This is a genomic window from Bradyrhizobium sp. 930_D9_N1_4 (genome assembly GCF_052076015.1).
GTDB lineage: Bacteria > Pseudomonadota > Alphaproteobacteria > Rhizobiales > Xanthobacteraceae > Bradyrhizobium.
The window spans coordinates 6122390-6579981 of record NZ_CP197236.1; the positions used below are offsets into that span (position 1 = coordinate 6122390).

General features: G+C 64.4%; 436 protein-coding genes, 1 tRNA gene, 1 other RNA gene, 2 pseudogenes and 1 riboswitch (2 of these 441 running past the window's edge). Of the genes and pseudogenes, 174 read left to right on the forward strand and 266 right to left on the reverse strand.

Annotated elements, in window-relative coordinates:
• The 8 genes from AB7532_RS29120 to AB7532_RS29155 all read right to left on the reverse strand — a co-directional run.
• On the reverse strand, positions 1 to 20 hold the beginning of the coding sequence (locus AB7532_RS29120; RefSeq protein ID WP_441238120.1) for a thiamine pyrophosphate-binding protein. Its footprint begins 511 nt before the window's first position; the window shows 20 of its 531 coding nt (coding positions 1–20); it begins with the start codon at positions 18 to 20; the stop codon falls past the left edge of the window.
• A 266-nt stretch (positions 21 to 286) separates the two neighbouring features.
• Entirely contained in the window at positions 287 to 991 is a 705-nt protein-coding gene (locus tag AB7532_RS29125) for a GntR family transcriptional regulator (RefSeq protein ID WP_441238121.1), read from the reverse strand.
• Positions 992 to 1099: 108 nt separating this feature from the next.
• Positions 1100 to 1843, reverse strand: a complete 744-nt coding sequence (locus AB7532_RS29130) for an aspartate/glutamate racemase family protein (RefSeq protein ID WP_283049986.1) — start codon at positions 1841 to 1843, stop codon at positions 1100 to 1102.
• 9 nt (positions 1844 to 1852) lie between these two features.
• Positions 1853 to 3118: an NAD(P)/FAD-dependent oxidoreductase gene (locus AB7532_RS29135; protein WP_441238122.1), complete on the reverse strand. Its 1266-nt coding sequence runs from the start codon at positions 3116 to 3118 to the stop codon at positions 1853 to 1855.
• A 3-nt stretch (positions 3119 to 3121) separates the two neighbouring features.
• Positions 3122 to 4783 carry a thiamine pyrophosphate-binding protein gene (locus AB7532_RS29140; protein ID WP_441238123.1) on the reverse strand — a complete coding sequence of 554 codons (1662 nt, stop codon included), beginning with the start codon at positions 4781 to 4783 and terminating at the stop codon, positions 3122 to 3124.
• The gene (locus tag AB7532_RS29145) at positions 4780 to 6006 is read right to left on the reverse strand and encodes a pyridoxal phosphate-dependent aminotransferase (protein WP_441238124.1); all 1227 of its coding nucleotides are present in this window, start codon (positions 6004 to 6006) and stop codon (positions 4780 to 4782) included. Before AB7532_RS29145 ends, AB7532_RS29140 begins: the two co-directional genes overlap by 4 nt.
• Positions 6007 to 6015: 9 nt before the next feature.
• Positions 6016 to 6369 (reverse strand): RidA family protein, encoded by a 354-nt coding sequence (locus AB7532_RS29150; RefSeq protein WP_441238125.1) that lies wholly within the window; start codon positions 6367 to 6369, stop codon positions 6016 to 6018.
• 16 nt (positions 6370 to 6385) lie between these two features.
• A complete protein-coding gene (locus tag AB7532_RS29155; RefSeq protein ID WP_441238126.1) occupies positions 6386 to 7303 on the reverse strand; it encodes an NAD(P)-dependent oxidoreductase in 918 nt (305 codons plus the stop codon).
• A gap of 236 nt (positions 7304 to 7539) precedes the next feature.
• Here AB7532_RS29155 and AB7532_RS29160 point away from each other — a divergent pair, with 236 nt between their 5' ends.
• From AB7532_RS29160 to AB7532_RS29175, 4 genes are read left to right on the forward strand one after another with little or no spacing between them, the layout of a single operon-like run.
• Positions 7540 to 8376 (forward strand): transporter substrate-binding domain-containing protein, encoded by an 837-nt coding sequence (locus AB7532_RS29160; RefSeq protein ID WP_441238127.1) that lies wholly within the window; start codon positions 7540 to 7542, stop codon positions 8374 to 8376.
• Positions 8377 to 8387: 11 nt separating this feature from the next.
• Positions 8388 to 9050, forward strand: coding sequence for an amino acid ABC transporter permease (locus AB7532_RS29165; RefSeq protein WP_441238128.1), 663 nt, complete (start codon positions 8388 to 8390; stop codon positions 9048 to 9050).
• Positions 9047 to 9805 carry an amino acid ABC transporter ATP-binding protein gene (locus tag AB7532_RS29170; RefSeq protein ID WP_441238129.1) on the forward strand — a complete coding sequence of 253 codons (759 nt, stop codon included), beginning with the start codon at positions 9047 to 9049 and terminating at the stop codon, positions 9803 to 9805. The genes AB7532_RS29165 and AB7532_RS29170 overlap by 4 nt, the downstream gene beginning before the upstream one ends.
• A gap of 36 nt (positions 9806 to 9841) precedes the next feature.
• Positions 9842 to 10570: an aspartate/glutamate racemase family protein gene (locus AB7532_RS29175; RefSeq protein ID WP_441238130.1), complete on the forward strand. Its 729-nt coding sequence runs from the start codon at positions 9842 to 9844 to the stop codon at positions 10568 to 10570.
• A 6-nt stretch (positions 10571 to 10576) separates the two neighbouring features.
• Here the strand turns inward: AB7532_RS29175 and AB7532_RS29180 are convergent, their stop codons facing one another.
• The gene (locus AB7532_RS29180) at positions 10577 to 11323 is read right to left on the reverse strand and encodes a metallophosphoesterase family protein (protein WP_441238131.1); all 747 of its coding nucleotides are present in this window, start codon (positions 11321 to 11323) and stop codon (positions 10577 to 10579) included.
• A 274-nt stretch (positions 11324 to 11597) separates the two neighbouring features.
• Here AB7532_RS29180 and AB7532_RS29185 point away from each other — a divergent pair, with 274 nt between their 5' ends.
• Entirely contained in the window at positions 11598 to 13295 is a 1698-nt protein-coding gene (locus AB7532_RS29185) for a GMC family oxidoreductase (protein ID WP_441238132.1), read from the forward strand.
• A 344-nt stretch (positions 13296 to 13639) separates the two neighbouring features.
• Here AB7532_RS29185 and AB7532_RS29190 read toward each other — a convergent pair whose 3' ends face one another.
• From AB7532_RS29190 to AB7532_RS29200, 3 genes are read right to left on the reverse strand one after another with little or no spacing between them, the layout of a single operon-like run.
• Positions 13640 to 15304 carry a carboxylesterase/lipase family protein gene (locus tag AB7532_RS29190; protein ID WP_441238133.1) on the reverse strand — a complete coding sequence of 555 codons (1665 nt, stop codon included), beginning with the start codon at positions 15302 to 15304 and terminating at the stop codon, positions 13640 to 13642.
• Positions 15305 to 15332: 28 nt separating this feature from the next.
• Complete coding sequence (locus AB7532_RS29195) at positions 15333 to 16820, reverse strand: carboxylesterase/lipase family protein (protein WP_441238134.1); 1488 nt, start codon at positions 16818 to 16820, stop codon at positions 15333 to 15335.
• A 22-nt stretch (positions 16821 to 16842) separates the two neighbouring features.
• Complete coding sequence (locus tag AB7532_RS29200) at positions 16843 to 18183, reverse strand: MFS transporter (protein ID WP_441238135.1); 1341 nt, start codon at positions 18181 to 18183, stop codon at positions 16843 to 16845.
• Positions 18184 to 18393: 210 nt separating this feature from the next.
• Between AB7532_RS29200 and AB7532_RS29205 the strand changes: the two genes are divergently transcribed.
• Positions 18394 to 19047 (forward strand): TetR/AcrR family transcriptional regulator, encoded by a 654-nt coding sequence (locus AB7532_RS29205; RefSeq protein WP_441238136.1) that lies wholly within the window; start codon positions 18394 to 18396, stop codon positions 19045 to 19047.
• A 140-nt stretch (positions 19048 to 19187) separates the two neighbouring features.
• On the opposite strand, the gene AB7532_RS29210 is transcribed toward AB7532_RS29205, so the two are convergent.
• The 6 genes from AB7532_RS29210 to AB7532_RS29235 are packed head-to-tail and all read right to left on the reverse strand — an operon-like array spanning position 19188 to position 25074.
• Positions 19188 to 19973, reverse strand: coding sequence for an ABC transporter permease (locus AB7532_RS29210; RefSeq protein ID WP_441238137.1), 786 nt, complete (start codon positions 19971 to 19973; stop codon positions 19188 to 19190).
• On the reverse strand, positions 19970 to 20827 hold the full coding sequence (locus AB7532_RS29215; RefSeq protein WP_441238138.1) for an ABC transporter permease: 858 nt from the start codon (positions 20825 to 20827) through the stop codon (positions 19970 to 19972). The genes AB7532_RS29210 and AB7532_RS29215 overlap by 4 nt, the downstream gene beginning before the upstream one ends.
• Positions 20828 to 20851: 24 nt before the next feature.
• The gene (locus tag AB7532_RS29220; protein WP_441238139.1) at positions 20852 to 21898 is read right to left on the reverse strand and encodes an ABC transporter substrate-binding protein; all 1047 of its coding nucleotides are present in this window, start codon (positions 21896 to 21898) and stop codon (positions 20852 to 20854) included.
• A gap of 22 nt (positions 21899 to 21920) precedes the next feature.
• On the reverse strand, positions 21921 to 23228 hold the full coding sequence (locus AB7532_RS29225; protein ID WP_441238140.1) for an NAD(P)/FAD-dependent oxidoreductase: 1308 nt from the start codon (positions 23226 to 23228) through the stop codon (positions 21921 to 21923).
• Positions 23229 to 23243: 15 nt separating this feature from the next.
• Positions 23244 to 23960, reverse strand: a complete 717-nt coding sequence (locus tag AB7532_RS29230) for an HAD family hydrolase (RefSeq protein WP_441238141.1) — start codon at positions 23958 to 23960, stop codon at positions 23244 to 23246.
• Between the two features lie 34 nt (positions 23961 to 23994).
• On the reverse strand, positions 23995 to 25074 hold the full coding sequence (locus tag AB7532_RS29235; protein WP_441238142.1) for an ABC transporter ATP-binding protein: 1080 nt from the start codon (positions 25072 to 25074) through the stop codon (positions 23995 to 23997).
• A 212-nt stretch (positions 25075 to 25286) separates the two neighbouring features.
• On the opposite strand from AB7532_RS29235, the gene AB7532_RS29240 reads away from it, so the two are divergent.
• Complete coding sequence (locus AB7532_RS29240) at positions 25287 to 26225, forward strand: LysR family transcriptional regulator (RefSeq protein WP_441238143.1); 939 nt, start codon at positions 25287 to 25289, stop codon at positions 26223 to 26225.
• Between the two features lie 20 nt (positions 26226 to 26245).
• Here the strand turns inward: AB7532_RS29240 and AB7532_RS29245 are convergent, their stop codons facing one another.
• The 7 genes from AB7532_RS29245 to AB7532_RS29275 form a co-directional block, all read right to left on the reverse strand.
• The gene (locus AB7532_RS29245) at positions 26246 to 27163 is read right to left on the reverse strand and encodes a lipase family protein (RefSeq protein WP_441238144.1); all 918 of its coding nucleotides are present in this window, start codon (positions 27161 to 27163) and stop codon (positions 26246 to 26248) included.
• A 135-nt stretch (positions 27164 to 27298) separates the two neighbouring features.
• Entirely contained in the window at positions 27299 to 28489 is a 1191-nt protein-coding gene (uxuA, locus tag AB7532_RS29250) for a mannonate dehydratase (protein WP_441238145.1), read from the reverse strand.
• Positions 28490 to 28561: 72 nt separating this feature from the next.
• Positions 28562 to 29611, reverse strand: a complete 1050-nt coding sequence (locus AB7532_RS29255; protein ID WP_441238146.1) for an L-idonate 5-dehydrogenase — start codon at positions 29609 to 29611, stop codon at positions 28562 to 28564.
• Positions 29608 to 31014 (reverse strand): TRAP transporter large permease, encoded by a 1407-nt coding sequence (locus AB7532_RS29260; protein WP_441238147.1) that lies wholly within the window; start codon positions 31012 to 31014, stop codon positions 29608 to 29610. Before AB7532_RS29260 ends, AB7532_RS29255 begins: the two co-directional genes overlap by 4 nt.
• A 4-nt stretch (positions 31015 to 31018) precedes the next feature.
• Positions 31019 to 31597, reverse strand: coding sequence for a TRAP transporter small permease (locus AB7532_RS29265; protein ID WP_441238148.1), 579 nt, complete (start codon positions 31595 to 31597; stop codon positions 31019 to 31021).
• A gap of 229 nt (positions 31598 to 31826) precedes the next feature.
• Positions 31827 to 32786 carry a sialic acid TRAP transporter substrate-binding protein SiaP gene (locus tag AB7532_RS29270; RefSeq protein ID WP_441239376.1) on the reverse strand — a complete coding sequence of 320 codons (960 nt, stop codon included), beginning with the start codon at positions 32784 to 32786 and terminating at the stop codon, positions 31827 to 31829.
• An 89-nt stretch (positions 32787 to 32875) separates the two neighbouring features.
• Positions 32876 to 33679: a FadR/GntR family transcriptional regulator gene (locus tag AB7532_RS29275; RefSeq protein ID WP_441238149.1), complete on the reverse strand. Its 804-nt coding sequence runs from the start codon at positions 33677 to 33679 to the stop codon at positions 32876 to 32878.
• A gap of 139 nt (positions 33680 to 33818) precedes the next feature.
• On the opposite strand from AB7532_RS29275, the gene AB7532_RS29280 reads away from it, so the two are divergent.
• Positions 33819 to 35288: a mannitol dehydrogenase family protein gene (locus tag AB7532_RS29280; protein ID WP_441238150.1), complete on the forward strand. Its 1470-nt coding sequence runs from the start codon at positions 33819 to 33821 to the stop codon at positions 35286 to 35288.
• Positions 35289 to 35386: 98 nt separating this feature from the next.
• Positions 35387 to 35794, forward strand: a complete 408-nt coding sequence (locus AB7532_RS29285; protein ID WP_441238151.1) for a nuclear transport factor 2 family protein — start codon at positions 35387 to 35389, stop codon at positions 35792 to 35794.
• A 24-nt stretch (positions 35795 to 35818) separates the two neighbouring features.
• On the opposite strand, the gene AB7532_RS29290 is transcribed toward AB7532_RS29285, so the two are convergent.
• Complete coding sequence (locus tag AB7532_RS29290; protein WP_441238152.1) at positions 35819 to 36604, reverse strand: HAD family hydrolase; 786 nt, start codon at positions 36602 to 36604, stop codon at positions 35819 to 35821.
• Positions 36605 to 36716: 112 nt separating this feature from the next.
• Here AB7532_RS29290 and AB7532_RS29295 point away from each other — a divergent pair, with 112 nt between their 5' ends.
• Positions 36717 to 37568, forward strand: coding sequence for an SDR family oxidoreductase (locus tag AB7532_RS29295; protein WP_441238153.1), 852 nt, complete (start codon positions 36717 to 36719; stop codon positions 37566 to 37568).
• A 110-nt stretch (positions 37569 to 37678) separates the two neighbouring features.
• Complete coding sequence (locus tag AB7532_RS29300) at positions 37679 to 38947, forward strand: serine hydrolase domain-containing protein (protein ID WP_441238154.1); 1269 nt, start codon at positions 37679 to 37681, stop codon at positions 38945 to 38947.
• Between the two features lie 58 nt (positions 38948 to 39005).
• Here AB7532_RS29300 and AB7532_RS29305 read toward each other — a convergent pair whose 3' ends face one another.
• Entirely contained in the window at positions 39006 to 39893 is an 888-nt protein-coding gene (locus tag AB7532_RS29305; protein WP_441238155.1) for a dienelactone hydrolase family protein, read from the reverse strand.
• 256 nt (positions 39894 to 40149) lie between these two features.
• A complete protein-coding gene (locus tag AB7532_RS29310) occupies positions 40150 to 40302 on the reverse strand; it encodes a hypothetical protein (protein WP_441238156.1) in 153 nt (50 codons plus the stop codon).
• A 227-nt stretch (positions 40303 to 40529) separates the two neighbouring features.
• Between AB7532_RS29310 and AB7532_RS29315 the strand changes: the two genes are divergently transcribed.
• A complete protein-coding gene (locus AB7532_RS29315) occupies positions 40530 to 41108 on the forward strand; it encodes a MarR family winged helix-turn-helix transcriptional regulator (RefSeq protein ID WP_441238157.1) in 579 nt (192 codons plus the stop codon).
• Positions 41109 to 41121: 13 nt separating this feature from the next.
• Here the strand turns inward: AB7532_RS29315 and AB7532_RS29320 are convergent, their stop codons facing one another.
• Complete coding sequence (locus AB7532_RS29320; RefSeq protein ID WP_441238158.1) at positions 41122 to 42054, reverse strand: hypothetical protein; 933 nt, start codon at positions 42052 to 42054, stop codon at positions 41122 to 41124.
• An 810-nt stretch (positions 42055 to 42864) separates the two neighbouring features.
• Between AB7532_RS29320 and AB7532_RS29325 the strand changes: the two genes are divergently transcribed.
• Positions 42865 to 43638, forward strand: coding sequence for a response regulator transcription factor (locus tag AB7532_RS29325; RefSeq protein WP_441238159.1), 774 nt, complete (start codon positions 42865 to 42867; stop codon positions 43636 to 43638).
• Positions 43639 to 43759: 121 nt separating this feature from the next.
• Here AB7532_RS29325 and AB7532_RS29330 read toward each other — a convergent pair whose 3' ends face one another.
• The 38 genes from AB7532_RS29330 to motA all read right to left on the reverse strand — a co-directional run bounded on the left by AB7532_RS29330 (position 43760) and on the right by motA (position 75730).
• Complete coding sequence (locus AB7532_RS29330; RefSeq protein ID WP_441238160.1) at positions 43760 to 44215, reverse strand: hypothetical protein; 456 nt, start codon at positions 44213 to 44215, stop codon at positions 43760 to 43762.
• Positions 44212 to 44724 (reverse strand): flagellar biosynthesis protein FlgN, encoded by a 513-nt coding sequence (locus tag AB7532_RS29335; RefSeq protein ID WP_441238161.1) that lies wholly within the window; start codon positions 44722 to 44724, stop codon positions 44212 to 44214. Before AB7532_RS29335 ends, AB7532_RS29330 begins: the two co-directional genes overlap by 4 nt.
• 39 nt (positions 44725 to 44763) lie before the next feature.
• Positions 44764 to 45249 (reverse strand): rod-binding protein, encoded by a 486-nt coding sequence (locus AB7532_RS29340; protein ID WP_441238162.1) that lies wholly within the window; start codon positions 45247 to 45249, stop codon positions 44764 to 44766.
• The gene (locus tag AB7532_RS29345) at positions 45246 to 45665 is read right to left on the reverse strand and encodes a hypothetical protein (protein WP_441238163.1); all 420 of its coding nucleotides are present in this window, start codon (positions 45663 to 45665) and stop codon (positions 45246 to 45248) included. The genes AB7532_RS29340 and AB7532_RS29345 overlap by 4 nt, the downstream gene beginning before the upstream one ends.
• A 6-nt stretch (positions 45666 to 45671) precedes the next feature.
• Positions 45672 to 46424 (reverse strand): flagellar biosynthesis protein FliR, encoded by a 753-nt coding sequence (gene fliR / locus AB7532_RS29350; RefSeq protein WP_441238164.1) that lies wholly within the window; start codon positions 46422 to 46424, stop codon positions 45672 to 45674.
• A complete protein-coding gene (flhA, locus tag AB7532_RS29355; protein WP_441238165.1) occupies positions 46421 to 48502 on the reverse strand; it encodes a flagellar biosynthesis protein FlhA in 2082 nt (693 codons plus the stop codon). Before flhA ends, fliR begins: the two co-directional genes overlap by 4 nt.
• 75 nt (positions 48503 to 48577) lie before the next feature.
• On the reverse strand, positions 48578 to 48844 hold the full coding sequence (gene fliQ / locus AB7532_RS29360; RefSeq protein WP_014492683.1) for a flagellar biosynthesis protein FliQ: 267 nt from the start codon (positions 48842 to 48844) through the stop codon (positions 48578 to 48580).
• Positions 48841 to 49260 carry a flagellar hook assembly protein FlgD gene (gene flgD, locus AB7532_RS29365; protein WP_441238166.1) on the reverse strand — a complete coding sequence of 140 codons (420 nt, stop codon included), beginning with the start codon at positions 49258 to 49260 and terminating at the stop codon, positions 48841 to 48843. Before flgD ends, fliQ begins: the two co-directional genes overlap by 4 nt.
• Before the next feature lie 15 nt (positions 49261 to 49275).
• Positions 49276 to 49695 (reverse strand): flagellar biosynthesis repressor FlbT, encoded by a 420-nt coding sequence (gene flbT / locus AB7532_RS29370; protein WP_441238167.1) that lies wholly within the window; start codon positions 49693 to 49695, stop codon positions 49276 to 49278.
• Positions 49695 to 50039, reverse strand: a complete 345-nt coding sequence (gene flaF / locus AB7532_RS29375) for a flagellar biosynthesis regulator FlaF (protein WP_441238168.1) — start codon at positions 50037 to 50039, stop codon at positions 49695 to 49697. Before flaF ends, flbT begins: the two co-directional genes overlap by 1 nt.
• A 65-nt stretch (positions 50040 to 50104) precedes the next feature.
• Positions 50105 to 51151: a flagellar hook-associated family protein gene (locus tag AB7532_RS29380; protein WP_441238169.1), complete on the reverse strand. Its 1047-nt coding sequence runs from the start codon at positions 51149 to 51151 to the stop codon at positions 50105 to 50107.
• A 3-nt stretch (positions 51152 to 51154) separates the two neighbouring features.
• Positions 51155 to 52630, reverse strand: coding sequence for a flagellar hook-associated protein FlgK (gene flgK / locus AB7532_RS29385; RefSeq protein ID WP_441238170.1), 1476 nt, complete (start codon positions 52628 to 52630; stop codon positions 51155 to 51157).
• Between the two features lie 34 nt (positions 52631 to 52664).
• Positions 52665 to 53897, reverse strand: a complete 1233-nt coding sequence (locus AB7532_RS29390) for a flagellar hook protein FlgE (RefSeq protein ID WP_441238171.1) — start codon at positions 53895 to 53897, stop codon at positions 52665 to 52667.
• 90 nt (positions 53898 to 53987) lie between these two features.
• Positions 53988 to 54569: a transglycosylase SLT domain-containing protein gene (locus AB7532_RS29395; RefSeq protein ID WP_441238172.1), complete on the reverse strand. Its 582-nt coding sequence runs from the start codon at positions 54567 to 54569 to the stop codon at positions 53988 to 53990.
• Positions 54520 to 55863 carry a flagellar hook-length control protein FliK gene (gene fliK / locus AB7532_RS29400; RefSeq protein WP_441238173.1) on the reverse strand — a complete coding sequence of 448 codons (1344 nt, stop codon included), beginning with the start codon at positions 55861 to 55863 and terminating at the stop codon, positions 54520 to 54522. The genes AB7532_RS29395 and fliK overlap by 50 nt, the downstream gene beginning before the upstream one ends.
• Positions 55860 to 57053, reverse strand: coding sequence for a chemotaxis protein (locus AB7532_RS29405; RefSeq protein WP_441238174.1), 1194 nt, complete (start codon positions 57051 to 57053; stop codon positions 55860 to 55862). Before AB7532_RS29405 ends, fliK begins: the two co-directional genes overlap by 4 nt.
• Positions 57050 to 58387: a MotB family protein gene (locus AB7532_RS29410; RefSeq protein ID WP_441239377.1), complete on the reverse strand. Its 1338-nt coding sequence runs from the start codon at positions 58385 to 58387 to the stop codon at positions 57050 to 57052. Before AB7532_RS29410 ends, AB7532_RS29405 begins: the two co-directional genes overlap by 4 nt.
• 9 nt (positions 58388 to 58396) lie before the next feature.
• Positions 58397 to 59104 carry a hypothetical protein gene (locus AB7532_RS29415; protein ID WP_441238175.1) on the reverse strand — a complete coding sequence of 236 codons (708 nt, stop codon included), beginning with the start codon at positions 59102 to 59104 and terminating at the stop codon, positions 58397 to 58399.
• Positions 59101 to 60729, reverse strand: a complete 1629-nt coding sequence (fliF, locus tag AB7532_RS29420; RefSeq protein ID WP_441238176.1) for a flagellar basal-body MS-ring/collar protein FliF — start codon at positions 60727 to 60729, stop codon at positions 59101 to 59103. The genes AB7532_RS29415 and fliF (AB7532_RS29420) overlap by 4 nt, the downstream gene beginning before the upstream one ends.
• A 304-nt stretch (positions 60730 to 61033) precedes the next feature.
• Positions 61034 to 61942, reverse strand: coding sequence for a flagellin N-terminal helical domain-containing protein (locus AB7532_RS29425; protein WP_441238177.1), 909 nt, complete (start codon positions 61940 to 61942; stop codon positions 61034 to 61036).
• Positions 61943 to 62238: 296 nt separating this feature from the next.
• On the reverse strand, positions 62239 to 63147 hold the full coding sequence (locus AB7532_RS29430) for a flagellin N-terminal helical domain-containing protein (protein WP_441238178.1): 909 nt from the start codon (positions 63145 to 63147) through the stop codon (positions 62239 to 62241).
• A gap of 274 nt (positions 63148 to 63421) precedes the next feature.
• Positions 63422 to 64327 carry a flagellin N-terminal helical domain-containing protein gene (locus AB7532_RS29435; RefSeq protein ID WP_441238179.1) on the reverse strand — a complete coding sequence of 302 codons (906 nt, stop codon included), beginning with the start codon at positions 64325 to 64327 and terminating at the stop codon, positions 63422 to 63424.
• A 264-nt stretch (positions 64328 to 64591) separates the two neighbouring features.
• Positions 64592 to 65332 (reverse strand): flagellar type III secretion system pore protein FliP, encoded by a 741-nt coding sequence (fliP, locus tag AB7532_RS29440; protein ID WP_441238180.1) that lies wholly within the window; start codon positions 65330 to 65332, stop codon positions 64592 to 64594.
• Complete coding sequence (locus AB7532_RS29445) at positions 65329 to 65772, reverse strand: flagellar basal body-associated FliL family protein (protein WP_441239378.1); 444 nt, start codon at positions 65770 to 65772, stop codon at positions 65329 to 65331. Before AB7532_RS29445 ends, fliP begins: the two co-directional genes overlap by 4 nt.
• Before the next feature lie 42 nt (positions 65773 to 65814).
• Positions 65815 to 66510 (reverse strand): flagellar basal body L-ring protein FlgH, encoded by a 696-nt coding sequence (gene flgH / locus AB7532_RS29450; protein WP_441238181.1) that lies wholly within the window; start codon positions 66508 to 66510, stop codon positions 65815 to 65817.
• Positions 66511 to 67290 carry a MotE family protein gene (locus AB7532_RS29455; RefSeq protein ID WP_441238182.1) on the reverse strand — a complete coding sequence of 260 codons (780 nt, stop codon included), beginning with the start codon at positions 67288 to 67290 and terminating at the stop codon, positions 66511 to 66513.
• A gap of 67 nt (positions 67291 to 67357) precedes the next feature.
• Complete coding sequence (flgI, locus tag AB7532_RS29460; RefSeq protein ID WP_441238183.1) at positions 67358 to 68488, reverse strand: flagellar basal body P-ring protein FlgI; 1131 nt, start codon at positions 68486 to 68488, stop codon at positions 67358 to 67360.
• Positions 68485 to 68961, reverse strand: a complete 477-nt coding sequence (gene flgA, locus AB7532_RS29465; RefSeq protein ID WP_441238184.1) for a flagellar basal body P-ring formation chaperone FlgA — start codon at positions 68959 to 68961, stop codon at positions 68485 to 68487. Before flgA ends, flgI begins: the two co-directional genes overlap by 4 nt.
• Positions 68962 to 68974: 13 nt before the next feature.
• A complete protein-coding gene (flgG, locus tag AB7532_RS29470; protein ID WP_441238185.1) occupies positions 68975 to 69763 on the reverse strand; it encodes a flagellar basal-body rod protein FlgG in 789 nt (262 codons plus the stop codon).
• Between the two features lie 18 nt (positions 69764 to 69781).
• Entirely contained in the window at positions 69782 to 70111 is a 330-nt protein-coding gene (locus tag AB7532_RS29475; protein WP_441238186.1) for a flagellar hook-basal body complex protein FliE, read from the reverse strand.
• Between the two features lie 2 nt (positions 70112 to 70113).
• Positions 70114 to 70530 (reverse strand): flagellar basal body rod protein FlgC, encoded by a 417-nt coding sequence (gene flgC / locus AB7532_RS29480; protein WP_441238187.1) that lies wholly within the window; start codon positions 70528 to 70530, stop codon positions 70114 to 70116.
• A gap of 11 nt (positions 70531 to 70541) precedes the next feature.
• Positions 70542 to 70943, reverse strand: a complete 402-nt coding sequence (gene flgB / locus AB7532_RS29485) for a flagellar basal body rod protein FlgB (protein ID WP_441238188.1) — start codon at positions 70941 to 70943, stop codon at positions 70542 to 70544.
• 64 nt (positions 70944 to 71007) lie between these two features.
• Positions 71008 to 72093 (reverse strand): flagellar biosynthesis protein FlhB, encoded by a 1086-nt coding sequence (gene flhB / locus AB7532_RS29490; protein ID WP_441238189.1) that lies wholly within the window; start codon positions 72091 to 72093, stop codon positions 71008 to 71010.
• Positions 72094 to 72106: 13 nt separating this feature from the next.
• Complete coding sequence (locus tag AB7532_RS29495; RefSeq protein ID WP_441238190.1) at positions 72107 to 73147, reverse strand: flagellar motor switch protein FliG; 1041 nt, start codon at positions 73145 to 73147, stop codon at positions 72107 to 72109.
• Between the two features lie 2 nt (positions 73148 to 73149).
• The gene (fliN, locus tag AB7532_RS29500; protein WP_441238191.1) at positions 73150 to 73524 is read right to left on the reverse strand and encodes a flagellar motor switch protein FliN; all 375 of its coding nucleotides are present in this window, start codon (positions 73522 to 73524) and stop codon (positions 73150 to 73152) included.
• A 76-nt stretch (positions 73525 to 73600) separates the two neighbouring features.
• Positions 73601 to 73915 (reverse strand): hypothetical protein, encoded by a 315-nt coding sequence (locus AB7532_RS29505; protein ID WP_441238192.1) that lies wholly within the window; start codon positions 73913 to 73915, stop codon positions 73601 to 73603.
• A complete protein-coding gene (locus AB7532_RS29510) occupies positions 73896 to 74837 on the reverse strand; it encodes a flagellar motor switch protein FliM (protein ID WP_441238193.1) in 942 nt (313 codons plus the stop codon). Before AB7532_RS29510 ends, AB7532_RS29505 begins: the two co-directional genes overlap by 20 nt.
• A complete protein-coding gene (gene motA / locus AB7532_RS29515; protein WP_441238194.1) occupies positions 74834 to 75730 on the reverse strand; it encodes a flagellar motor stator protein MotA in 897 nt (298 codons plus the stop codon). Before motA ends, AB7532_RS29510 begins: the two co-directional genes overlap by 4 nt.
• A gap of 142 nt (positions 75731 to 75872) precedes the next feature.
• On the opposite strand from motA, the gene AB7532_RS29520 reads away from it, so the two are divergent.
• The 4 genes from AB7532_RS29520 to AB7532_RS29535 all read left to right on the forward strand — a co-directional run bounded on the left by AB7532_RS29520 (position 75873) and on the right by AB7532_RS29535 (position 80216).
• On the forward strand, positions 75873 to 76664 hold the full coding sequence (locus tag AB7532_RS29520; protein WP_441238195.1) for a DUF1217 domain-containing protein: 792 nt from the start codon (positions 75873 to 75875) through the stop codon (positions 76662 to 76664).
• Between the two features lie 3 nt (positions 76665 to 76667).
• Entirely contained in the window at positions 76668 to 77396 is a 729-nt protein-coding gene (flgF, locus tag AB7532_RS29525; RefSeq protein WP_441238196.1) for a flagellar basal-body rod protein FlgF, read from the forward strand.
• Between the two features lie 48 nt (positions 77397 to 77444).
• Entirely contained in the window at positions 77445 to 78770 is a 1326-nt protein-coding gene (gene fliI, locus AB7532_RS29530) for a flagellar protein export ATPase FliI (RefSeq protein ID WP_441238197.1), read from the forward strand.
• A gap of 810 nt (positions 78771 to 79580) precedes the next feature.
• Complete coding sequence (locus tag AB7532_RS29535) at positions 79581 to 80216, forward strand: MarR family winged helix-turn-helix transcriptional regulator (protein ID WP_441238198.1); 636 nt, start codon at positions 79581 to 79583, stop codon at positions 80214 to 80216.
• A 1374-nt stretch (positions 80217 to 81590) separates the two neighbouring features.
• Here the strand turns inward: AB7532_RS29535 and AB7532_RS29540 are convergent.
• Complete coding sequence (locus tag AB7532_RS29540; RefSeq protein WP_441238199.1) at positions 81591 to 83162, reverse strand: porin; 1572 nt, start codon at positions 83160 to 83162, stop codon at positions 81591 to 81593.
• A gap of 511 nt (positions 83163 to 83673) precedes the next feature.
• On the opposite strand from AB7532_RS29540, the gene AB7532_RS29545 reads away from it, so the two are divergent.
• Complete coding sequence (locus tag AB7532_RS29545; RefSeq protein ID WP_441238200.1) at positions 83674 to 84153, forward strand: MarR family winged helix-turn-helix transcriptional regulator; 480 nt, start codon at positions 83674 to 83676, stop codon at positions 84151 to 84153.
• A gap of 99 nt (positions 84154 to 84252) precedes the next feature.
• Here the strand turns inward: AB7532_RS29545 and AB7532_RS29550 are convergent, their stop codons facing one another.
• A complete protein-coding gene (locus AB7532_RS29550) occupies positions 84253 to 85332 on the reverse strand; it encodes an alpha/beta hydrolase (protein ID WP_441238201.1) in 1080 nt (359 codons plus the stop codon).
• A gap of 919 nt (positions 85333 to 86251) precedes the next feature.
• Between AB7532_RS29550 and AB7532_RS29555 the strand changes: the two genes are divergently transcribed.
• The 3 genes from AB7532_RS29555 (at position 86252) to AB7532_RS29565 (ending at position 90340) form a co-directional block, all read left to right on the forward strand.
• The gene (locus AB7532_RS29555) at positions 86252 to 87316 is read left to right on the forward strand and encodes a ketopantoate reductase family protein (RefSeq protein ID WP_441238202.1); all 1065 of its coding nucleotides are present in this window, start codon (positions 86252 to 86254) and stop codon (positions 87314 to 87316) included.
• A gap of 587 nt (positions 87317 to 87903) precedes the next feature.
• Positions 87904 to 88722: a YkgJ family cysteine cluster protein gene (locus AB7532_RS29560; RefSeq protein ID WP_441238203.1), complete on the forward strand. Its 819-nt coding sequence runs from the start codon at positions 87904 to 87906 to the stop codon at positions 88720 to 88722.
• A gap of 103 nt (positions 88723 to 88825) precedes the next feature.
• Positions 88826 to 90340: a helicase HerA domain-containing protein gene (locus AB7532_RS29565; protein ID WP_441238204.1), complete on the forward strand. Its 1515-nt coding sequence runs from the start codon at positions 88826 to 88828 to the stop codon at positions 90338 to 90340.
• On the opposite strand, the gene AB7532_RS29570 is transcribed toward AB7532_RS29565, so the two are convergent.
• The 10 genes from AB7532_RS29570 to AB7532_RS29615 all read right to left on the reverse strand — a co-directional run bounded on the left by AB7532_RS29570 (position 90337) and on the right by AB7532_RS29615 (position 101743).
• Positions 90337 to 92649 carry a TonB-dependent receptor gene (locus AB7532_RS29570; RefSeq protein ID WP_441238205.1) on the reverse strand — a complete coding sequence of 771 codons (2313 nt, stop codon included), beginning with the start codon at positions 92647 to 92649 and terminating at the stop codon, positions 90337 to 90339. The genes AB7532_RS29565 and AB7532_RS29570 overlap by 4 nt on opposite strands.
• A complete protein-coding gene (locus tag AB7532_RS29575) occupies positions 92630 to 93703 on the reverse strand; it encodes a HoxN/HupN/NixA family nickel/cobalt transporter (protein ID WP_441238206.1) in 1074 nt (357 codons plus the stop codon). The genes AB7532_RS29570 and AB7532_RS29575 overlap by 20 nt, the downstream gene beginning before the upstream one ends.
• Before the next feature lie 207 nt (positions 93704 to 93910).
• Positions 93911 to 94651, reverse strand: a complete 741-nt coding sequence (locus AB7532_RS29580) for an ABC transporter ATP-binding protein (protein ID WP_441238207.1) — start codon at positions 94649 to 94651, stop codon at positions 93911 to 93913.
• Positions 94648 to 95493: an ABC transporter ATP-binding protein gene (locus tag AB7532_RS29585; RefSeq protein WP_441238208.1), complete on the reverse strand. Its 846-nt coding sequence runs from the start codon at positions 95491 to 95493 to the stop codon at positions 94648 to 94650. Before AB7532_RS29585 ends, AB7532_RS29580 begins: the two co-directional genes overlap by 4 nt.
• Positions 95493 to 97316, reverse strand: a complete 1824-nt coding sequence (locus AB7532_RS29590) for an ABC transporter permease (protein WP_441238209.1) — start codon at positions 97314 to 97316, stop codon at positions 95493 to 95495. Before AB7532_RS29590 ends, AB7532_RS29585 begins: the two co-directional genes overlap by 1 nt.
• Before the next feature lie 28 nt (positions 97317 to 97344).
• Complete coding sequence (locus AB7532_RS29595; protein ID WP_441238210.1) at positions 97345 to 98502, reverse strand: ABC transporter substrate-binding protein; 1158 nt, start codon at positions 98500 to 98502, stop codon at positions 97345 to 97347.
• Positions 98503 to 98563: 61 nt separating this feature from the next.
• Positions 98564 to 99148 (reverse strand): alkylhydroperoxidase domain protein, encoded by a 585-nt coding sequence (locus tag AB7532_RS29600; protein ID WP_441238211.1) that lies wholly within the window; start codon positions 99146 to 99148, stop codon positions 98564 to 98566.
• 14 nt (positions 99149 to 99162) lie between these two features.
• A complete protein-coding gene (locus tag AB7532_RS29605) occupies positions 99163 to 99762 on the reverse strand; it encodes a CMD domain protein (RefSeq protein WP_441239379.1) in 600 nt (199 codons plus the stop codon).
• A 33-nt stretch (positions 99763 to 99795) separates the two neighbouring features.
• Positions 99796 to 100830 (reverse strand): putative FMN-dependent luciferase-like monooxygenase, encoded by a 1035-nt coding sequence (locus AB7532_RS29610; RefSeq protein ID WP_441238212.1) that lies wholly within the window; start codon positions 100828 to 100830, stop codon positions 99796 to 99798.
• A 130-nt stretch (positions 100831 to 100960) separates the two neighbouring features.
• Positions 100961 to 101743, reverse strand: a complete 783-nt coding sequence (locus tag AB7532_RS29615) for a MetQ/NlpA family ABC transporter substrate-binding protein (protein ID WP_441238213.1) — start codon at positions 101741 to 101743, stop codon at positions 100961 to 100963.
• A 220-nt stretch (positions 101744 to 101963) separates the two neighbouring features.
• On the opposite strand from AB7532_RS29615, the gene AB7532_RS29620 reads away from it, so the two are divergent.
• Positions 101964 to 102350: a hypothetical protein gene (locus AB7532_RS29620; RefSeq protein WP_441238214.1), complete on the forward strand. Its 387-nt coding sequence runs from the start codon at positions 101964 to 101966 to the stop codon at positions 102348 to 102350.
• Positions 102351 to 102357: 7 nt separating this feature from the next.
• Here the strand turns inward: AB7532_RS29620 and AB7532_RS29625 are convergent, their stop codons facing one another.
• Positions 102358 to 103803 (reverse strand): MATE family efflux transporter, encoded by a 1446-nt coding sequence (locus tag AB7532_RS29625; RefSeq protein WP_441238215.1) that lies wholly within the window; start codon positions 103801 to 103803, stop codon positions 102358 to 102360.
• A 142-nt stretch (positions 103804 to 103945) separates the two neighbouring features.
• Between AB7532_RS29625 and AB7532_RS29630 the strand changes: the two genes are divergently transcribed.
• The 3 genes from AB7532_RS29630 (at position 103946) to AB7532_RS29640 (ending at position 107672) form a co-directional block, all read left to right on the forward strand.
• Positions 103946 to 104524 (forward strand): TetR family transcriptional regulator, encoded by a 579-nt coding sequence (locus AB7532_RS29630; protein ID WP_441238216.1) that lies wholly within the window; start codon positions 103946 to 103948, stop codon positions 104522 to 104524.
• Positions 104525 to 104851: 327 nt separating this feature from the next.
• Positions 104852 to 106639: a peptide ABC transporter substrate-binding protein gene (locus AB7532_RS29635; RefSeq protein WP_441238217.1), complete on the forward strand. Its 1788-nt coding sequence runs from the start codon at positions 104852 to 104854 to the stop codon at positions 106637 to 106639.
• A 196-nt stretch (positions 106640 to 106835) separates the two neighbouring features.
• Complete coding sequence (locus AB7532_RS29640) at positions 106836 to 107672, forward strand: hypothetical protein (protein WP_441238218.1); 837 nt, start codon at positions 106836 to 106838, stop codon at positions 107670 to 107672.
• A 773-nt stretch (positions 107673 to 108445) separates the two neighbouring features.
• Here AB7532_RS29640 and AB7532_RS29645 read toward each other — a convergent pair.
• The 7 genes from AB7532_RS29645 to mnmA form a co-directional block, all read right to left on the reverse strand.
• Complete coding sequence (locus tag AB7532_RS29645) at positions 108446 to 109339, reverse strand: hypothetical protein (protein ID WP_441238219.1); 894 nt, start codon at positions 109337 to 109339, stop codon at positions 108446 to 108448.
• A complete protein-coding gene (locus AB7532_RS29650) occupies positions 109336 to 111066 on the reverse strand; it encodes an ORC-CDC6 family AAA ATPase (RefSeq protein ID WP_441238220.1) in 1731 nt (576 codons plus the stop codon). The genes AB7532_RS29645 and AB7532_RS29650 overlap by 4 nt, the downstream gene beginning before the upstream one ends.
• The gene (locus AB7532_RS29655) at positions 111067 to 112287 is read right to left on the reverse strand and encodes an N-6 DNA methylase (RefSeq protein ID WP_441238221.1); all 1221 of its coding nucleotides are present in this window, start codon (positions 112285 to 112287) and stop codon (positions 111067 to 111069) included.
• Positions 112288 to 112697: 410 nt separating this feature from the next.
• A tRNA-Met gene (locus tag AB7532_RS29660) sits at positions 112698 to 112774 on the reverse strand.
• Positions 112775 to 113083: 309 nt separating this feature from the next.
• The gene (locus AB7532_RS29665; protein WP_441238222.1) at positions 113084 to 113443 is read right to left on the reverse strand and encodes a hypothetical protein; all 360 of its coding nucleotides are present in this window, start codon (positions 113441 to 113443) and stop codon (positions 113084 to 113086) included.
• A 287-nt stretch (positions 113444 to 113730) separates the two neighbouring features.
• Positions 113731 to 114369, reverse strand: a complete 639-nt coding sequence (locus tag AB7532_RS29670) for a class I SAM-dependent methyltransferase (RefSeq protein WP_441238223.1) — start codon at positions 114367 to 114369, stop codon at positions 113731 to 113733.
• A gap of 21 nt (positions 114370 to 114390) precedes the next feature.
• Positions 114391 to 115572, reverse strand: a complete 1182-nt coding sequence (gene mnmA / locus AB7532_RS29675; protein WP_441238224.1) for a tRNA 2-thiouridine(34) synthase MnmA — start codon at positions 115570 to 115572, stop codon at positions 114391 to 114393.
• A 349-nt stretch (positions 115573 to 115921) separates the two neighbouring features.
• Between mnmA and AB7532_RS29680 the strand changes: the two genes are divergently transcribed.
• The 10 genes from AB7532_RS29680 (at position 115922) to AB7532_RS29725 (ending at position 127144) form a co-directional block, all read left to right on the forward strand.
• Entirely contained in the window at positions 115922 to 117517 is a 1596-nt protein-coding gene (locus AB7532_RS29680; protein ID WP_441238225.1) for a flagellar hook-length control protein FliK, read from the forward strand.
• Positions 117518 to 117530: 13 nt separating this feature from the next.
• The gene (locus AB7532_RS29685; RefSeq protein WP_441238226.1) at positions 117531 to 118238 is read left to right on the forward strand and encodes a flagellar hook assembly protein FlgD; all 708 of its coding nucleotides are present in this window, start codon (positions 117531 to 117533) and stop codon (positions 118236 to 118238) included.
• A gap of 405 nt (positions 118239 to 118643) precedes the next feature.
• Positions 118644 to 118919, forward strand: coding sequence for a CtrA inhibitor SciP (gene sciP, locus AB7532_RS29690; RefSeq protein WP_002714638.1), 276 nt, complete (start codon positions 118644 to 118646; stop codon positions 118917 to 118919).
• 192 nt (positions 118920 to 119111) lie between these two features.
• On the forward strand, positions 119112 to 120722 hold the full coding sequence (fliF, locus tag AB7532_RS29695; protein ID WP_441238227.1) for a flagellar basal-body MS-ring/collar protein FliF: 1611 nt from the start codon (positions 119112 to 119114) through the stop codon (positions 120720 to 120722).
• A 32-nt stretch (positions 120723 to 120754) separates the two neighbouring features.
• Positions 120755 to 121843, forward strand: coding sequence for a flagellar motor switch protein FliG (gene fliG, locus AB7532_RS29700; protein WP_441238228.1), 1089 nt, complete (start codon positions 120755 to 120757; stop codon positions 121841 to 121843).
• Positions 121843 to 122466 carry a FliH/SctL family protein gene (locus AB7532_RS29705; protein ID WP_441238229.1) on the forward strand — a complete coding sequence of 208 codons (624 nt, stop codon included), beginning with the start codon at positions 121843 to 121845 and terminating at the stop codon, positions 122464 to 122466. Before fliG ends, AB7532_RS29705 begins: the two co-directional genes overlap by 1 nt.
• Before the next feature lie 3 nt (positions 122467 to 122469).
• Positions 122470 to 122820, forward strand: coding sequence for a flagellar motor switch protein FliN (gene fliN / locus AB7532_RS29710; RefSeq protein ID WP_441238230.1), 351 nt, complete (start codon positions 122470 to 122472; stop codon positions 122818 to 122820).
• Positions 122821 to 122873: 53 nt separating this feature from the next.
• Positions 122874 to 124259 carry a sigma-54-dependent transcriptional regulator FlbD gene (flbD, locus tag AB7532_RS29715; protein ID WP_441238231.1) on the forward strand — a complete coding sequence of 462 codons (1386 nt, stop codon included), beginning with the start codon at positions 122874 to 122876 and terminating at the stop codon, positions 124257 to 124259.
• Between the two features lie 234 nt (positions 124260 to 124493).
• The gene (locus AB7532_RS29720; protein ID WP_441238232.1) at positions 124494 to 125744 is read left to right on the forward strand and encodes a vanadium-dependent haloperoxidase; all 1251 of its coding nucleotides are present in this window, start codon (positions 124494 to 124496) and stop codon (positions 125742 to 125744) included.
• Positions 125745 to 125995: 251 nt separating this feature from the next.
• Entirely contained in the window at positions 125996 to 127144 is a 1149-nt protein-coding gene (locus tag AB7532_RS29725) for a M20 family metallopeptidase (protein WP_441238233.1), read from the forward strand.
• A 44-nt stretch (positions 127145 to 127188) separates the two neighbouring features.
• Here AB7532_RS29725 and AB7532_RS29730 read toward each other — a convergent pair whose 3' ends face one another.
• From AB7532_RS29730 to AB7532_RS29770, 9 genes are all read right to left on the reverse strand, one after another.
• A complete protein-coding gene (locus tag AB7532_RS29730; protein ID WP_441238234.1) occupies positions 127189 to 127647 on the reverse strand; it encodes an SRPBCC family protein in 459 nt (152 codons plus the stop codon).
• Positions 127648 to 127657: 10 nt separating this feature from the next.
• A complete protein-coding gene (locus AB7532_RS29735; protein ID WP_441238235.1) occupies positions 127658 to 128497 on the reverse strand; it encodes an XdhC family protein in 840 nt (279 codons plus the stop codon).
• 11 nt (positions 128498 to 128508) lie between these two features.
• A complete protein-coding gene (locus tag AB7532_RS29740; protein ID WP_441238236.1) occupies positions 128509 to 129717 on the reverse strand; it encodes a vWA domain-containing protein in 1209 nt (402 codons plus the stop codon).
• Positions 129714 to 130580 carry an AAA family ATPase gene (locus AB7532_RS29745; RefSeq protein ID WP_441238237.1) on the reverse strand — a complete coding sequence of 289 codons (867 nt, stop codon included), beginning with the start codon at positions 130578 to 130580 and terminating at the stop codon, positions 129714 to 129716. Before AB7532_RS29745 ends, AB7532_RS29740 begins: the two co-directional genes overlap by 4 nt.
• Before the next feature lie 105 nt (positions 130581 to 130685).
• Positions 130686 to 133106, reverse strand: a complete 2421-nt coding sequence (locus AB7532_RS29750; protein WP_441238238.1) for an aerobic carbon-monoxide dehydrogenase large subunit — start codon at positions 133104 to 133106, stop codon at positions 130686 to 130688.
• Entirely contained in the window at positions 133103 to 133603 is a 501-nt protein-coding gene (locus AB7532_RS29755) for a (2Fe-2S)-binding protein (protein WP_441238239.1), read from the reverse strand. The genes AB7532_RS29750 and AB7532_RS29755 overlap by 4 nt, the downstream gene beginning before the upstream one ends.
• Positions 133604 to 133616: 13 nt before the next feature.
• On the reverse strand, positions 133617 to 134480 hold the full coding sequence (locus tag AB7532_RS29760; protein WP_441238240.1) for an FAD binding domain-containing protein: 864 nt from the start codon (positions 134478 to 134480) through the stop codon (positions 133617 to 133619).
• Positions 134481 to 134798: 318 nt separating this feature from the next.
• The gene (locus AB7532_RS29765; RefSeq protein ID WP_441238241.1) at positions 134799 to 136001 is read right to left on the reverse strand and encodes an MHYT domain-containing protein; all 1203 of its coding nucleotides are present in this window, start codon (positions 135999 to 136001) and stop codon (positions 134799 to 134801) included.
• Positions 136002 to 136102: 101 nt separating this feature from the next.
• Positions 136103 to 136660, reverse strand: coding sequence for a 6,7-dimethyl-8-ribityllumazine synthase (locus AB7532_RS29770; RefSeq protein WP_441238242.1), 558 nt, complete (start codon positions 136658 to 136660; stop codon positions 136103 to 136105).
• A gap of 73 nt (positions 136661 to 136733) precedes the next feature.
• Positions 136734 to 136908: riboswitch (FMN riboswitch) on the reverse strand.
• Between the two features lie 404 nt (positions 136909 to 137312).
• On the opposite strand from AB7532_RS29770, the gene AB7532_RS29775 reads away from it, so the two are divergent.
• Both AB7532_RS29775 and proC read left to right on the forward strand, forming a co-directional pair.
• Positions 137313 to 137813: a YbjN domain-containing protein gene (locus tag AB7532_RS29775; RefSeq protein ID WP_441238243.1), complete on the forward strand. Its 501-nt coding sequence runs from the start codon at positions 137313 to 137315 to the stop codon at positions 137811 to 137813.
• Positions 137814 to 137985: 172 nt separating this feature from the next.
• Positions 137986 to 138813 carry a pyrroline-5-carboxylate reductase gene (gene proC / locus AB7532_RS29780; protein WP_441238244.1) on the forward strand — a complete coding sequence of 276 codons (828 nt, stop codon included), beginning with the start codon at positions 137986 to 137988 and terminating at the stop codon, positions 138811 to 138813.
• Positions 138814 to 138933: 120 nt separating this feature from the next.
• Here the strand turns inward: proC and AB7532_RS29785 are convergent, their stop codons facing one another.
• The 4 genes from AB7532_RS29785 to AB7532_RS29800 form a co-directional block, all read right to left on the reverse strand.
• The gene (locus tag AB7532_RS29785) at positions 138934 to 139338 is read right to left on the reverse strand and encodes a thioesterase family protein (protein WP_441238245.1); all 405 of its coding nucleotides are present in this window, start codon (positions 139336 to 139338) and stop codon (positions 138934 to 138936) included.
• Positions 139339 to 139509: 171 nt separating this feature from the next.
• On the reverse strand, positions 139510 to 139758 hold the full coding sequence (locus tag AB7532_RS29790; RefSeq protein ID WP_071909549.1) for a tautomerase family protein: 249 nt from the start codon (positions 139756 to 139758) through the stop codon (positions 139510 to 139512).
• Positions 139759 to 139813: 55 nt separating this feature from the next.
• Positions 139814 to 141334, reverse strand: a complete 1521-nt coding sequence (gene hisS, locus AB7532_RS29795) for a histidine--tRNA ligase (RefSeq protein ID WP_441238246.1) — start codon at positions 141332 to 141334, stop codon at positions 139814 to 139816.
• A gap of 244 nt (positions 141335 to 141578) precedes the next feature.
• On the reverse strand, positions 141579 to 142103 hold the full coding sequence (locus AB7532_RS29800; protein ID WP_441238247.1) for a YegJ family protein: 525 nt from the start codon (positions 142101 to 142103) through the stop codon (positions 141579 to 141581).
• Positions 142104 to 142433: 330 nt separating this feature from the next.
• Here AB7532_RS29800 and AB7532_RS29805 point away from each other — a divergent pair, with 330 nt between their 5' ends.
• Positions 142434 to 143375 (forward strand): IS110 family transposase, encoded by a 942-nt coding sequence (locus tag AB7532_RS29805; RefSeq protein ID WP_441233115.1) that lies wholly within the window; start codon positions 142434 to 142436, stop codon positions 143373 to 143375.
• Positions 143376 to 143447: 72 nt separating this feature from the next.
• Here AB7532_RS29805 and AB7532_RS29810 read toward each other — a convergent pair whose 3' ends face one another.
• Positions 143448 to 144530: a branched-chain amino acid aminotransferase gene (locus AB7532_RS29810; protein ID WP_441238248.1), complete on the reverse strand. Its 1083-nt coding sequence runs from the start codon at positions 144528 to 144530 to the stop codon at positions 143448 to 143450.
• 340 nt (positions 144531 to 144870) lie between these two features.
• Between AB7532_RS29810 and AB7532_RS29815 the strand changes: the two genes are divergently transcribed.
• The 3 genes from AB7532_RS29815 to AB7532_RS29825 are packed head-to-tail and all read left to right on the forward strand — an operon-like array spanning position 144871 to position 147549.
• Positions 144871 to 145413 carry a MarR family winged helix-turn-helix transcriptional regulator gene (locus AB7532_RS29815; protein ID WP_441238249.1) on the forward strand — a complete coding sequence of 181 codons (543 nt, stop codon included), beginning with the start codon at positions 144871 to 144873 and terminating at the stop codon, positions 145411 to 145413.
• Entirely contained in the window at positions 145410 to 146141 is a 732-nt protein-coding gene (locus AB7532_RS29820) for a response regulator (protein WP_441238250.1), read from the forward strand. The genes AB7532_RS29815 and AB7532_RS29820 overlap by 4 nt, the downstream gene beginning before the upstream one ends.
• Positions 146142 to 146160: 19 nt before the next feature.
• Positions 146161 to 147549, forward strand: a complete 1389-nt coding sequence (locus AB7532_RS29825) for an ATP-binding protein (RefSeq protein WP_441238251.1) — start codon at positions 146161 to 146163, stop codon at positions 147547 to 147549.
• Positions 147550 to 147573: 24 nt separating this feature from the next.
• Here the strand turns inward: AB7532_RS29825 and AB7532_RS29830 are convergent, their stop codons facing one another.
• A complete protein-coding gene (locus AB7532_RS29830; protein ID WP_441238252.1) occupies positions 147574 to 148104 on the reverse strand; it encodes a DUF3617 domain-containing protein in 531 nt (176 codons plus the stop codon).
• 43 nt (positions 148105 to 148147) lie between these two features.
• The gene (locus AB7532_RS29835; RefSeq protein WP_441238253.1) at positions 148148 to 148453 is read right to left on the reverse strand and encodes a hypothetical protein; all 306 of its coding nucleotides are present in this window, start codon (positions 148451 to 148453) and stop codon (positions 148148 to 148150) included.
• Positions 148454 to 148635: 182 nt separating this feature from the next.
• On the opposite strand from AB7532_RS29835, the gene AB7532_RS29840 reads away from it, so the two are divergent.
• From AB7532_RS29840 to AB7532_RS29855, 4 genes are all read left to right on the forward strand, one after another.
• Positions 148636 to 149097 (forward strand): hypothetical protein, encoded by a 462-nt coding sequence (locus AB7532_RS29840; protein ID WP_441238254.1) that lies wholly within the window; start codon positions 148636 to 148638, stop codon positions 149095 to 149097.
• Between the two features lie 117 nt (positions 149098 to 149214).
• Positions 149215 to 149928: a ribonuclease T2 family protein gene (locus AB7532_RS29845; RefSeq protein WP_441238255.1), complete on the forward strand. Its 714-nt coding sequence runs from the start codon at positions 149215 to 149217 to the stop codon at positions 149926 to 149928.
• A 135-nt stretch (positions 149929 to 150063) separates the two neighbouring features.
• A complete protein-coding gene (locus AB7532_RS29850) occupies positions 150064 to 150924 on the forward strand; it encodes a 23S rRNA (adenine(2030)-N(6))-methyltransferase RlmJ (RefSeq protein ID WP_441238256.1) in 861 nt (286 codons plus the stop codon).
• Positions 150925 to 151176: 252 nt separating this feature from the next.
• The gene (locus AB7532_RS29855) at positions 151177 to 151392 is read left to right on the forward strand and encodes a cold-shock protein (RefSeq protein ID WP_027534220.1); all 216 of its coding nucleotides are present in this window, start codon (positions 151177 to 151179) and stop codon (positions 151390 to 151392) included.
• An 87-nt stretch (positions 151393 to 151479) separates the two neighbouring features.
• On the opposite strand, the gene AB7532_RS29860 is transcribed toward AB7532_RS29855, so the two are convergent.
• A complete protein-coding gene (locus tag AB7532_RS29860) occupies positions 151480 to 152103 on the reverse strand; it encodes an outer membrane protein (protein ID WP_441238257.1) in 624 nt (207 codons plus the stop codon).
• A gap of 249 nt (positions 152104 to 152352) precedes the next feature.
• Between AB7532_RS29860 and uvrC the strand changes: the two genes are divergently transcribed.
• The 7 genes from uvrC (at position 152353) to AB7532_RS29895 (ending at position 158630) form a co-directional block, all read left to right on the forward strand.
• A complete protein-coding gene (gene uvrC / locus AB7532_RS29865; RefSeq protein WP_441238258.1) occupies positions 152353 to 154413 on the forward strand; it encodes an excinuclease ABC subunit UvrC in 2061 nt (686 codons plus the stop codon).
• 96 nt (positions 154414 to 154509) lie between these two features.
• On the forward strand, positions 154510 to 155127 hold the full coding sequence (gene pgsA, locus AB7532_RS29870; RefSeq protein WP_441238259.1) for a CDP-diacylglycerol--glycerol-3-phosphate 3-phosphatidyltransferase: 618 nt from the start codon (positions 154510 to 154512) through the stop codon (positions 155125 to 155127).
• Positions 155124 to 155375, forward strand: coding sequence for a molybdopterin converting factor subunit 1 (moaD, locus tag AB7532_RS29875; RefSeq protein WP_441238260.1), 252 nt, complete (start codon positions 155124 to 155126; stop codon positions 155373 to 155375). Before pgsA ends, moaD begins: the two co-directional genes overlap by 4 nt.
• A gap of 3 nt (positions 155376 to 155378) precedes the next feature.
• Positions 155379 to 155861 (forward strand): molybdenum cofactor biosynthesis protein MoaE, encoded by a 483-nt coding sequence (locus AB7532_RS29880; protein ID WP_441238261.1) that lies wholly within the window; start codon positions 155379 to 155381, stop codon positions 155859 to 155861.
• Complete coding sequence (gene prmB, locus AB7532_RS29885; RefSeq protein ID WP_441238262.1) at positions 155861 to 156820, forward strand: 50S ribosomal protein L3 N(5)-glutamine methyltransferase; 960 nt, start codon at positions 155861 to 155863, stop codon at positions 156818 to 156820. The genes AB7532_RS29880 and prmB overlap by 1 nt, the downstream gene beginning before the upstream one ends.
• A gap of 93 nt (positions 156821 to 156913) precedes the next feature.
• Entirely contained in the window at positions 156914 to 157498 is a 585-nt protein-coding gene (locus tag AB7532_RS29890) for a phage holin family protein (protein ID WP_441238263.1), read from the forward strand.
• Position 157499: 1 nt separating this feature from the next.
• Entirely contained in the window at positions 157500 to 158630 is a 1131-nt protein-coding gene (locus tag AB7532_RS29895) for a YihY/virulence factor BrkB family protein (RefSeq protein ID WP_441238264.1), read from the forward strand.
• Between the two features lie 46 nt (positions 158631 to 158676).
• Here AB7532_RS29895 and AB7532_RS29900 read toward each other — a convergent pair whose 3' ends face one another.
• Positions 158677 to 159516 (reverse strand): class I SAM-dependent methyltransferase, encoded by an 840-nt coding sequence (locus tag AB7532_RS29900; RefSeq protein WP_441238265.1) that lies wholly within the window; start codon positions 159514 to 159516, stop codon positions 158677 to 158679.
• A 123-nt stretch (positions 159517 to 159639) separates the two neighbouring features.
• On the opposite strand from AB7532_RS29900, the gene AB7532_RS29905 reads away from it, so the two are divergent.
• The 3 genes from AB7532_RS29905 (at position 159640) to AB7532_RS29915 (ending at position 163715) form a co-directional block, all read left to right on the forward strand.
• Positions 159640 to 161193, forward strand: coding sequence for a winged helix-turn-helix domain-containing tetratricopeptide repeat protein (locus AB7532_RS29905; protein WP_441238266.1), 1554 nt, complete (start codon positions 159640 to 159642; stop codon positions 161191 to 161193).
• 143 nt (positions 161194 to 161336) lie between these two features.
• The gene (locus AB7532_RS29910; RefSeq protein WP_441238267.1) at positions 161337 to 162845 is read left to right on the forward strand and encodes an EAL domain-containing protein; all 1509 of its coding nucleotides are present in this window, start codon (positions 161337 to 161339) and stop codon (positions 162843 to 162845) included.
• Positions 162846 to 162860: 15 nt separating this feature from the next.
• Positions 162861 to 163715 (forward strand): TIGR01459 family HAD-type hydrolase, encoded by an 855-nt coding sequence (locus AB7532_RS29915; protein ID WP_441238268.1) that lies wholly within the window; start codon positions 162861 to 162863, stop codon positions 163713 to 163715.
• 183 nt (positions 163716 to 163898) lie between these two features.
• Here the strand turns inward: AB7532_RS29915 and AB7532_RS29920 are convergent, their stop codons facing one another.
• A complete protein-coding gene (locus AB7532_RS29920) occupies positions 163899 to 164294 on the reverse strand; it encodes a response regulator (RefSeq protein ID WP_007596883.1) in 396 nt (131 codons plus the stop codon).
• 230 nt (positions 164295 to 164524) lie between these two features.
• Here AB7532_RS29920 and AB7532_RS29925 point away from each other — a divergent pair, with 230 nt between their 5' ends.
• The 9 genes from AB7532_RS29925 to arfB all read left to right on the forward strand — a co-directional run bounded on the left by AB7532_RS29925 (position 164525) and on the right by arfB (position 180497).
• Positions 164525 to 165496, forward strand: a complete 972-nt coding sequence (locus AB7532_RS29925; RefSeq protein WP_441238269.1) for a bifunctional riboflavin kinase/FAD synthetase — start codon at positions 164525 to 164527, stop codon at positions 165494 to 165496.
• A gap of 206 nt (positions 165497 to 165702) precedes the next feature.
• A complete protein-coding gene (gene ileS / locus AB7532_RS29930; protein WP_441238270.1) occupies positions 165703 to 168714 on the forward strand; it encodes an isoleucine--tRNA ligase in 3012 nt (1003 codons plus the stop codon).
• Positions 168715 to 168724: 10 nt separating this feature from the next.
• Positions 168725 to 169219, forward strand: coding sequence for a signal peptidase II (lspA, locus tag AB7532_RS29935; RefSeq protein WP_441238271.1), 495 nt, complete (start codon positions 168725 to 168727; stop codon positions 169217 to 169219).
• Between the two features lie 96 nt (positions 169220 to 169315).
• A complete protein-coding gene (locus AB7532_RS29940) occupies positions 169316 to 170041 on the forward strand; it encodes a hypothetical protein (RefSeq protein ID WP_441238272.1) in 726 nt (241 codons plus the stop codon).
• 205 nt (positions 170042 to 170246) lie between these two features.
• The gene (locus AB7532_RS29945) at positions 170247 to 171638 is read left to right on the forward strand and encodes a M16 family metallopeptidase (RefSeq protein ID WP_441239380.1); all 1392 of its coding nucleotides are present in this window, start codon (positions 170247 to 170249) and stop codon (positions 171636 to 171638) included.
• The gene (locus AB7532_RS29950; RefSeq protein ID WP_441238273.1) at positions 171635 to 173002 is read left to right on the forward strand and encodes a M16 family metallopeptidase; all 1368 of its coding nucleotides are present in this window, start codon (positions 171635 to 171637) and stop codon (positions 173000 to 173002) included. The genes AB7532_RS29945 and AB7532_RS29950 overlap by 4 nt, the downstream gene beginning before the upstream one ends.
• Positions 173003 to 173200: 198 nt before the next feature.
• Positions 173201 to 175363 (forward strand): FG-GAP-like repeat-containing protein, encoded by a 2163-nt coding sequence (locus AB7532_RS29955; RefSeq protein ID WP_441238274.1) that lies wholly within the window; start codon positions 173201 to 173203, stop codon positions 175361 to 175363.
• A 395-nt stretch (positions 175364 to 175758) separates the two neighbouring features.
• Positions 175759 to 179979 carry an FG-GAP-like repeat-containing protein gene (locus AB7532_RS29960; RefSeq protein WP_441238275.1) on the forward strand — a complete coding sequence of 1407 codons (4221 nt, stop codon included), beginning with the start codon at positions 175759 to 175761 and terminating at the stop codon, positions 179977 to 179979.
• 101 nt (positions 179980 to 180080) lie between these two features.
• Positions 180081 to 180497: an alternative ribosome rescue aminoacyl-tRNA hydrolase ArfB gene (gene arfB / locus AB7532_RS29965; RefSeq protein WP_441238276.1), complete on the forward strand. Its 417-nt coding sequence runs from the start codon at positions 180081 to 180083 to the stop codon at positions 180495 to 180497.
• Positions 180498 to 180555: 58 nt separating this feature from the next.
• Here arfB and AB7532_RS29970 read toward each other — a convergent pair whose 3' ends face one another.
• On the reverse strand, positions 180556 to 180864 hold the full coding sequence (locus tag AB7532_RS29970) for a hypothetical protein (protein WP_441238277.1): 309 nt from the start codon (positions 180862 to 180864) through the stop codon (positions 180556 to 180558).
• A gap of 303 nt (positions 180865 to 181167) precedes the next feature.
• Between AB7532_RS29970 and AB7532_RS29975 the strand changes: the two genes are divergently transcribed.
• Genes AB7532_RS29975 through AB7532_RS29990 form a run of 4 tightly spaced genes read left to right on the forward strand, consistent with a single transcriptional unit; the run spans position 181168 to position 184142 of the window.
• On the forward strand, positions 181168 to 181554 hold the full coding sequence (locus AB7532_RS29975; RefSeq protein ID WP_441238278.1) for a c-type cytochrome: 387 nt from the start codon (positions 181168 to 181170) through the stop codon (positions 181552 to 181554).
• Complete coding sequence (locus tag AB7532_RS29980) at positions 181555 to 181950, forward strand: VOC family protein (protein WP_441238279.1); 396 nt, start codon at positions 181555 to 181557, stop codon at positions 181948 to 181950.
• 45 nt (positions 181951 to 181995) lie between these two features.
• Positions 181996 to 182544 carry a gluconate 2-dehydrogenase subunit 3 family protein gene (locus AB7532_RS29985; RefSeq protein ID WP_441238280.1) on the forward strand — a complete coding sequence of 183 codons (549 nt, stop codon included), beginning with the start codon at positions 181996 to 181998 and terminating at the stop codon, positions 182542 to 182544.
• 29 nt (positions 182545 to 182573) lie between these two features.
• On the forward strand, positions 182574 to 184142 hold the full coding sequence (locus AB7532_RS29990; RefSeq protein WP_441238281.1) for a GMC family oxidoreductase: 1569 nt from the start codon (positions 182574 to 182576) through the stop codon (positions 184140 to 184142).
• A gap of 124 nt (positions 184143 to 184266) precedes the next feature.
• On the opposite strand, the gene AB7532_RS29995 is transcribed toward AB7532_RS29990, so the two are convergent.
• Entirely contained in the window at positions 184267 to 184584 is a 318-nt protein-coding gene (locus AB7532_RS29995) for a ribbon-helix-helix domain-containing protein (protein ID WP_441238282.1), read from the reverse strand.
• A gap of 253 nt (positions 184585 to 184837) precedes the next feature.
• Between AB7532_RS29995 and mutL the strand changes: the two genes are divergently transcribed.
• On the forward strand, positions 184838 to 186640 hold the full coding sequence (mutL, locus tag AB7532_RS30000) for a DNA mismatch repair endonuclease MutL (protein WP_441238283.1): 1803 nt from the start codon (positions 184838 to 184840) through the stop codon (positions 186638 to 186640).
• Positions 186641 to 186774: 134 nt separating this feature from the next.
• Here the strand turns inward: mutL and rsmD are convergent, their stop codons facing one another.
• Positions 186775 to 187332, reverse strand: a complete 558-nt coding sequence (gene rsmD, locus AB7532_RS30005) for a 16S rRNA (guanine(966)-N(2))-methyltransferase RsmD (RefSeq protein WP_441238284.1) — start codon at positions 187330 to 187332, stop codon at positions 186775 to 186777.
• A 2-nt stretch (positions 187333 to 187334) separates the two neighbouring features.
• The gene (locus AB7532_RS30010) at positions 187335 to 189476 is read right to left on the reverse strand and encodes a pseudouridine synthase (RefSeq protein ID WP_441238285.1); all 2142 of its coding nucleotides are present in this window, start codon (positions 189474 to 189476) and stop codon (positions 187335 to 187337) included.
• Positions 189477 to 189595: 119 nt separating this feature from the next.
• Between AB7532_RS30010 and AB7532_RS30015 the strand changes: the two genes are divergently transcribed.
• Positions 189596 to 190054, forward strand: a complete 459-nt coding sequence (locus tag AB7532_RS30015; protein WP_441238286.1) for a nucleoside deaminase — start codon at positions 189596 to 189598, stop codon at positions 190052 to 190054.
• Between the two features lie 124 nt (positions 190055 to 190178).
• Here AB7532_RS30015 and AB7532_RS30020 read toward each other — a convergent pair whose 3' ends face one another.
• The 4 genes from AB7532_RS30020 to AB7532_RS30035 all read right to left on the reverse strand — a co-directional run bounded on the left by AB7532_RS30020 (position 190179) and on the right by AB7532_RS30035 (position 197223).
• The gene (locus AB7532_RS30020) at positions 190179 to 191081 is read right to left on the reverse strand and encodes an alpha/beta fold hydrolase (protein WP_441238287.1); all 903 of its coding nucleotides are present in this window, start codon (positions 191079 to 191081) and stop codon (positions 190179 to 190181) included.
• Between the two features lie 162 nt (positions 191082 to 191243).
• Positions 191244 to 192527 carry a phosphoribosylamine--glycine ligase gene (purD, locus tag AB7532_RS30025; RefSeq protein ID WP_441238288.1) on the reverse strand — a complete coding sequence of 428 codons (1284 nt, stop codon included), beginning with the start codon at positions 192525 to 192527 and terminating at the stop codon, positions 191244 to 191246.
• Between the two features lie 258 nt (positions 192528 to 192785).
• Positions 192786 to 196526 (reverse strand): NACHT domain-containing protein, encoded by a 3741-nt coding sequence (locus tag AB7532_RS30030; protein WP_441238289.1) that lies wholly within the window; start codon positions 196524 to 196526, stop codon positions 192786 to 192788.
• 397 nt (positions 196527 to 196923) lie between these two features.
• Positions 196924 to 197223: a winged helix-turn-helix domain-containing protein gene (locus AB7532_RS30035; protein ID WP_441238290.1), complete on the reverse strand. Its 300-nt coding sequence runs from the start codon at positions 197221 to 197223 to the stop codon at positions 196924 to 196926.
• Between the two features lie 287 nt (positions 197224 to 197510).
• Here AB7532_RS30035 and AB7532_RS30040 point away from each other — a divergent pair, with 287 nt between their 5' ends.
• Positions 197511 to 198278 carry an IclR family transcriptional regulator gene (locus AB7532_RS30040; protein ID WP_441238291.1) on the forward strand — a complete coding sequence of 256 codons (768 nt, stop codon included), beginning with the start codon at positions 197511 to 197513 and terminating at the stop codon, positions 198276 to 198278.
• Between the two features lie 219 nt (positions 198279 to 198497).
• On the opposite strand, the gene AB7532_RS30045 is transcribed toward AB7532_RS30040, so the two are convergent.
• From AB7532_RS30045 to AB7532_RS30055, 3 genes are all read right to left on the reverse strand, one after another.
• Entirely contained in the window at positions 198498 to 199256 is a 759-nt protein-coding gene (locus tag AB7532_RS30045) for an SDR family NAD(P)-dependent oxidoreductase (protein ID WP_441238292.1), read from the reverse strand.
• A complete protein-coding gene (locus tag AB7532_RS30050) occupies positions 199253 to 200494 on the reverse strand; it encodes an ABC transporter substrate-binding protein (protein WP_441238293.1) in 1242 nt (413 codons plus the stop codon). The genes AB7532_RS30045 and AB7532_RS30050 overlap by 4 nt, the downstream gene beginning before the upstream one ends.
• Before the next feature lie 85 nt (positions 200495 to 200579).
• On the reverse strand, positions 200580 to 201386 hold the full coding sequence (locus tag AB7532_RS30055) for an acetoacetate decarboxylase family protein (protein WP_441238294.1): 807 nt from the start codon (positions 201384 to 201386) through the stop codon (positions 200580 to 200582).
• A gap of 337 nt (positions 201387 to 201723) precedes the next feature.
• On the opposite strand from AB7532_RS30055, the gene xseA reads away from it, so the two are divergent.
• Entirely contained in the window at positions 201724 to 203346 is a 1623-nt protein-coding gene (xseA, locus tag AB7532_RS30060) for an exodeoxyribonuclease VII large subunit (protein ID WP_441239381.1), read from the forward strand.
• Between the two features lie 160 nt (positions 203347 to 203506).
• On the opposite strand, the gene AB7532_RS30065 is transcribed toward xseA, so the two are convergent.
• Positions 203507 to 203656 (reverse strand): hypothetical protein, encoded by a 150-nt coding sequence (locus tag AB7532_RS30065; RefSeq protein WP_441238295.1) that lies wholly within the window; start codon positions 203654 to 203656, stop codon positions 203507 to 203509.
• A 229-nt stretch (positions 203657 to 203885) separates the two neighbouring features.
• A complete protein-coding gene (locus AB7532_RS30070) occupies positions 203886 to 204713 on the reverse strand; it encodes a dienelactone hydrolase family protein (protein ID WP_441238296.1) in 828 nt (275 codons plus the stop codon).
• 190 nt (positions 204714 to 204903) lie between these two features.
• On the opposite strand from AB7532_RS30070, the gene AB7532_RS30075 reads away from it, so the two are divergent.
• Positions 204904 to 205131: a DUF2093 domain-containing protein gene (locus tag AB7532_RS30075; protein WP_441238297.1), complete on the forward strand. Its 228-nt coding sequence runs from the start codon at positions 204904 to 204906 to the stop codon at positions 205129 to 205131.
• Between the two features lie 177 nt (positions 205132 to 205308).
• Here AB7532_RS30075 and lpxK read toward each other — a convergent pair whose 3' ends face one another.
• Genes lpxK through AB7532_RS30105 form a run of 6 tightly spaced genes read right to left on the reverse strand, consistent with a single transcriptional unit; the run spans position 205309 to position 210845 of the window.
• Positions 205309 to 206325 carry a tetraacyldisaccharide 4'-kinase gene (gene lpxK / locus AB7532_RS30080; RefSeq protein ID WP_441238298.1) on the reverse strand — a complete coding sequence of 339 codons (1017 nt, stop codon included), beginning with the start codon at positions 206323 to 206325 and terminating at the stop codon, positions 205309 to 205311.
• A complete protein-coding gene (locus AB7532_RS30085) occupies positions 206318 to 207664 on the reverse strand; it encodes a 3-deoxy-D-manno-octulosonic acid transferase (RefSeq protein ID WP_441238299.1) in 1347 nt (448 codons plus the stop codon). Before AB7532_RS30085 ends, lpxK begins: the two co-directional genes overlap by 8 nt.
• Entirely contained in the window at positions 207627 to 208340 is a 714-nt protein-coding gene (locus tag AB7532_RS30090) for a lysophospholipid acyltransferase family protein (RefSeq protein ID WP_441238300.1), read from the reverse strand. The genes AB7532_RS30085 and AB7532_RS30090 overlap by 38 nt, the downstream gene beginning before the upstream one ends.
• The gene (locus AB7532_RS30095; protein WP_092029456.1) at positions 208337 to 208579 is read right to left on the reverse strand and encodes a DUF4170 domain-containing protein; all 243 of its coding nucleotides are present in this window, start codon (positions 208577 to 208579) and stop codon (positions 208337 to 208339) included. Before AB7532_RS30095 ends, AB7532_RS30090 begins: the two co-directional genes overlap by 4 nt.
• A 60-nt stretch (positions 208580 to 208639) precedes the next feature.
• Positions 208640 to 209455: a 3'(2'),5'-bisphosphate nucleotidase CysQ gene (locus AB7532_RS30100; RefSeq protein ID WP_441238301.1), complete on the reverse strand. Its 816-nt coding sequence runs from the start codon at positions 209453 to 209455 to the stop codon at positions 208640 to 208642.
• The gene (locus AB7532_RS30105) at positions 209442 to 210845 is read right to left on the reverse strand and encodes a TldD/PmbA family protein (RefSeq protein ID WP_441238302.1); all 1404 of its coding nucleotides are present in this window, start codon (positions 210843 to 210845) and stop codon (positions 209442 to 209444) included. Before AB7532_RS30105 ends, AB7532_RS30100 begins: the two co-directional genes overlap by 14 nt.
• A 275-nt stretch (positions 210846 to 211120) precedes the next feature.
• Here AB7532_RS30105 and AB7532_RS30110 point away from each other — a divergent pair, with 275 nt between their 5' ends.
• Positions 211121 to 211639: a DUF6101 family protein gene (locus AB7532_RS30110; protein ID WP_441239382.1), complete on the forward strand. Its 519-nt coding sequence runs from the start codon at positions 211121 to 211123 to the stop codon at positions 211637 to 211639.
• Positions 211640 to 211740: 101 nt separating this feature from the next.
• Here the strand turns inward: AB7532_RS30110 and ubiA are convergent, their stop codons facing one another.
• Positions 211741 to 212670: a 4-hydroxybenzoate octaprenyltransferase gene (gene ubiA, locus AB7532_RS30115; RefSeq protein ID WP_441238303.1), complete on the reverse strand. Its 930-nt coding sequence runs from the start codon at positions 212668 to 212670 to the stop codon at positions 211741 to 211743.
• Positions 212667 to 213326 (reverse strand): hypothetical protein, encoded by a 660-nt coding sequence (locus AB7532_RS30120; RefSeq protein ID WP_441238304.1) that lies wholly within the window; start codon positions 213324 to 213326, stop codon positions 212667 to 212669. The genes ubiA and AB7532_RS30120 overlap by 4 nt, the downstream gene beginning before the upstream one ends.
• Positions 213327 to 213537: 211 nt before the next feature.
• Here AB7532_RS30120 and AB7532_RS30125 point away from each other — a divergent pair, with 211 nt between their 5' ends.
• Positions 213538 to 214287, forward strand: a complete 750-nt coding sequence (locus AB7532_RS30125) for a 16S rRNA (uracil(1498)-N(3))-methyltransferase (RefSeq protein WP_441238305.1) — start codon at positions 213538 to 213540, stop codon at positions 214285 to 214287.
• Position 214288: 1 nt separating this feature from the next.
• On the opposite strand, the gene AB7532_RS30130 is transcribed toward AB7532_RS30125, so the two are convergent.
• Together AB7532_RS30130 and AB7532_RS30135 are read right to left on the reverse strand one after the other, a co-directional pair.
• Positions 214289 to 215296, reverse strand: a complete 1008-nt coding sequence (locus tag AB7532_RS30130; RefSeq protein WP_441238306.1) for a helix-turn-helix domain-containing protein — start codon at positions 215294 to 215296, stop codon at positions 214289 to 214291.
• A gap of 10 nt (positions 215297 to 215306) precedes the next feature.
• On the reverse strand, positions 215307 to 215873 hold the full coding sequence (locus AB7532_RS30135) for a hypothetical protein (protein ID WP_441238307.1): 567 nt from the start codon (positions 215871 to 215873) through the stop codon (positions 215307 to 215309).
• Positions 215874 to 216545: 672 nt separating this feature from the next.
• On the opposite strand from AB7532_RS30135, the gene AB7532_RS30140 reads away from it, so the two are divergent.
• The 7 genes from AB7532_RS30140 to AB7532_RS30170 all read left to right on the forward strand — a co-directional run bounded on the left by AB7532_RS30140 (position 216546) and on the right by AB7532_RS30170 (position 224206).
• Positions 216546 to 217703 (forward strand): ATP phosphoribosyltransferase regulatory subunit, encoded by a 1158-nt coding sequence (locus AB7532_RS30140; protein ID WP_441238308.1) that lies wholly within the window; start codon positions 216546 to 216548, stop codon positions 217701 to 217703.
• A complete protein-coding gene (gene hisG, locus AB7532_RS30145; RefSeq protein ID WP_441238309.1) occupies positions 217700 to 218677 on the forward strand; it encodes an ATP phosphoribosyltransferase in 978 nt (325 codons plus the stop codon). Before AB7532_RS30140 ends, hisG begins: the two co-directional genes overlap by 4 nt.
• Before the next feature lie 98 nt (positions 218678 to 218775).
• Positions 218776 to 219837: a glycosyltransferase family 2 protein gene (locus AB7532_RS30150; protein WP_441238310.1), complete on the forward strand. Its 1062-nt coding sequence runs from the start codon at positions 218776 to 218778 to the stop codon at positions 219835 to 219837.
• Complete coding sequence (locus AB7532_RS30155) at positions 219834 to 220679, forward strand: ChbG/HpnK family deacetylase (RefSeq protein ID WP_441238311.1); 846 nt, start codon at positions 219834 to 219836, stop codon at positions 220677 to 220679. The genes AB7532_RS30150 and AB7532_RS30155 overlap by 4 nt, the downstream gene beginning before the upstream one ends.
• A 125-nt stretch (positions 220680 to 220804) precedes the next feature.
• On the forward strand, positions 220805 to 221641 hold the full coding sequence (locus AB7532_RS30160; RefSeq protein ID WP_441238312.1) for a DUF2076 domain-containing protein: 837 nt from the start codon (positions 220805 to 220807) through the stop codon (positions 221639 to 221641).
• Positions 221642 to 221823: 182 nt separating this feature from the next.
• A complete protein-coding gene (locus AB7532_RS30165) occupies positions 221824 to 222333 on the forward strand; it encodes a hypothetical protein (RefSeq protein WP_441238313.1) in 510 nt (169 codons plus the stop codon).
• Positions 222334 to 222409: 76 nt separating this feature from the next.
• Positions 222410 to 224206 (forward strand): caspase family protein, encoded by a 1797-nt coding sequence (locus tag AB7532_RS30170; RefSeq protein ID WP_441238314.1) that lies wholly within the window; start codon positions 222410 to 222412, stop codon positions 224204 to 224206.
• Between the two features lie 7 nt (positions 224207 to 224213).
• Here AB7532_RS30170 and AB7532_RS30175 read toward each other — a convergent pair whose 3' ends face one another.
• Both AB7532_RS30175 and AB7532_RS30180 read right to left on the reverse strand, forming a co-directional pair.
• Positions 224214 to 224696, reverse strand: coding sequence for a MaoC family dehydratase (locus tag AB7532_RS30175; RefSeq protein ID WP_441238315.1), 483 nt, complete (start codon positions 224694 to 224696; stop codon positions 224214 to 224216).
• Positions 224696 to 225148, reverse strand: coding sequence for a MaoC family dehydratase (locus AB7532_RS30180; RefSeq protein ID WP_441238316.1), 453 nt, complete (start codon positions 225146 to 225148; stop codon positions 224696 to 224698). Before AB7532_RS30180 ends, AB7532_RS30175 begins: the two co-directional genes overlap by 1 nt.
• A gap of 166 nt (positions 225149 to 225314) precedes the next feature.
• Between AB7532_RS30180 and AB7532_RS30185 the strand changes: the two genes are divergently transcribed.
• A complete protein-coding gene (locus tag AB7532_RS30185) occupies positions 225315 to 225611 on the forward strand; it encodes a DUF4282 domain-containing protein (protein WP_441238317.1) in 297 nt (98 codons plus the stop codon).
• A 141-nt stretch (positions 225612 to 225752) separates the two neighbouring features.
• On the opposite strand, the gene ychF is transcribed toward AB7532_RS30185, so the two are convergent.
• The 4 genes from ychF to AB7532_RS30205 form a co-directional block, all read right to left on the reverse strand.
• Positions 225753 to 226850, reverse strand: coding sequence for a redox-regulated ATPase YchF (gene ychF, locus AB7532_RS30190; RefSeq protein WP_441238318.1), 1098 nt, complete (start codon positions 226848 to 226850; stop codon positions 225753 to 225755).
• 114 nt (positions 226851 to 226964) lie between these two features.
• Positions 226965 to 227576 carry an aminoacyl-tRNA hydrolase gene (gene pth / locus AB7532_RS30195; RefSeq protein ID WP_441238319.1) on the reverse strand — a complete coding sequence of 204 codons (612 nt, stop codon included), beginning with the start codon at positions 227574 to 227576 and terminating at the stop codon, positions 226965 to 226967.
• Between the two features lie 61 nt (positions 227577 to 227637).
• Positions 227638 to 228363, reverse strand: coding sequence for a 50S ribosomal protein L25/general stress protein Ctc (locus tag AB7532_RS30200; RefSeq protein WP_441238320.1), 726 nt, complete (start codon positions 228361 to 228363; stop codon positions 227638 to 227640).
• A gap of 273 nt (positions 228364 to 228636) precedes the next feature.
• A complete protein-coding gene (locus AB7532_RS30205) occupies positions 228637 to 228888 on the reverse strand; it encodes an accessory factor UbiK family protein (protein WP_129267743.1) in 252 nt (83 codons plus the stop codon).
• 166 nt (positions 228889 to 229054) lie between these two features.
• Between AB7532_RS30205 and AB7532_RS30210 the strand changes: the two genes are divergently transcribed.
• The 8 genes from AB7532_RS30210 to AB7532_RS30245 all read left to right on the forward strand — a co-directional run bounded on the left by AB7532_RS30210 (position 229055) and on the right by AB7532_RS30245 (position 236710).
• On the forward strand, positions 229055 to 229786 hold the full coding sequence (locus tag AB7532_RS30210; protein ID WP_441238321.1) for a dienelactone hydrolase family protein: 732 nt from the start codon (positions 229055 to 229057) through the stop codon (positions 229784 to 229786).
• 14 nt (positions 229787 to 229800) lie between these two features.
• A complete protein-coding gene (gene lgt, locus AB7532_RS30215; protein ID WP_441238322.1) occupies positions 229801 to 230646 on the forward strand; it encodes a prolipoprotein diacylglyceryl transferase in 846 nt (281 codons plus the stop codon).
• A 21-nt stretch (positions 230647 to 230667) separates the two neighbouring features.
• Positions 230668 to 231783: a class I SAM-dependent methyltransferase gene (locus tag AB7532_RS30220; RefSeq protein ID WP_441238323.1), complete on the forward strand. Its 1116-nt coding sequence runs from the start codon at positions 230668 to 230670 to the stop codon at positions 231781 to 231783.
• Complete coding sequence (pgeF, locus tag AB7532_RS30225) at positions 231783 to 232550, forward strand: peptidoglycan editing factor PgeF (protein ID WP_441238324.1); 768 nt, start codon at positions 231783 to 231785, stop codon at positions 232548 to 232550. The genes AB7532_RS30220 and pgeF overlap by 1 nt, the downstream gene beginning before the upstream one ends.
• A 122-nt stretch (positions 232551 to 232672) precedes the next feature.
• Positions 232673 to 233290, forward strand: coding sequence for a hypothetical protein (locus tag AB7532_RS30230; protein WP_441238325.1), 618 nt, complete (start codon positions 232673 to 232675; stop codon positions 233288 to 233290).
• A gap of 193 nt (positions 233291 to 233483) precedes the next feature.
• Positions 233484 to 234437, forward strand: coding sequence for a ribose-phosphate pyrophosphokinase (locus AB7532_RS30235; protein WP_441238326.1), 954 nt, complete (start codon positions 233484 to 233486; stop codon positions 234435 to 234437).
• Positions 234438 to 234650: 213 nt separating this feature from the next.
• Positions 234651 to 235679, forward strand: coding sequence for a putative zinc-binding metallopeptidase (locus AB7532_RS30240; protein WP_441238327.1), 1029 nt, complete (start codon positions 234651 to 234653; stop codon positions 235677 to 235679).
• Positions 235676 to 236710, forward strand: a complete 1035-nt coding sequence (locus tag AB7532_RS30245) for a D-alanine--D-alanine ligase family protein (RefSeq protein WP_441238328.1) — start codon at positions 235676 to 235678, stop codon at positions 236708 to 236710. The genes AB7532_RS30240 and AB7532_RS30245 overlap by 4 nt, the downstream gene beginning before the upstream one ends.
• Here the strand turns inward: AB7532_RS30245 and AB7532_RS30250 are convergent.
• From AB7532_RS30250 to AB7532_RS30300, 11 genes are all read right to left on the reverse strand, one after another.
• Positions 236676 to 236870, reverse strand: coding sequence for a hypothetical protein (locus AB7532_RS30250; protein WP_441239428.1), 195 nt, complete (start codon positions 236868 to 236870; stop codon positions 236676 to 236678). The genes AB7532_RS30245 and AB7532_RS30250 overlap by 35 nt on opposite strands.
• A gap of 73 nt (positions 236871 to 236943) precedes the next feature.
• The gene (locus tag AB7532_RS30255; protein ID WP_441238329.1) at positions 236944 to 237525 is read right to left on the reverse strand and encodes a flavin reductase family protein; all 582 of its coding nucleotides are present in this window, start codon (positions 237523 to 237525) and stop codon (positions 236944 to 236946) included.
• Positions 237526 to 237555: 30 nt separating this feature from the next.
• Positions 237556 to 238395: an ATP-binding cassette domain-containing protein gene (locus AB7532_RS30260; RefSeq protein ID WP_441238330.1), complete on the reverse strand. Its 840-nt coding sequence runs from the start codon at positions 238393 to 238395 to the stop codon at positions 237556 to 237558.
• Positions 238396 to 238415: 20 nt separating this feature from the next.
• On the reverse strand, positions 238416 to 239222 hold the full coding sequence (locus AB7532_RS30265; RefSeq protein ID WP_441238331.1) for an ABC transporter permease subunit: 807 nt from the start codon (positions 239220 to 239222) through the stop codon (positions 238416 to 238418).
• Positions 239219 to 240385 (reverse strand): FMNH2-dependent alkanesulfonate monooxygenase, encoded by a 1167-nt coding sequence (ssuD, locus tag AB7532_RS30270; protein WP_441238332.1) that lies wholly within the window; start codon positions 240383 to 240385, stop codon positions 239219 to 239221. The genes AB7532_RS30265 and ssuD overlap by 4 nt, the downstream gene beginning before the upstream one ends.
• A gap of 8 nt (positions 240386 to 240393) precedes the next feature.
• On the reverse strand, positions 240394 to 241347 hold the full coding sequence (locus AB7532_RS30275) for a sulfonate ABC transporter substrate-binding protein (RefSeq protein WP_441238333.1): 954 nt from the start codon (positions 241345 to 241347) through the stop codon (positions 240394 to 240396).
• Positions 241348 to 241385: 38 nt separating this feature from the next.
• Positions 241386 to 242336 (reverse strand): sulfonate ABC transporter substrate-binding protein, encoded by a 951-nt coding sequence (locus AB7532_RS30280; RefSeq protein WP_441238334.1) that lies wholly within the window; start codon positions 242334 to 242336, stop codon positions 241386 to 241388.
• 521 nt (positions 242337 to 242857) lie between these two features.
• Positions 242858 to 244024, reverse strand: a complete 1167-nt coding sequence (locus AB7532_RS30285; protein ID WP_441238335.1) for a cytochrome P450 — start codon at positions 244022 to 244024, stop codon at positions 242858 to 242860.
• A gap of 116 nt (positions 244025 to 244140) precedes the next feature.
• Complete coding sequence (locus AB7532_RS30290) at positions 244141 to 246321, reverse strand: PQQ-dependent dehydrogenase, methanol/ethanol family (RefSeq protein WP_441238336.1); 2181 nt, start codon at positions 246319 to 246321, stop codon at positions 244141 to 244143.
• 134 nt (positions 246322 to 246455) lie between these two features.
• On the reverse strand, positions 246456 to 247349 hold the full coding sequence (locus AB7532_RS30295) for a L,D-transpeptidase (RefSeq protein ID WP_441239383.1): 894 nt from the start codon (positions 247347 to 247349) through the stop codon (positions 246456 to 246458).
• Positions 247350 to 247531: 182 nt separating this feature from the next.
• Positions 247532 to 248101 carry a TetR/AcrR family transcriptional regulator gene (locus AB7532_RS30300; protein WP_441238337.1) on the reverse strand — a complete coding sequence of 190 codons (570 nt, stop codon included), beginning with the start codon at positions 248099 to 248101 and terminating at the stop codon, positions 247532 to 247534.
• A gap of 132 nt (positions 248102 to 248233) precedes the next feature.
• Here AB7532_RS30300 and AB7532_RS30305 point away from each other — a divergent pair, with 132 nt between their 5' ends.
• Entirely contained in the window at positions 248234 to 248740 is a 507-nt protein-coding gene (locus tag AB7532_RS30305; RefSeq protein WP_441238338.1) for a DUF1993 domain-containing protein, read from the forward strand.
• A 41-nt stretch (positions 248741 to 248781) separates the two neighbouring features.
• Here AB7532_RS30305 and AB7532_RS30310 read toward each other — a convergent pair whose 3' ends face one another.
• From AB7532_RS30310 to AB7532_RS30320, 3 genes are all read right to left on the reverse strand, one after another.
• Positions 248782 to 249564: a helix-turn-helix transcriptional regulator gene (locus AB7532_RS30310; RefSeq protein ID WP_441238339.1), complete on the reverse strand. Its 783-nt coding sequence runs from the start codon at positions 249562 to 249564 to the stop codon at positions 248782 to 248784.
• Positions 249565 to 249697: 133 nt separating this feature from the next.
• A complete protein-coding gene (locus AB7532_RS30315) occupies positions 249698 to 250192 on the reverse strand; it encodes an RlpA-like double-psi beta-barrel domain-containing protein (protein ID WP_441238340.1) in 495 nt (164 codons plus the stop codon).
• 209 nt (positions 250193 to 250401) lie between these two features.
• Positions 250402 to 251607 (reverse strand): LLM class flavin-dependent oxidoreductase, encoded by a 1206-nt coding sequence (locus AB7532_RS30320; protein WP_441238341.1) that lies wholly within the window; start codon positions 251605 to 251607, stop codon positions 250402 to 250404.
• Between the two features lie 263 nt (positions 251608 to 251870).
• Between AB7532_RS30320 and napE the strand changes: the two genes are divergently transcribed.
• From napE to AB7532_RS30350, 6 genes are all read left to right on the forward strand, one after another.
• A complete protein-coding gene (gene napE / locus AB7532_RS30325; protein WP_129275299.1) occupies positions 251871 to 252056 on the forward strand; it encodes a periplasmic nitrate reductase, NapE protein in 186 nt (61 codons plus the stop codon).
• A gap of 25 nt (positions 252057 to 252081) precedes the next feature.
• A complete protein-coding gene (locus AB7532_RS30330; RefSeq protein WP_441238342.1) occupies positions 252082 to 252396 on the forward strand; it encodes a chaperone NapD in 315 nt (104 codons plus the stop codon).
• Positions 252397 to 252413: 17 nt separating this feature from the next.
• Entirely contained in the window at positions 252414 to 254927 is a 2514-nt protein-coding gene (gene napA / locus AB7532_RS30335) for a nitrate reductase catalytic subunit NapA (protein WP_441238343.1), read from the forward strand.
• Positions 254924 to 255394: a nitrate reductase cytochrome c-type subunit gene (locus tag AB7532_RS30340; protein WP_441238344.1), complete on the forward strand. Its 471-nt coding sequence runs from the start codon at positions 254924 to 254926 to the stop codon at positions 255392 to 255394. Before napA ends, AB7532_RS30340 begins: the two co-directional genes overlap by 4 nt.
• A complete protein-coding gene (locus AB7532_RS30345; RefSeq protein ID WP_441238345.1) occupies positions 255391 to 256032 on the forward strand; it encodes a NapC/NirT family cytochrome c in 642 nt (213 codons plus the stop codon). Before AB7532_RS30340 ends, AB7532_RS30345 begins: the two co-directional genes overlap by 4 nt.
• A 247-nt stretch (positions 256033 to 256279) precedes the next feature.
• Positions 256280 to 257395 carry an ATP-dependent DNA helicase gene (locus AB7532_RS30350; RefSeq protein WP_441238346.1) on the forward strand — a complete coding sequence of 372 codons (1116 nt, stop codon included), beginning with the start codon at positions 256280 to 256282 and terminating at the stop codon, positions 257393 to 257395.
• 312 nt (positions 257396 to 257707) lie between these two features.
• On the opposite strand, the gene AB7532_RS30355 is transcribed toward AB7532_RS30350, so the two are convergent.
• Entirely contained in the window at positions 257708 to 259393 is a 1686-nt protein-coding gene (locus tag AB7532_RS30355) for a caspase family protein (protein ID WP_441238347.1), read from the reverse strand.
• 247 nt (positions 259394 to 259640) lie between these two features.
• On the opposite strand from AB7532_RS30355, the gene msrA reads away from it, so the two are divergent.
• From msrA to AB7532_RS30375, 4 genes are all read left to right on the forward strand, one after another.
• Positions 259641 to 260351, forward strand: a complete 711-nt coding sequence (gene msrA / locus AB7532_RS30360; protein WP_441238348.1) for a peptide-methionine (S)-S-oxide reductase MsrA — start codon at positions 259641 to 259643, stop codon at positions 260349 to 260351.
• Positions 260352 to 260381: 30 nt separating this feature from the next.
• Positions 260382 to 260801: a peptide-methionine (R)-S-oxide reductase MsrB gene (gene msrB, locus AB7532_RS30365; RefSeq protein WP_441238349.1), complete on the forward strand. Its 420-nt coding sequence runs from the start codon at positions 260382 to 260384 to the stop codon at positions 260799 to 260801.
• A gap of 107 nt (positions 260802 to 260908) precedes the next feature.
• Positions 260909 to 261073 (forward strand): DUF3309 family protein, encoded by a 165-nt coding sequence (locus AB7532_RS30370; RefSeq protein WP_441238350.1) that lies wholly within the window; start codon positions 260909 to 260911, stop codon positions 261071 to 261073.
• A 212-nt stretch (positions 261074 to 261285) separates the two neighbouring features.
• Positions 261286 to 261579 carry a hypothetical protein gene (locus tag AB7532_RS30375; RefSeq protein ID WP_045007794.1) on the forward strand — a complete coding sequence of 98 codons (294 nt, stop codon included), beginning with the start codon at positions 261286 to 261288 and terminating at the stop codon, positions 261577 to 261579.
• A gap of 196 nt (positions 261580 to 261775) precedes the next feature.
• On the opposite strand, the gene AB7532_RS30380 is transcribed toward AB7532_RS30375, so the two are convergent.
• Together AB7532_RS30380 and AB7532_RS30385 are read right to left on the reverse strand one after the other, a co-directional pair.
• Positions 261776 to 262327 carry a DUF4112 domain-containing protein gene (locus tag AB7532_RS30380; protein WP_441238351.1) on the reverse strand — a complete coding sequence of 184 codons (552 nt, stop codon included), beginning with the start codon at positions 262325 to 262327 and terminating at the stop codon, positions 261776 to 261778.
• A 61-nt stretch (positions 262328 to 262388) separates the two neighbouring features.
• Positions 262389 to 262814, reverse strand: a complete 426-nt coding sequence (locus tag AB7532_RS30385) for a DUF5413 family protein (protein ID WP_441238352.1) — start codon at positions 262812 to 262814, stop codon at positions 262389 to 262391.
• Positions 262815 to 262988: 174 nt separating this feature from the next.
• On the opposite strand from AB7532_RS30385, the gene AB7532_RS30390 reads away from it, so the two are divergent.
• Positions 262989 to 263228 carry a cysteine rich repeat-containing protein gene (locus AB7532_RS30390; RefSeq protein ID WP_441239384.1) on the forward strand — a complete coding sequence of 80 codons (240 nt, stop codon included), beginning with the start codon at positions 262989 to 262991 and terminating at the stop codon, positions 263226 to 263228.
• Positions 263229 to 263495: 267 nt separating this feature from the next.
• Positions 263496 to 263771, forward strand: coding sequence for a hypothetical protein (locus AB7532_RS30395; RefSeq protein WP_441238353.1), 276 nt, complete (start codon positions 263496 to 263498; stop codon positions 263769 to 263771).
• A 153-nt stretch (positions 263772 to 263924) separates the two neighbouring features.
• On the opposite strand, the gene AB7532_RS30400 is transcribed toward AB7532_RS30395, so the two are convergent.
• Positions 263925 to 265598, reverse strand: a complete 1674-nt coding sequence (locus AB7532_RS30400; RefSeq protein ID WP_441238354.1) for a hypothetical protein — start codon at positions 265596 to 265598, stop codon at positions 263925 to 263927.
• 37 nt (positions 265599 to 265635) lie between these two features.
• The gene (locus AB7532_RS30405; RefSeq protein ID WP_441238355.1) at positions 265636 to 266928 is read right to left on the reverse strand and encodes an adenylosuccinate synthase; all 1293 of its coding nucleotides are present in this window, start codon (positions 266926 to 266928) and stop codon (positions 265636 to 265638) included.
• Positions 266929 to 267295: 367 nt separating this feature from the next.
• On the opposite strand from AB7532_RS30405, the gene AB7532_RS30410 reads away from it, so the two are divergent.
• On the forward strand, positions 267296 to 268228 hold the full coding sequence (locus tag AB7532_RS30410) for a DMT family transporter (protein WP_441238356.1): 933 nt from the start codon (positions 267296 to 267298) through the stop codon (positions 268226 to 268228).
• Here the strand turns inward: AB7532_RS30410 and AB7532_RS30415 are convergent.
• Positions 268225 to 268614 (reverse strand): EthD domain-containing protein, encoded by a 390-nt coding sequence (locus AB7532_RS30415; protein ID WP_441239385.1) that lies wholly within the window; start codon positions 268612 to 268614, stop codon positions 268225 to 268227. The two genes, AB7532_RS30410 and AB7532_RS30415, sit on opposite strands and share 4 nt — an antisense overlap.
• Positions 268615 to 268718: 104 nt before the next feature.
• Here AB7532_RS30415 and AB7532_RS30420 point away from each other — a divergent pair, with 104 nt between their 5' ends.
• Positions 268719 to 269654, forward strand: a complete 936-nt coding sequence (locus tag AB7532_RS30420) for a DMT family transporter (RefSeq protein ID WP_441238357.1) — start codon at positions 268719 to 268721, stop codon at positions 269652 to 269654.
• A gap of 227 nt (positions 269655 to 269881) precedes the next feature.
• Positions 269882 to 270859 (forward strand): Bug family tripartite tricarboxylate transporter substrate binding protein, encoded by a 978-nt coding sequence (locus tag AB7532_RS30425; RefSeq protein WP_441238358.1) that lies wholly within the window; start codon positions 269882 to 269884, stop codon positions 270857 to 270859.
• 211 nt (positions 270860 to 271070) lie between these two features.
• Here AB7532_RS30425 and AB7532_RS30430 read toward each other — a convergent pair whose 3' ends face one another.
• The gene (locus AB7532_RS30430) at positions 271071 to 272756 is read right to left on the reverse strand and encodes a methyl-accepting chemotaxis protein (protein ID WP_441238359.1); all 1686 of its coding nucleotides are present in this window, start codon (positions 272754 to 272756) and stop codon (positions 271071 to 271073) included.
• A gap of 264 nt (positions 272757 to 273020) precedes the next feature.
• On the opposite strand from AB7532_RS30430, the gene AB7532_RS30435 reads away from it, so the two are divergent.
• The 5 genes and pseudogenes from AB7532_RS30435 to AB7532_RS30455 all read left to right on the forward strand — a co-directional run bounded on the left by AB7532_RS30435 (position 273021) and on the right by AB7532_RS30455 (position 278922).
• A complete protein-coding gene (locus AB7532_RS30435; RefSeq protein WP_441238360.1) occupies positions 273021 to 274064 on the forward strand; it encodes a C-terminal binding protein in 1044 nt (347 codons plus the stop codon).
• A 99-nt stretch (positions 274065 to 274163) separates the two neighbouring features.
• On the forward strand, positions 274164 to 275507 hold the full coding sequence (locus AB7532_RS30440) for an ABC transporter substrate-binding protein (RefSeq protein ID WP_441238361.1): 1344 nt from the start codon (positions 274164 to 274166) through the stop codon (positions 275505 to 275507).
• A 133-nt stretch (positions 275508 to 275640) separates the two neighbouring features.
• Complete coding sequence (locus tag AB7532_RS30445) at positions 275641 to 276597, forward strand: carbohydrate ABC transporter permease (RefSeq protein WP_441238362.1); 957 nt, start codon at positions 275641 to 275643, stop codon at positions 276595 to 276597.
• Entirely contained in the window at positions 276590 to 277486 is an 897-nt protein-coding gene (locus tag AB7532_RS30450) for a carbohydrate ABC transporter permease (protein ID WP_441238363.1), read from the forward strand. The genes AB7532_RS30445 and AB7532_RS30450 overlap by 8 nt, the downstream gene beginning before the upstream one ends.
• Positions 277487 to 277565: 79 nt before the next feature.
• Positions 277566 to 278922 (forward strand): annotated as a pseudogene (locus AB7532_RS30455) (esterase-like activity of phytase family protein).
• A 130-nt stretch (positions 278923 to 279052) separates the two neighbouring features.
• On the opposite strand, the gene AB7532_RS30460 reads toward AB7532_RS30455, so the two are convergent.
• From AB7532_RS30460 to AB7532_RS30485, 6 genes are all read right to left on the reverse strand, one after another.
• Positions 279053 to 279886 (reverse strand): TonB family protein, encoded by an 834-nt coding sequence (locus AB7532_RS30460; protein WP_441238364.1) that lies wholly within the window; start codon positions 279884 to 279886, stop codon positions 279053 to 279055.
• Positions 279886 to 280335, reverse strand: coding sequence for a TonB system transport protein ExbD (gene exbD, locus AB7532_RS30465; RefSeq protein ID WP_441238365.1), 450 nt, complete (start codon positions 280333 to 280335; stop codon positions 279886 to 279888). The genes AB7532_RS30460 and exbD overlap by 1 nt, the downstream gene beginning before the upstream one ends.
• Positions 280336 to 280337: 2 nt before the next feature.
• Positions 280338 to 281114 carry a tonB-system energizer ExbB gene (gene exbB / locus AB7532_RS30470; RefSeq protein ID WP_441238366.1) on the reverse strand — a complete coding sequence of 259 codons (777 nt, stop codon included), beginning with the start codon at positions 281112 to 281114 and terminating at the stop codon, positions 280338 to 280340.
• Between the two features lie 27 nt (positions 281115 to 281141).
• Positions 281142 to 281657 carry a heme utilization cystosolic carrier protein HutX gene (gene hutX, locus AB7532_RS30475; RefSeq protein WP_441238367.1) on the reverse strand — a complete coding sequence of 172 codons (516 nt, stop codon included), beginning with the start codon at positions 281655 to 281657 and terminating at the stop codon, positions 281142 to 281144.
• 31 nt (positions 281658 to 281688) lie between these two features.
• Positions 281689 to 282024 (reverse strand): antibiotic biosynthesis monooxygenase family protein, encoded by a 336-nt coding sequence (locus AB7532_RS30480; protein WP_441238368.1) that lies wholly within the window; start codon positions 282022 to 282024, stop codon positions 281689 to 281691.
• A 99-nt stretch (positions 282025 to 282123) separates the two neighbouring features.
• The gene (locus tag AB7532_RS30485) at positions 282124 to 284472 is read right to left on the reverse strand and encodes a TonB-dependent hemoglobin/transferrin/lactoferrin family receptor (RefSeq protein ID WP_441238369.1); all 2349 of its coding nucleotides are present in this window, start codon (positions 284470 to 284472) and stop codon (positions 282124 to 282126) included.
• A gap of 334 nt (positions 284473 to 284806) precedes the next feature.
• Here AB7532_RS30485 and hemP point away from each other — a divergent pair, with 334 nt between their 5' ends.
• The 5 genes from hemP to AB7532_RS30510 all read left to right on the forward strand — a co-directional run bounded on the left by hemP (position 284807) and on the right by AB7532_RS30510 (position 288448).
• Positions 284807 to 284932 carry a hemin uptake protein HemP gene (gene hemP / locus AB7532_RS30490; RefSeq protein WP_198172815.1) on the forward strand — a complete coding sequence of 42 codons (126 nt, stop codon included), beginning with the start codon at positions 284807 to 284809 and terminating at the stop codon, positions 284930 to 284932.
• Between the two features lie 6 nt (positions 284933 to 284938).
• Positions 284939 to 285889, forward strand: coding sequence for a heme/hemin ABC transporter substrate-binding protein (locus tag AB7532_RS30495; RefSeq protein ID WP_441238370.1), 951 nt, complete (start codon positions 284939 to 284941; stop codon positions 285887 to 285889).
• Positions 285886 to 286980, forward strand: coding sequence for a FecCD family ABC transporter permease (locus AB7532_RS30500; RefSeq protein ID WP_441238371.1), 1095 nt, complete (start codon positions 285886 to 285888; stop codon positions 286978 to 286980). Before AB7532_RS30495 ends, AB7532_RS30500 begins: the two co-directional genes overlap by 4 nt.
• Positions 286977 to 287798 (forward strand): heme ABC transporter ATP-binding protein, encoded by an 822-nt coding sequence (locus AB7532_RS30505; RefSeq protein WP_441238372.1) that lies wholly within the window; start codon positions 286977 to 286979, stop codon positions 287796 to 287798. The genes AB7532_RS30500 and AB7532_RS30505 overlap by 4 nt, the downstream gene beginning before the upstream one ends.
• Before the next feature lie 131 nt (positions 287799 to 287929).
• Positions 287930 to 288448 (forward strand): hypothetical protein, encoded by a 519-nt coding sequence (locus AB7532_RS30510; protein ID WP_441238373.1) that lies wholly within the window; start codon positions 287930 to 287932, stop codon positions 288446 to 288448.
• A 105-nt stretch (positions 288449 to 288553) separates the two neighbouring features.
• Here AB7532_RS30510 and AB7532_RS30515 read toward each other — a convergent pair whose 3' ends face one another.
• Positions 288554 to 290230 carry a mucoidy inhibitor MuiA family protein gene (locus AB7532_RS30515; protein ID WP_441238374.1) on the reverse strand — a complete coding sequence of 559 codons (1677 nt, stop codon included), beginning with the start codon at positions 290228 to 290230 and terminating at the stop codon, positions 288554 to 288556.
• A 171-nt stretch (positions 290231 to 290401) separates the two neighbouring features.
• Positions 290402 to 291022, reverse strand: coding sequence for a response regulator transcription factor (locus AB7532_RS30520; protein WP_441238375.1), 621 nt, complete (start codon positions 291020 to 291022; stop codon positions 290402 to 290404).
• Between the two features lie 205 nt (positions 291023 to 291227).
• Here AB7532_RS30520 and AB7532_RS30525 point away from each other — a divergent pair, with 205 nt between their 5' ends.
• On the forward strand, positions 291228 to 292265 hold the full coding sequence (locus AB7532_RS30525) for an AraC family transcriptional regulator (RefSeq protein WP_441238376.1): 1038 nt from the start codon (positions 291228 to 291230) through the stop codon (positions 292263 to 292265).
• A gap of 13 nt (positions 292266 to 292278) precedes the next feature.
• Here AB7532_RS30525 and AB7532_RS30530 read toward each other — a convergent pair whose 3' ends face one another.
• The gene (locus AB7532_RS30530; protein ID WP_441238377.1) at positions 292279 to 292596 is read right to left on the reverse strand and encodes an antibiotic biosynthesis monooxygenase family protein; all 318 of its coding nucleotides are present in this window, start codon (positions 292594 to 292596) and stop codon (positions 292279 to 292281) included.
• Positions 292597 to 292701: 105 nt separating this feature from the next.
• Positions 292702 to 293913, reverse strand: a complete 1212-nt coding sequence (locus AB7532_RS30535; protein WP_441238378.1) for an NnrS family protein — start codon at positions 293911 to 293913, stop codon at positions 292702 to 292704.
• Positions 293914 to 294057: 144 nt separating this feature from the next.
• On the opposite strand from AB7532_RS30535, the gene AB7532_RS30540 reads away from it, so the two are divergent.
• Positions 294058 to 294768 (forward strand): Crp/Fnr family transcriptional regulator, encoded by a 711-nt coding sequence (locus AB7532_RS30540; RefSeq protein ID WP_441238379.1) that lies wholly within the window; start codon positions 294058 to 294060, stop codon positions 294766 to 294768.
• A 135-nt stretch (positions 294769 to 294903) separates the two neighbouring features.
• On the opposite strand, the gene AB7532_RS30545 is transcribed toward AB7532_RS30540, so the two are convergent.
• The 4 genes from AB7532_RS30545 to AB7532_RS30560 all read right to left on the reverse strand — a co-directional run bounded on the left by AB7532_RS30545 (position 294904) and on the right by AB7532_RS30560 (position 298365).
• The gene (locus AB7532_RS30545; RefSeq protein WP_441238380.1) at positions 294904 to 295101 is read right to left on the reverse strand and encodes a DUF1858 domain-containing protein; all 198 of its coding nucleotides are present in this window, start codon (positions 295099 to 295101) and stop codon (positions 294904 to 294906) included.
• 253 nt (positions 295102 to 295354) lie between these two features.
• On the reverse strand, positions 295355 to 296707 hold the full coding sequence (gene hemN / locus AB7532_RS30550; RefSeq protein WP_441238381.1) for an oxygen-independent coproporphyrinogen III oxidase: 1353 nt from the start codon (positions 296705 to 296707) through the stop codon (positions 295355 to 295357).
• A 284-nt stretch (positions 296708 to 296991) separates the two neighbouring features.
• Complete coding sequence (locus AB7532_RS30555; protein ID WP_441238382.1) at positions 296992 to 297642, reverse strand: 3-oxoacid CoA-transferase subunit B; 651 nt, start codon at positions 297640 to 297642, stop codon at positions 296992 to 296994.
• 15 nt (positions 297643 to 297657) lie between these two features.
• Positions 297658 to 298365 carry a CoA transferase subunit A gene (locus tag AB7532_RS30560; protein ID WP_441238383.1) on the reverse strand — a complete coding sequence of 236 codons (708 nt, stop codon included), beginning with the start codon at positions 298363 to 298365 and terminating at the stop codon, positions 297658 to 297660.
• Between the two features lie 271 nt (positions 298366 to 298636).
• Between AB7532_RS30560 and AB7532_RS30565 the strand changes: the two genes are divergently transcribed.
• From AB7532_RS30565 to AB7532_RS30585, 5 genes are all read left to right on the forward strand, one after another.
• Positions 298637 to 300571, forward strand: a complete 1935-nt coding sequence (locus AB7532_RS30565; RefSeq protein ID WP_441238384.1) for an AsmA family protein — start codon at positions 298637 to 298639, stop codon at positions 300569 to 300571.
• A gap of 207 nt (positions 300572 to 300778) precedes the next feature.
• Entirely contained in the window at positions 300779 to 302164 is a 1386-nt protein-coding gene (locus tag AB7532_RS30570; protein WP_441238385.1) for an ABC transporter substrate-binding protein, read from the forward strand.
• 97 nt (positions 302165 to 302261) lie between these two features.
• Positions 302262 to 303134 carry a carbohydrate ABC transporter permease gene (locus AB7532_RS30575; protein ID WP_441238386.1) on the forward strand — a complete coding sequence of 291 codons (873 nt, stop codon included), beginning with the start codon at positions 302262 to 302264 and terminating at the stop codon, positions 303132 to 303134.
• Entirely contained in the window at positions 303131 to 303997 is an 867-nt protein-coding gene (locus AB7532_RS30580; RefSeq protein ID WP_441238387.1) for a carbohydrate ABC transporter permease, read from the forward strand. Before AB7532_RS30575 ends, AB7532_RS30580 begins: the two co-directional genes overlap by 4 nt.
• Before the next feature lie 113 nt (positions 303998 to 304110).
• Entirely contained in the window at positions 304111 to 305103 is a 993-nt protein-coding gene (locus AB7532_RS30585; protein ID WP_441238388.1) for a hypothetical protein, read from the forward strand.
• On the opposite strand, the gene AB7532_RS30590 is transcribed toward AB7532_RS30585, so the two are convergent.
• The 4 genes from AB7532_RS30590 to AB7532_RS30605 are packed head-to-tail and all read right to left on the reverse strand — an operon-like array spanning position 305104 to position 308515.
• The gene (locus AB7532_RS30590) at positions 305104 to 305601 is read right to left on the reverse strand and encodes a DUF6622 family protein (RefSeq protein WP_441238389.1); all 498 of its coding nucleotides are present in this window, start codon (positions 305599 to 305601) and stop codon (positions 305104 to 305106) included. It abuts the gene before it with no gap.
• A 13-nt stretch (positions 305602 to 305614) separates the two neighbouring features.
• Positions 305615 to 306427 carry an ABC transporter permease gene (locus tag AB7532_RS30595; RefSeq protein ID WP_441238390.1) on the reverse strand — a complete coding sequence of 271 codons (813 nt, stop codon included), beginning with the start codon at positions 306425 to 306427 and terminating at the stop codon, positions 305615 to 305617.
• Positions 306428 to 306431: 4 nt separating this feature from the next.
• Positions 306432 to 307346, reverse strand: a complete 915-nt coding sequence (locus AB7532_RS30600; protein WP_441238391.1) for an ABC transporter permease — start codon at positions 307344 to 307346, stop codon at positions 306432 to 306434.
• Positions 307343 to 308515 carry an ABC transporter ATP-binding protein gene (locus AB7532_RS30605; protein ID WP_441238392.1) on the reverse strand — a complete coding sequence of 391 codons (1173 nt, stop codon included), beginning with the start codon at positions 308513 to 308515 and terminating at the stop codon, positions 307343 to 307345. Before AB7532_RS30605 ends, AB7532_RS30600 begins: the two co-directional genes overlap by 4 nt.
• Before the next feature lie 113 nt (positions 308516 to 308628).
• On the opposite strand from AB7532_RS30605, the gene AB7532_RS30610 reads away from it, so the two are divergent.
• The gene (locus AB7532_RS30610) at positions 308629 to 308859 is read left to right on the forward strand and encodes a hypothetical protein (protein ID WP_441238393.1); all 231 of its coding nucleotides are present in this window, start codon (positions 308629 to 308631) and stop codon (positions 308857 to 308859) included.
• Positions 308856 to 309158 carry a type II toxin-antitoxin system RelE/ParE family toxin gene (locus AB7532_RS30615; RefSeq protein WP_441238394.1) on the forward strand — a complete coding sequence of 101 codons (303 nt, stop codon included), beginning with the start codon at positions 308856 to 308858 and terminating at the stop codon, positions 309156 to 309158. Before AB7532_RS30610 ends, AB7532_RS30615 begins: the two co-directional genes overlap by 4 nt.
• On the opposite strand, the gene AB7532_RS30620 is transcribed toward AB7532_RS30615, so the two are convergent.
• Both AB7532_RS30620 and AB7532_RS30625 read right to left on the reverse strand, forming a co-directional pair.
• Positions 309155 to 310615: a glycerol-3-phosphate dehydrogenase gene (locus AB7532_RS30620; RefSeq protein WP_441239386.1), complete on the reverse strand. Its 1461-nt coding sequence runs from the start codon at positions 310613 to 310615 to the stop codon at positions 309155 to 309157. The genes AB7532_RS30615 and AB7532_RS30620 overlap by 4 nt on opposite strands.
• Before the next feature lie 34 nt (positions 310616 to 310649).
• Complete coding sequence (locus AB7532_RS30625) at positions 310650 to 313337, reverse strand: sensor domain-containing protein (RefSeq protein ID WP_441238395.1); 2688 nt, start codon at positions 313335 to 313337, stop codon at positions 310650 to 310652.
• Positions 313338 to 313542: 205 nt separating this feature from the next.
• On the opposite strand from AB7532_RS30625, the gene AB7532_RS30630 reads away from it, so the two are divergent.
• Entirely contained in the window at positions 313543 to 314646 is a 1104-nt protein-coding gene (locus AB7532_RS30630) for an NAD(P)/FAD-dependent oxidoreductase (RefSeq protein WP_441238396.1), read from the forward strand.
• A 111-nt stretch (positions 314647 to 314757) separates the two neighbouring features.
• Here the strand turns inward: AB7532_RS30630 and AB7532_RS30635 are convergent, their stop codons facing one another.
• Positions 314758 to 314940 (reverse strand): YdcH family protein, encoded by a 183-nt coding sequence (locus tag AB7532_RS30635; protein ID WP_441238397.1) that lies wholly within the window; start codon positions 314938 to 314940, stop codon positions 314758 to 314760.
• A 330-nt stretch (positions 314941 to 315270) separates the two neighbouring features.
• On the opposite strand from AB7532_RS30635, the gene AB7532_RS30640 reads away from it, so the two are divergent.
• The 3 genes from AB7532_RS30640 (at position 315271) to AB7532_RS30650 (ending at position 316085) form a co-directional block, all read left to right on the forward strand.
• Positions 315271 to 315477 carry a YdcH family protein gene (locus AB7532_RS30640; protein WP_008131174.1) on the forward strand — a complete coding sequence of 69 codons (207 nt, stop codon included), beginning with the start codon at positions 315271 to 315273 and terminating at the stop codon, positions 315475 to 315477.
• Between the two features lie 125 nt (positions 315478 to 315602).
• Positions 315603 to 315809 (forward strand): hypothetical protein, encoded by a 207-nt coding sequence (locus AB7532_RS30645; protein ID WP_441238398.1) that lies wholly within the window; start codon positions 315603 to 315605, stop codon positions 315807 to 315809.
• Positions 315810 to 315833: 24 nt separating this feature from the next.
• Positions 315834 to 316085 carry a hypothetical protein gene (locus tag AB7532_RS30650; RefSeq protein WP_441238399.1) on the forward strand — a complete coding sequence of 84 codons (252 nt, stop codon included), beginning with the start codon at positions 315834 to 315836 and terminating at the stop codon, positions 316083 to 316085.
• On the opposite strand, the gene AB7532_RS30655 is transcribed toward AB7532_RS30650, so the two are convergent.
• Positions 316082 to 316819, reverse strand: coding sequence for a GGDEF domain-containing protein (locus AB7532_RS30655; protein WP_441238400.1), 738 nt, complete (start codon positions 316817 to 316819; stop codon positions 316082 to 316084). The two genes, AB7532_RS30650 and AB7532_RS30655, sit on opposite strands and share 4 nt — an antisense overlap.
• 141 nt (positions 316820 to 316960) lie before the next feature.
• On the opposite strand from AB7532_RS30655, the gene purE reads away from it, so the two are divergent.
• A complete protein-coding gene (gene purE, locus AB7532_RS30660; protein WP_441238401.1) occupies positions 316961 to 317449 on the forward strand; it encodes a 5-(carboxyamino)imidazole ribonucleotide mutase in 489 nt (162 codons plus the stop codon).
• Positions 317446 to 318552: a 5-(carboxyamino)imidazole ribonucleotide synthase gene (locus AB7532_RS30665; RefSeq protein ID WP_441238402.1), complete on the forward strand. Its 1107-nt coding sequence runs from the start codon at positions 317446 to 317448 to the stop codon at positions 318550 to 318552. Before purE ends, AB7532_RS30665 begins: the two co-directional genes overlap by 4 nt.
• A 36-nt stretch (positions 318553 to 318588) precedes the next feature.
• On the opposite strand, the gene aqpZ is transcribed toward AB7532_RS30665, so the two are convergent.
• On the reverse strand, positions 318589 to 319311 hold the full coding sequence (gene aqpZ, locus AB7532_RS30670) for an aquaporin Z (protein WP_441238403.1): 723 nt from the start codon (positions 319309 to 319311) through the stop codon (positions 318589 to 318591).
• A 260-nt stretch (positions 319312 to 319571) separates the two neighbouring features.
• On the opposite strand from aqpZ, the gene rpsU reads away from it, so the two are divergent.
• Entirely contained in the window at positions 319572 to 319877 is a 306-nt protein-coding gene (rpsU, locus tag AB7532_RS30675; RefSeq protein ID WP_441238404.1) for a 30S ribosomal protein S21, read from the forward strand.
• A 224-nt stretch (positions 319878 to 320101) separates the two neighbouring features.
• Positions 320102 to 320755: a tetratricopeptide repeat protein gene (locus AB7532_RS30680; protein WP_441238405.1), complete on the forward strand. Its 654-nt coding sequence runs from the start codon at positions 320102 to 320104 to the stop codon at positions 320753 to 320755.
• 27 nt (positions 320756 to 320782) lie between these two features.
• Here AB7532_RS30680 and AB7532_RS30685 read toward each other — a convergent pair whose 3' ends face one another.
• The 10 genes from AB7532_RS30685 to AB7532_RS30730 all read right to left on the reverse strand — a co-directional run bounded on the left by AB7532_RS30685 (position 320783) and on the right by AB7532_RS30730 (position 332577).
• Positions 320783 to 321712, reverse strand: a complete 930-nt coding sequence (locus AB7532_RS30685; protein ID WP_441238406.1) for a hypothetical protein — start codon at positions 321710 to 321712, stop codon at positions 320783 to 320785.
• Between the two features lie 95 nt (positions 321713 to 321807).
• Complete coding sequence (locus tag AB7532_RS30690; protein ID WP_441238407.1) at positions 321808 to 322092, reverse strand: cupin domain-containing protein; 285 nt, start codon at positions 322090 to 322092, stop codon at positions 321808 to 321810.
• Between the two features lie 38 nt (positions 322093 to 322130).
• Entirely contained in the window at positions 322131 to 323228 is a 1098-nt protein-coding gene (locus AB7532_RS30695; protein WP_441238408.1) for a calcium:proton antiporter, read from the reverse strand.
• Between the two features lie 61 nt (positions 323229 to 323289).
• Positions 323290 to 324090, reverse strand: a complete 801-nt coding sequence (locus tag AB7532_RS30700; RefSeq protein WP_441238409.1) for an alpha/beta hydrolase — start codon at positions 324088 to 324090, stop codon at positions 323290 to 323292.
• Positions 324091 to 324128: 38 nt separating this feature from the next.
• Entirely contained in the window at positions 324129 to 325526 is a 1398-nt protein-coding gene (locus tag AB7532_RS30705) for an NAD(P)(+) transhydrogenase (Re/Si-specific) subunit beta (RefSeq protein ID WP_441238410.1), read from the reverse strand.
• A gap of 39 nt (positions 325527 to 325565) precedes the next feature.
• On the reverse strand, positions 325566 to 325883 hold the full coding sequence (locus tag AB7532_RS30710; RefSeq protein ID WP_441238411.1) for a proton-translocating transhydrogenase family protein: 318 nt from the start codon (positions 325881 to 325883) through the stop codon (positions 325566 to 325568).
• A gap of 11 nt (positions 325884 to 325894) precedes the next feature.
• Entirely contained in the window at positions 325895 to 327022 is a 1128-nt protein-coding gene (locus tag AB7532_RS30715) for a Re/Si-specific NAD(P)(+) transhydrogenase subunit alpha (protein ID WP_441238412.1), read from the reverse strand.
• A gap of 140 nt (positions 327023 to 327162) precedes the next feature.
• Positions 327163 to 327315: an aa3-type cytochrome c oxidase subunit IV gene (locus tag AB7532_RS30720; RefSeq protein WP_035998674.1), complete on the reverse strand. Its 153-nt coding sequence runs from the start codon at positions 327313 to 327315 to the stop codon at positions 327163 to 327165.
• Between the two features lie 140 nt (positions 327316 to 327455).
• Positions 327456 to 330425 carry a cell division protein gene (locus AB7532_RS30725; protein ID WP_441238413.1) on the reverse strand — a complete coding sequence of 990 codons (2970 nt, stop codon included), beginning with the start codon at positions 330423 to 330425 and terminating at the stop codon, positions 327456 to 327458.
• A gap of 229 nt (positions 330426 to 330654) precedes the next feature.
• A complete protein-coding gene (locus AB7532_RS30730; RefSeq protein ID WP_441238414.1) occupies positions 330655 to 332577 on the reverse strand; it encodes a M3 family oligoendopeptidase in 1923 nt (640 codons plus the stop codon).
• 127 nt (positions 332578 to 332704) lie between these two features.
• Between AB7532_RS30730 and AB7532_RS30735 the strand changes: the two genes are divergently transcribed.
• From AB7532_RS30735 to AB7532_RS30745, 3 genes are all read left to right on the forward strand, one after another.
• Positions 332705 to 334201 (forward strand): sigma-54-dependent transcriptional regulator, encoded by a 1497-nt coding sequence (locus tag AB7532_RS30735; protein ID WP_441238415.1) that lies wholly within the window; start codon positions 332705 to 332707, stop codon positions 334199 to 334201.
• A 345-nt stretch (positions 334202 to 334546) separates the two neighbouring features.
• Positions 334547 to 336760 carry a L,D-transpeptidase family protein gene (locus tag AB7532_RS30740; protein WP_441238416.1) on the forward strand — a complete coding sequence of 738 codons (2214 nt, stop codon included), beginning with the start codon at positions 334547 to 334549 and terminating at the stop codon, positions 336758 to 336760.
• 279 nt (positions 336761 to 337039) lie between these two features.
• Positions 337040 to 338659 (forward strand): DUF882 domain-containing protein, encoded by a 1620-nt coding sequence (locus AB7532_RS30745; RefSeq protein WP_441238417.1) that lies wholly within the window; start codon positions 337040 to 337042, stop codon positions 338657 to 338659.
• A gap of 38 nt (positions 338660 to 338697) precedes the next feature.
• On the opposite strand, the gene AB7532_RS30750 is transcribed toward AB7532_RS30745, so the two are convergent.
• The 3 genes from AB7532_RS30750 to AB7532_RS30760 all read right to left on the reverse strand — a co-directional run bounded on the left by AB7532_RS30750 (position 338698) and on the right by AB7532_RS30760 (position 340083).
• A complete protein-coding gene (locus AB7532_RS30750) occupies positions 338698 to 339123 on the reverse strand; it encodes a DUF1801 domain-containing protein (RefSeq protein WP_441238418.1) in 426 nt (141 codons plus the stop codon).
• Positions 339124 to 339305: 182 nt separating this feature from the next.
• Positions 339306 to 339578 (reverse strand): DUF2312 domain-containing protein, encoded by a 273-nt coding sequence (locus AB7532_RS30755; RefSeq protein WP_441238419.1) that lies wholly within the window; start codon positions 339576 to 339578, stop codon positions 339306 to 339308.
• A 199-nt stretch (positions 339579 to 339777) separates the two neighbouring features.
• Positions 339778 to 340083 carry a DUF1244 domain-containing protein gene (locus tag AB7532_RS30760; protein ID WP_404523837.1) on the reverse strand — a complete coding sequence of 102 codons (306 nt, stop codon included), beginning with the start codon at positions 340081 to 340083 and terminating at the stop codon, positions 339778 to 339780.
• A gap of 173 nt (positions 340084 to 340256) precedes the next feature.
• Between AB7532_RS30760 and AB7532_RS30765 the strand changes: the two genes are divergently transcribed.
• Both AB7532_RS30765 and pyk read left to right on the forward strand, forming a co-directional pair.
• On the forward strand, positions 340257 to 340856 hold the full coding sequence (locus AB7532_RS30765; protein ID WP_441238420.1) for a DUF1036 domain-containing protein: 600 nt from the start codon (positions 340257 to 340259) through the stop codon (positions 340854 to 340856).
• On the forward strand, positions 340853 to 342289 hold the full coding sequence (gene pyk, locus AB7532_RS30770; RefSeq protein WP_441238421.1) for a pyruvate kinase: 1437 nt from the start codon (positions 340853 to 340855) through the stop codon (positions 342287 to 342289). Before AB7532_RS30765 ends, pyk begins: the two co-directional genes overlap by 4 nt.
• 155 nt (positions 342290 to 342444) lie before the next feature.
• Here pyk and AB7532_RS30775 read toward each other — a convergent pair whose 3' ends face one another.
• Together AB7532_RS30775 and AB7532_RS30780 are read right to left on the reverse strand one after the other, a co-directional pair.
• On the reverse strand, positions 342445 to 343125 hold the full coding sequence (locus AB7532_RS30775; protein ID WP_441238422.1) for a TetR family transcriptional regulator: 681 nt from the start codon (positions 343123 to 343125) through the stop codon (positions 342445 to 342447).
• Positions 343126 to 343605: 480 nt separating this feature from the next.
• Positions 343606 to 343770 (reverse strand): Flp family type IVb pilin, encoded by a 165-nt coding sequence (locus tag AB7532_RS30780; RefSeq protein ID WP_441238423.1) that lies wholly within the window; start codon positions 343768 to 343770, stop codon positions 343606 to 343608.
• Between the two features lie 290 nt (positions 343771 to 344060).
• Here AB7532_RS30780 and AB7532_RS30785 point away from each other — a divergent pair, with 290 nt between their 5' ends.
• The 5 genes from AB7532_RS30785 (at position 344061) to AB7532_RS30805 (ending at position 349120) form a co-directional block, all read left to right on the forward strand.
• Positions 344061 to 345557 carry a hypothetical protein gene (locus AB7532_RS30785; protein ID WP_441238424.1) on the forward strand — a complete coding sequence of 499 codons (1497 nt, stop codon included), beginning with the start codon at positions 344061 to 344063 and terminating at the stop codon, positions 345555 to 345557.
• Positions 345558 to 345839: 282 nt separating this feature from the next.
• On the forward strand, positions 345840 to 346487 hold the full coding sequence (locus AB7532_RS30790; RefSeq protein ID WP_441238425.1) for a hypothetical protein: 648 nt from the start codon (positions 345840 to 345842) through the stop codon (positions 346485 to 346487).
• 190 nt (positions 346488 to 346677) lie between these two features.
• Positions 346678 to 347238, forward strand: coding sequence for a TetR/AcrR family transcriptional regulator (locus AB7532_RS30795; protein ID WP_441238426.1), 561 nt, complete (start codon positions 346678 to 346680; stop codon positions 347236 to 347238).
• An 85-nt stretch (positions 347239 to 347323) separates the two neighbouring features.
• On the forward strand, positions 347324 to 348202 hold the full coding sequence (locus AB7532_RS30800; RefSeq protein ID WP_441238427.1) for a DMT family transporter: 879 nt from the start codon (positions 347324 to 347326) through the stop codon (positions 348200 to 348202).
• A 60-nt stretch (positions 348203 to 348262) separates the two neighbouring features.
• On the forward strand, positions 348263 to 349120 hold the full coding sequence (locus tag AB7532_RS30805; protein ID WP_441238428.1) for an alpha/beta fold hydrolase: 858 nt from the start codon (positions 348263 to 348265) through the stop codon (positions 349118 to 349120).
• A gap of 488 nt (positions 349121 to 349608) precedes the next feature.
• On the opposite strand, the gene ftsH is transcribed toward AB7532_RS30805, so the two are convergent.
• From ftsH to AB7532_RS30900, 19 genes are all read right to left on the reverse strand, one after another.
• Positions 349609 to 351531, reverse strand: a complete 1923-nt coding sequence (ftsH, locus tag AB7532_RS30810; protein WP_441238429.1) for an ATP-dependent zinc metalloprotease FtsH — start codon at positions 351529 to 351531, stop codon at positions 349609 to 349611.
• A gap of 279 nt (positions 351532 to 351810) precedes the next feature.
• The gene (tilS, locus tag AB7532_RS30815) at positions 351811 to 352890 is read right to left on the reverse strand and encodes a tRNA lysidine(34) synthetase TilS (RefSeq protein WP_441238430.1); all 1080 of its coding nucleotides are present in this window, start codon (positions 352888 to 352890) and stop codon (positions 351811 to 351813) included.
• Positions 352891 to 352954: 64 nt separating this feature from the next.
• Positions 352955 to 354001 carry a tol-pal system protein YbgF gene (ybgF, locus tag AB7532_RS30820; RefSeq protein WP_441238431.1) on the reverse strand — a complete coding sequence of 349 codons (1047 nt, stop codon included), beginning with the start codon at positions 353999 to 354001 and terminating at the stop codon, positions 352955 to 352957.
• 190 nt (positions 354002 to 354191) lie between these two features.
• Complete coding sequence (pal, locus tag AB7532_RS30825; protein ID WP_441238432.1) at positions 354192 to 354680, reverse strand: peptidoglycan-associated lipoprotein Pal; 489 nt, start codon at positions 354678 to 354680, stop codon at positions 354192 to 354194.
• Between the two features lie 294 nt (positions 354681 to 354974).
• Positions 354975 to 355700 (reverse strand): N-acyl amino acid synthase FeeM domain-containing protein, encoded by a 726-nt coding sequence (locus AB7532_RS30830; RefSeq protein ID WP_441238433.1) that lies wholly within the window; start codon positions 355698 to 355700, stop codon positions 354975 to 354977.
• Between the two features lie 190 nt (positions 355701 to 355890).
• Positions 355891 to 358224: a putative bifunctional diguanylate cyclase/phosphodiesterase gene (locus AB7532_RS30835; RefSeq protein WP_441238434.1), complete on the reverse strand. Its 2334-nt coding sequence runs from the start codon at positions 358222 to 358224 to the stop codon at positions 355891 to 355893.
• 284 nt (positions 358225 to 358508) lie between these two features.
• The gene (gene tolB, locus AB7532_RS30840) at positions 358509 to 359852 is read right to left on the reverse strand and encodes a Tol-Pal system beta propeller repeat protein TolB (RefSeq protein WP_441239387.1); all 1344 of its coding nucleotides are present in this window, start codon (positions 359850 to 359852) and stop codon (positions 358509 to 358511) included.
• A gap of 41 nt (positions 359853 to 359893) precedes the next feature.
• Positions 359894 to 360853, reverse strand: coding sequence for a protein TolA (locus AB7532_RS30845; RefSeq protein WP_441238435.1), 960 nt, complete (start codon positions 360851 to 360853; stop codon positions 359894 to 359896).
• A 3-nt stretch (positions 360854 to 360856) separates the two neighbouring features.
• The gene (gene tolR, locus AB7532_RS30850; RefSeq protein ID WP_441238436.1) at positions 360857 to 361306 is read right to left on the reverse strand and encodes a protein TolR; all 450 of its coding nucleotides are present in this window, start codon (positions 361304 to 361306) and stop codon (positions 360857 to 360859) included.
• A gap of 43 nt (positions 361307 to 361349) precedes the next feature.
• The gene (gene tolQ / locus AB7532_RS30855) at positions 361350 to 362066 is read right to left on the reverse strand and encodes a protein TolQ (RefSeq protein ID WP_441239388.1); all 717 of its coding nucleotides are present in this window, start codon (positions 362064 to 362066) and stop codon (positions 361350 to 361352) included.
• A gap of 399 nt (positions 362067 to 362465) precedes the next feature.
• The gene (locus AB7532_RS30860; protein WP_441238437.1) at positions 362466 to 362768 is read right to left on the reverse strand and encodes a type II toxin-antitoxin system RelE/ParE family toxin; all 303 of its coding nucleotides are present in this window, start codon (positions 362766 to 362768) and stop codon (positions 362466 to 362468) included.
• A gap of 1 nt (position 362769) precedes the next feature.
• Positions 362770 to 363021 carry a type II toxin-antitoxin system ParD family antitoxin gene (locus AB7532_RS30865; RefSeq protein WP_441238438.1) on the reverse strand — a complete coding sequence of 84 codons (252 nt, stop codon included), beginning with the start codon at positions 363019 to 363021 and terminating at the stop codon, positions 362770 to 362772.
• Positions 363022 to 363107: 86 nt separating this feature from the next.
• A complete protein-coding gene (locus AB7532_RS30870; RefSeq protein WP_441238439.1) occupies positions 363108 to 363818 on the reverse strand; it encodes an SDR family NAD(P)-dependent oxidoreductase in 711 nt (236 codons plus the stop codon).
• Between the two features lie 24 nt (positions 363819 to 363842).
• Positions 363843 to 364607: a serine O-acetyltransferase gene (locus AB7532_RS30875; RefSeq protein WP_441238440.1), complete on the reverse strand. Its 765-nt coding sequence runs from the start codon at positions 364605 to 364607 to the stop codon at positions 363843 to 363845.
• 178 nt (positions 364608 to 364785) lie between these two features.
• On the reverse strand, positions 364786 to 365274 hold the full coding sequence (locus AB7532_RS30880; protein WP_441238441.1) for a DUF2852 domain-containing protein: 489 nt from the start codon (positions 365272 to 365274) through the stop codon (positions 364786 to 364788).
• A gap of 119 nt (positions 365275 to 365393) precedes the next feature.
• Positions 365394 to 366137, reverse strand: a complete 744-nt coding sequence (locus tag AB7532_RS30885; RefSeq protein ID WP_441238442.1) for a TetR/AcrR family transcriptional regulator — start codon at positions 366135 to 366137, stop codon at positions 365394 to 365396.
• 118 nt (positions 366138 to 366255) lie between these two features.
• Positions 366256 to 366621, reverse strand: a complete 366-nt coding sequence (locus AB7532_RS30890; RefSeq protein WP_441238443.1) for a hypothetical protein — start codon at positions 366619 to 366621, stop codon at positions 366256 to 366258.
• A 59-nt stretch (positions 366622 to 366680) separates the two neighbouring features.
• Positions 366681 to 367085, reverse strand: coding sequence for a YciI family protein (locus AB7532_RS30895; RefSeq protein ID WP_441238444.1), 405 nt, complete (start codon positions 367083 to 367085; stop codon positions 366681 to 366683).
• A gap of 89 nt (positions 367086 to 367174) precedes the next feature.
• On the reverse strand, positions 367175 to 367540 hold the full coding sequence (locus AB7532_RS30900; protein ID WP_441238445.1) for a nuclear transport factor 2 family protein: 366 nt from the start codon (positions 367538 to 367540) through the stop codon (positions 367175 to 367177).
• Positions 367541 to 367864: 324 nt separating this feature from the next.
• Here AB7532_RS30900 and AB7532_RS30905 point away from each other — a divergent pair, with 324 nt between their 5' ends.
• The 5 genes from AB7532_RS30905 (at position 367865) to AB7532_RS30925 (ending at position 372536) form a co-directional block, all read left to right on the forward strand.
• Positions 367865 to 369529, forward strand: coding sequence for a methyl-accepting chemotaxis protein (locus AB7532_RS30905; RefSeq protein WP_441238446.1), 1665 nt, complete (start codon positions 367865 to 367867; stop codon positions 369527 to 369529).
• A 265-nt stretch (positions 369530 to 369794) separates the two neighbouring features.
• On the forward strand, positions 369795 to 370583 hold the full coding sequence (locus AB7532_RS30910) for an SDR family NAD(P)-dependent oxidoreductase (RefSeq protein WP_441238447.1): 789 nt from the start codon (positions 369795 to 369797) through the stop codon (positions 370581 to 370583).
• A 116-nt stretch (positions 370584 to 370699) separates the two neighbouring features.
• A complete protein-coding gene (locus AB7532_RS30915) occupies positions 370700 to 371137 on the forward strand; it encodes a hypothetical protein (RefSeq protein WP_441238448.1) in 438 nt (145 codons plus the stop codon).
• 269 nt (positions 371138 to 371406) lie between these two features.
• Complete coding sequence (locus tag AB7532_RS30920) at positions 371407 to 371748, forward strand: hypothetical protein (protein ID WP_441238449.1); 342 nt, start codon at positions 371407 to 371409, stop codon at positions 371746 to 371748.
• Positions 371749 to 372173: 425 nt separating this feature from the next.
• The gene (locus AB7532_RS30925; RefSeq protein ID WP_441238450.1) at positions 372174 to 372536 is read left to right on the forward strand and encodes a hypothetical protein; all 363 of its coding nucleotides are present in this window, start codon (positions 372174 to 372176) and stop codon (positions 372534 to 372536) included.
• 104 nt (positions 372537 to 372640) lie between these two features.
• Here AB7532_RS30925 and AB7532_RS30930 read toward each other — a convergent pair whose 3' ends face one another.
• The 4 genes from AB7532_RS30930 to AB7532_RS30945 all read right to left on the reverse strand — a co-directional run bounded on the left by AB7532_RS30930 (position 372641) and on the right by AB7532_RS30945 (position 375476).
• Positions 372641 to 373054 (reverse strand): VOC family protein, encoded by a 414-nt coding sequence (locus AB7532_RS30930; protein WP_441238451.1) that lies wholly within the window; start codon positions 373052 to 373054, stop codon positions 372641 to 372643.
• 33 nt (positions 373055 to 373087) lie between these two features.
• On the reverse strand, positions 373088 to 373624 hold the full coding sequence (gene kdpF, locus AB7532_RS30935) for a K(+)-transporting ATPase subunit F (RefSeq protein ID WP_441238452.1): 537 nt from the start codon (positions 373622 to 373624) through the stop codon (positions 373088 to 373090).
• Between the two features lie 194 nt (positions 373625 to 373818).
• The gene (locus AB7532_RS30940; RefSeq protein WP_441238453.1) at positions 373819 to 375111 is read right to left on the reverse strand and encodes an RNA polymerase sigma factor; all 1293 of its coding nucleotides are present in this window, start codon (positions 375109 to 375111) and stop codon (positions 373819 to 373821) included.
• Positions 375108 to 375476, reverse strand: a complete 369-nt coding sequence (locus tag AB7532_RS30945) for a YciI family protein (RefSeq protein WP_441238454.1) — start codon at positions 375474 to 375476, stop codon at positions 375108 to 375110. The genes AB7532_RS30940 and AB7532_RS30945 overlap by 4 nt, the downstream gene beginning before the upstream one ends.
• Before the next feature lie 144 nt (positions 375477 to 375620).
• On the opposite strand from AB7532_RS30945, the gene AB7532_RS30950 reads away from it, so the two are divergent.
• Entirely contained in the window at positions 375621 to 376586 is a 966-nt protein-coding gene (locus tag AB7532_RS30950) for a 2-hydroxyacid dehydrogenase (protein ID WP_441238455.1), read from the forward strand.
• Positions 376587 to 376609: 23 nt separating this feature from the next.
• Here the strand turns inward: AB7532_RS30950 and AB7532_RS30955 are convergent, their stop codons facing one another.
• A complete protein-coding gene (locus AB7532_RS30955) occupies positions 376610 to 377470 on the reverse strand; it encodes a LysR substrate-binding domain-containing protein (protein ID WP_441238456.1) in 861 nt (286 codons plus the stop codon).
• 108 nt (positions 377471 to 377578) lie between these two features.
• Here AB7532_RS30955 and mdcA point away from each other — a divergent pair, with 108 nt between their 5' ends.
• Positions 377579 to 379225 carry a malonate decarboxylase subunit alpha gene (gene mdcA / locus AB7532_RS30960; RefSeq protein WP_441238457.1) on the forward strand — a complete coding sequence of 549 codons (1647 nt, stop codon included), beginning with the start codon at positions 377579 to 377581 and terminating at the stop codon, positions 379223 to 379225.
• Between the two features lie 13 nt (positions 379226 to 379238).
• Positions 379239 to 380522 (forward strand): malonyl-CoA decarboxylase domain-containing protein, encoded by a 1284-nt coding sequence (locus AB7532_RS30965; protein WP_441238458.1) that lies wholly within the window; start codon positions 379239 to 379241, stop codon positions 380520 to 380522.
• Between the two features lie 6 nt (positions 380523 to 380528).
• Here the strand turns inward: AB7532_RS30965 and AB7532_RS30970 are convergent, their stop codons facing one another.
• Complete coding sequence (locus tag AB7532_RS30970) at positions 380529 to 381191, reverse strand: TetR/AcrR family transcriptional regulator (RefSeq protein WP_441238459.1); 663 nt, start codon at positions 381189 to 381191, stop codon at positions 380529 to 380531.
• Between the two features lie 116 nt (positions 381192 to 381307).
• Here AB7532_RS30970 and AB7532_RS30975 point away from each other — a divergent pair, with 116 nt between their 5' ends.
• Positions 381308 to 381952: a glutathione binding-like protein gene (locus AB7532_RS30975; RefSeq protein WP_441238460.1), complete on the forward strand. Its 645-nt coding sequence runs from the start codon at positions 381308 to 381310 to the stop codon at positions 381950 to 381952.
• A gap of 51 nt (positions 381953 to 382003) precedes the next feature.
• On the opposite strand, the gene AB7532_RS30980 is transcribed toward AB7532_RS30975, so the two are convergent.
• From AB7532_RS30980 to AB7532_RS31030, 11 genes are all read right to left on the reverse strand, one after another.
• A complete protein-coding gene (locus AB7532_RS30980; protein WP_441238461.1) occupies positions 382004 to 383311 on the reverse strand; it encodes a TRAP transporter large permease in 1308 nt (435 codons plus the stop codon).
• Between the two features lie 31 nt (positions 383312 to 383342).
• The gene (locus tag AB7532_RS30985) at positions 383343 to 383936 is read right to left on the reverse strand and encodes a TRAP transporter small permease subunit (RefSeq protein ID WP_441238462.1); all 594 of its coding nucleotides are present in this window, start codon (positions 383934 to 383936) and stop codon (positions 383343 to 383345) included.
• A 10-nt stretch (positions 383937 to 383946) separates the two neighbouring features.
• Positions 383947 to 384945 (reverse strand): TRAP transporter substrate-binding protein, encoded by a 999-nt coding sequence (locus AB7532_RS30990; RefSeq protein WP_441238463.1) that lies wholly within the window; start codon positions 384943 to 384945, stop codon positions 383947 to 383949.
• A gap of 36 nt (positions 384946 to 384981) precedes the next feature.
• The gene (locus tag AB7532_RS30995) at positions 384982 to 386640 is read right to left on the reverse strand and encodes a hydantoinase B/oxoprolinase family protein (RefSeq protein WP_441238464.1); all 1659 of its coding nucleotides are present in this window, start codon (positions 386638 to 386640) and stop codon (positions 384982 to 384984) included.
• Positions 386641 to 386642: 2 nt separating this feature from the next.
• Positions 386643 to 388727, reverse strand: coding sequence for a hydantoinase/oxoprolinase family protein (locus tag AB7532_RS31000; RefSeq protein ID WP_441238465.1), 2085 nt, complete (start codon positions 388725 to 388727; stop codon positions 386643 to 386645).
• Between the two features lie 141 nt (positions 388728 to 388868).
• Positions 388869 to 389690 carry an NAD-dependent protein deacetylase gene (locus AB7532_RS31005; protein ID WP_441238466.1) on the reverse strand — a complete coding sequence of 274 codons (822 nt, stop codon included), beginning with the start codon at positions 389688 to 389690 and terminating at the stop codon, positions 388869 to 388871.
• Between the two features lie 37 nt (positions 389691 to 389727).
• On the reverse strand, positions 389728 to 390858 hold the full coding sequence (locus AB7532_RS31010; protein WP_441238467.1) for a helix-turn-helix transcriptional regulator: 1131 nt from the start codon (positions 390856 to 390858) through the stop codon (positions 389728 to 389730).
• Between the two features lie 224 nt (positions 390859 to 391082).
• A complete protein-coding gene (locus AB7532_RS31015) occupies positions 391083 to 391697 on the reverse strand; it encodes a hypothetical protein (protein WP_441238468.1) in 615 nt (204 codons plus the stop codon).
• Positions 391698 to 391713: 16 nt separating this feature from the next.
• Positions 391714 to 392904: a YadA-like family protein gene (locus AB7532_RS31020; RefSeq protein ID WP_441238469.1), complete on the reverse strand. Its 1191-nt coding sequence runs from the start codon at positions 392902 to 392904 to the stop codon at positions 391714 to 391716.
• A 117-nt stretch (positions 392905 to 393021) separates the two neighbouring features.
• Complete coding sequence (locus AB7532_RS31025; RefSeq protein ID WP_441238470.1) at positions 393022 to 393858, reverse strand: SDR family oxidoreductase; 837 nt, start codon at positions 393856 to 393858, stop codon at positions 393022 to 393024.
• A gap of 73 nt (positions 393859 to 393931) precedes the next feature.
• Positions 393932 to 395251 (reverse strand): solute carrier family 23 protein, encoded by a 1320-nt coding sequence (locus AB7532_RS31030; RefSeq protein ID WP_441238471.1) that lies wholly within the window; start codon positions 395249 to 395251, stop codon positions 393932 to 393934.
• 162 nt (positions 395252 to 395413) lie between these two features.
• Between AB7532_RS31030 and AB7532_RS31035 the strand changes: the two genes are divergently transcribed.
• On the forward strand, positions 395414 to 396748 hold the full coding sequence (locus AB7532_RS31035) for a dicarboxylate/amino acid:cation symporter (RefSeq protein WP_441238472.1): 1335 nt from the start codon (positions 395414 to 395416) through the stop codon (positions 396746 to 396748).
• Between the two features lie 191 nt (positions 396749 to 396939).
• On the opposite strand, the gene AB7532_RS31040 is transcribed toward AB7532_RS31035, so the two are convergent.
• The 10 genes from AB7532_RS31040 to AB7532_RS31085 all read right to left on the reverse strand — a co-directional run bounded on the left by AB7532_RS31040 (position 396940) and on the right by AB7532_RS31085 (position 406869).
• Positions 396940 to 398553 (reverse strand): ABC-F family ATP-binding cassette domain-containing protein, encoded by a 1614-nt coding sequence (locus AB7532_RS31040; protein WP_441238473.1) that lies wholly within the window; start codon positions 398551 to 398553, stop codon positions 396940 to 396942.
• A 168-nt stretch (positions 398554 to 398721) separates the two neighbouring features.
• The gene (locus tag AB7532_RS31045; protein WP_085401813.1) at positions 398722 to 399069 is read right to left on the reverse strand and encodes a RidA family protein; all 348 of its coding nucleotides are present in this window, start codon (positions 399067 to 399069) and stop codon (positions 398722 to 398724) included.
• Positions 399070 to 399084: 15 nt separating this feature from the next.
• Entirely contained in the window at positions 399085 to 400206 is a 1122-nt protein-coding gene (locus AB7532_RS31050; protein ID WP_441238474.1) for an NAD(P)/FAD-dependent oxidoreductase, read from the reverse strand.
• Positions 400203 to 401621, reverse strand: coding sequence for an NAD(P)/FAD-dependent oxidoreductase (locus AB7532_RS31055; protein WP_441238475.1), 1419 nt, complete (start codon positions 401619 to 401621; stop codon positions 400203 to 400205). The genes AB7532_RS31050 and AB7532_RS31055 overlap by 4 nt, the downstream gene beginning before the upstream one ends.
• Positions 401618 to 401914: a (2Fe-2S)-binding protein gene (locus AB7532_RS31060; protein WP_441238476.1), complete on the reverse strand. Its 297-nt coding sequence runs from the start codon at positions 401912 to 401914 to the stop codon at positions 401618 to 401620. Before AB7532_RS31060 ends, AB7532_RS31055 begins: the two co-directional genes overlap by 4 nt.
• A 29-nt stretch (positions 401915 to 401943) precedes the next feature.
• The gene (locus tag AB7532_RS31065) at positions 401944 to 403080 is read right to left on the reverse strand and encodes an NAD(P)/FAD-dependent oxidoreductase (RefSeq protein ID WP_441238477.1); all 1137 of its coding nucleotides are present in this window, start codon (positions 403078 to 403080) and stop codon (positions 401944 to 401946) included.
• A gap of 8 nt (positions 403081 to 403088) precedes the next feature.
• A complete protein-coding gene (locus tag AB7532_RS31070) occupies positions 403089 to 403895 on the reverse strand; it encodes an ABC transporter permease (RefSeq protein WP_441238478.1) in 807 nt (268 codons plus the stop codon).
• Positions 403892 to 404767 (reverse strand): ABC transporter permease, encoded by an 876-nt coding sequence (locus AB7532_RS31075; RefSeq protein WP_441238479.1) that lies wholly within the window; start codon positions 404765 to 404767, stop codon positions 403892 to 403894. Before AB7532_RS31075 ends, AB7532_RS31070 begins: the two co-directional genes overlap by 4 nt.
• Positions 404764 to 405804 (reverse strand): ABC transporter ATP-binding protein, encoded by a 1041-nt coding sequence (locus AB7532_RS31080; RefSeq protein WP_441238480.1) that lies wholly within the window; start codon positions 405802 to 405804, stop codon positions 404764 to 404766. The genes AB7532_RS31075 and AB7532_RS31080 overlap by 4 nt, the downstream gene beginning before the upstream one ends.
• 27 nt (positions 405805 to 405831) lie before the next feature.
• The gene (locus AB7532_RS31085; protein WP_441238481.1) at positions 405832 to 406869 is read right to left on the reverse strand and encodes an ABC transporter substrate-binding protein; all 1038 of its coding nucleotides are present in this window, start codon (positions 406867 to 406869) and stop codon (positions 405832 to 405834) included.
• 269 nt (positions 406870 to 407138) lie between these two features.
• Between AB7532_RS31085 and AB7532_RS31090 the strand changes: the two genes are divergently transcribed.
• Entirely contained in the window at positions 407139 to 408056 is a 918-nt protein-coding gene (locus AB7532_RS31090; protein WP_441238482.1) for a LysR substrate-binding domain-containing protein, read from the forward strand.
• On the opposite strand, the gene AB7532_RS31095 is transcribed toward AB7532_RS31090, so the two are convergent.
• From AB7532_RS31095 to AB7532_RS31135, 9 genes are all read right to left on the reverse strand, one after another.
• Positions 408046 to 409419, reverse strand: coding sequence for an amidohydrolase family protein (locus AB7532_RS31095; protein ID WP_441238483.1), 1374 nt, complete (start codon positions 409417 to 409419; stop codon positions 408046 to 408048). The two genes, AB7532_RS31090 and AB7532_RS31095, sit on opposite strands and share 11 nt — an antisense overlap.
• The gene (locus tag AB7532_RS31100) at positions 409416 to 410999 is read right to left on the reverse strand and encodes an ABC transporter substrate-binding protein (protein WP_441238484.1); all 1584 of its coding nucleotides are present in this window, start codon (positions 410997 to 410999) and stop codon (positions 409416 to 409418) included. The genes AB7532_RS31095 and AB7532_RS31100 overlap by 4 nt, the downstream gene beginning before the upstream one ends.
• Positions 411000 to 411020: 21 nt before the next feature.
• Positions 411021 to 411677: an aspartate/glutamate racemase family protein gene (locus AB7532_RS31105; RefSeq protein WP_441238485.1), complete on the reverse strand. Its 657-nt coding sequence runs from the start codon at positions 411675 to 411677 to the stop codon at positions 411021 to 411023.
• Positions 411678 to 411685: 8 nt separating this feature from the next.
• Positions 411686 to 412570, reverse strand: coding sequence for a polysaccharide deacetylase family protein (locus AB7532_RS31110; RefSeq protein WP_441238486.1), 885 nt, complete (start codon positions 412568 to 412570; stop codon positions 411686 to 411688).
• A complete protein-coding gene (locus tag AB7532_RS31115; protein ID WP_441238487.1) occupies positions 412557 to 413372 on the reverse strand; it encodes an ABC transporter substrate-binding protein in 816 nt (271 codons plus the stop codon). Before AB7532_RS31115 ends, AB7532_RS31110 begins: the two co-directional genes overlap by 14 nt.
• A gap of 16 nt (positions 413373 to 413388) precedes the next feature.
• The gene (locus AB7532_RS31120) at positions 413389 to 414153 is read right to left on the reverse strand and encodes an amino acid ABC transporter ATP-binding protein (RefSeq protein ID WP_441238488.1); all 765 of its coding nucleotides are present in this window, start codon (positions 414151 to 414153) and stop codon (positions 413389 to 413391) included.
• Positions 414150 to 415007 (reverse strand): amino acid ABC transporter permease, encoded by an 858-nt coding sequence (locus AB7532_RS31125; protein ID WP_441238489.1) that lies wholly within the window; start codon positions 415005 to 415007, stop codon positions 414150 to 414152. The genes AB7532_RS31120 and AB7532_RS31125 overlap by 4 nt, the downstream gene beginning before the upstream one ends.
• Positions 415004 to 415828: an ABC transporter substrate-binding protein gene (locus tag AB7532_RS31130; protein ID WP_441238490.1), complete on the reverse strand. Its 825-nt coding sequence runs from the start codon at positions 415826 to 415828 to the stop codon at positions 415004 to 415006. The genes AB7532_RS31125 and AB7532_RS31130 overlap by 4 nt, the downstream gene beginning before the upstream one ends.
• 64 nt (positions 415829 to 415892) lie before the next feature.
• On the reverse strand, positions 415893 to 416849 hold the full coding sequence (locus AB7532_RS31135; RefSeq protein WP_441238491.1) for an N-carbamoyl-D-amino-acid hydrolase: 957 nt from the start codon (positions 416847 to 416849) through the stop codon (positions 415893 to 415895).
• Between the two features lie 151 nt (positions 416850 to 417000).
• Here AB7532_RS31135 and AB7532_RS31140 point away from each other — a divergent pair, with 151 nt between their 5' ends.
• Together AB7532_RS31140 and AB7532_RS31145 are read left to right on the forward strand one after the other, a co-directional pair.
• On the forward strand, positions 417001 to 417927 hold the full coding sequence (locus AB7532_RS31140; RefSeq protein WP_441238492.1) for a LysR family transcriptional regulator: 927 nt from the start codon (positions 417001 to 417003) through the stop codon (positions 417925 to 417927).
• Positions 417928 to 417955: 28 nt separating this feature from the next.
• Entirely contained in the window at positions 417956 to 418675 is a 720-nt protein-coding gene (locus tag AB7532_RS31145; RefSeq protein WP_441238493.1) for a type 1 glutamine amidotransferase, read from the forward strand.
• A 108-nt stretch (positions 418676 to 418783) separates the two neighbouring features.
• Here AB7532_RS31145 and AB7532_RS31150 read toward each other — a convergent pair whose 3' ends face one another.
• From AB7532_RS31150 to AB7532_RS31195, 10 genes and pseudogenes are all read right to left on the reverse strand, one after another.
• Positions 418784 to 419251: a nuclear transport factor 2 family protein gene (locus AB7532_RS31150; RefSeq protein WP_441238494.1), complete on the reverse strand. Its 468-nt coding sequence runs from the start codon at positions 419249 to 419251 to the stop codon at positions 418784 to 418786.
• A gap of 92 nt (positions 419252 to 419343) precedes the next feature.
• Positions 419344 to 419793, reverse strand: coding sequence for a tol-pal system-associated acyl-CoA thioesterase (gene ybgC, locus AB7532_RS31155; protein ID WP_441239389.1), 450 nt, complete (start codon positions 419791 to 419793; stop codon positions 419344 to 419346).
• Between the two features lie 57 nt (positions 419794 to 419850).
• Positions 419851 to 420132, reverse strand: a pseudogene (locus AB7532_RS31160) (type II toxin-antitoxin system RelE/ParE family toxin); the annotation flags it as partial.
• A complete protein-coding gene (locus tag AB7532_RS31165) occupies positions 420087 to 420314 on the reverse strand; it encodes a hypothetical protein (protein ID WP_441239429.1) in 228 nt (75 codons plus the stop codon). The pseudogene AB7532_RS31160 and the gene AB7532_RS31165, both read right to left, overlap by 46 nt.
• 41 nt (positions 420315 to 420355) lie before the next feature.
• The gene (locus tag AB7532_RS31170; protein WP_441238495.1) at positions 420356 to 421273 is read right to left on the reverse strand and encodes a metallophosphoesterase; all 918 of its coding nucleotides are present in this window, start codon (positions 421271 to 421273) and stop codon (positions 420356 to 420358) included.
• Between the two features lie 150 nt (positions 421274 to 421423).
• A complete protein-coding gene (gene ruvB, locus AB7532_RS31175; RefSeq protein ID WP_441238496.1) occupies positions 421424 to 422476 on the reverse strand; it encodes a Holliday junction branch migration DNA helicase RuvB in 1053 nt (350 codons plus the stop codon).
• Positions 422473 to 423003, reverse strand: coding sequence for a hypothetical protein (locus AB7532_RS31180; RefSeq protein ID WP_441238497.1), 531 nt, complete (start codon positions 423001 to 423003; stop codon positions 422473 to 422475). The genes ruvB and AB7532_RS31180 overlap by 4 nt, the downstream gene beginning before the upstream one ends.
• Positions 423000 to 423617 carry a Holliday junction branch migration protein RuvA gene (gene ruvA / locus AB7532_RS31185; protein ID WP_441238498.1) on the reverse strand — a complete coding sequence of 206 codons (618 nt, stop codon included), beginning with the start codon at positions 423615 to 423617 and terminating at the stop codon, positions 423000 to 423002. Before ruvA ends, AB7532_RS31180 begins: the two co-directional genes overlap by 4 nt.
• Positions 423618 to 423759: 142 nt before the next feature.
• Positions 423760 to 424287: a crossover junction endodeoxyribonuclease RuvC gene (ruvC, locus tag AB7532_RS31190; protein WP_441238499.1), complete on the reverse strand. Its 528-nt coding sequence runs from the start codon at positions 424285 to 424287 to the stop codon at positions 423760 to 423762.
• A gap of 234 nt (positions 424288 to 424521) precedes the next feature.
• On the reverse strand, positions 424522 to 425268 hold the full coding sequence (locus AB7532_RS31195; RefSeq protein ID WP_441238500.1) for a YebC/PmpR family DNA-binding transcriptional regulator: 747 nt from the start codon (positions 425266 to 425268) through the stop codon (positions 424522 to 424524).
• Positions 425269 to 425475: 207 nt separating this feature from the next.
• Between AB7532_RS31195 and AB7532_RS31200 the strand changes: the two genes are divergently transcribed.
• The 7 genes from AB7532_RS31200 to AB7532_RS31230 all read left to right on the forward strand — a co-directional run bounded on the left by AB7532_RS31200 (position 425476) and on the right by AB7532_RS31230 (position 439707).
• Entirely contained in the window at positions 425476 to 427215 is a 1740-nt protein-coding gene (locus tag AB7532_RS31200) for a methyl-accepting chemotaxis protein (protein WP_441238501.1), read from the forward strand.
• 109 nt (positions 427216 to 427324) lie between these two features.
• On the forward strand, positions 427325 to 428749 hold the full coding sequence (locus AB7532_RS31205) for a methyl-accepting chemotaxis protein (RefSeq protein ID WP_441238502.1): 1425 nt from the start codon (positions 427325 to 427327) through the stop codon (positions 428747 to 428749).
• 473 nt (positions 428750 to 429222) lie between these two features.
• Complete coding sequence (locus AB7532_RS31210) at positions 429223 to 433923, forward strand: DUF3320 domain-containing protein (RefSeq protein ID WP_441238503.1); 4701 nt, start codon at positions 429223 to 429225, stop codon at positions 433921 to 433923.
• Between the two features lie 323 nt (positions 433924 to 434246).
• The gene (locus AB7532_RS31215) at positions 434247 to 435383 is read left to right on the forward strand and encodes a DSD1 family PLP-dependent enzyme (protein ID WP_441238504.1); all 1137 of its coding nucleotides are present in this window, start codon (positions 434247 to 434249) and stop codon (positions 435381 to 435383) included.
• Between the two features lie 345 nt (positions 435384 to 435728).
• On the forward strand, positions 435729 to 436193 hold the full coding sequence (locus tag AB7532_RS31220) for a (2Fe-2S)-binding protein (RefSeq protein WP_441238505.1): 465 nt from the start codon (positions 435729 to 435731) through the stop codon (positions 436191 to 436193).
• Between the two features lie 8 nt (positions 436194 to 436201).
• Positions 436202 to 438367, forward strand: a complete 2166-nt coding sequence (locus AB7532_RS31225) for a molybdopterin cofactor-binding domain-containing protein (protein ID WP_441238506.1) — start codon at positions 436202 to 436204, stop codon at positions 438365 to 438367.
• Entirely contained in the window at positions 438364 to 439707 is a 1344-nt protein-coding gene (locus tag AB7532_RS31230; RefSeq protein WP_441238507.1) for a c-type cytochrome, read from the forward strand. The genes AB7532_RS31225 and AB7532_RS31230 overlap by 4 nt, the downstream gene beginning before the upstream one ends.
• 253 nt (positions 439708 to 439960) lie before the next feature.
• Here AB7532_RS31230 and AB7532_RS31235 read toward each other — a convergent pair whose 3' ends face one another.
• Positions 439961 to 441058, reverse strand: a complete 1098-nt coding sequence (locus AB7532_RS31235; RefSeq protein ID WP_441238508.1) for a cyclase family protein — start codon at positions 441056 to 441058, stop codon at positions 439961 to 439963.
• Between the two features lie 117 nt (positions 441059 to 441175).
• Here AB7532_RS31235 and AB7532_RS31240 point away from each other — a divergent pair, with 117 nt between their 5' ends.
• Positions 441176 to 442243, forward strand: a complete 1068-nt coding sequence (locus AB7532_RS31240) for a CobW family GTP-binding protein (protein ID WP_441238509.1) — start codon at positions 441176 to 441178, stop codon at positions 442241 to 442243.
• 17 nt (positions 442244 to 442260) lie between these two features.
• On the opposite strand, the gene AB7532_RS31245 is transcribed toward AB7532_RS31240, so the two are convergent.
• The 5 genes from AB7532_RS31245 to AB7532_RS31265 all read right to left on the reverse strand — a co-directional run bounded on the left by AB7532_RS31245 (position 442261) and on the right by AB7532_RS31265 (position 444907).
• Positions 442261 to 443085, reverse strand: a complete 825-nt coding sequence (locus tag AB7532_RS31245; RefSeq protein ID WP_441238510.1) for a TIGR00282 family metallophosphoesterase — start codon at positions 443083 to 443085, stop codon at positions 442261 to 442263.
• Entirely contained in the window at positions 443063 to 443659 is a 597-nt protein-coding gene (locus AB7532_RS31250; protein WP_441238511.1) for a 5-formyltetrahydrofolate cyclo-ligase, read from the reverse strand. Before AB7532_RS31250 ends, AB7532_RS31245 begins: the two co-directional genes overlap by 23 nt.
• Positions 443660 to 443830: 171 nt before the next feature.
• Positions 443831 to 443991, reverse strand: a non-coding RNA gene (gene ssrS / locus AB7532_RS31255) — 6S RNA.
• A gap of 215 nt (positions 443992 to 444206) precedes the next feature.
• Positions 444207 to 444590 carry a cell division protein ZapA gene (locus tag AB7532_RS31260; RefSeq protein WP_441238512.1) on the reverse strand — a complete coding sequence of 128 codons (384 nt, stop codon included), beginning with the start codon at positions 444588 to 444590 and terminating at the stop codon, positions 444207 to 444209.
• Positions 444587 to 444907, reverse strand: a complete 321-nt coding sequence (locus AB7532_RS31265; RefSeq protein ID WP_441239390.1) for a DUF4164 domain-containing protein — start codon at positions 444905 to 444907, stop codon at positions 444587 to 444589. The genes AB7532_RS31260 and AB7532_RS31265 overlap by 4 nt, the downstream gene beginning before the upstream one ends.
• Before the next feature lie 324 nt (positions 444908 to 445231).
• On the opposite strand from AB7532_RS31265, the gene tkt reads away from it, so the two are divergent.
• The 9 genes from tkt to AB7532_RS31310 all read left to right on the forward strand — a co-directional run bounded on the left by tkt (position 445232) and on the right by AB7532_RS31310 (position 456345).
• Positions 445232 to 447217, forward strand: a complete 1986-nt coding sequence (gene tkt / locus AB7532_RS31270) for a transketolase (protein ID WP_441238513.1) — start codon at positions 445232 to 445234, stop codon at positions 447215 to 447217.
• 170 nt (positions 447218 to 447387) lie between these two features.
• The gene (gene gap / locus AB7532_RS31275) at positions 447388 to 448395 is read left to right on the forward strand and encodes a type I glyceraldehyde-3-phosphate dehydrogenase (RefSeq protein ID WP_441238514.1); all 1008 of its coding nucleotides are present in this window, start codon (positions 447388 to 447390) and stop codon (positions 448393 to 448395) included.
• 151 nt (positions 448396 to 448546) lie between these two features.
• Entirely contained in the window at positions 448547 to 449743 is a 1197-nt protein-coding gene (locus AB7532_RS31280) for a phosphoglycerate kinase (RefSeq protein WP_441238515.1), read from the forward strand.
• Between the two features lie 98 nt (positions 449744 to 449841).
• Complete coding sequence (gene fba, locus AB7532_RS31285) at positions 449842 to 450909, forward strand: class II fructose-bisphosphate aldolase (protein WP_441238516.1); 1068 nt, start codon at positions 449842 to 449844, stop codon at positions 450907 to 450909.
• Between the two features lie 258 nt (positions 450910 to 451167).
• Positions 451168 to 452193, forward strand: coding sequence for a class I fructose-bisphosphate aldolase (locus AB7532_RS31290; protein ID WP_441238517.1), 1026 nt, complete (start codon positions 451168 to 451170; stop codon positions 452191 to 452193).
• A gap of 3 nt (positions 452194 to 452196) precedes the next feature.
• Complete coding sequence (locus tag AB7532_RS31295) at positions 452197 to 452901, forward strand: thiamine phosphate synthase (protein WP_441238518.1); 705 nt, start codon at positions 452197 to 452199, stop codon at positions 452899 to 452901.
• An 8-nt stretch (positions 452902 to 452909) separates the two neighbouring features.
• Positions 452910 to 453974 carry a tetratricopeptide repeat protein gene (locus AB7532_RS31300; protein WP_441238519.1) on the forward strand — a complete coding sequence of 355 codons (1065 nt, stop codon included), beginning with the start codon at positions 452910 to 452912 and terminating at the stop codon, positions 453972 to 453974.
• A gap of 84 nt (positions 453975 to 454058) precedes the next feature.
• Complete coding sequence (locus AB7532_RS31305; protein WP_441238520.1) at positions 454059 to 454844, forward strand: inositol monophosphatase family protein; 786 nt, start codon at positions 454059 to 454061, stop codon at positions 454842 to 454844.
• Between the two features lie 451 nt (positions 454845 to 455295).
• Positions 455296 to 456345 (forward strand): HWE histidine kinase domain-containing protein, encoded by a 1050-nt coding sequence (locus tag AB7532_RS31310; RefSeq protein WP_441239391.1) that lies wholly within the window; start codon positions 455296 to 455298, stop codon positions 456343 to 456345.
• Positions 456346 to 456473: 128 nt separating this feature from the next.
• Here AB7532_RS31310 and AB7532_RS31315 read toward each other — a convergent pair whose 3' ends face one another.
• Positions 456474 to 457592, reverse strand: partial view of an AAA family ATPase gene (locus AB7532_RS31315; protein ID WP_441238521.1) — the 3' portion only. Its footprint extends 6 nt past the window's final position; 1119 of the gene's 1125 nt are visible here — the last part of the coding sequence; the start codon falls outside the window, past its right edge; the stop codon is at positions 456474 to 456476.

A 457592-nucleotide genomic window follows, 5' to 3' on the forward strand; every position in this document is an offset into this window, starting at 1 on the left:
TTTGGCTTGGGGCTATGCACCGCGTATCTCCGTGAATTTCGGAGAACACGCTAGCGATGTTTGGGCGCGAAAGCGCTGACCGTCTGGCACGATCAGATATCGAGGAATTGTATAGCTGACGTTCGCGGCAGCGACGGTGCCTTTGCTCCCTCTCCCCGCTTGCGGGGAGAGGGAGAGTCTCCACAGGGACGCTGGCAGTTGGATTCGTGGAGAGTCCCCCTCACCCGGATCGCATCTGCGATGCGATCCGACCTCTCCCCGCAAGCGGGGCGAGGTGAAGAGAACCTCAATTCGCCGCAGTCCTTGCCGCGGCCGGCATGTAGATCTGCGCGTAGCCTTCCTTGATCGCGGACGTGATGCGATCGAGGCGACGGTCGATATGCTTCTCCAGCACCGACACGCAAGCCTCCTCATCCCGCGCCTTCAGCCCTTCGACCACCGCGCGGTGCTCGGCCTGGGTGTTGGAGCGGTTGATGCTGTCCATGTCGATCCAGCGCACGAAGCGGATGCGGGCGTTGACGTTGCGCAGGACGCGCAACATCTCGGCATTGTTCGACATCCCCATCAGCCGCTCGTGGAAAGTTTCGTCCAGCTCGACGAGCTCCACTGAAGATCGCTGGCCGGGATGAGGGCCGGTGGCTTCGAGGAATTTCAGGAGCGCGTCGATGTCCTCGTCCTTGGCGCGCTTAATGGCGAGGCGGATCGAGGCGACCTCGATCGACTTGCGCAGCTCGTAGAGATCGAAGATCTCGTGCGCGTCGAGCTCGCGGCAGAAGAAGCCCTTGCCCGGCGTGAAGCGCAGGAAGCCTTCGGTGTTGAGGCGGTTGAGCGCTTCGCGCAGCGGCGTGCGGCTGACGCCAAGCCTTTTGGCGAGCTCGCCCTCGTTGAGCCGTTCGCCCGGCTTGAACTCGTAGCTCACGGCCATTGCCTTGAGCTGTTCATAGACGCGATCGACGATACTATCGGAAGCCAGTTCCACGTTGCTCTTCATCAGCTGCATTCATGTCCGAACACAGTCCAATATACCGGGGCTGCGGGTTCGATTGCAATGCAAACGAGACACTAGCGCAGCTTGTTCAGAGCTTTGCGACAACCGGAATCAGGCGAAGGCGCGCGGGCGCAGTCCAGCATGAAACCAGGTGATCATGGAATAGATGTCGTAGACGGGCAACCCGACTTCGGCCTGCAAGGCCGCCGCATAAGGCGGCATGTTGGTGCATTCGAGCACAATCGCGCCGACGTCGGGGTTTTTTGCGACAAGCTGCTTGCCGGCCTCGACCACGTCACGCTCAGCCTGAGCCACATCCATATCGTCCTTCTCGGCCTTGATCAGGACGCGAAAAAACTCCTTGCCGTGCTCGGTGCCGACCAGCGGCGTATCGAGCGGCACACCGGCGCCTTCGAGATGGGCCGGCGTCAAGGTCGAGCCCGACACCGTGACGAGGCCAACGCGCTTGCCGGGCGGGAGCGTCGCCTGCACCCACGGCACCTGCATCAGCGACGAAGTCGCGACGGGCACGCCGACGGCTGCTGCGATCTCCTTCTGGAACAGCGAGAGGAAGCCGCAATTGGTGGTGATGGCTTCGGCGCCGAGCCGCACCAGGTCTTTCGCTGCATCGATGAAATCAGGCAACAGGCCGGCAGCGCCCTTCAGAACCACCTTCTCCGGCGAAGCACCGCTCACCACGCGGTAGAGCACGGGGAATGGCCAGGTCGTGCCGTTGCCCATGTCGCCGGGAATGCGGGGGAAGCGCGCTTCCAGCATCAGGATGCCGAGCGGCGCACCGTAGATGGCCTTGCCGCCACGGGCGATGCGGGAGGATGAGCTGGCTGCATTGGTCATGGTGCGATCTCAGAGGAAGCGAGTGGGCGAAAACGGCGCGAGCGGAATCTCCGGCTGCTTGCCGCTCAGGAGCTGCGCGACGAGACGGCCGGTGCGGGCTGAGCCGACCAGGCCGACATGGCCATGGCCGAAGGCATAGACGATGTCTTGCGAAGCGCGGGCGTGGCCGATGCAGGGCAGTCCATCCGGCATGCTCGGCCGGTGACCGAACCATGTCTTGATACGCGAGGCCGGAAGGTCTTTCGGCAGCCTCGGGAACATGCTGAGCAGGTGCTTGCGCAGGATCTCGGCGCGCTGCCAGTTCGGCGCGGCCTCGAGGCCGGCGATCTCGACCGTGCCGGCGGCGCGCAGTCCCTTGTCGGTCCAGTTCACCACCATCTTGGCGTCCGACGCCATCATCGAGCTGCGCGGACCCGTTTCCGGATTCTCGATCATGACGTGATAGCCGCGCTCGGTCTCCAGCGGCAGGGGATCACCGACCGATGCCGTCAGCCGCTTTGAATGCGCCCCGGCGGCGACTACCGCAGCATCGCAGGGAATCTCGCCGGCTTCGGTGATCACGGCGACGAGCTTGTTGCCGGAGAGCTTGAGCCCGGTCGCCCTGGCGTGGACGAGCTTGGCACCGCTCGCGACCGCATGCTGCGCAAGGGCCGCGACGTAAGCACCGGGATCGCGGCAACGGCCGGCCTCTTCCACCACCACGCCGAACTTGTAGCGCGGATGCAAATCCGGCTCGCGCTGGCGCATCTCGTCGGCATTGAGTTCCAGCCATTCGACGCCGACCTTCTTGCGCAGACGCCAGCCGAGATCATTGTCAAAATTGCCGCGCTCCGGGAACACGTGCATCACACCATTGCGCTCGACCAGCTCAGGAACGCCCGCCTCTTCCGCGAGCTTCCGGTGCAGCAGCGGCGCGTCCTTCAGCAGATCGCGCAGCGCGAAGGCTGTCTTCTCGACGCGCGCTTCGGTCCAGCCCGAGAGCAGGTACTTGATCAGCCAGGGCAACGCCTTTGGCAGATACGACCAGCGGATCGCGAGCGGGCCGAGCGGGTCCATCAGATAACCCGGCACCTTCTTCCAGATGCCCGGCTCGGCCGGCGGGATCACCGAATGCGAGGAGAGCCAGCCGGCATTGCCATAGCTCGCCGCTTGTTCGCCACCGGGCTCGCCTGCGTCGATCAGCGTGACGCGATGACCCTCGCGCAGCGCCTCGATGGCGCTGACCACGCCGACCGCGCCGGCTCCGATGATGGCGACGTGGCGGCCCCCCGACATCGGCTAGGCCTTCACCGCCGGCGTGAAATCCTTGCCGACCGAGATCGCGCGCGGATCAATGATGCAGTGGAGGATCGACGGCTTGCCGGAGGCAAGCGCGCGCTCGAACGCGGGTGCGAACTCCTCGGTGCGCTCGACGCGCTCGCCATGGCCGCCGAACGCCTTCGCATACATCGCGAAGTCAGGGTTCTTGAGCTGCGTGCCGACGACGCGGCCGGGATAGTCGCGCTCCTGATGCATGCGGATGGTGCCGTACTGCGAATTGTCGACGACGATCACGACCAGCGGCGCGTCATACTGCACAGCGGTCGCAAACTCCTGACCGTTCATCAGGAAGCAACCGTCACCGGCAAAGGCGACGACGACGCGATCCGGAAACTGCCGCTTGGCGAGCACCGCCGCCGGCACGCCGTAACCCATCGAGCCCGAGGTCGGCGCGAGCTGGGTCGCAAAGCTGTGGAAACGGTGATGGCGATGGATCCAGCCGGCATAATTGCCGGCGCCGTTGCAGACGATCGCGTCCTTCGGCAGGCGGTCGCGCAGCCAGGTCATGACCTGGCCGTACTGGAAATTGCCCGGCAGCTCGCGCGCCTTGTCGGTCCAGGCGAGATAATCGGCATGCGCCTTGGCGGCTTCGCCCTTCCAGGCGACCGTGCCCGCTGGCTTCAGCGTCTCGACGGCGGCAGCGAAGGCGGCGGGGCTCGCCTGGATCGCCAGCTCGGGCTGATAGACGCGGCCGAGCTCTTCCGAGCCGGGATGCACGTGGATCAGCTTCTGCTTCGGCGAGGGGATGTCGAACAGCGTGTAAGACGACGACGGCATCTCCGACATGCGGCCGCCGATCAGAAGAATGACGTCGGCATTGTCGATGCGCGCCTTCAAACCCGGGCTCGGCCCGATGCCGAGATCGCCGGCATAATGCGAATGATCGGCATCGATCAGTGACGCGCGGCGGAACGAGGTCGCGACCGGCAGGTCGAACCGCTCGGCAAAGCGCGCGATGCTCTTGGTGCCCTCATCGGTCCAGCGCGAGCCGCCGAGGATGACCAACGGCGCCTTGGCGCCCGCGAGCATCGCACCGACGCGCTCGATATCTGATGGAGCCGGCCAGCTCACCGCCGGCTCGATGCGCATGGCGTCGGCAACGGCGGCGGTCTCGGTCAGCATGTTCTCCGGCAGCGAGATTACGACCGGGCCCGGGCGGCCCTGCATGGCGACGCGGAAGGCGCGCGCGACCAGCTCCGGAATGCGGTCGGGGCGATCGATCTCGACGGCCCATTTCGCCATGGTGCCGAACACCGCCTTGTAGTCGAGCTCCTGGAACGCCTCGCGCTCGCGCATGCCGGTGTCGACCTGACCGACGAACAGGATCATCGGGGTCGAGTCCTGCATCGCGATGTGGACGCCGTGGCTGGCATTGGTGGCGCCGGGACCGCGGGTCACGAAACAGATTCCGGGGCGGCCCGTGAGCTTGCCATAGGCTTCCGCCATCATCGCGGCGCCGCCTTCGGCGCGGCAGATCACGACGTCGATCGGGCTGTCATGCAGCGCGTCGAGCGCGGCGAGGTAGCTCTCGCCCGGCACGCAGGTGACGCGGTCGACGCCTTGAGCGACCAGCTGGTCGATCAGGATCTGGCCCCCGGTGCGGGTGTTGCGAATGGTCATGACAGCTCCCTGCAGGCTTTGGCGATGCGCATCATGGCTTCGCGCAGATTTTGTTCCGAGGTGGCGTAGGACAGGCGGAAATAAGGTGCAAGGCCGAAACAGCTGCCCGGCACCACGGCCACGTCATGCCTCTCCAGCAGGAAGCGGCAGAACGCCGAGTCGCTGTCGATCGTGACACCATCAGGCGTGCGGCGGCCGATCAGGCCGGCGCAACTCGCATAGGTATAGAACGCGCCTTCCGGCCGGCGGCAGGTGACGCCGTCGATGGCGTTGAGTGCGTCGACCACGATGTCGCGGCGGCGCTGGAATGCAGCGCGGCGCTCGACCAGAACGTCCTGCGGGCCGGTCAGCGCGGCGATCGCGGCGGCCTGGCTCACCGAGGACGGATTGGTCGTGCTCTGGCTCTGCACCACCGCCATCGCCGCGATCAATTCGCGCGGCCCGCCGCCATAGCCGACGCGCCAGCCGGTCATGGCATAGGCCTTGGAGACGCCGTTGACGGTGAGCGTGCGCGATTTCAGGCTCGGCTCAAGCGCCGCCGCCGTGACGAACGGCATGCCGTCGTAAATGAGATGCTCGTAGATATCGTCGGCCATCAACCAGACATGCGGATGGCGCTTGAGTACGTCCAGGATCGGGCGCAACTGCGCCGCCGAATAGGCTGCTCCCGTCGGGTTGGACGGCGAGTTCAACAAAAGCCAACGCGTCTTCGGCGTGATCGCGCGTTCGAGATCGGCGGCGTCGAGGCGAAATCCGTTGTCCTCGCGGCAGAGCACGTCGACTGGCGTGCCGTCGGCGATGCGCACCATGTCGGCATAGCTGGTCCAGTAGGGTGCGGCGAGGATGACCTCGTCGCCGGGGCTGAGCGTCGCCATGAAGGCGTTGTGGATCACCTGCTTGGCGCCGGCGCCGGCGGTGATCTCGTCCGCGGCATAGACGAGATCGTTCTCGCGGCGGAATTTCTCGGCGATGGCCGCCTTCAATTCCACCGAGCCATCGAGGATGGTGTATTTGGTCTGGCCGGCGCGAATGGCACGCTCGGCCGCGTCCTTCGCGTGATCCGGCGTGTCGAAGTCGGGCTCGCCGGCCCCCAGCACGATCACCGGCCGCCCCTCGCGCTTGAGCCGTTGCGCGACCGCGCCGATCTTCAGGATCTCGGAGACGCCGATCGCGCGGATGCGCTGCGCGGGGCGGAAGGCCGATGCGGGCGCCTGGACAGTCACGGCCGAGCCCTACTTGCGCGCCGCGATCGCGATCACTTCGATGCGGAAGGCGGGATCGGCGAGCTCGACCTTGCCGCAGGCGCGGGTCGGCGTGTTGCCGGGCACGACCCAGGCATCATAGACCGCATTCATGGCGTCGAAATCGTCCATCGTCTCGAGCCAGACCTGCACGCTGAGCAGGCGCGACTTGTCGGTGCCGGCGCGCGCCAGCATGTCGTCGACCTTGGCCAGCGCCTCTCTGGTCTGCTGGGTGATGTCGGCGGTCTTGGTGTCTGCCACTTGTCCTGCGAGGAACACGAGATCGCCGAACACGGAGGCGCGGCTGCGGCGGGCGTTCTGGTCGATACGGGTGATATCCGACATGGGATGTCCTTGTTCTTTACTTGCCGGTGGCGATGATGCGGCGGCAATGATCGAGCGCCGCACCGATAAGGTTGTCGCTAGCCTCCGGCGTGCGGAACGCCGAATGCGCCGAGAGTGTCACGTTCGGCAGCTTGGTCACGGGATGGCCCGCGGGCAGCGGCTCGACAGTGAAGACGTCGAGACCGGCGTGGCCGATGTGGCCCGAGCGCAGCGCATCGAGCATCGCGTCCTCGTCGACCACGGCGCCACGCGCGGTGTTGATCAGGATGCTGCCCTTGCGCATCTGCGCGATGCGCTCGCGCGACAGAAAACCCTTGGTCTCGTCGTTGAGCAACAGATGCAGCGAGACGACGTGGCTCTCGGCCAGCAGCTTCTCCAGCGACACGAACTCGACGCCCGGATGGGTCTTCGGCGTCCTGTTCCAGGCGATCACCTTCATGCCGCAGCCTGCCGCCATGCGCGCGGCTTCCGCGGCGATGCCGCCGAAACCGATCAGGCCGAGCGTCTTGCCGGTGAGCTGCATCGCGTCGCGGCGCAGCCAGTTGCCCTCGCGCATGCCGCGATCCATCTCGCCGAAGTTGCGTGCAGACGCCCACATCAGCGCGATCGCGCATTCGGCGACCGCCGTGTCGCCGTAACCCTTGATGATGTGGACGGAGATGCCGCGCTCGGCGAGCTCGTCCGGATTCATGTAGCTGCGCGGGCCGGTGCCGAGGAAGACGACATGCTTCAGCGACTTGCACTTTTCGGCAATCGCCGTCGGCACCGCGGTGTGATCGACGATCATGATCTCGGCATCGCCGAGCAGGCCGGGCAGGTCGTCGGGCTTGATCGCGGGATTGCGGTTGATGCTGACGGGCAGCTGCTGCGCGGCCAGCAGCTTGTCGGTCACCGCCGCCAGGGTCTCGTTCGCATCGACGAATAAAGCGCGCACCGGCCTCTCCTTCAGCTCACATCCACATTGCGTTCAGTCTTGTATTCAGACTTGCATGCGATTTACAACCCCTGTTCGCGGGGAAGTTTGCGCAATCCTGCCAAGATATTGGACTCATTTCTGCCTTGCCGCCCAAATGGCCAGCAACTCTAAATACCGTATTGCATTTTATCCTGAATACAGAAATAGTCCAGTGGCCGGAGACGATCCGACCCAATTTCAGGGAGACAGAGACCATGAATCGCAGGGACGCTCTCACCAAAGTCGCGCTCGCGGGCGCAGCGATTGCCACAATGAGCAGCTCGGCCAAGGCCGACGCGCCGGCCTCCACGCTCGACCGCATCAAGAAGAATGGCGTGCTGCGTGTCGCCGTCATCGTCGGACAGGAGCCCTACTTCCATAAGGATCTCGCCACCAACGAATGGTCGGGCGCCTGCATCGACATGGCCAAGGACATCGCCAGCAAGCTCGGCGCCAAGGTCGAGACGCTGGAATCGACCTGGGGCAACCAGATCCTCGACCTGCAGGCCGACAAGGTCGACCTCGCCTTCGCCGTGAACCCGACGCCGGAACGCGCCCTCGTCATCGACTTCTCGACGCCGATCCTGGTGCACTCCTTCACCGTCATCACCAAGAAGGGCTTTGCCAAGCCGCAGACCTGGGCCGAGCTCAACAAGCCCGAGGTCAAGATCGCCGTCGACATCGGCTCGACCCACGAGACCATCGCACGCCGCTATTGCCCGAAGGCGACCATCCTCGGCTTCAAGAACCGTGACGAAGCGATCCTGGCGGTCGCAACCGGCCGTGCCGACTGCAACGTCTCGCTCGCCGTGCTGTCGGTCTCGACCCTGAAGAAGAATCCGAACCTCGGCGATCTCGCGATCCCGCGCCCGCTGCTGACGCTGCCGACCAACATGGGCATCCGCGCCGAGAGCGATCGCCGCTACAAGGATTTCCTCAGCGCCTGGGCCGACTACAACCGCGCGATGGGTCAGACCCGCGAATGGATGTTGAAGGGCTTCGAAGCCGTTGGCCTCACCGCCGACGATCTCCCGCCCGAAGTGCAGTTCTGATCGGCGATTCGATGTACGTCTGGGACTTCGCGGCGCTCAAGCCGTATTGGGGCCTGATCTGGCAAGGGCTCCTGGTCACGCTGTTCTACACGGTGACCACGGTGATCGCGGGTCTCGGCATCGGACTGTTCGTCGGCATCATGCGCACGACGGCGCCGCGCTGGGTCACGGTGCCGCTGCGTCTCTATATCGAAGTGTTCCGCTGCACGCCGTTGCTGGTGCAGCTGATCTGGGTCTACTACGCCCTGCCCGTCCTGATCGGCGTCGACATGTCGCCGGCAATGGCCTGCTTCGTCGCGCTGTCGCTCTATGCGGGCTCGTTCTACGCGGAAATCTTCCGCGGCGGCATCGAGGCCGTTGACACCGGCCAGTGGGAAGCCGGCCGCGCCATCGGCATGCGGCGCGGCAAAATCTTCCGCCGCATCGTGCTGCCGCAGGCGACGCAAGTGATGATTCCCTCCTTCATCAACCAGACCATCATGCAGCTCAAGAACACCTCGCTGGTGTCCGTGGTCGCGGTCGGCGACCTCCTCTACCAGGGCACGGTCATCACCGCGTCGAGCTACAAGCCGCTCGAGGTCTACACCACGATCGCCGTGCTCTATTTCGTCGTGCTGTTCCCGCTGACACTGGTCGCTGACCGGGTCGAGCTGAAGATGGGAGCGCATCGATGAGTGCTCTGGTCGCTGACAATATCCACAAAGCGTTCGGCGACAACGCGGTGCTCAAGGGCGTCTCGCTCTCGGTCCAGCGCGGCGAGGTCGTCACCCTGATCGGCGCCTCCGGCTCCGGCAAGTCGACCTTCCTGCGCTGTCTGAACCTGCTGGAAATGCCGCAGCAGGGCGAGCTTGCGATCGGCACGCACAAATTTTCTTTTGGCAAAGGCGTACGCCCCGCGGGCGATGCGCAGCTCGCGCTGCTTCGCCGCAGCGTCGGCATGGTGTTCCAGCATTTTAATCTGTTCCCGCACATGTCGGTGCTCGCCAACGTCACCGAGGGGCCGGTGCAGGTGAAGGGCATGGCGCAAGCCGAAGCCAACGCGCTCGGCCGCGATCTCCTGGCCAAGGTCGGCCTCGCCGACAAGGCCGACGCGTTTCCGAGCCGCCTCTCCGGCGGCCAGAAGCAGCGCGTCGCCATCGCCCGTGCGCTCGCCATGAAGCCAGAGGTGATGCTGTTCGACGAGCCGACCTCGGCGCTCGATCCGGAGCTGGTCGGCGAAGTGCTCTCCGTGATCCGCAGCCTTGCCAGTGAAGGCATGACCATGGTGCTGGTCACGCACGAGATGGCCTTCGCCGCCGACGTCTCGACCCGCGTCGGCTTCATGAACGACGGCATCATGGCCGAGATCGGCACGCCGGAAGAGACCATCCGCCAGCCGCGCAGCGAGCGGCTGAAGGCATTCTTGAGCCGGTTTCACGAGACGCACTAAACTGCCACGGCTATCGCGAATCGGTGGAGAGACCTGATGAAACTGCGTGGCGGCTTCACGAATTACGGCGAGACCATCGGCATCCTGATGCTCGACACGAAATTCCCGCGTCCGCGCGGCGACATCGGCAATGCCCTCTCCTATGATTTTCCCGTGCGCTACAAGATCGTGCGCGGCGCTCACGCGACCAGGATCATGGGCGACCACCCCGATCTGGCCCTGCTCGATCCGTTCATCGCGGCAGCCCGCGAGCTGGAGTCCGAAGGCGTCAAGGCCATCACGACGAGCTGCGGCTTCCTCGCACCGTTCCAGAAACAGCTTGCCGCAGCGGTGAATATCCCGGTGTTCACTTCGAGCCTGATCCAGGCTCCGCTGATCCACGCCATGCTGCCGCCGGGCAAAATCATCGGCGTCTTCACCGAACGCGGCCATCACATGAATGACGGCCATTTCCACGGCGTCGGCTGGTCGCAACACGACATCCCCGTCCAGGTCCAGGGCATGAAGCCCGATGCACAATTTCCCGCGACCTACATTCTCGGCCGCGAAGAACTCGACACCGACATCCTGCGCGCCGAGATGATCGAGATGACGCAGGCCTTCATGGCCTCCTGCAAGAATCCCGGCGCGATCCTGTTCGAATGCACCAACATGTGCCCGTTCTCGAAGGACGTCGCCGAGGCCTCGGGCCTGCCGGTGTTCGACATCAACACGCTGATCAATCTGGTCTACCGCGCGGCCAATCCGATGCCGTTCCTGCGCTGAAGCGGCCTACCCGCCCTCCCGCTGAACCCAGCCCCTCGCGATCGCACTCGCCCAGATGAGCATGCCCTTGCTGCGCGCCAATGCAGCCATCGCCGAGGTGTCGTAGGGCACGTAGTGAATGGTCGCGCACCAGCCTGCTCCGGCGTGCTCCAGAATGGCGTAGCACGCGTGAGGCGTGCCGACCTCGACCACATAGGGGACGGACGCCTTGCCGTCATAGCCGGGCAACCCGACGCTGCCGGGGTTTACGACCAGCCGCCCATCCCTCAAACGCACCACGCGCGGAATATGCGTGTGGGCGCACAGGATGATCTCGGCGTCGATCCCCTCGGCGCCAACCTCGATAGAATCAATCCCGCTCGGACGCACGCCGCCGTCGCTCGCGATGCGGTCGAGCCAGAAGGCCGCATCGTCCCTTGGCGATCCATGGCACAGGAAGACGCGTTCCTTGTATGTGAGCGTGGACGGCATGCTTGCCATCCAGTCGAAGTGCTTGTGCTCCAGTTGCTGGAAATCGCTGCGAGCCGAGCCGCCGGCCTGCCGGAGTTCGACGAGGATTCGATCCTGATCGCCCCGTATCGACGGAAAGCCCCGCTCCATCAGCAGGTCCGCCGTTCGAGCCGCCTCGAGCGGACCGCTGACGTGGTCGCCGAGGTTGACGACCTCCTCGATGCCGAGCGCGGCGATGTCGGCAAGAACGGCTTCGAGTGCCGGACGATTGCCGTGCACGTCCGCGATGGCAGCAAATCTCATATGGCCCTCCCGTTCGGAATGGCCGATTGATCTCGCGATGCGGGAGGATGCAGAACTGACAAGCTTTGTCGACAAGGCTCTTCAGTCACGTCTCTTTAGCTGCATTTGTAGAAGCGCCCGCAAGCTGAGGATCAAATCGGCGCTACGGAAAGAATTACACAACCACGGTGGCCGGGCAAGTGATCAACGTACGAACTGCCGCAGCATTCGCGGAGTGACCTCCAGACAAGAACGCGCTACGTTTCCCGGACAAGAACAAGAGGAAACGCCAATCGTGTATGACTTCATTATCGTGGGCGGCGGCTCGGCGGGGTCCGTGCTGGCCCATCGGCTCTCCGCCAGGAGCGCCAACAAGGTCCTGCTGTGCGAGGCCGGACAGGACACACCGCCGGGCAACGAGCCCGCCGAGATCAGGGACAGTTATCCGGGCACGGCCTATTTCGACCCGCGCTTCCACTGGACCCAGCTCAAGGTCACGACCCAGGTCGTCAGCCACAACAACCCGGACGAAGCGCGCCCTCCCTTGCGCAAATACGAGCAGGCGCGCGTGCTGGGCGGTGGCTCGTCGATCAACGGCCAGATGGCCAACCGGGGCGCACCGACCGACTACGACGACTGGAACGCACGTGGCGCCGAAGGGTGGACCTGGAACGATGTGCTGCCGTTCTTCAAGAAGGTCGAGCGCGATCTCGATTTCGACGGGCCGTACCACGGCAAGGACGGCAAAATTCCGGTACGCAGAATTCCGCGTGAGCACTGGACGCGATATTCGCAGGCGTTCGCCGACGCCTTCCAGCAAGCCGGGCACCAATATTTGGCCGACCAGAACGGCGAGTTCGTCGATGGGTTTTTCCCGGTGACGCACTCCAACCAGGCCGAGCAACGCGTCTCGGCCGCGATGGGCTATCTCGACCGCGACACCCGCAAGCGCGCCAACCTCACGATCTCGACCAACACGCAAGTGAGGGAGCTGCTGTTCGAAGGCACGCAATGCGTGGGTGTGAAGGCTATTGTCGACGGACGTGAGCAGGAATTCCGGGGACGCGAGATCATCCTTTCCAGCGGTGCGATCCATTCGCCGGCGCATCTGTTGCGCGCCGGCATCGGCCCGGTGGGTCACCTCAAGGATATGGGCATTCCCGTGCTGATGGGGCTGGCCGGCGTCGGCCAGCGCCTGATGGATCACCCCTCTATTTCGCTGTCATCCTTTGTCCGCCGCGGCGCGCGCATGAACGAGCACACCAGACGCCACATGCAGCTGGGACTGCGTTATTCATCCGGGCTGTCGGGCGTGCCGAAGGGTGACATGTTCGTCGTCGTGCTCGCCAAATCGGCCTGGCATGCGGTCGGCGAGCAGATCGGCTCGCTGCTGACCTTCGTCAACAAGACCTATTCCGAGACCGGACAGGTCAAGCTTGCCTCGCGCGATCCCACGGCCGAACCGGTGGTCGAGTTCAATTTGTTGTCGGACCGCCGCGATCTCGAACGCCTGATGAGCGGCTTCCGCAAGATGGCGGCGGTGCAGATGAGCGACGCCGTCACGGCGGTGACGGACAAACCTTTCCCGGCCTCCTATACCGACCGCGTGCGCAAGATCGGCGTGGTGAACAACACGAACAGGGTTCTGACCAAGATCGCCGCGACCCTGATGGACGGGCCGGCGGCGCTGCGCCACTACATGATCGACAATTTCGTGGTCGAAGGTTTTACCTTCGATGACGTGATCAACGACGACGAGGCGCTGGAGGCCTTCGTGCGCAAGGCGACCATCGGCGTATGGCACGCCTCATGTTCGTGCCGCATGGGCCGGGCCGACGACCCGATGGCCGTGGTCGACAATCAGGGCCGCGTCAAAGGCGTCCAGGGCCTGCGCGTCGTCGACGCCTCGATCTTCCCGGTGGTGCCATGCGCCAACACCAATTTCCCGGTGCTGATGTCGGCGGAGAAGATCGCGGCGGCGATAGTGCAGTGAGTAGCCGTCATGCCTAGGGCAATCGCATGTGGCATTTTGCGCGATCTGAGCGCGCGCCTCGTCCTTCGAGACGACCGCTTCGCGGTCTCCTCAGGATGAGGCTAAGCGGCATCGGTGCCTGTTGAAATAGCTGCCGCACACTCAGTCCTCATCCTGAGGGCCCGCCAACGGCGGGCGTCTCGAAGGATGGCCACAGAAAAATGGGCTCAGATGCGATTGCCGTGCCGTCATGCCCGGGCTTGTCCCGGGCATCCACGTTCTTCATGCCGCGATATGAACGCGTAGATGGCCGGGAGAGGCCCGGCCTGACGCGGAGGATGCATCACGCACGCATCATCGGCGTCCTAGTCCCGCGAAACCCGCGGCGTCGAGGGCGTGACGTTCGCCGGCGTGTGGAAGTCCAGCCGCGCCCCGTTCTCCTCGCGAACACCGGATTCGTCACCGAACTCGACATATTTCTGGGCGTTCTGGCTCCACTGCGGCCATGGCGTCGCCGGCGTTCCGGGATTGCCGGTCCGTGCGAACGCGACCAGCGTATCCATCATGCGATCGGACATCGCGCGATCGAACTCCGTCCAGACGCGCGTGGTGCGGAATTTGTTGAAGGTGTCCTGGGTCCCGAACCAATAGGGCACGTCGGAGGTGTGATAGGCGCCGATCTTCTGCGGGCTATCGAAGAACTGCACGTCCTTCGCAAACGGGTGCACGCGCGAGAACATGTACATGTAGAACGGCGCCCTTCCGCTCTTCGCCTGCGCCATGGCCCAGTTGCGCGTGCCGATCTCGACCAGCCCCTCGCGTGCGGCGAGCAGGCCCATCGCCTTGGCCTCTTCGTCGGTCTTCGCCGGGTAGAGTGCGAGGAAACGGTCGGCCTGATCGCCGTAGAGTTTTCGCGCAGCGGCGACATAGCCCTCCAGATTGGCCGCGGTGCGGAGGTCGTTGGAGCTTTCGTCGCTGGTGAAGCCCGCGACAGTCGCGACGTCGTTCTGCTTGCCGGCTGCAAAGATGTTCGGCACCGTGTCAGGCAGCACGTAGCCATCGATATCGAGCGGCACGCTGATGTTGCCGGCGCAGCCGAGCTGGCAGTCCTTCTGAATTGCAAGAATCTTGTCGGCCTGGATCAGCCGCATCTCGGTGAGCGAGGACGCGCCGAGCGCCGACTGCACCTCGATGCCGATTTTCTCGGCGGCCGGCAGCGCCGGGAATTTGAAACGGTTGTCGAACATGCTCAGACTCATCGCGAAGCCGCGATGAAACAGGCCCTTCGCCAGCGGGCTCGCCTCCAGCGCGGAGACGGACATGGCGCCCGCGGACTGGCCGGTGATGGTGACGTTATCGGGGTCGCCGCCGAACGTCGCAATATTGCGCTTGATCCATTGCAGCGCCGCGACCTGGTCCATCAGGCCGTAATTGCCGGAGGCACGATGCGGCGATTCCGCGGTCAGCTCCGGATGGGCAAGATTGCCAAGAATACCGACCCTGTAGTTGAAGCTGACGAAGATCGTGCCTTTCTTCGCGACATTCTCGCCGTCATACATCGCCATGCCGCTGGAGCCGAGCGTGAAACCGCCGCCATAGATCCAGACCACGACCGGAAGCTTTGCGCCCGCTTTCGCATCGCCGCTCGCCCAGATGTTCAGATAGAGGCAGTTCTCGCTGGTCGCCTCCTCGCCGAAATAATGATTGAGGTTGTGCCGGCGCAGCACCTGGATGCATTCGGGCGCCAGCCGGTCGGCGTGATAGGTGCCTTTCCAGGCCTCGACTTTCTGCGGCTCGCGCCAGCGCAGATCGCCGAGCGGTGGCGCAGCAAAGGGGATCCCGAAATACGCCTTCACACCCGTGGCCAGCATTTTGCCGGAAACAGCACCGCTGTCGATACTGACGGGGTCTTCGGGGATCGGCGTCACGACGATCTGCGCCAACGCTGGCACCGCCGCCAGCACAGAGAAGAACGAGGCTATCGCAAGAAATACGCGCGAGAGCACGCGCCCGCGGTCTGAAACGCTCATCCGATCTCCCTTTTCTTTGCTTTTCTTGTCAGGCCACCGCTTCGGGACGGGACTGTTCAGTCAGCTCCGCCCACACGCGGAAGCGCGCGCCTTCGTTGAGCGGCACAATATGGAACGGTTGGCCGAAGATTGCGAGCGGTTCATTGCCGGTCGCGAAGCGTGGCCAGGCTTCCGTAACATCAGGCATACCGGTCGTGACGAAGCGCAGCAGATTGTCTTGAAACCGCGCTGCCACGTCGATGTCGGCGGGCGTCATCGGTCCGCCCTTGCGCTTGAGGATCGGGCGATCGATGAACTCAGGCAGATGCGCCCACAGGCAGGCGTTGTCCGCACCGTGGGTCGGCCCCTGCGACAGGAACGGCTCCAGCGCTGGGCGATGGTCGAACCGGCTCAGCCACACGGCACCGCCGGCCGCAGCATGAAGCCGCGCAAGATCGGCCATCGGGCGATGCCAGAACGCATCCGAGAGCAATGCCTCGTACGGATCCTCGTCTGGCCGCGCTGTACCGCGATAGTAGGACAACAGGCGACACCAGCCGGCATCGCCGAAGGCGGTGCGCACCTGGCGCTCGGTGGTGCGGATCATCGCGGCCGGTGGCGTGCTCTTCAGGAACATCACCATCTCGTCGCGGCAGGAGCCGAGCCAGAGTGGAATGTCGCGCAGGCTCCCGTCGGCGAAGACGTCGCGCGGTTCGCGCAGTATCACGGTGCCGTCGAGCACCGGCCCGAACAATGTGCCTTGCTCCGTTTCGTCTGCGAGCCTGCGGCCGACACGCTCCATTGCGGCAAAGAGTTTGGGCAGCGGTACGGACGCGATCACGCCCGGATCGCGCGCAAGCTCGAGCTCGTCGAGCACACGACGCGCGATGTCGTCGGCATGATCGGCGGTCATGATGTTGCGCCCGGGCGCACTGAGCGCAATGGCGCGGATGAACTTGCCTTTGGCCTGCGGCAGGGTCGCCAGCGCGATCACCATCGACGCGCCGGCCGATTGGCCCGAGAGCGTCACGGCATCCGGATCGCCGCCGAAATTCGCAATATTGGCGTGCACCCAATCGAGCGCGGCGAGCGTATCCTGAAGCGCGAGGTTGTCGGCCTCTGTGAGGCCGTGGCGATGCAGTTGCAGGAAGCCGAGCGGGCCGAGCCGGTAGTTGATGGTGACGATCACGGCTGGACCGTGCGCGGCGAGAAATGAGCCGTCGTAATCGGCGCCGCCGCCGGTGACGAAGGCGCCACCATGAATGAAGAACATCACCGGCAGCGGGCGATCGGCCGCTGCCGGTGTCCAGATGTTCAGGCTGAGGCAGGATTCCTCGTCAGCATGATCGAGATGTCCGGGCTGCGGCGCAAAAGCGCCGTAGTCCGTGCAACGCCGCGGCTCGGTCCACGCTGGCGGCGGCGTCGCCCTGGCGAAGCGCCGCGCGATCGCAAACGCCACCCCCTTGAAGGCACGCACGGCCCCCTGCTCGACGCCGACGATCGGCCCGTTCGTGGTTGGAACTGCGTTGGTCAGCATCCGCTGCGATCCTGTCTTGCGTTCAAGCGCGCCGTTTGCCGAGATCGGCGATGTCCACGGTGTGGGTTTCGCGTGCCGTCGCCGCCGATGCCGCCGAGATGACGCAGCAGCTGGCGACGAAGATCGCGACGGGAAGCCACCCGTTCGGTCCCTCAGCCACCAGGCTCGCGCTCACCAGCGGCGTGAAGCCGGCGGCGAGGAAGCCGAGCTGCGTGCCGATCGCGGTGCCGGAATAGCGCACCCGCGCGTCGAACATCTCGGCATAGAACGACGGCCAGATCGCGTTCGGCGCGGCGTAGATGACACCCGAAAGGATCATCGCCGCGGCGAAGATGGCCAGCGTATTCCCTGATGTCACCAGCATGAAATACGGGAACACCAGCACCGCGCAGCCGAGCACGCCACCGATGAACACCGGCTTGCGGCCGATCTTGTCCGCGAGCAATGCCCACAGCGGCTGGGTGATCAGCGCCGTGACGTTGCCGAGCACGCCGGCCCACAGCATGGTCGGCCTCGCCACACCAAACCTGCTGGTGACGTAACCGAGCGTAAAGACCGCGGTCATCGTGCTCACGGTCGCGATCAGCGCGCAAACGATGACACGCAGCACGTCCGGCCAGTAGTCGCGCAGCAGCGTCACGACGGGGAAGCGCGCCACCTGCGCCTTGTCTTTGATGTCCTCGAACACGGGCGTTTCCGGCATCGTCCGCCGCACCAGATAGGCGACGACGAGCACGATGAAGGACAGCAGGAACGGAATGCGCCATCCCCAGCTCAGCAATTGCTCCTCCGGCAGGCTCGACACCGGGATGAACACCAGCGTGGCAAGGATCGCGCCCGCCTGGGTGCCGCTCAGCGTCCAGCTCGTGAAGAAGGCGCGGCTGGAATTGGCCGAGTGCTCCAGCGTCAGCGAGTTCGCCCCGCTCTGCTCCCCGGCCGCCGACAGGCCCTGCAGCAGGCGCAGCAGCGTCAGAATGACGGGCGCGGCGTTGCCGATCGTCTTCGCATCCGGCAACAGGCCGATCGCCAGCGTCGAGACGCCCATCAGCACCAGCGTGAACAGCAACACCGTCTTGCGGCCGATGCGATCGCCAAAATGACCGAGGATGACGGCGCCGACGGGCCGCGCGATATAGCCGATGCCAAAGGACAGCAGCGCGAGCAGCGTCCCCGTCGCGGGATCGACATTGGCGAAGAACACTTTTGGAAAGATTAGCGCCGCCGCGGTGCCGTAGATGAAAAAGTCGTAGTATTCGAGCATGCTGCCGACGAAGCTGACCAGCGCGGCGCGCTTGGGCAGCTTGTTCGGCGTGGCCTCCGCGCCGGATGACGCGTGCGGTGGTGCGGTTGACGTCAACGTCATTGAGATATCCTCCCCCATGTGTCCGGTGCGGTTTCGCGCCAGGCGGTCGCCGCGCGCGCGTTTTTCTGGTTGTTGTTGCCGCAACCTTGGTCTGGAGGCATAATGTACGAACTAGTACGTTTATGCAATACGCATTGGATCAAGGCCCGAACGCGCGAAATTTGCCTTCACCTTCAAGGTGATCCGTGGAAACTGGCGGGAGAAACAGTGATGCTCGAGCGCATGCCGCCCCCATCGAAGCGCACCAACGATCCTGAGCGCACCAAGCGCGACATCCTCGAAGTGGCGATGGCCGAATTCGCCTCGGAAGGCTATTCCGGCGCGCGCGTCGATGCGATCGCGGCGCGGACGCGTACGTCGAAGCGGATGATCTATTATTATTTCGGCGGCAAGGAGCAGCTCTACCTCGCGGTGCTGGAGGAGGCCTATCGCAGCATCCGCGCGCTGGAAGACCAGCTCGACATCGCCAGTTGCGACGCCCGCGAGGGCCTGCGCCGCCTGATCGAGGCGACCTTTGACCATGACGAGCGCAACCCGAACTTCATCCGCCTCGTCTCGATCGAGAACATCCACCACGGCAAGCACCTGAAGCAGAATTTGCAATTGCGCCAGCTCAACGCCAGCGTGATCGCAACCCTCGACGGCATCCTCAAGCGCGGTCGCGCGGAAGGCACCTTCCGCGACGACGTCGACGCCATCGATTTGCACCTCGCCATCTCCTCCTACTGCTTCTTCCGCGTCGCCAATCGCCACACGTTCGGCGCGCTGTTCGATCGGGATCTCAGCGAGCCGAAGGTGCTGGCGAAGAGCCGGACGCAGATCGTGGAGATGATTTTGGCGTGGTTGGGGGCGGAGGCTCAGTAGCCGCTACACGCTCACTGTCATGCCCCGGCTTGACCGGGGCATCCAGTAGGCCGCGGCCCATCGAGGAGTCACAACTGTTTCGGAGTACTGGATCGCCCGATCAAGTCGGGCGATGACACCGAGAATGGCGGGCAGCCCCCTCACCCGCTCTTCTTCTGCCGCGCACTCGCCAGCAGCACCAGCATGAACGACGCCGCCGTCATCAGCGTCGAGATCGCGGCAATGGTCGGGTCGATTTCGTCGCGCAATGCGGTGAACATGCGCTTGGTCAGCGGCTGATACTGGCCGCCGGAGATGAACAGCGCGACGATGGTCTCGTCCATCGCCGAGATGAAAGCGAAGATGCCACCGGCGACCACGCTCGACTTGATCTGCGGCAGGGTCACCGCGAAAAAGCTGCGCAGGCGGTTCATGCCGAGGCTGCGCGCCACCATCTCCTGCGCCGGATCGAAGCTCTGCAGGCCCGCCAGCACCGAGATGACGACATAGGGCAGGCCCAGCATCACGTTGGCGAGCACGAGGCCTGGCAGGGTCGCGACCAGGCCGACCTTGGCATAGACGAAGAAGATGCCGACCGCGGTGATGATGATCGGCACCACCAGCGGCAGCAGCAGCGCCATGTGGATCACCTGCATGATGCGCAGCTTCGACTGGCTGATGGCATAGGCGGCGGCGACGCCGAACGGCGTTGCGATCACAACGGTGAAGAGCGCGACCGTCAGCGTCACCCGCGTCGCCTGCATCCACGCCGGGTTTGAGAAATACTGCTGGTACCAGCGCATCGAGAACGACGGCGGCGGAAACGTCAGGAAGCGCGCGCTCGAGAACGAGATGGGCGCGATGATCAGCACCGGCAGGATCAGATAGACCAGCACCAGCGCGCTGATCACGTAGAGGAGGATTCGTGCGGGCGAGGCGCGCATCATTTCTGCCCCAGCACGCGATCGAGCGAGATGAAGCGGCTGACGACGAAGAAGATCAAGAGCACGCTGAGAAGCAATACCACCGCGACCGCGCTCGCGGCGCCGAACTGGTTGTAGAGCTCGACATTGCGGCTGACCAGCATCGACACCATCACGGTGCGGCCGCCGCCGAGCAGCTCCGGCGTGATGTAGAAGCCGAGGCAGAGCACGAACACCATCGTGCAGCCCGCGAGCACGCCCGGCAGCGACAGCGGCAGGAACACGCGTAAGAAGGTGAGCGACGGGCTCGCACCGAGACTGGCGCCGGCCTGCATCAGGTCGCCGGGGATCTTCTGCATGGTGGCATAGAGCGGCAGCACCATGAACGGCAGCAGGATGTGCACCGTCGCGACGATTGTCCCGAACGTGTTGTGCACGAGCGCGAGCGGCTCGGAGGTCACATCGAGATAGCGCAGGAACTGGTTGATCACGCCGGTGCGCTGGAGCAGCGCCAGCCACGCATAGGCGCGCACCAGCACGCTGGTCCAGAACGGCAGCACCACCAGCGAGAGAATGAGAATGCTCCACCCCTTCGGCACCGAGTTGGCGAGATAAGCCACGGGATAGCCAAGCAGCAGCGCGATGACCGTCACCGCGAGGCTGATCTCGAAGGTCAGCGCGAAACTCCGCCAGTAGATGTCCTCGGTGAAGACGCGACGATAGTTCTCCAGCGTGAAGCCGTCATGGTAGATCGACTGCCAGGCCAGCCAGCCGACCGGCAGCACGATCAGGAGCAAAATCACCAGCAGCGCCGGCGACACCAATGCCAGCATCAGCGCATGCTCGCGGCGCTGATGCTTTTGCGATGGATCGGACATGGATGTCGTCAACGCTGCCTCGTCTTACTTCTGCATGAACGACGCCCAGCGCTTCTCGGCGGCTTCGCCCGCGGGCGAGGACCACCAGGCGTAGGACATCAGCGCCTGCTTGGCCGCATTGGCCGGCTCGCTCGGCAGTTGCGCGGCGCGCTCGGGCTTGATCACGCTGGTCTCGAACGCCTTCGGGTTGCCCGGGCCGTAGTCGATGTGGAGCGGCAGATTGGCCTGGTGCACGGGATCGACGGCCTCGTTGAGGAATTTCACGGCCGTGTCGAGGTTCGGCGCGCCCTTGAGAATGCACAGCGAGGTGCTCTGCAGGATGCCCTGGTTGTAGGTGAAGGACACCTTGGCGCCCTCCTTCGCGACCGCGCTCACACGGCCGTTCCACGCCATCTCCATGTCGACCTCGCCGTCGTTGAGCAGCTGCGCCGACTGCGCGCCCGAGGTCCACCACACCGTGATGTGCGGCTTGATCTCTTCCAGCTTCTTGAACGCGCGGTCGACGTCGAGCGGATAGAGCTTGTCCGGCGCGACGCCGTCGGCCATCAGCGCCGCCTCCAGCGTGGCGAACGGGTGGTTGCGCAGCGCGCGGCGGCCGGGGAATTTCTTGACGTCCCAGAAATCGGCCCAGCTGTTCGGCGCGTCCTTCGGGAAGGTCTTCTGGCTGTAGGACAGCACGCTGGAATAGAACTCGTAGGATACCGAATAGGGACTGCGATAGGCCTCCGGCATCGCCGCGCCGTTCGGGATCTTCGAGAAATCGAGCTTCTCGATCAGCCCCTGCTCGCCGCCACGCAGGCAGTTTCCGGTGGGCGTGTCGACGACGTCCCAGATCGGCTTGCCGCTGCCGACCTGCGTCTTGATCGCCGGCCAGGCGTCGGGAATGGAATCCTGGTTGATGGTGATGCCGAGCTTCTTGGCGGTGGGATCGAGGATCGCCACCGTCTGCGCCTGCTGATAGGCACCGCCCTGAGAGACGAAAGTGATCTGCTCGGCGGCATCAGCCGCGCTGGCCAAACCGATTGCGCCCAGCAGCGCGCAGCCCAATCCCAAATTCTGCTTCGTCGTCATCCTCGCCTCCTCCAAAAACAGTTCACTGGCCGATCGCATCGAGAAACTGGTACCAGCCGGCGACCATGCGTACGGCGGGCTCGCGCAGCGGATAGAACGGGATCGCCTTCATGCGGCTGACATCGAGCAGGCCGACATCGGGGCTCTCGCCGCGGACGAAGGCAGCGAGGTAGCGGCCCATCAGGCTCGACATCGCAACGCCGGCGCCGTTGTAGCCCATCGAGACCAGCGTGCGATCGTCGAGCCGGCCGATATGCGGCACCGAGTCCAGCGTCATGCCGACCAGGCCCGACCATTTGTATGCGACCGGGACATCGGCGAGATCCGGGAAGATACCGACCATCGCCTTGCGCAGCGCGTCGAAGGCCGCTTGCGAGTCCTGCTTGCCGAAAGCGCCGCGGCCACCGAAGATCACGCGATTGTCGACCATGCGGAACCAGCGCATCATGCGCTTGGTCTCGGTGTAGGTGCGCCCGGTCGGCATCAGCCGTCCAGCGAGATTGCGCGGCAACTGCTCGGTCGCAACCATGGCGCTGCGGAACGGGATCAGCGTGCGCTGCATATCGGCGGTGGCGCCGGTGAGGTCGGAATAGCTGTTGGTGGCGATGATCGCCTGCTTCGCCCGCACCGCGCCTTGCGGCGTCTCGGCAATGATGCCGTCCTGCTCGCGCCGGAGCTTGACCACCGGCGATTCCTGAAAAATGGGAACGCCGCGGCGCGCCACGCCGTCGGCCAGGCCGCGCAGATAGTTCAGCGGATGAACCCCGCCGGAGCCGGGATTGAGCACCCCGCCGACGAAAATGTCGGAGCCGGTCTCGTCACGCACGCCGTGCTTGTCGAGGATGCGGACCTCGGCGGAGCCCATCTCGCGCGTCATCCAGTTGGCTTCGTCGATCGCGGCTTTCAGCGTCGTCTCGTTGTGCGCGGCCTTGACCTGACCGGTCCGCGTCAGCGCGGCGCTGGTGATGCCGAATTCCGACACCAGCTCCTCGACCATGTCCGTCGATTCGTGCGCGATCTCGTACATGCGCTGCGCCATGGCGCGGCCGTGCACGGCATCGATCTCGCGGAACGAGAGGCGGAATTTTGCGGTGATCACGCCGCCATTGCGCCCGCTCGCACCCCAGCCGGGGCGGTTCGCTTCGAGCACGATTGGTGACAGGCCGCTCTTGGCGATGTGGTGTGCAGCGGAGAGGCCCGTGTAGCCCGCACCGATGATCACCACATCCGCCTGATGCTCGCCCGACAGCACGGGAAAATCGCGCGCCGGCACGGCTGTCGCTTCCCACAGCGAGTTGACCGATGGCAGTGCGCGCCAGTCCCGTGTCATGCCGCCGCTCATCCGTTACGCCGCAGGTCCAATGGCCGCGTCGGCCAGCGCCTTCAGCGTCGGGAAATGGAAGTCCGGTTTTGTCAATGTCTCGACCGCAGGCGTGCCGCCGAAGCCCGCAATGCCCTGGCGGCGCTCGATCCAGCACACCTTGTAGCCGAGTTTCCGCGCGATCCCGATGTCGTGGTACTGGCTCTGCGCGACATGCAGGATGTCGGACTGCTTGTAGCCGAACGCGGACTGGCGGCCCTTGTTGTAGGCAAAGAATTCCGGATTGGGCTTGGCCACGCCGGTGTCGTCGGCACACACGGTATCGTCGAAGGGATTGCCAAGCGCATGCGCGTAGCAGGACAGCGCGACGCGGTCCGCATTGGTCATGGCCACCAGCCGGAATTTCGTCCGCAGCCGCTTGAGCGCCTCGACCGAATCCGGGAACGGCCCCCAGCGCAGCACGGCGAGCTGGAACATTTCGCAGGCAGCATCATCCGCCGGCAGGCCGAGCTCGGTGGCGAGATGACGATAGACGTGGAACATCACCTCGCTGGAGCGCTCATAGTGCTTGTCGCGGCCGCGCTTGTAGGGCTCGAAGATCTGCTCGTCGCTGAGCTCGGCCGGCGTCTTGCCCGAGATCCTGCGCACCGCGGAGAGCACGCCCGCCTCGAAATCGATCAAGGTGCCGACGACGTCGAAGGTGAGAACCTTGAAATTGCTGAACGCGGCTTGGGTCGACATGTCAGTTTCTTCTTTCGGTTGGACAACGCTTCTTTCAATCCACCCGGGGCACGACGATGGTGTCCTCGGGATGAAGGGTGACGGTGAGGCTGCCGCCGAGTGGCGGAATCCGGCTGTAGGCCTGGTGATAGCTCGGCTGACGCAGGCTGAGCGCAATGCCATCGGCGAGCGCCAGGAAGATGCGCAGGCTTTCGCCCTGATAGACGATGTCGGTGACCGTACCGGTCAGCCGGTTGCAGGCGGCATCCTGTGCGCCGTCGTCGATCAGCAGCTTTTCGCTGTGCACGGCCAGCATCAGCGCATCGCCGTCGGGGATGGCGCGGGCGCTGCGCAGCAGCGCGTTGCCGAGCGAAACGCTGGACGCATCGACGCGGCGAACCGGCAGCATCGTCGCTTCACCAATGAAGCTCGCGACAAAGGAATCGGCGGGATGATCGTGCAGCCGCTCGGGCTGGTCGATCTGGATCAGCCTTCCGTCCTTCATCACCGCGACGCGGTCGCTCATGGTCAGCGCCTCGCGCTGGTCATGGGTGACATAGATGATGGTGGCGCCGATGCGCCGGTGCAGCGTGCGCAGCTCGATCTGCATGGATTCGCGCAGCTGCTTGTCGAGTGCGGAAAGCGGCTCGTCCATCAGGATCAGCCGCGGCTCGAAGATCATGGCGCGGGCGAGCGCCACGCGCTGGCGCTGGCCGCCGGAGAGCTGCGCGATGCCGCGTTCTTCATAGCCGGCAAGGCCGACCATCGACAGCGCCGCGCGCACTTTCTCCGGCCAAACCGCTTTCGGCAGTCGTCGAGCACGCAGGGGAAAGGCGACGTTCTCGCCGACGCTCATATGCGGGAACAGCGCGTAGTTCTGGAACACGACGCCGATGTCGCGCTTGTGCGGCGGCATGTAAGTGACGTCGCGGCCCCCGAACAGGATCGTCCCCGACGACGGCAGGATGAAACCGCCGAGAATGCCGAGCAGCGTGGTCTTGCCGGAGCCGGAGGGACCGAGCAGCGAGACGAATTCGCCGGCGCCGACATTGAGCGAAACGTCGTCGAGGGCGCGAACGGCGCCGTAGGCCTTGCTGGCCGACCTGATCTCGACGCTTTCCGCTCGTTTGTCCAACGATCGACCTCGCCCGTGTCCCTTTGCTGGCGTGCCTCACTGCGCGCCATAAGCCTGCTTTATAGACAGGGTTCTGGAGTATTCAGAGGCGTAGCGTGCGCCGCACCAAATCTTCTCCCGAACACCCTGCGTTTAGGCTGTCATGCCAATGACACCAGACTTGGCAAAATCCGGCAATTGCCAAATTCTCACCGCGCCCATAACATGACGTTATGCCCGAGCTACGCCGCATGCTGCCGTCAAGCAACGCCCTGTTCGTCTTCGACGCGGCGGCGCGCAACGGCAGCTTCACCGCAGCGGCCGCCGAACTGAACGTCACGCAGCCGGCGGTGAGCCGCATGCTCGGCCAGTTCGAGGAGCATCTCGGCGTCCGCCTGTTCGACCGCAAGGCAGGCCGCGCGGTGCTGACGGAAGAAGGCGAGCTGCTCTATCGCCGCGTGCTCGAAGGCTTTCGCAGCATCGAGACCGGCCTCGTCGAGATCGAGCGCCGCCGCAAGGGTACCGAAACGGTAACGCTGTCGGTCTCCTCCGCCTTCACCACGCATTGGCTGATGCCGCGGATCGACAAGCTCCAGAAGCAATTTCCGCAGATCGATCTGCGCTTCCAGCTCATCTCCGGCGCGCTGCGCGGACCTGTCGAGAATGTCGATCTCGGCATGCGCTTCCGCGATCGCGACGAGCCGTCGTCCGGCGGCACGCTGGTCATGAGGGAGGTCATGCTGCCGATGTGCAGCCCGACCTATCTCGGCGAGACCGATCCCGCTGAAGGCAACACCATCATCCGCCTCGCCGAGACGCCGGGCGACTGGGCCGCGGACTACGCCTCGCTGCTCACCGGCCGCCGCGGCGCGGCCAAGGCGCTGAGTTTTACCGATTATGCCGTCGTGGTGCAGGCCGCCCTGCTCGGCCAGGGCATCGCGCTCGGCTGGCTGACGGTCGCCTCGCACTGGCTGCTCACCGGCGCGCTGGTGCCGGCTTCCGACACGCTCACCACCACGCGCCGCATCTGCGAATTCCTGCCGCCGCGCAACCGGGCGATGCGCCCCATCGCCGCCGAGATCCGCGACTGGATCATCGCGCAAATGCAAAGCGAGATCGCCGCGATCGACAAGCTCTATCCGCAGCTCGGCGCGATGGGTGCGTGTTACTAGAACGGCGCAGGTGCGATGCGCTAGCTCAGCGCATCGTAATATCGATCCGGCAGATGATCGCCGATTCCGGGTACCAGCAATTGGGAGAGCCGGCCGACCAGGTCCATGCGCCTGCTCGGAGAAAATCCGATAAAAAGATTCGCGAGATGCTGGGTTATTCCAGCAAAGCCCCCGGCCGTCGGCAACGGCTCATCCGAGTTGCAGTTGGCCGCAAGCTGGCTCGCGACAAATCTCGCACCCGGGCCACATGCCAGATAGCGCCCGACATGACGAAATCCGAGCAGCGGCGGCGGGACGGTCGGAACGATATCGTGACCGTGGACCAGCCGATAGGTCGTCGGCCCCAGCGTCGCATTGTAGGCAGCCGCCGCATCGGCATGGCAGACACGGGGGCAGCCGTAGAGATACACTTGTGGGAGCGCAATCCCGAGTTCGCGATGCGCGCGATCGGCGGTGACAACGGCAAGCGCTGCGCCCAGGCTGTGCCCGGTGATGAAGACGCGCGAGCCCGCGGCAGACGCCGCAGTCAACGCTGCTCGCACGTCATCCCAAACGGCCGCCGCGGCGTCGTTGAAGCCGCCGTGGACATCCGCCTTCGGGCGACCGAGATAGAAGTCGCTGACCCAGTTCTTGAGGATCAACGGATCGGTGCCCGCAAACGCGACAATTGTTGCGCCGTCCCGCTGGGCGATGACACCGCGGGTATCCGACACCGGAAGCGTCGATTTCGCCGGCTGGACCAGCGACCTGACATTGGACAGCGTCCAGAAGTCGGACACGGCCGTAATCGTTTGCGGGACGTGGGTCTCGTAGGCGAGCTGCGACATCCACATCATCGCGCGCGCGACGTCAGGATCGAAATTGCCGGAGGCGCTGTCGAAATTGGCGAAGGCGTTGCGGTTGTATTGATCAAGAGGAAGTTCGACCAGGAAGCTCATGCTCGGCTCCTCATAATGGCCTGTGCTGCAATGCGTCGATAAGTGCAATGCAGCCACTCTGGCACATGGAGGGACCGAAGACAATCTGTGCGAGCAGGAGTGTCGGTTCTCACCAGGGACTGATCGATACCGCTCCTATCGATGCTCGATCGCCCGGATCGCGCCGCGCAATTCGGCGAGGCCACGGAGGCGGCCGATCGCGGTGTAGCCGGGATTGGTGCGCTTGGTGGCCGCGAGATCGTCGAGCATGCGGTGGCCGTGATCGGGACGGAACACGATTTGCTTGTCGGGCGCGCGCCGCGCGTTCTCCTTCAGCAGCACCTTGAGCACCGCAACCATGTCGACATCGCCGTCGAGATGATCGGACTCGTAGAACGACAGGCCGTCGGCCTCACGCTTGGTCGCACGCAGATGGGCAAAGGCGATCCGCGGGCCGAAGCGTTCGGCCATGGCGGGCAGATTGTTCTCGGCCCGCGCGCCGAGCGAGCCCGTGCACAGGCAGATGCCGTTGGCCTTCGAAGGTACGGCGTCGAACAGCGCCTGGTAGTCGTCAGCGCTCGACGCAATGCGCGGCAGGCCGAACAGCGGACGCGGCGGATCGTCCGGGTGCAGCGTCAGCGACACGCCGAGCCGCTCGGCCACCGGCGCGACGCGCCCCAGGAACTCGGCAAGATGCTGCCGCAGGACTTTTGGCGTGATGTCGCGATAGGTCTCCAGCCGGTCGCGGAATTGCGGGATCGTCATCGGCTCGGTGGTCGAGCCGGGCAACGCGCTGGCGATCACCATGACGAGATAGTCGATGTCGGCCTGGCTCATCTGCTCGAACAGCTTTTTCGCCCGCACCTGCTGCTCGGGTGAATATTCCTGCACGGCGGCCGGGCGCTTCAGGATATGCAGCTCGAACGCCGCAAACCGGTCCTGGTCGAAGCGCATGGCGCGGGCGCCGTTCGGCAGCTCCCATTCCAGATCGGTGCGGCACCAATCCACGACAGGCATGAAATTGTAGCAAATGACCTTGATGCCGGAGGCGGCCACCGCCTCAAGGCTCGCAATCCACGACTCGATCGACTTCGTCGCCTTGCCCCCGAGACGCTTGACGTCGTCGGGGATCGGAATCGATTCCACCACCGACCACGTCAGCTGCGAGCGGCCGGGCTGGCCGTTCTCGATGAAGTTCTTGCGCTCCTCGACAGCCTTGCGCGTCCAGGCTTCGCCGATCGGCACCTGGTGCAATGCCGAGACGATGTCGCTCGCCCCGGCCTGCCTGACATCGTCGAGCGAGACCGGATCATCCGGTCCGTACCAGCGCCATCCCTCGAGCATCATGGGCGTTCTCCTAAAGCGTTTTCGAGCGAAGTGGGTACCGGTTCGCGTGAAGAAAACGCGTCAAAACAAATGTCAATTCGCGGTCAGCACGACCTTGACGCTCTGCGAGCGGTCGAGCGCGAGACGCAGCGCATCCGGCGCGGTGGACAACGGCCGCTCGGCGGTGACCAGCGACAGCACGTCGACGCTGCCGTTGCCGATCAGCTCCACCGCGTTCATGAACTCGAAGCCGAAGCGGAACGAGCCGCGCAAATCGATCTCCTTGGCCATCACCGCATTGGCCGGCACAGGAATCTGGCCCCCCGGCAGATTGCCGATCTGCACCACCACGCCGCCGCGCCTGATGATCCCGATCGCGCTGGCGAGGCCTGCAGCCGTGCCCGAGACCTCGAACGCCACGTCATAGGGACGCGAGGCGGCCTGCGCCTTCAGCCCCTCTTCACCGCCCGAGACGTTCTCGACATGCGAAGCACCGAGCCGGGTCGCGAAGGCCAGCGGCGCCGGCGCGATGTCGGCGACCGTGACGTCGGCCATGCCGGCGCGGTGCGCGGCAAGCATGGTCAGGAGCCCGATCGGGCCGGCCCCGAAGATGATCCCGCGCTTGCCCTCGATGTTGCCGGCGCGCGCGACCGCGTGCAGGCAGACCGCGAGCGGTTCGGCCAAGGCCGCAGCCTGATAAGACACATGGTCGGGAATCTTCACGCACTGCGCAGGGACCGCATCGAAATAGTTCGCAAAGCCGCCCTGCATGTGCGGCGTCTTCGATGCCGACCCCATGAAGTAGATGTTCTCGCAGAGGTTCGGCCGGCCTTCGCGACAGGCGACGCAGTGGCCGCACCAGCGCGACGGATTGACGGCGACACGGTCGCCGACCTTCAGGTTGGCAGCCGAACCTGAGATCTCCACGACCTCGCCGGAGATCTCGTGGCCGAGAATCAATGGCGATTTCACGACGAAATCGCCGGTCCGGGCATGACGGAAGTAGTGCATGTCCGAGCCGCAGATGCCGCCGGCGCCGAAGCGGATGCGCACCATGCCGGAGGCCAACTTGTCGAGCGGATGCTCGACCATACGCAGATCTTCGGGGCCGAACAGGGTTGCGGCGAAAGCAGTCGATGTCATTTGGAAAGTCCCATGTATTTCGGCAGCCAGAGGGTGAGTTCGGGGATGTAGGTGATCGCAATCAGCGCGATCATCAACGGCACCAGCCAGGGCAGGATCGCCACCGTCGTGCGCTCGACCGAGAGCTTGGCCACGCGTGCCAACACGAACAACACCATGCCGAGCGGCGGATGCAGCAGGCCGATCATCAGGTTGAGCGTCATGATCAGACCAAAGTGGATCGGATCGATGCCGAGCTTGAGCACGATCGGCAGCAGGATCGGCACCAGAATGGTGATCGCCGCCGTGGTGTCGATGAAGCAGCCGACGAACAGGATCAGGACGTTGGCGAGCGCCAGGAACACCCATTTGTTGTGGGTGATGCTGAGCATCCAGTCCGAGAGCATCTGGGCGGCCTGCGACACCGTCAGCAACCAGGCGAAGATCGAGGCTGCGGTCACGATGAACAGGACCGAGGCCGTGGTCTCGATGGTGTCGAACGTCGCCTTGGCCACGGTCTTCAAGGTCATCGTACGATAGCGCACGAGGCCGAGGAACAGCGACCAGATCACGGCGGCGACCGCGGCTTCCGTCGGCGTAAACCAGCCGAGCGTCATGCCGCCGATCAGGATCACCGGCGCCATCAGCGCCATCACCGCCGAGAAGTCGAAATACCAGTCGATCAAGAGCAACGTGCCGAGGCCGATGACGACCGCCATGTTGACCGAGAGGCCGGCAATCACCATCAGCCAGATCGCCATGGGAAAAGCCAGCACGATGGCGATCTCGAGGCCGGCCGAGCCGAGCTGCGGCCAGGAGAACGGCGTGTCGCTGCCCCATTTGTTCTTGCGCGCGAAGTAGGTGACCGTCGCCATCATCAGCAGCGTCATGACGATGCCGGGAACGACGCCGGCCAGAAACAGCGCGCCGATCGAGACGTTCGCCATCATCCCGTAGATCACGAAGGGCAGCGACGGCGGAATGATGGGGCCGAGCGTGGCCGAGGCCGCGGTGACGCCGACCGAGAACTCCGTGGAGTAGCCGTGGTCCTTCATGGCCTTGATCTCGATGGTGCCGAGACCGGCGGCGTCCGCGATCGCGGTGCCGGACATGCCGGAGAAGATCACCGAGCCGATGATGTTGACGTGGCCAAGGCCGCCGCGCATCCAGCCGACCAGCGCGACCGCGAATTTGTAGATGCGCCCGGTGACGCCGGCGATGTTCATGAGGTTGCCGGCCAGGATGAAGAACGGCACGGCGAGCAGCGGAAAGCTCTCGACGCCGGCGATCATGCGCTGTGCCAGCGTGACGTCGGGCGTCACGCCGCTGACCAGGATGTAGAGCAGCGACGACGCGGCCATGGCAATCGCCACGGGAACGCCGAGCAGCATCAGGACGAGAAAGCCTCCAAGCAACAGCAGCATGATCCTATCCTTCAAAACCGTCGTAGGCGCCGGGACGTTCGAGGATCGAATAACCCTGTCGCAAATGTTGTATGGCCACCTGCACCGAGCGCGCGAACATCAGCACGAAGCCCGCCAGCACGGCGTAGTAGACGTAATCCTTGGGAAGATTGATCGTCGTCATCGATTCATCGCCGATGATCTGGATGTAGACCCAGACCAGCTTGATCGCGTAGCCGAAGAAGGCGATGCGGATCAGGTCGATCGCGGTCGACAGCACACGCGCCACGACATGCGGCAGATAGCGGTAGATCAAATCGACCTGGATGTGCCGCGACAGCCGCACGCACATCGAGGAGCCGATGAAGACCACGCCGATCAGGCAGTAAGTCGCGATCTCCTCTGTCCAGGCATAGCTGTCGTTGAGCACATAACGGGTGAAGAACTGGAGGAAGACGGCAAGCGCCATCACCCAGAAGATCGCCAGCGCCACCCAGTCCTCGAAAGCGTAGACGCCGAGATCGACCTTCGGCGTCCCCTCCTCCTCGAAGGTATGCGCGATCTCGTCGCCGGTGATCTGCCGGTGCACTTCGGCGGTGGACATGGGTGCTACTCCTCAAACGACTTGAACGTCATTCCGGGGCGGCTCGAAGAGCCGAACCCGGAATCTCGCGTTAGTTCTACTGCGTCAAACTCGCTCCGCTCCTCATCCTGAGGAGCTTGCGAAGCAAGCGTCTCGAAGGATGGCCCCGGGCGACACCAGGGCCTTCATGGTTCGAGACGCGCGTTCCGCGCTCCTCACCATGAGGGTCTTAGGGCGAAGCAAGCCGCAGTCACTTCACCGCCTGGATGCGTTCCCAGTCGGCCTTGCGATAGCCGAAGGTCTCGAACGCGACGTTCTTCAACACGGTGTCGCGGAACTCGTTCTTGTCGACCTCGGTCACGGTCAGGCCCTTCTCCTTGAAGAAGGCGACCAGCTTGGCTTCGTTCTGCTTGATCTCGTCGGTCGCCTTGGCGGCGGCTTCCTGCGCGACGTCGGTGAAGATCTTCTTGTCCTCGTCGCTGAGCTTCTTCCAGAGCGCGCCCGCCACCACCGTGTTGAGATGGTCGACGATGTGGCCGGTCAGCACGATGTGCTTCTGCACCTCGTAGAACTTCTTGGCCTCGATCGTGGTCAGCGGGTTCTCCTGCGCCTCGACGGTGCCGTTCTGGAGCGCGAGATAGACTTCGGCGAACGCGATCGGCGCGGTGTTGGCGCCGCAGGCGCGCGGCATCGCGAGATAGGCCGGAACGTCCGGCACGCGCATCTTCAGACCCTTGAGGTCCGCGCAGGTCTTGATCGGCTTGTTCGAGGAAGTCTGGCGCACGCCGTAATAGGTCACGGCGACGATGTGGTGGCCGCTCTTGTCCTCATAGCCCTTGGCGAGCTCCTTGAAGATGTCGCTCTTGGTATAGGCGAGCAGATGGTCGGCATCGCGGAACGTGTAGGGATAGTAGGTCACGCCGATCGGCGCAAAGCTCTTGGCCGCGAAGCTCGAGCCGGAGATGATGATGTCGACCGAACCGAGCGAGAGGCCCTGGTTGATGTCGGCTTCCTTGCCGAGCTGCGAGGCCGGATAGACGTCGACCGTATAGCGGCCGTTGGTGCGCTTGCCGATCTCCTGCGCGGCCCAGACCGACGCAGTGTGGAACGGCTCAGAGGTCTCGTAGACATGGGCCCATTTGAGCTTGGTCTGCGCCATGCCTGGATTGGTCGCCGCGAACATTGCCGCGACCGACGTCGCCAGCACCATCGTCATCTTCTTCAACATTGTCTCATCCTCCACTGACTAAAGTCTGCTTCTTGTTCGCCCGCTACCAAACGGAGACGGGCCACCCAATCTCATCGCCGCCGCGCACTGCCGGTTTTGGCAGGACTCTTCGGGGCTTTCTTTGGTTTTGCCGGGGATCGCGCCGGCCGGCCCTTCCGGGCCGATGGCCCTGCGGTGGTCTCAGCGCCAAAATTCTGCGCAAAGCGTTCCTGCGAGCGCGCCAGATGTTTTCGCATGGCCTCGCGCGCGGCGTCCGGATCATGCACCGCAATCGCGTCGCGCACTGCGCGATGCTCGTCGAGCGCCGCGCGCCAGGTGCCGGGACTCTCGAAATAGTGCGCGAGCTGCGCGAAATAGGGATTGAGACGCTGATCGAACAGCTCGCCGACCACGCGCACCAGAACGGCATTGCCGAGGCTGCCGGCGATCGCGACGTGGAACGCACGGTCATGCACCATCGAGGCTTCGCCGGGATGCGCGACATTCTCCATCGCGACAAGCGACGCGTCGATGCGGGCAATGTCGTCCCTGGTCGCAACGCGTGCGGCCTGCTCGGCGATGGCGCTTTCAAGGAATTCGCGGGCGCGGAGCAGCTCGAACGGACCTTCGATGCCGGCGGCCGGCAGCGCAGGCGCGGCGTCGGCGGGTTCGGTCACATAGATGCCCGAGCCGACACGAATGCGGAGGCGACCCTCGACCTCGAGCGCGATCAGGGCCTCGCGCACCGTCGGCCGCGAGATCTTGAGCTGCTCGGCGAGCTCGCGCTCGGTCGGCAAGCGGCTGCCGACCGCGTACTCGCCGCTGTCGATCAGGCTTCGCAATTGATCGGCGACCTGGCGATAAAGCCGTCTCGCCTCCACAGCTTCCAGCGGCACGCTGGTCCTCCCGAAAGGGCCGTGCCGGGATCATCCCGGCCGCCCGCCAATTTTGGAAAATTGGTCTTACCAATTGACCGGAGCATTGACCTGATACAGGCGCCATGTCAAGCAGCGGCAAAGCAAAGGGGAGACGTCCATGCGCATTGGCAGCGCCAATCTCGACCGGTTGGCACCCCGCATCCGCCGCCCGGCCTATGACCGTTCGCGCGTCACGCCCGGCATCGTGCATTTGGGCCTCGGCGCCTTTCATCGCGCCCATCAGGCTGTCGTCATCGACGATTGCCTTGCCACCGGGGCCGCATCATGGGGCATCATCGGCGCGAGCCTGCGCAGCCCCGCGACGCGCGACGCCCTCGCCCCCCAGGATCATCTCTATACGATCGCCGTGCGCGCCGCCGAGGGCACCGAGCATCGCGTGATCGGCGCATTGCTCGACAGCGTCGTTGCGCGCGAGAAGCCGGCAGCTTTGGTCGAGCGGATGACCGACCCCGCCATTCGCGTCGTCTCGCTGACGGTCACCGAGAAGGGCTATTGCCATACGCCGCAGACCGGCGATCTCGACGAGCGGCATCCTGACGTCGTGCACGATCTCAACAATTTCGACGCGCCGCGCTCGGCGCCGGGCTTCATCGTGGCTGCGCTGGCGCGGCGGCGCGCGCAGGGCCTCGCACCCTTCACCGTGCTCTGCTGCGACAACCTCGCCGCCAACGGGCACACCGTGCAGCGGATCGTGACCCAGTTCGCCGCGCTCCGCTCCAAGGACCTCGGCAAGTGGATCGCGGACAACGCCGCCTTCCCTTCGACCATGGTCGATCGCATCGTGCCGGAGACCACGGACGCCGACCGCGACGCGGTCGCATCCGCGCTGGGCTTGCGCGACGCATGGCCCGTGATGACCGAACCCTTCACGCAATGGGTGGTCGAGGACCGTTTTGCGGCAGGCCGGCCCGATCTCGCCGCCGCGGGCGTCGAGCTCGTCACCGATGTCAGGCCGTTCGAGCTGATGAAGCTGCGGCTGCTCAACGCCAGCCATTCCGCACTCGCCTATCTCGGCTATCTCGCGGGCTACGAGACCATCGCCGATACGATGCAGGATCCGCATTTCGCCCGCCTCGCCGCGCAGGTGATGGAAGAGGCCGCGGTGACGCTGACGATGCCTGTTGGCACTGATCTCGCTGCCTACCGTGCTTCGCTGCTCAAGCGCTTCGCCAATCCGGCGCTGCATCATCGCACCTGGCAGATCGCGATGGACGGCTCCCAAAAGCTGCCGCAGCGCCTGCTCGGCGCGATGCAGGATCGCCTGCGCAAGGATTTGCCGATCGCGACGCACGCGCTCGCGGTCGCGGGGTGGATGCGCTATGTCACCGCGCGCGACGAGCAGGGCCGCGCCATCGACGTGCGCGATCCGCTTGCCGCCGAGTTCGCCGCGCTGGCGCGCGAGGCGGGTCCCGTCGCCGAGAAGCTCGCGCCCGCCTTGCTCGGCGTCGAAAAAGTGTTCGGGCCTCTGGGTGCCGAGCCGCGCCTGCGCGAAGCCGTGACCTCCGCGCTCGGCCGTCTTTATCGGGACGGCGCGCGGCGGGCGGTGGAGACGCACGTCTCGGCGTGACTACAAAGCGGGCAATGCTGCACTGCGGTCAAACGCGCACGCGAAATCGAACGGAAGTCGCGCTTGATTTTTGCCTGTCATTGCCGCACCCGAGAGGCATGGCAAAGGACACCAAGGTCATCGCCGCCAATGCGGCCTTCTACGACGCCTTTTCAACGGGCGACTTCGACGGCATGGAACAGATGTGGGCGGATGACGACGCCATTTCCTGCATCCATCCAGGCTGGCCGGCGATCATCGGCCGCGCCACGGTGATCGGAAGCTGGCGCGATATCCTGCAAAATCCGGAGCGGCCGCAGATCGTTTGCGCCGAACCGCAGGCCATCGTCGACGGCGACAGCGCCCGCGTGCTCTGCATCGAGATCGTCGACGGCACCGCTTTGGCCGCCGCCAACCATTTTCGGCGCGTCGGCGACGGCTGGCGGCTGGTGCATCACCAGTCGAGCCCGATCGCGCAGATTGTCGAGCAGGCCGAGGATGATAGAGCCAGCCACCGCGTGCACTGATCGCCGCCATCACGCTCGCGTGATCTACTGTGCATGGGGTTGTTTTTCAGTTTTTTGTTTTGGCCCCGCGAGTTCCAGCAAGTCATCCAGCACGACCCGCGCCTCCGAGAAGTCGTCGTCCCGAAAGAACATGCTTCTGGTGATGAGGACGGGGATGCCGGCACGCGACGCCGCGATCAGTCCGTTGCGGGAATCCTCGATGGCCAGGCACGCGGACGCGTCCAGCTTCAGTCGGGCCAGAACCTCGCGATAGACATCCGGCGCCGGCTTCTTGTGCTGAACGTCATCCCCCGCAACAACCGCATCGAAATCCGCCGCCCAGCGCGTCCCCAGCGTCCGCGACAGCAGCGCATCGATATTGCCATGCGACGTCGTGGTCGCGATCGCGAGCCGCTGCCCACGCGCCTTCGCCTCAGCGAGCAAATCAGCGACGCCGGGCCGCAAGGGGCAGCAGCCGGTATCGATCAGCTCGGCATAATGGGCGGTCTTGATACGGTGGAGTTCCGCGATGTCCGCACCCGACAAGGGCGGCGCGATCCACAGCCTCTCATGATAGGCACGCATGCGCTCCTTGCCGCCCGTCACCCGCAGCAGGTCCTTGTAGACGGCACGGTCCCAATGCCAATCGAGACCATGGCGGGCAAAGGCCTGGTTGAAAGCCCGCCGGTGCAATTCCTCCGTCTCGGCCAGGGTGCCGTCGACATCGAAGATCAGCGCGGCAGCACGCCGGATCAGCCCGGTGGCATCCGTCGGTGCGAGAGCGAGCGCGTCTGCCTGCATGATCGATGCTTCTCTGTGGTCGGCAACCATCCCCCGCACCGGCAGACGAGTAAAATCGCAATATCTTTTGCCCGACCCAAAAATCTCTTATGAGCGAGGGGCGCGCAGCTGGCGCGGGAACTCCGACCTGCACGGGAGATTCATGCGGCTCTTCATCCTCGGCCTTGGCTACAGCGCCCGGCACTTCGTCCGCCGGTTCGGCGGCAGCTTCCCCCATATCGCCGGCACCGTGCGCGATCCCGGGCAGCGGGACGATTTTGCCGGCATCGAGGTACACGCCTTTTCCGGGGGCAGTCCGTCACCGGAGACGGTCGCGCGTATCGGCGATGCCGATGTCCTTCTGGTGTCGATTCCACCCGGCAGCGCCGGCGATCCCGCCATTACGGCCTTCGGCGATGTGCTGGCGGCAGGCCACCGCCGAAAAATCATCTATCTCGCCACCATCGGCGTGTATGGCGATCACGGCGGCGCATGGGTCGACGAGAGCACGCCACCGCTCGCCACCTTCGATCGCACCCGACAGCGGCTCGCGGCAGAGCAGGCCTGGACGGATACGGTGCATGGCGACGTCGCGATCCTGCGGCTTGCCGGAATCTACGGTCCCGGCCGCAACGCGCTGGTGACGCTGCGCGCAGGGACGGCCCGACGCGTCATCAAGCCCGGACAGGTCTTCAACCGCATCCACGTCGACGACATCGCAAGCGCGATCATGGCCGCGGTGAACCACCAGGGCGGCGGCACCTGGAACGTCTGCGACGACGAGCCGTCGCCACCGCAGGACGTGATCGCTTATGCGGCGAAGCTGATGAACATCGCGCCGCCGCCCGAAGAGCCGTTTGAAACCGCCGAGATGTCGGCAATGGCCCGCAGCTTCTATGCCAGCAGCGCCCGGGTCTCCAATGCGAAGCTGAAGCGCGAGCTCGGTGTCGCGTTGGCCTACCCGACCTACCGGCACGCGCTTGATGCGCTGTGGCGCGCCGGAGAAGGACGATAGTTCCTGCGCGTCCCTGACATGCCCTGCCCGCGCTTGACTTCATTCGCGCGCGGTCGTGATCTGGGCGCTGTGCGAGCCACCGCTTAACGAGCTCGCCTTGGGAGGATGCAATGAACAAGACGATCGCCATGATCGCGGCGGCGGCTGCCGTCATCACGTTCGGAGCCGCGCGCGCCGCGCCGCTGCCCGAAGCGACCCCGGATGACGCCGGTTTCTCGAAGCAGGGTCTTGCGCGGCTCGACAGTTTCTTCGCGCGGGAGATCGCCGCCAAGCGCGTACCCGGCGCGGTCGTTGCCATCGCGCGGGACGGCAAGCTCGTGCACTACAAGGCCTACGGCATGCTCGATCCGGACAAGGGCACGCCAATGACGGTCGATGCGATCTTCGCGCTGGCCTCGATGACCAAGCCGATGGCGGCGGTCGCGGGCCTGACGCTGATGGAGAAGGGCCAGTTGCCGCTCCAGGCCAAGCTGTCCGATTACTATCCCGGCTTTGCCGACATGAAGGTCGGCGTTCAACAGGCGGACGGCTCGCTCAAGTTCGAGCCGCAGGCCTCGCCGATCTTCATCCACGATCTCTACCGGCATACGTCCGGATTGATGTATGGCGGCCGCCCGGACTCATCGAGCCCGGTGGCACGGCAATATCCTGATGGCACTGCGCCGGCGATCGAAGGCGATACCCAGGCCTTCATCGACCGCATGACAAAACTGCCGCTGGCGCACCAGCCCTCGACCGAATTCGAGTACGGCTTTTCGATCGACGTGCTCGGTGCCGTGGTCGAGAAAGTGAGCGAGCAGAGGCTCGGCGACTATCTCGCCACCAATGTCTGGCAGCCGCTCGGCATGAAGGACGCGACCTTCCATCCCACCGACGCGCAGCGCCCTCGCCTCGCCCGGCCGTTCGCCAACGATCCGCTGACCGGCAAGCCGCAGGCCATCAAGCTGCTGGATACCCCCACCCAATCCGATTGCGGCGGCGCCTGCTCGTTCGCGACGATGGGCGACTACGTCCGCTTCGGTCAGATGCTGCTCAACGGCGGCGAGCTCGACGGCCAGCGCATTCTTTCGCCAAAGACCGTGCATCACATGACGACCAACCACCTCGGCCCCGAGATCAAGAACAACGTGGCAAACATCGAGCCGCATCGCGCCGGCTTCGGCTTTGGCCTGGCGGTCGCGGTCCGCACCAGTGAAGGGCTGTCGTCGGTTCCCGGCAATCCCGGCGAGTTCACCTGGAATGGCGCCTACGGGACGCAGTTTTTCTGCGATCCCAAGGAGCGTCTCGTCGTCGTGGTGGGAACGGCGGCGCCTGGCGAACTGCGCAAATATTATCGCGAGCAGGTGCAGGACATCGTCTACGGCGCGATGACGAAGTGAGCTCGGTCCACTGAAATGGAAAGGGCGGCCACTCGGGCCGCCCCTCTGGATTCCGGCGTTAGCTCAACACTCCATATTTCTTGAACCAGGCCTCCGCCTGCTTCCAGGCGTCTTCCGCCGCATCCTTGCGGTAGCTGCCGCGGTAGTCGGCGTGGAAGCCGTGCGGCGCCTCGGGGTAGATCTTGAATTCGGCCGTCTTCTTGTTCTCCGCGAGCGCGGCCTTCATCTGCTCGACCTGGGCGACCGGAATGCCGGTATCGGCGCCGCCATAGAGGCCGAGAACCGGCGCCTTCATCTCGGGAGCGAGCTGCATCGGGCTCTTCGGCCAGAGCGGATTGGCGGGATCGACCACCGTGCCGTAGAACGCAACACCGGCCTTGAGCTTGCCGCTGTGGGCGGCGTATTCCCAGACCGTGCGGCCGCCGCGACAGAAGCCGATGATGCCGAGTTTCGCAGTGTCGCCGCCCTGCGCTCCTGCCCATGCCACCACCGCGTCGAGGTCCGACAGCAGCTCGGCGTCCGGCTTGGCATTGACGATCGGCAGCAGGTCCTTGATCTCGGCGACCTTGGTCAGGTCGGTGCCCTTGCGGAAGTAATAGTCGGGCGCAATCGCGAAGGCGCCGAGATTGGCGAGGCGCCGCGTTACATCCTTGATGTATTCGTGCAGGCCGAAGATCTCCATCGCCACAATGATCACCGGCGCCTTGGTGTTGCCGGCGGGGCGGGCAAAATAGGCAGGCATCTCCTCGGAGCCGACCTTGATCCTGGCATCGCCGGCCTGGAGGCCGCCAGTGTCGGTCGTGATCGCCTCCGCGCGGACCGGTCCGGCGGCAAGCGTGTAGCCGGCCGCGACAGCCGCAGTAGCGCTCATGAATCCACGACGCGAGACCGGGGCGACCTTCGTCAGCCCGACGACGTCGGACGTCATGGTGGTGTCAATGCTCATCGATACATCCTTCCTGGTGCCTGGCCCTGAATCCTTCAGGCGAGGCATTCGCCGATAGTTGCCGGCGAAATGCAAGTCACCAGCCTGCGAGCGCGCCGCGTTCAGGCCCACGTCGCGCCGCACCGCTTCCGAAGGTGACGCAGACTCCGGCGAACGGCAGCAAGCCGTACGATTGGTGCGATCGTATTTCGGATTTAACCGTCTGGCCGCATTGCGCCGCAACATCCATTAACCGAAACCGGTGGTTCTCCCGGCATCATTTGCGCTGCTGCGGGTTGCAGGCGCTGCGCTCGTGCGCGCGATTCGAAACGTCCGGCTGCAACAAATGGGCTGCGCGGTGGCCGTAAGGACACATCATGTTGCCCAGACGCGGCACTTGATCGGAATCCTGCGCGGCGACGCGGGTCATTTGACTGAAATTTTCAGAAGAGTTGAGCCGTGCGATTTACTCGAACTTTCTGTGTGACGCTCTAGTTCCACGTCCGAAACCTCCATCTCCAGAACGGAGAAGCGTCTTCCAAGCGCGGTGAGTCGTCCTCCTCGAGCGAAGCATCGCCCGACAGCCTCATTCCCGCCCGCCCAGATTGCGCGACCGAGAAGTCAATTGAATAAAGCTTTATCCGATCCGGACCTGAGATGATTTTAGCTCGCGAAGCGATTGAATTGTTGGGGCAGATGGCCCGCATCCTGTGGTTCGAAGGCACCAAGCACGGCCTGCGCGACCGCGAATGGATGGCGTTGCGCTTTCTCTCCCGCGCCAATCGCTTCTCGCGGACGCCCTCGGCGCTCGCAAGCTACGTCGGCACCACGCGCGGCACCGCCTCCTTCATCATCGGCGAGCTCGAACGGCTCGGATATCTGGAGCGCAAGCGCTCCGCCACAGACAAGCGATCGGTGATGCTGAGCGTGACGCAACAGGGCAAGAAATTCTTGGTGCGCGATCCCATCAGCGTTCTGCTCGAGGCGATCGCCGTCCTCGACGACGAGGCCAAGCTCCAGTTTCGCGACACGCTCCGGCACGTGCTCGATCAGGCGGACGCCGCCGAGCAGCGGCATCATACCGACGTTTGCAAGCGGTGCATCTTCCTGCGCGAAGATCGCGCCGCCGCCGACAGCAAGGCGAATGCCGAATTCAGCTGCCGCCTGTTTCGCGCGCCGATCGCGGAGGCGGAGGTCGATCTGCTATGCACCAGCTTCGAGCATCACCGCCAGTAGCGGCGGTGCTCGATCAGGGCGTCGCCTTGCGTGACGAATAGATGACACCACCGCTGGTTTCCACCACCAGACGGCCGTTCTCGGTCTTGATCTCCTCGATGCGGCCAAGGCCGGGCACCTGCTGTCCCAGCACGGCCTCGATCACGCCGTTCGGGCTTTGCAGGATCGCGATCCCCTCATAGGCCTGGCGAACCGACCAGCCCTTGATCACCTTGCGCGGCGCCGAAGGAGGAACCGAGCCGGTGATCTCAGGCGCGGCGACCGACGCCATCATCGGCATCGTCTGCGACGGCTGCTGCGCGGCAACGGTGGCCGGCGCCTGGGTCTGGGCTTGCGCCTGGGCAAGCTTGTCGAGCTTCACCGTCGAGGACGAGCTCACGCGCTCGATCCGGTCCAGGTTTTCGGCGAACCTGCCGAAACGGTCGTTGGTCGCCTTGCTCGACTGATCGACCGCGGTGCGCAGGCCGTCGAGATTTTCGGACACGCCCGACACCTGCTTGCGCAGCTGCGCGACGGTCTCGCGCAGATTCCTGATCTCCGTGTTGGCTGCAACGTTGCTCTGGGCGGGCTGCGTGGTGAGATAGGCGATGACGCCGGTGCAGGCGCAGACCACCAGGATCGCGGCCACTGCCAATGTCGCGAGCGGCGCGACCCATGTCGGCCGCGGCGGCGGCGGCTTGGCCACGATCACGGCCGGCTTCATCACGACTGGTGCAGGCTTCGGTATCGCCATCTTGTCGAGGCGCGCCTTGGCGCGAATACGCTTCAAGCCCTCGAGCGCTTCCTTCGCCAGAGTTTCGTCGTTCGCCGCAGCCGATGCACGCTTTGCATTTGCAGCGGGCCTTGCGGTCTGCGTCGTGTTTGTCGTGCGCGCATCCGGAGCAGGCTTCGCTGCCGCAGAAACATCAGCGGTCTCGTGGGGACGAGCTTGTCCATCGGACAACATGTGAAAATGCTCCGTTCAGTTCGATCTGTCGAACGACGAAGTTATTTGCCGAAGCTTGCCCGAAACGTGCGCATCGAAAACTTTTCATCGCGCGCGATGCGACGTCGCATGAGTCAAACGCGTCATACACATGGCGGGAGTGCGACTCGAAAGACACACACTCGCCAAGATTTCGCCAAGCTGGAGTCGCCTCGCCATACATGAGTCGAATTGTCGCACATGGAAACACCGGCAGGAGAGTCAATCCCGGGTTGAAAACCCCTCTATGCGCATCGACGCCAACACCACCCAAAATAGCTGTGATTATACGGACATGCGGAACTTTAAAAACGTCACAGTGCGAAACTAGTTCGGATATCAAATCAACTGATGCGGTTGGATATACAAAGAAACAACCGGCAATGAATCAACAGCATCAAACATACATAGCAATCGCTTTGCAGCGCGCGCTTGATCGGAAATCGGCAATTGTTACGGTCCTACTCAAGTGATTCTCGCCAGTTGGCGAGGAGATCGACTGGGTTCAGGTGCGTTCGGATAAGCAACTTGGCGCAACTGTTCTAGGTCGTCTCAATCCGCTCCGTGGGGTGATCCGTAAGACACCCGCCGGGCCTCACGCAGTAAGCGTTCAGTATCGAGTCGAAGTAGCAGGCCCGCACACGTGGGCACTGAATGCGTAGGGCTGCCCGCGAATATGAAACCATAACAACGGTTCGCGGGAAGGAATGTCGTCAAACAGCATCGTTGCCGAGCCGGGCATCACAACAAGCATCCGGCCGCAACAAAGTGCGAAACAGGGGCGAAAGACTGATGTATATTATCGTTGATGATCGCGAGAGCGTCACGAACAGCTACGTTGGAGGGCTCGTTCGCGAAGGTGTATCGTCGATCGGCTTCTCCTCCGGAGAATTCTGGGACTGGCTGCAATCTGCGAGTGAATCGGATCTGGCAGCGGTCGACGCCTTCCTCCTCGGGGATTGCGATGCCCGCGGAAGCCTGCCGCGGGCGATGCGCAAGCGCTCCTCGGCTCCCATCATCGCCATGAGCGGCCAGAAGATGCTCAAGAACACGCTTGAGCTGTTCGAATCGGGCGTCGACGACGTCGTGCACGTGCCGATTCACCTGCGCGAGATCCTCGCCCGAACGGCCGCAATCGCGCGCCGCCGGGTGGGCGAATTGCCGAGGCCCTGCGAGACCAGGGTCCAGGTCTTCTTCAACGGACGTGACCCCGAGATTGCGGGCCACGCCCTCACCCTGCCCCGCCGCGAGCTGCGCATTCTCGAATATATGGTCAGCAACCACGGCAAGTGGGTCACCAAGACGCAGATCTTCAACGCGGTCTACGGCATCTTCGAGTCGACCTTCGACGAGAGTGTGATCGAGAGCCACGTCAGCAAGCTGCGCAAGAAGCTCCGCGACCGCCTCGGCTTCGACGCGATCGTGGCCCGGCGTTATGTCGGATACCGCCTCAACATCCCGGCCGGCGAGACGACCATCGACGTGCCGATGCAGGAGCTCGACGAGGTCGGCATCCTCCTGAACAGGGCGCATGCGGCTCCGGTGGCGTACCCGGCCGGAAACTGACGCGACGGAGCACTGCCACGAAACCGACAACGGCCTCTGCGAAGCTTCCTTCGCAGAGGCCGTTGCACGTTCGGCGACGAAAATTGCGGAACAGAGGCCTCGCGACGCGGGCGCCGCGCACCTACTGCTTCTGGAATTCTTCCTTGGAAACGTAATTGAAGTCCTCGACGAGGACGTCCTGGACGATATCGGCCTGCATCCGCTGGTTGACGCGCTGCTTGATGGCCGTCGTGAGGATGGAAAGGTCGTAGCGGGCGAGCTTCCTGAAATCGAGCTTGTCGTCGGCATAGATCCTGCGGAAGGCCTCATCGACGACGAACGGCTCCGGCGGAACGTTGAGCTGGTGCATGGTCCGCCCCTCCATGGTGTAGACGAAGCGTGCGACGATGTAGCCCTGTACGCTGCCGCCTTCGACCATGGGCACGCTCAGCGCCCGCGTCTTCTGGTATTGCAGCCCCTCGAGAAATTCGTCCTTCGCCGGCAGCAGGCTGCCGTTTTCCTTCCAATAGGCCACGGCATAGCTCGTGCCCGCGGTGAGGATGCATACCCAGAGCCCGGCCAGCACGAGTCTGATCATTTTCCGTCCTGTGCTGCGCGCCCGGTATAGGTGCCGTCCGATTCGGCGTCTTTGATCGCCTTGACGATGATGGTCGCGACCTCACGCACCGCATCGTAGTGCATTTCGAGGATGGAGCGGTTTCGCTCGAGCTTCTCGCGCAACCGCTGAATCTCCTCGGTGACCTCGACCTCGCTGCCGAGATGCATCCTTGCCCGCATCAGGCGAACGAATTCGAGCATGCTCCGGCTCTTCCGGGCGCTGAAGTCGTCGAAATCGATCTTCTTGCCGGTCGCGAGCGCGACCGTCTCTTCCTCGACGATGGTCGCGAGCCGGCGTATCGCCGCCAGCAGGCCGCCGACCTCGTCCGATCTCACCGCGTCAGTCCCCTGGATCACCGCCTCGCTGCCGGCGTTCGGCAGCAACGCGGGCAACAGCGCATCGCCTGCCGCGGCTTCCGTCGTCATCGCTCCGGCGTCCACGACCGGCTGCTCCATCACCAGGCCCGCCGCGCCCTCTTGTGCCTGCATAGGAAATTCACCCCTCAACGTCTGTCACCCATTCCCTGACTATGATCCGGCCTTCGCCGTCGCGTCCGGCCCCGCCGGACGCGACGCGGCCAGCTGCTTGGCAATGCCAATGCCCTTGCCCTTTGCCAGCTGGGCGCCGAGCTGCTCCGCCAGCATCGACTTCCACACGCCGCCGGCCGTGCCTTTGCCGAAGACCTGCTCCGACTCCTTCGGCAGCATCGTCTCGACGAAGGTCTGGAGAATGAAGGCCTCGAATTTCCTGTACACCTCGCCGGATGCGGGCGCCTTGATGACCTGCACAGGCGGCCCGTTCACAGCCGTCGACTGGGCTCCGGCAACGACCTTCGACGCAGATTGATCGGCAGCGGCCGCCTTGGCCTTGCCGATCTCCGCATCCATCGTCGCGGCGAAATCGGCGTCCGACGATTTCAAGGCATCGAGCTTCGCCGTCGCTGCGCGCTGCGTCACGGGGTCGGCGGCATCGAGGACGTCGAGGACGAGGTCTGGCGTCGCGGTCACGATCATGTCTTGTTCCGGTTGGCTGGCCGCGGCGTCCAGTCGCGCGCGGCGGGGCTTATTCCCGTCATTTCTTCGAGCGAACGCGCTTCCGCGTCGCGGAGCTTGTCCGCAAGCGCGGCCTTGGCGACCTGCTCGAGCTGTTTCACACGGCGCGTCTCCGAACGGACCTGGTCGAGCTGCTGCGACGCCTGGGCCTGGAGCGCTCGCGCACCGACGCTCGTCCTGTTCAGGCGTCGCGCGATCGAGTCGCTCGACGAACCCGCCGGCGGCTGCCCTTCGTTCAAGGCTCCGACCAGCCATTCCTGCTCGTCCTGCAAGCTGCGCTCCTGCTGTCGCAGATGCGCGAGCTGCCATTCGGACAGCCGAAGCTGAAGCTTCACGAGTGAGACCATCCGGCCGAGCTTGTCCGCGCGCAAATTCATGACCGGTCACTCCGCCAGCCACGACGAGACCCCGAGCATGAACTGCGTCAGGAGTTCGTCGCTGGTGAGGTAGAGCAGCAGGAAGCCGCCGAACAGCACGAAGGGCACCGAGATGAAATAGACCGGAATCGCCGGCGTCAGCTTGTTGATCAGGCCAACGGCCAGGTTGACGATGACAGAGTAGACGATGAACGGGCTCGTGATCCGCAGCGTCAGCACGAACGCCTCGGACAGGCGGCTGACGAGCTGGTCGAGTGCCATGCTGCCGCCGATCCTGTTGCCGGGCTGCCAGACGTCGTAGGAATTCATCAGCCCGTGCAGAACCTGCCAGTGCTGGTCGGTCATGAAGAACAGCGTGGTGACGGCGGTCATGATCAGCGGCACCAGCGCCGGCGCCGGATCGGTGTCGCCAACCGGTGTTCCCGGGATGTTGCTCAACCCGATCGCGCTCGCCATCACGGTCGCCATGGTCTGGAGCGCGAGGAAGAACACGCGCCCGCCAAGGCCGATGACGCTGCCGACCAGCAGCTCGGAGCAGATCAGGAGCGCGAGCGTCAGCGGCGGGGCATTGTCGGTGAGAGGTTTCAGGACAGCAATCAGGATCGGCGTCAGCGCAAACGTCGTGACGAGTGCGACGAACAGCCGGACCTGGGCCGGAACGTTGATGCTGGAATAGCCGGGCACGAGCATCAGGCAGGCGCCGATGCGGCAGAACACGATGAACGTGACCAGCACGCTGTCGGTGAGGCCACTGATCACGATATGGCTCCGAGCGCCCTGATCTCGGCGCTGCGCGCGACCTCGACATGCGACAGGATCGGCAGGGTCGGGAACACCCGCTCCAGGATCATCCGGACATAGGGACGCGCTTCCGGGGTCACCGCCAGAACCACATTGGTGCCGTTCTCGGTGAACTTGCGGATCGCAGCGCTGGCCTCGGTCGCAAACTGCTCGATCAAACGCGGGTCGGCGTCGAATTCGATGACGTCGCCCTTGCCGTCGCGCTTCAGGCTCTGGTGGAACGCCAGGTCCCAGCGATTGCCGAGGCGGACGACGTTCAGCACGCCGCTGTCGGAGAGGTCGCCGCAGATCTGCTGGGCAAGCCGCGTCCGCACGTGCTCGGCGACCTGCTCGGAGCGCCGGACATGGGGAGCGATCTCGGCAATGGCCTCCAGGATCAGATGGAGGTTGCGGATGGACACACGCTCGGCCAGCAGGATCTTCAGGATCGCCAGCAGGCCCGAATAGGAAATCTGCGACGGGCAGAGATCCTCGACAAGGCGCTTGTATTCGGGATCGAGGCGGTCGAGCAGCCCGCGCATGTCCTTGTACGACAGCAGCTGTGCGAGGTTCGCCCTCAACACCTCACTCAGATGCGTGAGCAGCACCGACAGATTATCGACTGGCTTGCAGCCCTGACGCCTGACCTCGTCGGTGAAGGCCTCCGTCACCCACAGCGCCTTCATGCCGAAAGCGGGCTCGATCACCTCTTCGCCGGGAACGTCGGGCTTGCCGTCCTTGTCGACGAGCACCAGCACCTCGCCCAGCCGGAGCTCGCCATGGGCGATGCGCGTGTCGTGGATCCTGATCTGGTATCCCTTGGGATCGATCGACAGATTGTCGCTGAGCTTGATGTCGGGAACGACGAAACCGTACTGCTTGGCGAACTTCTTCCGGATCTTGCTGACCCGGTGCGCAAGCTCGGTGCGCGAGCCCAGCATATGAACCGAAAGATGACCGCCGAGCGACAGCTCGATCTCCGCCGTCTTGAGCGAGTCCTTGACGGAGTCCTTGGCCTCTGCCTGGGCGCGCTCATCGGCCTTCTGCGCATGCTCTTTCCGCTCGCGCGCGGCCTGCCGCCTCGGCAGCGAGTAGCCGACGAAGGCCATGGCGCCGCCGAGCAGAACGAACGGCGCCATCGGCAGCCCCGGCATCAGGGCCAGCACGAACATCATCAGCGACGCAGCCGACACGGCGCGGGGATAGCCGCCGAGCTGCCGCAGCACGGCCTGCTCGGCCGAGCCCCTCGTGCCGCCCTTGGAGACGAGCAGGCCGGCCGACAGCGACACGATGAGGGCCGGCATCTGCGTCACCAGGCCGTCACCGACGGAGAGCTTCGTGTAGATGTCGGCGGCGCGCGACAGGGTCAGCCCGTGATGGGTGACGCCGATGATGATGCCGCCGAAAATGTTGATCGCAGTGATGATCAGGCCGGCGATGGCGTCGCCGCGGACGAATTTCGATGCACCGTCCATGGCGCCGAAGAACGCGCTTTCCTCTTCGAGCTCGCGGCGTCGGCGCTGGGCCTCCTTGTCGTCGATCAGGCCCGCCGACAGATCGGCGTCGATCGCCATCTGCTTGCCGGGAATGGCGTCGAGGGTGAAACGGGCGCCGACTTCCGCGATACGCGTCGCGCCCTTGGTGATCACGACGAAATTCACCGTGACCAGGATGGCGAAGATGATCAGACCGATGACGAAATCGCCGCCCATGACGAATTTGGAGAAGCCGGCGACGACGTGACCTGCGGCCTGCTCGCCCTCGCCACCGCGCGACAGAATCAAGCGCGTGGTGGCGACGTTGAGCGCCAGACGCAGAATCGTCGCGATCAGCAGCACGGTCGGGAAGGCGGAGAAATCGAGCGGCCGCTGGATCCATAGCGCAACCATCAGGATCAGCGCCGACAGCGCGATCGAGAAAGCAAGTCCGAGATCGATCAGGATCGGCGGGATCGGCAGGAACAGGATCGTGAGCATGGCCACGATACCGGCCGCGAAAAAGGCGTCAGCCCCGATGCGTCGCGGGGTCGGCAGGCTAGCAGCTAACGTATCGGCCATGGGTCACCGGCAGAGGGTCCGCCCCCAATCTGCCGTGCAAAGCTTACGCGGGGGTGGTGCCCGGGCGCTCGCGGATCAGAAGCCGTGCTCGATCCGCGAATAGACCATCTCGGTGAAGGTGGAGAGATGGGCGCCGATGAAGGAACCGGAGACGGCGACGACCAGGAGGATGACGATGATCTTCGGCACGAAGGTCAGCGTCACCTCCTGGACCTGGGTCAGCGCCTGGATCAGCGCAATGGCGGTGCCGACCAGCATCGCGGCGCCGACGGCGGGGCCGGAGGCGACGATGATGGTCCAGATCGCCGCCTGGACGATATCGAGGGCGTCCCGCTCGTTCATGACTGGCTGATCGTGAGCCCGGGGCCGACCGCGACCTTCGTGCCGTCCGCGAGGTTTGCGATGGCACCGTCGTTATTGATGGAGATCGAGACGACCTTGCCGCTGAAGCTCGCGCCGGTTGCGTCGGTGAAGCTGACGGTCTTTCCGATCAGCCCGTTGGCCTGCGACAGCGACTGCGAGGACAGCAGCGCGTCCAGCTTGGTATTGGTCTGCATGGCCTGCTCGACCGTCGAGAGCTGGGCGAACTGGCTCATATATTGCGACGTGTCCATCGGATTGGTCGGATCCTGGTTCTTCATCTCGGCAACGAGGAGCTGAAGAAACGTATTGTAGTCGACGCTGTTGCTCGACGTGGTCGTAGTCGAGCTGGTCGAACTGGACTTGCTGGTGCTGTCGGTCGCGCTTGAAACGTTCATGTCACCTCTCCGCTGTCAGGCAGCCTCGAATGGAATTTCTGTGATGGCGCCGGCGAGGCTGGCCAGGATGGCGTCCTCCACCGGAAACAGCGCCCGGATCCGCTTGAGCGCCTCGAAATAGCGTGTGGTACCGACCAGCTCGTCGGTCGCAGCGAGCCCGTCGAGCATCTCGCGGCTTTCGCAGACCGCGAGCAAGGCGGCGTGATGCTCGCCATAGAGCGCCACCGCGGCGGCGACGTCGGTCGGATTCATCAGCATGAGCTGGACGATGAAATAGAGCTGCCGCAGCGCCGTGGTGGCGTCGGACGCTTGCATGACCTGCCCTTCGAGCAGGAACATCACGTCGTTGACGAGCTCGACCGACACCTTGCGGTCCACGCGCAGCACCGCGCCGTTGATGTAGATGCGCTCGCCCGCCCGCAAGGAAATCTTCATCAGAGCGCGTCCCGGATCAGGCGGTTGATCTCGATGAGCTGCATCACGTCGTTCGACCTCTCCTCGCGAATCCGATCCGCTTCCTTGACCACCCACAGGCCGATCGAGATGATGTCGGCGCGCAGCTTCTCGGGAAGTCCGTTCTCCGGATGCGCGAGATCCTCGATGAAGATCGTCCACAGCCGCCGCACATAGAGCAGGCTCTCGACCTGGTCCTCCCGGCTGAAGCGCCCTATCTGGAGTCGCTCGAGCCGGTCGATGCCGAGGCTGAGCGCCTGCCGCTCGCGGCCCCGCGCCTCATAGCCACTTTCATCGACAACCGCTCCATAGGCTTCAAACGTCATCAGAACCACTCTGCGCAGGAGACCAAACAAGACAAGGGTTACGAGCCTTCCGAAGCAGTCCGGGCTCAGAGGTAGTTGATGAGGCTGATCTTCTGGAGCTGCGAGGTGAGCGCGAGCGCCGTCTGGATCTGGGTTTGCAAGGTGTTGACCCGGACCGAAGCCTCGGTCGGGTCGACCGCTTCCATCTTGAGGATCTGATTGTTCAAGATGTCCTGCTGCGCCTTGAGCTTGTCGGTCGCGCCGGTGACCCGCTGCTGGACCGTGCCGACGCTGCCGCCGAGCGCAGCGAGATCGGTGATGGCGTTACCGACGAGGCCGATGGCCTTGTCCACGACGACCTGGAACGTCGCCTGATCGAGGTTCGCGTTTCCGAGATCCGCCATCATCGTGTAGGCCTCGGCGAGCTTGCGGAAGCCGGCCTGGTTGGCGCTCACGGACGTATCGGCGACCTCGGTCGTGGAGATGCGGCTTTGCATGACCTGGTCGGTCGCCGATGACCAATTGGCGTTCCACGCCGGGCTCGCGAACTCGGCATCGAAGGTGGTGTTGAGGAAGGTCTGCATCTGGGCCGGGGTAATGGTGCTCACGCTGGCCGAGGATTGCGAGAAGCCGAAGGTCGCCAGGAAATCCGCATCGACCTGGTTCTTGCTGGCCGAGCCGGCGGTGTAAGCCGTGACCGGCGTGTTCTGCGTGTTGATGCCCGAGAAGAGATACGAGCCGTTATAGGACACGTTCAGCGCGCCGATCAGGTCCTGAAGGTTGGAGGACGCAGGCGGCAGAATGATCCGGCCGCCACCGTCGGTGCTGCGGGCGGCGATCAGATCCTTGAGGAAAGACGTTGCAGTCGTGTTGAGCTGGGTGATGCGGTTCTGCGTCGTGTCCAGGCGCCCCGAGACGAGCCCGTTGGTGTCGACGAGCTGATCGGCGAAACTGAAGTCCGCCCTCAGCGTCATGTCGCTTCCCGTCGTGGCACCAAGCTCGAGACCGACATCGGCGAAGCGGCCGGTGGTGGCTTCCTTCGAGGCCTTGGACAGCGCGGCCTGATTGTTCGTGATCGAGGATCTCAACGACGAGGACAGCATCAAGGTCGAGATGTAATTCGCGCTCATCATGACTTAATTCCCCACGGCAGCCAGCAGGCTCTGCAACATTTCGTCGACGGTCGAGATGATCTTCGACGACGCCGAATAGGTGCGCTCGACCTGAAGCATCAAGGACATCTCGTCGTCCATATTGACGCCGCTGACGTTCGACAGCGCCGCATTGCTTCGTTCGAGCAGCGTGCTCTGGTATGTGGCGTTGTCGTCCGCGGCCTTGCGCTGGTTTTCGATCCAGCTCGTCGATGACGCCGCGAAGTCGCCCAGGCTGCCGCTCGGCTTGCCTTGCGTCGTCGCATCGAACGGCTGCGACGCGTCCATGCCGCCGATGAGCTGCTGGAGACGGGCCGAGAAGCCGCCATTGCCGGCGGTGTTGTACCGGTATGCGACGTTGCCGCTGATCGCGCCGTCGCGCAGGAGATTCGGATTGCCGCCAAGGGCCGGATCCACCGACGCGGCGACACTGATCAAGCCGGCAAGGCCGACCGAGACGGTGGCGCTCGCCGGCATCGCCGGCGCGCCTGAATAGGTGAAGAGACCGGGAACGTCGGGCAACGCCGCGCCGGTCTGATCGCTCTCCCTGAAGGTATTGATCAGGCCGCGCGCGATTTCGTCGAGCTGGCCCTGATAGGTGACCGTGTCCTTGTCACGCAGCTGAGCGAGGCCCGCAAGCTTGCCCGATTTCAGCGGCATCACCGAATTGGCGCCGGTGACCGGGACACCGTCGATATAGACCGCGTTGCCCGTGGTGCCTGCCGTATAGATGTTGGTCGCCGTAAAGCTGACCGAGCGCGCCGTCTTGTCGAACAACACGACGCCGCTGTCGGTATAGAGCGCAGCATCGCCGTTGGCACGGAGCGTCATCGAGACGCCGACCTCCTGCGACAGCTTCGAGACGATGTTGTCGCGCTGGTCGAGATAGTCCGTGACATCGTCACCGGAGATCGTTCCCTTGACGATCGCGGTGTTGACCTTTTCGAACTGGGTGAGCAGCTGGTTCATGTTGGCGACCGAGGTCGCCATGTCCGCGTCCGCTCCTTCGCGAACCGACTGCACGGTCTTGGTTGCCTGGTTGAGCGTGGTCGCCATGTCCTTTGCGGACGTCACCGCGGCCTGCGCCAGCGTCGTGTTGTCCGGGGCGTTGGCGTATTGCTGGAGCGCCTGCTTCAGCGCATTGAGCTGCGCCGTCGGCGACTGGTCGAGCTCCGGATCGTCCACCGTGGCTGCTGCGATCTTCTGGAGACCATCATAGATCGCGCTCTGCTTGGCCGACGACGAGGTCGCGATCAAGACGTTGTTGTAGAGACCCGAGCTGGCGGCGCGCTGGATCGCCGCCACGTAGACGCCGGTCCCGGGGAGATTGTCCAATACGGCAATCTTGCGCGAATAGCCGGTGGCACTTGCACCGGCGATGTTGCGCGAGATGGTCGACGATTGGATGCCCGACGCCATGAGCGACGAGCGGGCGGAATCGAGAGCAGCAGTAAGGGACATGATTGACTCTGGCCCGGAATGAGCGCGGAAGGGTTCAGCGCTTCAGGTTGACGACGACGTCGAGCAGGTCGGCGCCGGTCTGGAACGATTTCGAGTTCGCGGTGAAGCCGCGCTGCGCCTCGATCATCCCGGTCAGCTCGTCCGCGAGATCGACGTTGGAATCTTCCAGCGCGCCGGACTGGATCGTGCCGAGCCCGCCGGTGCCGGCATTCCCGGCCTGCGCGTTGCCGGAGTTGGCGTTGGTCGAATAGACGTTACCCGGCTCCGGAGTCAGATTGTCGGGGCTCTGAACGTTAGCGAGCATGAGCGTATAGAGCGTCAGCTGCTGGCCGTTCGTGAGGACGGCCGTCACGTGGCCCGCTTCGTCGACATCGACCTTGTCGATCGCCGCGGGGACGCTGCCGTTGACGGTGGTCTTGAAGCTGAAGTCGGTGCCGACCTGCGTCATGTTCGACAGGTCGAGAGTCAGCGCCGCGCCGCCCGGGACGTTCACGGTGAGACCCGTCGGGCTCGCCGCATCCAGCGCGCCCTTTCCGGCCGCCGTGGTGTCGAAGGTGAACGTGGTGGCGGGGGCGAGCGACGTACCCGTCGCGGAGTTGTACATCTGAACCTGCCAGGTATCCAGGCCAGCTGCCGTCGCCGTGTGGGACATGTAGACGTCGAGCGTCACAGGCTGGCCGATATTGTTATAGGCCACGATCGAGCTCTTCGATGAATACGATGCCGGGCCGGGCGGGCCGGCAATGACAGCGGCCGTCGGATCCAGGTTGCCGGTCGTGAGCGTTCCCGCCGTCGACGGCACGGGCACCTGCGAAACCTGGGCGATGTTGACGATCTGCATGCCGGCCAGGCTGTTTTGCGAGAAGTTGGTCACGAGACCGGGCTGACCGAGGAGGTAGTAGCCGGCCGCGTTGACCAGATTGCCCTGGCTGTCGGGAACGAACGAGCCGGCGCGCGTCAGGTATTGCTGCGTGTTGTTGGCGTTCGAGACCACGAAGAAGCCGTTGCCCTGAACGGCGAGGTCCGTCGTCGACGTCGTGAACTGGGTATGGCCGGAGTCGCTGATGGCATAACGGACGGTCGTCTCGACGGCACCGGAATCGTAATTGCCCGAGCCGCTCTTCAGGATCAGCGAGGAGAATTCGGTCGAAGCCCGCTTGTAGCCGGTCGTGTTGACGTTCGCGATGTTGTCCGAGACCGTCGACAGCTTGTTCGATTGTGCGGCCATTCCGGAAACGCCGGTGCGCATAATGCCGTAGAGGCTCATGGATTGGGCTCCTTTAGTAGTTTGTAATTACAATGGGGGTTCTTGCTTGCGCGGGGCTGATGGTTCGGAACCATGCACAACTTCATGTGGTCACGTGGTTTTCGGCTGACAAAACGAGCGCGCCTTGTCGGTCCACGCACCGAAGCCGCTCGAGACGAGGTGAGCCACGATGTGACAGACATAGCGCTTCTGCGCCGGCTGATTGTTCGGGCCGGCGTTGTAGCGCGCGACCGCCATGGTCCAGCTGCCTTCGCGCTGCTTCAGCTCCTTCAGGAACCGCGCGGCATACTCGACGTTCTTGGCGGGATCGAACATCGCGCGCACCGAAGCGAACTTGTCGCCGTGATAGTAGTGGTTGATCTGCATGCAGCCGAGGTCGATCAGCTTGATGCCCTTGCTCCGCATCGTCTCGAAATTCGCGATCGCATCGTTCATGTCCTTGGCGAACACGGTCTGGCCATCGGCGCCGAGCGCGTAAGGATACAGCGAACCCCGCCGCCCGGTCTCGGTGAGGCCGACCGCATAGAGAATGCCGAGCGGAATCCCGTGCTGCTGGGACGCACGCGCCATCTCGCGCTCGCACGGGCGCGCATTGTCGGTCGCCGCTGCCGCGGCGCCTGCGCTACAGATAAACAGGGCCGCGACGAAGCTGCGGGCCCACGTCCTGATCATGACGCGTCTCCTGGTTGGGCTGGCGCTCCTGCCGGGCCTGCTTCGCGCCGTCGCCGGATTGCCCGGACGACGTGCCCGTGCCGCCGAACGTGCCTTGCGATTGCGACGACGACTGTTGCTGGTTCGCGAGCTGCGGCTGCGACTGGCCGGAGCCGCTCTGGAATCCGTCCAGCGAGCCGTGCTGCACCGGCGCGACGTCGGCGACGTAGCCGGCCGACTGCATGAGATCGCGGATCGAATCGCGCTGCTGGTCGAGCATCTGGCTGGTGTCCTTGCGCTCCGCCGCGAGATGGACGGACACTTCCGAGCCGACGAGGCGAAGGCGCACGGTCACGTTGCCGAGCGCCGGCGGTTCGAGATTGATGGTCAGGATCTTGAGCGGCTCAGGCGCAGTGGCCTGCGGCGCCGCAAGATCGGGCGCGTTGGAAGCCGCCGCAGCCGGCGATTCCTTCAGCTCGGCGACGACCGCGTTGGCGACCTGCTGCGTGACCCCAAACTGCGTCGGCGGCAGGTGAGTCTCCTGCTGGACCACAGTGACCTTGGTTGTCTCGGGCAATGTATCTCGCGCCGAGGCTTTGACTGAACGTGAGACATCGGCCGTGATGGCCTCGAAGCCCGGCGTCGCGGGCATGGTCTTCGGCGAAGCATCGTCGCCCTGTTGCGCGGCGGCGGCCGTCTGTGAAGCCGCGGCCTGTGAACGAGTACCTGCCGGAGCGGCAGCGGATGGCGCAGGCTCGGAATCTGCAACTCTCGCCGCGCCTGTCGCCTGGACCTCACGCTTCGTCATGGCGGAGCGGTCATCGCGTGCGGGCGTATCATTCTTTTCACCCGCCAGCGCTTGCATCTGTGGCTTCATGGCCGGCACGGCAGCGAGTTCCTGGCCGACGATCGCAGGAGCGGTCGGGCGATCTGAAACGTCGGCCTTCGCGTTGTGGTCGGCCGCAGCTAGCGTTTCCGACGACTTATCGGACTTCTCGGCAGACGATTTGTGGCCCGACTTGGTGTCGTCAGCCGCCTCGGTGCGGTCGTGCACCGTCTCGTCCTTGGTCTTGTCCTGTCCGGTCGGGTGCGCCAGACGCGTCCGCAACGATCCGGCCTTCGCGGTCGTATCACCGCTCTCGTCGCCGATCGCCTTCTTGGCGAGGTTCGAGACGGTGTGCAGCAGATCGTTGAACGATGAATCTGCCGCCGATTTCGTCCCGGCGGTCTTGCCGGAGCGCGACGTGCCGCGGATGTTGAGGCTTTCGGCGAGGCCCGAAAAGACCTGTCCGGAGGTTCCACTGAGCTTCGTCATGGACGGCGATCCCTGGTGAGGAGTTCGAGTTCGCCGAGCTGCTTCTGCGCGCGCGCCAGCGTCGCGGTCGACGACGCGAGATCGATACGCGCCGGCGTCACCGGAGGCTTCTCGGCTGCGGCGGCGGGCCCGCCTGCGAACGGCTTGCGGACATCGAGCGCGAGCTGCAGCGTTGTATTCAGCAGCGGGACATCGCGCTCTGGCAGCTTCGACCGGTCGAGCGCCTTCAGCTCGGCAACGCCGCCGTCAAATTCATCGGTGAGCACCCGCGAGACGCCGCGGAAGAAATGCGCGCGCTCGCGTTCCGCCGTGGCATCGGCGCTGAGTGTCAGTGCGCGCTCGCCGGCAAGCCGGGTCACCGCCAGCCGTCCATTCACCATCGCACTACGCGCGATCACGAGATAAAGCTTGAGGCGGCTGGCGCGGTCGATCTGCTCCAGCAGGGTGACGATGCGCGCAAAGCGGCGCTCGTCGAGCGCGAGGCTCGATTGCGTCAGCCCGGAGGAGAAGCGCTGCCAGAAGTCGCCGGCATAGACCGAGTTACGATAGTGGCGGATATAGGCCAGCGTCAGGAACTCGAACTTGTCGAAATCCTCGGCTTGCCCGACCAGCAGGATCTCGCGCCGCAACGCCGCCTCCTCCACAAGCGTTCCGGGCAGGAGCAGGCGCGCGTCGTCGAGGCGCTCGATCGCTAACGACGCCTCGGCGCGCGCGAACAGCGCACCCTGGACCAGTGCGACTTGCCCACCCAGGCCCGACGGAAGCGTGCGCGGCTTGACGTCCTTGAGAAGCTCACGCGCTTCGTCCTGGCGACCCTCGACATAGGCCATCGCGCCGTTGAACAGCCGCTCGTCGACGTTCAATTTGTCGCGTGGAAGCTTGCGGACGATTTGCGGTCCGCCGCCGCTGAGCAGGTAGATGACGACGGCCTGGCCATTCTGCGCGCTGCTCCACACGTTTGCGTCGGCGTCGAGAAATTTTTCGCCGATCTGGCGGATCAGCGCGATGTGGCTGCCATGCGCGGCGGTGTCACCACGGGCGATGCCGTCCTGCACCGCCTGCAATCCGCGCACGAGCTCATATGGCTCGGTCGAGGCCGACGGCTGGGACGGCGCCGGATCGGCAAGCGTGCGCACCGTCGTGAACGGCAGCAGCATCACCAGCGCGGCGACGACGAGCGGCCTGATCAAGGGCGCTTCTCCCGGATCAGGATCTCGATCCGGCGGTTCTGTGCGGCCGCAGGATCGTTCGGCAGTTTCGGCCGCCGGTCGGCATAGCCTTCGACATGCTCGATCCGCTGCGCGTCGACACCGGAGCGAACCAGCATGTAATAGGCCATCTGCGCGCGCGCGGTCGACAGCCGCCAATTGTCGTAGGTCTCGGACTTGTACGGCCGATTGTCGGTGTGGCCGCGGACGATGATCACGCCCTGGCGCTTCGTCACCAACGGCCCGATCTTGTCGATCACGCGGATCAGCTCGGGCCGCGGCTCGGCCGAGCCGACTGCGAACATGCCGAAGCTCGCATCGTCGGTCAGGCTGATCAGAAGGCCTTCCTCGACCTGGCGAACCTCGGCCACCGGGCCGGCACCGGCCTTGATATCGGAGAGCGCATCAGCGATCGCGGACTGAAGCTGCTTGACGGTCGGCTGCTGGGTCTGCGCCGCGTCGCGCGGATCGGAACTCTTCGCTTGGTCGTTGGGGCGCGACTGCGCGGCGGCATTGGCTTGAGCACCGGCCTGGGCGCCTGGTTGCACATTCGCCTGAGCACTGCCATCGCGTTGAGCTTGCAACGGCGCGGGCCCCGGTGGAAGCAAGGGCGACATGCTGGCGGACGAGGCGTCCGCGTTCGGAGCCACGCTTCCGCCGGCATCGTCCGGCTTGGCACGGATCGCCTGCGACTCGCTCTGCCCCGCTCCGGACGCCTTGTCACGCGCGGACGCGTTCGGCTTTGGCTCGCTGTCGACGAAGCGATCCGCGTCCTTCGACATCTGCGGCGCCAGCTTCCAATAGCCGGGATCAAAGGGATCGCGGTAGGCGTCCCCGCCCTTGAGGCCCTCCTCTTCGGCCGACGTCAGAGCGCCGGCACGGCGCTGGCCCGAGGCCTGGTTCGCGCTGTTCGCGATCTCGGCGAGAGTCGCATAGGGATCGCGGAACAGGATCTTCTCTTCAAAGGAGGCCGGCTTCTCCGCCGTCGGGGAGTCGCCGCGACGCTCTTCGTTCGGCCCCGCCGGCTGGCGCTTGCCGTCCTGACCCTCGAACTGCGACGGCTCCTTCTTGGCGAGATCCTTGAGCCCCTTGGGCGCGGGTGCATTCTCCGCGAGCTTGATCGGGTTGAAGTAGCTCGCGACCACCTGCTTCTGGTCCTGGTTGAGCGCATTGAGCAGCCACATCACCAGGAAGAACGCCATCATCGCGGTCATGAAGTCCGCATAGGCAATCTTCCAGACGCCGCCGTGATGCGCCTCCTCGGCGAAGGCGCTGCGGCGTCGGATGATCACCAGCTCGTGCTTGACTTCTTCCACCATGGCGAACTACCGGCGCGCCTCGTTCAGGCGCTCGCTCCACGTCGCGATCCGCGTCTCGATCACGGTCTGGTCGGCCACGACGCGGACTTCGAGCGTCTCGGCGGGCTCGTATTCGATACCCGTTCGCCTGCTGGCCTCGATCTGCGTTCGCACGAGGTCGAGCAGCTCGCTCGGGCCGGTGACCTTGAACACCGGCACCGGCGAATTGCCGGTCAGCGCCGCGATCTGCTCGACCAGCGATCCAATCGCCTTGTCGCGGACGGCGTCGGCAAGGAAGGGCAGCAATATGCGTGCGACGGAGCTCGCAATGTTGGTTTCGATCTCACGGCAAGCCGCCTCGAAGCCGTTAACGATCGCGACCGCCTGCTGGTCGGACCATTTGGACCGTTCTTCGCCGAGCCGGATCGCGCTGCGGACCCTTTCCTCGGCAACCCTGGAATCGCCGTCCGCAACACCGGCGGCATGACCGCGGCGATAGGCGTCTTCGAGAAGATTGACGGACGGCGCTTCCGGTTCGGGCACCGGTGACGGCGACTGAAGCTGCGGCTGCGGTTGAGCCTGACGCTGCGGCTGGGCCTGAGGCTGCGGCTCGCGCCGAACCTCCTTCGGCCTGGTCAGCACGTCCTGGATCTTCGGCGGCGGCGGTGGCGGCGGCGACTTGACCCGCCCATTCGCGTCGAACTGCGTCAGAAATTTTCCGATAGCCGCGTTCATGCCGCCTCCTCGCGTCGCATCCAATCCTTAAGGATTGCTGCTGCCTGCATCTGATCGAGCCGGACAATCTGCTCCAGCCGCTTCTGCGGTGTTCGTTGCATCTTGCCTTCGAGGTCTTCGACGAGGTTGAGCTCGGGATCCTCGCTGTTGGCCAGCGCGAGGGCCGTCGCCGCTTCGAGCTCGGCGGCTTCTGCCGCCTCGGTCTGCTCCTGCGCCGCGCGATGGGTCAGGATGCCGTTGACGGCAGGCCGGAGACCGAACCAGACCAGCATCGAAGCAACGGCCAGGATCGTCACCGCGTTGATGACGCTGCCGAGCTGCTTGTTGATCATCTCGACGAAGCTGATCGGCGGCACCGGCGCGAGCTCGCGCGAGCCTTCGATGAAGTCGACGGCCGTCACCTGGATCTGGTCGCCGCGCGTCTTGTCCAGTCCGCCGGCGGTCGCCGCGAGCGCGCTGATTTCGGCGAGCTTGCTGTCGACGATGGCCTGGTTGCTCTTGTCTCCTAGGTCCGCGACGAGCCGCGCACGGTTGACCAGCACGGCGATGAAGAGCTTCTTGACCGAATAGCCGTCGCTCACCGTCGTCGTGGTCTTGGACGACACCTCGAAATTGGTGACGTCCTCGCGGCGGCTCTTGTCCTCGTTTGAGTTCTTGCCGCCGCCGGCGTTGACCTGCTGGTCGGGAAGGTTCTGCTGCACCGTGGTGGGCGTCGAACGGTCGGCGTTCTGCGACGATTCCTTCTCGCGCACGTTCCGGACCGAACGTTCGGCGCGGCTCTCCGGGTCGTAGACGGTTTCGTTGATCTGCCGCTTGTCGGTGGAGAGCTGCGGGGCGACGCTGACTTCGAAATTGTCCAGGCCCAGATACGGCGTCAGCGCCTTGCGGATGTTCTCCTGCACCATGCCGCCGACCGTCTTCTGGAGGCTCGCCATCTTGGTGGGCGCGGCGCTCGCCTCGTCCTCTTCGGCGAGGAGCATCGAGCCGTCGGCGTCCAGCACCGTCACCTTGTCCTTGCTCATGCCGGGAATGGCGGCGGCAACGAGATGGCGGATCGACTGCGCCGTGCGCGCCTCGATCGCACCGTCGGTGCGCAGCACGACCGACGCCGAAGGCGGCTGCTGGGTCGCGCGGAACGAGCCGCGCACCGGCAGCACGATATGCACCCGCGCCGCCTTTACGCCCTTCATCAGTTGCACCGTGCGGGCGATCTCACCTTCCAGCGCCCGAAGCTTGGTCACTTCCTGCATGAACGAGGTCAGGCCGAGCGAACCGATCTTGTCGAACAGCTCGTAACCGGAATTGGCGCTGGTCGGCAGCCCCTTCTCGGCGAGCAGCATCCGCGCCTGCATGGTCTGGCTCGGGCGCACCGAGACCGCATCGCCCGCCGTATTGACGTCGAAGGTAATGTTCTGCTCGCGCAGCGCGGCACCCATGCGCGTCACGTCTTCGCGGCTGAGGCCCGTATAGAGCGTTTCGAACTCGGGCCGGCTCAGATAATAGGCGCCGCCGACGACGGTAACGAGAACGGCAAAACCGATCAGCCCCAAGGCCATCAGGCGTCGCGGCCCAAGCTCCAGCAGATTATTGAGCAGTTGCTGTACCTGCGCACGACTGAGCAGCATATGACCTCGTACCAATGCGAACGTATGGGACACTCCGCTGCGAACCTTGTCTGAAGGTTGCGCGAGATCACGAATGTGTCGGTTCGCGGGCGAGGCGTTGCAATTTTACAAGAATCTCGACCCGACCGTTCGGTTCGGCAGCAACAAGCGGGCACACGGGTGCACAGCCGTACGATCGGCTGTTGGGTGCTGGATGAAGTCTGGCGTCGGGAGGTCGATCACGGGCACATCATGTGCCGTCACACCGCCGGTCACGGCGGAGACCGCGCCCCCGTGGGAGCGCGGTCGTCTCAAAAGCCGAAGCTTACTTGAACAGCGACAGGATGCTCTGGCTGTTCTGGTTGGCGATCGAGAGCGCCTGCACGCCGAGCTGCTGCTGGGTCTGGAGCGCCTGAAGGCGGGTCGATTCCGCATTCATGTCGGCGTCGACGAGCTGACCGACACCGCGATCAACCGAATCCATCAGGGTCTTGACGAAGTCGGTGTTGGTCGAGATGCGGTTCTTGACGGCGCCGAGATCGGCGGCGGCCGAAGCCACGGAGTTGATCGCGGTCGTGAGCTGCGTGATGTAGCCATCGAGCGTGGTCTGGTCGGCCGTCGAGTCGGTCAGTGCCGAGATGTTGATCGTGTTGACCGACGCTGCGCCGCTCACCTTGTCCAGGATACCGGTCTGGGTCGCGGTGTAGAGCGAGTAGTTGGCGATCGTCAGCGTGATCGAGCCGATCGTCGGCGTGCCGCCGACGCGCGAGAATGACGACACCAGGTTGAAGGTCGCCGGCGTTGTCGCGGTCGCGCTCAGCCAGTTCACGCCGTTGAAGGTCGCCGCATCGGCAGTGCCCTTCATCTGCTGCTGGATCTGGGTGATATCCGCCTGGATCTTGGTGCGGTCGATACCGGCGGTCTTGGCTTCGACCAGAAGCGCCTGGAGCTTGGTCAGACCGCCGGTCGTGTCGCCGACAACCGCGGTCAGGGCGGTATATTCGGTGTCGACGGTCGCAGCCGACAGACCGAGCGAGTCGGAGACGGCGGAGAGCGCTGCGTTGTCGGCGCGCATCGAGGTCGCGATCGACCAGTAGGCCGCGTTGTCCGACGCAGTCGAGACGCGCATGCCGGTCGAGATCCGGTTCTGCGTGGTCGAGAGTTGCGAGCTGACATTCCGGAGGGTCTGCAGCGCGGTCATTGCAGACGAGTTGGTGAGCAGACTGGAGCTCATTTTTTGACGTCCCTTTGAAAACGGATTGGATTATGGGGACATACCGGGCTCGCACCGGTACGTCAGGGCGGCATCATGCCTTTGGGCGGCGAAAAGCGACCCAACCTGTCGTACGGCGACGATAGCGCGCGAAGTTTGTGCGAGGCTTGTGGCTCTGTGATCGCCGCAACAAGGCGAGCCAGATCGACGTGCAAAATCGAGCCGCCAGGTCGAGGTTATGCCACGACCAGCGCTCGCCAAAATGAAAAGGGCCGCGCTTCGTGGGAAGCGCGGCCCTCCTCAGGTGATTTTGAGGCTTAGCGGAACAGCGACAGGATGCTCTGGCTGTTCTGGTTGGCGATCGAGAGCGCCTGAACGCCGAGCTGCTGCTGGGTCTGGAGCGCCTGAAGGCGGGTCGATTCCGCGTTCATGTCGGCGTCGACGAGCTGACCGACACCACGATCAACCGAGTCCATCAGGGTCTTGACGAACTCCGTGTTGGTCGAGATGCGGTTCTTGACGGCGCCGAGATCGGCGGCGGCCGAGGCCACCGAGTTGATCGCGGTCGTGACCTGCGCGATGTAGCCATCGAGCGTGGTCATGTCGGCCGTCGAGTCGGTCAGCGCGGAGATGCTGATCGTGTCGATCGACGCAGCGCCGCTCACCTTGTCCAGGATACCGCCCTGGGTCGCGGTGTAGAGCGAGTAGTTGGCGATCGTCAGGGTGATCGAGCCGATCGTCGGCGTACCACCGACGCGCGAGAACGACGACACCAGGTTGAAGGTCGCCGGCGTGGTCGCAGTCGCGCTCAGCCAGTTCACGCCGTTGAAGGTCGCCGCGTTGGCGGTGCCCTTCATCTGCTGCTGGATCTGGGTGATGTCCGCCTGGATCTTGGTGCGGTCGATACCGGCCGTCTTGGCTTCGACCAGCAGCGCCTGCAGCTTGGTCAGGCCGCCGGTCTGGTCGCCGACAACCGCGGTCAGAGCGGTATATTCGGTGTCGACGGTCGCAGCCGACAGACCGAGCGAGTCGGAGACGGCGGAGAGCGCGGCGTTGTCGGCGCGCATCGAGGTCGCGATCGACCAGTAGGCCGCGTTGTCCGACGCAGTCGAGACGCGCATGCCGGTCGAGATCCGGTTCTGCGTGGTCGCGAGCTGCGAGCTGACGTTGCGGAGGGTCTGCAGCGCGGTCATTGCAGACGAGTTGGTGAGAAGGCTAGAACCCATTTTGATGTCCCTTTGAAGATTGATTGAATTTGGGGACATACCGGACTTGCACCGGTACGACAGGGCGGCGTCATGCCTTTGGGCCGCGGAAAAGCGGGTTAATGCCCAATCTGTCGTAGCGATCAGCCTAGTGGACGAAGCTTGTGCGGGGCTTGTGGCTCTGTGGCCCGACTGCAACAAGTCGACCGAAATGACGGCGTGCGCGCGGCGTCACGCCAAATGAAAGGGCCGCGCTTCACAGGAAGCGCGGCCCCTCCTCAGATCGTGTCGAGGCTTAGCGGAACAGCGACAGGATGCTCTGGCTGCTGTTGTTGGCGATCGAGAGCGCCTGCACGCCGAGCTGCTGCTGGACCTGGAGAGCCGCCAGCCGCGTGGACTCCTGGTTCATGTCGGCGTCGACGAGCTGGCCGATACCGCGATCGACCGAGTCCATCAGCGACTTCACGAAGTCCGTGTTGGTCGAGATACGGTTCTTGACGGCGCCGAGGTCGGCGGCGGCCGCTGCCACCGAGTTGATCGCACCGGTGACCTGCGTGATGTAGCCATCGAGCGTGGTCTGGTCAGCCGCGGAGTCGGTCAGCGCGGAGATGCTGATCGTGTCGACCGACGCAGCGCCGCTCACCTTGTCCAGAATACCGCCCTGGGTCGCGGTGTAGAGCGAGTAATTGGCGACCGTCAGGCTGATCGAGCCGGTGGTCGGCGTGCCGCCGACGCGGGAGAACGACGAGACCAGGTTCACGGTGGCGGGCGTGGTGGCGGTCGTGCTCAGCCAGTTGACGCCGTTGAAGGTCGCCGCACCGGCGGTGGCCTTCATCTGCTGCTGGATCTGGGTGATGTCCGCCTGGATCTTGGTGCGGTCGATACCAGCGGTCTTGGCCTGCACCAGCAGGGACTGGAGCTTGGTCAGGCCGGAGCTGCTGTCGCCGACAACCGTGGTCAGACCGGTATATTCGGTGTCGACGGTCGCGGCCGACAGACCGAGCGAGTCGGAGACGGCGGAGAGCGCCGCGTTGTCGGCGCGCATCGACGTGGCAATCGACCAGTAGGCGGCGTTGTCCGAAGCGGTCGAAACACGCTGGCCGGTCGAGATGCGGTTCTGCGTGGTGGAGAGCTGCGAGCTGACAGACCGGAGGGTCTGGAGCGCGGTCATGGCGGTCGAGTTCGTAAGCAGGCTTGACATTGCGAATGTCCCTTTATGTACGCGTTACATTTTTCACAGGGGACATACCGGGCTTTCACCGGTACGGAGGGGCGGCATCATGCCTTTGGACTGATGTGGGTGGGGTCCAACCCGCCGTGCCGCATTGCTAGCACGTCGAATCTTGCGCTCGGATTAAGATCGGATTGAATTTCTCAGCAATATCATATGGTTACCATTACCCTCCGGTAACCATAAGCCGGTACTTTTCGCTAACCATGATCAGCCGGCCGACGATCGCGGCGCTTATGAGAACGATCGCACCAGTCCGGAGGCGAGCAGATTCCAGCCGTCGATCAGCACGAAGAACAGCATCTTGAACGGCAGCGCGAGGATCGTCGGCGGCATCATCATCATGCCCATCGACATCGTCAGCGTCGCCACGATCATGTCGATGACGAGGAACGGCAGGATGATGAGGAATCCGATCTCGAACGAACGCCTGAGCTCGGAGATCATGAAGGCCGGAATGATGACGCGCAGGTCGACGCGCTTGTCGTCGAACTTCCTGCGGAAACTTTCCGCCGCAAGCGACTCGAAAGTCTGGAGATCCTTGTCGCGGACATGGGCCAGCATGAATTCGCGAAACGGATCGGTGATCTTCAGATAGGCCTCTTCCTCCGAGATCTCGTTCTTCATCAGCGGCTGGACGCCGGTTTCCCAGGCGCGGTCGAAGGTCGGCGCCATCACGTAGAAGGTCATGAACAGCGCGAGGCTGATCAGCACCAGATTTGCGGGCGTGGTCTGGAGGCCGAGACCGGCGCGCAGGAACGACAGCGCCACCGCAAATCGCGTGAAGCTCGTCACCATGATCAGCAGTCCCGGCGCTACCGACAGCACCGTGATCATCGCCATCAGCTGGATGATCCTGCCGCTGGTGGAGCCGTTACCGGGCGGCAGCAGCGAGTTGAGATCCGGAATCTGGGCCAGCGCCACCTCGGGCAGGACAACCAGAACCAGCGCGAGCAGCAGAACTCTCAATTTCACTGAATCACCAACGTCTCAATGATCAATTCGCGGACCTTGCCCGACGACCGGATATTGGCGCGCTCGGCGAGGTCGTCGCGCAGATGCTGGAGCCCACGCGATCCCTCGAACTGGCCGACCGACGCCGACCGCAGATAGGTCACGATGTCCTCGCTGATATGCGCGGCCAGGATGCCGGCATCCTCGTCGCTCATGCTCTCGGTCACCATCGAGGCCTCGACACGGGCCCAGTTGTTGGCGGGCGCCGCGAGATTGGTCACAATCGGCGACAGCTTCCTCAGCCGCGCGCTGCCGGCGTAGCTCGATGCCACCGGCGGAGGGGTGGCGCTCTTCTTCGCATCGGCGGCGCGTTCCGCGGCCGCGAACAGCTGCAGGCCGGCAATCGCGCCCGCGCCGATCGCCACGAGGGTCAGCACAACAATGGCCGCAATCAGGCGCATCATGTCCCCTGCCCTCGCTGCGCGGCGCTGCCGCCGCGGCTCTCAGAATGGCGCCACGGCGTCATAGATCCGATGTCCCCATCCTGGCTGCTGCACGTCAGACAGATTACCGCGACCGCCGTAGGAGACGCGCGCCTCGGCGATTTTCTCGTAGGAGATCGTGTTGGTGCGCGAGATGTCGCGCGGGCGCACGATGCCGCCGACGTTGAGCACGCGCATCTCGGTATTGACCTTGAACTCCTGCGAGCCGCTGATCATCATATTGCCGTTCGGCAACACGTCGGTGACGATGGCGGCAATCGACAGCTTGATATCCTCGGTGCGGTCGATCTGGCCGTTGCCCTTGATCTGGGTGTTGGCGCTGAGATTGGCGCTGGTCGAGCCCTTGTCTTGCCACCCTGCCACATCCATCAGCCAGTCCAACCCGAACTTGATCTGCGAATCGCGCGAGCGGTCGGTCTTGTTGTCGAGCTTGGCCTTGTCCTGCATCGAGATGATGACGGTCACGACGTCGCCGGTGCGGCGAGCGCGGGGATCGCGATAGAGATCGGTGCCGTCGTCCCAGGTCGAGCGATAGCTGACGGGCGTACGCATGCGGGGCGTCACGGGAATTGGATCGGCCTGCGTCCGCAGGCCAGTTCCGACCGGCGACAATCGCGGGCCGGTCAGAACCTCGGCCGGGTCAGTGACGCATCCGGTAAGTGACAACAGCGACAGGATGACGATCAGATTTTTCATCTATTTGGTCTTTCCGTCATCCACGCGACGCATGCCGCCGAGCAGATCGGCAAGGTGCGCCGCGCGCGCCGTATCCATCTCGTTGAAGATCGCGCTCGAGCTCCTCGGACTGAGTTTTGCGAGCACGGCGGCCGCGGTCTCGTCCGCCATGCCGGCGATCTGGGTCGCGGCGGCGTCCGGTTTCATGCGCGAGTAAATCTCGACCACCTGCGCTTCGGCCTTCTTCAGGAAGTCGTCACGCAGCGCCATCCACTTCTCGTATTCGGCGCGCTTGGCCTCGACCTCGGCGATCCGCTCGCGGAGCTGGGTCTCGGCCTTCTCAAGCTCCTTGAGTTGCCAGGCCAGCCGCGCATCGACGGCGGGATCGGCCACATTGCTGCAAAACAGGGCGACTTCATTGTCCGCAGGGACCGCGGCTTGTGCGGGTGCGGGCTTCGGCGGCGCCGTGACGCTGCCGGGCTTGGCAGGACGTACGGGCGCTGCAGCAGGAGCCGGTGCCGGGGCGCGTGCCGGTGCAGGCGTCTCCGCAGCCGGCACCGCGCCGGTGATCGCGGGTCCCGTGTCTTCGGCGGCCCACGCCGTCGTCCGGATCGACGCATTGTCGCCCGGTATCGGCGAGGCCGGCTTTTGCGGTCCGGGCGCCCGGGCACGGGCGAAGGACAGCAGGTTGAGCGGCTTCGACGGCTTGGCTTCGTCCAGGGCGAGCACAGGCGACGCGCTCACGAACGCAGAAGCCGCGGCCAGGAGAAGAAGTTTGGCTTTGTGATCCAGTTTCAGCATCGGGCCGCGCGCGATTCTCGGTCGGGACCTGAGCATTGAGCGACCAAGCTTGCACGACGCTTGCGCATCATTGCACGATGACGTCGGCCTGGAGCGCGCCGGCCGTTTTGATCGCCTGGAGGATGGCGATGATGCCCGACGGCTTCAGGCCGATCTGGTTCAGCCCGCGCACCAGGCGCTGGAGGTCGACGCCGCTCAGGATCGCCACCTGCGACCCGGCCTCGTTGGCCTCGACGATGGTCTGGGGCACGACCACCGTCTGCCCCCGCGAGAACGGCGCCGGCTGCGACACCACGGGAAGCTCGGTGACACGAACCGTGAGGTTGCCGTGGGTCACGGCCACGGTCGATATGCGCACGTCGCGCCCGATCACCACCGTGCCGGTCCGCTCGTTGATCACGACCCGCGCCGGCGTGTCCGGCTCGACCGTCAGCTCGCCGATTTCAGCCAGGAAGCGGACCGGGCCGATATGGCGGGGCTTCGACAGCACGATCGTGCGGAAGTCGCGCTCGAAGGCGATCTGCGCCCGGTAGCGGCCACCGGCAAACCGGTTGATGGCGTCGAGAATGCGTGTCGCGGTGACGAAATCGGGATTCTTGAGCTCGAGCACCAGGAATTCCATCTCATGGAGACTTCCCTGCACCTCGCGCTCGACCAGCGCACCGTTCGGGATGCGCCCCGCGGTCGGCGTGCCCTGGCTGACGTTCTGCGCCTGGCCTCCCACGCTGTAACCGGCGACCGTGACGGCGCCCTGGGCCACCGCATAGACCGCGCCGTCCGCGGCCCGCAGCGACGTCATCACCAGCGTGCCGCCGAGCAGCGAGGTCGCATCGCCAAGCGACGACACGGTCACGTCCATGCGCTCCCCCGCCCCGATCGACGGCGCAAGGTCCGCGGTGACCATCACGGCCGCGACGTTGCGCGTGCGCAGCGTCGTCGGACGCGTGGGATTGTTGGTGCTCGTGGTCTCGTTCCGGACGTTGATGCCCATGTTCTCGAGCATCGATTGCAGCGACTGCTCCGTGAAGGGGGCATTTCGAAGCGTGTCGCCGGTCCCGTTCAGGCCGATGACGAGGCCGTAGCCGACGATCTGGTTTTCGCGCAATCCCTTGATGTCCGCGATGTCCTTGATACGGACGGCGGCCTGGGCGCTGGCGGCGGAAACGAGCAGGACGAGGGCAAGCAGGAATCTGGTCATGATCCGTCCACGACCTTGACGGTGCCGTCCGGCTGGACGACGCCCCTGATGATCACGCCGGTGTCGGTGTTACGCACCGGAATGAGTGCACCTGCCGCGCCCGACTGCATCGCCGCGCCGTAAGTGACGATGGACAGACCGCTGTCTTCCACCACGACCTTGACCATCGCGCCGCGGGAGATGGTCCAGGGATCTTCCACCGAATTGGTCGGGATCGGCTGGCCCGGCAGCAAAGTGCGACGCGCCATGCGGCCGACCAGGATCTGGCGCCCTTCGATGAACATCGCGACGCCGAGCACGTTCGGCGCGAAGGCGCGTTCCGTGATCATGTCGTCCCGGATCAGCTCGCCGGCACGGATCGACACGGCCGGCACCGGAAGCCGCTTCTCCTCGGCCGCCGCCACGCGCGCGGAGAGGAGAACCAGCAGCACGGCGGCCAGCCCGCGCAGCATCAAGCCCACCCTGTTCAACATCAAGACACCGGAACTAGCGCAGGCCCTTCGAGACCGTCGAGGCCATTTCATCCGAGGCCTGGATGACCTTGGCATTCATTTCGTAGGCGCGCTGCGCCGAGATCAACTCGGTGATTTCCTTGACCGGATCGACGTTCGAGGCTTCGAGATATTGCTGGTTGATCTTGCCGTAGCCGGAATCCCCCGGCAGCCCGACGACCGGCGTGCCCGACGCCGTGGTCTCGCGATAGAGATTGCTGCCGAGCGGCTCGAGGCCCGCCTCGTTGGCGAAATTGGCGAGGTTGAGTTGGCCGATCTGGCGCGGGTTGATTTCCGTGTCCAGCTTGGCAAACACCTGCCCGGTCTGGTTCACCGTGACCTGGACAGTACCCTGCGGTATCGTGATGGCCGGATCCAGCAGGTAGCCGTCCGTCGTGACGAGCTGACCGTTGGGATTGGGACTGAACGAGCCGGCACGGGTGTACTGCACCTCGTTGTTCGGGCCAAGCACCTGAAACCAGCCGCGGCCGTTGATCGCCAGGTCGTAAGGGTTGCCGGTCTGAGTCAGCGCGCCCTGGATGTGCAGCTTGCGGATGGCCGTCGCCTTGACGCCGAGGCCGAGATTGGAGCCTTCAGGGATCGGCGACGAGCCGTTAACGTTCGCGACGCCCTGCATGCGGTCCATCTGGTAGAATAGATCGGTGAATTCCGCGCGCGCACGCTTGTAGGACGTCGAGTTGATGTTGGCGATGTTGTTCGCGATGACTTCGATGTTGGTCTGCTGGGCGTTCATGCCCGTGGCCGCAATGGCGAGCGATTTCACTTACGTCACTCCTTCAGATCAAATCGACATACGAACGACTTCTTGGTAGGCCTGCACGACCTTGTCGCGAACCGCGACCGCCGTCTGCAAGGCCTGCTCCGCCGACATCAGCGCCTCCACGACCTTCCGCGTCGATTCCTTGCCCTGCATCGCCGAGATCGAGGCGGATTCGCCCGCTTTCAGCGTTCCGATCGCGTCCGACGTCACCTGCTTCATGACCGACTCGAATCCGACATCGCCGCCGGACTGGATGGCCGTGGTCGCCGCAGGCGCGATAGCCTGCGCTTCGGTTGCTCGCGACGCAGCCTGGCCTGCGGAAATCGCGGTGGATGAAATCGCTTCAAGCATTGTCAGCTCCTCAGCAGGTCGATGGTCATGCCGAGCATCGACCGCACCTGTTTCACAACCTGGAGATTGGCTTCATAGGACCGGTTGACTTCCCGCATGTCGGCCATCTCGATCATCATGTTGACGTTCGGCAGCTTGACGTAGCCGGCCTTGTCGGCGGCGGGATGCCCCGGATCGTACTCGACGCGGTACGGCGTGGTGTCGACACCGATCTCCTTGACTTTCGCAAGCTGGGCGCCCGAGGCGCGGTCCATCGCGGCATCGAATGTAATGGTCTTGCGCTGATAGGGATCGGCACCGGCGGTGCGCCCCGTCGCCGTCGCGTTGGCAAGGTTTTCCGAAACGATGCGCATGCGCGTCGACTGCGATTCGAGCCCGGAGCTCGCGACCGTCAATGACGCTTGCAGTGAGTCCAGCATGTCAATTCACCTCAGCTCTTCGCGCTCGACAGCAGCATGCGGTGAAACGACCGCACGATTGCCGAGTTCATCGAGTAGTCGCGACTGACGTCGCTGCCCTTGATCATTTCCTGCTCGAGGCTCACGGAGTTGCCGGAGTGGACCACTTCCCAGCTGTCTTTCTTCGCGGTCTTTCGCGTGTCGGTCTCGGCCGCGGACAATTGCATGTGCGTGGGCGACGTGGTGGCGAGCCTGACCGGCGTTCCGTCGAGCACCTTGTTGAAGGGTTCGACGTCACGCGCCTTGAAGCCCGGCGTATTGGCGTTGGCGACGTTGGTCGCAATGGTCGACTGGCGGAGCTCGAGATACCGCGCCTGCGACGATGCGAGTTCGAAGAGATACAGCGGTCCCACGACAGCCCCATTATGATTCATTAAGGAGAAGTTTAGGGCCGCAAGCTTTCGTCAGGCTGATGCAGACGAAATCGTCCTCGGAAATCTACTGAACCTTCTCGGTGCGAGGCGCCTGCTTGGACTGCAGGAAGTAGATGATCTCGGCCACGGGCCGGAAGAATTCCGCGGGAATGACTTGGTCGACCTGAACCGCTTCATACAGCGCCCGCGCCAGCGCCTTGTTCTCGATCACCGGAATTCGGTTCTGCTCCGCGACTTCGCGAATCTTGAGCGCGATCACGTCCATGCCCTTGGCTACGACCATGGGCGCCGCATTTTCGTCGCGCTTGTAGCGCAACGCGATCGCAAAGTGCGTCGGGTTCGCGATCACCAGCGTCGCGCGCGCAGCGGAAGAGATCATGCGCTGGCGCGAACGGTCGCGCGCCAGCGAGCGCAGGCGCGCCTTGATCAGCGGATCGCCTTCGGACTGCTTGTGCTCGTCCTTGATCTCCTGCTTCGTCATGCGCAGCTCGCGCCGCCAATGGAACCGCGACCAGGCAAGGTCGATCGCGACCAGGACGATGGTCGCGATGCAGATCGCCGAAACGATCCGCATCGCGATGTTGAGAATCATCTCCGGCAGCGCGACCGGGTCGGTGTACATCGCCTCGAACGCCCTCGCCTCCGAGGAGCGCAGCACAAAGACGACGACGACCGTCACGGCAACGAGTTTGAACAACGACTTGGCGAACTCAACGAGCCCCTGTGCACCAAACAGCCGGCTCCAGCCGCTGATCGGAGAGATTCGCGACATGTCCGGCTGGATACGTTGCAGCACCAGGCGCGGTGCGTTTTGCAGCAGGGAGGCGGCGAGGCCGAACACCGCCAGAATGACGACGAGCGGCACCAGGAATCGCAGCGCCTGCAGGCCCACCACGGTGAGCAGGTTCTGCGCATCCGCGCCGTTGCTGAGAGGGAAACCCTCGGGATCGTCGAGCAGGCTCTTCAAGGTCGGCGTCAATTGCTGCACGCCCTGACCGATCAGGAACGACATGATCACCATCAGCGCCGCCATCGACGCAAAGATGGATGCCTCCCGAGAGACCGGGATTTTGCCCTGTTCGAGCGAATCTCGGACTTTCTTCTCGGTCGGCTCTTCTGTCCTGCTCTCCTTGTCGGATGATTCTGCCATGCCCGTTCAGCGGTCAGCGGAAGACCAGCTCATCCTCCTGGTCGGGGTTGAGTTCGATTTCACCCTTCTCCGCAAGTTCGAGTGCGAGGTCGGTGATGACGCGGCGCGCCTCCAGCACATCGCGCTGGTTCGACGGTTCGCCGATCGCGAGCTCGTGCTCGACGACGCGGCGGACGCGCGAGGCGACCGAAGACAGGATCGTTTCGCGGAAATGCTTGTCCGTGCCCTTCAGCGCGATCACGATGCGATCGGTCGGCACCTGATCGAAGATCATGGTGCGCGCCTTCGGCGTCAGGTGGATCACGTCGTCGAAAGTGAACAGCAGCTCCTTCAGCACCTCGGCGGATTTCGGCCGCTTCTCCGACAGGCTCTTCAGCATGTCCTCGATGTGGCCACGCTCCATCTTGTTGATGATGTCGGCGACGCGGGCGTAGGTGTCCGCGCCGAGGTTGCGGGCGAAGTTCAGCGTCAAATCCTCATGCAGCGTCTTCTCGAGCACCTTCATGGCGTCGTCGACGATCGGCTTGAGGCTGAGCACGCGCCGCATCAGCTCGTTGCGCAGGCTCGACGGCAACTGGCTCATGACCTTGGCGGCGCAGGACGGCTTGACCTTGGACAGGATCAGCGCCGCGGTCTGCGGATGCTCCTTGGACAGGTAGGTCGCCAGCGAGTTTTCCGAGACCGACGAGACACGATCCCACACCGACCGGCTCGAATTGCCGAGCAGGTCCGACATGATCGCCGAAACCTGGTCGGCCGGGAGCACGTCGCCCAGCACGGCTTCCAGGCCCCCGATGGTGCCGAGAATGTTGGCGCCCATCGAGAACTGCTGGGCGAATTCCTCGACGATCGACTCGAGCTCCTGCGCCGTGATCGGCCGCAGCTCAGCCGCGGCCTTGGTGACGATGCGGATGTCCTGCGGCTCGAACTGCGAGAGCACGCTCGCGGCCGCCTGACGCCCCATGGCGAGCAGGAGCGCCGCGACCTTTTCCGTTCCGCCCAGCGTGGCGACGCCTCGCTGCTTGATGGGCGCGATGCCGACCTGTGCCGCCATGGTCAGGTATCACCCTGCCCCAACGGTCCGACAATCTCTGTGAGCGAGACACCGAAGCGGGAATTATCCTCTTCGACGACGACCACTTCGCCACGGGCAACGACGCGGCCGTTGACCACGACGTCGACCGGTTCGCCGACACGATGATCGAGCGGAACCACGGCGCCGCGACCGAGCTTCATCAAATTTGCCACCGGAATGGTCGCCGATCCCAGCACCACCTGCATGGTGACGGGGATGCGCAGGATGGCATCGACATTGGCGAACTTGCCGGTTTCCTCCGCCGTGCGCGCGGCGATTTCCGCCAGCCGCTCCAGCGGCGACGCCTCGGCCTCTACCGATGCCGATGCAGATTCATATTCGAAAGATTGCGCCATTTGGTATCGCCTCTTGGTATTTCCGCCCCCGGAGCGCCGTAACGTTCCGGTCGCACGTGTCCTGCATGTCCCGAATTCAGTGCTTGTTCGCCTCGGCGCCGCCCACGGCCACGGCCGACCGGAGTCCGCTGCGTTCATCGAGCGCCGCGATCGCTTCGTGGGCCTGGTCGATCTTCGTGCTCAGCACGTTGGCGAGCCGGCCCAGATTTGCGGTGGAATCATGCGCCGCGTTGATGACCGTATCGAACGCGCCCGCCGTCTCGTGAACGATGGTCGAAAATTCGCCCTGGTAGCTGCGCAGCCGCGCCAGTTCACGGTGCATCCTGGTCACCCTCATGCTGGTGAAAGCCAGCGCAATCAGCAGAACTGCATCAACGAGATAGGATATCATCGACGAACTCCCGTTTCTGATCGACGGGATCTGCCACCTGCATGGCGTAATAGCCATCAAGCTGGCCGATCTGGCACCAGAACAGCACCTGGTTGTTGCTCTCTAGCCGGGCGAGCGTCCGCGGCGTGGCTTCGAGCTCGAGCACCTGTCCGACATGGAATTTCACGACGTCGTCGAGCGATATCATTTTCTCGTCGAGCACCGCGCTCAGCGTCACCTCGGTGCGATGAACCTCGCTCTCCATCTGCTCGCGCCAGCGCGGATCGGTCGTGCGGCCGTCGCTGGCGGTGACGGTTGCAAGCTTCTGCCGCAACGGGTTGAGCGCAGAGTGCGGAATGATCAGGAACATCTGGCCGCCGCGATAGAGCGCCTGCACCATGATGTTCGCGCAGATCGACATGTTGCTGCTGCGCCCGATCGCCAGCGACGCCATCGCCGTCTCGACCCGCTCGACGCGGAAGGTGACATTGGACGTACCGGCGAAGGCGCCCTGCAGCGCCTTGGCAAACCGCTCGAACAGCGCCTGGACCAGCCGGATCTCGATGTTCGAGAAGGTACGCTCGACATCGAGCGGCGGTTCCGCGCCGTCGGAGCCGAACATCGCCTCGACCATCGTGAAGACGAAGTCGCGATCAAGCATGATGATGACGCGCGAGTCCCACTGCTCGGCATAGAGCACGGCGGCGACCGCGTTGCCCTCGTAGTCCTTGATGATGTCGCCGAGAGGATCGTTGGTGATGCCGTTGACCGAGAAGTAGCACGGCGTTCCGGCCATCGGCTGGAGGCTGTCGGTGCACGATGCCGCCATGCGATCGAAGATCACATTAAGCATCGGCATGCGTTCGATCGATATGCCGGCGGCGTCCAGCAGATAGTTCGGCAGCTGCTTCCGCTGATCGACGTCGAGATCTTCCATCATCATGCGCGGGCAGCCTTCGGTTCAGCGTCGGTCACGACGGCCTTGGGACCCGCGATGGTCTCGTTCTCGACGACGTCGATCGAGGGCCGCTCGGTGCTCGCGATCATCTTGCGGCCATGCTCGACGGCGATCTGCGGCATCGCGCCGTTCATGAACGCCAACAGCGTCTGCTTGACGATGATGTAGGGCCGGCAACGCTTCTCCCGCGTCATCTTGATCTTCAGCGCGAAGGGCGAAAGCACGCCGTAGGACAGGAAGATGCCGGCGAAAGTGCCGACGAGCGCCGCGCCGATGAAGCCGCCGAGGAGTTTCGGCGACTGGTCGAGCGCGCCCATGGCCTTGATGACGCCGAGCACCGCGGCGACGATGCCGAGCGCCGGCAGCGCCTCGGACACCACGACGATCGCATTGTAGGGCGCCAGCTTGGACTTCACGATGGTATGGATTTCTTCGTCCATCAGCGCTTCGATCTCGTGCGTGCGCGCATTGCCCATGATGATAAGGCGGACATAATCGCAGATGAACTGGAGCAGCGGCGGGTCGGCGAGCACGCTCGGGCATGCCTTGAAGATCTCGGAGGACGAGGGATCGTCGATATGCGCCTCGACCTCGTTGCGGCCCTTGCCCCGCAGCTCCCGCATCAGGGAATGGAGCGCGCCGAGCAGATCGAGATAATAGCGCTCACCCGGCACCGCGCCGGTGATGGCCTGCATGCAGGCAACGCCGGTATCGACGATCGTCTTCCACGGGTTGGCAACGATGAAGGTGCCGACCGCAGTGCCCATAATGATCACGAATTCCCACGGCTGCATGAGCACGGCCAGATGCCCGCCCATGGCGGCAAATCCGCCAAGCAGCGCCGCTACCGTGATGAAAATCCCCACGAGACTGCCCAACGCACCGCTCCATCGCCGATCCCACCGGAGATATTTAGTCGGCGAGCCTTGCGCGGGGCTGGCTTCCCGGTCGCCAGCCCCGCGCAAGCAATTCGCGGCAGCTTGCGACCAGGCCGCAGAAGCGGCCAGAGGGGCGTATGCCATGCTATCCACGATCGCGGACTACACCAGACTGACCAAGGACATGGGCAAGTCGCTGACGCAGGTCGCGACCGAGCCGGATGTCAGCCGCGAGACGGACTACTTCCTGAGCCATATCGGCAACGTCAAGACGGTCGACGACTTCCTGAAGGACTATCGCCTCTATTCTTACGCGATGAAGGCCTATGGCCTCAGCGACATGACCTATGCCAAGGCTTTCATGCGCAAGGTGCTGACCGAGGGTGTCTCGGACAAGGATGCCTTCGCCAACAAGCTGTCCGACACCCGCTACCGGCAATTCGCCACCGCCTTCAATTTCGCCGCCCTCGGCGACCAGGCGACCCAGGCGACCGCGGCAACGACCGGCACGGCGACCCAATACGTCACGCAGACGATGGAGGAGAAGGCCGGCGACCAGAACGAAGGTCTTCGGCTGGCGCTCTATTTCACCCGCAAGGCCTCCACGATCACCACCGCCTATCAGGTCCTCGCCGACAAGGCGCTGACCCAGGTGGTCCAGACCGCCATGGGCTGGTCGTCGACGATCAGCTCGTCCGACATCGACGCCCAGGCCAAGATGATCACGGACAAGATCGATCTCACCGACTTTCAGGATCCGGCCAAGGTGACCAAATTCGTGCAGCGCTTCGCGGCGATGTGGGATGCGGCCCAGGCCCAGAGCGACACCTCGACCAACTCCGCCCTGGTCCTGATCGCCGGCGCGTCGTCGACGTCGGTCAGCCTGGATACCGACATGCTCACGACGCTTCAGAACATCCGGTTCAACAGGTAAATCATGCAATCGGCTCTCTATGTCGGCTTGTCGGCGCAGGTTGCGCTCGAGAAGCGCCTCCAGACCATCGCCAACAACGTCGCCAACGTGAACACGGCGGCGTTCCGCACCGACGTGGTGAAGTTCGAGACCGTGCTGTCCAAGGCCGGTGCCAACCCGGTCGCGTTCTCCTCGCCCGGCGACAACATCATCTCGCGCGAGATGGGCAGCATCACCGAGAGCGGCAACCCGCTCGACGTCGCCGTGGTCGGACAGGGCTGGATCGCCTTCGCCGGCCCGAACGGCACGGTCTATACCCGTGACGGCCGGCTCCAGATCGCCCCCAACGGCGATCTTCAGACGGTGTCCGGCTTCCCCGTCATCGACGCCGGCGGCGCACAGATCACGCTCGACCCGAACGGCGGCCCGGTCTCGATCGCACGCAGCGGTGCGATCAGCCAGGACAACAACGAGATCGGCTCCATCGGACTGTTCAACATTCCAGCCGACGCCAATCTCGACCGCTACGGCAATTCCGGTGTCACGCCGGACCGGCCCGCGACCGCCATCGCCGATTTCTCCCGCGACGGCTTCAAGCAGGGCTATGTCGAGGGCTCCGGCGCCAATCCGATGATGGAATTGACCAAGCTGATCGCGGCGTCGCGCGCCTTCGACGGCACCAATTCGATGATCGAGGGCACCGAGAGCTCGCTCCAGAACGCAATCCGGACGCTGGGCGAACCGGGCAAATAGACTTGCAAGTAGAGTGCGCCGCGCGCGCAATGATGGTGGACGGTTTCCTTGAACGCTCTTCGGCAACTCGAGTGGGCGCTGCTGGAGCTTCAGCAGAGCACTCCCCTGGCCAGCGTCAGCGGCGCGATCTCCGAGATCGCACCGACGCATTTCCGTGTCTCCGGCCTGTCGCGCTTCGTCAGGCTTGGTGAGCTGATCGGCGTCAACACGGGCGGCAACCCCCAGATCGGCGAGGTGGTGCGGATCGACAGCGAGGGCATCATCGCCAAACCGTTCGACCGGCAGTTCGCCGGCGGGCTCGGCTCGGTCGCCTACCGGATGCCGCCACTGTCCTTTGCGCCCGATCCAAGCTGGAAGGGCCGCGTCATCAACGCGCTCGGCGCGCCCCTGGACGGACAGGGGCCCCTCACGCCGGGGGCGCGCGCCGTCTCTGCGGAAGCCGAGGCCCCGTCGGCGATGAAACGCGCCCGCGTCCACAAACCGCTGCACACCGGTGTGCGCGTCATCGACCTGTTCGCGCCGATCTGCGCCGGCCAGCGCGTCGGCATTTTTGCCGGCTCCGGCGTAGGCAAGTCGACGCTGCTGGCGATGCTGGCCCGCAGCCAGGGCTTCGACACCGTCGTGCTGGCACTCGTCGGCGAGCGCGGCCGCGAGGTGCGCGAATTCATCGAGGACGTGCTCGGCGCCAACCGCAGCCGCGCCATCACCATCGTATCGACGGGAGATGAAAGTCCGATGATGCGGCGGCTGGCACCGAAGACCGCGATGGCGGTCGCCGAATATTTCCGCGACCGGGGCGAATCGGTCCTGCTGGTGGTCGATTCGATCACCCGTTTCGCCCATGCCGCCCGCGAGGTTGCGCTCGCCGCCGGCGAGCCTGCGGTGGCGCGCGGTTATGCACCAACGGTTTTCACCGACCTGCCGCGCCTCCTGGAGCGCGCCGGCCCTGGCGAGGAGGGATCCGGCACGATCACCGGCATCTTCTCCGTGCTGGTCGACGGCGACGATCACAACGAGCCGATCGCCGACACCATCCGCAGCACCCTCGACGGCCACATCGTGCTCTCCAGGCACATCGCCGACCAGGCGCGCTATCCCGCCGTCGACGTCCTCGCCTCGGTCTCCCGCCTCGCCCACAACGTCTGGGACCCTGAGGAGCGCGAATTGGTGAGCAAGCTGCGCACCATGATCGCGAAATACGAGGACACCCGCGACCTTCGCCTGATGGGCGGATATCAGCCGGGACGTGATTCGGGCCTGGACCAGGCCGTCGACATGGTCCCGCGAATCTACAGCGCGATGCGGCAGGACGCTTCGGCCGGGCCGAGCGCCGATCCGTTCCGCGAATTGCGAGACATGCTCAAGGGCGAGTAGCCAGGCGAGGCCAGGTTCGGCCCGCCGCCATCGCGGCCCTGCTCATGATTGTGACACGCGATCACGCGTGCCGCCGCGCCCATGACGCACGCGCATCAACCGTTCGGCTGAGGATTGAGCCGAACGTGATTCAGCAGGTCCATCTGGCAATCATTGCCACAACAACCGCCACGTGTAATCCTTACGAGTTCCCTTGCCGATTCTCCGGCGGATCGTACAAGTTGTGGATGACGCACCGAGCCGCGTCGTCGTCATGCACAAGCTTCCATCAATTTGCATCAACGACGGGCGGCGACATGCGCGCAATCAAGCTGTAGCATCGTTGCGTGCAAGTCCCTTGTTACACTGCGTATTACGATCACCATCATGTGTCCTCACGAGCGCGATTGTCTTGAACGTTACAATTGCTTCGAGCGACATCCAGTCTCCGAGAGCGTCTCTACTTGATTTTGTTGAGAAGCTCATTCATCGTTTCGGCGGAATACAAGAAACGTCTGCGTGTGACTTGAACTTCAGGGGCTACGGTTGAACAATTCCGATCCATCGTCCGGCTGTGACGGCAACTCGGGCTTTCGTTCGACGACGCTACGCTTGGCGTACCATCATCGACACCGCTTCTCGCGCCGTATCTCGCAATGCCCGTCGGTCCAGGCCGGATGCCGGACAGTCCGTGCCTTTGCACGAAATACGGGCATCGCATATGTGCCGGACATGACGGTTGGTACGGCTTCTCGCGAAACGCTCGCACGCAACGGCGGATTGCGGCTTCGGCGCGCCGCAGACGTGATACCGGGGGCAAGGTAGGAATTCATGCCGTTGGCACGCGAGGCAGTCGAGCTGCTGGTTCAGGCGGCCAGAGCCTGGTATTTCGAAGGCAATCAACACGGGTTGCGTGACCGGGAATGGATGGCGCTGCGCTTTCTCGGCCGCGCCAACAGATTCTCGCGCACGCCGTCCGCGCTTGCCGGCTTCATCGGCGCCACCAGGGCCACCGCATCTCAGATCGTGAAGACGCTGGAGAGCAAAACCTTCCTGGTGCGAAAACCCTCGCACGAGGACAAGCGATCCGTCGTGCTGCACGTCACTGCACAGGGCGAGAAGTGCCTGAGCCAGCACGACCCGATCAATCACGTCGTGAATGCGGTCACCTCGCTTGGCACCGACGAGTGCATCCGCTTGCGCGACTCGCTCCGCGAGATCCTCAATCATCTCGATGCGGCCCATCAGCGGCTCGATGCCAGCATCTGTCGCGACTGCATGTTTCTCGCCGAACGCAGTCCCGCCACGAGCAAGGGACGCACCAGCGCCGAGTTCATGTGCCGGCTGTATCGCGCACCCGTGTCTCTCGAGGAGACCGAACTCCTCTGCACCAGCTTCGAGCGCACCCGCGACCGCCCGAAGATCGAGGAGCATCTCGATCGCGCGCGCGTGGCGAGCCAGGGTTGAGGCGAGCGCTTGCCGTCTGATCGGCGCGCAAGTTTCGCGCGCGTCACGCCGTCGGCGCTTGTGTAAACTTTCATAGACATACTGCCGGTTGAAAGGCGTCTGGTCCTCTCGTGTTCCCGAGGCGCTGCAGTGTGCAACGCTGCTTCGCGGAGTCGAGACCCACGGCGCAGTACGATACGGATGAATGGGCCCCGGCTCTGCAGCCGCACCATTAGGGCGTTGCGCTGCGTCCGGGGCACGAGAGCGGAGTGTGGCGCATTGCTCTCTCCCTCGCGTCATTGCGAGTGTAGCGACTTGTCCACCGAAGCTCGAAGAGCGAAGGCGGAAGCAATCCGGAGTCTTTCCGAGGAAGCAGTCTGGATTGCTTCGCTGCGCTCGCAATGACGGAGTATGAGGCGACAGGTCGTTCTCCAAGTACGGTCATTCCCCGCGAAGGCGGGGAATCCAGTACGCCGCGGCTTCTCGGCTGAACCACAACTGCCTCGGAATACTGGATCGCCCGCCTTCGCGGACGATGACAGCGAGTGTTTGGTTGCAGACATGCGTATTCGCTCTCGCGGCGCATCCGCCCGAGCTTTGCTGGTCACTTCACCCTCGAAGCCAAGAGGGCGCAGGGAAGGCCGGGTGCTGACATCGCACCCGCGGTCCGCCGCGCGAAAACGTAGCGCAAAAGACCGCACAGCAGCATACAGGTGGAGCCGTCACTCGGCCTTCCCTGCGCGATGGTTGGACGGCTTATGCCGTGCTCTCCCGGGAGCCGAGTTCCTTCTGGCCTCCCTCACGCCTGCGAAATCCACCAGCACCGCGCCGGTTGACGCGAGAGCCGCATTCGCAAGCGCTTGACCGTAGCAACGACGGCCAGGACCACACGGTTTTGCCGTACGCACGGCCCGCCATATCGCCGCAGTATTCCCGACCCTGTCGACGGAGCCGGAAACTTACAGACGAGACGAAGCCTGGCAGCGCCGTTCGTCGCGCGAAGCCTCGGGCTCACGGAGAGCAATCCGCCCTGCCCACGCCTCTCGCGCCCGAACGCTGCCGCGTCCACCGCAAGACCCGGCTCGCGACAGTGACGACACAAGATCGCCCCTCTTGGGTGAGCCGGGATGGGCAACACATACGGCAAATCAGAATTTCGGTAAAGTAGAATATTTTTGGCGAGCCGGATTGACCCGCTATCGGGGTGTTTTGCCCGACGGGCAACTGCAGGGCCCGCAGCCCGGATGGAGCGCAGCGAAATCCGGGGAATTGTCAGATGCCGGGCGATCGGCCCCGGATTGCGCTGCGCTCCATCCGGGTTGCGAATCAGTCGAGCAATAAAAAAACACCCGGCGGTTTCCCGCCGGGTGCTTCGTCGAAATGTTTCGACTGATCTTACCAGTTGCGCTGAGCGCGGAGCAGCAGGGTGATGCTGTCCTGGTCCTTCAGCTCGTACAGAGCAGCGGGCTTGGCAGTGGTGCCGGCGCCGGCGTAGCCGACAGTGCCCGAGTACTTCTGGTCGAGATGGGTCCAGTTCAGGTCGCCCGAGAACGTCAGGTTCTTGACCGGAGTCCAGCGGGTGATCAGGCCGATCTGGCCGATGGCGAAGTCCGGGTTACAACCCGTGACGCCGGCCAGGCCGCCGAACACGCCGCCGCCGCCACCAGCGCCGCAGAGAGCGGTCTTGGCGAGCGAGCCGTACTGAGCCTGAGCGTAGGCACCGTACAGCGCGGTGTTCCAGTAGGGATCCCAGTTGTGGGTGTAAGCACCACGGAAGCCCCAGGTCTTGACGGTCTCCTGCGAGGAGCCGGTGACGTACACGGTGTCCGGAGCATTGGCGAAGCCGACGCTCTGGTAGGCAACGCCGGAGCTGCCGAACATCGAGTACGAGCTGCCCGCCAGGTTCTGGAAGTTGTAGCGGGTCGCACCATCGGTGTAGACGGCCGACACGTTGATCACGTCACCCGCACCAGTCGGGATGTTCTTGATCGACAGGGCCAGCTGAACAGCCCAGCCCCACTTGTCGTCGGGGTGGCCAGTCGTCTCGGTCGCGCCGTAGTAAGCGACGTGGTTGTCATGCGCGGCAACCGACGCCTGGAAGAGACCCCAAGCCTGGTCGACACGGACCATACCGACGAGGTTCGGAGAGCGCGAACCGCCGATGGCGTTGGTGCCGTAGGTGCCACCCACCATGCCGGCCGCAGTCGCGCCGGTCAGGTTCTGGTTGCCAGCCTGATAGTAGGAGGTCGCGTCTTCAGCCGAGAAGGCAGCCGTCACGCCCTGACCGAAGTCAGCGGTGTAGGTGAACTGGTTGACACCAGTGACCGTGCCCGAGCCACCGACGAGACCGTCGAAGTTGTTGCCGGGATAGTTGGTCCAGGGCGCGTCGAACTGCGACACGGCCTTACCCATGGTGAAGCCGGCGAACTGGATGAAGGCGTAGTACACGCCGAGCGAACCGGCCGAGGTGTTGCCGTCGGTGCCGTTGACCGACGAACCAACGAGCGCCGGGGCTGCGCCGGAGGTGTTGAGGCCGAGCGAGCCGGTGTAGACGGTGCCGCCCGTGGCCGAGCCGGAGCCCTGATAGCCGCCGGTGGTCCAGGAGAACACGCCGTCGAAGAAGGTACGGACAACGCCGTATTCGGTCGCGGTGCGCGTGTCGATGTTGAGGTCTTCACGAGCGCGCATGGTGTAGTAGTTGCTCAGGCGGTTGTGCGCACCGGCCGGGGAGCCGTTGGCAGCGCCGTAGGAGCTGTTGGTGCCCAGCGCGACTTCAGCGCGCAGATAACCGCCCAGCTTGATGCAGGTGTCGGTGCCCGGGATGTAGTAGAAGCCGGCGCCGTACAGCGAGCAGATCTTGACGTATTCGACTGCCTTGGCCTTCACGGGAAGGTCGGCAGCGAAAGCACCGGAGGCGGCCATCAGGCCGGCTGCCGAGCCGAGAAGAAGCGTCTTCGTAAACTTCATTAGTAAACCTCCAGGTCGGTTCAGGGGGCCCGGCTCCTCGACGGAGGCCGCTCTACCCTCTTCAATTTCCGTTCAATTCAGATCCGCACTGAGGGTCCGGACTGAAACGACAGTGAGGTGCCCCCCCTCCGTCGTGGCTTCACATATAGTTTATAAAAACAATCGCCTCAATTTATTGATTTAATGAATTGTAAGTTCGACGCGAGATGTTGCCTGAGGGCAACAGGGGCGGTCGCAACCTCAAATAAACAATTGTAATATAAAAGAAAAAGCCCTCGGAGGGCATCCCGAGGGCTTTCTTGGAGGTCTCACATCGCTGCCCGCCGAGACGGTCAAGAGCAGCAAAATCTGAGTGGAATGAGACGTAATTTAATTAATTGATTTTTGCAAGCACTAATCGAAAAGGCCGTTTTGAACATGCAGGATCCCCCAAATTGGCCGGCGCGCGATTTGCGAGACGCTTCCGCAATATCCCTTTAAAAGAAGGGTCAGGGGAAACGGGGGAAGCCACATGATCGAGAAAAAACTCGACAGGGCAATTACGGACTTCATCTGGAATGTCGTCGAGATCAACTCGCAGCTGGAGGACATCCACACCAGCTGGGCCGGACTGCTGGGCATTACCGAGCCGCAGTGGCTGATTCTGATGGCCATCACCGAACTGGACGCGGGGCGAGGCGTCGCCGGTATCGACATCGCGAACAAGCTGCGGGTCCACCCGGCCTTCGTGACCAATCAGACCAAGAGCCTCGAAAAGGCCGGCTTCCTGTCGCGGCGGCCGGGAGACGACGACGCGCGCTTCGTCCTGATGTCGCTGACGCCGAAGGCAACCGCGGACATCGAAAAACTGTCCAAGCGAAAACTCGCCTTGAACTCCACCATGTTCAACGATCTCGACGAGAAGACCCTGGCCGATCTGAACGCCGCGCTTGCAACCATCGCCAAGAACGCCCGGCTGGCTGCACGATTGCTGGCGATCGACGTGTCGTGATCCGATTGTGCCGGGCGCGGAAGCTGCCCGGCATGCGTGGTTCGCCAGGCGATGCAGAGTATCGTGCGGAAAAGCCCGCTTTGGCGCGGTCCCCGCCGGCTAGAGGTAGGTCACGGGCTCGAGCTGACGGGCCGTTCCAAGCTTGCTGTCGAGCCATTCGACGATGAAATCGTCCATTGCGACGAAATTCTCGACCTCGCCCAGGGGATGCGGGATGCGACTCGGCACGACGACCGAGCAATCGGCTCCGGCCTGCCGATAGGCGGCTTGCAGCTCCAGTGCATCCTGCTCCCACACCATCGAGCGGCTCCCGACGGCCATGAGAAGCGGACAGGCGATTCGACGCGGCGGCGACGAACCGGTCGAGGTCTCGTCACGATTGGCCTGCTCCAGACCGGTCATCCAGCCAAGTGAAGCCCGACGCATCACCGGCGCCAGAAGACCGCCGTCACACACGGCGGCAGCGACCCTGCGATCGGAGAGGGCAAGACGGGAGGCATGAACGGCGCCTGCCCCTTCGCCATAGATTGCGATCCGCTGCGAGCAGACATCCGGACGGGTTTCGAGATAGTCCAGCCAGCATTGGAGCATGTGCTCCGGCTTCAAGGAGCGTCGAACAGATGGATTGCAGGCATCAATGAGCAGGAGCGACATGTTCTGGCGCGGTGAAGCCGCAAGCAGCCTGCTCATCATCGAGCCCAGCGTGATGTCCTCATCACTGAGGCAGATCACAGCAGGCGCGGAAGGCCCATGACCGCAAGCCGGGACAAAGATTCCGGTCAGCGCCTCTTGATCAAAGCAATCAATCCTGACGCGCTCGATTGCTGGGCCCGCATCATTCTCGAAGCCTCTCAGGCTGAAACCGACTTTGTCTGCAAGGTCGGAATCTTCGATGTCTCCCGGACAAGCCAGATTTCTCGCGACTTCAAGCGCCGTCAGCGCGCATAGCCACCCTTCCCGCGCCGTCTGAACGGATCCGTTGTCGCGCGCGGATTCCGCGAACGTCCGGTAGTCGTCTGCGATTCCCAGCCAGTCCGAAATCCACAGACGCCTGTGCGGCTCGCGCACGAGCTCTGCGACGGACAAGCTTTCGAAAAATCCGGCAACACGATTCCGCAACCGCGCCAGGCTTCGACCGGCGCCATCGCACGAGCCGTGAGGCCAATGATCACCTTCCATGTCAGTCCCCGAGCGGTCCCGTCAGCGATGGCCCGGACCGAAGTGCGGACTTGTCGGCTTCGCTTTCGGCGCAGCGCCCTGCATGCTCGATGCGTTCGCAGGCATGCCTGATCGCATCGACCCAACTTGCGCCTGCGGATATTGCCCGCCCCGTTGATCTCTTTCGCCGCATTTGCGCGACCCACCCCAACCTCATGATCCTTCCGCCTTCCCTTCGCGCGGCGAAGACACCGGACGGACCAATCTGCATTCCAAACGAGCCAGCCTTCGAACTACACGCCACGCCAGCTCAGCTCAGCTCAATCGTCACGTCTCAGCTCCTTTGCTGATCCCCGTTTTGCGAGCGCACTCTGCCATCTTTGTCGTCCCGCACTTGTACTTTTTTGTTGCTGCAGACGACTAAAAATTACCTCGGATGATCACAGAAGAGGCATGACTGTATCGGCTGCAATTGTGACGGAGTGATACAGCAGCAGATGCGACGGATTGCCGCTATATCGATGCCTGATTGTCGCGGGAAAAACTGGAGACGCCGGATTCAACTTTGCTCATTCGATCGAATGACGCAACGTAATATATCGTCTAACGATATATTACATAAATCCGAATACCGCATGGTTTGATCATCACGGGCTGCTGGGCATTTGTCCACCGCGCAACAACAGGCCCCATCACCCCGGATGGATCCCACAGGCCGGCGAACTGCCGCCCGATGACAAGCTCCGCGCGAAGCCGGACTCCCGCTCTCGGCAAGGACCCGGATTGCGCTACTGTCCGCCCGCCCTGCGGAATATTTCGGCCGTTCCTTGTATGCATTATCCCAGTTGCCATCCCGGCAGACTTCGCTTTACATGCCGGCAACTGGCCCGCGGATGACGGCCCGGGCGCAAAAATCACACACATTTCAAAGGGACGGAACATGGCGCGCAACATCCTGATTCTTGGGGCTTCCTACGGCTCCCTGCTGGGCACGAAGCTGCTAATGGCAGGGCATAACGTGACCCTGGTCTGCCGCTCCAAGACCGCCGAGCTGATCAACCGCGACGGTACTGAGGTGCGCATCAAGCTGCGCGACGAAGCGGTGCATCGGGCGATCTTCTCACGCGACCTGCCGGGCAAGCTCGACGCGGTGACGCCGGCCAATGTCGACCTTTCCCGCTCCGACATGGTCGGCCTTGCGATGCAGGAGCCGCAATACACCAACCACACGGTGCGCGTTCTCATGGTCAGGATCGCCGCGGCGAAGCTGCCGTGCCTGTCGATCATGAACATGCCGCCGCTTCCCTACCTCAAGCGGATCCCCTCGCTTGCCGACATGGACCTCGAGGAGGCCTATACCAATGCGCAGGTGTGGGAGCGCTTCGAGCCGGGCCTCGTGACGCTCTGCTCGCCCGATCCGCAGGCCTTCCGTCCGCCGGAAGAGGCCGCAAACGTGCTGCATGTCGGCCTGCCCACCAACTTCAAGGCCTCGGCCTTCGCCGACGAGAAGCACAACAAGGTGCTGCGCGAACTCGAAGCCGACATCGACGCGGTGACGCTCGACGGCCACGACGTTCCGGTGAAGCTGAAAGTGTTCGACTCCCTGTTCGTGCCGCTGGCGAAATGGTCGATGCTGCTCACCGGCAATTATCGCTGCATCACGCCGAACGAGCCGCAGTCGATCCGCGACGCCGTGCACGGCGATCTCGCGCGCTCGCAGACGATCTATGACCATGTCGACTCGATCGCACGCCGCCTCGGCGCCGATCCGCAGGACCAGGTGCCGTTCGCGAAATACGCCAAGGCCGCCGAAAGCCTGCTCAAGCCGTCCTCGGCGGCGCGCGCGGTGGCGAGCGGCGCCCCCTTCATCGAGCGCGTCGATCTGCTGGTCAAGCTGATCTCGCATCAGCTCGGCACGCCCAATGCCGAGATCGACCGCACGGTCGAAACCGTCGACCTGAAGCTGAACGAAAAGATCGTGCAGGGCGGATCGGGCGCGCAGTAGCGCGCCCGCGACCTCTTTCCCGGATATCAAACACTCGACCCTGGTCTTCCGTCGTTGCGCGCATCGCGCAACGACTATTCGCGTGTGATGTTTCAAAGCACGCGGTTCCCGGTGTGGCGCGAAACCAACGCGGGCGCGAACCTCATTGCCGCTTTTCGATAGCGCATGCACATGTCGAGGGCGGCGCGTCCTGCTGACAAACGCGACCGTATCTCGTCAATCACGCGAACGTGTCGTCGGTGCGCGATGGCTGCCCGCAGCCGCAAATATCACGACTGCGTGAGACGTAAGCATGCTGCCCGTCATGTCTCGGCACATCGCGATGTGAAAACGCGTTGTTTGCCCGCGAATTCAACCAAAGCGCACATGGCTCCGCGTCATCGCGGGCGCGAACGAGATCTCACGCTCCGCATGTGATCCTCCATTTACGCAAGCGCTGCATGCGCGCGCGGCGGGCTCGGCTTCTTGTCTCGCGAACAGGCCTGAGCAAGATAGCTTTGCAAGTCACCTGTCCGCTACGCCCTCTCACGGGCGGCGGGCAGCGCTGGCGTTTGGGATCCAGACAAAAACCAGAGAAGAAAAGAAGAATGGATCAGTCGATGCTCAGCGTCGTCCGTGCGGTCGAGGCGGGCGCGACGACGATGAAGGGCGTGATCGACGCGACCGGACTGTCCCGTCTCAAGATCGAACGTGCGCTGCATGCGCTGGAGAAGCAGAAACTCCTGGTCCGCGACGGCCAGGGTTTTCGCGCGACCGGTCTGCCGAAGGCGGCGCCGCTGACCCGGCAATGCGGATCGTGCAACGCCTGCTGCGATATTCTGGAAGTCGCCGCCGTCGACAAGCCGGTGAACCAGCTCTGCCAGCATTGGCAGACGGGCACCGGGTGCAGCATCTACGAGCGGCGTCCGCAGATGTGCCGGTCCTTCGTCTGCGCCTGGCTGCAAGGCCATCTCGACGACGACTGGTTCCCGGCGAAGTCAGGCATCATCGTGCATTTCAGCCAGGACGCCGTGAACGTGACGGTCGACGACGACTGCCCCGATCGCTGGCGCGAGGAGCCCTATTTCAGCAAGCTGGCCGAATGGTCGCTGAACGGCATCAGGCGAATCGGCAACCGCGGCTATGCGACGCTTGTCGTCTCCGGCAGTGACCGGTTCCTGCTGCTCGGGCGCACCATCGTTCCCGAGCCGACGCTGTCAGGCACCGCATTCCTGCCGCTGACCGCCGACACCTTCCGGTTCTGGCGGGCGAATTCGGCCGAGCATTTGCAGCGGCTGCACGAGCGCATCGCCGAGATCGAGCGCATCCGGCAAGAATTCGGCTCCTGCGCGATCCCCGAGAACGAGGACGACGATCCGCAGGCGCCCTATCGGCCCGCACTTCTACGGCAATCGAATCCCGCCTGAACGCCGCCGTGGGCAACACGGCATGATTCGCGCTGGAACGCTCGACGCGCCGCGGCCGGATTGATAAGCCCCTGTCCGCTGATGATGGGGACTTGAGTCGGGCATGACGGTTGCGATCGAGATGGGGCAGACCACGGCGGGCGCCGCGGCCGCCATGGACCTCGAGGAACTCCTGGCGACCCGTCTGCTGGTGCAGGGCAATTCGGGTTCCGGCAAGTCGCATCTGCTGCGACGGCTGCTGGAGCAGAGCGCACCTTGGGTGCAGCAGGCCATCATCGATCCCGAAGGTGACTTCGTCACGCTGGCCGAGCGCTTCGGCCACCTCGTCATCGAGGCCGAGGATCACACCGAGCGCGGTCTGCAGGTCGCCGGCGAACGGGCGCGGCTGCATCGCGTCTCCACCGTGCTCAATCTCGAAGGGCTGGACGCCGAGAACCAGATGCGGCGCGCCGCCGCCTTCCTCGGCGGTCTCTTTGATGTGGAGCGGGACCATTGGTACCCGATGCTGGTGGTGGTGGACGAGGCACAGCTGTTCGCACCCGCCGTCGCCGGCGAAGTCTCGGACGAAGCGCGAAAACTGTCGCTCGGCGCCATGACCAACCTGATGTGCCGCGGCCGCAAGCGCGGACTGGCCGGAGTCATCGCGACGCAACGTCTGGCGAAGCTCGCCAAGAACGTCGCCGCGGAGGCCTCGAACTTCCTGATGGGCCGCACCTTCCTCGACATCGACATGGCGCGCGCCGCCGACCTGCTCGGCATGGAGCGGCGGCAGGCCGAATCCTTTCGCGATCTCGAGCGCGGCCAGTTCATGGCGCTGGGACCTGCGCTGTCGCGGCGCCCGTTGCGTCTGCACATCGGCCCGACCGACACCCATGCGCGCAATTCGACGCCGCGGCTGATGCCGCTGCCGGAAGCCGCACTTGAGAATATGCGCGCCGTGATCCTGGCGGCGCCGCCGCCGGATGCCAGCCGCCCGCAGCGCCGGCCCGCGCCTGACCTGCTCGAACAGCTCCGCGCCGCGAAGGCGGCCGCCACGCCGGAGATCCGGACCGAGATGGTCGAGGTGCCGGTCAGTGCCGAGGAGCTGGCGGAGCGGCGCGAGCGCGTGAATCGTACGTTGCGCGCCGTGCTCGACGCGCCGGACGCCGGCTTCCGCGCCGTCGGCGTACTCTACCAGGAATTCGTGGTCCGCTGCCGCATCGAAGGCCTGGGCGCGGCCGTGCCTGACCTGAACGAATTCCGCCGCATGCTGACACATGCGCGCGCCGGCCTGGGCACGGACCTCGCCGAAGGCGACGACTGGCAGGACGTGACGCTGCGCGCCTCGATCCTGCCCGACGACATGCAGGGCGTGTTCATGATGATCGCGCGCGCGGCCAAGGAAGGCTGGCCCTGCCCCGGCGATGCCGCGATCGCGCGTGCCTATGGCTCGCATTCGCTGCGCCGCGCCCAGCGTTTGCTCGGCTACATGGAAGAGCAGGGCTTGATCGTCGTCCAGCTCGACGGCGGCGGCCGCAGATTCGTAACGCTGGTGGAGCTGGCCTGGGCCACCGCGCCGGGCGATCCCAATGCCGACGATCTGCCGGCGGAGCCGGCCGCGAGCGCGGCGTCGGCCTAGAACGTACCGGCCATCGTCACGCGAAACGTCAGCGGCTCCACGGGATGCAGCACGTAATCCATCACGCCGTTCTGGCAGACCGCGGTCGGCGCGACGCCGCCGGTGCAGAGATTGTACAGCGTGTCGGTCTTGAGCAGCGAGCCGTAGGCGTAAGTGATCTGGTTCCCCTGCGTGTTGAAGAGATTGAGCACGTCGAGCTGGATGCGCCAGCCATTGTCGGTGCGATAGCCGAGGCGGCCGTTGAAGATGCTGGTCGCGGATGAGCGGAACGCATTGTCTTCCGTCAGCGGGCTCGACGCCAGATAGCGCCAGCGCAAGGTCCCGAACCAGCCGGTTTTCTCGCCGAGCGTGATGCCGGCCGAGGCCACCATCGCCGGCGCATTCGGAACGTAATTGCCGGGCGCGTTGCCGATCTGCGCTTCGGGATAGCCGGCGAGCGAAGCGTAGACCTCCGCCTGCTCGCTGTCGAAGCCACGAAAGCGCGCATGCGTCATGGCGAGATCGGCGTCGATGTCGATCCAGGAGCGCGGGCGATAGTGATTGGTCCACTCAAAGCCATAGCGGCGGCTGGCGCGGGTCGCCGAGGTATCGCCGGCATCGCCGGAGAACAGGATCTCGGAATCCTGGTCGAGAACGAAGAGGCTGAGCGAAGTGTCGAGGCCCGGGACGATCCTGCTGCGCACGCCGACCTCCGCGCCCTTGGTGCGCACCAGCAGCGGGGATGGCGTCAGGCGTGTGGCGGGATCGCTGGGATCTTCCGTCGTGGTCGCCCCGCGCGCGTCGTTCGAATGCATGCCGGTGCCGGCGCCAACGAAGAATTCGGTCTGGTTGAATGGCCCGAGCACTATCCTGAATTTGGGACTGCCGAGCGCGGCATCGGCACGGCCTGAGTTGTTCGCGTTGAACAGCGAAGTGACGTCGGCGGCGTAATAATCGCCGCGCAGACCAACGGTCGTCCTCAGCCAATCGGTCCAGCGCACGGTGTTCTCGGCATAGAGACCGAAGCTGCCCTCGCCGACCTTGTCGCTGCGGGTGTTGGACACGAAGCCGCGCTGGAAAGTATTGGTCAGCGCCAGATCGATCGCGTCGTAGCGCGATTGCAGCCCGATGGTGGTCTGCATCGGCAGGCCGGCGAACGAGCCGTTCAGCGTACGCGAGATGTTGGCGCCGGCCATCAGGCGGTCGTCGTGCTGGTGGAACTGGTCGCCGAGCACCGGGTCGCTGAGGAAGTAGGTGAAATTGTTGAAGAGATCGAGCTGGCTCTTCACGACATAGGCGTTGGCCTTCCACGAGCCGAGATCGTCGCTCTGCGCGACGCGGCCCGAGAGTGCAAAACGGTTGGTGTTGCCGCCGTCGCTTGGATCTTCCGAGCCGAACCGGCTGAGAAAGCCGGACGCGATCGCGCGCTGTGGCACCTGGTCGGTCGAATTCCATTTATTCGCATAGGCCATGCCGGTGATGGAGACGCCGTCGGTCGCGGTGCCCTGGCTGTAGCGCACGAGGCCGTTGAGCTTGCGCACATTGTCCGGATTGTCCCACGGGCCGTTATAGGTCCCGATCTCGCCGGCGACGAGCAGCGAGCCATCGCCCACTTTCGCTGAGTTCATGCCGAGCAGGCGGCGATAACCAAAACTGCCGGCGGTGACCTGCGCAAGACCCCTGGTGCGGTCGATCAGGCCGATATGCACGCTGCCGACCGAGGCGAAATCGCCCTCATCGGCAAAATACGGTCCCTTGCGCACGTCGATCGCGGCGATGGTTTCCGGGATCAGCCAGTTCAAATCTGCATAGCCCTGGCCATGCGCGTGCGTGCGCATGTTGACGGGGACGCCGTCGACGGTGATCGCGAGGTCGGTGCCGTGATCGAGATTATAGCCGCGCAGAAAATACTGGTTGGCTTTGCCCTCGCCGGAATGCTGGGTCACGATCAACCCCGGCACGGCTTCGAGCGCCTCGCCCGGCCGCGTGAAGGGGCGCGCGTTGACCTCCGCACCGGAGATGGTGATCTCGCTCGCCATGCCAGGCGGGCCGTTTGCGCCGGAGCCAACGCTGCGGGCATCGGATGATTGCGTTGCGGCCGGATCGACGACGACGCGCCCGCTAGGCTGGACGGGCCTGCTGGCGTGTCGCGATGCGGCAGGCTTCTTGTGAGGCCTGGTCTCACCGCCGGAGATCTGGACCGGCGGCAATTCGCGTGAGGCGCCATTGCTCTGTGCAAACGCACTGCCCTCATCGGCGAGAAGCACGATGGCGGAGAGTGCCGTCAGCCCACCGCGACGACAGAAAGACTCAGGCCGTCTCGGTCGCATCGGCGCCTCGAAGCACGTCAGCACGCAAAGAGTCGCTCGCGAACATGCGGCGATAGAGCAGGACCGAGACGAGCCACGCGACCGCAAACAGCGCGATCACGGCGAAGCCGACATTGGCAAGCGACTCGTTGAGCCCGTCGACCAGCGTCCACAGGCCGCCGCTCACGCCAAGCCGGTCGGCGACCAGCCCGAGCGCCTCGATGCCGCCGATGAACAGCGCGACCGCGACGGAAGCCCCGGTGATCGTGAGATTGTACCAGAGCTTGCGCAAGGGATCGACGAAGGCCCAGCGATAGGCGCTGACCATCAGCGCGGAGTCGGCCGTGTCGACCAGCGCCATGCCGGCGGCAAACAGCGCCGGGAAGACCAGAACGTCGGCGAGCGAAGCCCCGCGCGCGGCTTCGCTGGCGGAGATGCTGAGCAGGCCGATCTCGGTTGCGGTGTCGAAGCCCAGCCCGAACAGGAGCCCGAGCGGATACATGTGCCACGGCGTTGTCACCAGGCGGAACATCGGGCCAAGCAGCCGCGCCAGGAATCCGCGATTGGCGAGCAGCTTGTCGAGGCCTTCGGCGTCGTGAACGCCCTGCTCGCGCGCCATTCGAAACGTCCGCCACAGGCCGACGAAGATGGCAAGATTGATCGCTGCGATCACCAGCAGAAACAGCGCCGACACCGACGTACCGATAAAGCCGCCGATCTCCTTGAGCAGGCTGTCGCCGCCAAGGCTCACCACGCCAAGCGCAAGCAGCATGGTCGCGATCACGACGACGGTGGAATGACCGAGCGCGAAATAGAGGCCCACGCTGCGTGGCGTATCGCCTGCCTGCATAAGCTTGCGCACGACATTATCGATGGCTGCGATGTGGTCGGCATCGACGGCGTGGCGGAGGCCGAACACCCAGGCGAGCAGCGCGGTCGCCATCACCGTGGGACGGTCGCCGAACGCCGCGAAGGCCCAGGCCCATGCGGCGATGTTGGCGGCCATGAGCCCGCCAAACAGCAGCACGACACCGGGCTCGACCGCCCGCAAGGACCATTTCGTCACGAACATCATTCCGTCTGCCGCACGCCCCATCGCGGCAGCGGTATGATCTTTTCATAGAATGATCACACTGACTAGTTGCCGGTTGATGATCGCGTATGCGGATTTGCCGGGAGGTCGTCATGCCCGGGCTTGTCCCGGGCATCCACGTTCTTCGTGACAAGAGCTGAGACGTGGATGGCCGGGTCAAGCCCGGCCATGACGCGGGGATGGATCGAGCTAAGCCGCTTCAGACCCACCAAGATAGGCATCCCGCACCCGCGGATCTTCCTTCAGCTCGCGCGCCGGGCCCGAGAGCACGATCTTGCCGGTCTGGAGCACATAGGCCTCGTGCGCGATCTCGAGGGCGAGGCTGGCATTCTGCTCGACCATGAAGACCGAGACGCCCTCCTGGTTGACGGTGCGGATCAGCTCGAGCACGCGATCGACATAGAGCGGCGACAGGCCCATGGTCGGCTCATCCATCACGATCATCCTGGGACGGCTCATCAGCGCACGCGCCATCGCGACCATCTGCTGCTCGCCGCCGGAGAGCGAGCCGGCGCGCTGCGACAGTCGCTGCCCAAGCTTCGGGAACAGCGTGAGCATCTTGTCGAGGTCCTGCGCGATCGCCTCACGGTCGTTGCGCACGAAGGCGCCCATCAGGATGTTTTCGCGGACGCTCATGTCCGCGAACAACCGCCGTGCCTCCGGCACAGAGGCGATGCCGCGGCGGACGATCTGCGGCGTGGTCAGCCCCAGCAGCGAGGCGCCGTCGAAGGTCACATCGCCCGAGCGCGGCTTCACGAGACCCAGAATGATCTTCATCGTCGTCGACTTGCCGCTGGCGTTGCCGCCGAGCAGGCACACGATATGGCCGCGGCCGACCGTGATCGACAGGTCGAAATGCACCTGGGCCTGGCCGTAGAAGGTGTTGACGCCCGAGAGCGTGAGCAGCGGTTCGGATGCGCTTGTCGTCATGCCACGCTCTCCGGCTCCGGTGTCCCTGACAGGCCGTGGCCGAGATAGGCTTCGATCACCTTGGGATCGGTACGCACCTTCTCGCCCGGCCCTTCCGCGATCTTCCTGCCCTCGTCCATGACGAGGACGCGGTCCGAAAGGCGCATCACCATCTCCAGCTTGTGCTCGATCAGGAGGATGGTCAGCCCTTCCGCCTTCAGTTCGGCGACGAGTGCCTGCATCTCCGCGGTCTCGGTCGGATTCATGCCGGCGGTGGGCTCATCCAGCAGCAACAGTCGGGGTTTCAGCGCGAGCGCACGCGCGATCTCGATACGGCGGCGGTTGGCGTAGGACAGGCTATAGGCGGGCTGATCGATGCGCGGCAACAGACGCTCACCGAAGCGCGCGAGAATGACCTTCACCTCCTCGCGCAGCCGCTCTTCCTCGGCTTTGACGCTGGCCGGGCGCAACAGCGCCAGTCCCAGCTCCAATAGCGGGCCGATCACGGGCACGGCCGGTTTCACCGCGCGCAGCCGCGTATGCGCGCCGATCAGGACGTTGTCCATGACGCTGAGATTGCCGAAGACCCGGCCGAGCTGGAAGGTGCGCGCGATACCCTGACCAGCGAGCCGCTCCGGCGAGAACCCGGTGATGTCCTGGCCCTCGAAGCCGACATGGCCCGCATCCGGCCGGTCGAGCCCGGTCACGAGATTGAACAGCGTCGTCTTGCCGGCGCCGTTCGGGCCGATGATGCTGATCAGCTCGCCTTTGGCGAGATCGAGATCGATGGCGTCGACCGCAGTGAGACCGCCGAAGCGACGCGTCAATCCGCGCAAGGACAGCATGGGGGCGCGCTCCGCCATTACATCGTCCCCAGCAGGCCCTGCGGCCTGAACCGTACGAGCAGCAGCAGCACGATGCCGTAGATCAGGATGCGGTACTCCGCCGCGATCCGGAACAGTTCGGGCAAGCCGACCAGCGCGACCGCTCCGAGAATCGCGCCGACGACATTGCCGAGGCCGCCGAGAATCACGACCGTGAGCGCCAGGATCGATTGCTGCGTGTTGAAGGTCTCGTGGTTGATGTAGGAATAGAGATGCGCGGCGATGCCGCCGCTGACACCGGCGGCGAAGCCGCCGAAGATGAAGGCCAGCGATTTGTAGCGGTTCAGGCTGAGGCCATAGGCGCGTGCGGCGATGTCGTCGTCGCGGATGGCGCGAAAGCTGCGGCCGAGATGCGAGCTGAGCAGACGTCCCTGGAGCAGCGCCAGCACGACCATCACGATAAAACTGAACCAGTAGATCGAATTCGGGCTGATCAGCTCGTAGCCGAACAGCGACAGCGGCGGAATGCCGGAGATGCCGATCGGGCCTCGGGTGACGCTTTCCCAGTTCAAAATCACCAGTGACACGATCTCGCCGATCGCAAGTGTCGCGATCGAAACATAATGCCCGCGCAGGCGGAATGACGGCGAGATCAGCGCGGTGCCAAGCGCGGCGCTCATCAAGCCACCGCCGATGATGGCGAGGCCGACAGGCACGGAGAAGGTCAGTGACAGCAGCGCGGAGGTGTAGGCGCCGATCGCGAGCAGTGCGGCGTGCCCGAGCGAGACCTGCCCCACCGTGCCCGCAACCAGCGTCAGGCTGAGCGCGAGCATGCCGAGCAGCCAGGCGTTGATCAGGGTCTGGAGCACGTAGAAGGACACGGGGAAGAACGGCAGGATCGCGAAGATCGCGGCCGCAAGCAGCAGGGCCCAGCGCGGGATGCGGACGGGACGGCTCGGCGCAATGAAGGTGCCGGTAAGCGGCTCGGGCGGCGCCTGCCGCGCGCTGGCGAACAGGCCGTTCGGCCGCAGCACGAGCACGACGACCAGCAGCAGGAACGCGAACAAATTACGGTAGCTGGTGCCGAACACGGCCACGCCGTAGCTCTCCACCAATCCGAGCAGCAGGCTGCCGATCACCGCCCCCGGCACGTTGCCGGCACCACCGACGACTTCCGCGACGACGCCCTTCAGCGTCGCCTGAAGGCTCATCGCGGTGTCGATCTGGTTGTAGTACATGCCGACCAGCATGCCGGAGACGCCGCCGAGCGCTGCCGCAATGCCAAACACCGCCTGATTGACGCGGTTGACGTCGACGCCCATCTGCATTGCCGCATCGCGATCCTGCGACGCCGCGCGCACCGCCCAGCCGAGCTTGCTGTAGCGCAGGAACACGAACAGCAACAACGCGCTGGTAAGACCGACGCCGGCGATCAGGAGATCGAGCGGGCCGATGGTGCCGCCACCGACCTGGAAGCGAACGTCAGGCAACTGGCTCGGCAGCGCGCGCGGATTGGGCGAGAAGGTCAGCATCACCAGCTGGTCGAGCACGAAGCTGATGCCTATGGTCGCGAGCAGCGGCGCGATGCGCACCGAGTTTTGCAGCGGCCTCAGGCCGAACCGCTCGATGATCAATCCAACGATCGCGGCGGCCACTGCCACCACGATAATGGTCAGCGGCAGCGGCGTATGCAGCTGCACCACCGCGACCCAGCCGACATAGGCGCCGACGAGATAGATCGAGCCCTGCGCAAAGTTGATCAGCCGGCTGACGCCGAAGATCAGCGCAAGCCCGACCGCAACGAGGGCGTAGACATTGCCGACGATCAGCCCGTTGATCGTGTAGTCGAGCCAGGAAGACACGCAGCGTTCCTAATCAAGGGTGATCACGTCAGGTCGGCTTGCCGTCCCAGAGCGCGAACTGGCCCTTGCGCACGACCAACTCGGCATTCATGGCGCCCTTGACGCGACGGCTCGCGACGTCGAACGTCGCGGCGCCGAAGATCACGCTGGGGACATCCTTGACTTTCATGAAGGCATCGCGGACGGCGCGGCGATCGGTGCCGCCGATCCTCACCACGGCGGCCGCCATGTTCATCGCGTCATAGGCGTAAGCGTTGAAGGCGTCGGGCTCCAGCCCGTTGTACTTCTTCTTGAAGCCGGCGATGAACTTCTGCACTTCAGGCCGCGGGTCTTCCGGGAAGTAGCGCGTGCCGACATGGACCTCCTCGACGGCCTCGCCGCCGAGCTCCAGAAACTTCGGCGAGTAGACCGAGCTTGCGGCGCAGATCACCTGCTTCAACCCGACCTGGCGCGCCTGGCGTGCGATCAGCGCGCCATCGGAATAGTAAGAGATCAGGATCAGCCCGTCCGGATTGGCGTCGCGCACGCGCACCAGAGTGGAACGGAAGTCACGCTCTTCCGCGATATAGGCTTCGGTGACGGCGATCTCAGCGCCGTATTCCTTGGCGGCGTTGACGAAATAGTCGCGGCTGGTGCGGCCCCAATCGGTGTTGAGGTGCAGCACCGCGAGCTTCTTCAGCTTGAGACGCTTCACGGCGTACGACGCCAGCAGCGGCTGCTCGTCGGCCTGGCTGACTGAGGTGCTCCACATGAAGTCGCCGCCCTTGGTGAAATCGGGATGCGAATTGGTGAAGCCGAATTGCACCAGACCGGCGCGCTGGTAGATCGGCGAGGCCGCCATCGAAGCGGGGCTGGAGAAGTCGCCGAGCTCCAGCACAATGGCAGGATTGGAAACGAACTTCTGCGCGATCGCGACCGACTGGCGCGGGTCGCTCTGGCTGTCCTCGAACTGATAGGCGAGCTTGCGGCCGTTGATGCCGCCGGCGGCCTGGATCTCGTCGAGCGCAAGGTCAAAACCCTGCTTCCACTGCGTGCCATATTGCGCGTTCGGACCCGTGAGGGGACCGCTGACACCGAGCAGGATCGGTTCGGAGGATTGCGCAAAGGCACTGCGCGAGACGGCGGCTCCCGCCATCATGGCGGCGAGCGAGCCCTTGACGAGAGTACGGCGATCGATGTTGCTCATGTACGGCTCCATCCAGTCAGGTGTTACAAACAAGCAGCAATTCTTGTGCCGGTGAGGTTGCCTATTTCGAGGGCTCACCAAGCGACAGCATCAGCCGGTTCGCCCAGTTGAAGAACGAGGCGCCGTTGATAACGTCGACGATTTCGGCGTCGTCGAGACCGGCGCGGCGCAACTCCGCGATATTGTCCGGGCCAAACGCGATCGGGGTCGCGGCCAACGCGACCGAGGCTCTGACAACGGCGTTCCAGCGTTCGCCAAGATCGGCCTCGACGCCTTCGTCGAGCAGGCGCTGCACGTCGTCACGGCGCTTCGAATAGGTGCTGGCGAAACGCGCGTGCACGGAGGCACAATAGATGCAGCCGTTATAGCGCGAGGTCGCCGCCGCTGCGAGCTCGCGCTCGGCGCGCGGCAGGCCGTCGGCGACGTTGTAGAAGATGTCCTTGTCGGTCTTGGTGCGGGCTTCCAGCACCTCGGGATCGCGCACCAGCAGGCGGAAATATTCCGACTTGGCGCGGGAGCGATCGACCAGGCCGGCGAAATGCCGCTCGGTCAGCTCGGCCTCGGGCAGCGGATCGATCCAGGAGACCCAGCCCAGTTCGTCCTGGGTGAAGACGACGGGCGGGTTGACGTTGCTTGAAGCGCTCATGATGCAGCCTCCTCTTATGCGTTCGCTGCGGCGAGCGTGCGGAGGCCGCTGACGACCCGCACCTGGAACGACAGGAACGCGACGAGCTGGGAGAACGTGACGATGCCGGTGTTCGACCAGCCGGCGGCGAGCAGCGCCTTCATGTCGGTGGATGCGGCATCGCGCGGCCGGAACACCAGCAGATGCGCATGTTCGAGCGCGGCGACGAGCCGGTCGCCAAGGACAGATTTGCCCTTCGCGCTCACGCGATAGACCAAGCCGGCGGTATTCTCGACGGACAGCGGACCGGCCGGATAAGTGCCATACGGACCCGAGGTTTTGCCGCGCGCGCTCTCGGTGTCGATCGCTTCCAACAGGCGCTCACCATCCGCGCTCGCGGCAAGCTTCTCGCGATAGAAGGTCGCAACAGGCGACTCGCCATGGAGCCCGGTCACGAAGGCCGCGACCGCCGCGCGTTCGAGAAGGGAGAAGTCGCTCGCGTCGACCGGCTCGAACAGCGAGAGATAGCTCTTCTGCGCGTTATCGCGCGCCTGCACGCGCTTCGCGCGGATGGCGTCAAGAGCCGAGCCAGGCTCGATCCCGGCGAGCGTGTCGATGATATCTGTCGTACTCATCATTCAGCCTCGTGCAATTCCTTGAAGTCGCGACTAGCCCGCCAGCGCCACATCAGGCGCCGTTCGAACCCAACCCAACGCCGGCGCAACCTTCTCCGCGACCAGCTCGATCGAGCGCAGGACGTACGGATGCGGCGCATCGACCGAATGCACCTGGAAGACCAGATCGGTCACGCGCTCCAGCGTCGCGTCGGCCCGGAGCGAGGCGATGACGTGCTCGGCGTCGCCGACATGGGTGTCGAACGCCGTGATCATCTCCTCCAGCGTCTCGCCCGGCGGAAGGTGACCGCCCTTCAGGAATTGCGGGAGCGCGCGACGCAGCCCGGCGTCGGCCAGACGCATCGCTTCGGCGTGGTCGTCGGCGACGAAGACGCTGCGCGAGGCCATGATGCGGGGCTCAGCCCCCTTGGGCAGCGCTTCAAGATAGGCGTCGATGACCGGGTTCTGGATTTCGGCCAGCGTCGCCTTCGGCGCTTCCCTGGTGCGAGGCTGGGTGCGCGACAGCAACAGGCCATCGCCCGCCTTGCCGGCGCGCGCACCACCGGCGACCGAGAACGTCGCCTGCCAGATCCGCTTGTCCAGTTGCGGCCGCTGCGGATAGATCGTGTCGCCGCCGTCGAGCGGCTTGCCGGTCAGTGCGGCGCGAACCACCTCCAGATTGCGGGCAAAAATCTCGTTGCGCTGGGCGCTGTCGAGACCGAAGGCGGCGAAGGCCGACGGGTTGCCGCCGGTGCCGACGCCGAGCTCGAAGCGGCCGTTGCAGAGCAAGTCAAGGACCGCGGCGTCCTCCGCCACCCGCACCGCGCTCTCCAGCGGTAGCGTGACGATGCCGGTGCCGAGGCGGATGCGCGAGGTCTGGGCTGCGACATAACCGAGGAACGTGAAGGGCGACGGCAGGCCGCCCTCGCGCTCGTGGAAATGATGCTGCGCGATCCACGCGGAATCGAGGCCGGCCTTCTCGGCCCGCACGATCTGCTCGGCGGCGAAGCGATAGCGGTCGGCAGGCGGGGCCTCGTCGAGAAGCCGCGTGAAGAACCCCAGGCGTTTCAGGTTTGCAAAGCGTTTCATACGACCCCTGTCGGCGAGGATGGCCAGGCCCCCGATGATGTCGGTTGCCGCAGCTCCAGACAAGCGGGCATTGCGCAACGCTGCCCGCCGGATCGCTCCCCCTGCGCTGGATTTGGGCTGGGCAGATTGCCTACCAGCTCGGCAGCACCGCGCCCTTGAACTTGGTCAGGACGAACTCCTTGACCTCAGGGGTATGGTAGCTGTCGACGAGGATCTTGACCCAGGGCTTGTCCTTGTCGGCCGCGCGAACGGCGATCAGATTGACATAGGGGCCCTTCGGATCCTCGCGCAGGATCGGATCCTTGACCGGATCGAGCCCCGCCTGGGTTGCATAATTGGTGTTGATCGCGGCGGCGTCGACGTCGTCGAGCGCACGCGGCGCCTGCGCCGCGTCGACCTCGATGAACTTCAGCTTCTTCGGGTTTTCGGTGACGTCGAGCACGGTCGGCTTGAAGCCGGTGCCGTCCTTCAGCTTGATCACGCCCTTGTCGCGCAACAGCAGCAGCACGCGGCCGCCATTGGTGGGATCGTTCGGGATCGAGACCTTGCCGCCCTCGGGGATGTCAGCGAAAGCCTTGTGCTTCTTCGAATAGACGCCGATCGGGAAGTTCACGGTCAGCCCGACGGACTCGATCTTGTAACCGCGGTCGGCCTTCTGGTTATCGAGGTACGGCTGGTTCTGGAACGAATTGGCCTGGATCTCGCCGGCATCGAGCGCGGCGTTCGGCACGACGTAGTCGGAGAATTCGAGCAGTTGGATGTCGAGGCCCTTCTTCGCCGCAATCGGCTTCACCGCCTCGAAGATCTGCGCATGCGGTCCCGGCGTCACGCCGATCTTGATGGTCTCGGCTGACGCTGCTGCCGACCAGACGGCAAGCACAGTCGAGAGGATCAGGGGGAGGCGAAACGACATCTTGGTCTCCACAACTCAACGAAATGATTGGAACCGTATTCACTTCTCCGGCGGGCGAAATCAATGAAATGGAAATCCATATTTGCCTGATGACGCAGACGACGCTTCTCCGTTCGGCCTGATGTGGGGAACGAATGCGCCGGCGCAAGCGTGAGGCGCATCACGGCAAGACGGCACGCGGCGAGCGAGATTGGCGGCACGACCAGCCAGGAGTTCAATCATGACCGCCCTCGCCGCTCCCAAGTCCACCGGCCAAAGCCGCCTCGAATGTTTTGCACTCTACGTCCTGCTCCAGGGCGTGCCGTTTTATTCCGGCGTCGCACTCATGATGATGCTGATCAACGCGTCCGAATTCACCGACCAGCGCTATGGCGCCGCCAGCTTCATTGCGATGGCCTCAACCTTCCACGCCCTGCTGACGCCGTGGCTCGGGCCAAAATTTCCGCACTTCTTCAGGCACTATCACGAGCCGCGGTTCGCCGATCCGTCGCTGTCCTTCTCCGAGAAGGTCTCGGGATGGCTGGCGCAGCCGAAGACGGCGCTGCAGCTGCTGACCAATCTGCTGATACTGTCGGTGCTGGGGGTCGGTGTGGCCAGCATCCATTGATGCCGGCTTATTCGGTCCGCCAGGTCGACGGCGACAGCATGATCAGGACGCAGATTGCGGCATAGGCGGCGAGCGACAGCGTGACCATGACGGCGAGACCCGCCATGCCCGCGCCAAAGCTCGCCACCGCGATCCAGCCGCCGCCCGCCGCGATCAGGATGCGTGCGAAGGATGACGCCAGCGGCCCCATCGCACGGCCGGTGCCTTGCACGGCGAACGAACTGACAAAACCGAAGCCAAGCGCGGCATAGGCCGGCGCGACGATACGCAGATAGGTCATGCCTTCGCCGACGACCTCGGCGTCGTGGCTGAACAGATTGAGCCATGCCGTCGGGAAGATCGCAACGAGCAGGCCGATCGTGCCGGTCATGATCATGCCGACGAGCCCGCTGATCCAGCCGATTTTCCGCGCCCGCGCCGTCTGACCGGCCCCCATGTTGACGCCGACCATGGTCAGCGTCGCCGTGCTGATGCCGAACAGCAGCGGGATCATGATATAGTCGAGCCGCGAGGCGATGCCGTAACCCGCGAGCGCGGAGGTCCCAAACAGGCCGACCGCGCCGGTCACGAGGATGACGGTGAGGTTGGTCAGCACCGCGTTGAACGCAGTCGGAATGCCCACCTTCAGCATGTCGCCGAAGATGCTTGCACGCAACGGCACGAAGTGCAGTTTCAGGCCGGTCGCGCCCGACGCCATGTAGCGCAGAAGAAACAGCATCGCCGCGCCGTAATAGAGGCCGAAAGCTATGCCGGCGCCGCCGATGCCGAGCCGCGGGATCGGACCGAACCCGAAGATCAAGGCCGGCGAGACCGGAATGGTCACGATGGCGCCGACCAGCGTGACCAGCGCGGGCACCCTGACGTTGCCAGCGCCGCGCAACGCGGCGGCCTGGAGATTGACGATCCACACGGGGATGGCGCCAGCGAACAGATAGCTGGAATAGGTAATGGCGGCTGCAAGCGCGCCGCCGGTGCCGCCGAGCGCGCGGTACAAATGCGGGCCGCCAAGGATGACGCCGAGCGTGAACACGCCGCCGGCAACGATCGCGAGCACCACGGCGTGCAACAATGCGGCCTCGGCATCGGCGCGGCGGCCGGCGCCGACTGCGCGTGCCACCGAGGAGGCAACGCCGGAGCCGAACCCGCCGTTGGACATCATGGTCATCAGCATGAAGATCGGAAACACGAGCGCGGCGCCCGCGAGAGCATCGGTGCCGAGGAAACCAACATAATAGGCCTCCGCGATGTTCACCGCGGTCTGGGCGACGAGGACAGTGACGGTCGGCAGCGCGAGCTTGAGCAGGGTGGGGAGGATTGGCGCGTGCAGCAGCGCAGCGCGCCTTTGCTCGGCGGCACCTGGTGCTGATGCCGCGCCCTGGCGAAGTGGCGCCGCGGTGCGGGCCACGAATGGCGTGGCGGACAGGGCCGGCGCGGCAGCATCCTCGACTGACATGGGTTCGGTCCTGTGATTCCGTCGGACCGCCGCATCGGCCGCCCATTGCATTATGACTATAATGTATTATTATGATCGTAATTCAATAGGCTTTGCCTCACGATTTTGTGGGAGGCGCGGAAGCAGGTCGCAGGAGGCGGGATTGGCGCGCTACGACAAGGGCCACAGGGACACGACCCGCCGGCACATCCTCGATGTCGCCTCGGCGCAGTTCCGAGAGAGCGGCATTGCCGCGGTCGGCCTCGCCGGCATCATGGCGGAGGCGGGCCTGACCAATGGCGCCTTCTACACGCACTTTACCTCCAAGGAGGAGCTGGTGCGGGCGGTGCTGTGCGACGCGTTGGAACGGCGCGAGCAGCGGCACAAGGACAATCTCGAAAGCGGCGTCGCCGTCGAGACCGTCATCCGGGACTATCTCTCGCCGCGCCATCGCGACCATGCGGCGACCGGCTGCCCGACCGCGGCGCTGGTCTCCGAGATCGCGCGGCATCCAAAGGCGACGCGGGACGCGTTCACCGGCAAGATCTCCGATATCCTCGCACTGATGGCGGCGCAGATGCCGGACGGCTCGCCCGTGGAGCGGCGGCGCCGCGCGATCGCGGCCTACACGACCATGGTCGGTGCGCTGCAAATGGCGCGCGCTGTGAGCGACAAGGAATTGTCGGAGGAGATTCTCGAGAACGCGGTGGATGCCGCGCTGGCGATTGCGCAGGGACGCTGATCCATACGAGGCTCGATGGTCATGTGTGGCAATTTCCTGACGGCTGTAATCAATCTCCGGCCGGGGCAACATCGCGAAACTTGATGTGCCGGCTGCGGCCGGGGTAGCGTTCCCGCGCGGCCTTAGAACTTCCCCAAGTTCACGCAAGTTCGCACTGGATCGCCGCCCGGGTCTCTCGGGCGGCGATCCGGATCGTCGCCCATGGGGCTCCCTCCATATCGTCATTTCGTCGCAGGGCTTTCCTGCCTGGCCGGCATTGCCGCCTCGCCCATGATGAAACATGATGGGTTGCCGGCGGCGACATGTCCTGGAAGTGGAGCTCATCCGATGAACGAACACGACATCCGCAACGCCATTGCGGAGGTGAAGCAAGGCACGCTGTCGCGGCGCGCGTTCATCCGGACCCTGGCGACGGTGGGGATCGCAGCGCCGATCGCGAGCCAGATCCTGCTCTGGAACGACGTCGCGATGGCGGACGCCACGCTCAAATACACGCCGACCAAGGCCGGCGGCGGCGGCGCGCTGAAAATCCTGATCTGGCAGGCGCCCACCCTGCTCAATCCGCATTTCGCGATCGGCACCAAGGACCAGGTCGCCTCGCGCATCTTCTTCGAGCCGCTCGCCGGCTGGGACAAGGAGGGCAATCTCATCCCGTGCCTGGCCGCCGAGGTTCCGACCAAGGCGAATGGCGGCCTCTCCGCGGACGGCACGATCGTGACCTGGAAGCTGAAGCAGGGCGTGCGGTGGCACGACGGCAAGCCCTTCACCGCCGACGACGTGGTGTTTACGTGGGCATACGCCGCGGATCTCGCGACCGCCGCCTACACCACGGGGTCCTATCAGAACATCAAGGTCGAGAAGATCGACGACCATACCGTTAAGGTGACGTTCAAGGACCCGACGCCGTTCTGGGCCGATCCCTTCGTCGGCTCGGTCGGCCAGATCCTGCCAAAACATCATTTCGGCGATTATGCCGGCGGCAAGTCGCGCGACGCACCGGGCAATCTGAAGCCGGTCGGCACCGGTCCCTACAAATTCGTCGAGTTCAAGCCCGGCGACCTGATCCGCGCCGAGCGCAACCCCGACTATCACGTCAAGAACCAGCCGCATTTCGACACGCTCGAGGTCAAGGGCGGCGGCGATGCCGTCTCCGCGGCGCGCGCGGTGCTGCAGACCGGCGAATACGACTATGCCTGGAATCTGCTGGTCGAGGACGAGGTCCTCAAGCGCATGGAGGCCAGCGGCAAGGGCAAGGTGGAGTTCACGCTCTCCGGCGGCGTCGAGTTCATCATCCTCAACACCACGGACCCCTGGACCGAGGTCGATGGCGAACGGTCCAACGCCAGGACAAAACATCCGTCGCTGTCCGATCCGGCCGTGCGCCGGGCGTTCAACCTGCTGGTCGACCGCGAGTCGATCCAGAAGTTCATCTACGGCCGCGCTGCCGTTGCCACCGCGAGCTTCGTCAACCAGCCGTCGCAGTTCAAGTCGCCCAAGCTGAAATACGAGTTCGACATCGAGAAGGCGAACAAGATCCTCGACGAGGCCGGCTGGAAGTTGGGCGCGGACGGCATCCGCGCCAAGGACGGCAAGCAGCTCAAATACGTGTTCCAGACCTCGATCAACGCGCCGCGCCAGAAGACGCAGGCCATCATCAAGCAGGCGTGCCAGAAGGCCGGTATCGACATCGAGCTCAAATCGGTCACCGCGTCGGTGTTCTTCTCCTCCGATGTCGGCAACCCCGACACCTATTCGAAGCTCTATTGCGACATGGAGATGTACAACACGACGCAGCCGCAGCCCGATCCGGAGCGCTTCCTGAACCAGTGCGTGTCCTGGGAGGTCGCCACCAAGGACAACAAATGGCTCGGCCGCAACATCTCGCGCTGGTCCGATCCCGAAGCCGACAAGGCCTACAAGTCCGCGCAAAAGGAGCTCGACCCGGTCAAGCGCGCCGCGCTGCTGATCAAGGTCAACGAGATCTTCTGCGAAGCCAACGTGCTGGTGCCGCTGCTCTCCCGCAACATCGTCGGCGCCAACGTCAACAGCCTGATGACGGATATCTCGGGCTGGGATGTCACGACGTGGAATCTGGGGAGCTGGTATCGGGTCTGAGGGCGGGGCGTGGGGGCGCACGCTGGCTCACCGTCGTCATTGCGAGCGCAGCGAAGCAATCCAGACTGTCGCCGCGGACAGATTCTGGATTGCTTCCACCTTCGCTGAGGCTTCTGCGAACAAGCCGCCCGCATTCCCGCGTGAGTTGTATTCCTGATTTTCAGTTGCACGGCACGGCATCGACCGGCATAATCCGGTGCTGCCTGCACCGGTGACTGTTGCCATGGCTGACGATCAACATGTCGATCCGCAACCGCAGAGCCAGGACGGCGCGTCCATCGCGATCGGAATCCTGGTCTTGCCGCTCGCACTGTTCATATTCTGCGCCGGCAACGCTTTCATGGTCGAACGTGTTGCCGGGTGGATCAACAAGCCGTGGCTGTCTGAATTCGTCGACCAGCACTTTATCTGGGCCAATATCGTCTACCTCCTGATCTGCTACGCCGTCGCGTTCCCGGCCATCTGGTTCATCCAGCTTCAGGAAAAAACCGGCCGATCGATCTTCTTGATTCCAGCCCTGGCGCTTGGCCTGCCCTTCGTCGCCACGATCCTCGTCGGCTATTATCGCGCCTACGTCATCACCCGCGACTATGCAGGCCCCGTATTCTATCGCTTCATCGAGGACTACGGACTCAAGATTCCACTGTTCCTTTTCGTGGTGGTTGGCGCGCCCACCCTTGCTTATCTGGCCTATCGCCTTCGCGGCACCAATCAGACGCTCTACGGAGTCATCGAGCTTGTCTTCGGTCTCGGATTTATCCTGTTCTCGGTCTACTCGGTCGCGCTTGCGCCGTTCCTGACCGCCGAATTGACCAATCCCGATCTCTGGAAAACGATCTTCAGCTTCTTTACCGGCGTCTACATCATCGTCAGGGGTCTGGTGAACATCGAAGACGGCCTGGATCGAGGTCCTCTCGAGAGCAAGGTCATCTTCGGCCTGCTATCGGAGCTCCTCGCAAAGCTGCTCGGGCGGCGATTATTTTCGAGTGCATCTGCGGGGCATCCGGTGACCGATGAAGAAGAGACCGGTTGACGCAAAGTCAGAATTGACGACGAAGTGGCCGGACGCAGACACACCTTTTCGTTCTCGCGGCGCATTCGCCCGAGCTTTGCCTGGTCACTTCACCCTCGAAGCCAAGAGGGCGCAGGGAAGGCCGGGTGCTGACATCGCACCCGCGGTCCGCTGCGCGAAGATGTAGCGCAAAAGAACCGCACAGCAGCATACAGGTGGAGCCGTCACTCGGCCTTCCCTGCGCGATGGTCGGACGGCTTATGCCGTGCTCTCCCGGGAGCCGAACTTTCCTTCTGGCCTCCCTCGCCCCGCGAATTGACGATGCCGTCTGCCCGGTTGGGCTCGCGCACATCTCCGCGAAAGGCTTGACCGTAGCAACGACGGCCAGGACCACACGGTTTTGCCGTACGCACGGCCCGCCATTTCGCCGCAGTATTTCCAGCCCTGTCGACGGAGCCGAAAACTTACAAACGAGACGAAGCCTGACAGCGCCGTTCGTCCGCACGCGGTTTCGAGCTCACAGGGACTACCCGCCCTGCCCGTACCGTCTCGTGCCGACGCTGCCGCGTCCACCGCAAGCCCGGCTCGCGAAACATGACGACCTCACGATCGCCCCTCAAGGATGAGCCGGGTTGAGCGAGATGTACGACATTTCCGAATTTCGGTAAAGTGGAATATTTTTATGAGGAGGGTTGACGGGGACGACACAGAGCGAGGAGGCCAAGTGATCCTAAAAACCCGAAAGCTCAGTTCCGAGCAAACAGCCGAACTACCCGACATACCCGCGCGACAAGCTATGGACCTCCGGCTGCCAACGCCTTCGCCAGAATCGTTTTAAGACCCGACTTATGATCTCGGACAAAGCTTGAATAGATAGCACTCGGCGACGGGGACGCCGGCTTTCCTGTCTTTATTGAGAAGAGATCGTAGTACTTCGAGAACCGTGCTTTATCCTTCGCATAAGTCAGTTGCCAGACCTCAGATAGACTCTGATGATCAATGGTTCGCTCTAACGTCGAATAGAAGAGAAAATTGTTGATCGTCATCACAGTTATTTGCAAAGCGTCAGCAATATTCGTGATGTCCGTAACTGACGGGGAGAAAGGCCCTTCGACCACGCCCACGTGCCGTTCGAAGCCAAGATCCAACGCATTTCGCGTTCCAAGCTTCCCAAACCGATGAACACAGCAATGTCGCAAATGACAAATCTTATCAAAGGTATTCAACGAAGCCTTCACATCATTCGGGACGCCCTTAAGCCCAATCGTCGCGGTTATGGTCTTTTCAAGAGTATCCGCGTCTGACAGAGAAAGATGCTCGAGAAGGGCTTCCGGCAATCGCTCCGACGGCAAATGTGCCGCCGCTGCAAAGCTAACTGTCTTCTTTGCGACAGCGTCGCGAGCCTTTTGATCTATCGCAATGATGCCGCTGACTACCGAGCGCACATAGCTCTCTACCGCAGACATATAGCCAAGGACGACAACCGCCCCAAGCTCTGGCGGAAGCGCTGAACCATTCGCCGCGTAGGGCAGATAGAGCTTATTCAAATTATTGGTATTCTCGAAGAAAAGGTCGATCGGACTTCTGTTGTGCCCTTTGGCCACGGCAAATAGCTTTGCTGTATCAATAGGCGGCATCAGCGCGACTGATCCGATCGCCTTATAGGTAATGGGGAGGCTTGCGGTCATGACAGGAATTCGTCGATGTAAGCCTCGACCCTCGATAGATAGTCTTCCGCGCGCTGCGGACCGACCATGTAAATCTTACGAAGTTCGGTGCCAGGGTCGTCAAACGCCAACAGTTCTTCGATTGTCTTGATGCCCCTTTCCTGGATCCGGCCACGCGCCCACGCAGATAGGTTTGTGACATCCGAAATCGGGAGCTTCATCAGCCTCGTGAACGTAGAATCGTCGGCAAGGCGTGATCCACAGTTGTGACAGAACTTCTGCTGCTCATTCAGTCGCGGCGTCTTACACGATTGACACGGCGGAAGATCGAGTTGCACCTTCATTGAAGCGGGGAGCAGAGATTCAAGAGAACGACGCACTGGATGCTTTGTCGCTCGCCGCTGAATAAATGCAACGACCTGCGACGCAGAACTCCCCCGGCTCCGTTCCGAAAACGCACGCGCCGCGATCAGTGCAGCTAGATGGGGCGTAAAGCGGCGATATTTCCGATCAGGACCGTGCGAAACCTCAGGGCTTTCGAACAGCAGCCCAGCCTCCACAAGAAGCTTGACCATCCGAGATGGCAACGACGTTAGGTCCGTTGATGGGATACCCACCAAGAGCTGCTTCGTACCTGCGCTATCCAGACCTTCGTTCTCTGACTTCAGGATTCGAATGATTGCGTCGAATAGCTGCTCCCCTGCCCCAATCACGGTATTAAACTTCGGCATCTTAAGTTTTAGGGACCTAAATTCACGCAGCCTGCCGTCGCGATGATTCTGGATCACCTTGTTCACGGCCGCCTGCGATCCCACCCCGCGCTCGGAAGTTTCACTGTGGATCTCACGCAACATTGTCAGATACGCTCGGGGCACGCCGAACGAGGCGTACATCAAGAGTTCATTCACATCCTTTCCAGGCGCATCACCCGAATAACGCTTCTGGCCGATATTGCCCATTATCTCGCAGTAGGACGGATGATCGACGGGCAACCAAGCCGGAACAAATCGTCCTTCGTGATCGGCATGGAAGCGGGGCCCATACTCGGTCGTACCCGGATATACCGAACATTTCGGTGAGATGTCTTGTCGCTTCAAGACACGAACGATCTCGAAGAACTCAACCATGAACTCCGGCGTGAAGACGAGCGCCGCATCGTCCAGCAAAAGTACAGTACGGGCTCGTCCGAATTGGCGAGTGAGGCCGACTAGCGCTAGCACTACCCCCTCGATCGAGATGGTGTTTGCGCAAGCTTCTTCCTCCTGGGAAAGAACGCCGGCGCGCTCCAAACGCGTAACTAACCCCTCAACCTGCCCCTTCGTAATACTCAAACTTCCAAATATGTTCGGTGCTCCGGGCTCGACAGAGCTCAAACCGAGGCGCTCAGCCGTTTCATTGGCTGCAACCAATATTCTGCAAAGAACCCAAGTCTGGAATAGCGAGAGAGCATCCGTTCGAGTCTTCAAGAGGGGCTCAAGACGAAGATATCTGTTGAATGAAACGTATACCGCGAGCGGACCGCCTTTTTGTTCGCAGCATCTTAACCAAGCATAGCGCATCATGTGCGTCTTACCGCAACCGCGCGGGCCAATGACGAAGACCGTTCCGCGGGCAACGAGTGATTTTGAAATTACGTCGAACCAATCACCCGTGACCGTTCCTGTCCGAAGGGTTTCTTCAGAGACGTGGTCCGCTCGCTCCTCGAAATCACCAGCATCTTCGGCGTCGTCAAAAATTTCTTGAGCCATTTACGAAAGCCTGACGTGAAGCAGATTTTCCTTAGTGAGCAGTTTTGCGCCTACGCCTCGAGCGACGGCATTGAGCGCCTCTGCTCCTCTTCGTGACGAAAGGGCTCGAAACGCGCGCTCTCGCCAAGCCACCGGGACACGAATTCTAAAAACACAATCTGTCAGGACAGCCTGTCCCGACGAAACAATAGCAACTTTCTGGTGTAGATTTCGATCAACACGCGCGACCAAGATATCCCCCGCCTTGGCAATTACAACGTCCTTTTGACTTAGTCTCGGGGCTTTTCTAGGAAGGCGAAACTGGTTGGACACTGCCTCGGCAAACGATGTGGTGTGAATGTATTTGTAACCACATTGCTTGGCTTCTCCCGCCTGGAGGGATCCTCTTACAATCCGAGCATCGGCGTCAGACAAGCTCCAAGTGCGACGTTTGCTAACCTGTGCCTGTGCAGCATAGTAAGAATAGTCGCAGCGATCTTCCGCATTGCCCGCGCTTATGAAGATTGGGTCTAGCGTTTTTCCATCAGCGGTTAGTCGCTTCAACTTAATTGTTTTGGCTTGAGATTCCCCCTTTCCTAAAATTAGGATGAAGGCTTGAGCATCCGTTCCTTTGAAACACCCTCGCGGGAGTTGGACCACACTCCGTATGCAATGTTGTGCAAGAAGCGACTGTCGAAGCTTATCTTGTCTTCGGCCCGTTACGATACCATCTGGTATGATAAGGCCCAGTTCACTGCTCGCATCCGTTAATCGTAGACTCTGAGCAAGGAAGAGAACATCGGCTCCGATCGTCGTGTTATTCTGGAGGACGCAAGATAGTCCGGCATCCTCCAGAATATGCGCAAATGTGGCCTTCCACTTTGGCGTGATGTAAGGCGGATTGCATACCGCCGCGTCAAACTTCTTCTCATCTCGAAGAAGCCTTTTGGGCAGTCGAACATCCAAGACATCAGCTTCAACGTGCTTATGCTTTTGGTGAAACCCGAGTAAGCTTGCTCGCGCGGCACAAGTGCCTGCCCTCGAATCTATGTCAACTGTGACGATCTCTGTGCTCTGCCAACGGCGTGCTGCCGCCAACGCCAACGACCCCTTACCGGCTCCGAGATCTACTATGCGCTCGGGACAGGTCGTCATTGATCGAACGAGCGCGTCCCCAACATAATCACTTGTGTAGAAGCACCCAAAAGCGGAATTGGTCTGCCTGAGAGCCACTTCCTCCATAAATTCATCCCCCGCGTGCCAGATCCCAAAATAGCAATCAGCGGAGCCATACACAAAGAGTCTCTTGGTGTTTCAACAGTGCACTTGCTTCGGTACCAGCAAGCCGACTGAGCCGTCCGGTTGCAGCTACAACAGCGACTAACTTGGCCGCTCGCACAAGACGCAGGTCCCGTGGATAAACTGATCTTCGGCCTAGCTACTGATGAAGAACTATTCCGGACCAAACTAGATACGAGACCTTCATACGACGCCCTTCAAGTACAACGACGTTCCAGGCCTTTGCTTGACGATCTTGGCCGACCACTACCTGTGGCTGCCCTATAATTGTCGCAGGGCGCAACGCTCGGTCTAAGCCGATCTGAAAATTCCCAGCTGTTAGGATCTGCAAGAGGCAAAGAGGGGGAAAGTATTGGTAGCGGGAGAGGGACTCGAACCCCCGACCCCAGGATTATGATTCCCGTGCTCTAACCAGCTGAGCTACCCCGCCACAGGGTCGCGAACGGCGGAACGGCCGATCTCGCGAACGCGCGGCATATAAGGAAGGGGGCGGGGGTAAGTCAATCCGCCTTCGCTTCCGCTTTCGCGAAAGCTTCCGCCTTCGCCCAGTGGCTTCGGCGGACAAGTCGGCGCGACAAGTCCGCACGCGGGCACAAATTGGCCAATTTGGCCCAAAAATCCCGCGGCATCCGTCATGGCCGGGCTTGTCCCGGCCATCCACGCCTTCATGCGCAGCCCCGAGAACGTGGATGCCCGGGACGAGCCCGGGCATGACGAGATTTGGGCGTGTGGAAAGGGCCTATTTCGGCCGGACCGTCGGGTCGCCGCCGGGGCTGCCGGGGGGCGGGATGACCGGGGTGTTGGCGCCGGTCGAGGGCGCCGGGGCGTGCATGTCGGGGTCTACGCCGGAGGGCGGGCAGAGCACGCCGTCGGATTTTGCCAATTTGTCGCCGAGCGGCTCCCGGGACTGGCCGGTCGTGGTGGTGCCGTCGGGCGTGGTGGTCAGACGGTCTGAAGGCGTGCAGCCTGGGCTGCGTTGCGGGGATGGCGGCGCGGTCGCTTGCGGCGGCGTGGCCGGGGCGGGCGGGGCCTGCGCGATCGCGGCGCCTGAGGCGGCGATCATGAGGCCCACGAGGATGATGTTTGATTTGGTGCGCATGGGAGGGAAACGCGCGGGGACAGGGCGATGTTCCCGGGGCGAGACGCGATGTGATCGGGGTGTCTCCGTCGCCTTTGCGAGCCACCGGGTCCGCGCACAGCGCGGCCCGGTGACAGGCTCCGTGAAGCAATCCAGAGTCCCGCCGCGGAGACAGTCTGGATTGCTTCGCTGCGCTCGCAATGACGGGGGTTGAGATTTTTATCCGCTAGCCAGATATCGCGGGCCGAGAGAGCCCTCTCCCCTACCCTCTCCCGCGAGCGGGGGCGCACCACCCGAGCCGTTCGCGGTTACGCCTTGTGATACCGGATCAGCGAAAAGTGCCCCATCGGCGGCATCGGGCGGCGCTCGGCCAGCGTGACGCCGCCGTGTTTGGCGGACCAGTTGACGAGGCGGTCCCATGGGAATTCCGGGCGCCAGCCGAGACGGCGGGCGATCGGCGCGAAGGCGAGCTCGAACAGTTTGCGCGGGCCGCTCTCGGCGCCGATGTGGTTCACCAGAATCAGCTCGCCGCCGGGCTTGAGCACGCGCACGAACTCGTCGAGCGTGCCTTCGGGATCAGGCACGGCGGTGATGACGTATTGCGCGACCACCGCGTCGAAGAAGTTTTCCGGGAAGGCGAGGTTCTTCGCGTCCATCACCGAGAGCACTTCGACGTTCGAGAGGCGCAAGCTCCGCACGCGCGATTGCGCCTTGCGCAGCATCGGCTCGGAGATGTCGACGCCGCAGATCTTCGTGGTGCGCGAATAATCGGAGAGCGACAGCCCGGTGCCGACGCCGACGTCGAGGATGCGGCCGCCGATGCGGTCGGCCTCCGCGATGGTTGATTGCCGGCCGGCGTCGAACACCTTGCCGAACACGAGATCGTAGACCGGCGCCCAGCGGCCATAGGCCTTCTCGACCCCGGCCCGCGAGATGTCTGCTGCCATGCCCCCTGCCCCAGTATTTTTTTAGCCGCGGACCGCTTCTGCGAGCGGCCTCGCCGTGCTGTTCGCTGCTTTCGCGGCAGCGCTCTGAATGAAGCCGCCGCCGAGCACGCGCGCTTGCCCCGAGGGCGCGTCGTAAAACACGCAAGCTTGGCCGGGCGAGACGCCCTCCTCGCCGGCGACGAGTTCGACTTCGTATTGACCGTCCGCACCGCGCAGCCACGCCGGCTGCGGCGCGCGCGTGGAACGCACGCGCACGAACATTTCGAGGCCAGACCCAATCGCGCGGTCGATGTCGCCGCCGCCGATCCAGTTGACGTCGCGAAGTGCGATGCGGTGCATCTTCAGCGCATCGCGCGGGCCGACGACGACGCGGCGGTTGGCGGCATCGAGCCGCACCACGAACAGCGGCGCATGCGCGGCGATGCCGAGGCCGCGGCGCTGGCCGACGGTGAAATTGGCAATGCCGTTGTGCCGGCCGAGCACGCGGCCGTCGAGATCGACGATGTCGCCGGGGTCCATCGCGTTCGGACGCAGGCGGGTGATGATGTCGGTGTAGCGGCCCGTCGGCACGAAGCAGATGTCCTGGCTGTCGTGCTTGTCGGCGACGGAGAGGCCATGGCGGCGCGCGAGCTCGCGCGTCTCGGGCTTGGTCATGTCGCCGAGCGGGAAGCGCAGGAAGTCGAGCTGCTGCTGCGTGGTCGCGAACAGGAAGTAGCTCTGGTCGCGGTCGCTGTCGGCGGCACACACCAGCGCGCGCGAGCCGTCAACGCTGCGGCGCGAGGCGACGTAATGGCCGGTGGCGAGCGCCTGTGCGCCGAGCTCACGCGCGGTCTTCAGCAGGTCGCGGAACTTGACGGAACGGTTGCACTCGATGCAGGGCACCGGCGTTTCGCCGAGCGCGTAGCTGTCGGCAAAATTGTCGATGACGGACTCGCGGAAGCGGTCCTCGTAGTCGAGCACGTAATGGGGGATGCCGAGTTTTGCAGCGACGTCGCGGGCGTCGTGGATGTCCTGGCCGGCGCAGCAGGCGCCCTTGCGGTGGGTCGCCGCGCCATGGTCGTAGAGCTGGAGCGTGATGCCGACGACGTCATAGCCCTCGGCCTTCAGCAGCGCAGCCGTCGTCGAGGAATCGACGCCGCCCGACATGGCAACGACGACCCTGGTGTCCTCAGGACGGCCTTCGAGATCCAGACTGTTGAGCATGGGCCTAAGCGGTTGTGACGGGGCGGCGTTGGGCGATCCGCGGCTGGGGCTTTCTGAGGGACATCGGCAATCCCCGGGAACAACGGTTCCCCCGGAGGCGCAGCTGGCCCGGTCGAAAGCGGCTGAGAGTGTCCCTTTAATATAGGCGGCATTCCGGTGAAGCAATCAGGCTGGCCCCGAGCTTAGGGCAATTCTTGCCGGGGGCGGCAGAATTGACGGGGCTTTTGCCGCCCTCGCGGCGCGGCCATCAAACTCACAAGATATTGATTTTACTTGTTAAATTTGAAAAATGTGCGGCTGGCCCGCTCCTTGCTACCCCTATGCCGAAGATGTTTCCAAGGGGTATTCCGTGGTCAGTCGGACGTCAGACGTAGCAGCCAGCGTGCAGGTCCAGAGCGCGCAGCAAAAGCCTGCCCGGTCGCAGGCCTCCAAGGACACGTCCGCCAACGACCCCTTCGGCTCGCTGGTCGACAGCAACACCCAGGCGATCAGCAACAATTCGGCCGCGCAGGACACCGCGCCGCGCCGGACCGACTCCTCGTCCGCCTCGGACAAGAGCCCGCGCGACACCTCGTCCACGGACCAGACCTCGCAGAGCAGGGCGAACGACGACAGCGACAATTCCGCCAGGACCGATAGCAAGAGCGACGCGACGGACGATCCGGCCAAGTCCACCAAGGCCAAGGACAAGACCAAGGACAAGTCCGAGGCGTCCGATGCCAAATCGGCCGACAAGTCCGACGAGACCAAGGGCGACAAGACCGATGGCGCCGATGGCCTCGCCGCCGTCGATGCCAATGCGACCGCGCAAATCGACCCGACGCAGGCCGCCGTGCCCGATCCCAACATTGTCGTTGCCACGCCTGTGGTGCCGGTCGATCCGAACGCGGCCGCGACCCAGGCCGGCGATGCGGCCGCCTCGCCGCTGACGATTGCGGCTGCCGGCCTTGCCGCCAGCGCCTCCACCGCAGCGCAGATCGCGGGCGGCAAGACCGGAAACGCGACGGCCGGCGACAAGAGCGCCAAGACGGCCGGCGCCACCGTCGATGCCGACACCACGGCAACGCTGGGCGATACCGCGACCGGCGACGCCGATGCGACCGCCACCGATGCCAAGACCAATGGCGGGCTGATTGCCGCCGTGGACCAGGGCACGCCGAAAACCTCGTTCAAGGCCGCCGTCGCCGCGCAAGGCGAGAGCGACGTCTCCAATATCGGCCAGGACGCCGGCAAGGCCAACGCCGCGCAGATCCCGGCGAACGCTGCGACCGCCAATGCCGCGCATGCGCAGGCCGCCAAGCCGCAAGCCGATGCCACCGACGCGAAGACCGATGCGAAGGCCGGCACCGATGCGACGCCCGCGGCCTCGACGACGCACGCCCATGCGCAAGGCCCGGCCCCCGCCACCGACACCAGCGCGCAGGCGGCTGCCGCGATCCAGGCGCCGTTGACCAATACGAACTCGGCCGCCACCGCATCGACCGCGACGCTGACCGCGACCGCGGCCAACACGACCACCGTGCCGATCAGCGGCGTGCCGATCGAGATCGCCGCCGCGGTGCGCGCCGGCAAGACGCGTTTCGACATCAGCCTCGATCCGATCGACCTCGGCCGCATCGACGTCCGCGTCAATGTCGACCGCAACGGCCAGGTCACCTCGCATCTCACGGTGGAGAAGCCGGAGACGCTGGCGATGCTGAAGCAGGACGCGCCGCAATTGCAGCGCGCGCTCGACGATGCCGGCTTCAAGACCGGCGGCAACAGCCTGTCGTTCAGCCTGCGCGACCAGAATTCCTCGGGCCAGCAGTCCGGCCAGAACAACGACAATGGCGGCAATGCCCGCCGGCTGATCATCAGCGAAGACGAAACCGTTGCCGCTGCGCCCGTCGGGCGCGGCTACGGCCGCATGCTCGGATCGAGCAGCGGCGTCGATATCCGAGTGTGAGGAGTAAGCGCAAATGACCACCACGACTGGTGCCACCGCCCCGATCCCCGTCTCCGGCACGACCGACACCTCGAAATCGTCCTCGTCGAACTCGCTGGGCTCGAGCACGGGCGCAACGCTTGCCGGCAACTTCCAGACCTTCCTGACGCTGCTGACGACGCAGCTGCAGAACCAGAACCCGCTGGATCCGCTCGACACCAACCAGTTCACCCAGCAGCTGGTGCAGTTCGCAGGCGTCGAGCAGCAGCTCAAGACCAACGATTCGCTGTCCCAGCTCGTCACCCTCCAGCAGACCACGCAGGCGACCCAGGCGCTGGGTTTCGTCGGCAAGACCGCGCTGGTCGACGGCTCGACCGCGAGCATGACGAAATCGTCGGCGACCTGGCATCTCAACGTGCCGAGCGACTCCACCGTCGACATCACCGTCGCCAATTCCACCGGCCAGACCGTGTTCACCGGCAAATATACCGCCGCCGCCGGCGCCGACATTCCCTTCACCTGGAACGGCATGGGCAATGACGGCACGCAATGGCCCGACGGCAAGTACACGATCACGGCGACGGGCAAGGACGTGGCGAACAACAATGTCGGCATCGCAGCGCAGGTGCAGGGCGTGGTCTCGTCGGTCGATTTGACCCAGTCGCCGCCGCTGCTCACCATCGACGGCGCCAGCTACACGCTGAGCCAGGTGAAGAGCATCATCGCCACCAGCAGCAATTAAGAGCAGCTGCGCTCGCCACGCACCAGACGTCATCCCCGCCTAGTGCGCAATTGCGCACGGGCGCGGGGATCCATAACCCCAGGAAGCAGTCGTAGCGCGCAGCTGGTCACTCCGAATCTTCGCAACACCCCTTCTTGGGGTTATGGGTCCCGGGCTCGCGCTGCGCGCGCCCCGGGACGACAGTTGGGGCCTCCGCGACACCGCGCTCGGGGCCTCGTTTGTTAGTAAAGTATTTACGAAGACCCGCCTCGCCGGCTCGGATCATGGTGTCCAGCCCGCGGGGCCGGCGTCGTTCCCGTCATTTTCAACGAGAATTGTATTGAAGCCTTAGGCTTAGCGGATTTTTAAGCCCGCACGCGTAGGGTTACGGCGTGAGTTCAGTGGTTGAGAGTTTGTGAGTACGCCATGACAGAACCCCATCGCCCGAGGGTAAAATACGTCATCGGGCCGGACGGCAGTCCGCTGACGATTGCAGATCTGCCCGCGCCCGGTACCAAACGCTGGGTTATCCGCCGCAAGGCCGAAGTCGTCGCCGCTGTGCGTGGCGGACTTCTCTCCCTCGAGGAGGCCTGCAGCCGTTATACCCTGACGGTCGACGAATTCCTTTCCTGGCAGTTTTCCATCGACCAGCATGGTCTGGCGGGTCTTCGCACCACCCGCATACAGCAATATCGCCAGTAGGCGATCCGGAAATCTGCGGCTTTTGACGAAAATCGGTCTCGCCACGCGAGGCCGATTTTTTTCATGTTTCGTTTTGGCGCTACTTTTGTCCCAGCTCTTAACCTTCGTTAACCATATCGAAACCATCACCTAGGCAATAATTGCCCAGTCGGCCTTTCCAGTGAAAGCAGCCGAAGCTGTCGGGGCGGTTGCTTGCAAGGTCTTGCGGACTTTCTGAAAAGTATCGGCGCCGCCCGGTTCGGGGCGATGATCGCGGTCACCGCCGCGCTCATCGGCTTTTTCGCGTTTGTCATCATGCGCGTCACCACGCCGCAGATGACGACCCTGTTCACCGACCTCTCGGTCGAGGATTCCTCCGGCATTATCAAGGATTTGGAGCGCCAGGGCGTCCAGTTCGAGATCCGGAACGAGGGCAGCATCATCATGGTGCCCAAGGACAAGGTCACCCGCCTGCGCATGAAGCTCGCCGAGGGCGGCCTGCCCAAGGGCGGCGGCGTCGGCTACGAGGTGTTCGACAAGTCGGACGCGCTCGGCACCACCTCCTTCGTCCAGAACATCAATCATCTGCGCGCGCTGGAGGGCGAACTCGCCCGCACCATCCGCGCCATCGACCGCATTCAGGCCGCCCGCGTCCACCTCGTGCTGCCCGAGCGCCCGCTGTTCTCGCGCGAGGCGCCGGAGCCGTCGGCCTCGATCGTGGTCCGGGTTCGCGGCGCGCTCGAGGCCCAGCAGATCCGCGCCATCCGCCATCTCGTCGCCTCCGCCGTCAACGGGCTGAAGCCGCAGCGGGTCTCGATCGTGGACGAGGCCGGCCAGCTGCTCGCCGATGGCGCCGCGAACGATCCGGAGCAGGCGGTCGGCGACGAGCGCCGCATCGCCTTCGAGAAGCGGATCCGCAAGCAGGTCGAGGAGATCGTTTCCTCCGTGGTCGGCTCAGGCCGCGCCCGCGTCCAGCTCTCCGCCGATTTCGACTTCAACAAGGTCACCCAGACCTCGGACAAGTACGACCCCGAGGGCCGCGTGCTGCGCTCGAGCCAGACCCGCGAAGAGATGAGCCAGACCGCCGACAATACCGGCCAGGTCACCGTCAACAACGAGCTTCCCGGCAACCAGCAGAACAGCGGTCCGACGGCCAAGGACCAGAGCAAGAAGACCGAAGAGACCAACAATTACGAGATTTCCCGCACCACCAAGACCGAAGTGACCGAGGCCGGCCGCGTCAACCGCATCTCGGTCGCGGTGCTGGTCGACGGCATCTACACCAAGAACGACAAGGGCGAGCTCGCCTACACGGACCGCACCAAGGAGCAGCTCGACCGCATCTCCGCGCTGGTGCGCTCCGCCATCGGCTTCGACCAAAAGCGCGGCGACCAGGTCGAGGTGGTGAACCTGCGCTTCGCCGACGCCCCGTCCAACGCTCCGATCGCAGAGCCGAGCGGGTTCCTCGGCATGCTCCAGTTCACCAAAGACGATCTCATGTACTTCGTCGAGCTCGGCGTGATGATGCTGCTCGGTTTGGTCGTGCTGTTCCTGGTGATCCGCCCGCTGGTCAAGCGCATCCTCGCCTCCGACGAAGTCGCCGCCGCCATCTCCGGCGTGCTCTCCGGTCCCGCGGCCTCGGAAGAAGCCGCACCCGCGGGCCAGGCACTTCTGCCGAGCGGCGCCGCGAGCGCGATCGACGTCGCCACCGTCCAGGGCCAGGTCCACGCACAATCCGTTCATCGCGTCGGCGAACTCGCCGAGCGCAACCCCAACGAAACCGTCGCCATCATCCGCCAGTGGCTGACCGAACCAGCCAAGTAACCGAAGCCAAGTGAATCAAGAAGTGATCTGACATGGCCGCCAACGTGCAAAACGCGAACTCGAACGACATCACGAGCGTCATCTCCACGCTCGGCCAACGCGCCGGCAACCGCGCGGGCAAGACCGAGGCGGTGGCGGGGCCGAAGCGCGCCGCGATCCTGATGCTGGCGCTCGGCGAGCAATATGGCGGCAAGATCTGGTCGCTGCTCGACGACGACGAGGTGCGCCAGCTCTCGCTGGAAATGTCGACACTCGGCACCGTCGAGGTCGACACGGTGGAGGACATGCTGCTCGAATTCGTCTCGCGCATGTCGGCCTCCGGCGCGCTGATGGGCAATTTCGACGCCACCGAGCGCCTGCTCCAGCAGTATCTGGCGCCCGAGCGCGTCAACGGCATCATGGACGAGATCCGCGGCCCCGCGGGCCGCAACATGTGGGAGAAGCTCTCCAACGTGCAGGAAGAGGTGCTCGCCAACTATCTCAAGAACGAATATCCGCAGACCATCGCGGTCGTGCTGTCGAAGCTGAAGCCGGAACACGCCGCGCGCGTGCTCGGCATCTTCCCCGAGGAGCTCGCGCTCGACGTCGTCAACCGCATGCTGAAGATGGAAGCGGTCCAGAAGGAGGTGATCGAGAGCGTGGAGAAGACGCTGCGCACCGAATTCATGTCCAACCTCTCGCAGACCCGCCGCCGCGACGCCCACGAGGTGATGGCGGAAATCTTCAACAATTTCGACCGCCAGACCGAAACCCGCTTCATCACCTCGCTGGAAGAGGAAAACCGCGAATCCGCCGAGCGCATCAAGGCGCTGATGTTCACCTTCGACGATCTGGTGAAGCTGGATTCCGGATCGGCCCAGACCCTGATGCGCAACGTCGACAAGGACAAGCTCGGCGTCGCGCTCAAGAGCGCCAACGAGGACGTTCGCAACTTCTTCTTCGGCAACATGTCCTCGCGCGCGGCAAAAATGCTCCAGGACGACATGGCGGCGATGGGCCCGGTGCGCCTGCGCGACGTCGACGAGGCCCAGGCGCTGCTGGTCAACCTCGCCAAGGACCTCGCCGCCAAGGGCGAGATCATGCTGACCAAGAACCGCGCCGACGACGAGCTGGTGTATTGATGGGCGCTCCGGCCAAATTCCTGTTCGATACCGACTTCGCGGCGCCCGAGCGCTCGACGCGCGAGAAGGCCGCGACTGCGGCCGAGATCGCCCAGAAGGTCGCGGAAGCCGAGGCGCGCGCCTACCAGGACGGCTTTGCCGCCGGCCAGCGCGAGGCCAAGGCCGAGAGCGACCGCCGCGTGGCACTCGCGATGGAAGAGATCAACATCGGCATCCGGGGCGTCGCTGCCGGCATCGGCAATATCGAAAGCAAGATGGAGACCGAGGCGGTCGAGGTCGCGATCGCGGTGGCGCGCAAGCTGTGCGCCGATCTGGTCGCCGCCGAGCCGCTCGGCGAGATCATGGCGCTGGTCAAGGACTGCTTCTCGCATCTGGTTGCCACGCCGCATCTCGTCGTCCGCATCAACGACGCACTCTACGACAGCGCGCGCGAGAAGATCGAGCGGCTCGCCAAGCAGAGCGGCTTCGAGGGCCGGCTGGTGATCCTGGCCGAGCGTGACATCGCCACCGGCGACTGCCGGATCGAATGGGCCGATGGCGGCGTCGTGCTGGAGCGCGGCGCCATCGCGGCCAAGATCGACGAAATGGTGGGACGCTATATCGCGTCCCGCAGGGGGAGCTAAGCCATGAGCGACACCGACGGACAGGTCCCGCTGCCCGATCTCAACGGCCCGCTGCCGCCTGCCGGCACCGACGTCGGCTACAACGAGGACGAATATGCGGCGCGTGCCGCCGCCGACCTGGAGGCCGTGTTCGACGTGCCGGTGCAGGTTTCGGCGGTGCTCGGCCGCTCCAAGATGGACGTCAGCGAGCTGTTGAAGCTCGGGCCCGGCACCGTGCTCGAGCTCGACCGCCGCGTCGGCGAGGCCATCGACATCTACGTCAACAACAAGCTGGTCGCCCGCGGCGAAGTCGTCCTCGTCGAGGACAAGCTCGGCGTGACCATGACCGAAATCATCAAGACCGAACGCGCGTAAAGCGACACAGGGAATGACGCGCGGCAGCGCGACCAGACGGACAGGAGACTGACATGCGGCTTCTCATCGTTGGCACATTGAAGGGCCAGCTCACCACCGCCACCAAGATCGCGATGGACAACGGCGCGACCGTGACCCATGCCGAGGATCACGAGCAGGCGATGCGCGTGCTGCGCGGCGGCAAGGGCGCCGACCTCCTGCTGGTCGACGTCGCCCTCGACATCCGCGACCTCGTGATGCGGCTCGAGGCCGAGCACATCCACGCCCCGATCGTCGCCTGCGGCATCACCAACGACGCCCGCGCCGCGGTCGCCGCGATCCACGCCGGCGCCAAGGAATACATCCCGCTGCCGCCGGACCCGGAACTGATCGCCGCCGTGCTCGCCGCGGTCGCCAACGATTCCCGCGAGCTGGTCTATCGCGACGAGGCGATGGCGAAGGTGATCAAGCTCGCGCAACAGATCGCCGGCTCCGACGCCTCGGTGATGGTCACTGGCGAATCCGGAACCGGCAAGGAAGTGCTGGCCCGCTACGTCCACACCCGCTCGGCCCGCGCCAAGCGCCCGTTCATCTCGATCAACTGCGCCGCGATCCCCGAGCATCTGCTGGAATCCGAACTGTTCGGCCACGAGAAGGGCGCCTTCACCGGCGCGATCGCCCGCCGCATCGGTAAGTTCGAGGAAGCGACCGGCGGCACGCTGCTGCTGGACGAAATCTCAGAGATGGACGTCCGCCTGCAATCGAAACTCCTGCGCGCCATCCAGGAGCGCGTGATCGACCGCGTCGGCGGCACCAAGCCGGTGCCGGTGGACATCCGCATCATCGCAACCTCGAACCGCAATCTCGTCGAAGCCGTGCGCGAAGGCACGTTCCGCGAGGATCTGCTGTTCCGCCTCAACGTCGTCAATTTGAAGATCCCGCCGCTGCGCGAGCGTCCCCTCGACATCCTCGAGCTCGCCCAGCACTTCGTGAAGAAATATGCCGAGGCCAACGGCGTGCCGATGCGCCCGATCTCGGCCGAGGCGCGCCGCGTGCTCTCTGCCAACCGGTGGCAGGGCAACGTCCGCGAGCTCGAAAACACCATGCACCGTTCGGTGCTGATGGCACAGGGCGACGAGATCGGCCCCGATGCCATTCTCACGCCGGACGGCGACCGCCTCGACCTCGCCAAGACCGCGCCGGCCGTGGCGCACGCCACCATGGCCGCCGAGCAGGTCACGCGCGCGCTGGTCGGCCGCACTGTCGCGGACGTCGAACGCGACCTGATCCTGGAGACGCTGAAGCACTGCCTCGGCAATCGGACCCATGCCGCGAACATCCTCGGCATCTCGATCCGTACGTTGCGCAACAAGCTCAACGAATATTCCGACGGCGGCATCCCGATCACGCCGGCGGGCGTGCCGGGTGAATATCCGCGGATGCCGATGGTGGGGGCATAAGGGCTCACATTGATTGAGAGAATGCAAATGCCCGGGCTGGTCCCGGGCATTTTTCCTTTCGTGAGAGCGCGAACGGTAAGCCTGGCCTACCCATTCGCAGCGACTCTTCCGCCGCGTGAAGCAGTTCACAATCAAACCACAACAAGATGGCTAGAGTCCTTGGGCAGCGCGACTTGATGTCGGGCCGAGCCGCATCGGTCCTGCGAAACGTCCTTCACACCGAAAGGGCATGCCATGAAAAACTCGTCGTGGACCATCTCCCGCCTGTCGCTGATTGTAACGTTGATCGCAGCCTCGGCGCCGCTTGCACGCGCCGACGTGATCATGGATTGGAATGCAAAGGCCGATGCGATCGCTGCCGAAAAGCAAATTCTCCCAGCGCCCCACAGCCGCGTCTTGTCCATGATGCACGTCGCAATGTTCGAGGCGATCAACGCGATCGACCGCCGGTACGCGCCTTATAAAATCTCCTTGCCCGCGGACCGTTCGACGTCGCGGGAAGCTGCGGCGGCAGCTGCTGCTCACGACGTATTGCTGTCGATCTATCCAGATCTCAAGCCGGATCTGGATGCGACGCTGACGAACTCCCTGGTGCCGATCGCCGACGGCGAGTCCAAGATCGCAGGCATCGGCCTCGGGAAGGAGGCCGCGATGCAGATCATCGAGCTTCGTGCGAACGATGGCAGCGCCAATTCGGAAACTTACCGGCCCCTGACGACACCGGGCGCCTACGTTCCGACCACCGTCCCGCTTTTCTCGACCACGGGCGCGACAACGCCTTGGGTCATGGCCTCCGGATCGCAGTTTCGCCCCGGGCCGCCGCCGGCGCTTGGTTCTGAGGTGTGGACCCGGGATGTCAATGAAATCCGCGACCTCGGTGGCCGAGGCAGCCCGACCCGGACGCCTGAGCAAACGACGATCGGTCGATTCTGGTTCTTTGTCGGTGCCCGCACCTACAATCCGATCGTGAGGCAGGCGGCAATGGCCAAGGGCATGGATCTCGTCGACTGTGCCCGGCTGTTCGCATTGACGTCAATTGCAGGCAACGACGCCATCGTCGCCGTGTTTGACGCGAAGTACCATTACAATTTTTGGCGACCGATCACCGCCATACGCAATGCCGATCTGACCTCGAATGTGGCGACGCCTCGCGATCCGTCCTGGCTGCCGTTGGGGGAAACGCCGATGCATCCGGAATATCCTTGCGCTCACTGCATCGTCTCGGCGGCGGTTTCGAACGTGCTCCAGACGGTCGTAGGAGATTTTGGCGAGTTCTCGCTGACCAGCCCCACCGCACCAGGCGTCACACGTAAATGGTCGCGGCTTCAGGACTATAGCGACGAAGTCTCCAACGCTCGCATCTGGGCCGGCTTTCACTACCGATTCTCGACCGAAGTCGGCAAGGACATGGGCCGAAAGATCGGTGCGTTGACAGTCGCGACGCAGCTTCGCGGTGTGGAAGCGATGGCGGAGCCGAAGCGCTAAGCTGCTGCGCACGCCCTCGGTGGCATCCCGGCGAAAGCCAGGACGCGTTGGAGAGGATTGTGCGCTCATAAGCGAGGTGCAGTAACCCGCATAAGCGTAGCGACATGCGGGGTACTCTTGGTGCAACCGATCCCAGAAATCGCGTCGCTTATCCGGGCAGCGGACCTATCACATGGCCGCACCGCATTCAGCGACTAGGTCGGATGCGCACAACGCCCTATAACCCGCGTGAGAACCACGCGAGGATACACATGTCTCAAGCTCAAATCACGGACTGGCTGGCGTCGCAGCGGCAGGCGATGATCGATCTGCTGCGCGACGTCGTGAACATCGATTCCGGGTCTTATGACAAGGAAGGCGTCGATGCGGTCGGGGCGCGGTTCGAGCGGCATTTTGCCGAGCACGGCATTCCGTTCCGGCGCGAGGCCAACACCACGTTCGGCGACGCCATCCATGCCGACGTGGCAAAGCCCGGCAGCAACGAGAAGCCGGTGCTGTTGATGGGGCATCGCGACACCGTGTTCGGCAAGGGCGAGGCCGGGCGCCGCCCGTTCACGATCAAGGACGGTCGCGCCTATGGGCCCGGCGTCTCCGACATGAAATCCGGCCTCGTCATGAACGTGTTCGTGGCGACCGCCTTCCATAAATTCGGCGGCTCACCGCATCCGATCAAGCTGCTGATTACTTCGGACGAGGAAATCGGTTCGCCCTCCTGCCGCCCGGTGATCGAGCGCGAAGGACGTGCCGCGCGCGCCGTGTTCAACTCCGAGCCGGGCCGCCCGACCGGCAACGTCGTGACGGGGCGCAAGGGCGGCATCTTCATGCACATGGCGATCACGGGCAAAGCCGCGCATTCCGGCGCCAATTTCGCCGCGGGCGTCAGCGCCATCGGCGAGCTCGCGCAAAAGATCGTCCAGATCCATGCGCTGACCGATCTCGACAAGGGCATCACCCTGAACGTCGGCCTCGTCTCGGGTGGACAGTCCGTCAACACCACGGCGCCCTACGCCGAAGGCCAGATCGACCTGCGCTATGTCGATCCCGCCGATCGCGCGCGGATCATGGCCGCGATCGAAACAATCATCGCGACATCTTACGTGCCCGGCACCAGTGCGACGCTGACGGTCAAGGGCGAGTTCGTGCCGGTGGTGCAGAGCGCGGATTCGAAGGCGCTGTTCGAAGGTTATCAGGCCGCGGCAAGGCAGGTCGGACTTACCACCCTCCAGGGTGAGTTCTCCGGCGGCTGCGCCGATTCCGGCTTCACCGCCGCCGTGGGCACACCGACGATCTGCGGCCTTGGTCCGGTCGGCGGGCTCGCACACACGCCCGAGGAATATCTCGAGATCGACAGCATCGTGCCGCGCGCCCAGGCGCTGGCGCTGGCGATCCTGCGGGGGTGAATTTGCGGTGAAAGCGCAGGGTGGGCTCGCCACCCTGCGGTCTGTTAGCTCGCTTCGGCCCTCGCGCTGACCACTTCGGCAAACGACTTGAAGAACTCACCCGCGAGTTTCGTCGCGGTCGAGTTGATCAGCCGCGCCCCGAGCTGGGCCAACTTGCCACCGATCTGCGCGTCGACCTCGTAATGCAGCACCGTGACCTCAGCGCTCTCGGATTCCAGCCGCACGACCGCCCCGCCTTTTGCAAAGCCGGCGACACCGCCGGAGCCCTCGCCCGAGATGCGGTAGCTGTTGGGCGGATCGAAATCGGACAGCGTCACCTTGCCGCTGAAGGTCGCTTTCACGGGCCCGACCTTGAAAACCACCGTTGCGGTCATCTCGTTCGGCGCGGTCACGTCGAGCGACTGGCAGCCGGGAATGCACTGCTTCAGCACAGCGGGATCGTTCAGCGCCGCCCACACCTGTTCGCGGGAGGCCGGGATACGCTGGCTGTCGTTCATCTGCATGATCGGTTACTCACTCTTGGCTTGCTGATTGACTGGCAGCGCGCTGACCGCGTCGCCGTTCCCTGGTGATCTCGGCGAGGATCGACATCGCGATCTCCTCCGGCGTGATGGCCCCGAGGTCGAGCCCGGCCGGCGCCTTGAAATCGTCTATCGCGGCGGTGCTGGTGCCTTCCGCAATGAGCTTGGCGCGCAGCGAGGCCATCTTGCGGCGGCTGCCGACGAAGGCGTGATAGTCGGCCCTGGTCGCGACGGCCGCGCGCAGGGCGGCCTCGTCGCCCTTGCCTTGCGTCGACACCACGACGAAGCGCTTGGCGTCGTTGAGCTCGCCGAGCTGGTAACCGTCGATGAGCGTATCGGCGTCAGGCTGCGCCGTGAGATCGGCGGCGGGCGCGGCCAGCGTGACGTGATAGCCGAGCACGCGCGCCTGCGCCGCCAGCGACAGCGCCACCGGGCTTGCACCGAGAATGACCAGCGAGGGATGCGGCAGCACCGGCTCGACAAAGATGTCCATGGTGCCCTTGCTCGGGCACATGTTGCTGGCGAAGCGGATGCCGCCGCGGCTCTCGCCGGCGCTGACGCCGAGCTCGGCCAGCAAATTCTCCGGCTGCACCGAGACCATGCGCGGCTCGCCGTCGGCGAGCGCCTCGCGCGCCGCTTTGAGCACCGCGCCTTTGGCGCAGCCGCCGCCGATCCAGCCGGCGACGATGGTGCCGTCGGCCGCGATGATCGCCTTGGCCCCGGCCTTTGCCGCGGTCACCGAGACGGTGCGCACCACCGTCGCAAGCACGAAGGCGCGCTCGGCGGCCTTCATCCGCGCGACGAGATCAAGCACTTCGACATGGGCGGTCATCGCAACATCCCTCAGAGCTTCGCCAGATAGGGTTCGAGCGCGCGCAGGCTTTGCAGCGAATTCGCGGGCGCATAGAGATCGACATGCGGCAGCGCCGCTCTTATGCCTCGCGCCTCCGGCGTATAGCCCTCCCAGGCCATCATCGGATTGAGCCAGACGATGCGGCGGCAGCGCCGGTGCAGCGCCGCCATTTCTCGTCCGAGCAAGGCAGCGTCGCCGGTCTCGTAACCGTCGGAGACGATCATCACGCAGCTGCGCGAATGGATCACGCGCGCGGCGTGCCAGCGATTGAAGGTCTGCAAGGACTCGCCGATCTTGGTGCCGCCGCCCGCGCCCTGCGCCATGATCAAGAGCCGGTCGAGCGCGCGGCCGGCGTCCTTCTCCTTCATCGCATCGGAGACGTAGGCGAGACGGGTGTGGAACAGAAACGCCTCGGCCTCACGAAACTGGTCGAGCACGCCGTGGATGAAGCGCAGGAACACCGATGTGTACATGCTCATCGACCCCGAGGCATCGAGCAGCACGACCAGCCGCAGCGGCTTGTCCTTGCGTTGTCGCTTCACCAGACTGATCGGCACGCCACCATGGCTGATGTTGCGATGGATGGTGCGCCGGAGATCGAGCCGATAGCCGCGGCGACGCGCCAGATCGCGCCGCGTCAGGCGCGTCCGCATCGCCTTCGCGAGGGCTGCTGCGGCCTCATGCGCCTGCGCGATTTGATCGGGATCACTGAGCTTTCTGAAATCGACCTCGGCAAAATTGTCGGCGCGCGAGGCGCCTTCCATACGGCCCTCGCCTGAACGGCCTTCCGGCGTATCATCAGACGACGGAAGCTGGTCGGTGACGGGCTGGTTGCCCCCGTGCTCTGCTTTCGTATCCTGCAAGCTTTTCAGCGACGGATTGCTGGCGCCCGGCGCCGAACCGATGGTGCGGGAGCGCGAGCGCACGCGCTTGCCGAGCCAGAATGCATCGAACAGTCCATCGAACTTGTCCCAGTCGGATTTGCGTGCCGAGAACAGGTGTCTGAATGCCGTCCGCAGCAAGCTGGGTCGTGCCGCATAGCCCGATGACATCAGCGTCGCCGCATCCTGCCCTTCGGCCAGCCCGACGCGAAAGCCGGCATCGCGCAGTGTGCGCAGGAAGGCGGCAAGCTTCGCGGAGACGAGGCGAGAGACCTCGTTGAGGTCGTCATACCCGGGGCTGGAACCGCAGCAGCTCATGCGACCTTCCCCAGCAGGCGCTGCGTCACCTCGGGCGTGACGCGGGCGCGGTCCTCATGGGTCTTGAGCAGGCAGATCAACGTCTCGTGCACGGTCTCGGGTGCGTCGTGGAGATCATGGATGTCGAGGCCGACCAGAGCAGCCGCCCAGTCCAGCGTTTCCGCGACACCAGGAACCTTGCGCAGCTCCTCCTTGCGCACGCCCTCGACCATGCGCGCGATCTGGAGCGAGAGCGACGGGCTCGCCTCCGCGACGCGCGCAAGGATGATGCGGGTCTCGCGATCGACATCGGGATAGTCGACATAGTGATAGAGGCAGCGCCGGCGCAGCGCGTCAGAGAGCTCGCGGGTGCCGTTCGAGGTCAGCACCACATGCGGGATGGTGACGGCGGGAATGGTGCCGAGCTCGGGGATCGAGACCTGGAAGTCGGACAGCAGCTCCAGCAGGAAGGCCTCGAACTCGTCATCCGCGCGGTCGATCTCGTCGATCAGCAGCACCGGCGCCTGCGGCCGGCGGATCGCGGCGAGCAGCGGACGCTCCAGCAGGTACTTTTCCGAGAACACCTGGTCCTCGATGCTGTCGGTGCCGCGATGCGCCTGGATCGCCAGCAACTGCCGCTGATAGTTCCATTCGTAGAGCGCGGAGGACTGGTCGAGACCCTCATAGCATTGCAGACGGATCAGCTCGGTCGCGTGCACCTTCGCAAGTGCCTTGGCGACCTCGGTCTTGCCGACACCAGCCTCGCCTTCGAGCAGCAGCGGACGCCGCAGCAATTGCATCAGCGAGATCGCGGTCGCGAGGTCCGCATCGGCGATGTAGCCCGATGCGGCCAAGGCCTGCGCGATCTCGTCACGGTTTTTCATGTTCGTCTTTCTCCGTCATTGCGAGCGAAGCGAAGCAATTCAGAATCCCTCCGCGGAAGCAGTCTGGATTGCTTCGTCGCTTCGCTCCTCGCAATGACGACAACTCTACGCCACCGCCCCCAGGTCCTTCGCCGCCTTCCAATTGCGCCAGAAGTCATGCGGCATCTGGATGTGCGTGGCCCCCAGGAACGAGAACGCGTCGTTGACGGCGTTGGAGAAGGCCGGCACGCCGCCGACATTCGGGCTTTCGCCGACTCCCTTGGCGCCGATCGGATGATGCGGCGACGGGGTGACGGTGAAGTCGGTCTCCCAATGCGGCGTCTCGACCGCAGTCGGCATAAAGAAGTCCATGAACGAGCCGGTGACGACGTTACCGACCTCGTCGTAGCGGATCTCCTGCCCCATCGCGATCGCGAAGGCTTCGGTGAGGCCGCCATGCACCTGGCCCTCGATGATCATCGGGTTGATGCGGGTGCCGCAATCGTCGAGTGCGTAGAAGCGCCGGACCTTGTACACGCCGGTATCCACGTCGATGTCCATCACGCAGAGATAGGCGCCGAACGGATAGGTCATGTTGGGCGGATCGTAATAGCTCACCGCCTCCAACCCCGGCTCCATACCGGGCGGCACGGAGTTGTAGGCCGCCCAGCAGATGTCCTTCATCGACATGAACTTCTCCGGCAGGCCCCTGACGCGGAAACCGTCGATGTCGAATTCGAGGTCGTCCTCGTGGACCTCGAGCTTGTAGGCCGCGATCATCTGCGCCTTGGCCTTGATTTTTCGCGCAGCCATGGCGATGGCGGCGCCCGCCACGGGTGTGGAGCGCGAGCCGTAGGTGCCGAGCCCGTAGGGCGCGGTGTCGGTGTTGCCTTCTTCCACCATGATGTTGTCGGCGGGAATGCCGATCTCGGTCGCGATGATCTGCGCCCAGGTGGTCTCGTGGCCCTGCCCCTGGCTCTTGCTGCCCACGCGCGCGATGCCGGCACCGGTCGGGTGCATGCGGATCTCGCAGGAGTCGAACATCGCGATGCCGAGGATGTCGCAATTCTTCGACGGACCGGCACCGACGATCTCGGTGAAGAAGGAGATGCCGAGCCCCATGATGTCGCGGGTCTCGCCGCGCGCGAACGCCGCGCGCTTCTCCGTCTGCTCCTTGCGGAGCGCGGCGTAGCCGGTGGTCTCCATCATCTTGCGCATGGCGGTGTGGTAGTCGCCGGAATCGTATTCCCAGCCCAGCGCAGAGTGATACGGAAACTGCTCCGGCTTGATGAAGTTCTTCAACCGCAGCTCGGCCGGGTCCATGTTGAGCTTCTGCGCCAGGATATCCATGGCGCGCTCGATGCAATAGGCCGCCTCCGTGACGCGGAACGAGCAGCGATAGGCGACACCGCCCGGCGCCTTGTTGGTGTAGACGCCGTCGACAGCCAGATGCGCGGTTGGGAAGTGGTAGGATCCGGTGACGATGTTGAAGAAGCCGGCCGGCCATTTCGACGGGTCGGCGCAGGCGTCGAACGCGCCGTGATCGGCGAGCACGTGGACGCGGAGCCCCGTGACCTTGCCGTCTTTCGTGGCCGCGATCTCGGTGGTCATGTGATAGTCGCGCGCGAACGAGGTCGCGGTCAGGTTCTCGATGCGGTCCTCAACCCATTTCACCGGCTTGCCGGTGACGATGGAGGCCACCGCCGCACAGATATAGCCGGGATAGGCCCCGACCTTGTTGCCGAAGCCACCGCCGATATCGGGCGCGATCACGTGGATCTTGTGCTCCGGCAGCTTTGCAATCAGCGCCACCACGGTGCGGATCACGTGCGGGGCCTGGAAGGTGCCGTAGATCGTCAGCTCGCCCTTGATCTTGTCGAAGGAGCAGACGCACTGGCAGGTCTCCAGCGGCGACGGATGGGTACGGTGATAGGAGAGCATCTCCTTGATCTTGACTTCGGCCTTGTTGAAGGCCGCGTCGGTCAGCTCCTTGTCGCCGACGGTCCACTCGAAAATGTGGTTGTCGTGCTTGCGCGGGCCATGCGCGCCGGACATCTTGCCGACGAGGTCCTCGCGCAACACCGGTGCGTCCTTGTCCATCGCCTTGAAGGGATCGACGAGCGGCGGCAACGGCTCGTACTCGACGATGACCGCATTGATGCCGTCATCGGCGGCATAGCGGTCGGTGGCGACGACAAAGGCGACCTCCTGGTTCTGGAACAGCACCTTGCCGTCGGCGAGCACCATCTGCACGTCGCCGGCGAGCGTCGGCATCCAGGCGAGATTGACGGTCTTCAGCGTCTCGGCGGTGATGACCGCGAGCACGCCGGGGACCTTCAGCGCCGCGCTGTCGTCGATTTTCTTGACGCGCGCATGGGGATGCGGCGAGCGGACGAAGTCGCCATGCAGCATGCCTGGCAGCTTAAGGTCGTCGACGTAATTGCCTCTGCCCTGGGTGAAGCGGATGTCTTCGACCCGCTTGCGCTTGCAGCCCATGCCTTCGAGTGCGGCCGTGCGTTGTTCCCGCGTGGGAGTGAGGTCATTCATTCTGCGGCCTCCTGGAATTCCACGCCGTTGATCTTGGCGGCGGCATATTGAATGGCTTTGACGATGTTCTGATAGCCGGTGCAGCGGCAGATATTGCCGGAGATGCCCATCCGGATTTCCGGCTCGCTCGGCGAGGGATTTTCCTTCAGCAGCCGATGCGCGCGGACGATCATGCCCGGCGTGCAGAAACCGCATTGCAGGCCATGCATCATGCGGAAACCTTCCTGCAGCGCCGACAACGTGCCGTCGGCATTGGCCATGCCCTCGACCGTGATGATGTCAGTACCTTCGGCCTGTACCGCAAACATGGTGCAGGATTTCACCGACATGCCGTCGATATCGATCGTGCAGGCGCCGCAATGGGTGGTCTCGCAGCCGATATGGGTGCCGGTCATCTGCAGATTCTCGCGGATGAAATGCACCAGCAGCGTGCGCGGCTCGACGAGGCCTTCGACCTCGGCGCCGTTCACTTTCATGGTGACGTGTGTTTTGGCCATCGGTCCCCTCCCCTTATTTCGCTCGGCTGGCTGCGCGTTGCAGCGCGCGCATCACCATGATGCCGCCGACATGTTTTCTGTATTCGACCGGTCCGCGTGCGTCCGCGGCCGGCGCCATGATCGAAGAGGCCGCCGCGGCGGCTTTCTTCAAGGTCGCCGCATCGAGGCTCGTGCCAATCACTGCCTTCGCTGCATCGGTGGCGATCAGCGGCGTCTCGTGGAGATTGGTGAGGCCAATGGTGCAGGTCGCGACCTTGCCGCTCGCCATTGTGAGGATGACGGCCGCGGCTGCGGTCGCGTAATCGCCGACCTTTCGCTTGAGCTTTTCGTAGGCATGGCCGTGGCCGGCTGCCGGCACGGGCACCGAGACGGAGGTGAGGATCTCGCCGGGCTCGAGCGACGTGAAATAGGCGCCCTGATAGAAGTCTACCGCTGCCACATCGCGGGCGCCGCCGGCGCCTTCGAGCCGATAGGTCGCGCCCAGCGTCATCATCAGCGCCGGCATGTCGTTGCCGGGATCGCCATTGGCGACATTGCCGCCGATCGTCCCGCGGTAACGCACCTGCGGGTCGGCGATGAGAAGTGCCGCCTCGTGCAGGATCGGCATCGCCTTGGCGACCTCGTCGGAGGCCAGCAGATCGTGCTGGGTGGTCATCGCGCCGATGACGAGATTGTTGCCGTCGCGACTTATGCCCTTGAGAGCGGCAATGCCGTGCAAATCGATCAGATGGGCGGGGGTGGCGAGCCGAAGCTTCATCATCGGCACCAGGCTGTGCCCGCCGGCCAGTGGCCGTGCATCCTCGCCGAGGTCGACCAAGAGTTTGACGGCATCGGCGACGCTCGCCGGCCGGTGATAGCTGAATGATCCCGGGATCATCGTGTCCTCCCACATTCGTCCTTGGCCGGTGACGGCGCGGACGTTGGGGGAAAGCTCACTCCGAGAGGGGCGGCCCGCAATCTCTGGGGCACAAAGACAGGCTTTTTGCACGAATTGCGGGTGGGACCGCACGAATTGCGTCAGGGGTGGGGACGTATGGCGGCTCGCTCCGCTGCAACCTCTCCCGCTTGCGGGGGAGGTCGGCGCGAAGCGCCGGGTGGGGGCTCCCTCCTCTTGGGGAATCTCTCTGCGGAGACACCCTCTCCCCGACCCTCTCCCGCAAGCGGGAGAGGGAGCGCACCCGCCTATGGCCCTCGTCTACGCCTGCCGCCGGTTCGCCAGCCCCAGCCGCGCCTTGACCTCGGCGATCTTGGCCCGGCTCACCGGCACCCGGTGCGGCGACGGGCCGTCGAGCTCGAGCACGGCGCCGTCGCCTTCTTTCCGGACGAGAGCAACGTGGGGGATGGCAACGATATGGCTGCGGTGCACCCGGAGAAACAGCGAGGGATCGAGCTGCGCCTCGGCTTCCGAGATCGACCACGGGCACATCCGCTCACGGGTGCCGTCATGGACGCGGGTGTAATGCGCGTCCGCCCGGACGCTGCGGACATTGGCCGTCTCGATGAAATGCGTGCCGTCCGCGCTCTCGACCGGCAATCGGGGGACCGGCGCGCGGGGCGGCTGGCCGAGACCGCCGAGTGGAGCCGCCGCGCGCGGAGCCGCGGCCGGCGCAGCAATCAGGTCGATGGCGGCCGCCGCGACCCGCGAAGCAACCGGTTCGGCGGCAACAGAGCTCGACGCCTGCCGCCTCTGATCGGGAACCAGCGACAGCAGGAAGCCGGCCGCGATGACGAAGCACAGCACGGCCACGATGATCGACAGGATTTGCTGCGACGCGGCAAGGCCGCCGCCGGCATGATGATGGGCCGCACCGGTCAGCGGCTCGAAATGCATCCCGAGCATCGCCGTGTAGTGCATGCCGGAGACGGCGATGCCAAAGACGATCGAGCTGACGATCAGCCGGACGCCCTCCGGCTGCGCGAGGAAGGCGCGCAGCCCGCCATAGGCTGTGACGATCGCGACCACGACCGACAGCGCCACCATGGTCCGGTCGTGCACGATGCCGAAGTGACTGGCGAGACCGTGAATCCCGACATAATGCATGCTGGCAATGCCGACGCCGAGCAAAACGGCTGACGATGCCACCCGCTTCAAGGTCGGCTCGCCGATCGAAACAAAGAAGAGAGAGATACCGACCACCAGCGCGCAGATCAGGAACGAGATGATGGTGGGCAGCACCAGATAGGCGGTGTCGGGCGGCAGCGGCGCGGCCAGCATGCCGACGAAATGCATGGTCCAGATGCCGACGGCCAGAAACGCGGCAGCACCCGCGAGCAGCAGGCGATTGCTGACGCCGGGCGTGTTGCGGATGCGAGCCGCAAGCGCAAAGCCGGTATAGCCACCCAGACTCGCGATCGCCACCGAGAGCGCGACGAGATAGGGATCGTGTCCTTCGAACATGATCTTGTCGGCCGCCCCGTCTCCACGGCACGGCCTCCTCCCGCCGCCGACCTTATAGGGACGACGGCGGGATTGACAATCAGCGGCGTGTGAGCGGACGGCTACACAATGCCCGCTGCGACCTGGCCGCGCAGGCGCTCCAGGCCGTGCAAGGTCTCCGCACAGGCTGCCGCGACCTCGACGCCCTTGATCGTAAAGTGCCTGCGGAAGAAATCGTAGTGCACTTCTGTCTCGTGGAATTGCTGCGGCGTCAGCACGGCGGAGAACACCGGCACCTCTGTGCGGAGCTGCACGTCCATCAGCGCCTTGATGACGGTGTCGGCAACGAACTCGTGGCGATAGATGCCGCCGTCGACGACGAGGCCGGCCGCGACGATGGCGGTGTAGCGCCGCGTCTTGGCAAGGATCTGCGCATGCAGCGGGATCTCGAACGAGCCCGGCACCTCGAACACGTCGACATGGGTGAGATGGCGCGCCTCGGCTTCCTTCACGAAGGCGATGCGGGCTTCCTCGACCACGTCGCGGTGCCAGCAGGCCTGGATGAAGGCCACCCGCTGCGGCTTTGCGAAGCGCGGATGCTCGGTCGCCGGCGGATCCACTGGAACCGGCGGCTGTGCTTGGGACGTTTCGGTTTGGGGGTCTTGCAACATCTGATTCATGGCTTTCCTCAAAGGACCAGAATCAGGGCACACGGAACGACAAACAGCCGCATCCTGCGATGCGTCCGCCACCGACCGTTCTCTTTCATCCGGACTTTAACCGTCGGCTTCGGAGTTGCACCGAATCTGCTGACCCTTCCTTTGGGAGAAAATCCTTTTCAGGAAACCCCTTCGGGAAGGCGCTCGCGGGCTTAGGCCTTTCGGCCCTTACCGCCGGTGGGGACTTTCACCCCGCCCTGAGAACATCGGCCGTCCGGAATGAACGGCCTGAGAGGAAATATGACGCCGGTTCGGGGCCGCAGCAAGCGCGTTTCGCATGAAAAACCGCATGGTCCCATGCCGCTATGGCGGGTGCAGCCTCGCTGGGCGGAATTAGCGATTGGCGCGTTTGCGGGAATCCGATTCCTGTTTGTTCTCATTCGTTAACAATTGTGGCCGAGATGAGCTGTGGACGAACGAGTCATGGCTTGTGGACGGACTCGGCAGCCAGTTGCGCAGATTCCGCAAATCACATCAGTTGATCCGCGACAGGCCGCGTTGATCCGACGAGATCGCGAGAGCGACTCCGGGGATCGCCGACGTTCAGGGAACGCGCGCCGGACCCAACCGCGTGCGTATCAACGACAACAAAAAGGCAAGAGGTCGAGACGGCATGTCCCTGCTCGAAAGCACTATCGATTCCAAAAGCCATCCGCTCGCGGTGGTCGAGGATATCGCTGCCAGCAACAACTGGCCGTTCGAACGCTCCGGCGAAGACGAGCTCACCATTGTCTCCAAGGGACAGTGGACCGACTACCAGATCTCCTTCACCTGGATGGGTGAGATCGAGGCGCTGCATCTGGCTTGCGCATTCGACATGAAGATTCCGGTTGCACGTCGACCTGAGGTCCAGCGGCTCGTCGCCGCGGTCAACGAGCAATTGTGGGTCGGCCATTTCGACCTGTGGACTACCACCGGCATGATCATGCACCGCCAGGCGCTGGTGCTGCCGGGCGGACTCACCGCCTCGACCGCGCAATGTGAAGCCATGCTCGCCGGCGCGATCCATGCCTGCGAGCGCTACTTCCCGGCGTTCCAGTTCGTGGTGTGGGCGGGCAAGAGCACGACCGAAGCGATGAACGCGGCGATGTTCGACACGGTCGGAGAGGCGTAAGTCTCGCCTCTCTCTCCGTCGTCCCGGACAAGCGAAGCGCAGATCCGGGACCCATACCGCGTGATGCCTCTTGTGGCACACGGCTTGTTGCCAACACCTCCATCCATTAAGACCACTTGTGGTTATGGGTCCCCGCTTTCGCGGGGACGACACCGAGTATGTGGCGGCAGCGATGGCAGACAACAGCATTCTCAAAAACATCACCGGCACCATCCTCCTTGCCGGCGCCGGCAAGATGGGCGGCGCGATGCTGACCGGATGGCTGGCGGGCGGGCTCGATCCGCGCCGCGTCGCGGTGGTCGATCCATTCATCTCGCCCGAGATCACGGCACTTGCCACGAAAGGCGTCGCGCTCAATCCCGACGCTGCGGCGGCAGGTTTCGTCGAGACCATGGTCGTCGCGGTGAAGCCGCAGATGTTCCGCGAGGCCGGCGCGAAGCTGAAATCGTTCGTCTCGGAAAAAACCTCGGTGGTCTCGATCATGGCGGGAACCACGATTGCCGCGCTCGAAGACGTCTGCGGCGGCGCCGTGATGCGCGCGATGCCGAACACGCCGGCCGCGATCGGCCGCGGCATCACGGTGGCGGTTGCTGGGAAGAACGTCAGCGACACGCAACGCGCCTTGGCCGATGCACTGCTGCGCGCCACCGGTTCGGTCGAGTGGGTCGAGGATGAAGGCCTGATCGACGCGGTGACCGCCGTGTCCGGCTCGGGACCGGCCTATGTGTTCCTGCTCGCCGAAGAGCTCGCGCGCGCCGGTGTCGAGGCAGGCTTGCCCGAGGCGCTCGCGACCAAACTTGCGCGCGAGACCGTTGCAGGCTCCGGCGAGCTGCTGCACCGGTCGGATCTTCCCTCTGCCACGCTGCGCCAGAACGTCACCTCGCCCGGCGGCACCACCGCCGCAGCGCTCGGCGTGCTGATGGGCGAGCCCGGTCTGCGCGATCTGATGATCCGCGCGATTGCGGCCGCGACGCAGCGGTCGAAGGAATTGGCGAAATAAACAGGTGCCGTAGGGTGGGTTAGGCGAAGCCGTAACCCACCTCTTCCATTTCCGCTCAGACAGAGGTGGTGGATTACGCCGCGCGAACTGCGCTTCGCGCGGTCGCGGGGCTAATCCACCCTACAGTGTCGAGCCCGCGGCTAGCCTCTTGTTGAACATCTCGACATTCACCAGCCCGCGCGCGTGGCGGCCCTCGCCGAGTTTTCGCGTGCCCTCGAACGCCTCGACCTCGAAGCGGATGACGCGACGTTCGACGGCGACCACTTTTGCGGTGGTCCGCACCATCGCACCGACGAGCGCTGCGGCGAGATGGCGGATATCGACTTCGGTACCGACCGTGACCCAACCCGGCTGAAGGGCTGCGCGGATCGCATCGCCCGACGTCATCTCCATTTCCAGGATCATCATCGGCGTCGCATAGACCATGGGCATGCCGGGCACGAAATGCCCGACCGTGCGCTCGGCCGGCACCACCAGCGTGCGCTCGGCGCTCATGCCTATTGTGATGAAGTCGCGTGCGTCCATGGGCCTTGCTCGATGTCGTCCCGGACAAGCGAAGCGCAGATCCGGGACCCATAACCACAGGATCGAATTTGGCGAAGACTCGGAGTTACCAGCTCGTCAAATACCACTCCCTGTGGTTATGGGTCCCCGCTTTCGCGGGGACGACACTGGTAACAGCCGCTATGGCAGTCGCTATTTCTTCGCAGCCGCCGCGCGCTCAACAAACGTCTTGCCGCCCTTCATCTTGTGGCGGAGCGGGGCTTCGTTGATCTGGATGACGACGGCATCGGCGTCGACGCCGAGATTCTTCACCAGCGCCTGGGTGATGTCGCGCATCATGCCGGCCTTCTGCTCGTCGGTGCGGCCCTCGGCCATGCTGACGGTAATCTCAGGCATCGTTCTCTCCCTTGCGGCCGAACACCGGCCATTGACGGTCGCCATCAAACAAGACGTGGATGCCCGGGACAAGCCCGGGCATGACGACCTGCCGGAATGGCTATCCCCACTTTACGTCATGGCGGGCCAGGACCTCGCGCACTTTCGCGACGAGATCGGCTTCGCTGCACGAGAACTGCGCCGGACGCGTCTCACGCCATTCCTGGTTGGAGGCGATTGCGGCCGCCGCTTTGGCGCCCTCGATCAGATCCTTGATTTGCAGCTCGCCGCGCGCCTTTTCGTCCGAGCCCTGGATGATCACGCAAGGTGAGTTGCGGCGGTCGGCATATTTGAGCTGGTTGCCCATGTTCTTGGGATTGCCGAGATAGAGCTCGGCGCGGATGCCGGCGGCGCGCAAGGATGCGACCATCTTCTGGTAGTCGGCGACGCGGTCGCGGTCGAACACGGTGACGACGACGGGGCCGAACTCCGGCCGCGTGTCGAGCTTGCCGAGCAGCGTCAGCGCGGCCTGCAGGCGCGACACGCCGATCGAGAAACCGGTTGCCGGCACCGGCTCGCCGCGGAAGCGCGAGACAAGACCGTCGTAACGACCGCCGCCGCCGACCGAGCCGAACCGCACGAGACGGCCCTTCTCGTCCTTGGTCTCGAGCAGCAGTTCGACCTCGTAGACCGGGCCGGTGTAATATTCGAGGCCGCGCACGACGGAAGGGTCGATCTTGATGCGGTCCGCACCGTAGCCCGACGCAGTGACGAGTTTTGCGATTTCTTCCAGCTCACTCACGCCGGCCTGACCGACTTCGCTCTTGGCGAGGTAGGTTTCCGCGGCAGCGATCGCGTCTTTCCAATCGTCGCGCGGCTTGGTGATGGCGAGAACAACGTCAGCTTCCGCCGCACTCAAATTCGCGCCTTTGGTGAAGTCGCCCTTGCCTTCCTCGCCGCCGTCCCAACGTCCGGGACCGAGCAGCTTGCGCACTTCATCGGCGGAAAATTTGTCGAGCTTGTCGATCGCGCGCAGCACAGTCAGCCTGCGGCCTGCGTTCTCGTCGCCGCCGAGGCCGATGGCTTCCAGAACGCCATCGAGCACTTTTCGATTGTTGACCTTCACGACGTAGGAGCCGCGCGCGATGCCGAGCGCTTCCATCGTGTCGGCTGCCATCATGCAGATCTCGGCATCCGCCGCCGGGGTCGCCGAACCGACTGTGTCGGCGTCGAATTGCATGAACTGGCGGAAGCGGCCGGGGCCGGGCTTCTCGTTGCGGAAGACATAGCCGACGCGGTAGCTGCGATAGGGCAAGACCAGACCATCGGTGCCGTAGCGCTCGCCGACATATCGGGCGAGCGGCGCGGTCAGATCGTAGCGCAGACTGATCCACTGCTCGTCATCGTCCTGGAACGAGAACACGCCCTCGTTCGGACGGTCCTGATCAGGCAGGAACTTGCCGAGCGCGTCGGTGTATTCCATCGCCGGCGTTTCCACGGGCTCGAACCCGTAGAGCTCGTAGACGGCGCGGATTTTTTCGACCATCTCGCGCGTCGCCCGGATCGCGGCGGGATCGCGATCCTCGAGCCCGCGCGGCAGGCGCGCCTTCAGTTTCTGGGGTTTTTTGGGTTTTTCGGCCATGCGGGCGTTTACCAGCCGGGGCGCGAGGCGGCAACGTTGACGTACAGCACAAACGTTGACGTGCACCCCGGGAAAGGCGTTCTCACCTCTCCCCGCTTGCGGGGAGAGGTCGAAATCTGCGCTGAAAGCGCGGATTTCGGGTGAGGGGGACTCTCCACGAGTCCTTCTGGCACCGCCCCCGGGGAGACTCCCCCTCACCCTACCCTCTTCCCGCAAGCGGGGAGAGGGGAAGAGAGAGCCTGCCCTACGGCTGCTCCATCCGGGCCCTCAGCGCATCCGCATCCGCCTTCGGCAGCGACTTCAGGGTCGGCTTGATGGTTTCGCCGCCGACGATCTTGCCGTTGCGCATGAACATCCAGTCGGAGATGTCGGCTTCCGCGAATTCGACCTTGTCGCCCGCCCGCTTACCCGGCAGGTCGCGCGGCTGGTTGGCGAAGAAACCTGAATAGGCCCCGCTCGGCAGCTTCTTCACCTCGGCGATCCAGATGTGCTCGCCGCCCTTGGCGGTATGAAAACGCACCTTCAGAGAATGGCCTTCCTCGGTCGGCTTGGGTGATTGATAGGAGGCCCAGAAGGTCGGCAGCGTGCTGCGGGCGCGGGCGATCGCGGTATTCATCTCGGGATCGCTGGTGCGGACGTCGACGATTGGCGAGCGGTCCTGCGCTGCGACCTCGTGCGTAGGGCCGATGGTCAGGATGCCGAAAACGGAGACGCCGGTGATGGCGGCGAGAACAATCCATTTCAGGGGTTGGGAGAGTTGTGTTGCCATGATCGCGATGTCCAGGATGCGTTAGTATCTCGGGGCTTTGTCGCGGGATCGTGGCAGGGCGTTCATGACGCCCGACCGGCTGCTGCGTTCCCCGGATGCTGCGCAACGCGCCGCACCTTCGCGGCGTGGTGCGCTGCTGATCCGGGGTCCATCTGCGGCGAGATGGGTCCCTGTGTCTTGGAAGTCTGTCAGGATGGGGTTGGGCGGGAAGCCGTTGGGTCCTAGGCGCTTGACGCCGTGAGCCGGCTCGGTCTCCCGCCCGTTCCATTACCAACCTGAACAGTTGCACGAGGCTGCGCCAACAGACCTCGCATCACAGGGACAGGCACCATGATCATAACCCTTCGTTGCGTCGGAATCGACGTCTCCAAACAATATCTCGACATCTTCGATGAGGCCCTGGGCGTACCGGAGCGCATCGCCAACGCGACGCAGGCCATCATGCAGATCGCGGCGCGTTGGCGATGCGATGTGCTAGTCGTCTTCGAGGCGACGGGTGTCTATGACCTCGAGCTTCGCGAGGCACTGAGTCAGGCCGGCATCCGCTTCGCCCGGATCAATCCGGCCCGAGCCCGCGACTTCGCACGCGCCAGCGGTCAGCTCGCCAAGACCGATCCGATCGATGCGCGGATGCTGGCAGCCTTTGCCCGGGCCTTGCAGCCGGCAACCGAGCAGGCCGCCAATCCCGCTCGCAACGCTTTGGCGCGGCTTGCAAAACGGCGGGATCAGCTGGTTCTCATGCGCGCGCAGGAGAAGAACAGGCGTAGCGAGGCTGACGACCGTGCCATGGCCGAACGCATCAGCCGCCTTATCGAGGTTCTCGACAGCGAGATCGCCGAGATCGAGACCGATATCAAGGGACTGATCAAGGTCGAGCCAGAGATCGCGGAGGATGCGCGGTTGATGCGCTCACTACCTGGTGTGGGTCCCGTGGCTTGCATGCAGCTCATCGCGAAGATGCCGGAACTGGGAAGTGTTGGAGCTAAGCAGATCGCGGCGCTCGCAGGCCTCGCCCCCTTCAACGTCGACAGCGGAGCCTTCCGCGGCAAACGCAAGATCGCCGGCGGCCGAAAGCGCGTTCGCGACGCCCTCTACATGGCTGCGCTCAACGCGGTCCGCCGGGCCGATCCCTTCAAGGCCTTCTACGCACGGCTTCGGCAGGCCGGCAAACCGGCCAAGCTCGCCCTCATTGCCGTCGCCAGGAAGCTCCTGACCGTCCTCAACGCAATGATGCGCGACAGGAAACCCTACTTGAAGGCCTGCCCGACATAACACCCGACATAACAGTTGCCGGCTCTGCGCAGCAGCGTTTCACGCTGCAGCGCGTCCGGGACACGAGAGTGATCAATCCAGCTTCCGGATCCAGTTGTGCGGATCGTTGGTGCGGCCGTACTGGATGTCGACGAGCTGCTTGCGCAGGCCCATGGCGACGGGGCCGGCGGCGCCGCCGCTGATGTCGAAATCGCCGCTCACCGAACGCACCTTGCCGATCGGCGAGATCACCGCCGCGGTGCCGCAGGCAAAGGCTTCCTTGAGCTTGCCGCTGGCCGCATCCTTGCGCCACTGGTCGAGCGAATACGGTTCCTCGCGCACGGTCTTTCCGGCATCCTTGGCCAGCGCGATGATGGAGTCGCGGGTGATGCCGGGCAGGATCGTGCCGAGCGGCGGCGTCGACATCGAGCCGTCCTCGAAAACGAAGAACACGTTCATGCCGCCGAGCTCCTCGACATAGCGGCGCTCGACCGCATCGAGGAAGACGACCTGATCGCAGCCGTGCTGGATCGCCTCGGCCTGCGCGCGCAGGCTCGCGGCATAATTGCCGCCGCACTTGACCGCACCGGTGCCACCGACGGCAGCGCGCGTATAATTCTCCGAGACCCAGATCGAGACCGGGGCAGGTCCGCCCTTGAAGTAAGAGCCGACCGGCGAAGCGATCACCGAGAAGATGTATTCGGACGACGGCTTGACGCCGAGGAAGGTCTCGCTCGCGATCATGAAGGGCCGCAGGTAGAGGCTGCCCTCACCGCCGGGCATCCAGGCGCGATCGATGCGGACGATTTGCTCAACCGCCTCGATGAAGATGTCCTCGGGAATCTGCGCCATCGCCATGCGGTCGGCGGAGTCCTTGAAGCGCCGCGCATTGGCATCGGGGCGGAACAGGTTCACGCCGCCGTCGTCGCGCTTGTAGGCCTTGAGGCCCTCGAAGATTTCCTGGGCATAGTGCAGAACCGCGCCTGCCGGATCGAGCTGGAAGTTGGCGCGCGCCTCGATCTTCGCCTCGTACCAGCCGCCCTTGGCCTGGTTGTAGCGCACGATCGCCATGTGATCGGTGAAGACCCGCCCGAAACCGGGATCGACCAGCTTGGCGACGCGGTCCTTCTCTGGGGTGGGATTGGATGCGGGCTGGATGTCGAATTTCATGCTCATGTCCTTAGGCCTCCCGCTGCCGGTGGCGGCGCTGTTCTGGCGCCTGCCGCCCTGTATCGGGCCCGGCTGGCTTGATTGGTTTCTGGCCGGAATGCCGCCAGCCTTGTTAAGGCCGGTTTCCGTGGCCAGCATGTCGCCGAGGACATGCTTTTGCGGAAGGCGGAAGTCCAGTATGTTTTGCCGAAATGCCGCTCGACAATCGCACGGTAGATCTACTCTGGCCGTCGCTGCCTGTCCGGCTCGCTTCGGCCGCCCTGCTACGAATGCCACCCGACGCGATACGATCTAAAATTTCGTGCGGGTCGATCGTTTTGTAACATTGAACCCAAGATACGTCAATATGCCTGACATAAATTTCGCGACTCCCTCTCAAGACGCTGCCGAGCCTCGGCCGGCCGCAAGCGAAGGAGGCAATTTGCGCTGGGATATCATCGAGCTGCTGTTCTTCGCCTATCGCGATTTCGTCGGCGATCCCGACCAGGAGCTGGAGGCTTTCGGCTTCGGCCGGGCCCATCACCGGGTCATGCATTTCGTTTATCGCTACCCCGGTCTCAAGGTTGCCGACCTGCTCGACGTCCTGCGCATTACAAAACAGTCGCTGGGCCGCGTGCTCAAGCAACTGCTGGACGAAGGCTACATCGTGCAGAAGACCGGCGACAATGATCGCCGCCAGCGCCTGCTCTACGCGACGCCGAAGGGCGAAGCGCTGGTGCAGAAGCTCGCAGGTCTCCAGACCACACGGATCACCAAGGCGCTCGCCGAGATGGCGCCGCAGGATGCCGAGACCGTCAAGCGCTTCCTGCGCGCGATGATCGACCGCGACGACCCGGACAAGGTGCTCGAGACGATCTTCGCCTCCGTCAATCAAGACAGCAAGGAGTGACCGTGCCACTCGCTGCCACGCTCGCCCGTCCGCCGATAGAACCGGCCGATGACGCCCCGCATCTGCTGCTGGTCGACGACGACCGGCGCATCCGCGATCTGCTCTCGCGCTTCCTCGCCGCCGAGGGCTATCGTGTCACCACCGCCGCGAGTGCCGGCGATGCGCGCTCGAAGCTGCTGGGCCTGCATTTCGACCTGCTGATCCTCGACGTGATGATGCCCGGCGAGACCGGCTTCGATCTCGCCCGCTTCATCCGCACGTCTTCCTCGGTCCCGATCGTGATGCTTACGGCGCGGCATGAAGCCGAAGCCCGCATCGAAGGCCTGCAGATCGGCGCCGACGATTACGTCGCCAAACCGTTCGAGCCGCGCGAGCTGGCGCTGCGCATCAACAACATCCTCAAGCGCGCCGCGCCGCCGCCGCAGGCCGCGACCGTCGAGAAGATCGCGTTCGGCCCTTACGTCTACCATCTCGACCGCGGCGAGTTGCGCCAGGGCGAAGAGGTCATCCACCTCACCGACCGCGAGCGCGAGATGCTGCGCATTCTGTCGGAAACGCCGGGCGAGACCGTGCCGCGCAGCGCGCTGACCGGCAATGGCAGCGTCAACGAGCGTGCCGTCGACGTGCAGATCAATCGCCTCAGGCGCAAGATCGAGACCGATCCCGCCAATCCGCTGTTCCTCCAGGCGGTGCGCGGCATCGGCTATCGCCTGGTAGCCTCGCCATAAATCAAGTGAAGCGCGCGAGATGAGCACGATCGATACCGGCCTGACGCTTTTGAAGAGCGCCGCCGGCCGCGTTTCGCGCGCCAACGGCTGGATGGGCAACGCCTTCAAGGGCTGGATGCCGACCGGCCTCTACGCCCGCGCGCTCCTCATCATGATCGTGCCGATGGTGATCCTGCAATCGGTCGTCGCCTTCGTGTTCATGGAGCGGCACTGGAACACGGTGACGCGGCGCCTGTCGGCCGCGGTGGTGCAGGACATCGCCGCGCTGATCGACGTCTACAAGGGCTATCCGCAGGACAAGGACCGTAACGAGATCCGCCGCATCGCGCAGCAGCGCCTCGGCCTCGTCGTCGATTTCCTGCCCGCCGGCGACATGCCGCCGCCCGGACCAAAGCCGTTTTTCTCGCTGCTGGACCAGACGCTGTCGGTGCAGCTCGGCCGCCAGATCGGGCGCTCGTTCTGGATCGACACGGTCGGCCGCTCCAACCTCGTCGAGATCCGCATCCAGCTCGACGATGCCGTCATGCGCGTGTTCGCGCAGCGCAGCGCCGCCTATGCCTCGAACTCGGAAATCTTCCTGTTCTGGATGGTCGGCACCTCGTCGATCCTGCTGATCGTCGCGGTGCTGTTCCTGCGCAACCAGATCAAGCCGATCCTGCGGCTGGCGGATGCTGCCGAAAGCTTCGGCAAAGGCCGCGAGGCGCCGAACTTCAGGCCGCGCGGCGCGCGCGAGGTGCGGCGCGCGTCGATCGCCTTCCTCGAAATGAAATCGCGCATCGAGCGCACGATGGAGCAGCGCACCGCGATGCTCGCCGGCGTCAGCCACGATCTGCGCACCATCCTGACCCGCTTCAAGCTCGAGCTGGCGCTGATTGGCGACAGCCCCGAGATGGAGGGCATGCGCAAGGACGTCGACGAGATGTCGATGATGCTGGAGGATTACCTTGCGTTTGCCCGCGGCGATTCCGGCGAGCAGTCGCAGCCGACCGACATGTCGCAGGCGCTCGAGGAGCTGCGCAGCGACGCCGAGCGCCACGGCCATACCGCGACAGTCGCGTTCCACGGCCTGCCCGTGGTGACCGTGAAGCCGGCCTCGTTCAAGCGCTGCCTCGCCAACCTCGTCACCAACGCCGCCCGCTACGGCAAGGCCATCGCCATCACCGGCCAGCGCGATCACCGTTATTTGACCGTGACGGTCGACGACGACGGCCCCGGCATTCCCGCTCATCTGCGCGAGGAAGTGTTCAAGCCGTTCCTGCGGCTGGACAACGCTCGCAACCAGGATGAAGGCGGCACCGGCCTTGGCCTTGCGATCGCCCGCGACATCGCACGCTCCCACGGCGGCGACATCACCCTCGGCGACAGCCCGCTGGGAGGATTAAGGGCGAGCGTAAGGATTCCGGTGTAGCTGCGGTCTCACGACGACATCACCCTACTTCGGCAGCAGCGCCTTCAGCTTGTCCATGTCGCGCACGTTCATCTTGAAGCCGCCGGGCATCACGATATCGCCGGGCTTCTGCTCGGGCTTGCAGGCGCCGAGCCACTTTGCTTCGAGCTGCATCGTGGTGTCGCGCCCCGCTGCGCCCGCGGCACCGCCTTGCGCGTGGGACGTGGTCTTCACCGTGTAGGCCGAGTTGAAATCACCGGATATCTCGGCATGCGAGGTCGTGTTGACGCCGGCGACGCTACACTCGGAATCACTGACATAGCCGGCCGCGGTCTTCTTGATGTCCTGTTTGGCGCAGATCTGCTTGGCCATCGGAGAGACGTTGTTGTTCATCTCCTTGTCGACGGTCTCATCGGTGCAGTGCTGCATGGTCATCTCGGGCACGGGCGAGCCGGTCGTGACCAGCTTCATTTCCCACAGGCCGGCCTTGCGCACCGGCAAGTCGACGGCAGAGGCAACGCCGGTCGACAAGACAAGACAAAGACTTGAGCCGAGCAAAGCGAGTTTGCGCGTCATGTGGGGAAGCTCCCGGCTGAGATTGCGGCGCTACGAAAGCGCCTCAGTAGAGCGTACGGATCGGCTGTTCGGCGGCGCCGTAGGGCACCCAGCGGCAGGAGAACGAGATGTAGCCGCCCTCATAGGCCTGCACAGCCAGGAATTTCACGACCTTGCCGTACCGCGCGCAGTGATCGACCGCGACCTGACGGGCATCGGTTTGCGTCGCCATCGAATAGGCGATGATGCCGCCGGTGTCGTTGCCCTTGAACGGCGGGACCGGAAGCAGATCGGCGCGCGCCGGCTGGCTCGCCAAGATACCCGAGACGACCAGGCTGGCGAGAAGGCCCGCAGCCGCAATGATTCGCATTCCCGTTACTCCAATTGGTTGGCGCCAGTTTACGGTGCCGGGATGGAAGTGAAAAGAACTGAAGCCCCGCTGGATGCGATGTTGTGGTCAACTCCTGGCGAAGTGTTGCCGCGCTGCACTTGACCCCGCCCGGCCTTCGCGGCACCGTCCGACCTTCCAAGACCCAGCTGTCCGGATTGCCCATGCGCGCCCCCTCCCTGAAATCGCTCCGCTTTGCCGCCGTGTTCGGCCTCATGTTCGGAGCGCTGTCGCTCGGCGAAGCCAGGGCCGCCAATCCGCTGGAGCTGAACTTCTGGCTGAGCGGTCCGCGTTACGACGGTGCCGTCGCCGATTGCGACAAGGCGCTGCCGACCATCGCCACCCAGTTCTGGGAGAAGGAAAGCTCGTTCTGGAATTCCTCGTTGAAGATCACCGGCTTCGCAGCCGTTCACGAGGTCGCGTTCCGCCCCTGGCAGTCCGACAACATTCCGCGCCGCTATTGCACCGGCGAGGCCATGCTGACTGACGGCAAGATGCGCAAGGTACATTTCTCGATCATCGAGGATGGCGGCTTCGCCAGCTACGGCAACGGCGTCGAATGGTGCGTGGTCGGCCTCGACCGCAACTGGGCCTACAATCCGGCCTGCCGCGCCGCCAAGCCCTGAGCGAAGAGACGCGATTCGGGTCGTCAAGCGGCCAGACGCGCGCCATCTGCATTTTGTTCTTGAAATGTTCCTGTTGCCTGCTAGGCTCGATGCACAGTCTAGTTGAGGGGCGTTGCCATGTTTTATTTTAGATTGCACTCGTTCTCCCGGCTCATGATCTCCCTGACCCTCCCCGTGGTTCTTGCCGCCGGGCTGGTCGCGCTGGCGGGCGGCGCGAAGGCTCAGGACAAACGGCAGAACGCGCCCGGCGAATTCGATTTCTATGTGCTGTCGCTGTCATGGTCGCCCTCGTTCTGCGAGGAGGCGTCCGAGCGCAATCGCGGCGGTGGGCGTTCGCAGATGCAGTGCAGCGGACGGCCCTATGCGTTCGTCGTGCACGGTCTATGGCCGCAATATGAAAATGGCTTCCCCGAATATTGCCAGCGGCCCTCGCCGCGCCTGAACCGCAACATCGTTTCCGCAATGCTCGATCTGATGCCCGCGCCGGGCCTGATCTTCAACGAATGGGACAAGCACGGCACCTGCTCCGGGCTCGACGGCCGAAATTATTTCGAGACGATCCGCAAGGCCCGCGCCGCGATCAAGATCCCGGCCGAATTTCTCGACCTGTCGCAGGCCAAGACCGTGGCGCCGGGCGAGGTGGAGGAGGCCTTCATCAAGGCCAATCCGGGCCTGAGCAATGCCGCCGTCTCGGTCACCTGCAACCGGACGCGCCTCTCCGAAGTCCGCATCTGCCTCAGCAAGGATTTGCAGTTCCGCGCCTGCGAGGAAATCGAGCGCCGCGCCTGCCGCCGCGACCAGGTGACGATGCCGCCGGTCAGGGGCGGGTAGGCCCAAGCCCCGTCATTGCGGGGAGCGCTTGCGACGAAGCAATCCAGAGTGCGTCCGCGGTCGCATTTCTGGATTGCTTCGCTGCGCTCGCAATGACAAGGGGGTAGGATCACGCAAGCAACGTAGTCCTGTCCCATGAACTATCGCCACGCCTTCCACGCCGGCAGCTTCACCGATGTCATCAAGCACATCGTGCTGGCGCGCATCATCACCTATCTCCAGGACAAGCCGGGAGCGTTCCGCGTCATCGACACGCATGCCGGCGCCGGGCTCTACGATCTCGAAGGCGACGAGGCGCGCCGCAGCGGCGAATGGCTGACCGGGATCGCGCGGCTGATGCAGGCGCGCCTGTCGAACGAGAGCGTGGCGCTGACCAAGCCCTATCTCGACATCGTCCGCGCCTACAATCCGAAAGGCGAGCTCAAGGCCTATCCGGGCTCGCCGCTGATCGCGCGCGGTCTGCTCCGGCCGCAGGACCGCCTCGTCGTCTGCGAACTCGAGCCGAAAGCACGCAAAGCGCTGATCAACGTGCTGCGCCACGACGAACAGGCCCGCGTGGTCGATCTCGACGGCTGGGTCGCACTGCCGGCCTTCGTGCCGCCGAAGGAGCGCCGCGGCCTCGTGCTGATCGATCCGCCCTTCGAGGCCAAGGACGAATTCGAAAAGCTTGGCGACGCCTTCGCGGCAGCCTTCGCGAAATGGCCGACCGGTATCTATGTAATCTGGTATCCCGCAAAGAGCCGGCGTGCCACCGATGCGCTGGCGCAATCCGTGGCGCGGCTCGCAGCTGCAGCAAAACCTCCGGGAAAATGTCTGCGCCTCGAATTCAGCGTTGCACCGCAGCTCGACGGCGCCGCCCTCACCTCCACCGGACTGTTGATCGTCAATCCGCCGTACACACTGCAAGGCGAGCTCAAGACGATCCTGCCCGAACTGGAAATGCCGCTCGGACAAGGCGGAGCTGCCAGATTCCGATTAGAGGTGCCGAAGCCGTAACATCCCGGCATTCTTGGGAAAAAGATGCAGGAGCCGTAGTCAATCTGCAATGAACCGTATTATGCTGTTTGCGTGACTGGCTTTACGTTCCGCTTCCGCGAATGGTTGCGGCGGAGTGAAGGCCTAAGAAAGATCCGGTCAGACCGAATGGTCTGCCCAAGGATGGCCAGCTCTCCCGGGCTCCGTATGGCCCGGTCATGTCGTGACGTGCGTCTGCGTCGCGACGGAGGAGCAATGAGGGGGAGTTTCCCGATGGCCAATACGGGAACGGTCAAGTTCTTTAACGGCGAGCGCGGCTACGGCTTCATCAAGCCTGACGACGGCGGTCGCGATGTCTTCGTTCACATCACAGCTGTGGAGCGGGCGGGACTGAAAGACCTTGCCGAAGGACAGCGTATTACTTTCGAAGTTGAACCGGACAAGAAGGGGAAGGGACCGAAGGCGGTCAATCTCGTCATCCTTTCCTAGCGGAGCTGACTCAAGAAAATCGGCGCAAAAAAAGTCCCGGCCGCGAGCGGCCGGGAGGCTGTAGTCCGGTATTTTCTTCTTTCGCTATCAGAAGCGATAGTTCACGCCTGCGCGCACAACGCTGGCGCTGTAGCCGTTTGACACGCCCGTAATTGCGAACTGGCTCGTCGACAGATCGATGTAGAGATATTCGAGCTTCACGCTCCAGTTCGGCGCGAGGCCGAGTTCTGCACCGGCGCCGATGGTCCAGCCCGCGCTGGTGTGCGACTCCGTCCAGCCAAACGTCTGCGCGCGCAGCTCGCCGAAGGCGAGACCGGCGGTGCCGTAGAACAACACGTTGCTGAAGGCATAGCCGGCGCGGCCGCGCAGGGTGCCGAACCACGGGTTGGAGAATTTCCACGGTGCAAAGGTGTCGTCGGCGCCGGTTGCCTGGATGTCACCCTCGACGCCGAACACAAACGGGCCGTTCTGGAAATTGTAGCCGGCCTGCACGCCGCCGGCGAAGCCGGAGGGCTTAACGGGACTGTTGCTGACGGAGCCCCATTCGTAGCCGATATTGCCGCCGAGATAAGGACCGGCCCAGCTATACGCATTGAGCGGCTGGTTGACGGTGTAGGGCGCACGCCCTCCGTAATTCATGTCGGCGGCCTCGGCCGAAGCTGTCCAGCCGGCAGCAACCAACGCGGCAGCGCCCACAACGAACCTCTTCATCGGTACTCTCCAACGCAACTGCCGTCCCCGCGATGCCTGCGCCGCCGCGCGCGGCAAAACCGCATGGTTACGGAACCACCACTTTTTCGCGTAAGATTTATCGAGAGTTTTAAGTTAAAGGCCTGTTAAGCGGGGTTACCGCGCTGTTAACAGGCTTAAGCAAGCGTTACCGGGAACTGCGCCGCCATTCTGTGCGTGCCGCACGGCCGGAACTTCAAATCGGCACCCCCAGCGCCTAAATTCGCAACCATGGCTCACGATTCCCAAGACAGTCCGGACGACCGCGCGCGCAAGCCGTCGCCGGCTGCTGCCGCTGACGCCCCGCTCGAGAGCCTGGCGCCGCCCGACCTCGATCCCGCCACCAGCGCCGGCGAGGACGAGGACGATGCGCTGCTGCCTGACATCCTGGACGAGAATGGCGCGATCGGCGAAGAGCCGCTGGCAACCGGGCACGAGGCGATCGAGCGCGCGGTCCGGCTCGCGCCCACCTCGCCCGGGGTCTACCGCATGCTCAGCGCCAATGCCGACGTGCTCTATGTCGGCAAGGCCAAGAACGTCAAAAAGCGCCTGTCCAACTACGCGCGCCAGAGTGCGCCGCAGCCGGCGCGCATCCTGCGCATGATCGCCGCCACGGTGACCGTGGAAATCGTCTCGACCAACACCGAGACCGAAGCGCTGCTGTTGGAGGCCAATCTCATCAAGCAGCTGCGGCCGCGCTTCAACGTGCAGTTGCGGGACGACAAATCGTTTCCCTACATCCTGATCAGCGGCGACCATTGGGCGCCGCAGATCCTCAAACATCGCGGTGCGCAGTCCCGGCCCGGGCGCTATTTCGGCCCGTTTGCCTCCGCCGGCGCCGTCAACCGCACCATTACCGCGCTGCAGCGCGCGTTCCTGATCCGCTCCTGCACGGATTCCTTCTTCGAGAGCCGCTCGCGACCCTGCCTGCTCTACCAGATCCGCCGCTGCGCCGGTCCCTGCACCCGCGAGATCGACTTCCCCGGCTATACGACGCTGGTGCGAGAGGCGACCGACTTCCTCTCCGGCAAGAGCCATGCGGTGAAGCAGGAGCTTGCCGGCGAGATGGAGAAAGCCTCCGGCGAGCTCGAATTCGAGACCGCGGCGCTCTATCGCGACCGCCTCGCCGCGCTATCGGCGATCCAGTCGCAGCAGGGCATCAATCCGCGCACCGTGGAAGAAGCGGACGTGTTCGCCATCCATCAGGAGGGCGGCTTCTCCTGCGTCGAGGTGTTCTTCTTCCGCACCGGCCAGAACTGGGGCAACCGCGCCTATTTCCCGCGCGCGGAGAAGACCTACACGCCGGAAGAAGTGCTCGGCTCCTTCCTCGCCCAGTTCTACGACGACAAGCCGCCGCCGAAGAACATCCTGCTGTCGCACGAGATCGAGGAAAGCGAGCTGCTCGCCAATGCGCTGTCGATCAAGGCGGGCCACAAGATCGAGGTCACCACGCCCAAGCGCGGCGAGAAGAAGGAGCTCGTCCTCCACGCGCTGACCAATGCGCGCGAGGCGCTGGGCCGCAAGCTCGCGGACACCGCGACGCAGAGCCGCCTGCTGGACGCCATCGCCACGACGCTGAGCCTGCCGCATTCGCCCAAGCGCATCGAGGTCTACGACAACAGCCATATCCAGGGCACCAATGCCGTCGGTGCCATGATCGTCGCCGGCCCTGACGGCTTCGTGAAGAACCAGTACCGCAAGTTCAACATCAAATCGGAAGGGATCACGCCGGGCGACGACTTCGCCATGATGCGCGAGGTCCTGGAGCGCCGCTTCAAGCGCCTGATCAATCCGCCGGAGGACGCCGCCACCAAGGCCAAGGACGACGATTTCCCGCAATGGCCTGATCTGGTGATCATCGACGGCGGCCGCGGCCAGCTCAACGCCGTCCGGGAGATTTTTACGAATCTCGGCCTGACCCAGGTGTCGCTGATGTCGGTCGCCAAGGGACCGGACCGGGATGCCGGCCGCGAGACCCTGTTCATGCCGGAGCGCGAGGCCATCAAGCTGGAGCCCCGCGATCCCGTGCTCTATTTCATCCAGCGCCTGCGGGACGAGGCCCACCGCTTCGTCATCGGTTCGCACCGCAAGTTGCGCAAGAAGGACATCCGCGAGGCCGGTTTGCAGGAGATTCCGGGCATTGGCCCGTCCCGCAAACGTGCCTTGCTGCACCATTTCGGAACCCTGAAGGAGATCGAACGGGCCTCGATCGCCGATCTCGGCAAGGTTCCGGGAGTCAGCGCCGAGAGCGCCCGCAGGATTTTCGACTATTTCCATCCCCAGCCGGGGTGAACTAAGGGTGCAACGGTCATATGGTCGTCGCGTGCCGCACCCCATTTGGAGCGCGGGACGGTTGACCTTCAGGCACGAGCGGTATTGGTAGGACGGATGAACATCGCCACGACACGAGGGACGACCAGCCGCGCGATGTCCCTCCCGAATCTCCTGACCTATGGCCGGATCGCCGCGATCCCGGTCGTGATCGGGTGCATCTACGCGCAGTCGATCCTGGATCAGCCGCTGTGGCTGCGCTGGGTCGCGGTCGCCATTTTCATCGCGGCAGCCGTGACCGATTACCTCGACGGCTATTACGCGCGGATCTGGAATCAGCAATCGGCGTTCGGCCGGATGCTCGATCCGATCGCCGACAAGCTGCTGGTTGCCTCGTGCCTGCTGATGCTGGCCGCCGACGGCATCATCCACGGCTGGTCGCTGTGGGCTGCCATCGTGATCCTGTGCCGCGAAATCCTGGTCTCGGGCCTGCGCGAATATCTTGCAGCGCTCCGTGTCAGCGTGCCCGTGACCGCGCTCGCCAAGTGGAAGACCACGGTCCAGCTCGTCGCGATCGGCTTCCTGCTCGCCGGCCCTGCCGGCGATGAGGTCCTGCCCATGGTCTCGTTGATCGGACTGGCGCTGCTCTGGGCCTCGGCGATCCTGACCATGTATACCGGCTACGACTATTTCCGCGCCGGCATCCATCACCTCATCAGGGAGGATGAGGGATGAAGGTGAAGTACTTCGCCTGGGTACGTGAGCGCGTCGGCAAAGCCGAGGAAACGATCGAGCCGCCCGCCACCGTGCGCACCGTCGAAGAGCTGATCGCCTGGCTGTCCGGCCAGGGCGAGGCTTATGCCTACGCCTTCGAGAAGCCGAAGGTGATCCGCACCGCGATCGACCATACTCACGTCAAGCCGGACGCCGCGATCGCGGGCGCCCGCGAGGTCGCGTTCTTCCCGCCGATGACCGGCGGCTAGGCGATGACCTCGTCCGTCACATCCTGCCCCCTCACCATCCGCATCCAGCAAGACGATTTCGACATCGCCCGCGAAATCGCGGCCCTGACCACAAGCCGAACCGACATCGGCGCAGTCGTGAGCTTTTCCGGTATCTGCCGTGCCGACGACGACAGTTCGAAGGTCGCAGCCCTCACGCTGGAGCATTACCCCGGCATGGCCGAAGAAGAGATCAGGCGCCACGCCGACGAGGCCGTCTCTCGCTGGCCGCTCAACGGCGTCACGGTCATCCATCGCGTCGGCCGGTTCATGCCGGGCCAGAACATCGTGCTGGTGCTGACGGCGTCGCAGCATCGCAAGGCTGCGTTCGAGGCAGCCGAGTTCCTGATGGACTACCTCAAGACCAGCGCGCCGTTCTGGAAGAAGGAAGAGAGCGCCGCCGGCACCGGCTGGGTCGAGGCCCATGCCCGTGACGACGAGGCCGCCGCACGCTGGACGAAATCCTGATGGCAAGAGTTTCGAAGAAGACCACGCGCGGCCGCGCCGCGCCAAAGCTCGCGAAGGTCGGCAGCGGCGAGCTGCTCACGCTGCTCGATTTGGTCCGCTATGCGGTGAGCCGCTTCGTTGAAGCAAAGCTCGCCTTTGCCCATGGCACGACCGATCCGGTCGCGGAAGCTGCCTTCCTGGTTTGCGAGGCCCTGCACCTCAATCCCGAACAGTTCGAGATCTTCGCTGGCGCCCGCGTCACCGCCGCAGAGGGCAAGGCCATCGTCGATCTCATCCATCGGCGCGTGACCACGCGCAAACCGGCCGCCTATCTCGTCAACAAGATCTACATGCGCGGCCTGCCCTTCTATGTCGACGAGCGCGTGATCGTTCCGCGCTCGTTCATCGGCGAGTTGCTGGAGTCGCACTTCGGCGGCGACGGCGAAGCCGGCTCGCTGATCGACGATCCAACGGCGGTGGAGCGCGTGCTCGATCTCTGCACCGGCTCAGGGTGTCTCGCCATCCTCGCCGCGCATCATTTCCCAAATGCCGAGGTCCATGCCATCGACATCTCCAAGGGCGCGATCGAAGTGGCCACGCGCAATGTCGGCGAATACGGCCTCGATGAGCGGATCACACTCCATCGCGGCGATCTGTTCGCCCCGCTGGGTGATGCGCGGTATGACCTGATCATCACCAACCCGCCTTACGTCGATGCGGAAGGCATGGCGGCGCTGCCGCCGGAATGCCGGGCCGAGCCCAAGCTCGCCTTCGACGGCGGCGCCGACGGCCTCGACATCGTCCGCCGTATCCTGAGCGATGCGTCCGACCATCTGACGCCGAACGGCGGGCTGATCTGCGAGATCGGCCGCGGCCGCGACCTGGTCGACGAGGCCTTCCCGGAACTGCCGCTGCTCTGGCTCGACACCGAGGAGTCCGAGGGCGAGGTATTCTGGATTTCGGCCGCCGATCTCGGCTGATCCATCACGCCTGATCCGCTCCGCGCGGAACAAGTCAAATTCCGCCACGTTCATCCCCCGACGAATTGTCTTGGCTCTCGGAGGGATGACCGCATGCTCGCGCCATCGGGCGAATTGCTGCGCGCCGGCATGGCGCTGAAACTCAACCATGTGAAGCGCGCCGCGCTGTCCTATTTCCGGGACCGGACCAACGAGGCGACCGGCAAGGCGACGTCTTACGTCGTGGCCGGCGGGCTCCTGGCCGTCGCCGGGCTGTTCGTTGTGGCAGCCTTTTTCGTCGGCCTCGTTGCCCTGTATCGCTGGGTGGCCATCGCTTATGGGCAGTTCTGGGGGCTCGGCGCCGTCGGCACGGTGCTCCTGGTGCTGGCAGCGGTCTGCGCCGGCGTGGCCATGGCGCAGATAAAACGCAAGACGCGGCCGATCGTGCCGCTCGCCAGCCGTCTGCGTGTGGCGATCGTCACCCCGCGCATCCCTCGCGGAACCGTCAAGCAGGCGGCCATGGAGGTCGCAACGGCGATTCCATTGGTGCCGCATGCGCCCGGCGAACGCGTCCAAGGCAAGGCCTGGCCCGTTCGCAGCAACCGCCCGGTGCAGCTAGGCGTCATGCTTGCGGCTGTCGGGCTGCTGGGTGTGGCGGCAGCACGCCGGCGACGCCACGGGCACGGATCGGACGCCTGACATGCGTCCGGGGCGCTCCGAGCAACTCGACAATTGGATGCTGGTCGCCGCGACGGCCGTGTTCGTGCTGACCGCGGAACGGTACTTCCAGGATTCCGGCTTCATCCGATCGGGGCCTCCGAAGGACCACCGCAACGCCGAGGCGAGTTCGCCGGAAACGAGCGCCACGGGCGCAGCGGTGCAACCCGGCCATGGCCGCCATTCGAAAAGCCCCTTCTCGATCCCCTGGGCAGGGTGGAAGGACATCTTTTGGCGCACCTATCAGCGCATCGACGATGATCGTCTGCTCGCGACCGCCGGCGGTGTCGTGTTCTTCGGACTGCTCGCCATCTTTCCCGCCGTGACCGCGCTGGTCTCATCCTACGGGCTGTTCGCCGACCCCTCGACCATCAGCGCCAATCTTCAGACCCTTGCAACGATGCTGCCGGAGGGCTCTTTCCAGATCGTCGAGGACCAGGTCGCCCGTGTGGTCTCGAACGGCAACACGGCGCTGGGCGCCGCCTTCCTGTTCGGCCTCGTGCTCGCGATCTGGAGCGCCAATGCCGGCGTGAAATCGATCTTCGACGCCCTCAACGTCGCCTATGAGGAACGCGAAAAGCGCAGCTTCATCAAGCTGAACCTGATCTCCCTGAGCTTCACGGTGGGCGGCATCGCCGCGCTGCTGCTGATGGTCGCGACCGTGGTCGCCTTTCCGCTCGCGCTCAACCATCTCGGCCTTGCACCCGAGAGCAAGCTGATCGTGGCGCTGGCGCGCTGGCCGCTGCTGCTGGTCATCCTCCTCGGTGCGCTCGCCATCCTCTATCGCTTTGCGCCCAGCCGGGACAAGCCGCGTTGGCAGTGGCTCAGCATCGGAGCGATGACGGCCGCCTTGCTCTGGATCGCCGGTTCGTCGCTGCTGTCCTGGTATCTCTCGGCCTTCGCCAACTACAACGCGACCTACGGCTCGCTAGGCGCAGCGATCGGCCTGATGACTTGGATGTGGATGTCGGCGATCGTGATCATGTTCGGCGCCGAGCTGAACTCGGAGATCGAGCGGCAGACCCTGCGGGATACGACAACCGGCCATCCCAAGCCGCTCGGCACCCGCGAGGCGGTCTCGGCCGACACAGTCGGCGCCGCAGCGCCGTCCTGACGCGGCGGTCAGGCCGAACGTCGGCCTGACCGGATGTCGAGAGCGCTCAGCGCTTGGTGATCACCGCTTCCAGATACTCGCTGTGCACGACGATGGTGCCGTCATCGGCATGGTTGAACTCGCCGAGCAGTGCCAGCAGATCACGCTTCAGCGCGGCCTGGCCGCTCTCGTCGAGCGCGGCGAATGCCTTCAGCGTCGGCCCGTAGAAGGTCTTGAAGACATCAAGCCAGTGGTCCGGCGAACGATAGCGGAAAACGAACATCCGCGGTTCGGCCGATATCTCCGAGGCTTTGTTGATGAACATTTCCTCAAGCCGCGCCTGCGTGCCCCACAAGGCCGGCGACTTCACGCCGGCCGGCGGCGGCAGATGCTTGCCGATGGTCTTGAAGAGCTGGCCGATGAACCCCTGCGGCGTCCAGTTGGCGAGGCCGATCTTGCCACCCGACTTGCAGACCCGTGCGAGCTCGGAGGCCGCCTTGTCCTGGTCCGGCGTGAACATCACACCGAAAGTCGAGACCACGACGTCGTAGCTGCCATCTGCAAACGGCAGCGCTTCGGCATCCGCTTCACGAAATTCCACCGTCAGATGGTCCGCCGCCGCGCGCTCCTGCCCGCGCTTGAGCAGCGCCGGCACATAGTCGGTGGAGGTGACGTCACACCAGCGCCGGGCCGCAGCCAGCGTCGCATTGCCGTTGCCGGCGGCGACGTCCAGCACCTTGCTGCCGGCGCGTAAGTCGAGTGCCTCACAGAGCTGCTCGCCGACGATCTGCAAGGTGGTGCCGACCACGGCATAGTCGCCGGACGACCAGGCGCCGTGCTGGCGCTGCTTGACGGCGGCGAGATCGGGTTGGGTGGCGGCTGGCTTGAGCGCAGCGGATGTCGACATGGGCAATTCTCCTGCGGTTGAAAACGCCGGGACGATAGGGCGCATGCTGACAGCTGGCCTTGAGAGCGGCGTTATTTTACGCTGAGAGCGCCTTGATTTCCGAACGGGAGCCGAGGAGGAATTGTGACGTTTCAGTTCGAGGATTTCCGGCTCGACCCCGAACGCCGCGAATTGCGGCGTGGCGAGACACTCATCGCGCTCGAACCCCAGGTGTTCGACCTCCTGCTTCATCTCGTCCGCAACCGCGAGCGCGTGGTGACGCGGGACAATCTGCTCGATGCGATCTGGAATGGCCGCGTCGTCTCGGAATCGACGCTCACCAGCCGCATCAACGCGGCCCGGCGCGCGGTTGGCGACAACGGCGAGGAGCAACGGCTGATCCGCACCATCGCGCGCAAGGGCGTGCGGTTTGTGGGAGAGGTCACAGAACTTGCTTCGGCGGCGGTGCCAGCCAAACCGACCGGCGCCGCACCGGCAGGATTGCAACTCCCGGATCGCCCGGCGATTGCGGTGCTGCCCTTCACCAATATGAGCGGCGAGACCGAGCAGGATTATTTCTCCGACGGCATCAGCGAGGACATCATCACCGCGCTGTCGAAGCTGCGCTGGTTCTTCGTGATCGCGCGCAACTCTTCCTTCATCTACAAGGGCCGTACGGTTCATCTGCGGCAGGTCGCCGAGGAGCTCGGCGTGCGCTACGTCGTCGAGGGCAGCGTCCGCAAGGACGGCGGCCGGGTCCGCATCACGGCGCAGCTCAACGACGTCGCCACCGGCAGTCATCTCTGGGCCGAGCGCTACGACCGCGAGCTCGCCGATGTCTTCGCCGTGCAGGACGAGATCACCGAAGCCATCGTTGCCGCGATCGAGCCCCAGCTCTATGCCGCCGAAAGCTTTCGCGCGCAGCGCAAGGCGCCCGAGAGCATGGACGCCTGGGATCTCGTGATGCGTGCGCTGTCGCATTACTGGCGCGTGACGCGGCAGGATCACGTCGTGGCGCAGGCCCTGCTCGAAAAGGCCATCGCGCTCGATCCGAATTACGGCAAGGCGCTGGGGCTGCTCGGCACCAGCTACATGTTCACGGCGCATATGGGCTGGATGGAGATGGCGGCTGCGATGCCGGCCGCCGAGCACGCGGCCCGCGCCGCGATCCGCGCCGACGACGAGGATGCCTGGGCGCACAATGCGCTCGGTCATGTCGACCTGTTCGCGCGACGGTTCGAGGACTCGCTCGCCGAATTCGAGACCGCGCTCCGGCTCAACCCGAATTTCGCGCTGGCGCAAGGCTATTACGGGCTGACGCTCGGCTATTGCGGCCGCTGGCGGGACGCCGACGAGGCCGCGCGGCGCGCGATCCGCCTGAGCCCACGCGACCCCTATGCTCCGGTGTATTTCGGCATCGCCGCCTTTGCCCGCTACCTCGGCCGCGATTACGAGGAGGCCATCCGGCTCGCGCAGGAGTCCCTGCGCCAGCGCGGCGATTTCGTCGGCGGTCACCGGGTGCTGACCGCGGCCGCCGGCATGGCCGGGCAAACCGGGATCGCCCGCGCGGCCCTCAGGGAACTTCACCGCGCTCAGCCGAACGTGTCGCTGGCCTGGCTCACCGAGTTCATGCCGATCAAGCTCGCTCCCGATCGCGAGCACTATCTCGAAGGCTTTCGCCGGGCCGGGCTGACATGAGCAGCAAAGAGGCCGCTATCCCCTCGAATCAACAATGATGTTAGGGTCGTACGGCCAAGGGGAAGCATGAGGCGTGACGGGCTCGCACAATGGCCCGTGTTTTCCCGGGTGAGGCAGCAGCTCTTTGAGGCGTAACGCGCGGCATGATTCGCATTTCGACGATCTTCATCGCCATCTGCATGGTTCTGGTCGCGGCCTCGCTCGGGCTTGTGCTCTACTCGGTCGCCGGCATCAGCGGGACCGAGTCCGCGATCGTGGCGCTGACCGCGCTGACCTTCCTGATCCTCTACAACGCGGTGTCGATGCGGCTGCGCGACCGCAGCGACGTCGGCGGCCAGATCGCCGATTTGTCGCGTGGTACCGCCGACCTCGCCCGCCAGGTCGCCGAATTCGGCCGCCGCCTCGCGGCGATCGAGGGGCGCGTCGCCTCGTCCAATTCGGCCAACTCCGATCGCGTCCAGTCGGTGATCGGCGAGATCAACGAACTGGGCGGGCTGGTCAGGCAGCTTGCCAGCACCGTGTCGGCCCATGAGGATCTGCTCGCCGGCAGCGCGCCCGTGCCCTCTCCCGCTCCGGTCGCCAGCCTGGAGCCGGAGGCACCGCTCGACCTCATTGCTCCGTTCGAGGAGCGATCGGTCGCCCCTCCCCCCCTTCCGGCACCGCCGCCCTCTCCCACAGTGTCATCGCGCCCGGCACCAGCGGTTCAGGCTCAAACCGCCCATGCAGTTCAGACCACCAACGGACGCAACCAGACGCAATTGCTGGCGACGCTGCGGAACGCCATCGACGAGAACCGGATCGACATATTCCTCCAGCCGATGGTGACCCTGCCGCAGCGCAAGGTGCGGTTCTACGAGGCCGTCACGCGTTTGCGCGACGATCGCGACCAGCTGGTCGCTGCCGAGGAATTCATCAGCATCGCGGAAGCGTCCGGTCTGATCGGGCGTATCGACAACATGGTGATGCTGCGCTGTGTGCAGGTGCTGCGGCGCCTGATGGTCCGCAACAAGGATGTCGGCGTATTCTGCAACGTCGCGGCCTCTACGCTCGGCAATTCCACCAGCTTCGCGCAGTGCCTCGACTTCCTCGAAGCCAACCGGGCGCTGGCGCCGTCGCTGGTGCTCGAGTTCAAGCAGTCGACCTTCCGCAACCTCGGCCCGGCCGAGACCGAGAATCTCGCGGCGCTGGCCCAGCGCGGCTTCCGCTTCTCGATCGACCATGTCACGGACCTCAGGATCGAGCCGCGCGAGCTCGCCGATCGCGGCGTGCGCTTCATCAAGGTTCCGGCCTCGCTCCTGCTCGACCCCCGGCAGGCCTCGACCTCGGACATCCACCCCTCCGACCTGTCGGACCTGCTCGGTCGCTTCGGCATCGACCTGATCGCCGAACGGATCGAGGGCGAGCGCGCGGTGGTCGACCTGCTCGACTACGACGTGCGGTTCGGCCAGGGGTTCCTGTTCGCGCCGCCCCGGCCATTGCGGCCGGATGGGGCATCTGCTACCGGCGGGGCCTCGCCGAACCAGGCGCAGGATATTCAGGGATCCAATGGCTCCGCTTCTCCCAGCCAAGGCGCGACAACTGGCGCGACGTCTTCGGCGCCTCCGCCCCAGCGCACCACCACCGGCAACGCGGCGCTCGCGCGCCGAATCTGACCGGCGCTGCGCATCATGACCACGCTGCATTTCGCCGAAAGCCTGCGCGAGCTCGTGGGCGGCGTCGATGTCGTGCTCAGCGACATCTGGGGCGTGGTTCACAATGGCCTCGAATCCTTCCCCGAGGCCTGCGAGGCGCTGCACACCTATCGCAGCCACGGCGGTACGGTGATCCTGATCACCAACGCGCCGCGCCCGGCCGATTCCGTGCAGCGACAGCTGCGCAAGCTCGGCGTCGCGGATGAAACCTATGACGCGATCGTCTCGTCGGGCGATTTGACGCGGCTCTATGTCGCCGAGCATCCCGGAGCCAAGATGTTCTGGCTCGGTCCCGAGCGCGACAACTCGATCTATCGCGGCCTCGATGCCACGACCGCGCCACTGGAAGAAGCCGACTTCATCGTCTGCACCGGCCTCTATGACGACGAGACCGAGACGGCCGAAGACTATCGCGGCATGATGCTGCAGGCCCGCGAGCGCAAGCTGACGCTGATCTGCGCCAACCCCGATATCGTCGTGGAGCGCGGCGACCGGCTGATCTACTGCGCCGGTGCGATCGCGGAGCTTTATCGCGAACTCGGCGGCGAGGTGATCTTCTACGGCAAGCCGCACCGGCCAATCTACGAGCGCGCGATGCGGCTGGCCGGCGAACGCCAGGGCCATCAGATCGACCGGAAGAAGGTGCTGGCCATCGGCGATTCCGTCCGCACCGACCTCACCGGCGCGCGCGAATTCGGCATCGACTGCCTGTTCGTCACCCGCGGCATCCACGCCGAGGAATTCGAGGGGCTCGACCAGCTCGATCCGAAATCGGTAGTGGAATTGTTCGGCCACCCGCCGAAGGCGCTGATGCGCGAACTGAAGTGGTGATTGCGGCCCGGCCAGAGGCAGCGCCGAACCAGACGAATTGCTAAGCCCCAGTCGCCGTCATGGCCGGACTTGATCCGGCCATTCACGTCTTCCCGGCACTTGCAGATCCACGAACGTGCATGCCCGGGACAAGCCCGGGCATGACGATCTCTCTGGAAAGCTGTTTTCGGACGAGGAGCGCGCTTACGCGCTCGCCATGTCCGGGAAGACCGCCTCGATCTTGGTCTTCAGCGTCGCCGCGTTGAACGGCTTGACGATGTAGTTGTTCACGCCGGCCTTCTTGGCCGCGATCACGTTCTCGGTCTTCGATTCCGCCGTGATCATGATGAAGGGCGTGGTGGCCAGATTCGGATCCGCGCGCACTTCGCGCAGCAAATCGTAGCCCGTCATCGGCTCCATGTTCCAATCGGAAATCACGAGCCCGTACTTCTTGCCGCGCATCTTGTTCAGCGCCGCCGAACCGTCGCTGGCATCATCGATATTCTCGAAGCCAAGCTGCTTCAGGAGGTTCCTGATGATACGGATCATGGTGCTGTAGTCGTCAACCACCAGAACCGACATCGACAAATCAACCGCCATCTCGACTCCCCCAACGCAAACCCAGGAAATATTACGAACGGACCTGCCGGGCCGTAGCCCCGCTGCTCCACGTTTCAAGGACTAGCATCAAGGCGTTAAACAGCGCGTTAATCGCGGGCGGCTCCGAAGGACTGAAATCGCATTCAAAGCGTCCCGCCCCCTGCCGCTTGACTTCATCCGGCCGGTCAAGCCACGGTCCGACAGGTTCTGCCGCTTCGAGAATTCCCCTGATGGCCCCGCATTTTACCGTTATCCGCGACTCCACGCCGGATTCCGCGATTTTAAGGGGCGCCGTGGTCGCCATGGGCAATTTCGACGGCGTTCATCTCGGCCACCGCGCGGTGATCGCGGCGGCCCTGGAAATGGGCCGGACGCATGGCCGCCCTGCGCTGGCGTTGACCTTCGAGCCGCATCCGCGGCGATTTTTCAGCCCGAATACCCCACAATTCCGCCTGACGGACGAGCCGGCCAAGCTGCGGCTTCTGGCCGGCACCGGGCTTGCCGGCGCCGTGGTCATGACTTTTGACAAGTCCCGCGCCGGCACCAGTGCGCAAGACTTCATACACCATGACCTGATCGGACGTCTCGGCGTCAGTGGAATTGCGGTCGGCTACGACTTTCATTTCGGCAAGGGTCGCGTCGGCTCCCCCGGCCTGCTGGTCAACGAGGCGCCCCGGCTCGGCATCGAGGTCGATGTCCAGCCGCATGTCGATATCGACGAGCGGCCGGTCTCCTCCAGCGCCATCCGGATCGCGCTGGCCGAAGGCCTCCTCGACGAGGCCACCACCATGTTGGGGGCCCCCTGGTTCGTCACCGGCGAGGTGATCCATGGCGAGAAGCGTGGCCGCGACCTCGGCTATCCCACGGCCAATATCCGCCTCGATGCCAATTGCGGCCTCAAGCACGGGATCTACGCGGTGCGGGTCGGCCGCGGGTCCGAGCGCCTCGACGGCGTGGCGAGCTTCGGCCGCCGCCCGACCTTTGATAATGGCGCGCCGCTGCTGGAAATCTTCCTGTTCGACTTCAAGGGCGACCTCTACGGCCAGGCGCTCGACTGCGCGTTCGTCGGCTTCATCCGCGAGGAGCTGAAATTCGACAGCCTGGACGCCCTGATCCGCCAGATGGACGACGATTCCGCCCGCGCCCGCGCCGTGCTGGCCGCCGCCCCGGACGCCTTTCCGCGCCTCGGGGCGATCGATTAAGGCCCAAATCCGCCCCCGCCGAACCTTTTGCGCTTCCTTTGGCCCCCTGCTATGGAGTGCCCATGTTTGCGCGGCGCATCATAGGGATTAGCGGCCCGGCTTCCGCCTGAGCCTGAAGGCTCGGCGCAAGACCGGGATTTCGTCGTTTCACCCCGCGATTCCGCATCGCGATCCGTTCCCGCGCCATTTCCGAGCCAGTCAGCCCCATGTCCGAAAAGCCGCAGAAGTCCGACGCCAAAGACTATTCCAAGACCCTTTATTTGCCGCAGACCGAATTCCCGATGCGCGCCGGTCTGCCGCAGCGCGAGCCGGAAATGCTGAAATACTGGGGCGACATCGGCCTCTACGACAGGCTGCGCAAGGAAGCCGAGGGCCGCGCCAAGTTCGTGCTGCATGACGGCCCGCCCTACGCCAACGGCAACATCCATATCGGGCACGCGCTCAACAAGATCCTCAAGGACGTCGTGACCAAGAGCCAGCAGATGCTCGGCTTCGACTCCAATTACGTGCCAGGCTGGGATTGCCACGGCCTCCCGATCGAATGGAAGATCGAGGAAGAGAACTACCGCAAGAAGGGCAAGCAGAAGCCCGACTTCCGCGACTCCGCCGCGATGGTGGCGTTCCGGAAAGAGTGCCGCGCCTATGCGACGCACTGGATCGACGTGCAGCGCGAGGAGTTCAAGCGGCTCGGCATCATCGGCGACTGGGATCATCCCTATCAGACCATGAGCTATCCGGCCGAAGCGCAGATCGCGCGCGAGCTGATGAAGTTCGCCGCCAACGGCACGCTGTATCGCGGCTCCAAGCCGGTGATGTGGAGCGTGGTCGAGAAGACCGCGCTTGCCGAGGCCGAGGTCGAATACGAGGACTACACCTCCGACATGGTCTGGGTGAAATTCCCGGTCACCTCGCCCGCGCATGGCGCACTCGCCAATGCCTCGGTCGTGATCTGGACCACCACGCCATGGACGCTGCCCGGCAATCGCGCGATCTCGTTCTCGCCGAAGATTGCCTACGGTCTCTACAAGGTGACGGATGCGCCCGCAGACAATTGGGCGAAGACCGGCGATCTCCTGATCCTGGCCGATGCGCTGGCCGCGGAGGTGTTCAAGCAGGCACGCGTCACGTCTTACGAGAAGGTGCGCGACATTCCCGGCGACACGCTGGACGCCGTGGAATGCGCCCATCCTCTGCGCGGCTTCGACGGCGGTTATGAATTCATCGTGCCGCTGCTCGCCGGCGACCATGTCACCGACGATACCGGTACCGGCTTCGTCCACACCGCGCCGAGCCACGGCCGCGAGGACTTCGACGTCTGGATGGCCAACACCCGCGAGCTCGATGAACGCGGCATCTCGACCGCGATCCCTTATACGGTCGACGAGAACGGCGCCTACACCGCGCAGGCCCCCGGCTTCACCGGCAAGCGCGTGCTCAACGACAAGGGCGAGAAGGGCGATGCCAACGAGGCCGTGATCAAGGTCCTGATCGAGGGCGGCAAGCTGCTCGCTCGCGGGCGCCTCAAGCACCAATATCCGCATTCGTGGCGCTCGAAGAAGCCGGTGATCTTCCGCAACACGCCGCAATGGTTCATCGCGATGGACAAGGACATCAGCGAGGACGGCGATGCGAAGAAGGGCGACACGCTGCGCGCCCGCGCGCTGCACGCGATCTCGGTGACGCAATGGGTGCCGCCGTCGGGCGAGAACCGCATCAACGGCATGATCGCAAATCGTCCGGATTGGGTGATCTCGCGTCAGCGCGCCTGGGGCGTGCCCATCGCCGTGTTCGTGCGCGAGAAGGCCGACGGCTCAGCCGAGATCCTGCAGGACGAGATCGTCAACCAGCGCATTGCCGAAGCCTTCATGGAAGAAGGCGCCGACGCCTGGTACATGGACGGCGCCCGCGAGCGTTTCCTCGGCTCGCGCGCGAGCGAAGACTGGAAAAAGGTCGACGACATCTGCGACGTCTGGTTCGATTCCGGCTCCACGCACGCCTTCGTGCTCGAGGACCGGCAGAACTTCCCGCAGCTCGGCAACATCGTCCGCAAGATCGACGGCGGCCAGGACACCGTGATGTATCTGGAAGGCAGCGACCAGCATCGCGGCTGGTTTCATTCCTCGCTGCTGGAAAGCGCGGGCACGCGCGGCCGCGCCCCCTACGACATCGTGCTGACCCACGGTTTCACGCTCGACGAGAACGGCCGCAAGATGTCGAAGTCGGTCGGCAACACCGTCGAGCCGCAGAAGGTGATCAAGGATTCGGGCGCGGACATCCTGCGCCTGTGGGTCTGCGCCACCGACTATGCCGACGACCAGCGCATCGGCCCGGAGATCCTGAAGAACACCATCGAGACCTATCGCAAACTGCGCAACACCGTGCGCTGGATGCTCGGGACGCTGCATCACTTCAAGCCGAGCGAGAGGGTCGCCTATGCCGACATGCCCGAGCTCGAGCGGCTGATGCTGCACGAGCTGGCCGGCCATGCCGAGACCATCCGCAAGGCCTATGCCGCGTTCGACTACAAGACCGTGGTCGCAAGCCTCGCGGCCTTCATGAACTCCGAGTTGTCGGCGTTCTACTTCGACATCCGCAAGGACACGCTGTATTGCGATCCGCCGTCCTCGGTGGCGCGCAAGGCGGCGCTCACCACGATCGACATCCTGTGCGATGCGATCCTGAAGTGGCTCGCGCCGATCCTGAGCTTTACCACCGATGAAGCCTGGCGGATGTTCCGCCCCGGTGCTGAGCCGTCAGTGCATCTGACGTTGTTCCCCACGGATATCGAACAGCTGCGCGACGACAAGCTCGCCGCAAAATGGAGCATGATCCGCACGGTCCGTCGCGTCGTCACCGGGGCGCTCGAAATTGAACGTGCCGCCAAGAGAATCGGGTCCTCGCTCGAGGCATCTCCTGTCATTTATCTGGCCAAGGAATTCATGGGCGAATTGTCCCTGGTCGATTGGGCGGAAGTCTGCATCACATCGAACTTTGAGGTTATCGTTCTCGGTGATGGAGAAGACCTTCCCCCTGAGGAGGCGTTCAGACTGGAGGATGTGTTCGGAATCGCCGTGATCGTTGAGAAGGCGGAGGGTAATAAGTGCGCCCGCTCCTGGAAGATCTCGCAGTTTGTGGGCGATGACCCTGAATACCCCGACGTCACCCCGCGCGACGCCACGGCGCTGCGCGAGTGGAAGGCGTTGGGCGTGGGCATCTGATCGAACGGCCATGACCCCTCTCCGCGCCGGCATCCTCGCGGCCATGGTCACCCTCGTGGCCGACCAGGCCTCGAAGCTGTGGCTGCTGAACGTGTTCGACCTTGCCCGTCGCGGCGTGGTGCAGGTGATGCCGTTCTTCGACCTGGTGCTGGCCTGGAATATCGGCATCAGCTTCGGCTGGCTCCAGAACGACAGCCAGGCGGCCCAGATCGCGCTGATGGCGGTCAAGGTCATTGCCGTGGTCGCGCTGGCAATCTGGATGGCCCGCTCGCACACCTGGCTTGCAACCATCGCGCTGGGGCTGATCATCGGCGGTGCGATCGGCAACGGCATCGACCGCTTCGCCTATGGCGCGGTGGTCGATTTCGCCCTGTTCCACATCGAGATCGCCGGAAATACCTATAATTGGTACGTGTTCAACCTCGCGGATGTGGCCATCGTTGCTGGGGTCGCGGCGCTATTGTATGATTCCTTCCTGGGGGTACCCGCCGCAAAAGCGCCCTGATCCCGGCTGATACGGGCGGGGAGGCGGAACCTTGCTTTTTGCGAGGACTGGCCGCGTGCGAGCGGCGATCTGTCACAATATGGAACAGGTACAGTGATGCGCAGCTCGAAGACCAGCGGTTCGATGGTTCGAGACCCCAAATCGGGGCTCTGGCGGGCGTTGAAATTGTCCGCTGTCGCGCTCGGCATCGGCCTCGTCATGACGGCAGGTCCGGTCCGCGCCGGTGACGACGACGACGACGATGACGGGATGACCTTCGAAGAGAAGATCATCGACAATCTGATGTCCGGCATCGGCGCCAAGAGCATGGAAAAACCCGGCATCGAATACCGCGAGCGTTCGCCGCTGGTGGTACCGCCCAAGCTCGACCTGCCGCCCCCCGCGACCCAGGCCAAGAATGCACCGAACTGGCCCAAGGACCCCGAGGAAAAGCGCCGCAAGGAAGCTATCGCCGCGCGGAAGAAGGCCACCAAGGCGACGGAGAATTGGCAGGCTGCCCAGCCGCTGACGCCCGCCGAAATGAAGGCCGGCCAGGTCGCCGCACCCGAGCGCACGAGCAATGATCCGATTCAGCCGGGCACCAACGGCAACCCGTCGCTGAGCCCCTCCCAACTCGGTTTCACCGACGGGCTGTGGGACATGATGAAGGGCGGCAAGAGTTCCGACAACAAGCAGTTCACCACGGAGCCGCCGCGCTCGTCGCTGGTCGAACCGCCGCCGGGATACCAGACGCCCTCGCCGAACTACGCCTATGGCGCCGGCGTGGACAAGTCGCGCCGGACCTATTTCGACATCATGTCGGGCAAGGACAAGGAACAATAGCGTCCCTAGCCCACCGCGACATTCTTGCAGGCGCCAACCTGTCACCGGCGGCGCGTGCATGCCGGACGCGGCCCATAAATTGCCTATCAGTAACTTGCCACCGCGTTGAGTTCTCTGCTTCGTGACGCGAAGCCTCAGCCGCACGGTGTACCATGCCGTGCCTCCGAGCCGGAGATCCGGACTCGGCCTTTCACCAGGGATCATGATGTCCGCAAACCGATCGGTTGCCTGCCTTCTTGCTGCGCTGCTTTCGACGAGTGTCCTTTCAGCCAGCGCCGCCCTCGCCCAGACCACGGTGACATCGGCTCCGCCCGCCAGCTTCACGCTTCCCAACGGCATGCAGGTCGTGGTGATCCCGGATCACCGCACGCCTGTGGTCACGGAGATGATCTGGTACAAGGTCGGCTCGGCCGACGAGACGCCGGGCAAGTCCGGGCTCGCGCACTTCCTCGAACATCTGATGTTCAAGGGCACCTCGAAGCACCCGGTCGGCGAATTCTCCCAGACCGTGCTCCGCGTCGGCGGCAACGAGAACGCCTCGACCTCGGTTGACTACACCAATTATTACCAGCGCGTGCCGAAAGAGCAGCTGCCGACCATGATGGAGTTCGAGGCCGACCGCATGACCGGCCTCATCCTCAAGGACGAGAACGTGCTGCCCGAACGGGACGTCGTGCTCGAAGAATACAACATGCGCGTCGCCAACAATCCGGACGCGCGGCTCAACGAGCAGATCATGGCCGCGCTCTATCTCAACCATCCCTACGGCCGGCCGGTGATCGGCTGGCACCAGGAAATCGAGAAGCTCGATCGCGAGGATGCGCTCGCCTTCTATCGCCGCTTCTACGCGCCGAACAACGCAATCCTGGTGATCGCAGGCGACGTCGAGGCCGCCGACATTCGTCCACTGGTCGAACGTAATTTCGGCTCGATCCCGGCCCAACCCGCAATCCCGGCGCGGCGCGTCCGCCCGCAGGAGCCGGAGCCGGCGGCACCGCGCACGGTGACGCTGGCCGATCCGCGCGTCGAGCAGCCCAGCCTCCGCCGCTATTATCTGGTGCCCTCCGCGACGACGGCCGCGGCCGGCGAGAGCGCCGCCCTCGACGTGCTGGCGCAGCTGATGGGCAGCGGCAGCAATTCCTATCTCTACCGCGCCCTCGTGGTCGACAAGCCGCTCGCGGTCTCCGCCAGCGCCAGCTATTCCAGCATCTCGCTCGACCCGACCCAGTTCGCGGTCGCGGCCTCGCCGAAACCGGGCGTGAGTTTTGCCGAGGTCGAGCAGGTGATCGACGGCGTCATCGCCGACATTGCCCAGAACCCGATCCGCGCCGAGGACCTGGAGCGCGTGAAGACCCAGCTCATCGCGGAAGCGATCTACGCCCAGGACAACCAGGCTGTGCTGGCGCGCTGGTATGGCGGCGCGCTGACCACGGGCCTGTCGATCGAGGACATCCGAAGCTGGCCCGACCGCATCCGCTCGGTCACGGCCGAGCAGGTTCGCGCCGTCGCGCAGAAATGGCTCGAGAAGAAGCGTTCTGTGACGGGCTATCTGATCAAGGACACCAGTGCCGCCAAGCGCGAGGAGAAGCGTTCGTGACCTATCCCTTTCTTCGACGCATTGCTTTCTCCGTCACCACCGGCGCGGCCCTCGCGCTCGCGACTGTTACGCCGTCGCAGGCGGCGGCCAAGATCCAGCGCCTGGTCTCCCCCGGCGGCATCGAGGCCTGGTTCGTGCAGGACGCGACCGTGCCGCTGATCGCCATGGAATATTCCTTTGCCGGCGGCTCGGCGCAGGATCCCAGGGACAAGTCGGGCGTCGCCAATCTCGTCGGCGACCTGCTCGACGAAGGCTCCGGCGATCTCGACTCCAAGACCTTCCACGAGCGGCTCGACCGCCGCGCCATCGAGCTCTCCTTCAGCGCCACCCGCGATACGTTCCGCGGCAGCCTGCGCATGCTGCGCGACAACAAGGACGAAGCCTTCGACCTGCTCAGGAGCGCGCTGACTTCACCGCACTTCGACACTGCGGACGTCGAGCGCATCCGCTCGCAGGTCCTCTCCGGCCTGCGCCGCGAGACCACCAACCCGACCTCGCTGGCGAGCCGCAAATTCCTCGAAGTCGCCTTCGGCGATCATCCCTATGGCCGCCAGACCAACGGCACGCTCGACAGCGTCCCGACCATCACGGTCGCCGACATGAAGGACTATGTCGGCCGCATCCTCGCCAAGGACACGCTCAAGGTCGCGGTCGTCGGCGACGTCGATCCGGCCACCCTCGGCAAGCTGCTCGACCACACCTTTGGTAGCTTGCCCGGCAAGGCCAACCTCACGCCTGTTACCGACGTCGAGGCGGCCAAGCCGCCGCAGCGCGCCTTCGTGACGCTCGACGTGCCCCAGACCGTCATCACCTTCGGCGGCCCCGGCGTGAAGCGCAGCGATCCGAACTTCATGGCGGCCTATGTGGTCAATCATATCCTGGGCGGCGGCGGACTGTCCTCGCGGCTCTATCGCGAGGTTCGCGAAAAGCGCGGTCTTGCCTATTCGGTGTATGAATCGCTGCTCTGGATGGAGCATTCGGCGATCTTCATCGGCAACACCGGCACCCGTGCCGACCGCGCCGGCGATACCATCGACGCCATCGACAAGGAGGTGCGCCGCATCGCCGAGGAGGGCCCGACGCAGAAGGAGCTCGACGAGGCCAAGTCCTATCTCAAGGGCTCGCAGATGCTGGCGCTCGACACCTCCTCCAAGCTCGCGCAGGCATTGCTGCAATACCAGCAGGACAAGCTGCCGATCGACTATATCGAGAAGCGCAACGGCATCGTCGACGCAGTGACGCTGGACGACGCCAAGGCAGCCGCCAAGCGCCTCTGGGGCCAGGGCCTCCTGACCGTCGTCGTCGGCCGCGCTCCACAGGCCGCAGCCCAACCGGCCGCAAGCCCGGCGACGAAGTCGAACTGATCCGGGGTCCCGCGGGCGCTCCAGCGCAGCGAGCGTCCACATCACAACGCAAGGTGCATGACAGCACTCCGCGCGCGGCGTGATTGACTCCGTAAATGAGGCTGAATATCGTCCTCCGCGGGGAGCTGGGGAGCGTTCGCGACAGGCTGATTGCTGTCGCCAGAGAATCTGTGTGCGGCTCCGGAAGCAGGAGCCGTCATGGCCGTCGATAACGATATCCTCTCGATCACCGGAACGGTCCAGACGGCGCGCTGGAATACGGACGCGCCGCTTGGCACGGCCGTCGTCGTCACCTTCAGCTTCGACTCCGCCCGTGGGTCCTACGACACGGTCGCCCGGCCGGGTTTCGCGGCCTTTTCCGACGCACAGAAGGACGATATTCGTCAGGCCCTGAGCGTATGGGCGGCGGCCAGCGGGATTTCGTTCATCGAAGTCCCAGAAGCGGTCGGCGGACAGATTCGCTTCAACATGTACGACATGAGCGGAGTACTCAACTCCGTAGGCCAGCAGGCCTCCGGCTTCGCCTACTACCCACAGGTTCAGACCGCCAATGTGGGCGGCACGACGCTCTACAGCCCTGCCTACAACAATCTCGGCGGCGACGTTTTCCTGAACGCCAATCTCTACGCCGGCAATGACGCCATCATGGCGCCCGGACGTGGCGGCTACTCGGTCACGCTGCATGAAATCGGCCACGCGCTCGGGTTCAAGCACCCGTTCGAAGGCACGCCGACGATCGATCCTGCGCATGACAATGCCAACTACACGGTGATGTCATATAATCGTCCGAGTACGACGGTCTCCCTGGGTACGGTGGATGTCGCCGCGTCCCAATATTATTACGGCACCAGCGACATCAGCCACAGCTTCAACGCCGCGACGCTGACGGTCACCTTCACCGGGACCGGCGCGGGAGAGTGGATTCTCGGCACCGAACTGAGCGACGTGATCTACGCCGGTGGCGGCGACGACTATCTGCGGGGCGAGATCGGCAACGATATCCTGGCCGGAGGCATCGGCACCGACACGCTGACCGGCGGCGTCGGCAATGACCTCTTCGTGTTCAATCCCGGCGACGGCTTCGACACCATCACCGATTTCGTCGCCGGCGCGCATACCGATGACCGGATCGACCTGACTGCCTTTCATACGGATCTCGCCCATGCCCTGGGACAGGCGGCCCAGGTCGGCGCCAACACGGTGTTCAGCTTCGCAAACGGCGATACCCTGACGCTTCAGAACGTCACCAAGGCCAATCTGAATGTAGACGATTTCGTCGGCGCGCCGAACAAGGCGGTGAACGATTTCAACGGCGACGCCCGAAGCGACATGCTGCTGATCAACAACAGCGCCCACACCGTCTACCAGTGGCAGATGAACGGCACGCAGATGTCGGCCAATCTGCTGGTCGGCACCATCAACGGCGCCGCCGGCTGGAATTACATCGGCAACGGCGACTTCAATGGCGACGGCCGGGCGGACATGCTGTTCATCAACTCCGCGACCCACGGCGTGGCCGAATGGCAGTTGGACGGCAATGCGATCATCGCCGGCCCGCAGATCGGGATCTACAACGCCGCAGGCGGCTGGAATTACACCGGCACCGGTGATTTCAACGGCGACGGCAAGACCGACCTGCTGTTTCAGAACGCCTCGACCAACGGCGTCGCAATCTGGCAGATCGACGGCACCCAGCTGACCGCGGCGCCGCAGATCGGCATTGCAGCGGCCGGATGGGCCTATACCAGCACCGGCGATTTCAACGGCGACGGCAAGACCGATCTGCTGTTCTCGAACGCTGCAACCCATGGCCTGATGATCTGGCAGGTGAACGGCACCCAGGTCACCGACAATTCGCAGATCGGCACCGTCAACGCCGCCGCCGGCTGGCACTTCACCACGACGGGGGATTTCAACGGCGACGGAAAGACCGATCTCCTGTTCCTCAACGACACCACCCACGGTGTCGCGATTTGGCAGATGGACGGCAGCCGGATCACGGACGCGCCCCAGATCGGCGTGGTCAACGCCGCCGGCGGCTGGCACTTCCAGGATACCGGCGACTTCAACGGCGACGGCAAGACCGATCTGCTCTTCCTCAACGACACCACCCATGGCGTCGCGATCTGGCAGATGAACGGCACCCAGGTCACGGCGAGCCCGCAGATCGGACTCATCAACGCCGCCGGCGGCTGGCACTTCGACGCCGTGCGCGACCTCAGCGGTGACGGAAAATCCGACCTGGTGTTCGAGAACAGCTCCACCCAGGGTGTCGCATCATGGGTGATGAACGGCACCCAGATCGCAAGCAGCGGGCAGTTTGTGAGCTATGACGCTGCGAATTGGCATTTGTATATGTGAGTTGAGATAGTGATGCTGGGGAGCTGTCGAGCATCTCGCTCCATGGCTAGCTGGCAGCAGCGGCATTGAACTACCGCCGACACATTCGATCCGCGTCACCTGACTGTCATTCGGCGAGCATTCCCATATTCCCCTTGACGACGATCCGCCTTTCAAGGTTGTATAAAAGAAAATTGCTCTCTTAGCGATATTTCTGACAGAACGCTTCTGGTCCGCCCGCGGGGCTTTTCAACGGACCTTTACCTCCGCAATTGTGTGGCACTTTTCTTCCGAAGCCGCACGCCAAAGCTTGTTGCGCTCGTCGAGCCGTAACGACGGTCGCCGAACTACGACGTCTGTTTGAATGAGCAAGTTCTTTTTGAAACCCAGATTTCTGGGGCGGATTGGGGCGACATATGATCACTCTGGATACTCTTTCCAGTGCCGACTACGAATCAAAACGCTTCGACCTTCTGAAGAAGGTGGAAGGGATCATACTCGCGCCGTATCTCGACAATCACACGCCAAAGATACCGACGATCGGTCTTGGCTTTAATATGAAGGTCAACCTGGAGCCCGTCGCGAAAGAAATACTCGGCACGCACTGGACGATAGAACTCGAACAGCAATTACAAGCCCAGGTAAACCTAAGCTACGCCGATCCGGCTACCCTGCAAGCCAACCTCAACGGCGTTCTGCGGGCGTGGCGCGACTCTCATGACAGCCAGATCACGACGTCCTTTCAGTTTACTTCCGAACAGCAAGTTAAGAACGCCCTGAACGTCATCCAGGGCGGCTATGAACAGACAATCGACGCTCGCGTCGCCGGGATGACCACCTCTGACGAACGAGCCGTTTTATTTTCGCTCGTCTACAACGCGACCGGCCTGCTAGGCGGGAATCTTTCAGCAGACATCAACAACAACCTACGGCCCGAGGCGTGGTGGGAGATCAGGTACCAGTCCGACGCCAGCGGTGATGCTGGAATTGCAAATCGGCGTTATGTCGAAGCCAATCGCTTCGAACTCTACGACGATCCGTCAAACGTTGGTCAGACGGAGGCGGAGAGCGCCGCCAGGATGTACACCAACCATCGCGACGCCATTCTAACTTATGAGAACAGTCACGACCCGCTGACGGCAGCACAGCAGAAAGCCGAACCAGGCATCAAGAACATCTACGACGAATTACAGCCTGCGGTCACGGCACTGAAGAACGCCTATCACATATCGGCGGCCACCCAGCTGGAAGAGGTCCAGATCGCAGACAACAGCCGCACCGCATTGTCAGGTGATGGCACGGCCTTCGACAGTTCGAAGAACGACCAGGACTTTTTGATAGGTTCGTCCGCAAACAATACTCTCGATGGCGGCGTTGCAGACGATGTGCTGGTTGGCCTGGGCGGCAACGATGCCATCGTCGGCGGCACCGGAAGCGACATTGCCGTCTTTCGAGGCGATTGCGACGACTACACCATCACCCACAACGCCGATGGCACCGTATGGACAATCACCGACAAAGTCGCCGGGCGCGATGGCACCGACACCCTGACCGGGATGGAGTACGTCCAATTCGCCAACGAGATCCATCGGCTTGAGCTCGGCCATTCGATCTGCGGCGGCGGCGAGGATTTGTGCCTGGTTATCGACACCACGTCGAGCATGTCCGATGACATCGCAGCCGTGAAGGCTCAGGCGATCAACCTGATCCGCCAGATCTTCGAGACCGGCGAAGATGCGGCCGCATCGCGGATTTCCATCGTGGGGTTCAAGGACCCGGGCGAAACGCAGGTCATTCTCAGCTTCACGAACCAGATGAGCTTGGCCGATCGCGAAGCTGCGGCGATCGCCGCGATCAACAGCATTTCAGTGAGCGGCGGCGGAGACATTCCCGAGGGAGCCTACTCGGCCCTGCTCGTCGCTCTGAACGGCTCGGCGGGCGCCTGGCGCGAGGATGCCAATGTACGCCGTATCGTTCTGTTCACGGACGCTCCCGCAAAGGACGGTTCGCTCGCGGCGCAGGTCAACGCGCTGTCGCAAAACGTCGTAATCGTTCACGCATCGGATGCCGAGCCCGCCGCGAGTTCGGGTCTCGCCGCGGCAGCAGGCGCCGTCCCGATCAACGCAGGCGTCGAAATCTATGGCGTCGTGGTCGGGTCGGACGCCTCGGCTCTCGCCTCGGTCACTCAGATTACGAATGACAACAGGGGGCTCGTCTTCCAGGCCGGCGCGGCGGGAGATGTCGCGGGCTCAATCGCCGATGCGGTGACGACGCCGTATCTAATCGCAGCCAACGGGACCACCGGGAACGACACGCTGACGGGGACTATTGTCGGCGATCGCATCGTCGGCCTCGACGGCAATGACACCATTAATGGCCTGGATGGCGACGACTACCTGGTCGGCGGCACCGGCAACGACGCTCTTTTCGGCGACGCCGGCAACGATCGGCTCGACGGCAGCGAGGGCTCCGACACGATGGTGGGCGGCGCAGGTAACGACACCTATATCGTCGACAACGTCGCGGATGTCGTGACGGAGCTCGCGAACGAAGGTACCGATACGATCAAGAGCTATATCGCCTGGTCGCTACAGGCAAACTTCGAAAACCTCGAGCTTCTTGGTACGAATGCCGTCTCCGGCTTCGGCAACTCGCGGAATAACGTCATCACGGGTAATTCCGGAAGCAATTTTGAAAGCGGCGGCGGCGGATCCGATACGCTCTACGGCAAGGATGGCGACGACACTCTTGTGGGGGATACGCCTGCTGGAACAGTTTCTGACACAGGCAGCAACAGAAACAATGCGATCGCGACTGCGCTTCAGATTACCGCATTTACGCTCGCTGCCGACGCAAACATTCAAAACTCTACAATCCAACCGCACGCAACGATCGCCGGGACAGGTGACAATACCTATCGCTTCTACTCGCTCGCAATCACAAAGCCCGGCGTCAGCGCCGTCTTCGATATCGACTTTCCTCCGGGGCTGTCGAACGGCTCGTTCGATTCACACCTTCGACTTTACAATTCGGCCGGCGTCCTTCTCGCCGAAAGCGACGATGCGTCGACCTCGCTCGGAGGAGGCGGAAGCACCTCGAATCTGGACTCATACCTTCAATACACCTTCGCCGCCGCCGGCACCTATTACGTCGAACTGGCAAGACACAGTCACGAGGTCATCCCCGCAGCGGTAAACTATCAACTCCAGGTCTCGATCAGTGACATAAGCGGCGTGACCGGATCACTGGTCGTAGCCGTGGGCGCTAGCGACATCCTCGATGGGGGTAGCGGCCACGACGTCCTGACCGGCGGCGGAGGTGATGATCGATTTGTGTTCTCGCCCGGCTATGGGGCTGACACGATCACCGACTTCACGGCTGGCGCGAAGACCGATGACAAGATCGACCTCACCGCGTTTCATACGACACTTGCCTCTGCACTCGGCAAGGCAACGCAATCCGGCGCCGACACCGTCTTCAATTTCGGGAACGGCGATACGCTGACGCTCCAGAACGTCAACAAGGCGAGCCTGAACGCCGATGACTTTGTCGGCGCGCCGAACAAGACTCCCGGCGATTTTGGCGGCGACGCCAAATCGGACCTGCTGTTCATCAACAACACCAGTCATGGCATCGCCGAATGGCAGATGGACGGCGCGCAATTGCTGACGGGGCCGCAGATCGGGACGATCAATGCCGCTGGCGGCTGGCGCTTCAACAACACCGGCGATTTCGACGGAGACGGCAGAAACGACCTCATGTTTTTCAACGACGTCACCCACGGTGTCGCTGTCTGGACGATGGATGGTACGCGCGTCACCGCCTCCCCGCAGATCGGGACGATCAACGCCGCTGGCGGCTGGGGCTATACCGGCACTGGTGACCTCAACGGCGATGGCAAGACCGACCTGCTGTTCCTCAATTCCACGACTCATGGAGTCGCCATCTGGCAGCTGGACGGCACCAAGGTCACGGCTGCGCCGCAAATCGGGACAATTAACGCGGCCGGCGGCTGGAGCTATACGGGCATCGGCGACTTCAACGGCGATGGCAAGACTGACCTGCTGTTCCTCAATCCGACGACCCACGGCGTCGCGATCTGGCAGATGGATGGCACCAAGATCACGGCTGCGCCGCAGATCGGCACAATTAACGCGGCCGGCGGCTGGAGCTATACGGGCAGTGGTGACTTCAACGGCGACGGCAAGACTGACCTGCTGTTCCTCAATGCGACGACCCGTGGCGTCGCGATCTGGCAGTTGAACGGCACGCAAATTACCGCGAGCTCGCAGGTCGGCACCTCCGCCGCCGGCTGGCACTTCCAGGATACGGGTGACTTCGACGGCGACGGCAAGGCGGATTTGCTGTGGATCAACGATTCCACGCACGACGCCACAGTCTGGCTGATGAATGGCAATCAGATTGCGACAAACCGGTCGATCGGCACCATCAATGCCGCCGCAGGTTGGCATTATGACGGCCTCCGCGACTTCAACGGCGACGCCAAGACCGACCTGCTATTCGAGAACAGCACGACCCATGGCCTCGCGGTTTGGCTGATGAACGGCACGCAGGTAACGGCCAATTCGCAGATCGGTGTCGTCAACGCCGCCGCCGACTGGCACTTGACCCTCTAACCACGCTCCAGAGGACATCGAACGGAGAGCAAAAGCAAGCAGCTTCAGCTAGATTGCATCGGAATTGATTCTCCTTTCGGATCACTCCACACCGGTGCCACATGCTGCGGATATCCCGCGATCTCGTCATCGACGAGGACGACATCGAGATCGTTTTTGTCCGCGCCTCCGGCCCGGGTGGGCAGAACGTCAACAAGGTCTCGACCTCGGCCCAGTTGCGCTTCGACACGCGCAAGCTGACGATTCCGGAGGACGCGGCGATCCGGCTCGCCCGCATCGCCGGACAGCGCATGACCAAGGACGGCGTGATCGTGATCCACGCCCAGCGCTTCCGCACCCAGGAACGTAACCGGCAGGACGCCATCGACCGACTCGTCGAAATCCTGACCGAGGCGATGATCCGGCCGACGCCGCGGCGCGCGACGCGGCCGACCTTCGCCTCCAAGCAGCGCCGGCTCGACGGCAAGAAACGCCGCAGCGACGTCAAGTCGAAGCGCGGCGGCAGTTTCGAGGACTAGTAAACGCAAAAACTCCGGCCGCAGAGCGGCCGGAGTTTTGCCGTTTCACCGGCGCGGACTAGTAACGCTTGCCTGTCGCTGCACCGCCCGTCGTGGGATCGTCGGCGGTCCCCTTGTGAGCAGCGCTGCCCGTGGTGCCGACCGTGCCTCTGGTACCCTTGGTCGACTTCATGCCGGTCTTGTCGCCCGCCGCGACCGGCTGGGCATTCATCTCCTCGTCGCTGCTGCCCATCGTGCTGCCTTGCATCGGTTTGCTTTGCACGGCGCCGCCCGGCTTGGCAGTGGGTGGCGCTCCTTGCGCGAGAACCGGCGCGGCAACGAGCGCCGACAGCGCGCATGCGATCATCGAGGTCTTCACCAACTTCATCCATTTCTCCTGGATTTTTCGCGATGAACGGCTCGGCGGCTCCTACGCCGCTCGTCTGCACCGGACCATTGCATCGCGTAGAGAGTTCAAGCGGCGCGTTCGGCATGCAATGCGCACGGTGTGGGGATCGTTGAGGGATTTGACGGCGCTTTCGCGGAATTGTGCTCCGCATATAAGGCGGCGCGGAACATCGCACGTCACAAGCATCTCTGCGCGCAGCGAAACAGCCCGCTACTACCACCGCATGTTTGACGCCGCCTAGAGTTTGCGCAGGCGTTGATATGGATGGGCGAGCTGTAGGCGATGCGCGCGATCGTGCTGGGATTGTGCACCGCGATGGTGCTGTTGGTCAGGGTTGCCGGCGCGCAAATGCCATTACCGGCCGCAAAGCCGCCGGATGGCGCGACACTCTTCAAGCAGCAATGCGCCGTGTGCCACACCACAAGCCTGTCGGAACCGACGCGGCAAGGCCCGCCGCTGGTGAAGATCGTTGGCCATCCCGCGGGCAAGGTCGAAGGCTTTCGCTATTCGGACGGCCTCGCGAAAGCGGACTTCGCCTGGGACGAGAGCAGGCTCGACGCCTGGCTGACCAATCCGCAAAGCGTCGTTCCCGGCGTGACCATGGCCTACCGGCAGGCCAAGGCGGAGACGCGCGCAGCCATTATCGCTTATTTGAAGGAGCAGAACTGAATGGCAAAGCCCGTTCATTCCATGATCCGCGTGCTCGACGCAGCACGCTCGCTCGACTTCTACAAGCGTGCCTTCGGACTCGAAGTCGCCGACCACCTGAAGTTCGCAGACTTTGCCCTGATCTATCTGCGTCACCCCTCCTCACCTTTCGAGGTGGAGCTGACGGTGAACTTCGACCGCAAGGAGCCGTATCAGCTCGGTGATGGCTACGGCCATCTCGCCGTCGTGGTCGAGGATCTCGATACCGAGCATGCCCGCTTCGCGCGCGAGACGCTCGCACCGGGGCCGCTGCGCGACTTCAAGCACGACGGCAAGACGCTGGCGCGCTTCTTCTTCGTCAGCGATCCCGATGGCTACAAGATCGAGGTGATCCAGCGCGGCGGACGTTTCGGTTGATCAAAACCACAAGAACTCAAATCAAAAAATCCACGGAGGAATGCCATGAGAGAAATCGATCGTCGAAGCAAGCACAGCCGCCGCGTCTTTCTCAAGGGCGCGGCAACGGCCGTGCCGGTCGTCGCTGTCGCGACCAGTGTCGCAGTCAGCATTGAAGACGCGTGGGCCGAGGAGACAAGCGCACTTTCGCCTGCAACGATGAAGACGCTGCTGAAGGTCGCGCGCGACATCTATCCGCACGATGTCCTCGGCGACAGCTATTACATCACTGCGATCAAGCCATGGGACGGCAAGGCGGCCAAGGACGCATCCGTCAAGTCGCTGATCAGCGACGGCATCACGCGGCTCGATCAGAACGCACGCGACCGCCACAAGGTCGCTTACGTCGAGGTGCCCTGGGAGGCCGATCGCGTCGTGCTGCTGAAGGAGATCGAGCAAAGCGACTTCTTCCAGAAGGTGCGCGGCGACCTCATCGTCTCGCTCTACAACCAGAAAGAGGTCTGGCCGCGGTTCGGCTACGAGGGCTCCTCCGCCGAGCATGGCGGCTACATCAACCGCGGCTTCGCCGACATCGACTGGCTGCCGAAGGCTTAAAGACCACACAACGGTTGAGGAGAACGCATATGGCAAAATTCGATCTGAACGATTCCAGCGTTGTGGTGATCGTCGGTTCCGGTGCCGGCGGCGGCACGCTGGGCAACGAGCTGGCGCAGAAGGGCGTCAAGGTCGTGATTCTCGAAGCCGGTCCCCGCATCGAGAACCAGGACTTCGTCAACGACGAGTGGGAGAGCTTTTCCCAGCTCGCCTGGACCGATGCACGCACCACGTCGGGGACATGGCGCGTCGCCAGGGACTTCTCGGGCCTGCCCGCCTGGATCGTCAAGGCGGTCGGTGGCTCGACGACGCATTGGGCGGGTGCCTCGCTGCGCTTCGACGAGCACGAGTTCAGGGTGAAGAGCACCTATGGCGGTCTGCCCGGCGCCAACCTACTGGACTGGCCGGTGACGCTCGCCGAGATGGAGCCGTGGTATGCCAAGGCCGAGAACAAGATGGGTGTGACCCGCACCAACGGCATTCCCGGATTGCCCGGCAACAACAATTTCAAGGTGCTTGAAGCGGGCGCCAAGAAGCTCGGCTACAAGACCGTGCACACCGGCAACATGGCGATCAACAGCCAGCCGCGTGACGGGCGCGGCGCCTGCCAGCAGATCGGCTTCTGCTTCCAGGGTTGCAAGTCGGGCGCGAAATGGTCGACGCTCTATACCGAGATCCCCAAGGGCGAGGCGACCGGCAATCTCGAGGTCCGCCCCGGCAGCATGGCGGTCAAGATCGAGCATGATGCCGGCGGCAAGGTCACCGGTGTCGTCTACGCCGACGAGAGCGGCGCGATGCAGCGCCAGAAGGCGCGCATCGTCGCGGTCGCCGGCAACTCGATCGAGAGCCCGCGGCTGCTGCTCAACAGCGCCTCGAGCATGTTCCCCGACGGCCTCGGCAACTCATCGGGCCAGGTTGGCCGCAACTACATGCGGCACATGACCGGCAGCGTCTATGCCGTGTTCGAGAAGTCGGTGCACATGTATCGCGGCACCACCATGGCCGGCATCATCCGCGACGAGGCCGCCAACAATCCGAAGCGTGGCTTCGTCGGCGGCTATGAGATGGAGACGCTGTCGATCGGCCTGCCCTTCATGGCGGCCTTCCTCAACCCCGGCGCCTGGGGCCGTCCGTTCACCGCGGCGCTCGACGGCTATCCCAGGATGGCCGGCATGTGGCTGGTCGGCGAGGACATGCCGCAAGAGACCAACCGCATCACGCTCGACCCGGTCGTGAAGGACAAGCACGGCCAGGCCGTCGCGAGCGTGCATTTCGACGATCACCCCAACGACGTCGCGATGCGCGCGCACGCCTACAAACAGGGCGCCGCGGTCTACGACGCCGTCGGCGCCACCGTGACCTATCCGACCCCGCCCTATCCGAGCACGCATAATCTCGGCACCAACCGGATGAGCGAGAAGCCGCGGGACGGCGTGGTGAACAAGTTCGGCCAGAGCCACGATGTCAAGAACCTGTTCGTCTCCGACGGCAGCCAGTTCACCAGTGGTGCTGCGTGCAACCCGACGCTGACCATCGTCGCGCTGGCAATCCGGCAGGCGGACTACATGGCGGGCGCGATGGGGAAGAAGGAGATTTGAGGGCGAGCTTTCTCCTCGTCATTGCGAGGAGCACTTGCGACGAAGCAATCCAGACTGCCGCCGCGGACAGATTTCTGGATTGCTTCGCTACGCTCGCAATGACGGCGGAGGGGTCTCGTAGCCGCTATTCGGCCGCGTCGAGAATCGGCGTCATCGCGGCCTTGAACTCCGGCACTGCCACCATGCTCTTCGAGCGATAGATCAGGCACGAGCAGCGCAGCAGCGAGGCGAAATTGTTGACCTCGCCGTGATGGTCGAGCACCTCGTTGTAGAGCGTGGTCAGGAACTTGCCGACGCTCATGTTCTCCTTGGCCGCGATCTCCTCCAGCGTGTCCCAGAACGCCATTTCCAGCCGGATCGAGGTGCAATGCCCACCGATCCGCAAAGACCTCGTCTGGGATTCGTAGTCGCGTTGGGGCTGGTGCGCGAAGAGATGGCACATGGCGTCCTCCCATCCTGTTGCCATTTTTTCACGATGCTACACCGCGGCCCCGCACCCCACAATCAGGACGGCGCCAGGACGTTTCGCTCCGGCTCGGTTGCACGATTTTCTCGAACGTCCAATGTCTTCAATGTGATAGGCAACCCTCTTCCCCAGGGCGCCACACGGCTGTTGCCCAACACATGCTTTTGACGCAACACGGGCTAAAATAGCGCTCTCACCGAATCCAGTTCAAAAGCCCAAGTCAGTTTTCATGCCCGTCCGCCAATTGCCAGAACAGGTCGTCAACCGCATCGCCGCCGGCGAGGTGGTCGAACGACCGGCGAGCGTGGTCAAGGAACTCGTCGAAAACGCCATCGATGCCGGCGCGAGCCGGATCGACGTCTTCACCGACGGCGGCGGACGGCGGCGGATCGGCATCACCGACGACGGCGGCGGTATGACCGCGAAGGACCTCGCGCTCGCGGTCGAGCGCCATGCGACGTCAAAGCTCGACGACGAGGATTTGCTCCAGATCCGCACCCTCGGGTTCCGCGGCGAGGCGCTGCCCTCGATCGGCTCGGTCGCGCGTCTCTCGATCACCACGCGCCATGCGAGCGAGCCGCACGCCTGGGCGCTCAGTGTCGAGGGCGGCGACAAGTCCGAGATCATGCCGGCGGCGCTGGCGCACGGCACCCGCGTCGAGGTCAACGATCTCTTCTATGCGACGCCGGCGCGGCTGAAATTCCTGAAGACCGACCGCACCGAGGCGGAGGCGATCCGCGAGGTTGTCAGGCGCCTCGCAATGGCGCGGCCCGACATCGCCTTCACGCTGGCGGGTGAGGAGCGCGCCCCTGTGACCTGGACCGCCGCACTGCCCGGCGCCGCAGGCCGCCTGACACGGCTCGGCGATATCCTCGGCAGCGAATTCCGCAGCCACGCCATCGAGGTCCATGCCGAGCGCGAGGGCGTCGTGGTCGCCGGCTATGCAGCTGCACCCGCGCTCACCAAGGCCAACGCGCTCGGGCAATACCTCTTCGTCAACGGCCGCCCCGTCCGCGACAAGCTGATCCTCGGCGCGGTGCGCGGCGCCTATGCCGACTACCTGCCGCGCGACCGCCATCCGGTGCTGGCGCTGTTCGTCACGCTCGACCCGCGCGAGGTCGATGCCAACGTGCATCCCGCCAAGACCGAGGTGCGCTTTCGTAACGCCGGTCTCGTCCGTGCGCTGATCGTGCACGGGCTGAAGGAAGGTCTCGCGCGCGAGGGACGCCGCACCGCCGCCAACAGCGGCGAGAGCGCCTTGTCCGCATTCCGCCCGGCCTTCACACCGCGACCGGCAAGCTGGGACTGGCGCGCCTCGCCATCCGCGCCGATGCCGTCGTTCGACGGCACGGCAGCAGCCGCCTTCGCCGAGCGCGCGCAGGCCGCGTTCGATGTCGGCGCGCCGAGTGCTGACATCAGGTTCGAGGCGCAGCCCGTCGCCGATCTCGTCGACCGCCCGCTCGGCGCCGCGCGCACGCAGATCCACGAGACCTATATCGTCTCGCAGACCCGCGACGGCCTCATCATCGTCGACCAGCACGCCGCGCATGAGCGCATCGTCTATGAGCGGCTGAAGGCTTCGCTCGCCGCCAACGGCGTGCAGCGGCAGATCCTGCTGATCCCCGAGATCGTCGAGATGGACGAGGCCACGGTCGAGCGCCTGCTCGAGCGTAGCGAGGAGCTGGGGTCGTTCGGCCTTGCCATCGAATCCTTCGGCCCCGGCGCGGTCGCGGTGCGCGAGACGCCGTCGCTGCTTGGCAAGACCAATGCGGGTGGCCTCCTGCGCGATCTCTCCGAGCACATGGCCGAATGGGACGAGGCTCTTCCTCTCGAACGCCGCCTGATGCACGTCGCGGCGACCATGGCCTGCCATGGCTCCGTGCGCGCCGGCCGCCGGCTGCGGCCGGAAGAGATGAACGCCCTGCTCCGCGAGATGGAAGAGACGCCGAACTCCGGCCAGTGCAATCACGGCCGGCCGACCTATGTCGAGTTGAAGCTCAGCGATGTGGAGAAGCTGTTCGGGCGGCGGTAACGTAGGGTGGGCAAAGCGAAGCGTGCCCACCACCTATCGCGATCAGTAAAGATTGGTGGGCACGGCGCGTTGCGCCTTTGCCCACCCTACGGCAGCCGCATATGCGGAAGCAGCCAGTGGTGGGTTACGCTTCGCTACCCCACCCTACGCAAGAACACGAACTCCGTGTCGTCATACGCCCGCCGCTCCAGCTCTTCAAAGCCTTCCGGCGTCACGAACTCCGCAGCCTTGGCTTCTTCCACCACCAGCAGCGCGCCGGGCGTCAGCCAGCCGCCGTCGCGCAAGGAGGCGAGCGCCTTCTCCGCAAACCCCTTGCCGTAGGGCGGATCGAGGAATACCAGCGAGAACGGCTCGACGGGGTGCGCGGGGCCAAGATCGGTCGCATCGCGGCGATAGACTTTCGTGACGCCGCCGAGGCCCAAAGTCTCGACGTTGTTGCGCAACAGCGCCCGCGCCTCCGCGCCGTTGTCCACGAACAGCACGAACTTCGCGCCGCGCGACGACGCCTCGATGCCGAGCGCGCCGGTGCCGGCGAAGAGATCGAGCACGCGCGCATCCTCGATCGGATCGTCGTAGGCGTGCACGAGGATGTTGAACACGGACTCGCGCAGCCGGTCCGCCGTGGGGCGGATGTCGCGCGAGGACGGTGAGGCGAGATTGCGCCCCTTCAAACGACCGCCGACGACGCGCAACCCTAGTCCTCCTTCGGCGTCAGATCACGCTTGCCGTGATAGCCGCGCTTGGGACGGCGCGGCGGGCCGTAGCCGTTGGCCTCGGACTCGTTGCGCTCGCGCGCCTCTTCGCTGCCGGTGCGATGCACCACCACGCGGCGACCCTTGCGGTCGTTGATCGCGCCGCGCTTGATGGCAGGCTTCTTCTCGCGCGGTGCTTCTCCGTCGGCCGAGGTGGACTTCGAGGGCACGTCAAACTGCGCGCCCGACTTCTCGATGATCTTGTCGCCGAGCTGGTCGCGCAGCACGCGCGACTTGATCTCCTCGACCTGGCCTTCGGGGACCTCGCCGAGCTGGAACGGGCCGTAGGAGACGCGGATCAGCCGGTTCACCTCGAGACCGAGATGGGCGCAGACGTTGCGCACCTCGCGGTTCTTGCCTTCACGGATCGCGAACACCAGCCAGACATTGGCGCCCTGGTCGCGCTCCAGCGTCGCGTCGATCGGACCGTATTTGACGCCCTCGACCTCGATGCCGTTCTTGAGCTCGTCGAGCTGCGCCTGGGTGACGTCGCCATGGGCGCGGACGCGGTAGCGCCGCAGCCAGCCGGTGTCGGGCAGCTCGAGCGTGCGCGCGAGGCCACCGTCATTGGTGAGCAGCAACAGGCCTTCGGTGTTGAAGTCGAGCCGGCCGATCGAGATCAGGCGCGGCAGGCCTTCGGGCAGATTGTCGAACACGGTCGGACGGCCCTCGGGGTCGTCATGCGTCGTCATCAGGCCGCGCGGCTTGTGATACAGAAACAGCCGCGTGCGCTCACGCTCGGGCAACGGCTTGCCGTCGACCAGAACGACATCGTTCCTGGTGATGTCGAGCGCGGGCGAATTGATGACGCGGCCGTTGACCGTGATGCGGCCCTGCGTGACCATCTCCTCGGCATCGCGGCGCGAGGCAAGCCCGGCCCGCGCCAGCGCCTTGGCGATGCGCTCGCCGGCCTTCTTCGGCTTCGGCTCTTCCTCCCGGCGCGGACGGCGGTCGTCGCGATCACGCTCACGATAAGCACCGCGGCCACCGAAAGCGGGGCGCTTCTCGAAGATCCTGCTCTCGTCCTCGTTTTCGCGGCGTGGACGGTCACCGAAGCCACCTTCACTGCGCGGATGCTCGTGCCAGTCGGAACGGCCCTCGGAGCGCTCGCGCGGCCGAGCAAATTTCGGGCGGTCGCCACCACGCTCGCCATCGCCGTCGCGACGGGGCCGGTCGAACTTCGGACGATCCTCGCGCGGGCGATCAAACTTGGGACGATCGCGGAACGGACGGTCGCCGGACGGACGATCGTCACGCGAACGCGAGAAACGCGGACGGTCATCGCCGCCGCCTTCGCGCTTCTGCCAGGGCTTGTCTGCACTGCGGTCACGGCCGCCGAAATCCTTGCGCGGTCCGCGATCCGGCGCGCCCCGCGAAAACTTGCGCTCGCCGTCGAACTTGCGCTCGGGACGGTCGCCGCGCGGCGCGCGATCACCGCGATCGAAATTCGGACGGTCGCCGCGCGGCTTGAAGCTGCGCTCGCCACGATCCTCGCGCGGCCCACGATCGCGCTCGCGATCCGGTCCGCCGCGCGAAAACTTCCGCTCACCGTCGAACTTGCGTTCCGGGCGGTCACCACGCGGCGCGTAGGGCTTCTTGTCGCCAAACTTTCTGTCGCTGGTCCGGCCGGCGGGGCGGGAGTCATCGCGATCCCGGCGCGGCGGACGGTCGTCACGCCCGAAGGACGGACGATCACCGCGCGGCTTGAAGGGCCGCTTCTCGCCATCGCGCGAGGAGCGATCCGAGAACGGACGGTCGCCGCGCGGCTTGAAGCTGCGCTCGCCACGATCCTCACCGCGCGGCCGGTCTTCGCGGTTGAATTTCGGACGGTCGCTGAAGTCGCGGCGCGGGGCATCGCCGTCCGCACGGGGACGGAACGGACGGTCGCCACGATCGGCGCGAGGCGGTGGGCGGCTGTCGCGGTCGCCACGGGGCGGGCGGGCGTCGCTCCTGCCCTCGGGGCCGCGCTTGGCAAACTTCTTATCGGGGCCACGCGGCTTGCCGGATCGGCCCTTCGGCGGGCCACCCCTGGAAGGGCCTCGCCGGCCGCGGGAATCGTTGTCTTTGTCGCTGTCGCGAGGCATGAATATTCTCACTCAGGGGGTGGCCGATAAGCATTGTGCGCGCTCATTCGGAGCCGCATGCTCAGGCAAATTCGGTAAGCACTTCTGCTGAAGGCGCAGCTACTAGCAGGTTTCTTCGGATGATACGAGGCTTGAAAGCCCCCTCTTTCATGGATTTGGCGCTCAAAACGGCCGAAAACGCCGGAAAGGCCGGCGAAGTTCCGATCGGATGCGTGGTGGTCCGGGGCTATGAGGTCATCGCCACCGCCGGTAACCGGACGCTGACCGACCATGATCCCACCGCCCATGCCGAGCTCGTGGCGCTGCGCGAGGCCGCTAAAAAGATCGGCAGCGAGCGCCTGGTGGACTGCGACCTCTACGTGACGCTGGAGCCCTGCACCATGTGTGCGGGCGCGATCTCCTTTGCAAGGGTAAGGCGGCTCTATTACGGCGCGGCCGACCCCAAGGGCGGCGCGGTCGAGTCCGGCGTGCGGTTCTTCACCTCGCCGACCTGCCATCATGCGCCGGACGTCTATTCCGGGGTCGGCGAGAGCGAGTCGGCGCGGCTGCTCAAAGAGTTTTTTCGGGAGCGGCGCTAAGGCGCCACACACTCTCTGTCATGCCCCGCGAAGGCGGGGCATCCAGTACGCCGCGACCTATCGATTGATCACTGCCGTCTCGGAGTACTGGATCGCCCGCCTTCGCGGGCGATGACAGTGGAGCTCAAGCCAAGAAGAACTCCCGCAGCGCCTTCGCGGTCACATCAGGATTCTCCTCGGTGAGGAAGTGCCCTGAGTCCACCGGCTGTCCTTCGACATTGGTCGCCCATTGCTTCCACGTGTCCAGCGGCGTGGCCGCAGCCTGGGCGATGCCCACGCCGCCCCACAGCGCCAGCATCGGAATGGTGATCTTCTTGCCGGCCTCGAAATCGGCCTTGTCGAGGTCGTAGTCGAAATACGCGCCGGCGCGGTAGTCCTCGCACATCGCGTGCACGCGGGCGGGATCGCGGAACGGGGCGATGTAATGTTCGAGCGCGCGCGGGTCGATCGCAGCGAGCGTCTTCGACTTGGTCTGGCTCGCCATCTTGAAGCGCAAGAAGAACTCGCCCTGGCCCGAAATCAGCGTCTCCGGCAGCGGCGCGGGCTGGGCGAGAAACGTCCAGTGATAGATCTTCAGCGCATAGGCGCGGTTCATCCGCTCCCAGTAATTATAGGTCGGCAGGATATCGAGCACCGCGAGCTTCGACAGCCGGCCGGGATGATCGAGCGCCAGCCGGTATGACACGCGGCCGCCGCGGTCGTGGCCGGCGAGCGCGAAGTGGACGTGGCCGAGTTGCTCCATCATCTCGACCATGGCCTTGGCCATCGCGCGCTTGCTGTAGGGGATGTGCAGCGCATCGCTCTCGGGCATGTCGGACCAGCCATAGCCCGGCAGATCGGCGATGATCAGCGTGAACTTGTCGGCGAGTTGCGGCGCCACGCGGTGCCACATCACGTTGGTCTCGGAGAAGCCGTGCAGCAGCAACAGCGGCGGCCCGCTGCCGCCGACGCGGGCGAAGATGCGGCCGAAGGAGGTGTTGATCCATTCGGAGGCGAAGCCGGGATAGAGGTCGGCGAGGTCGGGCATGGGTTTCTCCCATTTGTCATTCGGGGGTGCTTCAACAAACGTCGAAAACAACCCCATGCACAGTAGCTAAGTTCAAGTCCTGATTGAATAATCTCAAAATGCCGACGGGGCTGCCGGCCGTTGCGCCCGCAGCCGGAAAAAGCCTGTCAGCTCTTGATCTTGTCAGCTCTTGGCCTTCTCGGCTTCCACCGCCTGCCAGCCGATGTCGCGGCGGCAGAAGCCTTCCGGCCAGCGAATGCGGTCGACGGCCTGATAGGCGCGCGCCTGCGCCTCCGTCACGGTCGCACCCAGCGCGCAGACATTGAGCACGCGGCCGCCATTGGCGAGGATCGCGCCGTCCTTCTCGACCGTCCCCGCGTGGAAGATCTCGGCACCTTCGATTCCAGCGGCGTCCTCGAGCCCCTCGATGCGCGTGCCCTTCTGGTAGTCGCCGGGATAGCCCTTCGCCGCCATCACCACGGTGAGCGCGGCGTCCGGATGCCAGCGCAGGTCAAAGTTCTTCAGCTGGCCGTCGCAGGCGGCGAGGAATGCCGGCACGATGTCCGACATCATGCGCAGCATCAGCACCTGGCACTCGGGGTCGCCGAAGCGGGCGTTGAACTCGAACAGCTTTGGGCCCTGCGTCGTCAGCATGATGCCGGCATAGAGAATGCCGCGGAACGGCGTGCCGCGCTGCTTCATGCCGGCGACGGTCGGCAGGATGATCTTCGCCATGATCGCATCGTGGACCGCGGGCGTCACCAGCGGCGTCGGCGAATAGGCGCCCATCCCGCCGGTGTTCGGGCCGAGATCGTGGTCGAACACGCGCTTGTGGTCCTGCGCGGAGGCCAGCGGAATCGCGGTCTCGCCGTCGCACAGCGCAAAGAAGCTGATCTCGCGGCCCGCCAGAAATTCCTCGATCACCACTTCAGCGCCGGCCTCGCCGAAGGCGCCCTCGAACATCATGGCGATGGCGTCCTCGGCCTCGCGCACGGTCTTGGCGACGACGACGCCCTTGCCGGCGGCAAGGCCATCGGCCTTCACCACGATCGGCGCGCCCTGGCTCTGCACATAGGCGCGCGCGTCATCGGCATTGGTGAACCGCTCATAGGCGCCGGTGGGAATACCGAATTCGGTGCAGAGCGCCTTGGTAAACCCCTTGGAGCTTTCGAGCTGGGCGGGGATCTTGTTCGGCCCGAACGCCTTGATGCCGGCAGCGGTGAGATCGTCGACGATGCCGGCCGCCAGCGGCGTCTCCGGCCCGACCACCACGAGCTCGACCGCGTTGGTCTTGCAGAAGGCGATCACGGCGGCATGGTCGGCCACATCGAGCGCCACGCACTCCGCCTCGCGCGCGATGCCGGCATTGCCGGGCGCGCACCAGAGTTTGGTCACGAGGGGAGAAGCCGCGATCTTCCACGCCAAGGCATGTTCGCGACCGCCGGAACCAAGCAGGAGAATGTGCATCGAAGGCTCAGAATGAGGGGTTTTGCTGGGAGCGGAGGTCGCATGAATCGGGGTGGGGCTCAAGGGGTGTCACCTCCCATTCCCTGTTATTCCGGGACACGGCGAAGCCGCGAGCCCGGGATCCATCGGCCCACGCCATGCGCAGAGCGGTCGGCGACGCTCCGGGAGTCAATTTAGAGGCGCTTGAATGTACATCTGCTCAGCAACTCGGCCTAACATTTTTTGCCGATCATCCTGAGTAGAACGCTGCGATGCTTATCAATCAAAAGCGAACCAACGTTCGTTCTTTGCTATGGCCGATACCGGCCTTACTGCTTTACGAGCCGCGCGGGCCGCGGCGGCTTCGGCTGCATCGCAAAGAACCGTCGGATACGATAAAGAATTGGACAGAATCTCCGAATAGACCGACATCGACATCGCCACCGTCCCATTGCGTAAGCGATAGTCGAGTTCGGTCGCACGGATTCCGCGTTCATAGCTATCACGCACGATCCGCAGCGCCTCATCCCATTCGATTGCATTGTTCATTGCACATTGTATTGCTTGGCCCTGCTTAAATTCGAGAAAGGGCGCCGCCGCCCCCGAATAGGTTCTAAAGAACTTGAGGAATACCGGACCTCCAAACTGCTCTAGGTGCCTCGAAGCCAAGAGGAAAGAGAATCTCAACGATTCAAGCCTTGGACCAAGATGTTTTGTTGCTTCTTCCTTGTTTGATACCCTCCTCACCGCTCCGCGTGACTGGTGCAGCGTCAACGCCAGAGCGCCCCACTCGCCTTCGCTCATCGTATCCAGAACTTCCGAGAGCCTTGCCTCGCAGCTTGCGATGATGCTTGTCGGACACAGAATGAAGAGTGCTTCGATTAGAAGCAATCGGAGAGACTTTGGTGCAGCCGTCACCTGTGAAATTGAACTGAGCCACCAATCGACATCGCCGATGCGCGCCTTAGCGCCTCTCAAGCGTTGCATGGCGGGAATGTTGCCGGCGAAGAAATCGAAGGGCGCCGTAGATGCCTTAACACGACGCTGCGACACACATTCAAGTAGCGCGGCTGCAATAGCGGGCCGAAGTCCCCAAACGTTACGACATCTTTCCAGGATATTCTCTACAACTGCCAATTGTTGGGTAACGGTGGCAGCTTCGGCAAAGCCACGAGACAACTCAGCGGAGAGTTCGTAGGCTTGCTTGATGAAGGGGAAATTCCCCTGCAACTTCCTATCAGCCTCGCTTAGAGCGGCGTCTTTGAAAGTGGACAAGGCTTCAACCTGATAGTCCGGCAGGTACTGCAAACTGGACGGAGGTTGCGCGAGAACAAAGCTCAGCAAATAAAACGGGGCTTGAGATGAACCGGGAGCTACATAATAGTAGCGACTTTTCAGAAATACGTTCTGCAATAGCAGTACGTTGTGCTCTGACGACAAAACACAGCCGCTCCGACCTGCATACAACAATGTATGCGCCATAGCGCGGTTTAGGGAAGTCTTGCTGAGCGTTGCCTCGAGACGGTCATCACTGACGCGCGATAGACTGTCAAGATAGCGACCGATCTGAAGCCATTTTGTTGGATTGCTGACGCAGAGTGCGCTTTCTAGCCAACGCTGGTCGCATTCTGCTGGAGATGATTGAGTCGTGGCCAAGCTAGCGAGATTCCTGCAACGATCGGTTGGCGTGCCGTCCTTCTCAAGTAGCTCAAATGCGCTCTCGAAAATCCTCCGCCCTCCAGATTGAGATGGCAATGTCACAACATCTTGTCCCCCGTAGCGGGTTGGTGAAACAAGTCGCTGCATGTTCACTGGAGTAGAGAGCAGGTCAACAAGTTGTGTTACCGCCTTGGGCGACTGCTCGAAGACCCAGTCGGCGAGCAGCATGGCGGTCAGTCCCACGGGGTGTCGCGTTTTCCCTACAAGAGGGTCCTCTATCAGGGCTTTCACGCGATCAGCCAAGTCGAGTAACTCTCCTTTGCTAAAGCAGCCAGCGAGGAATCGTACGACATTGAGCCAGTAAAAGTTCCGAGCAACGGCATCGAACCGATCGGGCTTAGTTCCTCTCTGCTCTTTTCCTGTCGGAGAATAAGAGGCGGTGTCATAAAGAAAACGGGCCGCAAAATACTCTCGAAGCGGTTGGACTTCGAATTCATAAGTGCCTTGGATTCGGGGAACGACCATAACAACGCGCTCTAGCATCGCACCAAAGATTTCCTCAACGACTTCGGTGGGATGGCCTTCTGCGACCAAGTAGTTGTTCAGCGTAATTCGAAGGTCATCTGCGGAAATCCTTCCGCTGGACTTACGTTGGTTGGTCTCGGCACTCGCATGAAGGGTCCAGCCGAGAAATCGGTGCAAATCTTTAAGGAGAACGATGTGCTTACGGACGGCCGGGCTTTTCGCTGACTCTCGGCTAAAGAAGAGGTCGACATAGTCGTCGTACAGATTTGTACGCTTGTCGGGTAACGCCGATCCTTGCGTAAGTATCAGGCTCAAAAGAATTGTGAGCTGCATTGGATTGCGTGACAGGTCCCGCAAGTGCGGCGCAGTCATCTTTTCTTTGAGGATTGCGCGAAACTCGTCTCGTTCCCTTGTGTTTAAGCCGCGTACCTCCATCCAACGCTCTGCGTACTCCGTTATTTGCGAACGCTTTACGGAGAGTAGCTCAATGTGTGGAAAATTGGACGCGTCAAAACCCGGAGAATTCGCGAATGCGGCTGGTCTCGATGTAATTATAACGCCCAAATGCGGGCAGTTTTCGCGGATGCGAGGCAAAGCCTTGGTGACAGCGGCCACGACGTCGTTTCGCTGCTTGATCTCTACAACCTCGTCGAGCCCGTCAAGAACAACGAGGAGGGGCGCAAGCTTGCACAGTTCCAGTAGATCGTTGACGTCAAAACGGATTCCGCCGGAGTGAAGTCGGACGAGCCGAGCGAGGAACGATTCCACCGTTCGAGGCTCATGCGGTAAAGGGTCCGGGTTCGAAGTCTCAAACGGATCGCTGCCGGCCAACCACGCGGCGAGGTCGCGCAGATCCACTTTGAACGGTATTCTAAGTGCCGATTGCCGATCCTTGTCGGAAAGCTTTTCGAGGTCGCCCTGCTTATTGAGAATACGAATGCGATGAACTTGGCAGACGTATTGAGCTAGCGTCGACTTCCCTTGTCCTGGCGCCCCCTCCACTACTACCTGACGTAGCCGTGCTTGTCCCCAATCACCGAGCAGTAAGCTCGCTGTGCCTGACGTGTCATCATCATCCTCTTGATTCGTGAGAACCGCTGAAGTGTCGTCAAAGAAAACACGCGTGCTATCGTGGGCAGAGCGGTAGTCGGAATATATGGCGCCCTTGTCTTTTGTTCGGAAGGTTACACGGAAGGGCAGGTCGATGAACAAGTCCAACAGTTTGTTCTGAAGCTCGACTTGCTTAAACTTTACTTGGACGTCTTCCTCATACTGATCAGCAAGGAATGCGCGAAGAGCGTTGATGCGTCTCTCGTGTTGGTCGCGCGGTGCGGATTCAACTAGTATCCGAAAGAAATCATGTCCCGAGAGAACCTCGGAGTACCGTAGCTTTATGTCCCATTGCCCATCGAGGAGCCGGTTTAAATCGTCGCGGAACCAACAATGTACTGGAATCCCAACCTGCTCTCGCAACGCTGCCAATGTTTTATCTATTGAACCCGAATTGAGATGGGCGGTTCCTGAAACATTGGTGACAAGAAAGTACTGCGTCGCTCCACGAGCCTTCAGGCGTTCTATCTTCTCTAGTTCACCTTCGGCCTTTTCTAAAAGCCATTTGCTGACGTCCTCAACTTCCGCGGGATGCCGGCTATATTTTACTTGGAAGACGAGGAATTCGTCTTTGCCTAATTCGAAGTTGACGGGTAACACCGCGTCTCGCCCGCCATCCGGCTGACCGATGGGAAAGCAGATAGTTTTAGGATTTGCCGCTATTAGAAGTGCTTGAACCAATTGCTGGAATCGATCTGGACCAAGATTTTCCAGTGAGTGATCCACCTTAGCCCCCTCAGCTTCTAATTTTGGTTGTCCACTCTTTCGATGAGTACGAATAAGAGAAGAGTTTTCTAGATCAACCAAAGGGTTATGAACACCAATAATCGCTTTCTTGAGGTGCGTAGGAAGGCCTCTACATTGCGCATGGTAGCAAAGCGCCGCAGCGAAGCTGATTGCATTTGTTTTTCAAATGCTTCGTGGGGGCGACTGCGTCTCCCTTAGGGGGTGCCATTTTCTCGCCGCCTGTGCAGCACGCGACGATTGCCTCAAACAAGAAACGTCCGCGTCGGCCACGCTCTGGTGCCATTTCGGGCTCTCAGCGCTTGAGGATGGACTTAAGGTTCGCGCCTGGTGACAACTCGCGGTTCCTACCCAAACTGTACCAGTCCTGCCAATGGCCTTACCCCTGCTTCCCCGCAATGATCTCCTGCAACGTCGCCACATGCCGCGCAAACGCCCCGCGACCCGCCGCCGTGGCAGTCACCGTCGTCTGCGGCTTCTTCCCCACGAAAGCCTTCTCCACCGACACATACCCGGCCTTCGCCAGCGTCTCGATTTGCGCACCGAGATTGCCGTCGGTGGCACCGGTGAGTCTTGTCAGCCGCGAAAACTCCAGGCCAGCCGTCGCCGGCAACGCATTCAGCGCCGCCATGATCTTGAGCCGCAACGGCTGGTGGATGATGTCGTCGAGCTCGGCCATCAGATCCGCCGCATCCAGGCCGCCGAGGATCAGTCCGCCGCCGTTGACGAAGGCCATCCAGAGCGGGAATGCCTCGCCGATGAAGAAGAAGCCGATCAGCGTCGGTGTGGTGATGACGACGCCGATCGCGACGAAGGCGGTGCCGAACCACAGGCCGGTCATTCGATGCCCTCATTCCGCTGCGTACCGGCCCGGGCGGACGACTTTTCGGCGCGCCAGCGATCGGCTACACGGGATCGAGATACACGACCCTTAGCGACGCTTAGCGACCCTTAAAGGCCTGATGGATGAACTCTGAGAAACTGCAGCCGGGCGCGCCCGCCCTGGAGAAGGGGCTGGACCTTCTGGAGGCGCTGGCGGGCGCCGCACGCGGCCTCAGCCAGAAGCAGCTGGCCGAACGCGTTGGCCGTTCCGTCGGCGAGATTTTCCGGATGCTGGTGGCGCTGGAACGCCGTGGCTATGTCGCGCGCGACCCGGTCACCGGTGAATATACGCTGACCCTGCAACTGTTCCGGATTGCCTCGCAATTCCCGCCGACCGAGCGGCTGTTGAAGGCCGCGCTGCCGGTGATGGAGCAGCTGGCCTCCCGCGTGCAGCTGTCCTGTCACCTCACGGTGCTGCACGGCGAGCAGTTCATGGTGATTGCACGCATCGAGCCGGAATGGCTGATGGGCTGGTCGGTCAAGGTCGGCGCGGTTTTCCCGCTCACCCAACAATACGCCTCCGCGAAGGTTTTGGCGGCCTTTCAGCTCGAAGGCCGGCGCCAGGAGCTTGCGCAGGTCATCGCTGAACATGATCGCATCAGCGGCAAGAAGGCGATCGCGGCGCTCGACCGCATTTCCTCGGAGGGCGGCAACTTCTCCAACGACGACGGCTACACGCGCATCCTCGCCTATAGCTGCCCGATCATCGAAGCCTCCGGCCGCGCGGTGGCCGCGCTGACTGTTCCTCTGGTCAGGCAGGATCGGATTCCCGAAAAGGAAGCCGGCATCATCGCCACGGAGCTGCGCGGCGCCGCGAAGATCGTATCCGAGAAGATCGGCGGCATCCCCTAGGTAACGAGGGCTGCCGGCATGTGGCACTGGGAAGTTGCGGGCTGAGCCGGGCCTGCATGGTTCGAGACGCCCGCCTGCGGCGGGCTCCTCACCATGAGGGTCTAAGATCTCGCCGCAACGCACAACCTCATCCTGAGGGCACGCCGCAGGCGGGCGTCTCGAAGGATGCGCCGCGGGCAAACTGCCAGGCACGTTTTTCTTCACACATGATGGCCTTGCCTAGGCCACGGTCATTCCACCGTCGACGACCCAGGCTGCGCCATTGACATGGGCGGCCTCGTCGGACGAAAGAAAAGCCACGACATTGGCGACGTCCTGCGGCCGCCCGCGGGCAACTTCGCCGTTTCGGCGTAGCGCAACGGCGTTGTCGCGCGCCTGGCCTTCCAATTCGCGGATCATGCGCGACTCGACCGGTCCGGGCAGAACCGCATTGACCCTGATCTTCGTTCCACTCACCTCCAGCGCTGCGGTGCGGGTCAGTCCAAGCACGGCGTGCTTGGACGCGACATAGCCGGCGAGCCCTGCCCGGCCGCGGATCGCCGACGTCGAAGCGGTGTTGATGATCGCACCCGCGCCACGTTGCGTCATCCTTGCGAGCACATGCTTGAGGCCGAGAAAGACCCCTTTCACGTTGACCTGCAGCAACCGGTCGAATGTCTCGTCCGGATATTCGTGGAGGGGAGCGACGACGCCCTCGATGCCCGCGTTGTTGGCAAAGATGCCGATCGGCCCCAGCCGTTCCTCGACCGCCTCGACGAAGGCCGCGGTATCGCGGGCGCTCGACACGTCTGCGCGGATGGCGAGCGCTCTGCCGCCGGCTTGCTCGACAAGACGCGCGCTGGCGTTGGCCGCGGCTTCGTCGCGATCGACGATTGCGACCGCATCGCTCATCTGCGCCAGCCTCAGCACAATGGCGCGTCCGATATCGCCCCCGCCGCCGGTGACGAGCGCCACCGGTCGCCGGCCTCCCGCGGTCATGACTTCACGAACTCGCAGCCGCCCTCCTCCAGCGGCCGCCAGGCCTCCGACGGTGGAATGGTCTTGACCAGCTTGTAATAGTCCCAGGGATATTTGGAGTCCGCGGGCGTCTTCACCTCGAACAGATACATGTTGTGCAGTTTGCGGCCGTCCGCGCGGACGCTGCCCTTGCCGAACAACGGATCGTCGGTCGGCAGCTTCTTCATGGCTTCCACGACGGCCTTGCCGTCGCTGGAGGCGCCGAGCGCATCGACCGCCTTGAGGTAATGCAGGGTCGTTGCATAGGCGCCGGCATGCAGCGCGGTCGGGTAGCGGCCGTTGTTGCGCGGCGCAAATCGCTTGGTCCAGGCGCGGGTATCGTCGTTCAGATCCCAGTAGAAGGCTTCGGTGAACTGCAGCCCCTGCGCAATCTTCAAGCCGAGCGAATGCACGTCGCTGAGATAGAGCACCGTCGCGACCACGCGCTGGCCTCCCTGTGGGATGCCGAACTCCACCGCCTGCTTGATCGAATTGATGGTGTCGCCGCCGGCGTTGACCAACGCGATGATCTCCGACTTCGACGACTGGGCCTGCAACAGGAAGGAGGAGAAGTCCTGTGTGTTGATCGGCGTGCGAACCCCGCCGAGGACTTTGCCGCCGGACTTCTGCACGACAGTCTTGATGTCGCCTTCCATGGCATGCCCGAACGCGTAATCCGCGGTGAGCAGGAACCAGCTCTTGCCGCCGCTCTCGACGACCGCGCGCGCGACACCCGACGAAAGCGCGTAGGTATCGTAGGTCCAGTGCACGAGATTGGGCGAGCAGGACTTGCCGGTCAGGTCGGACGAGGAGGCGCCCGAAACCAGCAGCGTCTTGTTGTTCTGCTGCACGACATTGCGCACCGCGAGGGCGACGGCCGAATTGGGCGCATCGACGATGACGTCGACACTTTGGCGATCGATCCACTCGCGCGCGATGTTGGCCCCCACATCGGCCTTGTTCATGTGGTCGCCGCTGATGACCTCGATCGGCCTGGTCATCTTGTGGGCCGACGCCTGAAAATCCTCGACCGCCATCCTGGCGGCCAGCAGCGAGCCCGCACCAGTGACGTCGGCATAGAGGCTGGACATGTCCGTCAGCACGCCGATGCGGAGCGGTTTTGCCTCCTGCGCGTACGCACCGAGCCCCGTCATGACCAACGCAAGGCTGCCGGCACCCGCCAGCAGCCGCCGGCGGCTCACCTGATATCGCCTGACCATCTCCAACCCCTCCCTTGTTAAGCCCGTGCGTTCTCGCACGGCTTTTGCCGCCCGCACGTGCTTTGCGCGCGGGCTGGTATTGTCGTTACGGCGTCAGCCGCTCGATGAGCCGCCGGTCCTCGACCTCAAATCCTCCGCCATAGACCTCCGACACCATGAAGTGCGCGCCGAGAATTTCCGGATCGAGGTCGGCGATGGGATCGTACTCGCTGGCGTGCAGGGTCATGGAGGCGCGGCCCGGCAGCGGCGCCGAGTACGTCAGGGGTGTGCGGCGATAGACGATGTCCGCATAGGCCGTGGCGAGACGTTCGGGATGCGGCAGGCGGCGCACGTGGATTTCACCGGCGGGCAACTGATCGCCGTCGACGATCCGGACCACCGGCGCGGACGCATCCGGCGTGAAGGAAAATTCGGCGAGCGGAATGCCGCGGCGCCGGACCCATCCGCTGATCGATCCGTCCGGATGCTCATCGAAGGCGTAATGGGCGTCCTTCTTGGTGTAGCCGAACACCTCGCGCCCTGCGCAGATCCCCATGGGATCGCTGCAATACATGAAGATATGCGTCTCGGTGAACAGCCCCTTGTACCGAACCGGCACGGAGATCATCAGATCGAACATCTCTCCCGCCTGCACGGCGAGGGAATGGCCGGGCGAGCGCATGAAGCGAAAGGCGACGCGATCGCTCGCGATCTCGAACGGCGTGTCGCCAAGCAGCGTTGCGACCTTGCCCGGCGCGACGCGGGTCATGATCTCGACGGTCCGCAGGGTGCAGCCCCACTCGACGGGATAGGCCGGCGAATAGGGCGGATTGACCCCGCTGTTCGGCTTGAGCCGGTAGTCGCCGAACACGCGTCGACGCGGATCGTTGGGATCGGTGATCGCATCGGTCATGGGGTTCGGCTCCCTTATATTTCATATATGATTTTTATATTGCATATATGAAATCTGACGTGAGTCAAGGCGCGCCGGGGGAGTGCCGGATTCGAAGAGCGCGGAGCGCCTCGGGTCTCAAGGGGAACGCCCCACACTCCCCGTCATTCCGGGGCGCGGCGAAGCCGCGAGCCCGGAATCCATAACCACCATCGCGCGTATGGATTCCGGGCTCGCGCCAAGGGGCGCGCCCCGGAATGACGGCGGAGAGAGGGGAGCGCGCCCGGAATAATTGGCGCCGCGCGGCGAAAATCCTTAAACAGCGGGTCCGAACCCCAAAATGCCGAATCGTGTGCCGATGCCGCCTGCGGAACAACTGAACAACGCCCCCGAATTCACCGTCTTCGAGCTCTCGCAGTCCCTGAAGCGGACGGTGGAGGACACCTATGGCCATGTCCGGGTCCGCGGTGAGATCTCGGGGTTCCGTGGCGCCCATTCCTCCGGTCATTGCTATTTCGCGCTCAAGGACGAGAGCGCCAAGATCGAGGCGGTGATCTGGAAGGGCGTGCACGGCCGCATGCGCTTCAAGCCCCAGGAGGGGCTCGAGGTCATCGCCACCGGCAAGCTGACGACCTATCCGGGCTCCTCGAAATACCAGATCGTGATCGAGGCGCTGGAGCCGGCCGGCATCGGCGCGCTGATGGCGCTGATGGAGGAGCGCAAGAAGAAGCTCGCCGCCGAAGGCCTGTTCGACGAGGCGCGCAAGCAGCTGCTGCCCTGGCTGCCGGAGGTGATCGGCGTCGTGACCTCGCCGACCGGCGCCGTGATCCGCGACATCCTGCACCGGCTGGAGGACCGCTTTCCCCGCCACGTGCTGGTGTGGCCGGTGAAGGTTCAGGGCGAAGGCTCGGCCGAGCAGGTCGCGGCCGCGATCCGCGGCTTCAATGCGCTGCCTGAGGGCGGCAAGATTCCGCGGCCTGACGTGCTGATCGTCGCGCGCGGCGGCGGCTCGCTGGAGGATCTCTGGTCGTTCAACGAGGAGATTGTGGTCCGCGCGGCGGCCGAGAGCATGATCCCGCTGATCTCGGCGGTGGGGCATGAGACCGACATCACGCTGATCGATTTCGTCGCCGACAAGCGCGCGCCGACGCCGACGGCCGCGGCCGAAATGGCCGTGCCGGTGCGCAGCGATCTGTTCGTGGAGGTCGCCGATCTCGGGCGCCGCACCCATGCCTATTGGCTGCGCGCCCATGAAAGCCGCCGCAACGAGCTGCGCGCCGCCGCACGCGCGCTGCCGTCGGCCGGCGATCTCCTGGCGATCCCGCGGCAGCGGCTGGATTCGGCGGGCGCGTCGCTCCCCCGTGGCCTCAAGGCCAACACGCATGCGCATTTCCGCAGGTTCACCGCGGCCGGCGCAAAACTGACGCTGCGCGTGCTGCACGGCCAGATCTCGCAGGCCGATCACCGCCTCACCGTGTGCGGCGAGCGGCTCGGCCTGTCCGCGCGCTCGCTGCTGCGGCAACGGCGCGACCGCTTTGCGGGGCTCGAGGTGCGGCTGCGCGCTTCAAAGCTGTCGAATGCGCAGGCACAGCGCAATGCGATCGCCCGCCAGCGCGAGCGCACGCATCGCCTCGCCGAGCGCGCCAACCGCGCGCTGGTCACGCTGCTGCGTCGGCTCGATGCGCGCGTCGAGAACAGCGGCAAGCTGCTCTCGGCGCTGTCCTATCGCGGCGTGCTCGCCCGCGGCTTCGCGCTGGTGCGGGACGAGGCGGGACATCCGCTGCATTCGGCGGATGCGATCGGGCCGGGTGCGCGGGTCGAGATCGAGTTCGCGGATGGACGCGTGGCGGCGACTGCGGATGCGGATCGGCCAGCGCCTACGACGAAGCGTGCGCCGGCGCAGGCGAAGGCTGCCGCGCAGGACGCCAAGCCGGCACCGAAGCGCGTGGGCAAGCCGGTGGATCAGGGTAATTTGTTCTGAGGCCGGGAGCCGCGCTTCACATCCGGTGTCATTCCCCGCGCAGGCGGGGAATCCAGTACGCCGCAGCCTCTCGATGAATCACAGGCGTCTCGGAGTACTGGATCGCCCGGTCAAGCCGGGCGATGACAGCGAGTATGTGGCGACGGCGCGTCGCCCCGCCCTAGCGGCAGGACAAGCCCGCGTCGATCGTGGTCCAGAAGCCGCAATGTTCCGGCGCGTGCATTTGCGCGCCGGCGTGAGCTTCGAACAGGAAGACCGCGACGGTGAAGACGACGAGTGCGGAGGCGAACAGGGCGAAGCGATTGCGCATGAGGATTGCGTTTAATCGACATCGTGGTCGAACTAAGGCGCGGCCATGTATTGAAACTGCATTCGCGCGCGATCCGTAGTTCTCCGGTCGGCCATACTCCGTGCAGGGCGGTGGTCGATGCGGGGCTGTCCGCACCGTTGTTCCTCGGGCGGCCCCGTCTTCGCTTCTCACGAGCTACGGCACGGCGAGCCCGCTCGGCTGAACTACGCGGCGAGCCCGCTCGGCTAAACTACCGCGCCAGCCACTCCGCGACGTCCTTCTGCGACTCCGCGCGCGCGACTGCGTCGGTGCCGAGATGGCCGTGCTCGGGTGTGGCCGCATCGGCGCTGGCGCTGGCTGCGTGCAGCGGCGTGTTGGCGCGGTCGAAATCGTGATAGGCGCCCGGATAGACCACGATGCGCGCGAGCGCGCTGCGGCCATAAGCGCCCTCCACCATCTGGCGGCAGGCTTGCGGCGACGACACATCGTCATTGGCGCCGATCAGCACCAGCGTCGGCACCCGCGTGCTCCAGCCGAGACCGGCGGAGATCCGGCAATCCGGATAGAACGCGATCGCGGCACGAAAATCCGGACCCGCATCGCGCGCGGCGCTTTGCGGACGCACCGCCCAGAGCAGCGCGCTGGCGCCATTGGCCCAGCCCATCAGGCTGACGCGGTCGCGCGCCACCCAGGCCTGCTTCATCAGCCAGGCGCGCGCGGCCGCGATGTCGGCGACGCGCTCGCGCCGCGCCTTGACGTGCATCTCCTTGACGCGGCATTGCGGCCCGAGCTCGCGCGAGCCGTAGCTGTCAGGCAGCAGCACGGCGTTGCCCGATCTGAGCAGCCGCTCAGCCCAGTCGCGATAGCGCGGCAGCACGGGATCGGAATGACCACCACCGAGACCGCCGCAGCCGTGCAGCGCGATCACGGTCGGAAACGGCCCGTCGCCTTCGGGCTTGTAGAGCTGCGCATGTAGCACGCCCGAGGACAGCGGAATGTCGACCTGCTGCGGCACGGGCGCGGCGTGCGCGGCCGCCATCAGCAGCGTCAGGAACAGAGCGGTGAACGGAGGGCGCATCGGACTCTGCCGCAGGATCCTTCGGCTCAGCGCTATCACGCGGGAACGGCGCCAAAACATCACAAACCGGTGGGTTTACCGGGCGGACAAGCCACCCTATCTATGCTACATCCCGTCCAACACATCGTGCCCTCCAAGGTTTTCCGAACAAGGTTTTCCAGGGAGCGGCCTTCCACGGAGACTTTCGACCGTGCTGAACAAGTTCGGCCCCTCGGGCCATGGCGAAGCGCAGGTGCAATATCTCGACGGCGACTTCCGCGTGATCTCGCCGGGGACCTTCGTGCGCTGCGCGATCACCGACACGCGGATTCCGCTCGACGAGCTGAAATACTGGAGCGTGGATCTGCAAGAGGCTTACGCCACGCCTGCCGCCGTGCTGCAGCGGCATTATCCCGGCGCGCCGAAGCCGCAGTCGTGAGGTAAGGGGCGGCGGTTTCACCAAATTCTCCTGATCGTCAGAGATCGATAGGAGCCTTGCGATGAATGTCGCCTGAATGGTGGTGCCGTAGGGTGGGCAAAGGCGCGTAGCGCCGTGCCCACGTCACCACGCAATGAAGAGACCGTGGGCACGCTTCGCTTTGCCCACCCTACGAGATCAGCGTCTGGAAAACCGCCGCTCGCGCGCCTTGTAGAGATGATCGCTGATCAACTGCCGCAGCGCGGCCGGATCGTCGAACTCGAGCTGCACGGCGAACGGCACGATGGTGTCGGGCACATCGTCACGCCCGCGCAGGCGCGCGAGGTCCTTTTCCGTCGTCACCAGCGTGAGCTGGTCGCGGCCGGCGTCCGCCGCCATCGCGGCGATCTCGTCGCGCGAGAACATGTGGTGATCGGCGAAGGCGCGCGTGCGCGCGAGCTCGATACCGCCGGCGCGCAACGTGCGGAAGAAGCGCTGGGGATCGCCGATGCCGGCGAAGGCATAGACCTTCTTGCCGAACAGCTGCGCGAGCGAGGCTGCATCCGGCTTCAGGCGGGCGCGCAGCTCCGGTTTGTTGCGCTTGGCCAGCTCGGCTGCGACGCCGTCCGCGGCATGACCGTTGCCGATCATCACCAGCGCGTCGGTGCGCGCGATCTGCGCCTTCAGCGGCGCGCGCAGGGGACCTGCAGGAAACACCTTGCCGTTGCCGAGACCGCGCTCGCTGTCGATCACGATCAGCGAGGTGTCCTTGAGCAGGCGCGGATTCTGGAAACCGTCGTCCATCAGGATCACGGTGGCGCCTTGCGACTTCGCCAGCGCGACGCCTTCGAGACGATCGCGTGCCACTGCAACGGGCACGTCGCGCACCATCATCAGCGGCTCGTCGCCGACATCGGCAGCGGTGTGGCGTTCGCGGTCGACCATCACGGGACCCCTCAGGCGTCCGCCATAGCCGCGGCTGATCACCACCGGCGTCTCGCCGAGCTCGCGCAGCAGCTTCGTCAGCGCCAGCACGGTCGGGGTCTTGCCGGCGCCGCCGACATGGTAGTTGCCGACGCAGATCACGGGGATGCCGGCGTCCACGCCCTTGCGCAGCATGCGCCGTTCGGTGATCGCGCCGTAGAGCAGACCCAGCGGCCGTAATGCATGCGACTTGAAGGAGCGAGGCCGGTACCAGAAGGCCGGCTCACGCATTGGCCGCTCCCATCTCGATCGTCAGCTGCAACAGATACGGCTCGAGCGCCGTCATGGTGCGGTTGAGCGCGCCGCCGAGCTCATCGACGACGCTTGAACCTGCGTGCTGCATCTTGTCGCGCACGGTCGGCTCCGCCAGCAGCAGGCCAAGCTGCTTGACCAGCGCCTCCTGCGTGTCGGCCTGGCGCGCGCCGCCGCGGCCATCGAGCGCCTCGTAGACGTCGGCGAAATTGAAGACATGCGGGCCGTGGACGATCGCGGCGCCGAGCTTGATCGCCTCGATCGGATTCTGGCCGCCGTGGCGGATCAGCGATCCCCCCATGAACACGACCGGCGAGAGGCGGTAGAACAGGCCGAGCTCGCCCATGGTGTCGGCGACATAGACGTCGGTGGCAGTGCCCGGCAATTCCTCGCGCGAGCGCAGCGCGGGCTTGAGGCCCGACGCCGTGATCAGGCCTGCGATCGACGAGCCGCGATCCGGATGCCGCGGCACGATCACCGTCAGAAGCTGCGGGAAGAAACCGACGAGGCTGCGATGCGCGGCAACCAGCATCTCGTCCTCGCCCGGATGGGTCGAGGCCGCGACGATGATCGGACGCCCGCGCGTCATCGCCATCAGCCGTTCGAGCTTGGCGGGATCGGCGGGCGGCGCCGGCACGTCGAGCTTGAGATTGCCGGTGGTGACGACGTCGCGGCCGCCGAGCGCGGAGAAGCGCTCCGCATCGGTCTTCGACTGCGCCAGGCAGATGTCGAAGCGCGACAGCAGCGCCGAGATGGTGCCGTACATGCGCCGCCAGCGCGGGAAGGAGCGCGGCGACATCCGCCCGTTGATCAGCACCATCGGCACGCGGCGCGCAGCACCGGCCAGGATCAGGTTCGGCCACAGATCGGATTCGATGAACAGCGCCAGCGACGGCTTCCAGTGGTCGAGGAAGCGCGCGACATAGCGCGGCGAATCATACGGCACGTATTGATGGATGACGTCGGGCGGGAAACGTTTGGCGACGACGGCGGCCGAGGTGACGGTGCCGGAGGTGAGCAGGATGCGCAGATTGAGATCGCGCAGCCGCTCGATCAGCGCGGCCGCGGCGAGCACCTCGCCGACGCTGGCGCCGTGGATCCAGACCAGCGGGCCGTGCGGGCGCACGTCACGGGACAGGCCCCGCCGTTCGCCGACGCGCGCGGGATCTTCCTTGCCCTGCTTCAGCCGCCGCTTGATCAGCGCCGGCGCGAGCGGCACCAGGCCCCTCGCCAGGCGCCGGTACATCCGCAGCGTCATCGGCAGCGAGCCGGGCAGCGAGTTAGGCATCTTCAGGTCCCGGACGGCCGAGATGCGCATAGGCGCGGCGGGTCGCCTCGTTCAGCGTCTCCTCCAGCTCCAGCCGCAGCGTTTCCATCATGGCCGCATCGGCATCTGCGGGAACATGGATTTCCTTGATGCCGACCAGCGCGCCCCGCCCGAACGGCAGGTTGATGGTGGTGCGGTCCCAGTTCTTGAGCCGGATGAAGCGGCTGGTCGCCATCGCGAAAGGCATGATCGGCCGCCCCGATTCCCGTGCCAGCATGATAATGCCGAGGCCTGCCACGCGCGAGCGCTTGGGAACATCGGCGGTCAGCGCGACATTACAACCGTCCTGGAGCGTGTGCACCATTTCCCTGAAGGCCCCCACCCCACCCTTACGGTGGAAGGCGCCGCCATGGTCGCCGGAGCCGCGGATGAGGCCGATGCCGAGCCGCTCGACGGCGATCGCGTTGAACTCGCCGTCGCGGTGCCTGGAGATCAGAACCTTGGCCCGGTAGGAGTCCTTGTTCTTGATGAAGGGCGTCAGGAAATGCTGGCCGTGCCAGAACGCGAAGATCGCGGGGATCTGCGGCTCGACGATGTCATAGACGTCGGGCGGATCGAACGTGAATCTGTTGGTCCGCCAGACCAGACGCAGATATTCGGCCGCCAGAAACCCGACGGCACGCTGAAACCAGCTGCTTCGCAGCGTATTGCGAAGCAGTTTTTTCAACGCGCCGGTTCTTGATTGGGGTCGAGCAGCCGGTGGAGATGGACGATGAAGTAGCGCATCTGCGCGTTGTCGACCGTGCTCTGCGCCTTGGCCCGCCAGGCGGTGTGGGCCGTCGCATAGTTCGGATAGAGGCCGACGATCTCGACGTCGTCGAGATTCTTGAAGGTGTTGTGCTCGAGATCGAGCAGCTCGCCACCGATCACGAGATGCAGCAGTTGTTGCGGGGCACTATCTGGCATGGGTTCTGTTCCTAACGGGCTGCCCGGCAAAGCAGTGTTCGAGAAGCAAAGCGGGTGCGCTTAGGCCAAGGGACGATTTCGAAAATGCGCGACAATGCCCGCATGACGATCGCGCCCCGCTGCCACCAGCACCCCGTGCGTGACTTCCCGGCGGTTATAGAGAATGGGATCTCCGGAGAGGTCGCTCATCCTACCATCCGCTTCCTGCACGATCAAATCGGCCGCCGCAAGGTCCCAATCATGGCTGTTGCCCCCCGCAAAAGCCGCATCCAGCACGCCGTCGGCGACCCGGCACAGCCGCAGCGCCAGCGAACCGATTCGCGGATGCAGCTTGATGTCGCCGCCCGCGGTATTGAGCCGCTCCACCATCGGCTTCGGGCCGGCGACGCGGGCGAAGTCGAGTGCCGATCCGCCGGCCGCCCGCACGTCCCTGCCGTTGAGCGTGGTGCCCTGCCCGCGGGCCGCGAAGAAGAACTCGTTGGTCACAGGCGCGAACACCGCCCCCAGCACCGGAGTGGCATCCTCGACCAGCGCGACGCTGACGCACCATTCGTCATGGCCGTTGAGATAGTTGCGGGTGCCGTCGATGGGATCGACGATCCATGTCAGCCGCCGCGACAGCCGCGAGGCGTCGTCGGCGCTTTCCTCCGACAGCCAGCCATAATCGGGCGTGGCCGCGCGCAGGCGCGATTCGAGCAGGTCATTGACGGCAATGTCGGCTTCGGACACCGGCGAGGACGCGCCCTTGGTCCATTTCTTGAGCTCGGTGCGGAACATCGACTGCGCGAGCGCGCCCGCATCCCGCACCGTCTCTCTCAGCAGTGCGGCATCGCGCGTCAGAATGGTTTCGAGGGAGTGCGCGTCAACGTCCGCCAAGCGTCAAACCCTCGATGCGCACCGTCGGCGCATTGACGCCGTAGCGGAACTCGAGATTGTTCGCGGGCTGCATCGACTTGAAGATCTCGAACAGATGGCCCGCGATCGTGACTTCGCTGACGGCATAGGTGAGCTCGCCGTTCTCGATCCAGAAGCCGGAGGCGCCGCGGCTGTAATCGCCGGTGACGCCGTTGACGCCCGAGCCGATCAGGTCGGTGACGTAAAAACCCTGCTTGATGTCCGAGATCAGCTCGGCCGGCGTGGGCGTGCCGGGCTCGAGATGCAGATTGTACGGCCCCGGCGACGGCGAGGACGAGACGCCGCGATGGGCATGGCCGGTGGTGGTGAGGCCGAGCTCGCGCGCGGTGGCGCAGTCGAGTAGCCAGGTGGTCAGCACACCCTCGTCGATCAGCGCGGTCTTCTTCACCGCGACGCCTTCGGCATCGAAGGTCTGCGAGCGCAGGCCGCGCTTGCGCAGGGGATCGTCGATGATGCGGATGTTTTTGGCAAACAGCTGCTGGCCGAGCTTGTCCTTGAGGAAGCTGGTCTTGCGTGCGATCGAGGCGCCGTTGATGGCGCCGACGACGTGGCCGACCAGCGAGCCGGCAACGCGCGGATCGAACACGACGGGCACCTTGCAGGTCTCGACCTTGCGCGGATTGAAGCGCGCCACGGTGCGCTCGCCGGCGGAGCGGCCGACGACTTCAGGCGACAGCAGATCGGCGCCATGCGGGGCTGAAGTGAAATCGTAATCGCGCTCCATGCCGGTGCCCTCGCCGACGATCGCAGTCGCCGAGATGCCCTGGCTGGAACGCAGATAAGACCCGTGGAAGCCGGTGCTGGTGACGAGCACCATGCCGCCCATGCCGGCAGACGCCGAAGCACCGCCGGATTTGCTCACGCCCTTCACCGCGAGCGCCGCTGCCTCGGCCTCGAGCGCGCGGCGCTCGAGCTCCGAGGTCGCCGGAATATTCGGATCGAGCAGATCGAGATCCGGAAAATCGCGCGCGAGGAGCGCGGGATCCGCGAGGCCGACATATTTGTCATCAGGCGCGACGCGCGCCATCGCGACGGCGCGCTCGGCAAGCTTGGTCACGGCATCGCCGCTGGCGTCGTTGGTCGAGACCACCGCCTGGCGCTGGCCGACCAGCACACGCAGGCCGACATCGTCGCCCTCGGACCGCTCGGATTCCTCGACGCGGCCGTCGCGCACCTCGACGCCTTGCGAGATGCCGCGCACCGCGACCGCATCGGCCGCATCGGCGCCGGCACGCCTGGCCGCTTCGACCAGCCGCTGCGCGAGATCCGACAGCGCGGATTGATCGAACAGGTCGCGATTGGCTTGCGACGAACTTTGGGGCGAAAGCGCCGAGCTTGGTGAAGGGTTCACAAACGAAATCCTGTTGCGGCGGGAGGTTTCGGGGCGAGACCTGCCCTGACCACCAGATGTGCCCAATTGGTGCGGACTTCAAGCATATTCAGCCGACAAAAGGCTCAGATTCGCACCTTGCGCGCAACGTCTCGTCAATCATGCGCGCCAAGGTCTTGTCAATCATGAGCGGCGGTGACGCTGGATTAACCAGCCTTTTTAAGCGGTTTCCGCAACCGCCGCGCTATGGTCCTCGCATCGACCGGGAACATAATCCTGGCGGGGAGACTAAAGCCGTGAGGCGTCAAACAGCTACATGCGGGGTCACTCCCGACGGGTCGGGCCGCTCACTGCGGCTCGACCCTCTATCCCTTCCGGTCCGCTTCGACGCGCACGATGCGCGCGCCGACGGATACACCAGGCAGATCGAGCTTCATCGCGAACGCGTCGTGCTGCGCCGTGCCGTCCGCGGCATGCAGATGGCGATCAACGTCCGCGTCAGCGACTTCACCGGCGTCGCACTGCGCGGCAATGACGAGGCGCAGACCCTCGTGCTCGTGCATCGCGATCCCTCGCTGTCCGTTCCGCTGCTGGTCAGCGCCGACGGCGACGAGCTCAACGAGGCTTGGGCAATCTGGAGCGAGCTGTTCGCTCTTCCGCAACTCGACGAAGGCGCCCGCAAGCCCGCACCGCGCCGTCGCCGCTGCAACGCGATCCGCGCCCGCCGTCCGAAATTCCTGATGCGCCGCCGCACCGCGATGTCGCGCGAGCTGTCGGTTCATCGTGCAGAACGTGAGATTATCGCGCGGAACTGAGGTGTCGTAGGGTGGGCAAAGCGAAGCGTGCCCACCTCCTCCATCGAATTGAGAAAGATCGTGGGCACGGCGCAAGTGCGCCTTTGCCCACCCTACGAGACCTACGTCCGCATCACCGCGTCGACCAGCAATCCCGCAAACAGCAGCGCGCCTGCATATTTGTTCGAATAGAACAGGTTCTTGCACAGCTCGGGATCGTCGATCTTCAAGCGCACGATCTGCGACGCCAGATGTGCGCCGAACGCTGCAAGCCCGAGCCAGGCCGGCCAGCGCGCATCGCCTGAGGCCAGCGCGACGCCGATCAGCATCACCGCAAGCCCGTAAAACAAGATCAGCGCCTGGTGCGTATGCGCACCGAACAGGCGCGCGGTGGATTTGATGCCGATCAGCGCATCGTCCTCGGCATCCTGATGGGCGTAGATCGTGTCATAGCCGATCACCCAGGAAATCGCGCCCGCATAGAGCACCAGCGCCGTCAATTCGATGCGGCCGAAGGTGACGGCAAATCCCATCAAGGCGCCCCAAGAGAAGGCGAGCCCTAGCACGATCTGCGGCCACCAGGTGATGCGCTTCATGAAGGGATAGATCGCAACGATCAGCAGCGAGGCGATGCCCGTCGCAATTGCGAAGCGGTTGAACTGGAGCAACACGATGAGGCCGGTCAGCGCCTGCGCGACCATGAAGATCAGCGCCTGCTTCGTGGTTACCTGCCTCGATGGCAGCGGCCGAGAGCGGGTGCGCTCGACCTTGTCGTCGAGGTCCCGGTCGGTGATGTCGTTCCAGGTGCAGCCGGCCCCGCGCATGACGAAGGCGCCGATGAAGAACAGGACGATGGTGAGCGGCAGACCGCGGACATCGTGCGCCATGCCGGCCGCGAGCGCGGCCGACCACCAGCACGGCATCAGCAGGAGCCAGGAGCCGATCGGACGGTCGAAGCGCGACAGACGCAGGTAAGGCCGCGCCCATCGCGGCGCGAGCGTATCGACCCAGTTGCCGGTGGAATCGGCAACGCGGGCGGATGTGTCGCTCATCGTGTGAGGACGTTGCCGTTGAGCGTGTCGAAGGTGCTGCCGCCCTTCTTGCCGGCATTGGCCTCAGGCGCCGAGCCGGAACCCAGCACCTCGCTCAGCGACGGGCCGGCCGCAGCGCGCGGCTGGTTCTGCATCTGCTGCGCAACGTTGCAGACCTTCGCCGCCATGGCCTCGGTATTCTTGTGGCCGTCCTTCATCTGCGCGCCGACCTGCGGCGGGATTCCGCATTTGGCGGCATTGGTCTCGACGTATTTGATCATCTTCGTCTCGGCCTGGCTGAAATTGCGAATCAGCTTGCAGGCTTCGTCCGGCGGCGCATGACGGTCGCTCGCAGCCTTGATCAGCTTGCCGCGCTTCTCGGCGTCCTCGCGCAGCGGCATGAACGCCTTCATGCAATCCTCGCCGGGACCGCCCTGCGTCGGCGGGGCCGCGCTGAATGCACCGGCGCCGCCCACGGGCGCTGCGCCGTTCACGGGGAACGACCCTTGCGGGGCCGCACCGACCGAGGCGGACGGCGCGGAGCCGTTGACGGGCGGAAACGCGGAACTCGTTGGAGCCTGGCCAGGCAGCGGCGCGGGGAAGCCCTGGGCGCAAGCGCCCACGGCACCCAGGGTGACCATGGCGGCAGTGATCGGAACCATCAAATGACGGATCATCAAGATAGTCTCTCCGGCAGGAGCTTACGGGGTTCGGCGTCTTCTCAATTGAAGCGCAACCAGCGTGCTGGCGATTTTACGATTCCCGCCGGCCCTTAACAACCCGTCGAATGGGGCAAGAGCGCGGCGCGCCGACGCACCGGTTTGGCAATATTTACCCCCGAAATGGCTGGTTTCGGTTAATAAGTGCGGCAAAACGGACCTTTGAACGATGCCTGCCTACGATTTTCGCGGTCCCCGCCTGTTCGTCGACGCCCCCCTGGCCCAGGACGCCAAGGTCGCGCTCGACCGCGACCAGAGCAATTATCTCGGCAATGTGCTGCGGCTGGCCGCCGGGGCCGAGGTTCTGGCGTTCAACGGCCGCGACGGAGAGTGGCAGGCCGCGATCGAAGGCCGCAAGCGGCCGGATGGCCTCGTCATCCTCCAGCAGACCCGCCCGCAGGACAGGCTGGCCGACCTCGCCTACGTCTTCGCCCCGCTCAAGCACGCCCGGCTCGATTACATGGTTCAGAAGGCCATCGAGATGGGCGCCGCCTCGCTTCAGCCTGTCCTGACCCGGTTCACCCAGGCCTCCCGGGTCAACACCGAGCGGATGCGCGCCAATGTCGTCGAGGCGGCCGAGCAATGCGGCATCCTCAGCATCGCTACCGTCGCCGAGCCGCTGGCGCTGGACCGTTTCCTCAGCCAGCGCGCCGCAGGCCGGCTGCTCATCTTCTGCGACGAGGCGGCAGAGATCCAGGACGCCGTTCAGAGCCTGCAGGACGCGCGCGAGGCCGGAACGGGCATCGACGTGCTGATCGGTCCCGAAGGCGGCTTTGCCGAGGAGGAGCGCGCGCTGCTGCTGCGGCAGCCGAAAATCCTGCGGCTGGCGCTCGGCCCCCGGATCATGCGGGCCGATACCGCCGCAGTGGCCGCACTGGCGCTGGTGCAGGCGGTCCTGGGCGATTGGCGTCAGGGCTAACCTATTCGCCGCGCACCGACCGGTGCAGGGTCTCGGACGGCAGCTCGCCGAAGGCCGCCCTGTAACTCGCCGCGAACTCGCTCAGATGCCAGAAGCCGTGCGCAATCGCGCAGGACTTCACACTGCGCCCTGCGGAGCCGAGGCGCAGTTGCTTGCGCACCGACCACAGGCGCAAGACCCGGCTGTAGCGATGCGGGCTCATGCCACAGATGGCCTGGGTCGCACTCTGGAGCGTCCGGACCGAAACGCCCGTCTGCTCCGCCAGCTCTGTCGTCTTGTGCCAGATCATCAGATCGCGCCGGATCAATCTTTCCATCTCCGCGACGATGCGCTGATAGCTGTCCGTTTTGGCATGCAGGGATCTGCCATCAACACTCGTCCGGATCGCGGCTTCCATCGTGCTGAGCAATGATTGCTCGACGACGGCGCGCGAATCCGGCTCGTCCAGCACATCCGGATCGTAGGCTGCGGTTTCAAGCGTGGTGGAGATCACGCCCCGCAGGGCGACCAGCATGTCCGATGCCGGGCTCAGCAAATGATAGCCGTCACTCAATCGCACCCAAGGCTCGCGCGCGGGCGGCGTGAAATAGGCAACCGCCATCAGGCGCCCCTCCGGCTCATAGACCAGACAGTCGGAAGCTCCCTTCAGGATGACGACGGAGCTATCGATTGTCTGCCCGTTGATACGGGTCGCGGTCACATGATCCATCGGCACCACCACGGCGACGGCATGCGCCAGATCATAACCGCGAATGATCCGCGGAAAGGTCTTCACCAGCGACAGCGTCAGGGTCGGCAGGCTCAGCCTTGCGCGCATGATCGCAACCGCCCCGGCAGACAAGGGCATGCTGGATGCGCCGGCATATCGCTCGCTTTCGCCGAAATGATCGACATCATAGGATTGCAGATCGAGCGCCGACGACGCCTTCAGGTCGTGGAACGACAACGAGCGGTCCGTCGCGATTGTCTGCGCCGTGTCACGGGCAATGTTGAGGTGGCTTTGATCCATGTCCGGCCGCTTATTTCGCCTTCCTGGTGGACGCAGCGCCCCTGGGAGCATTCTTGGAAGCATCCTTGGAATTATCCTTGGAATTATCCTTGAACGTTTCCTTGGGGGCGCGCAGATCCTCCGGCCCATTGATGCCGGCGCGCTTGAGGTCGCGAAGCAGCTTGGTGAGCAGCAGCATGTTGGTCTTCTGCAGTTCGTGATTGTTTCCAAACCTGAATGCGTTCTGCTCGGTCACGATCAGCCCCTCCTTGGTCTCGGCGAGAATCTTTCGCCGCTTAAGTCCCGTCACGCGACGGCGCACCGTCTCGAGCGGCAGGCTGAGGAAGCGGGAGAGTGCTGCCCGGGACACTCCCTGCTTGATCACATCCGGCTCGACCGCATGGATGCTGGAGAATTGCTCGTCCAGCGACGGATCGTTCATCACATTGATGACGTTCGCGTTGAGGATCGCATGAACGATCAGAAGGTCCAGCGGGTCGAATTCGTCGTAGTTCCGGAACATCTCGCTGATCGAGAACAGCATATAGGCCAGCGTGTGTCGCGAGACCGTCCGGATAACATCTGAGTCATTGCGCATGAATCGAACCAACATTCACATTGTAAACGAAGGCAGCAGCGAACGTGTCATCCGCCATACCCAAAATGAGTATGCGACGACTTGCCTATCGTCCTCAATTTCTCATTGTGACGCTCGACCTGTTGCTGCAGGTGCGTTGAAGTGTGTGCGTCGAACAATTCGCGATTGGCCGCCGAAACTTTCATGCGCGACGATCGTATCTAACCGCTTCGAAGATGCCGGCTCCCTGAGGCCGGCGACCGCGCAGGACGATTTGGACCATGGACGACGATGTTGCATCGGACATGCGGCGACGCGAAGAACTGGAGCTGATCAAAGCATTTCTCGGCATAACGGACCCGGGCAAGAGGCAGAGAATCCTCGCGCTCGCAGAGCGGCTCGCGGCTGACGCCGGATCTGAGGAAAGGGCTCACCTTCGTTTCGACCGATGCCTCCCCTGTCGATTTTTCCAGAGACGTCCCTGGCCGAACTGACTGAAGGTCATTCGGGTCGAACACCGATCAGGTATTTAAATACCTATTATCGTTTCGACCGGGTCAACCCTCCCCCACGTCCAGAGCCATTAAGCGATTGATCCTTTGGAGGTCGAAACCGCTTCCGGGCCATGCTAAGGGCTGCGCCAATTCGCCTCCTTTGCCTTGCCCGGTTCCACCGGGACGATGGACCCCTGTGATGACCGCGACTGCCACCTCAAATGCTGCCGGCTCCGCCGCCTGGGCGGATACGCTGCTCTTGTCGTTCGCGCAGGCCGGCTATGTCAGGGCTGAGCCCGCGATCCTGCAACCGGCCGAGCCGTTTCTCGACCTCTCGGGCGAGGACATCCGCAAGAGCCTCTATCTGACGACGGACCTGTCCGGCGAGGAGCTGTGCCTGCGGCCGGACCTGACCATTCCCGTCGCCCGCGACTACCTCGCCTCGGGGCGCGCCGGCCAGCCGGCCGGGTTCAGCTATCTCGGTCCGGTGTTCCGCTACCGCAGCGGCCAGGCGAGTGAATTTTTGCAGGCCGGCATCGAATCGTTCGGCCGCCAGGATCGCGCCGCGGCCGATGCCGAAATGCTGGCGCTGGCGCTGGAAGCGACCGCCGCTTTCGGCGTCCGCGATGTCGAGATCCGCACCGGCGACGTGGCGCTGTTCAACGCGCTGCTCGACGCGCTCGACCTCTACCCGGTCTGGCGCCGCCGCCTGGTCAAGGACTTCAACCGCAAGATCAGCCTGGAAAAGGACCTGGAGAAGCTGGCGGCCGCGACCACCGCGACCCGCAGCGAATATGAGGGCGTGCTGGCCGCGCTCGCCGGCTCCGACCGCAAGGCGGCGCTCGCCTTCGTCACCGACCTGATGTCGATCGCCGGCACCACCAATGTCGGCGGCCGCTCCACGGCCGAGATCGCCGACCGCTTCCTCGAGCAGTCGACGCTGAAGGGCGGCGCCCTGCCGCGCGAGGCGATCGCCGTGCTCAAGCGCTTCCTCGGCATCTCCGGCAATCCCGACGACGCCGTCGCCGAGCTGCGCGCGCTCACCCTTGATGCAAAGCTCGATCTCGCAGCCGCCATCGACCAGTTCGAAAGCCGGGTCGGATTCATGGCCGCACGCGGCATCGACGTGAAGCAGACACGATTCTCGACCGCGTTCGGGCGCGGCCTCGACTATTACACCGGCTTCGAATTCGAGCTGCATCACCGCGGCAACGGCACCGAGCCGCTGGTCGCCGGAGGCCGCTATGACGGGCTGATGACCCAGCTCGGTTCAACCGAGCCGATCCCTGCGGTCGGCTTCTCGGTCTGGGTGGATGCGCTGACGAAGATCGGCCGCAAGGTGGAGCCTAAGTCATGAGCGCGCCGTTCGTTCTGGCCGTTCCCTCCAAGGGCCGCCTTCAGGAAAACACCGAAGCCTTCTTCGCCCGCGCCGGGCTCAAGCTGTCGAAGGCCGGCGGCGCCCGCGACTATCGCGGCATCATCGCAGGGCTCGACAATGTCGAGGTCGCCTATCTCTCGGCCAGCGAGATCGCCTCGCAGCTGTCGCGCGGCGTTGCGCATCTCGGCGTCACCGGCGAGGACCTGGTGCGCGAGAACATCCCTGACGCCGACAAGCGCGTGTCCCTGATCGACGGGCTCGGCTTCGGCTATGCCGACGTCGTCGTCGCTGTGCCGCAGGCGTGGATCGACGTCCGCACCATGGCCGATCTCGACGACGTCACCACCGGCTTCCGCGAGCAGCATCACATGCGGATGCGGGTCGCGACCAAGTTCATCAACCTGACCCGCGCGTTCTTCCAGAGCCAGGGCATCACCGATTACCGCATCGTCGAAAGCGCCGGCGCGACCGAGGGCGCGCCCGCGGCCGGCAGCGCCGAGCTGATCGTCGACATCACCACCACGGGCGCGACGCTCGCCGCCAACGGTCTACGGGTGCTCGACGACGGCGTGATCCTGCGCAGCCAGGCCAATCTGGTGGCGTCGAAGGACGCCGACTGGTCGCCGCAGGCACGGGAGACCGCGCGAATCATCCTCGATCACATCGCAGCGCGGGCGCGGGCCAACAAATACCGCGAGGTCCGCACGCGCTTCCGGCAGTGCGACGAAGCCCTGCTCACTGAGGCCCATGAGCGGTTCGGCGTCGAAGCCCCGTTCGGCGGCCCGACCTCGTCGGGCATGCTGACGCTGCACTGCCCGCCCGGTCAGCTCTATGCGCTGGCGAGCTTCCTGCGCGAGCACGGCGCCGAGACCGTCTCGGTGGTTTCGCTCGACTACGTGTTCGACCGCGAGAACCCGCTGTTCGCCAGGCTCGAGGCGTTCCTGCGGCGGTGAGCCCAAAGTTTGCTGAGCAGGTTCGTTCAGCGTAGCGACAGCAAACGGCAGCTACCATATGCTGTTGAGACAACTAGACGCCTCTGGAACCTTGATCGATGACGCTGGGCTCTGACGTTTCCGGCATGACGACCACCGCGGTGAGCGCCGCCGCGAAGGGACTGTCGATTGTCGTCCCCGTCTACAACGAGGCGGCGGGCCTCGCCTTCCTGCATCAGCGCATCTGCGATCTCGCGAGGACCCTGCGGGAGCGTTATCGCCTCGCCTGCGAGGTCGTCTATGTCGACGACGGCAGCGCGGATGCGACACTGTCGATCGCACGCAACCTGCCGGCCGATGCGGTCGACGTCCAGGTCGTCTCGCTGTCGCGCAATTTCGGCAAGGAAGCCGCGCTGATGGCCGGCCTCGACCATGCCCGGCTTGGCGCCGTGATGTTCATGGATGGCGACGGCCAGCATCCGCCGGCTCTGGTCGAGCAGCTGGTGCGGCACTGGATCGAGGACGGCTATGACGTCGTCTATACCGCCAAGGCGCATCGCGACAACGAGCCCTTCCTGCGGCGGCTCGCCGGGCGCGGTTTCTACGCGCTGATCAATTGGGGCGCGCGGCAGAAGATCCCCGAGGACGCCGGCGACTTCCGCCTGCTGTCGCCACGCGCAGTCGCAGCGCTGCGGCAATTGCCGGAGCGCAACCGCTTCTTCAAGGGCCTCGCCAGCTGGATCGGCTTCCGCCAGATCCGCGTCGACTACGAGCCCGCGCCGCGCACCCACGGCGTGACGACCTTCAGCGCCGCGCGCCTGCTCGGCCTTTCGATCGAAGGGGTGACCTCGTTCTCGGTCGCACCGCTGCGCTTCGCCAGCCTGCTCGGCGTCATTCTCGCCGGCGGCGCCTTCCTGTTCGGCATCTCGATCCTCTGGGAGGTCTGGACCACCGGCAAGCAGGTGCCCGGCTATCCCTCGCTGGTGATCGGCCTGATGACGATCGGCGGCGTGCAGCTCATCATGATCGGCATCGTCGGCGAGTATATCGGCAAGATCCTGTCCGAGCTGAAGGCGCGTCCGATCTACTTCGTCGCCGAGCACAGCGAAAAGCGTGCCGAGACCGACAAGGCCCAGGACGCTTCAAGCCAGGACGCCTCGAAGCGGACGGCGGCCGAATGAGCGCCGCCGCAGGCCTGCGGCGGATCTGGCTCTGCGCCGACGATTACGGCATCAGCCCGGGCGTCAACCGCGCCATCCGCGACCTCATCGAACGCGGCCGTCTCAATGCCACCTCGGTGATGATGGTCGGACCTGCGATCGAACGCGGCGAGATCGAGGCGCTTCAGGTCTCGGCCGGGCAAAGCCCGCGTTGCGCCATCGGATTGCACGTAACGCTGTCGGCGCCGTTCCGGCCGCTCACCATGCATTTCCGCCCGCTCGACGGCGACATGTTCATGCCGTTCCCGAAACTGCTGCGCGCGGGTCTGATGCGCCGGCTCGACCGCGAATTCTTTCGCAACGAGGTGAAGGCGCAGTTGGCCGCCTTCATAGAGGCCTTCGGGCGCGTGCCTGACTTCGTCGACGGTCACCAGCATGTGCAGCTCTATCCGCAGGTGCGCGACGGCTTTGTCGACGCGGTCGCCGAAGTCGCGCCACAAGCCTGGGTGCGTCAGGGCGGCCGCGACCTGCCGCTGGCGCAGCGGCTGGCCTCACCGAAAGCCATGGTGCTCGATATCCTCAGCGCGCAATTCCGCCGTCGCGCCGGCACGGCCGGCCTCAGCTTCAATCCCGGCTTCGCGGGCGCCTATGACTTTACGCGCGACACCGATTTCGGCGTGCTGATGCGACAATTCCTCGAAGGCCTCACCGACGGCGGCCTCGTGATGTGCCACCCCGGCTTCGTCGACGACATCCTCACAGGCCTCGATCCGATGACGGATGTCCGCGAGCGCGAGCACGCTTATCTCGCCGGCGACGCGTTTGCGCGCCTGCTGGCGGACAGCGGCGTCACGCTGGGGTGAAAACCGCCGAAAGCAAGCCACCGGGCAGCTTGTCGCATACCGAAATTTAATATGGCCGGCACTGTTGGGGCCACAATGGAACCCTACATCTGCCTCGCGCTTGGTTTGCGCGAGGGAGACTGATCATGACGCCGCAGGAACGCCAGCTCGTCGACGAGCTTTTCGACCGGCTTTCGAAACTGGAAAACGCACCGCGCGATCCCGATGCGATCGCCGCGATCTCCGATGGCCTGCGCAAGGCCCCCGGCGCCGTCTACGCGCTGGTGCAGACCACGCTGTTGCAGGACGAAGCCCTGAAGCGCGCCCATCACCGCATCCAGGAGCTGGAAGCGGGACAGGCACCCGAACAGGCCCAGTCCGGCGGCTTCCTCGACACCATGCGCGATACGCTGTTCGGCGGCGGCCCCTCGCGCGGCTCGGTTCCGAACGTGCCACAGCGTGAGCAGCGGCCGGTCTGGAACACCGGTCAGGCGATGCCGCCGCAACAGCCGGGCTACGGCCAGCCGCCCTACGGACAGGCTTATGGTCAGGGCCCGGGTCAACAGGCTCCGGGCTATGGCGCCCCGCCGGTCGGCGGTGGTGGCGGCTCGTTCCTCGGCACCGCAGCGGCGGCCGCGGCCGGTGTGGTCGGCGGCTCGCTGCTGCTCTCCAGCATCCGCGGCATGATGGGCGGATCGCACCAGCAGGCCTTCGGTGACACCAATTCCCTGGGCAGTTCTGGTGGAAGTCCCTGGGGTGGTAGCAGCGACCAGTCCGGCGGATCGCTCGCGCGCGATGCCGGCCTCAACGACATCGGCTCGAACCGGGAGTCGCGCCAGAGCTTCTCCGACCAGGCCTCGAACGACCGCGACAACAACAACGATCAGAACTACGCCGACGACGACCACGACAACGGCAACATGGACGTGGCCGACGACAGTGATTTCGGCGGCGGCGACGATGGCGGCAGCGACTACGCCTGATCGCGGCCGCAGCTCCCGGCAACCTGAACGAACGGCCGCCTCACGGGCGGCCGTTCTCGTTTCGGCATCCTCGATGGCTTTGCGTGCAATTCCTCACACAAATCCGGTTCGCCCTGCGCGTCGATCTTGGACAGGCGCGACGCTATCGCTATGATGCAGCCTTTCAGACGGGGAGTTTTGCAATGCGCACGATTTGCCTGACTGCCTCCATTGTTTTTGCGTTGCACGCGAGCTGCGCCTTCGCCGCACCCGCGGGCGTCCTGAACAAGACCATCACGATCTCCTTTGCCGCCACCGGCATGTCGAAATCGCCCGACGGCCAGTCGAAGGGCTTCACCACCAAGATATCGCGGATCATCTATGTCAGCAGCGCCGGGCGCCTGTTCAGCCGTTTCCGGGCCACCAACCGCGGCGGCGACCGGAGTGGCGAGATCGCGCCGGGCCAGGGCAAAGGCAGCTTCAATTTCCAGGGCGACAGGCTGGTCGGCGTGATCCCCTACGAGGTCGGCGCGCGCCAGATCACCGTGACCTTCGATCCCGGCTTCTCCAGTTGCTCGGTCAACGTGATCGAGGGGCATACCGGCGGCATCATCCGCCGCAAGGCTCCGAACGGCGTGATGTACGAACTGTCAGGCGTGACCACGACCTCGCCGAGCTGCTCGATCCAGAGCGGCAACGCCTTCGCCAGTTAAGGTTTCCGGCGGGACGGCGGTTGTCCGTCCATTCGGGCTTTGATAGGGATTTTTATTGCACTCGCGGAGACTATCCGTGCGTTCCGCCTTTTTTGTTCTGCTCGCGCTGATCTTTTCGATCTCCACCGACGCCGCCTGGGCCGGCAAGCGCGTCGCGCTGGTCATCGGCGTCTCCGCCTACAAGCAGGTCCCGCGACTCACCAATCCCGCGCGCGACGCCGACGCGATGACGGCCCTGTTCAAGAAGGCCGGCTTCGACGCCGTGGATAATAAGCGCGATCTCGGCATCTCCGAGCTGCGCCGCGCCATCCGCGACTTCTCGCTGACGTCGCAGGATGCCGACGTGGCGGTGGTCTACTATGCCGGCCACGGCATCGAGGTCGACGGCGTCAATTATCTGGTGCCGGCCGACGCCAAGCTCGCGAGCGATTTCGACATCGAGGACGAGACCATCTCGCTCGATCGCGTGATGCGCGCGCTCGACGGCGCCAAGCGGCTCAAGCTCGTCATCCTTGACGCCTGCCGCGACAATCCCTTCGCCACCAGCATGAAACGCACCGTCGCCAGCCGCGCGATCGGGCGCGGCCTTGCCAAGGTCGAACCGTCGATGTCGGACACGCTGATCGCGTTCGCCGCCAAGGCTGGCGCGGTGGCGAGCGACGGCGACGGACAGAACAGCCCGTTCGCCACGGCGCTGGTGCGGAACATCGTCGAGCCCGGGCTCGACCTGCGGATCGCGTTCGGCCGCGTGCGCGACGAGGTGCTGAAGGCAACCAACAATCGCCAGGAGCCGTTCGTCTACGGATCGCTCGGCGGCGATACCGTTGCGCTGGTGCCGCGCGTTGTCGATCCCGAAGCCGAAGCGCGTGTCGATTACGAGCTGGCGGCGCAGGTCGGCACAAGGGAGACTTGGGACGCCTTCCTGGCCAAACATCCGGCCGGCTTCTTCGCCAATCTCGCCCGCGGACAGAACAGCAAGCTCGAGGCAGCCCAGCAGAGCAGCGCCAAGGCCGACGACGCCAAACGCCAGGCCGACGATCTGGCGGCGCAGAAGGCCGCCGACTTCCGCCGGCAGCTGGAAGAGCAGAGCGCGCGCCAGACTGCGGAGGCCAAGCAAAAATTCTCCGAGCAGGCCAAACGCGATCTCGACGAGGCACGCGCGCAGATCGCGGAGCAGGCCAAGAAGGAGCTGGACGAGGCGCGGCGGCAGGCCGACCAGGCCCGGCAGCAGGCCGATGCGGCCCGGGCGCAGGTCGACGACGCAAGGCGCCGGGCAGCAGCCGATGCGCAGATCCAGGTCCAGGTTCAGGTCGAGCAGGCCAAGCGCGACGCCAAAGCCCAAGCCGACAAGATCCAGGCCGACAGGGTTCAGGCGGAGAAGCTGGCGGCGCTCACGCCGAGCCAGCCACCCGCGCCGGAGCCGCCTCCCGCCGCACCGAAGATGGATCCGTCCGACATCGCGCGGCTGCTCCAGGCCCATTTGAAGCGGGTCGGCTGCAATCCCGGCAATGTCGACGGCAAATGGGATGACGGCTCGCGAACTGCGCTGGAGCTCTTCAACAAAAGTGCCTCCACGAACTTCGACGTGAAGCTGGCGAGCCTCGACGCGCTGGACTCGGTCCGCAGCAGGAGCGACCGGGTCTGTCCGCTGGTCTGCGCCAAGGGGCAGCGCGCCGAGGGCGATCGCTGCGTTCAGATCGGCTGTTCGAGCGGCTATGTCCTCAACGCCGGCGGCGCCTGCGAGAAGCGGCCCGAACCGGCGCCGAAGCCCAAAACCGTGACGCGTCAGGAGCCCGCCGCGCCGCGCAGCGCACCGGCGGCTCGCGGCGGCGGCAAATGCTTCTCGTTCGGCGGCAAGACCTATTGCGAGTGAGGTCTCGTCAAGCGCCCTTGGAGCGCATCGGCACGAAGGCGCTGGCGGTGATGGAATAGACCTCCTCGCCGCGCTGATTGGTGCCGGTGGTCTGGGCGGTCAGAATGCCCCAGCCGGGACGCGAAGCCGATGTGCGTTTGTCGATGACGACGTTGACGTAGGCGACGGTGTCGCCGGCCAGCACCGGCCTGATCCAGCGCAGGTCGCGAAAGCCCGGCGACGGGCCCCACACCGCAACCTCCTCGCCGCGCGCGGCCGCCTCGCGCGCCAGACGCTGGCCGTCGGCAACGAGCAGGCTCATGCAGGCCGAGCCGACATGCCAGCCGGAGGCGGCGAGCCCGCCGAACAGCGAGTTCTTGCCTTCCTCCTCGTCGAGGTGGAAGCGCTGCGGATCGAACTTTGCGGCGAACGTCTTGATGGAGTCCGCCGTGAAATTGTAAGCGCCGATCTCGCGGCGCTGGCCGATCTCGATGTCATCGAAGAACCGCATCAGACCGCTCCCTCGCGCCGCTTGATCAGGATCGGCGAGGTCATCTCGGCGAGCGCCTGCCCCGACGCGTTGCGCACGGTGCACTTGAACTTGACGATGCCGAGTGTGGGCCGGCTCTTCGAGGTGCGCGCTTCCACGACGTCGACATCGAGTGTCAATTCGTCGCCTGGCCTGAGCGGCGACAGCCAGCGCACCTCGTCGACGCCGGGCGATCCCAGCGACGCGGCGCGGGTGATGAAACCGTCGGCCATCATCCGCATCATCAGCGAGCAGAGGTGCCAGCCGGAGCCGGACAGGCCGCGCAGCATGCTTCTGCTGGCGGCGTCCTCGTCGAGGTGCATCGGTTGCGGGTCGAATTCGGCGGCGAAAGCCAAAATCTCGTCGCGAGTGACATGGCGCGGACCGAATGTTCCGAACCGGCCGGGCGGGAAGTCTTCGAATGTCAGGGTCATCTTGGGAAAGCTTTGAGGGAATGACAGATTGTGGCCGCACTTTGCGGCAATCTCAACCCGCCGGCCCGCATGGCTCGTGCTACATTCGGCGCGGCTTTGGTTTGAGTCGGTCCAACCGAGGACCGAAGCCCGATTTGACAAGGCCCTATTTGTTCTGGGGAGAGCAATGTTTTCTTTCAGCGACCTGTTTCAGTGGGACCGGTTTATCACGCCGACGATCATCAAGACCTTCTACTGGCTGGTGATCGCGCTGATCTGCCTGTTCGGCCTCTCCGGCATCTTCTCCGGCCTCGCGATGATGGCGATCAGCCCGTTCGGCGGCTTCCTGATGCTGTTGTCCTCGATCGCCAGCGTGGTCGTCGGCATCGTGTTCTCGCGCATCGCCGCGGAACTGATCCTGATCGTGTTCCGCATCAACGAGCATCTCGGCGCGATCAGGGATCAGGGCGGCGGGGTTCGCTAGATCTCGTGTCCCGGACGCGGTGCGGCACGCAGTGACGCGCCGCAGAGCCGGGACCCATGCATCCGTAATCAAGACTCCTGGGCCCCGGCTCTGCAGCGCACCGCAAGAGCGCTGCGCTGCGTCCGGGGCACGAGCTTCGGCTTACGTATTAAACCGGAAATGCATCACGTCGCCGTCGGCGACGACGTATTCCTTGCCTTCGAGGCGCAGCTTGCCGGCATCGCGGGCGCCGGCTTCGCCGTTCAGTGCGACGTAGTCTTCATAGGCAATCGTCTCGGCGCGGATGAAGCCTTTTTCGAAATCGGTGTGGATCACGCCGGCGGCGCCCGGCGCCTTGGTGCCGCGATAGATGGTCCAGGCGCGCGCTTCCTTCGGGCCCACCGTGAAATAGGTGATGAGGTCGAGCAGCGTGTAGCCGGCCCGGATCAGGCGATCGAGGCCGGCCTCTTCGAGACCCAGCGTCTCCAGGAAGTCGGTGCGCTCGTCACGCGAGATCGTTGCGATCTCGGATTCGATCTTGGCCGAGATCACGACGGCAACGGCGCCTTCCTTGGCGGCCTGGTCCTGCACCGCCTTGGAGAACGAATTGCCCGTGGCGGCCGAACTTTCCTCGACGTTGCAGACATAGAGCACGGGTTTTGACGACAACAGGCCGAGCATCCCGAAGGCACGCTCCTCCTCCGCCTTGCGCTCGACCAGGCGCGCGGGCTTGCCGTCACGCAGCAGCACCAGCGTGCGGTTGACGAGGTCGAGCTGCTCCTTGGCGTCCTTGTCGTTGCCCTTGGCCTTCTTGGTGAGATTGTCGACGCGCTTCTCGAGGCTGTCGAGGTCGGCGAGCATCAGCTCGGTCTCGATGGTCTCGATGTCGGCCAGCGGCGCGATCTTGCCCTCGACATGGGTGATGTCGGAGTCCTCGAAGCAGCGCACGACATGCGCGATGGCGTCGGTCTCGCGGATGTTGGCCAGAAACTGGTTGCCGAGGCCTTCACCCTTGGAGGCGCCGCGCACGAGGCCGGCGATGTCGACGAAGGTCAGCCGGGTCGGGATGATCTGCGCCGATTTGGCGATCGCCGACAACTTGTCGAGCCTGGGATCGGGCACCGCGACCTCGCCGACATTCGGCTCGATCGTGCAGAACGGATAATTCGCAGCCTGCGCCGCGGCCGTCTCGGTCAGTGCATTGAACAAGGTCGATTTGCCGACATTGGGCAATCCGACGATCCCGCATTTGAATCCCATGGTCGTCCTCTATCTGTATTCGTCATGGCCGGGCTTGACCCGGCCATCCACGACTTCTGTCCGCAGCGCCAAGAACGTGGATGCCCGGAACAAGTCCGGGCATGACGGAGAAAGCTAGCCCTGCTTCTCGCCGTTATCGTCCTTGGTCAAAAATCCCTTCGCCTGCATGGCGAGGTGCACCCTGTTGGCGAAGGTCGCGTCCGTGCCTTTGGCAACCAGTGCCGCGTGCTCGGCAACGGCGTCGCAGAGCGTCGCCACCCAGTCGTTGTCGGCCTTGGCGAAGTCCGACAGCACGTGGCCATGCACCAGCTCCTTGACGCCGGGATGACCGATGCCGAGCCGCACCCGGCGATACTCGTTGCCGATATGCGCCGAGATCGAACGCAGGCCGTTGTGGCCGGCGATACCGCCGCCGATCTTCACCCGCACCTTGCCCGGCGGCAGTTCGAGCTCGTCGTGAAACACGGTGACGTCGCCAGGCGCGATCTTGAAGAAGCCTGCCGCTTCCTGCACGGAGCGGCCGGAATCGTTCATATAGGTCGTGGGCTTGAGCAGGATGACGCGCTCAGGTCCGAGCGCGCCTTCCGAGGTCTCGCCCTGAAAACGACGGCGCCACGGTGCGAAACCATGACGCCGCGCGATCTCGTCGACGGCCATGAAGCCGATATTGTGCCGGTTACGTGCGTATTTCGCGCCGGGATTGCCGAGCCCAACAAACAGTCGCATGACGCGGCGCGCCCCTCAGCCAGCGCGCGGTCAGGGACCGCGCACCAGCTCTTTTGAGAGATTACTTCTTCTTGTCGCCGGCGGGAGCCTTGGCAGCCGCGGCCGGAGCCTTCGCGCCAGCCGCCGGAGCAGCAGCGCCAGCCGCCGGAGCAGCACCAGCCGCCGGAGCAGCAGCACCCGGAGCCGTAGCAGCCGCAGCAGCCTTCTGTTCTTCGGCGTAGCCGGAGGGCGGCACGATGGTGACGAGGGTCGCGTCCTCGGAGGTCAGCGCCTTGACGCCGGCCGGCAGCTTGATGTCGGCGAGATGCAGCGAGTGGCCGATTTCGAGCGAGCCGACATCGGCCTCGATGTATTGCGGGATGTTCTCGACACCGCACTCCAGCTCGATCGAATGCGCGACGATGTTGACGGCGCCGCCGCGCTTCACGCCGGGCGAGCCTTCCGCCTTCACGACATGCAGGGGAACGCTGATGCGGATGGTGGCGCCTTCGCCGAGCCGCATGAAGTCGACGTGGATCGGGAAATCCTTGACCGGATCGAGGTGGTAGTCGCGCGGAATCACGCGGTGCTTCTTGCCGTCGAGTTCGACGTCGACCAGCGTGGTCAGGAACCGGCCGGCGAGAATGCGCGTACGCAATTCGCGGTCGTCAACCGAGATGGGGAGCGGGGGCTGGTTGTTACCATAGATCACTCCGGGCACTCTCCCGGCGCGACGCTCAGCCCGGGCGGCCCCCTTGCCGCTCTTCGGACGTGCGGTCGCCTTCAATTCCTTGACGGTCGTCGCCATAGTCTAAGTCCTTGTTTTTGCAAAAGTTAATGGGCCGCAGCGCGGCCCATGGCATCGTCCACAGCAAGCCTCCAGGGGTGCGGGGGCCACGGACGTGGCGGGCTTTTACCCGGAAGACTCGGAAATGACAAGGAAATGCGGGGATTTTTTGCGGGAACCGCTGCCATCCCCCGCGCCGTCATGGCCGGGCTTGACCCGGCCATCCACGTGCTGCCGCATTGAGGGGAGGCGTGGATGCCCGGGACAAGCCCGGGCATGACGACCTTAGTTGGACTACCCGCCGAGCTTCGCCTCCAGCGCGGCAATCCGCGCCTTCAGGGCCTCGTTCTCCTCACGCGCCAGGCGGGCCATGTCCTTGACCGCCTCGAATTCCTCGCGCTTGACCAGATCCATGTCGCGCAGGAATTTTTCGGCCTGGGTGCGCAGCACGGTGTCGACCTCGCGCTTGACGCCCTGGGCGGCGCCGGCGGCATCGTTCATCAGGCGGCCGATCTCGTCGAAAAACCGGTTGTTGGTCTGGGTCATGTCGGCCTCCTGGCAGCTTCGATAAACTTTACGCGAACAGTTGAAAAGACAATGGCAATCCACGCGGAGCGGTTCAAGGGCCGATCGGCGGTATCCTTGTCATGCCGCGGTTTCCTTGCAATCGTATTCAACGTCCCTGCATAACAAGAATCAGAAAGCGCATGAGATGATCGACCAGCAGATCGCGATCCCGACCAAGGACGGCCACACCGCGACCTTCATCACCCATCCCGAACGCGGCGGGCCGTTTCCGGTCGTCCTGTTCTACATGGATGCGCCGGCGATCCGCGAGGAGCTGCGCGACATGGCACGGCGCCTGGCGACCTCGGGCTATTACGTGATGCTGCCGAACCTGTATTACCGCTCCGGCGTGATGGAGCTCGGCGCGCTGCCGGCCGATCCGAACGCACCGGAGCGCAAGCGCATGTTCGCGCTGATGGCCTCGATCAACATTCCCATGATCATGGACGATACCAAGGCGCTGCTCGCCTATGCCGAGGGCCAGCCGGCTGCGAACACCAAAATCGTCGGCACCGTCGGCTATTGCATGAGCGGCCGCTACGCCGTCAACGCCGCCACGCATTTTCCCGATCGCGTCAAGGCCGCCGCCTCGATCTACGGAACGCATCTGGCAACTGACGAAGACAACAGCCCGCATCTCGCGGCCGCCAAGACCAAGGCCGAGCTCTATTTCGCCTGCGCCGAGACCGACATCTACGCGCCGACCGAGATCATCGAGAAGGTCAAGCAGGGCATGAGCGGCGCGAAAGCCGAGGTTGAGATCTATCCCGGCACGCATCACGGCTTCGCCTTCCCCAAGCGTCCGGTCTACGACCGCGACGCCGCCGAGCGGCATTGGGAGCGCCTGCTGGCGCTCTATCGCCGCAATCTCGTCTAGACATAGAAAGCCTGATGCAGCTTCTTCTCATCGACTTTCCCGCCTTCAAGCCGATCGCCATCGAGATCGGTCCGTTCGCGATCCGCTGGTATGCGCTGGCCTATATCAGCGGCATCGTGTTCGGCTGGCTCTATGCTCGCTCGCTGCTGAAGAAAGAGCGCCTGTGGGGCGGGCCTGCACCGATGTCGCTGGTGCAGATCGACGACTTCATCCTGTGGGTCACGCTCGGCATCATCCTCGGCGGCCGCACCGGCTACGTGCTGTTCTACAACCTGCCCTTCTTCATCGATCACCCTGCCGCGATCTTCAAATTGTGGGAGGGCGGCATGTCCTTCCATGGCGGCTTCCTCGGCTGCGTCGTCGCGGTGATGTGGTTCGCCTATCGCAACGGGATCTCGATCCTGTCGCTCGGCGACATCACCACGGCAGTCGCCCCGGTCGGGCTCCTGCTCGGGCGCCTCGCCAATTTCATCAACGGCGAGTTGTGGGGCCGCGCCACCGACCCCAGCCTGCCCTGGTCGATGATCTTCCCGCACGATCCGATGCAGTTGCCGCGCCACCCGAGCCAGCTCTACGAGGCCGGCATGGAAGGCATCCTGCTGTTCACGGTGCTCGCGATCATGATCCGCTTCGGCGCCCTCAAACGGCCCGGCATGATCCTCGGCGCCTTCATCCTGATCTATGGCCTGACCCGCATCGTCGGCGAGCATTTCCGCGAACCGGACGCGCAGCTCGGCTTCCTCTGGGGCGGATTAACCATGGGCATGCTGTTGTCGATCCCGATGCTTATCGTGGGCGGCATACTTATTGTATTGGCAGTCAGGCGCGGTGCGCCGAAGCCCGCAGGGGCTATTCGTTAATTCCTTTCGAGAAAACAGACCGTGACCGAACAGTCGCTCATCAACGAGATCAAGGCGCTGATCAAATCCTCAGGCCCCATGCCGGTCTGGCGGTACATGGAACTGTGCCTGATGCACCCGCGTCATGGCTATTACATCTCGCGCGATCCGCTCGGGCGTGAGGGCGACTTCACCACCTCCCCCGAGGTCAGCCAGATGTTCGGCGAGTTGCTCGGACTGTGGACCGCCTCGGTGTGGAAACAGATGGGCTCGCCGCAATTTCTGCGGCTGATCGAGCTCGGCCCGGGCCGCGGCACCATGATGGCGGATGCGCTGCGCGCGCTCCGCGTGCTGCCGCCGCTCTATCAGGCGCTTCACATCCACATGGTCGAGGTCAATCCGGTCCTGCGTGAGCGGCAAAGCGCGACGCTGTCGGGCGTGCGCAACATCGCCTGGCACGACAGCATCGACGACGTGCCGGAGGGGCCGAGCATCATCCTCGCCAACGAATATTTCGACGTGCTGCCGATCCACCAAATGGTCAAGCGCGAGAACGGCTGGCACGAGCGCGTGATCGAGATCGATCCCAACGGCAAGCTCCAATTCGGCGCCGCGGCCGAGCCGACCCCGCGCTTCGACGTGCTGCTGCCGTCTCTGGTGCGCGCGGCGCCCGTCGGCGCCGTGTTCGAATGGCGGCCCGACGGCGAGGTCATGAAGCTTGCGACGCGCGTGCGCGACCAGGACGGTGCGGCGCTGATCATTGATTACGGCCATCTGCGCAGCGATGCCGGCGACACGTTCCAGGCGATCGCCCGCCACACCTTCACCGATCCGCTGAAGGCGCCGGGCCAGGCCGACGTCACCGCCCATGTCGACTTCCAGGCGCTGGCGCGGGCCGCGGAGGATGTCGGCGCGCGTGTGCACGGTCCGGTGACGCAGGGCGATTTCCTCAAGCGCGTCGGCATCGACACCCGCGCCAATGCCTTGATGCAGAAGGCAACGCCTGAGGTCGCCACCGACATTTCGATCGCGCTCAAGCGCCTGACCGATACCGGGCGCAGCGGCATGGGCTCGATGTTCAAGGTGCTCGGCATTTCCGAGCCGCGGCTGACAGGCATTGCCGGTCTCAGCGATCTCGAACAGGCCGGAGAGAACTGATGACGCTCACCTCGTCGCTGCTGTCTGCGGTGCCCGGCCTGCGCCATTCCTTCTTCACGCGTGAGGGCGGCGTTTCCAGCGGCATCTATTCCGCGCTTAACGGCGGGCTCGGCTCCAGCGACGATCAGACCCTCGTCGCGGAAAACCGCCGGCGCATGGCCGAGCATGTCGGCGTCGCGCCGGACCGTTTTCTCAGCCTGCACCAGATCCATTCGCCCGACGTGCTCGTCGCAGACCGCGCGTGGCCGAGCGGACCGCGACCGAAGGGCGATGCGCTGGTGACGAACACGCCCGGCATCGCGCTCGGCGTCTCCACCGCCGATTGCGGCCCAGTGCTGTTCGTCGACCCCAACGCGGGCGTGATCGGCGGCGCGCATGCCGGCTGGAAGGGCGCGCTCACCGGCGTGCTGGAGTCCACGATTTCGGCGATGGAAAAGCTCGGCGCGACCCGCAGCGGCATCATCGCCGCGATTGGCCCGCTGATCCGGCAGGAGAGTTACGAAGTCGGCAACGAGTTCGTGGCGCGTTTCATCGAAGCCGACGCGGACAACGCGATGTTCTTCATCCCGTCGGTGCGCGAGGGCCATGCGATGTTCGATCTCGCCGGCTTCATCCGCAAGCGGCTCGAGGCTGCCGGCATTCTCATGATCGACGACGTCGGTCTCGACACCTACGCGGACGAACGCTTCTTCAGCTATCGCCGCTCGGTGCACCGCAAGGAGCCGGATTACGGCCGTCACGTTCACGCGATTGCGCTCGAGGGGTGAACACACCGGCAACGTCGTGTCATTCCGGGGCGATGCACAAATATCGTGCCCGTATTGCCCCGGATCTGTGTCGCCCCCGCCCTAGACGTTAATGCGTTTTAACGATATCGCTGCCCTCCATAATGAGGGACGCGTCATCTTTTCTGAGCCGTGCGGGTTCGCGCGTGCTGGCGGTTATGCTGCTGGCGGCTGCGACCGTGCTGGCCGGCTGCGCCGGTGGCGGCAGTGGTGCCGCCAACTCCTATGCGATGGCGCCGAGCGGCGGCAGCGGCGCGACCGTGGCCTTCGAATCGATCGATGGCCCCCCGCCGCAGGTGTTCGACCGCATGGTCGGCGTGCTCGACAGCGAATCCAAGCTGCGCAGCCTGTCCGTGGTCTCCCGCGAGGGAACGGCTGCCTACCGCGTGCGCAGCTACCTCTCCGCCCAGGTGGTGCGCGGCAAGACCGTGATCGCGTGGGTCTGGGACGTCTATGACGCCAACCAGCAGCGGGCGCTACGCCTGACCGGCGAGGAACCGACCGCCGCCAAGGGTGGCCGCGATCCCTGGCAGGCTGCCGACGACCTCGTGCTGCGGAAGATCGCCCAGGCCGGATTCAGCGGACTTTCCAACATGATCAACGGAACGCCGGATGCCCCGGGCGCGGCTCCCGCCTTGCGCGGACCGGCGGTGGCCAGCGTGATCCCGGAGTCCCCCACGCCCGACATGCCAGCCTCGGCGCTCGGCTATGCCGCGCGATAACCCCCGCTAAACCACGGCCTCAAGATGCGGCCAAGCCGTTGGCCAGACTCAGGATTTCAGAGGGAAAACGTAGCATCCCGGGTTGCCATCGCAGCCCCCGGCCTGATATTTCCTCGCCCGTCGTAACCGTGCTGTCAGTGGGTATTTTCTGATGTTGAACGTCGTATCCAGCAAAGCGCGGGAGGAAGCGTCCATGTCGGCCAAGAACGGCTCCATCAAGCTTGTCGCCGGCAACTCCAATCCGGCCCTCGCGCAGGCCATCGCGCAAGGCCTCGACATGCCGCTGACCAAAGCGGTGGTCCGGCGCTTCGCCGACATGGAGATCTTCGTCGAGGTCCAGGAGAACATCCGCGGCTCGGATGCCTTCATCATCCAGTCGACCTCGTTTCCGGCGAACGACAATCTGATGGAGCTGCTGATCATCACCGACGCGCTGCGCCGCTCCTCGGCGCGCCGCATCACCGCGGTGATCCCCTATTTCGGCTACGCCCGGCAGGACCGCCGCTCCGGCTCGCGCACGCCGATCTCGGCCAAGCTCGTCGCCAACCTGATCACCCATGCCGGCGTCGACCGCGTCATGACGCTCGACCTGCATGCCGGACAGATCCAGGGCTTCTTCGATATCCCGACCGACAATTTGTTCGCGGCCCCCGTGATGGTGCGCGACATCCGCGAACGCTTCGACCTCAGCAAGGTCATGGTGATCTCGCCCGATGTCGGCGGCGTCGCCCGCGCCCGCGGCCTGGCCAAGCGCATCAACACCCCGCTCGCGATCGTCGACAAGCGCCGCGAACGTGCCGGCGAATCCGAGGTCATGAACGTGATCGGCGACGTCGCCGGCTACAGCTGTATCCTGGTCGACGACATCGTCGATTCCGGCGGCACGCTGGTGAACGCGGCCGACGCGCTGATCGCCAAGGGCGCCAAGGAAGTCTACGCCTACATCACCCACGGCGTGCTCTCGGGCGGCGCCGCTGCCCGCATCGCCGGCTCCAGGCTCAAGGAGCTCGTGATCACCGACTCGATCCTGCCGACGGACGCGGTGACCAAGGCGCCGAACATCCGCACGCTGCCGATCGCCAGCCTGATCTCGGACGCGATCGCGCGCACGGCTGCGGAAGAGTCGGTGTCGAGCCTGTTCGACTAGGCTTCGCGATCCCGAAAGGTCTCGTAGGGTGGGCAAAGGCGCAACGCGCCGTGCCCACCATTTCTCCGTGATGGATACAGATCGTGGGCACGCTTCGCTTTGCCCACCCTACGGCACCTCGCGCTGCGGCACGCCTGCCCGCCCCCACGGGTTGTTGCCGACGGCCGCCCATGACATCATCGTGACATTGAGTCATCCCTGCCTGGATACCTGATGCCGCGCCGGAAATTCGCTTGGGAAAAGCTGTCGGACGAGGAACTGCTCCAGCAGCGCCTGAGTAGCCTGAAGGTTACGGTCGAAGGCACCTGGCTCGAAGACTGCGTTGCCACACTCTACGAAGAGCTCGAAGAGCGGGGCATCCGGCTGCGGCCGCACACGTGGATTTCAAGCGAATGGTTCAGTCCGGGAGACGTGCCCGGCATCGCGCTTCCCTTCTATCTCGCCCATCCTCGCCTGATGAAGCTCGAGAAGAAGATGATGTTCGACGTCGAGGGTGGAACCTGGCGTGAGTGCATGGCCATCCTCCGTCACGAAGCCGGCCATGCGCTGCAGCACGGCTACCAATTGCAGCGCCGCCGGCGCTGGCAGCAGCTGTTCGGTCCGTCGTCAAAGCACTATCCGCGTTACTACCGGCCCAACCCCGCGAGCCGCCGCTACGTCCAGCACCTCCGGCTGTGGTATGCGCAGAGCCACCCGGACGAGGATTTTGCCGAGACCTTTGCGGTGTGGCTGCGGCCGCGCTCGAACTGGCGGGCGCGCTATGCCGGCTGGCCGGCGCTGAAGAAGCTCGAATATGTCGACGAGCTGATGGGCGAGATCGCGGGAAAACGACCGCTGATTACGACGCGCGAGCGCGTCGATCCACTGAGCAAGCTCAGCCAGACACTCGAAGACCATTACAAAAAGAAGCAGGCCTTCTACGCCTTCACGCCGCCCAAGACCTACGACCGCGACCTCTCCCGGCTTTTCTCCGCCGATCCACGACATCATCGCTCCAAACCCGCTTCGAGCCTGATCAGGCGGCACCGGGCCCAGATCAGGCAACTCGTCGCACGGTGGACGGGCGAGAACCAGCTCACGCTCGATGCCGTGCTTGACGACATGATCTCCCGTTGCCGCGAGCTCGATCTGCGCGCGGTCGGCCCCGAACAGAAGCTCGTTCTCGATTTCACCGTCCTCGTGACCGCCAAGACGATGCACGCGTTATTCGGCCCGTCGCGGCGCAAATGGATCGCGCTATGAGACGTCAACGCATTCTGGTGCTGATGCATCCGGACTTCCTGCCGCCGGATTCAAGCGACGGATACACACCGCAGGAAATCAATAACTGGAAGACGGAATACGACGTCGTCAGCACCCTGCGCGCGGGCAAACATGAGGTTCGCGTACTCGGCGCGCAGGAAGAGATCAAGCCGGTCCGCGAAGCGATCGAGCAATTCAAGCCGCACGTGGTTTTCACGCTGCTGGAGGAATTCCACAACAACGTCGCCTACGACCAGCACATCGCCAGCTATCTCGAACTGATGAAGGTCCCCTACACCGGATGCAACCCGCGCGGCCTGATCCTCGCGCGCGGCAAGGATCTGTCCAAGACGCTGGTGCACCACCGCCGCATCGCGGTGCCGGCCTTCGCCGTCTTCCCGATGCGACGCAAGGTCAAGCGGCCGAAGCATCTCGCGCTGCCGCTGATCGTCAAAGCCCTCAACATGGATGGATCTGCCGGTATTTCTCAGGCCTCCATCGTCGATACCGACGAAAAGCTCGCGGAGCGCGTCGCCTTCATCCACGATCGCAGCGAAACCGCCGCCATCGCCGAGCAGTTCATCGAGGGACGCGAGCTCTATGTCGGCGTGCTCGGCAACAATCGACTGCGCGTGCTGCCGGTCTGGGAATTGAAATTCGGCAGCATGGGCGGACGCAGGTCACGGCACATCGCCACTGAAAAGGCCAAGCACGACACCGACTACCAGGAGAAGGTCGGCATCGTCGACGGACCGGCGAAAGATCTCGCGCCGGAAGTCACCGCGCGCATCCAGCGTGCGGCCAAGCGCATCTATCGGGCGCTCGGCCTCGACGGCTACGCGCGCATCGATTTTCGCCTCGCCGCTGACGGTACGCCGTATTTCATCGAAGCCAACCCCAACCCCGAAATCGCGAAGAGCCAGGAGTTCGCGACGGCGGCTCTGCACGACGGGCTGAAATACGGGGATCTGCTGCAGCGGATCCTGACGCTCGGGATCAGCCGGGCCAAGGCCGGCGTGTCCTTGGGGTGAAATCCTGCGAATAGCTCGGCGCATCCGGCTTGCGGAAGATGTGGATGGGGTCGCCCGGCACGATCGGCTGGCCTGAGAACATCGCATAGGCGTAGAGCGCGAGATAGGCGATCGCGAGCGCGCCGATGGCGTAGAAGGCGAGGGTCGCGACGCGCTTCATCGATCCGCTCCATTGCCGTCCCGACCGGAGGCTCAGGCAGCGCTTCTAGAGCGATGACGGGGAAAAGGCCAGCCTAGGCGCCGCGCCGGCTGTGCGTGGGAACACTGACCTCCGCGAGCCGTGCCGCGTCTTCGTCCTGGTCGACCGCCACATACTGGCCGTGCCAATAGGCGAGCGCGGCGTTGCGGGTCGAATTCCTGACCGACCTGACGCGGCCGATGACGATGCCGTGCGAGTGGCGCTCGACGATCTCCTCGACCTCGCAATCGACGGCGGACAATGCGCCGACCAGTAGCGGAACGCCGGAGACCGCCGTCACCCATTGGCTGCCCGCAAAGCGATCGGCGCCCTTGAGACCGCCCTTGCCGGCAAAGCGCTCGGCGACGTCGAGCTGATCGGCGGCCAACATGTTCACGCCAAAGGCGCCGTAACGCTTGATCAGCGGGAAGGACGAGGCATCGCGGTTGACGCTGACGATCAGTGTCGGCGGGTCGACCGACAGCGAGGTGACGGATGTCACCGTCATGCCGGTGATGTCCTTGCCCCGCCCCGCGGTGATGATGCTGACGCCGCCGGTGAGATGGCGCATGGCGCCGCGGAAATCGGCGGCCGAGACGGGGATTTCGTTCATGAGATCGCGCGGCACTACATTCATGGCATGGTCCCCGAACGGGGTTCCCTCTATTTAGGTACGATCGTCCGCCGACAAAAGGTGGCTCAGGATCGAGCCTTCCAGGGCGGCAAGCTCGGCGGAGCCGCGCTCGCGGGGGCGGGCCGTGTTAACCACGACATCATGGGCAATGCGGCCCTCGTCGATCACCAGCACCCGGTCGGCCAGCGCGACGGCCTCGGCAACGTCGTGGGTCACCAGGATCGCGGTAAAGCCCTGGTCGCGCCAGACGCGCTCCAGAAGACGCTGCATCGAGATGCGGGTCAATGCGTCCAGCGCGCCGAGCGGCTCGTCGAAGGCCAGCACGCGCGGACGGGAGACCAGCGCGCGGCCGAGCGCGACGCGCTGCTTCTGGCCGCCCGACAGCACCGACGGCCACTGGTCGCACTTCTCGGTCAATCCGACCTCGGTCAGCGCCTGCTCCGCGCGGGCATGCGCATCGCTGGAAGAACGATCACGGCCGAGGCCAACCTCGACATTGGCCAGCACGCGCGCCCAGGGCAGCAGCCGCGGTTCCTGGAACATCACGCGAATGTCCTCAGGCTTGACCGCCGCATCACCGAAGCTGATGCTGCCGGCGTCGATCTTTTCCAGACCCGCGATCAGGCGCAGCAACGTGCTCTTGCCGCAACCACTCTTGCCGACAATGGCGACGAACTGGCCGGCGGGGATATGCAGGTCGATGCCACGCAGCACCTCGTTATCGCCGTAAGACTTGCGCAGGCCGCGGATGCTGAGCGGCAGGCCGCTGGTCTGCGCCGGACGCTCCTCGCGCGCCACGCGGGCCGTCGGTGCGAAATTGGCAAGGCCGGCGAGCTCGGTTTCCGGAAGGGACGTACGAAGCGCTGTCTGCATGTGATTCCCAGTCTTTCTGCTCAACGTTTCTGGAAGGCGGGGTGCCAGGAAAGCGTCGCCCGCTCCAGCACGCGGGAGGCGCTGTCGGCGAGCTTGCCGAGCAGGGCGTAGATCAGGATCGAAAGCACGACGACGTCGATCAGCATGAATTCGCGCGCCTGCATCGCCATGTAGCCGAGGCCTGAGGACGCCGCGATGGTCTCGGCGACGATCAGCGTCAGCCACATGATGCCGAGCGCGAAGCGGATGCCGACGAAGATCGATGGCAGCGCACCCGGGAAGATCACCCGGCGGAACAGCTCGCTGTCGGTCATGCCGTAGATGCGGCCCATCTCGATCAGCTGCGGATCGACGGTGCGGATGCCGTGCAGCGTGTTGAGGTAGATCGGGAAGAAGACGCCGAGCGCCACCAAAAACAGCTTGGCGCTCTCATCGATGCCGAACCACAGGATGACCAGCGGGATCAGCGCCAGATGCGGCACGTTGCGTACCATCTGCAGCGTGGTGTCGGTGAGCTTGGCTGACAGCTGCGACAGGCCGTTGGCAAGACCGAAGGCGAAGCCGATGCCGCCGCCGATCAGGAAGCCGATCGAGGCGCGCCAGAACGAGACCCAGATGTTGCGAAGCAGCTCACCGGAGAGCAGGAGTTTCCAGCCCGCCAGCGCGACATCGCTCGGCGCCGGCAGCACGCGAACCGGCACGAAGCCGGTGACGCTCGCGACCTGCCAGATCGCGATGATGGCGAGCGGCACGATCCACTGGATCAGGCCGTCGACGCGCGGCAGGCGGAAGTTGCGCGGGAGTGAGACGCTGTCGATCAGGCTCATGATTGCGACACCTTGTGCTGCGGACGGTAATCGCTGCCGACCGTTTCGCCGAAGGGACCGCCGTTGAAATGCAGCTTGGTCACGTTGGAGGGCTGCTCCAGCGAGAGCAGCGGGAACACCAGTTCGGCGAAGCGATAGGCTTCCTCCAGATGCGGGTAGCCCGACATGATGAAGGTATCGATGCCGATGTCCTGATACTCCTTGATGCGTGCCGCGACGGTCTGAGCGTCGCCGACCAGCGCCGTGCCGGCGCCGCCGCGCACCAGGCCGACACCGGCCCACAGGTTCGGCGCGATCTCGAGCTTGTCGCGCTTGCCGCCATGCAACTGCGCCATACGCTGCTGGCCGACGGAGTCCATTCGCTCAAAATTCTTCTGCGCGGTCGCAATGGTCTCGTCGCTGACATGCTTGATCAGCTCGTTGGCCGCGCGCCAGGCTTCTTCGTTGGTCTCGCGGACGATCACGTGAAGGCGGATACCGAAGGAGAGCTTTCGGCCGCGCGCCTCTGCGACCGCCCTCACCTTGGCGATCTTCTCGGCGACCAGCGCCGGCGGCTCACCCCAGGTGAGATATTTGTCGACGGCATCGACCGCGACGTCGATGCCGGCATCGGACGAGCCGCCGAAATAGAGCGGCGGACGCGGCGATTGCACCGGAGGGAATAGCAGCTTGCTGCCCTCGACACGGATGTGCTTGCCGTCGGCGTCGACGGTCTTGCCGGCGAGCAGGTCGCTATAGACGTTGAGGAACTCGCGGGTGACCTCATAGCGCTCGTCATGACTGAGGAAGATGCCGTCGCCCTTGTTCTCGACGGGATCGCCGCCGGTAACGACGTTGACGAGTAGCCGGCCATTGGTGACGCGATCCAGCGTCGCGGTCATGCGCGCCGCAACGCTCGGCGATTGCAGGCCGGGGCGGACGGCGACGAGATAGCGCAGCCGCTCGGTGAACGGCGCGACTGAGGACGCGACGATCCAGGAATCCTCGCAGGAGCGCCCGGTCGGCAGCAGTACGCCGAAATAGCCGAGCTGGTCGGCGGCCTGCGCGACCTGGCGCAGATAGTTGAAGTTCACTTCCCGTCCGCCGATTCCCGTGCCGAGGTAACGGCCGTCGCCGTGGGTCGGCAGGAACCAGAGGATGTTGGCGTTGGATTGCTTACTCATGACCCTACTCACGTTCCTGGCCTCCGAGCCACGTCGGAAATCTTGATTGCTTTCGGGATCAGGTTGAGCGCGAAGAACGCGTCGGCCACCTGCTGCTGATCGGCGATGACGGCATCGGTCAGCGGCTTGATGCCGTAGGACTGCCGCTTCAGCGCCACCTCGACCACCGGAACGGACAATCCAATCGCCGGCGCAAGCTGCTCGGCCACCGCGTGGATGTCGCCCTTGGCCCAATCATCGACCGAGCTGAGTTCGGCGAGGACGACGTCAACGATCTTCGGATTGGCATCGAGGAACTTCTTCGAGGAGAAATAGAACTGGTAGTTGGCGACGATGCCGGTGCCATCGGCGAGCGTGCGCGCACCGGTGGCGGCTTCCGCGGCGGCCTGGAACGGATCCCAGATCACCCATGCATCGACCGCGCCGCGCTCGAAGGCGGCGCGCGCATCGGCGGGTGCGAGGAACACCGGCTCGATCTCGGAGTACTTCACGCCCGCCTTCTCCAGCGCCTTGACCAGGAGGTAGTGGACGTTGGAGCCCTTGTTGAGCGCGACCTTCTTGCCCTTGAGATCGGCGACCGATTTCAAGGGGCTGTCCTTCGGCACCAGTATCGCCTCGCCCTTCGGCGCCGGCGGCTCATAGGCGACATACTGGATCGGCGCGCCGGCGGCCTGCGCGAAGATCGGCGGGGCTTCGCCGGTGTTGCCGAAATCGATCGCACCGACATTGAGCGCTTCGAGCAGCGGCGGGCCGGAGGGGAATTCGGTCCACACCACCTTGTAGCCGTCGGCAGCCAACTTCGGCTCCAGCGTGCCCTTGCTCTTGAGCAGCACCAGCTTGCCGTATTTCTGGTAGCCGATGCGGACCACCTTGTCCTGGCCGTAGGAGGTGCCGACCGCGGCGGCGACGATGCCCACCGACAGCACGATGGCCGCAATCAGACGCTGAATGATACGCCTCATGTTCAAACCCTTCTGGATGGGAAGATCGGTCGGCACGATCAGGCTGCCGGATTGCGCCAGACGATGTCGCGAATGACGATCGGCTTGGGGATCAGGCCGAGCTTGTAGAAGCGGTCGGCAACGCCCTGCTGGGTGACGACGATGTCTTCGGTGACAGGGCCGACCACAAAGTTGGCGCGGTTGGCGGCGACGGTCTGGATGTCGAGCGGAACACCGGTGATCGCGGCGAGCGATCTGGCGACGTCGTCGCGGTGCTGTTCGGCCCATTTGCCCGCCGCGGTCGTCACGTCGACGATCTGTTGCAGGATGGCGCCGTGGTTCTTCGCGAACTCGCGGTTGGCGATGTAGAAGGAATTGGTCTTGGTGACCTCGCGCGAGTTGATCAGGATGCGGCCGTTCTGCTTGGTCTCGCCGATCGCGAAATACGGATCCCAGATCGCCCAGGCCTCGATGCTGCCGTTGGCAAAGGCGGGACCTGCATCCGGCGGCGTCAGATAGACCGGCGTGATATCGGCATAGGTGAGGCCCGCCTTCTCCAGCGTCTGCACCACGATGTTGTGCGCGCTGGAGCCCTTGGTGAAGCCGATGCGCTTGCCCTTGAGGTCGGCGATGGTACGGATCGGCGAGTCCTTCGGCACCAGGATGCCCTGGCCGTTGGTGATCGGCTGGCCCGCGGCATAGACGATCGCGGCGCCGGCGGCCTGCGCAAACACCGGCGGGGAATCGCCGACCGAGCCGAAATCGACGCTGCCGACGTTCATCGCCTCCATCATCGGCGGCCCCGAGGAGAACTCGACCCATTTCACGTCGATGCCTTGCGGCGTGAAATGTTTTTCCAAGGCGGCCTGCTGGCGCGTGACAACCAGCACGCCGGTCTTCTGGTAGCCGATACGAATTTCCTTCACCGCGCCTTGCGCGTTCGCGTGCGCGGCGAACGCAGCCGCGGCTGCGGTTCCAACAGACAGTTTCAGAAAGTCACGACGCTGCATTCCACACTCCGGGCCGCGTGCGGCCGTCATCATTCGCGTTTTGTGAATGATGGTGCGGAGCGGCGGAGGTGTCGAGACACGCGGAAAAATAGCGATGCGAGCACTGCGCTTGCGACAAGCGCATGATTAATCTTTCAAGCGGCGGAGCGAATGAAGATGGAATTTTTCTGCACACGGATGTGAAGGCCCGGTGCGTTCGGCCTTCAGGACGCGGCCGGAACCAAAAACTGCGAAAACAACCCCATGCACAGTAGCCGGGGCCGGCGAAATCAAGAACTTACCGATTATCCGAAAATAGATTTGACCCGTCGGGCAAAACAGGGGTAGGATGGCATCATGGGAGAGTCGGGCTGGTGGAGCATGAAGCTCTAACCAAAACCTCAATTGTCATGCCCCGCGAAGGCGGGGCATCCAGTACGCCGCGGCCTCTCCGCATCCTTGCGCTGTCTCGGAATACTGGATCGCCCGGTCAAGCCGGGCGATGACACCATCGTGGTGGCGAGGGCGCCCTGTAAACTAAACTAATGCAGCCACTTCACCGGCAGATTCTGCAAGCCCCGGAACGCCCAGCCGCCGATGCGCACCGGCTCGTCATCGGCGATCTCCAGCTTCGTGGCCCGCGCGAACACCGTCGGCAACGCGACGTCGGCGATCATGGCGCGTGAGGCCCAGGCGCCGGCGCAGAAATGCGGGCCGGCACCGAAGGCGACGCTCTTGGCCGTATCACGCCGCACGTCGAACTGGTCGGCGCGCTCGAAATGCTTCTCGTCGCGGTTGGCCGAGCCGAACATCAGGAACACACGCTCGTCGGTCTCGAAGGCGACGTCGCGGATGCTCCACGGCTTGGCGATGCGCCGCGGTGACATGCCGATCGGCGAGATCCAGCGGGCATATTCCTCGAACGCTTCGAGCCAGGTGACCTCGCCCTTGCGCACGAGATCGAGCTGCTGCGGATGGGAGAGCAGCGCCCACACGGTGCCGGCGATCGCCTTGCGCGGCTCGTTCTGGCCGCCGGATATCGCAAGCTTGACGTTGGCGCGCACGCTCTCCATCGGCATGCCCGCGGCGAGCAGCACGCCCAAAATACTCTGATCGGGATTCTTGCGCAGCACCGGCAGGATGTCATCGATCGCGGCATCGATGCCCGACGTCGCGGCATGGCAGCGCGCCTCGACCTCGGGGGCGCCGCCGTAATTGGCGATGCCCTCGATCATGCCTTGCGACCACGCGTCCATGTCCTGATATCGAATGTTGGTGAGGCCGGTGATCGACTTCAGGCACTCGCCGGAGAACGGCAGCGCGAAGTCGCGCATGAAATCGATCCGCCCGGGCGCGACGCAAGCGAGAATGCGGTCGGCATGGGCCTGAAACAAAGCGGTCCAATGTGCCTTCACCGTCTTCGGCGACACCGTCGGAAACATCGCGCGCCGCTCGACCTGATGCGCCTCGCCGTCCTTGCGCATCATGTTGTGGCCCATCAGCCGGTTCATCAGGCCGGCAGGCTGGTGCGAGGAGAACACGTCGATCTGTTTCTCGGAGATCGAGATGTCGTCGCGGCTGGTCAGCAGCGTTGAACCAAGCTGCGGCACGAAGGCGATCGGCGCCTCCTTGCGCATTGTCGCGAGCATCGGATAGGGGTCGGCCCAGAACGCGGCAGGGTCGATGTCGATGCGCGGCGCGGTGCTCAAGGCGGTCTCCCCTGGGTCTCGTTTCCTTCAGGCCAGACTAGCGAAATCCGGCGCTGGCGTCTGTCCCTCGCGATGGGGACAGACGCCAGCGGGACCTGTGGTCATACGTCGGCTCATCACCTGCTCTTCGGTCTGATGGCGTCGACAGTTCCTTGTATGAAGGCCTGGAGCTTGGCGATGTCCCCTTCCCTCAACTTGCCGCTGAAATCAGGCATGCCCCGGTCGCGGAATGGACCGTGGAAGACGATACTCCTCAGATTGGTAATCACTTCGGCGGGGACATAGCCAAGATTGACGATGTTGCCGCCGCGGCCGACGCCAGGCACACCGTGGCAGGCTATGCAGGCCGCCGTGAGATAGATGTCCCCGCCTTCCCTGATATCCTTCGGATCGTACTTCACGCCCTGCAGCAGACCTTCGGTCTGAACCTTGACGAACTCCGGCAGCTTCGCCGTGCCGCCGAGCGCGTAGGTATAGATCGTTCCCGGGTTCTGGTACTCGGTCGCACGATGAGCAAGGCCGTAAGAGCCGCCCCACCCGACCGCAATCGAGATGTATTGCCTGTCATCGACCATGTAGGTCGCGGCAGCCGCCACCGCGCCGGTGCCGGTCGGGATTTCCCACAGCTTGGCTCCTTTTGCTGCGTCGTAAGCGACGAAGCGGCCATCCGCCGTCCCCTGGAAAACCAGATTGCCGGCGATCGTCAGCGTGCCGCCGTTCCACGGCGACACGTGCTCGACCCGCCAGACTTCCTTTTGATGCACCGGATCCCAGGCGAGCAGACGTCCGAACGGGGTAGACTTCGGCGACGGGTTGAAAGCGAAGCCGAGATTCGCACCCAATATGCCGCCGATCTTGCCCGGCGCAGTGGCATTCTGCACGAATGACTTTTCCGGCGTCAGATTGACCGGGATGTGTTGCGCCGGAAGGTAGACGAGACCGGTCAGCGGATTGAACGACATCGGGTGCCAGTTATGAGCTCCGTCCGGCCCCGGAATGGATTCGTAGGGCTCTTCGCCGCGCGCAGCCGGCAGCTCGATCGGCCGTCCGTTGGCGTCGTAACCCGTCGCCCAATTCACATCGACGAAGTTTTTCGCCGAGATGAACTTGCCGTTGGTGCGATCGATGACGAAGAAGAAGCCATTTTTCGGCGCGTGCAGGATCACCTTGCGCGGCTCGTCATCAATCTTGATGTCGGCCAGGATCATCGGCTGGGTGGACGTGTAGTCCCAATTGTCGCCGGGCGTCTCTTGGTAGTGCCAGATATACTGGCCGGTGTCGGCATTGAGCGCGACGATGGAGGCCAGATAAAGATTGTCGCCACCCGACGGACTGCGAAGCTTGCGATTCCAGGGACCGCCGTTTCCGGTGCCGACATAGACCATGTTCAGATCGGGGTCGAACGTGATGGTGTCCCACGGCGTGCCACCGCCACCGTTGATCCAATATTTGCCCGAGGGATCCCAGGTCTTCGCCGCGGCCGCCATCGACGCGTCCTCGAAGGGTTTCGAGGGATCGCCGGGCACGGTGAACCAGCGCCAGAGTTGATGACCCGTCTCGCTGTCGTACGCCGTGATATATCCGCGCGCACCGTATTCGGCACCGCTCTGGCCGATCACGACCTTACCCTTGAAGACCCGAGGCGCGCCGGTGATCGTATAGGAATGATCGTGATCGATCAGCGTGTCGTTTTCCCAGACCTTGGCCCCGGTCGCGGCGTCGAGCGCGATCAGGCGTCCGTCATAGGCGGCGACGAAGACCTTGCCCTTGTAAAGCGCGAGGCCGCGGCTGACAGCGTCGCAGCAGCCGCGATAGCCCTTTGACCGGTCAACACCGGGATCGAACGACCAGATTTTTGTCCCGGTCCGTACGTCGATGGCATGGACCACGCTCCAGGGCGCCGACTGATACATGATGCCGTCAACGACGAGGGGAGTTGCCTCGATCCCGCGCGATGATTCCAGATTGTAACTCCAGACGAGCCCGAGATTCCCGATGTTGTCGGCGTTGATCTGATTGAGCTTGCTGAACCGCGTTTCGGCGTAGTCGAGGCCGACGGTGGGCCAATCCCAGGATGTTTTCGTATTTGCCTTGATGAAGTCGCTGTCGACTCTCGCGATATTCGCCTTGATGTCATCAGGCTTCGCGCTGGCCCCGGTCTGCGCCCATGCACTGGACGGGAGGAGAACACCCAGGAGAGCAAGAACGACACCGACTCTGAGGGAGGCAGTCTGAATCCTGAGCCGATCGCTCGCCCTTTTTTCAGGCCATTGGCAGTCCGCGTTGGATCGTCCCATGACGCACCTTCCTCCGCGCACGTCGCGACCACGATGCGTGCGCATGCTTCAGTTGGTATGAAGCCTCAAACCTCCCTCGGCGGTGCTACTGAAGTATTTCAATCCTGACCTGCCCCATTGCAGCTGTAAGCGAGTTACCGGGCCTCGGCGACCTTCGCTCCGGATGACGGCATCTGCGCGTTCGCCGCCAAGGGCCGCTTCGACGGCGATGCCGGGTCCGGCAAGCGGAAGGCGGCGTCGGCCGGCACGCCCTGGAATGGGCGTCGTGGCTCGGTAGCCGGAAGCACGATCACTTTCGCTCCGACTTTCACCCGCTCGTAGAGGTCCGTGACGTCGTCATTGGTCAGCCGGATACAGCCGGACGACACCCGCTTCCCGATCGTAGCCGGATTGTTGGTGCCGTGAATGCGATACTCGGTCTCGCCGAGATACATCGCCCGGGCGCCGAGCGGGTTGCCGGGACCGCCCGCCATGAACCGCGGCAGATAGGGCTGACGCCCAACCATCTCCGCAGGCGGATGCCAATCCGGCCATTCTGCCTTGCGAGCCACGGTCTGCTCACCTGACCATGTGAAACCTTCGCGGCCGACACCGATGCCGTAGCGCATCGCCTGCCGGTCGTTCAGAACGAAATACAGGAATGTGTTTCCGGTATCGATGATCACCGTGCCCGGCGTCTGGCGGCTGGCGTAGTCGACCACCTGCCGGACAAGTGCGCCGGGACCGTCAGCGGCGGCTTTGGGTGGTTCGACCAGAGGCGCCGGGGCCGGAATCGGAGCCGGCGTCGGAACTGGCGCTGCTGCACGAACAGGCGTTGCCACATAAACCGGTGTTGACGACGCCTGAGCCTGGACTTGAGCCTGGACCTGCGCTTGGGGCGCGGACGCCTTCCGCACCGGCTGCACGCTCGCCGGCGGAGATAGCAAACTGTAACCCACCACCGCGACGGCCACGGCGCCAATCGCAACGCGCGCGGCCATCGGTATTGCGAGCGTCTCCGCCTTGCCGCGTTTGGCCCGCTTACCCATACTCTTTCCCCTGGTCGCCATGCCCAAGAGAGGTACCCAGCAAAATTTAAGAAACTTCGAAGCGATGGCGCTGGGAGGGGATCCGTTCGTGATGGTTAACGCCGAACTCTTGTTCGGCAGCATGACGAATTGCGAGTACCGCTGGATATTCAGCTAGCGGCGTGGACGACGCACGTCTCGTATCACGGGCAGCTTCGGCAAAAGATATCCGCCAGCGCCTTGAATATAGCCGGCTTGCGTTCCACACGGGCAATCGTTCGTGCGCCTTCGATGGCAGCTATCAATGCGGCTGCGCTGGCGGATGCGCGCGCGGGAGCGAAACCGCAACCCCGGAGATGCTCTGCAATGATGTCGGTCAGATCGACAAATCCGCGTGCGACCCGTTGGGTCAACTCAGCGTCCAGCGGCGACAGCTCATTCGCCAGGTTTTGCATGAGACATCCATACTGGAAGTCGTCGGCAATCATTTCGGCCGCGATTGCCCCAAAAACCTGTTTGAAAAAATCCGGCGCGTCGCCTGTCGTGTTCGCCGCTATCTGCCGAAACACGGCAGCTCGCTTCGCGACGTAAGGATCGATGGTTTCCTCCGCCAGTTGGGTCTTGCCGCGCGGAAAGTGAAAATAAAACGATCCCTTGGGCGAACCACTCTCTTCAATGATCTGGTTCAATCCGGTCGCAGCGTAACCCTGGATACGAAACAGTCGTTCGGCGGTGGCAATCGCGCGCGCGCGCGCGTCGGTTTTGCGTGGCATAGCGCAACCATACCCCGCCTCGCTTGACAGAGCTATGGTGATCGCCATACTATGGCGATCACCATAGTACGTAAATCCCGCAATCCCACTCGGACGAGCGGCAATGTGGGTCACTCTGTCAGGAGATTTGCCTTGTCCCTCTCCATGTACGACGCCGCCGTTCCCGGCATGGTGCGCTCGCTGAAGAATCTCGACGCCATCATCGACAAGGCAGCGGCCTATGCCGCGGGCAAGAAGGTGGACCCGACCGTCCTGATGGCCAGCCGGTTGGCCATCGACATGCTGCCCTTCTCGACCCAGATCCATCGCGCCACGGAAACAGCGAGAGGCGGCGCAGCGCGCCTGGCCCAGATGGACATCCCGAGCCTCCCCGACGAGGACAAGACCGTGGCAGACCTGAGAGACCGCCTCGCCAAGGTCATCGCCTTCCTGGAGAGCGTGCCGACGGAGACGTTCACGGGGGCCGAGGATCGCACCGTTACCCAGAAGCTCGCCGGCAACGACATGACCTTCCCCGCCAAGCAGTATCTGTTCGGCTTTGTGATCCCGAATTTCTACTTCCACGTGACCATCGCCTTCGCGATCCTGCGCCACAACGGGGTGGAGATCGGCAAGGCAGACTTCATCCGCGGCATCTGAGGCCAACTTCGCGGAGAGCGCTGCGACGGCGTCATCTTCCCTCAGTTCAGGCCGCTTGGCCCCGCGAGCAGGCGCAGCACGATTGAAAACAATTCGTTCTGCGAGGAGATGCCGAGGCGCTCATAGGCGCGCTTGCGGTAGGTCAGGGTCGAATGGAGGCTGATGCCGAGTGCCTGCGAGATCGCCTCTGAGCTGAAGCCGGTGAGGATGTGCCGGCAGACCTCCTGCTCGCGCGGCGTCAGCGTGGAGAGTGGCGCGCGCGTCGAGAACAGCGCGGCGAGGTTCTGGCCGGGCGTCGCGGCCTGCTGGAAATGGCGTGCAACGCTGGCGCCGATCGCCGGCGCGATTGCGCGAAGCCGCGCACGCTCGGCATCGCCGAAGCGGCCCTGAGACGTGATGCGGTAGAAGTTGACATAGAAGCAGGTGTCGCCGGTCCAGATCGCGGTGGCGCATTTGTCGACGATGTCGGAGTCGTTGAAGAAGAGCTTGCGGTAGCGCGCGCCATACATGCGCGGCGCGAACGAGGGCAGCATGATCGGCGCGCTGGTCTCGGCCTCGAACAGCGCATCGCGGTTGGGATCGGATTCGTGAAACTGCCCGGCATAGGCCGCACCGAGATCGCTGCCGGTCGGGATGTTGCCGGCATCGAGCAGACAACTTGCAGCGCCCGCGCGCGTCAGCGCAAACACCATGCAATGACCGACCCCGGCCTGCCGGCGCAGCGTGTCGATCAGGACATTCGCGAAGTCAGGCCGGCCGATGGCGAGCACCGCGGGCGTGACGTCGCCCGCCGACGGTTGTGTGGGCACCGCCTGAGACCGCATCCTTTCCTCCGCAAGACGTTGTTTGACGAAGGATAGCAGCAAGGTGACGGCCGCGGAAGACAGACAGGCCAGCGGGGGCGAACACAGGTTGCAAGAGTGCCCGGCTCGACGCCCGCTTTGCCGCGTGAGCCGCTCAGCCCACCGGGCCCGGTGTCCAATTGTCTCCTGAAAGCGGGCTGACCTTGACGTCCTCGATGATTCCGAGCTCCAGGCTCGGATCGAAATGGCGCATCGTGCGCTCGTTGAAGTCGATGATGCGGCCGGGCCTGAGCGGTCCCACGTCGTTGATCTTGACGATGACCTTCTTGCCGACGGCCTCGACCAGGGCATATTTCGGCCTCTCGCCAAATTGGACTCCACCAAATCTGCTGCGCAGACTCGTCTTGATCGCAGCCGCCCAGACGGAGGGATCATAACGCTCGCCGGACGCCGTGCCCGGACCGCCCTCCTCCTTGCCGGGCTTGAACGGATTGTACATGGACGCAGCGCCGACGACCGCATGTCCGGAGGCGGCATCGACGGCGGCGCTTGAGTGAACTCCAGGTGTTTCTCCACGCGCAACGGCAACAGAAACGGCAAGCGCGACCAGGGCGCCGCAAAATGCGGCGCTCGAGTGGAACAGCATCATATCTCCTGTGATTTTTTCGTCGTCGGTTCCGGACACCGCAAACAGGGCAAGCGAACGCGGCAGCGTTCATGAAGCTTGCGCCGGACTTTTACGGAGTGGTGCCCTTGACTATGGAACCGTCGTGCGAACCCGAGGGGTTCCCACGCAGCGTTTTAAGTTGTCACCGACTAAGACAGAGAATGCGTCAGCAGCATGACTTGACGAACAGCCTATCCCGCCGCCGCCTTGGCGGGGGCGACATTGACGGCGAGTTTGCCGTAGCGATCCGTAAAAGCCTCGGTGTCGATCTCTTCCAGCTTGATCTCGCCGCTCATCACGCCCTGCTTCCACGCGGCCTGCGCGGGATCGTTCTGGAACTCCGGCATCACCTCGCGGCCGAACAGCTCGAGCGATTCGCAGATGTGCTCGTGGCTGTTCTTGCCGGCCTGATTGAGCAGGATGACCTGGTCGATGTGCGAGGACTGGAAGCGCTTCAGCTTCTTGCGGATCGTCTCCGGCGAGCCGATCAGGCCGCCGCGAAGTGCGGCCTCCTGCGCTTCCGGATTGTCGCGCTTCCACTTGTTGTACTCGTCCCACATGTTGACGGTATAGGGCGCAGGCCTCTGGCGGTTCTGCGAGGCGCCGTAGAAGCGCAGCGCGAACTGGAAGAAGGTGGCGCCGTCGGCACGGGCACGCGCTTCCTCGTCGGTCTTGGCGCACATGAAGAACGAGACCAGCGCCATGTTCGGGTTGATCTCGTAGTCGGCGAGCTTGTTCAGCCGCTTGGTCATCGCATTGTAATAGGCGTGCACCCAGGCATGCGCGGCGTCGGCGCTGACGAACTGGAAGCCCAGCGCGCCAAAGCCGTGGCGGCCGGCGCGTTCGATGGTCGGCAGTTGCGAGCAGGCCATCCACAGCGGCGGATGCGGCTTCTGCACCGGCTTCGGCACGACGTTGCGCAGGGGGATGTCGAAATACTTGCCGTGATGCTCGCTACCGGCGTCCTTGAACATCGGGAAGATCGCCTGCACCGCTTCCTCGAAGACTTCCTTCTTGGTCTCCATGTCGCGGCCGAACGGCGTCAGCTCGGTGATGGACGCGCTCTCGCCCATGCCGAATTCGCAGCGGCCGTTGGAGAGCAGATCGAGCACCGCAACGCGCTCGGCCACGCGCGCGGGATGGTTCGTCGTGAGCTGGAGGATGCCGTGGCCGAGCCGGATGTTCTTCGTGCGCTGGCTGGCGGCGGCGAGGAAGGATTCCGGCGAGGGCGAGTGCGAATACTCTTCGAGGAAATGATGCTCGACGACCCAGGCGTGGTCGTAATTGAGCTTGTCGGCCAGCTCCATCTGCGAGAGCGCGTTCTGGTAGAGGGCGAGCTCGTCGCCGGCCACCCATGGCCTCGGCAGTTGCAGCTCGTAGAAGATGCCGAACTTCATGACGACTCTCCCGCATTATTGTTCTTAATCGCATCTTAGTGCGTGAGGCGGCGCTGTCTACGCACTCGCAATTCCGCTGCGCGGGAGATGGTCCATCGACCGCACGTCGCAATGACAGCCGAATCCGTGCCCGTTTACGATGTGCGGCGAACTCGACCGATTGATCCAGATCAAGGCGTTAGCGGCTGTAACGCATCTAAAGTGCGGCAAGGCAACGGCCCGGATGCCGTCCCGATTCCCAGACCAGCTCAAAGAGACCGAATATGTCGGCCCCTGACGACACGATGTCGCGCGTGCGCCGTAAGCGCATGGAGATTTTTGCGTTCCTGTTCCTGACCGCGGTCGTGATGCCCGTCCTCGCGGTCGGAACGGTCGGCTCGTACGGGCTCGGCGTCTGGATCTACCAGATGTTTGCCGGCCCTCCCGGCCCGCCGCCCTCCCCGCATTGATCTCGAACAGCGAAAGACAGGCATCATGGCTCACGCCACACTCAACCGCCGCGCATTGATCACCGGCCGGGTGCTCAGCGCCGACCGCATCATCTCACCTCCGGGCTGCGAAATCGCCAGTATCATCGTGCAGGCGCGCCCCGAGCGGCTCGACGCGCTGGAAGCCGAGATCGCTGCGATGCCCGGTTGCGAGATTCACGCCCGTGACGCGCGCGGAAAACTCGTCGTCGTGACCGAAGCGCCCGACGCCGGCAGCCTCGGCACGCTGCTCAACACCATCCAGTCGCTGCCGAACGTGTATTCGGCGGCGCTCGTTTTCCACGCCATCGAAACTGCCTAGTCGAGGGAAGAGCCATCATGACATCGCCAAAGCTCGACCGCCGCCAGATGCTCAAGCTCGAGGCCGCCGCGATCGCGATGGCCGCAGCAGGCATGCCGCGACCTGCGCTCGCCGCCAATCTCGTCACCGAGCGCGACACGTCCGAACTGAAATGGGACAAGGCCGCCTGCCGCTTCTGCGGCACCGGCTGCTCCGTGATGGTCGCGACCAAGGACAACCGCGTCGTCGCCACCCACGGCGACATCAAGGCCGAGGTCAATCGCGGCCTCAACTGCGTCAAGGGCTACTTCCTGTCCAAGATCATGTACGGCCATGACCGCCTGACGCAGCCGATGCTGCGCAAGACGAATGGCAAGTACGACAAGAACGGGGACTTCACGCCGGTGTCGTGGAACGAAGCCTTCGACATCATGGAGGTGAAGTGGAAGGAGACGCTGAAGAAGCGCGGGCCGAACGGTCTTGCGATGTTCGGCTCCGGCCAGTGGACGATCTGGGAAGGTTACGCCGCCTCAAAGCTCTACAAGGCCGGCTTCCGCACCAACAACATCGATCCCAATGCGCGCCACTGCATGGCCTCGGCCGTCGCGGGCATGATGCGCACCTTCGGCATCGACGAGCCGGCCGGCTGCTATGACGACATCGAGGCCACGGATGCGTTCGTGCTGTGGGGCTCCAACATGGCCGAGATGCATCCCATTCTGTGGACGCGCCTCGCCGACCGCCGGCTGTCCGCGCCGCATGTCCGCGTCGCCGTGCTCTCGACCTTCGAGCACCGCTCGTTCGACCTCGCCGACATCGGCATGGTGTTCAAGCCGCAGACCGATCTCTACATCCTCAACGCCATCGCCCACCACATCATCAAGACCGGACGCGTCGACAAGAACTTCGTCGCCGCGCATACGATCTTCCGGCGCGGCCAGACCGACATCGGCTATGGATTGCGGCCCGAGCATCCGCTGCAGAAGAAGGCGACGGGCGCGGCCAAGGCCAACGACTCCACCGAGATGAGCTATGACGAGTACGTCAAGTTCGTTTCGGACTACACGCTGGAGAAGGCGGCCGAGATGTCCGGCGTGCCGCTCAATCGCCTGGAGGCGCTCGCCGAGCTCTACGCCGATCCCAAGACCAAAGTCGTGTCGTTCTGGACCATGGGCTTCAACCAGCACACCCGCGGCGTCTGGTGCAACAACCTCGTCTACAACATCCATCTGTTGACCGGAAAGATCTCCTCGCCCGGCAACAGCCCGTTCTCGCTGACCGGCCAGCCCTCGGCCTGCGGCACCGCGCGCGAGGTCGGCACTTTCTCGCACCGCCTGCCCGCCGACATGGTCGTCACCAACAAGGCGCATCGCGATCACGCCGAGCATCTCTGGCTGCTGCCCGAAGGCACCATTCCCGACAAGAACGGCGCCCACGCCGTGCTGCAAAGCCGGATGCTGAAAGACGGCCTGATCAACGCCTATTGGGTGCAGGTCAACAACAATCTCCAGGCCGGCCCCAACGTCAACGAGGAGACCTATCCGGGCTTCCGCAATCCCGACAATTTCATCGTGGTCTCCGACGCCTATCCGTCGGTGACGGCGCTCGCCGCCGATCTGATCCTGCCGACCGCGATGTGGGTGGAGAAGGAAGGCGCCTACGGCAATGCCGAGCGGCGCACGCAGTTCTGGCACCAGCTCGTCAAGGCGCCCGGCGAAGCGCAGTCGGATCTCTGGCAGCTGATGGAGTTTTCAAAGCGCTTCAAGATCGAGGAGGTCTGGCCGGAGGAGCTGATCGCCAAGAAGCCGGAGGTTCGCGGCAAGACGCTGTTCGACGTGCTCTACAAGAACGGCCAGGTCGACAAGTTTCCTGTGACGGAGATCGAGCAAGGCTACGCCAACGAGGAATCCAAGGCGTTCGGATTCTACGTGCAGAAGGGGCTGTTTGAAGAGTACGCCTCGTTCGGCCGCGGCCACGGCCACGACCTCGCGCCGTTCGAGAGCTATCACAAAGAGCGCGGCCTGCGCTGGCCGGTCGTCAACGGCCAGGAAACCAAATGGCGTTTCCGCGAGGGCAGCGATCCCTATGTCAAGCAGGGCACTGACGTGCAGTTCTACGGCTACCCCGACGGCAAGGCGCGCATCTTCGCGCTGCCTTACGAGCCGCCGGCGGAATCGCCCGACAACGAATATCCGTTCTGGCTATCGACCGGCCGCGTGCTGGAGCACTGGCATTCCGGCACCATGACGCGCCGCGTGCCCGAGCTCTACAAGGCGTTTCCCGAGGCCGTCTGCTTCATGCATCCCGACGACGCCTCGGACGCCAAGCTCCGGCGCGGGGACGAAGTGAAGGTGGTGTCGCGCCGCGGCTTCATCCGCGCTCGCGTCGAGACCCGCGGACGCGACCGGCCGCCGAAGGGCCTCGTGTTCGTGCCGTGGTTCGACGAATCCAAATTGATCAACAAGGTGACGCTGGACGCCACCGATCCGATCTCACTGCAGACCGACTACAAGAAATGCGCCGTGCGCATCGAGCGGGTGACCCAGTCATGATGAGCCGATTTGCAATTGCGCTGCTCGCGATCGCGATCGCCGCGGGTGCGAGTTCGTTGACCGCGCAGACGGTCAGTTCAGGCTTGCGCGGCCCGGCGCCGCTCAATGAGGAAGGACCGGCGCCGCCGATGCTGCCGAACCGCAACACGTCGGAGCGGGAATCGCGCAACTATCCCGAGCAGCCGCCTGTCATCCCGCACAACATCGACGGCTACCAGATCGACCTCAACGGCAACAAATGCCTGTCCTGCCACGCGCGCGCGCGCACGGCGGAATCGCAGGCGCCGATGGTCTCGATCACGCATTTCATGGATCGCGACGGCCAGTTCCTGGCCTCGATCTCGCCCCGCCGCTTCTTCTGCACCGAATGCCACGTGCCGCAGAACACCGCGACGCCGCCGGTGAGCAACGACTTCACCGACATCGACACGCTGCTCTCCCGCTCAAGCCCCGGTGGCCGGCGATGACGACGGCTGCTGACGAACCCAAAGCGAAACGCGGCTTCATCCTGCGCTGCTGGGATTTCGCGCTCGAGCTCTGGGGCGTGCTGATCCGGCCAAGCTCGGTGTTCGCGCTCGGCACGCTCGTGCTCGCCGGCTTTGTGGCAGGTGTCATCTTCTGGGGCGGCTTCAACACCGCGCTGGAATTGACCAACACCGAAAAATTCTGCACCGGCTGCCACGAGATGAAGGACAACGTCTTTGCCGAGCTGAAGTCGACCATCCACTTCACCAACCGCTCCGGCGTGCGCGCGACCTGCCCGGACTGCCACGTGCCGCACAACTGGACCGACAAGATCGCGCGCAAGATGCAGGCTTCCAAGGAAGTCTGGGGCAAGATCTTCGGCACGATCGACACGCGCGAGAAATTCCAGGATCACCGGCTCGAACTGGCCGCGCATGAATGGGCGCGCTTCAAGGCCAACGATTCGCTGGAATGCCGCAACTGCCACAGCGCCGATTCCATGGACATCACCAAGCAGTCGCCCCGAGCCTCGGTGGCGCACCAGCGCTTCCTGTTCACCAAGGAAAAGACCTGCATCGACTGCCACAAGGGCATCGCCCACCATCTGCCCGACATGCGCGGCGTTCCCGGCTGGCAGTAGGGCAGTCGCACATGACCCGGCAGTTTGGGCACCAAAGCCTCCAAGGCGTCATGGCCGGGCTTGTCCCGGCCATCCACGCCTGACCACGCGGTACGAAGGACGTGGATGCCCGGGACAAGCCCGGGCATGACGACCTCTTGCGATGCTCCCGCTGGCGATAGCAGGACGACTGCGCTTGAACCGGCGGGGCGAATGGTTAGTTTTGGGGGTGGCGAATCGCTCCGTTTCGCCCCTCCTCAAGACAGATATGACCAATTTCTCCCCGCATCAGGACGCCGCGCTCAAAGCCGTCGGCGAATGGCTCAAGGCCAAACCGGGCCGGAACGGCACGCCGCCGATTTTCCGCCTGTTCGGCTTTGCCGGCACCGGCAAGACCACGCTGGCGCGGCATATTGCCGACGGCGTCGACGGCGAGGTGAAATTTGCCGCCTTCACCGGCAAGGCGGCGCTCGTCATGCGTAACAAGGGTTGCGACGAGGCCTCCACCATCCATTCGCTGATCTACCGCGCCCGCGAATCCGGCGAGGAGCAGCCGAGCTTCGAATTATGGGACGACGCGCCGGCGTCCAAGGCCAAGCTGATCGTGATCGACGAATGCTCGATGGTCGACGCCGAGTTGGGGCGCGACCTGATGTCGTTCGACTGCCCGTTGCTGGTGCTGGGCGATCCCGCGCAGTTGCCGCCGATCCAGGGCGGCGGCTACTTCACCAACACCGAGCCGGACGCGATGCTGACCGAGGTGCACCGCCAGGCCCAGGACGATCCGATCGTGCGGATGTCGATGGACGTGCGCGAAGGCCGCGAGCTCGACATCGGCCGTTACGGCGAGAGCGAAGTGGTGTCGCGCAGGGAGCTCGACCCCGATCGCGTCATGGCCGCCGACCAGGTGCTGGTCGGCCGCAACAACACGCGACGCGCCTACAACATGCGGGTGCGCCAGCGCCAGAACATCGAGGATGTCTTCCCGGTGGCCGGCGACAAGCTGGTGTGCCTGCGCAACAACCGCAAGAAGGGCCTGTTCAACGGCGGCCTGTGGCGCGTGAAGTCGCGCAACACCTCGCGCTCGAAGTCGCGCATCCTCAGCATGCGGCTGTCGCCGGACGAGGACCTCGGCCACAAAGTGACAAAAGTCTCGGTGCGCGCCGATTGCTTCGAGGGCGGCGTCGAGGCGATCGCCTGGGAGCAGCGCAAGCCCTATGATGAGTTCGATTACGGCTATGTGCTGACCGTGCACAAATCGCAGGGCTCGCAATGGGACGACGTGGTGCTGTTCGACGAGAGCTTTGCGTTTCAGGAGAGCCGCGCAAGGTGGCTGTACACGGGGATCACGCGCGCGGCGAAAAGGCTGAGTATCGTGGTTTAGAATACGGCTGCCGTAGGGTGGGCAAAGGCGCAACGCGCCGTGCCCACGATCTCTCTCCAAAAGCAAAATACGTGGGCACGCTTCGCTTTGCCCACCCTACGGCACCTGTGGCAACGCCGCGGCGTCAATCACCGCACGTCGTCCCGGACAAGCGAAGCGCAGATCCGGGACCCATACCCACAGGGAGAAGTTTGGCGAAGACTCGGAGTGGGAGCTTTGCCCCGCACATCTCCCTGGGGTTATGGGTCCCCGCCTTCGCGGGGACGACAGCGGAGATTGAAGCTCCGCCGTTGCGTCTCACACCTAGCCACCTCACTTCCCAGCCACGAAATAGAAATCCTCCCGGCCCGGCGGCGAGCCGTACGAAAACGGCTGCTGCTCGCGCTTGGTGGCGGACCAGACGTCGTCGCGGATGATGTCGAACAGTTTCCTGATCTCGACCTTGGGCACCTTGATCTCGCGAGCGAGCGCGGTGGCGAAGGGGCTGTCGGCGCCGCCGTCGCCGTCCATCGCGGTCTCGCCGTGCTTGGCGGCGTAGACCACCATGAAGCCCGCGCCGGGCTCGATGTTGGAAAAGCCCTTGTCGACCAGCTTGAGCGACAGCGTGCGCTGCATGGCCGGCGCGAACGGGTTGTCGCGGCACGCATCCAGCATCACCAGACGCACCTTTCGCGCAGCACCGACGGCCGCGATGACCTGCTCAAGTGCAACGGCTTGCGTCTCGGCATCACGGTCGGCGGCAAGCTTGGCATCGACGGGAACGAGATAATTCACGCCGCCGATCTCGAAGCCGTGGCCGGCGTAGTAGACCACCGCCCAATCCGCCTTCTCCGCCTCGGCGGCAAATGCCTGCAACGCTTCGAAGAACTTGTCGCGGGTGAGATCGCTGACGGAGATCACGGTCTGGAAACCGATATCGCGCAGCACGCCCGCAATCAGTTTCGCGTCGCGCGGCGGATTGGGCAGAGCGTGCACGTTCTTGTAGTCACCGTTGCCGACCACCAGCGCGACGCGGCGCCCGGTGGCGCCGGCCGGCACCTGCGGCGTCAACGCGGCGAGCCGCTCCTGCGCGACGGCACGGGCGCGCGCGACGTCGAACTCGTCGAACCGCGTCAGCGAATAGGCCGCCGCGCGGTAGTCGGCGCGAGCCTGGGCGAGATCCTTCTTGCGCTCGTAGATCTGGCCGCGGCCGGAATGGGCCCGGACATTGTTCGGGTTGATCTGGATCGCAACGTTGTAGTCCTTCAGCGCGGCGTCGAGGTCGCCCTTCAGCATGGAGATGTCGGCGCGGTTGTTGAGGGCGAACACGTTTTTCGGCTGCTTCGCGATCAGGCCGCCGCAGTCGGCAAAGGCCTGGTCGTATTTGCCCATCAAGCCGAAGGTGATGCAGCGGTTGCCGGCGATCTGCGGCGCGGCCGGATCGATCTTCTCGGCTTCCGCGAAATCGGCGATGGCGCCGCCATAATCCTTCATCAGCGTGCGGACGCGGGCCCGGTTGGTCCAGCCGAGCAGGAATTTGGGCGTGTATTTGATCGACAGGTTGAAATCGTCGAGCGCGCTTTGCAGCGCACCCCGGCGCAGCTGGATGACGCCGCGGTTGTTGTAGGGCACGCCGTAGGTCGGACGCTTCTGGAGCGCAAGATTGTAGTCGGCCATCGCGAGGTCGTCCTGGCCCCGGCGCTCATAGGCGAGGCCGCGCAAATTGAGCGTGACGACATTGTCGGGATCGAGATCGACGGCCATGGAGAGGACCTCGATCGCACGGACGTAGTCGCGCTTGTTGATCAGCGTGTTGCCGCGCACGGACAGCGCAATACCCTTGTCCTTGCCGGCGACCTTGTCGGCGTTTAGCAGATTGTCGCAGGCCGTCGCACGGGCCTGGACCTCGGCCTGGCGGTCGCGGCAGGTCGCAAGGTCGTCGCCGGCCTGCGGATCGGAAGCCGCCATCGCGGCGCCTGAGATGAGGATGGCGAGGGTCAGGGGAATGACGCGCAGCATGTTGTCAGGTCGGCTCCAGCCACCACATTTTTTATGTCGGTCGTCGATCGCGCGGGTTCATCTAGCGCGGAGTTCCCGGCTTCGCCAAGCGGGTCCGTATGAGGCTATTTTTCACAGACTCGTGTCCGCCGCATCGTAACAATCTCCGTCTGCGTCCGTATCTCGAATGACGCGAAACGCAGTCCGGCGGGCTGGCCGCCCTGCCCCGGCCGCCCTAGACTGCAAAACCTGACGAAAGAGGACCGCCATGCGCCGACCTGCCATCCTGTCCCTGCTCGCCGCTGCCGCAACCACCGCCCTGGCGCTGGCCTTCGCCATGCCGTCGCGGGCCGCGGAAGAGGCTGTCGTGATCCCTGCCCCTGCCATGGATGCGGCCCCCGCGGCCGGACTCCAGACCGCCGTGATCGCCGGCGGCTGCTTCTGGGGCGTGCAGGGCGTGTTCCAGCACACCGCGGGCGTCGTCAACGCGGTCTCCGGCTATGCCGGCGGCACCAAGGCGACCGCCGATTACCAGACCGTCTCGAGCGGCCGGACCGGCCACGCCGAGGCGGTCGAGATCAAGTACGACCCGAAGAAGATCTCCTACGGCAAGATTCTCCAGATCTACTTCTCGGTGGCGCACGACCCGACCCAGCTCAACCGCCAGGGACCGGACAGCGGCCCGCAATACCGCTCGGCGATCTTCACCACCTCCGACGAGCAAAAGAAGGTGGCTGAGGCCTATATCGCCCAGCTCAACGCCGCCAAGGTGTACGGCAAGCCGATCGTGACCAAGATCGGCGCGCTGGAGGCGTTCTATCCGGCGGAGGCCTATCACCAGGACTATCTGACGCTGCACCCGAACCAGCCCTACATCGCCTATAACGACATTCCGAAGGTCGAGAACCTGAAAAAGCTGTTCGCGGATAACTACATCGAGAAGCCGACGCTGGTCAGCGCCAGCAAGGCCACCAACTGATCGCGAGATCGCAGAAAAAACGGGAGACCCATGCCCGACACCAAAATGAAGACCACCGACGACAAGGTCACCAAGAGCGAAGAGCAGTGGCGCAGCGAGCTGACGCCGATGCAGTACGCAGTGCTGCGCGAGAAGGCGACCGAGCGTCCCTTCTCCGGCGAGTATGAGCACGACCACCGCGCCGGCACCTATGTCTGCGCCGGCTGCGGCAATGTGCTGTTCGAGTCGGATGCCAAGTTCGATTCCGGCTGCGGCTGGCCGAGCTTCACCCAGCCCGCGGTCGAGAGCCATATCGACGAGGAGCATGATGCCAGCCACGGCATGATCCGCACCGAGGTGCTCTGCTCCAAGTGCAGCGGCCATCTCGGCCACGTCTTCCCCGACGGGCCGGGACCGACGGGCCTCCGCTACTGCATCAATTCGGCTTCGCTGAAGCTCGAGCCCAAATAACATTGCGGGCCGCCGGGTTCCGTCATGGAACCCGGCGGCCCGATGTGCTTTTCTTCTCTGGCGGTACGGCCGATGCGTGCAGTCCGGCGGCCGCCAGGGAGGATGCCATGGGTCTTGGGACCGTCCTGATCATCCTGGTGATCATTTATCTCCTGGGCGGCATGTCCGGCCGGATCGGCGGCTATGGCTACGGCATGGGCCATTCCGGCATGGGTCTCGGCGGCCTCGTGCTGGTGGTGCTGGTCGTCCTGCTGCTCCTTGGCAAACTGTGAACCATATAAACCGCTGAAATTGCTTGGTTTATTTGGCTCGCGGAGCTGCCATGCGCGGATTCATCATCTCGCATCGCAGGGGTCGCAATTTTGTCAAATCGGCTTATATTAGAGGACGAAAATGATGTGCAGCGGGCCCACCCGATCGTGGTCTCTGCCGTCCCAAACCCCACGCGCTTAAAGCCCCAGACAAGATCACGAGGTCTTTGACCATGCGTCCACTGCGTCCGTTCAACTTCAACACCTCCGCCGAACTCTTCCCCGCTGCCATCCGCAAGAAGAAGCGCGCGGGCTTCACGTATCGCCGGTTCGGCACCGCGGCCGAAGCCGTGCAGTTCGCGATGGAGCAGTTGCCGACGGATTCGCTGAACGGCGCCTACCTCCAGGTCGAGGAAGCACGCTTCGACCAGAACGGCATCCGCTCGCTGTATGAGAGCGAAGCCTTCCCGCTGGAGCGTCACCGCAAACCCGAGCCGGTCGCAGAGGCCGACGCCGACGCGGCGTAAACTTTTTCGCAAAGCCCGATGTGCGCTGAAAGCGCGATGGCCGAAAGGCCGTCGCGCTTTTTGCGTTTTTGGGGCTTTCTCTCTCCACCGTCATTGCGAGCGCAGCGAAGCAATCCAGAATCTTTCCGCGGAGGGACTCTGGATTGCTTCGCTGCGCTCGCAATGACGACGTAGGGAAACCCGCCGCGTTGCAGCGCTAGATCCGCGGCTGCTTGTCGAGCCAGCGGCGGAGCATGCGCACGTTGCGCATGTTGGCGCGGAACATGACGTCGAAGGCGTCGCCCGCGAACGGCACGATGCCGACGACGCCGTCGACCGCGACATTGCCGAGCATCCGCGCGGTGAGATACCAGGGCGCGCCCAGCGCCCGCGCTTCGCGCACCAGCCACAGCGAGATCGCGGTGGTGATGATGTCGCCGACGACGGGGATCAGGCCGATCAGCCCGTCGATGCCGTAGCGGATATTGGTGCCGGGCACGACGAAGGCGACGTCGAGCAGCTTTGCGATCGCCTCGATCCGCGCGATGCGTTGCTCGCGCGTCAGATTGGCAAACGGGTTGCCGGCAAAAGGATTGTCCTTGCCGAACTCGAAGCGAACGTCCTGAAACCCCTGTTCCACCGTTTCAGGGCGGATCTCGCGGCCGTCCTGATCGATGACCGGCCCGCGGCCCTGGGTGCCGGTCGCATGCGAGCGGCCCCCCGAACGGGGTTTGCGCGGAGCAAGAATTTCATCGTCGGACATGGTCATCGCCTGGAGGAAACGCGCTTAAGCCGGCAGGGTTGCTGCGCTGCGCCCGAAGGTCGCGCGCTCAGGTCGGAGCCACAGCGGCCACCGGCTCCTCGACATATCTATGCACGAGCCAGGACGAAATCACCGACGGCACGAACCCGACCAGTCCGTAAAGGATGAACTGGACCGCCCCCGAATCCGGCCCGCGCGAGCTGTAGGTCAGCGACGCCAGGACGAAGGCGAACAGGCCGACCAGCAACATCCGCAACGCCGGGCGGATCCGCTTGACGTGGATCAGGATGTCGTCGACCGCGCCGATCATCAGCGACGGCAGGAAGCCGAACAGATAGCTGTATTGCAGGGTCTTGAAGAACACCGCGAACAGCTTGCCGACCTCGCCGAGGCTGGTCTGGGCCCAATAGCCGGACTGATAGGTCGTCGTCAGCAGCAACAGGAACCCGCCCACGAACGGCCCGACCAGCGCAAACACCAGGTAGCGTTTCATCAAACACCCTCATACACCGCCGCTTTTATAGCAGTGCGGCGGGAAGCTTGGATAGCGGGTTCCAAAGGCCAGCGCGGCTGGCCCGGCGCTGCCCTTTTCGGGAACGTCCGGCAAATCGGCGAGTTCTCACGGGACTGCAAATTCTTGCTTGTATCAGCACGATTGGACCCAATGATGCGTTGTACAGCCCTGCTTCTCGCAGCGGTCACGTTGACCGCCGTCACCTCGAGCGTCTCCGCTTTTGCCCAGGGCCATATGGGCACGTCGCAGGAGCAGAAGGCCTGCTCGCGGGATGCGTCGAAGTTCTGCCGCAAAGACCTCGGCAATGACGGTGCCGTGCAGTCGTGCCTGATGGGCAACCGCGCAAAACTGTCGAAGTCGTGCAGCAAGGTGTTCCAGAGCCACGGCATGTAAATCCGGCATTGAATGCGCGTCCGCATTTTGCGTGACGGACGCGCAACAATTGCGAATTCCTTTGCGCCGCCCATTGCAGCTGTTTGACAATGGCGCATACTTCGCTCGGGCGGCGCAGCACTTTTCGATTCGAACATCAAGAAATCGAGCGACCACATGCGGGATCGAGGTTCCGCGTGAAGGCTGAGACATGCGGCAGATCAAGTCGCGTGCGGCGCCCCAAAACCAAGTGGCTCAAGCCCACGGAAACTCGGGGACGCATTCTACATGACACGCATCAAGACCATCGCTTCGCTATTCGCCTTCGCCGCGACAGCCATCACTCTCCAGACATCGCCCGGCCTCGCCTTCTCGTCCGAAGCGCAGCAGATGTGCTCGGGCGATGCGATGCGGCTGTGCTCCAGCGAGATCCCCGACATCCCGCGCATCCGCGCCTGCATGGTGCAGAAGAAGGCGCAGGTCAGCCCCGGCTGCCGTGCCGTGATGGACCGCGAAGCAGCGGCTGCAACGGCGACGCGAAAACGGGAAGCGGCGGCGCAGTAAGAGAGCGCATCTGCGGCCATCCTTCGAGACGCCCGCTTTGCGGGCTCCTCAGGATGAGGTCTCGTTTCGCGGCGAGATATCAAACCCTCATGGTGAGGGGCCCGCCAAGGCGGGCGTCTCGAACCATGCAGGCCGAGGTCTCACGGAGCAGGCCTAGTCGCCCCACTGCGCGAAGGCATCGTTGAAGGCGCGCTCGCCCGGAGCGCCCTTCTCGATGGCGATGATGGCGCGGCGCTGGTTGGCGTAGACCAGCGGCACGTCGAACCACGAGCGCTCCTTCAGGAGCTGGACGTTGCGGGTACGGTCGGCGTCGACATTGGAGAGGCCGACCAGGAAGAAGCCGTCGGTGACCTTGACCGCGAGGCCTGCGAGCGGCGTGCCGCGCGCCTGCTCGTTCGACTTCATCAGGATGCCCGGCACGTTGGAGACGCTGCCGCCCGGAAAGTCCGGCGGCAGGATGAAGGTCAGCTCCGCGGTGTGGCTCGCCGGCAGCGACGAGTCGGTGTTGCGGCGGAACGACATCGTCATCTTGAACTTGCGGTCGGGAATCTCGATGTCGGCGCGCACGGCCACGTCGGCCTTCTGGTTGCCCGACGCCTTGATCGGCTCGAGCCGCCACACCACCGAGCCGACATATTGCTTGCCCTTCGGGTCGGACGGATCCTCGTCATAGAGCACGACCTTCTGCGCCACCGGCGCGATCGGCTGACCGCTGGCCGAGGGCTGGCCGACGCGATCGGGAATCTTGGGCTTGCTCTGCGGCTGGGCCGGATCCTTCGGCGCCTCCACCACCTGCTGGGTCGACGAGGACTTGAACAGATTGGTCGCGGTCTGGACCAGCTGCTTGCCCCAGAGGATACCGGCGCCGACCAGGATCAGCACAATGCCGACGGCGATCGCGCTCTTGAACGGGAAGGACGAGCCGGTGCGCTTGCGCTTCTTGGCGTCGCGGTCGAGGACGGGGATGTGCGGGCGCCCCGAGGCTGACCGCGGCGATGGCGGCTGGGGCGTGTAGCGCTCGGCCTCCTCGATCGACTCGTCGTAGGAATAGGGCGCGTCCTGCTCGCCGGCCCGGTTCTCCAGGCTCGGCTCCAGCCGGTCGAATTCCGGCGAGGGCGAGGGCACGTTGGCGTAAGTGCGGCGCGCGGCGCGGTTGGCCTGCGCGGCGGCGCCGCCGAGATCATTGACGTCGGCGGTGATGTCGCGGAAGCCGCGCACGCCCGGCGCGGGCGGCAGCGGCGGCGGAGGTCCGACGTCGGGCTGACGGCGGCCAGCTTGACGGCCAGCTTGACGGTCGGTTTGGCGGTCGCGGCCGGACGGCGGGGCAGGCGGCGGCTCCGGCATCGACGGTGGCGCCGACGGACCCGGCTGGCGCGGCGCGTCGAAACGCGGCGCGCGCGGTGGACGCGGAGCTTCGCCTTGCTCATCGACGTTGAAGGACGGGCGGTCGGCACGCGGCGGCGGCGGGGCCGGACGGGCGCGCGGCGGAGCGGCCTGCTGGGACGGCGGCGATCCGCCCTCGGCCGCACGGGTGCTGGCCCGGCGGAAGGCGTCACCGCTGCCGCTGCCACCGCTGCGACCCGGCCCACCGGGGCGCGAGGCCTCGCGGGCCCGCTGGGCGGCCTCGGATTCGACCTTGCGGACGGCCTCTTCCAGCGACAGCCGTTCGCGGGTGATCTCGGATTCGGAAAGCGGCGGCTGCACGCTGCGGAGCTGCGCGATCAACGCCGTACGCGCGCGCTCATAGAGCGCGCGACGGCTTTCGCCGGGAGCGCTCGGATCCAGGGCTGCAATAGCGCGGGCGATCAGCGGATAGTAATCAGCCATTTCAACTCAACTATACGCGCGTCCTGGTAAGAGATCGTTAAGCCTCAAACGGGTTTTGCACGAGGATAGTATCTTCGCGTTCGGGGCTGGTGGAAAGCAGTGCGACCGGGCACCCCACCAATTCCTCGATCCGGCGGACATATTTGATGGCCTGGGCGGGCAGCTGGGCCCACGACCGGGCGTTGGCGGTCGGCTCCTTCCAGCCCTCGATGGTCTCGTAGATCGGTTCGACCCGGGCCTGGGCGCCCTCGCCGGCCGGGAAATAGTCGATCTCCTTGCCGTCGAGTTTGTAGCCGACGCAGACCTCGATCGTGTCGAAGCCGTCGAGAATGTCGAGCTTGGTCAGCGCCAGACCGGTGATGCCGCAGGTGCGGACGGTCTGTCGGACCAGCACGGCATCGAACCAGCCGCAGCGGCGCTTGCGTCCGGTATTGACGCCGAACTCGCGGCCGCGGCGGCCGATCTCCTCACCAATCTCGTTCAGGAGTTCGGTCGGGAACGGGCCCTGGCCGACCCGGGTCGTGTAGGCCTTGCAGATGCCGAGCACATAGCCGACCGCGCCCGGGCCCATGCCGGTGCCGGTCGCCGCCTGCGCCGCCACGGTGTTGGACGACGTCACATAGGGGTAGGTGCCGTGATCGACGTCGAGCAGCGCGCCCTGCGCGCCTTCGAACAGGATGCGCTTGCCGGCGCGCCGTTCCTGATCGAGCAGGCGCCACACCGTCTCGGCATAGGGCAGAAGCTGAGGCGCCAGCGCGGTCAGCTCCTTCAGGATGTCGTTGCCGTCGAACTCCGGCAGGTTGAGGCCGCGGCGCAACGCATTGTGATGCGCCAGCAGCCGGTCGATCTTGTGCGGGAGCGTGTCGAGGTCGGCGAGGTCCATCAGCCGAATGGCGCGACGACCGACCTTGTCCTCATAGGCAGGTCCGATGCCGCGGCGCGTGGTGCCGATCGCGGTCGCCGCGTTGGAGCTCTCGCGCAGGGCATCGAGCTCGCGATGCAGCGGCAGGATCAGGGTGACATTCTCCGCGACCCGCAGATTCTCCGGGTCGACCTTTACACCCTGCCCGCGCAGCTTGGTGACCTCGTCGAGGAAGGCCTGCGGATCGAACACGACGCCGTTGCCTATCACCGCCAGTTTCGACGGGCGCAGCACGCCCGAGGGCAGCAGCGCGAGCTTGTAGGTCTCGCCGTTGATGACCAGCGTGTGGCCGGCATTATGGCCGCCCTGGAAGCGTGCGACGATATCCGCCTGCTCCGACAACCAGTCGACGATCTTGCCCTTTCCTTCGTCGCCCCACTGGGCTCCGACGACGACAACGTTGGCCATTCGCGGGTAATCCTCTGAAGATTTTAGATGCGCCAGCCCAGCTGACGGCCGGAGCCGTTCGCACGCGAGGCAGCCAACCGGATAACGGAAGCAGGCTCTCTAGGCAAGCAAGAACGGGGCTTTTTCGAGGCTCAGGAGCCCATTTAAGCCTTTGATATCCCCCGAAAATCCAGAGACGATCCGGGATGGTTTGGCAGTCTTCGACGAAAGCGTGAGGCCGATCCGCCGCTGCATGGTGCCGATGCGTCCGCACCCCGTTGATGCAACCTCGATTTCCGTGTCTTTGGGATGCTGCCGGGCGATCAGCCGGCCCGACCTCGCCGGGCCGGGGCCTCGGCGCATTCCACGCGGGGCCATCACAATCACAATGTCCGCCACCGGCCAGACCACGGGCCCCGAATCATCCAGCCACAGCTGGATCGCCAACCAGCCTTATCTGCTGCTCAGCATCACCGCGCTGTGCTGGGCCGGCAATGCCATCGTCGGGCGGCTCGCTGCCGGTCACATCCCGCCGGTGACGCTGTCGTTCCTGCGCTGGACCTTCGCCTTCCTGCTGGTGCTGCCGTTCGCCTGGAAACATCTCGCCCGGGACTGGGGCGCGATCCGCAGCAAGCTCGGCCTGATGATCACGCTGTCGATCACCGGCATCGGCGCCTTCAACACGCTGCAATACTGGGCGCTGGAACACACCCAGGCACTCAACACGCTGCTGCTGCAATCGGCCGCGCCGCTGGTCGTGGCGCTGTGGTCGCTCGCCATTCTCGGCGTCCGCCTCACCGCGGCGCAGGCGTTCGGCGTGGCGCTCTCGATGTGCGGCGTCTTCACGATCCTGCTGCATGGCGATTTCACCACGCTGTCGAACATCGACTTCAACAAGGGCGACCTGATCTTCCTCGTCGCCCTCATCATCTTCGCGCTCTATTCGGTGCTGACGCTGAAGCGGCCGCCGATGCACGGCCTGTCGTTCCTCGCCTTCACCTTCGGCGCGGGCGCTGCCTGCCTCATTCCGCTGGAGATCTGGGAATTGTCCGCCCGTCCCGTGATGAAGCTCGACGGGCCGAATTTGCTGACGCTGTTCTATGTCTCGGTATTCCCCTCGGCGCTCGCCTATCTCTGCTTCAATCGCGGCGTCCGCCTGATCGGCGCCAACCGCGCCGCGCCGTTCTTCCACGTCGTGCCGGTGTTCGGCTCGATCATGGCGATGGCGTTCCTCAGCGAGCACCCGCAGGCGTTCCACTTCATCGGCTTCGCGCTGGTGCTCGCGGGCGTGTTCGTGGCGTCGCGGAAGCAGGCGACTTAACTCGTCCTGAACTTGCTGTAGGCCTCACTCGTCGCGATGATCAGATGTTCGGCGCAGCCGTTGACGCGATGGTGATCGGCCTCGATCTCGTAGGCTTCCGACGTCATCATATCGAGGAAGGCTGCGACCGACGGATAATAAACCAGCGCGACGAAATCCCAGTCATTGCCATCATGCGGACCGAGCGCGATGGCCTTGGCATCGCCGGTCCAGAGCAGCGTGCCGCCGCGGGCCCGGATCATGGGCACTGTGATCGCACTGTAACGCAAATATGCGTCCCAGCCCGAACCGTTGCCGTCGCGCGAGCGCTCATGGAATCGCATCAGGTTCAGCATCACGACGGGCGCATTCCGGTCGAGCTCTTTCAGGCCCGCGATGTTCAACATATTGACCGCCAATGGCGCCTCCTGGAGCTTGCCTGCATTGTAGCATTGCGGCCGCGTGACTTGTGTCACGACGGCAATCCGGCGCAACATCGTATCAGACCCCAATGACGACTGCTTCGCCCGCGCCGAAGGCCTCCAATCCGGCCAGTTGGCTCAACAACCAGCCTTATCTGCTGCTGAGCCTGAGCTCGCTGTTCTGGGCCGGCAACATCGTGCTCGCACGTCATGTCGGCGCGCATGTGCCGCCGCTGACGGTCACGACCATCCGCTGGTTCGGCGTGTTCCTGATCCTGCTGCCGTTCTCCTGGCCGCATCTCAAGCGCGACTGGCCGGCCTTGCGCAACAGCCTGCCGCTGATGCTGTTCCTGTCGCTGGTCGGCTTTGCCTTCAACAACGCGATCTCCTACTGGGCCCTGCAATACACGGAAGCCCTGAACGCGCTGCTGATCCAGTCGGCAGGTCCTCTGTTCGTAGCGCTGTGGTCGCTGGCGCTGTTCGGCGTGCGGCTGACGGCGGCGCAGCTCGCCGGCATCGTGATCTCGCTGCTCGGCGTGCTCGTCATCATCCTGCATGGCGATTTCGCCGCGCTCGCGAGCATCAGCTTCAACCGGGGCGACGTCATGTTTGCCTCCTCGCTGGTGGCGTTCGGGATCTACTCGGCCTTCATTCCGCGCCGGCCGAAGGTTCATCAGCTCTCCTTCCTCTCCTTCACGACGTGCTGTGGCGCGATGATGCTGCTGCCCACCGCGATCTGGGAGGCGTGGCGCGGCAGCGTCCTGCACTTCGACACGGTGACGCTGGCAACGCTCGGCTACATCCTGATCTTTCCCTCGACGCTCGCCTATCTCTTCTTCAACCGCGGCGTCGCGCTGATCGGTCCGAACCGCGCTGCACCGTTCTTCCATCTGGTGCCGGTGTTCGGCTCGGCGATGGCGATCGTCCTGCTCGGCGAAAAGCTCCAGCCGTTCCATCTGATCGGCTACGCGCTGGTGCTCGCCGGCGTCGTGATCGCCTCGCGCCAGGGCTCCGCGGTGAAGTAATTCCGCGGAGCGGGCGTTAGCCTCTTGTCCCGGACGCGATGCAGCGCGAAGCGGTGCGTCGCAGAGCCGGGACCCAGTTTGCCGCAAATGTGGGCCCCGGTTCAGCAGCGCATCACTGCGTGCTGCGCTGCGCCCGGGGCACGAGACCTCCTGACAAACTCCCGTCTTCCGATTTCAGCGCAGAGAAGCTAGGTTCCCCGCCAACGAAAAAGAGGGAACGTCCAGACATGCTGTCATCACTGATCCGAGCTCTGCGCACCGCCGGCGCCGCCGCACTGTGTCTTGCCGCCGCGTCGACCGCGCAGGCCGACACCTGGCCGAGCCGCAACATCACGCTGGTGCTGCCGTTCGCGGCGGGCAGCGGCACCGACACCACGACGCGCCTGATCTCGCAGCATCTCGCGCAGGCACTCGGCGTCGGTATCGTGATCGAGAACAAGGCCGGCGCCAACGGCATGATCGCGGCGACCTATGTCGCGCGCGCAGCACCGGACGGCTACACGCTGCTGGTGACGACCAACACCACGCACTCGGCCAATCCCTATCTGCTCAAGAGCCTGAGCTACGATCCGGTGAAGGATTTCACCCCGATCGCGCGCACCGGCGATCTGCCCTTCATGCTGGTGGTGCATCCGGAGGTGCCGGCCAAGACCGTCGCCGAGCTCGTCGCCTACGGCAAAGCCAACCCCGGCAAGCTGAGCTACGCCTCGGGCTCGTCCTCGGCGATCGTGTCGGGTGCGACCTTTGCGCACAATGCCGGGCTCGACCTGCTGCACGTGCCCTACAAGAGCTCGCCGCCGGCGCTCAACGACGTCATGGGCGGCCGCGTCTCGATGATGTTCGTGGACATCCTGACCGGCCTGCCCCACGTCAACGGCAATGCGCTGCGCGCGCTCGCCGTCACCACCAAGGATCGCACGCCGCTGGTGCCGAACCTGCCCTCGATGCAGGAGGCCGGCGTGCCCGATTTCGACATCTCGTCGTGGCAGGGCTATTTCGGCCCGGCCGGCGTGCCCAAGGAGATCGTGACGCGACTCAACGCCGAGATCCGGAAGATCGTCGAGAAGCCGGAGATCAAGGCCCAGCTTGCGACGCTCGGCATGGACGCGTTCTCGGGCACCCCGGAAGAGCTCGGCAAGTTCGTCAACGAGCAGCTGGTGCTGTGGGAGAAGCTGATCACCAACGCGAAGATCGAGAAGCAGTAGGACGGTCTCGTGTCCCGGACGCGCTGCAGCGTGAAACGCTGCTGCGCAGAGCCGGGACCCAGATTGCCGCGGCGTGGGCCCCGGTTCAGCAGCGCATCACTCCGTGCTGCGCTGCGCCCGGGGCACGAGAGCAACATCGCTGCAATCCCAAAAAGAAAGGTGGGCACGACGCTTCGCGTCTTTGCCCACCCTACGAATTCAGAGCAAGAAGTTACGCCGCGCGCACCTTGGCGAGGAAGCCGTCGACCGCGCTGCGCAGCGCGCCGGACTGGCTGTCCAGCTCGCGGGCGTTGGTGAGCACGTCGGTGGCCGCGTTGCCGGTCGCTTCCGCGGCCGAGGTGACGCTACCGATATTGGCGTTGATCTCGTTCGAGCCGGCCGCGACCGACTGGATGTTGCGGGCGATCTCGCGGGTGGCTTCGCCCTGCTGCTCGATCGAGGCCGAGATGCCGGCGGTGATCTCGCTCATCTCGGCGATGGTCTGGGTGATGCCGGAGATGGCCGTGACCGCGTCGCTGGTCGAGGTCTGCATCGCCGCCACTTGCGCGGAGATTTCCTCGGTCGCCTTCGCGGTCTGGTTCGCCAGCGCCTTCACTTCGGAAGCGACGACGGCGAAGCCGCGGCCGGATTCACCGGCGCGCGCCGCTTCGATGGTGGCGTTGAGCGCGAGCAGATTGGTCTGCGCGGCGATCGAGTGGATCAGCTTGACGACCTCGCCGATCTTCTCGGCACCGGTCGAGAGCACCTGCACGGTGGCATTGGTGCGCTCGGCATCGCTGACGGCGCGGCTCGCGACTTCGGTCGAACGGGTGACCTGGCGGGAGATTTCAGCAACCGAGCTCGACAGCTCTTCGGCAGCGGCGGCAACCGTGCCGACATTGCCGGAGGCCTTCGACGAGGCCGCACCGACGGTGGCGGCGCGTGACGAGGCGTCGCTGGCGGTCGCGGTCATCGACTGCGCCGTCGACTGCATGCCGGCTGCGGCCGAGGAGACCGAGCGGACGATGCCGTTGACGCTGCGTTCGAAGTCGCTGGCGATGCCTTCCATCGCGCTGCGACGTTCCGCCGCGGTGCGCTCCTTGGCGTCCGCGTCGGTCTTTTCGAGGTCGCGGATGCGAACCGCGTTGTCCTTGAAGATCTGGACGGTCGAAGCCATCGCGCCGACTTCGTCGCCGCGGCCAACGCCGGGGATGTCGCCCTCAAGCTTGCCGTCGGCGAGCTGATTCATGCGGGTGCCGAGCTGAGCCAACGGTACGCTGATGCTGCGGCCGATCATCCAGGCGACGCCGCCGGCAACGATGAGGATGCCGAGGATGGCGAGGCCGAGCGACCAGAACACCGGACCCATCTTGGCGTCGATGTCGTCGAGATAGGCGCCGGTGCCGAGATACATGTCGAGGCCGGGAACGGCGACGGCGTAACCGATCTTGCGGATCGGCTTCTCCTGGCCGGGCTTCACGTATTCATAGTACAGCAGGATCGAACCGTTGGCCTTGACGCCGTCCATCAGCTCGACGGAGAGCTTGCGGCCGTTGGTCACGACGTCCATGCGGTTGGTGCCGACCTGCTTCGGGTCGGGCGCAAGCTGGGTGATGCCGTCATAGGACGTGCCGAACAGATAGCCCGAACCGTTGTCATAGGTCATCGCATTGCCGTAGCGGCGAAGATCGGCCAGCGCCGCATCCTTCGTCAGCTCGCCGGCATCGACGCGCTTCTTCAGCGCGGCTGCATAGTTGCGGCCGAGATCGACGATCGACTTGGCCTGATCGATGCGTGCGTTCACCATCTCGCGCTTCATCAGATAGCCGGCGAGGACACCGGAGATGCAGAGGCCCAACAGGGTGACGCCGACAAGGATGCCCAGCTTGGGGGCGATCTTCAGATTGCTCAACTTCACGGTGATGGCTCCGGCAAAAAAAGGGATACGGGCACGCGAGTGAATCGTTCGAAATTAAATCAACTTTTACTGTGTGACCCCTTATCAACCTGTTACGGAGGACCCCGTAGAAGCCCGGAGCGCAGGCCGAAACCGGCAAACAAATCGCCGCACCGGCAACCGACGATTGTACGCGACGGCATCGATTTCGCGTAAAAGACGCAAAGGCCCGCCCAAGAAGGCCGGGTCGCAACAAGAACCGACAGACCAAATCGGGAGCAGGAAATGCCGAAATACAGGGTGCTGACGCCGAAGGGCGCGAGCTTCACGGTCGCAGGCAGCGACTATTCCTACGAACGCGAGGCGCTCGATCCGATCGATGCCGAAATCATCGAGGCGCCGGCCAATGAGGCCGAGTTCATCGCCGCCGCGAAAAACGCGGACGCCATTTATGCCAAAGGCATCCCCATCACCAAGTCGATCATCGACGCGCTGGAGAGCTGCAAGGTCATCACGCTCGGCTCGGTCGGCGTCGACAGCGTCGACGTGAAGGCCGCCACCGCCCGCGGCATTCCCGTCACCAACATCCCCGACACCTTCATCGAGGAGGTCGCCGACCACGCCATGATGCTGCTGCTCGCCGGGTTCCGCCGCCTGGTCGAGCAGGACAGGATGGCGCGCGACGGGCGCTGGGCCGAGGGCCGGCCGGCACTCCTGAAGATCCCGCGACTGATGGGCCAGACGCTCGGCTTCGTCTCGTTCGGCCGCGTCGCGCGTGCGGTTGCGAAGCGCGCTGCCCCGTTCGGCCTGCGCATGATGGCCTACGATCCCTTCATCCAGGAGACGCTGATGTGGGACCACGGCGTCATCCCGGCGACGCTGAACGAGGTGTTGACGCAATCCGACTTCGTCTCGATGCACGCCCCTGCCCGGCCCGAGGTGCATCACATGCTCACCGAGAAGCACTTCCGGCAGATGAAGAAGGGCTCGATCTTCATCAACACGGGCCGCGGCGCCACAGTGGACGAAGAGAGCCTGATCAAGGCGCTGCAGGAGGGCTGGATCGCGCACGCCGCCCTCGACGTGCTGGAGAAGGAACCGCCGTCGCACAACAATCCCATCCTCAGCATGGAGAACGTGACCCTGACCGCCCACGTCGCCTCGGCCTCGGCACGGTTCGACGAGGCGCGCAAGCGCCGGGTGGGCTACGAATTGTCACTGGTGCTCCAGGGCATGTGGCCGGTAAGCTGTGTGAATCCGTCGGTGCTGCAAAACACCGCGCTCCGCCGCTGGCAGCCCGTCGGCATGGATCGCGGCCCGAACAGCTGAGGCGGCCGGCGCCGAAAGGCGCCTGAGACCGGCAAGAGAATGAAACGACCCTTCACCGGCGAACAACGCCGGGAAGGGAGACATCATAGGGAGGAACTGATGAGGAACGACATCACACGTCGTGATGCCTTGGCGCTGGGCCTGTCTGCTGCGGCCCTCGCCGCTGCCGGTACTCCGGCGAATGCCCAATCCGCGATCAAGGCCGCGGACGTCCCCGCACCGAAGCTGGCGATCGAGAAAGGCGCGACGCTACGCATGCTCCGGCCGGTCCGCTTCGTTCAGGCCGACGAAGACGTGTTCCGCGCCAATGCGGCCAAGTTCACCAAGGAGACAGGCGTCGAGGTCAAGGTCGACTTCGTCGGCTGGGAAGACATCAACCAGCAGACCGCGGTGACCTCGAATTCCGGTGCCGGTCCTGACATCATCATCGGCTTCTCCGACGCACCGCACATCTATATCGACAAGCTGGTCGAGCTGACCGACGTCGCCGACTACCTCGGCAAGAAGTATGGCGGCTGGCAGAACCTCGCGAAGGCCTATGGCAAGAAGGCGAAGAGCGATACATGGATCGGGCTCCCGTTCGGGGCCACCGCCGGTCCCCTGATCTATCGCAAGTCCATCCTCAAATCCGTCGGCTTCGACAAGGCGCCCGACGACCACGCCGGCTTCCTGGATCTCTGCAAGAAGCTCCAGAAGGCCGGCAAGCCCGCCGGCTTTGCGCTGGGCAATGCCGTCGGCGACGGCAACGGCTTTGCGGACTGGATGATGTGGTCGCACAACGCCGCGCTGCTGGACGAGGAAGGCAATGTCACGATCAACAGCAAGGAAACCATCGCGGCGCTGAATTACGTCAAGGAGCTCTATCCGACCTTCATCGCGGGTACACCGTCCTGGAACGACGTCAGCAACAACCGCGCCTATTCCTCGCAGGAAATAGGGCTGACGGCGAACGGCGTGTCGCTGTACTTCTCGCTGAAGAACGATCCGGCGACCGCAGCCATCGCCGAAGACTCCGAACATCAGTTGCTGCCGAAGGGCCTTGCGGCGGCCTCGCCGATGTCGGGACTGACGCTGAACGCCATGGTGTTCAAGCACAGCCAGTATCCCAACGCCGCAAAGGCCTTCCTGCAATACATGCTGGAAAAGGACCAGTACGAGCCGTGGCTCAACGCCAACAGCGGCTACTGGTCGCAACCGCTCGCCGCCTATGCCGATGCTGCCGTGTGGAAGGGCGATCCCAAGGTCGCGGTGTTCAAGGACACCATGAACAGCAACTATTATGCCGGCTACAAGGGTCCGATTTCGACCGCCACCGGTGCTGTCCGCGCGGACTATGTGACGGTGCAGATGTTCGCCGCGGTCGCGACCGGTGCATCGACGCCGGAAGCTGCGGCCGCGGAAGCGGAGCAGCGCTGCAAGCGGTACTTCCGGCGGCAGAGGTAACCGGCCGGAAAATCGTCATTGCGAGCGAAGCGAAGCAATCCAGTCTTTCTCTACGGTTAAAGCCTGGATTGCTTCGTCGCTTCGCTCCTCGCAATGACGACGTGGTGACAGTCTAGAACAGGACGCCGACCAGATGTCCGTAACGACACTTTCCTCCCCCGTACAGCTACACCGGCAGCAATCGTGGTTGGTGCGGTTGTTCGACTACAAGCCGTTCCTGATCGTGATGTGCCTTGCGCCCGCGATTGGGCTGCTCGCCGTCTTCCTCACCTACCCGCTCGGCCTCGGCATCTGGCTCGCCTTCACCGACACCACGATCGGCAAGCGCGGCATTTTCGTCGGATTCGAGAATTTCCAGTACCTGCTCACGGATCCCCTGTGGTGGAACGCGGTATTCTACAGCGTGTTCTATACGGCGATCGCGACGTTCGGGAAGTTCGCACTCGGCTTCTGGCTCGCGCTGCTGCTCAACAACCATTTCCCGTTCAAGAGCCTGCTGCGCGCGATCGTGCTGCTGCCCTGGATCGTGCCGACGGTGCTCTCGGCGCTGGCATTCTGGTGGATCTACGATCCGCAATTCTCGATCATCTCCTATCTGCTGGTCGACGTGCTGCATTGGCGCACGACCAATATCGACTTCCTCGGCTCGCCCTGGCCGGCACGCTTCTCGCTGATCGCCGCCAACATCTGGCGCGGCATTCCCTTCGTCGCGATCTCGCTGCTGGCGGGCCTCCAGACCATCTCGCCTTCGCTCTACGAGGCGGCGATGCTCGACGGCGCCAGCGCCTGGCAGCGCTTCCGCTACATCACCTTCCCGATGATGATGCCGATCCTCGCCATCGTCATGACCTTCTCGATCATCTTCACCTTCACCGACTTCCAGCTGGTCTACGCCATCACCCGCGGCGGCCCGGTGAACTCGACCCATTTGCTGGCGACGCTGGCGTTCCAGCGCGGCATCGCGGGCGGCGAGCTCGGCGAAGGTGCGGCGATCGCGGTGTCGATGATCCCGTTCCTGGTGTTCGCGACGCTGTTTTCCTATTTCGGCCTGGCGCGCCGCAAATGGCAGCAGGGAGAGAGCAATGACTGACACCGTCGCGCAACCGACCGCCGACGCCAAGGCCCCACCCGACACCATGGCCTGGGATTCCGGGCTGCGGCGGCTGATGATGATCTATCTGCCGCTCGGCTGCTTCGTGCTGATCCTGCTGTTTCCGTTCTACTGGATGGCGATTACCTCGTTCAAGCCGAATGCGGAGCTGTTGAATTACAAGGATCACAACCCGTTCTGGATCACCTCGCCGACACTGGCACACATCAAGCATCTGCTGTTCAACACCGCCTATCCGCGCTGGCTGTGGACGACGATGATTGTGGCGATCGGCTCGACGACGTTGTCGCTGATCGCGAGCACGCTCGCCGCCTACGCGATCGAGCGCCTGCGCTTTCGCGGCAGTCCTTATGTGGGCCTCGGCATTTATCTGGCCTATCTGGTGCCGCCGTCGATCCTGTTCATTCCGCTAGCGACCGTCGTGGTGCAGTTCGGCCTGTTCGACTCGCCGCTTGCCCTGATCCTGGTCTATCCGACCTTCCTGGTGCCGTTCTGCACATGGCTCCTGATTGGCTATTTCAAGTCGATCCCCTACGAGCTCGAGGAATGTGCGCTGGTCGACGGCGCCACGCGGCTGCAGATCCTGCGGCGGATCACGCTGCCGCTCGCGGTGCCCGGCCTGATCTCGGCCGGCATCTTCTCCTTCACGCTGTCCTGGAACGAGTTCATCTACGCGCTCGCCTTCATCCAGAGTGGCGCCAACAAGACCGTGCCGGTCGCCATCCTGACCGAGCTCGTCACCGGCGACGTCTACCAGTGGGGTGCGCTGATGGCGGGCTCGCTGCTCGGCTCGCTGCCAGTCGCGATCTTCTACTCGCTGTTCGTGGATTACTACGTGTCGTCCCTGACCGGCGCGGTGAAGGAGTAATCTGCGGCGTTTAGCCCGGTTTCACAAAACTGCAATATGGCATCCGCATAAGGCGTGCTTCCGCTAACAGGAGACGCACATGCGCGCGACCTTTCTTGCCTCCGTCGCAACGATCGTTCTCACCGCGAGCACCGCGCTCGCGCAGAGCGAAGGCGAATTCCCGGCCAAGCTCGCCGGCCACGTGGTGATGCCGGCAGAATCGTTCATCGACGCGCCGGCCGACGCCCCCGCCGATCTCAAGACCTCGGGCAAATACACCACCGGCAAGCGCGTCGACGCGCTCGGCACCGTGATGGGCAAGTCCTATGAGCGGGCGACCGGCGTGTCGCTGCCGTTCAAGGGCCAGCCGCTGCAGGGCCATTCCGGCATCAAGACCATGCCCGACGGCAGCTTCTGGGTCATCACCGACAACGGCATGGGCGCCCGCGCCAACTCGCCGGATTCGATGCTCTATCTCAACCGCTACAAGATGGACTGGGCCGGCGGCAAGATCGAGCAGCAGGAGACCATCTTCCTGCACGATCCCGACAAGAAGGTACCGTTCCGCATCGTTCATGAGGACACGCAGAAGCGTTATCTCACCGGCTCCGATTTCGACACCGAGGGTTTCCAGATCATCGGCGACACCTTCTGGATCGGCGACGAGTTCGGCCCCTACATCCTGAAGGCCGACAAGACCGGAAAGATCCTCGGCGTGTTCGAGACGGTTGCCGACGGCAAGCCGGTGCGCTCGCCCGACAACTGGGCGGTGGCAACGCCGGGCGCCCCGGGCGCGACCTACACCCAACGTCAACCTGCGGCGCTCGAAGGGCTATGAGGGCTTTGCGTCGTCGAAGGACGGCAAGTTCCTCTACGGCCTGCTCGAAGGGCCACTGTGGGACGCCGAGAAGAAGGACTGGGAAAAGGTCGACGGCAAGGAAGCCTCCCGCATCCTCGAATTCGACGTCGCTGCCGAGAAGTTCACCGGCCGCTACTGGCAATATGTATTCGAGCAGAACGGCAATGCCATCGGCGACTTCAACATGATCGATCAGGCCTCCGGCCTGATCATCGAGCGCGACAATGGCGAAGGCACCGCCGACAAGGCCTGCCCGCAAGGCACCCGCGGCGACAATTGCTTCCCGGATCTGGCCAAGTTCAAGCGCGTCTACAAGATCGAGCTGACCGACGCCAATGTCGGCAAGCCCGTGCGGAAGATCGGCTATATCGACCTGATGAAGATCAGGGATCCCGACAAGAAGGCGCGCAAAGCCCTCAATGACGGCGTCTACACCTTCCCGTTCTTTACCATCGAGAACGTCGACCGCGTCGACGACACCCACATCATCGTCGGCAACGACAATAATCTGCCGTTCTCGTCCAGCCGCGATCCCAACAAGGCCGACGACGACGAGTTCATGCTGCTCGAAGTCGCCGATTTCCTGAAGGCGAAGTAGGGCGAAGCTCTCTCGACACGGTCATCGCCCGGCTTGACCGGGCGATCAGTACGCCGAGACACCAGCGATCGAATCGTTAGGCCTCGGCGTACTGGATGCCCCGGTTAAGCCGGGGCATGACAGCTGAGGTTCACCTCACCGTAAACTCCACCGGGATCGTGAACCCCATCGAACCGTTCTTGATCTCGTCCGGGATCGGCGGGAACGGGGAGGCCTGGCGGACCATCGACATCGCCTGGGCATCGAAGGCGGCAACGCCGGATGATCCGGCGAGGCGGCTGGACGTCACCTGCCCGCTGCGGCTGACGGTAAAGCTCAGCCTTGCGACCCCGCGCTGGCCGCCACCGCCGGATGGATATGAGTGAAAGCGCATCAGATGTGCGCGAACGCGTTGATTGTAGGACGCGATCGCCGAAGCCACCGCGCCTGCGCTCACGGCGGACGCCATCGGCGCCTCGCGCTCGGCCCGTGGCGGCGCGCTGGTGCGCGGCGCGGGCGTTGCGTCCGACGGCTTTTTCGCCTCGCGCCGAACCACTTTCGGCTTCTCCTGCGTGTGCTTTTCGACCGGCACGATCTTCGCCGGCTCGGGCTTGGCCGGCACCGGCTCGAGCTTGTGCTCGGGCGGCGCCACCACATCAGGCTTTTCTTGCGGCGGGGTCGGCGCGATGTTCTCCTCGACCATCTGCTGCTGCACCGGCTCGGGCGGCGAGGCGTCGGCCTCCTGCATCACGGGCCCCGGCGCAATATCGTTCGGAGTCGACTGCGGTGCCGACGTCACCGGCGTCATGTCGATCATGATCGCCGGCAGGCTGACGCCCTGCTCGGGCTGCGACCTCAGCCAGTTCATCGCCAGCAACGCCGCGGTGAGATGCAACGCCACGATCACCGCCGCCGATACGCCCCAGCGCGCGGTTCCGCGTTCGCCAAGCGGCTCGTGCAGCGCAAAGGCGTTCGCGGCGGCCATCAGCTGCGTCCGTCGAGGCCGACGAGAGCGACCTTGAGGTAGCCCGCATTGCGCAGCGCGTTCATGACCTCCATCAGGTCGCCATAGGAGACCGCCTTGTCGGCGCGCAGGTAAATGCGCTCCTCCTTATGGCCCTTGGTGGCCGCATCGAGCGCCGTGACGAGACCGTCGCGGGCCATGGTGTCCTCGCCGACGGCGACGGTCAGATCCGGCTTCACCGTCACGAAGGTCGGCTTGTCCGGTCGCGGTGCCGGCTCGGCCGCCGTCGCAGGCAGCTCAACACCGATATCGACGGTGGCGAGCGGGGCTGCGACCATGAAGATGATCAGCAGCACCAGCATCACGTCGATGAACGGCGTGACGTTGATCTCATGGGTCATTTCGAGATCGTCAGCGCCGCCGCGCGAGCCGAGCTTCGATCCCGAACGTGCGCCGAGCTTCGCGCCCATGGCTACTCCGCCGCCCGTGCCAGGCTGAATTCCCGGTGATCGCGCTGCCGGCTCACCAGCAGCATCAGTTGCGCCGAGGCGTCCCCCAGCAGCGCGCGGTAATTGGCGATGCCGCGGACGAGATGGTTGTAGATCACGACCGCGGGGATCGCGGCGACGAGGCCGAATGCGGTCGCAAGCAGCGCTTCGGCGATGCCGGGCGCGACCACCGCAAGACTCGTGGTGTGGCTCTCGGAAATGCCGATGAAGGAATTCATGATGCCCCAGACCGTGCCGAACAGGCCGACGAACGGTGCGGTGGCGCCGATGGTCGCGAGCACGCCGGTGCCGCGCGCGATCTGCCGCGACATCGCCGCCTCGACCCGCTCCAGCCGCAGCGCGACGCGCTCCTGGAGGCCGTCGTCGAGCACGCCGCCGGACAGCTCCGCCTCCTTGGCGCAGGACTGGATGAGCTGGGCGACGGCATCGTGTGCGTCGCCGGCGCGCTCTGCCGCTTCCGCCAATTTGATGTTGCCCTCGAGTGCGCGCGTCCGTTGCAAGGCCAGCGCGCCCTTGCGGCGCAGCTCGATGGACTTGGCCAGCCACACGGTCCACGTCACCAGCGAGGCGATGGCGAGCCCCACCATCACCGTCTTCACGACGATGTCGGCGCCGAGGAACATGCCCCAGGGCGACAGATTGCGCGGCAACAGCGCTTCGTCGATCGCGAAGGCCGGCGCCGGCGCAAAGGCCAGCGCGATTGTTACGATCACATGCCGAAGCTTCGAAATGCCCTGCATCCTGATCTCCCGACAAATGGAAAGAAATTACGCCACGGGTGAAGCCGCGATCCGGTCGGCAAGCTGCCGGAACCGCTCCAGCTGATCGCTGCGCAGCGCCCGGGTCTCGTCGCGGCCGACGAACACCTTGAACATGATGCCGCCGTCGGCATTGACGAAGGCGACGAAGGCGGACGTCTTGCCCATGAAGGGCCGCTCGACGAAGGCAACGGCCGCACAGCGCTCATGGCGGAGATGGCCGTGCAGGCCCTTCGGCTGCATCAGGTTGAAATAGCCGCGGCCGATCTCGCCCGCGGGAATCGAGCCCGTGAACTCGAAGATCGCGTCATCCGTATGCACGATCAGCGTGACCTCGCCCCACGCGGCGATGTCCTGCATGGCGGCCGCGAAATGCTCGCCGCCTCCGATGCGCACCATCGACGACGGCAGCGCCTCGATCACCGCGCGCGGTGAGACCTTGCGCTCACGCGCAACGTCCTCGATCACCGCGCCGGGATTGTCGGTCATATACGCCTTGAGATCGGCGAGATCGGTGCTCAACATATTCCGGCTCCCTTCCGCAATCGGCCGCGATCTAGGCGGCCGCGTTCGTCTTGCGCTCGGTCAGGATGACCTCGAACCCTTCGAACTTGGGATGGCCGAGATAGAGGCTTTCACCGGTCTGGTTGTCGGCGCGGGCGTGAGCGCGGCGGAACTGGTCCGACTTGGTCCAGGCCTCGAAGGCCGCCTTGTCGACCCAGACGGTATGGGACGAGTACAGCGTGTGGTCCTCGAGCACCGGTCCCTTGAGCAGGTGGAATTCGACGAATCCGGCCATGCTGCCGAGATAGGACTCGCGGGTGCGCCAGACGGTCTCGAACGCGGCTTCCGAGCCGAGCTTCACCTGGAAACGATTCATGGCGATGTACATAAGGTCTCTCCTTCTCATCAAAAAACGAAAACGCGCCGAAGCCGCGCTGGAGCATCAGCGCGGCCCGGCGGAATTGGATGGTGTTGCGATGCCCTGTGCTTACGCACCTCCAAAGTGAATCTTCAGGCCGGCCTTGTAGACCCTGCCCGCCCCCGGGCTCGTCCACAGCACGTCGTTCTGCGTGGTGCCGTCGGTCGAGCTGCCGGGAATGGCGTAGGGCCGGTAGTACTGGTTCAAGAGATTGTCGATCGAGGCCGAGAACACGATGTCCTTGGTGGCAGCGTAGGTCAGGTACAGGTTGACCAACTCGTACCCGGTCGAAGGGATGTAGCCGGCGGGCACGTCATTGTTGGCACCGTACGAGGCCCACTGCGCCGAGACGATCAAGGTGCGGTCGAGCAGGCGGACGCCGCCGGTCGTGACGACCTTGCGCGGGGTGATGGTCGCGAGCCCGATATTGGTCTGGGCGTTCTTGCCCTGGATGTAGTGGCCGGCGACACCGATGAACCAGTTGCCCGCATCGTACATCGTCTCCGCCTCAAACCCCTGGATGCGGGCGTTGGCGATGTTCTGGTACTGGTAGAACTGGCTGAACGAACCGAACCCGGTCGGGACCGGCGTCGAGGCGACGAGGTCGATGTAGTCGGAGACGTCGTTGCGGAACAGGTTGATCTTGCCGCGGAACGAGTCGGAAGCCGAGAAGATGTTGTCGTATTTCAGGTTGAAGCCGACTTCCTTGTTCTTGCCGACTTCAGGACGAAGGTTCGGGTTGGGCAGGAAGCAGAACAAGCCGCTGGTGCCGTCCGGGCAGACGAAGAAGGCCGGACCGCCGCCGGTCGCATGCGCACCCGAGATCACGGTCTCGGTGATCGACGGCGCGCGATAGCCTTCGGCGTAGCTCACATAGGGCTGAAAGCCCGCAACCGGCGTGACGCCGAGGGTGATCTTCGGCGAGAAGCGGTCGCCGCTCGAGTTGGTCTTGCCGGATTCCAGATCATAGCGATCGTAGCGGATGGCGCTGACCGCCTCGAACCAGCTGCTGTAGTTCTGCTTGAGCTGAATGAAGCCGCCCGACACCGTGCGGATACCGCTTGGCGTGGTGATGTTGGAATTGCCGCGGCTGTCCTTGGTGATCACGTCGTCCTGGAACGCATCGACGCCGTAGGTCACGGCATTGCGCCAGTCACCGACGTTGAAGCGCGTGGTGTTGTTGGCGTCGAAGCCGAACGTATTGAGGTCATAGCTGCGCTTGTCGCCGACGCAGCCCGAGATGTTGTTGCCGACATTGCCGGCGCCGCAATACGCCGCGCCCGCGGTCGAATAGTGGTAGGTCTTGGTCTGGTCGTTCTCGGTGCGATTGCCGTAGATCGACACGTGCGAGTCGAACAGATTGTCGCTCGGCAGCGAGTAATTCCAGGTCAGCGTGCCGGTGTAGTTCTTGGTGTCGGAGGAATAGACCGACGAGCCCTGATAGAGCGCGCGCTGGGCGGCTGTCGCCACCGGGCCGGTGTTCATCTGGCCGATCGTGTATTGATAATCCTGGAAGGTGGCGCCGAACTTGACCTCGTGGCCGAGCGCGGGGCGCACCGTCAGCTTCAACAGCCCGGCCTCGACCTGGTTGTTGGTGTTGCCGATCACGGTACCGTTGCCGTCCTTGTAGTTATCCTGGGTGCGGTAGACCGCGCCGCCGAAGATATCGATATCGGGCGTGGCTCGCACGCCGCCGAACACCGAGCCGAGACCACGATTGCTGTTGGACCCGTAGGTGCCTGAGAGATCGACACCCCAGCGCTCGCCGGGACGCAGCACGTCGTTGATGTCCTTGGTGCGGAACGAGACCAGGCCGCCGATCGCGCCGGAGCCGTAGATGTTGGCGGTCGGACCGCGCACGACGTCGACGCCGCCGATCAATTCGGGATCGAGGAAGAACGAGCCGTTGGCGTTGTGGCCGGTGCGCTGGTAGTTCTGCCGCGCGCCGTCGACCACGACCGCGACGCGGCCGAAATCCTGCAAGCCGCGAACGTTGATGACGGTCGCCGGATCGTCGCCGCGCTCCTGGAACGACACGCCCGGCACGGCGTAGAAGATGCCCGACAGCCGGTTCGGCTGTAGCCCCTGGATCTGGTCGAGCGAAATCGAACTGACCGGCGCAAGCGAGTCGATCGCGCGCTCCTTGGTCTTGGTTGCAGCGACCGTGATGGTATCGAGCACCTGCACCGGCGCAGCGCCACCGGCCTGGGCGCGGGCGTTCATGACCTCAGGCGTCGCCTGCTGCGCGACCTGCGGCTTGGCCGGCTTGCGCTTGGCCTGTTTCGGCCGTTCCGAGGACACACTTTCAGCCTGCGGTGATGCGGTCTGCGCGAGACTTCTCTCGGTCGCCAATGCCGCGATGGAAACCACCGACGCGCCCAAAATCAAGGCGCGCGAATACCTAGCCCCGTCAGCCATAACCCCAACCCAATCATCTTGTGTCTTGTTTGGCTGGCGTGCGCTGCACGAGGCGAGCGACTGGCTGGCTAACCTGTGATGCGGGCTCCCCGGCCCACATCGTCATAATTGGTTACGTGGCAACACTCAGGCGGTCAATGTCACAGGGTTGCAGTTTATATCGATTGTAAAATGCCGCCGTTGGAATGCGCCCGATGCCGCCTATACAAACAGGCAGCACTTCCCCAGATTTCGAGAGCGCATCACTTTAACAATGTCAGCATCATCCGGAGACAACATCGGCGGAGCGGCAGGGCCAACAGAAAGCCCTTCTGCAACAGCGAGAACCTTGACCATGCGCGGGAGCCGGATCGACAGCCGCGAGCTCTTCGCGGCAGAGCGTGAGATCATCATCGCGCATGGCGAAGACAATTATCGCCTCCGCCTGACCTCGCAGAACAAGCTGATCCTGACGAAGTAACCCGCAATGACATTTTGTCGCACCCTCGCAAACCTCCTGCTATCAGGCACGATCGCGTGCGCGTCCACCGCGCACGCCGCCGGTATCACGGTGCATGATGCGCGCAATCGCGACGTCACCGTTGCCGACTTCGCGCGGACGGTCTCGATCGGCGGCGCCATCACCGAGATCCTCTATGCGCTCGGGCTGGAGAGCCGGCTGGTCGGCGTCGACACCACCAGCCTTTATCCGGCGGCAGCGCTGCACGACAAACCCAATGTCGGCTACATGCGGCAGATCTCGGCCGAGGGCGTGCTCGGCCTCAACCCCTCGCTGATCCTGGCCATTCAGGGATCCGGCCCGCGCGAGACCATGGACCTGCTGGAGACGGCGAAGGTACCGCTGGTGCTGGTGCCCGAGACCTTCTCCGAAGAAGGTTTGGTCGAGAAGATCAAGCTGGTCGGCCACGCCATGGGTGTCGATGCGCGCGCCGAATGCCTCGCGACCGCGGTCGGCGCCGATCTCAAGCAATTGCGCACGTTGCGCGCCAAGGTGACGAAGCCGGTGCGCGTGATGTTCGTGATGTCGCTGCTGAACGGGCGGGCGATGGTGGCCGGCCACAAGACCGCCGCCGACGAGATCATCCAGCTCGCGGGTGCCACCAACGCAGTCGAGGATTACGACGGCTACAAGAATATCGGCGACGAGGCGATCGTGGCGGCCAAGCCCGACGTCGTTCTGTCGATCGAGCGCGGCAAGGACTCGCTTCAGGCCGACGCGGTCTACACCCATCCCGGCTTCGCCCTGACGCCGGTCGCCGCCAACAAGAGCTTCATCACGATGGACGGGCTCTATCTGCTCGGCTTCGGGCCGCGCACGGCCGCGGCGGCGCGCGATCTCTCGGTCAAGCTCTATCCGGCCCTGGCCGATGGCAGCGCATTCACGTCGGCCCTGTCGGCGGCGAACTGCCGGCAATGAGCGAGCCGGTCGGGACCGGGGTACGAAGCCCGCGACGAGCCGGCGCGGGACGGCGGTTCTCGTCTGTCGCGATTCCCTGTCTGCTTGCGATGCTGGTCGTCACCGCGATCGTCGCGCTGACGGTGGGCGCTGCCGGCATTCCCCTCTCCCGTCTGCCTGCCGCACTGGGATTGGCCGGCACCACGCCCGCCGATCCCATGACGGCGCGCGACCAGCTCGTGCTGTGGTCGATCCGCATTCCCCGGATCGCGGCGACCGCGATGGTCGGCGGCCTGCTCGCTGCGGCCGGCGCGATCATGCAGGGCCTGTTTCGCAATCCGCTCGCCGATCCCGCGCTGGTCGGCGTCTCCAGCGGCGGCGCGCTGGCGGCCGCAAGCGCCATCGTCTTCACGGACTCGCGCTTCGGCGAGACGCTGCGCTTTCTCCAGACCGAGTTGTTGCCGCTCGCAGCCTTCGCGGGCTCGCTGGCCACGACCGCGATCCTCTACGGCATATCGAGCCGCGCCGGCCGCACCTCGATCGCGATCTTCCTGCTGGCCGGCGTCGCCATCACCGCCATCACCAATGCCGGCATCGGGCTGCTGGTGTTCATCGCGGACGACCGCCAGCTCCGCGACATCACGTTCTGGATGCTGGGCTCGATGAGCGGCGCGACATGGGCCAAGGCCGCGGTGCTCGCGCCGGTCCTCGTCGTCGGGCTTGGGGCCTGCGCCTACATCGCCCGCGGCCTCGATCTCCTGGTGCTCGGCGAGGCCGACGCTTTTCACGGCGGCGTCGATGTCGAACGGCTGAAGCGGATCTCGATCGTCATGGTCTCCGCCATGACCGGCGTTGCGGTGTCGATCAGCGGCGTGATTGGTTTCGTCGGCATCGTGGTGCCGCATCTCCTGCGGCTCGTCATCGGACCCGCGCACCGCCTGCTGCTGCCGGCCTCGGTGCTTTCAGGTGCCATCCTGCTGGTCGGCGCAGACACGCTGGCACGCACCATCGTCGCCCCCGCGGAAATGCCGATCGGTATCCTGACTGCCGCCGTCGGCGCGCCGGTCTTTTTGGCGATCCTGCTGCGGCAGCGCGGGCTCGCCTCGCTATGAGCGCCGTGATCGAGGCGCGGGGCCTGAGCAAGCGCGCCGGTCGCGCGACGCTGCTCGATGGCGTCAGTCTGACGGTCACGGCTGGAGAGATGGTCGCCATCATCGGCCCGAACGGCGCCGGCAAGTCGACATTGCTGCGGCTGCTCTCCGGCGATCTCCGCCCGAACGACGGCGAGGTGCGGCTGAAGCAGCGCGATATCCGCCTCTATACGCCGCGCGAGCTTGCCGCGCGCCGGGCGATGCTGTCCCAGCACATCAACGTCACCTTCCCGTTCACGGTCGAAGAGATCGTGCTGATGGGCGCCGGCGATCGCAGTGTGCGCGATGCCGGTGCGCTCGTCGACGCTGCGCTCGACGAGGTGGGGCTGTCGCATTTCCGCGAACGGCAATTGCCGACGCTGTCAGGCGGTGAGCAGCAGCGCGCCCATTTCGCCCGCGTGCTGGTGCAGCTCGCCTGCGGCGAGGCCGAGCACGGACCGGGTCTGTTGCTGCTGGACGAGCCGACATCGAGCCTCGATCTGCGCCACCAGATCGACCTCGTCGAGGCCGCGCGCCGTCGCGCGGCTGGCGGCACGGCCGTGATCGCGATCCTGCACGACCTCAACCTCGCGATCCGCTTCGCCGACCGCCTGGTCGTGCTGAACGGCGGCAAGCTCGTCGCCGATGGCCCGCGCGCCGAGATCGTCACGCGCGAGATCATCCGCGACATCTTCGAGATCGACGCCGTCGTCCATCAGGCTGACGACGGCGTGCCTTACGTGCTGCCGCAATCGATGCACGCGGCGGCCGATTCGGTTGCAGCGCCACACCGGCCCTGACCCGTCTCGGGCGATCTCCGCCATCAGACCACAGCCGGGAAATTTCCCGTTGCGCCTTCCGGCGAAAAATGGAAACTTTCTCAACCATTGCTTGAGCCGTTTTCATTTTCTACTTTCAGAGATCGGGCCATATGCGCCGCGACACCCTCGTCTCAATCGCCCTGCTCGCCTTTGTCATCGTGTCGATCGCCCTGTTCTTTTGGGTCGGCGACCATGCGGCAACGTATTTCAAGGGCACAGGCTTCGACCCGCGGTTTCCGGAAAAGACGCTCGGCTACGCCGCCGACGATCTGCGGAAGCTCGTGACATCGAACGTCGCCGGCAGCTACGCCTCTCCCATCCTGTTTCCGCTGGATTTTATCGTGATGCTGGCGCTGTCAATATCCATGGGAGCGGCATCCCGCTTCTGGATCAGTGCGCCCTATCCCGGACTGGCGCGCTACGCGCTGGTGTTGCCGGGACTATATCTCCTCGCCGACCTGATCGAGGACAGCCTGCTGATCTGGCTGCTTCGGCGCGGCGATGCAGATACTGCCGCCTCCATGCTGCTGCTTCTGAAGTCCATCACGACGATCAAGCTGGTCAGCGTCACGGGCTGCTTCGCGCAAACGGCTTTGGCCTTCGTGGTGTGGCTGCGCCATCGCCGGTAAGCGGAAGGGGGCTGTCTCGCATCGGCCCCCTCCCGGGCAGTCACGTCATCCAAGGCACGACCCGGAAGAATGCGCCGCGGCTCTTCCGGGAGATCGTGCTTTGATCTAACCCGCCGGTACGACCACCATGCTCTTGTCCTTCGGCCAGCGGATGCGCCAGGCGAAGTTGATGTCCTTGACTTCGCCTGGCTTGGCGTCGAACGACCATTCCAGCACGCCGCGCTTGTCGCGGATGTTGCTCGCGGTCGGCGGCGTGGTCGCGGGTAGCATCTCGACGACGATGTCCTCGTTCTCGCTGACCGGCAGCTGATCCTCGATCGCGACCTTGATCGGGAAGTCGTGACCGTTGCGGATCGTGGTCTTGAAGGAACGCTCGTCAGTCTTCGACGTCGTCACCAGCAGGCCTGCCGAACCTTCGTTGCGCTTGAGCACGGCGCGCTGGATCTTGACCTTGTCGTCGGCGCCGAAGCCGAGCCGCACGGTGTCGTCCTTGGCCGAGGCCGAAAGCTTGCCGCGGCCGACGAAAACGCCGTCACGATAGATCGCGACCTTGCCCGGCAACAAAGTCGTGTCGTCGGTCTGCTTGAAGCTGGCTTCGAGGAAGGCGGTCGGGTCGATCACCGGTGCCGCGCGCACCGCGAGCTCCGCCGGCACGTTCATCGAGGCGATGCGCAGGCTCTTGGCACCTTCGGCGGCGCCGAGGCTGACGCGGCCGGGAATCCTGAACGTGGCCTGGAAGTCGCCGATCTCGGCAACCGCCTGCTGCTCGTCGGCGCGTTCGCGCGGCTCGGCAGCTTCCGCGGCCTTGGCCATCGAAGCAGATTGCGCTTGGCGGGTCATCGGAGCTGGCCGCGCCAGATCGGAGGACGCGCCGAGTGCCATCGGCCTCGGCGGTTGCGGATATTGTGCCACCAGGGAGCCCAGCTCCGGAGCACTGCCGCCGCGGCTGATACGCACCGTGGAGACTCCGAGCGTCACGTTCGACCAGTCCTCGCCGGTCGATTGCGTGATCTCGGCGCGGCGGACCAGCTCCAGCTGCGGCTTGCGATCCTTGGCGCCGGTGTCGAGCCGGGCATCATAGAGCGGTAGCCAGCGCGCATTGCGCACATTGTAAGTGACCCGCAACGTCGCCTTCGTCGCCGCTGTCGCCGCAACGTCCATGCGGACTTCGAGCTTGCTCGGCGGCTTGGCCTTGCGCTCGACGTCGAGCTGGGCGATCTGCCGGTCGATCTCGCGCATCTTGCGCGTGGCATCACGGATGGCGGTATCGGCGCTCGCAATTTCTTCGCCGACCGCGGCAAAAGCCGTACGCCATTCGGCGATCGGCCGCGCCTCGCCTTTCTCGCCGATGCCCACGGGAGACGCCTCCGCAAAGTGCTCTGCGAACTTCCGCCGCGCACCGGCCGAGTCGATTGTGCCTTGCAGATCGGCGCGCTGGTCGTTCAGGGCCTCGATGCGCTTGTCCAGTTCGGGCAGGTTGACGGGTGCCGCGCGCGGCGTTCGCGCATCGATCGTGCCGATGGTGAGTTTTGCGCCGCCTTCGCCCTCGACCCGGAGGGAGGACGTATCGAGCCCGAGCGGGAAGTCCCTGGCCACCAGCGTCGTATCGCCGGACGGCAGGTCGATCGTGATGATGCGGGTCACGGTGGCGCCGTCGGGGTAAACCGTGACGGTGTCGATGGCCGATGTGGCGTCCACATCGGCGGCCCATGACGGCGACGCCGTTGCCATGGTCACCAGAACCAGGCTCGTCGTCGCCAAACATCTTGCGGTGATGCGCATAAAGTCCCTCCTGCCGATTTCGCCGCGCCGCCAGCCGGACGCGCGCGATCAAATGCCTCGCCAACATGGTTGGACGCGGCAGGGAAGGAACTGGTTCGATTGGGGTTTCCGTGGGGCGCCGCGGCGGCGGCAGCAAGGCCGCGAAACGTTGTCGTTCCGCGGCCGAGGTCGTTAAACCTGAGCGGGCGAACCCTGGCCGAAGATGCGGCGGAGCAGGTCTGTCACATTCTTCGCGCCGGCCTTCTTCAGGATGCCGGCACGGTAGCCCTCGACCGTCCGCGCGCTCAGATGCATGCGCCGGGCGATCTCCTTGTTGGTGAGGCCATCAGCGAGATGCTCGAGCACGTCGCCTTCGCGTCCCGTCAGAGGCTCACAGCCCGGCAGCCAACGCTGCCGGTTTGAAGCCGGCTGCCCGGACTCGTCGATCGCGGCATCGATCCGGTCGACGATGTCGTGGGTGCGGAACGGCTTTTCGATGAAGTCGGCCGCGCCGCTCTTGATGGCATCGACAGCCATGGAGATGCTGCCGTTCGCCGACGTCACCAGCACTGGCGCCATGCAGTTTTCCTCGCGCAGGCGCTTGAGCACGTCGAGCGCGGAGCGGTCGGGCGGCATCTCCAGCAGCACGCAGGCCGGCATCCGCGCCTTGGCTTCCGACAGCAGCGATGCGCCATCGGCGAAACAGATCACATCATAGGCGCTCTGTTGCAGCGCGCTTGAAAGTTGTTCGCGGGAGGCGGCGTCGGTTTCAATGACGAATACCTCACCCTTGGAAAGCATGTTCCCCGGCATAATCCCGATCCAGCAATGTCTTGGTCAAATGATACGCGACGGCCGCGGGGCCCACCGCCCTGCTGCGCCGTCATGGAGCACGGCATTCGCGCCTGTGCTTCGCTTTCCCTTATGTATGTTCCGCCCTGTTCCCGGATTTGACGGATCGGGACAGAAACTTTACATTTCGGGACATCTGCGGGAATGGCTGACAGGAACGGGTCGCATGACCGACCTCATTCGCAGCGCAGGCTTGAGCTACTACCCGGATGTGGCCCGGTCGGTGGGACTCGACCCCAAACAGATGATGCGCAAGGTCAGGCTGCCGCTGGCCGTGCTCGACGAGCCCGATACCCCCATTGCCGTCACGGCCTTACGTCGCCTGCTCGAATTGTCGGCAGAGGCTTCGGGTGCGGAAGATTTCGGCTTGCGGCTCGCCGAGCGCGGCGGCCTCACCAATTTCGGCGCGGTTGGCCTGATCGTGCGCGAGCAAGCGACCGTCGGCGAAGCCATCGAGGCTTTCTCGCGCTTCATCCATATCCATCATGACGGCATGAAGCTCGACATCGTCAGGGACAAGCAGACCGTGACCGTCGCGCTGCATCTGCGCGGCCGGCAGCCGACCGCCCTGCGGCAGTCGATCGACATGGCGCTCGGCAGCGTCCACCGCATCATCCAGTCGCTGTTCGGCAGCGATTGGCGGCCGCTGGAGGTGCACCTGCACTATCCGCCGCCGCACGACCGCAAGCGTTACCGCGACTTTTTCGGCTGCCGCGTGACCTTCAATGCGGAGGACGATGCGATCCTGTTGTCGGCACACGACATGGAGCGCCGAATCCCGAGCGCGCATCCGCTGATCGCCAGCTATCTGCGCAAGCGCATCGAGGCGATCGAAACGCGGCCGGCAAGCTGGGAAGAGAAGGTCGACGAGGTCGTCCGCCTCCTGCTCGCGAGTGGCGACTGCACGGTCGAACGCGTGGCCGAGCACCTCGCCTGCACCCGCCGCACCATCCACCGGCACCTGGCCGAAGCCGGTACCAGCTTTTCGGCGATCCTCGATGCGCAACGCGCCGATCTCGTGATCCAGCTGATCGACGATCCCGGCCGGCCGCTGGCCGATATCGCCGCGCAGCTCGGCTTCTCCGCGCAGAGCGCGATGGCGCGCTGGTTTCGCGGCCGCTTCGGCTGCACCATCACGGCATGGCGCAAGGGCGTGCGGCCGCCGGCAAAACCGGACGGCGTACCGTCAGACAGCGCGGCTTAAGCTCATCCCTGGATCAGGCGTGCTCGAAAGGACCGACCTCGCGGATGACCTTGCAGATCTGCAGGAAGCCGCTGGCATAGAATTCGGCATGCCCGCGCTTCATGGTCTCGACATGCTCCGGATGCGTCCGCCAGGCTTCGAGCGCCTCCTCCGAGGCAAAGCGAAACACGGTCAACTCCTCGCCGTCGTCGGCCTTGAATGACTTGACCGACAGGAAGCCCGGAAGGCCGCTGACAGTATTGTACATGCGCTCGCCGAGCCGGTCATATTCCTCGGCCTGCGCGCCATCCCGCAGCTTGAGATCGCCGATCACAACGACTTCGCCAATCATTTTCGATCCATTCCTCAATCGCGTTCCCACGCCCGGACCAACAGCCGGCGTGCTTCGAAAGGGAGTTTCGGATCGACGATGGCGTTTGTTACGCCTGCAAGGATTTCAGCGCGCCGGGACCGGCACTCCCATGATGGCGAGTGCGCGCCGGGGGCTGCCGGCGAGCAGCGGGCCAAACGCAATGGCAAAGCCGAGGAACGCGACGACCCAGCCGCAGGCCGCAATATGCAGCAACGTGTCGCTATAGGCTGGTATCACCACGGCGACGATCCGTGCCAAGGCCGCGACGATAATCGCGACGTAGATCCCTTGCGTCGCTGGCGATGCCGTCAGCACCTGGCCGGTATGGCCGAGGCTCGCACGCGTCATCACCGCAAGCGTCATCGTGCCGGCGGCACCGGCCATCCAGGCATGAATGCCCGCGCTCGGCGGCAATGCGCCGAAGGCAGCTGCCGCATGCAGGATGAAACCGAGCGGAACGAAGACATAACCGACATGGAGGATCAGCAGCAGCCGCTCGCGTGTGGTGCGGTCGCCGGCCCAGCGCGCAAGGCGAACCAGATGCAGGACGCCGACGAGCGCCATCACGACACCCGTGATCATGTTCAGCGGCGCCACGATCCACGCGATCAGCGCGAGCGCGCTCAATCCGACGACCGCGCCGTCGAAGCGACCGAACGGCACCGGCAGGCGGCCGGGATTGAACTTGACCAGCCAGTTGCGGGTGAAGCTCGGGATGATGCGGCCGCCGATCAGCGCGATCAGCAGCACGACCACGCCGATGCCCACACGGATGCTGACATCCGCCGCGCCTTCAAAGTGCGCTTCGAGATGGAAGGCGACATTGCCTGATAGCAGCACCAGCACGAGCACGACGACGGGCAGATTGCGCCAATTGCCGCCGGCGATGATCTCGCGCGTTGCGGCCGCGACGACCAGCGACAGGAAGGCGGCATCGACGACCAGCGCGAAGGCCCAGCCGAGATCGGCGGACAACGTCACTGCGGCACGACCGGCCAGCCACACCACCACCAGCGCGCCGAGCGACGTGCCCTGGATCGGCAACCGACCGGTCCAGTTCGGGATCGCCGTGAACAGGAATCCCGTGATGACAGCCGGCAGGAAGCCGTAGAGCATTTCGTGGACGTGCCAGTCGCGCGGCGCAAAGGCGGAGCTCACGGACAATTCACCGTAGAACATCGGCAGCCAGGCCAGGATCGACAGCCCGGCCTGGATCGCGGCGAGCAGGAAAAACGGCCGAAAGCTGTTCGCAAACAGCGGCCAGCCCTCAAAGTTACGGGATCGGGCGCCAGCCATGGGGCAACTCCTGTGAATTCGGACTGTTGGCTGGAAAAATACTGCCGTCCGGCCAAGCCCGTTTTGCGCTATCGCAAACTGCCCGACGATTGCAGGTGCCATCACACTCCCGTGCGCCAAACGCCCGAGCGCCGAGGAGACAGAATGGCCACGGTCGACACATCGCTGGTTGCGCATTTGCCGCTGTTCGCCGGCGTCCAACCCAGGGATCTCGACGAGATCCTGCGCGAGGCCCGCTCGGCGCGTTATCCCAGGAACACCGCCATTTTCGAGCAGGGCGCGGACGCGCAATCCTTCTTCCTGCTGCTGCACGGCCATGTCCGCGCGGCCAAGACCACGCCGACCGGAGAGCAGATCGTGGTGCGCTATGTCGCGCCCGGCGAAACCTTCGGCCTCGCGATGGCGATTGGCGCGGCGCACTATCCGGCAACGGCGATGGCGGTCGACGACAGTGTCGTCCTGATCTGGCCGGTTTCGGCCTGGCCTCGGTTGATCGAGCGGTTTCCGGCGATTGCCGCCAACACGCTCCAGACCGTCGGCGCGCGACTTCAGGAGAGCCACACGCGCATCCTGGAAATGTCGACCCAGCAGGTCGAGCAGCGCGTCGCGCATGCGCTGCTGCGGCTCGCCAAACAATCCGGCAGGAAGCTCGACCACGGCATCGAGATCGACTTCCCGATCAGCCGCCAGGACATCGCGCAGATGACCGGCACCACGCTGCATACGGTGAGCCGCATCCTCAGCGGCTGGGAGAGCCAGGGCCTGGTCGAGAGCGGCCGTCAACGGATCATCCTGCGTGATCCGCACAGGATCGTGGTGCTCGCGGAGCGCAGTCCGGATAGCGGCGCGGCCTAGCTCGTCTTCTCCCTCTCCCCCGTTCTTACGGGGAGAGGTGAACAAGGAAAATAGGGGTGAGGATGCTTTCGCTTACGGAGAAAGCTTGCCCTCACCCGGGAGTTCGCACGCGACCCGCGCAAACTCCGACCCTCCTCACGCCGGCACGCATTCGCACAGCGCGGCGAGGAATTTGTCCCGATCGATGCCGTGCTCGCGGCAGGCATCGTCCACGGTGTGGAAGGTCGCGATCGGACAGCCGACACAGGCCATTTTGAAAGCAAGGAACACGCGGATCGTGTGCGGCGAAGTGCGCATGATGTCGTCGACCAGATCGTCGGACCGGAAGGGCATGGACAACTCCGTTCCGAAATGACGATAGCGGAGCGGGGTCGGGTTTCTTTGTTGGAGAGCAAGCTGGTGGTTGCTTCTCTCTTGGCGAGATCTGAGCGAGCGCCTCGTCCTTCGAGACGACCGCTCCGCGGTCTCCTCAGGATGAGGCTGAACGGCGGCTGTGCCCGTCGAAATAGCTTCCACGCATTCCGTCCTCATCCTGAGGGCCCGCCGACGGCGGGCGTCTCGATGGATGCGCCACGGGCGAGGTGAACTACACCGCCCGGCTATGCAACTGCTTGCCCGGATCCAGATGCGCATCGAACGCGGCGGCGACGCTGCGGACCAGGAAGCGCGAGTCGCTTGCCACCGCGAGGCGGTCGCCGTCCAGCTTCACCACGCCATCCGAGATCAGGGGCTTCAGGCGCGCAGCCGATTGCAGCATCGCCTCCGGCTCCGCGCCGTGACGCGCGCAGATGTCGCCGAGATCGGCGCTGAACTCGCACATGATGCGCTCGATGATGTCGGCGCGCAGACGGTCGTCATCGGTGAGCCCGTAGCCCTTCTTGGTGGCCAAATGGCCGTTGGCTATGCTCTGCGCATAGGCGCCGATCTGCACCTCGTTCTGGACATAACCCTGCGGCAGATGTCCGATCGCGCTCGCACCAAAGCCGATCAGGACCTCGCCCCGGTCGGTGGTGTAGCCCTGGAAATTGCGCCGCAGCGTCCGGTCCTCGAAGGCGACGGCCATGGCGTCATCAGGACGCGCGAAGTGATCGAGCCCGATCTGCACATAGCCTGCTTGTTTCAGCGCGTCGGCAATCGCGCAGGCCTGGTCATGACGCGCCAGGCCATCTGGCAGGTGCCTCTCGTCGATCATGCGCTGGTGCTTCTTGAACGCGGGGACATGCGCATAGCCGAACACCGAGAAGCGGTCGGGCCCGAGTTCGAGCGAACGCCGCACGGTGTCGAGGCAGGACGCGACGGTCTGGTGCGGCAGGCCGTAGATGAGGTCGAAGTTGACACCCTTGATGCCGGCACGCTGGAGGCTGTCCACGACGGAGGCCGTCTGCTCAAAGCTCTGCACGCGGTTGATCGCGCGCTGCACGACCGGATCGAAGCTTTGCACGCCAAGGCTGGCGCGGTTGACGCCGGACAGCCGCATCGCTTCCACCATCTCCGATGTCAGCGTGCGCGGGTCGATCTCGACCGCGATCTCGGCCGACGGCAGCACGAAGAACGAATGGCGCATCGCCGCCATCAGCTCGGCAAAGGCATCCGGCGCCATGATCGTCGGCGTGCCGCCACCGAAATGGATGTGCTCGACCTTGATGCGGCGGCCGATCGTTTCGGCGACCTGCGCGATCTCGCTGCGCAGCGTACGCTGATAGGCCGCGATCAGCCCGTCGCGGCGGACGATCTGGGTGTGGCAGCCGCAGTACCAGCACATCTCGCGGCAGAACGGCACGTGCAGATAGAGCGACGCGCTGCCGCCTGCGGGCAGCTCGGACAGCCATCTTGCATAAGTGTCGGCGCCGATGACCGGCGAGAAATGCGGCGCGGTCGGATAGCTCGTGTAGCGCGGCAGACGTTCTTCGCCATAGCTCGCCGCGAGATCGGTCCTCATGTCTTGCCCATTCGTCAATCGATGCCACGGGTGGGCAGCGCGTTCCGGATGGCATGGGATGCCCCGTTTTCGGACTGGCGACCTTGCGCTCGCTCAAAGTCGGAGCGCCGGATTTGGTCGATGATGACGTTTCATCATTGCCTCCTGGAGTAAGGCCATGGCGTTGCTCGCGCTCGTCGCAAGAGCTCCTCACAATGACGGTGGAGAGACAGTGCGCGTCCTCACGCCCAAACGAAAATGGCCGGGACGAAGCCCGGCCATTCACGTTCATTACGACGGCTGTCTTACGTGTTCGTCAGCGCGACGCGGAATTCGGCTTCAGTCTTGGCCTTGACCTCGTCGAGCGAGACGCCGTCGGCGAGCTCGATCAGGGCCATGCCGCCGTCGCCGTGCTTGTCGATGGTGAAGACGGCGAGATCGGTGACGACCATGTCGACCACGCGCTCGCCGGTCAGCGGCAGATTGCACGTCTTCAGCAGCTTCGAGCCGTCCTTGGCCGAATGCTCCATGACCACGACGACGCGCTTGACGCCGGCGACCAGGTCCATCGCGCCGCCCATGCCCTTGACCATCTTGCCGGGGATCATCCAGTTGGCGAGATCGCCGTTCTGGGCCACCTGCATGGCGCCGAGGATCGACAGGTCCATGTGGCCGCCGCGGATCATGCCGAAGGAATCCGCGCTCGAGAAATACGAGGTCGAGGGCAGCTCGCTGACGGTCTGCTTGCCGGCGTTGATGAGGTCGGCATCTTCCTCGCCCTCATAGGGGAACGGGCCCATGCCGAGCATGCCGTTCTCGCTCTGGAGGCTGACGTCGACCCCGTCGGGGATGAAGTTCGAGACCAGCGTCGGAATGCCGATGCCGAGATTGACGTAATAGCCGTCGCGCAGTTCCTTCGCGGCGCGCGCGGCCATCTGTTCACGGGTCCAGGCCATATCGTTCTCCTGATCTCAAGCTGCCGTGCGCGGGCGGGTGTTGCGGAATTCGATGCGCTTCTTGGCCGTGCCGACCTCGACGATGCGCTTCACGAAGATGCCGGGCGTGTGGATGTGGTCGGGATTGAGTTCACCGGCCGGAACCAGATGCTCGACCTCGGCCACCGTCATCTTGGCGGCGGTCGCCATCATCGGGTTAAAGTTGCGCGCGGTCTTGCGGTAGATGAGGTTGCCGGCGGTGTCGCCCTTCCAGGCGTGGACGATGGCGAGGTCGGCGAACAGGCCGCGCTCCATCAGATACTTCTCGCCGTCGAATTCCTTCACTTCCTTGCCTTCGGCGATCAGCGTGCCGACGCCGGTCTTGGTGTAGAAGGCCGGGATGCCGGCGCCGCCGGCGCGGATGCGCTCGGCCAGCGTGCCCTGCGGATTGAATTCGAGTTCCAGCTCGCCGGCGAGGAATTGCTGGGCGAACAGCTTGTTCTCGCCGACATAGGACGAGATCATCTTCTTGATCTGGCGGGTTTCGAGCAGGCGGCTGAGGCCGATGCCGTCGACGCCGGCATTGTTGGAGACGACCGTCAGGCCCTTGACGCCGGACTCGCGGATCGCATCCGACAGCTCCTCGGCAATGCCGCAGAGACCGAAGCCGCCCGACATGATCATCATGTTGTCTTTGAGAATACCGGCGAGAGCCGACTTGGCGTCGGGATAGACCTTGTTCATGCAAAAAACCTTCGACTGAACCTTCGGCTGCAGGCGTCGCGCCCGGTTGGCGGCGATTATTAGGCGAAATCCGCCAAAGCCGTCAATGATACGGGGTTCTCCGTTTCGCGCCCGGGTGATAGAAGCTGCCCACGCCGTGGGCAGAACGGTCCGCGGCCTTGAAAGCGACAAGAAAACCCATCAAGTTGCGGGGGTTGGGTGTGGGCACGCAGATTTCCCGGCCCGCCCTTCTGGCTCCAACGACCAACCCGATCAGGACATGCCATTGACCATGGCCCAAGGAATGAAGCGCCTCGGGACGCCGATCGCGGCGCTGCTCGGCGTCGCGCTGATCGCCCTGATCGCGACCTCCTGGCTCATCAACCGCGACGCGCTGCGCAAGGCGGTCGAAGCGCAGATTCGCGAGGTCACCGGGCTCGAGCTCAATGTCGCAGGCAGTATCGACATCTCGCTGCTGCCGGCGAGCTACATCTCGTTCCATGACGTCGGCCTCAAGGGCGGCGGCACCAGCGACCCCGCACTGCATGTCGACGTGCTCACCGCCAATCTGCGGCTGCTGCCCCTGCTGCTGCAACGGTTCGAGATCGCCGACCTGGCGCTGCTGCGGCCGCGCATCCATGTCAGCCTGAAGCCGGATGGCGAGAGCAACTGGACGCCCTTCATCCAGACCATTGCCCGCACGATGAGGCCCGGCGCGGACAACCAGGTCTCGTTCTCCGAGATCAGGATCCAGGACGGCGTGCTCAACTACGAGGACGCAGCCACCCACGCCACCGAGAAGTTCGAGGACATCGACCTGTCGCTGGCCTGGCCCTCGATCTCGCGCTCCTTCGCCGCAACCGGACAGTTCGACTGGCGCGGCGAGCGCGTCGACGGCTCGATCAGCTTCGCCGATTTCGTCGCCGCTCTCTCCGGTGACCGCTCGGGATTGAGGGCGCGGATCGCCAGTGCCCCGCTCAAGCTCGCCTTCGACGGCAGCGTCGCCAACCGCACCAGCCCGATGATGGAGGGTACGCTCACCATCGACAGCCCGTCCTTGCGTAACGCGCTGCGCTGGACCGGGCAGCCGCAACCCGGCAGCGGCGGCTTCGGCCGCTTCGCCCTGAAGGCGCGCGCCAACGTCGTCGGCCCCTCGATCGCGCTTACCAACGTCAATGTCGAGCTCGACGGCAACACCGCCGAGGGCGTGATGACCTACGCCAATAACGGCCGGCAGACGCTGCAAGCGACGCTCGCAGCCGACGCGCTCGACTTCACACCTTATATTTCGACCTTCCGCCTGCTCGCCAGCGGCGCGCGCGACTGGAACAGGCAGCTGTTCGATCTCAACGGATTGTCGACCACGGACCTCGACATGCGCCTGTCGGCAGCCAAGCTGACGATCGGCTCGACCAGGCTCGGCCGCACCGCGATCGGCGCGAACTTGCGCAACGGCCAGCTGGCGCTTTCGGTCGGCGAGGCCCAGGTCTATGGCGGCATCGCCAAGGGCTCGTTCGGGATCGCGCGCTCCGACACCGTCGCCGACATCAAGGCACAATTCCAGTTCACCGACGTCGACCTCCAGGCCTGCGCCACCGAGCTGTTCGGCCTCAACAAGCTGTCCGGCCGCGGCAACATCAACGTCTCGCTCCTCGCCTCCGGTTCGAGCCCGTTCGGCCTCGTGCAGTCGCTCGACGGCAGCGCCACCGTGACCGGACATGACGGCGCCATCGCGGGCTTCAACGCCGAGCAGCTGCTGAAGCGGCTGGAGCGGCGGCCGCTGTCGGGCGGCGGCAATTTCCGCAGCGGCTCGACCCCTTACAGCAACCTCACCATCGCGCTGAAATTCTCCGACGGCGTTGCCACCGCCGAGGACATTCGCATCGAAGGACCGGCGGCGAAGATCACGATGACCGGCACCGCCTCCGTGCCGGCGCGCGAATACGACATGAAGGGCGTCGCGAGCCTCAACACGACGTCCGGCTTCGAATTGCCCTTCGTGGTGCAGGGTCCCTGGGACGATCCGTTGATCCTCCCGGATTCGGACGTCCTGATCCGCCGCTCGCCCTTCGGCGCGCAGCTGCTCAAGAAGGAAGGCCAGACCGGCGACACGGTGCGCTCGGTGATCGAGAAGATCACGGGCGTCAAGCAGCGCCCCGCGCCGGCAGACTCGCCGACGGCCGAGAACGCCAAGGAAAACGCCAAGGACAACGCGAAGTCCAACTGAGGACGGCGGTCGTCTTGCGCTGCCCAAGCAAGCGCGAATTGATCCACCCGAATTGATGCGGCGATTGCATGGATGCGCCGCATTAAGCATCTCCTTCGGCCGATCCCCTACGACCTATGTCTGACAAGGATGCGTTGATTGCGCTACCACCATGCGCTAGTGTTTTAGCCGACCGGTTAAAACACCGGCGGCTTGAGGGAGAAAATCGTGAAATCCAAGGTTATTGGCGCAGTATCACTGGCGGTCGCTGCGGCCGGGCTGTTTGCAGCCGCTGCACCCGCATTTGCGCAGCAGAAGACGATTACGGTCTGGTGGGGCAAGGGCTTCTACCGCTCCGAAGACGACGCATTGATCGACACGATCAAGAAGTTCGAAGCCAAGACCGGCATCAAGGTCGAATTGTCGCAGTACGCGATCCAGGACATGATTCCGAAGACGGTGGCCGCACTCGATGCCGGCACCGTGCCTGATGTCGCCTATTCCGATTCCTATGACGTGCAGGCGCAGGGCAAGTGGGCCTATGAGGGCAAGCTCGAGGACCTCTCCGACATCATGGAGCCGATCAAGGGCCGGTTCGTGCAGAACACGCTGGATGCCTCGATCCTCTACAACGACGTCGCCAAGAAGAAGGCCTATTACGGCTTCCCGTTGAAGCAGCAGAGCATGCATGTCGAGATCTGGAACGACATGCTGGAGAAGGCCGGCTTCAAGCTCGCCGACATCCCGACCGACTGGGCCGGCTACTGGACGTTCTGGTGCGACAAGGTGCAGCCGGGCATCCGCAAGGCCACCGGCCAGCGCATCTACGGTGTCGGCCAGCCGATGGGCGTGGAATCCACCGACGCCTTCCAGTCATTCTACACCTTCATGGACGCCTACCACGTTAAGCTCGTCGACGACGACGGCAAGCTTACGGTCGACGATCCCAAGGTGCGCGAGAACCTGATCGGCGCGCTGAAGGACTACACCGACACCTATATCAAGGGCTGCACGCCGCCCTCGTCCACAACCTGGAAGGACCCGGACAACAACGTCGCCTTCCACAACAAGACCATCGTGATGACCCACAATTTCACGATCTCGATCGCGGCGAAGTGGTTCGAGGATTCGCAGAACCAGGCTCTGACCCAGGAGCAGCGCGACGCCGGCAAGAAGGCCTATGAGCAGGACATCGTCACGGCGTCCTTCCCGAAGGCGCCGGATGGTTCGACCATCCGCTACCGCTCGGACGTCAAGACCGGACTGGTGTTCACCGCGGCCAAGAACAAGGCCGAAGCCAAGCAGTTCATTGCCTTCCTGCTGCAGGAAGAGAATGTCCGCCCCTATATCGAGGGCGCGCTCGGCCGCTGGTTCCCGGTGACGAAGGCAAGCCAGGACAGCCCGTTCTGGCAGGCCGACAAGCACCGCAAGGCGGTCCACGCGCAGTTCACCGGCGGCACCACGGCGTTCGACTTCACCAAGAACTGGAAGTTCACGATCCTCAACAACGAGAACGTCTGGGCCAAGGCGATGAACCGGGTCGTCAGCGAGAAGGTCCCGGTCGACAAGGCCGTCGACGAGCTGATCGCCCGCATCAAGCAGGTTGCAGGCTAGTTCTGTTTTCTTCCTCTCCTCGCTGGCGCGGGGAGAGGCGAAACGCTAATACCGGCCGCCTCGTGCGGCCGGTAGTCCTTTCAAAGAGTCCTGAAGAATGGCGATTACGCTCTCTGGCGATCAGTCGATCCCCGCCCCACCCCTGTCGTCGCGGCTGACCCCGGCGCAGGTCTGGGGCATCGTGCTGCTCGCGCCCTATCTCCTCGTCTTCCTCGCCTTCGTCGTCTATCCCGTCTGCTACGGGCTGTGGCTGGCGCGGGCTCCGTCGAACTATGTCGCGCTGTATCACGATCCGATCTTCGCGCGCGCCGCGGTCAACACGCTGGTCTTCCTGGTCATCGGCATCAACATCAAGATGCTGATCGCGCTGTTCCTGTCCGGCTTCTTCGCCCAGCAGCGCACCTGGATCAAATGGCTCTCGGTGATCTTCATCCTGCCCTGGGCAGTGCCGTCGATCCCGACCATTCTGTCGGTGCGCTTCATGTTCAACCCCGAATGGGGCGTGATCAATCATCTCATCTTCTCTCTCACCGGCGACGACGGTCCGAACTGGCTGAACGACCCGACCGTGGCGCTGACCATGGCGATCGGCGTGCACATCTGGAAGTCGCTGCCGTTCTGGACGCTGATCCTGATCACCGGACGCCTTGCGATCCCGCACGATCTGTTCGAGGCCGCCGAGGTCGACGGCGCGAGCTGGTGGCAGAAATTCCGCTTCATCACCTGGCCGTCGATGCAGACGCTCTACATCACCTGCACGCTGCTCTCGATGATCTGGACGCTCGGCGACTTCAACAGCGTCTACCTGCTCACCGGCGGCGGCCCGGCCGACCTCACGCATGTGCTGGCGACGCTCGGCATCCGCTATCTCCGGCTCGACCAGCTCTCGCTCGCGATGGCCTCCATCGTCTGCGCGATGCCTTTCGTCCTGCCGCTCGTGTATTTCATGATGAAACGGTTGTCGCGATGAAGCTTCCTGGCGTAGGCGAGTTTTCCTGGCGCGACGTCGGGACCGAAGCACGGTTGCTGCTGATCGGCATTCCCGTGTTCCTGTGGACGATGATTCCGATCTACCACATGTTCCTGTTCGCGATCTCCCCGAAGGAGGATGCGTTTTCGGGCAAGCTGTGGCCGGACCACCCGACGCTGCACAACTTCGAGATCGTGTTCAAGCAGCAGCATTATTTCCTGCGCGACTTCTACGCGCAGTTCTGGAACTCGACGCTGATCGCCGTCTCCGTCGGTGTCCTGACACTGTGCATCGCCACCGCCGCCGCGTTCGCGATCTCGCGATTGAAGGTGCCGGGCGGCCGCGCCGTGCTGAACCTCGCGCTGTTCACCTATTTCATCCCCGCGGCGTTCCTCGCAGTGCCGATGTACCGGACCATGGGCAATTACGGCCTGCTCAACAATCACTGGTCGCTGATCCTCGCGATGGTGACGATCGCCTCGCCTTACGCGATCTGGGTGCTCAAGCAGGCCTCCGACAAGCTGCCGGTCGAGCTGGATGAAGCGGCGGTGATGGACGGCGCGACGACGCTCCAGATCTTCCGCCTGGTCTATTTGCCGCTGATGATGCCCTCGCTGGTCGCGATCGGCACCTATGCGGTGCTGCTGGCCTGGAACGAATATCTCTACGCGTTCCTGCTGCTCTCCAACGACCGCGAGATCACGCTTCCCGTCGCGCTCGGCAACTTCCTCGCTGCCGACGACTCGCCCTGGGAGCTGTTGATGACCACGGGCTTCATCTACGCGCTGCCGCCGGCCGCGGTCTACTACGCCTTCCGCCGCTACATGGTGGGCGGGCTCACGGCGGGTGCGGTGAAGTCCTGACGCAACAGGACGCATCGGGTCGCCGCAAGCAGGGCGTTCGAGCGATGACGTGGACAATTGAAGATTGTCCACGTCTGCTCTAACCTCCAAGCCCCAATACGGGGCTGGTCATCATGCGCAGCAACGACGCGATCCATCTCGGGCTGATGCTGCTGGCGCTCGCGGCGGCCTATCTGGTGCCGTTCGAGCTGCTGCTGCTGGCCTATGTCGTGCTCGGCCCGGCGCACTATTTCACCGAGATTTCTTGGCTGCACGATCGCAGCTATTACCTGCCCCACCGCGGCATCGCGGCAGTCCTCGCGATCATCGCCGTGGTTGCCGCGCTGATCGACAACGCCTCGTGGTTCGGCTTTGCGATGTGGGGCGCGCTGGTGGTCTGCGCCATGCTGGCCGCCACCACCTCCGCGATCGAGAGCATGCTGCTGTTCATGGCGGCGATCGCCCTGTCCGCGATCATGTATGCGAGCGGATCGTCGCTTGCGGTCATCGGCATCCTGATTCCGACCCTGATCCACGTCTCGCTGTTCACGCTGATCTTCATGGTGCTCGGCGCGCACCGGTCCGGCAGCCGCGTGCAGGCCGCGCTGGTGGCCGTCTATCTCGTCGCAATCGCCACGATCCTGCTGCTGCCGCCGACCGCCGGCATCCGGATCGCAAGCTTTGCCCGCGTCGGCCAGGACTATTTCGGCAATGTCGGCCCGGCCCTGGGCCGGCTGTTCGGCGTGCCCGGCCTCGTCCTCGACACCAGGCTGACGAGCCTGCTCGCCTTCGTCTACACCTATCATTACCTCAACTGGTTCATCAAAGCCGACGTCATCCGCTGGGCCGACGTGCCGAAAGCGCGGCTGGCGGCGATGGTCGCCGCCAGCGCCGCCTCCACCGCGCTCTACTTCTACGACTACGCGTTCGGCTTCACCTTTCTGCTGGCGCTGAGCCTGATCCACATCCTGCTGGAGTTTCCGCTCGATGCTTTGGCGCTGCGGCAGCTCGGCGCAGCGGTGCAAGGCGCCGTGCGCACACGGCACACCGCCACCGTCACCGCCTCTGCGATACGTTCGCGCCCGGCGAATCCAAAGACTGCGAAGCGACCATCCCGGTCGCGCTGATCAGCCGTCTGCACGCCTTCTTCGATAGGCGACCAGCAGCGCGATCGTCGAACCGAGGAAATAGCCGGCGGTCGCGCCCGAAATGGCGCGGCCGGCGATGATGGCAAGCGCGCTGTCGCCCGCGTCGATCGCCGAGATCACCCCGACCGCATATTGCAGCGAGAACACAATCAGGTTGCGGATCAGCGCGAAGGCGCTACCGGGACGGACGATCTCACCTGTCGTGTGATCCACATCGAACGGGCGTGGCGTCAGCACGCCGAGCGGCAATAGCGCCAGCGCCGCTGCGATCCAGGCGACCAGCGGCCATGCGTTATCCTGGTGTCCGAATCCGATCCGCGAGACGCCCCAGGCGATGAACACGACCGGCACGATCAGCATGCGCCAGATCGACGTCGTCCGCGGCTGCATGGCTTGAACACCCTGCCACACCAGATAGGCGAACAGCATCCAGACCCAGACCGGCGTGTGGATCAGGATTTGGTAGGCGAATGTCATGATTGCTCCCTGCCTACAGCGGCGCCGCGCTCTCGCCCTGCGAGCTCGACAGTTTCGAGGCCAGCGAGGCGACGACGATAACCACCGCGATCAGGGCGATCACCAGCGTGCAGATCGCGTTGATCTCCGGCTTCACGCCGAGCCGCACCTCCGAATAGATCCGGATCGGCAGCGTCGCGGAGCCCGGGCCGGTGGTGAAGCTCGCGATCACGAGATCGTCGAGGGAGAGCGTGAAGGCCAGCATCCAGCCCGCGACGATCGCCGGCGCGATCAGCGGCAGCGTCACGGCGACGAACGCGCGCGCCGGGTTGCAGCCGAGGTCCATCGCCGCCTCCTCCAGCGAGCGGTCGAGCGAGCCGAGGCGGGACTGCACGACCACCGCGACGAAGCACATCGTCAGCGTGGTATGCGCGATCGTCACCGTCCAGAAGCCGCGCTCGGCGTTCAGCGCGACGAACAACAGCAGCAGCGACAGACCGGTGATCACCTCCGGCATCACCAGCGGCGCATAGAGCATGCCGGAGAACAGCGTACGGCCGCGAAAGCGCTCGCCGCGCGACAGCGCGACAGCCGCGAGCGTGCCGAGCATCGTGGCGATGGTCGCGGAGGAGACGGCCACACGCAAACTCATCCAGGCCGCCTCGATCATGGCGCGGTCATTGAAGAACTCGTGATACCAGCGCAGCGACCAGCCGCCCCACACCGTCACCAGCCGCGACGCGTTGAAGGAGTAGATGACGAGAATGATGATCGGCAGATAAAGGAAGGCCAGCCCCAGCGCGAGCGAGGCGATGTTGAAGCGGGACAGGCGGGAGGTCTTGCGCATCGCCTCAGCGCCTCTGTTCCAGCTGCCGCTTCTGAAGCCGCTCGTACAGCAGCAGCGGCACCAGCAGCACCGCCAGCAGCACGATGGCCGCTGCGGAGGCCACCGGCCAGTCCTTGTTGGTGAAGAATTCGAGCCACAGGGTCTGGCCGATCATCAGCGAATTGGAGCCCGCCAGAAGATCCGGAATGACGAACTCACCGACGATGGGAATGAAGCACAAGAGCACGCCCGCACCGACGCCGGGCAGCGACAGCGGGAAAGTGACGAGCCAGAACACCTGCCAGGGCGGCGCGCCGAGATCGCTGGCCGCCTCTTCCAGCACCGGCTCCATCTTCGCGAGCGTGGCATAGAGCGGCAGGATCATGAACGGCAGATAGGAATAGACGATGCCGATATACATCGCACTGTCGGTGGAGAGCCACACCACCGGCTGGCTGACAAGGTGCAGCGCCAACAGGACCTGGTTGAGCAGGCCGTCATGCTGGAGGACGTTGATCCAGGCGTAGATGCGGATCAGGAACGAGGTCCAGAACGGCACGATCACCAGCACCATCGCCACCGCCTGCCAGCGCTTTGGCAATCGCGCCATGCCGTAAGCGACGGGATAGCCGATCAGCAGCAGCAGCGCTGTCGCGGTGAGAGCGACGGTCAGGCTGCGGACATAGGCGAAGACATAGATATCGTCGGAGGCGAGCAACTTGAAATTATCGAGCGACAGCGCAGCAAAAGCGGCCTTCAGCGCCTCCCATCCCGCGGTCAGGTCGAACACCGGCACATAAGGCGGCTGCGCGATCGCGGTCTGCGACAGGCTGATCTTCAGCACGAAACCGAATGGCACCAGAAAGAACAGCACCATCCAGATATAGGGTGCGATGGCGGCGAAGCGCGCCGGTCGGGCGAAGATGCGGCGGGAGCTCATGAGGGCAGCACCACGCAGTCATCAGGCGTGAACCAGGCGACGACATGCTGGTTCAGGCTGTAGGCATCGACGTCGAGCCGCGCACTGTTGGCGACGGACGCCCGTATCATCCCGCCCGTATCAAGCTTCACCTTGTAGGTGGTAGTGCCGCCGAGATAGCAGACGTCGGCAATCACGCCGTCCAGCCGGTTGAGCGCGGCTTCATGACCGGCCTCGCTGACGGGACCGCGGCGCGACAGCTTGACCTTCTCGGGTCGGATCGCGACCGCGAATTTTCCCGCGCCGACCGGTTCGCGCGGCTCGGCCACCACCAGCGCACCCGCGTCACGCGTGCCGATGACCAGACGATGGCCATCGCGCAATCTGGACTCACCGTCGAACAGGTTGATGTCGCCGACAAACTCCGCGATCCAGCGCGAACGCGGCGCCTCGTAGAGCTCCCGGGGGCTCGCGACCTGCGCGAGCTGGCCATCCTTCATCACGCCGATCCGGCTCGCCATCGTCATGGCCTCTTCCTGGTCGTGGGTGACGATGATGAAGGTCATGCCGAGCCGGCGCTGAAGCTCCATCAGCTCGCGCTGCGTGCTCTCGCGGAGCTTCTTGTCGAGCGCGGCAAGCGGCTCGTCGAGCAGCAGCAATTGCGGACGGCGTGCCAAGGCGCGCGCCAGTGCGACGCGCTGGCGCTGGCCGCCCGAGAGCTGGTCGGGCTTGCGCTTCTCCAGCCCCTCGAGCTTCACCAGCGCGACCATCTCGGCCACGCGCGTGGCGATTTCTCCGCGGGCCATGCCGGCGCGCTTCAGCCCGAAGGCGACGTTGTCGCGCACCGACAGATGCGGAAACAGCGCATAGTTCTGGAACATCATGTTGATCGGGCGCTCGTGTGGCAGCGCCTGCGCGATGTCCTTATCCCCGAGCAAAATGCGCCCCTCGTCCGGCGCCTCGAAGCCCGCGAGCATGCGCAGCAGCGTGGTCTTGCCGCAGCCGCTGGGTCCAAGCAACGCGAAGAACTCGCCGGCCTTGATGTCGAGCGACACGCCGTCCACGGCCCGGAACGTTCCGAAATTTTTGGCGACGCCTTCGATGCGCAGCAGCGGCTGGCCTGCAGCAGGAAGCGCATTACCGCCGCCCGCATCCATCGCGGCGTCTGTTCTGGGCAACTCGTCCGTCATGGTCCCTGCCAACCCCGATTCCGCCGCACGCTAGCGGCCGATCGGGCTTTGCTCAACCGGGTCGTGCTAAATTGGGCTTCATGCCCGAGGTCAAAAGGCGTATGATCACAGACATGACCAAGTTGCTGGATCAAGCCCTGGAAATCGCGCGCAGTCTGCCAGCGGATGCGCAGGATGACATCGCCCGGATCGTGCTGCAGCTTGCCGACGCGGGAGCAACCTCTCCCGTCATCCTCTCGGATGATGAGAGGTCTGCAATTGCCGTATCCAAGGAGGCGGCGAAGCGGAGTGAATTCGCAACCGAGGCTCAGGTCCGTGCGACTTGGGCCAAACACGGCCTGTGAAGCTCCGCTACACCCTTCCGGCGCTAGCCGATCTTGATTCTATCCTAACTTACATCTCAGCGACGTCGCCGCAGGGAGCGGCACGCGTCCAAAAGCGCATTCAGGACGTCATGAGCCTGCTACTTGCCCATCCAGAGATCGGCCTCCGCACTGACGATCCGGATATCCGAAGACTGACGACAACACCCTATCCATTCCTCGTCTTCTACGAGATTGGAAGTCAGGAGATCGTCGTCCACGCCATCCGCCATGGCGCTCGCGATCCGGGCGGGATGCCGGGCAAGCGCGGCTCGGCTTAGTTCACCTTCGCCATGAACGCCGCCAGCGCATCACGATCTGCCGCCGGCATGGTCAGACCCAGCTTGGAACGGCGCCACAGGACGTCCTCGAGAAAACGCGCCCATTCGTGTGTCATGAGATAGCGCACCTCGGCGCCGGTCAGCTCGGGGCCGAAGGTGGGCCCGAGTTCGTCGCGCGTCTTGGCTTCGCCGAGCACGGCCGGCAACCGCGAGCCATAGGCCGCAACAAGGCGCAGAGCCTCCGCCTCCGACAGAAAGCGCCAGCGATCTCGGGCGATATCCACTTCCGTGTCGAAACGATCCCAGGCAAAATCGCCACCGGGCAGCGCCGCGCCGGCAGTCCATGGCCGCGACATCGGATAGAACGGCGTCAGCTTGGTCACCGCCCGCTCGGCGCGCAGGCGCGAGGTGGTGACATCGCCGCCGAACATGGTGATCAGCGGCGCCTTGCGCCGGCGCGCGTGGAACAATGTCGTCCCGTCGCGACGCCGCGCGGACGCTGGCGTCAGATTGACGCCGGAGACCGCGCGCACCACGTCGGTCGGCGCGATCCGCTCGCGGAAATAGCGGCTGGCGGCTTCGCAGAGATAGCTGACGTCGGCGCCCGGCATCGCCACGATCGCGGGATCGCCGGTGAAAGCGTGCGTGACCGTGCCGATCAGCGTGAAGTCGCGTTCGAACGGGCTCGCAAAGATCAGCCGCCCATCGCTGTTCTGGAAGACGTAGACGTTCCCGGAATCGAACAATCCGGGCACGATGATCTGGCTCATCTGCATGGCCGCCATGGCGGGCTGCGGCTGCCGCAGCACGGTGTCCGCGACCATCGGCGTCCAGCCGCCGGTGGCATTGGCCAGCGCCCGCGCGGTGATCGCGCGGCGGTGGCCACGATCGACCAATGCGAGCCGCCAGGTGTCGGTCCTGTCGGCACGCACGCAGCGCGCCCCGGTGCGGATCGTAGCGCCACGCTCGGCGGCATCCAGTGCCGTGAGCACGACCAGACGGGAATCATCGACGACGCAGTCCGAATATTCGAACGCCATGCCGAACGGTCGCTTCAGCGCGTTGCCGACCGGATGATGCGTGATGTCGAGGGTCGCGGATGGCGGCAGGCCGCCCCGGTTCGTCAGGCCGTCATAAACATACAGGCCGGCGCGCAATAGCCAGGGCGGGCGCTCCTCGGAATGGGCCGGGATCACGAAACGCATCGGCCGGACCAGATGCGGCGCGATCCTGAGCCAGGTCCTGCGCTCGGCGAGTGCCCGGCGCACCCGCCAGAACCCGCGGCGCTCCAACACCGAGAGATCGCCGTGAATCAGCCGCGGTGTCGCCGAGGAAGCTGCGCCGCCGAGATCGCCCTGCTCCAACAGAATGACCCGCAGACCGCGGCCGGCCGCATCGCGGGCGAGGCTGACACCGTTCAGGCCGCCGCCGATGATCGCAAGGTCGTAATCCGCCATGAAGCCGTCGAATGGGAGCAAAGCGCTCTCATCATTAGCCGGTCTTGAGCGCAAGCTCCATGACTTCGGCGCGGCCGACGAGGCCGGCATATTTCCCGATCGGCAGCGGCTTGCCGAGCAGATAGCCCTGCACGCCGTCGCAGCCCTCCTTGGCGAGGAAGGCGAGTTGCTCGAGGGTCTCGACGCCCTCGGCGACGATCGACATTTCGAGGCCGTGGCCGAGATCGATCACGGCGCGCACGATCGCGGCCGATTGCGGATTGCGGCCGAGATTGATGATGAAGGCGCGGTCGATCTTGATCTTGTCGAACGGGAACGCCTGGAGATAGCTCAGCGAAGAATAGCCGCTGCCGAAATCGTCCATCGAGATGCGCACCCCGAGAGCCTTCAGGCGGCGCAGCAGCGCCAGGCCGCGATCGAAGTCCTCGATCAGCACGCCTTCGGTGATCTCCAGCTCGAGCCGGCCGGGCGCGAGCCCCGTCTCGATCAGGATCGAATGGACGAGGCCAACCACGTCGCCGTGCATGAACTGCGCCGGCGACAGATTGACCGCGACCTGGAGCGGCTTCGGCCAGGACGCCGCCTCGCGGCAAGCCTCTCGCAGAATCCACTCGCCCATCTCGACGATCAGGCCGCTCTCCTCGGCGATCGGGATGAATTCGGCCGGCGATACCTGGCCACGTACCGGGTGCTGCCAGCGCGCCAGCGCCTCGAAGCCGATGATGTCGCTCTCGGCGACGCTGTGGCCCGTAGCGCCCTGCGGCTGGAAGGCGAGCGAGAGCTCGCCGTTCCTGATCGCGTTCGACAGGTCCTGATGCAGCACGCGGCGGTCGCGGATCTGCTGGTCCATCTCCGGCTGGTAGAGGCTGATCGTGCCGCGCGACTTCTGCTTGGCGCGGAACAGCGCCGCACCGGCATTGGCGAGCAACGAGGCGCCGTCGGCGCCATTGTGCGGGAAGATCGACATGCCGGTGGTGATGCCGGCGCGGACCGCCCGGCCGTCGATCTGGAATTCTCGAATGACGGCCTCGCCGATCTGCCGCGCCAGCGCAAGGCCCGCCTCGGGCTGCTTGCCGTCGATGATCAGGCCGAACTCGTCGCCGGACAGGCGCGCCACCACGCCGCCGCGCGCGGAATCCTGAAGCCGCTGGGCCACCTCGATCAGAAGCTTGTCGCCGAGCGCGTGACCGAAGACGTCGTTGACCTCCTTGAGGCCGTCGAGATCGACGCAGAGGACGGCGAACTCCTCCCCGGTGCCTTCGCAAGCCTCGATCATCTGGGTCAGCGCCTGCAGGAAGGCGGCGCGGTTCGGAAGGTCGGTCAGGCCGTCGTGATAGGCCATGTGCGCCATGCGCGACTCGGTCTGCCGGCGGTCGGTGACGTCTTCGTGGGTCTTGATCAGATATTGCGGCTCGCCGGCATCGCTGAGCACGGTGGCGCGCCGGGTCAGGAACAGCCGCAGGCCGTCCTTGGTGGAGATCGGATGCTCCTCGGTGATCATCCCGCGCTTCTTGATCGCGGCCTCGTCGCGCGCGATGATCAGCTTGGCTTCCTTGGGATTGAAGATGTCGGAGGCGGTCAGGCCGGTGGCATCCTCGCGCCGGCGGTTGAGGATCGTCTCCGCGCTGCGGTTGGCGAGCAGATAGCGGCCGTCCTTGACCTGCTCCACGATCAGCGCGACCGGGATGTTGTCGACCACGAGCTCCAGGAACTTTTTCGTGCTCTCCAGCTCCTGCGACAGCGAGCGGCGGTCGGTGATGTCCTCGAACACGATCAGCAGGAATTCGGGCTTGTTGCTCTCGTTGCGGACCACGATCCGGATCGAGGCCACCATGCGCTGGGTGGCGCCGCGCTCGACTTCGAATTCGTTACGGTACTGGCCGGCGGGCGCGATCAGCGCGGCGCGATCGGTCGCCTCGATGCTCGCCGCAGATTTGGGCCCGAACAGCTCGCGCGCGTTCTTGCCGACGACCTGATCTCGCGAAAACCCCCAAAAGCGTTCATACGCGCTGTTGGCGAAGATATAGCGGCCATCCTCGATGTTCTTCGCGGCGACGCAGGCCGGCACGTTGTCCAGCACCGTTTCCAGGAACTGCTTGGTGGAGGCGAGCTGGCGCGACAGCCTGCGCTGCTCGCTGACATCGAGATGGGTGGCGACCGAGCCGCCGTTCGGCAGCACGAAATATTTGACCAGGATGGCGCGGCCGTCGGGCAGTTCGGTGATCAGGCCGTTGAGGCTTGCCGCCTTCTCGTAGAACTCGTCGTCGGAGACGCCGCCGAGAACCCCGCGCGCGCGTCGCAACTCAAGGACGTCATAGCCGGTCATGCCGGTCCACAGGTCCGAGCGCGACAGGCCATAGAGATCGAGATAGCGGTCGTTGCAGAAGATGATGCGCCGCTGCGCATCCGTCATCACCACGCCCTGGTTGAGATTGTTCATGGCGGAGGAGACGAAGGCGTTGCGCCGCAACTGCAAACGCCTGGTCCGGCGCAGCGAGGAATGAATCCACAACGCGATCGCGGCCAGAAACGCACAGATGACGATGCCGGCGATCAGGGCTTCCCAGACCAGATTGGGATCGAGCTTGCCGAGATAGCTCGGCGGGGCGAAGCTGTCCGAGAGGGCATAGGCGCGCGCAGGCGCGACCGCGCTGCCCAGGCACACGACGGCCTGCACCGCAATCGGAAGCGTGCTGCCCACGTGCCAGTTCTTCTCAGCCATCAGCCACCCGCGATTTCAACGTCGGATTGTCTGGCTTCACGGGTTTGGATCGGGTAAACGCCTGTACGCGCAACAGAAAAATACGACGTCAAATACGGCAATTGCCCTGACATGATAAATGCTTCCTTAACGGAAAACGGCCGCGCAGCCCGTTTCCCAGGCAAACCGGCGCCATCGGCCCCTTCAGCGAGAATTCTGCACAACCATGGATAGGGTCGATTGTGTCGTCATCGGAGCCGGCGTGGTCGGGCTCGCGGTGGCTCGAAAGCTCGCCCAGGCCGGGCGCGAGGTGATCGTGCTCGAGGAGGCCGAGGCCATCGGCACCATCACCTCCTCGCGCAACAGCGAGGTGATCCATGCCGGGATCTACTACCGCGCCGGGAGCTGGATGGCGCGCATGTGCGTCGACGGCAAGCATGCGCTGTACCGCTACTGCGGCGAGCGCGGCATCCCCCATAAGAATTGCGGCAAGCTGATCGTCGCGACCAATCCGAAAGAGACCGAGAAGCTGCAATCGATCAAGGCGCATGCCGAGGCCAATGGCGTGCTCGACATGCAGCTGCTCTCAGGCGAGGCCGCACGCGCGCTGGAGCCGGCGCTGGCCTGCGACGCCGCGCTGCTGTCGCCGTCGACCGGCATCATCGACAGCCACGCCTACATGCTCTCGCTGCGTGGCGAGGCGGAGGAAGCCGGCGCGGCGTTTGCGTTTCACACCCCGCTGATCCGTGCCAAGGTTTCCGGCGGCGTGATCGAGATCGAGGCCGGCGGCGAAGCCCCGATGACGTTGCAATGCGACCTGCTCGTCAACGCCGCCGGGCTCGCGGCAACGCATGTGGCGCGCCACATCGAGGGCATGCCGATCGACCGGATTCCGCCGGCCTATCTCGCCAAGGGAAACTATTTCAGCTGCAACGCCAGGGCGCCGTTCTCGCGTCTGATCTATCCGGTGCCCGAGCCTGGCGGGTTAGGGGTGCATCTCACCCTGGACATGGTCGGACAGGCACGCTTCGGCCCCGACGTCGAATGGATCGAGACGATCGATTACGAGGTCGATCCGTCGCGCGCCGAGCGTTTCTATCCGGCGATCCGCAAGTACTGGCCGACGCTGCCCGACGGCGCGTTGATGCCGAGCTATTCCGGCATTCGGCCGAAGATCGTGCCGCCGGCGGTGGCCACGCAGGACTTCCTGATGCAAGGCCCGCGCGATCACGGCGTCGAAGGCCTGATCAATTTGTTCGGCATCGAATCGCCGGGACTGACGTCATCGCTCGCGATCGCGGATCACGTCGCCGGTCTCGCAGGACTCTAGGTCCCACGCGATGATGATCGTGCGGCTGCGCACCTTGCAGCAGGGATGAGCGCAATCGCTCTCACCCCTGCCTGAAAGGGTCCAATCAACTCTACGCTGTTACGGGGGTTACTAGTGGAGCGTGTCGCCGGTGTGCTTCAAACGCTCGATCTGGTCCTTGACCAACAACTTCCGTCGCTTCAACTCAACAATTTGCAGGTCGTCTGTTGAAAGGTGCACGAGAGCTTCGTGCAGTTCGTTTTCGAGAACCTTGTGCTTCCGTTCCAATTCAACGAGATGTGCCTGAATTGTCATTCGAAACCTCCTCGGTAGGGTAGAGCCTTGGGATTCGATCCGGACAAGGAAGTCTACATCACCGATTCGTTCTGTCGATGGGTATCCGTCGTCGCAGTGTCATTTTTGAAAATTCATATGTAACGAAGCGTGAGTAAGGGAACCACGCCGGAAAAATCCGTGATATCAATACACTTGCGCGACACTGCTGCGAATCGCCGAAATATCTCGCGAGAGATCGGTGAGCGGCGGCCCGAGATCGCTTGCGATCAGGTCGCGCAAGGACGATAATTTCCACAGGGCATCCACAGCCCAGATCTCACGCCTATCGGTTTTTCGGCCACCGCAGACATGACCAATGAAGACGAGCGTGAGCTGGAATCCGAGCTCACCCGGTTGCAGCAGGAACACCGAGATCTCGATGCGGCGATCGATGCACTGCATCAATCGCCTGCCCCCGACCTGTTGCGGTTGCAGCGGCTGAAGAAGCGCAAGCTGTTGTTGCGCGACCGGATCGCATTCATCGAAGACCAGATCACGCCCGACATCATCGCCTGATCGAGCAAGGCGGTGTGCGCGACGTTCGCGGCATGTGAATCCGCTTGACTCCAAAAGAACAAAATAGGAACATTTAGGCACCCAAAAGCCCCCAGGAAACGCCCAAGCAGCCAAGGACAACGCAGATGCCGGCAACCGCCCTTCTCGACAACAGCCATTATGAACAGGCCTGCGATCAGGCGATCGCGATGTGCGACGGCAATCTGCGCAGCACCATCAAGGCGCTGATCATGGCCAACGAATATCTGGAAGCCGAACTGGAAGAATTGCAGGCCGCGATTTCAGCCGGCTGCATTCCGGAAACCTCGCGCAGCAAGAGCAACGCCGCCTGAGCTGCCAACGATCGGAGCCGACCCATGTCCGATGTCACCTATTACGTTGCATTGCCGTTCCTGATCGATGAGGACGGATCGCCGGTCGCAGGTGCGGCCGAGGAATGTCAGACGTCGACCGCAGCTCTGCGTCGTGCAGAAATCCTGGCGCACGGCGTCGGCCATACCGGCGCTGTCGCGTTCAGCCGCAGCGGCAATCCCCTGACTGGCGAGTTTGGCGACGCGAAGCTGCTGCGAAAATTCGGAAACGTGCCGGAAGACCTCAGCGCACTTTAGGTACTGACCAGCCTGATGCGCGGCTCGTGCCGCCGGTGCGCCTTGCGCACATACATGGCGGCGTCAGCCTCCTCCAGCGCGCGGCCTGCATCGGACTGCGCCCCCAGCAATGCGACGCCGGCCGACGCGCCCGCGGTCACGCGCTGGCCGCGAAAGGTGAACGACAGGCCGTCGACCGCCTGTTCGAAGATCCCGGCCTTCGCCTTGGCATCGGTCTCGCTGAGATTCCAGAGCAGCAGCGCGAACTCGTCGCCACCAAGCCGGCCGACCACGTCGGAAGCCCGGATCTGCCGCGTCAGCGCACCGGCAATTGCCTTGAGCACCTCGTCGCCGGCGGCATGGCCGAAGGAATCGTTGATCGGCTTCAGGCGATCGACATCGAGTACGATCAGCGCGCCGCTGGCGCGGTAGCGCTTCATGTAGGCGATGGCCCGCTGGAGCTCGCGCTCGAAACCACGCCGGTTGGGGATGTCGAGCAGGAAATCGGTGTCGGCGGCGGCCTCGAGTTCCGCGACGCGGCGCTCCGCCGCCTTGAGCTTGCTCCGCAGGCCGCGGATGGTCGCCCTGGTGTGATCGACGGCCGACGCTTCACGTGCGGCCGGCTTGCCCGGTTTCTTGCCAGGTTTCTTGCCAAGTTTCTTGGCCGGGCGCTTGGAGGCGGCTTTGGCGCGGCTGGCGCTGGCTTTCCGGCCCTTTTTGGCCTTCGCAGCGCTCGCCCTTTTTGGTTTCTTCATGGGCATCCTGCTCAATGAAGGCTTGCGGGGATTCACCAAGACAGGATAGTGCATTCCCTTCTCCTTGCCACCGCCTTGCGAGCCACCGGCCGGAACCGTTAATCTGGCCTATCTTTCTGTTTTCCGAGCACAATTGACGTCATGACCGCGCCGATCGCCATCATCATGGGAAGCCAGTCTGACTGGGAGACGATGCGGCACGCCGCCGACACGCTTGCAGCGCTTGGCGTCACCGCCGACACCCGCATCGTTTCGGCCCACCGCACCCCCGACCGGCTGTTTGCCTTCGCCAAGGGCGCCAAGGCCGCAGGTTTCAAGGTCATCATCGCCGGTGCCGGCGGTGCGGCCCATCTACCCGGCATGGCGGCGGCGCTGACGGAACTACCGGTGTTCGGCGTTCCCGTCGAATCCAGGACGCTCAAGGGCATCGATTCGCTCTATTCGATCGTGCAGATGCCCGCAGGCATCCCGGTCGGCACCCTCGCCATCGGCAAGGCCGGCGCGATCAATGCCGCGCTGCTGGCGGCCGCCGTATTGGCCCTGGCCGATCCGGCGCTGGCCGATCGCCTCGCCGCCTGGCGCAAGGCGCAGACCGAGGCGGTTGCCGAACGCCCGGAGGACAAGGCGTGACTGACGCAAAGCAGGTGACGCTGAAGCCCGGCGACACCATTGGAATCCTCGGCGGCGGACAACTCGGGCGGATGCTGGCCATGGCTGCGGCGCGGCTCGGCCTGCGCTGCCAGGTGTTCTCGCCCGATCCGGACTCGCCGGCCTTCGACGTCGTGCTGAACGCGACCTGCGCCGAATATGCCGATGTCGAAGCGCTCGAGCTGTTCGCCAACGACGTCGACGTCATCACCTATGAATTCGAGAACGTGCCGTCCGCGGCCGCGATGGTACTCGATGCGCGCCGCCCGGTGCTGCCCAACCGCAAGATCCTCGAGACCACCCAGGACCGGCTCGCGGAAAAGGATTTTGTCACAAGGCTCGGCATCGGCACCGCAGCCTATGCCGACGTCACCTCCGTGGCTTCGCTGCGTGAGGCCATCGCCAGGATCGGCTTTCCGGCCGTGCTGAAGACCCGCCGCTTCGGCTACGACGGCAAGGGCCAGGCCATCATCCGCGAGGGCGACGATATCGCCAAGGTCTGGACCAGCCTCGCCACCAAATCGGCAATCCTCGAAGCCTTCATCCCCTACGAGCGCGAGATCTCCGTGATCGCCGCACGCTCGGCTACAGGCCAGGTCGAGTGCTTCGACGTCACCGAGAACGAGCACCGCGACCACATTCTGAAAATCTCGCGGGCGCCCGCTCAGATTCCTGACGCACTCGCCGAGGAAGCGCGCAGCATCGCCGGCAAGATCGCAAGCGCACTCGATTATGTCGGCGTGCTTGCCGTCGAGATGTTCGTGCTGGCCAACGGCACCGGACCGAAGGTGCTGGTCAACGAGATCGCCCCGCGCGTGCATAATTCCGGGCACTGGACGCTGGACGGCGCCTCGGTCTCGCAGTTCGAGCAGCACGTCCGCGCCATCGCCGGCTGGCCGCTCGGCAAGCCCGTGCGCCACGGCGAAATCGTCACCATGACCAATCTGATCGGCGACGAGATCAATGATTACGCGAACTGGCTGACCGTCCCGGGCGCGACGGTGCATATCTACGGCAAGGGCGGACCGCGCCCCGGCCGCAAGATGGGTCACGTCACCGAGGTCAGGCCGACCAAGGTCAAGTAGCGGGACCGCAGCAAACGCTGCGATCCCGGCTGGCGATTAGGCGGTCTTCGCGCCCGCGACGACGCCTGAAGGCTCCTCGCTGAGCCAGCGATAAACCACCCCGCCCAGCGCGCCGCCGATCAGCGGTGCGACCCAGAACAGCCAGAGCTGCGACAGCGCCCAGCCGCCGACGAACAGCGCAGGACCCGTGCTGCGCGCCGGGTTCACCGACGTATTGGTGACGGGGATGCTGACGAGGTGGATCATCACCAGTGCAAGCCCGATCGCGAGCGGGGCGAAGCCGGCCGGCGCGCGGCCATGGGTCGAGCCCATGATGACGAACAGGAACATCATGGTCATCACCACCTCGGTGACGAAGCAGACAATCATGCTGTACTGGCCGGGCGAATGCGCATCATAGCCGTTGGAGGCGAAGCCCTTGGTGACGTCGAATCCGGGCGCACCGCTTGCGATCACATAGAGCAGCTCGGCGGCGACGATCGCGCCGCAGACCTGCGCGATCACGTAAGGCAGGATCTGCCCTGCCGGGAAGCGCCCGCCGGCGGCAAGCCCGACGGTGACGGCCGGGTTGAGGTGGCAGCCCGAGATGTGGCCGATCGCATAGGCCATGGTGACGACGCTCAGGCCGAACGCCAGGGACACGCCGACCAGCCCGATCCCGACCTGCGGAAAGCCGGCCGCGATCACCGCGCTGCCGCAACCTGCGAATGTGAGCCAGAATGTGCCGATGGCCTCGGCCGCGTATTTCTTCATATCCATGTGTCGTCTCCCCTGATTCCTGAATGTCCGGAAAAACTCCGGGAACGGCCCCGACCTTGGCGCCAAACCACCCAAATCGGGGCCGTACAAAGGTATTTGTGCCTTATTTAATGGCTGAACTTGGCCCGAAATCCCGTCTGGCGTGTGGACATCCACGGTTTTGTCTGATACATCCGCGCCCTCAAGGTTAAGGGCTTGCGCTTTTTGCCGTCCCTTTGACTTACCAGAATTCAAATCCGATCCACTGAAGAGGATGCCGCGTGCAGGTTCTCGTTCGCGATAACAATGTCGACCAAGCCCTCAAGGCGCTGAAGAAGAAGATGCAGCGCGAAGGCATTTTCCGCGAGATGAAGCTCCGCGGTCACTACGAGAAGCCCTCCGAGAAGAAGGCCCGCGAAAAGGCCGAAGCCGTGCGCCGTGCGCGCAAGCTGGCCCGCAAGAAGCTGCAGCGCGAAGGCCTGCTGCCCATGAAGCCGAAGCCGGTGTTCGGCGCGGGTCCGGGCGGTGATCGCGGCCGTGGTGGTCCTGGCGCAGGTGCCGGTGCAGGTCCGCGCGGACCGCGTTGATCTGAGTTTTCCAAGTCTTTAGTTTTCGATGACGCGGGCCCCGGGCCCGCGTTATTGTTTTGTAGCAGTGCCTTTTCTGGGACGGGGCACTACAGATGCGGCACTAAAGCGCGATGAGATTGGGTTGAAACGTCGTCGCGCTTTGGTTTGTTGTTTGAACATGATCTTTTCGGAAAAGCGCTGCACACTTTTCCGGATCATGCTCTAGCGCGAGCGAACCGTAGATGGCCTCCCCTTTCCCCGAGCGCGGCTTGGCGCGGCTCCGCCGGATCTGGCGGCAGCCGTTCGCACTCGGTTTGATGGGTATCGCGCTGTGCGGCTGCTCCTTCGATCTGGGCTCGCTGATGCCGGAGAAGGACAAGCCGCAGGAAGCCCCCAAGGCAGCTGCCGCTCCATCCGACAGCGCCGTCAGTCCCACGAGTGTCAGCGAGGCCCAGGCGCACACCGCAAAGGGCCAGACCCTGGCGAAGTCGGGGGAAACGGCGGGCGCACTGGACGAGTTCAACCGTGCCGTCGCGCTCGATCCCTATAATGCGCAGGCGCTCTACGGCCGCGCCCTGATCTACCAGGGCAACAACGAGCACAACTTCGCCATCGCCGATTTCAGCGCCGCCAACGGACTCAATCCGCAAAAGGTCGAGCCGCTGCTCGGCCGCGCCACCAGCTATCTCGCCATCGGCAAGATCAAGGAAGCGGCCGCCGATCTCGACGAGGCTTCCGAAGCCGATCCGCACAATGCCCAAGTCTGGACCGCACGGGGACAGGCCTATGAGCGGCTGGGCGAGAAGGCCAAGGCGGCGGCCTCCTACAACAAGGCGGTCGCGCTGCGTCCACGTGACGACGCCGCCCGCAGCGGCCTCGCCCGCGTCGGCGGCTGACGCTGACATGCCGGCCAGGCCGCCTGTCTAATCGGGGGTGGAGCTCTTCGGCAGGACCGAGTGGAACATCGACTTCATGCCGGACAGCATCTCGTCGGCCACATTGGTCTTCTTCGGCCGCGGCATGGCCCCGCCGGCATCGGCACGCAGATCGAGCGGGGGCGCAATCAGCGGGACCGGGATATCGGCCGGCGGCGTCATCCGGTTCGGGTCGTCATTGCCCACCGAGGACGTGTAGGACGGCGACGAACCGCCATTGCCATAGGCCTCGGGCAAAGGCGTCGACACCGTGATCGGCGGCGGCAGCGGGCGGACCATGGACGGCTCCGCAGAGATGATACGCGGGGCCTCCGGGGTACGGGCGGCCTCCCGCACCACAGGCTCCGGGGTCCGCTCGACCGGCTTGGTCTCGACCGATTTGGTTTCGGGAGATTTGGCCTCGGCAGCCTTCTCGGCGGCTTTGCCCTCAGGCGATTTGCGCAGGCGCTCGATGGCGGCGCGCGCGAGATCGTTGGCGTCGGGGGTGGCAGCCGGCGCCGAATTGGCCTCCACCACCGGGGCGGCGGTGGGAGCCGTGACAGGCGGATTGGACTTGGCGGCCGTCTTCTCACGTGCGGAGTTGCGGCCGCGCGGGCCAGTCTCGGCGGGAGCGACGTCTGCGGCCTTGGTCTCGGCGGCCGGCTGATGATCGGCCGGCTTTTCAGCCGTCACCTTGTCCACGCCCTTTTCGGAAACGTTCTTCTCGGCAACGCCCTTGGCCTTGACGCCGGGCGCAGGAAGATTGGCGGTGTCGGTCGGCTTGCCGTCCTTACCGGCCTCGGCGGGCGCAACGACAGCCGCGGGGGTATCCACCGCCGGCTTGGCGTTGATGTAGTGATTGACGATGTACGCCCCGATGATCGTTGCGAGCACCGAGGGTAAAATATCCATCGAGATTTTAGCGAGGTATTTCAGCATTTCTCGGCCACTCCCCGCGCGATCAGATGCGGGAACTTTGGGGCATTGTAAGGGATCAACTGCGACGGATCGATGGCAAACGGTAACGCCAGGCCTTACGGCTTCAGCTCGACCTCAAGGAACACGATCTCGGTTGAGGTTTCGTTAAGTACGTCATGTTGGACGCCAGCCTTGCGGAAGTAAGATTTTCCGGCCGCAAGCTGCGCCTTGGACCGCTCGCCGCCAGGCGCCACGATGGTCATTTCCCCGGCGACGACGGGAACGATGACATAGTCCATCCCGTGAGTGTGATGCCCGGTCGCGCTGCCCGGGGCGAGCCGCCATTCGGTCACCCGGACCTGCGCGTTGTCGACCTGGACCTCGGATTTGGCGGCAAGCATCGGAACTTCTCCAAACAACAACCTGAAGCGCGGGCGCTTCAGGGCACGAAAACCATGAACACATAGACGGCAAATACCACCATATGGACCAGCCCGAACAGGACATTGGTCCTGCCTGTGCCGAAGGTCAGCATGCTCAGCAAGAATGTCAGGAACAGGAGCGCGGTATTGGCCGGGTTCAGGCCCAGCACCAGCGGCTGGTCGAGCACATAGGTGGCCAGACCGACCGCCGGAATGGTCAGCCCGATCGTTGCGAGCGAGGAACCGAGCGCCAGGTTGATGCTCTTCTGGAGGTCGTTCTTGCGCGCAGCGGCAATCGCGGAGACGCCCTCCGGCATCAGGATCAGCAGCGCGACCAGGAGGCCGGCGAAGGCCGGCGGGGCACCGATCCGGACGGCGACGGCGTCCACCACCAGCGAGAACTTCTTGGCCAGGAGAACCACGGCCAGCAGCGAGATCAGCAGCAGCACGGTGCTGAGCACCAGCATCCTGCCCGACGAATGAGCCTCTCCGCCCTCGCCGTCCCCCCGCTCGTGGACGAAGTAGTCCTTGTGCAGGACGGTCTGGGTGTAGAGGAACACGCCATAGAGCACGATGGTTGCGAGATCGACGAAGCCGAGCTGGATCGTCGAATAGATCGGGCCCGGCGTCGTCAGCGTGTAATTGGGCATGATCAGCGTGATCGTTGCCATTGCAATCAGGACGCTGAGATAGACGTTGGCGCCCGAGACCTGAAAGCCCTGCTCGCGGTAGCGCATGCCGCCGATGAACACGCAAATGCCGACCAGGCCGTTGCAGACGATCATGACGACGGCGAACACGGTGTCGCGCGCGAGCTCCGGCGCCGGCTTGTCGCCCAGCATGATCGTGGTGATCAGCGCGACCTCGATGATGGTGACTGCCAGCGTCAGCACCAGCGTGCCGTAGGGCTCGCCGATGCGCTCCGCGATCACCTCCGAATGGTGAACGGCCGCAAACACGGTTCCGAACAGGATCACCAGCAGGACGACCGCGAACAGCCCGCCTCCGGCCGACATCTCGAAGCCGTAGCCGGTCGCGGTCACGATCAGGAACAGCAGCACCGCCAGAGCGGGAAAGATCCAGGACGACCGCGGCATCGATCCGTGTGCGCTCATTTCAGGCGATTCCTTCAAGTGACGGACCGATTATGCGCGAGAAGATCGCGCCCGTCAGCCCTCAGGACCCGTTGATGAAGGCCCGCGCGGTCTCGGCAATGCCAAAATGACCGAGATCGTCATGTCCGCCGTCGGGGATGCGAACGAACCGCTTGGGCTCGCGGGCCAGCGCAAACAGCTTCTCGCCGAATGCAATCGGGATGGTCTGGTCCTGCGCGCCGTGGACGATCAGGAGCGGTGCCGTGACGCGCGCGATGCGCCCATCGGAGTGGAACGGGTCGCGGATCAGGAGGCGGACCGGAACGAAGCGGAAATGCGATGCTGCGACATCGGCGATCGACGTATAGGGCGCCTCGAGGATCAGCTTCCCGACCGGATGTTCGGACGCAATCGCAACCGCAACGCCGGTGCCGAGCGAGAAGCCCCATACAGCGATCCGCTGAGGATCATAGCGCGCGGTCGCGAACGAATACGCGGCCGCTCCATCCCGCAGCAGGCCGTCTTCGCTTGGCGCACCGCTGGAGCCCGCATAACCGCGATAGGACAGCGCGACGAGGCCGGTGCCGTCAGCCGTGATGTCCCTGAAGCGGCCGGCGAGGCCGGCGAGAGAATCGCCATTGCCGTGGAAGAACAGGATGACGGCACGGCCGGGCTTTGGCGGCACGTGCCAGACGATGACCTTCTCGCCATCCGATGTAGTGAGGACATGTTCCTCAGCCTGCGGAAGTCCCGCGGCGGCGGGCGCAGTGCGCTCGACGGTCGGGATCGGAAACAGCATGGCGCGCTGCTTCACATAGAGCAGGACGAGACCAGCGAGATAGAAGGCGGCAACGACGATGGCGATCCATTTCAGGAATGTCATCGTTGTGCCGGCTCTGATCCAGGCCTTGCGGGGCCGCGTTACATCGCCTTGACGATGTTCTCGGTGACCTTCTTGGCGTCGCCGAGCAACATCATGGTGTTGTCGCGATAGAACAACGGATTGTCGATGCCGGCATAACCGGACGCGAGCGAGCGCTTGATGAACATCACGGTGCCGGCCTTCCAGACCTGGAGCACGGGCATGCCGTAGATCGGCGAGGTCTTGTCCTCTTCGGCAGCCGGGTTGGTGACGTCGTTGGCGCCGATCACGAAGGCGATGTCGGCCTGCGCGAATTCGGAGTTGATGTCCTCGAGCTCGAACACCTCGTCATAGGGCACGTTGGCCTCGGCCAGCAGCACGTTCATGTGGCCGGGCATGCGGCCGGCGACCGGGTGAATGGCGTATTTCACCTCGACGCCTTCCTTCTTCAGGATGTCGCCCATTTCGCGCAGCGCGTGCTGGGCCTGCGCCACCGCCATGCCGTAGCCGGGCACGATGATGACCTTCTGGGCGTTCTTCATGATGAAGGCCGCGTCGTCGGCCGAGCCGAGCTTGGCGGGCTTCTGTTCGCCCGTGCTGCCGCCGGCTGCCGCGGTCTCGCCGCCGAAGCCGCCGAGGATGACCGAGATGAAGGACCGGTTCATCGCGTGGCACATGATGTAGGACAGGATCGCGCCCGACGAGCCCACCAGCGCGCCGGTGATGATCAGCGCGGAATTGCCGAGCGTGAAGCCGATGCCGGCCGCGGCCCAGCCGGAGTAGGAGTTCAGCATCGAGATCACGACCGGCATGTCGGCGCCGCCGATCGGGATGATCATGAGCACGCCGAGCGCAAGCGCGAGGATGACGATCAGCCAGAAGTCGAGCACGCCGCCGGTGAGGACCAGACGGACGATGAAGAACACCAGCGCGACCGCGATCGCGATGTTGATGATGTGGCGGAACGGCAGGATGATCGGCGCACCGCTCATCCGCGCGGACAGCTTCAGGAACGCGATCACCGAGCCGGTGAAGGTCAGCGCGCCGATGGCGACGCCGAGCGACATTTCGACCAGGCTCTGCGGATGGATGTTGCCGGGGGTACCGATATCGAAGGCTTCAGGCGCGTAGAACGCACCGGCGGCGACCAGCACCGCGGCCATGCCGACCAGCGAGTGGAAGGCGGCGACCAGTTCCGGCATCGAGGTCATCGGCACGCGGCGGGCGATCACCGCACCGATGCCGCCACCGATGGCGATGCCGACGATGACAAGCACCCAGGCGAGGCCGTCTGCCGGAGGATGACTGGCAAGCGTGGTGGCGACAGCGATCGCCATGCCGATCATGCCGAACAGATTGCCCTGGCGCGACGAAGCCGGGCTCGACAGCCCGCGCAGCGACAGGATGAACAGCACTCCCGCCACGAGATACAAAAATGCAGAGAGGTTGGCGCTCATCTCAGGTCCCCATTGATCCCTTCAGCCCGAGTTGGCCGCTTACTTCGCCTTCTTCTTGTACATCGCCAGCATGCGCTGGGTGACAAGGAAGCCGCCAAAAATGTTCACGCAGGCGAAGATCAGCGCGACGAAGCCGAAGGCGCGGGCCCAGCCCGAGCCGCTCGACACGTTCGCGACGCCACCGGCCAGCAACGCGCCGACCACGATCACCGAGGAAATCGCGTTGGTCACGCTCATCAGCGGCGTGTGCAGGGCCGGCGTCACCGACCACACCACGAAATAGCCGACGAAGACGGCGAGGACGAAGATCGACAGCCGGAAGATGAAGGGGTCGACGACCTGTGCAGCATGCTCCATGGCGGCTCTCCTTAAACCTTCGGCTGGAAGTTCGGGTGGATCACGGCGCCGTCCCTGGTCAGGGCGGTCGCCTTGACGAGCTCGTCGTCCCAGTTCACGGCGAGCGCCTTGCTGGTCTTGTCGACCATGGTCTCGATGAAGTTGAACAGGTTGCGGGCGTAGAGGCTGGAGGCCGAGGCTGCGACGCGGCCGGCAACATTGGTGTAGCCGACGATCTTGATGCCATCGAGGTCGACGACCTCGCCTGGCTTCGCGCCCTCGACATTGCCGCCGCGCTCGACGGCCAGATCGACCAGCACCGAACCGGGCTTCATCGACCGGACCATCTCGCCCGAGACCAGCTTCGGCGCGGGCCGGCCCGGAATCAGCGCGGTGGTGATGACGATGTCCTGCTTCTTGATGTGCTCGGCGGTGAGCGCGGCCTGCTTGGCCTGGTACTCCTTGGACATTTCCTTGGCGTAGCCGCCGGCGGTCTGCGCGTTCTTGAACTCCTCGTCCTCGACGGCGAGGAATTTCGCGCCGAGCGATTCGACCTGCTCCTTGGTCGCGGGCCGCACGTCGGTCGCGGTGACGACGGCGCCGAGGCGGCGCGCGGTCGCGATTGCCTGGAGGCCGGCGACGCCGACGCCCATCACGAATACCTTGGCGGCAGGCACCGTGCCGGCCGCGGTCATCATCATCGGGAAGGCGCGGCCGAAGGCCTCGGCGCCCTCGATCACGGCGCGGTAACCGGCAAGGTTGGCCTGCGAGGACAGCACGTCCATCACCTGCGCGCGCGTGATGCGCGGCATCAGCTCCATCGCGAAGGCGGAGACGCCGGCATCGGCGATCGTTTTCAGCGCCGCCTCGTTGCCATAGGGGTCCATGATGGCGATGACGAGCGCGCCGCGCTTGTACTGCGTGAGCTCGGAGGCCTCGGGACGCTTCACCTTGATGATGATGTCGGCGTCCTTCAACGCATCGGCGCTGACGGTGGCGCCCACGGCGGTGAATTCGGAATCCGGCAGGCCCGATTTGAGGCCGGCGCCCGGCTCGACGGCGATCTCGGCGCCCAGCGCCTTGAACTTCTTCACCGTATCAGGCGAAGCGGCAACACGCGGCTCCGACGGATCGATTTCCTTGGCAACGGCGATCTTCATAGGCCCTCCGGCGACGCGGACAAAAACGCGCACGCGAACTTAGCGTTACTCCCGCAACGTTTGGATACCGGTTTTGGAACCGGCTTGTATGCAAATTTTATGAGCAGCCGCCGACGTTGGCGGATGCAACCGGCGATGGATCAGGTCAGGAAGACCGCCATCAGGATCACGATGAGCGCGACCGAGACCGTGCCGTACTTCACCAGCTTGATGAAGCCCTCATAGGTCTGCTCGTGGGCGACGTAGTCGTTGCCGTCGGCGGTGGTGTACGCCACTTCGCTATGGTCAGCCATGGATTGTCCCCAGTCGAAAGTCGAATTCTCGGGCTGGGATACCCGAAACCTTCGGGCAGGGCAACGGCACGGATGCGCAGTTTTCCCGCAAATCGCCTGATTTGGAATTCCGATTGCCGGGAATCCGGCTCGCGCGCAGATCAGCCCTGATCGATCGTCGTCACGGTGACGCTCGCGGTGCGGCGCTCGGGTGCCGGCCACCCGAGGGCGCGGCGGACCGCGTCGATCGCCGGCTCGCCGGCTTCGGTGAATCGGGCCATGCGCGGCGCCGTGCCGGGACCGACCGCCACCGGATTGTCGCCGGACAGGAAGCCGTGCGCCATGTGGAAGCCCAGCGCGCGGTAGACCTCGAACTGCTCCTCGGAGAAGAACTGGTCGCCCGTGGTTTCGTGCGGGAAAGTGGCGTTTCGCCGCGCGTAGTCGCGGATGTAGTCGTTCTCGTCGCTGGTGAGCGAGGACTTGATGTAGACGAGATAGCCGGTGTCGCCGGCGCCATAGTCGATGGTACCGATCGCGACGTGAACATGGCTCTTCGGAGCATCGTCCGAGGTATCGGGGGATGCCTGGACGGAGCTCTTGTCGGCATTCTCGGCCATGATGGCGCGCGTGCGGTCGCGGATCGGCGTCCAGGGCAGATCGATCCGGACGCCGAGGTCGATGCGGGCATAGCGCTGGAGCTTCATCAGCGATGAGAAATTCATCGGCGCGTCGGCTTCCGCATCGACCGCAATGATCACTTTGCAACGCCGGCGCAATAGCTCGTACACGCCGAGATTCTCGATGTGCCCGCCGTCGGTGAGATAGACGCCGTCGCTGTTCTCGTAGAGACGGCCCGAGATTTCCGACCACAGGAACAGCGGCGTGGAACGGCGCTGCGGCCTGGTCGCGGCCTCGACATAGCGCGGATTGCTCAGCCAGTAGCCGAGCCGCACGTTCAACAACGCGAGCGTCGGCGTCAGCGCCTTGATCGAGTTCGATCCCATGTTCGACGACGCCGCCGCCCCCGAGATCGCCATGGCGGTGGCGAGGTCGAGGCTTTGCTCCAGGCGCTCGACGGCCGGCGTGCTCGCGTAGCGCGTCGCCTCGCTGCCGACATAGAGCGGCGAGAAAACAAAGAAGTCCGCATTGCGGCCGCGCCGGTTGGCGAAGTCCGACCCCTGAATGTTGAGCGCCGTATTGATGAGATGATAGGGCGCGCGCAGCGTCGGCGCGGCGGCCCGATCATTCGCGGCAACGTCGTCGCTCGCAACCGCATAGAGTTCGCTCAGCTTCATCCGATCGAGCGGCTTGAAATCGCGCCCCTGGTCGAGGCTTGCTTCAGCGCGCGCGATATTCCCGTCTGCCGAACGGCCCGGGTCGAACAGAAAAGCCTTGCTCAACCGGTCGCGGTACAGGCGGTGAAGCGAATTCGCGTTGGGCGTCAGCGACCAGGAGACCGCAAACAGCAGCAGGCCGACGAGCGCGTAGAGGATCACCACGGGCAAGCTGTGCGCGTAGCCGGAGCCCAGGTCCAGCCAGTGGAATTGTCCCGCCACGTTGTTCGCGGCAAATCTGAGCCAGGCCGGAACGTGAGAGACCGGCGTCAGCCAGTCCGTCGTTGCCGCCTTCGCCGCCGGCTGCGGCGCGATCTCGGCCGAGAAGGTGCCGGCACCCGCGTCAAATGCGATCTTGCCCGACAGGTTTCCCGTGGCCGGCGCACTCGATTTGGTGGCGGCAAGGCAATCCCTCTGCGCAAGGACGGTCAGAGGTGCCTGGCATTTTTCGAGCGGATCGTTGGCGATGCCCCAATAGGACAAATAGAGAAAGGCGACCCAGATGATCAGCGGCAGCGCGAGCCCGGCGATCCACAGCGCGACCTTGGCAATGATCGCGAGCGCCATTGCCCCCCATTGAGAGGATGCTCCGTTGCCCTTCAGGAATTCGGCGAATTGCTGCCTGAAAGCCGTGACGACGACGCCGACCGGCGCTGCGATCGCGGCAAGCGACTTGATCCAGGTGACGGCGACGCCTCCGACCGGCCCGCCGAGCGCATTGCTGTCGACGACGTCGAACATCTGCAACAGCATGAAGGGCTGAAACTCGAAGAACGCAATCGAAGCGAGCAGCACCAGGAAAGTCGCGCCGGCGGTCGGCCAGTGCGAGCGAAATTCCTGGCGCTTCTCGGGACTCGCAAACGACTGCTTCAGCGCCCAGCCGAAGAACAGGCCGACGCCGATGATCGCCGTTGCCAGCGTCAGCGCGAAATTCTTGATCTGAAGGATACGCGCGAAGTCGCACGCGATGCCGAGCAGAAAGGCGATAGCCGCGGCATAGATGAAGAAGATGGCCGGGCCAATGCCCCGTTCCGCGCGGGAGAGCCAGTAGGCGATGCCGCCGCAGACAAGCAGGACCGCCGTGACGATCGCGCCGATCGCCGCGAAGCCGTAGCGGTCCGCGATCCAGCCGAAATGGTGAAGCTCGCACTGCGTCGATGCGCCGTCGGCAAGGTCGACACCGAAGAAATTCGCGACGGTGAGGCAGCTGCGCAGCGGCGTCGACCAGATCGTCACGGCCGCGAGCAGCAACACGACCGGGAGCGTCAGGCCGATATTGGCGATCAGCCCGCGCACCACGATCGCAATTCCGGTCAGGAGATCCCGGAAGCCGGCGGGGATCAGATAGTTGGAATAATTCCTGATATGCCCGACCGACGGCGTGTCGCTGATCTCGTTCGCGGTCACGGTGCCGCCCGAAGGCCTCTCTCCGAAGACGAAGCGCTGTGTGACCGTCATGGTCGCGCTCAGCGACGTCCCGATATAGCCGCCGCCGGAGACGGTCGAGAGATAGTCGATCCGCCGGAACAGATTATGGTGATTCAGCGCCTGGAGGACGCCAAGACAAAGCGCCGACGAGCGAATGCCGCCGCCGGACAAAGCCAGCCCGGTGACGTCGAGCATCTGGCAGGATTGCAGATCATCCGTGGGAATCTGGCGCGTCTCCTCGCGCCTCGTGTTGATCGCTTCGATTTCGTCGCGGACGATCTGGTGATGCTTCTCGCACCAGGGCATCTCGTCGACAGGCCGGGGCGTCCGGGCTTCGACGGGCGGCGTAGGCTGGACCTGATCAAGCAAGCGTGCCTCCCCAGGACGGCGGAGCACCGAAAATCAATCGCCGTAGAATGAATAAAAAATAGCCTTATGAGGATTGGTATCGCGGGGGATGCAAACATTCAATCCCACATCGCAGGCGCGCACCCCCGTTTCACGATCAGATAACGATGCGCCGACGGGAACCCGCGCCGGCGCGCCGCATCGCAAAATGTATTGCAGCCACGCCTGAGAGGTGGCGCGGCCCGTCGCCTCAGCCCATCGCCTCGAGCTCGTCGATCATGCCGGCGATGACCGAGAGACCGCCGTCCCAGAATTTGGGATCCTTGGCATCGAGCCCGAACGGCCGCAGCAGCTCGGAATAATGCTTGGTGCCGCCGGCGGCGAGCATGTCGAGATAGCGCTCGGCAAAGCCCTCGGCCGCATTCTCGTAGACGGCATAGAGCGAGTTCACGAGACAATCGCCGAACGCGTAAGCGTAGACGTAGAACGGCGAATGGATGAAATGCGGGATGTACATCCAGTAGTTCTCGTAGCCCGCCTTGATCTCGATCGCCGGCCCGAGGCTCTCGCCCTGCACCGACAGCCAGATCTCGCCGAGCCGCGTCGCGGTGAGCTCGCCATTCTTGCGCTCGGTGTGCACCGCGCGCTCGAACGAATAGAACGCGATCTGCCGCACCACCGTGTTGATCATGTCCTCGACCTTGCCCGCAAGCAGCGCCTGGTGCTGCTTTGCGTTTTTGGTCTGCGCCAGCAGCCGCCTGAACGTCAGCATCTCGCCGAACACGCTTGCGGTCTCGGCGAGCGTGAGCGGCGTCGGCGCCATCAGCGCGCCGTTCTTGGCGGCCAGCACCTGGTGCACGCCATGGCCGAGCTCATGCGCGAGCGTCATCACGTCGCGCGGCTTGCCCTGGTAGTTCATCAGCACATAGGGGTGCGCCGACGGCGTGGTCGGATGCGAGAACGCGCCCGGCGCCTTGCCCGGACGCACCGGCGCGTCGATCCAGCGGTCGGTAAAGAAACGCTCGGCGATATCGGCCATGTCGGGCGAGAAACCGCGATAGGCCGTCAGCACCATGTTGCGTGCATCGGGCCAGCCGATCACGTCGGTCGCGGCAAAGGGCAGCGGCGCATTGCGGTCCCAATAAGCCAGCCGCTTCTTGCCGAACCACTTCGCCTTCAGCGCGTAATAGCGATGCGACAGCTTTGGATAGGCCGCGCGCACGGAGGCGACCAGCGCATCCACCACCTCGCGCTCGACGCGGTTGCTCAGATGCCGGGAATCCGCGACGTCCTTGAAGCCGCGCCAATTGTCCGAGATGTCCTTGTCCTTGGCCAGCGTGTTGGTGATCAGCGCAAAGGTGCGCTCATTGGCCTTGAAGGTTTTCGCCAGCGCTTCCGCGGCGGCCTTGCGCTTGGCGCCGTCGCGGTCCTGCATCAAATTGAGCGTCGGCTCGATCGCGAGCTCTTTCGCTCCGACCTTGAAGCGCAGGCCGGAGATAGTCTGGTCGAACAGCCGGTTGAAGGCGGAATAGCCGGTCTGCGACTTCTCCAGGAACAGCTGCTCGAGCTTGTCGTCGAGCTGATAGGGCTTCTCCTTGCGCAGGTCCTCGATCCAGGGACGGTAGTGCGCCAGCTCGGCGACTTGCATCGCGCGGTTCAAAATATCGTCATCGACGCGATTCAGTTCGAGCGCAAAGAACAGGAGATGCGTGGACGCAGCCGTCAGCCGCTCGCTGACATCGCCGTAAAACTTTGAAATCTTGGGGTCAACGCTGTCGCCGGCGTGAACCAGACCGGCATAGGAGCCGAGACGGCCGGCCAGATCGTCGATCGCCTCATAGCGTCGCACGGCTCCCGCGAGCCATTTTCCGCCATCTTCGTTTGCTGTTCCTGTCGCGAGCTTGCCCTTGTAGTCGGTCTCGAACGCGACGCAATCGGCATCCATCTTGTCGAGATCGCGCGCCACGTCCGGCGCATCGATCCCGGAATAGAGGTCGGCGAGGTTCCACTCTGGAAGCTTTCCGGTCTTGCTCGCAGGCTTGGAGGACTTCGCCTTGACGACAGATTTCCTGGCGGCAGATTTTTTGGCAGCCGATTTGTTGGTCGCGGGCTTGCGGAGAGCAGTCTTCTTGAGTGCAGACTTGTTAAGTGCAGACTTGGAGCGCGAATTCATTGTGTGGGAAACCTGTGTTCAACAATCGCGACGGCGGGCGGGGGCATCAAGGTTTAAGAGTGCGTTAATCGGCTTCGGCCAGAGTGCCCCGATTCGAGACAGATAGTAGTAGCGTGCGGGGAACACCATGGCTGCCTGTATTTTGATCGCCGACGACGACGCTGTAGCCCGCCGGCTGGTCGAGAACATGGTGCAGAAATGCGGCTATGAGACGGTCGTCGTGGACTCCGGCGACGCCGCGATCGCCGCCCTCACCGCCCCCGATGCACCGGCCATCGACGCCGTCATCCTCGATCTCGTGATGCCCGGCCTCGACGGCATGGGCGTGCTGGCGAAGATCCGCGACGCCGGCCTGACCGTGCCCGTCGTCGTGCAGACCGCCCATGGCGGCATCGACAACGTCGTCTCCGCGATGCGCGCGGGCGCAGCCGACTTCGTCGTCAAGCCGGTCGGCATGGAGCGCATTCAGGTTTCCCTCCGCAACGCGCTCAACGCGTCCGCACTCAAAGGCGAATTGCAGCGCATCCGTCACAGCCGCGAGGGCCGGCTGAGCTTCTCCGACATCGTCACGCGCGCCGAAGCCATGGCGGGCGTGATGCGCACCGCGCAGAAGGCGGCGGGCTCGTCGATCCCCGTGCTGATCGAGGGCGAGTCCGGCGTCGGCAAGGAGATGTTCGCGCGCGCCATCCATGGCAGCGGCGAGCGCAAGGCAAAGCCGTTCGTCGCGGTCAATTGCGGCGCGATCCCCGACAATCTCGTCGAGTCCATCCTGTTCGGCCACGAGAAGGGCGCCTTCACCGGCGCCACCGAACGCCACACCGGCAAGTTCGTCGAGGCCCATGGCGGCACGCTGTTCCTGGACGAGGTCAGCGAGCTGCCGCTGACCGCCCAGGTCAAGCTGCTGCGCGCGCTTCAGGAAGGCGCGGTCGAAGCGGTCGGCGGGCGGAAGCCGTTGAAGGTCGACGTCCGCATCGTCTCCGCAACCAATCGCAGGCTGCTGGAGCGGGTGAAGCAGGGCCATTTCCGCGAAGACCTGTTCTACCGCCTGCACGTGCTGCCGCTGACGATCCCGTCGCTGCGCGCCCGGCGCGAGGATATCCCGCATCTGCTCCGGCATTTCCTGGCGCGCTTTGCCGCCGAGGAGAACCGAACCATCACCGGCATCAGCGGCGAAGCGGTGGCGTACCTCGCCCAGCTCGACTGGCCCGGCAACATCCGCCAGCTCGAAAATGCGGTCTACCGCGCGGTGGTGATGAGTGAGGGCGACCAGCTTGGCCTCGCCGACTTCCCCCTGCTCACCTCGCAGCCGCATCATGCGACGGAGATTCCGACCGCGCCGCTGATGATCGAGCCGATCGCGGTGCCATCGGTGGTATCGGGTAATGAAATACCCATCGCGCCCCTCCCCCAGGCGGGATCGCTGTCCATGCTGACCCCGACCGGCGACGTCCGCCCTCTGGAGGACATGGAGAACGAGATCATCCGTTTCGCCATCTCGCACTACCGCGGACAGATGTCCGAGGTTGCCCGCCGCCTCAAAATCGGCCGCTCCACCCTCTACCGCAAACTCGACGAGGCCGGGGTTCCCGGACATGGCGGCAAAAGCGGCGAGGAGACGCATTGAGCCTCATGCGAACGGATGTTCGCCCGAGCTTGCGATGAAGCCGTAACCCGTTGAATTACGGCAAAATTCGGCGGCGACCTGAACCGTGACTTGGAAGTGACAGACACAGGGAAAAGCGCCTGTCAGAGCCGCACAATCCGTTGCAAACAGCCTTCCTTGAAGTCAGTTTGTCGTGAGTTGTCCCGGGTAGCGCTGGCCGCATAAACGGGGCCTGTATATCGTCTGCGTAGGAATCGTTGCGTCAGGCGTGCAACTTTCGAGAGGCCGGCGCGGTTTTAGCCGAAGCTCATTAGGCGATAACGAAGCTGTTCCACGAGGGGCAGTTCACCCGAGGGGTGCGACACAATGCGTGACTGTTTGAACCACCGTGCAGGCTTCGACCGTGTCTTGATGGCCGTCGCAGCGACCTTCCTCACGGTATCGGCCAGCTCGGCGCTGGCGCAGGATCAGGCGCGCAGCAGCGCCGCCGAGCTCGCGATCGATGCCGCGATCCCGCGCCCCGAGCCCGCCAACGTCCCGCCCCCGACCGCTTCCGACATCAAGCTCGATACCACCGCCACGGTGCAGGACTCCGCGAAGGAGCCGGCCAAGGAGTCCGTGAAGGCCGAAGCCGCCCCGGCCCCCGTCAAGGTCGAGACCAAGCCGTCCGACGTCGCCACGACGCCCGCCACCGAGGCGCCGAAGAGCGAGACCGCCAGGACAGAACCCGCGAAGACCGAGCCCGCAAAATCTGAACCCGCCAAGGCTGACACTGCGACCGCCACGCCCGCCGCGCCTGCGGCTCCCGCCGCGGCAGCAGCTCCGGCCACCGAGCCCGTGAAGGCCGCGAGCAACGTTCCCGCTGCCGACCAGCCGGTCGCCGACAAGCTCAAGGACATCATCGGCGCCAAGACCTCGCGCCATTTCGACCGCAAGAACGAGCGCGCGGCGATCGAGAAGTTTTACGGCGCACGCGATTTCGCGCCGGTGTGGACGCAAGCCGGCAGCCTGACGGCCGCGGCCAAGGGCGTGATCGCGCGGCTGAAGGATGCCGCCTCCGACGGTCTCAATCCCGCCGACTATCCGGTGCCGGATTTCGCTGCCGCGACGACGCCAGATGCGCTTGCGGACGCCGAGCTGAAGCTCACCGCCAGCATGTTCGACTATGCCCGCCAGGCCCAGAGCGGCCGCATGCACTGGTCGCAGGTCAGCGGCGACATCCTCTATCCCGAGCATCCGGTCGACCCGAGCGACGTGCTCGCCAAGATCACGACCGCGACCAACGCCTCCGCGGCGCTCGACAGCTACAACCCGCCGCACAAGCTTTACAAGGAGCTGAAGGCCAAGCTCGCGGAGCTCCGCGGCCAGGGCAGCGGCCCGGTGATCGAGATCGCCGACGGTCCGGCGCTGAAATACACCCCGGCCGGCAAGAAGCAGGCTGAGATGGTCGTGGAAGATCCGCGCGTGCCGCAGCTCCGCACCAAGCTCGGTCTCGCCGAGAACGCCAGCGACACCCGCTATGACGCCAGCGTCGCCGACGCCGTCCGCAAATTCCAGAACAGCGTCGAGATGAAGGCGACCGGCATCCTCGACGACAAGACGGTCAAGGCGATCAACACGCCGAAGCGCGACAAGCAGATCGACACCGTGCTGGTGAACATGGAGCGCTGGCGCTGGCTGCCGCGCGACCTCGGCGTGCCCTCGCTGGGCGATGCCTATGTCATCCTCAACATTCCCGACTACACACTGAAGGTGATGCAGCGCGGCCAGCAGGTCTGGACCACCCGCGTCGTCACCGGCAAGCCGGGCACGCATGCGACCCCGCTGCTGACCGAGACGATGAAGTACATCACGGTCAACCCGACCTGGAACGTGCCGCCGTCGATCGTCTACAACGAATACCTGCCGGCGCTGCAGCAGGACCCGACCGTGCTCCAGCGCATGGGCCTCAAGCTCGAGCAGAACCGCGACGGCTCGGTGCACATCTCGCAGCCGCCCGGTGAAGCCAACGCGCTCGGCCGCATCCGCTTCAACTTCCCGAACAAGTTCCTGGTCTATCAGCACGACACGCCGGACAAGAACCTGTTCGCGAGGGACGAGCGCGCCTTCAGCCACGGCTGCATGCGCGTGCAGAACCCGGATCAGTACGCCTCCGTGCTGCTCAACATCGCGCTGCCGAACGAGAAGTACACGCCGGAGCGCGTGCGCGGCATGTACGGCAAGAGCGAGATCGACCTGAAATTCCCGACCCCGATCCCGGTCAACATCACCTATCAGACCGCGTTCGTGGATGACGGCGGCAAGCTGCAGTTCCGCAAGGACGTCTATGGCCGCGACGCGAACATGATCAACATCCTGAAGAACAGCCGCGGCAAGGACCTCGAGAACGTCGTGGCGCACTCGCAGCCGAGCTATTCGCGCCCGGCCACGACGCTGCCGAACGGCGTGGCGGTAGCCAACAATGGCGGCTCGTCCGGCCCGAACTTCTTCGAGCGCCTGTTCGGCGGTGGGGCCCCTGCCCAGCCGCCGGCCCCGGTCGGCCGCCGTCCCCAGCAGCAGCAGCGGGTATTTACCCGCTGAGCCCTGCCCGGCCCCGGCCCCTTGTTTCCTGAAATTCCTCAATAAAATCAGCGACCCCGTCCCATGGATGGGGTCGCTTAACGTTAACCATTCTCCACTCGATCCCGGGCAGCGGGCGTTTTTTTGCCACACTCAGCCGTTTAGGATTGTAGTCTGACTTGGTTTTGGGGGCGGGAAGGTCAACCTCGAATTAACCTTCTCGCTTTAAGAAAGCGTTCATCCTCTTTCGCGCGCTAACGGGGTTAGCGGGAGAGTCCATTTTGAACGCTGGTCGACTGGGTGGGCTCGTACGTGCTGACTGGTCTCGCACGCAAAATCGCTGTGCTGTCGTTGTCCCATGCGGGAGTGAAGGCCGGATCCAGGATCGGCCTCGCTGCCGCAGTGCTGCTTGCTGCCGCAGGCTCGGTTCATAACGCCGCCGCGCTGAACGAGACCAAGACGCTCTCCTTCCACCACACCCATTCCGGCGAAGACCTCACCGTCACCTTCAAGCGCGACGGCCGCTACGACGAAGCCGCGCTGAAGCAGCTCAACCATTTCCTGCGCGACTGGCGCACCCAGGACGAGACGGTCATGGACCGCCGCCTGTTCGACATCCTCTGGGAAGTCTATCGCGACGTCGACGGCAAGCAGCCGATCCAGATCATCTCCTCCTATCGCTCCCCCGCCACCAATGCCATGCTCCGCCGCCGCTCCTCGGGTGTGGCGCGCTTCAGCCAGCACATGCTGGGACATGCGATGGACTTCTACATTCCGGGCGTGGCGCTGGAGCAGATCCGTTTCGCCGGCCTGCGCCTGCAGCGCGGCGGCGTCGGCTTCTATCCCACCTCCGGCTCGCCCTTCGTGCATCTGGACACCGGCAGCATCCGGCACTGGCCGCGCATGACGCATGACCAGCTCGCCCGCGTGTTCCCGGACGGCCGCACCGTCCATGTCCCGACCGACGGCAACCCGCTGAAGGGCTATGAGCTCGCCCGGGCCGACATCGACCGCCGCGGCAATGGCGACGATGCCGGCAGCAGCAAGCCGAACTTCTTCGCCGCTCTGTTCAAGGGCAAGCCGGCTCCGGCCGCCAGCAGCTCCGACGAGGATGACGAGGGTGGACCCACCCCGGCCGCCAAGCCCGTCGCGCCGACGGTGGTTGCCGCCGCCAAGCCCGCTGAGCCGGTGCCGACGCCACGCGCAAAACCGTCTGTTGCCGCCACGATCCAGCTCGCCTCGGCCGATGCGCAGCTCGTTGCGCCGCCGAAGCCCGCGCCCGTGGCTGACAAGCCGGCCGTCAAATCCGTTGACGGCAAGCCTGAGACCCCGGCCGACATCATCAATGCCCGCGGCTTCTGGGATACCCCGGCCACGCCGCAGCAGGCGACGCCGGCGCAGGTGGCCGCGCTGAGGACGCGCCAGGCGCTCGCCGCCGCCACCGATCCGCAACCGACCGCGAGCGTCTCCAGCGCAACCCTTCAAGCGCTGGCTTACGCACCGGCCGCCTCCCCGGTCGACCGCGCCAACGTCGTTGCTGCCTCCGCGCCGATCCCGCGCTCCGCCCGTCCGGCCGCCTCCCGCAATGTCGCGCAGGCGACCGAGATCAACACGGTGGTCGGCAAGACCACCGACGGCATGATCGCGACCGCGACCCGCCTCTCCGCCGCCAAGGGCGAGAGCATCTGGCTCAAGATCGTGATGCTGTCGCCGAGCGCCAGCCGCGCGATGTCGGTGACGCTGATGGGTGAAGTCGATACGGGTGCGCTGCGCGGCTATTTCGTCAAGCCGCAGGCTGTGGTCGCGATGGGCTTTGCCGACGATCCGATGCAAGGCCTGTCCTGCGACAGCTTTACGGGCTCAGCGACCGCAAAGCTCCCGACCACGTCGTTCGTGATGCGGACGGCGGCGCTGCGCTGATAGCGCGTTCTGTTTCCACAGACGCAGTCTCGTAGCTGCTACCGCGCCTTCTTGCCGCGCCGGTCCAGATGATACGTCAGCGCCAGCGACAGGCAGACCGATAGCTCCTGCTTCGGCAGCTTGCCGGCCACCGGCAACAGCAACGCCCGCGTCTGCCGATACTCGAACCGATCGGGAAAGCGCTCGCGGAACGTATCGACCAGCGTGGTCTTGCAGTTGAACAGGATGGCGGCGTGATCGGAGCCCTTCAGGCGCCCGAGCCGGATCGTCGAGCCGCTGCCGGTCTCATCGGTCAGATAGGCCGGCTCGCCCCATTTCAAGGTCTCGGTCAGCTTGCCGACATCGTCATGCGCGGCGGCCGTCGCGAAGATCAGGTCGCGCACCTGAAGCAACCGTTTGCCGATCGGCGCCGGCAGGGCACCGAGGGCGCGGTCAACCTCGCGCGGCAGCTTCGGCGCAGTCACGGCGGTCTCCCCCATAGAACCAAAACACCGGTGTCGTCCTGGCGAACGCCAGGACCCATACCGCGGAATCTATCGGTGAAACGCGGTATCAGGCCCGCGCAACGATATTGCAACTGCCAGCCGCCGCAATAACCACGTCCTGTGGTTATGGTCCTGGCGTTCGCCAGCACGACAGCGGGGCCTCAGATCATCCCCAGCGCCTGCATGTAGGTCTCGAGGATCGTCTCGGCCTCGGCGCGCTCGTTCGGGTCCTGCTTGCGCATGCGGACGATGGCGCGCAGCGCCTTGACGTCGTAGCCGTTGCCCTTGCTCTCGGCGTAGACGTCACGGATGTCGTCGGAGATCGCCTTCTTCTCTTCCTCCAGCCGCTCGATGCGCTCGATGATGGATTTGAGCTGGTCCTTGGCAAATTTCGTTGCGGGCTCATCGTCGCGGGCAGCGGCGGAGGTGGCCATCTTGGTACTCCCAATGGAACTGGCAAAACGAGGTGACGCCGGCATCCCTCACCGCGCGTGCTGGGTAGACCCTTAGGGTTGGCGCCGACCGCGTTCAAGCAAGCATCGCGCTCGTCCACAGCGCGCCCACACCTTCCTGCGGGGAGCAGAAGAAAGCTGTTGTGTGGTGCGACTCAGCCGGTTGCTGGCGAAGGCCGCGTCAGTGCCCGTGGGGGTGGACCTTCTTCATCGCCTCGATCTGCTCGGGCGTGGCCGTGCCCTGGTGCTTCGCCTTCCAGGTCTCGTAGGGCATGCCGTAGACGGCTTCCCGGCTCTCGTCCTTGCTCAACGCGACGCCTTGCGCGTCGGCGGCGTCCTTGAGCCAGTTCGACAGACAGTTGCGGCAGAAGCCCGCCAGATTCATCAGATCGATGTTCTGGACGTCGGTCCGGGTCTTCAAATGATCGACCAGACGGCGGAACGCGGCAGCCTCGAGCTCCGTTCTGGTTTTGTCGTCGATTGCCATGGCTGGATCCCTGAATTCGCTCTGACCCCTGTTGGGTCACCCTTACGGGATCAGGTGGGGCCTGTCACAGATTTTGCCATATCGCGGCGCAAACGGCCCGTGAGCCAACCCGCAGGGCCAGCTCGCCCGGCCCTACGCCAAATCGTCAATCATCTGGTATACGTTCCGCGACAATGATCGCCGAATCTCCCCGCTCCCCCCTTCGCCTGCTCGCCCGGTTGGTCCCGGTGCTGGTGGTTGGCTGGCTGTGCCTCTGGGCGAGCCCTGCCGCCGCCGATTTCCGGCTTTGCAACAACACCTCGAGCCGGGTCGGCATCGCGCTCGGCTACAAGGACGCCGAGGGCTGGACCACCGAGGGCTGGTGGAACATCTCGTCCCGTTCCTGCGAGACCCTGCTGCGGGGAACGCTGGTGGCCCGCTACTATTACATCTACGCGATCGACTACGACCGCGGCGGCGAATGGTCGGGCCAGGCCTTCATGTGCACGCGCGACAAGGAATTCACCATCCGCGGCACCGAGGACTGCCTGGCGCGCGGCTATGACCGGACCGGCTATTTCGAGGTCGACACCGGCGAGCAGCGCGCCTGGACGGTGCAGCTCACCGATGCCAACGAGCAGCCGTCACAGCAACAGCGCGTACCCGGCCTGCCGGGCCCGGTGGGCCCTGGCGGTGGCGTTCCGGGTTTGCCCAATAGTCCGCCCGGTGGTACGCCGCCCGCCGGTCCTGGTCTCCCGCCAGCCCCTCTGCCACCGTCTGGAAATAAGCCATGAGGCGTCTTCGCCGTATCAAGATTCTCGCGACCCTGGGACCTGCCTCTTCGGACCTCGCGATGATCCGCCGCCTGTTCGAGGCCGGCGCCGACCTGTTCCGCATCAACATGAGCCACACCCCGCACGACAAGATGCGGGAGCTGGTGGCGACGATCCGCAATGTCGAATCGAGCTACGGCCGTCCGATCGGCATCCTGGTCGATCTGCAAGGCCCCAAGCTGAGACTCGGTGCCTTCGCCGAAGGCGCGGTGCAGCTCCAGAACGGCCAGACCTTCACGCTCGATGCCGACAAGACGCCGGGCGATGCCACGCGCGTCAACCTTCCGCATCCGGAAATCCTGGCGGCGCTGCGGCCCGGCCATTCGCTGCTGCTCGACGACGGCAAGGTGCGGCTGATCGCGGAGGAGACCTCGAAGGAGCACGCGGTGACGCGTGTCGTGGTCGGCGGCCGGATGTCGGACCGCAAGGGCGTCAGCCTGCCCGACACCGATCTGCCGGTCTCGGCGATGACGCCGAAGGACCGCGCCGACCTCGAGGCTGCGCTGGTCACCGGCGTCGACTGGATCGCGCTGTCTTTCGTGCAGCGCGCCGACGACGTGCTCGAAGCCAAGAAGATGATCCGCGGCCGCGCCGCCGTGATGGCCAAAATCGAGAAGCCGCAGGCGATCGACCGCCTCGCCGACATCATCGAGGCCTCCGACGCGCTGATGGTGGCGCGCGGCGACCTCGGCGTCGAACTGCCGCTCGAGCGCGTGCCGAGCCTCCAGAAGCAGATGACGCGCATGGCGCGCCGCGCCGGCAAGCCGGTGGTGGTCGCAACGCAAATGCTGGAATCGATGATCCAGTCGCCGGTGCCGACCCGCGCCGAAGTCTCCGACGTCGCCACCGCCGTCTACGAAGGCGCCGACGCCATCATGCTGTCGGCGGAATCGGCGGCCGGCAAATTCCCGGTCGAGGCCGTCTCGACCATGAACCGCATCGGCGAGGAGGTCGAGCGCGACCCGACGTATCGTTCCGTGCTCACCGCTCAGCGCCCGCCGCCCGAAGCCACCGCAGGCGACGCGATCGCCGATGCCGCGCGACAGGTCGCCGAGACGCTCGACCTGCCCGCCTTGATCTGCTGGACCAGCTCCGGCTCGACCGCCGCACGCGTCGCACGCGAGCGGCCGAAGCCGCCGATCGTGGCGATCACGCCGAACATCAACGCCGGACGCCGGCTCGCGGTGGTCTGGGGCGTGCATTGCGTGGTGGCGGACGATGCGCGCGATCAGGATGACATGGTGAGCCGCGCCGGCCAGATCGCCTTCCGTGACGGGTTCGTCCGCGCCGGCCAGCGCGTGATCATCGTCGCCGGCGTGCCGCTCGGCATTCCCGGCACCACCAACATGCTGCGCATTGCGTCCGTCGGCCCCGAGGGCGACGCGGATATTTGAGGCGCGCCCGATCGCGTCCAAAACAAAAATGTCGAAAACAACCCCATGCACAGTAGCAGGAGGTCTCGGCCGATCTGCGTGGGTGTCGTGAAAAGGCATGCTCAGGCAATGGCCTGAGCACGGCCAGGTCTCCACCTCGGCCGCGCCCCGCTCTTTCAGGCTCCGACCAGCGCCTTCGCCGTCGGCAGCAGCGTCTGCTGCACCACCAGCCCGCGGGCGCGGGCGTCCATGACACCGACGGCACGCAGCGCCAGCAGGGTCACGGTCTGCACGGCATCGCGCATCCGGGCGGGATCTTCGAGATTGTCGGGCGCGAGCGGACCCACAAGCGCCTCATGCAACGCGCCAAGCAGCGCGGTGGCGGCAAGCGCGGTATCCTGCGCCGGCAAATGGCCGGCCCGCACGGCGGCATCGATCCGCGCCGCCATCTCGCCCGCGATCTCGCGGCGGCTGGCAAGACGGGAGGCGCTGACATCCACGTCGACGGGCTCGGCCAGGATGCCCCAGGCCAGCCTGCGCTGCGACAGCGTATGGACCGCCACGGTGGTCACCGCGGCGGCCAGCGCCGAGGACGGTCCCGGCGCGGCATCGGCAGCCCGGCGGATCGCGGCGAGCTCGTCGCGCGACACTTCGGCAATCAGTTCGGAGATCAGCTCGGCCTTGGACGGAAAGTAACGGTAGACCGTACCCGCAGCGACGCTGGCCCGAATGGCGACCGGCGCGATCTGCACCGCCGCCATCCCGCCTTCCGCCGCCGCCTCCCGCGCCGCCGCCAGTATCGCACTGCGCCTGGCCGCAAGGCGCTTAACCACTTGATGCGTCCGCCGATAAACCATGGCGCGCTTCCTGTCCCACACGCTTGCCGCACGCCCGCGGCTGAACGCTTCGTCACTGCAAAGAGATGCAAATCGCCCCGCAAGGACTGAACAACTATTCAGAGTGGATGACAAGATGCAAATGCGTGGAGCGTCACGGCGAACGGACGGGTGCGCCATGCCGGGCGATGCGGGCACAGATACGACGAAGTTCGGCTTGGTGGTTTGCCGCACGAAAGGTGCGCTCCCTCTCCCGCTTGCGGGGGAGGGCTGGGGTGGGGGTGTCTCCGCGACGGGACAATCCCCCAGAGGAAAGAACCCCACCCGGCGCTTCGCGCCGACCTCCCCGGCTAGCGGGAGAGGTGCACCGAGTTCGCGGCCGCTCCAGTGATTCAACCATTCGCGTTGGCAGCGCCAAACGACGGCTGTGGCAACGCCACCACCCAAAAGAAAAGAGCCCCGCCGAGGACGGGGCTCTCGAAACTCTCAGATCGTCCGGTCTTACTTGAGGCTGGACGAGATCGAGCCGAACTTGGTGTTCAGCGTGCTGCCGAGGTTGTTGACGACGGTGATGATCGCCAGCGCGATGCCGGCAGCGATCAGGCCGTATTCGATGGCGGTGGCGCCGGATTCGTCATTCATGAAACGCGAAACGAGGTTCTTCATAGACTGCTCCCAAAGAGTACACGAGGCTTACAAATGGTGTGGTCTTCGGCTTCCCAGCGCCGCCCAACCATGGAACCGAACGTAGACGCAAAGAATTGCGCCGCAGTTAATTCGACTGCGTAAACACGAAGCGGATTGCACGTATTCGACGATGGTAAAGGAGAAATAAAAACAATCCGTTAAATTGCAGGCGTCCGCGTCCATGCTGCGGGGCGCGATTTACTCGAAGTTATGACCGCGCGTGGTCGAATGCCGTCCGCTCGGAAGAACAATCAGAACGACGAGGCGGCATGTCCCTTTCCTTTGCCAACAGCACCGTGGTGCAGAGCCGCGCGCGCGCACTGGTGCCGCTCTGCGTCGGTGCCGGCGTCTATCTGTTTTTCTTCTTCGTCGGCGACACGCTGCTTCAGGACTCCGACTCGTTCTGGCAGATCAAGATCGGGCAATGGATCCTCGATCACGGCGCCCTCCCCTACACGGACCTCTATTCCTTCACGCGCACCGGCGAGCCCTGGATCTCGACGTCGTGGCTGTCGCAGGTTCTGTTCGCCTTCTCCTACGCGCAATGGGGCTGGGCTGGCCCCGTGATCCTCACCGCGACCGGGATGGCGCTCACGGCCGCGATCTTCGTCTATCTGCTCGATGCACAGATCGAAGTGCCGCACGCGGTGCTGTTCGCGATGCTGGCACTGCTGCTGGGGCTGCATCACGTGCTGGCGCGCCCGCATATTCTGGCGCTGCCCGTCATGGTGGCGTGGGTCGGCCTGATGATGGCGGCTGCGGACCGTCGAAGCGCGCCGTCCTGGACCTGGCTGCCGTTGATGGCGCTCTGGGCGAATCTGCATGGCGGCTTCGTGCTGGGCCTCGCGCTGATCGGCCCGATTGCGCTCGAAGCGGTCGAGCATGCCGAAAAAGGGCAGCGGCTGCGGCTGTTCATGCGCTGGGTGCTGTTCGGCATCGGCGCGCTGATCGCCAGTTGCTGCACGCCCTACGGCTGGCGGACGCTAATGGGCGCGACCAACATCCTCAACCTCGGCGAACTGCTCACGCTGATCTTCGAATGGATGCCGGCGAATTTTGCGACCTTCACCGCGTTCGAAGGCGCCCTGCTCGGCCTGATCGCGCTCGGCTATTATCGCGGCATCGTGCTCTCGGCGCCCCGGATCTTCCTGATCCTGTTCCTGACCTGGAGCGCGCTGACCCATGTCAGGAGCATCGAGGCCTTTGCCTTCCTGGTGCCGCTGGTGCTGGCAAAGCCGCTCGGCAAGACATTCGCGCGTCAGACATTCGCGCGTCCGCAAAGCGACGCTGGCGACGTCGACCGATGGCCGGCCCGCACTGTCACGGCACTCGGCGCGTTGATGATCGTTGCTGCGGCCTGGACCTCGACCTCGCTCTACATGGGCCACCACCGCTTCACTTTCACAATGGGGCAGACGCCGGTTGCGGCGGCCGACCTGATCGAGAAGCTTGGAGTGAAGCGCGTCTTCAACGCGTACCAGTTCGGCGGCTACCTGATCTCGCGCGACATCCCCGTCTATGTCGACGGCCGCGCCGAGCTCTACGGCGAGAAATTCGTGATGGACTTCTTCAAGGCGACGGAGGGCAAGAAGCCCGAGCTGCTGCCGCGCCTGCTCGACGCGCACAAGATCGACGCGACGATCCTGGTCGCCGACGCCCCGGGCCCGCAGATCCTCGACCAGCTCAAGGGCTGGAAGCGGATCTATACGGATGACATCGCGGTGGTGCATGTGCGGGAGAAGGCGGACGGGGCGACGGCGAAGTGAGGACACGACTTTAGAGCCGGTCCTTGTAGAATATGCAGCTGCCCGCCAGGAGGTTTGAAGCCGACTTGAGCATGTGCTCCCGTGGCTTCGCCGTTTGATCTTGAGCGGGCGGAAAATCCCCGAACAAGCTCCCTCAACTGAGGCAATTACCAACCGCCCTTCGAGCGCTGGCACGCGCGCCGAGAAACTTCGAGAGACGTCACAATTTAACATTGCAGACCAGCTTGCAGCCGCTCATTATGGACGGCAAGCACCATCGCGCGCCTCAATGGGGAAGCTCTGATGTGGAAAGCAATTGGCGAAGCACTTCAAAAGCTGATTGAGAGCCCGCAATCGCTTCTGATCGTCGCGGGCATCGTTCTCGTGGCACTCGGAGCCGCTGGAGGGATCACCTATAACAATTGGTTTCCAATCCAGCAGCAATGGGCTCAGATTTTTGTGAGCATAGTTGGATTGCTCCTGGCGTTGATCGGCGCATTTCTTGTTTTGGTTCCGCCGCGCTCGGCGACGCCGTATGGAATCTCCATCACCTTTCCAACCACAAACGCGCTGGTCGGCAAGACGAATGTGTCCGGCACAATTCGGAAGCATCCACCGAAAGGGTATGCGCTTTGGATTCTGCGGATTTATCCGACCGGCGAATACGTGCCACTCAGAAAGGTTGATTTGCCCAAGGGCAAAACAACTTGGGATGCGCTTGATTGCGATGTCGGTGGCCCGCCTGGAGAACCTCGGAGATTAGGAGCCTATTTGCTGGGCCCATCCTCTCAAGTGATGTTTGGGTATTGGCGGGATGCCGTGGACCGTCACAATCGCCTGGTCGACGAGCTGAATGTGCCTCGGGAACGGAAGGACAGATGGCTGCCCGCATTTAAAGAGTTTCCCGAGGACATGATCCGGTGCGACACCGTAAATGTTATAGCTTCGTGATGCTTATCGATCGAATACCGGCGCTCACCGGCGGGTTCGTGGAGCGAGTGAGTGCCTTTCCGGCTGGACGCGATTCCAAACGACATCAATCGAATATCTCTTGATATATATAGACCAATTGGTCTATATATTCTTGATGCCTAGCCAAACCCCAGTGCAGTCGCCCCGTGGCCGTCCCCGGACCTTCGACATGGACGCCGCGGTCGAACGCGCGATGAACGCGTTCTGGTCGCACGGCTATCACGCGACCGCGCTGCCGGACCTGCTTCACGCCACAAAACTCTCGCGCGGCAGCCTCTACGCGGCGTTCGGCGACAAGCACTCGCTGTTCCTGCGCGCGCTCGATCGCTACATTGCGGATGCCGTGACGCGGATGGATGTCGAACTCGCTCCCGGCAAGGATTCGATCGAGGGCCTGCGGACCTACCTCTCCGGTTACGTCGAGCGCACGAGCGGGGCCAACGGCCGGCGTGGATGCCTGCTGGTGGCCACGGCGATGGAGCTGGCCGGCCAGGATGCCGACGTCGCGCGCCGCGTTGCGGGCTTCTTCAAGGCCATGGAGACCCGCGTGGCGGATGCACTGTCCCGTGCGAAGATTGCAGGAAAGCTGGCCGAGGGTGTCGATCCCGCAAGTGCCGCCAAAATTCTCGTCTGCTTCGTCGAAGGGTTGCGCGTGGTCGGCAAGACGGCGCCTCCGCGGGCCACGTCGCAAGCTGTCGCTGACGCGCTGCTCGATCGCTTCATCAAATAGGCAACGCCAGCAGGTCAACAACCATGATCACCTCCGTCATCGACTGGCCGATATATGGACTGATCGGTCTTGAAAAGAAGACGCCATGACTGCGATCCAGATCGTCTGCGCCGTGGCCGTGCCCCTGCTCTGGGGCTATCAGTTCGTGGTCATCAAGCTCGGCGTTGCCGAGTTTCCGCCGCTTTTCTTCCTCGCGCTGCGTTTCCTCGCCATCGCCCTGCTGCTCGTTCCGTTCGTCAGACGGCCGACGCGCGCGCAGCTCGGCCCGGTCGCTGCGATTTCGCTCTTTCTCGGCGGCCTGAATTTCGGGCTGTTCTATGTCGGCCTCGGGCTCGGCTCGGGAAGCCTGTCGGCCGTCGCCTATCAGCTCGCGACGCCTTTCACCGTGCTGTTGGCCTGGCCGCTGCTTGGCGAGCGGCCGTCTCTCACCACCTCCGCCGGCGTGCTGCTCGCCTTCGCCGGCGTGGTCGTGCTGGCGGCGGGACCGGGCCTGTCGGCCAACATGCTTCCGCTGCTGCTCGTGGTCGGCGCCGCCTTCGCGTTCGCGGTGTCCAACGTCCTGACGAAACGCCATGGCCCGTTCGATCCACTGATGTTGATGGGGTGGTCGTCGCTGTTCACCGTGCCGCAGGTCCTGGTGATGTCGCTGCTGCTCGAACATGGGCAAGCGGCGAGCCTTGCGACGGCGGACGGACGCGGCTGGCTGGCGCTTGCCTACACGATCTTCATCGGCGGAATTTTGGGGTTCGGGCTCTGGTTCTGGCTGATCGGGCGCTGCTCCATGAGCCGCGTCGCGCCCTTCGGCCTGCTGCTGCCGGTGTTCGCATTGATGTCGAGCGTGCTGTTCCTCGGCGAGCGCATGACCCCGAAGCTGATCGCCGGCGGGCTGCTCGCGACCTCGGGCGTCGCGCTGACGCAGGTCAGATCGAAGCGACCTACGTTCGCTACATCCGTAACGTCTTAAGAGGTGACGCGTTATAGTTGCCATGCGGTAATGCCCTGTCGTCGAACAGGGCTACTCATCATGATGTTTCGCAATTTGATCATCGCGCTTGTCGTCACGGTCTCGCTCGGCGCAGCGCAGGCGGCACCGCGATGGCTGAACCTGCCGCCGACGCCGACCTTGCCCAAGGCGACCCAAAGCGGTCTCGCGCCGGTCAACGGGGTGAAGATCTGGTACGCCGTCTACGGCCGCGGCGAGCCCGTCATCCTGCTGCATGGCGGCCTCGCCAACGCGAACTACTGGGGCCACCAGGTCCGCGCGCTGCAACGGCACTATCAGGTCGTCGTCATGGAAAGCCGCGGGCACGGCCGCAGCAGCCGCAATCAGGAGCCCTATGGCTACGATCTGATGGCCGCGGACGTGGTCGGGTTGCTCGATCATCTGAAGATCAGGAAGGCCGCGATCGTCGGCTGGAGCGACGGCGCCATCATCGGCCTCGACATCGCGATGAAACACCCGGAGCGCGTGACCAGGCTGTTCGCTTTCGCCGCGAATTCGGATCCGTCAGGCGTTGCGGATATCGCGACGAGCGACGTGTTCAACGCCTACATCGCGAGGGCCGGCGAGGAATACAAGCGCCTGTCGCCGACCCCGACCGACTACAAGAACTTCGTCTCGGACATTACGAAGATGTGGGAGAGCCAGCCGAAATGGACGGCGGCGGATCTCGCGGGCGTCAAGGTCCCGACCTGGATCGTGGACGGCGACCATGACGAGGCGATCAAGCGCGAGAACACCGCGTTCATGGCGGCGAGCATTCCCGACGCCGGCCTGCTGATCCAGCCGGAGGTCAGCCACTTCTCGTTCTTGCAGGACCCCGAGCAGTTCAACGACGATGTGCTGCGGTTTCTGGGGCGTGGCAGAGCGGCGACGAAGTGAGAATATCGTAGGGTGAGCAAAGCGCTTGTCTCGCCGTAGCTCGAAGAGCGAAGGCGGAAGCGTGCCCACCACTTCAGTGGCGACGGCCGAGAGATCGTGGGCACGGCGCTTTGCGCCTTTGCCCACCCTACGAGATCGGGCGACGTGGTTAGAGCCCAGCTGCATTAACATCGTCATTGCGAGCGCAGCGAAGCAATCCAGAGTCTTTCCGCAGAGACAGCCTGGATTGCTTCGCTGCGCTCGCAATGACGGAGTTTGCGGTTCAGCGCCCTATCCTCTCATGTCCCGGACGCGCTGCGGCACGCAGTGACGCTGCGCAGAGCCGGGACCCAGCGAAGTGGCACAGGGGAATGCGGAGAGATGGGCCCCGGCTCTGCGGAGCGGCACTTCGCGCCGCACCGCGTCCGGGGCACGAGAGCCATCAACATCAGCCAACAAAAAACGCGGCGTTGCCGCCGCGTTTTTCAATTTCGTCCGTCGCCCGGCGATCACGCCTGCGGCTGCGGCTCCAGGCCGGGGTCCGTGTCGGGACGCGGGCGCGACTTGCCGGCCGGGGGCACGGCGGAGGCGCGCGGCGTGGTCGGCTCGAGCACGGACTCGCGGTTGGGCTTCTTGCCCTTGAGCAGGTCGATGATCTCGTCACCGCTGAGCGTTTCGAACTCGAGCAGGCCCTTGGCCAGGGCTTCGAGGTCGGCGCGCTTCTCGGTCAGAATGCGCGTCGCTTCGTTGTAGCCTTCTTCCACGAAGCGGCGGATCTCGGAGTCGATCTTCTGAACGGTGGCTTCAGAGGCGTTCTGCGTGCGAGAGACCGACATGCCGAGGAAGACCTCGTCCTGGTTCTCGCCGTAGGACACCGTGCCGAGCTCTTCCGACAGGCCCCAGCGCGTCACCATCATGCGCGCCAGACGCGTGGCCTGCTCGATGTCGGAGGACGCGCCCGAGGTCACCTTCTCGCGGCCGAAGATCAGCTCTTCGGCGACGCGGCCACCCATCATGATGGCGAGGCGCGAGGTCATCTGCTCCAGGGACATCGACAGCTTGTCGCGCTCGGGGAGCTGCATGACCATGCCGAGCGCACGTCCGCGCGGAATGATGGTCGCCTTGTGGATCGGATCGGTCGCGACGACGTTGAGGCCGACGATGGCGTGACCGCCTTCGTGATAGGCCGTCAACAGCTTCTCTTCCTCGGTCATGACGAGCGACTTGCGCTCGGCGCCCATCATCACCTTGTCTTTTGCTTCCTCGAACTCGGACTGGGTCACCATGCGCTTGTTACGGCGCGCGGCGGTCAGGGCGGCTTCGTTGACGAGGTTCATCAGGTCGGCGCCGGAGAATCCGGGCGTGCCGCGCGCGATGGTCTTGAGGTTGATATCCGGCGCCAGCGGCACCTTGCGGACGTGAACCCTGAGGATCTGCTCGCGGCCGACGACGTCGGGGTTCGGCACCACGACCTGACGGTCGAAGCGGCCGGGACGCAGCAGCGCGGGATCGAGCACGTCGGGACGGTTGGTCGCGGCGATCAGGATCACGCCCTCGTTCGCCTCGAAGCCGTCCATCTCGACCAGCAGCTGGTTCAGCGTCTGCTCGCGCTCGTCGTTGCCGCCGCCGAGACCGGCGCCACGGTGACGACCGACCGCGTCGATTTCGTCGATGAAGATGATGCAGGGCGCGTTTTTCTTCGCCTGCTCGAACATGTCACGCACACGGGAGGCGCCGACGCCGACGAACATCTCGACGAAGTCAGAACCCGAGATGGTGAAGAACGGCACGTTGGCTTCGCCCGCGACCGCACGCGCGATCAGGGTCTTGCCGGTGCCGGGAGGGCCGACCAGCAGCACGCCGCGCGGAATGCGGCCGCCGAGGCGCTGGAATTTGCCGGGGTCGCGCAGGAATTCGACGATCTCCTGCAGGTCCTGCTTGGCTTCGTCCACGCCGGCGACGTCCTCGAAGGTGACGCGGCCATGCGCTTCGGTGAGCATCTTCGCACGCGACTTGCCGAAGCCCATCGCCTTGCCGGCACCACCCTGCATCTGGCGGGACAGGAAGATCCAGACGCCGATAAGCGCGATGAACGGCAGCCAGGAGACCAGCAGCGAGACGAACCACGGCACGTTGTCGCCGGGCGGCTTCGCGGTGATCTGGACCTTGCTGTCATAGAGGCGCTTCACCAGCGTCGGGTCGCTCGGCGCATAGGTCTGGAAGCTCGAGCCGTTGGTGAAGGTGCCGTGGATATCAGGCCCCTGGATCACGACGTCGCGCACATTCCCGCGGTCAACTTCGCTCAGGAGCTGGGAGAAGGCGATGTCCTGCGAGGACGCGCGCTGACCCGGATTCTGGAAGAGCGTGAACAACGCCAACAGCAGCAAGACAATGATGACCCAGAGGGCGAAATTGCGCAGATTGGCGTTCATCGATCTTCCTTCGTGGTCGCGCGGATCGCGGCCTGATCCTTGGGTCGTTTATTGGGGTCGCTTATTTGGGTAGCTCTTTGGGTCGTGCGAGGAAATCCCCAAGGAATCCTCTCGGTTTGACCCGTACAATCTAGGTGCCGCCCCGGTCGCTGCCAAGGGAACGAGATGGGACTATTTATCCCATCTTAGAGCGATTCCCGCTGAAATAATGGCGACCTGGCCGGGGTTTTTCCTGCCTAGTTAAGATGTCCTGACGCGACACATCGCAAATGGCCGGTGTCATGATCCGCCTCTGGACCGGCGAGCCGGCGCAGCCGTGATGTGGATACGCCCCCCGGCAAGGCTGATCAAGGCTCCCGCAAGGGTCTGCTTCAGGATCGCACGGCCATTTGCGGCTGCGCGGGGAGTTGCGGCGATGGCCTGATCGAGCGCGGCCAGCAGGGACTCGACCTTGCCGAGTTCCGCAGGGCCTTCGTGGCCGAGGGAATTGACCGCTCGCAACAGCAACCGCAGCCGGACCTCCTCCGGAAGGAGGGCAAAGGCCTCAGCCTCGAAGAAAGTCTGGGCCTCGAAGCGGCGGCCACCCGCCTGCGGCGCATCGCCGCGTGTCCGCAGTTGAAGGAAGCGCTCGGCGCCATCGGTCATCACCTCGACCGCCGCATTGGCGCGCGACAGCCTGGCTGCGAGCCGCGCAAGGCTCCTGCTGTCGCCACCCTCGGCGGCGAGCTGCGGCAGCAGCGCGCGCAGCCGCGGCCGGGTGAAACGCATGTCGCGGTTGGTGGGATCGTCGGCAAAGCCCAATCCGGCCCGCTTCAAGGTTGCGATCAACTGCGATTTCGGAACGTCGAGCAGCGGCCGTGTCAGCACGATGCCGTCGCGCTCCGTGACACGCGCCATCGCCGAGAGCCCGGCAAGGCCGCTGCCCCGGAGCATGCGCATCAGCAGGGTCTCGGCCTGGTCGTCGCGGGTGTGGGCGGTCAGCACATGGCTCGCGCCGGCGGCGCGCGCGGCCTGCGCAAGCAGGCGGTAACGGGCTTCGCGCGCCGCGGCAGGCAATCCCGTCTTCGGCTTGGCGTCGCGCCAGCGCAAAGTCCGATGGGTGAGGCCGAGCCCGGTGGCGAGCCGCTTGACCTCGCGCGCCTCGCGGGCGGCCTCGGGACGCAGGCCGTGATCGACGGTGACGACGAGAAGACGAGGGCCGCGTGCAAAACTGCGCTGCCAGCGCGCGGCGAGCCACATCAGGGCGACCGAGTCGGGCCCGCCGGACACGGCGAGCACCAGTGCGGGCGCGCTTCGGAGCCCGGCGAAGAGCTGCTTCGCCGCGCGCGCCGAGATCGGTGAATTGTCGTCGTCTGACATGACGCTGCAATCGTCCGCGGAGGGACAGACTGTTTAGCGCAGCACGATCCGTCTTGTCAGCGGATCAGCACTTCCCCCGCTTCTGCTCGCGATCGACCGCGGCTTTGACGCCGGCCGACGCACGCGGATATTTGCGGCCGACTTCGCCGAAGGCGGCGCAGGCGGCTTCCTTCTCCTTCAGCGCGGCCAGCGACTGGCCGAGCCGCAGCAGGGCATCCGGCGCCTTGGCCGATTTGTCGTACTTTGTGGTGACGGCGAGGAAGGCTTCCGCGGAGTCACGATATTGCTGGCGCTGGAAGTAGCTTTCGCCGAGCCAGTATTGCGCGTCGCCGAGCAGCGGATCGCTCGGATATTTCTGCGAAAAATTCTTCATGGTCTGCTCGGCCAGCGCGTAGTCCTTGCGCTGCATGTAGCCGATGCCGAGGTCGAACTCGTCGCGCGGCGTGGCCGAGGGCGGCAGCGTCGTCAGGCCAGTGCCACCCGATGGTGCGGCATTACCCTGTTGGGCCGGCGGATAGGCCGGCTGCACGGGTGCCGCGGCTTGCGGGTAGCGCGCGCCGTTGTTGGAAAGATCGAGCGGCTCGCCATAGCCACGGCCGCCGGGCGCGCCGGCCTGACCGGCACCGGCCGGCATCGGCTGCTGCCCGCCACCGAGCGCGCGCGGCGCGCCGGGTGCATTCGGGTTCTGGCTCGGGTCGAAGGAATCGCCACGGCGGCGCGTGCCGGGCGCACCCGGTGCCGGCTGCTCCTGAACGATCGGCGCGGGCGCGGCGGCCTGCGGCTGCTCGTAATTCGGCTGGGCCTGCTGCTGCTGGCGATAGCCCGGCGCAATCTGGGCCGGTGCGAGCTGGGCCGGCGGCATCGCCGCGACATTGGGTGCCTGCCCGGGCGCGCCTTGCGCGCCGCCCTCGAGCGCGCGCAACCGCTCTTCCAGCTGGCGGTTGCGATATTGCAGCTCTTCGTTCTGGCCGGTGAGCTGGCGCAGCTGGTTCTCCAGCCGCTCGATCCGCATCTCCGGATCGTCGTCCGTCTGCGCGAATGCGGGCGCGTAAAAAGAGAGCAGCGCGGCGATCGCCACGGTGCCGGTCATTGCCTTGAATTTCGATGACATCTTGCCCTGACGACGAAAGCGGCGTGGCGCGCGGCGGATCATCGGCCGCGGCACACAATGAGGAAGGAAGTACGCCAAAACCGTGCCGGCCACCAAGGGGTTTTCGGTCACGGATTGCTGAAACGAAACCGGCGCCCGAGAGGGCGCCGGCATATTCGGTTTCTGAAGATGAACGGCAGCTGACTGAGTGTCAGGAGCTCGCGTTCAGCACGGTGACGGCACGACGATTCTGCGACCAGCAGGAGATGTCGTTACAGACGGCGACCGGCCGCTCCTTGCCGTAGGAGATCGTGCGCATGCGGTTCGGATCGATGCCGCGCGAGGAGAGGAACGATTTCACCGACTGGGCGCGACGGGCGCCGAGCGCGATGTTGTATTCGCGGGTGCCGCGCTCGTCGGCGTGACCTTCGACGGTGAAGCTGTACTGGCGGTAGTTCTGGAGCCACTGTGCCTGCTTCTCCAGGGTCACCATGGCCTGCGGGGTCAGGTCGGTCTGGTCGCTCTCGAAGAACACGCGGTCGCCCACGTTCACGACGAAGTCCTGCTGACTACCAGGCGTCGCCGCGTTGGCCATCGCATCCGTCGCGGCATTCTTGTTGGCGCAGGCGCCCATCGACAGCGCAATCGCGACCACCGCAGCCAGCTTCAATCCCTGGAGGATACGCGTAGGATATTTCATTCCGGAGCCTCCACGCTCACGTTCGTCCACTGCTGTCCGGTCTACAGGGGGTTGGTTAAGCGAACGTTCCGTCAACCTTGATGGAACCTTGCCTCAGCCGGTCAAATGCCCCCAACCCGCGAAAAGCAACCGTCATGGTTAATGGGTTGTAAATGTGGCGCGAGGGTGAAGGCAAGCCGAACCGCGCAGCAAAAACACCTGCTTTTGCTGGAATCTTGAGCGCGAACGCCGATGCGGGATGAACGGAGGCCCGGCCGAAAGGCACGCGGCGGACTCGACGATGACGATGGGGAATCAGGCGTGAGCGGCGTCAGCCACCAGCACCGGCCGCTGCGGGACCTGGCGCTGGCCACCGCGCCCGAACAGCATCCGCCGCTCGAAGGCGGTGGACCGCATGATCGGATAGCGCTCGAACACTTTCTTGCGGAAGGTCGGGAAATCCGCCGCCATCAGCCCGAACGGCTTTGTCAGACCCGGAACCAGCCGAGGCTCGGCGATGGTCTCGTGCAGGAACACCCGGCGGTAGAAGGCCTGATGCTCGGGACGTACGATGGCAAGGCCGAGATCGGCGTTGAAGTGCTCGCAGGCCATGTAGGCGAGCCGGGTCGTCAGATACGGCAATTCCGGAACCCGCTTGACCTGGTCGGGATCGGCGACGAAGCGGGTGGGGTCGATCATGACCTCGCCGCGATCGAGCCGCGGCATCAGGATGTCGGGGAAGACGTCGGCCGAGGTGGACTCGCGCCATTCCGAGGTCAGCACGCTGATGCGCACCGAGCTGCAGAGCTGGCCGCGGAGATAGACGCCGAAGGTCCACGCGTTCGGCAGTTCGTCGTAGCGGTCGGTGACGCGGGCTTCCGCGGATTCCTTGACGGCGCCCTCACGCAGATAGGCGCGGTAGCGGAGGTTGTAGATTTCCTCCTTCTCCGCGGTCGTTTCCGCAAGATGATAATCGACGTCGGTGAGGAGCTCAGCTCCACGTCCAACAGCCGAAATGACAGATCTGGCTGAGGACTGCATTCCAACTCCTTACCCACCACTCACGCGTGCCCCAGGGGGCAATTCACACGGGACAACTTGCACGCGCGTGGCGATTTATTAACACCTCCTTAACAACGATGCAAAGCAATCGAGGGGATAGGGTTAACCTCCGTAGCACTACGGTGGCGCAGCAACAGTCTGAAATGATGGGGAGTTTCGGGATGTCGCCTCAGGCGAAGGAGCGCGAGCCGACGACCTGGAGCAGGCTCTCGCCGCGCCGTCCGTGCGAGGCGTTGAGGAGCTGGCGCATCCGCACGGCGGGCACCGGACGGCTGAACAGATAGCCCTGCGCTTCCGAGACGGTGCCGTCGGCGCTGATCAGCTCGAGCTGCTCGTTGGTCTCGATGCCTTCGACCACGACGGACATGCCGAGGTCGGCGGACAGGCGCGCCACGCCGCGCAGCAGCGTCAGCGGCCGGTCGGTGTCGATGCCCTCGAGGAAGGAGCGGTCGATCTTGACCTTCTGCATCGGGAAATTGTGCAGATAGCTGAGGCTCGAATAGCCGGTGCCGAAATCGTCCAGCGAGATGCGCACGCCGAGCGCATGCAGCTGCGAGAGGATGTCGTGGGTGAGCTGGGTGTTGCGCAGCAGCGACGACTCGGTGATCTCGATCTCCAGCCGGTGCGCCGGCAGGCCCGAAACCTCGAGCGCGTAGCGAATCTCGCTGAGCACGTCGCGCTGGTGGAATTGCTGCGGCGAGAAGTTGACGGCGACGCTGACGCCCTCCGGCCACTTCATGCATTCCATGCACGCGCGGCGCAGGATCCAGCGGCCGAGATCGACGATCAGGCCCATGTCCTCGGCGACCGGGATGATGTCGACCGGCGAGACCGTGCCGCGCACCGGATGATTCCAGCGCAGCAGCGCCTCGCAGGTGGTGATCTTGCCGGACTTGAGGTTGACCAGCGGCTGGTAGAACAGCTCGAACTCCTCGTTGGCGAGCGCCTTGCGCAGGTCGAGTTCGAGGATGCGGCGGGCCTCGACGGTCGCCGCCATCTCGTCGCGAAAAAAGCAGAAGGTGCCGCGGCCGTCGGCCTTGGCGCGGTAGAGCGCCATGTCGGCGTTCTTGAGCAGGGTGTCGGCGCTGACGTCGCCGTCCGGCGAGGTCAGCGCGATGCCGACGCTGGCGCCGATCTCGACCAAATGATTGTCGATGCGGTAGCGCTCGCTCAGGCGCTCGACGATGCGGCGGGCGAGGCTCGCGGCATCCTCGGGCGCGCTGATGTTCTGCTGGAACACGACGAACTCGTCGCCGCCGAAGCGGGCAACGAAATCTTCCGGCCGCAGCATCTCGCGCAGGCGGTTGGCGACCGCGCACAGAAGCTGGTCGCCGCAGGGATGGCCGAGCGTGTCGTTGACCTGCTTGAACTGGTCGAGGTCGACGAACAGCAGCGCGGAGAGCCGCTCGGCATGGTGCGCTTGCGCCAGCAGCCGGCCGATCTCGTCGCGGAAGCTGACGCGGTTGGGCAGCGCGGTGAGCTCGTCATAGCGGGCGAGATGGCTGATCCGGGCTTCGGCGTTGGTGCGCTCGGTGATGTCTTCGAGCAGCAGCACGGTGCCGCCGCCGGTCATCGGCTGGAACGTCCAGGCCAGCGTGCGGCAGCGCGAGGCATCCGGATCGGTGGTGACGATCTCGCAGATCCGCGCATGCGCGATCTCGGCCAGAATCTGGTTGCCGCTCTCCGCCGAGATGGAGCCCGCGGCGACGCAGGCCGACACGATATCGGCGGCGGTGGCGCCGCGCTTGACCAGGTCCTCGGGCAAGGCCATCAGCTCGCCGAAGCGGTGGTTCATCACCGCGAGACGGCCGTCGGCGCGAAACATGCACAGGCCATGCGGCATGTTGTTGAGCGCGGTATCGAACTGGCTCGCCAGCGCGGATTCGCGGAAGCTCGAGGTCAGCGCCTTGACGAAGATGGCGTGCAAAGTGAGGTTGATGTTCTTCAGCCCGATGAAGAAGAACACCAGCAGGATGGCGAGCCCGATGTGGTAGAAGCCGCCATGCAGCACGAGCGCAAGCGACATCGGGAAGCAAGCCAGCGCGATGTGCCACTGGATCATCTTGGGCTGGCCGTAATTGCGTGCGGCGCCGCCGGCGGTGTAGCCGATGCCGATGGCGACACAAAGCATGTCGGCAACCGCATCCTCGTTGAGATAGATGACGACGAAGGCCCATACGCCGAGCACCGCGGCGTAGCTGATCGCACCGAGCCAATAGCGCGGCTCCAGGTGGCGGGCCTCTGCAAATGACAGTGGGTGCGTGCGGTTTTCGTAGCTGCGCATCTGGAATGCGCGCGCGGTGCCGATGGCGATCAGCAGAAATGCGAGCGGCCACAGCCGGACATCGCCGGTCTTCAGCGCAGTCATGACCGCGGCCACGGCCGCGGAGGCCGAGCCCAGGAAGATCGCCCAGAAATTCTGAACCATAGAGTTGATGAGAGCGGCGTAGAGTATCGGCTCCAGCTCGTCTCGATCGCTCTGCTTCTGGTCGGCCAGCTGCATCGGCTTGTTACACGCGTCCTGTTTGGCGCGTACTTTTACCCAGCCGAGATGAAGCCTTTCTGAGGGAACATCGTTAAAGTCGAGTTGTTTTTCGGCAATAGCGAACTTGTTTCTGCTGAAATATCAAGAAACTAGGCAAGCGTTGCCGGGCACAAGGTGAAGGAAAGCTTGCCGTCCGCGCCAAACCCGAAAAAATCGGCATGATTTTTCGAAAACATCGCGCGTCCAAACGCGCGTTGTCTTAGCCTCGAAGTTTCCAGAACATGATCGGTTCTGAAAACGCCCTAGCCGGGTGTCGAGGACAGCAGCGGCGACCATGCCGGATCGGACGCGAAGCCCGGCGTCGGCACCTTCAGTTCGTTGCGGCCCGAGATGTCGACGGAGTACAGCGACGGTCCGCCGGCGCCGCCGGGATCGCGGAAGAACATCAGCACGCGGCCGTTCGGCGAGAAGGTCGGGCCTTCATTGTGATAGCCGGAGGTCAGCAGCCGTTCGCCGGAGCCGTCCGGCTTCATGACGCCGATCGAGAACTGACCGCCGCCCTGCCGGGTGAAAGCGATGTAGTCGCCCCGCGGCGACCACACCGGCGTCGAATAGGTGGCGTTGGTATCGTCCTTGGAGAAGGAGATGCGCTGCGCCGCTCCGCCGCCCGCCGCCATCACGTAGATCTGCGACCGGCCGCCGCGATCGGATTCGAAGCAGATGCGGGTGCCATCCGGTGAGTAGGAAGGAGACGTGTCGATCGCCGGCGTGTCGGTGAGGCGCGTGGTCGAGCGCGAGCGCAGATCCATCACGAACAGATTGGAGTTGCCGCCCTGCTGAAGGCTCATGATGACGCGCTGGCCGTCCGGAGAGAAGCGCGGCGCAAAGGTCATGCCGGGGAAGTTGCCGACGATCTCGCGCTGGCCGGTCTCGATGTTGAAGAGATAGACCTTCGGATCGCCCTGGCCGAACTCCATGTAGGTGATCTCTTGCGAGTTCGGCGAGAAGCGCGGCGTCAGCACGAGGTCGGAGCCGCGGGTCAGATAGCGGACGTTGGCGCCGTCCTGGTCCATCATCGCAAGCCGCTTGACGCGGCGCTCCTTCGGACCGGTCTCGTCGACGAACACGACGCGGCTGTCGAAATAGCCCTTCTCACCGGTCATCTGCTCGTAGATCTGGTCGGAGATGATGTGGGCGATGCGGCGCCAGTATTCCGGCGAGGTGAAATATTGCTGTCCGGTAAGCTGCTGGCCGGTGACCACGTCCCAAAGGCGGAATTCAGCCTTGAGCCTTCCGTCCTGCCCCCGCGTCATGCGGCCGGTGACCAGTGCCTGCGCGTTGATGGTCTTCCAGTTCTGGAATTGCGGCGCGACGTCGATGTTGTTGATCCGCTCGATGAAGGCAGCCTGGTCGATCGGCGCGAACAGGCCCGAGCGCTTCAGATTGTTGGTGATGACCTGGGTGACGCCGTTGCTGACCTCGCCGTCGGCGGGCGAGCCCGGCACGAAGTTGGAGATCGCAATCGGAATCGGCCGAAATTCGGTGGGATTGATAGGAATCCGCGCCTGACCCTGGGCAAAGGCCCGTCCGCCCCCGACCATTGCGAGCGTCGACCCGGTCAGAGTCATGAAGCGGCGGCGGGTCATCGATCGAACGTCATTCATCGCAAAATTCTTTTGTCCGGATGTCACAACATGTCTTTCAGGCCGAAAGTCATTGGAATGGTCTTCCAAGTCTCATACTGCTGCTTGGGCAGGAACGAATAGGCCTGACACTGCACGATCGCGCGCTTGGCGCTCTCCGCAACAGCTTGCGCAATCGACCGCGACGGTCCTCTCACGGCGACGATGACGGGCTCTGACGCGAGCGATCCGTCGATCCGCATGGCAATGTCGATGTCAGCCTCGTATTGAGCGGCGTCCTGCCCATTGTAAGTGGGCGTGAAGCAGCGCTTGACCGCGCCCTGGAACGCACCTTGCCAGGTCGCGACGTTGTTGGCGGACGTTCCAGTGGTCGATCCCAGCGAAGCCGACGCATTCAGCGCCGAGCCGGTCTGCTCGTGGCGGGTCGCGGCGCGCTTGTCGAGGTCGCGCTGGATCTGCGCGGGATCGAAGCTGCGCTCCTTAGGCTTCGGCTGTTGCGGCGGCTGCACCGCGGCGACCTTCTGCTCGACCGGCTTCGGCGGCGGCTTCTTGGTCTCCTGCTTCTTCATGAGCTCGGCGAGCGGATCTTCCTTGGCCGGGTCAGGCTTCTTTTCCGGCGGCTTCGGCTCTTCCTTCGGCTTGGCTTCGGCCACGGGCTTGGGCGGCTCGGGCTTTTTCTCGACCGGCTTCTCGACGGGCTTTGGCGGCGGCTCCGGCTGCGAGTTGGTCTTGATCAGCTCTTTCTTCTCGGTGACCTTGCCGACGGCGTCCTCTTCGGGCTTGGGCTCGGCGATCTTCTCGACCTTGGGCTTCGGCTCTTTCTTGTCGCCGGTCTTCTGCCCCGACATCATCTGCGCGAGCTGGTCGGTGGAGATGATGTCGACCGGAAGCGACTCCTCCGGCGCGATGTAGGCTTTGCTGCTAAAGGTGACCAGCCCCCATCCCAGCACCAGGATGTGGAGAGCAATCGACGCAACGAATGTCTTGTCGACGTTCACCTTCACGGCTTACCCCTGATCCGCCTCGGTGACGAGCGCCAGCTTCTTGAAGCCCGCTCCCGACAACAGGCCCATGACCTTGGCCACCGTGCCGTAATCCGCCTTCTTGTCGGCACGCAGATAGATGCGCTCCTCGAGCCCGCCGCGCGCGTCCGTGATCGCCTTCAGCTTCGGCACCAGCTCGTTGATCGCGATCTCGGCGTCGTTGATGAATACCTTGCCCTTGATGTCGACCGACATCTGGATCGGCTTCTGATCGTTGTTCTCGAGGCTCTTGGCCTGGGTCTGCGGCAGGTCGAGCGGCACGCCGACGGTCAGCATCGGTGCCGACACCATGAAGATGATGAGCAGCACCAGCATCACGTCGACCATCGGGGTGACGTTGATCTCGGCCACGACCGGCTTGCGCCGGCCACGGCGCCCGCCGCCTCCGGACGAACTCGCAACGTTCATGCCCATAGTCTGGTGCCCAAATTGCCCTTCACACTATACATGCCGTCCGTCAGCCCCGCTCGTCGATCTGACGCGACAGGATGGCTGAAAATTCATCGGCGAAACCTTCGAGCCGCTGGGCCTGCCGGTTCACCTCGGACGTGAACTTATTGTAGAAAATAGTGGCAGGAATGGCGGCGATAAGGCCGACGGCGGTCGCAAACAGCGCCTCCGCGATACCGGGGGCCACCACCGCCAGAGAGGTATTTTTCGACGCCGCGATCGACTGGAAGCTCGACATGATGCCCCAGACCGTGCCGAACAGGCCGACGAAGGGGCCGGCGGAGCCGACGGTGGCGAGCACCAGCAGCCGGCGCTCGAGGCGCTCGACCTCGCGCGCGATCGAGACGTTCATCACCTTGTCGATGCGCATCTGAAGACCGGCGACCGAACGGGCCTGGTTTTCAAAGGAACGCTTCCACTCGCGCATCGCCGCGACGAAACAGGCCGCCATGGAATGGGTCGGCTTGGCGGAAAGCGTGCGATAGAGTTCCTCGATCGACTCGCCGGACCAGAACGCCTGCTCGAAGCGGTCCATCGAGCGGCGGGTGCGGGCAAACAGGAAGATCTTGTCGATGGCGATGGCCCAGACCCAGACCGAGCAGGCCAGAAGGCCCAGCATGACGCCTTTCACGATCCAGTGAGCCTGCCAGAACAGCGCGATCAGCGACACGTCCGCGGAAGCGGCAACCGGAAGGGCTGACTGAGCCACGTCGGCCGGATTCATAAGCAGTATCCTCTCAAGGCGATCGTTATCCGATGTTCCGCGGCAGCAAATGGCTGCCGGTTCCCCAATGGCCGCGCAAACCGTCGCGGCTGGCAAGCCCGCTCAAAAGCCTTGTCTTTCTGGGGTGCAGGGGCTCGTCCAAAGCCGGCCGTCTGCATTCCCTGCCAAGATGTCAAAACTATGGGCCTCGACGACGGCTCCGGGCGCGATTGTCCATAATTACCAGAGCCCGCCGATGGTTAATGCGGGGTTACCAACGACGAATTTGGCTGCCGGAAAGGTAGGCAGCGCAGGGGGATGGGGTGGCGGCGGGGGCCGGGCAGGCTGTCGCGTGGCGTTACCGGGGAGGGGAAGCAGCCGATCCAAGCCAGGTCAGTTCCGCCCCCTTGCCGGCTGGCGTTACTCGTCGGCCAGATCCAATTCACCCAGGTCACGAGCGGCGTCGACGACCCGATTAACCTGCACGCCGTCGGGTATGACACGGTAGAGCACCAGCCAGCGGGAGATGACCAACACCCGCGCTTCGGGGGCGATGTCCGACCGGGCCGGCCCTGATTGGGGAAACATAGACAGCTGGCTGAGACGCGCCTCGACGCGATCGATCCAGTAATCGGCTGTCTCTACCCCTTTGTCGGCAGCGATATGGAACCAGATTTCGAGGAGGTCGCGTTCCGCGGACTTGGAAAGCCGAACCTCACCCAACTTATTTGCCCGCAGCCTTCAAGAGCTCGCGGCCCTTGGCTTTGATGCCGGCGAAGTCGGCGGGGCCCGCATCCCCGCTGGCTTCGCCTTCGGTCCAAGCCCTCCGAAGAAACTCAATACGAGCTTCTTCGGTCTGCTCCATGATCCGCAAAGCCTCGCGCACGACCTCACTCGCCGAGGTGTAGCGGCCGCTATCAACCTTCGCCTTGACGAACTCGTGCAGTTCGTCGGTCAGCGAGACGTCCATATTCATGATCGGCGCCTTTCCTCAGACATTATGGAAGCGACGACAAACTTTGGCAATCTTTGCCATGGACCGCATGATGCGGACCCTCCCCTTCACCACTTCTCCTTCGAGGTCCGCACGTCGAGCTCGAACGACCAGGCGCGCTCCGGCTGGCGGTAGAGGAAGGTGAAGGCATCGACGATGCCCTCGATGTCGATCAGGCTGTCCTCGCGGCCAGCCGCATCGGGAAAGCGCGAAAAGATCTTGTCGCCGGCGATGGCGCCGTCGACCACGACGTGGCCGACATGGATGCCGTCGCTCGCGTATTCCTTGGCCATGGCCTGCGCCAGTGTGCGCACGCCCGCCTTCGCCGAGTTGAAGGCGCCGTAGCCGGAGCGTCCGCGCAGCGAGGCGCTGGCGCCGGTGAACAGCAGCGTGCCTGTCTTGTTCAGCACCATGCGGCGCACCGCTTCGCGGCCAAACAGGAAGCCGCCGAAGCAGACCACGCGCCAGGCGTTCTCGAAATAATCGGCCTCCATCTCGATGATCTTGCCCGGCGTGTTGTTGCCGGCGTTGTAGATGGCAAGGTCGAGGTTCTCGCCGGCGGCATCGAACAAGGCGGCGATGTCACGCTCGCTGGTTGCGTCCGCAACGACCGGAATGGCCGCGCCGCCCGCTCTCTCGATGTCGCCGGCGACCGCCTGCAACGCGGACAACGTCCGGCCCGCAACGATCACCTTGAGCCCGTCGGCTGCAAAGCGCTTGCAGAGCCGGGCGCCGAGCCCGCGGTCCGGGCCGACACCGATCACGATTGCCGTCTTCATTGCACTCTCCGGGGATTGAAGGGGTCAGGCCGCAGAAGCCGGTTCGGGGCAGTTGGTCAGTCGCGCCGGATTGCCGACCGCGGTGCAGCCGGCGGGAATGTCCGACGTCACGACCGTATCGGCGCCGATCTTCGCAAATTCGCCGATGGCGATGTCGCCGAGAATGGTTGCGCCGCCGCCGATGAAGACGCCGCGGCCGATGCGTGGCGAACGCGCCGGCAGCTCGCCGCGGCGGCCGATGCTGACGTTCTGGAGGATGGTGACGTCGTCGCCGATCACCACATTGGCGCCGATCACGATGCCGGTGGCATGGTCGAGATAGACGGCCGAGCCGATCTGTGCCGCAGGATGAATGCTGACTTGCAGGAGGTTCGACGCCTCGTTCTGGAACAGCAGCGCGGCATCGCGATGGCCGCGGTGCCAAAGCCAGTTCGAGACGCGCCAAGCCTGGAGCGCGATATAGCCTTTGTAATGCAGCAGCGGCGGCAACAAATCCGCGATGGCGGGATCGCGGCGTGCGATGGCCTGCAAGTCCTGGCTGGCCAATTCGACAAGGTCGGGCTCGTCATGAAAGGCATCGCGGGAATAGGACGTGAAGCGCGCGCTCCCGGTAGCGCCGCCAAGCCGCTGCCCGATCAGATCGGCCAGGGCGGCGGCAAGATCATCATGCGCAAGAACGGCCCTCGCAACGGCCTTGCCGAAGACGGGGTCGGCAGCCGCCGCGCGCTCCGCTTCGCTGCGGATCGCCTGCCAGAGGCTGTCGCTCGCCTTGATCGCAGCCTCGGCCATCGCCGCCTCCGGTCTGTCGTTCCCCGTGACGGCGAATATAGGCAGTCGGCATCAAGGCGCCAGAACCAAACCGCCCGCCTGCGGGTTGCGCAGGCGGGCGGCTCGGGGCCATCAGGACTTTGGGGGCATGCGCCTGAAGGCTTTGAGATCTACCGGCTTCAGATCAGCCTTTTTCAGATCAACCCTGCGGCTGGTCGGTCGGCGGCGGGGTCGGACGCGTCTTGTGCTGCGCCATGAACTGGTCGAACTCTTCCTTGTCCTTGGCGTGACGCAGACGGTCGAGGAAGTTCTTGAACTCGACCTGCTCTTCTTCGAGCCGCTGCAGCGTCTCGGTGCGGTATTCATCGAAGGCGCGGTTGCCGCTCGAGGGCGGACCGAAGCCGAAGCCGAAACCGCGGCGCTCCATGCGGCCGCGCATGCGGTCCATTTTGTACTGCATCCGCTCCATCTTGTTCTGCCAGCGATCCTGATTGCTCCAGCACGACATTCTTCTGCTCCCGAGTGTGAAAAAGAGAAGGGCAAGTCCGACCGGCCACCAGATGATGAAGCCGAGGATGGTCACGGCGATCCAGCCGGGATGCCAGGGCGTGTCCAGCATGCGGGGGCGCTCGTACTGTTGCTGGTCCGAAGGGCCGCGCCAGCGATTGACGTCAGCGGTGTAGGCCATTTCCCATCTCCATCACGGCAAGTGCCGTTGTGAATGTAAATAACATTCACATAGCTAGACCATCCCGTGGTTTTGTCAAGCTGACCCGCTGACAGGCCGGGCAAATTATTTGCGCAATTTTATTTCGGCTTGCCCCAGGGACTGGCGGGCGGCAGGCCAGATCCGGAGGATGCCTCCGGTGGCACCGGCGGCGGCTCAGCGCTCTTCGGCATCGGCGGCGGACGGCGGTCGGTCGGGAAGCCGAGGCCGCGCAGATAGATCAGCACCTCGGCCTCCAGCAGCTCGTCGGGCGACATCGGCAGCTTTCGCCGCGCGGCATCGCCGCGCGAGAACAGCGAGGCGACGCCATGCGCCATCGACCAGATGTGCAGCGCCATCATCATCGCCGGCGGCCGCGGCGTGCCGGGCGGCGCAAGCGCCGCAAGGCGCTCGGCCGCGGCGCGAATGATGTTGAAAGCACGCTCGCTGGCGGCCTGAAGCGCCGGATTGGCGTCGACCGGAAGACCCGATTCGAACATCGCGTTGTAGAACGCAGGCTCCTCGCGGGCGAAGGCGAGATAGGCCTTGCCGACGCGCTCGAACGCGGTGACCGTATCGGGCCGCCCGTCGTCCCAAGCTGCGGTCAGGCGCGCCTCGAACTGCTCGAAGCCGCGCTGGGCGATCGAGGACAACAGCTCGTCGCGGTCGCGGAAATGGCGGTAGGGCGCGGCCGCGCTGACGCCGGCCATGCGCGCGGCATCGGCGAAGGTGAAGCCGGCCGCCCCCTTCTCGGCGATCAGCCCGAGAGCGGCCTGCAACAGGGCTTCCTTCAGATTGCCGTGGTGATAGCCGCGCTCGGCGCGGCGCTCCTTGCGCCAGCTCATGTGAACGACTTTTACATGAGCCGGGCGTGAAGGTCACTAGCGGTGACGAACCCCGTACTTCCACGGTTCGACAGGGCCGCTTGCGTCAGCAACGGCCCGGAAACGGCTTCGCCCGAGGCTACATCTGCGGAATCGGCAGCACGGGCATCACCTCGATCGCCTCGCCCGGGAAGATCGCAAAGTGCGGATGGTTCTCGAACAGCTTTGCGGCATCCTCCTGCGAGGCGGCCCGCACCACCGTGAAGCCGGTCAGCGCATTGCTGATCTCGGTGATGCCCTTGCCGTCGATCCTGCGCGTCTTGCCGAGCGGACCGCCCATCTCGACGATGACGGCCTTGTGCGTCTCGACCCAGCCGTGCCAGGCGGCCATGCCCTCGCGTTCTTTTGCCTTCCTCGCGGCCTCGGGCATCGCCTGCCAGGCCTTCATCTTTTCGCCGCTCATGCTGCCGAGATAGACGGCGAGGAATGTGTGCTCGGTGCTCATCGGTTCTCTCCCTTGTTGATCTCTTGGCGACATCCGCGACAGCCGCGCGGCTGCTTTGGCTATTTCTTCAGATCGTCGAAGCCGGCCGCAGCGGCCTGCACGTCCGGCGGAAAGTCGGACATCTCCTGCACCTGCCGGATCTCGATGACTTCATTGGTGGAGGCCGGGCATTTCTTCGCCCAGGCGATGGCTTCCTCGCGCGAGTCCACCTCGATCATCCAGTAACCGCCCAGGACTTCCTTGGCTTCCGCGAAGGGCCCGTCGGTGACGATGGGCGCGCCGGTGGCGAACGAGACCCGTGCGCCCATCGACGGCGGGTGCAGGCCGTCGAGCGTGATCAGGATGCCGGCATCCTTCAGCGCCTCGTTGTAGCGCATCATGGCGGCGACGCGTTCGGGATCGAGCTGCACGTCCGGCGGCGCGGTCTCGTAGCCGAGCGGGATCATCAGCATCATGAAACGCATGGGTGCGTCCTTTCCTTCGCCTGTAAGACGAACGCTGGTGTACCGAACCGACAGGGGCGCGGAAATTATTTCAGAGGTTATTGCGCGCGCTAACGCGGCTGCGGCAGGAACCGGCCGTCCTGGAAGGACGCGCCGAAATAGACCTCGATGCGGCGGACCTTGCCGCCCTCAAACGTGAAGAACTCGGTGTTGCGAAAACTCCTGCCATCTCTTGCCAGGCAGCGATAGGTGACGAAGGCCTCGTCGCCGGCGACGAAGATGCGCTCGATATCGTGCCGCGCGATCCAGCCGGTGTCACGCCAGCAGCGCTCGAAATAGGTGGCCTTGTCGAGGTCGTCATCGAACGGGCTGGTGAAGCGGAAATCATCAGCGAGGGCATCGCCGACCTGTTGCCGATCGTTGGCGAGATAGGCGGCGAAAAGATTTCGAATCACGCGTTCGCAGTCATCGGGCATTGCCAAGTCTCCGCGGAGAGAATCACCTGCAAGACGACGCACGAGCGACGATTCCGACAATTTGTCGCAGCGACGCATACAAGGCCTGCGCAAATCGCCTCCGTAGAACTACGGCGGCATCGCAGCCAGTTTATGAATTCCGCCGTGCATATGAATCCAGAACGCTCGTGAGTTGAAAGAGATGTGTGCGGTCGCGGGAAACTACGGAAGCCACGCAGGTTTTTGCAAGGGTTTACAGTTGCTCAACGCGCCTGTGCAACTTTTCCGTCAGCGGAACGGTGACGTGATCTCTTGAAGCCGCCTTCGAATCCTACGGAGTTTCAATTGTTCAATTTTCAGAGCAAGAAGGTCAGGCACGCAGTCGCGGAGGTCGAGGCGCTCGACCGCTCGCAGGCAGTGATCGAATTCGGCCTCGACGGCACCATCATCGACGCCAATGAAAACCTTCTCAAGATGAGCGGCTACACGCTCTCGGAGATCAAGGGCAAGCATCACAGCATCTTCGTCAGCCCCACCGAGCGCGAGAGTGCCCGGTATCGCGACTTCTGGGCCAGCCTGAACCGCGGCGAGTTCCAGACCACGCAATACAGGCGCTACGGCAAGAACGGCAAGGAAGTCTGGGTCCACGCTTCCTACGCGCCGCTGCTCGACGAGAACGGCAAGGTGATCTCCTTCATCAAGTTCGCCACCGACATCACGGCGTACAAGATGAGGAGCATGGAGGAAGCCGGCAAGCTCGCCGCGATCAGCCGTGCGCAGGCCGTGATTGAGTTCAACATGGACGGCACCATCGTCACCGCCAACGAAAACTTCCTCAACGCCTTGGGCTACTCGCTCGACGAGATCCAGGGCAAGCATCACAGCATGTTCGTGACGCCGGAAGACCGCGCCGGCGCGGCCTATGCCGATTTCTGGGCGCGGCTCAACCGCGGCCAGTTCGAGGCCGCCGAATACAAGCGGCTCGGCAAGGGCGGCAAGGAAATCTGGATTCTGGCGACCTACAACCCGATCCTTGACGAGATGGGCCGGCCGATCAAGGTGGTGAAGTTCGCCACCGACGTCACCGCGCAGAAGATGAAGACGGCCGACAGTGACGGCCAGCTCGCCGCGATCCAGAAATCGCAGGCTGTGATCGAGTTCAACATGGACGGCACGATCCGCACCGCCAACGCGAATTTTCTGGGTGCGATGGGTTATTCGCTGGCCGAGATCAAGGGCCAGCACCACTCCATGTTCGTCGAGCCGAACGAGAAGAACTCGGCGGCCTACCGCCAGTTCTGGGACGCGCTCAATCGCGGCGAGTACCAGGCCGCCGAATACAAGCGCATCGCCAAGGGCGGCCGCGAGATCTGGATTCAGGCGTCCTACAACCCGATCTTCGACCTCAATGGAAAACCCTACAAGGTGGTGAAATACGCCACCGACATCACCGCGCAGGCGATCGGCCGCAAGAAGGCCGACAATGCGCGCGGACTGATCGACGCGGTCGCGGCCGGCAGCGAGCAGATGAGCGCCTCGATCCGCGAGATCTCCGAGACCATGGCGAAATCACGCGAGACCTCCAAGGCTGCGACCACGCGGGTCGACGCCGCCGACGGCCAGGCCCAGCGGCTGAGCGCGGCCGCGCAGGCCATGACCGGCATCGTCGAGATGATCGCCGGCATCACCAGCCAGATCAACTTGCTCGCGCTCAACGCCACCATCGAATCGGCGCGTGCGGGCGAAGCCGGCCGCGGATTCGCGGTGGTCGCCTCCGAGGTCAAGAACCTCGCCAACCAGGCCAAGCAGGCGACCGACACGATCACCTCCGAAATCGACGCGCTGAATACCATCTCCGGCGACGTCGCGACCTCGCTCACCGCGATCAAGGTCGCCATCGCCGGCGTCAACGAGTTCATCGCCTCCACCGCCGCCGCGGTCGAGGAGCAGAGCGCGGTGACCGCAGACATGTCCGCCAACATGCAGCGCGCCGTGGCGGAGCTGTCGTAGGCGCCGTCCAGTTCCTCCCTAACGCCGTCATCCCGAGGCTCACACTGCAAAGCAGTGTGAGCCTCGCAGGATGAATCGGCCCCGGATGCAGCCGGGCCGTCGCCCTTCGAGGGCCGCTTTGCGGCCGCCCTCAGGGTGACGGATGCAGCATGTCGCCAGTTGCGCCGGACCCGCGCTTGCCCCTTCCTCCTCCGGACCAAAGCGCAGTAATAAGGAAGCGCGTGCTCACGCACGGCCCTTCCCGACAGACAGGACAGTCCCGCCCATGCCCGCCTCCCTGCAGAAAATCGCCCTCGTCACCGGAGCCGCACGTGGCATCGGGCTTGCGACGGCGAAGAAATTCCTGGCCGAGGGCTGGCGGGTGGCGCTGCTCGACATCGAGGGCGAATTGCTCGGCCGTGCGGTGGCTGAAATCGGCCAGAGCGAGGCGACGCTGGCGTTGGCCTGCGACGTCTCGGATACCGAGGCGGTCGCGGCTGCGATGAAGACGGTCGAGCAGCGCTTCGGCCGGCTGGACGCGCTCGTGAACAATGCCGGCATCGCGGTGTTCGCGCCGCTGATGGAGACGTCGGAGGCCGACTGGCGCCGCGTGCTCGAGGTCAACCTCACCGGCCCGTTCCTCTGCACCAAAGCGGCGGTGCCGCTGATGCGTGACGGCAATGGCGGCGCCATCGTCAACATCACATCGATCTCGGCCGTGCGCGCCTCGACGCTGCGCTCGGCCTACGGCACCAGCAAGGCCGGCCTTGCGCATTTCACCAAGCAGCTCGCGGTCGAGCTCGCCTCGCTCAACATCCGCGTCAACGCGGTCGCGCCGGGACCGGTCGACACCGCAATGGCGAAGCAGGTGCACAGCAAGGAGATCCGCGCCGACTATCACGACGCCATTCCGCTCAACCGCTACGGCCTCGAAGAGGAACTCGCTGAAGCGATCTATTTCCTGTGTTCCGAGCGGTCGAGCTATATCACCGGTCAAATTTTGGCCGTTGATGGCGGCTTCGATGCAGCCGGCATCGGCCTGCCGACGCTGCGCGGCCAGCGGCGCAACGGGTAGAAGCCTGTACGCGAAGCGCGGGGCGCTGGGCGTAAACCACCTCTTCTCGTGCCGCGAGAAAGATGGTGGGTTACGCTTCGCTAACCACCCTACGGCACCGAATGTGCGGAGAGTTCATGCAACGCGTTCCCTTCCTCAAAGCCCTGATGCTCGCATCCGCGCTGCTGGCCGCCGCACCCGCTGCCGCCGAAATCCGCATCATCCAGTCGCCGGGTGGACAGGTCGGCCCGTTCCTCGACCTGTTCGAGAAGGTGCGCGAGAGCGGCGAACGCGTGGTGATCGACGGACCGTGCCTGTCCGCCTGCACGCTGGTGCTGAGCATCGTGCCGGGCGAGCGCATCTGCGTGACGAAACGCGCCGTGCTCGGCTTCCATGCGGCGCGCTCGGTCGACCGGCGCGGGCGCTTTTATGCCGAGCCGGAGGCATCCGAGGCGGTGCTGGAAGCCTATCCCGGTCCGGTGCGCGACTGGATCAGCCGCCGCGGCGGCCTCTCGTCCAGATTGCTGTTGCTGAAGGGCCGCGACCTCGCCGCGATTTATCCGCGCTGCCGGTAAGGATCAGGCGGCCAGGCGCGACATGACCGCGTTCATCCGGCACTGTCCGGCGATTAGGCAGTTTTGCAGAATTCCGACTGTTCCGGCATGAAATCCGCTCAAGCGCTTCGCAATGGCTGCACAAATTACGCGGTTTCCGGCTTTTCCCCAAGGTCTATGATGATGCTGTCCAGACTGAGGCTGCGGCGGCTTCATATTTTCAGCAGTGGTCACAGACGAGGATGGTTCCGCTTTTTCAAGATTGTTCATTTTCAAACGGGTCGCGAGCTGTGCAGCCCATCGATTTTCGCTACCGCCTGTCGGAGCAGGGACGCATCGTCCTTGGCCAGTTGAGCTCCGAGGAAACCGTCGAGTTCGAGCTGCTGTCGCGGCGCGACCGCGAGGGCCTGATGGACCTCACGTCCGAGCTGCGGCTGCTCGAGCTCTATGTGAAATATGCCGGCTCGGGCGCGCGGCCCGGGCTCGCACCGCCCATGCCAGCATGGCCGGCGAGCGGGCCATTGCAGCGGCGAAGGCTGCCGGTGCGGACGGCACGGCCGCGCAACTACGTTCTTTCGATGCTGGTGATCGCAAGCGTCAGCTTCACGTTGATCGCCTTGCTCGTGAGCTAGCAGGCAGGCACGCCGGCGCAATGGCACCCGGCACGCAATTCGTCAGGCCTAGTAGAATTTCTGGATCATCTGCGCCAATTCCATACTCGCGCAGATGAGCATACCCCAAAGTGCAAAGTTGATCTGTAGCGCCGCCGCCATCGGTCGCTCCCCTTCCAAATCACGCCCGCCCCAGTTTGTAGAATTTATGAACAAATGATTAGCGATTCTGACGCGCCGTTCACAGCCTAATATTGCGCCAGTTATTGTGCGATGCAGTCCGCATCATTCACGAAGCGGCCTCACTGCTCTCGCAATGTGATGCGAGAGCAGGATCATAATCGGCCATGCCCGCCCCGTCGTTTCCCTTAGGTTCCATTTAATCGTCGCGATGCAAGCTCCCGCGTGCGGCGTTTGCGTGTCGCGTACCGCACCAAGGGTCCGGCATGATGCGACACGGCTTTGTCTTGCTTACTTTTTGCGCAACGCTCATGGGATGCGCGGTCGCGCCGGCGCAGGAACGCCGGCCGATCGCATGGGATGGCTTCGGCCAGAATCCCAACAAGGTCTCGAGCCGGCCTCTTGTCACAAAGCGGAGCGCGGCGAACGCGCCCCCTGTGCAAGACAGCCCCAATCAGGAGCGCGAAAGAGTGCTCGGCACCTTGCGCCCGTACTCAGAGGCGTGGTGGGCGGTCCATGACGAAATCGAAGCGGAGAACGACAGGCAGCTCGGCACCAAGCTCGTGATCTGCCCGCGCTGCGTTCGACAGCCGTCGCCGGGCGAGGATGTCACCGGGTCGATCCGTTGAACGAATACGCAGCCGATTCGCGCATGGCGTGACGGCCTCGGGCGGGCTCCTCTCCCGCGGCAGAGAGAGGAAGCGCCGTCCGACGCATCAAGCGGCCGCGCCTGTCACATTCCCTCGGCCGGGCAGTTCACCATCCAGGGGATGCCGAACCGGTCCACGCACATGCCGAAGCCCTTGGCCCAGAACGTCTTGCTGAAGGGCATGCTGACCGAGCCGCCGTCGGCGAGCGCGTTGAACTTGCGCTCGCCGTCCGCGGGGTCCGTGACCGTGAACGAGATCGCAAAGCCCTGCGGCTTGCTGAAATGCTCCGGCGGCACGTCGGAGGCCATCAAGACGCTGCCGTCGGGCAGCGACATCCGCGCATGCATGATCATCTTCTCGCGGCCGGGCGCCGCGGGCATATCCGGCGGCGCGTCCGATGACCGCATCATGGCGTCGATCTTGCCGCCGAGAGTCTTGGCGTAGAAGTTGAACGCCGCTTCGCAATTGTCCTGATAGAACAGATAGGGATTGAGCATCGTTTCTCTCCTCGTCTTCACTTCTTGAGAGCGTTACTTCTCTGTGAGCTTCTTCAGGCTGGTGAGGCCAGCCTCGAAATCCTTGCCGATCATGCTGTCCATGTTGATGAACACCTGCATGACCTTGGACATCAACGGGGCCGGACCGTACATCGCCCACGTGACCAATGTGGCATCGCCTTGCGGCACAAAGGTGAACTCGGCGGTGTTGTGGCCTTCGAACGGACGCTCGAAATCGAGCTTGATGCGGAGCTTTGACGGCCCGTTCGCCTCGAGGATCTCCATGTGGCCGGCGCCGACATTATTATTGCCGTCCCAGGCATAGGTCGCGCCTTTGCCTTGTGCCGCTCCGCCAAAGGTCCGCTTCATGGCGGGATCGCGGTTCTCATAGGGCGACCAGCCGGTCCAGCGGTGGAAATCGGAAACGAGCGGATAGATCGCATCGGCCGGCGCCTTCACGGCGAGCGAGCGCTCGACGCGGAATGTGTCGGGTTTTGTGAGCGCGAAAACGAGGATGCCCGCTAGTCCGACCGCGAGCACGATGGCGATGATGGCAATGGCTTTCAGCATGAATGGCTCCCTGGATACGGGCAAAGGACGAACGGGGAACGGCGGGGCCGACAATTCGGCAACGGATTTTTGGCGCAGTCCCCGCCCCACGTCATGGCCGGGCTTGTCCCGGCCATCCACGTTCTTGGCGCGGATGGAAAGAACGTGGATGCCCGGGACGAGCCCGGGCATGACGGCGTCGAGAGAGCCAAGCCCTATTTCACCTTCACCTTGCCGGACGCCGCCTCCTTCGGCTGGCTGTCCCGGATCAGGCGATCGATGTGCATGCGGATGTGGGCGGCTTCGGCCGAGGTGTTGGCGAGCGCGATGGCGCGGTCGAAGGCAATGCGGGCTTCCTCGTTGCGGCCGAGCTGCATCAGGAAGGCGCCGCGCACGCCGTAGAAATGGAAATAGTTGGCGAGCTTCGGCGCCAGCGGCTCGATCAGATCGAGCGCGGCTTGCGGCCCGCGTACCTTGGAAACCGCGACCGCGCGGTTGAGCGTCACCACCGGCGACGGCTGCACCAGTTCGAGCGCGCCATAGAGCAGATCGATCTGGGTCCAGTCGGTCTCATCCGGCGTCGCGGCGCGCGCATGCAGCGCGGCGATCGCAGCCTGGATCTGGTAGGGCCCGCTGCGGCGGTGGCGCATCGCCTTGTCGATCAAAGCGAGACCCTCCGCGATCATGGTGCCATTCCACAACGCGCGGTCCTGGTCGTCGAGCAGGATCAGCGAACCGTCCGCGGCAAAGCGCGCGGCGCTGCGGGCATGCTGCAAGAGGATCAGCGCCGTAAGTCCCATGATCTCGGGCTCGCTCTGGAACAGCCGCAGCAGCAGCCGCGCCAGCCGGATCGCCTCCTCGCACAACGGCTTCCTGATCTCGACGGTATCGCCGCTCGCCGAATAGCCCTCGTTGAAGATCAGGTAGATCATCGCCGCGACGCCGGCGAGCCGCTCGGAGCGCTCGATCGCGCCGGGCGTTTCAAACGGCGTCCCGGCCTCCGCGACCTTCGCCTTGGCACGCGTGATGCGCTGCTCCATCGCCGCTTCGGACACCAGGAAGGCGCGCGCGATCTGCTTCACGGTCAGCCCGGAGACGATGCGCAGCGCGAGCGCGATCTGCTGCGTCGCCGGCAGCTGCGGGTGGCAGCAGATGAACATCAGCCGCAAAATGTCGTCGCGATAGTGCGAGCCGTCGAGCCGCTCGGCGAGCGCGCCTTCGGCATCGTCGAGATCGGAAATCGCCTGGTCATCCTCCGGCAGCGGCTGCTGCTTGCGGGTGCGTCGCACCTCGTCGATCGCGACGTTGCGGCCGACCATGATCAGCCAGGCCGCGGGATCGCGCGGCGGCCCGTTCTGCGGCCACGTCTTCAGCGCGCGCAGACAGGCGTTCTGAAACGCCTCCTCGGCGGTGTCGAGATCGCGGAAATAGCGCAGCAGCGCGCCGACCGCCTGAGGTCGCGCCGAGGTCAGCGCGGTCTCGATCCAGGCGGTGTCGGCCTCGCTCACGCCGAAATCCCTCCGGGCCGGAACACGCCGACGGGCCGCACTTCATAGGCGCCGCCGGGATTGGCCGAGCCGAGGTCGCGCGCGACGTCGAGGGCTTCGTCGAGGTTCTTGCAGTCGACGATGTAGAAGCCGAGCAACTGCTCCTTGGTCTCCGCATAGGGGCCGTCGAGCACCAGCGGCGGGTCTTCCTTTCGCAATGTCGCCGCCGCCGTGGTCGGCAGCAGCCGCGCCACGGGGCCGAGCCTGCCTTGCCTGGTGAGATTCTCCTGCACCACGGCGAGCTTCTTCATCACGGCCTCGTCCTGGTCCTTGCTCCAGGAGCCGACGAAGTCCTCGTCATGATAGCAAAGGATCGCATAAAGCATGGGCAGCACCTTCCCTGAACGCTTGTTTTAAAGACGATCCAATATGCCTCGGCCCGACAGGACTGCGGAAAGAATTTGCGAGAAAAATCCGTCGGATCGTGCCAAGGAGGGCCACCAAAAGCGGAACCTGACGAGGCACGTCGAATGACCATGGGTACACTGGCCGTCCTGATCAACAGCACGCAGCAGAACTGGCTGCCGGAGCGCTGGAAGGCCCGGTTCGACGCGATCAGCAGTGGCCGCCGCGTGGTGCTGCTGCCCGATGCCTCGCTCGATCCGGCCGAGGTGCACTATGCCGCGGTGTGGAAGCCGGTGCCGGGCGATCTCGGCGCCTTCCCCAATCTGCGAGCGATCTTCAATCTCGGCGCGGGCGTCGATGCGCTGATGGCGGACCAGAGCCTGCCTGACGTACCGCTGGTACGCGTCGCCGTGCCTGATCTCACCAATCGCATGACGGAATATGTCGTGCTGCATGTCCTGATGCATCACCGCCAGGAGTTCTACCTGCGGGACTCGCAGCGCGCAAAGCGCTGGGAGCCACTTTATCAGTGGCCAGCCGGTGCCGTCACGGTCGGCATGATGGGCTTGGGTACGCTCGGCGCCGATGCGGCTGACGTGCTGCGGCGGCTCGGCTTCCGCGTCGTCGGCTGGAGCCGCAGCCCGCGCGCGATCGAGGGCGTCGAGTGCTTCCACGGCACTGACGGAATGGACGCGTTCCTGCGCAAGACCGATATTCTCGTCAGCCTGCTGCCGCTGACGCCTGATACGCACGGCATCCTCAACCGCGACGTCTTCACCAAGCTCAATCGCAAGGGTCCGTTCGGCGCGCCCGTGCTGATCAATGCCGGCCGCGGCGGCCTTCAGAACGAAGCCGACATCCTGGCCTGCCTCGACGACGGTACGCTGGGCGCCGTCTCGCTCGACGTCTTCGTGCAGGAGCCGCAGCCGAAGGACAGCCGCTTCTGGACTCACCCGAAGGTGCTGCTGACCCCGCACAACGCGGCCGACACCGATGCGGACGCGATCTCGGCCTATGTCGCCGAGCAGATCGCGCGGTTCGAGAAGGGCGGCGCGCTGGAGAACGTGGTGGACCGGGTGCGGGGGTATTAGCCGCCCGAAGGATGCGCTCCGGCTCAGATGGTCGGACGCATCGGCCCCTGCGCAAGCGCCAGCAGGGCCGCTGCAAGCGCGACCGCGGCCTTGTCCGGCCTGGTCTTTTCGTAGAGCGCGAATTCGAGATCAGGCAGCGTCGGCAGCCCTTCGGCGATTCCGAGAACACGCAGGCCCGCTGTGATCGCGCTGAGCGGAAGAGGCGTGATGGCGAGGCCCGCGACGGCGGCTGCGCGCACGCCAGTCAGGCTCGGGCTGGTGTAGACGATCTCCCAGGCGAGTTCGCTGTCGCGCAGGGCTGACAGCGCCGCATCGCGCGAGACCGAGCGCTCGCGATACAGCGCCAGCGGCACGGACACGCCGGGGACGAGATCGAACGTGTCGGCCGCGGCCCAGACCAGCGGCTCGCGCCACACCAACCGTCCCTTCGAGGTTCCGAGCGGACGCTTGGCGAAGACCAGATCGAGGCGGCCTGCACCGAGTTGTTCGATCAGCTCCGCACTGACCCCGATCTGCACCTCGAGCTTGACGCGCGGATGGAGCGCGGCGAAGCGGCCGAGCGCCGATGGCAGCGAGCCGCCGGCCACTTCCTCGACAACGCCAAGACGAACCGTTCCCGACAGGCGCGGCGCACTCAGCCGTTCCCGTGCAGCCTCTTCGAGCTGAAGCAGACGGCGGGCGTCGCCGAGCAGCATTTCCCCTTCGTCCGTCAGCGCGACACTGCGCGTCGTTCGCCGGAACAGGGGCCGGCGCGTCTCGGCCTCCAGCCGCTTGATCTGCTGGCTGATCGTCGACTGGGTCAGGTTGAGTCGCTCGGCCGCGCGGTGAAAGCCGCCATAGTCCGCCACCGCGACGAAGGCCCGCAACAGTTCGAAGTCGAGCACGGCATTGATCCGATTTTATGATCAATCATATTATACAATATCGTTTCTATAATCAATGATAGGCTCCTACGTTCGCACCAGCCCAACAGCAAGCGAACGAGGTTCATCATGTCCAGCTCATCACGACATCAGGCCGACCGCACGTCGCGGCTGACCCGCGCCCGGGACGTCTGCAGCTTCAGCGGAAAGATCTGCCCGCCCGAACAGGCGACGCCATTGCTCGAAACGATCATCATGTCCGGCGACCGCGTCGCGCTCGAAGGCGACAATCAGAAGCAGGCGGATTTTCTCGCCGCCGCGCTGGCCAAGATGGATCCGGCGCGCGTTCACGACCTGCATATGGTGCAATCGGTTCTGGCGCTGCCCGAGCACCTCGCGGTGTTCGAGCGCGGCATCGCCAACCGTCTGGATTTCTCCTTCGCGGGGCCGCAGGGCCGCCGCCTCGCCGAGCTGGTCGCCGCCAAGTCGCTGAAGATCGGCGCGATCCACACCTATCTCGAACTCTATGCCCGCATGCTGGTCGACCTGACGCCGCAGGTCGCGCTCGTCGTCGCCGACAAGGCGGACCGCGACGGCAATCTCTACACCGGTCCGAATACCGAGGACACGCCGACCATTGTCGAGGCCACCGCATTCCGCAGCGGCATCGTCGTGGTCCAGGTCAACGAGATCGTCGACCGGCTGCCGAGGGTCGATATTCCCGGTGACTGGGTCGACGTCGTGGTGCAGGGCCCGAAGCCCTATCGGATCGATCCCCTGTTCACGCGCGATCCCGCCAAGATCCGGGACGAAAACGTGCTGATGGCGATGATGGCGATCGCCGGCATCTACGAACCGTTTCAGGTGGCGCGCCTCAACCACGGCATCGGTTATGCGACCGCGGCGATCGAGCTGATCCTGCCGACCTTCGCCGCGCAGCGCGGGCTGAAGGGCAAGGTGGCGCGGAATTTCGTGCTCAACCCGCACCCGACGCTGATCCCCGCCATCGAGGCGGGCTTCGTCGACAACGTCTATTGCTTCGGCTCGGAGCTCGGGATGGAGCGCTATGTCGCCGGGCATGCCGATCTGTTTCCGGTCGGCGCCGACGGCAATCTGCGCTCGAACCGCGCGCTGGCGCAGATCGCCGGGCAATACGCCTGCGATCTCTTCATCGGCGGCACGCTGCAAATCGACGCGCAGGGCAACAGCTCGACGGCGACCCGCGACCGGATCACCGGCTTCGGCGGTGCGCCGAACATGGGCGCGGACGCGCGCGGACGGCGCCACGACAGCCCAGCCTGGCTGCAAGCGGGCCGGGAGGCGGGCGAGAGCCTGCGCGGCCGCAAGCTGGTGGTGCAGATGGTGCAGACGCGCCAGCCGAACGGCGCACCGAGCTTCGTCGAGCGTCTCGATGCGTTCGACCTCGCGGTCTCCGCCGGCTTCGCGCTGCCGCCGGTGATGGTCTACGGCGATGACGTCACCCACGTCGTCACGGAGCAAGGCGTCTGCAACCTGCTGCGCTGCCGCTCGGCGGAAGAGCGCGAAACCGCGCTGCGCGCCATCGCCGGCGACACCGATTTCGGCCGGCGGCAATCGCCTGCGGTCACGGAGAGCCTGCGCCGGCGCGACATCGTGATGCTGCCGTCCGACCTCGGCATCGACACCACGACGGCGACGCGCGACTGGCTCGCTGCCAAGACCATCGACGATCTCGTCACGGCATCCGGCGGGCTCTACGAGCCCCCCGCAAAATTCCGCAACCACGCAACGGTTTGAGCAGGAGATGACAATGAATCCGGCAACCCAGAGTCCGCGCGGCGTCCTGCCCCCACTCGATCGCGCCAGCCAGCTCGCAGCCTCGCTGCTGTCGGAGCGCGGCGAAGCATCGGGCGCGCTGATCGCACGTGAGCTGCACGACGCCATCCGTGCGCTCGATCCCGAGGCGAGATTCGGTTTTCAGCATTTCCTCGCCACCGCGTTTCAGCCTGACCGGGCGGCGCTGCGCGCAGCCGCCGAGCGCTATCTTGCGGATGATACGGCCGAGGCCGCCGCGACGCTGGCGAAGGCGGCCGATCCGCCGCGGCAGGAGGTGTTGCGCCGCATGAACATGGCGCCGGGCGGCACAGCGTCGCTGGTCGCGATGCGCAGCGAGATCGGCGGACGGCTCGGCACGGAGCCCGAATTGAAGCTGCTCGACGCCGATTTGAAGCATCTGTTCGCGTCCTGGTTCAATCGCGGCTTTCTGACGCTTGAGCGCATCGACTGGCAATCCCCCGCCGCGGTGCTGGAGAAGCTGATCGCCTATGAAGCCGTGCACGAGATCCACGGCTGGGACGATCTGCGGCGGCGCCTGGCACCCGACCGGCGCTGCTTCGCCTTCTTCCATCCCGCGCTTCCGGGCGAGCCACTGATCTTCGTCGAGGTGGCGCTGGTGGAAGGGCTGGCCGCCGCCGTGCCGCCCTTGCTGGTACAGGATTTCGACGCTGATACGGCGCGTGCGCAGGCCGCGCGCGCCGACACCGCCATCTTCTACTCGATCTCCAATTGCCAGGACGGGCTGCGCGGCGTCTCCTTCGGCAATTTCCTAATCAAGCAGGTGGTCGAGGAATTGCGCAGCGAGTTTCCGCGGCTCAATCGCTTCTCCACCCTGTCGCCGGTGCCGGGCTTCCGGCGCTGGCTCGGCCGTCACGCCGCCGCCGACGAGCATCTCTCGGCGTTGTTGCGCGAGACGGATGGGCAGGCTTGGTGGCAGGATCAAGAACGGAGCGAGCGCCTGCGCACCGGCCTGCTGCGGTCATGCGCGCTTTATCTGACGCAGACGGCTGCGGCCGGGAGCAGGATCGACCCGGTGGCGCGGTTTCACCTCGGAAACGGCGCACGGTTGGAGCGCATCAACTGGCTCGGCAACACCGCTCCGCGCGCGATCGAGGAATCCTTCGGGATCATGGTCAACTACCTCTACGACCACGACAGCATCGAGGAGAACCACGAAGCGTTCGCACAAGACGGCCGGATCGTGCGGTCCGCGGCGGTGGATGCGCTGCTGGGAGGCGATGCACGCACCGTCTCTTAGCGACACCTACCCTTTGGCGCCCACCATCACGTCGATCGCGCCCTTCACGATCGCCTCCAGATCCTTGCGCGAGACGCGGGCGCGTGAACGGATCGCAATGGAGTGCACGGTTGACGATGCGACCTGCGCCAGCACGGCCGGCTCGGCGCTCTCCGGCAGCTCGCCCTTCTCCTTCGCCTTGCGGAAGCAATTGGCAAAGGCCTTGTCGAGCTCGGTAAGGCCATCGAGCACCATCGCGCGGATCTCGGGATCGCCGACGGCTTCCGATGCGGCGGTCACCACCGTGAAGCAGCCCCGCGGACCGGTCTCGCCGGAGAGATAGATGTTCAGCGCGGAGGCGAAGATGCGCTCCAGCCGCTGGCGCACCGGCATTTCCTGGCGAAAAATCTCCACCATCGATGCCCGCGCTTCCTCACGATAGCGCTGGTAGCTCTTGATGTAGAGCTCGCGCTTGTCGCCGAAGGCGCCATAGAGGCTCGGCCGGTTCATGCCGGTGGCTTCGCTCAAATCATCCAGCGACGTCGCGGCAAAACCCTGCCTGCGGAACAGGTCGAGCGCCTTGCCGAGCGCGACGTCCGGCTCGTAGGCGCGCGGCCGTCCCCGACGCTTGGGCTCGCCGCGGCGCTCGGGTTCGCTGGCAGCAGCTGGCGGCTTTGATTTTTGTACCATTTCGCAAATTAATCCTTGACCGTCGATATAATATGCAAGATGGTACAAAAATCAATCTGGCCAGGTTGAGCGACACTCCGAAAGTCACAACGAGGAATTGCCCAAGGAGGCCCAAGATGGATCTTTATTTCTCGCCGCTCGCCTGTTCGATGGCGACCCGCGTCGCGCTGTACGAAGCCGGCGCCGAAGCGAATTATCTCGAAGTCGATCCGCCGACCAAGACAGTGCTGAACGACGGCACCGACTTCCGCACCGTCAACCCGATCGGACTGGTGCCGACGCTGCGCACCGACGAGGGCGTGGTGCTGACCGAGAACGCGGCGATCCTGCAATATGTCGCCGATCGCTTCCCGCAATCCGGCCTCGGCGCCACGGCCGGCATCGATCGCACCCGGCTGCATCAATGGCTCTGCTTCATCGGCACCGAGCTGCACAAGGGCCTCTTCATCCCGCTGCTCGACCGCAAGGCGCCGCAGGAGATGAAGGCCTATACGCTGGAGAAGAACCTGTCGCGGCTCGACTATCTCGACAATTACCTGAAGGGGCGCGAGTTCCTGCTCGACCATTTCAGCGTGGCCGACGCCTATCTCGTCACGGTCATCAACTGGACCATGGCGACGCCGCCGATCGAGCTCGCCAAATGGCCGAACCTGAAGGCGTACCACGACCGCCTGCGGCAGCGGCCGTCGGTGGCGAAGGCGATCGCCGAGGAGTTCGAGCTGTACAAGGCCGAGCAGGCGCGGAAGAAGGCCGCGGCGTAAGGCAGTCCGATTGAAACGCCGTCCCGGCCGCATGGCCGGGACGGCGCGACTTCAACCGCCGTACAGCACCCGCGGCAGCACCGTGACGATGCCGGGCCACAGCGTCAGCAGCAGCACGAAGCCGAACATGATGATGAGATAGGGCAGCGTGACGCGCGCGATATAACCGAGACCGTCTTCGGTCAGGCCCTGGATCACGAACAAATTGAATCCGACCGGCGGGGTGATCTGCGCCATCTCGACGGCGAGCACCAGGAAGATGCCGAACCAGATCTCGTCGAAGCCGGCGCCCTTCACGATCGGCAGCACGATCGGCAGCGTCATCACGATCATCGAGAAGCCGTCGAGGAAGCAGCCCAAAATCAGATAGAAGATGATCAGCACCACGATCAGCATGAACGGCGACAGGCCGAGGCCTTTCACGAAGGCGGCGACAGCCTGAGGGATGCCGAGGAACGCTGCGGCATTGCCGAGGATCGATGCGCCGAGCACGATCAGCGCGATCATCGAGCAGGTCACGACCGAGCCGATCAGCACGTCGCGGATCACCTGCTGCGACATCGAGCCTTGCACCCAGGCGACGAGCCCGGCGCCGAGCACGCCGACGGCCGCGGCCTCCGACGGCGTCGCGAGCCCGCCATACATCGAACCAAGCACGCAGGCGATCAGGAACAGCGCCGGCGCGAGATCCTTCAGCGCCGCGAAACGCTCGCCCCACGGCACCTGCGAGAGCTTCGCTTCCGTCTCCGGCACCATCGCGGGCTTGAGCGTCGTGTGCAGCATGACCCAGCCCATGAAGGTGGCGGCCAGCAGCAGGCCGGGCAGCACGCCCGCGGTAAAGAGCTTGAGAATGGAAACATCGCCGAGCACGCCATAGATGATCATGATGTTGGACGGCGGGATCAGGAAGCCGAGCGTGCCGGCGCCGGCGAGCGAGCCGATCGCGATGTCGCGCGAATAGCCGCGGCGCAGCAGCTCGTTGAGCGACATGCGGCCGATCACCTGCGTGGTCGCAGCCGACGAGCCGGAGATCGCCGCGAAGATGGTGCAGCCGATCACGTTCACATGCAGGAGGCGGCCCGGCAGAAGGCCGGCCCAGGGCGCAAGGCCTTGAAATAGTGAGCGCGACAGGCGGGTGCGGAACAGCAGCTCGCCCATCAGGATGAACAGCGGCAGCGCCAGCAGCTCCTGCGTGGTCAGGATGTTCCAGGCGTATTGCGGCAGCAGCTTGTCGAGCGGGATCGAGCGGAACATCGCGAGCAGCAGCGTCGCGGTGAGCGCAAGCGTGAGGCCGATCCAGACGCCGCCCGCCAGGAGCGCGAACAGAATCACGAAGAGAGCGACGACTTCGATGGTCATGGAATCCTGGATCCGGGAGCGAGCAAGGCAATCATTCGACGGGAGAGGCCTTCATGCGGTGATCCTCCAACGGCAGGCCGAGCGCCGCCTGGATCGTGCGCGCCAGGAACTGGAGGGTGAGCAACAGCATGCCGAAGGCGACGACCGCTTGCGGAAACCACAGCGGCGTATCGCTCGAAGTCGAAACCTGGCCACGAACGAAGGCGCCCCAGGCGAATTTGGCCATGGCGGAGGACAAGAACGCCATGAAGGCGAAGCCGGCAGCCGCCGAGAGAACCTCGATCGCGCGCTGCACCGGTGGCGGCACGTTCTTGAGGAGCAAGACGACGCGGATGTGGCCGCCGACGCGCAGTGTCATGGCGGCGCCGAAGGTAAAGGACGCCGCCATCAGGTAGGACGAGTATTCCCAGGCGATCGAGATCGTCGGCGGGAAGAACGGCAGGAAGTTGGAGAGGAAGCGCGTGGCGACCTCGCACAACATCAGAAACGTCAGCATCAGCAGGCAGCCGCCGCCGATCCAGCCGTCGAGCCGACCGAGACGGTCGATGCCGTCGAGCAGGATGCGAAGCGGCGCGGGCGCCGCCGCGTTGAGACTTTGCGGAGCCGCGGGCGAAACGCTGGTCATGGCCTGGACCTCAGCGCTTCATTTCGGCGAGATAGGCCCGCACCGGCTTGTCGGCCGCCGGCACGCGCTTGAGGAACGCATCGAGCTGCGGCGCGGTCTTGGCCCGGATGTCCGTGATCATGGCGCCCGAGACCGGCACCACCTCCATGCCGCCCTCCTTGAGGCGGTTGAGGCTGTCGACGTCGGCCTTGAGCGAGTTCGCCCAGAAGGCGGGCTCCATCTGGGCTGCGACATCCGCAACGAGCTTCTGTTGATCGGCGCTGAGCGCTTTCCACGAGTCGAGATTGACGGTGAGCATCTGCGACGACCAGACATGGTTGGTCGGGTAGATGTACTTCAGAAACTCCCAGAACTTTCCGTCGACGCCCGACACCGCCGAGGTGGAGACGCCCGACACCGCGCCGGAAGCGAGCGCCGGAATCGTTTCACCCCAGGGGATCATCACCGGCGCCATGCCGACGACCGCCAGCATATCCACCGCATTCTTGTCGGGCACGCGGATCTTGATGTTCTTCAGGCCCTCGATATCGGCGACCTTGGTCTTGAGATGCAGGTACTGCGTCGGCCACGGCACGATATAGAGGATCTTCTGGTTGTTGCGCGCAGCGACCTTCTCGTATTCGGGCCGCACATATTTGTGCAGCACCTTCAACTCGTCCATCGAACCGCAGAGGAAGGGAATGCTCTCGACGCCCATGAAGGGCTCGTCGCCGACCTGCTGGATGTTGAGGACGTCGGCGAGCGGCACGAGGCCATCGCGCACGGCGCGCAGATGCTCCGGGCCCTTGAAGCCGAGCTGGCCGCCGGCCTTCACGGTGATCGCGACCGAGCCGCTGCTCTGCTTCTTGACCTCTTCGGCGAAGGCTATCGCATTCTGGGTGTGGAAATTGCCGTCCGGCCACACCGTCGACATATCCCAGCTCACGGTCGCGGCCCGCGCACGGGTCGAGATGTGGCCGGCGGCGAGCAGCGTCGCTGCGCCCACAGTGAAGTTACGTCGCGTGATCATTGAGCCCCTCCGTTCACGACGCGCGATGCAACAGCATCAACGCGCGTACCCATAAACCGCAGCCGCATTGTCAGCGGACACCAGCCCGCTCTCGATGTCGTCCTTCACCGCCGTGCGATCGCGCTCGCCGGGAGCACCGATGCCGGCACCGCCGGGCGTGAGCACCACCAGCCGGTCGTCCGGCGGCACCTGCTGGAAGCCCTTGCCGCGCAGCTTCTTGCCGGACTTCAGGCCGACATAGCCGGCCTCGCCGTTCTTGCCGCCGTCACGGCCGCGCGGCGGGTGATCGATGCGATCGAACGCCGCCAGAATGTCGAACGGCGCATCGACGCCGCTGCCGACCTCGATGATCTGGCCGAGGCCGCCGCGGGTGCGCCCTGCCCCGCCGGAATCTGGACGCAGCTCCTTGCGCCAGAAGATCAACGGCGTCTGTGTCTCCGCGATCTCGACCGGCGTACCGCGCACGCCGCTCGGATAGGCGGTTGCCGACAGGCCGTCCTTGCCGAAGCGGGCGCCGGTGCCACCATTGGACGTCACCGCCATCGAGAACCCGTAATTGCCGCCGGCGCCCGAACGCGTCTGGCCGCGCACATTGAGATTCCACAGACACGAGGTGCCTTCCGCCGGAACGCGCTCGGGAATGATCTGGCGCAGGCAGCCGAACACGACGTCGGGCAGCATCTGGCCGATGATGTGGCGCGAGGCGACCGGCGCCGGCTTCGGCGCATTGAGGATCGCGCCGGGAGGCGCCGAGACCGTCAGCGGCGAGAGCGAACCGGCATTGTTCGGGATCTGCGAGGCGACGACGCAGCCGAGGCCGAACACGGTGTAGGCGATGGTGTAGGACAAGGGCACGTTGATGCCGAACTTCGAGGCGGCGGTGGTGCCGTCGAAATCGACGTGAATGCCTGCATCCGAGATCGTCAGCGTCGCGGCCAGCGTCACCGGCGCATCATAGCCGTCGACCACCATGGTGTTGCGCCAAGTCCCCTTCGGCAGTTTGGCGATCTCGGCAAGCACCGCCTCGCGCGAGCGGTCGCAGACGTAATCGCCGAGCTCGTCGAGCGTGTCGATGCCGAACTCGGTCATCATCTCGACCAGCCGCTCGCAGCCGACATCGTTGCAGCCGGCCAGCGAATAGGTGTCGCCCTCGGTGTCGATCGGCAGCCGCGTGTTGGTGCGGATCATCGCCATCAGCGTCTCGTTGACGACGCCCTGGTCAATCAGCTTCAGCATGGGGATGTAGAGCCCCTCCATGAACACGTCGGTGGCATCAGGGCCAAAGCCGATGCCGCCGATGTCCATGAGATGGCTGGTGCAGGAGAACAAGGCGACGACCTTGCCGTCCTTGAAGCAGGGCGTGGTCACGACGAAGTCGTTGAGATGGCCGGTGCCCATCCAGGGATCGTTGGTGATATAGGCGTCGCCCTCCTTCATCGTCGCCAGCGGGAAGTGGTCGATGAAGTGCTTGACCGATTCCGCCATCGAGTTGACGTGACCGGGCGTGCCGGTCACCGCCTGCGCCAGCATGCGCCCCTTGAGGTCGAACACGCCGGCCGAGAGATCGCCGCATTCGCGCACGATCGGGCTGAAGGCGGTGCGGAGCAGCACCTGCGCCTGCTCCTCGACCACGGCGATCAGCCGGTGCCACATGATCTGAAGGTCGATCAGGCTCGCGCCATTTGCCTTGCTCATGATCAGGCCGCCTTCCGTTCCATGACGATGCTGCCGGCACCGTCGATATGCGCGTCAAAACTGTTCGAAACAAAAGTAGATGTTTCGTCCTCGGCGATCACGGCGGGGCCGGCGATGGTGGCGCCCGGCGTCATGTCTTCGCGGCGATAGAGCGGGATCTCGATCACCTCGCCTGCACGGCCGTCGAAGAATTTGCGGCTGCCGGACGCCTTGCCTGCCGGCGTACGCGCGACGGCAGCGACGGTGGACGGATTGCGCGCATCGGTGGTCGCGAGCACCGACCAGCTCAACACTTCGATCGCGGCCCCCGGTATCGATCGCTCGAACAACGCGGAGTAATCCGCCTCGAACTTCTGGCGGAGGCCGGCGAGATCGGCCGATGTCAGCGGCCGGTTCGGCAGCTCCACCGTGATCTCGTGACCCTGGCCGACATAACGCATGAAAGCCGCGCGGCGTTCACGCACGGGCGCACCGGCGGCACCTGGCTCCACCAGCGCCCGCGCTTCGGTCACCATCTCCTGCAAGAGATCTGAAACCGCCTTGGTGTCGAAATCGTCGAGCCGGACGTGACGGCTGCGCACCAGCTCGTAGGCAATGGGAGCGGCCAGGAAGCCGACAGCCGAGCCCACGCCGGCATTCGACGGCACGATCACACGGGACACGCCGATTTTCTCGGCGACACGCGCGGCATGCAGGGGCGCTGCACCGCCGAAGGCGATCAGCGTATGCTGGCCGACAATCTCGCCGCGCTCAACCGCATGCACGCGGGCGGCGCTGGCCATGTTTTCGCAGACGACCTCGTGCACGGCATAGGCCGCGGTTTCCGCCGACAGGCCCAGCGGCTCGCCGACGGCGCGCAGCAGCGCCTGTTTCGAGAGCTCAGGATCAAGCTTGATCGTGCCCCCCGCAAAGGCGTCGGGATCGATCATGCCGAGCGCCACGTCCGCATCCGTCACGGCCGGACGCTGGCCGCCGCGGCCGTAGCAGGCCGGTCCGGGCTCCGACGAGGCACTCTCGGGGCCCACAGTCACGCGCTTCATCGCGTCGACATGGGCGATCGAACCGCCACCGGCGCCGATCTCGACCATCTCGATCACGGGGATGCGCACCGGCAGACCGGAGCCTTTCAGGAAGCGTGCGGCACGATCGACCTCGAACACGCGCGAGGTCTCGGGCTGGTATTTCTCGATCAGGCAGATCTTTGCAGTCGTGCCGCCCATGTCGAAGGAGAGCACCTTGGTCTCGCCGAGACGCGCCGCGATCTGCGCCGAGAAGATCGCACCGCCCGCAGGACCGGATTCGACGAGACGCACCGGAAAGCGCCGCGCCGTCTCGATCGAGGTGACGCCGCCGCCGGAGGTCACGAGATAGATGGCGCCGCGATACTGCTCGACCTGCAAGGCATCGGACATGCGCGCAAGATAGCCGTCGATCAGCGGTTGCACATAGGCGTTCGCGACAGCGGTCGATGTGCGCTCGTATTCGCGGATCTCCGGGCACACGGCGGACGATATGGTCACGGAGATGCCCGGCATTTCCTCGGCGAGGATCGCAGCCGTGCGGCGCTCGTGCTCGGGATTGGCATAGGAATGCAGGAAGGCGATCGCGACGCTCTCGACCTTCAATTCGCGCAATCTTGGCGCGAGTGCGCGCACGGCCGCTTCGTCCAGCGGGAGGCGGACGGCGCCATGCGCGTCGATGCGCTCGGACACGGTAAAGCGCAGGGACCGCGGCGCCAGCGGCTTCGGCTTGTCGATGCCGAGATCATACTGGTCGTATCGGCTCTCGGTGCCGATATCGAGCACGTCGCGAAAGCCGTCGGTTGCGATCAGCGCAGTCTTGGCGCCGCGGCGCTCGATGATGGCGTTGGTTGCCAGCGTCGTGCCGTGAATGAAGACATCGATGTCGCTGATATGCGCACGCGCGTCAGTAAGGATGAGACGCATTCCATCCAGCACCGCCTGCTCCGGCCGCTGCGGCGTCGTCAGCACCTTGCGGGTTTTGCGCACCTCGCCCACGTCCAGCACGATGTCGGTGAACGTGCCACCGATATCAACGGCAAGCCGTACTTCGGCTCCCTCAAGCATTCCAAAATACTCCGGCTGATCGTCAGAACTCAGGGCGAAAACGCAGCAATTTCCATGCCATGAAGCGCGCGGGCAACGCTACGCACGGCTATTCTGCGCGGCACCTATGCAATAGGCAAGGCGTGTTCGCGTCGCATCCGATCAGAGCAGGAATGCAAGCGCCGCTTCGCAGCGCTCCTCGACCTTGAGCGTCAGCAGATCGTCGGCGCGGGTGCGTCCGAGATTGACCGCAGCGATCGGGATTTGTCGTTGCGCGGCGGCCTGCACGAAGCGGAAGCCGGAATAGACCATCAGCGAGGAGCCGACGATCAGCATCGCGTCGGCCTGCGCCAGGTGATCCTGCGCATCGGCGACGACGTCGCGCGGAACGTTCTCGCCGAAGAACACGACATCAGGCTTGAGGATGCCGCCGCAGGCGTCGCAGGCCGGCACCTGGAACGACGAGAAATCCGCGTGATCGAGATCGGCATCGCCGTCAGGCGCGTCCGCAGCGTCGAGCGTCAGCCATTCCGCATTGGCGCGGCCGAGCGCATCCTGGAATTCGTTGCGCGGCGTCCTGGCGCCGCAGCCCATGCAGCGGACGAGGTCAAGCCGGCCGTGCAAGTCGATCACCTGACGATGGCCGGCAGATTGATGCAGGCGGTCGACATTCTGGGTCAGCAGCATCCTGCACCGCCCGCTCGCCTCGAGCCGGGCAAGCGCATGATGGGCATCGTTCGGCTTTGCCTGGCCGAAGCGGCGCCAGCCGATCAGGCTGCGCGCCCAATAGCGTTGGCGCGTATGTTCCTCCGACATGAAGGCCTGGAAATTGACCGGCTGGGTCCGCTTCCAGTTGCCGTGGCTGTCGCGGTAGTCGGGAATGCCCGAATTGGTGCTACAGCCGGCACCGGTCAACACGAAAAGGCGTTCGTGCCGTCCGACGAAGTCCTGGAGCGGTTGGTTTGCCAGCGGAGGGTTTGCCATGGCGCAGATGTAGTCCGCGCCGGCGGGTTTTGCCAGATCACGGCCGCTTCGGCGGCTCGAACCCGGCGATCAGCTTCACGAGCTCGCTCTGCCGTGCGGTGCCGGTCTTGCGGAAGACGTTGTGGAGATGGGTCTTGACCGTGGCCTGCGTCAGCCCGAGGGCCTCGGCCAGCGCCTTCACCCCGCTCACCTTCATGACGGAATCGAGCACGCGGATCTCACTGGCCGTGAGCTTGTAGAGCTTGGCGAGCGCCTCGAGCGGGGGCGGACTTGCCAGCGAGGTCCTGCGCACGAAGACAGCGGCGACGGCGGAATGCAACGCACCGGTGCGCTGGCGGTCGCCCGAGGTCAATGGCAGCACGTCGGCGAACCAGCGGCCTTGCGCGCCGACGATCGGAATCGAGCCGCCATTGTCGGCGGTGGCATTGCCGTTCTCGGCGGCGACAAGCGCCTCGCGCAGTGCGCGCTGGGCCTCGGGCCCCGTTGCGGTCAACATGCCATTTCGCTCGGTGAGCAGCGCGCCCTCGCTCAGCATGAACCGTCCCGGCTCATTGGTGAAAACGAGGCGTCCATTGAGACCGACCATGAAGACGGCGGCAGATACGCTGTCGATCGCCTCGGTCAGAATTGCCTGCGCTCTCTTGCTCTGGTCGAACAGCCGCCCGATCCCGACTGCGCGCTGAAAATGCGGCACGATCAACGCGAGCCGGCGGCGATCGTCGGCATCGGCGAGGCCGTCCTTTTCATGCATGCGGACGGCGAGGATCGAGGCGCTCGTCGCAGTCTTCTCCAGGTTCGCCGCGAGGGCGTCGATGATGCCCTGCGGCTTCATCCATTCCGCGTAGAAGCGGGTCTCGGCGATCTCATCGAAGGGGATGAGGTCGCAGGATCCGCACACGACACCAGCCTCGACAAAGGTGGCGGCCGGAAAGCATGGGTTCAGGGGAAGATATTTCTCGAAATAGAGCTGCGTGTAGCGTGGATCTTCATTGAAGATGTGCAGCACCGCGGATTGCTCCGTGGCCGCATCGTGCCAGAACAGGCTTCCGGAGGAGCCACCGACGAACAGGCAGGCCTGCTCCAGCGCGCGAGGCCAAAGCGTGGGATCGAGCGCGGCGTCGTAAACGAGGCCGATCAGATCTGAAAGCAAAGCGGCTTCAGACGTCACGGCCGACTCTCGAACATGTCGCACAACAGATTTGGCATTTGCGCCTTCAGTAACACGCTACCACGATGTACGTGACGACAGCAAAACTTCAACCGTTCGATTGACGCAATGCGCCATGCGCGATGCAACGGTGTGCAATCATCATCGGCTTACAGCGCGATCGACCTGCTGCATCGTTGAGCAATCGCGATCGTCTTCGTATGCCCCGGGGGCATCGACATGAGCTATTTCGAGGGCACACTCGATTTCGCCGGAACAGGCTGCTTTTGCGAGACGACGGCCTTGCTAGCTGGCGCTTCAGGCGCCGGCGGCGCGACCGGTGCGGATTGACCGACCGACAACGAGACGCCGAACACACGCCATTGTCCGTCGACGGGTGCGAACAGCAGCTCGAAATTCACCTGTGACGGCACCGACGGAAAAAATCCCGCCATGTGCAACAGCCCGTTCGGCTCGATCTGCGGCAACAAGGACAATTGCGGATCGATGACGGCGACGCCGGAAAGGTCGAGCTTGTCGCCGCGCTGCTTGGCAAAGATCTCCGCAAGTCTCGCGGCGGTGTTGGCCTGGAATCCGGGCGCGCCGAGGTCGCGCAGCACGGTGTAGTTCCCGGTCTTGTTGGCCTGGTCGAGCGCGAGCAGCGTCGAGCGGATCAACATCAAGACGCCATTGCGGTCGATGTTGGCAGGCTTGGCTGCGGCCTGCTGCTGCGCGGACGGCGGTGGCGCAGCCTGGTGCGGCTGTGGCGGGGTCTGTTGCGCATACGTCGTCACCGCGCCCAGGATCAGGAGCCCGAGAACCAGAATACCGAGGCCGGCACTCACCCAACGCAGCGTCATCGCGAAAGCGTTCTTCCTACCACTGGATCGAAACGGCACCACGTCCGCCTGCAACGTTACGCTCGAGCCCGACGCCGCCACCGGCATTGGCGATGATCGCGTAGTTCTTGCCGTCGTAAAGCAGTGCGGTGGCGCCGACCGCGAACGCATTGGCACCCTCGAAATTGCCGTAGCCGGCCGAGAGCGCGAATTTGCGGCCCGCCTGCAACGCCGGCATCGAACCAGCCGCGAGCGCCACGGCCGTACCGCTGCGCGCTTCCAGCCGGTTGTCCGTCACCTGTGACTGTAACGAGGTCACCTGCGATTGCAGCGAGGTGATGTTCGCCGGGTTGAAGGTCGACGTCGCCAGATTGCCGGCGGCGTCGGTGGTGACGAAGGACACCGGCCCGCTCTGCGCCGCAAGGCTTGCCGAAGACGCGACGCCAGCCAATCGATAGGTGTTGCTTGCCGTACCGATCGCAACCTGGTTGGCAGCCGTCGCTGTCGCACCAACGCCGACTGCGGTGGAGTTCGCGAACCCGGCGGATGCGCCATTGCCGATCGCAGTTGCGCTGCTCGCGGCGGCATTGGCTCCGTCCCCGAGGGCTGTGGAGGATGCCCCCGTTGCAGCGCTGCCCGCGCCGATTGCGATCGCTCGATCGCCGGAAGATTGCGCGCCGAAGCCGGCCGATCCGTCGCCGGTACCTCCGATTGCGATACTGTAATTGCCGGACGCGACGGGAGCGGCGCCAGGAGCTCCGGCGCCGATCGCGGTGCTGGCGATGCCGGTTGCTTTGCTGCCGCCGCCGTTCGCTGTGCCGTAGTCGCCGCTTGCAGAGGCGGACGAACCAGTCGCCGTGCTGCTCACGCCGCTTGCGGTGCTGATGTAGCCGGTGGCGGTGCTGAAGAAGTTGTTCGCCTTGCTGCTATCACCGATTGCCGTGCTGCCGACGCCGCTCGCAGTGCTATCGCCAAGTGCCGTGCTGACCGTACCGGTCGCATTGCCGCCGCACGCGAACGAGTTGATGCCGGGCGCCGAACCAAGGGCGGTGCCGGTTCCCGCCTCGCCGCAGACCGTTTGCGCGGCAGCCGGCGCCGGGAGCGCCAGGGCGATCATCAGAGCAGCCGCGAGGGCGAACAAGACGGGCGCCACGTCCCCCGACGAGACGTCGATCAGACGAAACATCGCTTCACGGATCACACGAGGCATTTGCGCTCCCAATTCCAACGGCGGTCGCGAATGTGAGGCAGCAGCCCGAGGCGGGCATCAACCGTACGGTTGAGTTCGCCCGAGCGGGCCGGGCTGGCGGCCCGGTTTTTTCCGACTGTTGCTGGATTGCGACGTTCAGCTCGCCCAGTTCTCGCGGAACTCCGGAAACAGCGTCAGGCCTCCGCAGGCATAGATGGTCTGTCCGGTGATGTAGCTCGCTTCATCCGAGGCGAGGAAGGCGAACACGGCCGCAATCTCTTCCGGCGTGCCGACGCGGCCGAGCGGAATGTGACTGGTGACAACGCCGCGCTTTTCGGGATCGCCGGTCCAGGCCGCGTTGATCGGCGTGTCGATTGCACCCGGGCCGACCGCATTGACGCGAATGCCGCGGCCGGCGAATTCCAGCGCCAGCGTGCGCGTCAGATTGGCCATGCCGCCCTTGCTGATCGAATAGGCGAGATAGCCGGGTTTTGGAATGATCTGGTGGACGCTGGAGCAGTTGATGATGCTGCCGCCTGCCCCACGCGCGACGAAATGCGCCAGCGCCTTCTGCGCGCAGAGCACGGCGCCGTTGAGATTGACGTCGATGATGCGGCGATAGGTTTCGATGTCGAGCGCCTCACTCGGCGATTCCCGCTGGAAGCCGGCATTGTTGACCAGACAATCGAGGTGCTTCCAGCGCGCCAGGATCGTCTCGAACATCGCCGCGACCTCCTGCTCATTGCTGACGTCGGCCTTGACGATGATATGGTCGAGTTTGCCGTGACCGCGGTCGCCCGATCCCGTCCGCGCCAGCGCGAGCGTCTCCTCGGCTCCCTCGGGATGACCGAAATAGTTGATGGCAACCGTTGCGCCTTCCTGCGCAAGCCGGATCGCGACGGCGCGGCCGATGCCTTGCGAGGCGCCGGTTACCAGCGCGTATTGGCCGACGAGGCGCGAGGAAAACGAGGTTGAGCGGTCGATCTGGGACATGAGCTTTCTCCGGGATGCCTGATCATGGATGGAACCGGCATTTTGTTCCATCCCGTTGACGCATCGCTGGGATTCATGCAGCGCGGCGCGCAAGCGGTGAGGCCAGGATCTGGTACAGGATGATGGCGCCGAACGTTGCCGTGCCGATGCCGCCGATCGTGAAGGCGCCGAATTTGAGCGTGAGGTCGCCGGCGCCCGCGGTCAGCGCCACGGCGACGGTGATCAGATTCGCAGGATTGGCGAAGTCGACCTTGTTCTCGACCCAGATCCGGCCCGCCATCGCCGCGATCAATCCGAACAGCACGATCGAGAGCCCGCCGATGACCGGTCCCGGGATCGACAGGATCAGCGCACCGAATTTCGGCGAGAAGCCGAGCGCAATCGAAACCGCCGCCGCGAACGCGAACAGCAAGGTCGAATAGACCTTCGTCGCCGCCATGACGCCGATGTTCTCGGCGTAGGTGGTGACGCCGGTGCCGCCGCCAAACGCCGCAACGATCGTCGCGAGGCTGTCGGCGAACAAGGCGCGGCCGAGATAGCCATCGAGGCTCCGGCCCGTCATCGCGCCGACAGCCTTGATGTGACCGAGGTTCTCGGCAACGAGAATGACCGCGACCGGTGCGATCAGAAAGATGGCGTCGGCCTGAAAGGTCGGCGTGGTGAAGCTCGGCAGACCAAACCACGGCGCGGCGCTGAGTGGTGCGAAGTCGATAGGCTTTCCGAAACCGAACCCATTCGCGAACAGAAAATACAAAAGATACCCGCCAACCGCGCCCAGGATGATCGGCAGGCGCCGCCACAGGCCCGGAGCCGCAACGGCTAGCACACCGATCATCAGCACAGTGGCGAGCCCGATCCCAGTGTCGAACCCATTGGCGCTCACAGCCTTGACCGCCACGGGCGCAAGGTTGAGGCCGATCGCGGCGACCACGGCGCCGGTGACGGCCGGCGGCATCAGGCGCTCGACCCAGGCGATGCCCGACCACATCACGATCAGCGCGATCACACCGTAGAGAACACCGGCCCCGACGATGCCGCCGAGCGCGACCGAGAGATTCGGGTTCGGCCCCTGCCCGGCATAACCGGTGGCGGCGATGACGACGGCGATGAACGCGAAGCTCGAACCGAGATAGCTCGGCACGCGACCCGCGACGATGACGAAGAAGATCAGCGTGCCGATGCCGGAGAACAGGACCGCGACGTTGGGATCGAACCCCATCAGCAACGGTGCGATGATCGTCGAGCCCGACATCGCGACGCAATGCTGAAGACCGGAGACGACGGTCTGCCCCCACGACAGCCGCTCCTCCGGCATGATCACGCCCGAGGTCTTGAGTTTCCAACGCGGAAAATAGCCCTGTGATTGCCCGTCCGGGCCGGTTGCGATCGTCATGTTCCCCCCGTTGCGGTGCAGCGACTGATCTTCGTGCGATCCGACAAAAATGTGATTGTCGCTTCTGCGGCGGTCATCACATGATGGAACACATAAAAGATTCAACACTTGCAAGATTCAAAATCTTGTCGCGCCAAATCAATACGTTCCGGGGCCCACAATATGACACAGATCGCGATCCAGCCAGCCGTCCATCGCCGGCACCAGCCCTGGTACAAGATCCTCTACATCCAGGTGCTGATCGCGATCGCGCTCGGGGTGCTCATCGGCTATCTCTATCCCGATCTCGGCAAGGCCCTGAAGCCGCTCGGCGACGGCTTCATCGCGCTGATCAAGATGATGATCGCACCTGTCATCTTCTGCACCGTGGTGCACGGCATCTCCTCGATGGGCGACTTGAAACGCGTCGGCCGGGTCGGGCTGAAGTCGCTGATCTATTTCGAGACGGTCTCGACCGTCGCGCTCGCCATCGGCCTGCTGGTCGGCGAGGTTCTCCAGCCCGGGCATGGCTTCAACATCGACCCCGCGACGATCGATCCGAAGTCGGTCGCGACCTATGTCACCAAGGCTCACGAGGAGGGCATCGTCGCCCATCTGATGGCGATCATCCCGGACAGCTATGTGGGCGCGATCGCGCGCGGCGACCTGTTGCAGGTGCTGCTGGTCTCGATCCTGTCGGGCTTCGCCATCGCCTTCCTCGGCAAGACCGGCGAGCCCATTGCGGAGGCGATCGACAAGGCCGCAAAGATGTTCTTCGGCATCATCCGCATCATCGTCCGCGTCGCGCCGATCGGCGCGTTCGGCGCAATGGCGTTCACCGTCGGCGCCTATGGGCTCGGCTCGCTGCTCAATCTCGCCGCCCTGATCGGCACGTTCTATCTCACCAGCATGCTGTTCGTGCTGATCGTGCTGGGCTCGATCGCCCGGCTCGCCGGTTTCTCGATCCTGCGCTTCATCGCCTATATCAAGGACGAACTGCTGATCGTGCTTGGCACCTCGTCGTCGGAGACGGTGCTGCCGCAGATGATCCAGAAGATGGAGCATCTCGGCGCCTCGCGCTCGGTGGTCGGCCTCGTGATCCCGACTGGCTACAGCTTCAATCTCGACGGCACCAACATCTACATGACGCTGGCGACGCTGTTCCTGGCGCAGGCGACCAACACGCATCTGACCATCTGGCAGGAGCTCGGCATTCTGGGCATCGCCATGATCACTTCGAAGGGTGCCTCGGGCGTCACCGGCGCCGGCTTCATCACGCTGGCAGCAACGCTCTCGATCGTGCCTGACATTCCGATCCAGTCGATCGCGATCCTGGTCGGCATCGACAAGTTCATGAGCGAGTGCCGCGCGCTGACCAACCTGATCGGCAACGGCGTTGCCTGCGTCGTCATCAGCATCTCCGAAGGCGAGCTCGACCGCGAAGCGCTGCACGAGACCATGGCCCATCCGTTCGAGATGGGCGAAGCGCTGGAACCGGGCGGCGGTGCGGCGTCGTAGGCCGCGCACATCGCAGGTCATCACAGCGGTATTTTACCGGAGTGGTCAATCGGTGCGGCACGCGTCACAACGTCAGCGTTGGGATCACGGATTGATACTCATTTTTTCCACCCGACGCGCTGGGGGCAGGGCGTCGGGTTTTTGAAAATCACTGGCAACACTCACTCTCATTTTCAAACCGCAAGGCGGGATCAGACGATCCCGCCGTGCTCGCGTTGTGCCATCGCGGTCAGATCGAGCCGCCGCGTGATCCCGATCGCCTGCAGGAACGCCTCGTCATGACTGACGACGAGCAGCGCACCGTCATAGGCCCTCAGACCCGCCTCCACGGCTTCGATGGAGTCGATATCGAGATGATTGGTCGGCTCGTCCAGGATCAGCAGCGATGGCGGTGTTGATCCGCCCAGCACGCAGGCGAGACCTGCACGGAACAGTTGCCCGCCACTCAGGCTCCCGACGATCTGCAAGGCCGCATCGGCGCGAAACATGAATCGGGCCAGCGCGGCATGACATTCATTGGCACCCGCCTTCGGATTGAGACGCCTGAAATTGTCCAGGATGGAAAGTGCGGGATCGAGCAGGCTGACCTTCTGGTCGAACAGCGCGAAGTCCGGCCTGACCCGCACGGTGCCTGAGAACGGACGCAGCTCGCCCGAAATAAGCTTTAGCAGCGTCGTCTTGCCGGAGCCGTTGGGCCCGACCAGCGCGACGCGTTCCGGGCCGACGACCGCGATCGAGAGATCGCGCAGGACCGGCTGCTCCAGCTGATAGCCGGCACTGACACCATCAAGCCAAAGCACCTCCCTGCCCGCCGGCAGGTTCGTTGCCGGAAGCTTCACCGACAGCGGCTGAAGGATCTCGATGCGCCGGCGCGCGGTGTCAACGGCGTCGATCGCCTCTGCGCGCCGCTTTTCGGCGATCTGCGCATTCTTGCCACCGCTGTCCTCGCTACGGTCCTTGCGTGCGCCGGCGAGAATTCTCGGCATGTCGCCCTTGGCGCGCTTCTTCCGGCCACCGCCGTCCTTGCGCGCCTTCTTCTCCGCGGCGTCCTGCGCCTTGCCGTCGATCTCGGACAGGTGCCGCTCGGCATGCGCGAGGTCGTGACGCACGGCGGCGAGCTCGACGGCCTTCTGCGCGCGAAAGCTGCTCCAATTGCCGCCATAGCGCGTGGCGCCGAGCGATGTCAGCTCGACGATCGCATCCATGGCGTCGAGCAGGCCGCGGTCGTGGCTGACAACGATCGCGCCGCCGCGCCAGGCGGCGAGCAGATCCGTCACGGCCTTGCGTCCTTCACGGTCGAGATTGTTGGTGGGCTCGTCCAGCAGCAGGAAATCGGGCTCGGCGAACACCAAGGCGGCGAGACGAACCCGCGTGATCTGGCCGCCGGAGAGGCGGGACAGATCGGTATCGGGAGACGGATCGAAGCCGAGGCGCGCCAGAGCAGCTTCCAGCCGCGCTTCGAGCGTCCAGTCGATCGCGGCGATCTCGTCGGCCGAGGCATCGCCACGCTCGGCCCGGCGCATCAGCTCCAGCGCCTGCCGCACACCGAACAGGTCGGCCACCGTTGTACCGGCGAGGACTTGCACGTCCTGGCGCAGCAGACCGATGGTGCCGTTGATCAGAACACGCCCGGATTGGGGACCATGGTCGCCTGAGATCGACGCAAGCAGCGTCGTTTTCCCGACGCCATTGCGGCCGACGAGGCCGGTTCGCTCGGCCGCGAATGTCAGATCGATATTGGAGAGGAGAGACCGGCCGTCAGGCGTGGACAGCGACAGGTTCGACAGGACGATAGAAGCAGGCATGGAATTCCCCGTGAGCAAGGCGGATGGGCTTTGCGGTCGGGGTGAAATCCATGGCTGCGAAGGTCCTGATTGAGGAGCTGTCTAACTAGTCCCATCAAGGGGCGAGATCAAGGCACGGCACGGGGGATGACAGCGCCCAATGCGCCGGCGTCCCCTTGCCCGTTGCCATCAACCCTTGAGCGCGGTGACGACCACCTCGATCAGCGCGCCGCCGCCGAGATCCGCGACGCCGACGGTGGCGCGGGTCGGCAGATTGTCGCCGAAGAACTCGGTCCAGGCCGCGTCCATCTCCTTCTTCTTGGAGAGATCCGTGACGAAGATCGAGGTGCTGACGACGCGCGACTTGTCGGTGCCGGCTTCCTTCAGATAGCCGGCGATCTTGCCGAGGATGTTGCGGGTCTGGTCGCCCATCGAGACCGAGGTGTCGTCGGCGATGGTGCCACCGACAAAAACGAAGCCGTTGGCCTCGACAGCGCGATGCATGATGGGCGTGCGGATGCTGCGGGTGATACTCATGATGTCCTCTTGTTGTTAGAGCGTCGTGGGATGGAAGCGGTCGATGCCGAGATCGCCGATGCGGGTCTGGGTGCCGCCGTTGACGATCAGCTCCGCCATCACGGCGCCGGCGCCGGGGCCGAGCTGAAAACCGTGCAGCGAGAAGCCGAACTGGTGATAGAGACCCTTGTGACGGCTGCTCGGCCCGAACACGGGGATATCGTCCTTCATCCTGGCCTCGATGCCGGCCCAGGCGCGGACGATGGTGGCGCTGCGCATCACCGGGAACAGCTCGAACACGGTGCGCGCGCTGGTCGCGAGGCTCTTCCAGTCCAGCACCGTCTCGTTGCGGTCCTGGTAAGGCGTTGCGAGATGACCGCCGCCGATCAGCACGGTGCCGTTGGTGAATTGCTTGAACGAGAGTTTGCGCCCGCGCAGGATCACGACGGGGTCAATGAAGTGCGGCACCCGCGAGGTGATCATCAGCATTGGCGCCACGGTCTCGACCGGAACGGGCTCGCCAAGCGCCGCCGCGATCTTGCCGGCCCAGGCGCCAGCGGCGTTCACCAGCACCGGCGCTGCAAAGCTCTCGGCACCGACGTCGACATACCAGAGACCATCGCTGTACCGGATGTTGCTGGCAGCGACGCCCTCGCGGACGACGGCGCCAAGCTGCTGGGCCTTGCGCCGGAACGCGGTTGTCGTCTGTGCGGGATTGGCCGCGCCATCGCGGCGCGAGACGACGCCCCCGGGACAGGTCTCGGCCACCGCCGGCACGAGGCGTCTCAGTTCGGTCGCGTCGATCAATTCCTCATGCGTGAAGCCAAGCGCGTTGAGCTCGGCCACGCGCGCGCGGCAGACAGCGAGCTCCTCCTCATTCTCCGCGACCAGCACCTGGCCGTAGCTTTCAAAACTGCAATCGTCGTCGAGGAGGTCCTTGATCCTCTCCCAAATTCCCATCGAGCGGATCGACAGCGGGATTTCGGGGATGTGCCGCGCGAGCTGACGCACCCCGCCGGCGTTGACGCCGGAGGCGTGGCGGCCGGCATAATCCTTCTCGATCAGCACCGGCTTCAGGCCGGCAAGACAGAGATGCAGCGTGGTCGAACATCCGTGGATGCCGCCGCCGACGACGATCGCATCCACGTTTGTCGTCATCCGCGCACCACCGCCTTGACGTCGGCTTCGCTCTTCGGAACGGCGGCGAGCTCGGCGAGCGTGATCGGCTTCACCGGCGCGCGCAGCCGGTAATAGCCGATCTCCTGCGGAGTCTTCCCCCGCGCCTGCGCCATCAATTCGGTAACGGTGAGGCCGCAGAGACGGCCTTGGCACGGACCCATTCCGGTGCGGCGATAGGCCTTGAGCTGGTTCGGCCCGGTCGCGCCGATCGCGACGGAATCGAGAACGTCCTTCGCGGTGACCTCCTCGCAGCGGCAGACGATGGTATCACCCGAGGGAATGCGGAACTGCGGCACCGGGCGGAACAGCGTGTCGAGGAACACGCGGCCGCGCTCGGCCCTGGCGAGATCGGAGCGGAGCGTCGCCATCGCCGGAAGTTTTGCAGCAGCCGCAGGCGCTAGTGCTTCCGCAGCTGCGCGCGCCGCGATGCGGCCACGGACCACGGCGGCGTTCGCGCCGCCGATACCCGCACCGTCGCCGGCGATCGCAATGCCGGCTACCGACGAATTGCCACTCGCGTCCAGCACCGGCGACCAGCAGAGCTGCAAATCGTCCCAGCGATGCTCGACACCGGCTGACATCGCCAGGTTGACATTGGGCACGACGCCCTGATGCAGCAGCAGCAGATCGGCAGGAATGGTCTCGCGCCTGCCGCCCGCGACATAGCTCACGCTCGCGAGCTGCCCGTCGCCGACCGCAGCAAGCTCCGTGACTCCGGAGACGACCTGCACCTTCGCCTTCACCTCGCGCATCATCGACAGGCCCTTGGTGAAATAGGGCGAGGTCAGGAACGCGAAGGCGTGCGGGAGCGCTGCGAAATAATTACCGCGCTCGGTGGTGTCGAGAATGCGGTCGATGCGGCCGCCGAGGCGCAAAATCTGCGCGGCGAGCAGCCACAGCAGCGGCCCCTGCCCCGCGATTACGGTGCGACCATCGGGCACCAGCGCCGACGATTTCAGCATCGTCTGCGCGGCACCCGCGGTCATCACGCCGGGCAGCGTCCAGCCGGGAATTGGGAACGGCCGCTCCAGCGCGCCGGTCGCAAGGATCACGCGCCTGGCCTTGACGAAAGCGGACGCGCCGCCGATCGAGACGGCGATATCGAGATTGCGGTCGAGGCTCCAGACCGTGGCGCGATGGATCACCTCGGCATTGCTCGCACGGAGCGACTGCACGAGATCGGCCCCGACCCAATAGTCTTCGCCGAGCTGCTTGCGGTCGGTTACGGGTGTCGACGCGATGGCACGGAACACCTGGCCACCCGGGCCGATATTCTCGTCGAGCATCAGCGTCGAAAGGCCGGCTTCGGCGGAGGTCGCGGCGGCGGCGAGGCCGGCAGGTCCGGCGCCGATCACCACGACATCATAGTCTTCGCGCTTGGGAGCCACAGTCATCGTCCGATCTCCCGCTTGCCCTTCTGGATCTCGACCTGCATACCCTCGGCGACGGGCACGAGGCAGCCCTGGCGATTGCCGACACCGTCGATGGTGACGAGGCAGTCGAAGCACACGCCCATCATGCAATAGGGCAGACGCGGCGCGCCGCTAACGGCCGTGGAACGCCGTGCGTCCTGACCTGAGGCCAGCAGCGCGGCGGAGACGGTGTCGCCCTGGCGCGCAGCGACGGCGACGCCGTCAACGAAGATCTGCACTTGCGGGCGCTTGTCCTGTTCGGATCTCTTGAACATGGGGATGCCTCTAGGCTCCTTCAAAATCTCTAATAGCCGCTGTTGTTCGCCGTGCCCGCATCGCCAAAACGGCTGGCGGAGAACGCGCCGACCAGCTCCGGCTCGAGCGCACCTTGCGCGACCATGCGCGCGATCTCGAACGCGTGGTTGGAGGCGAGCGTCACGCCGGAATGGCAGCAAGCAACGAAGGCGCCGGGATGCGTCTCCGACTGGTCGTAGATCGGAAAGCCGTCCTGCGGCATGACGCGGATGCCGGCCCAGCTCCTGACCACATTGAGCCGCGCGAGATGCGGGAACATGCGCTGGGCGCGATCGGTCATCACGGCGCTGATCGAATGCTTCAGCGCGCGATCGTCGAGCTCGTCTTCCTTGCTGTCGCCGATCATCACCGTGCCCTCGTCGGTCTGGCGGATCGTGGTCAGCGGATGCGGCAGGAACGGCATGGTGCGCTCGGTCACCACGATCTGGCCGCGGGTCGGGCCCATCGGCGCGTAGAGGCCGACCATTGGCGCCAGCGTCTGGTTGGCATTGCCGGCCGCGAGCACGATCTTGGCGGCGCGAACCTCGCCCTTCGGGGTGGTCAGGCGGAATTCGCCGCCGCTCTTGCTGATCGCCGAGACCGGCTGCTCCGGACAATAGTCGATGCCGAACGCCTTGAAGCCGGTGTGGAAGGCGCGAAAGGTGCGCAGCGAATTAACGTGGCCGTCGAGCGGACAATAGCTGCCGCCGGAGACTTCGGGGCCGATCAGCGGCAGTGATTTCTTCACCTCGGACGCCGAGAGCATCTCCATCTTGTAGTCGGCTGCACCGGTCTGATTGTGCATGCGCTTGACCAGATCGGTGCGCTGGCCGAATTCATCGTCGCCGAGCGTCAGATGAAAGCCGCCGTTCTGCTGAAGGCTGACGTCGAGCCCGGTCTGCTGCTTCAGCTCGGACGCGAGCCGGCCCCAGGCTTCCGAAGCCCGCACGGTCCAGCCGGTGTAAGCGGGCATACCGAGCCCCTTGCTCTGGACCCAGACCAGCGCAAAGTTGGCGCGCGAGGCGCGCTTGGTGATATCGCCTTCGTCGAGCACGGCCACGCTCTTGCCGAGCCGGCCGAGGCCCCAGGCAATGGCGGAGCCGAGCAATCCGCCGCCAACGACGGCGACGTCATAGTCTCTGGACATAGGTTCTCCTATCGCCCCGTATCGCCTTTGCCGGCGAGCACACGGTCGAGCCCGTAGAAGCGGTCGAGCAGAATGAGGGCGGTCATGGTCACAGCGATCACGCAAGCCGAGACCGACGTCACCAGCGGATCGATGTTGTCCTGGATATAAAGGAACATGCGCACCGGCAACGTCTCGGTGCCGGGGGCCGCAAGGAAGACGGTCATGGTGAGATCATCGAAGGACTGGATAAAGGCCAGCGCCCAGCCGCTGATGACGCCGGGTAGGATCAGCGGCAGCGTCACGCGGCGGAACAGCGTCAAGCCGCCGGCGCCGAGCGAGACCGCCGCCATCTCGACCGTCCGGTCCATGCCGGTCGCGGCCGCCAGCGTCAGCCGCAGCGCGAACGGAAACACGATGATGACATGCGCGATGATCAGCGCGGCAAAACTGCCGCCGAGCCCGGCCGAGGTGAAGAAGCGCAGGAAGGCGATGCCCAGCACGACATGCGGGATCATCAGCGGCGACAGGAACAGCGCCGCCAGCGCGTCACGGCCGCGGAAGCGATAGCGCGCGATCGCGAGCGCCGCAGGCACCGCGAACAGGAGCGCGATAAAAGAGGACAGCGCCCCGAGCCCAAGGCTGACCCAGAAGGCGTGGATGAATTCCGGATAGTTGCCGATCGCCTTGAACCAGCGCAGCGAGAAGCCGTTGGTCGGCAGCGACAGAAAGCCTTCGGGCGTGAAGGCGACCAGACAAACCACGAGGATCGGCGCCACCATGACGATGACGAAGACGGTGTGAAAGATCAGCGCGAGCGGGCCGTTCTGCCTCATCGGAACACCTCCGCGTAGCGGCGTTCGATCAGCGCGTTGCTGCCGACCACGATGAGCACCAAAGCGACCAGCAACAGCGTGGCAACCGCCGCGCCGAGCGGCCAGTTCAGCGTGTTGAGGAATTCGTCATAGGCGAGCGTTGCCGCAACCTTGAGCCTGCGGCCGCCGATGATCGCGGGCGTCGCAAAAGCGCTGGCCGAGAGCGAGAACACGATGATCGCGCCCGACAGCACGCCCGGCATGATCTGCGGCATGATGATGCGACGGATGATGGTGACCGGACCCGCACCCAGCGACATCGCAGCGTTCTCGATCTGCGGATCGAGCCGCTGCAGCGCCGCCCACACCGACAGCACCATGAACGGCATCATCACATGCGCGAGCGCGACGACCATGCCGGTTTCGGTGAACATGAAGGGAATGGGGGATTTGATCACGCCAAGCGACATCAGCAGCTTGTTGACGAGGCCGTTGTTGCCGCCGAACAGCAGCGCCCAGCCGAGCGTGCGCGCCACCACGGAGATCAGCAGCGGGCCGAGAATGACCAGCAGGAAGATGCTCTTCCAGCGGCCGCTCATGCGGTTGAGGATGTAGGCTTCGGGCGCACCGAGCAATGCGGTGAGCAGCGTGGTCAGGATCGCGATCCTAAACGTCCGCCAGAACATCTCGGCGTAATAGGGATCGGTCGCGATCTCGTGCCAGTTCTTGAGGATGAAGACCGCCTCGATGCCCTTGTACTGGCCCCAATCGTGGAACGACAGCATCACGGTCATCGCCAGCGGAATCAGCAGCACGCCGACGAACAGCATCAAGGCAGGCGCGGTCAGCGCCCATGGCGCCCGCGCGCTGCGCTCCTCGGCGGCCGCGCTCATGCGCCGGCCCTCGCGCGCAGGCTCATGTCCTCCGGCCGCCAGGTCAGACGAACGGCTTCACCTTCGACAGGCTGCGCCGTTCCGTCATTCTGCCGGATCACGATCGCAGGCCCACATTCGCTGTCGCACTGGAACAGCCAGTGATTGCCCTGGAAGATGCGCGTGACAATTTTTGCGCTAAGGCCGGCATCGCCGAAGCCGATGCGCTCGGGGCGAATGCTGACAGTCACCGGGCCGTTAAGCCCAACCGGCGCCGGCGCATTCCAGGAGCCGGCAACGAGTCGCTCGGGCGTCGCGGTCCGGTCGATCGTCCCGGCAAAATCGTTGGTCTTGCCGAGGAATTGCGAGACGAAGGCCGAGGCCGGCTTCTCATAGGTTTCCTGCGGCGTGCCGATCTGTTCGATCTTGCCCTGGCTCATCACCACGATGCGGTCGGACAGCGACATCGCCTCGTTCTGGTCGTGGGTGACCAGGATCGTGGTGGTGCCGATGGTGCGCTGGATCTGGCGCAGCTCGATCTGCATCTCCTCGCGCAATTTGGCATCGAGGTTGGACAGCGGCTCGTCAAGCAGCAGCACGCTCGGCTTGATCACCAGCGCACGCGCCAGCGCGACGCGCTGCTGCTGGCCGCCGGACATGCGGCGCGGATGACGGTCCTCGAATCCGGCAAGGCCCACCATCGCGAGCGCGGCACGGACGCGCTCGGCCTTTTCAGTGCGCGACACGTTGCGCATCTCCAGACCGAACGCGACGTTCTCCGCCGCGGTCATGTGGGGAAACAGCGCATAGCTCTGGAACACGATGCCGAGCCCGCGCTTGGCCGGATGGATCGCGGCCAGATCCTTGTCTTCCAGGCGGATCGCGCCGCGCGTGGGGTCAAGAAAGCCCGCGATCATCTGCAAGGTCGTAGTCTTGCCGCAGCCGGAGGGGCCAAGGAAGGAGATGAACTCCCCCTTGCCCACCGCGAGACTGAAGTCATCGACCACAGTCTGCGCGCCGAATTGCTTGGCGACCCGATCGAGCTCGAGAAAGGCCATGACGCTGTCTCCGCTACGACGACCAGATCAGCGCTCGACCTCACGATTCCAGCGCTTGGTCCACTCCTCGCGCTTCTCGTTGATGACGGTCCAGTCGGGATTATAGAGTTTTGCCGCGCGCTCGCCGATCGGCGCCATCTTGCCGAGCTCCGGCGGCACCACCAGCGATTTCAGCACCGGGCCGTAGCCATAGTCCTTCAGCATCACGAGCTGGATCTTGGGATCGAGCAGCATCTTGACGAAGCTGGAGGCGAGCGGCGAGGCGTTCGGCTTGGTGATCGGACATGCGGTGGTCAGCAGCGTTGCCGCGCCTTCCTTCGGATAGACGAAGTCGACGGGGAAGCCGGTGTTGGCAAAGCTCTGCACGCGGCCGGTGCCCCACACTGCGATCACGGCCTGGCCGGACTGGAACAGCTCGGTCATCTTGCCCGGTGACGGCTCATAGGCGAGCACGTTCGGATTGATCTGCTCCTTGAAGATCTTGAAGCCTGAATCGACGTTGGTCTCGCCGCCGCCGTTCATCTTCGACAGCATCACCAGCGCTTCGAGACCGTAGGTGTTGTTGATCGGCGGGATCACGAGCTGCTTGGCGTATTTCGTGTCCTTCAGGTCGTTCCACGAGGTCGGCGGCGCCCAGCCTTTCTCCGCAAACACCTTTTTGTTGTACATCAGGCCGGTGGCGACGATGCCGATCGCGACCGCACGATCATCCTTGAAGCGGGCAGTGTCGTAGAGATCGGCGGCCGGCAGGCCTTCGAGCTTGCCGCAGAAGCCGAGCTGGATCGCCTGATACATCGGACCGTCGTCGACGATGGCGACGTCGATCTGCTGGTTGCCCTTCTGCGCCTGAAGCTTGGCCAGCGTGTCGGTGGAATTGCCGGCGACGTACTCGACCTTGACGCCGTTCTCCTTCTCGAAGGCCGGGATCACCTCATCGCGGATCGTCTTCTCGAACGAGCCGCCGTAGCCGGCGACATAGAGCGTCTTTTGCTGGGCCGAGACGACCGACGGGGCGGCGATGAGCGCTGCGATGCTGGCCGCGGTCAGAAGGCTGAGAGTCTTCATATGGTCCGATCTCCATACCGGGATGAGGTGACGTGCCGAAAAATCTCTGACTGAGGCGCCATCCGCATTTCCTTCCGCGCAATCCTTCCAAACAGGGCTCCGGCCCCTATTCGGCGGGTTTTGGCGCGATCCGGAGGTTTGAACGCCTCCAATCTGCCGAAAAAGCGGGCTGTCGCCAGTCCTGGTGAAAAAGATCGCAACCTATACTTCCATCGTCCAATGAATAATGGCACCGTCTGCATGCCAAAATGTTATGAATTGGAAACTGGATGGCGCGGATCAATTCGCGGCAGGTCGAAGCCTTCCGGGCGATGATGCTGACCGGAAGCGTCACCGAGGCGGCGAAGCTGATGGCGGTGACGCAGCCGGCAGTCAGCCGGTTGCTGCGTGACTTCCAGGCGTTGCTGAAGACCGAGTTGTTCGAGCGGCGCGGCACCGGCCTCATGCCCACTGCTGCGGCGACTGCACTTTACACCGAGGTCGAGCGTTCCTTCGTCGGCCTTGAACGGATCACGGCAGCAGCCGAAGAAATCCGCGGCCGGCGCACCGGGTCGCTGCGCATCGCAGCACTGCCGGCGCTGTCGAACGGCTATCTGCCGCGTCTCACCGGACATTTTTTGAAGGAGCGGCCGAACCTCAACCTCGCATTCTTCGGCGTGATCTCACCGATCGTGGTCGATTGGGTGCTCAACAATCAATGCGACGTCGGCTTTGCCGAGGTGCCGATCGTCCATTCCGGCCTGCCGAGCCTGCGGCTGCCGGCGCTGGCGCGCGTCGCAGTGCTGCCGACCGGGCATCGCCTCGCGGAGAAGGAAGTGCTGGAGCCCGGTGATTTCGAGGGCGAGACCTTCATCTCGCTCTCGGCGGGATCGGCGAGCCGCCATCTCGTCGACCAGATCTTCCACCGCCACGACGTCCGCCGCGTGCTGCGGGTGGAGACCGCGCTGTCGGAGATCATGTGCGGCATGGTGTCGTCCGGGCTCGGAGTCGCGATCTGCGATCCCTTCACCGCCGAGGAGTTTTCGACGCGCGGCATCGTCGTGCGCCGTTTCCTGCCGCGGATCGACTTCGAGTTCTCGGCCGTTCTTCCCGCACAGCGCAGCGCCTCGCCGGTGGCGCTGGACCTCGTCGAGACCGTGCGCAAATCGCTCGCCGAGTTCGAGAACGAAGCAGCGCTCAGCCGTTGAACGCAGCTTGCGCTTCCGGCAGGTCCCAGATCTTGCCGATTGCGGCGGTGCCTGCCGCCGTGATCGCGGCCTCGTCGGCACCGAGATAGCGGCCGGCGTCGACCAGCATGCGGCCGTCGACCATGACCTGGTCGATATTGGCGCGGTTGGCGAGCGCGATCAGCGCGCGGCGCGGATCGAACAGCGGCTGCAGATGCGGGTGGGTGAGATCGACGACGGTGAGATCGGCTGTGGCGCCCGGCTCGATCCGGCCGAGATCCGGCCGCTTGATGACGTCGGCGGCAACAGCTGTATTCGCCTCGATCAACTCGGGCGAGTTAGCGACATCGGCGCGCTGCGACGTGACCTTGGAAATCAGCGACGCCGCATTGAGCTCACCGAGCAGGTCCATGTTGTAGCCGTCGGTGCCGACCACGGTGCGGACGCTGTGCTCGGCAAACCGGCTGAACGCCGCGGTGACGCCAGCGCGCGCGAACACGCGTGGGCAATTCAAGACGGTCATGCCACGCGCGGCCATCAGCTTGAGATCGTCATCGCTGCTGAACATGCAGTGCGCCGCCATCAGATCCGGCGCCAGCAGGCCGAGCCAGTCCAGATATTCTGCCGGCGTGCGGCCGCCATAGCGCTTGCCGATGGTCTCGACCTCGGCGCGGCTCTGCGCCATATGCGTCGTGATGGGCACGCCGAGCTCGCGCGCTCGCGTGGCGCAGGCCTTCAGCAGATCGGGGCCGCAGGTGTCGGTGGCATGCGGGCTCATCGCGAGATTGATGCGGCCGTCGCCGCGATTGTTCCAGCGCTGGTAGAGCGCATCCCACGTCGCCATGTCGGCAGTGCCGTCGTCGCCGGAATAGCGCACCACGCCATCAGCGCCGGCCTTGGCGTCGGACGTCGAGAACAGATAGGGCGCGCCGTAGAAGCGGATGCCCATCTCCTCGGCGGCGTCGAACATTTCCGGAATCGAATTACGGAACGGCTCCATCACCGTAGTCGCGCCGCCCTTCAGCAGCTGAAGGATGCCGAGCCGCGCCACCGCCATCCGCTCCTCCGCCGACAGAATATCAGCGCCGCGTTTCGTCAGCGGCAGCAGCACCGTGTAGACGATGCTCTGGTTGTTCCTGCGGCCGTTGCCGTCCTCGGTATGGCTGCGCGCCACCGCTTCCGAGAAGCAGTGATTGTGCAGGTTCAACAGGCCCGGAAGGACAAAACGGCCGGGACGGTCGTAGACTTGGTCCGCACGCGGCTTGCTGCGCGTGATTGCGGCAATCCTTTTGCCTTCGACCAGGACCCAATGGTCGCGCAACACGTCCTGCGCGCCGTCTTTCCGTGACAGCACATAGCTGCCGAAGATTGCCGTGGTGCTCATGCGGGGCGTACGTTCCAGAAGACGGCGGTGCCGTCGAGAATGCCGGTGATGGCTTTGCGATAGGCGGTCGGCTGCTTGTACAGGCCGATCGGAATATACGGGATTTCGTCGAACGCGACTGCCTGGATCTCGCGGCAGATGCGCTGCTGTTCCGCGAGCTCGGAGGCCGCCAGCCACTGGCTGCGCAAGGCCCCCATCTTCTCGCTCGCATACCAGCCGGCGACCTTGCCTTCGCCGCGGATGTTGGTGTTGCCGGCGGGGTTGAGCCAGTCGATGCCCTGCCAGTTGCCGACCGCCGCACTCCAGCCGCCCTGCCCGATCGGGTCTTTCTTCAACTGGCGCTGCAGCACCACCGCGAAATCCAATCCGGCATATTCGACGTTCATGCCGGCCTTGCGCAAACTATCCACTGCGATCTCGCCGAGCGGCTTTTGCGCCAGCGAGTTGGTGGGGACGAGCACCACGATCTTCTCGCCATTGTAGCCGGCGGCCTTCAGGTCGGCCTTGACCTTGGCGTAGTCGCGGGGCCCGCGGAACACGTCGAGGCCGACGTCGCTCGCCATTGGCGTGCCCGGCGCGAAGTAACCGATCGGCGACACCTGGAAAGCCGGATCGACGCCGGCCACTGCCGTCATGAATGCGGACTGGTCGATCGCGCCCAGCAGCGCGCGGCGGACGGCCGGATTGTCGAATGGTGGCTGCAAATGATTGAGGCGCAGCATGCAGGCGTAACCGCGGGGATCGAGGATGCGCGTGTCGATGTCGCCGGCGGCTTTGATGATCGGCAGCAGGTCGTGCGGCGTGGTTTCCTGCCAGTCCTGCTCACCGGTCTGGAGTGCCGCGACGCCGGTGCCGGCGTCGGGCGTAGTGGTCCAGACCACGCGGTCGTAGTGCACGATCTTCGGACCCGCGGTCCAATCCGGCTTGCCGTCGGTGCGCGGCTGATAGCGGTCGAATTTGGCGTAGGCGTTGCGGGCGCCCTGCACGCGCTCGTCGGCGAGGTAGCGGAACGGACCGCTGCCGATGACTTCGGTCAGCGGCTTGAACGGATCCTGGCTCGCCAGCCGCTCCGGCATCATGAAACAGGGATTGATCGCGGCCTTGCCGAGCGCCTGCGGCAGCAGCGGAAACGGTCGCTTGAGGCGGAAGCGGATGGTGCGGTCGTCGGCAGCCGACAGCTCGGCGGTCGCCTCCAGCAACTCTCCGCCAAAGCCATCACGCGCGGCCCAGCGGCGGATGCTGGCGACACAGTCGCGGGCCAGCACGCGCTCGCCGTCGTGCCAGAACAGGCCGTCGCGCAGGCTGAGGTCCCACTGGAGCTGGTCCCCGGAGATCGCGTGGCCCGACAGCATCTGCGGCGAGACCTGGAGCGAGGAGCTCATGCCGTAGAGCGTGTCGTAGACCATGAAGCCATGGTTTCGCGACACCTGCGCGGTCGAATAGATGGGATCGACGAAGGCGAGGTCGATGACGGGGATAAAGCGCAGCGTGGATTGGGATTCGGCGCGGACGAGGCCCGGCAGCGACAGCGCAGGCACGGTGGCGGCAGCCTTGAGGAGCGAACGGCGGGAGATAGACATTACAAGGGCTCCTGAAGAATATTACGTGTTCAACAAGACCGCGCCGATCGCGGCGGCCACCGCCTGCTGCGCCGGCTCGATCACGGGAACGCCGATCGCATCCGCAATCGCTGCGCGGTGCGAGGCCATGCCGGCGCAGCCCATCACCACGACATCGGCGCGGCATTGCGTGATCAGCGCCCGGCCGGCTTCGATCAACCGTCCGCGAATGTCCGCACCCGCCGTCTCGGCCGCGCTCGCGCCGACTGACCAGCTTCCGGCATAGCGGCTGTCGACGCCCATCACCCGCGCCATGCGCTGCTGGCGGCGGATGCTCGACGGTGACAGCGCGATGATGCCGAACCGCTCGCCCAGCATCAGCGCACGGAAGATGCCGCATTCGGCGATCCCCAGCACCGGACGCGTACCCGCCGCCTCGCGCACCGCATGCAGGCCGGGATCGCTGAAGCAGGCGAGCACGAACGCATCGGCATCGTCGCGCGAGACGCGATTGACCAGCGGCATCACCACACTGTCGGCGTCGCGCTGCGAGCTGATGCCGGGCGGCCCCTCGGCAAGACCGACCACCTCGATATCAGGCCCGCCACTGATCCGCAGCGGCGCGACCGCGTCGTCGATCGCCGCCGTCACCGATGCCGAGGAGTTGGGGTTGATGACGAGGATGCGATGACGGGTCATGGGACTGCTCAGCGGTTACCGGCTTCGTGGCGCAGGAAGTTCTCCGCGATCTTCTCGCCGGTCGTGATCCAGACGTCCGGGCACGATTTTGCGTAGGTCAGGAACTCGCGCAGCAACCGCAGCCGCATCGGACGACCGCTGCATTGCGGATGCAGCACCGTCGTCACCATCGCACCCCAGTCCCTGGTCTCGTCGAGCTCGTCCTTCCAGATCGACAGCACGTGCTCCCTCGGGAAGATCGAGCGCGGGCTGAAGCGGGCGGAGAGGCCGTGCATCCAGTCGTCATAGCTCGCGGTGACAGGCAGCTCGATCGTTCCGGGCTTGCCGTCGGCGAGACAATGGCGATAGGGCCGCACATCGTCGCGGAACGAGGACGTGTAGACGATGCCGTGACGCACGAGTGCGACGCGCAGCTCCTCGGTGAATTCGCCATAGGGCGCGCGATAACCGGTCGGCCTGACGCCGAGCCGGCGCTTCAGCGCCTCGAAGCCGCGCTCCAGCTCCTCCTCGATCCAGGGATCGCCGGGATCTGGCAACAGATGATGATAGCCGTGATGACCGATCTCGTGGCCGGCCTTGAGAATCGATTCAGCCATCGCCGGATGCGCATCGACCGACCAGCCCGTGACGAAGAAGGTCGCCTTGAGATCGAGCTGGTCGAGCAGCTCCAGGAGCTTCGGCGTGCCGACGCGCGCTTCGAAGCCGCCATAGCTCATGGTGATGAGCCGCTGCGCGTGCACGGCATCCTTGCTGGTCCACGCGCTCTCCGCGTCGACGTCGAACGACAGGAACATCGCCGAATTGTACGGCTTCGGCCAGGGATATTCCGGCGCGGGGTCCGCGGTGTTGGCCGGAATGAGCGGGATGCTCTGGAGTGCCTTACTGTCCAGCATTGATGGTCGCCTTTTCGAGTGCGTTGTCAGTCAGTTTCCATTTGGCAAGCAGGCTCTTGTAGCTGCCGTCGGCGATCAGCGCGTCGACGGCCTCCAGCATGGCCTGCTGAAGCGCCTTTTCCTTGACCGGGAGCGCGATGCCGATGAACTGCTGCGCAATGGGCGTGCCGACCGGCGTATAGGCGCCGGGCTCGAGGTCCATGATATAAGGCAGCGTCTCATTGCCCTGCACGGCGGCATCGATGCGGCCTTGCTTGAGCTGGGTGCGGGCATCGGCCGAACCGTCGGTGCCGACGAAGACGACCGGCGTGCTGCCGCAGCTCTTTTCGCTCCAGGCATTGATCATCGCCGGGAACATGGTGCGGCGGCTGGCGCCGACCTTCTTTCCGCAGAACACCGTCATGTCCTTGAACTCGGCTGCGCGCGACTGCTGCACGAAAAAGTGGGGCCCCGTACGGAGATAGTCGACGAAGGTCGCGGTCTCATGCCGGCTGGCATAGTCGGTGAAGCCGGACAGGATCGCATCGACGCGACCAGTCGAGATCGACGGCATGAACTGGTCGAAGCTGGTCTCCTGCCATTCGAACTTGACGCCCAGCTTCTTGCCGATGGCATCACCGAGATCGATGTCAAATCCGGTAAGCGTATTGGTGGCGGGATCGCGGAATTCCATCGGCGGATAGTTCGGCACCAGCGCCACCTTGATGCTGCCGCGCTTGGCAATCTCCGCCGGCAGCTCGATCGCAATCGCCGATACGCTCATGACGCCCAGGAATGCAGCCGCAACGAAAAGTCTCTTCATCAACACGCCCCCGATGTTAGATAACTGCCGAAAGAAATGCCTTGGTGCGCTCCTCGCGCGGCGCGCCCAATACGTCCGAAGCGCGGCCCTGCTCGACGATCGCGCCCTGGTCCATATAGACGACGCGGTCGGCGACCTCGCGGGCGAAGCCGAGTTCGTGCGTCACCACCATCATGGTCATGCCGCTTCGCGCCAGTTCCTTCATGACCGCAAGCACCTCGCCGACGAGCTCGGGATCGAGTGCGCTGGTCGGTTCATCGAACAGCATCAGCATCGGCTTCATCGCGAGCGCCCGCGCAATCGCCACGCGCTGCTGCTGGCCGCCGGAGAGCTGCGCCGGATACGAGTCCGCCTTGGCGGACAATCCGACGCGACGAAGCAGCTCGATGGCCTCGGACCGCACCTCATCGGATTTGCGGCCCTGAACCTGAAGCGGTCCCTCGGTGATGTTCTCCAGCGCGGTCTTGTGCGGAAACAAATTGAAGCGCTGGAACACCATGCCGGTCTTCAGCCGTTGCCGCCCGATCTCCCGCTCGCTGAGGCGATGGAGCCGCCCGCTTTGCTCTCGTACCCCAAGCAATTCGCCGTCGAGCCAGATGCCGCCGGCATCGATCGCGGCGAGCTGGTTGATGCAGCGGAGCAACGTGGTCTTGCCGGAGCCGGAGGCCCCGATCAGACACATCACCTCGCCGGGCCAGACGTCGAGCGAGACGCTTTTGAGAGCCTGGAACTCTCCAAAATTCTTGCTGACGGAGCGGATCGCGACGAGGGGCTTTGTCATCGGGCGAACTGCAATGTGCCGCGGGCAAAACGGCGTTCGAGCAGCATCTGGAGCGGCGTCAGGATCGAGACGACAAGCAGGTACCAGAGCCCGGCGACGATCAGCAGCTCGATGACGCGGGAATTGGCGTAGTAGATGTTCTCGGCGTTGTGCAGCAGTTCCGGATACTGGATCACGCTCGCGAGGGACGTGGCCTTGACCATGCCGATGAACTCGTTACCGAGCGGCGGGATCACCACGCGCATCGCCTGCGGCAGCACGATCCGCCGCAGCGCGCGCAGCCGTCCCATGCCGATCGCCTGCGCCGCCTCATATTGCCCGATGTCGACCGACAGCATGCCGGCGCGCATCACTTCGGAGGTGTAGGCGCCCTGGTTGATGCCGAGCCCGAGCAGCGCGGCGAGGAACGGCGTCATGACGTCGACGGCGCGCGCGCTCCACAGGCCGGGAATGCCGATGGTCGGAAACACCAGCGCGAGGTTGAACCACAGCAACAGTTGCAGGATCAGGGGCGTGCCGCGAAATAGCCAGGTGTAGCCGGCCGCCACCGTCTTCAGCACCGGATTGGGCGACAGCCGCATGACTGCAACGACGATGCCGAGGAAGATGCCGAGCCCCATCGCCAGCACCGCCATCACCATGGTGTTGACGATGCCTTCGAGAATGACCTTTACGGTCAGGAAGCGGCTGACATAGGACCATTCGATCTGCCCGCCGGCGAAGGCGCGCACGATCGCGGCCAACACGAGGATGATCAGGGCCGCGCTGAGCCAGCGGAACCAGTGCGGCTCGCGCGCGATCCGCATCCCCGATAGATCGGGGAACCCCTCCGCGAGTGCCGGCGCCGGCTTCATTGCGGCGCCGCGTTCAGCATGGGCTGGGCCACCGCGTTGGCACCCAAGCCCCATTTGTCGAGAACGGCCTTGTACGAGCCGTCGGCGATCATTGCGGTGAGCTTCTCCGTCACCACTTCGCGCAAGGCCAAATCGTCCTTGCGGAACATGATGCCTTGGTAGCCTTTGGCGAAGGGCTCGCCGACGACGCGGTATTTGCCGGGCTCCTGCGTCTGCGCATAAGGCAGCGTCTCGCTACCCTGCACGGCGGCGTCGATGCGGCCCTGCTTGAGCTGGTTGCGGACGTCGATCGAGTTCTCGCCCGGGACGTACTGAATGGCGGGCTTGCCGGCCGGTTCGCAATTCTGCTTGCTCCACTTCTCGATCTCGACCGGGAAGCTGGTGCTGCGGGTGGTTCCGACTTTCTTGCCGCAGAGATCGATCGCGTCCTTGGCGGCGTTATCCGCCATGACGAAGAACTGCGGACCGGTCCCGAGATAGTCGACGAAATCGGCGGTCTCGCGCCGCGAAGCGCGATCGGAGATGCCAGAGATGATGAAATCGGCCCGCTTGGTCTGAAGCGACGGGATCAGCTCGGCGAACGGCGTCTCGCTCCAGACGATCTTGACGCCAAGGCGCTTTGCAAGCTCGTTGGCGAGATCGATGTCGAGCCCGACCAGTTCGTTGGTCGCGGGATCGCGATATTCCATCGGCGCGTAGGTCGCGTTGACGGTGAGCTTCACTGTGCCCGCCTGCTTGATCTCCGCCGGAAGTTCGGCCGCCTGCGCGGACGTGACGGCAGCCAGTGCTGCGAAACCGAGGAAGTGCGAGAGGCGTGTCATGTCAGCTCCTTTGCCAACTGTTTGCCGGTCTTATCGAGTCCTGTTGCTAACGCCGTGCCATTAGCTAGTCCGCGTCGAGAACGGCCGGCTCGATGACGCCGGCGCGCTCGGTGATCACCCTGTATTGCTCGGGCCGCCGGTGGGCGGCGAAATTGAACATCTTGTCCTTGCCCTGGCGGCAGAGGTCGAGATCGACGTCGGCGACGATGACCTCGTCGGTGAGCGTCTGCGCCTGTGCGACAATTCGTCCGTTGGGATCGACGATGCATGAGCCGCCGATCAGGCCGGAGCCGTCCTCGTCGCCTGCCTTGGCCACCGAAATTGCCCAGGTCGCGTTCATGTAGGCATTGGCCTGCACCACCAGGGTCGAGTGGAAGGTGCGCAAAGACGCGTCTTCAGTGACGCCGCCATTGGGATCATAGGCCGCCGAATTGTAGCCGATGCAGACGAGCTCGACGCCCTGCAGGCCAAGCACGCGCCAGGATTCCGGCCAGCGGCGGTCGTTGCAGATCATCATGCCCATGATGGCATGAGCCCAGGCCGATCCGGCACGGAAGGCGGGAAAGCCGAGGTCGCCATATTCGAAATAGCGCTTCTCGAGCTGCTGATAGCGCGCGCCTTCTCGCGGCTCGACCGAGCCCGGCAGATGCACCTTGCGATAACGGCCGAGAATCTCGCCGTCGCGATCGACCAGGATCGAGCAATTGTAGCGGCGGCCGTCCGGGGTCAGTTCGGCATAGCCGACATAGAAGCCGACGCGCAGCGCGCGCGCGCGGTCGAACAGTTTTGCCACGGCGGGGTTCGGCATGCCGTGCTCGAAATAGTGGTCGAGCGCATCGCCCTCGAGCAGCCAGCGCGGGAAGAAGGTGGTGAAGGCGAGCTCCGGGAACACCACGAGGCTGGCGCCGCGACCGGCGGCCTCCTCCAGCATGTCGAGCATCCGCTTCAGCGTATGCTCGCGCGTATCGGCTTTTTGCGTCGGCCCCATTTGAGCTGCGGCGGCGCGAAGGACACGAACCAAGATTGCCTCCAATCTGTGCGCAGTGCTGCCTCAATGGGCGAATGAACCCTTTGATGCGACGTGCAAATCCGCAGCCATTACGCGGAAGCGGGGCTGTAAAATCAATTCGTTCTGCTATGATGTTTTGGCCCTGAGTATAATCGGCAGTGATATGAACCTGCGTCAGCTCGAGATCCTGCGAGCCGTCATCCGCCACCGCACCACGGTCGCGGCGGCCGACGAGCTGGCGCTGTCGCAGCCCGCGGTCAGCAATGCGCTGAAGACGATGGAGGCGCAGGCGGGCTTCGCGCTGTTCGAGCGCGTCAACAACCGGCTGTTTCCGACCGCCGAAGCAATGGCGCTCTACAAGGAGAGCGAGGCGATCTTCGCGCTGCACGCCAAGCTCGAGAACCGCGTGCGCGATCTGCGCGAGAACCGCTCGGGGCATCTCGCACTCGTGGCGACGCCGCCGCTTGCTTACAGCATCATCCCGTCGGCGCTCTCAGGATTTTTGCGGCGCCGCCCGGAGACGCGTGTCTTCTTCGACGTCCGCCGCTATGAGGGCATCATCGAGGGCGTGCTCAGCCGCGTCGCCGAACTCGGCTTCGCGCTCGGGCTCACGCATCATCCCGGCATCGCACATGAGGTGGTCCACACCGGCGAGATGGTCTGCGTGCTGCCGCCGCAGCATCCGCTCGCCGACCGGCCGGTGATCTCGGCCGCGGATCTGTCCGGCCTGCCCTTCATCGGGCTCGAGCGCGGCACCCGGCTTGGCGAAGCCGTACGCGACAGCTTTGCCCGGGCCGGCGCGCCATTCCGGCCGACGGTCGAGGTCCGCTACTGCAATACGGCCTGCGTGCTCGCGGCGGCCGGCGTCGGCGCCGCGGTGGTCGATCCGTTCTCGCCACGGCAGAACGGCGGCGTCGGTCTCGTCGTCCGCCCGTTCACGCCGACCACGCACGCGGTCGCCTATATGCTATGGTCGGAAGCCGAACCGCTGTCGCGCCTGGCCAAGGCCTTTCTCAACGAGGTCCGCAAGGAGAGCACGCTGCTGGAGCGCGCAGCGCCGCACCAGCAACATGGGGCAGAAGACGACTAGGCTTCGCAACCTTTCGACCCGGGGGCACATGGCACGCATCACCATCATCGAGACCGGACAGGTCCCGCAAAAATATCGCGAGCAGCACGGCTCGTTTCCGGACATGTTCGAGCGCATGGTCCGCACCGAGGACCCGACCGCGACAGTGGACGTCGTCAGCATCCCCAATGGCGATGCACTCCCCGATCCAAGCAAGCTCGAGGCCGTCCTGATCACCGGTGCTGCCGCCGGCGTCTATGACGGGCTCGACTGGATCGCGCCGCTGGAAGATTTCGTGCGCACCGCCTACGCCAACAAGACGCCGATGGTCGGTGTCTGCTTCGGCCATCAACTGATCGCGCAGGCGCTGGGCGGCACCGTGCGAAAGTCGGAGAAAGGCTGGGGCATCGGACGGCACGTCTACCAGGTGCTGCCGGAGAACGGCGTCGTCGAGGGCGCGGCAGTCGCGATCGCCTGCTCGCATCAGGACCAGGTGGTCGAACCGCCTGATGATGCACTCACGATCCTCTCGTCCGAATTCACCCCGCATGCCGGCCTGCTCTACGCCAACGGCGCGACGCTGACCGTGCAACCGCATCCGGAGTTCGACGTGAAGTTCGCGGAAGTGTGCTGCGACCTGCGCGACGGCAAGGCGCCGGGAGATGTCGTGGCGACAGCGAGGGAGTCGCTGGCGCAGCCGATGGACAACACGAAGCTTGGCGGAGCGATCACGCGGTTCTTGGCGCGCAAATCCATTCCCTCATCCTGAGGAGCGCGCTCTCGCGCGCCTCTCGAAGGATCGAGGCCCGCGCTGCAACAGCGGGGCCTGCATGGTTCGAGACGCCGCTTCGCGGCTCCTCACCATGAGGGGCGAGAGTCAGAACGGATCCGTCCCCAGCCCCGCCACATCGGCTGGCCGCGGACCCGGCGCGGCCCAGTGAAACCGCCGATCCTTCTCCGCAATCATGATGTCGTTGATCGACGCCTCGCGGCGCCGCATCAGGCCGTGCTCGTCGAACTCCCACTGCTCGTTGCCGTAGGAGCGATACCACTGGCCGCTGGCATCGTGCCATTCGTACTGGAAGCGCACCGCGATGCGGTTTTCGTCGAAGCCCCAGAGGTCCTTGATCAGGCGGTACTCCTGCTCCTTCTCCCATTTGCGGGTGAGGAACGCCACGATGGCCTCGCGCCCCTGAAACACGTCCGAGCGATTGCGCCAGCGGCTGTCCTCGGTATAGGCCAGCGAGACGCGCACCGGATCGCGCGAATTCCAGGCGTCCTCGGCCATGCGCGCCTTTTGCGCGGCGGTCTCACGGGTGAAGGGCGGAAGCGGCGGGCGCGACATGATGGCCTCATCGGTTGGTTGGGCCGCAATCTATCGCTGCAGTTGGTGGAGTCGAGTGGCCATGACCTACCGGCCGATCACATATCGGGCGATCAGGAAATCAAATCGGCCTTCATCAGCGTGCGGATCGATTTCGGAATCGGCTGGGCGCGGCCACCGCTGATGAAGGCGACGCGCACCTCGGCTTTCACCAGCACGTCCTCTCCGCGCCGCACCTCCTGCGCCAGCATGATCGAGGCGCCCTTCACCGCAATCGGCCAGGTCACGATGTCGAGCACGTCGTCCATCCGCGCCGGCTTGAGGAAGTCCAGATGCATCGAGCGCACGACGAAGGCAAAGCCCGCGCCCTCGGTTTCGACATGGTCGAACAGCGCCTGCTGCTCGGCGCCCATCAGTCGCAGATGATTGGTGCGCCCGCGCTCCATGTAGCGCAGATAATTGGCGTGATAGACGATGCCTGAAAAATCCGTGTCCTCGTAGTAGACGCGGACCTGCATGTGGTGGCGGCCGTCGCGGATCTCGCCGTCGAGATGGGCAGTCATTTCGGAAACTCTCGATTCATATCCCGACGTCCATCCAGGACCCGCAATGACTATGCGATCAGTCTGGACGAGGTAAAAGGCAATATAACCATCAACAGACAAGCCCCGAAGCGACGCCCTTAACTCACTCCGATCCGGCCCCAGAAGCGGGAATCTTTGTAGCTCATCGAATCGCTCCGAGAATCTCGTAGCCAACCGATCCGCTGCCGCTGGACTGCGCTCAGCGAGATATGAATGGATGTCAAGAAGGTCTGTGCGTGCGCGCAAGGACAGAACGACCTGCACGCCACCCCCTACCGCTTCGCCCGAGTTTGCTTGAGAAACTCGTCGAGGTCCCACGGGACCACGCGCCCAGCGTCTACGTCCGCCATTCCTTCATCGACCGCGTCTTTGAGGGCTCGAAACTTCCTGGCCTGGGACAAGAGATAATCGGCCGCGGACTCCTGCATTTCCTCAGGCAGCAGCTCAAGCGCTTCGACAGCTTTCTCGATGGCAGAACTCATCGCATCAATATAGCGCAACCCTGGACGGGTGCCCAGATGCCTCGCCCGAAATTTGACGACTACACCACCAAGGGTCCCGGCCCCAGCGTCACCTCGACGATCTCCGGCGGCACCCCGAAGCGGACGGGCATGATGCTGCAACCGAGGCCGCCCGAAACGATGAGGTCGCATTTCAGTCGGAAGTGACCATAGGCGAGCCGGATGCCGTGCTTCGGCGAAACGGCCGGCGACCAGCCGAGCACACGGATCTGGCCGCCATGGGTGTGGCCGGACAATTGCAGCGCGACGCGCGCGGGCACCCGCGGTGCGATGTCGGGTTCGTGCGCGAGCAGGATGACCGGCGCGTCGTCGGTAACCTTGGCCAGCGTGCCCGCGAGATCGTCGGCGCCGAGCCGATGCGCGCGGCCAAAGCGCTTTGCAGGATAGTAGGCGAGCTGATCACCGAGGCCGGCAAGCCAGAATGGGCGGCCGTCCTTGGTGAGCCGCACGGCGTCGTTCTCGTAGACGGGGATGCCGCCGGCCTCCAGCGCGCGATGCGCGATGGTCGGCCCATGGCCTGCCTGCTGCACGGTCCTGTCTTCCCAATAATCATGGTTGCCCATGATGGCATGGACACCGAGCGGCGCCTTGAGGCCGGCCAGCACCTTCGCCCATTCGTTCGACGGAATGATGCGCGAGACCTGGTGAAGGCCGGCGACGTAATCGCCGAGCAACACAATGATATCGGCCTTCAGCGCATTGGTGCGATCCACGATCGCCTCGATCCGCTCCAGCGACATCCAGGGGTCGCAGGCATGGATGTCGGCGATCGCGGCGATCTTCAGCGGAAAATCCGCCGGCCATTGTCGCGGCGTCGGATGATAGCGGGTGACGCGAAGCCGCAGCACCGGCTCGACGCCCACGCCATAGGCCGCGGTCGAGACGCCGAGTGCGGACAGGGCGCCGATGGAACGGATGAGATGACGACGCGTGATCATGGAAGCCCGATGGTGATGCTGGCTCTTGATGCGGTCGGATTGGAGCGGAATTGGGATGCGTTCGTGCAGACGGTCTGCATTCGCGTGCAGACCGTCTGCATGAAGGTTACCGGAAGTTCATGACAACGGGAGCACCCGCATCGACGCAGATCAATCGTCGCTGTCGTCCGTACCGAACAGGCCGAACTGCGACGCCGCATCGCGCGAGGGTTCGGCGATGCCGAGATGGCGGAAGGCGTGCGAGGTCAGCAGGCGGCCGCGCGGGGTACGCTGGAGATAGCCGCACTGGATCAGATAAGGCTCGATGATGTCCTCGATCGCATCGCGCGGCTCGGACAAGGCGGCCGCCATAGTCTCGACGCCGACCGGGCCGCCGCCATAGTTCTGCGCAATGGTCGTGAGGTAGCGGCGGTCCATGGCGTCGAGGCCGGCGGCGTCGACTTCGAGCGCGCTCAGCGCGTGGTCGGCGATCTTGCGGTCGATCTTGTCGGCGTCGGCGGCGGAGGCGAAATCGCGCACGCGCCGCAACAGGCGGCCGGCGATGCGCGGTGTGCCGCGGGCGCGGCGGGCGATCTCGTTGGCGCCGTCCGCGCTCATGCCGACATTGAGCACGCGCGCACCTCGGCTGACGATGCTCTCGAGCTCCTCAATCGTGTAGAAATTCAACCGCACCGGAATGCCGAAGCGATCGCGCAAGGGATTGGTGAGCAGGCCCGCGCGCGTGGTGGCGCCGACGAGGGTGAATTTCGACAGCTCGATCTTGACCGAGCGCGCCGCCGGGCCCTCGCCGATGATGAGGTCGAGCTGAAAGTCCTCCATCGCCGGATAGAGCACTTCCTCGACCGCCGGTGAGAGGCGGTGAATTTCATCGATGAAGAGCACGTCGCGCTCTTCGAGATTGGTGAGGAGTGCTGCGAGATCGCCGGCCTTGGCGATCACGGGACCCGACGTTGCGCGAAAGCCGACGCCGAGCTCTTTCGCCACGATCTGCGCCAGCGTGGTCTTGCCGAGGCCGGGGGGACCTACGAACAGCACGTGATCGAGCGCCTCGCCGCGCTTGCGCGCCGCCTCGATGAAGATCGAGAGATTCTTGCGCGCCTGCTGCTGGCCGACGAAGTCGGACAGCGACTGCGGACGCAGCGCAGTGTCGCCGACGTCATCGGAGCGGCGCTCGGGCGTGACGATGCGTGGGGGAGTGGTCATGCGGGCAGGATAACACGATGCAGCGGTTTCGCGAGCCACCAGCACAGGCTGGCGGGAATGACGGCGACGACGGCAAGCATTGCCGAAAGCTTCAGCGCCTCGGGCGCCGAACGGACGCTCGGCACGATCACGGCCGAGGTCTCGGAGGGCACGACGAACATGCCAACCGTGACGAAGCCGGCCGCAGCGACGGCCGCGGCGAGCCATGCCATCCAGATCATGTTGAGATCGGCGTAGACCGCAGCCAGCGCGAATATCAAGCCGGCGACGACTGCGGGAAGGAACGAGGCGAGAACCGTGACAATGGCCAGCAGCACGACCGCGATCGAAACCACGGCGCGCAGTGCCTCCAGTTCGAGGAACACAAGAAACATCTGCAGCATTGCGGCACCGAGCGCAGTGACCGTCACCGAAACCAGCGCGGCGGTCGTCAGCGGCCCCACGACGGAAAAAATCACGACGATACCGGCCGCGCGCAAAAGGCGGCGAAAAAGAGCGGCGGCGGGATTGGTGCAGGCCGCGCTCACTTCGACAGCTCCTTCAGACCAAGCCTGATGAGCTGCGCCGTCTCGGCGCTCTCACCGGCACTGCGCGATGCCGACGCGATGGCGGCTGCGGCCTGCGGCTGGCCATAGCCGAGATTGACCAGCGCGGAGATTGCATCTGCGATGGGGCGCGGCGCGCGCTGATCGTCGACGGCACCGGCGAGATGCACGGCCGCCGGATCGACATTGGCGAAGGCCGGCGCCTTGTCCTTCAGTTCGGTGACGATGCGCTCGGCGACCTTGGGGCCGACGCCGGGCGTGCGCGCCACCGCGGCCTTGTCGCGCAGCGCGATGGCGTTGGCGAGGTCCGACGGCGCCAGCGTGCCGAGCACGGCGAGCGCGACCTTGGCGCCGACGCCCTGCACGGTCTGGAGCAAGCGAAACCATTCGCGCTCCTGATCGGTGCGGAAGCCGAACAGCTTTATCGCGTCCTCACGGACGTAGGTCTCGATCGACAATACGGCCGCCTCGCCCGGCGAAGGCAGGTGCTGCAGCGTGCGCGTCGAGCAGTGCACCTGGTAACCGACGCCGCCGACATCGAGGATGACGAAGTCCTCGCCGTAGGAATCGATCAGACCCTTGAGCTTGCCGATCATCGTGAGGCCTCGGTCGCGGCAGTCACTTCTCTTTCGTCATGGCCGGGCTCGTCCCGGCCATCCACGACTTCACGATCAGCAAGACAGAACGTGGATGCCCGGGACAAGCCCGGGCATGACGGCGGTGATATGCGACCATCGATCATAGTCCCGCGACCTTGAGCCTCAGCGCCGTGCTCTGGCGGTGATGGGCGTGGGTGATGGCGATGGCGAGCGCGTCGGCGGCGTCCGCGGATGGCGGGTCGGCTTTCGGCAGCAGGATCTTCAGCATCATGGCGATCTGCTGCTTGTCGGCGTGGCCGGCGCCGACCACGGTCTTTTTCACTTGGTTCGGCGCGTATTCGGCGACGGAGATGCCGAACATTGCAGGCGCCAGCATGGCGACGCCGCGGGCCTGGCCGAGCTTCAGCGTCGCGACGCCGTCCTTGTTGACGAAGGTCTGCTCGACCGCGGCTTCCATCGGCTGGTGACCGGACAGCACGGCGGCGAGCCCCTCATGGATGGCAAGCAGCCGGCTTGCCAGCGGCAGATCGTCCGGCGGTTCCACCGATCCGCAGGCGACGTAGATCAAACGATTGCCCTCGGCCTCGATCACGCCCCAGCCGGTGCGGCGCAGGCCGGGGTCGATGCCGATGATGCGAACGGGGCCACGAATCGGGAGCGCAGTCATGGGCCAGTGATAGCGGCTGGCTGCCGTGGGGGAAACAGAAACAGAACGGAAGTAACAGGGGAAGTGGGCTGTCATGGGTGAGCGTGGCCCTGCCCACCACACACTCCGGCGTCATACCCCGCGGAAGCGGGGTATCCAGTACGCCGTGGCTTCTCCGTATCTCTCGAATGTCTCTGGAATACTGGGTCGCCCGGTCAAGCCGGGCGACGACGGCGGAGATTGGGATTAGCGGCGTCAGCCGCCCATCTTCGCGAGCAGCGCGTCCGACACCTCGAAATTGGCGTAGACGTGCTGGACGTCGTCGTGGTCGTTGAGGTGATCCATCAGCTTGAGCAGCTTCTCGCCGGTCTCGTCGTCGACCGCGATGGTGTTCTGCGGCTTCCAGATCAGAGCGGCCTTGCGCGGCTCGCCGAACTTGGCTTCCAGCGCCTTGGCAACGTCGCGATAGCCCTCGGTCGAGGCATAAATCTCGTGGCCGGCTTCGCCCGAGACCACGTCGTCGGCGCCGGCCTCGATCGCGGCGTCGAGCACGGCATCGTCATCGGCGACGCCGCGGTCGTATTCGATGATGCCGGTGCGGTCGAACATGAAGGAGACCGAGCCGGTTTCGCCGAGATTGCCGCCCGACTTGGTGAAGAAGGAGCGGATGTCGGAGGCGGCGCGGTTGCGGTTGTCGGTCAGCGCCTCGACGATGACGGCGACGCCGCCGGGGCCGTAACCCTCGTAGCGGATCTCGTCATAGTGCTCGCCATCGTTGCCGAGCGCCTTCTTGACGGCGCGCTCGATATTGTCCTTCGGCATGTTCTCCTGGCGTGCCGCGATGATCGCCGCGCGCAGCCGCGGGTTCATGTTGGGATCGGGGGTGCCGAGCTTGGCCGCGACGGTGATTTCCCGCGCCAGCTTGCCGAACAGCTTCGACTTCTGCGCATCCTGCCGCCCCTTGCGGTGCATGATGTTCTTGAATTGGGAATGTCCGGCCATGCGAGATCTTCTCTAGGGAATCGTGCGCCAAAGATGAGCGTGGGAAGCGCGGCCTTATAGGCCGCCAACCCACCGGAATGAAAGAGGCTCTCATACTTTAAGGTAATACCGTAGTCTGCCGTGCCCAGAAGTCAGGCACCGTTAACCCTGATTTCATTCCAGCCTGCGAAAATAACGACCGCCCGTCCCCCGACAAGAGTAGACCCGATGGCGTTCGCATTATTTCGGAAGCGCCTGCCGGACGTGGCCGCACCAGCGGCAGCCCCGGCGGCTGCGCCGGTCGCGGCCGTGCCTGCTCCCGCCGAAAGCGATTCCGCCCGGGAAATCCTGGAACTGCTGGAACTCGAGCTCGGCGCCATGATCCGGCAGCTCGAGCGTGCCGCCAATTCGGTCGCCGGTGGTGCGGAGGCGACCGCCACCACGCTCGCCGCCATTCGCGACCGCACCGACGCCCTCACCGGCCGCACCAACGCGGCGCAGTCGAACGCCTCCACCTTTGCCCATGCCGCCGACAAGTTCACCCAGTCCGCGCAAGGCATCGGCGCCCAGGTGCGCGAGGCCGGCAAGCTCGCCGACGAGGCCAGCGCCGCGGCGCAGGAAGCCCGCGCCAATGTCGACCGCCTGCGCGAGTCCTCCGCCGCGATCGGCAATGTCGTCAATTTGATCGCGCAGATCGCGCGGCAGACGACGCTGCTCGCGCTCAACTCCACCATCGAGGCCGCGCGCGCAGGCGCCGCCGGCAAGGGCTTTGCGGTCGTCGCCACCGAAGTGAAGGCGCTGGCAGTGCAGACCCAGGGCGCGACGGAAGAAATCACCAAGAAGATCGACGCGCTCCAGCGCGACGCCGCCGGCTCGGCCGATGCGGTGCACCGCATCTCGCAGGCGATCGAGGCGATCCGCCCGGTGTTCGACACCGTCAACGGCGCGGTCGCCGAGCAGAACGCCACCACCAGCGAAGTCTCCGGCAACGCGACAAGCGCCTCGGAGTTCATCATCTCGGTCGGCGAGAGCGCCGTCGAGATCGATGCCGCGACCAAGGCCGCCGAGACCCACGGCGAGAGCGTCGCCCGCGCCGGCAAGGCCGTCACCACCTTCGCCCAGAAGCTGAAATCGCGCTGCGCGGTGCTGCTCAAGCAGAGCGAGCACAACGACCGCCGCAAGACCGAGCGATTGCCCTGCCACATCAAATTCGAAACCGCGCGTGGCGTGTTGCCGGTCTATGAGATCGCGATGGACGGCGTGCTGATCGGCGGTGCGGACGCGGCCAAGCTTGCCACACAGGCCGTCGTCGACGGCACGCTCGAAGGCGTCGGCGCCTGCCGCCTGCGCGTGATCGAGCAGTCCAAGGCCGGCGCCCGCGCGCAATTCGTCAGCCCCAATGCCGATCTCGCGGAGAAGATCGAGGACAGGCTGTGGTCGATCCATGAGGAGAACACCGAGTTCGTGACCCGCGCCATGGAGGCCGGCAACGCGCTGACCCGGATCTTCGAACAGGCGGTCGGGCGCGGCGAGGTCAAGATCGACGATTTGTTCGACACCGACTATGCGGAGATCGCCGGCACCGATCCGCAACAATATCGTACGAAATATTTGAACTGGGCCGACCGCGCGCTGCCGCCGTTCCAGGAGGCCTTCCTCGCCAAGGAACCGCGCATGGCGTTCTGCGCCATGGTCGACCGCAACGGCTTCCTGCCGGTGCACAACAAGATCTATTCGCACCCGCAGCGACCGGGCGATGCGGCCTGGAATACCGCCAACTGCCGCAACCGGCGCATCTTCAACGATCCGGCGGGGTTGTCGGCCGCGCGCAACCTGCGCTCTTATTTGATCCAGAGCTATGCGCGCGACATGGGCAACGGAAACACCGTGATGATGCGCGAGATCGACGTTCCGATCCGTGTGCAAGGGCGACACTGGGGCGGATTTCGCACCGCGTACAAGCTCTAGTGCACGCTCAGGCAAGACGCCGGGCGCGAATCATCATCTAAAGCCTGAAATTGGAATGGGAATGCCGCGGGGGGCCGGCGAACGGCTCTGACTGGAGGACTCTCAAGACATGTCCGTCGTACAACTTGCAGTACTGGACACCGGCTCCAACCGGACGCTGGCCGAACGACTGATCGACCAGCTGGCCGACCGCATCGGCGGTCTCGGCGTGGAGCTAGCCGACATCGCCGGCAATGTCCAGGAGGTCGCAAACCGCGTCTCCAATCAGTCCGAGCGGTTCCATCACCTCCAGGAGACCGCCGAGACGATGGTCTCGGCCAACCACGACATCGCCAACGCATCGCAGGCGGTGCAAACGACCACATCGGCGGCGGTCGGCGAGATCGCGCAGTCGCGCGGCGCGGTCGACGCCGCGGTCAGCCACATCTCCGAGCTCGTCGCAGCCGTGGAACGGATCGAGGCGCGCCTGAGCGCCGTAGGCTCGGCACTGGCGCAGGTGGCCAAGGTGTCCGGCTCGATCGAGGCGATCGCGAAACAGACCAATCTGCTCGCACTCAACGCGACCATCGAGGCGGCCCGCGCCGGCAATGCCGGCCGCGGTTTCGCGGTGGTCGCAAGCGAAGTGAAGAACCTCGCGGAAGCCACCCGCCAGGCCACGCATCAGATCTCCGACACCGTGCGCGATCTCGACGGCCAGATCGAAGGCCTGATCGGCGAGAGCAGCGATGCCTCGCAGCGCGCAAAGACCGCCGGCGAAGGCGCCCAGCAGATCTCCGGCATCATCTCGCGGGTCCAGCAGGGCTTTGCCTCCGTGGAAGCGGAGATCGACAGCGTCACGCGCGCTGCGACCTCCAATCTCGGCCATTGCGACACCGTCATCAGCGAGCTCAGCGAGCTCGCCAAGGGCGTCGACCTCTCCTCGCGCGATCTCAAGAGCGCCGATCAGCGGGTGACGAAGCTGCTCGACACCTCCGAAGGCCTGATTGCACTGATCGCCGACAGCGGCGTGGAGACGTCGGACACGCCGCTGATCCGCATCGTGGTCGACACCGCCAAGCGGATTTCCGCCGAGTTCGAAGCCGCGATCGATCGCGGCGAGATCACGCTCGACCAGCTCATGGACGAGACGTATCGCGAAATTCCCGGCACCGATCCAAAGCAGCACCTCACCAACTATGTCGACTTCACCGACCGCACGCTCCCCGCGATCCAGGACCCGATCCAGAAATCTGATCCGCGCATCGTCTACTGCGTCGCCTGGGCCAGAAGCGGCTATCTGCCAACCCACAATCCGAACTACCGCCTGCCCCAAGGCAAGGACCCGGTCTGGAACAACGCCAATTGCCGCAACCGCCGCCTGTTTACCGACCGCACGGTGAAGAAGGTTGGAGCGAACACGAAACCGTTCCTGCTGCAAACCTATCGCCGTGACATGGGCGGCGGGCAGTTCGTGCTGATGAAGGACCTGTCCTCGCCGATCATGGTTCGCGGCAAGCACTGGGGCGCCTTCCGGATGGGTTTCCGGCAGAGCTGACGACCGCTACGACGGCCCTCACATCAAAAATTCAAAAACAACCCCATGCACAGTAGGCGGTGCGTGGGGAATCAATGGCTTGCGCCTCATCGCACGCAAGGCGCCTGATGACCCCTTGACCCGTCGAGCAAAACAGGGGTAGAATGCTATTATTCCGAATTTTGTTCATCTGCTTAAATTGGGCCATGCACGGTCGTGGCATTACAGCGCAGCCGGATAGTCTGCACTCTCGATGTGGGCTTAAAATCCATACGCCCTCGTCTTTAGTTCAATTGGCGGTGGAAGGGAGATGACGCGCCCCATTTCTGCCTATAGTGATCCACAACCAGGGGAGGAGCTGTGATCGGCGCGGGGTAAGGCGAGCGTAAGCGGACGCAATATCTGCGGAATGCATTCCATTCAGATCAAGATGTGCGGCGCAGTGCCTTCACGTGTAGAAGCAGCTTCCAGGGGACGCACAGGGAGCAGATGTATTGGGAATCGTCGGCACGCAGCCAAGACGCGAAGATCAAGAAGCCCGAGCGGCCATAATAAAGCTATTTGATGATACGCGGCGCAGGCTAGTTGAGACAGGGACTCGCAATCGCCTTGTTCATGTCAACCGCGCAAACACGCGCGGCAATGTATTGAACATTGTGAACGAGCATTCCGATGATGTTTATGCCCTGCTTTCCGGGGGCAAGGCCATGCGCTTCTTCGCGCTAGGGAAAGACAAGATCGAAGATATCGGCGAAGCCGCCCCTGCTGACGTTATACAACGAGGAGCTAATGAAGATCGCTATACCGATTCGTGGCTTGAAACGCGGCTCGGCCCTGATGCACTGCAGAAAAAACTGCTGAAGATAGCGCGGGAAGCCCAAACTGCGGAGGAAGAATCCGGCGCCAACGTCCTGTATCTCGCGATGGGATTCCTGACTTGGTATGAGGACAAGGCGTCGAGCTTACCCAGAGAAGCGCCGCTCGTTCTCCTTCCCGTCGAACTCGTGCGCAATGCCAAGACATCGACATTCGACCTACGAGTGCGGGACGAAGACGCTCTCACGAACCTGCCGCTCCAGCAGCGTTTGAGGGAAGATTTCGGAATCGAGCTTCCGGAACTTGAAATCGAAGAGGACTGGACGCCTTCCGACTATTTTACCGAAGTGCAACAGGTAGCCAGTTCGCGGGAGCGCTGGAAGCTCGACCCCGACGCAATCCAGTTGGGATTTTTCAGCTTCAGCAAGCTGCTGATGTATCGTGATCTGGCCATCGAAGCGTGGCCCGACGACGCGTTGGCGACCCATGCTCTGACTCGTGGCCTACTCTACGAGGGCTTTGAACCCGAGGAGCCGCTATTTACCTCAAATGATCAGCTGGACGAGGTGCTGCCACCAGAAAAACTTTTCCACGTTGTCGATGCGGATGCATCGCAAGCAAAGGTGATCGAAGAGGTACGGTCTGGGCGCAATCTTGTCGTTCAGGGGCCCCCCGGAACGGGCAAATCTCAAACAATTACGAACATTATTGCCGCTGCGGCCAAGGAAGGTAAGCGAATCCTGTTCCTTGCCGAAAAGATGGCGGCACTCTCTGTAGTGCACGATCGTCTGGGGAAGGTTGGACTGAATGACGTATGCCTTGAACTGCATTCAAGAAGCGCAAACAAAAAGGCGGTCCTTGGCGAACTAGCGCGCACCTTGTCGCGAGCTGGCGCCGTCCCAGCAGTTCCGGCAACGCCAACTGCATTGAGGGAAAGCCGCGACCGACTGAACGATCTTGCAAGAGCGTTACATCGCCCGATCGGAGCAACGGGAGAGACGGCCTTCAGTGTGCTGGGTCGGCAATCCCAATTCATCGGGAAAGGCGTCTCGCCCCCAAGACTGGAGGTCGAAAGCCTGAGTTCAATGTCGCGTCAGCAAGAGATCGATTTGGTAACGACGATAAAGGAATACGGCGCGATCCTTGCGGAAGAGAAACAAGCAAGCCCTCATCCCTTCGAAGGCACAGGTAACCTTCACCTTCAACCGGTGGACTTGGCTCGTCTCACAGATACGCTAGCTGAAGCTCAAGTTGCCGTGGCTTCGCTTGCAACGTCTTTGCGAACCCCTATCGACAAACTTGCTTTGCCTATTAACGCAGCTCTTGATGCTGTTGCTCCGTTGGCCAATTTACTGGGGCGGCTCGAAGGATTACCTGTGGGTACTGCCGACATCGCGCGGAAAGTGATCGATGCTGCGGACATTCCCCGTCTTCACCAAGCCCTGCGAGCTGGCATGGCTTGGCGGCAAGAGCTCGATCAAGCGTCAGCAGTATTTCTTGAGGCCGCCTTCAGCATTTCCCCCGACCATTTGCGGGCGCCTCTCGCGGCGGGCATCCATTCTTTCTTTGCACGCTGGGGGAGCCGCTATCGCAGGGCATCGCGAGAGCTTGCAGGCATATTGCGGGGGGACCTGCCCAAATCAGCGATCGAGCGGGTTGCGCGGATCGACCAATTGTCGACGACAGTCTCGCTGAGATCGGAATGGGAAAGCGATCGTGAAAATTGCGGTCGCATTCTCGGCGATGCCTGGCGTGGAGAGAGATCCGACTTTGAGAAATTGGTCGCCATCACTGAATGGTGTGAAAGACTTTCCAAAGCCCCAATTTCCGTGACTTCGGACAAGTCGGTCGCACTAGCTGCTAACGCTGATAGCGTAGCTGCGATGCTCCGGGCATTGCGAGAAGCGGCGCAAACTGCGCGTTCGGCATTGCAAGCCATTGTGAAATTGCTCGACCTCAATCTCGCTAGTTTCGGTAATCAAGGTCTTGAGCATACCGATCTCGACGTTGTCGCGGCGCGATTCAACGCCATGGCCGCCGCAACGGGTCGATATGCGTCGTGGACCCAATTAGCGCGGCGTCGCCAGGCGCTCGAATCAGCTGGATTGTCCCGACTCGAGGAGCGGATGCGATCTGGCGAGATCGATGGAGTCGCCGCAGCAATCGAACTACGATACGCCCGCGCCGAACACCTTTGGAAGACCGCCCTTGAGCAGAATCCCGAACTTCGTGCAATTGGCCTGGAGAGACGCCACGATCTGGTTGACACCTTCGCTACGCTGGAGCGCCAGCAGCTTAAGGACAACGTAACTACAATCCTAGCCGGCCATCTCGCACAGATACCTCAAGGCGCCATGGGGGAGATGAAAGTACTTCGTGGTGAGATCGGAAAAAAGCGCGGCCATATGGCACTGCGACGACTGATCGAAAAGGCCGGCACGGCAATACAACGTATCAAGCCCGTATTGTTGATGAGTCCGATATCTGTCGCTCAATACTTGCCGCCAGGCACCGTATCATTTGATCTTCTGGTTATCGATGAGGCTTCGCAAGTTCGCCCAGAGGACGCGCTTGGTGCGATTGCGCGGGCTACGCAAATCGTAGTGGTGGGCGACAAGAAACAGCTTCCGCCATCTTCCTTCTTCGATCGGGTTCTTGCGGACGAAGAGGATGACAAGGAAGGCGATGATGAATATGTCGGCCCGGACTTGCTAGAGGGTGCGGCGACGATCGGTAGCATGGAGAGTATCCTTACTCTCTGCGAGGCACGCGGACTCGCCGGCAGAATGCTGAAATGGCATTATCGATCACGTGACCCATCGCTCATCGAGGTTTCGAATCGGGAGTTTTATGACAGCGACCTCGTTCTGCCGCCGTCCCCCCTACAGAAAGATCCGGCCTATGGCCTGTGCTTTACCCGGGTCGACGGCGTTTACGACAAAGGCGGAAAGCGAGACAATCGAAAAGAAGGTGAATCCATCGTCGATCGAATAGCGGAGCACTCAAGAGCAAATCCATCCCAATCCCTTGGAGTCGTCACGTTTTCGTTTGCGCAGCGAAATCTCATCACCGAGCTTTTGGAGCTTCGGCGCCGCCGAGACTCCACGCTAGACCAATTTCTGCGCGAAGGACAATCGGAAGATTTGTTCGTCAAGAACATCGAGAACGTACAGGGTGATGAGCGTGACGTCATTCTCGTCAGTGTTGGCTACGGCCCGGCTATCGCCGGCGGAAGGTTGAGCAGCATGTCGTTCGGCCCGGTCAACGGCGAGGGCGGCGAACGACGGCTCAATGTGCTTTTCACCCGTGCTCGTATCCGCTGCGAGGTGTTTGCGTCCTTCGATCCCGGAGACATTGATTTGAATCGCACGTCGAGGGAAGGTCCGCGAATCCTGAAGCGTTTTCTCGATTTTGCGAAAGATGGTCGTCTGGAGGTAGACTCGCCGTCGGGCCTCGACGCAGATTCACCTTTCGAAGAAGACGTTGCTGACGTCATCCGGGGGTTTGGCTTTCTCGCAGACGCGCAGGTAGGATCTGCTGGTTTCCGAATCGATCTAGGTATTCGCCACCCTGACAAGCCAGGCAGCTACATCCTCGCCGTCGAGTGCGATGGCGCGACCTACCACAGCGCTCTTTGGGCCAGAGAGCGAGACCGCCTACGCCAGGATGTGCTTGAACACCTCGGATGGGGGTTTCATCGGATTTGGAGTACCGACTGGTTCTATAATCGGCACTTTGAAATAGAACGACTGCGCACTGCGCTTTCAGAAGCACGAGACAGGTCTAATCAGACGCAACGAGTCGAGGGCTCCAATCAGTCGCGATCGCCAGAGCCAACCGAAGTGGAAGCCGCGCCGCTCTTAGTTCCCGAGGTCGTTGTTCGGCAGATGCCTCCATATCAGCGAGCGACCTTTCGCGTCAGCAGTTCGAACGAGCCGCACGAGGCTCCTGTTTCGGTGCTCGCGAATTTGGCTCGAAAGATCGTGGAAGCCGAAGGACCGATCCATGTGGAAGAAATCGCTCGACGCATGGCCTCCTGCTTCGGCAAGGAAAAGGCGGGATCGCGAATTTTAAGTGCGACCGAAGGGGCGTTGTCGGTTGCCCGAACGGGAAATGCCGAACTGCTCACCGACGGCATATTCTGGTACACGCGAGGTCAGTCACATGCGCCTCCGGTTCGCGACCGTTCTGCCGAGAGCGGTGCGACTCTCAAGGCCGCGTACATCTCCATTCTGGAAATACAAGCCGCGTTCAAGATTGCCCGCGAGGACAACGGCGGGGGTGAAGACGAAGAGCTTATCAGAACCGTGGCTCGGCTACTCGGTTTCAAGCGGGTGGGGACCGATTTGCAGGCACGACTAGCCGCAGGTTTAAATTGATTAGGTTCATCGCATCCATGGAGGCGAGTATTAGCCGCAAGTAGTTGGATCGATCGGCGCGGCGCTAGCGCGTTTGCCGTCCCAAATTCTTAACCGAAATGCCGATCATAGTAGGGGAGAGCCTTAAATGTACGCTCGCCCTGCTGGACAACAGACCAAACTATAGCCAAGATTTTCTATGCGAATATGACTACGATACTAGAGGCTCCCCGTCGCCCGTTGAGCATCGGAGCCACCGAGACTGGTGCTGCGACACGTGTTGCCATAACAATGGCTGCCGCACATTCGGGGCGCGAGCCCGAACACAATCAGCTGGTTTTTCGATGTCCCTTCCACCCACCCAAATCGGCGCGCCGCTTTCCGAGATCGATACACCGGCGCTGATCATCGACCTCGACGCTTTCGAGCGCAATCTCGACACGATGGCGGCAGCGGTCGGCAAGCTCGGCGTTCGGTTGCGTCCGCACGCGAAGACCCATAAGTCGCCGATAATCGCGGCCAAGCAGATCGCGCGCGGCGCGGTTGGCATGTGTTGCCAGAAGGTTGCCGAGGCCGAGATCCTGGTGGCAGGCGGGGTGAGTGACGTCCTCGTCAGCAATGAGGTGGTGGGTCTGCGGAAGCTGGAACGGCTCGCATCCCTCGCGCGCCACGCGCGCATCAGCGTTTGCGTCGACGATTCGATCGCGCTTGAGCAACTGGCGCTCGCCGCGGAACGGGCCGGCTCGCAGATCGAAGTCCTGGTCGAGGTCGACGTCGGCGCCGGTCGCTGCGGCGTCAAGCCCGGGCCAGCCGCAGTCGGCCTGGCGCGGCAGGTGGCGGGGTCACGCTTCTTGTCGTTCGGTGGTTTACAGGCCTACCACGGCTCCGCCCAGCACTTGCGCACGCCGGAGGAGCGGCGCGCTGCCATCGCCAGCGCCGCGAACGCGACTACGGAGACAATTCGCGTCCTCAAGGAAGCGGGCTTTCAATGCCGGACGATTGGAGGTGCGGGAACCGGGACGTTCGAACTCGAAGGCGCGAGCGGCGTCTGGAACGAATTGCAGGCCGGCTCCTATATTTTCATGGACGCCGACTACGCGAAAAATATCGCCGACGGGACGCGCAATGCCAACCTGTTTGAGCATGCGCTGTTCGTGATCGCGACCGTGATGAGCGCCGCCTCCGGCGAACGCGCGGTCATCGATGCCGGCCACAAGGCCCTGTCGAACGACAGCGGATTTCCAGCCGTGCTGGGCCGTCCCGACCTGCGCTATCATCGCCCCTCTGACGAACATGGCCTGCTCGACTTCGACAGCGCTTCGTCCCGGCTGGCGATTGGCGACAAGATGATGCTCATCCCGGGTCATTGCGACCCGACCGTCAATCTCTACGACTGGTATGTCGGCGTGCGCGGCTTCAATACGCCGGATGCCCGCGTGGAGGCGCTTTGGCCGGTCGCGGCGCGGGGCGCGGTCACCTGACGTAGCGCGCCCGCACAACAATTGCCAGCGCGCTCTCCGCCTGACTTTCCCAATCGCACGACTTTCGTCATCGCATGATTTTGCGCGTTCGCACGAACATCTGCGACGATCAACGGCGCATACGACGAAAACGCATCAAAACATGACGCTTATCATACCAATTAGCCCAAAACGCTCGCTTCGATCGCCGCACAAATTCGTGAACGTCATGGACTGACGCAGTGTTCGCGCAAATATGCATCGCGAGAATTTCGGCGCTTCATCGTTTAGCGTCGGTATGATTATGGTCGCGCGAATTCGCCGGCTGGACCGCCGCAAGCGATCCAGCGAGCAAAGGGGATGCATATGGCAACTACTCTCACCATCAACGGCGAAACGAAATCGTTCGACGCGCCACCTGAAATGCCGTTGCTGTGGGTGCTGCGCGACATCCTCGGAATGACCGGCACCAAATTCGGTTGCGGCATCGCGCAATGCGGCGCCTGCACCGTGCATGTGGACGGCAAGGCGGTGCGCTCCTGCGTACTGTCGGTCAGCGCGGTCGCGAACCGCGCCATCACCACCATCGAACATGTCGGCACAACACCCGCTGGCGCGAAAGTGCAGAAGGCCTGGCTCGATGCCGAAGTGATCCAGTGCGGTTACTGCCAGTCCGGCCAGATCATGGCCGCCGCCGCGCTGCTGGCGGCCACGCCGCACCCCGATGACGCCGACATCGATGCCGCGATGGCCGGCAACATCTGCCGTTGCGGCACCTATGTCCGCATCCGTGAGGCCATCAAGCAGGCCGCCAACGGTCGCCAGTCGTGAGGTCCGCCATGAATTCACATAACGGCGTCACCCGCCGCACGCTTCTGACCGGCGGCCTCGCTACCGGCTTCCTGCTCGGCTTCCATCTGCCGTTGCGCGCCGCCACCAACGAGCCGCCGCAGCGCGATGTGACCGACGGCAAGTTCGCCCCGAACGCCTTCATCCGCATCGACGAGACCGGTCGCACCATCCTGATGATGCCGCAGGTCGAGATGGGCCAGGGCACCTACACCTCGATCTCGGCGGTGCTCGCGGAGGAGCTCGACGCCGACTGGAGCAAGGTCGAAGTGCAGCACGCGCCGCCGAACGACAAGCTCTACGGCAACCCGACCTTCGGCCTTCAGGTCACCGGCAATTCGAACTCGATCCGCGCCTGGTGGTTGCCGCTGCGCAAGGCTGGCGCGACCGCGCGCGCGATGCTGGTGCAGGCCGCCGCCAGCCAATGGGCCGTCGAGCCGTCAAGCTGCACGGCATCGAAGGGCGAGGTCTCCCATGCCGCAAGCGGCCGCAAGCTCGCTTACGGCGCGCTGGCGCTCGCAGCCCAAGGCCAGACGCCGCCGAAGGACGTCGCGGTCAAGGACCCCAAGGACTTCGTCCTCATCGGCCAGCCGCTGAAGCGGCTCGACACGCCCGAGAAGACCAACGGCAAGGCGGTCTACGGCATCGACGCGATCCTGCCCGGCATGAAGATCGCAGCGATCGCCAATTGCCCGGTGTTCGGCGGAAAGGTCGGCAAGGTCGATGACAGCGCCGCGACGAAGGTTGCCGGCGTGCGCAAAATCGTCGTGCTCGACGACGCGGTCGCTGTGATCGGCGATCACATGTGGGCCGCCAAGAAAGGCCTCGAGGCGCTCAAGATCGAGTGGAACGAGGGAGCGAACGCTGGGATTTCCACCAGGGACATCTGGGACGATCTGCGCAAGGCCAGCGAGAAGGACGGCGCGGTCGCGAAATCCGAGGGCGACATCGCCAAGGCCCTTGCAAGTGGCGACAGATTCGAGGCGGCCTACGAGCTGCCGTTCCTCGCGCATACGTCGATGGAGCCGATCAACGCCACGGTTCACGTCAGGCCGGATGCCTGCGAGATCTGGACCGGCACGCAGATCATGACGCGCGTGCAATCGGAGGCCGCGAAGGCTGCCGGCGTTCCCGTCGACAAGGTGATCGTCAACCAGCATCTGCTCGGCGGCGGCTTCGGCCGCAAGCTGGAGCCGGACATGGTGGTCGCGGCGGTGAAGATCGCGAAGCAGGTCGACTATCCCGTGAAGGTCATCTGGACCCGCGAAGAGGATATCCAGCACGACGTCTATCGTCCGGTCTATCGCGACCAGGTCACGGCGTCGCTGGTCGACGGCAAGGTGGCGGCCTGGAAGTACAAGGTGGCCGGCTCCGCCGTGCTGGCGCGCTGGCTGCCGCCCGCATTCCAGAAGGGCATCGACATCGACGCCGTCGACGCCGCCGTCGATGCGCCCTACGACTTCGCCAATTTTCACGTCGAGTATGTCCGTGCCGAGCCGCCGGCGGTGCCGACGGGCTTCTGGCGCGGCGTCGGCCCGAACAACAACGTATTCGCGGTCGAATGCGCGATGGACGAGCTCGCGCGCAAGGCCGGCAAGGATCCGATCGAATTCCGCCGGTCCATGTTGACGAAAAACCCGCGCATGCTGGCGGTGCTGAACCAGGTCGCGGAAAAATCCGGCTGGGGCCAGAAGCTGCCGCCGCGCGTCGGACGCGGCATTTGCGTGCAGCCGTCATTCGCGAGCTTCATCGCGACCGTGGTGGAAGCGGAGATCGACGACATCGGCGAGATCGTGCTCCGCCGCATCACCTCGGTGGTGGACACCGGCATCGCGGTCAACCCCGACACCGTGAAGGCGCAGATCGAGGGCGGGCTCATCTTCGGCCTCACCGCCGCGCTCTATGGCGAGATCACCATCGAGAAGGGCCGCGTGCAGCAGTCGAACTTCCACGACTACCGCATGATGCGCATCAACGAGACGCCGAAGATAGAGGTCATCGTCGTCAAGAGCGGCGAGGCGCCCGGCGGCATCGGCGAAGCCGGCGTCAATGCCGGACCGCCGGCGCTGCGCAACGCGATTTACGCCGCAACCGGCGTGGCGCTGCGGCGCCTGCCTATCGATCGGAAACTGCTGGCTGCGGGGAAGAAGGCATGAGCGGCACAATGCGTATCCTCACCAGCGTCGTTGTCATCGCAATCGTCGCAGCAGGGCTTGGCGTCTGGATCATCCGCGGGCCCGGCCCGCTCGATTTCGCCGGTGGCACCAAGGTGGCGCTGGCGGATTACCGCGCGGGCAAGCCGACCGGCGTGCCCGCAAAACTCGAGAAGGCAAGCCTGGTCGAGCGCGGCGAATATCTGGCAAAGGCAGCCGACTGCATGGTCTGCCACACCAAGCCGGGCGAGAAGGACTATTCCGGCGGGCTCGGCTTCAAGCTGCCGTTCGGCACGCTGTATTCGACCAACATCACGCCGGACAAGGACACCGGCATCGGCAATTACAGCGACCGGGATTTCCTCAACGCGGTCCAGCACGGCCAGCGCCGTGACGGCGCGCGGCTCTATCCGGCGATGCCGTACACGTCCTACACGTTCATGACCGACGACGACGTGCTGGCGGTGAAGGCCTATCTGTTCAGCCTGCCGGCCGTGCGGGCCAAGGCGCCCGACAACACGCTGTCGTTCCCGTTCAACCAGCGCTGGGCGATGATGGTCTGGTCCGCCGTGTTCAATCCGGACACGCGCTTTGCGCCCGACACCTCGAAGAGCCCGGAATGGAATCGCGGTGCGTATCTGGTCGAGGCGCTGGCGCATTGCGGCGAGTGTCACACGCCCCGCAATCTCGGCTTCGCGCTCGATAACCGCAAGAAGTTCGCGGGCGCGATCACGGCCGGCTGGCGTGCCTTCAACATCTCCTCCGACAAGGCGACGGGGCTGGGCAACTGGCGCGATGAGGACCTGATCTCGTATCTGTCGCTCGGCCACGCGCCCGGCCACGGCTCGGCCTCGGGCCCGATGGGTGAAGCCGTCGATCACAGCTTCAGCCAGTTCGCGCCGGAGGACATCCGCGCCGTCGTTGCTTACTTGCGCAGCGTGCCGCCGCAGCCCTCGCCCGACCTGCCCGCCACCACGGCGCCGGTCGCGCCCGCCTCGCACAAGGAAGGCATCACGGCGGATGCACGCGGCAAGATGCTGTTCGCCGGCGCCTGCGCCAGCTGCCATGGCTGGAGCGGCGAGAGCCCGGTGTCGCCGATGGCGACGCTGACCGGCACCTGGGCGGTGAACGATCCTAGCGCGACCAACGTTGCGCAGATCGTGATCTCGGGGACGAAGCGGCATACGCCGGAGGGTGCGCTCTCGATGCCCGCGTTCGGGAATGCGTACACGAACGATGAGATCGCGGCGGTGGCGAACTATGTCACAGCGCGGTTCGGGACGAAGGGCTCGAAGCTGACCGCGAAGGATGTCGCGGAGCTGCGGGAGCAGACGGCGGATTAGCGTACAGCGAGATTGATGAGCAAGCGCGCGCGTCAATCTCCACTGTCGTCCCGGACAAGCGAAGCGCCGATCCGGGATCCATACCCACAGGGAGTGGTTGTGCGAAGACTCGGAGTGGGAGCTGTGCCCCACACTCCTTCCTGGGGTTATGGGTCCCCGCTTTCGCGGGGACGACACCGCGTATGAGGTGCCGCTTTCAACCCAACCAGAACACAAGCGGGGACGCTTCGTTCGCCCCCGCCGACCTTCGTCGTCATGTAATCGCGATCGGGCAGCCGTTGCTTCCCGTAGCGCCCTTGATCGGGGCGGGGGTGAAACTATAGACGAACTGGTATTTCTTGTCGGCGATCAGCTCGTCGAAGATCAGGTTCTCGTGGTTGTGGATGCCGTTCTTGGTCTGCAGCTCGGCGTGGACCACGAAGGCGAGCGTCTTGTCGGGATTGGGCACCACCTCGACTGCCCACGTGTCGGCTCCCGTGAGAGCGAGATCCTTCTCGACGATCCATTTGGCAGCGTCGAGGCCGATGCCCGGTTCTCCGCTGTTGAAGCGATCGTTGTTCTTCATCCAGAGCGAGCCCCAGCCGGTGTGGAACATGATCGCGTCGCCGGGCTTGATGTCGCTCTCGGGGATGTTCTGCTTCGCCAGCCCCGCCTTGATGTCGGCTGAGGAGATCTCCTGCCCCGCATCCATCATGCCGCCCTTGAGCGCGACCATGTCGATCAGATGCGCACGGGTGAAGATCGGCTTGAGCTTCTCGATGCCGAGCTTCTTCAGGCCGTAGGCGTCGCTGATCTCGGCCGCTGTGAAGCCGTTGTAGAATCGCATCTCGTTCTTGTCGCCCTCCTTGCCCATCTGGATGCCGATGTGACCAAGACCGTCAAACTGCGTGCCGGTCTGGCCGATCTCGGTCGCAAGAAACTCGTCGTGATACACGAGCTTGTTGTCGCCGAACGGCCCGCCAGTCGGGCTGCCGGGAATGCGCAGCGCGAACACCCGCGCGCCGAACAGCGGCATCGCAGCCTCGTAGACGCGACCGATCTTGTAGATCTTGCCGTCCTTGATCCATTTCGCCGCGTCGAGGACCTTCGCCGGGGTGATGTGGTTGGATGCGCCGGACTCGTCATCCTTGCCCCATTTCGATGGCCACCATGGCTTGTCGACGTTCTTGGGCATGGAGGTGGCAGTCTGCGCCTGGGCTTGGCTGATCGGCGCGAGCGAGAACTTGCCATGCATCGCGCCGGCGAACGCCGCGCCCGCGACGCCGGCGATGCCCGCGGTGCGGAGCAAGGTCCGGCGATCGGTCGTGGCGCCGCTGGTGTCTTGATCTACGTCGTTGATCTCATTAGACATTGCACCCTCCCAGGTTGTGGTCCAGATAAATCTGGACTCTAAAATTGCCGTCAGCCTCCTCCTCCGCTAGGTTATTGTCCAGCGACAAAAATAAGACCGTTGGTGCGAGAGCTTCCAATGAGCCTGTTTGAAAGCGACAAATCCGCACAGCGACTTCCGGTCTCGCTGATCACCGGCTTTCTCGGCAGCGGCAAGACGACATTGCTCAATCGCCTGCTGCGCCACGACGGCATGAAGGACAGCGCCGTCATCATCAACGAGTATGGCGAGGTCGGTCTCGATCATCTTCTGGTCGAGCGCGTCGATGGCGAGGTCGCGGTGCTCGCAAGCGGCTGCATCTGCTGCACCATCCGCAGCGACCTGGAGCAGACGCTGCGAGATCTTCTGGTGAAGCGGGACCGTGGCGAGGTTCCCCCATTCCGCCGTATCCTGGTCGAGACCACCGGTCTCGCCGACCCCGCGCCGATCGTGCAGCTCCTGCTCAACAATCCTCTCGTCTCGCACTTCCTGCGGCTCGACACGGTCGTGACCACGGTCGATGCGGTCAACGCTCCGCATCAGCTCGATCGGCAATATGAGGCGGTGAAGCAAGTGGCGTTGGCCGACCGGCTGTTGATCACCAAGCGCGATCTGGTCGAGAACATCGCAACGCTGGAGCTGCGCCTGCGGCGCCTCAATCCCGGCGCCAGAATCGAAAGCGTCAGTCATGGCGAGATCGATCCTGCACAGCTATTCGGCGCCGGCCTGATCGATCCCGAATTGAAAAAGATAGACGTGGAGCGCTGGCTCAACGAGCGGGCCTTCGCGGAATCGCATGCGCACGCCGGTCATTCGCATCACGATCATCACGGGCACCATGACCACGGCCATCCTGATCACGATGCGTCAATCGCCAGCTTCATGCTGGCGTTCGACGAGCCGCTCGACTGGATGGCCGTGACGCGCTGGCTGGCGTATCTGCGCAACGCGCGAGGAGAGGACCTGCTGCGCGTGAAGGGAATTCTCAATCTCCGTGGCGAGCCGACACCGATCGTGATCCACGGCGTGCACCACGTGTTCCATCCGCCGGTCGCGCTTGGTGCCTGGGCCGACAGCGATCGCCGCTCACGCATCGTGTTCATCACACGCGGCATCGCGCGTGCGGAAGTGCTTGAGCTCTGGCAGGCAGTCCGCGCGGCAGCTTGAGACAGCCGCACTTTCCGTCAGCTCAACCAGAACCGCGGCGTCGCCGGCTCCAGCCGGCCACCCACGCGCACCGGCGCGATCTTCAGTGCGAGGCCTGTTGCGTCATCCGTCTCCACCGCAACACCACTCAGCGTCGCCACGCCCGCCGCGGGCTCGAACCGGCCCGACGGAATCCCCGACGTGAACCGCCGCAGCGGCTCTTCCTTCTGCATGCCGATGATGGAGTCGTAATCGCCGGTCATGCCGGCGTCGGTCATGTAGGCGGTGCCGCCCGGCAGGATCTGGTGGTCGGCGGTCGGTACATGCGTGTGCGTGCCGACGACGAGGCTGGCGCGGCCGTCGCAGAAGAAGCCGATGCCCTGCTTCTCGCTGGTCGCCTCGCAATGGAAATCGACGACGATGGCGTCGGCGGCAACACCGAGCGGACAGGCGCCAAGCTCGCGCTCAAGTGCGGCAAAGGGATCGTCGAACGGGGTCATGAAGACGCGGCCGAGCGCGTTGACGACGAGGGCGTGCTTGCCGTTCTTGGTCTCGACCAGGGCAGCACCGCGGCCGGGCGTGCCGCGCGGATAGTTCGTGGGACGCACCAGGCGGTCGGCGCGCCCGATGAAGACGAGCGCCTCGCGCTGGTCCCAGGAATGGTTGCCGAGCGTCACCGCGTCGGCGCCGGCGTCGAGAAACTCCTGATAGATTGCTTCCGTGATGCCGAAGCCGCCGGCGGAATTCTCGCCGTTGACGACGACGAGATCGAGCGACCAGTCCTTGACCATGCCGGGCAGGTATTCCGCGATGGCGTTGCGGCCGCTGCGGCCGACGACATCACCCACGAAGAGAATGCGCAACTTCAGAACTCCGGAAATCAAACACGTCCGATTCCGTTAGCACATAATCCAGCGCCACGTCGTGCGATAGTGCCGGAACGGCCTTGATCTCCTGCGCTGCAAAAGCGAGCCCGATGCCGAGGATGTTCTTGGCCTTGCGCAGATGCGCGAAGGTGAAATCGTAATGCCCCGCGCCATAGCCGATGCGATGGCCGAGACGGTCGAACGCCGCAAGCGGCGTCAGCATGATATCGGGGATCACTTCGGCCGCCGCCGGCGACGGCTCGGGAATGCCGAGCGGGCCGAGCATCAACCGGTCGTTCGGATGGAAGATACGGAAGATCAGCGACTGGCCGCGCGCGGTGACGCAAGGCAGCGCCAGCCTGGCGCCCGCCTCCGCGAGCTTCTTCAGCAGCGGCATCGGATCGATCTCGCTGCGGATCGGCGAGTAGCCGGAGACGATGCTGCCGGGCAGGAGATCGAACGGCAGCCCGCGCTTGGCGAGCTTTGCGGCGGCGGCGATGCGCTTCTTCTCACTGAGCGCGTCGCGCGCCGCGAGGGCTTTGGCGCGGAGTTCGGCTTTGGTATTGGTCATGCGCTTGGGTCCCCCACGTCATCACCCGCGAAAGCGGGTGATCCAGTATTCCAGAGGCGGTGGTGATTCACACAAAGGGCGCGGCGTACTGGATGCCCCGGTCAAGCCGGGGCATGACACTTGTTGAACTGGCCGCAGTCGTTTCGACAAGCACAAACCAAGCAACAAAAGTGCGAAGCCGCGGACGCCGTTGAAGCACTCGATCCCGGAGTTCCCTACGAAAGTAGGTGGGCACCATATGTCCGGGCCCACGGGCCCGGCCAGGGACAGTTCCCTAAAGGATCGATAAGGCCCCGGGGATATATGGCTCCTGACGCGCGTCGCAGCCTCGCCTGGGCAATGTAACAACGATACTGACGAATCGCCATAGCGATCGCACGTGATCGCCGGGATGCGGGGAAAAAGCCGGGCCTGCATGGTTCGAGACGCCCGCCTTAAGGCGGGCTCCTCACCATGAGGGTCCAAGATCTCGCCGCGAAACATGACCTCATCCTGAGGAGCCCGCTCCAGCGGGCGTCTCGAAGGATGGCCACAAGGAAACCGCCCGTCAGCCGATCGCAATCCCGTTGCCGACGGTCCGGTTCAGGACCTGGGTCGACTTCTCGATGCGCTCGGCGGCGGAGTTCAGTGCGTTCACCACCGCGGTCTGCGTCATCCTGGCGCGCTCGACGGCGGCATTGCGGAAATCCCGCAGCTCAGTCAGCTCCTGCTCCATGGTGCGGACGCGGTTGCCGGCGTCGACCAGCTCGTCGCAGACGGTCAGCGCCGCCATCACGGTGAGGCGCGCGTCGCCGATCTCGCCGAATTTTCCGCGCAGCGACTGAATCCGCGTTTCCAGGCTTTCGGCGAGCTTCAGCAGGCGCACCTCCTGGCCCTCCTCGCAGGCCATGCGGTATTGCCGGCCGTTGATGGTGACGTTGATGTGGCTCATCCGTCCTCTCCGGTATCGAGCACCGAGCGTATCGTGACGATGGCGGAATCCAGCCGATCGGAGATCTCGCGATTTGTGCGCTCGAGCTTGCGCGCCTTCACCAGTGCGCCGTCGAGTTCGTCGGCGAGCCGCGAGCGATCCGCACCGAGCGCCTGAATCCGCGCCGCAAGCTCGTTCTCGTCGCGATCGGCATCGCGCCGTCGCTCCACCGCGCTCTCGAGAGAGTCGAGCGCCGCCGTGAGCCTGCGGGTCGCGATCTCGATCTCGACGGCCGAGGACTCCGTCATGGCAGAGCTGTTGGATACGCGATCGTTCATGCAGTCAGCGGCGGAACCTGTGGCCTTGCCCTTGGACGTCCCCATGGACGTCCCCTTGGGCTTTACCTGGGAGCTTGCCGTCCGGCAAAAGACTCGGTTCGGCAAGCGGTTAGAAGCAGAAATTTACGTGGCAAGCTAGCCTAGCGCAACGCCGCCGGGAAACTATGCACTGCTAAGCAACTTTTACGGCCAAACCGACGTTTGACTGCCTTGGACTCCCGGAACCGAGGTGCTATCCCAGCCCCGACCCCAGCGGCCGAAAGGCTCCTTTCCGCGCGGGCGAATACCGCCGCCAAGCGCCTCATTTCAGACGGATTTCCAGACATGACGCAGGTCGATCACAACCGTATGGCCAACGCGATCCGCGGCCTCGCAATGGATGGCGTCGAGAAGGCGAAATCGGGCCATCCGGGCCTGCCGATGGGCGCCGCCGACATGGCCACGGTGCTGTTCACGCAATTCCTGAAATTCGACGTCGCTGCGCTGGACTGGCCCGACCGCGACCGTTTCGTGCTCTCCGCCGGCCACGGATCGATGCTGCTCTATGCGCTGCTTCATCTGATCGGCAGCCCCGAGATGACGATCGACCAGCTCAAGGATTTCCGCCAGCTGGGATCGCTGACGCCCGGACACCCCGAACACGGCCACACCAAGGGCGTCGAGACCACCACCGGTCCGCTCGGCCAGGGTCTCTCGACCGCGGTCGGCATGGCGCTCGCCGAGAAGATGCTCGCCGCCGAGTTCGGCAAGAAGATCGTCGACCACCACACCTACGTGCTCGCCTCCGACGGCGACTTGATGGAAGGCGTGTCGCAGGAAGCGATCGCGATGGCCGGGCATTGGAAGCTCAACAAGATGATCGTCCTTTATGACGACAACGGCATCTCGATCGACGGCCCCACCTCGATTTCCGATTCCGTCGACCAGGTGAAGCGCTTCAAGTCGGCGGGCTGGGCGGCCGAGAAGATCGACGGCCACGACCAGGCCGCGATCGCCGCCGCCATCACCCGCGCGCAGAAATCCAGCAAGCCGACGTTGATCGCCTGCCGCACCACCATCGGCTTCGGCGCACCGCATAAGGCCGGCACCAACAAGGTGCATGGTGAAGCGCTCGGCGCCGAGGAGCTCAAGGCCGCCAAGGAAAATCTCGGCATCTCGCTCGAGCCGTTCTCGGTGCCCGACGACGTGCTGAAGGCCTGGCGCGCCGCCGGCACCCGCGGCGCGGCTGCCCGGCAGGAATGGGAGACACGGCTCAGCGAGCTGGGCAGCCGCAAGCGCGCCGAGTTCGAGCGCCGCCTGCGCCATGAACGTCCGGCCGCGCTCGCCAAGGCGTTCCGCACCTACAAGAAGGAGCTGCTGGAAAAGCCGATGAATGCGGCGACCCGCAAGTCCTCCGAGGCCGTGATCGAGGTTATCGCCGGCGCGATGCCGATGGAGTTTCTGGCGGGCTCCGCCGACCTCACCGGCTCCAACAACAACAAGGCGAAATCGGCGACCGCGTTCTCGGCCAAGACGCCGAAGGGCCGCTTCATCCATTACGGCATCCGCGAGTTTGGCATGTGCGCCGCCATGAACGGTGTCTTCCTGCACGGCGGCTTCGCGCCGAACGGGGCGACGTTCCTGGTGTTCACGGACTACGCACGTCCCGCGATGCGCCTAGCCGCGCTGATGGGTGTCGGCGTCGTCTATGTGATGACCCATGATTCCATCGGTCTCGGCGAGGACGGCCCGACCCACCAGCCGGTCGAGCACCTGTCCGCACTGCGGGCCATTCCGAACATGCGCGTCTTCCGTCCCTGTGACTCCATCGAAGTCGCCGAGTGCTGGGAGCTTGCGCTCAATCGCGTCGACGGTCCGACCGTGCTGGCACTGACGCGGCAGAACCTGCCGCAGCTGCGCACCAATGCGCCGAACGAGACCCTCTGCCAGTACGGCGCCTACGAACTGGTGGCAGCGCAGGGCGAAGCCAAGGCCACGCTGTTCGCCTCCGGTTCCGAGGTCGAGATGGCCGTCGCCGCCCAGAAGCAGCTCGCCGAGCGCGGCATTCCGACACGGGTGGTCTCGGTGCCCTCGCTCGAACTCTTGCTAGCGCAACCAAAGGAACGCCGTGACGCGATCATCGGCAACGCGCCGGTGAAGGTCGCGATCGAGGCCGCGGTGCGCTGGGGCTGGGATGCCGTGATCGGCCAGGAAGGCGAATTCGTAGGCATGCACTCGTTCGGCGCCAGCGCGCCCCTCAACAAGATTTTCCAGCATTTCGGCATTACCGCCGAGGCTGCGGTTAACGCTGTGCTGAAGCGCGTTTCCTGAGAGTTGAGCTTGCCAAAAAAAAGGACTACGTAATCTCTCATATGATCAAGCACCGCCCGGCAGAACCGGGCGTCCGCCCCTAAAAAACCCTCGCAGGCGCGTATGGCGCGTTGTGCAGGGTGACTAGGCGTTATCGATCCCGTCATTGAACGGTCATAAGGAGACGAAACATGGCAGTCCGCGTCGGAATTAACGGTTTTGGCCGCATCGGCCGCAACATCCTGCGGGCTATCGCCGAGTCCGGCCGCAAGGACATCGAAGTCGTCGGCATCAACGACCTCGGCCCGGTCGAGACCAACGCCCATCTCCTGCGTTTCGACAGCGTCCATGGCCGCTTCCCCGGCACCGTCACCGTCGAAGGCGACACGATCAGCCTCGGCGGTAACAAGATCAAGGTGACCGCCGAGCGCGATCCCTCGAAGCTGCCCTGGAAGGATCTCGGCGTCGACATCGCGATGGAATGCACCGGCATCTTCACCTCGAAGGACAAGGCCTCCGCGCATCTCACCGCCGGCGCCAAGCGCGTTCTCGTTTCCGCGCCCGCCGACGGCGCCGACGCCACCATCGTTTACGGCGTCAACCACGAGACGCTGACCAAGGATCACCTCGTCGTCTCCAACGGCTCCTGCACCACCAACTGCCTGGCGCCGGTGGCCAAGGTGCTGAACGACCTCGTCGGCATCGAGACCGGCTTCATGACCACGATCCACGCCTATACCGGCGACCAGCCGACGCTCGACACCATGCACAAGGATCTCTACCGCGGCCGCGCGGCTGCGATGTCGATGATCCCGACCTCGACCGGCGCCGCCAAGGCGATCGGCCTCGTGCTGCCCGAGCTGAAGGGCAAGCTCGACGGCGTCGCGATCCGCGTGCCGACCCCGAACGTCTCGGTCGTCGACCTCAAGATCATAGCCAAGCGGGCCACCGACGTGAAGGAAATCAACGCGGCGATGAAGCGTGCCAGCGAGCAGCAGCTCAAGGGCATCCTCGGCTACACCAGCGCGCCGAACGTCTCGATCGACTTCAACCACGACCCGCACTCCTCGACCTTCCACGAGGACCAGACCAAGGTGCAGAACGGCACGCTGGTGCGCGTGATGTCCTGGTACGACAACGAGTGGGGTTTCTCGAACCGCATGGCGGACACCGCCGTCGCGCTCGCGAAGGTGATCTAACGCAGGTCTCGTGTCCCGGACGCGATGCAGCGTGCAACGCTGCTTCGCTGATCCGGGACCCATTATCACCACGGGACTCGCCGCAATGTGGGTCCCGGTTCTGCACAGCGGCACTGCGTGCCGCAATGCGCCCGGGACAAGGAAGCGTCCGATGACCAACAAATTCCGCACCCTCGACGACGTCGATGTGAAGGGCAAGCGCGTGCTGCTGCGCGTCGATCTCAACGTGCCCATGGACAACGGCCGCGTCAGCGACGCGACCCGGCTCGAGCGCGTCGCGCCGACCATCACCGAAATCTCGGACAAGGGCGGCAAGGTCATCCTGCTCGCGCATTTCGGCCGGCCGAAGGGCCGCGACGCCAAGGACTCGCTGAAGCCGGTCGCCGGGGCGCTGTCGAAGGTCGTGAACAAGCCCGTCGCCTTCGCCGATGATTGCATCGGCGAGCCCGCGGCGAAGGCCGTGGCGGCGATGAAGGACGGCGACGTCCTCTGTCTCGAAAATACCCGCTTCCACAAAGAGGAAGAGAAGAACGATCCCGCCTTCGTCGCGGAGCTGGCAAAGCTCGGCGACATCTGGGTCAACGACGCGTTCTCCGCCGCGCACCGCGCCCACGCCACGACCGAAGGCCTCGGCCACAAGCTGCCGGCCTATGCCGGCCGCACCATGCAGGCCGAGCTCGTCGCGCTGGAGAAGGCGCTGGGATCGCCGACCAAGCCCGTCATTGCGATCATCGGCGGTGCAAAAGTCTCGACCAAGATCGATCTGCTCGAAAACCTGGTGACCAAGGTCGATGCGCTGGTGATCGGCGGCGGCATGGCCAACACCTTCCTGCACGCCCAGGGCGTCGGTGTCGGCAAGTCGCTGGCCGAGAAGGATCTCGCCCCGACCGCGCTGCGCATCATGGAGAAGGCGGAAGCCGCCAATTGCGCGATCATCCTCCCCGTGGACGCCACCGTCGCTTATCATTTCGCGGCCAACGCGCCGTCGCATGCCTACGGCCTCGATGCGATCCCGGCCGACGGCATGATCCTCGACGTCGGCCCGCAGTCGATCGCGCGCGTTCATGCCGCCATCGACGACGCCGCCACGCTGGTCTGGAACGGTCCGCTCGGTGCCTTCGAGATGCAGCCGTTCGACCGTGGCACGATGGCAGCCGCCAAGCACGCAGCGGAACGCACCAAGGCCAAGAAGCTGATCTCGATCGCGGGCGGCGGCGACACCGTCGCGGCGCTCAACCAGGCTCATGTGGCCGGTCAGTTCACCTATGTTTCGACCGCAGGTGGCGCATTTCTTGAATGGATGGAAGGCAAGCCCCTGCCCGGCGTCGAAGTGCTTCGCATCAAGTAATCTTGCACCAAGTAATCTGGCGCCAAGCAATCTGGCACCTAGTAATTCGTCGACAAGAAACACGCGGCCCCACGAGGCCCAAACGGAGAAAGACACACATGGCTCGGATCACGTTGCGTCAATTGCTCGACCATGCGGCTGAGAACGATTACGGCGTACCGGCCTTCAACATCAACAACATGGAGCAGGCGCTGGCGATCATGGACGCGGCCAACACGGTGGACGCTCCCGTCATCATCCAGGCCTCGCGCGGCGCGCGCTCCTATGCCAACGACATCATGCTCAAGCACATGATGGACGCGGTCACCGAAATCTATCCGCACATTCCGGTCTGCGTGCATCTCGACCACGGCAACGAGGCCGCGACCTGCATGACCGCGATCCAGGCCGGCTTCACCTCGGTGATGATGGACGGCTCGCTCAAGGCCGACGGCAAGAGCCCGGCCGACTGGACCTACAATGTCGGCGTCACCAAGACCGTGACCGACATGGCCCATCTCGGCGGCATCTCGGTCGAAGGCGAGCTCGGCGTGCTCGGTTCGCTCGAGACCGGCATGGGCGACAAGGAAGACGGCCACGGCGCCGAGGGCAAGCTCTCCCACGACCAGCTGCTGACCAATCCGGACGAGGCCGTGAAGTTCGTCCAGGAGACCAAGGTCGACGCACTCGCGATCGCGATGGGAACGTCTCACGGCGCCTACAAGTTCACCCGCAAGCCCGACGGCGACATCCTCGCCATGAAGGTGATCGAGGAGATTCACCGCAAGCTGCCGAACACGCATCTCGTCATGCACGGCTCGTCGTCGGTGCCGCAGGACCTCCAGGACATCATCAACGAGTTCGGCGGCAAGATGAAGCCGACCTGGGGCGTGCCCGTGTCCGAGATCCAGCGCGGCATCAAGCACGGCGTGCGCAAGATCAACATCGACACCGACAACCGCATGGCCATGACCGGCCAGATCCGCAAGGTGTTCAAGGAGCACCCGGAAGAGTTCGACCCGCGCAAGTACCTGAAGCCCGCGATGGAAGCGATGACCAAGCTGTGCAAGCAGCGGCTGCAGGAGTTCAACACCGCAGGCCAGGCCTCCAAGTTCAAGAAGGTCCTGACCCCCGCCGAGATGGCCAAGCGCTACGCCAAGGGCGAGCTGGATCCCAAGGTGGCGTAAGGCCCTTCAAGCCCATTCCCGGGTCATTCCGGGACACGCCAACGGGTCTGCGCGAATGCGCGGCCCGATGACAGGCTCCGCGTGGGCCCGGAATCCATAACCACCGCTCGGGGGTATGGATTCCGGGCCTGCGCCTTTCGGCGCATCCCGGAATGACGGAAAGGCCCCTTTACCCTGCGACCAACGTTAACTCGGCAATTGCCCGATAACGGTCTATTTTCGCAGGCAAGGGCAGAATCGTTTTGGGAGGACCTCTCGATGAATCTGACTGAGCTCAATGGAATCGCGACCACCATGGTCGCGCCGGGCAAGGGCATCCTTGCCGCCGACGAATCCTCCGGCACCATCAAGAAGCGGTTCGACGCGATCGGCGTGGAATCGACGGAAGCCAATCGCCGCGACTATCGCGAGATGCTGTTCCGGTCGAAGGAGGCCATGAGCCAGCACATCTCCGGCGTGATCCTCTACGACGAGACGATCTGGCAGAACGCCGCGGACGGCACGCCGCTGGTCAAGCTGATCGAACAGAGCGGCGCCATCCCCGGCATCAAGGTCGACGAGGGCACGCAAGCCCTGCCGATGTGTCCGGGAGAGCTCGTCACCGTCGGGCTCGACAAGCTCGCCGAGCGGCTGAAGAAATATCACGAGCGTGGCGCGCGCTTCGCCAAATGGCGCGCGGTGATCGATATCGCCGGTGGCATTCCCTCGATGACCGCGATCAGCGTCAACGCCCACGCGCTGGCGCGGTACGCCGCGCTTTGCCAGGCCGCGCAGATCGTGCCGATCGTCGAGCCGGAGGTGCTGATGGACGGCGACCACGACATCGACCGCTGCTATGAAGTCACCCAGCGTGTGCTCAACAAGACGTTCCAGGAGTTGCGCGTGCAGCGCGTCGCGCTCGAAGGCATGGTGCTGAAACCGAACATGGTGATCTCCGGCAAGACGTCACCGAAACAGGCCTCCGTCGAAGAAGTCGCGGAGAAGACGATACGGCTTTTGAAGGCCTGCGTGCCCGCGGCCGTGCCCGGCATCGCCTTCCTCTCCGGCGGCCAGTCGGATGTGGAGGCAACCGCGCACCTCAACGCCATGCACAACCTCGGCGCCTTGCCCTGGGGTCTCACCTTCTCCTACGGCCGTGCGCTTCAGGCCGCGCCGCAGAAGGCCTGGTCCGGCAAGGCCGGGAACGTCACCGCCGGACAAAACGCATTCAGTCATCGGGCCCGCATGAACGGCCTCGCCTCCAAAGGCGAATGGCAAAGCAGCCTGGAAAAGAAGGCAGCCTAGATCTTGTCGAACAAACCGCCTCCGCCGCGCCCGGCGCCGCGCCTCTATCTCGCGACGCCCGTCGTCGATGATCCCGCTACGCTCGTCGCCGAGCTGCCGGCCCTGCTCGCCGCCGCCCACGTCGCGGCCGTACTGCTGCGGTTGAAGGAGACCGACCAGCGCACCATGATCACGCGCATCAAGGCCTTTGCGCCGCCGGTGCAGAAGGCGGGTGCCGCGCTGCTCGTCGAAGGCTATCCGGAACTCGTCGCACGTGGCGGCGCCGACGGCGCGCACCTGCCCGGCATCGCCGCGCTGAAAGAGGCGCTGCCGTCGCTCAAGCCCGATCGCATCGCCGGCGTCGGCGGGCTGACGACGCGGCACCATTCCATGGATGCGGGCGAGATCGGCGCGGACTATGTGCTGTTCGGCGAGCCTGACGCGAAGGGCCAGCGGCCATCGTCGCAGGCGATCGCCGAGCGGCTGGACTGGTGGGCCGAGCTGTTCGAGCCGCCCTGCGTCGGCTTTGCGACGTCGCTGGAAGAGGCCCATGACTTCGCCGCCAGCGGCGCTGATTTCGTGCTGGTCGGCGAGCTCATCTGGGCCGATCCGCGCGGGCCGAAGGCAGCGCTGATCGAGGCCGATGCCGCGATCAGGAAGGGCTTTGCGGCTGCGCCTCTGGGCCAGGATTTTGGGGCCCAAGATCCTGCGGACAGCGAGCACGGCTAGCGCCCGACATGAAGCTTCCGCGCATCACCATTTTGGCTACGCTGCTGCTGACGACGCCCGCGGCTGCGCAGCTCCAGATCGCGCCGCCGGCAACGATCCCGAGCCCACCGGCTGAGAAGCAGAAGCCCAAGCCGCCTCCGCCTGCCAAGAAGAAGGAGGCCGCGCCGGCGCCAAAGCCGTCGTCCTCCCCCAAGCCCGCACTGCCCGCGACCGTGATCCCGGCGCCGGCAACCGATGCGCCGGGGGTCGACCTGGTGTACGGCGCCTATCAGCGCGGCCAGTACAAGACGGCGTTCGATCTCGCCACCGCCCGCGCCGCGACCGGCGACCCAAAGGCGATGACCATGCTGGGCGAGCTCTATTCCAACGCCATGGGCATCCGCCGCGACTACGCCAAGGCGCTCGACTGGTACAAGCGTGCCGCCGACGCCGGCGACCGCGAGGCGATGTTCGCACTCGCCATGCTGCGCATCTCGGGTCGGGGCGGCCCGGTGGACAAGGGCGAGGCGGTGAAGCTGATGGCCTCCTCCGCCAAGCTCGGCGAGCCCAAGGCGGCCTACAATCTCGCTTTGCTGTATCTGGACGGCCAGACCCTGCCGCAGGACGTCAGGCGTTCCGCCGAGCTGCTGCGCCAGGCGGCCGACGCCGGCCTGCCGGAGGCCCAATACGCGCTTGCGACCTTCTACAAGGAGGGCACCGGCGTGCCGAAGGACCCGGAACGCGCGGTACGGCTGCTCCAGGCGGCCTCACTCGGCGACAATGTCGATGCAGAGGTCGAATATGCCATCGCCATGTTCAACGGCACCGGGACGCCGAAGAACCAGCCTGCCGCCGTCGCGCTGCTCCGCAAGGCATCCCGCCAGGGCAGCGCGATCGCGCAGAACCGGCTGGCCTGGGTGCTGATCAACGGCGTGGGCACGACCATGGACAAGGTCGAGGGCTTCAAATGGCATTTGGTCGCCAAGACATCCGGCAAGGGCGATCCGGAGCTCGACAAGCAGTTGGCCGACCTGCCGGCCGAAGACCGGTCCAAGGCCGAGGCCGCCGCCAGGAAGTGGCTCGGGACCAAATGACTTGACGCAAGGGCCCTCGCAGGGCACCCAATCCTTCAAACAGGCGCGATTTCGCGCCATTTCCCCCGATCAAGACCAGAGCACATGCTGTATTCCGCCACTATCAACGTCATGGTCAAGGCCGCGCGCCGCGCCGGCCGCAGCCTCAAGCGCGATCTCGGCGAGATCGAGCATCTCCAGGTCTCGCTGAAGGGGCCGGCCAATTTCGTCTCGCTCGCCGACAAGCGCGCCGAGGAGATGCTCTACCAGGACCTCGCCAAGTCCCGTCCCGGCTACGGCTTCATCGGCGAGGAAGGCGGCACCCGCGAGGGCTCCGACAAGAGCCACACCTGGATCGTCGACCCGCTCGACGGCACCACCAACTTCCTGCACGGCATCCCGCAATTCGCGATCTCGATCGGCCTCGTGCGCGAGGGTACGATCATCGCGGGCGTGATCTACAACCCCGCCAACGACGAGCTCTACATCGCCGAGCGCGGCAAGGGCGCCTTCCTCAACGACCAGCGCCTGCGCGTGGCCGGACGCCGCCAGCTCAACGAATGCGTGGTGGCCTGCGGCCTGCCCCATATCGGCCGTGGCGACCACGAGGAATTCCGCCGCGAGATGACCGCGATCCAGGACCGCGTCGCGGGCTTGCGCCGCTTCGGCGCCGCCTCCCTCGACCTCGCCTTCGTCGCCGCCGGCCGCCTCGACGGCTATTGGGAGCGCAATCTGCAATCCTGGGACATCGCGGCGGGCATGCTGATGGTGCGCGAAGCCGGCGGCACGGTCACCGACATCGCGACGCCGGGGGATGCGCTGGTGACCGGGCACGTGGTGTGCGGGAATGAGTATGTGCACGGGGAGCTGGTGAAGATTTTGCGGAAGTAGAGCGAGGCTTCAGACCGAGCACGGAGGCCGCGCGTTCGCGACCTCCGGTCCCCTTGCGGACGTTCTCGTTCGGTCCGTGCTTCCGACCTGAGTGCCTGCTTTTAATTTGGGGAGTTGCCTAGTTTCATCCCCGGAACTGAATCGACTGCACCTAGTTAAGGGGCATCGCCGACGGCTCAAGAGGTTCGCCATGACCCAGCATCGCCGTCGATTGAAACAATCCTATCCACTTGAAGAACGAATGGCCCGGCAGGCTATCGAGCCTAAAGAGCAGCCCGACCAGTCACCAGCTGGGCCAGCGCGCGAGGCCGTGCTGAAGCGGGCCAGGCATGCACTAGGACGGGGACTTGGCCACCGTCGGTTTAATCACCATTGTGTCAATGGCGTAGGCCGCCTCAATTGGCGGCTTCTTTGGGCGGGAACCGGACTTAGGATAGTTTAGTTGGCTGGTATGGCGGCTGAAACCCAATCGAGCATCGGAAAACTGCATCACGAACTTCGCGCGGCTGGTGATGGCTTAGTCGGCAATGCTGAAGTACTTCGCGGAGTGCTCGCCGGCTGTGGAGATTGCATCAAGATTTTGGACCTTGAGGGTCGCCTTCAATTTATGAGCGAGGGCGGTAAGCGCGTGATGGAGGTTGATGATTTTGCGCCGCTGAAAGGCTGTCCGTGGCCAGATTTTTGGGCCGGTCAAGGTAACTCCGACGCAAAGAGTGCGGTCGAAACAGCACTCGCTGGCGGCACAGGGCGTTTTAAGGGCGCCGCTAATACGGCGAAGGGCAATCCACGCTACTGGGATGTACAAGTCTCACCTATTGTAGGCGACGATGGGCGCCCCACCCATCTGCTTTCAATATCGCGCGACATAACTGAAGAGTGGCAAGCTCAAGCAGCGCTGAATGATGCGGCCGAGCGCCAAGCTTTCCTTACTCAGGAGCTTGAACACCGCATCAAGAACACTTTGACGACGGTGGGCGCTATTGCAAATCAAACAATGCGGGGCGATGAGCATGCCGTTGTGCGACATGCCTTCATGGCGCGACTAATAGCTCTTGGTCACGCCCACGACATCCTGACTAAGACCAGCTGGTCAGGTGCTCCCATCGCTCAAGTCATCGAGGGTGCACTAAGACCGCACGCAACCGAAGTAGAGCGGATCAAGACCACCGGCCCCTCCGCCGAGCTGACACCGAAGCAAGCCCTAGGCTTGGCTCTTGCCGTGCATGAGCTTGCAACGAATGCCCTCAAGTACGGCGCGTTGTCGAACAGCACGGGGACGATCGACATTTCATGGTCTAATGACCAAAGCGGGTTTCGCTTTACATGGGCTGAGCACGGCGGTCCGCGAGTCATTGAGCCTCCGCCAGAACGGATGAGCTTTGGCTCGCGCTTGATCGAGCGGATGCTCGCCAACGATTTCGACGGCAATGTCACGACGACCTACATGCCGGCTGGCTTTAAATGTGAGCTTGCCGCCCCGGCGATCACTCCGCACGTTTGAGGTATCGCAACATCCTCTGAGCGAGCATGGCCTTTCCTCTTCTGGCCCATCGCGTCATTTGCTGCGGCTGCACAAAGGTGCTCGTTATCGGCCAAAGCGGACATGGCCAACGGTTTATGCGTACACGGCTAATCGTCGTCGTACGGCTCCTCCTCACGATATTCACCGCCGATGGTCAGGCCCTCGATCGCCGTGGCGCCTTTCGACTTGATCACCCGGCGAAGCGGGACCGAGCTCTCGCTTCGCAACGCTTCCATCAGCTGTTCCGAGTGGGTGACGATCCAGATGTCGGCGCGGTGTGAAGCCTTGGCGATCAGCCGGGCCAATGGCGCCAGCAGCGACGGATGCAGGCTGGTCTCGGGTTCGTTCAGCGCGATGAACGGCGGCAGCCGATAGCCCATGAACACCGCGAGCAGGCAAATGTATTTGAGCGTGCCGTCGGACAGTTCATGAGCCCCGAACGGCCGCGGCATATCCTCCAGTTGGAGATCAAATTCGCACAAGCCGCCTGCTTCCCCTGCGCGAAGCTCGGCGCCCGGGAATGCATCCTGGATCGCGTCCTGGATGTCGGTGGCGTCCTGCCGAATGGTGTAAAGTGTCGCCAGGGCGGCAGCCAAATCGCTGCCATCGGCGCTGAGCGAGGGCGTGGTGATGGCGAGACAGGGCTTTCGGATCGGCGACGCCGGATCGGTGCGAAAGTCGTGATAGAAGCGCCAGCCCAGCATGGCGTTTCTGATCAGATCGATCTCGGGACATTCCTTGCCCTCGGAAAAAGCCGCAAGCGCCGTCTCGGACGGCAGCACCGCATCCTTGTGGCTGCTCCATGCGCCGCTTTCGCCGCGGACGCTGACGAGCGAATTCTTCCGCTCCATCAGGCAAACCGTTCGTTTGCCCTGCGTCGTCTCGATGCTTTCGGACTTGATCATCGGCTCGCCGGCAAACGACGCCGAAAGCGGGCTGGGAAATCCGATCTCAATGGAATATTTCAGACGATCGAATCTGGCCGACAATTGCAGTCGCCCGTCCTCGCCGCGTTTGCGGATGCCCGACCAGCAGACCGAATTCAATCCGCCTTCGTCGGCGATCGTCCGCGTGATCCGCCCGGTCGCCGCGTCGCGCAGCAGCGACAGGGACTTGTAGAGATTGGATTTGCCGACACCATTCTCGCCCACAAAGACGGACAAGGGGTGGATGGGAATGGAGAGCCGCCGGATGGAGCGATAGTTGGAGATCGCAATGTCGGTTAG

Coding starts and splice junctions, on each gene's coding strand:
- AB7532_RS29125 (WP_441238121.1), bottom strand. CDS start 991: ATGAAGAGCAACGTGGAACTGGCTTCCGATAGTATCGTCGATCGCGTC.
- AB7532_RS29130 (WP_283049986.1), bottom strand. CDS start 1,843: ATGACCAATGCAGCCAGCTCATCCTCCCGCATCGCCCGTGGCGGCAAG.
- AB7532_RS29135 (WP_441238122.1), bottom strand. CDS start 3,118: ATGTCGGGGGGCCGCCACGTCGCCATCATCGGAGCCGGCGCGGTCGGC.
- AB7532_RS29140 (WP_441238123.1), bottom strand. CDS start 4,783: ATGACCATTCGCAACACCCGCACCGGGGGCCAGATCCTGATCGACCAG.
- AB7532_RS29150 (WP_441238125.1), bottom strand. CDS start 6,369: ATGTCGGATATCACCCGTATCGACCAGAACGCCCGCCGCAGCCGCGCC.
- AB7532_RS29160 (WP_441238127.1), top strand. CDS start 7,540: ATGAATCGCAGGGACGCTCTCACCAAAGTCGCGCTCGCGGGCGCAGCG.
- AB7532_RS29165 (WP_441238128.1), top strand. CDS start 8,388: ATGTACGTCTGGGACTTCGCGGCGCTCAAGCCGTATTGGGGCCTGATC.
- AB7532_RS29170 (WP_441238129.1), top strand. CDS start 9,047: ATGAGTGCTCTGGTCGCTGACAATATCCACAAAGCGTTCGGCGACAAC.
- AB7532_RS29175 (WP_441238130.1), top strand. CDS start 9,842: ATGAAACTGCGTGGCGGCTTCACGAATTACGGCGAGACCATCGGCATC.
- AB7532_RS29180 (WP_441238131.1), bottom strand. CDS start 11,323: ATGAGATTTGCTGCCATCGCGGACGTGCACGGCAATCGTCCGGCACTC.
- AB7532_RS29190 (WP_441238133.1), bottom strand. CDS start 15,304: ATGAGCGTTTCAGACCGCGGGCGCGTGCTCTCGCGCGTATTTCTTGCG.
- AB7532_RS29195 (WP_441238134.1), bottom strand. CDS start 16,820: ATGCTGACCAACGCAGTTCCAACCACGAACGGGCCGATCGTCGGCGTC.
- AB7532_RS29200 (WP_441238135.1), bottom strand. CDS start 18,183: ATGACGTTGACGTCAACCGCACCACCGCACGCGTCATCCGGCGCGGAG.
- AB7532_RS29205 (WP_441238136.1), top strand. CDS start 18,394: ATGCTCGAGCGCATGCCGCCCCCATCGAAGCGCACCAACGATCCTGAG.
- AB7532_RS29210 (WP_441238137.1), bottom strand. CDS start 19,973: ATGATGCGCGCCTCGCCCGCACGAATCCTCCTCTACGTGATCAGCGCG.
- AB7532_RS29215 (WP_441238138.1), bottom strand. CDS start 20,827: ATGTCCGATCCATCGCAAAAGCATCAGCGCCGCGAGCATGCGCTGATG.
- AB7532_RS29220 (WP_441238139.1), bottom strand. CDS start 21,898: ATGACGACGAAGCAGAATTTGGGATTGGGCTGCGCGCTGCTGGGCGCA.
- AB7532_RS29225 (WP_441238140.1), bottom strand. CDS start 23,228: ATGACACGGGACTGGCGCGCACTGCCATCGGTCAACTCGCTGTGGGAA.
- AB7532_RS29230 (WP_441238141.1), bottom strand. CDS start 23,960: ATGTCGACCCAAGCCGCGTTCAGCAATTTCAAGGTTCTCACCTTCGAC.
- AB7532_RS29240 (WP_441238143.1), top strand. CDS start 25,287: ATGCCCGAGCTACGCCGCATGCTGCCGTCAAGCAACGCCCTGTTCGTC.
- AB7532_RS29245 (WP_441238144.1), bottom strand. CDS start 27,163: ATGAGCTTCCTGGTCGAACTTCCTCTTGATCAATACAACCGCAACGCC.
- uxuA (WP_441238145.1), bottom strand. CDS start 28,489: ATGATGCTCGAGGGATGGCGCTGGTACGGACCGGATGATCCGGTCTCG.
- AB7532_RS29255 (WP_441238146.1), bottom strand. CDS start 29,611: ATGACATCGACTGCTTTCGCCGCAACCCTGTTCGGCCCCGAAGATCTG.
- AB7532_RS29260 (WP_441238147.1), bottom strand. CDS start 31,014: ATGCTGCTGTTGCTTGGAGGCTTTCTCGTCCTGATGCTGCTCGGCGTT.
- AB7532_RS29265 (WP_441238148.1), bottom strand. CDS start 31,597: ATGTCCACCGCCGAAGTGCACCGGCAGATCACCGGCGACGAGATCGCG.
- AB7532_RS29270 (WP_441239376.1), bottom strand. CDS start 32,786: ATGGTGCTGGCGACGTCGGTCGCGGCAATGTTCGCGGCGACCAATCCA.
- AB7532_RS29280 (WP_441238150.1), top strand. CDS start 33,819: ATGCGCATTGGCAGCGCCAATCTCGACCGGTTGGCACCCCGCATCCGC.
- AB7532_RS29285 (WP_441238151.1), top strand. CDS start 35,387: ATGGCAAAGGACACCAAGGTCATCGCCGCCAATGCGGCCTTCTACGAC.
- AB7532_RS29290 (WP_441238152.1), bottom strand. CDS start 36,604: ATGGTTGCCGACCACAGAGAAGCATCGATCATGCAGGCAGACGCGCTC.
- AB7532_RS29295 (WP_441238153.1), top strand. CDS start 36,717: ATGCGGCTCTTCATCCTCGGCCTTGGCTACAGCGCCCGGCACTTCGTC.
- AB7532_RS29300 (WP_441238154.1), top strand. CDS start 37,679: ATGAACAAGACGATCGCCATGATCGCGGCGGCGGCTGCCGTCATCACG.
- AB7532_RS29305 (WP_441238155.1), bottom strand. CDS start 39,893: ATGAGCATTGACACCACCATGACGTCCGACGTCGTCGGGCTGACGAAG.
- AB7532_RS29310 (WP_441238156.1), bottom strand. CDS start 40,302: ATGACCCGCGTCGCCGCGCAGGATTCCGATCAAGTGCCGCGTCTGGGC.
- AB7532_RS29315 (WP_441238157.1), top strand. CDS start 40,530: ATGATTTTAGCTCGCGAAGCGATTGAATTGTTGGGGCAGATGGCCCGC.
- AB7532_RS29320 (WP_441238158.1), bottom strand. CDS start 42,054: ATGTTGTCCGATGGACAAGCTCGTCCCCACGAGACCGCTGATGTTTCT.
- AB7532_RS29325 (WP_441238159.1), top strand. CDS start 42,865: ATGTATATTATCGTTGATGATCGCGAGAGCGTCACGAACAGCTACGTT.
- AB7532_RS29330 (WP_441238160.1), bottom strand. CDS start 44,215: ATGATCAGACTCGTGCTGGCCGGGCTCTGGGTATGCATCCTCACCGCG.
- AB7532_RS29335 (WP_441238161.1), bottom strand. CDS start 44,724: ATGCAGGCACAAGAGGGCGCGGCGGGCCTGGTGATGGAGCAGCCGGTC.
- AB7532_RS29340 (WP_441238162.1), bottom strand. CDS start 45,249: ATGATCGTGACCGCGACGCCAGACCTCGTCCTCGACGTCCTCGATGCC.
- AB7532_RS29345 (WP_441238163.1), bottom strand. CDS start 45,665: ATGAATTTGCGCGCGGACAAGCTCGGCCGGATGGTCTCACTCGTGAAG.
- flhA (WP_441238165.1), bottom strand. CDS start 48,502: ATGGCCGATACGTTAGCTGCTAGCCTGCCGACCCCGCGACGCATCGGG.
- fliQ (WP_014492683.1), bottom strand. CDS start 48,844: ATGAACGAGCGGGACGCCCTCGATATCGTCCAGGCGGCGATCTGGACC.
- flgD (WP_441238166.1), bottom strand. CDS start 49,260: ATGAACGTTTCAAGCGCGACCGACAGCACCAGCAAGTCCAGTTCGACC.
- flbT (WP_441238167.1), bottom strand. CDS start 49,695: ATGAAGATTTCCTTGCGGGCGGGCGAGCGCATCTACATCAACGGCGCG.
- flaF (WP_441238168.1), bottom strand. CDS start 50,039: ATGACGTTTGAAGCCTATGGAGCGGTTGTCGATGAAAGTGGCTATGAG.
- AB7532_RS29380 (WP_441238169.1), bottom strand. CDS start 51,151: ATGATGAGCGCGAATTACATCTCGACCTTGATGCTGTCCTCGTCGTTG.
- flgK (WP_441238170.1), bottom strand. CDS start 52,630: ATGTCCCTTACTGCTGCTCTCGATTCCGCCCGCTCGTCGCTCATGGCG.
- AB7532_RS29390 (WP_441238171.1), bottom strand. CDS start 53,897: ATGAGCCTCTACGGCATTATGCGCACCGGCGTTTCCGGAATGGCCGCA.
- AB7532_RS29395 (WP_441238172.1), bottom strand. CDS start 54,569: ATGATCAGGACGTGGGCCCGCAGCTTCGTCGCGGCCCTGTTTATCTGT.
- fliK (WP_441238173.1), bottom strand. CDS start 55,863: ATGACGAAGCTCAGTGGAACCTCCGGACAGGTCTTTTCGGGCCTCGCC.
- AB7532_RS29415 (WP_441238175.1), bottom strand. CDS start 59,104: ATGAACGCGGCTATCGGAAAATTTCTGACGCAGTTCGACGCGAATGGG.
- fliF (WP_441238176.1), bottom strand. CDS start 60,729: ATGCTGCTCAGTCGTGCGCAGGTACAGCAACTGCTCAATAATCTGCTG.
- AB7532_RS29425 (WP_441238177.1), bottom strand. CDS start 61,942: ATGAGCTCCAGTCTGCTCACCAACTCGTCTGCAATGACCGCGCTGCAG.
- AB7532_RS29430 (WP_441238178.1), bottom strand. CDS start 63,147: ATGGGTTCTAGCCTTCTCACCAACTCGTCTGCAATGACCGCGCTGCAG.
- AB7532_RS29435 (WP_441238179.1), bottom strand. CDS start 64,327: ATGTCAAGCCTGCTTACGAACTCGACCGCCATGACCGCGCTCCAGACC.
- AB7532_RS29445 (WP_441239378.1), bottom strand. CDS start 65,772: ATGCGCCTGATTGCGGCCATTGTTGTGCTGACCCTCGTGGCGATCGGC.
- flgH (WP_441238181.1), bottom strand. CDS start 66,510: ATGAAAAATCTGATCGTCATCCTGTCGCTGTTGTCACTTACCGGATGC.
- AB7532_RS29455 (WP_441238182.1), bottom strand. CDS start 67,290: ATGCTGAAACTGGATCACAAAGCCAAACTTCTTCTCCTGGCCGCGGCT.
- flgI (WP_441238183.1), bottom strand. CDS start 68,488: ATGACCAGATTCCTGCTTGCCCTCGTCCTGCTCGTTTCCGCCGCCAGC.
- flgA (WP_441238184.1), bottom strand. CDS start 68,961: ATGTTGAACAGGGTGGGCTTGATGCTGCGCGGGCTGGCCGCCGTGCTG.
- AB7532_RS29475 (WP_441238186.1), bottom strand. CDS start 70,111: ATGCTTGAAGCGATTTCATCCACCGCGATTTCCGCAGGCCAGGCTGCG.
- flgC (WP_441238187.1), bottom strand. CDS start 70,530: ATGCTGGACTCACTGCAAGCGTCATTGACGGTCGCGAGCTCCGGGCTC.
- flgB (WP_441238188.1), bottom strand. CDS start 70,943: ATGAATCATAATGGGGCTGTCGTGGGACCGCTGTATCTCTTCGAACTC.
- flhB (WP_441238189.1), bottom strand. CDS start 72,093: ATGGCAGAATCATCCGACAAGGAGAGCAGGACAGAAGAGCCGACCGAG.
- AB7532_RS29495 (WP_441238190.1), bottom strand. CDS start 73,147: ATGGCGGCACAGGTCGGCATCGCGCCCATCAAGCAGCGAGGCGTCGCC.
- fliN (WP_441238191.1), bottom strand. CDS start 73,524: ATGGCGCAATCTTTCGAATATGAATCTGCATCGGCATCGGTAGAGGCC.
- AB7532_RS29505 (WP_441238192.1), bottom strand. CDS start 73,915: ATGATATCCTATCTCGTTGATGCAGTTCTGCTGATTGCGCTGGCTTTC.
- AB7532_RS29510 (WP_441238193.1), bottom strand. CDS start 74,837: ATGATGATGGAAGATCTCGACGTCGATCAGCGGAAGCAGCTGCCGAAC.
- AB7532_RS29520 (WP_441238195.1), top strand. CDS start 75,873: ATGCTATCCACGATCGCGGACTACACCAGACTGACCAAGGACATGGGC.
- flgF (WP_441238196.1), top strand. CDS start 76,668: ATGCAATCGGCTCTCTATGTCGGCTTGTCGGCGCAGGTTGCGCTCGAG.
- AB7532_RS29535 (WP_441238198.1), top strand. CDS start 79,581: ATGCCGTTGGCACGCGAGGCAGTCGAGCTGCTGGTTCAGGCGGCCAGA.
- AB7532_RS29540 (WP_441238199.1), bottom strand. CDS start 83,162: ATGAAGTTTACGAAGACGCTTCTTCTCGGCTCGGCAGCCGGCCTGATG.
- AB7532_RS29545 (WP_441238200.1), top strand. CDS start 83,674: ATGATCGAGAAAAAACTCGACAGGGCAATTACGGACTTCATCTGGAAT.
- AB7532_RS29550 (WP_441238201.1), bottom strand. CDS start 85,332: ATGGAAGGTGATCATTGGCCTCACGGCTCGTGCGATGGCGCCGGTCGA.
- AB7532_RS29555 (WP_441238202.1), top strand. CDS start 86,252: ATGGCGCGCAACATCCTGATTCTTGGGGCTTCCTACGGCTCCCTGCTG.
- AB7532_RS29560 (WP_441238203.1), top strand. CDS start 87,904: ATGGATCAGTCGATGCTCAGCGTCGTCCGTGCGGTCGAGGCGGGCGCG.
- AB7532_RS29565 (WP_441238204.1), top strand. CDS start 88,826: ATGACGGTTGCGATCGAGATGGGGCAGACCACGGCGGGCGCCGCGGCC.
- AB7532_RS29570 (WP_441238205.1), bottom strand. CDS start 92,649: ATGCGACCGAGACGGCCTGAGTCTTTCTGTCGTCGCGGTGGGCTGACG.
- AB7532_RS29575 (WP_441238206.1), bottom strand. CDS start 93,703: ATGATGTTCGTGACGAAATGGTCCTTGCGGGCGGTCGAGCCCGGTGTC.
- AB7532_RS29580 (WP_441238207.1), bottom strand. CDS start 94,651: ATGACGACAAGCGCATCCGAACCGCTGCTCACGCTCTCGGGCGTCAAC.
- AB7532_RS29585 (WP_441238208.1), bottom strand. CDS start 95,493: ATGGCGGAGCGCGCCCCCATGCTGTCCTTGCGCGGATTGACGCGTCGC.
- AB7532_RS29595 (WP_441238210.1), bottom strand. CDS start 98,502: ATGAGCAACATCGATCGCCGTACTCTCGTCAAGGGCTCGCTCGCCGCC.
- AB7532_RS29600 (WP_441238211.1), bottom strand. CDS start 99,148: ATGAGCGCTTCAAGCAACGTCAACCCGCCCGTCGTCTTCACCCAGGAC.
- AB7532_RS29605 (WP_441239379.1), bottom strand. CDS start 99,762: ATGAGTACGACAGATATCATCGACACGCTCGCCGGGATCGAGCCTGGC.
- AB7532_RS29610 (WP_441238212.1), bottom strand. CDS start 100,830: ATGAAACGCTTTGCAAACCTGAAACGCCTGGGGTTCTTCACGCGGCTT.
- AB7532_RS29615 (WP_441238213.1), bottom strand. CDS start 101,743: ATGTCGTTTCGCCTCCCCCTGATCCTCTCGACTGTGCTTGCCGTCTGG.
- AB7532_RS29620 (WP_441238214.1), top strand. CDS start 101,964: ATGACCGCCCTCGCCGCTCCCAAGTCCACCGGCCAAAGCCGCCTCGAA.
- AB7532_RS29625 (WP_441238215.1), bottom strand. CDS start 103,803: ATGTCAGTCGAGGATGCTGCCGCGCCGGCCCTGTCCGCCACGCCATTC.
- AB7532_RS29635 (WP_441238217.1), top strand. CDS start 104,852: ATGAACGAACACGACATCCGCAACGCCATTGCGGAGGTGAAGCAAGGC.
- AB7532_RS29645 (WP_441238219.1), bottom strand. CDS start 109,339: ATGACCGCAAGCCTCCCCATTACCTATAAGGCGATCGGATCAGTCGCG.
- AB7532_RS29650 (WP_441238220.1), bottom strand. CDS start 111,066: ATGGCTCAAGAAATTTTTGACGACGCCGAAGATGCTGGTGATTTCGAG.
- AB7532_RS29655 (WP_441238221.1), bottom strand. CDS start 112,287: ATGGAGGAAGTGGCTCTCAGGCAGACCAATTCCGCTTTTGGGTGCTTC.
- AB7532_RS29665 (WP_441238222.1), bottom strand. CDS start 113,443: ATGCGCACCAAATCAAACATCATCCTCGTGGGCCTCATGATCGCCGCC.
- AB7532_RS29670 (WP_441238223.1), bottom strand. CDS start 114,369: ATGGCAGCAGACATCTCGCGGGCCGGGGTCGAGAAGGCCTATGGCCGC.
- mnmA (WP_441238224.1), bottom strand. CDS start 115,572: ATGCTCAACAGTCTGGATCTCGAAGGCCGTCCTGAGGACACCAGGGTC.
- AB7532_RS29685 (WP_441238226.1), top strand. CDS start 117,531: ATGACCACCACGACTGGTGCCACCGCCCCGATCCCCGTCTCCGGCACG.
- sciP (WP_002714638.1), top strand. CDS start 118,644: ATGACAGAACCCCATCGCCCGAGGGTAAAATACGTCATCGGGCCGGAC.
- fliG (WP_441238228.1), top strand. CDS start 120,755: ATGGCCGCCAACGTGCAAAACGCGAACTCGAACGACATCACGAGCGTC.
- AB7532_RS29705 (WP_441238229.1), top strand. CDS start 121,843: ATGGGCGCTCCGGCCAAATTCCTGTTCGATACCGACTTCGCGGCGCCC.
- fliN (WP_441238230.1), top strand. CDS start 122,470: ATGAGCGACACCGACGGACAGGTCCCGCTGCCCGATCTCAACGGCCCG.
- flbD (WP_441238231.1), top strand. CDS start 122,874: ATGCGGCTTCTCATCGTTGGCACATTGAAGGGCCAGCTCACCACCGCC.
- AB7532_RS29720 (WP_441238232.1), top strand. CDS start 124,494: ATGAAAAACTCGTCGTGGACCATCTCCCGCCTGTCGCTGATTGTAACG.
- AB7532_RS29725 (WP_441238233.1), top strand. CDS start 125,996: ATGTCTCAAGCTCAAATCACGGACTGGCTGGCGTCGCAGCGGCAGGCG.
- AB7532_RS29730 (WP_441238234.1), bottom strand. CDS start 127,647: ATGCAGATGAACGACAGCCAGCGTATCCCGGCCTCCCGCGAACAGGTG.
- AB7532_RS29735 (WP_441238235.1), bottom strand. CDS start 128,497: ATGACCGCCCATGTCGAAGTGCTTGATCTCGTCGCGCGGATGAAGGCC.
- AB7532_RS29740 (WP_441238236.1), bottom strand. CDS start 129,717: ATGAGCTGCTGCGGTTCCAGCCCCGGGTATGACGACCTCAACGAGGTC.
- AB7532_RS29745 (WP_441238237.1), bottom strand. CDS start 130,580: ATGAAAAACCGTGACGAGATCGCGCAGGCCTTGGCCGCATCGGGCTAC.
- AB7532_RS29750 (WP_441238238.1), bottom strand. CDS start 133,106: ATGAATGACCTCACTCCCACGCGGGAACAACGCACGGCCGCACTCGAA.
- AB7532_RS29755 (WP_441238239.1), bottom strand. CDS start 133,603: ATGGCCAAAACACACGTCACCATGAAAGTGAACGGCGCCGAGGTCGAA.
- AB7532_RS29760 (WP_441238240.1), bottom strand. CDS start 134,480: ATGATCCCGGGATCATTCAGCTATCACCGGCCGGCGAGCGTCGCCGAT.
- AB7532_RS29765 (WP_441238241.1), bottom strand. CDS start 136,001: ATGTTCGAAGGACACGATCCCTATCTCGTCGCGCTCTCGGTGGCGATC.
- AB7532_RS29770 (WP_441238242.1), bottom strand. CDS start 136,660: ATGAATCAGATGTTGCAAGACCCCCAAACCGAAACGTCCCAAGCACAG.
- AB7532_RS29775 (WP_441238243.1), top strand. CDS start 137,313: ATGTCCCTGCTCGAAAGCACTATCGATTCCAAAAGCCATCCGCTCGCG.
- proC (WP_441238244.1), top strand. CDS start 137,986: ATGGCAGACAACAGCATTCTCAAAAACATCACCGGCACCATCCTCCTT.
- AB7532_RS29785 (WP_441238245.1), bottom strand. CDS start 139,338: ATGGACGCACGCGACTTCATCACAATAGGCATGAGCGCCGAGCGCACG.
- AB7532_RS29790 (WP_071909549.1), bottom strand. CDS start 139,758: ATGGCGACCGTCAATGGCCGGTGTTCGGCCGCAAGGGAGAGAACGATG.
- hisS (WP_441238246.1), bottom strand. CDS start 141,334: ATGGCCGAAAAACCCAAAAAACCCCAGAAACTGAAGGCGCGCCTGCCG.
- AB7532_RS29800 (WP_441238247.1), bottom strand. CDS start 142,103: ATGGCAACACAACTCTCCCAACCCCTGAAATGGATTGTTCTCGCCGCC.
- AB7532_RS29805 (WP_441233115.1), top strand. CDS start 142,434: ATGATCATAACCCTTCGTTGCGTCGGAATCGACGTCTCCAAACAATAT.
- AB7532_RS29810 (WP_441238248.1), bottom strand. CDS start 144,530: ATGAGCATGAAATTCGACATCCAGCCCGCATCCAATCCCACCCCAGAG.
- AB7532_RS29815 (WP_441238249.1), top strand. CDS start 144,871: ATGCCTGACATAAATTTCGCGACTCCCTCTCAAGACGCTGCCGAGCCT.
- AB7532_RS29825 (WP_441238251.1), top strand. CDS start 146,161: ATGAGCACGATCGATACCGGCCTGACGCTTTTGAAGAGCGCCGCCGGC.
- AB7532_RS29830 (WP_441238252.1), bottom strand. CDS start 148,104: ATGACGCGCAAACTCGCTTTGCTCGGCTCAAGTCTTTGTCTTGTCTTG.
- AB7532_RS29835 (WP_441238253.1), bottom strand. CDS start 148,453: ATGCGAATCATTGCGGCTGCGGGCCTTCTCGCCAGCCTGGTCGTCTCG.
- AB7532_RS29840 (WP_441238254.1), top strand. CDS start 148,636: ATGCGCGCCCCCTCCCTGAAATCGCTCCGCTTTGCCGCCGTGTTCGGC.
- AB7532_RS29845 (WP_441238255.1), top strand. CDS start 149,215: ATGTTTTATTTTAGATTGCACTCGTTCTCCCGGCTCATGATCTCCCTG.
- AB7532_RS29850 (WP_441238256.1), top strand. CDS start 150,064: ATGAACTATCGCCACGCCTTCCACGCCGGCAGCTTCACCGATGTCATC.
- AB7532_RS29855 (WP_027534220.1), top strand. CDS start 151,177: ATGGCCAATACGGGAACGGTCAAGTTCTTTAACGGCGAGCGCGGCTAC.
- AB7532_RS29860 (WP_441238257.1), bottom strand. CDS start 152,103: ATGAAGAGGTTCGTTGTGGGCGCTGCCGCGTTGGTTGCTGCCGGCTGG.
- uvrC (WP_441238258.1), top strand. CDS start 152,353: ATGGCTCACGATTCCCAAGACAGTCCGGACGACCGCGCGCGCAAGCCG.
- pgsA (WP_441238259.1), top strand. CDS start 154,510: ATGAACATCGCCACGACACGAGGGACGACCAGCCGCGCGATGTCCCTC.
- moaD (WP_441238260.1), top strand. CDS start 155,124: ATGAAGGTGAAGTACTTCGCCTGGGTACGTGAGCGCGTCGGCAAAGCC.
- AB7532_RS29880 (WP_441238261.1), top strand. CDS start 155,379: ATGACCTCGTCCGTCACATCCTGCCCCCTCACCATCCGCATCCAGCAA.
- prmB (WP_441238262.1), top strand. CDS start 155,861: ATGGCAAGAGTTTCGAAGAAGACCACGCGCGGCCGCGCCGCGCCAAAG.
- AB7532_RS29890 (WP_441238263.1), top strand. CDS start 156,914: ATGCTCGCGCCATCGGGCGAATTGCTGCGCGCCGGCATGGCGCTGAAA.
- AB7532_RS29895 (WP_441238264.1), top strand. CDS start 157,500: ATGCGTCCGGGGCGCTCCGAGCAACTCGACAATTGGATGCTGGTCGCC.
- AB7532_RS29900 (WP_441238265.1), bottom strand. CDS start 159,516: ATGTCGACATCCGCTGCGCTCAAGCCAGCCGCCACCCAACCCGATCTC.
- AB7532_RS29910 (WP_441238267.1), top strand. CDS start 161,337: ATGATTCGCATTTCGACGATCTTCATCGCCATCTGCATGGTTCTGGTC.
- AB7532_RS29915 (WP_441238268.1), top strand. CDS start 162,861: ATGACCACGCTGCATTTCGCCGAAAGCCTGCGCGAGCTCGTGGGCGGC.
- AB7532_RS29920 (WP_007596883.1), bottom strand. CDS start 164,294: ATGGCGGTTGATTTGTCGATGTCGGTTCTGGTGGTTGACGACTACAGC.
- AB7532_RS29925 (WP_441238269.1), top strand. CDS start 164,525: ATGGCCCCGCATTTTACCGTTATCCGCGACTCCACGCCGGATTCCGCG.
- ileS (WP_441238270.1), top strand. CDS start 165,703: ATGTCCGAAAAGCCGCAGAAGTCCGACGCCAAAGACTATTCCAAGACC.
- lspA (WP_441238271.1), top strand. CDS start 168,725: ATGACCCCTCTCCGCGCCGGCATCCTCGCGGCCATGGTCACCCTCGTG.
- AB7532_RS29940 (WP_441238272.1), top strand. CDS start 169,316: ATGCGCAGCTCGAAGACCAGCGGTTCGATGGTTCGAGACCCCAAATCG.
- AB7532_RS29945 (WP_441239380.1), top strand. CDS start 170,247: ATGTCCGCAAACCGATCGGTTGCCTGCCTTCTTGCTGCGCTGCTTTCG.
- AB7532_RS29955 (WP_441238274.1), top strand. CDS start 173,201: ATGGCCGTCGATAACGATATCCTCTCGATCACCGGAACGGTCCAGACG.
- AB7532_RS29960 (WP_441238275.1), top strand. CDS start 175,759: ATGATCACTCTGGATACTCTTTCCAGTGCCGACTACGAATCAAAACGC.
- arfB (WP_441238276.1), top strand. CDS start 180,081: ATGCTGCGGATATCCCGCGATCTCGTCATCGACGAGGACGACATCGAG.
- AB7532_RS29970 (WP_441238277.1), bottom strand. CDS start 180,864: ATGAAGTTGGTGAAGACCTCGATGATCGCATGCGCGCTGTCGGCGCTC.
- AB7532_RS29975 (WP_441238278.1), top strand. CDS start 181,168: ATGCGCGCGATCGTGCTGGGATTGTGCACCGCGATGGTGCTGTTGGTC.
- AB7532_RS29980 (WP_441238279.1), top strand. CDS start 181,555: ATGGCAAAGCCCGTTCATTCCATGATCCGCGTGCTCGACGCAGCACGC.
- AB7532_RS29985 (WP_441238280.1), top strand. CDS start 181,996: ATGAGAGAAATCGATCGTCGAAGCAAGCACAGCCGCCGCGTCTTTCTC.
- AB7532_RS29990 (WP_441238281.1), top strand. CDS start 182,574: ATGGCAAAATTCGATCTGAACGATTCCAGCGTTGTGGTGATCGTCGGT.
- AB7532_RS29995 (WP_441238282.1), bottom strand. CDS start 184,584: ATGTGCCATCTCTTCGCGCACCAGCCCCAACGCGACTACGAATCCCAG.
- mutL (WP_441238283.1), top strand. CDS start 184,838: ATGCCCGTCCGCCAATTGCCAGAACAGGTCGTCAACCGCATCGCCGCC.
- AB7532_RS30010 (WP_441238285.1), bottom strand. CDS start 189,476: ATGCCTCGCGACAGCGACAAAGACAACGATTCCCGCGGCCGGCGAGGC.
- AB7532_RS30015 (WP_441238286.1), top strand. CDS start 189,596: ATGATACGAGGCTTGAAAGCCCCCTCTTTCATGGATTTGGCGCTCAAA.
- AB7532_RS30020 (WP_441238287.1), bottom strand. CDS start 191,081: ATGCCCGACCTCGCCGACCTCTATCCCGGCTTCGCCTCCGAATGGATC.
- purD (WP_441238288.1), bottom strand. CDS start 192,527: ATGCACATTCTCCTGCTTGGTTCCGGCGGTCGCGAACATGCCTTGGCG.
- AB7532_RS30035 (WP_441238290.1), bottom strand. CDS start 197,223: ATGGCCGAGCTCGACGACATCATCCACCAGCCGTTGCGGCTCAAGATC.
- AB7532_RS30040 (WP_441238291.1), top strand. CDS start 197,511: ATGAACTCTGAGAAACTGCAGCCGGGCGCGCCCGCCCTGGAGAAGGGG.
- AB7532_RS30045 (WP_441238292.1), bottom strand. CDS start 199,256: ATGACCGCGGGAGGCCGGCGACCGGTGGCGCTCGTCACCGGCGGCGGG.
- AB7532_RS30050 (WP_441238293.1), bottom strand. CDS start 200,494: ATGGTCAGGCGATATCAGGTGAGCCGCCGGCGGCTGCTGGCGGGTGCC.
- AB7532_RS30055 (WP_441238294.1), bottom strand. CDS start 201,386: ATGACCGATGCGATCACCGATCCCAACGATCCGCGTCGACGCGTGTTC.
- xseA (WP_441239381.1), top strand. CDS start 201,724: ATGCCGCCTGCGGAACAACTGAACAACGCCCCCGAATTCACCGTCTTC.
- AB7532_RS30065 (WP_441238295.1), bottom strand. CDS start 203,656: ATGCGCAATCGCTTCGCCCTGTTCGCCTCCGCACTCGTCGTCTTCACC.
- AB7532_RS30070 (WP_441238296.1), bottom strand. CDS start 204,713: ATGCGCCCTCCGTTCACCGCTCTGTTCCTGACGCTGCTGATGGCGGCC.
- lpxK (WP_441238298.1), bottom strand. CDS start 206,325: ATGCGTGAGCCGGCCTTCTGGTACCGGCCTCGCTCCTTCAAGTCGCAT.
- AB7532_RS30085 (WP_441238299.1), bottom strand. CDS start 207,664: ATGCGCATCTCGGCCGTCCGGGACCTGAAGATGCCTAACTCGCTGCCC.
- AB7532_RS30095 (WP_092029456.1), bottom strand. CDS start 208,579: ATGCCAGATAGTGCCCCGCAACAACTGCTGCATCTCGTGATCGGTGGC.
- ubiA (WP_441238303.1), bottom strand. CDS start 212,670: ATGAGCGACACATCCGCCCGCGTTGCCGATTCCACCGGCAACTGGGTC.
- AB7532_RS30120 (WP_441238304.1), bottom strand. CDS start 213,326: ATGATCCGTCATTTGATGGTTCCGATCACTGCCGCCATGGTCACCCTG.
- AB7532_RS30125 (WP_441238305.1), top strand. CDS start 213,538: ATGCCTGCCTACGATTTTCGCGGTCCCCGCCTGTTCGTCGACGCCCCC.
- AB7532_RS30130 (WP_441238306.1), bottom strand. CDS start 215,296: ATGGATCAAAGCCACCTCAACATTGCCCGTGACACGGCGCAGACAATC.
- AB7532_RS30135 (WP_441238307.1), bottom strand. CDS start 215,873: ATGCGCAATGACTCAGATGTTATCCGGACGGTCTCGCGACACACGCTG.
- AB7532_RS30140 (WP_441238308.1), top strand. CDS start 216,546: ATGACCGCGACTGCCACCTCAAATGCTGCCGGCTCCGCCGCCTGGGCG.
- hisG (WP_441238309.1), top strand. CDS start 217,700: ATGAGCGCGCCGTTCGTTCTGGCCGTTCCCTCCAAGGGCCGCCTTCAG.
- AB7532_RS30150 (WP_441238310.1), top strand. CDS start 218,776: ATGACGCTGGGCTCTGACGTTTCCGGCATGACGACCACCGCGGTGAGC.
- AB7532_RS30155 (WP_441238311.1), top strand. CDS start 219,834: ATGAGCGCCGCCGCAGGCCTGCGGCGGATCTGGCTCTGCGCCGACGAT.
- AB7532_RS30160 (WP_441238312.1), top strand. CDS start 220,805: ATGACGCCGCAGGAACGCCAGCTCGTCGACGAGCTTTTCGACCGGCTT.
- AB7532_RS30165 (WP_441238313.1), top strand. CDS start 221,824: ATGCGCACGATTTGCCTGACTGCCTCCATTGTTTTTGCGTTGCACGCG.
- AB7532_RS30175 (WP_441238315.1), bottom strand. CDS start 224,696: ATGCGGTTCTTCGATGACATCGAGATCGGCCAGCGCCGCGAGATCGGC.
- AB7532_RS30180 (WP_441238316.1), bottom strand. CDS start 225,148: ATGACCCTGACATTCGAAGACTTCCCGCCCGGCCGGTTCGGAACATTC.
- AB7532_RS30185 (WP_441238317.1), top strand. CDS start 225,315: ATGTTTTCTTTCAGCGACCTGTTTCAGTGGGACCGGTTTATCACGCCG.
- ychF (WP_441238318.1), bottom strand. CDS start 226,850: ATGGGATTCAAATGCGGGATCGTCGGATTGCCCAATGTCGGCAAATCG.
- pth (WP_441238319.1), bottom strand. CDS start 227,576: ATGCGACTGTTTGTTGGGCTCGGCAATCCCGGCGCGAAATACGCACGT.
- AB7532_RS30200 (WP_441238320.1), bottom strand. CDS start 228,363: ATGGCGACGACCGTCAAGGAATTGAAGGCGACCGCACGTCCGAAGAGC.
- AB7532_RS30205 (WP_129267743.1), bottom strand. CDS start 228,888: ATGACCCAGACCAACAACCGGTTTTTCGACGAGATCGGCCGCCTGATG.
- AB7532_RS30210 (WP_441238321.1), top strand. CDS start 229,055: ATGATCGACCAGCAGATCGCGATCCCGACCAAGGACGGCCACACCGCG.
- lgt (WP_441238322.1), top strand. CDS start 229,801: ATGCAGCTTCTTCTCATCGACTTTCCCGCCTTCAAGCCGATCGCCATC.
- pgeF (WP_441238324.1), top strand. CDS start 231,783: ATGACGCTCACCTCGTCGCTGCTGTCTGCGGTGCCCGGCCTGCGCCAT.
- AB7532_RS30230 (WP_441238325.1), top strand. CDS start 232,673: ATGAGGGACGCGTCATCTTTTCTGAGCCGTGCGGGTTCGCGCGTGCTG.
- AB7532_RS30235 (WP_441238326.1), top strand. CDS start 233,484: ATGTCGGCCAAGAACGGCTCCATCAAGCTTGTCGCCGGCAACTCCAAT.
- AB7532_RS30240 (WP_441238327.1), top strand. CDS start 234,651: ATGCCGCGCCGGAAATTCGCTTGGGAAAAGCTGTCGGACGAGGAACTG.
- AB7532_RS30245 (WP_441238328.1), top strand. CDS start 235,676: ATGAGACGTCAACGCATTCTGGTGCTGATGCATCCGGACTTCCTGCCG.
- AB7532_RS30250 (WP_441239428.1), bottom strand. CDS start 236,870: ATGAAGCGCGTCGCGACCCTCGCCTTCTACGCCATCGGCGCGCTCGCG.
- AB7532_RS30255 (WP_441238329.1), bottom strand. CDS start 237,525: ATGAATGTAGTGCCGCGCGATCTCATGAACGAAATCCCCGTCTCGGCC.
- AB7532_RS30260 (WP_441238330.1), bottom strand. CDS start 238,395: ATGCAGACAGCGCTTCGTACGTCCCTTCCGGAAACCGAGCTCGCCGGC.
- AB7532_RS30265 (WP_441238331.1), bottom strand. CDS start 239,222: ATGAGCCTGATCGACAGCGTCTCACTCCCGCGCAACTTCCGCCTGCCG.
- ssuD (WP_441238332.1), bottom strand. CDS start 240,385: ATGAGTAAGCAATCCAACGCCAACATCCTCTGGTTCCTGCCGACCCAC.
- AB7532_RS30275 (WP_441238333.1), bottom strand. CDS start 241,347: ATGAGGCGTATCATTCAGCGTCTGATTGCGGCCATCGTGCTGTCGGTG.
- AB7532_RS30280 (WP_441238334.1), bottom strand. CDS start 242,336: ATGCAGCGTCGTGACTTTCTGAAACTGTCTGTTGGAACCGCAGCCGCG.
- AB7532_RS30290 (WP_441238336.1), bottom strand. CDS start 246,321: ATGGGACGATCCAACGCGGACTGCCAATGGCCTGAAAAAAGGGCGAGC.
- AB7532_RS30295 (WP_441239383.1), bottom strand. CDS start 247,349: ATGGGTAAGCGGGCCAAACGCGGCAAGGCGGAGACGCTCGCAATACCG.
- AB7532_RS30300 (WP_441238337.1), bottom strand. CDS start 248,101: ATGCCACGCAAAACCGACGCGCGCGCGCGCGCGATTGCCACCGCCGAA.
- AB7532_RS30310 (WP_441238339.1), bottom strand. CDS start 249,564: ATGCGGTCTCAGGCGGTGCCCACACAACCGTCGGCGGGCGACGTCACG.
- AB7532_RS30315 (WP_441238340.1), bottom strand. CDS start 250,192: ATGATGCTGTTCCACTCGAGCGCCGCATTTTGCGGCGCCCTGGTCGCG.
- AB7532_RS30320 (WP_441238341.1), bottom strand. CDS start 251,607: ATGAAGTTCGGCATCTTCTACGAGCTGCAACTGCCGAGGCCATGGGTG.
- napE (WP_129275299.1), top strand. CDS start 251,871: ATGTCGGCCCCTGACGACACGATGTCGCGCGTGCGCCGTAAGCGCATG.
- AB7532_RS30330 (WP_441238342.1), top strand. CDS start 252,082: ATGGCTCACGCCACACTCAACCGCCGCGCATTGATCACCGGCCGGGTG.
- napA (WP_441238343.1), top strand. CDS start 252,414: ATGACATCGCCAAAGCTCGACCGCCGCCAGATGCTCAAGCTCGAGGCC.
- AB7532_RS30340 (WP_441238344.1), top strand. CDS start 254,924: ATGATGAGCCGATTTGCAATTGCGCTGCTCGCGATCGCGATCGCCGCG.
- AB7532_RS30345 (WP_441238345.1), top strand. CDS start 255,391: ATGACGACGGCTGCTGACGAACCCAAAGCGAAACGCGGCTTCATCCTG.
- AB7532_RS30350 (WP_441238346.1), top strand. CDS start 256,280: ATGACCAATTTCTCCCCGCATCAGGACGCCGCGCTCAAAGCCGTCGGC.
- AB7532_RS30355 (WP_441238347.1), bottom strand. CDS start 259,393: ATGCTGCGCGTCATTCCCCTGACCCTCGCCATCCTCATCTCAGGCGCC.
- msrA (WP_441238348.1), top strand. CDS start 259,641: ATGCGCCGACCTGCCATCCTGTCCCTGCTCGCCGCTGCCGCAACCACC.
- msrB (WP_441238349.1), top strand. CDS start 260,382: ATGCCCGACACCAAAATGAAGACCACCGACGACAAGGTCACCAAGAGC.
- AB7532_RS30370 (WP_441238350.1), top strand. CDS start 260,909: ATGGGTCTTGGGACCGTCCTGATCATCCTGGTGATCATTTATCTCCTG.
- AB7532_RS30375 (WP_045007794.1), top strand. CDS start 261,286: ATGCGTCCACTGCGTCCGTTCAACTTCAACACCTCCGCCGAACTCTTC.
- AB7532_RS30380 (WP_441238351.1), bottom strand. CDS start 262,327: ATGACCATGTCCGACGATGAAATTCTTGCTCCGCGCAAACCCCGTTCG.
- AB7532_RS30385 (WP_441238352.1), bottom strand. CDS start 262,814: ATGAAACGCTACCTGGTGTTTGCGCTGGTCGGGCCGTTCGTGGGCGGG.
- AB7532_RS30390 (WP_441239384.1), top strand. CDS start 262,989: ATGCGTTGTACAGCCCTGCTTCTCGCAGCGGTCACGTTGACCGCCGTC.
- AB7532_RS30395 (WP_441238353.1), top strand. CDS start 263,496: ATGACACGCATCAAGACCATCGCTTCGCTATTCGCCTTCGCCGCGACA.
- AB7532_RS30400 (WP_441238354.1), bottom strand. CDS start 265,598: ATGGCTGATTACTATCCGCTGATCGCCCGCGCTATTGCAGCCCTGGAT.
- AB7532_RS30405 (WP_441238355.1), bottom strand. CDS start 266,928: ATGGCCAACGTTGTCGTCGTCGGAGCCCAGTGGGGCGACGAAGGAAAG.
- AB7532_RS30410 (WP_441238356.1), top strand. CDS start 267,296: ATGTCCGCCACCGGCCAGACCACGGGCCCCGAATCATCCAGCCACAGC.
- AB7532_RS30415 (WP_441239385.1), bottom strand. CDS start 268,614: ATGTTGAACATCGCGGGCCTGAAAGAGCTCGACCGGAATGCGCCCGTC.
- AB7532_RS30420 (WP_441238357.1), top strand. CDS start 268,719: ATGACGACTGCTTCGCCCGCGCCGAAGGCCTCCAATCCGGCCAGTTGG.
- AB7532_RS30425 (WP_441238358.1), top strand. CDS start 269,882: ATGCTGTCATCACTGATCCGAGCTCTGCGCACCGCCGGCGCCGCCGCA.
- AB7532_RS30435 (WP_441238360.1), top strand. CDS start 273,021: ATGCCGAAATACAGGGTGCTGACGCCGAAGGGCGCGAGCTTCACGGTC.
- AB7532_RS30440 (WP_441238361.1), top strand. CDS start 274,164: ATGAGGAACGACATCACACGTCGTGATGCCTTGGCGCTGGGCCTGTCT.
- AB7532_RS30445 (WP_441238362.1), top strand. CDS start 275,641: ATGTCCGTAACGACACTTTCCTCCCCCGTACAGCTACACCGGCAGCAA.
- AB7532_RS30450 (WP_441238363.1), top strand. CDS start 276,590: ATGACTGACACCGTCGCGCAACCGACCGCCGACGCCAAGGCCCCACCC.
- AB7532_RS30460 (WP_441238364.1), bottom strand. CDS start 279,886: ATGGCCGCCGCGAACGCCTTTGCGCTGCACGAGCCGCTTGGCGAACGC.
- exbD (WP_441238365.1), bottom strand. CDS start 280,335: ATGGGCGCGAAGCTCGGCGCACGTTCGGGATCGAAGCTCGGCTCGCGC.
- exbB (WP_441238366.1), bottom strand. CDS start 281,114: ATGCAGGGCATTTCGAAGCTTCGGCATGTGATCGTAACAATCGCGCTG.
- hutX (WP_441238367.1), bottom strand. CDS start 281,657: ATGTTGAGCACCGATCTCGCCGATCTCAAGGCGTATATGACCGACAAT.
- AB7532_RS30480 (WP_441238368.1), bottom strand. CDS start 282,024: ATGTACATCGCCATGAATCGTTTCCAGGTGAAGCTCGGCTCGGAAGCC.
- AB7532_RS30485 (WP_441238369.1), bottom strand. CDS start 284,472: ATGGCTGACGGGGCTAGGTATTCGCGCGCCTTGATTTTGGGCGCGTCG.
- hemP (WP_198172815.1), top strand. CDS start 284,807: ATGCGCGGGAGCCGGATCGACAGCCGCGAGCTCTTCGCGGCAGAGCGT.
- AB7532_RS30495 (WP_441238370.1), top strand. CDS start 284,939: ATGACATTTTGTCGCACCCTCGCAAACCTCCTGCTATCAGGCACGATC.
- AB7532_RS30500 (WP_441238371.1), top strand. CDS start 285,886: ATGAGCGAGCCGGTCGGGACCGGGGTACGAAGCCCGCGACGAGCCGGC.
- AB7532_RS30505 (WP_441238372.1), top strand. CDS start 286,977: ATGAGCGCCGTGATCGAGGCGCGGGGCCTGAGCAAGCGCGCCGGTCGC.
- AB7532_RS30510 (WP_441238373.1), top strand. CDS start 287,930: ATGCGCCGCGACACCCTCGTCTCAATCGCCCTGCTCGCCTTTGTCATC.
- AB7532_RS30515 (WP_441238374.1), bottom strand. CDS start 290,230: ATGCGCATCACCGCAAGATGTTTGGCGACGACGAGCCTGGTTCTGGTG.
- AB7532_RS30520 (WP_441238375.1), bottom strand. CDS start 291,022: ATGCCGGGGAACATGCTTTCCAAGGGTGAGGTATTCGTCATTGAAACC.
- AB7532_RS30525 (WP_441238376.1), top strand. CDS start 291,228: ATGACCGACCTCATTCGCAGCGCAGGCTTGAGCTACTACCCGGATGTG.
- AB7532_RS30530 (WP_441238377.1), bottom strand. CDS start 292,596: ATGATTGGCGAAGTCGTTGTGATCGGCGATCTCAAGCTGCGGGATGGC.
- AB7532_RS30535 (WP_441238378.1), bottom strand. CDS start 293,913: ATGGCTGGCGCCCGATCCCGTAACTTTGAGGGCTGGCCGCTGTTTGCG.
- AB7532_RS30540 (WP_441238379.1), top strand. CDS start 294,058: ATGGCCACGGTCGACACATCGCTGGTTGCGCATTTGCCGCTGTTCGCC.
- AB7532_RS30545 (WP_441238380.1), bottom strand. CDS start 295,101: ATGCCCTTCCGGTCCGACGATCTGGTCGACGACATCATGCGCACTTCG.
- hemN (WP_441238381.1), bottom strand. CDS start 296,707: ATGAGGACCGATCTCGCGGCGAGCTATGGCGAAGAACGTCTGCCGCGC.
- AB7532_RS30555 (WP_441238382.1), bottom strand. CDS start 297,642: ATGGCCTGGACCCGTGAACAGATGGCCGCGCGCGCCGCGAAGGAACTG.
- AB7532_RS30560 (WP_441238383.1), bottom strand. CDS start 298,365: ATGAACAAGGTCTATCCCGACGCCAAGTCGGCTCTCGCCGGTATTCTC.
- AB7532_RS30565 (WP_441238384.1), top strand. CDS start 298,637: ATGGCCCAAGGAATGAAGCGCCTCGGGACGCCGATCGCGGCGCTGCTC.
- AB7532_RS30575 (WP_441238386.1), top strand. CDS start 302,262: ATGGCGATTACGCTCTCTGGCGATCAGTCGATCCCCGCCCCACCCCTG.
- AB7532_RS30580 (WP_441238387.1), top strand. CDS start 303,131: ATGAAGCTTCCTGGCGTAGGCGAGTTTTCCTGGCGCGACGTCGGGACC.
- AB7532_RS30585 (WP_441238388.1), top strand. CDS start 304,111: ATGCGCAGCAACGACGCGATCCATCTCGGGCTGATGCTGCTGGCGCTC.
- AB7532_RS30590 (WP_441238389.1), bottom strand. CDS start 305,601: ATGACATTCGCCTACCAAATCCTGATCCACACGCCGGTCTGGGTCTGG.
- AB7532_RS30595 (WP_441238390.1), bottom strand. CDS start 306,427: ATGCGCAAGACCTCCCGCCTGTCCCGCTTCAACATCGCCTCGCTCGCG.
- AB7532_RS30600 (WP_441238391.1), bottom strand. CDS start 307,346: ATGAGCTCCCGCCGCATCTTCGCCCGACCGGCGCGCTTCGCCGCCATC.
- AB7532_RS30605 (WP_441238392.1), bottom strand. CDS start 308,515: ATGACGGACGAGTTGCCCAGAACAGACGCCGCGATGGATGCGGGCGGC.
- AB7532_RS30610 (WP_441238393.1), top strand. CDS start 308,629: ATGACCAAGTTGCTGGATCAAGCCCTGGAAATCGCGCGCAGTCTGCCA.
- AB7532_RS30620 (WP_441239386.1), bottom strand. CDS start 310,615: ATGGCGGATTACGACCTTGCGATCATCGGCGGCGGCCTGAACGGTGTC.
- AB7532_RS30625 (WP_441238395.1), bottom strand. CDS start 313,337: ATGGCTGAGAAGAACTGGCACGTGGGCAGCACGCTTCCGATTGCGGTG.
- AB7532_RS30630 (WP_441238396.1), top strand. CDS start 313,543: ATGGATAGGGTCGATTGTGTCGTCATCGGAGCCGGCGTGGTCGGGCTC.
- AB7532_RS30635 (WP_441238397.1), bottom strand. CDS start 314,940: ATGACAATTCAGGCACATCTCGTTGAATTGGAACGGAAGCACAAGGTT.
- AB7532_RS30640 (WP_008131174.1), top strand. CDS start 315,271: ATGACCAATGAAGACGAGCGTGAGCTGGAATCCGAGCTCACCCGGTTG.
- AB7532_RS30645 (WP_441238398.1), top strand. CDS start 315,603: ATGCCGGCAACCGCCCTTCTCGACAACAGCCATTATGAACAGGCCTGC.
- AB7532_RS30650 (WP_441238399.1), top strand. CDS start 315,834: ATGTCCGATGTCACCTATTACGTTGCATTGCCGTTCCTGATCGATGAG.
- AB7532_RS30655 (WP_441238400.1), bottom strand. CDS start 316,819: ATGAAGAAACCAAAAAGGGCGAGCGCTGCGAAGGCCAAAAAGGGCCGG.
- purE (WP_441238401.1), top strand. CDS start 316,961: ATGACCGCGCCGATCGCCATCATCATGGGAAGCCAGTCTGACTGGGAG.
- aqpZ (WP_441238403.1), bottom strand. CDS start 319,311: ATGGATATGAAGAAATACGCGGCCGAGGCCATCGGCACATTCTGGCTC.
- AB7532_RS30680 (WP_441238405.1), top strand. CDS start 320,102: ATGGCCTCCCCTTTCCCCGAGCGCGGCTTGGCGCGGCTCCGCCGGATC.
- AB7532_RS30685 (WP_441238406.1), bottom strand. CDS start 321,712: ATGCTGAAATACCTCGCTAAAATCTCGATGGATATTTTACCCTCGGTG.
- AB7532_RS30690 (WP_441238407.1), bottom strand. CDS start 322,092: ATGCTTGCCGCCAAATCCGAGGTCCAGGTCGACAACGCGCAGGTCCGG.
- AB7532_RS30695 (WP_441238408.1), bottom strand. CDS start 323,228: ATGAGCGCACACGGATCGATGCCGCGGTCGTCCTGGATCTTTCCCGCT.
- AB7532_RS30700 (WP_441238409.1), bottom strand. CDS start 324,090: ATGACATTCCTGAAATGGATCGCCATCGTCGTTGCCGCCTTCTATCTC.
- AB7532_RS30705 (WP_441238410.1), bottom strand. CDS start 325,526: ATGAGCGCCAACCTCTCTGCATTTTTGTATCTCGTGGCGGGAGTGCTG.
- AB7532_RS30710 (WP_441238411.1), bottom strand. CDS start 325,883: ATGGAGCATGCTGCACAGGTCGTCGACCCCTTCATCTTCCGGCTGTCG.
- AB7532_RS30715 (WP_441238412.1), bottom strand. CDS start 327,022: ATGAAGATCGCCGTTGCCAAGGAAATCGATCCGTCGGAGCCGCGTGTT.
- AB7532_RS30720 (WP_035998674.1), bottom strand. CDS start 327,315: ATGGCTGACCATAGCGAAGTGGCGTACACCACCGCCGACGGCAACGAC.
- AB7532_RS30730 (WP_441238414.1), bottom strand. CDS start 332,577: ATGAATTCGCGCTCCAAGTCTGCACTTAACAAGTCTGCACTCAAGAAG.
- AB7532_RS30735 (WP_441238415.1), top strand. CDS start 332,705: ATGGCTGCCTGTATTTTGATCGCCGACGACGACGCTGTAGCCCGCCGG.
- AB7532_RS30740 (WP_441238416.1), top strand. CDS start 334,547: ATGCGTGACTGTTTGAACCACCGTGCAGGCTTCGACCGTGTCTTGATG.
- AB7532_RS30755 (WP_441238419.1), bottom strand. CDS start 339,578: ATGGCCACCTCCGCCGCTGCCCGCGACGATGAGCCCGCAACGAAATTT.
- AB7532_RS30760 (WP_404523837.1), bottom strand. CDS start 340,083: ATGGCAATCGACGACAAAACCAGAACGGAGCTCGAGGCTGCCGCGTTC.
- AB7532_RS30765 (WP_441238420.1), top strand. CDS start 340,257: ATGATCGCCGAATCTCCCCGCTCCCCCCTTCGCCTGCTCGCCCGGTTG.
- pyk (WP_441238421.1), top strand. CDS start 340,853: ATGAGGCGTCTTCGCCGTATCAAGATTCTCGCGACCCTGGGACCTGCC.
- AB7532_RS30775 (WP_441238422.1), bottom strand. CDS start 343,125: ATGGTTTATCGGCGGACGCATCAAGTGGTTAAGCGCCTTGCGGCCAGG.
- AB7532_RS30780 (WP_441238423.1), bottom strand. CDS start 343,770: ATGAAGAACCTCGTTTCGCGTTTCATGAATGACGAATCCGGCGCCACC.
- AB7532_RS30785 (WP_441238424.1), top strand. CDS start 344,061: ATGTCCCTTTCCTTTGCCAACAGCACCGTGGTGCAGAGCCGCGCGCGC.
- AB7532_RS30790 (WP_441238425.1), top strand. CDS start 345,840: ATGTGGAAAGCAATTGGCGAAGCACTTCAAAAGCTGATTGAGAGCCCG.
- AB7532_RS30795 (WP_441238426.1), top strand. CDS start 346,678: ATGGACGCCGCGGTCGAACGCGCGATGAACGCGTTCTGGTCGCACGGC.
- AB7532_RS30800 (WP_441238427.1), top strand. CDS start 347,324: ATGACTGCGATCCAGATCGTCTGCGCCGTGGCCGTGCCCCTGCTCTGG.
- AB7532_RS30805 (WP_441238428.1), top strand. CDS start 348,263: ATGATGTTTCGCAATTTGATCATCGCGCTTGTCGTCACGGTCTCGCTC.
- ftsH (WP_441238429.1), bottom strand. CDS start 351,531: ATGAACGCCAATCTGCGCAATTTCGCCCTCTGGGTCATCATTGTCTTG.
- tilS (WP_441238430.1), bottom strand. CDS start 352,890: ATGTCAGACGACGACAATTCACCGATCTCGGCGCGCGCGGCGAAGCAG.
- ybgF (WP_441238431.1), bottom strand. CDS start 354,001: ATGTCATCGAAATTCAAGGCAATGACCGGCACCGTGGCGATCGCCGCG.
- pal (WP_441238432.1), bottom strand. CDS start 354,680: ATGAAATATCCTACGCGTATCCTCCAGGGATTGAAGCTGGCTGCGGTG.
- AB7532_RS30830 (WP_441238433.1), bottom strand. CDS start 355,700: ATGCAGTCCTCAGCCAGATCTGTCATTTCGGCTGTTGGACGTGGAGCT.
- AB7532_RS30835 (WP_441238434.1), bottom strand. CDS start 358,224: ATGCAGCTGGCCGACCAGAAGCAGAGCGATCGAGACGAGCTGGAGCCG.
- tolB (WP_441239387.1), bottom strand. CDS start 359,852: ATGACCCGCCGCCGCTTCATGACTCTGACCGGGTCGACGCTCGCAATG.
- tolR (WP_441238436.1), bottom strand. CDS start 361,306: ATGGGCATGAACGTTGCGAGTTCGTCCGGAGGCGGCGGGCGCCGTGGC.
- tolQ (WP_441239388.1), bottom strand. CDS start 362,066: ATGAATCCGGCCGACGTGGCTCAGTCAGCCCTTCCGGTTGCCGCTTCC.
- AB7532_RS30865 (WP_441238438.1), bottom strand. CDS start 363,021: ATGAATATGGACGTCTCGCTGACCGACGAACTGCACGAGTTCGTCAAG.
- AB7532_RS30870 (WP_441238439.1), bottom strand. CDS start 363,818: ATGAAGACGGCAATCGTGATCGGTGTCGGCCCGGACCGCGGGCTCGGC.
- AB7532_RS30875 (WP_441238440.1), bottom strand. CDS start 364,607: ATGGCCGAGGCTGCGATCAAGGCGAGCGACAGCCTCTGGCAGGCGATC.
- AB7532_RS30880 (WP_441238441.1), bottom strand. CDS start 365,274: ATGGCCTACACCGCTGACGTCAATCGCTGGCGCGGCCCTTCGGACCAG.
- AB7532_RS30885 (WP_441238442.1), bottom strand. CDS start 366,137: ATGAGCTGGCGCAAGGAGCGCCGCGCCGAGCGCGGCTATCACCACGGC.
- AB7532_RS30890 (WP_441238443.1), bottom strand. CDS start 366,621: ATGAGCACCGAGCACACATTCCTCGCCGTCTATCTCGGCAGCATGAGC.
- AB7532_RS30895 (WP_441238444.1), bottom strand. CDS start 367,085: ATGCGTTTCATGATGCTGATGATCCCGCTCGGCTACGAGACCGCGCCG.
- AB7532_RS30900 (WP_441238445.1), bottom strand. CDS start 367,540: ATGCCCGATGACTGCGAACGCGTGATTCGAAATCTTTTCGCCGCCTAT.
- AB7532_RS30910 (WP_441238447.1), top strand. CDS start 369,795: ATGCCCGCCTCCCTGCAGAAAATCGCCCTCGTCACCGGAGCCGCACGT.
- AB7532_RS30915 (WP_441238448.1), top strand. CDS start 370,700: ATGCAACGCGTTCCCTTCCTCAAAGCCCTGATGCTCGCATCCGCGCTG.
- AB7532_RS30925 (WP_441238450.1), top strand. CDS start 372,174: ATGATGCGACACGGCTTTGTCTTGCTTACTTTTTGCGCAACGCTCATG.
- AB7532_RS30930 (WP_441238451.1), bottom strand. CDS start 373,054: ATGCTCAATCCCTATCTGTTCTATCAGGACAATTGCGAAGCGGCGTTC.
- kdpF (WP_441238452.1), bottom strand. CDS start 373,624: ATGCTGAAAGCCATTGCCATCATCGCCATCGTGCTCGCGGTCGGACTA.
- AB7532_RS30945 (WP_441238454.1), bottom strand. CDS start 375,476: ATGCTTTATGCGATCCTTTGCTATCATGACGAGGACTTCGTCGGCTCC.
- AB7532_RS30950 (WP_441238455.1), top strand. CDS start 375,621: ATGACCATGGGTACACTGGCCGTCCTGATCAACAGCACGCAGCAGAAC.
- mdcA (WP_441238457.1), top strand. CDS start 377,579: ATGTCCAGCTCATCACGACATCAGGCCGACCGCACGTCGCGGCTGACC.
- AB7532_RS30965 (WP_441238458.1), top strand. CDS start 379,239: ATGAATCCGGCAACCCAGAGTCCGCGCGGCGTCCTGCCCCCACTCGAT.
- AB7532_RS30970 (WP_441238459.1), bottom strand. CDS start 381,191: ATGGTACAAAAATCAAAGCCGCCAGCTGCTGCCAGCGAACCCGAGCGC.
- AB7532_RS30975 (WP_441238460.1), top strand. CDS start 381,308: ATGGATCTTTATTTCTCGCCGCTCGCCTGTTCGATGGCGACCCGCGTC.
- AB7532_RS30980 (WP_441238461.1), bottom strand. CDS start 383,311: ATGACCATCGAAGTCGTCGCTCTCTTCGTGATTCTGTTCGCGCTCCTG.
- AB7532_RS30985 (WP_441238462.1), bottom strand. CDS start 383,936: ATGACCAGCGTTTCGCCCGCGGCTCCGCAAAGTCTCAACGCGGCGGCG.
- AB7532_RS30990 (WP_441238463.1), bottom strand. CDS start 384,945: ATGATCACGCGACGTAACTTCACTGTGGGCGCAGCGACGCTGCTCGCC.
- AB7532_RS30995 (WP_441238464.1), bottom strand. CDS start 386,640: ATGAGCAAGGCAAATGGCGCGAGCCTGATCGACCTTCAGATCATGTGG.
- AB7532_RS31000 (WP_441238465.1), bottom strand. CDS start 388,727: ATGCTTGAGGGAGCCGAAGTACGGCTTGCCGTTGATATCGGTGGCACG.
- AB7532_RS31005 (WP_441238466.1), bottom strand. CDS start 389,690: ATGGCAAACCCTCCGCTGGCAAACCAACCGCTCCAGGACTTCGTCGGA.
- AB7532_RS31015 (WP_441238468.1), bottom strand. CDS start 391,697: ATGACGCTGCGTTGGGTGAGTGCCGGCCTCGGTATTCTGGTTCTCGGG.
- AB7532_RS31025 (WP_441238470.1), bottom strand. CDS start 393,858: ATGTCCCAGATCGACCGCTCAACCTCGTTTTCCTCGCGCCTCGTCGGC.
- AB7532_RS31030 (WP_441238471.1), bottom strand. CDS start 395,251: ATGACGATCGCAACCGGCCCGGACGGGCAATCACAGGGCTATTTTCCG.
- AB7532_RS31035 (WP_441238472.1), top strand. CDS start 395,414: ATGACACAGATCGCGATCCAGCCAGCCGTCCATCGCCGGCACCAGCCC.
- AB7532_RS31040 (WP_441238473.1), bottom strand. CDS start 398,553: ATGCCTGCTTCTATCGTCCTGTCGAACCTGTCGCTGTCCACGCCTGAC.
- AB7532_RS31045 (WP_085401813.1), bottom strand. CDS start 399,069: ATGAGTATCACCCGCAGCATCCGCACGCCCATCATGCATCGCGCTGTC.
- AB7532_RS31050 (WP_441238474.1), bottom strand. CDS start 400,206: ATGACGACAAACGTGGATGCGATCGTCGTCGGCGGCGGCATCCACGGA.
- AB7532_RS31055 (WP_441238475.1), bottom strand. CDS start 401,621: ATGACTGTGGCTCCCAAGCGCGAAGACTATGATGTCGTGGTGATCGGC.
- AB7532_RS31060 (WP_441238476.1), bottom strand. CDS start 401,914: ATGTTCAAGAGATCCGAACAGGACAAGCGCCCGCAAGTGCAGATCTTC.
- AB7532_RS31065 (WP_441238477.1), bottom strand. CDS start 403,080: ATGTCCAGAGACTATGACGTCGCCGTCGTTGGCGGCGGATTGCTCGGC.
- AB7532_RS31070 (WP_441238478.1), bottom strand. CDS start 403,895: ATGAGGCAGAACGGCCCGCTCGCGCTGATCTTTCACACCGTCTTCGTC.
- AB7532_RS31075 (WP_441238479.1), bottom strand. CDS start 404,767: ATGAGCGCGGCCGCCGAGGAGCGCAGCGCGCGGGCGCCATGGGCGCTG.
- AB7532_RS31080 (WP_441238480.1), bottom strand. CDS start 405,804: ATGGCCTTTCTCGAGCTCGATCGGGTCGCCAAGCAATTCGGCGCGCAG.
- AB7532_RS31085 (WP_441238481.1), bottom strand. CDS start 406,869: ATGAAGACTCTCAGCCTTCTGACCGCGGCCAGCATCGCAGCGCTCATC.
- AB7532_RS31090 (WP_441238482.1), top strand. CDS start 407,139: ATGGCGCGGATCAATTCGCGGCAGGTCGAAGCCTTCCGGGCGATGATG.
- AB7532_RS31095 (WP_441238483.1), bottom strand. CDS start 409,419: ATGAGCACCACGGCAATCTTCGGCAGCTATGTGCTGTCACGGAAAGAC.
- AB7532_RS31100 (WP_441238484.1), bottom strand. CDS start 410,999: ATGTCTATCTCCCGCCGTTCGCTCCTCAAGGCTGCCGCCACCGTGCCT.
- AB7532_RS31105 (WP_441238485.1), bottom strand. CDS start 411,677: ATGACCCGTCATCGCATCCTCGTCATCAACCCCAACTCCTCGGCATCG.
- AB7532_RS31110 (WP_441238486.1), bottom strand. CDS start 412,570: ATGCTGGACAGTAAGGCACTCCAGAGCATCCCGCTCATTCCGGCCAAC.
- AB7532_RS31115 (WP_441238487.1), bottom strand. CDS start 413,372: ATGAAGAGACTTTTCGTTGCGGCTGCATTCCTGGGCGTCATGAGCGTA.
- AB7532_RS31120 (WP_441238488.1), bottom strand. CDS start 414,153: ATGACAAAGCCCCTCGTCGCGATCCGCTCCGTCAGCAAGAATTTTGGA.
- AB7532_RS31125 (WP_441238489.1), bottom strand. CDS start 415,007: ATGAAGCCGGCGCCGGCACTCGCGGAGGGGTTCCCCGATCTATCGGGG.
- AB7532_RS31130 (WP_441238490.1), bottom strand. CDS start 415,828: ATGACACGCCTCTCGCACTTCCTCGGTTTCGCAGCACTGGCTGCCGTC.
- AB7532_RS31140 (WP_441238492.1), top strand. CDS start 417,001: ATGAACCTGCGTCAGCTCGAGATCCTGCGAGCCGTCATCCGCCACCGC.
- AB7532_RS31145 (WP_441238493.1), top strand. CDS start 417,956: ATGGCACGCATCACCATCATCGAGACCGGACAGGTCCCGCAAAAATAT.
- AB7532_RS31150 (WP_441238494.1), bottom strand. CDS start 419,251: ATGTCGCGCCCGCCGCTTCCGCCCTTCACCCGTGAGACCGCCGCGCAA.
- ybgC (WP_441239389.1), bottom strand. CDS start 419,793: ATGACTGCCCATCTCGACGGCGAGATCCGCGACGGCCGCCACCACATG.
- AB7532_RS31170 (WP_441238495.1), bottom strand. CDS start 421,273: ATGATCACGCGTCGTCATCTCATCCGTTCCATCGGCGCCCTGTCCGCA.
- ruvB (WP_441238496.1), bottom strand. CDS start 422,476: ATGACCACTCCCCCACGCATCGTCACGCCCGAGCGCCGCTCCGATGAC.
- ruvA (WP_441238498.1), bottom strand. CDS start 423,617: ATGATCGGCAAGCTCAAGGGTCTGATCGATTCCTACGGCGAGGACTTC.
- ruvC (WP_441238499.1), bottom strand. CDS start 424,287: ATGACTGCGCTCCCGATTCGTGGCCCCGTTCGCATCATCGGCATCGAC.
- AB7532_RS31195 (WP_441238500.1), bottom strand. CDS start 425,268: ATGGCCGGACATTCCCAATTCAAGAACATCATGCACCGCAAGGGGCGG.
- AB7532_RS31200 (WP_441238501.1), top strand. CDS start 425,476: ATGGCGTTCGCATTATTTCGGAAGCGCCTGCCGGACGTGGCCGCACCA.
- AB7532_RS31205 (WP_441238502.1), top strand. CDS start 427,325: ATGTCCGTCGTACAACTTGCAGTACTGGACACCGGCTCCAACCGGACG.
- AB7532_RS31215 (WP_441238504.1), top strand. CDS start 434,247: ATGTCCCTTCCACCCACCCAAATCGGCGCGCCGCTTTCCGAGATCGAT.
- AB7532_RS31220 (WP_441238505.1), top strand. CDS start 435,729: ATGGCAACTACTCTCACCATCAACGGCGAAACGAAATCGTTCGACGCG.
- AB7532_RS31225 (WP_441238506.1), top strand. CDS start 436,202: ATGAATTCACATAACGGCGTCACCCGCCGCACGCTTCTGACCGGCGGC.
- AB7532_RS31230 (WP_441238507.1), top strand. CDS start 438,364: ATGAGCGGCACAATGCGTATCCTCACCAGCGTCGTTGTCATCGCAATC.
- AB7532_RS31235 (WP_441238508.1), bottom strand. CDS start 441,058: ATGTCTAATGAGATCAACGACGTAGATCAAGACACCAGCGGCGCCACG.
- AB7532_RS31240 (WP_441238509.1), top strand. CDS start 441,176: ATGAGCCTGTTTGAAAGCGACAAATCCGCACAGCGACTTCCGGTCTCG.
- AB7532_RS31250 (WP_441238511.1), bottom strand. CDS start 443,659: ATGACCAATACCAAAGCCGAACTCCGCGCCAAAGCCCTCGCGGCGCGC.
- AB7532_RS31260 (WP_441238512.1), bottom strand. CDS start 444,590: ATGAGCCACATCAACGTCACCATCAACGGCCGGCAATACCGCATGGCC.
- AB7532_RS31265 (WP_441239390.1), bottom strand. CDS start 444,907: ATGAACGATCGCGTATCCAACAGCTCTGCCATGACGGAGTCCTCGGCC.
- tkt (WP_441238513.1), top strand. CDS start 445,232: ATGACGCAGGTCGATCACAACCGTATGGCCAACGCGATCCGCGGCCTC.
- gap (WP_441238514.1), top strand. CDS start 447,388: ATGGCAGTCCGCGTCGGAATTAACGGTTTTGGCCGCATCGGCCGCAAC.
- AB7532_RS31280 (WP_441238515.1), top strand. CDS start 448,547: ATGACCAACAAATTCCGCACCCTCGACGACGTCGATGTGAAGGGCAAG.
- fba (WP_441238516.1), top strand. CDS start 449,842: ATGGCTCGGATCACGTTGCGTCAATTGCTCGACCATGCGGCTGAGAAC.
- AB7532_RS31290 (WP_441238517.1), top strand. CDS start 451,168: ATGAATCTGACTGAGCTCAATGGAATCGCGACCACCATGGTCGCGCCG.
- AB7532_RS31300 (WP_441238519.1), top strand. CDS start 452,910: ATGAAGCTTCCGCGCATCACCATTTTGGCTACGCTGCTGCTGACGACG.
- AB7532_RS31305 (WP_441238520.1), top strand. CDS start 454,059: ATGCTGTATTCCGCCACTATCAACGTCATGGTCAAGGCCGCGCGCCGC.
- AB7532_RS31310 (WP_441239391.1), top strand. CDS start 455,296: ATGGCGGCTGAAACCCAATCGAGCATCGGAAAACTGCATCACGAACTT.